We start from the raw sequence: 461,373 nt of genomic DNA, 5'->3' as shown, positions 1-461,373 counted from the left end.
AGTGTTCATCTCCAATGTGAACGGTGTGCAACCGGGTGATTTTGTTACGATCAATGTTACCGATGCAACGGAATATGACTTGTATGGCGAGATAACACGCACAACGTGATCATGAAAACATTATTTCTTCTCATTTTTTGCTCATCAATAATAATGGCGCAAGTTGAAGCGCGCAAGCCGGTAACTGGGTTCGATTTACCGGAGTTTTTTGTTGATGCGCTAAGTTTTGCAGCTAGCGATTCTATTTCCTCGCGTGTGGATGTATACATCCAGGTGCCATATGATGCAATTCAATTTATCAAAAAGAACGATCGATATACTGCTCGATATGAAGTGATGTTGAATTTTCTCACGGATGATAATGTTTCCATGTCGGAAAAGGTCTGGACGGAAGATGTCAGTGTTCCGTTATTCGACTATACAGAATCCAAAAAGGCGTTTAGTTTAACACAGCGATCAGTCAATATCACGCCGGGGATCTACACACTTCGATCACAAGTCCGCGACACCGAATCCAAAAAAGTTTTCCATGTCATCAAAAAGATCATCGTTGGAAATTATTCCACGAAGGCGATTTCCATCAGCGATATTATGCTGGTGAACCGGATTAATACCGAAGGAGAGCGGCGTTCCCTCGCTCCGAATGTCTCCGGGAATATCGGTGAGAATAATAATTCTTTCTCAATCTTTTTTGAACTGTATTCTTCACGTATTTCTGATTCATTGGAACTCCATTACACGATTATTGATAATAAGGGAAGGGAGCTTCTGAATAAATTTCAGAATTATCGCTCTCGCGGAAATCGCAGCCAGATTATCACGCGCTTTGACAGTGCAAAATATTCTTCGGGGACATATCTCTTGAATGTCGAAGTTCGGTCATGGCTTGATGATCCGAATGAAATACCGGCATTAAAACAGCGATCATTCGTCGTACGATGGGGAAATATGCCAATCAGCATTTCCGATCTCGATCTTGCCATCAAACAAATGCGGTATATCGCGAAAGAAAAAGAGTATGACGAGATAGAAGAAGCGGAAACCGAAGAGGCAAAGCGAAATCTGTTTGATGCATTTTGGCAGCGGCGTGATCCTAATGGTTCCACGAAACGAAATGAATACATGGAAGAGTATTACAGTCGCGTGGAATATGCGAACAAAAATTTTTCGCACTACCAAGCGGGCTGGAAGACCGATATGGGAATGGTCTTTATTCTTTTTGGATCTCCAAACAATGTCGAACGCCATCCGTTTGATATCGATTCAAAACCGTACGAAATCTGGTCATATTATGACTATAATCGCAGCGTGGTCTTTGTTGATGAATCGGGTTTCGGCGATTATCGGCTGTTGACCCCGATTTGGGAAATGCTGCAGCGATTAAAAACCGGACAATAACGTTCCGCCCGGGCGGGACATTGAATGATATTGCCACTATTTATATGGAAACCAAGGCCGTTCATGTTATGTGGATGGCTTTTTTTGTTTGCGAGTGTATCGTTCGCACAAACAACAATTTCATCAATTGAGATCATCGGTAATTCCAATTTTTCTCAAAGGGATTTACTGGAAAAGATCCCATCGAAGATCGGCTCACCATTTTCATCTTTTTCGCAATCCTTAACTGTGCTTAAGGAGATCTATCGAACAGAGGGATTTTACACATTCACGATTGACTCGACAGTCTCACAATTGTCAGAAGATACCGCCAAGGTCGGCATCAAGATATATCTAAGCGAGCGTCAACGTACACTTATTTCTGAAATAAAAATCTCCGGAAATAATTCCTTTCCAACAAAAGAACTCCTGATCGTGCTTGAATCTTCTTCCGGCTCACCCGCGAACGCAGCATTATTGGAATCGGATATTCGATCCATTCTTGATTATTATTCGCGGCGGGGTTATCCGTTCGTAAAAATACACAGCGATAGCATTCACATGGATCCTGCCGATTCTTCAAAATTGATTATTCAATTGAACATAGAAGAAGGCTCAAAAGTATTATTGAATGAGATTCAAGTGGAAGGGAATTCATCCACCTCATCGGCAGTGGTTGTGCGTGAAGCGAGAATGGAAAACGGAGAAGTATTCAATCAAGACAAACTGGAAAAAATTCAACGCAGACTTGAACGATTGCAGTTATTCTCTTCAGTCAGTGAACCGCAGCTCTATATCAATTCCGGTGCGACAGGTGACACGTTGTATGGGGGATTACGTATTACTGTAAAAGAAGGGAATACGAATACCTTCGACGGTATTATCGGATATATTCCGGCGACTATCCCGAATACTGATGGATACTTTACCGGAAATGTTTTTGTAGCGATGCGGAATTTATTTGGTACAGGACGCAAAGCGTTGATCAAATGGCAGCGTGAAACAGAAACCACACAGGAATTGGAATTGCAATATCGAGAACCGTGGCTGTTTGGTGTCCCGTTTAGTATCGGTGGAACGTTTTTCCAGCGCAAACAGGATTCTTCGTACGTAAAAACGAAAATTGAAGCTCGCGGAGAATATGCCATTTCCGAAGAATTATCTGTTGCGGGAAATATATCATCGGAATCGGTTTATCCTTCTTCCAACGTGACAAAATTTACCGTCTTTGAAAGCAATGCATTGCTCTTCGGCGGAGAAATTCTCTACGATACGCGAGATAATTTGCAGAATCCAACTAACGGAGTGAAATATTCTACAACCGTGCAGCAGGGAATGAAAAATATTACCGGTCCGCAGCAATTCTTATTCTTGGCAAGTGGGACAAGTTTCTCCATCCAAAAATATACGCTTGATGCTGAGGCGTATGTCTCCCCCTTCAATCGTCAGGTGATAATGATCGGCGTACATGGAAAACAAATTTCTTCCTCTCAACTGGAAGTGAGCGACCTGTTCCAATTTGGCGGCGCTACAACGCTCCGCGGCTATCGCGAAAATCAATTTTTTGCAAATCAAATTGCGTACATTAATGTGGAATATCGCTTCCTCACAGGACGAGCATCATCGTTCTTCGGATTTGTAGACGCCGGATACTTTTCACGTCCTGCGGATCCCCTTAGACTGATCATACATCAGGAAAAGCGATTATATGGATTTGGTTTGGGGGCGCGTATTGAGACGGGATTAGGTATTTTAAACATCAGCTATGCGCTCGGTCAGGGAGATAGTTTCAGTAACGGGAAAATTCACGTAGGTATTATCAACGAGTTTTAATGAAACCATATATTACTTTAATTCGACCAGTCAATTTTATCATCACAGCTCTTTCAATTTTTGTGGCTTGTTTACTCGCCGGAGGAACTCAAGCACAGATACTCTTCATGATATTTGCATCTCTTGGCGGTGCATGTATTGCAAGCGGGGGAATGGTGATCAACGATATCCTTGATGTTGATATTGACCGTATCAACAAACCGGAACGCCCGATTCCGAGCGGTGCTGTTTCGAAATATGATGCGTTGATGTTCTATGGTGGTTTGACCGGTGCTGGTATGATTATGACTGCTTATACCACACGTCCGGCATTCATCATCGCGTTTGTCGCTGTTCCAACGATTGTGTTATACAGCAAAGTATTTAAAGGGACTCCGCTGATAGGAAATTTAATCGTGGGTGGTTTAACAGGACTTACCTTTATCTTTGGCGGTGCTGCAGTCGGGAATATGCGGCAAGCAGTTATTCCGGCGGTATTTGCTTTCCTCATCAATGTTGGACGGGAGATCATTAAGGATATGGAAGATGTTGAAGGAGACGCAAAAAACGGTGCGACAACATTTCCCGTGTTGTATGGAATGAAGAGTGCTGCGATTATCGCGACGCTATTTTTGTTGTTGGTTATTGCCTCAACCGTTGTTCCTTATATGTTTGGAATATATAGTGTAAAATATCTTGTTCTGGTGAATGTAGGAGTGAATGTTGTTTTATTGTACGTTATTTATTCATTATGGAAAGATCAGTCAATAAAGAATCTTAACATACTTTCGAATATCTTGAAGTGGGACATGCTGGTAGGACTCGCGGCGATTTATTTGGGATGAATTTGAAATGTAAGATTTCAGAGGACCGATATCAGATAACAGATGTTCGATAACAATGTACAGTCTAAAAATACTTGATAGATTAAAGTTGTGTTAGAATACGAACAAAAATATTGGAATAACGGAATACAGTATATTGCCGGAGTCGACGAAGCTGGAAGAGGCCCTCTTGCCGGTCCTGTCGTGGCATCGGCAGTTATCTTTGCGCCTGACGTACTGATTGAAGGTGTTAACGATTCCAAAAAACTGACAGAGAAAAAACGGGAAACGTTGTTTCACCTTATACATGAAAAAGCATTAGCGGTAGGGATTGGCATTGTTGGTCATGAAGTGATCGACAGGATCAATATTCTGCAGGCCTCCTTCCTTGCCATGAACAAAGCGATTGAATTGCTCAAAATAAAACCGCAGCAGCTTCTTGTAGACGGAAATTTTTTCCGGCACGAACGTTTTCCTGTTGAAAATATCATTAAAGGTGATGCGCTTTCTCATTCCATTGCTGCTGCATCAATCATTGCAAAAGTAACACGTGATTCGTTAATGAAAGATTTACACGATCAATATCCCGAGTATGATTTTGCAAAACACAAAGGATACGGGACAAAAGCACATATCGAAGCAATTCGCAAACATGGTTATTCGCCGATTCATCGCCGTTCATTCCATGTCAATCAGTTAGATGGTTTGGAAAAAAGATAAAATCCAAAGATATTCTGAATTGTATTTGGATTACCGTAAAATCACATTCTAATAGTGCCACGAAATCACGAAAACACTAAAGAGCATAAAAGGAATTTTAAACTTCTTTGAGTTTAGCGTTTTTGCAGCAGGATACAAAAATGGATCAGGAACTACGAAAGACCGGAAAACTTGGAGAAGATATCGCTGCAGAGTACTTGCGGCAAAACGGGTATGAGATCATCGAACAAAATTATTACTATAATCATGGAGAGATTGATATCGTTGCTAAAGATGGGACAACGCTTGTCTTTGTGGAAGTGAAATCGCGTCGATCAACAAAATTTGGAGAACCGGAAGAATCCGTAACACCCAAAAAACAGGAATTGCTTCGTCGAACTGCTGAAGGATATGTTCTGAAAAGAAATATTGGAGAGATCAATTGTCGGTTTGATGTTGTTTCAATCGTTTTTGGGAAGGGAACATCGGAGTGTAAAATCTTAAAGAACTGTTTTTAATACTACAAATTTATATTTTTCGTAACTGCTCAGCTATGATTTGGGTGAATCATAAATTACTTGTTATTCTGAGCGTAGCGAAGAATCTGAAAAAACTACACATGAATCTTCGAGCGCACAAATCAGATTTTCCGCTTTTTTGAATCCCGTTATGAGCGGAATCCGAAAAGCGGGACTTCACTGCGTTCCGCAACAAAATTGCGGAACTCGTTCAGTGGCTAGGCCATCCCTTCGGGAAATGACAATGATTTTATATTGTTTTATTTCGTTGCTGAGTAGTTACTATTTTCCAAAAAAAATACAATCAGGAGAGTGAATATCGAAAAGAAATTATTGTTGAAGGATGTGGATCCATTATCTCTGCTTGGGTACAATGATTCGCATCTGCATTTGATTGAACAACGGTTTGATGCATCCATCACTGCACGCGGAAGCAACATCACGCTGCGAGGTGAAGAGGTAGAGCTGGAACAGCTTGAGCGGGTTTTTAACGAGCTTCAATTTCTTCTTGCGAAAAACGGTGTCTTAACCGCAAATGACGTGAACACTGTTCTGGATTTGGTTGTTGATGTCACTCAGACGAAATTGACGATGTCGAAGGTAAAAGAGAGTGATGTTGCCGTTCTGTTCACTAAAAATTCCATCATTAAAGCAAAGACACCGACACAGCGCGACTATTTGGATAAATCACAGCGCAACGACATTGTTTTTGCCATCGGTCCTGCCGGGACAGGAAAAACGTATCTTGCTGTAGCGATGGCTGTGGCAAGTTTAAAAAATAATGAAGTGAGCAAGATCGTTCTTGCACGCCCAGCAGTTGAAGCGGGAGAGTCACTTGGATTTTTACCCGGAGATATGGCCCAGAAGATCGATCCATACCTTCGTCCGCTGTATGATGCGCTGGATGATATGCTGCCAGGCGAAAAATTGAAGATGTATATGGAGCGAAGAATCATTGAGATCGTCCCGTTGGCATATATGCGGGGACGGACACTGCATAATGCATTTGTGATTCTTGATGAAGCTCAAAATGCAACGGCAATGCAGATGAAGATGTTCCTGACTCGTCTCGGAAATAACTCCAAAGCGATCATTACCGGCGACGTAACGCAGATCGATTTGCCGGCCAATGCTACGTCCGGTCTGGTGCAGATTCAGGAAGTGCTGAAAAAGATCGAAGGGATCGATTTTGTCTATTTTGACAAAACGGATGTTGTCCGCCATCGTTTGGTGAGAGAAATTATTGATGCCTATGCTAAATTTGGAGAGCGTGAGAGCGGAAAGGGAAAGTAGTTACTATTTCCCTTTCGCTTCGTTCCATAACGCATCCATCTCTTCCAAACTTGTGTTGTGAATATCTTTTTGCTGTTCCAGTAATTTCTGCTCAATATATTGAAATCTCGTTGTAAATTTTTGTATTGTGGAATGCAATGATTCTTCGGGATCTACATTGATGAAACGTGCATAATTGACAAGAGAAAAAAGAACATCCCCGAATTCTTTGTCTGTCTGTTCTTGATTGTTGGATGCCATTGCTGTGTGCAGTTCATTAAGTTCTTCTTCCACTTTTTTCCAAACATCTTCCTTTTTACTCCAATCAAAACCGACCTTTGCTGCTTTCTTTTGTACTTTTTCTGCCTTCATCAGTGCCGGAAAATGGTTTGGAATTCCGTCCAACAACGATGAGCGGCCTTCCGTCATTTTGATTTTATCCCACAGAGCGGATTGTTCAGCTCCGGAATTCACAACCGCATCTCCGTAAATGTGCGGATGACGTCGGATCAGTTTTTCATTGATCGTAGTAAAAACTTCTTCCAGCGTGAATTTTTCTTCCTCTTCCGCTATCAAGGAATGGAAAACAACCTGCAGCGCGACATCTCCCAGTTCTCCTTTTAAGTCTTCAAAATTTTTTCGATCGACGGCATCCAGCGCTTCATACGCTTCTTCAATAAAATGCTTCTTCAGTGATTCGTGTGTCTGTTCCTTATCCCATGGACATTCTTTTCGCAAGCGCCTCATAATAGAGACAAATTCATCGAATTCTTTCATGGATTTCCTATATGTATTTTCTGTGAAAAAAACACTACTGTTTAAAATATATTTGTTGGTGAGTGTCGAGAGTTATTTTAAAAGGTATTGGCTTTTACAAGATCCCTTTTGTAATTTTCGGCTAAGGGATTCCAGCATTTCATGAAAAAACTTTTCCTCATACTGTTAGCACTCATCGTTTCCGTTTCAACGTTTATGACTATTGCTGCGCGCAAACAATCTGCAGATTTAATCATCACGAATGCAATTGTCTATACCGTTGATCGTGATAACTCTACAGCGGAAGCGATTGCGATTCGTGGAAGCAGAATCATCGCCGTTGGTTCAACACAAGATATCGAAAATCAATACACATCACAAAATGTAATCAACGCAGACGGAAAAACGATTGTACCGGGATTCATTGATTCACATGCACATGTGATGGGATTGGGACAGAGTCTTTCGGAATTAAATCTTTACGGCACAACATCGTCCCAGCAGATTGCTGCTATGGTTGCACAAAGTGCAAAGAATGTAAAGCCGGGCGAATGGATCCGCGGACGGGGATGGGATCAGAATGACTGGGGTTCAGGGACAGGTGAAAAACCATTTCCTACTGCTTCAATCCTAGATAAAGTTTCTCCTGATAATCCGGTGATACTAAGCCGTGTTGACGGTCATGCCATTTGGGTGAATGCCAAGGCAATGGAAATCGCAAAAAAAAATACCGATCTGAAAATTGAAATTCCCGGCGGAATAATTCATCGAGATCGTTTTGGAAATCCCACCGGAATATTTATTGATAACGCTGAAGCGGTCATTCGTACCGTTGTTCCGGAATATACCAAGGGAGAAAAAATAGCGTTGTATTCAAAAGCATTTGATGAATGTCTAAAACTCGGCATTACCGGAGTTCATGACATGGGAATCGATAAAATTGATTTTGACATTTACAAAGAACTTACTGATCGTCAACAATTGCCTCTGCGCATCTATGGTCTTATTGGCGGCAACGGACATTTCTTGGACGAAATGTTTCAAAGCGGTCCATATAATGACAAAGGGAACAACTTCTTTGCCGTTCGGTCCATCAAACTCTATTTAGATGGTGCGTTGGGATCACGCGGTGCCGCATTGATTGAACCATATAGCGATGAACCGGAAAGCCGCGGGGTAATAACATTTTCTCCCGATTCTATCCGCATCATCACCGAACTTGCATTACAAAAAGGATTTCAGGTAGCAGTGCATGCTATTGGTGATAGAGCAAACAATATTGCATTAAATGAATTTGAAAAGGCATCGCAAAAATTCCCAATGCAGGCGCGCACTGCCCGGCTCAGAATTGAACATGCACAGATCATCTCGCCGGATGATATTCTGCGCTTTAAAAAACTGGATGTTATTCCAAGTATGCAGCCAACTCATGCAACATCGGATATGTATTGGGCGCAAGCGCGGATTGGTCCCGAGCGGATCCTTGGTGCATATGCCTGGCGTTTTTTACTGGACGATGGTAATATGATCCCCGCCGGATCGGACTTTCCCATTGAATACCCTAATCCGCTGTTTGGATTTTATGCCGCTATCACACGACAGGATAAAGATGGAATTCCTCGAAATGCGCGTGATGTAGAAGAGAAATTTCAATTGTCAGCTGAAAAAATAAGAGATTCCACTCTTTATGAAGGAGGATGGTTTGCACCACAGAAAATGACACGAACAGAGGCGCTTCGTGCATTTACATTGTGGGGAGCGTATGCTGAATTTAAGGAAAGTGAAAAAGGAAGTATTGAAGAAGGAAAACTGGCGGATATCGTTATGCTTTCTAAGGATATTATGACTGTTGATCCGAAGGAAATTTTATCCACAGAAGTGACGATGACGATTATTGGCGGAATAATTCGTTACCAAAAATAAATGTGTTGACGATTCCACGAAGAGAAAGGATTTTTTGTCAAGGAGGTATCTATGTACGAAAAATTATTATCGGAAGCCGAAAAATATTTAGAAGCACATAAAACAAAAGAAGTTCCGATCCTGGAATTGTGGGACGAAATGGCTGAGCGTGCGGAGGAGGTAAAATTTGACATGCCGGAAAACCTCGGCGATTTTGAAATGCTTATTGAGGCGGATAAACGTTTCATATTTGTTGCCGCGAAGATTGAAGAAGAGATTGAGGATGTTGATGTCGGGGAAGAAGAAGGAGAATATGAGGTTGGAGAGGATTTCTTTGAAGTGGAAAAAATGGAAAAACTCGGGTTCAATCAGGACCAAATTGTAGGACTGAAAAAATACGAGCGAAAAAAAATATCCGATGATGACGATGACGAGGATACAACAAAGATTTCCGGACATGTCCATTCGAATCACAAGAATGGTGCAAAGAAAGCAACACCACCGGCAATAGAAAAAAAGAAGCAGCATACGACCGCTGCAAAAGTCACAAAAACCAAGACCAAGAACGGCAAAATCCATAAAGGAAAGAAATAATTTTTTGAGTCAAACGGCAGCACCAAAGAAGATCTGGACGATCCTCGAACTTATTACGTGGGGAACAGAATATCTTACCGAGAAAAGCATCGATGATGCCAGGCTTACAATCGAATTACTGCTCGCACATGTTTTGCAATTTCAACGGATACAACTCTACACCAAATTTGATCAACCGCTCACCGATCAAGAATTAGCACAGTTCAAAGAACTGCTTAAACGTCGTCTTACCCGCGAACCGCTCCAATACATTCTCGGCGATACGGAATTTATGGGATTGAAATTTCGTGTGGATAAGCGAGTGTTAATCCCGCGCCCCGAGACCGAATTACTTGTTGAAAAATCAATCGAACTGTTACACCAAAAATTTTCCAATGAAACGATAATTTCGATACTTGATATTGGAACAGGAAGCGGGTGCATTGCCGTCAGCGTAGCAAAAATGATTCCCAACGCTCAAATCACCGCTATTGACGTGAGCAAGGAAGCATTGGAATTAGCTCAACAAAATGCCGAGCAGCATGGAGTTGCAGAACGAATCCTCTTTCAACAATCCGATCTCTTTAATGTGACTTCACAACCATTTGCACAAAAGTTCCATTGTATTCTTTCCAATCCTCCCTATATATCCCAAAAAGAATTTGAACTAGTTTCAAACGATGTTAAGAATTTCGAACCCAATTCTGCCTTAACAGACAATGGAAATGGGTTGAAATTCTATACTGTGATTGCACATCTTGCTGAAGATTTGTTAATTGAGCAAGGTATTGTGGGAGTTGAACATGCATACGATCAATCAGAAAGTGTTCAAACAATTTTTACGCATTGTGGTTTTTCAAATCCAATTATTGTAAAAGATTACCAAGGGATTCAAAGACATCTGTTCTATATCGCAACGAAACAATCATCATGAAAGCATTGATTCAGCGTGTTTCTTCGGCGCAAGTGACTATTGACGGTACGATACATAGTCAAATTGGAAAAGGTCTGTTGATCTTCCTCGGTGTTAAATTGAGCGATACTGAGGATGATGGAAAATATCTTGCAGAAAAATGTACCGCATTGCGGATTTTTGAAGATGCTGAAGGAAAGATGAATCTCTCTGTAAATGATGTGCAAGGATCGGTATTAATCGTTTCTCAGTTCACATTATACGGGGATACCAGAAAAGGAAATCGCCCGAGTTTTATTGAGGCAGCGCCGCCGCAGATTGCTGAGCCGTTATATGAGAAGTTCACAGCATCCGTGAAAGAACTGATTGGCAAGGAAAGAGTCGCCACTGGCGTCTTTCGAGCGATGATGGACGTTTCTCTTGTCAACGATGGTCCGGTGACAGTAATTATTGAATCGAAAAATTAATATTCATTGCTTCAGCAAGTAAAAAAGTGTCATCAAAATATAATTTTTTTTTGACTTAATACTTTTGCCTTTTTACTTTTTTCTATGGCTTTCTATTTCATCTTTTGGGATGGCGTTGGTTACGGGAAGAATGACCCCAAAACAAATCCTTTTTTTTCCGCCAAACTTCCGACATTTCAACGACTCTTTGATGGTAATCTACCGTCGCTTTCCTTTAAAGAGTTCTCATCAGATGTAGTCTCTCTTTCTCCCGTCAATACTACTCTCCGCGTTCCGGGATTGCCGCAAAGCGGCACAGGGCAAACAGCTATCATGACAGGGATGAATGCATCAAAATTTGTTGGCAAACATTTTGGCCCTCATCCGTACTCAACTCTTATTCCTGTTATTAAAGAAAAAAATTTATTCAAACAGCTTCAGAAATTAAATAAAACATTTTTTTTTGCGAATGGTTACCCAAAGCGATATTTCGAATACATTTTTGGCCCAAAAGGGAAAGTTCCAACGATTGCATTATCCTACATCTCGACCGGGAAAACTCTCAATACACATGATGATATAATTAATCAACGAGCCATCTCCGCCGATATTTCCGGAACGAAATGGAAAGAACTCGGACACCCAGAGATCGATTCGAAGAATCCTTCAGATGTCGGTAGACTCTTCCATCAATTTGGGAAAGAAGTTGATCTTATTTTCTTTGAATATTTCGTTACGGACCATGCCGGACATTCGCAGGAAATGCCGATGGCTGTGGATATGTTGGAACGGATGGATGGATTTATCTCAGGAATGTTGAATTCATTTGATCATGAGAATGATACGCTATTGATAATCAGTGATCATGGAAATATTGAAGATCTTACGGTAAAGACTCACACGAAAAATCCGGTCCCGTTAATTGTTGTTGGAAAACACCATTCCTATTTCTCCTCGCGAATTAAAAATCTTACGCACATTACACCGACAGTTATTTCATTTCTCAAATCATAATAGGTTGCATGAAGAACCGCCCGGCACTTGTTGCAGCGTTGATTATTGCAGGTGGAATATATTTTGCCAGATTTGTTCCGTTGCATTGGAGTGTCACCGCAATTGGTGCTGCCTGTTTTCTTACCGCAACCATTGTTGAATTAATTTTGAGTCGCGACCGGAAAAGGCGTGTGCTATCCCAAGCATATTCTATCCTGCCGCTACTTTTTTTCTCTTCGGCGGCCGCATATTCTGTAAATGATCAATTTCACGACAATCACCATATTTCGCATTATCTCAATTTAACTGATTCTCTGACGGTCTATGCAAAGGTGATTGATGAACCAAGAGTGAAAAATGGAAAGACGATGCTGCTTGTTTCTCTTATTTCTTTGTGTAATGAATTTGATACAATGCAGGTTGATGGTAAGGCGTACGTTACTATATTTCCAAATAAACGATTACAAGAAAGTCCAAAAGAGATTTTATACGGTTCGTACATCTCATTCAAAAGCATTATCCAATCACCCAGTAATGAACGGAATCCCGGTGAATTCAGTTATCGGGAATATCTTGCCCTGAATAACATCTATGCTACGATGTCGGTATTTGGAGCGTCAAACGTTATAATCTTTCCCGACCGTGATCCGAATTTCTTTTTTGAACATGTAATTTTCCCATCGAAAGAGTTTGTCGTCAAAACAATTCGAACTGTGATCAAAGGGGACGAAGCGAATTTTTTGATTGGATTGTTATTGGGGGACAGGACTGACATTTCCGATGAGATCAAGTCCGCATTTATGAACACAGGAACGATCCATGTCCTGGCCGTTTCCGGTTCGCATGTTGTTCTGGTCGCTGAGATTATCTTTGTGATTGTCGGACTTCTTCGGTTTTCCCGCAAGCCTAAAATTCTTCTGGCAATGGTTTTTCTGATCTATTATATGCTTTTAACGGGTGCAACTCCTTCTGTTGTTCGTGCAACGTTGATGATGATAGTGCTGTATACTGGAAAATTATTCGAAGAACGTACCGACGTTTATAATATGCTTGGAGTTTCTGCTGTAATCATTCTATTGATTGAACCGAAACAATTATTCGACGTTGGATTTCAGCTCTCCTTTTCAGCAGTCTTTTCCATCGTCTATTTTTATCCAAAGCTCAATGCACTCATTCCAAAAATACCAGAGCCGTTGGAAGAATTCAAAATCATGAAATGGCTTTGGCAGTTGTTTGCTGTCTCCCTTGCAGCGCAAATTGGAACACTGCCTTTTACTGCGTTTTATTTTGGGAAAGTGTCCATCGTTTCCTTATTTGCTAATCTAATCGTTGTTCCTTTGGTCGGCGTGATCGTTACAATTGGTTTAAGTGGTGCGATTCTTGGGATCGCGTGGATGTGGATAGCCTCCTGCTTTAGTGAGGTGAACAATACTATCGCTTTTGTCACACTGAATTTTGTGAAGTGGGCAGAACAAGTTCCGTTTGCCATTGTGAATACTGCAACGTTCGGATTACAGGAGACAATCACCTATTCGCTGCTGATCGGCTTTCTTTTTAATATTGGTAATCGATCAATCCAAAAGAAAATTATTTTTGCCTCATTGGCAGCGGCGAATGTATTATTATTCGTTTCACAATTTGGTTCTTCGGAACAAGTGCTCCGCATAACTTTTCTTGATGTGGGTCAAGGAGATGGAGCGGTGATTCAATTTCCAACGGGAGAAACAGTTATTGTAGACGCAGGACCGGCGTCGCCGGGATCCGATGCTGGAGAAAAAACTATTGCACCGTTTTTGCGGCGAAAAGGAATATCAACGATTGACGCAATTCTCACCACACATCCGCATGCCGATCATCTTGGAGGAGTTCCGTATTTATTGAAACACTTTACCGTGAAACAAACAATTGATGCGAACCAGCGTGCCGGTTCGTCGTTGTTTAGGGAATATGATTTGTTAGAAGAAAAAATGGAACAGATTACGGCAAGAGCAGGTATGATTCTTCCAATAGGTGGTGCGCAGTTGTATTTTCTCCATCCAACAGAGCAATTCATCGATCCAGACTCTGCAAACGGATATGCTCATCTGAATGAAACATCAGTTGTCTTCAAACTTCAATATGGTGAGACCTCCTTCTTATTTACCGGTGATGCCGAATTGGAAGCCGAAGACCAGCTTGTTCACACGTATTCTGATTTTTTGAAATCGGATCTATTGAAGGCAGGACATCATGGCTCATCCACCAGCAGTTCTCAAGAATTTGTTTCCTGCATAATACCGAAAGAAGTTGTCGTTTCTGTGGCAAAGTTCAACAAATTTCGACATCCATCAAAAAGGGTGCTGCAACGATTCGTTGCCTCTGGCGCATCTGTTTATCGAACAGATATGGAAGGGGCAATAGTATTCGAATCTGACGGAAGGTTTGTAAAGAAAATCATTTGGCGGGAATAGCGGTATTACTTACCTGTTTCATCTTGTCTCCTTCTTTCTTATTTTCATTCCACCGGTCACTCATTAATCACTTCTATTACAACAAGAATGTCAGCGAAGAAATTCAAGACCGATTCAGGAATTCCAATTAAGGAGTTTTATTCCCCAGCCGATCTCAATGCATCAACGCCGTTAGGTGAGCCTGGACAATTTCCATTCACACGTGGAGTTCATCCGACAATGTATCGTTCACGTTTGTGGACAATGCGCCAATATGCCGGATTCGGCACCGCAAAACAATCCAACGAACGGTATCAATATTTATTATCCCAAGGGACAACTGGGCTTTCTGTTGCGTTCGATCTTCCTACGCAAATGGGTTATAATTCCGATCATGCAATGAGTGAAGGAGAAGTAGGGAAAGTCGGTGTGGCGATTGATACGCTGGCAGATATGGAGTTGCTCTTTAGCGGCATAGAATTACAAAAAATTACAACGTCAATGACGATTAATGCGACGGCAGCGATTCTGCTTTGTATGTACGTTGCCTTGGCAAAAAAACAGAACGCCGATCTGAAAAAAATCTCTGGAACAATACAGAACGACATTTTGAAAGAGTACATTGCACGCGGAACGCACATTTATCCGCCGCAGCCTTCCATGCGACTGGTGACCGATATTTTTGCATGGTGCAGCGAAAATCTTCCAAGTTGGAATACAATCTCTATCAGCGGATATCATATTCGGGAAGCAGGTTCGACGGCAGTGCAAGAACTGGCATTCACACTTGCCAATGCAAAGGAATATGTTCGGGCGGCATTGAATGCAGGACTAAAAATCGATTCCTTCGGTCCCAGGCTCTCGTTCTTTTTTAATGCGCACAATAATCTTTTTGAGGAGGTTGCTAAGTTTCGTGCTGCGAGAAGATTGTGGGCTTCTATCATGAAAGAAGAATTCGGCGCACAAAATCCCGATTCATTAAAACTACGGTTTCATTCCCAAACGGCCGGTTCATCATTAGCAGCACAACAGATCGAGACAAATGTTCCACGCGTGACATTACAGGCGCTTGCCGCAGTACTCGGCGGAACACAATCGCTGCACACTAATGCAAAGGACGAAGCATTGGCTTTGCCCACAGAGGAATCCGCACGACTGGCGCTTCGTACGCAGCAAGTGATTGGTTTCGAATCAGGAGTTACGGATACGGTCGATCCTCTTGCCGGATCGTATTATGTTGAATCATTGACCAATGATATCGAACATCGAGTAAAAGAATACCTATTGAAAATCGATGAAATGGGCGGTTCTGTAAAGGCGATCGAACAACAATTTTTTCAAACAGAAATTGCTGATAGTGCTTATAAGTATCAACGTGCGATCGATGAAAAAGAAAAGATCATTGTTGGTGTCAATGAGTTTGTGGTGGCGGAAACTCAAACGGATACATTGTTAAAAGTTGATGAATCGATCCGCGATGACCAGATTAAAAGTCTTCACGATGTGAGGAGCAAACGGAATAATGAGAGTGTGAAAAAATCTCTTTCTGAACTGAAAAAAGCAGCACAAGGAAAGGAAAATGTTGTTCCTTGTATTCTTCGTTCGGTGGAGGAATATGCGTCGGTGGGAGAGATTTCAGATATTCTTCGTGAAGTGTGGGGAGTCTATGAATAGTTTTGTAAGGAAAAGCTCATGTTAACAAAACAAAAATTACAATCCATAAAAATACTTCACGAGAAAAAAGGACGCGATGAAGAAGGGAAGTTCATACTGGAAGGGTGGAAAAGTGTTGAAGAAGCATTGAACGCCGGCATTGAAATCGAAACAGTCATTTATAATCCACAAAAAGTGGAAAATGAAAGTGTGCTGAGCAAACTTCAACACTATGCAGGTGAAATGTTTCCGGTAAAACCGAAAGAGCTAGAGTTCCTTTCTGATGCCGTCACGCCGCAGGGGATCATCGCTGTTCTGCCCAGATTCTCACGCACGAGAAAAATCACTGCTATCCTTCAGCAGCCTTCAGCAGTCGTTGTGGTGTTGGACCGTCTCAGCGATCCAGGAAATCTTGGAACGATCATTCGCACGTGTGATTGGTTCGGTGTTGATGCGTTGGTGATCGGACAAAACTCTGTAGATCTTTATAATCCCAAAGTCGTTCGTTCTTCCATGGGTTCAATGTTTCACATACCGATTATTGATGAAGTCAATTTGAATAATTTTCTTTCCGTTTGTCATCAGGATAAATTTACAATCTATTCCACAGAACTTGATAAGAGTGTCAGTCTTCGGGGTATTTCCTTTTCAAAGAAAACAGCCCTTATTATCGGCAGTGAATCTCATGGTGTTTCATCCGAAGTATCGAAGTTGGCCGATAAAAAAGTGCATATCCCACAGTTTGGCAAAGCAGAATCGCTCAATGCGGCGATGGCGTGCGGTATTTTCCTTTCACACATTAAATTATGATTACAGACGTTCCCGGAATTCTCGTCGGACATTATACTGATGAAACGAATATCACCGGTTGTACCGTAATACTCTGTCCGCCAAATACCGTTGCAAGTTGTGATGTGCGTGGTTCTTCTCCCGGCTCGCGCGAACTTGTTCCTCTCGCGCCGGATAAACAAATACAGGAAGTTCATGCTATTCTGCTTTCTGGTGGAAGTGCGTTTGGTCTGGGCGCTGCGAACGGTGTGATGAAATATTTGGTCGAAAAAAAGATAGGATATGCAACACCATGGGCAATCGTTCCCATTGTTCCATCGGCAATTATTTTTGATCTGAACATCGGCAGTTCATCGATTTTTCCAACAGAAGAGAATGCCTATGTAGCATGCCAGCACGCTTCACAAAAATATGAACAAGGAAGTGTTGGTGCGGGCACCGGTGCTGTGGTTGGAAAATGGAGTGGATTTGAGAATGCGATGAAAGGGGGAATTGGTTCGTCATCGCAGAAATCAGGAGAAATTATCGTCGGGGCAATTGCCGTGGTAAATGCTGTTGGTGATATCATCGATAAGGATGGGAGAACGATTGCCGGAGCACGAAAAGAGGAGAGATTTTATGAAAGGCAAGAACGATTGGCATCGTTCAATAATGATCGTTTATTGATACGTAATACCAATACCACACTTATTGTTGTTGCCTCAAATGTGAAACTGAGTAAAGTAGATACAAACAGAGTAGCACAACGTGTGCATGATGGGATGGCTCGGGCTATCCAACCATGTCATACAACGTTTGACGGGGATGTCTCATTTGCTCTTTCGGCCGGACAAGTGATTGCACCGGTCGATCTCGTTGCAGAAATGGCTGCTGATACTGCCTCTGATGCAATTCGAAATGCTGTTAGGTCTTCCAAAGGACGTGGTGGAGTGAAAGGACTAATTGATTGAAATCGAACCAACCGAAACGAGTTGTCAGCCTTCCTCGGGCGCTCTCAAAATTAGGATATTGTTCTCGAAGTCAGGCGGAAAAATTTGTCGCTGAGGGAAATGTAACCGTAAACGGAAGAGTTGTGAAATCTCTTTCCTTCCGCGTGGATCCTTCACGCGATAAGATTTCGGTAAATACCGAATCAGTGAGCAAAGAAAAATCCTTCGTCTATCTTTTAATGAATAAGCCGACCAATGTTGTTACTACGCGAGTAGATGAGCGCGGAAGAAAAACTGTCTACGATCTGTTAAAGGAAAACCAAAATACTCAAGGTATTGGTCATCTCTTTCCGGTCGGAAGACTGGATAAAGAGACAAGCGGTGCATTATTGATCACCAATGATAATCAACTCGGAGAGAAATTGACTAACCCTGAATCAAAATTTCCGAAATCGTATGAAGTTGTCTGCGAGGGAACATTGACTCGGGAAATCTTGAGCGAATTGGCTGAAGGGATTGAGTTGGACGATGGTTATAAGACACTTCCTGCCCGCATTTCGAAAATGTATTCCGATAATAATGTTTCGGAGTGCGAGGTTACTATTGTTGAAGGAAAAAATCGCCAGATCCGTCGTATGTTCGAAGCGGTAGGATTTCCCGTGATTGAACTAAAGCGGATTGCCATTGGGGCCGTACGATTGGAAGATTTACAGACGGGGAAGATACGGAAATTGACAAAAGAAGAAATTGAACAACTTAAAGGCCGTTAACGATGGCAAACATTATCTGCAACATCGTAGAAGTCTGTATTTTTTCCTTTGAGAATAAGGAGCCAATGTATCTTATGCTACGCCGCTCAATTACGGAAAATGCATATCCGGATATGTGGCAGATCGTTACCGGCTCTATCGAAAAAGGTGAGAGCGCGCAACAAGGTGCATTGCGGGAGCTCAAAGAAGAGACGGGATATACGCCGCAAAAATTTTGGATTGTGCCCCATGTGAACACCTTTTTTTCTGTCATGCACGATACGTTAAATCATACGGTAGTCTTTGCTGCACAAGTTCCAGCGAATACGAATCCTATTCTTTCTGATGAACATTATCAATTTGGCTGGTATACAATCGAAAAAGCAAAAGCAATGTGTGTGTGGCCGGGACAAATGACAGCGCTTGATATCGTCCATAATTTTATTGTGGGTGGTAAAAAAGCTGCAGCGTTTTCCGAAATTGCTTTATGAAAACACTTTTTTCCATATGCTTCATTATATCAACCCTTCTCAGTCAAACCGAAGAACAAGTTTATCCTATTACTGCTATCGATCCTAAAAACACAAGAGATTATCCTGGCGGGCGTGGAGAGCATCAATTAATCATCTACACTTCCTCATATGGGAAACAGACTACCGGAACAAATCAATGGGGTGTTGAAGCAACGGTGAAAGATAACATTGTTATCACGATGGGTGGTAATAATTCGAAAATTAATCAAGGAGAGATTATTCTTTCTGGTCATGGAAAAGCCAGAATATTTTTACAGAGCAGAGTAAAAGTCGGCGCCAAAATTATTTTGTCAGATTCATCCATCTCAGTTACATTTGATTCCGAATCGTTCAGAATTTATGCAAAAATGCGTCTTGAAGGATTACTGAAAAAGCTTGAAAAGATTCGGCTACAACTGACGGAAAATGAAGTTGCATCGTTCCGTTCTGCTGTAGACTCCTTACAAATATTACGCGATGAAAAAAGTATTTTGTTGGATTCAACATTATACCTACGCGGAATGCATATGTTGGATGAAGTTGAATATCGTATCTCTCTTTCCACCTCTGTCGAAGGAAGAGGAGTATGGCACAGACCGACAGAGAAAAACAGCGAGGAAATATCAGCGGTTGTTCGCAAACTTGCGGATGCAGGGTTCAACATGATATTTTTGGAAACGATCTGGCGCGGTGAAACGATTTATCCCGGTTTTATTACCAAGCAAAAAAAAGAATTTGTTGGATTTGACCCTCTTCGTACATACATCGCAGAAGGGAAGAAATACGGCGTCGAAATTCATGCGTGGATCCACACTTTCTTTGTCGGATATCTCGGACACGATGAAGATACAAGCACCGGTCCAATCCTCTCTAAACATCCGGATTGGCAGTTGGTTAAACGAAACGGAGAAAAAATATCAAAAGCTGAACCGGGATATCTTTATGTAAATCCAGCACACCCGATGGCTCAGGAATTTATCGCATCACTCTATAAAGAAGTAAGGACAAATTATCCCAATCTTACTGGGATTCAGATGGATTATATCAGATATCCTGTAAATGTACCTCTGGATGAATCATCAGATTATAGCGATGTCTCCAGGGAAAAATTCAAGGAATATTCTAGCGTGGATCCGCTTACAATCAATCCTGCGGATAACCCTGAACAGTGGGAGGCATGGAGACTCTGGCGTGAACAAAACATCACCAATTTTGTAAAAAAAATTCGATGGGAAAATCCGGAAATACTTTTATCCGCAGATATTTTTCCCGATATTGAAGAGGCGCTTAAAACAAAGATGCAGAATTGGGGCGACTGGGCCAACAAAGGGTACGTGAATTTTTTAGTCCCAATGATTTACACGGTGAATTCCGACTGGGTCACCGAAGCGATTGGAAAAATGCGAGGAATCACGGGGGAACAATTCCCGCTGTATATTGGACTTGCTCCATTTCTCAAGTTGACACCTTCTCAACTATTGCTGCAGATTGAATTGAGCCGGGAGAGCAACGCAAACGGAGTAATACTCTTTTCAAGTTCAAGCATCACGGACGAACAGTTACAATTGCTGTCGATCGGACCATTTCGAAAAAAAGCATTAATACCTACAGTGATCAATAAAAAAACAAAACCATAAGGAGTTACTTTGTCTATTCTTGTTGTCGGCTCAGTTGCCATTGATGATATCGAAACACCATTCGGAATCGCTAAAGATGTCCTTGGCGGATCTGCAGTCTATATTGCTGTTGCAGCAAGTTATTTTACTACGCCGGTTCGTCTTGTTGGTGTTGTTGGGGGAGATTACCCACAGACAGCGATTGATTTCTTAAACGAACGCGGTGTTGATCTCACCGGTTTGGAAATAATTCAAGATGCAAAGACATTCCGCTGGTCCGGACGGTACCATTATGATTTAAACAACCGTGACACATTATCGCTGAATTTGAATGTATTTGAAAAGTTCAATCCAAAAATTCCTGAATCCTATAAAAAAACAAAATACATTTGTCTCGGGAACATCGATCCTACGTTGCAGCGGAGAGTGCTGGAACAAATCGAAAAACCGACACTGGTTGTCGGCGACACGATGAATTTTTGGATTGAAACCAAAAAAGAAGAGTTGATGAAGACAATCCCATTCTTCGATGTTTTCATTCTTAATGATTCAGAAGCACGATTGCTTTCCAACGATCCAAACCTGCTGCGCGCAGCAAAGAAGATCCGGGCAATGGGTGCAAAGACATTGATCATTAAAAAAGGGGAACACGGGGCACTATTGTTTCACGAAGATCATATCTTTTCGGCCCCGGCATATCCGCTGGAAGACATTTATGATCCGACCGGTGCAGGCGATACATTCGCATCCGGTTTTACAGCGTGGCTTGCAAAAACGGACGATCTGTCGTTTGAAAATTTGAAACGAGCGGTGATCTATGGAAGCACGATGGCATCGTTCTGTGTTGAGAAAGTATCCCTTGATGGATTGCGCGATCTTTCCTATCTGAAGATTCAGGACAGATTTCGGGAGTTCAAAGCGTTATCAAAGTTTGATGAATAATTTTTTGTTAACGCAAAAACGCTGGACGACAGAGAAACAATATTCTTTGCACGTTGGCGTTTTTGCAGTTTAAAGCCTCCGCACAATGAACAGTATTGAATGGCTCGGACATACGGTTCGCTTTTTGGATCAGACGGAACTTCCACTTATGGAAGTATATATTGAAACATCCGACCTTTCCGTCCTGAATAATGCAATCGTCGCATTGAAAATTCGAGGAGCCCCATTGCTTGGTATCGCCGCGGCCTATGGTGTACTATTGGGAGTTCAAACGGCAAAAAAATCTCCCCGAGAATCGTTTGAACAATTGTTTGAAGAATCCGCACAACGAATCTCTGCTACTCGCCCGACGGCAAAAAATCTTTTTTGGGCGTTGGAACGAATGAGAAATGTTCTTCGTCTAAATCCTCGTGATACTGCTCAATCGCTCTTTGACAAATGTGAGGCTGAAGCGCAAAAGATTCACGATGAGGATAGGATCATGTGCAATCAAATCGGGGAAAATGGTGCAGAATTGATTCCTAAGAACGCAAAGATCCTGACACATTGTAATACCGGGGCGCTTGCTACCGGAGGGATTGGAACTGCGTTTGGAGCGATTTTGACGGCACATACAGCTGGGAAAAATATCCATGTCTATGCAGATGAAACGAGGCCCCTGCTCCAGGGTGCACGGTTGACAATGTGGGAGTTGTTGAATGCAGGAATACCAGCTACGTTAATCACCGATAATTCCGCAGCGTGGACAATCCGTACAAAAAAAATAGATCTCATCATCACCGGTGCAGATAGAATTGCTGCTAATGGGGACACAGCCAATAAGATCGGAACATACAATCTTGCCCTGCTTGCAAAGGAACATAATATTCCATTCTATATTGCCGCGCCATCATCGACAATTGATACTTCAATGCCGTCCGGAGATCGCATTGCAATTGAAGAACGTGGGAAAGAGGAAATCATCAACGGATTTGGAAGACAGGTCGCACCGGTTGAATCACAAGTATTTGCACCAGCGTTTGATGTAACACCTGGGGAATTGATTTCAGCGATCATTACGGAAAAAGGAGTATTAAGAAAACCGTATCTTCAATCGATCGAATCATCGGTGATACAATGATTGTGGAAACGGAAGCGGTCGTATTACATTCCATCAACTTTCGCGATACCAGCAAGATTGTTACATTGTATTCGCGGAAGTATGGAAAAATAAAAGTGATCGCAAAAGGGGTGAAAAATCAAAAGACGAACAAGTTTGGGTCATCGCTGGAGGCGATGACACATTCATCGGTAGTAATCTATAAAAAGGAACATGGAGATCTTCACCTTCTCTCGAAAAGCGAGATTGTAACACCATTAAACAGACTGCAGAGTGATTCTGAACGAATGTTTACAGGACTTGCACTGGTAGAATTGGTGAATATGGTGATCCATGGTGAAGAAGAGAATGAAATATTGTTCTCTATGATTGTCGAATCCCTTCAAGCGATAGACGGTGCAGGAAAGAATGGCATGAATGTATTGTTCGGCTTTATGGTAAAAATGTTCGATCAGTTCGGATTTGGTTTGACACTGGATACATGTTTGAACTGCGGAAGGAAAACCGACGAACATGATTTTAAATCCGTATTGCTTCGACTGTCAGACGGTAAATTGATCTGTCCTCACTGTTCTGCGGATCAAACATCAACCGGAACAAAAATATCCGGCGGACTTTTGAAATCCCTTTACTATTTACAAACAAATGCCATTGAAAAATCAACGTCGTTATCAATGAATTCCGTGATGCGGGATGATCTGATATCGATTTTGCAGGCATATCTTCGGTATCATATTGACAGTGTCAGAACTTTGAAATCACTTTCGTTGTTACAGAGTATATCATGATCAATCCAATTTGAAACTAGAGGGAGAAATTACTATATGAAACGTTCTATTCTTGCAGCATTCTTTTTTATCGTCGTCGGAATTATCTTCGGCGCGATCCTTGTCTCCGACCTTGACGGTGTCGACCTGGGACTGGCGCAACAAAAACAAGTTAAACTCGGATCTGACAAGGCACCATCCAAAACCGATCTTGATCTTCAAGCAGCAAATGATGCGTTCGTTAAAGTATCAAAAGAAGCGACACCATCTGTTGTGTATATCAGTGTAACAACTAAACCTAGAAAACCCGATGGCAGAGAAGAAGAGTTCTTTAAATTTTTTCCTGATTTCCGTTTTCATCAACCGGAAGGACAAACGCAGGGTGCAGGTTCCGGTGTGATTGTAACGAAAGACGGTTATGTCATGACGAACAATCACGTTGTTGATAATGCTGCAGATGATGGGATCGAAGTTGTGTTGAACGATACTCGCCGTTTTAAAGCAAAGTTAATCGGTGCCGATCCTTTGACCGATGTTGCTGTTGTGAAAATTGAAGGTGATAATCTTCCCGTTGCAATGATTGGAAATTCTGATGATGTGCAGGTGGGGCAGTGGGCGCTCGCAATCGGAAATCCGTTGGGATTAAATTCAACTGTCACGGCAGGAATCATCAGTTATCTTGGAAGAGGTAACCTGCGTCTGATTGAAGATAGTTATGGTGTGGAGAACTTTATCCAAACGGATGCTGCAGTAAATCCTGGAAACAGCGGCGGAGCTCTGGTGAACATTTACGGAGAAGTAATTGGTATTAATACTGCAATTGCTACAACCAATCAGCGATACCAAGGATATTCATTTGCCATTCCAATCAATCTTGCGAAGAGTGTTGCGACCGATCTGATTCTTCATGGGAAAGTTGAACGTGGTTATATCGGCGTACAAATTTCTCAAGTAGACGAAACGCTCGCCAAAGCAAGCGGATTGGAAAAACCGGAAGGTGTATTTGTTCAAGAAGTAGTCGGCGAAGCGGCAAAAGCAGCAGGAGTGAAAGCCGGAGACATCATTCTGACCATTGATAACAGACCGATGAAAGCACCGAATGAATTGCAAGCATATATTGCCTCAAAGCATCCCGGCGATAAAGTGAAATTACTCATCTGGCGCGATGAAAAGAAAATGGAAAAAGTGATCACTTTAAAACCTCGATCCGAAGGTCCAACAACTGCATCACTGGAAGAAGACGAAAACGATCCGTCTATAGCGCAGGATGCCTCTGTTCGATCTTTGGACTTCGAAAAACTCGGATTCTCTGTGAAAAAAGCAGACAGTCGTTTATTAAAGGACAGAGATGCATCCCGCGGTGTAGTGGTTTCATCGATTAAAAATTTCGGTGAAGCAGCCAGCCGTTTCCTTCGCGAAGGTGATCTCATTCTTGATGTGGATAAAAAGGATTTCAGTTCGCTGACAGAATTTGAGAAAATAATGAAATCGAAAAAAGAAGGAGAAGCTGTTTTGCTTCGAGTGAAAGGGGCAGATAATAAAATCCGGTTTGTGGCATTGATGATACCAAAAGGATAGGAAATTGCTTTCAGTTCACAAAAAGGCCTCGTTGATCGAAAAATCAATGAGGTCTTTTTATTTTATTTTGTATATTCTTGTAGATAATATTATACACATGACAGCGTGAGTGGTATGAATTTTCCTTTTTCTCCCGAACAGTTGATGCTTCGAGATATGGTTCGTGAATTTTCTAATGCAGAAATCCGACCTCTCGCAACAAAAATTGACCGTGATGAAGAGATACCGCCATCCCTGCTTAAAAAAATTGCCGAAGTTGGTTTATTTGGGACAGCAATTCCGGAAGAATACGGAGGTGGCGGATTTGGGAAAGTTGGGTTTTGTCTTGCACAAGAAGAAGTGGCGAGAGTGTGCGGCTCAACGGCCGCGACCATCGGCGCTCATCAATCAATCGGCGCACAAGCAATCATCGTTGGTGGATCAGAGACATTAAAAAAGAAATATCTTCCGGTAATGGCATCCGGTGAAATGATTGCTGCATTTGCATTGACCGAGGCTGAAGCAGGATCGGATTCATTTAATCTTTCTACCCGCGCTGAAAAACGGGGTGATACATGGATTCTCAACGGGGCAAAAGCCTGGATTACGAATGGTGCAATAGCGGATGCATATTCAGTATTCGCACGGACAGAAAAAGGGATTACCGGATTTGTTGTTGAAAAAAAATTCGCTGGCGTGAGCGTTGGAAAGAATGAGAAAAAACTCGGTATCAAAGGGAGCGTCACAAACAGTCTTGCCTTTGATAATGTAGAAATTCCCGAAGAAAATATGATCGGAACAGATGGTCGTGGATTTTTAGTAGCAATGGAAACTTTGAATTCTGGAAGACTTGGGTTAGGCGCCGCCTGTTTTGGTGCAGCGAAAGAAATGCTGGAATTGTCCGTCGCATATTCCAAACAGCGTAAGCAATTCGGGGAGCCGATTTCTAAATTTCAGGCAATACAATTTATGATCTCAGATATGGCAACGCATATCTATGCTATGGAAAATATGGTCTATAAAGCGGCATTCAAAAGTGATAATAAAGAAGATATTACTCTTGACGCTGCAATTGTTAAATTATATTGTTCCGAAGCGGTTTCAGAAATTGCGGACCAAGCACTGCAGATCCACGGAGGTATGGGTTTTTCTGCCGAGCTTCCATTCGAACGTTTTTATCGCGACGCTCGCATCTTGAAAATATTCGAAGGAACAAATGAGATTCAAAAGTTAATTATCAGCAGACAGATCTTGAAACAGAACGGAAAATGGAACAGCTAAATTCATCGATTCACGTTTCACGCTACAGGATTCATTCCAATTCTTTTATTGAATCATGTATCCTGAACCCTGAAACTTAAATTTTGAATCTTGAATCGTGCATCTTGAATCTTACATCCTGAATCATAAAACACTAATCTTACTTTTTTATGGTACGCTACTACACAGCAGGTGAATCACACGGACAAGCTCTTGTTGGAATTGTTGAAGGAATTCCAGCGGGACTTCCGATTTCATCCGAATATATTAACCATCATCTCTGGCGCAGGCAGCAAGGGTACGGCCGCGGCGGCAGAATGAGAATTGAAACCGATAAAGTTGAAATACTTTCCGGTGTGCGATTTGGCAAAACACTCGGCTCACCGATTGCACTCATGATTCGAAATAAGGATTGGCAGAATTGGACAGAAAAAATGTCCGTTGAAGGGAGCGGAAAAGGAATTGAAAAAATTACTCTTCCTCGTCCTGGCCATGCCGATTATGTCGGCTCCGTGAAGTATGATTTCGACGACATTCGTAATGTGATTGATCGAGCCAGCGCGAGAGAGACTGCAATGCGTGTTGCCTGCTGTTCTATTCCAAGAAAATTGTTAGAAGAATTAGGACTGTTTATCGGCAGTCACGTTCTTTCCATAGGGAGCGCAGAAATAAAAAATATTTCTGAATTGAATAAATTGATTCACAAATTGATTTTGAAAGAGAACGCTTGGAGTGTTGCTTCTGCAGCCGATGCGTCTGAAGTTCGAATTTTGGACAAACAGATTGAAGCAAAAGCAATTGCCGCAATTAAAGCATGCAAGAAAAAAGGGGATACACTTGGCGGCATTTTTGAGGTGATTGTCTCGGGTGTTCCAATCGGATTAGGAAGTTATGTTCATTATGATAGAAAACTCGATGGACAACTTGCGCAAGCAATCATGTCCATTCATGCCGTAAAAGGTGTCGAAATTGGTGACGGTTTTGAAAATGCACACCGTTTCGGATCTGATGTTCATGACGAACTTCTTTCAGAAAAAAAGAGTACGTACCGACCGACAAATCGTGCTGGTGGTTTAGAAGGTGGCGTTACGAATGGTGAAACCTTAATCATTCGGGGTGCTATGAAGCCTATTTCTACGTTGGCTAATCCGTTGCGAACAGTGGATATCAAATCAAAGCAAACAGTAAAATCCCGTTATGAACGGTCTGACGTTTGCGCAGTCCCAGCCTGTGCTGTTATCGGCGAAGCTGTTGTAGCGCCTGTAATTGCGAATGCATTGTTGGAGAAGTTTGGTGGAGACTCGTTAAAAGAGATAAAAAAACGATTCTAAAATATTTGAACAAGATTAATTCGACCAAACAATACAGTTTGGTCGAGTTTTCGACCCTTTCTGAATCCCCATTTCCCCTCAATTTAATTCGCTCTCCTGATTGATATTAACTATCGCTGTTGTTATATTTCAACTACATTAGCGGTCTATCTCAAAGGTTTTTCTCGAAAATACTAGGTAAAGACATTACATTATCGACGGTTACGTACTACTAAAAGCCCTTTCATAGAAAAACGAAAGTAGCAAGAGGAGGATTGTCGCCTTCAGTTCATTATTCCAGTCGAAAAGTATACACGGGCGCTTAAATAGTAAAGTGCTTGTGCTTAACCAGAATTATGAGCCATTAAGTGTTTGCAATGTTAAAAAAGCAATAATGCTTCTTTTTCTGCGCAAAGCTGAGTTGATTGAAGCCAGTAATGGAAAAGTCATTCGCTCTGTCTCATTGGCAATGCCGTTCCCAAGCGTTGTTCGTCTCTCTGCGTTTGTTCGGGTGCCCTATAAGAAAATTATTCTTTCACGAAAGAATATTCTTCGTCGCGACGGTCACCGCTGTCAATATTGCGGAAGAGGTGATATGCCGCTGACAATGGACCATGTTCAGCCTCGTTCAAAAGGGGGAGAAGATGCATGGGAGAATCTTGTAGCTGCGTGTGTGAAGTGTAACAATAGAAAAGGAGATAGTACTCCGGAAGAAGCCGGGATGCCGTTGATGCGGCTGCCAATGAAACCGAATCATGTTACCTTCATTCGTCATTTTGTCGGGAATATGGACGACCGGTGGAAACCGTATTTGTTCATGCACTAAAAAACTGATTCAGGTTTCATGATGCAAGATTCAGTTATGAACCCTGAATCGTGAATCCTGAAACATGAAACGATTATTTTAAGGAACGAGATTTTTTTGAATACCAAAAAAAAGAGAATATTAAGCGGTATGCGTCCGACTGGGAAACTCCACATCGGTCATCTGGTTGGCGCATTGGAAAATTGGGTTGCCTTACAAAACGAATACGACAATTATCATCTGATAGCAGATTATCATGCGTTAACGACGAATCTTGATACGAACGAATTGTATCAGAACTCCATTGATATGGTAATCGATTGGCTTGCGGCAGGAATCGATCCTGAAAAAAGTCCCATCTTTCGTCAATCACAAATCAAAGAGCATGCTGAGCTTCATTTAATTTTTTCTATGCTCATCACTACTGCACGATTGGAACGAAATCCTACATTAAAAGACCAGATCCGCGATCTGAATATGGATTCAGTGGTGTATGGACATCTTGGATACCCTGTGTTGCAATCGGCAGATATTCTTCTCTACAAAGGAGAAGTTGTTCCTGTGGGAGAAGATCAAGTTCCGCACATTGAAATCACACGAGAGATAGCCCGAAGATTTAACCTTCAGTGGGGATCCGCCAAACAGACAGCGGATAAACAAGTTTTCCCGGAACCCGAACCGAAACTGACAAAATTTGCGCGCCTTGCCGGACTTGATGGAAATCAAAAGATGAGCAAGTCGCTGGGAAATACAATTTTGCTTTCTGATTCACCGGATGAGATTCAAAAGAGAATGCGGACTGCGGTCACTGATACACTCAAAGTTCGTAAGAACGATCCGGGCAGACCGGATGTTTGCGTTGTTTTTTCGTATCACCAAAAATTTAATCCTACCGAAGTACCGGAAATTCGAACAGGATGTGAGTCAGGTGCTTTGGGATGTGTTGACTGCAAAAAAAATTGTTCTTTAAAGATTGCGGAAACCCTGGCTCCGTTTCGTGAGAAACGTGCATACTACGAGAATAATCCTGTAGAAGTAAAATTTGTGTTGCATGATGGGGAAGCCCGTGCCAAAAGAATTGCGAATGAAACAATGCAGGAAGTGCGTCAAGTGATGAAGATCGGATAGCACATAACCGACAATGGATAAAGCATACAGAGTAAAATTATCAGATTTTGAAGGCCCACTGGATCTTCTTCTCTTTTTTATTAAAAGAGATGAATTGGATATTTATGATATTCCAATAGCGAAAATTACAAAAGAGTTTTTGCAATACCTTCAATATCTGCAGGAATTGAATCTGGATATTGCCGGAGAGTTTATTGTGACGGCGGCGGAGTTGATGCAGATAAAAGCGCAGATGCTGCTGCCGCGCCCAGACGGTGAAGGAGAAGAGGAGTTCGATCCACGCGCGGAACTTGTTCGTCGGCTGTTGGAATATAAGCGCTGGAAAGAGATGGCGGAAGAACTTGAGCGCAGGCAGATACAGCATAAAAAATTGGCGTATCGCGGCAATTTTGAGCACGATCCCATAGTTATCGAAGAAGAAAATGACGATGATATTATCCGTGACGTGACGTTGTTTGATCTGATTGCAGCATTTCAGTTTGCAGTGAACAAAATGCCCCGCAAACATGTACACGAGATCAACAAATTAAACGTATCGCTTGATGAACAGATGCAGTTCATTGTAAATTTCTTCAAAGACAAAAAAGAGGTATCTTTTTTTGACATTGTGTTTTCGATGAACGAAAAAATCCGCATTGTGGTGACGTTTATAGCAATCCTGGAATTGATGAAACAGAATATTATTGCCATCAACCAATACGATCCGTATACCGATATTACGATTATCAAGGTGAGCGACGCAACAGCGATCGTATTGCCCGATTCAACATATTAATTTATCATTAACCGTTCGGACCGATCACAATCGGAGAAGAAACGTATGAGTGAAGCACAAGCAGAGATCAAAGCGGAAGGAATAATGGAAGAAATCGTTGTTTCGACCGAGTTGAAGAACATCATCGAAGCACTCATCTTTGCCAGTGATGAGCCGATGACGGTGCGGTTCCTTCGTGCCATAACGGACGATGTGAACAAGGAGTTGCCTCCCGCTGAACATCTTATTGTGAATGCAGAGATTATCCGTAAAGCCGTTGCTGATCTAAATCGGGGATATGGCAAAATGGGGAGCGGATTTCGTATCATCGAAATTGCCGGCGGGTTTACATACGCCACTCAAGAACAATTTTCATCCTGGGTTGGAAAACTTGCGAAAGAAAAAGCACGCCGTCGTTTATCCCCGACGGCAGTGGAAACACTTGCAATCATCGCTTATAAACAGCCGATCGCTAAAGGAGAAGTTGAATTTATTCGCGGTGTGAATGTCGATTATATCATTAACGCATTGTTGGAGAAAGATCTCATTCACATCACCGGTCGGGCAAATACTCCAGGTCGTCCATTATTGTACGGTACTACGCAAAAATTTTTGGAACATTTTGGACTCAATGATCTTACTGATTTGCCGAAACCGCGTGAGATATCAGAATTGATTAATGAAACAGAATTGGAAGTTGACCGCCGCCTTCTTGCCGAACAGCAGGAGTTGGAGTTCAAAGAAGATCTGGAAAAGAAGTTGGATGGAAATGAAGGATCCAAAAACAAACCGCAGCGAGGACCGAAAATCAAGGTACCGGATGAAGTGAAAGAAGAGAATCGGCGCAAGGAGAAACAGGAAGCGGAAACGGAACAAACGCCGATTCCCGTGGAAAATAAAAACATTGAAGAAGGAGAACGATCATCAGAAAGCAATTTGGTAACAGACGAAATGACGGGGGTGATAGAGGTCGATCAACCGAACGAAGCGGCGCTCCACGAAAACGAAGCGGTGCTTCCAGTGATAGTCGAACAGGATCATTTGGAGACAAACGTTTCCGAAGGCCAGGATCAAAATTCGGTACAACCGGAGGAACCTCTCGTTTCAAGTCCGACAGATTTGACAAACCTGAGCGAACCGGAAGTACAGGAAGTTCATTTGAGCGTAAGCGAACCGGAAAACCAGACAATAGACGAACAGGTTCCTTTGACGACAGACGTTCCGGAAAGCCGAATGACCGATTTGGAAAATCCGGAAAACCGCGCGATCGATTTGGAACATCCGGTCGTTCAACAGACAGAAAGCGAACCGACAATTTCGACGGAAGACGCGGAGGGTCATTTGGCAGTGTCGACCGAAAGCGAACTCCGAGGCCAGGAACTCCAGGAAGGGACTATACCAGGCGGACAACAGCCAGACCAACCAAGCCAGACAGGTTGGAGCAAGTGGAAGAGCAAAGTGAAAACGTTCTTCCAGAAACTCTTCGCCTAAACAGGTTCCTCGCTATGGTCGGAGTTGCATCTCGCCGTGCAGCGGAAGAAATGATCGCCAATGGTGAAGTGGAACTGAACGGCACTGTCGTAAAAGAACTCGGAACAAAGGTGAACCCGCAGAATGATGTTGTGAAAGTAAACGGTCAAACGTATTCTCTTGCACAAAAGCTGGTGTACATCCTGCTCCACAAACCCAAAGATTTTATTACCACAGCAAGCGATGAAAAAGGGAGACGTACTGTCCTCGATATCGTCAATATCCGTGAACGTATTTATCCTATTGGTCGTTTGGACAGACAAACAACCGGTGTTCTGTTGCTGACAAATGATGGAATGCTTGCCAACAAATTGATGCATCCTTCCAGTGAAGTGATTAAAACGTACAATGTGTCCCTGGATAAAGGTCTGGATGTTGTTCACGCCCAAAAACTTGCCAGCGGTGTTTTTCTTGAGGATGGGAAAACAGCACCCGCTGAATTAGAAATTATCCCAGGCACAAAAAGTCGAGAAGTAATCATCCATATCCATGAAGGAAAGAACCGACAGGTGCGAAGAATGTTTGAATCATTTGGCTATGAAATTGAGCGTTTGCATCGGTCAGAATATGCGGGATTGAATGTGCATGGACTTCAACGGGGAATGTGGCGCTATTTAACGGATAAAGAAATAAAACATTTAAAAAGTGTAGTACTGCCAACCACCATCATTCACAAATCAGATAAGTAAAAAATATGAGTTTTGAACGCAGTTCAGGAATTTTATTGCATCCAACATCCCTCCCTGGTCAGTTCGGTTCCGGTGACCTTGGAGCATCGTCGTATCATTTCATTGAATGGCTTGTAGTAGCGGGACAAAAATTGTGGCAGATGCTTCCGCTCGGCCCTGTTGGTATGGGAGATTCTCCGTATATGTGTCTTTCTGCTTTTGCCGGCGAACCGATGTTGATTGATTTGCAGGAATTAGTCGATCGTGGGTGGCTTCCGAAAAATGAATTAGAAAAGCGTCCGGCTTTTAATCAGCACAAGGTCCACTATGGCGATGTGAAGACTTTTCGAATGAATAAACTTCGCGTGGCTTCGCAGCAATTTTTTGCAAAAAAAACGAATGCAGAAACGAATGATTTTGAATTATTCTGCAAAAAACAAAAATCGTGGCTCGGTGATTATGCGCTGTTCATGTCGTTGATTCAAAAATATAACGGCGCCGAATGGAGTTCGTGGGATGTCGACCTTGCGAAACGAAATCCAGCTGCGTTAAAAAATATTCGCAAAGAATTAGAAGCGGAAATCAATTTCTGGGAATTTACACAGTGGTGTTTCTTCCGCCAATGGTTTGCACTCAAAAAATATGCGAATGATCGTGGTGTGAAAATCGTCGGTGATATCCCGATCTTCATCGCCTATCAAAGTTCCGATGTCTGGGCGAACCAGCATCTCTTTCATCTTGATAAACAGATGAAACCGACAGTTGTTGCAGGAGTCCCGCCTGATTATTTTTCCGTGACGGGTCAGCGGTGGGGAAATCCACTCTACAATTGGAAAGCGATGCACCAAGAGAACTACGCTTGGTTCATTGAACGGATCAAGACAACGTTGGAGTTAGTGGACATCGTTCGTATCGATCATTTCCGCGGATTTGCCGGTTATTGGGAAATTCCTGCCACAGAAGCAACGGCAGTAAAAGGACAATGGGTAAAAGGTCCCGGAGCAAAATTATTCGATGCCATCGATAAGAAACTCGGGAAAATGCCGATCATTGCTGAAGATCTCGGCGAAATCACTCCTGATGTTATTGAATTACGAGATCGCTATAATTTCCCCGGGATGAGAATTTTGCAATTTGCATTTGCGGCGGATGCAAAAAATAATTTTCTTCCGCACAATTATATTTCCAACACAGTTGTTTATTCCGGTACGCATGATAATGATACGACAATCGGCTGGTTCAAATCCTCAACGGAACGTGAACGTGAATTTGTTAAAAAATATGTCGGAACCGATGGAAAAGAGATTCAATGGGATCTGATTCGTATCGCTTCACAGTCGGTTGCTGATATGGCAGTATTTCCGTTTCAGGATATTTTGGGATTAGGGACAGAAGCGAGAATGAACATGCCCGGCCAAGCGCTCGGAAATTGGTCTTGGAGATTTCAATGGGATCAGGTGCAACCGTGGCATGCATTAAAGTTGTACGAAATTTCTGCTTTAACGAACAGAACAAAAGCGGACAAAGTGAATTTACCGGCTTATCCGACTGGTAAAGTTCAACCTTAAATCGTTCAAAAAAACTATGCCTATGAAACCATCACTGCTTGCGGTTTTACTGATGGCCGCTCTGATTGGGTGTTCAACCCAACAGACGACAAAATATGATCTTTCCAATCCTATCGGCAATCTTGGTTATGAACTCTCGCAAACGTTCGACGACCCTACATTTGAAAATGCCCATTGGGGAGTATTCATTAAATCATTGAAGACAGGCGAAACGATTTATTCTCGCAATGAGAAAAAAATGTTTATGCCCGCATCGAATATGAAATTGTTTACTTCCTCTTCGGCAATGATAGCACTCGGTCCGGATTATCGATACATAACTCGATTGGTAACAACCGGTACGGTGAACGATAGTGTGTTGACAGGGGATGTAATCATTATTGGCAGCGGTGATCCGACGATTTCCGGAAGATTCAATGAAGGGAAAGTAACGGAAACTTTTGAACAATGGGCTGATAGTCTGAAAGTTCGCGGTATCAAAGCGATCAGCGGTAATATTGTTGGTGATGATAATTGTTTTGATGACGAATATTACGGTACCGGCTGGTCGGCGGATTACGAAACAGATTATTATGCAGCTCAGGTCAGCGGCATTTCGTTCAATGATAATTGCGTTGATTTCCGAGTTGTTCCTTCGGCAAATGTGGCGGATGTTTGTTCGCTGTCTTGGGTGCCGAATACAAACTATGTGAAAGTGATAAACCAAACTGTGACTGCACCTCTTACAGACTCGGTGAACGATATTTATTTTTACCGCGTTCGCGGGACCAATACAGTTTATGTGCGCGGTAAAATGTCTATTGGTAAAAAAGAACTGATTGAATCTGTCGCCATTGATAATCCAACGTTGTATTCAGCTACCGTATTAAAAGAAGCACTTGAGTCAAAAGGAATCCGCGTCAATGGAAATCCAATTGATATCGATGATATTAAGGATTCATTGAAATACGATAATGCAAATCAACTCGCATCGTTTACGTCGGTTCCGTATTCCGTCATCATTCGTACAATTAATAAGCCAAGCCAAAATTTTTATACAGAACAAGTGTTTCGAACTATGGGAAAAGAACGATTAGGGATTGGTTCCATGGATAATGGCCGGTCAGCAGTGAATCCGGTGCTTTCCAGTTGGGGTGTTGATACCGTTCGATTGAGAATGGCCGATGGTTCAGGTTTGTCCCGTTTAGATTTAATTACGCCATTTGATATTGTTTCGATTTTGTCTGGAATGTATAAAGAAAAATATTTTTTGCCGTTTTATGAATCTCTCCCCATAGCCGGGGTAGACGGAACGATTCGCAATCGTATGAAGGGAACGAAAGCGGAAGGAAATGTTCACGCAAAAACCGGATTTATCGGTTACGTCCGAGCACTTTCCGGATATGTCACAAGTGCGGATGGAGAAATGTTTGCATTCTCAATGGTTGCGAATCACTACACCGTTCCCACATCAAAAGCGGAAAAAATTCAGAATGATGTATGTGTGAAGTTGGCGGAGTTTACAAGAGGAAGCACCAAATGACAAATAACAAATGACAAATCCCAAATAACAAACAACAAAATACAAATTTTAAATTTCAAACCATTTTTTTGATGGCAGAAAATTCGAAAGAGAAACATTATGATTTAGAAGAACGGACAGAACGGTTTGCAGGTGATGTTTCGATTCTTTGCAACAAACTAGCTAGGACGATTTCGAATCTTGAACATTGCAAACAGGTAGTTCGTTCAAGTGGTTCCATTGGTTCAAACTATATAGAAGCAAATGAAGCAGTTAGTAAAAAAGACTTTATATACCGTGCAAAAATTTGTAGAAAAGAAGCTAAAGAAACAGCAATGTGGTTGAGGGTGATGATGAGGACAAACACAGGCACTGAGAATGAACAATTAACTAAATTTCTAGAAGAGGCAATTGAACTTAAAAAAATATTGTCTGCAATTATTAATAAATCAAGTGTTTAACTAAGCCCATAATTTGGGATTTGATATTTGTTATTTGGAATTTTAGAGTATGACTGAAGAACTAAACAAAGACTATCATGAAGAACTAAACTCCCTCATGGCCCGCCGCCGCGAAGAACTTGACCATTTGCGTGCAGCAGGTGTCAATCCGTACCCATATGGATTTGAACGGAATGCATCTGCCAAAGAGGTTATTGATAATTTCAAGGACGAAATGCCACAATGGATTGTCTCTGTAGCAGGACGGATTATGTCCATTCGCAGAATGGGAAAAGCATCGTTCTGTCATATACAGGATATGACCGGAAAAATACAATCATATCTAAGGAAGGATGATTTGGGCGATACCTATGATCATTTTAAACTTCTTGATATCGGAGATATTATTGGTGTAGAAGGATATGTCTTTAGAACGAAAATGGGAGAAGTGTCTATTCATGCACAGAAATGTGTTCTGTTATCCAAATCTCTTCGCCCTCTTCCGGTGGTAAAAGAAAAGACCGATGAGCAGGGGAATAAGGTAACATTTGACCCGTTTGCAGATAAGGAACTTCGGTATCGTCAGCGGTATGTTGATTTGGTGGTGAATCCCGGTGTCCGTGAAACATTCATCAAACGTTCCATGATTCTTCGTCAAATGAGAAAGTTCCTGGATGAAAAGAATTTTCTCGAAGTAGAAACGCCTGCGCTGCAGCCAATGTATGGTGGTGCAAGTGCACGTCCGTTTGCCACACACCATAATGCGTTGGACATTCCATTGTTCCTTCGCATTGCGGATGAATTATATTTGAAGCGTTTGATCGTCGGCGGGTTTGACGGTGTGTATGAGATTGCAAAAGATTTTCGTAACGAAGGAATGGATCGCACGCACAATCCAGAATTTACCATGATGGAATTGTACGTTGCGTACAAAGATTATCGTTGGATGATGGAACTTGTTGAACAGATGGTTCATTCCATTGCACAAACGTTAAATGGAAGTGCCATGGTGAAACTTGGAGACAATGAGATCAATTTTACACCGCCGTGGCAGCGATTGACGATGTTTGGCGCGATCGAAAAATATTCCGGCAAACAATTACGCGGAAAAAGTGAGAGCGAGCTGCGTGCAGTTGCCAAAGAACTGCATATCGATCTTGATCCGAAAATTGGGACTGGAAAAATCATTGATGAGATCTTTAGCATTACCGTGCAGCCGCATTTGATCCAGCCGACATTTATTATGGATTATCCGGTAGAACTCTCTCCGCTTGCAAAAAAACACCGCAGTGAAGATGGATTGGTGGAACGATTTGAAGGATTTGTGAATGGTCAAGAGATCTGTAATGCATTCTCGGAACTGAACGATCCTCTAGATCAGCGCGCCCGATTTGAAGAGCAAGTGCGATTGCGTGAGCGCGGGGACGATGAAGCGCAGACGATGGATGATGATTTTCTTCGTGCGCTGGAATATGGCATGCCGCCGACAGCCGGACTCGGAATCGGTATCGATCGCCTCGTGATGCTATTGACCCAGCAAGATCATATCCGAGACGTTATTTTCTTTCCTCAGATGAGACCTGAGAAATAAAACGATACTGTGATTTATTGTAACGCTATTTTAGAAATGAAATAGCGTTTTTTTATCTTGATGGTGTGGTGTTATGAAAAATTATTTTTTTCTACTATTGTGTTCACTTCCGCTACTCTTCGCGGCGTGCGATGAAGAATTGCCGCCGCAAAATAATCCTCTAAATTTATTTACCAGTTCCGTCTCCTCACAATATCAGTACAATTCCGATAGCAAACCGACGCAATCTTCCATTGATATCTTCATTGTCTATAAGAATTACTATGACGAGACTCTATTTGATTTTGCATCGATGAAGGGAACGATCAAAATTGAATGGCTTGTCGCACCTGAGGAACGAGGTGCAATTATTCCATATCGAACGGACGAATTAACGATGGATAATCTGTTCCATGCCAATGGATATAATTTTGCAACCAATAAACTCTCAATCGATCCAAACGATTCCATTATTTTACGGTACCGTTGGAATCTCAAAACAGATGACAGCACAAGCCTCATTTCTCAAGTAAAATATGTCGTAGATAGGGATTGTCAGATTAATGCAAATCCGCAAAATGATATCGGTATGCGATTTGTTTCAGCCAGGCAACAATTCCAAGTGAGCGCATCTTTCACAATTTTTCAACGAGGAGGTGTTGTAAGCACTTCTCCTCAACAGTTCACCTCTTGTTGGATAGCACCGCATTTTGGAGAACGATCTCCCTGTAATCAACCTAATCCTTTCAATCCATGCAGCGTCATATCCACCGCTCAATAGAGTTTCAATGAAAACCCGTAATCTTTTTACTGTTGTAATCTTGTTAAGCTGTTCTCAGCTTTTTTCTCAACGCACCGTTCCCAATAGTGGAATCTACTGGGCTCCAATGACCATTAATAATGTTGTAACGTGGTATTCAACTGATGGGAGGCAAGAGGTTTCAAATTCTACTTTAAAGATCACTGGCGCTACCTTTCCGCGAAATACGGCTCCCATTGTTTCAAATGCTGGATTTGTATATTGCTTGAATGCACCTCAGCAAATTGTTAACGGTTCTTTTTCCTATAGTACATTACAACCGGGGTCAATTGTAGGATTGCAGACAGGACTGGCGGATAATAGATACAATCCTACAGTTCGTATCTGGAGGATACGAAAGGATTTTGCTACTGCTGATTTGAGAAAGGATGCTTCGGAAACGTACGGAATCATAGAAAAACAGATTGGAATTCTTGACCTCCAACGGTTACGTTTGGAATACAAAAAAGATTGGATAGAATGGCCCGCTGCAAAGGGAGCTCCGTATTATGACGTAAATAAAAATGGTATCTATGATCCAAAATTCACAATAAATGAGTTCAATATTGAAATTCCTGATACAAATTCTGATGCGCCGGGGATTGCAAACGCTGATCAGGTGATTTGGTATGTGGCGAACGATTTAGCGCAAGGTTCTCCATGGGGTTCACCTAAAATTGGACTGGAAATACAATTCACTATTTGGGGATATAACACAAATGGAGCACTTGGGAATACGATCTTTCGCCGATATAAAATGATTTATAAAGGAACTGCAAACACTTCGGCATCAAGTTTGCTTTCGAATATGTATGTTGGAGTACTTTCGACCGTGACACTCGGCCAATCAAACGATAATCTTGCTGGTTCAGACTCTTTGCTAGGACTCGGTTTCGTGTATAATGCTAAAATTCTGGATAATGAATATCGAAAGTTTAATCGCATTCCTCCTGCTGTGGGGTATGATATCCTTCAGGGTCCGATCGTTAAAGGGACAAGTATCGATTCTGCACTCGTAAATTTTTCATACAAGCGTGGATACAAAAATCTGCCGACAACATCCATTACATATTTTGGGCCATTAAATAGACCACCATTTCTAACTGGTTCCGGTGCATCGGAGATGGTCAATGCGTTAAAAGGATATCCCACTGTGGATACAAATTTACGCGTTGATCCCACCACACTTCAAAAAGCAAAATTTTGGTCAACAGGAGATCCGGTTTCTAAAAACGGTTGGATAGACGGAGTGTATGAGGGGGCAAGCTCGAGAGAATTGATACTTTCAACAGGTCCGTTTTCAATGGCTCTTGGAGATACGCAGGAAATTGTATCAGCGTTGATTGCGGCTGATTCACCCGACAGAGTAGCTAGTGTTCATGTATTGAAGTATTACGACAAGATTGTTCAAGATTCATATCAACAGTTTGTAACACCTGCACCGAGCCTGCCGAAAATGAATGCGACACTGACCGAGCTTGATAACAGTTTTTTGATCGAGTGGGAAAAGGATACGGCTCGGCTGAATCAAACGGAACGATTTTCATCCCGAGGGTATCTGTTTGAAGGGTATAATCTCTATCAACTGGCTCATCCATTGTCAGCACCATATACGTGGAAAAAAGTTGGTACATACGATCTGCAAAATGAAGTAACACAGATTGTGCAAGAAGACATCAATCTGCAGACAGGAAGAGTTGAATTACAGGTGAAACAGGAAGGGAAAAATTCCGGTATTATTCGATATCTCATCCTGAAAAATGATGCCTTACGCAATATACCTTTTGTCAACGGACAGCAATATTATTTTGCCGTCACGTCGTATGCCTATACAAACAATCCATCGGCATTGTTGAGGACAATTGAGAGTGAGCCGCAGATTATTAGTGCGGTTCCTCATCGGCCGAATCCGGAAACGATTCTTCCGTATGCAATCAAAGATTCGTTAGAAAATCTCGGTGAAAATTTTATTGGACAGAATGACGTTCGCATCGGTGTAAAAATTCTCGATCCCTATTCTGTGGTAGGAGGAACGTATGATTTTTGGTTTGGTGTTTCGGACGCAAGTTCCACATGGACAATGGTGAAGAATGAACCAGGTTCAAATTATACTACGGTGAAAGCCAGACTGACGGCAAATGAACTTCCACTCCCTCGACCGAATCCGCTTCCAACAGGAACGGGGATTGCATTATTTACGATCAATGACGCATTGGATAAGATTACCTATTCAGTCGAAGTGAATACAAATACCAATGTTACCTCCATCGAAATTGGTCAGGGGCCAAAGACACAAAATGGTCCGGTGCTCAAGACTTTATCGATTAACAGTAAGACTGCATCAGGAGTTTGGTTAAAAACAGACACTCAGCAACCATTAACGGATTCTATTATTAGAGACCTTGCTGCAGGATTTTTATATGTCATGGTCAAATCGACAAACTATCCGAATGGTGAATTGCGAGGACAATTTTACGACGGATCCATACCAAGAGTGAAACTTCCGTTGCCCGATTTTGCGACGAGCTCACGATCGGTATTTACTTTTCTCGAAAATCGTTTTGTTTTCGAAGGGATTTCGCTTTATGTCTCTCCGGCACCGACAGGTTTCAAATCCGGTGAACAAGTGGCACCGTCTCGTTCGAACGTCGTGAATCAGACGAATAAGGAAGGAACATATTCGTTAATTGGACCGGGTATTTCCTGGGGTGGTTACAATCTTACCGAATCGGTTATAGAAATTCGTTTTACGAATGACACCAATTGGGCCATGATTGATGCTCGTTTACCTGCCGAGACCAAGTTTATCAGAGTTCCTTTTCAAGTGTATCAGGATTCTGTGCGTGTTTGGGCTGTCATTGAAAATACCATTGCCACAGATTCCCTTTGGAATATAAAAGGGAACACATTTAAAAATGGCAAACCGACATTTGATAAGATCGTTGGCGTAGTGAATAAAGCTGATGCCGTTGGAAACGATATCTCATACAATACGTTGACACGGAATGGAACGCTCCCTACAACAAATACCGTTCGCGCCCGACTCATTAATGGATTAAATCATATTGCACGGAATATTATCATAGTGAATGAGTCGGACAATGGAATCCCCCCGGCACCGGGAACAATCATTCGTCTGACTCCCAATAAATCAATCAAATACGGAGACATCAGACGGATTACATTGCAACCCATCCAGAAAGAGAATAAAATTTCTGCAAAGCAACAGTTGAACACCATCAATGTATTTCCCAATCCGTATTATGGAGTGAACATCTTTGAAAGTTCAACGACAAACAAGTTTGTCACATTCTCCCACCTTCCCGAAAAAGCAACTATAAGAATTTTTAACCTGGGAGGAATTCACGTACGCACAATGTATAAGGATGATCTCTCTCAATTCTTTCGGTGGGACTTACGCAATGAAAAAGGGTTCTTCGTCGCCAGCGGTTTATACATTGTCTATATTGACGCGGAAAATATTGGAGTAATAACTTTAAAGTTAGCGGTCATCATGGAAGATCAAAATCTCAATATCTATGAATAATAACTATATGACAAAGATTAACGTATTGTTCATCAGCATTATTGCTGTCATGCTCTACTCAACATCGTGTATCGATCGGGACACTATTGCAGGAACAGGAAAAGAAGAACCCGACAGGATAATAAGTTCAGGCGGCGGATTTCAGACTGGAATAGTGAATACAAAATTACCGATACCAATAAAAATAAGAATACTTGCTGCGAATGGTCGGCCAGTTCGCGGTATTCTTGTGGAGTTTACGGTAGAAAAAAGTAATGCCACCTTTAGCGATACTACCGCAGTGACAGACGGAAACGGTTATGCACAAACCACAGTCACACTTGGTTCAAAAGCTGATTCCATATTTGTCTTTGCTACAGTGTTAGGTCTCAAAGGTTCACCGGTAAAATTTTCTCTGTTTTCCGTGACCTCAGGTGCAGCAAATGTGGAATTGCTAAGTGGCAATAATCAAACAGGATATGTCGGAAAAGCACTTGGTTCACCATTAAAAGTAATCGTTACAGATTCATATGGGAATCTTGTACCGAATGTTCCCATTTATTTTTCGACAACTAACGGTAAATGCGATCCTTCAGTAGCGTTCACCGATTCATCAGGAATTGCAGCAAGCAAATGGACACTTGATACGCTTGTTGGAAATAAAACGGCACAGGCATTGGTACCATCCATTCAAAAAGGTACAGTGGATTTTTCTGCCAAAGCAATTTCATTGACAACACCGGCAGTTTTCGAATATGCTTCAAATAGCGAATACTATATTATGCAGGGGGCAAATTTTGGAAATATTTTGAAAGTCAGAGTTTTGGACAAATACAAAAATCCGCTTTATGTTGCTCCTCCCAATAATTTTGGAGTTGAATTTAAAGTAACACGTGGAGATGGACAGGTGTTTCCCTCGTTTTCACCGACAAATATCAGTGGTATTGCCACAGCTGGAGTCTCCATTGCAGAAACCGATACAAGTTTTCAGGTGGTTGCTGAAGTCGGTTTTTCTTTCCCTCCACTGCCGTTTACATTTACGGTATACAAATATCTGCAAATTGATTCGTTGAACAGTAGTGGTGGCGTAGTGACAGTGTATTGGCAGAAGAATCTCAATGCTGGATTTGCCAACTACACGTTGCAGCGTTGTAATAGCTTCAATTTTGATAGTTCAACAGTAGCAGTGAAAGTGATTACTGATGAAAATATTACGTCCGGGACTGATACTACCCCCGTCGTCGGAACATCTCCGTTTTACAGATTGAAGATTAACTATACGAGCGGATTTTATTTTTACTCAAATCTTCGTGATGTCTTAGTGAAACCATAATGAAAAGTGTAGGCGTAGTATTCTTCTTACTGAGTTTGTTGTTACTATTCGTTTCCTGCGATGAGACTCTTCCAACAAGGGAGGATATTACCCATCAAGTGACTGTATCTTTAAGCAGTGGATATGTTATTCAAGACGGCAGAATGTATTTACGATTTTATCTTACGGTGAAAAATAATTTGGATGAAACGCTGGATGGTGTAAATGCGATAAAAGGGACAATACAAGTCCAGTGGATTCCTAAAGCAAACGATGACGGTAATTTTAGTAAAATAAAAACCTTTACCATTGGTCAATCCGATATTTTTAGAGGACTTTCCTTGTTAAATACGCTGAACGGTAAACTTCGAATTCCTCCCAATGATTCGATCGTCTTTTATGTCAATTGGGATTTGAAAACTGACGACGGCACCTTTTTGACGAATAGAATGCCAAGTTTTGTCGATAACCAGTGCAACATTATTCAAATGAACGGTTACCCAGGGAAGAGGAGAATTTCTGGAAGAGAGAAGTTTTTATTTTCAGCAAATATCAGACTCTACGATCAACTATCAGTATTATATATGCAGCCTGTGACTACCACACAATGTATTGTTGGTCCGTATTCATGGATTGATCCTAGTTGCAGAGATTTGAATTTGGTCAATCCTTGTTCTGTTATTGGAAAATAAATATGGCCAGAACTCTTTTACCATTGCTCTGCATGAGTATTATATTAATCGCCTGTAATGAAAATCTTCCTGTTCGTGAAGATCTAGGCAATTTAGTGACAACGAAAATTCGAACATCGTATTTCACAAAATCACATTCCAATGCTACCGGAAGTCTTAGAGTATATGTCACTGTTGTGAATAATTCTGATGAAACATTGGAAGATGTTGTCCGATTGACTGGCGTGATTGAAATTACATGGATAATAGCAAAAAATATTGCACCCCTTGTTGAGCTTACCGGAACAGTTCAACTCAATCCGAATAACATTTTTTATGCAAAACAATACAATACCCAAACAAGACGATTAATATTGGACCCAAAAGATTCTCTGATTGTTTTCACCGATTGGAATTTAAAATCGGATGATGGTACATATTTATTTCAATACTTTCCGGCAACACGGGATTCCCAATGTTATGTTTCCAGAGGGGAATTGCCGGGATATGCACCGCGAAGTATTACGTTACCACAGAAGTTCAAGGTCTCAGCAAACATAAAAATATTTGACAAGCTTGCGGTACTGTACGCTCAGCCAATGTCGGTCAAACATTGTTTTATGGTTAGTCATGCAGGAGAAGCACCGAATCCACCCTTTCCTCCATGTACTGATTTTACGCAGTTTGACCCTTGTTTTGTCATCGGACAATAAAGGATGAACAGAATCTTCTTCTGGTTAATATTACTGGTGATGAGTATTGGTTTGTTGGCATGCAACGAAAATCTACCGATTCGTGAAGATATTGATCATTTAGTAAAAGCATACATTCAATCATTTTATGAAACAACTTCGCATTCAAGGCATGCTGGTGGAATTCGATTATATGTCACCATTGTGAATAAAACGGACGAAACGTTAGATGATATTGCTCAATTAACAGGTGCAATAGAGATAACATGGTTGGTACCGAATGACATGCGGCCACGCGGAGATATCACTCGAACCATACGAGTCAATTCGGATGATATTTTTCATGCAAAAAAATTCGACCGACTATCAAAACGGTTAACATTGGATGCAGATGATTCTTTAATTGTCTCTGTCGTATGGAATTTGAAATCGAACGACAGTACATACCTGCTACCTTATTTCCCGTGGGGGATAGATACTGGATGTTATGTTCATATGAATCCATATCCTGGACCAATTCCAAGACGAATTACATTGCCGCAACCGTTTTTGGTGAAAGCACATATAAAAATATTTGATAGGCTTGCGATGATTTACGTTCAACCTGTATCGATTAAACACTGTGTGATGGTTGGTCATCAAGGTGAAGCAGTAAGTAGTGGATACCCCAAATGCACCGACTTTATACAATTTGATCCTTGTTCAGTCATTCAATAACCGCAAAAATTTATGATGCGTATTTTTCTGATAATTTATTGTTGCTTAATATTTGTTTCCTGTAACGAGTCGCTTCCGGTGCATGAAGATCTATCGAATTTGGTAACAACGAATGTTCGGTCACGATATTATACTCTTTCGTCGTCCAAAAAATCAGGTGCACTTCAGCTATTTATTACGATGGTTAATAATAGTGACGAGACGTTGGATGACATTGTTCAGTTGAACGGCAGCGTTGAGGTATCATGGCAGCCTTCGGTAGAAGAGAATCAAAACTTTACCAAGACAAGGACAATAAAGCTTTCAAGAAATAATATTATGTACGCCAAAAGCTATGATAGAATTTCGCATCGATTGAGGGTGGAACCAAAAGATTCAATTGTGTTGAATGCATATTGGAATTTTAAGACTGACGATAGCACCGATCTTCTGATGCATTTTCCGACAGTGAATGATCCCGGATGTTATGTTAAGTCTACGGAATTCCCTCCAAATCCGGATGATCCTATCGTTATTATTCAACGAAGGATATCGCTGCCACAGCGATTTGTTGTGAGCGCAAACATAAAATATTTTGATAAACTTGCAGCAGCATATTCAGTTCCAGTTACCATCAAACAATGCGTCATGGCCACACATTTTGGTGAGGAAAATTCCAAATTAGGACTTCCGCCGTGCGTCGATTTTTCAAATGTTGATCCGTGTACTGTCATAAAGTAATGATCGTGCTGAGACATATATTTTTTGTGATAGTAATATTTGTAACAATGGTATCCTGTAACGAAACGTTGCCAATCCGTGAAGATATTTCACATCTGGTGTCGACGACGATACTGGCGAAATATTATGTCGTTCCAAATTCAACAGTAACCGGTGAACCGGGTCAACTGCAAATATTTCTTTCGATTAAAAACAATATGGATGAAGTTCTGGACGATATTGCACGATTGGACGGAACAATGGAAATAACCTGGCTTCCTATTGAGGGAGATCAACGGAACTTTACAACAAAAAGAACAATGAAACTGTCACGCACCAACATCCATTATGCAAAACAGTATAATCCAATCAGCAGGAAATTAACAATTGTGCCAAATGATTCGGTAGTTCTTTCCGTGATTTGGGATCTCAAAACTGATGATAGTACATATTTATTAATGCACTTTGAACCGGTCAATGAACCTACCTGTTACGTTTTTCGCGCTAATGGTCCTCCGTGGCGGCGAAGATTCTCCAGAGCCCAACGATATCTGGTGACTGCAAATATTAAAATATTTGATCGAATGGCTGTATTAGTTGCAAAACCATTAACAACTCGCCACTGCATTAAAGGACTCGATAGAGGTGAGGCAAATGTTTCTCTGGGATTGCCTCCGTGTGCCGATCTTTCAATAGTGGATCCGTGTACTCTTATTGGACAATGAAATTTCAAGGACAAAAAATTATGATACGTAATTTCCGTAATGGGATACTAAAATCTATGAGAATTCTTTTGGTGGTACTATTAATATTATTTTGCACTGCAAAGGTTACGGCCGGAACGACCGGTATTATTGAAGGGAAAGTTAGTGATAAAGGAACAAAAGAGTCGATCGTTTCTGCTACCGTGCAGGTATTAGGCACAACGCTCGGAACGGTCTCAAATTATGAAGGATATTATGTCATTAGAAACATACGAGCCGGGGTGTATGATGTTAAATTCACACTTCTTGGATATAAAACTGTCATCATGAAAAATGTTGCTATAAATGCCGACATGCGCACACGGCTCGATGTCGCCTTAGATCAATCCTCGGTGGAATTAGGAACGGTTGAAATTATTTCGCAAAAGCCTCTTATTCAAAAGGACCAACCATCAACAGCATTTTCCATCAGCGAAGTAAAATTAGAAAAACTTCCGGTCACGACTTTCCAGGAAGTGTTATCACTGCAGCCCGGAGTAACATTGGAAGGAAATGTCCGGGGTGGTAAAACCAATGAGGTGATTTATCTTATCGATGGAATTCCCGTACAGGATTTTGTGGGAGGCGGTTTAGGCACGGAACTTCCAAAAAGTGCGATTGGTGGTATGACGATTTACACCGGAGGATTTGAGGCAGAATATGGAAATGCGATGTCCGCGGTGATTAATGTCATTACTAAGGGGGGCGAAAATGTTCATCGGCTTGGATTCAGATTTGAAAAGGATAATTGGGTTCCGTCAAAATGGAATAAACAGACTGATCAGCATAATGAACTGGAAGTAAGTGCTAGCGGACCGTTGATTTCCAGTGAATTGTTTTATCTTAGTGCACTCACATTACGAGCATCTAATTCACGATGGTGGCAGGATATGAATAATTATTTCGGCTCACCAAATAACAAAGAGCTGAGCGGAATGTCAAAATTGGAATATGTTGCGTCACCATCCATTCGTCTGACAGCACAGGGAATCTATTCATATCGCAATTGGAGAGACTATGAGTACAGCTGGCGGTATAATCTGGACGGACTTCCCGAACGGACAAAACTGTCAATCCGTGGTGTCGTCTCCATGTCGCACACATTATCGGAGAATTCAGCCTATACGCTTAGTTTTACACACTTCTATCTTCAAAATCGATTCGGTGAGCCGTCAAAATTGGATATCGAAATCAATCCATATCAATATGACTTATTCTTGCGGTACGTTACAAAAGGAACGAAGAACTGGTGGGCAAATGTTCAACAGTTGATGCAGATTGCAAAAGGGGATTTCTCTTCTCAATTGGATGACGCGCAGTTTTTCAAAATAGGATTTGAAATGAATTTCTACGACATTTTTTATGATCTTGTAAAATTTGAACCGCAGAGAACATATTTTGGCAAACCGATTGAAAATGCGCCGCTCCTAAATTATAGCAATCTCTACGAATATTTCCCTCGCTCAGGCAGCGTTTATATTCAGGATAAGATCCGTTTTGCACTTGATGGCTCCATTCTTAGTTTGGGTCTGCGGTGGGATTTTCTCGATCCCCGTGCGGAACGACCTGTGGTAGAATATATTCCCAGCAGCAATAATGAGTTTAAACAAAAGGTTGTCGGGTATAAAAGAACATCGCTCAAACAACAATTCAGTCCTCGTATTGCCTTCGCCGCACCGATGGGACCGAACAGCATGTTCTTTATGAACTTTGGATATTATTTTCAATATCCATTGTTTGAATATCTCTATACAGGAATCAATCCTCCCCAGATTCAAAGCGGTGCCAGAAGTGTGCTGTCGGGAAATCCAGACCTCAATCCGGAAAAAACTATTGCATGGGAAATTGGATATAAGCATGCCGTAACGGACCATTATGTTGGTTCGGTAACATATTTCAAAAAGAATGTAAAAAATCAAATCGATTCGAAAACACTTATCCCGTTTGACAGCAAAGCAGGAGGGGATTATGGTTTTGCGCAGTATGTGAACAACGCAGAAGCCGATGCGCAAGGAATCGAATTTATTCTCAGCCGGGAACGGGACGAATTTCTTTCTGGAAGTATCTCCTATACGTATATGATAACGGAGGGGACGAGTGAAGTGGCAAACCAATCCATCAATCTTGCGCAGTGGGGTTTCCCAATTCGGGCAACATCATTTCCCCTCAGTTGGGATCAACGACATTCAATTAAGGTCGATCTGGAAACCAAACTTCCGTACGATATTGCTTTAAACGGGATCCTCTGGTTCAATTCTCCTAAACCATATACATTATTCCCGACACGTGATGGTTTTTCTCCAATCGATTCATCAAAGGATTTTGTGCCCAACAATTCCCGAATGAAAAATGTTTTATTCTCTAACATCAAGATAACCCGTGAATTTACATTTGACAATCTTCAAGATATTACACTGGTCTTGTATATAGACGCAAGAAATGTGCTGAATACGAAGAATGTAAAATGGGTTGACTCTAACGGAAGAATTGGCGGCGAACTTTCGGATCCGAGTGCGTATTATGAATTGCGCAGGGTCAAAGCGGGATGTTCTATAATATTCTAAAAGCCCTTCACTTGCATTTCGAGCTATTTTCTTGTTTCTTTCATTAGGAATGTGAACAATATCATCGTTTTTTGTCCGTCTTTTCTTATATTCCATTAATCAATATCTAAATAACAATGAGTGAAGATTTTAGGAGCGTGCTTATGAAGAAGCGTTTTTCAATTCCGTTGATCATAACGGTGTTTTTTGTGGCGTTTGTTGGGGGAACTCAGTTTAATCATTTGATCTCGGGTGATAATATTTATGAGCAGCTTTCGAAGTTTAAGGATGTTCTAAGCCTGACGGAAAAATATTATGTGGAAGACGTTGACACACAAAAGTTGACGGAAGAAGCAATCACCGGACTGCTCGGCGAATTGGATCCGCATTCTGTCTATATCAAACCGCAGCAAATGCAACAAGTGACGGAAGATTTTCAAGGCCGCTTTGAAGGTATCGGTGTAGAGTTTTCAATTGTGAACGACACTATTACCGTCGTTCAACCGATCGGCGGAGGACCAAGTGCCTCATTAGGAATTATGTCGAACGATAAGATCGTTAAGATAGATGGAAAAAGTTCGATCGGGTTTACTACTGACCAGGTAAGAAAAAATCTCAAGGGACCTAAAGGAACAAAAGTATCAGTGAGCATTGTACGTTCTGGTAGTAATGAGTTATTGGAATTCGAGATTGTCAGAGACGTTATTCCACTGTACAGCGTTGATGTTTCAACAATGTTGAATGACAATGTTGGATATGTGAATGTTACACGGTTTGCAGAAACTACAAACAAAGAAATGGTTGCTGCGTTACAAAAATTGAAGTCACAGGGAATGAAACAACTTGTGTTGGACCTTCGTTCGAATCCCGGCGGATATCTTGACCAAGCAGTAAAAATGTCTGATCTCTTCCTGGAAGCGGATCCGAAAGGAAACCCGCGGAAAGTGGTCTATACCCTCAGCCGTCGCACAGAATTTAATGAAGAATATTTTGCTTACAGCAACAGCGAATACGAAAAAATGCCGTTGATCATATTGCTCTCCAGCGGTTCGGCGTCTGCCAGTGAAATTGTCTCCGGTGCAGTTCAGGATTGGGACAGAGGCCTTATCGTCGGCGAAACAAGCTTTGGAAAAGGCCTTGTGCAAAAACAATTCCCGTTGTCCGATGGTTCGGCTCTTCGTTTAACAATTTCACGATATTACACACCAAGCGGACGGTTGATTCAGCGTTCGTATCAAAATAAAGACAAATACCAGGAAGAAGCTTTTACGCGTGAGGAGCAGGAAGGTGAAAATATTGAACACAAAGAAAGTACGGCAGATACAGCGAGACCAAAATTTAAAACAGCAAAAGGAAGAGTGATTCTTGGCGGCGGCGGTATCACTCCGGACTTCATCGTGAAACCGGGAAACATTACAAAATATTCCGTTCAACTGAATCGTCGAAATATGTTTTATGAATTCATTACCGGATATTTGTCGCGAAATGGCGACCAGATCAAAAATAAATATAAATCAGATCTGCCATCGTTCAATAAGAACTTTGTGATTGATGAATCGTTGATGAGTGAATTTCTTGGGTTCACCAAAGAAAAGAAAGTGGATTTTGTGGAAGAGGATTTCAAAAAAGATAAAGATTATATCCAAGCTCGATTAAAAGCATACATTGCTCGAAATTACTGGAATAATGAGGGTTGGTATTCTGTTCTCTTGGGTATCGACAATCAGGTAAAGAAAGCAATTACGTTATTCCCCGAAGCCGAAAAATTTGCACGCTTAAATTAGACTCACTTTATGAATGTACCTCCCCGCAGTATTGCACTTTTATTGAGCAGTGCCATTATGGCACTGCTTTTTATTCTTATAGCACCGGATACAGTTTATCATTCGCTCGAAGCCAGACCTGCTTCCACGTTTTCCTTTGAATTCCAATCTGACAGAAATGATTTTATGATCGGAGAGGAATTGCAATACAATGTCAGCTATTCAGTTTTTGACATTGGCTTGGTGAAGATGCAGATACTCGATACTGCAACACGAAACGGCGTCAGAGTGTTTAAATGCAAAGCATATCTTGATTCTTACAGTGGAATTCCGTTTGTGGATCTTCATCAAGTCTTCTACAGTGAGATGGATATGGAAGCCTTTTCCCAATTTTTCGTTTCTCACTCTACTATCAAACCTCAAGAAATGCCTTATGTGAAATATGTTTTTGAATATCGAAAGAGTAGATTACTGTATGAGTTTGGAACTGATCCTGGTGGTTTTGTAAAACGTACGGGTGAAGAACCAATCTTTGAACAACAATTGGATGGTCTTTCACTCTTTTATTATGCTCGATTAAATTATCGGCAACAAAAAAAAGTCAGTGTCCCCGTTCTTGTCAATGAAAAATCGTATAAAACACACTTCAATTTCATGAATAAAGTCGGCAGCCAGGAAATTGATGCTGTTAAATATCCAATTGAGATAATAGAATTTGACGGAACATCGGACTTTACGGGAGTATTTGGGTTGACCGGTTACTTTAAAGGATTTTTCAGTAATGATGAAGCCGGCATTCCAATCGTCGCAAAAATGAAAGTGATTTTGGGAAGTGTGCATATTGAACTTATTAAATGGACTCGTCCGGGCTGGGTGCCCCCGCGAGCGAAATAACCTATGGGAATTATAACCTATAAAGGAATCACTCCAAAAATAGATCCATCTGTGTTTATTGCCGACGGAGTCCATATTATTGGTGATGTTGTAATAGGAAAAGATTCAAGCGTTTGGTATAATACGGTCATTCGGGGGGATGTCAACTATATCCGAATCGGGGAGCGGACCAATATTCAGGATAATAGCGTTGTTCATGTGACGAACAAGAAATTTCCAACGAATATCGGCTCCAATGTTACCATCGGTCACAGTGCTGTTATACATGCTTGCACAATTAACGATTATTCCTTAATTGGTATGGGTGCTGTGATTTTGGACGATGCAAACGTCGGGAAATATTCGTTAATTGCTGCCGGAGCCGTCGTTACAATGGGTATGAAAATACCGGAGGGAGTGTTGGTCGCCGGTGTGCCGGCAAAGATCGTTCGGGCACTGACAGAAGATGAACGAAAGTTTCTGGCCCAATCCGCCCAAAATTATGTCGATTACGTTGCGACTTATAGATAAATCATTTTCGAATATTCAACTTCCAAGGGGAACACGCCGATGAAATTGAAGTTTTGGGGAGTGCGTGGTTCAATTCCGACGCCGGGAAAAAGTACGGTAAAGTATGGCGGTAATACGCCGTCGCTCGAACTTCGGTTGGATAACAATGAATTAATTATCCTTGATGCTGGCACCGGTATTCGAAATCTAGGCGACCATCTTATTGCGAACGGTGAGTCGATCAAAACGTACATTCTTATCACCCATCCACATTGGGATCATATTCAGGGATTTCCTTTCTTCAAACCGGCGTTTATCTCCGGCAATGAAATTACCGTTATCGGAACCGACAGGGAAGAAATCGATCTTGAGCATATTATTGCCGATCAAATGAAGAAGATTTATTTCCCCATTCAATTGAATGAGTTGAAAGCAAACATTCACTTTCGCAGTATTCAAGAAGAAGAGTTTAAAATTTTTGATGCACGTGTCAGAACATTGTATGTCAACCACCCCGGGTTTACCGTTGCCTATCGGATAGATTATAAAGGTAAGTCTCTTGTCTATGTAAGCGACAACGAACCGTTCGACAAACAATCAGCCACTCGAATGACCAATTTTGAACCGGTGGTGTTAAAAAAATTCCTAGAACAAAACGGCGATCCAAATCAGAGAATTGTTGATTTTGCTCAAGGTGCCGATATTTTCATACATGATGCGACATACACGCCGGAAGAATATGTCGATAAAGTTGGATGGGGACATTCACATTATCTCTTCACGTTGAAATTAGCAAACGATGCAAATGTAAAACATTGCGTTCTGTTTCATCACGAACCGAACCGGATCGACGAGACTGTTGATAAAATTCTGGAAAAATGCAAATATGAGGTAAAACAGAAGAAGTTCACATTTGAATGTTCCGCGGCATACGAAGGTCTCGAACTTTCGTGGTAAACACGAAAAACTTGACTTGCATAGCATCCTCTCTCTATATTTGTACAGACCTGATGCTCATTTGAACGTTCCCAAATTCCATATTATGTGAGACATCGAACCCCGGCCAACGAGATACGGGGTTTTTCTGTTTGAAGGATATTCTGTATGAAATCTACATTCACAAAATCTGATATTGCAACAATCGGAAAAGTACTCGGCGTGACCGGAAGATTGAAGGGGAATAATTTTCGATTTGAACTTTCCAATGCGAAAGAGAATCGACAAATGGCGTTAGAGATCTATCCGAATATTTCCATCGGGAAGAAAAAGGGAAATCTTATTTCGGCGTATACGCATAACACTCACTTTCAATTACAATTCTGCAGCGGATATGTTATCAGCAAGGATGTCGGGGAAGTGACCTTTGTGGGTGAAACGAAGGACAAAGTCTCCGCAATCGTTATTGAAAAAGAAGGGGGCTGCACGTTTTATGCAAATGTGGATCGTAAGATTCTTTCTGGTGACTATCGCATGGTAAGCATCGATGTGATGCTGGCGGGAATAGCACTGTCATTGACCGAGACAGATAAGAAAACTAAAAAGAAATGATCGCAGTTTCGGTATTCAAGGAGTATACAGAAATATCTTTTTCTTCAGCAGCAATTCAACGGACAGCAGAATATGTGTGTCGAAGTGAAGGAGTGAAAATTGCGGAACTATCATTTGTTATAGTAGATGACGGTACCATGAGAGCAATGAACAAAAAATTTTTGAACCACAATTATATTACCGATGTCATTACATTTCCTTTGGAACAGAAGGGTGTGAATGCCGAGATCTACATCGATGCTCAGCAGGCAAAACGACAGGCGAAGGAGCAGGCAGTGACAGTGAAGAATGAAATGATGCGATTGGTGGTGCATGGTACTCTCCACGCCATCGGCTATCGTGACACAACGAAAGGGTCTAAGAAGAGGATGGATTCGATCCAGGAACGATATGTTTCAGAATTGAATGTGAAAAAGTGAAGGGAGAAAAAAGAATGCAGGAAAAAATAGTTGAGATATTAGTCTACCTGATTGGTGAATTGAGAAACAATATTCCGATCAATGATATCGATCTGGCGGTTCTCTCTCAAAAAGGATATTCAACAACGGAGATTAGCACCGCATTTAATTGGCTTTACGAAAAGATCTCTGACGGTGAAAATATCATTACAGATACCGCCCCAAGTTCGCCCCATTCGCATCGTGTGCTGCATGATGTTGAACGAGCGGTGATTAATGCGGAGGCGTACGGTTATTTGATCCAATTGCGGGAATTAGGCTTGATCACAGAAATGGATATTGAAGTGATTATAGACCGGATCATGATGAGTGGATATGCTGCCATCGATCTTCACGAAGTAAAATCAATGGTTGCACAACTAATGGCCGAGAGTGATGATTCATTCAATACCGGAAGCAGAACGATGCTCGGCGGCAAAGATACAATCAATTAATCAAGGAAAAGTAGTTTTCAAACATGGGAAAATCGTTAATCATAGTAGAGTCACCTTCAAAAGCAAAAACAATCAACAAATATCTTGGAAAAGACTATGTTGTTGAAGCATCAGTCGGTCACATCAAAAATCTTCCGAAAAGCAAATTGGGAGTTGATGTGGAGAACAACTATGCATCGGTATATGAGATCATTGCCGGTAAAGAAGAAGTTGTCAACAAATTAAAAGCTTGTGCAAACGATGCAAAGAACATCTATATCGCGACTGACCCTGACCGTGAAGGAGAAGCCATTGCCTCCGATATTGCGGAAGAATTAGAAGACAAGAATAAAAATATTTATCGTGTGTTGTTTCACGAAATTACCCCGAGCGGTATTGCTGAAGGTATGGACAATCCGCGCAAGGTGGATACGAATCTAGTCGAATCACAGCGTGCTCGTCGCGCCATGGATCGACTGGTAGGATATAAGGTGAGCCCGTTCTTATGGAAGACAGTCTATTATGGATTGTCAGCAGGCCGTGTTCAATCTGTTGCGTTGAGAATTATTTGCGAACGGGAAGAAGAGATCAAGAAATTTGTTCCGGAAGAATATTGGACGGTGAGTGCAGAATTCAAAACGGATGTCTCTGAACCATTCATTGCCCGTCTGGCAAAAATTTCCGGAAAAGATCCTGTCATCGGAAATGAACTGATATCAAATGAGCATGTGCAGGCGATTCAGAAGCAGCAGTATAAGATTTCCGATGTCCAAAAGAAGGAAGTCAAAAGGAATCCGAATCCGCCGTTTATCACCAGTACGTTGCAGCAAGAAGCCGCCAGTCGTTTGCGCCTTTCAGCAAAACGGACAATGATGCTTGCACAAAAATTATATGAAGGTATCGATCTTGGAGATGATGGAACGGTCGGTCTAATCACGTATATGAGAACAGATTCCACGCGCTTAAGTACGGAAGCGGTTGAGAGTGTCAGGGAATACATCTACTCCAATTATGGCGCGGAATATTTGCCGAAGGACAAGCGCGAGTACAAAAAGGGAAAATCATCACAAGATGCGCACGAAGCCATCCGTCCAACGTCAATTAAATTTACACCCAAATATGTTAAAAGACATCTCGATAAAGATTTGTATGCGCTCTATCAATTGATTTGGAATCGCTTTGTCGCATCACAAATGAGCAATGCAACCTTTGAGCAGTTGACGGTGGACATTACCGGTGGTATATATTTATTCCGTTCCACAGGTTCTGTTCCCATCTTTCGCGGATTTTTACAAGTGTATGATGATGTTATGGAAGAGCAGGGTATCGATGCTGACGAAGATCCTACATCGAAGATACCAGCAAATCTTGTTGCCGGTGAAAAAGCAAACCTTGAAAAGCTTTTGCCCAAGCAACATTTTACCAAACCACCGGCTCGGTATACGGAAGCCAGTTTGGTCAAAAAACTTGAAGAACTTGGCATTGGTCGACCGAGTACATACGCTCAGATTGTTTCTACCATTCTCAATCGCCAATATGTTGATCAGCAAGATCGAAAACTGAGTGCAACCGGCCTCGGTATTGTTGTGATTAAGATATTAATGAAATGTTTTCCGGAGATCGTCAATTACAAATTCACGGCGCAAATGGAAGATGAACTGGAAACCATTGCCAGCGGCGAGAACAATTACATAAAAGTACTTGATGATTTCTACAAACCGTTCAGTCATTCACTCGAACATATGAATGATGAAGCGGGAAAGATCAAAAAATCACTTCAGCAGGATGCCGGTGAAGCATGTGATCTCTGCGGTAAACCGATGATCATCAAATGGGGTCGATACGGACAATTTAAAGCCTGTTCCGGGTATCCGACGTGTAAAAATCGCAAACCGTTGGAAGATGAGACGGAAAAATATGCTCACGTTACCGGATTGATCTGCAAATTATGCGGTGGCGAAATGAAAGTAAAAGGAGGGCCATTCGGTACCTTTCTTGGCTGCTCGAATTATCCAACATGTAAAAATACTCAGGCAATCAGCACCGGTGTCAAATGTCCGAAGTGCGCTGATGGTGAGATCGTGCAAAGTAAAACACGGAAGAAAAGAATCTTCTTTCGCTGTTCGAATGCAACCGGCGATAATAAAACATGCGATTTTATTTCATGGGAAATGCCGGTAATGCAGCCGTGTAAAAGCTGCGGCAATACATATCTGACCAAGAAGTCGACAAAACGAAAAGGCGATTATCTGCTCTGTCCGAGCTGCAAAGAAGAATATTATCTTGACGAGCAGGAAGCGCAGGCCATTGCTGTCTAGAAAGCAGAATGCAAAAACTGATCAGTGCATATCTTTCGTACCTTGAACACGAGAGAAATTTCTCACAGCATACCATTGTTTCGTATGCGAACGATCTTGCTCAATATTTCTCATTCCTTAAAAACGAATTCCCTGAATTGATCGAAAAACATGATGGCACCGATACCGGTGTCATTCGTGCTTTTCTTGGAATTCTCTTAGATTCGGGCCTCTCAAAAAAAAGTATTGTTCGCAAACTCTCTACGTTACGTTCGTTTTACAAATTCCTCGTTCGTAAAAAGGTACTGCGCCAAAACCCGGCATTAAACATCATCACTCCGAAAGTAGAAAAAAAACTGCCGCAATTTGTAGACAAAGAATCGATGGAGAAGGTTCTTGCTCTTCCGGACACGGAAGAATTTAGCGGTTCTCGCGATTCAGTGATGCTGGAATTATTTTACGGAAGCGGCATTCGTCGTGCGGAATTAATAGGATTGAATCTTGAAGATATTGATGAGCGAAACCAAACAATAAAAGTGACCGGAAAGGGGAATAAACAAAGAATCATCCCGTTCACCCTAAAAGCAAAAAAATCCATTCAACACTACCTTACCTTCCGAAAGGAGATTATCTCGCAATCAGCATCTACGGAATCTGCTCTGCTGTTGAATCATCACGGCAAACGATTAACACCGTCAACGGTGAATACATTGGTGAGTAAATATCTTTCCGGTGTCACCGAAATCCAAAAGAAAAGTCCTCACGTCTTGCGGCATTCTTTTGCAACACATTTGCTGGATAATGGCGCCGATATCATGGCGGTGAAAGAATTGTTGGGGCATGAGAGTCTTTCCACAACCCAAGTATACACACACGTGACGGTTGAACGGCTAAAGAAAATCTATCGACAGGCACACCCAAAAGCAACAACATGAAAGGATTGTATTATGGACATGCACATCACTGCCAGACACTTTAAGGCTCATGAGACACTGCGTACGTATGCGTTTGACGCGATCAATAAACTGGAAAAATTTTATGATGGGATCCTCAGCGCAAAACTTATTCTCAGTTATGAGAGGTCATTGAATAGCATTAAAGCAGCAGAATTGATTGTGAAAGTGCAAGGTGATATTTTAAAATCACTCGAAAAATCATCCGAATATCAAAAATCCATCGATGCTGCGGTCTCAAAAATTGAACGCCAATTGCTCAAGCATAAATCAAAGAAACACGAAAAACAAAAAACGGTTATTCGAACCAAGACATCGAAAGCATAAGAGGAATTATGGCATTAAAGATTGGGAAGGAGTATCGAAAACAAGATATCACCGTAGGGTTTTTGTTTGAAAAGAACAAAGATCGGTTAAAACTTGAACCATTAGTAAATGTTGGTCTGGATAATAAGATTAAAGAAAAAAGTATTCACAGACCCGGTCTGGCTTTGGCTGGCTACGTGGGACTTTTTACGTACGACCGCGTTCAGGTATTTGGAAATACCGAGATCCGGTATTTAAAAAGTATGCCGTTGGAAAAACGGGTGGAAGCATTTAGCACCTTATTCAAATTTGAAATTCCGTGCATTGTCATCACCAATAAAAATCCGATGGATAAGGAATTGCTGAAGATAGCGGAAGATCACAATGTTCCGGTATTCAGAACACCATTTGAAAGCACAAAACTTGTCTACCTGCTTGGAGATTTTCTCGATGATCAATTTTCGCAACAATCTACAATTCATGGTTCATTCGTGGATGTCTATGGTATCGGCCTGTTGATCGTCGGTCGATCCGGTATTGGAAAGAGTGAGGTTGCGCTCGATCTTATTGAGCGTGGCCATCGTTTGGTTTCAGATGATGTTGTGACAATTACGAGAAAAGGTGAAAATATCCTCATCGGTACGGGAACCGATCTGGTAAAGCATTTCATGGAGATTCGCGGTCTTGGTTTAATTGACGTGCAAAGTATCTTCGGCGTTCGTTCCATCCGATTTCAAAAACGAATTGAAGTGGTGGTGGAGTTGATGGAGTGGCAGCCAAACGGTGATTTTACTCGGACTGGATTGGATCAGGATAAAGTAAGCATTATGGATGTAGAAATACCGCATATACGTCTTCCTATATTCCCGGGAAAGAATGTCACCGTCATTGCGGAAGTGATAGCACTGAATTATTTATCGAAACATTACGGGTATGACGCCGCACAGGAATTCTCGAAAAAGTTGGAAAAAGTGATTCAGACGAAAACGAAAGGGCACGGAAAGCGCAGTATTGACTATTTTGAGCATGATTTTGAATGATTTAGCCCTTTTTAATTTCAATTCTTGACAAAACGCTCATATTTTTTTATTTTCTTACTGCATATTTAATATAAACAAGCAGGTGACGGTGAAACGAAGAAAACTATTTTTCTACTCGGACGAGTATGTTTCGTATGTTGAGGCAAAAAGATACCGCCTTAAAATGACGGGTATGATTGCTTTGACAACGATCATCGTTGTATTTGGGTTGGGATTTGTGAATAACTCCTATGGAGATTTTCTTGGTCTCGGAATTAAAACGACCGGTGAGTTATCCACGGAAAACTCTCTCTTGAAACAACAATTGAAAGAGTTGAACGCAAAAATGGATGCGTATACCTCTTCGTTACAATCTCTAGCACAAAGCGATAATCAACTTCGTTCAATTGTTAACCTTCCGAAAATTGACATTGAAACTCGTCAGTTAGGAACGGGAGGATCTGCAATAGAGTCTTATGATGGATTGATTTCTGTCGATGCAAATGCCTTAATCAGTTCATCACAAATATTGTTGAACAAGCTCGACAAAGAAGTAGCGTTCCAACGATCAAGTTATGAACAGATTTTCAAACAATACGAAAACAATAAGGTTGTTTTCTCTTCCATGCCGGCAGTGAAACCGATGGGTGGGACGTATTCATATCATGGTTTCGGTTTGCGTAATGATCCTATTATCGGCACAATAAAACGTCACGAGGGAGTTGATATCCATAATGATATTGGCACACCTGTTTATGCAACCGGAGATGGAATTATAGAATTTACCGGACCAACCGGTAGTGGATATGGTACTGCGGTGGAAATTAATCACGGTTACGGTTATAAGAGTTGGTATGCGCATTTATCAAAGTGTATTGCAAGATCCGGTCAAAAGGTGAAACGCGGGACATTGATCGCATATTCAGGCAATACGGGCCGCTCAACCGGACCACATTTGCATTACGAAGTAATTCGTCATGGTGAAAAACAAAATCCTGTGGAATATTTCGTTGATGATGTTGATTACGAAAAGATCCGCGCACAGCTTGTTAACAAAAAAAATTAGAATAAAGGTATTTGTTTTATGATTTGGACTATGGAACTGGCTTCGTATCTTGATGATGCTCCGTGGCCTGCTACAAAAGAGGAATTAATCGATTATGCAATTCGGACGGGTTCACCGCCGGAGTTAATTGAAAATTTGAATGAATTGGAAGATGCTGAAGAACCATATGAGAGCATAGAAGATATATGGCCAGATTATCCGACCGATGGTGATTTTTTTTACGAAGACGAAAACGATTACTAATCAATTCGTTCAGTACATATGAACAATGATAACCCAGTGTTTTTCCAACTGGGTTTTTTTATTAATTTTTGAATACTGTTTTGAAGTCGTTCCTGTCACATTCATCCGTGTTTTTTTTCCTGTTGATCGTTATTCTGTTTATTTCTGTTTGTGCAGCACAAACAACGGAAACAAAAACAGAAGTGAATTCCATTGATTTTACTATTGATGGAAGTATCTCAAAACAGGAAATGCTTCGCCAAATGACAACATTGGAAACTCCGTGGGGCTTATGGATTTTTTTTAACGAGAATATCTATCAAAAGATCGGAGCACCACGCGAGTACTTTGATCCAAAGCTGTTTAATCTGGATATTGCTCACCTCAAGGATTATCTTCTCGATAACGGATATTTTCAGCATCATATCGACACTGTTTTTTCATTCTCCGAGGATCGGAAGTATGTTGACATCTCAATTCACCTGATAGAAAATAAACGTTCATTGGTGGATTCGGTAATGATTCTCGGTATCGAAAATATTCCACCAGATATCTACAACGATGTGCTGCAGAAATCTTCCGTAAAAGCCGGCGATCCCTATGTCAAAAAAAATGTGGTTGAAGCTCAATCAACTATTCTCCGGCTACTAATGAACTCAGGATACCCCAAAGCATTTTTAGATACGGTAGCGTTGCTGCGATATGCATCAACAAATAATGTATCCATTAAATTGAAATTCAATCCCGGTAATCGGTACATCTTCGGTGACGTTCAGATCGACCGAGTCGAAGATGATATTGACAGTGCCGTGATATTTCGACAAATGGATTTCATACCGGGTGAAGTGTTCAATGAAGAACGACGGTTGATCAGCGAACAAAATTTAAACAGGCTCGGTGTATTTGAATTTGCAAGTGTTCGCCAGTCGCAGGGAATATACGATCAATCATCCGATACGATTCCGATGTTGATATCGTACCGGATGCTGGAATTGCAGGAAATAACTCCTGAAGTGCTGATGTTTAACGAATACGGTACATTTTTCTCGACCGGCTTCGGTCTTTCGTACAAACACCGAAATCTTTTCGGAGGGGCACAAAATTTTTCCATTTCGTCCAGTGCCCGTGCAAATAAAATTGAAGATTTACATATTGGCAGAGCAATATCAAAAGGGTTGGCCGAACCAACATTGTTCGGTAAAGCTGATGTCCAAACGCAGCTGACATTCCCGTATTTTTTTAGCAATAAAACAAGCGCATCCATTACGCTGACAGCAGAAGCGGAAAAGCAAGTCGATTATGATCTCAATACCCTCCGCGCAAAGTTCTCCTTTCCTACAAAACTTGCATTATATACATTGGGAATAACGGAACTGAATATTGAACGTGTCGATCCTAATTATCGCACTGCCATTGCGCAGGGAATCCGACCGGATGATTCCACAAAACAATTCAATGTGATTGAATCGTATACTCTGCAGCGCGACAAGACCAACAATATTTTTTCTCCCACCTCCGGATTCTTTCATTCCATCTCGGTTGAAGAAGCTGGGGTGATTAATGTACTTGCAGGAGGATTTAATTTACCGTATTCAGAATACTATAAGGTGACCGCACTGATAAAACATTTCTTCAGCAGTGAGGAGGATCTTGGAAGTGTGTATGGTTTTAAATTAAAAGGGGGAATTGCACAGTTGTATAATTTAAAAAATACAACTCCTGTTCCATTGCCGCGAAGATTCTTTGTGGGTGGCAGCGGAAGCGTCCGAGCTTGGAAGGACAGACAGTTATCATCGTTCGGAGATACATTGAAAGGGGGAAATGTGCTGATTGAAGGGAGCTTGGAAATTCGTTCTCAAATGTTTCCCAATGGTGGTAAAATATTCAATGTTCTCGAACTCCCCCGGTTTTGGTCTGTCTTATTTTTCGATTATGGAAACACATGGTATTCTGCTTCCGATATTTCTTTGAATACTGTTGCATTGGCGGTCGGGTTTGGACTTCGGTATGAAACGTTTGTCGGTCCGGTCCGTGCTGATGTTGCGTGGAGATTGTACGATCCCCAAAAACCATCCGGACAACAATGGCTCTATGAGCAGGCGTTTTTCCAAAATTCATTTTCCATCGTCAATATTGGAATTGGGCATGCATTCTAATTGGAAACATATTATAGGTCAACACCGTGTGCAATGGATACTCCAAAGCGCCATTCGTAATCAGCGCCTTGCTCACGCTTATCTTTTTTGGGGAAATGAAGGGGTTGGTGCGGATGCATTGGCAATAGAATTTGCAAGGACATTGCTCTGTCACCGTGGCGGAGAATGTGCCTGCGGAGAATGTCCCAGTTGCAAAAAGATGGATACACTGCAGCATCCGAACGTGAAGCTTATTTTTCCGTTGCCGGGTGGTGATGCGGAAAAAAGTGATGAGAGCGATTCACTTGAGAATGATGTGCTTGACGAAGTGCGAAAACAAATCGCAGAAAAAGCAATTAACCCGTATTTCCATATTGATATTCCCAAAGCCAAGTTTATTCGTATCAAATCGATTCGTGAGATTAAAAAAGAATCTTCCATGAGTAGTGCGGAACGAGGGAAGAAGATCTTTATCATCTTTGATGCCGATGCGATGAATGATGCCGCGACAAACTCGTTGTTGAAAGTATTGGAAGAGCCGTTGGACGAAGTACATTTCCTCTTGGTCTCCTCACGGAAAGATGCTTTGAAACAAACAGTCATTTCGCGGTGTCAATTGATTCAATGTTCCATGCTTTCTGACGGTGAGATTGCTTCGGCATTGATAGAGCGGGAACAGGTGGAGCAGCAACAAGCACAATTTGTTGCGCGTCTTGCCAATGGTAATTATACAAGAGCATTAGAATTGCTTGGAAACGATATTGCCAAATATCGGAGCGATGCAGTGCAATTCTTGAGGAGCGTTTTAGGAACATCGTCCGTAAAATTGTTTGAGGAACAGGAAGAATATTTAACCGGAAACAAACGCGACAATGCGGAACAGTTACTGGCGATGCTCTTGGTCTGGTTTCGTGATACGATAATCGTCCGGGAAGAATCATATTCAAATATTCTCAACATCGATCAGGAATCTGACCTTAAGAATTTTGTCAAGAGATTCGGTGCAAAAAATCTTGAAGCGTGTATTGCATCAGTGGAGCGGGCACTCGGACTTCTCCGAAGAAATGTGTATCTTCCATTAGTAATGCTCTCATTATCGGTTCATTTACGCAGAATTCTGCATGCAAAATAATTTTAAACGAATTTTAGTTACATCCGCTTTACCATACGCGAACGGCCATATCCATTTGGGTCATTTGGCAGGATGTTACGTTCCGTCGGATATTTATACACGATATCAGCGATTGCAGCATCGTGAAGTGCTTCACATTTGCGGTTCCGATGAACACGGTGTTGCGATTACTATTTCCGCTGAAAGAGAAAAAACCACACCAAAAGCAATTGTTGACAAGTACCATGAAGCAAACAAGACAACATTTGCGCAGTTTGGTATTCAGTTTGATAACTATTCCCGCACATCGCTTCCAATCCATCACGAAACTGCAAAAGAATTTTTTCTTGATCTATTAAAGAAAGGTTACCTTGTCTCAAAGGAACAAGAACAATTCTATGACGCCGAAGCGAAGATGTTCCTTCCTGACCGTTACGTTGAGGGAATTTGTCCGAACTGCGGTTATGATAAAGCTCGCGGTGACCAATGCGACAATTGCGGGAAGTATTATGATCAGTTGGAATTGAAGGAACCGAAGAGTTTAATTTCAGGGAAAACTCCCGTCGCGAAAAAAACGAAACATTGGTATTTCACCCTCGGAAGTTTTCAATCGAAACTGGAAGAATTTGTACAGGGGCATTCAAAAGATTGGAAAGATAATGTTCTTCAGCAGACACGCAGTTGGCTGAAAGAAGGATTGCAGGACCGAGCAGTGACTCGCGATTTAAGCTGGGGTATTCCGGTGCCGATTGAAGGTGCAGAAGGAAAAGTGATCTATGTATGGTTCGATGCCGTACTCGGGTATATCTCTTCAACAAAAGAATGGGCTCTGAAGCAAGGAACGCCAGACAAATGGAAAGAATTTTGGCAGGATCCATCAACACGGTATATCGCTTTCCTCGGGAAAGACAATATTGTTTTTCATACAATCGTTTTCCCGGCAGAACTAATGGCGAAAACAGGGTATATCCTTCCGGATAACGTTCCAGCGAATGAATTTTTAAACCTTGAAGGCGGGAAATTTTCGAAAAGCAGAAATAATGCAATTTATGTGAAGGATATTTTAGAGAAGTATCCTGCGGATATTTTTCGATATACCATCGCAACAAATCTCCCGGAAACCAAAGACTCGGATTTCTACTGGAAGGATTTTCAAGCAAAGAATAATAATGAACTGGCTGATATCTACGGAAATTTCATCAATCGAACCATCACATTTGTAGCGAAGAATTTTGAGAATAAGGTCCCTGTTCGTGGCGCAGAAAATGACCGGGACAAAGAAATTTTGGCGTATGTTCAATCAGCGCCAAAACGTATTGGGGATTTGATCGAGCAGTTCAAATTCCGGGATGCCACGATGGAAATGATGAATGTGGCTCGTGCAGCCAACAAGTATTTTAATGATAGCGAGCCGTGGAAAACATTCAAGTCAAATCCCGAACAGTGCGGTACCACATTAAATATTTGTCTTAACATTGTTCGTTCGCTGGCTATTCTTTTTGCTCCCGTAGTCCCGTTTTCTTCGGACAAAGTATGGAAGATGTTGAACCAGAATGGTTCTATCAGTAATGAACAATGGTCTACAGCGGGAGCATCACAACTCACTGAAACACATCAATTAGGTCAATCAGAAATTTTATTCACAAAAATTGAGGATAGTACAATCGAACAGGAACTTGAAAAACTCGCCGTACCGACCGGTACTACAACAGAGGCAACACCAGCGACCAGCACGTATACTCCGCTGAAAGCGCAAATTACATACGATGATTTTTCGAAAATTGATTTCCGTACCGCTAAAGTTGTTGAAGCAATACCGGTTCCAAAATCAAAAAAATTATTGCAGCTACAAATTGATTTAGGATTTGAAAAACGCCAAATTGTAGCCGGTATAGCTGAAAAAGTGACGCCCGAACAATTAATTGGTAAAACAATTATTGTTGTCGCCAATCTTGCCCCCGCAAAATTGATGGGTGTAGAATCGAACGGCATGCTATTAGCAACGGCAGCGGATGGTGAGAATTTTGCGTTATTAACTTCTTCGAAAGATGTTGAAACAGGAATAGGAATAAAATGATCGTCGTAACCGGTGGTGCAGGATTTATCGGCAGCGCAATGATTGCGAAACTCAACGAGAAAGGCGAGTCTGACATTCTGGTTGTGGATGAACTCGGTACGTCATCAAAATGGAAGAATCTTGTGGGGAAGCGTTTTACCGATTATATCCACAAGGACAACTTCATTGAGATGTTATTGAATGACCGTCTTCCAAAAATTGAAGCGATCATCCATATGGGAGCGAATTCCTCCACGACAGAAAAAGATGTTGACCACCTTATGGAGAACAATTACCGGTATACAAGAATTCTGGCAGAGTGGGCGATCAGAAAAAAAGCGAGATTCATTTACGCCAGCAGCGGCGCGACCTATGGCGATGGGATGCTTGGTTTTTCCGATGACGATGGAGTATCGCCTACGCTTGTACCGTTAAATGCGTACGGATATTCAAAACAGATATTGGATCTCTGGGTTCTTCAACACGAGTTGCAGAGTAAAATTGTTGGAATAAAATTCTTCAATGTCTTTGGCCCAAATGAATATCATAAAGGGGAGATGAAGAGTCTTGTCTGCAAAGCGTATAACCAAATTCAAGAAATTGGAAAGATTCGTCTGTTCAAATCCTACAAACCGGAATACAAACATGGCGAACAAGTGCGGGATTTTGTTTACATCAAAGATTGCACCGAAGTATTATGGTGGTTTTTGAATTCGCCAAAAGTGAATGGTATTTTCAATCTTGGAACAGGCAAAGCACGAACTTGGAACGATCTTGCGAAAGCAGTCTTTTCCGCATTAAACATTCCTCCAAACATCGAGTACATAGAAATGCCCGAAGAGATTCGCGGTGCCTATCAATATCATACAGAAGCAACAATCACAAAATTGCAGTCATCAGGCTGCCCCGTCCAGTTCCGTTCACTGGAAGAATCGGTGAAGGATTACGTACAAAACTATCTGCATCTAAATAGTAAACATCTTTAATTGTGAAATCGATTTTAAAAGCCGTATCTTTACAGTAATAAAAAGAAACCTATTGAATACTCTTTCCATCATACTCCATTTCTTAGAGACGATCTATATCTCATCGTTCATCCTTTCTGACAGTTCCGTCGCAAGCTAAAATTGTTTTTCACGCTGTATCTTCTTCTTTCATTTATTTTTTAGCTATATCATACATCACACATTAACGTTCTATCGAGAGGTGTATCTATGAATTGGATCATACTTATCATTGCCGGTTTTTTTGAAGTTGGTTTTGCCTCTTGTTTAGGGAAGGCAAAAGAAACAACCGGTACAACGGCAATGTTGTGGATGGTCGGTTTTTTCGTTTCTTTGTCAATCAGTATGTTTTTACTGTATAAAGCGGCTCAATCGCTTCCGATTGGGACTGCTTATGCTGTTTGGACAGGCGTCGGTGCAGTAGGAACTGTGCTGGTGGGTATTCTGGTATTCAAAGAGCCGGCAGATTTTTGGCGTTTATTGTTTTTAACAACTCTTATCGGTTCCATTATTGGTCTCAAAATAGTCTCGACACAATAAAAAATTATTTACAACATCACAAATAACAATAATCAGGAGATGCATCAATGAAGAAAAAAGGTTTACTACAAGAAGTCATAAAACAAGTCGATGCGACGAAGTTCGACTCGACGCCGATTATCGACGCCATGCGCGATATGTCGTTTAGTTCACGCGATACCGCTCGCGCAACCGACATTTTTAAGAAAATGATTGAGCATAATGGCTGCACGAATGCTCTGGTATTAGCGGGGAGCACCAGTGCAGGCGGATGTATGAATATTTATTCCGATATGGTGAAATATAACATGGTAGATATGGTTGTTGCGACTGGAGCATCCATTGTGGATATGGATTTTTTTGAAGCACTTGGTTTCAAGCATTATAAAGGAACTCCGTTCATTGATGACAATATGCTTCGGAATAATTATGTTGATCGTATCTATGATACGTATATTGATGAGCAGTCCTTGCAAGTGTGCGACGGCACCATTTTTAAAATTGCGGAATCTCTTGAACCGCGTCCATATTCATCCCGTGAATTCATCTATGAAATGGGAAAGTGGTGCGTAAAAAATGCGAAAAAGAAGAATTCCCTTATTCAATTGGCATATGAAAACAATGTGCCTATCTTTTGCCCGGCATTCTCAGATTCTTCGGCGGGATTTGGTTTGGTAAAACACCAGCACGAACGAATGAAAGCAGGCAAGCCGTATATGACGATTGATTCCGTGAAAGATTTCTACGAATTGACGCAGATTAAGATGAAGGCAAAAACCTCCGGTTTGTTCATGATTGGCGGCGGAGTACCGAAGAATTTCATTCAGGATACCGTTGTTTGTGCTGAGGTACTCGGTGTGGATGTTCCGATGCATGAATATGCGATTCAAATCACCGTTGCAGATGTTCGGGACGGTGCCTGTTCCTCTTCAACATTAAAAGAGGCAAGTTCGTGGGGTAAAGTAAAAACCACTCACGAGCAAATGGTGTATGCCGAAGCGACGACCGTTGTTCCGCTCATCTTCAGTTACCTCTACCATAACGCCAATTGGAAGAAGCGTAAAAAATATGAATGGACAAAAATATTTCAGAAATAGTACACAGAACCCTCCGGAATTTAGGAGGGTTTTTTATTGCACGATGATTGCTTTTGTATTAAGTGGTCATTATATTCTCGCAGATTTTTCTTTGTGTTTTACCAAGAGTAAGGATGTGCTTCTATGGAAAAAGTTCTTGCATTTATCGAATCGAACAAAGACCGTTACCTTTCCGAACTTAAAGATTTCCTTGCGATACCCAGTGTCAGTTCTCAGTCAAATCATAATGGCGATATACAACTTTGCGCGCAATGGATTTCCGATCATGTGCGGACAATTGGGATGCAAAACATCAAGATCATGCCGACTCCAGGTCATCCGGTTGTGTACTGCGACTGGCTTGGCGCTGTAGGAGCACCGACGGTTCTATTATACGGTCACTATGATGTTCAACCGGTCGATCCGCTAAATCTTTGGACATCACCGCCGTTTGAGATGTCGGTCCGCGGAGAGAATATTTATGCGCGAGGATCGGTTGATGATAAAGGACAAGTGTTTATACACTTCAAAGGGATTGAAGCAATCATGAAGCATCACGGAAAACTTCCCGTGAATATCAAAATGATTATTGAAGGGGAAGAGGAGATCGGAAGCCGAAACCTTGAAGAATTTGTACGGCAGAACAAGGAATTGTTGAAAGCAGATCTCGTATTGATTTCCGATTCCTCCATGTATGCGAAAGGTGTTCCGTCAATTGCTTACGGACTTCGCGGTTTAGCATATCTCGAAATTGAAGTAACCGGACCAAACCGTGACTTGCATTCCGGAACATTTGGCGGTGCGGTTCACAATCCTGTTCAAGCATTAAGTGAAATGATCGCTTCTCTTCATGATAAAAATAATAAGGTGAACATTCCGGGTTTCTATAACGATGTTCGTCCATTAACCAAGGTTGAGCGTGCTGCGTATAAAAAATTGCCGCACAGCGATAAAGCGTATGCGAAAGATCTTGGAGTGAAGGAATTGTGGGGCGAAAAAGGATTTTCGACGCATGAACGGACCTGGGCGAGACCGACACTTGAAGTGAATGGAATGTGGGGTGGATATATCGGAGAAGGTGCAAAAACGGTTCTTCCGTCAAAAGCATTTGCAAAAATTTCTTGTCGATTGGTTCCGGATCAAGCCTCATCGAAGATCTCGAAACTCGTTGTCAACCACATTAAAAAAGTAGCTCCGAAATCAGTTGATGTGAAGGTAAAACTCCATCATGGCGGAGAAGCGGCCATTACTCCCATTGACTCTCCTGGTGTGAAAGCCGCCGTTTCCGCATTGGAAAAAGGATTCGGGAAAAAGCCGTTGTATCAACGTGAAGGAGGCTCCATTCCCATCGTAGTTCAATTCAAAAAATTGCTCGGGCTTGACACTGTCCTTTTAGGATTTGGGCTTCCAGATGAAAACGCACACTCTCCCGACGAACATATTAATATTGACAATTTCTATGGCGGGATAAAAACATCGGTGCATTTCTTTCATGAGCTGCCCGATTTTTGGAAATCGAGATCAAAAAAGAAAAAATAATCTATTGAGTTGATGAAAAGATTATTTGTAATTTTTTTGTCATAACATTTTGGTAATACGAATTTTGTATCTTCAACAATCAATTCACTAAAACATCCACCATAAACCAATGAGGGGTTTATATGAAATATGCGATACGCCTTCTGCTGGTGATAGGTATCCTATCCTCAGCAATGTACGCACAAGGAGTAACAACGTCTGCTTTAGCGGGAGTTGTAAAGGATAATAACGGACAAGGTTTGCCCGGTGTTATCGTTATGGCAGTCCATGTTCCCAGCGGCACCAAATACGGTGTCACAACACGGGAAGACGGTCATTACAACCTTGCAAATTTACGTTCCGGCGGACCATATACAGTTTCGGTTTCGCTACTTGGACACGCGAAGCAGGAACGTTCTGGAATTAATTTGCAGCTTTCTCAAACATTGCAACAAAACTTCAGTTTAGTTCCTGAAGATGTACAAATGGAAGCAGTGGAAGTAACTGCTGAAAAAAGTACTATCATGAATGCTGCACGTACAGGAGCGGCAACCGCTATCAGCAAAAATGCAATTGAAGCACTCCCCACGATCACAAGAAAAGTTCAAGACTTTTCACGCTTAACACCCCAATTCGCCGGCAACAACACATTTGGTGGAATGGATAATCGTTACAACAATACGACGATCGATGGTTCCTATTTTAATAATTCGTTTGGTTTGCAAGGTCAACCTGGCGACAGAACAAACGTTGCTCCGGTTTCTGTTGACGCTGTCGAACAAATTCAAGTGAACATCGCTCCGTATGATGTTCGTCAGGGTAACTTCGTTGGCGCCGGAATTAATACGATTACAAAAAGCGGTACCAATAATATTTCAGGTTCTGCATACTACTACATGCGGCATCAAGGTTTAGTCGGACAAGACGCAGCAGCACTAAAGTACAAACCGGGAACATTTAAATACAATCAGATTGGTTTAAATTTGGGTGGACCGATTATCGAAGATAAGTTATTTATTTTTGGTAGTTTCGAAAGTGAAAATCTTACACAACCCGGAACGACTTTTACAGCTAAACGCGCTGGACAATCGGAAGGTGGAAGTGTTACACGAGTTCTCCAAACGGATTTAGATGGATTACGATCCTTTTTAAAATCTAATTTTGGTTATGAAACAGGGCCATATGAAGGTTATAATAATGAAACTCCTGCAATACGTTTTCTTGGCAAGTTGGATTACAACTTGGATGAACAAAATAAATTAATTTTACGGTACATCCATCTTGATTCAAAAACCGACGTACTCGAATCAAGTTCTTCTTCATTAGGACTTGGTACAGGAGGTCGTAACAACGTAACAACAGCGTTGGGTTTCCAAAACTCAAATTATCAAATCGGTGAAAATATCCGGAATATCATCGGTGAATGGAACAGCATCCTCGGCGACAATATGTCGAACAATCTTATTGTCGGATATTCCCATCACGACGAAAGCCGTGAATCACGCGGAACATTTTTCCCCTTTGTTGATATTCTGAGTGCAGGGAATAACTATACATCGTTTGGTTTTGAACCATTCACCCCAAACAATGAATTGCGATATAGCAGCTATCAATTGCAGGATAATTTTTCGTACTCGTTGGATGATCATTATTTCACCCTTGGTGCAAGTATCGAAAAATATCAATCGGAAAATATTTTCTTTCCGGGTGCGCAAAGTGCATATGTCTATAATAAACTTTCGGACTTTTATTCTGATGCAAACGGATATCTTGCCAATCCGGCTCGAGCAGCGGCTGATAGCACACTTCGTCGCTTCCAAGTCCGATGGTCAAATATTCCAGGTCTTGTAAAACCTGTTCAAGAATTGAAAGTACTTTACACCGGTCTGTATGCTCAGGACGAATGGCAAGTAATGCCGGACGTAAAAATATCAATCGGATTACGGCTTGATATCCCGATGTTTGAAGAGACTGGATACAAGAATGCTGAAGTTGATACAATGAATTTTCGCGATGAGAATGGTGCTACCGTTCATTATAAAACTGATAAACTTCCGGATGCCAATATCCTTTGGTCACCAAGAATTGGATTTAACTGGGATGTTACTGGTGAACGCTCAACACAAGTACGTGGAGGAACAGGTATTTTCACTGGAAAACCGGCTTATGTCTGGATCTCCAATCAGATTGGAAACAATGGTGTATTAACAGGATTTGAACAGATCGACAATACAAAGACACGGCCGTTCAATCCAAGCCCGGACCGTTATAAACAAACAGCAACGGGATTACCATCATCAAGTTATGAATTAGCGTTGACCGATCCAGAATTTAAATTCCCACAAGTATGGAGAAGTAATATTGCTGTCGACCAAACACTTCCTTATGATCTTGTTGGAACTGCAGAATTTTTATATGGCCAAGATGTCAATGGCGTTTATTATATCAATGCTAACTTACCCAAAGCAGATACATTATTTGCAGGTGTAGATACCCGTCCGCGATGGAAAACTTCGAACAGAATTTATTCCAAAGTTCCGAATGCTATTGTGATGAAAAATCAAAACACTGGCTATTCTTGGAATTTGGCTTTTTCGTTAGAGAAACCGTTTAGTGAAGGTTGGTTTGCAAAAGCAGCATATAGCTATGGAGAATCAAAAAATACCGTTGATCCGGGTTCAATTGCATCAGGTTCTTGGTTTGGTAATGCTCATAGTGGTGATCCAAATAATCCTGGAGTTGGATTTGCAGCGACATCACCTGGTCATAGAATATTTGCAACTGTTTCCTATCGTGCTGAATATTTTGAAATTGGTTCCACGACAATTTCTTTATTCTGGGAAGCCCGTACGCTTGGATACAATGGTGCATTCGGCGTTACCACTGCAAGCTATACATACAGTGGTGATCTGAACGGTGATGGTGGCGTGAATGATCTTATTTATATTCCAAAAGATCAGTCAGAAATGAATTTTAAAGCGATCACAGGTACTACACCGTTTACAGTACAGCAACAGGCAGATGCATGGGAAGCGTTCATTAAACAGGATGATTATCTCAGCGCAAACAGAGGAAAATATGCTGAACGTAATGCCGTCTTCATGCCGATGACCTATAGAGCTGATTTGAGCATTGTGCAGGAAGTATTTGCTGATTTGTTCGGAAAACGCAATTCATTCCAACTAAGAGCTGATGTTATTAATGTTGCCAATCTGTTAAACAAAGATTGGGGCGTTTCACAAAAATTGGTAACAACAAGCCCGTTGGTAAACCAAACAACAACAGACGGAAGAGTATCATATCAGTTACGTACAGTGAATGGAAAATTGATCGACCATACATTTGATCCGACCAATGGTATCGAGGATGTATTTAGAATCCAACTCGGTATCCGGTATACATTTAACTAATATTCACTGTTGGTGTTTAACAGCCCTGCAGGATTGATCTGCGGGGCTTTTTTTTATCTATGATGAAGAAAATTTTATTTACTGTTTTCTTATTCTTTTCTCTCGTTTATTCGCAAGAGAAATCTTGCACCATTATGATATCGTTCGATGGATTTCGCTGGGACTACCTTGACCGAAACCTGACGCCGAATATTGATTCGTTGATTTCTGACGGCGTGAAAGCAACATCATTGCAGCCCGTCTATCCGACGAAAACATTTCCAAATCATTTGGCTATTGTCACCGGTATGTATGCGGAAAATCATGGTATCATTCAAAATGAATTTATTGACCTTACAACGAAGAGAGTTTATAAGATTAGTGATACGATTGAAGTGAGAGATTCCCGTTGGTATAAGGGAGAAGCAATTTGGGAAACGGCAAGGAAACAAGGGAAAATTACTGCAAGTTATTTTTGGCCGGGAAGTGAATTGAACGACAGTACCAAGCGTCCGAACTATGTTGAACGATATCAGCATACACGACCATATGAAAGACGATTAGAAGGGGTTAAACGCTGGTTAGAACTTCCCAAGGATGAACGACCGGATTTTATAGCACTCTATATTGACGCAACGGATACGCAAGGGCATTGGTTTGGTCCGAATTCAATGGAGATCAATCGTACCATTGCGGAAATGGATTCGCTTATCGGAAAACTCGTGCAGTATCTTAAACAAACAAAGAGATTCGAATCCACAAACATTCTCATCGTCTCTGATCATGGCATGACTGAAATTGATCCACAACGCACAATTGTTGTGGGAGATTATCTTAAAGAAGAAAAATATCTCGCTGAATGGGACGGCCCGATATTGCTTCTTGAATCACTTGAGAATCGCAATGCTGAAATTGTCAATACCTTACGCAGACAATTGAAACATGCTCAAGTGTATTTAAAAAATGAAATTCCGGATTCTTTCCATTTGAAAAAATCAGAATCTGTTTTTTCGATTTTGGTTGCCGCGGATTTAGGTTGGAGTCTTACTGATAAAGAACTGTCGAAGAAACGATTATTGAACTTCCCGAAAGGGAATCACGGCTTCAACCAACATCACAAAGAGATGCAAGGAATATTTGTGGCAAGAGGTCCTGCATTCAAGAAAAAATTTAAAATTGGCACAATGGAAAATATTGATATTTATCCGCTTCTCTGTAAAATTCTGAAGATTCAACAAAACGTGAATATCGATGGCAAGCTGAAAAGAGTTGAGTCTCTGTTGGAATGAACTAAAAGTTCTTTGCTTTTTGGTGGTCATTGTTCTTTTGGAGTTTACCAAATGTTATTGTAATTTTCATTTTTGGGAAAGAACATTCACCATTAATACTGTCGGAGCAATCGATATGAAAATTTATACGAAGAGTGGTGATCAAGGGGAAACAGCATTGTTTGGAGGCGTGCGGGTTCCTAAAGATGCTTTACGAATTGAGGCATATGGTTCCGTTGATGAATTAAATTCGCTACTTGGTGTCATCCGTTCCCTTGAACCGCACAGATCCATTGATACAGTATTGCGTAAAATTCAACATCAATTATTTGAACTCGGTGCAGATCTTGCAACCCCCTTGAGTCATCGGAGCACATTTATTCCTCGAATAAAACTTTCATATGCTCGTCCCCTTGAAAAGGCAATCGATCAATTTGAAGCAAGATTGAAACCGCTGAAAACATTTATACTTCCAGGTGGATCGGTCATTGCCTCACATATGCATCTGGCACGAACCGTTTGCCGTCGCGCAGAACGAAATAGCGTACACTTATCCAGGAACGAAAATATTGGCACTGCTGTTATCGTTTACCTCAATCGTTTATCCGATCTGCTCTTTGTAATGGCTCGATATGCAAATGTTCTTGCCGGACAAGAAGAGGTGCAATGGGTGAGCAGCAAGAGAAAAATAAAATCAAAATCTTAATCTCTTCACATTCCAGACAATGTTTGGGCTTTATCGTTCGTCAATGAAGAAGAGAGATCGGATTTTATCGTACCGTAAATTTTAGTATATTGATGATATAGTTGAAATAATTGAAAAAAGGGAAGCAATGTTAAAGTTTTTTAGCAGTTTATTTGGAAGCAAAAAAGAAAAGGACGTCACCCAGTTAATACCGCTTGTTGAAGAGATTAACGGACAATTCAAGTTGTTACAATCATTAAGCGATGATGAGTTGCGAGCAAAAACGCAGGAGTTTAGAGATCGAATTGCTGAGTCGGTGAAAGAGATTCGGGAACAGATCGCAGAAATCCAATCACAATTGAAGACCGAAACAGATGCAGTTGTTCGCGAAGAACTCTTTACGAATCTGGAAGAGCATGAAAAAGAAGAGTTGGCGACCATTAAAGAGACATTAGATGAACTTCTTCCTGAAGCATTTGCTGTTGTAAAAGAAACCTGCCGTAGAATGCTTAATCAAGATTTTGATGTTGTCGGACACAAATTGAAATGGGAGATGGTTCCGTACGACGTTCAGTTGATGGGCGGAATTGTTCTTCATCAAGGAAAAATATCCGAAATGGCGACGGGCGAAGGAAAGACGCTTGTGGCAGTCGCTCCAATGTATTTAAATGCGTTGGCGGGAAAAGGTGTTCATCTTGTAACGGTGAACGACTATCTGGCACGCCGTGACAGTGAGTGGATGGGAAAGGTTTTTCAATTTCACGGAATGACAGTTGGATGTATTGTGACGAATCAAAATCCTTTCATACGTCGTGAACAGTACAATTGCGATATCACCTACGGTACCAATAATGAATTTGGTTTTGATTACCTCCGTGATAACATGGTGCACACGCCGGACGAGATGGTTCAACGCGGACATTATTATGCCATCGTGGACGAAGTGGACTCCGTGTTGATCGATGAAGCCCGAACTCCGTTGATCATCAGCGGTCCGGTGGAAGTAGATGATCATAAATTCAATGAAATGAAACCGCGTGTGGAGCGGATTGTCAGCACACAGAAAAATCTTGTTGCGCGAATTGTTGCAGAAGCGGAAAAGCTGCTGAATGACGGGAAGAAAGAGGAAGCGGGTGTGTTGTTGTTTCGTGCGTACCGTGGCGATCCAAAAAATAATAAACTGACGAAAATGTTCTCCGAGGGTGCTCCAAAGAAACTGATGTTTGAAACAGAATCGGTGTATATCGCAGAGCAGAACAAACGCTTGCACGAAATAGATGACGAGTTGTATTATTCAATCGAAGAAAAGAATCATTCCATCGACCTGACGGAAAAAGGGCGCGAGTTTATGGCCAGTGGCATGGACAAGGATATGTTTGTCCTACCGGATGTCGGAACAGAAATGAGTTACATTGAAAATGATACGACAGTGTCATTTGAACAGAAGCAAATAAAGAAAGATGAAGTGAACAGGGTTTTTGCGGAACGAAGCGACCGTGTCCACACCGTCCGACAATTGTTGCGTGCGTATTCGTTGTACGACAAAGATGTTGAGTATGTTGTTACTGACGATGGCAAAGTACAGATTGTTGATGAATTTACTGGTCGTATTCTACACGGCAGAAGATACTCCGATGGTTTACACCAAGCGATTGAAGCGAAAGAAGGAGTTCATGTTGAACGTGATACGCAGACAATGGCGACCGTTACGCTGCAAAATTATTTCCGCCTCTATAAAAAATTAGCAGGTATGACCGGTACAGCGGAAACGGAAGCGGCAGAATTTTTTGATATCTATAAATTGGATGTTGTTATCATTCCGACCAATAAAGATATTATCCGCGATGATTTAAATGATGTTGTCTATCGCACGAAACGGGAAAAATACAATGCATTGATCACCCAGATTAAGGAGTTAAGAGATAAAAAACAGCCGGTGCTTGTGGGAACAACAAGTGTTGAAGTTTCAGAAACACTCAGCAGAATGATGACACGGGAAAAAATCCCGCACAATGTTTTGAATGCGAAACAACATCAACGCGAGGCAGAAATTGTTACCAATGCCGGTTTGCCGGGTGCAGTAACAATTGCAACGAATATGGCAGGACGCGGAACAGACATTAAGCTCGGTCCGGGAGTTCGTGAAGTCGGTGGTCTGTCCATTATTGGTACTGAGCGGCATGAAGCTCGCCGAATCGATCGTCAGTTGCGTGGTCGTGCAGGGCGCCAAGGCGATCCCGGTATGACAAAATTCTTTCTATCGTTGGAAGATGATTTGATGCGGTTATTCGGCAGTGATCGTATTGCATCGATTATGACGAAAATGGGAGCGGAAGAGGGGGAAGTGATCGAACATACGATGATCACCAGAATGATAGAACGCGCTCAAAAGAAGGTTGAAGAGAATAACTTCGGTATCCGTAAACGATTACTGGAATATGACAACGTCATGAATCAGCAGCGCGAAGTGATTTATTCCAAACGTCGTCATGCGTTGTTAGGTGAGCATTTGGAAGATGATATTTATCAGATGCTTGATGATTACATTGAAGACGTCGTAGAACGACATTTCGAACCCGGAACGCTGGATGAAATGGTCGATGAACTGCGATCGAATTTGTTGATCGATGTGAAAATGACTCCAACGGAGTTTCAAACACTCGGTGTCCATGGCGTGAAAGAACGAGTGATGTTAACCGCTACGGAATTTTTGAAACGCAAACGAGAATCGGTCGGCAATGAAGCGATGAATTTCATCCAAAAAATCTCGCTGTTGCAGATCATCGATTCGCGGTGGAAAGAACACCTGCGGGAAATGGACGATCTGAAAGAGGGGATTTACCTCCGGGCGTATGGCCAAAAAGATCCAATTTTGGAGTACAAATCGGAAGCGTATAAAATGTTTGTTGAACTTGTCGGTTTAGTCAACCGCGAAGCGCTGAACATGGTCTTTAAACTCTTCCCTGAGAATCAACAGCAGATTGAAGCACAACAGCAGCGACGCGGTTTCAATCGAGAGCGCATGACGTTGACACATTCTGCTTCTACCGGAATGGGACTGCAGGGGAACATTGATGTTGAAGAAGGCGATGGTAAACAACAGCAACAACATCAAGCGCCGAAAGTTCAACAGATCTTTTCCGGTGATAAAGTAGGACGAAATGATCCCTGCCCCTGTGGCAGCGGAAAAAAATATAAAAACTGTCACGGTAAGAATGCATAAACAGATTAAGCCATTATCAACGGGAGTCGTTCGACTTTTTCTAAAGAGAATTCCTTTGGTAATGGTTTTTTTGTTGCTTGTTGATTGCTCGGGGCAACAAGAGATTAGTGCACTCTGTAAGAGCAAAATCTCAGCGGCACTTATTTCAATGGTATCCGAAACTGCAGATGACGGGCGGCCGATAGAAATTGTTGTTACCGTCAGCGATTCAACAGGTATTCAACCGTTGTTTCCGTCGCTGACCTTTCCGAATGCTAATGTTGCTCTCGGTCACTTAACAAGACGAGAAATATTTTCATTATGCTCCGTGAGCGGCGTTTCGTACATCGATAAACCAAGAATATCATTTCCTAAATAATCACTCCCATCGGAGGAACCATGAAGCACATCGTTACATTTTTTGCAGTACTGTTCACAGTTGTTACCGTCTCGTTATCACAATCGTTTGATCGATCAAAAATTGATATCCGGTTGTTGGATGATGTTGATCAATTCATTTCAAAAAAATCTGAACAGTCATTTCGATTCTTCAAATCGACCGGTGAGCAAGAGTATGTTGATGTGATAGTCTTTTCGACTGCATTTGATGAAGCTAAATCAATCGGCGTTCGACCGATGGCGCAATATCCGGAATTTTTTACTGCTCGAATGGATGTTGCCACGATGTTAAAATTGAGTAATCTCAAAAGCACAGTGTATATTCAGGCACCCAAAATGCGCTATCCGAAATTAGATAAGAGTCTGATAGAAATGAAAGTTGATAAACTTCATGCCGGCACGGTGAATGGGACAGTGTACAAAGGGAAGAACGTAATCGTCGGCGTTATTGACAGCGGAATTGATTGGAAGCATTTAGATTTCCGTTCGGATACTGACACCACCAAAACGAGACTTCTTTTTTTATGGGATCAAACAGACAGCAGAACCGGTGTCGGTCCTTCAGGCTTTAATTACGGAGCCGAATACACCGCTGCCGTAATTAATAACGAACTCGACGGGACTCCAGCTGGTGCTGTTCTTGAAGAAGATATAAGCGGACATGGAACACACGTCGCTAGTACTGCAGCAGGGGATGGCTCGGTCTCTTCCGGAAAATTTAAAGGTGTTGCCCCTGAAGCAGATCTGATTATCGTCAAAGGTGGAGATAATGGATTCTCCACGACAAACATTATTAATGGCATTACCTATATACGACAAAAAGCAGTTGCAGCCGGAAAACCATTTGTGATCAATATGAGTCTTGGGGGACATGATGGTTCGCATGACGGAACACAACCGGAAGAAGTGACGGTGAATACCGAATTGAGTGGCACAACCGGAAGGCAAATTGTTATCGCTGCCGGAAACGAAGGATCCGATGCAATCTATGGAACAGCGACATTAACAAATGGAACATCAAAATCATTTACATTTGATATTCCCGTTTATACTCCGACGAGTGGCACAACGAATGATTATGTCCTTTTTAGTGCATGGTATAAAACCGGAGATAATTTTACTGTTGAAGTAAAGACACCGAACAATACAACAGTTATGGCAGCGTCAGGTGCTTCTCAACAAAATTCTACAACCAATGGACATGTCAAAATCCTAAATGGAACAGGAGCGGCTAATTCCAAAGGAGTAAAGGAATGCATTATTGAAATTTATGATGCTACGACGACGACGCCAGCTGCTGGGACATGGACAATAACTGTTACTGGTGGAACAATGTCCCAAGGAGGACTCTTTGATATCTGGTTATCGGGATCATCCATTCAAGGGAATGGCGGTGAAACTGTAGAATTTACTTCCGGTCATTCCTTCTCGAAACTTGTCGGAATGCCGGGAACTGCAGAAAACGGAATTACTGTAGGCTCGTATGTAACGAAATGGAGTTGGACTGCTATTGATAACAATACATATGCATATAACGGTACAGATCGTACAAATAATTTTTCAACATTCAGCAGTATGGGACCCACCCGTGATGGAAGGCAGAAACCTGATGTTAGTGCTCCAGGTCAAGCGATTGTTGCTGCTCGAGCAGCAACAGTTTCATTTTCCGATCCCGTATTGATAGCACCGAGTGGAAAATATGTCGTTGAACAGGGTACAAGCATGGCATCACCCCACGTTGCCGGTTTGGTAGCATTAATGCTGCAGGCGAAACCGTCTATTACGCCTGAAGCGATTCGATCGGCAATTATTTCGGCTGCAAGAAAAGATGCATCCACTGGTAATTCTGCGAGCGCACAATGGGGAAACGGAAAAGTTGATGGTCAGGCAGCGTTACAGTCATTATTGTCAGTCCAATTGGAATCGGAAAATATTCCCAAAACATATATCCTTCAACAAAATTATCCGAATCCGTTTAATCCAGAGACACAAATATCATTCTCTATTCCCAAAGCCTCTTTTGTTACTGTAAAAGTGTATTCTGTACTTGGTGAAGAGGTTGCAACATTAGTGAACGAACAGCTTCCGCCAGGAGAATATTCATCTCGTTTTGATGGAAACAATAGAGCCAGCGGAATATCCTCCAAAGCTGCCGTACCTGCAGGCAGGCAGGGATATGCTTCTGGCGTATATTTTTATACACTGACTGCGGACAATATTTCCGTAACGAAAAAAATGTTACTGTTGAGATAGAGTAAAGAAAAGAGATTGTCTTTCGGCTAAAATCTCTTACATTTGCTCTATGAATTTCTTGGAATTGAACATCAACACAAAACGGCGATTATTGATCTTGTCAATAATCGCCGTAATTGTTGTGATCCATACTCCTCCGCAACGTCTTCACTATTGGAATGCCGATCTTCCGGAAATTCATTTCCTTCGCAGCATACTATTTTTGCTTTCAATCCTCTTCTTTTTTTCTCTGGTAGCCAAACCGATCATTCTTTTTTTTTCTGAACTGAATGGTAATGGTATACTGAAAAAAACTACAATCGGTTCAGCAAAGATTTTTGCCTTCGTCTCGCTGTTAGTCTTTCCAGCAACGCTGGGCATTATGGGTGTCGGTTATTCCTATATGAGTGCATCGCCATTTACGTTTGTGGATATCAGTGATCAATTATATCAACGATTGTTGATGCCCGCCGCTGCATTTTTTTTGTTTGCTAGAGGAACAGGGCTGTATCATGTTTTCAGTTTACTAATAGCTTTTGGGGCTCTTTTTTTACTTCAACTATTTTTTATCAAACGAAATATTAGCCTTACAACATTGGAATATGTTTCGATTGCGACTTCCAGTTTTTTGATCACGCAATTTCAATCACCCGGCTATACTGAACCATTGTCCTATATATTCATCCTGATTCTCCTTACAATGGAATTAGATGAACTCTCTCGTGTCGCACTGATTTCTCTTTCTCTCTGTGCCCATGAAGGAAGCATGCTCGTAATGCTTGTGGTGAGCATGATAATTTTTACCCGCCGAGAAGTATGGTGGATTATTGTGATAGGGGGATTTTATGGATTTATATGGATTGCGAGTTATGGATTTGATGTGCCAAAAATATTAGCGGTGCGATCAGTCGGTCAAATGAGTACTTTGGAATGGATAGTGAAGTATCCTTGGCGGGAAACTCTGGGAATTTTCTTTTCATTGAAACTCTTGTGGCTCTTTATATTCATAGCATTGTTTCGAATAAAACAGCAACGTTTAAATATACTATTGTATACTCTTCCAGGTATTGTCTTAACATTAGCAGCTGTGGACACAAGCAGAATGGCGGGGTTTAGTTTTGTTGCTTTGTTATATTCTATCATCTTTATCAAACAAAATAATATCCTGAAAGATAACCAGTTCAAACTCGCTTGTGCAATAAATCTCTGCATTCCTGCAGTTTATGTAGGTTTGAATTCTGGTATCGTTTATTTTGACGGAGTATATCAATTGTTACAATTTGGTATTTTTATAAAATAATTATACCTCATTACTACTGTCAAAATAAATCTTAAGTGAATACAAAATTGGTCATAGTACCTCAAATTTATTTTGATAATAAGTAGTTAGCCCCTTTTGTTACATAGGAGAGATCGTTTTAAAGTGCGTGGGTGCGAAATTTAGGAGGACAGAGCGAATGGGAAAGCGATGAATGACGGGACTTTTGATGGCGCGATTCGCGCCATCAACGGGCAAGAGCGAACAGGATTCATCGCGTGCGTTAAATTTCGCAAGGAGTTCTTTTGCTTCTTTTCTTGCTCCGTCAAGAAAAGAAGAGAGTGAAGATTCTTGTTGTTTTTATCTATGTATTTTGGACAAGTCTGATGCCTCATCACAAATTGATATATCGAGATTTTCTATTGTTGGGTGGTATTCTCATTCTAACGGCTATCATCTATTCTCCCGCAATACAATTTGAATTCACCAATTGGGATGATGATATTCATATTACAAATAATCCTTCCATTCAGACCCTTACGCAGCAGTCAATTTCAGATTTGTTCATTCCCACGGATCGGTATATGTATCATCCGTTAACAATGCTTTCGTATATGATCGAGTGGAAGATTGTTGGAGAGCAACCGTGGTTATTCCATACCACCAATATTTTACTACACGGGATTAATATTTGTCTGGTATTCTTTCTTGTCTATCGTTTGTCTCGTAACAATTATATCGCTCTGTTTATTGCAGCACTTTTTGCACTTCATCCAATGCAAGTAGAAAGTGTTGCTTGGATATCTGCACGAAAAGATATCCTTTCAGGATGTTTTGTTCTAAGTTCAGTCATCTTCTATTTTCAGTGGAAAGACAAAAAGAAAACTCGTTATTACCTCACTTCTTTGCTTCTTTTTACCTGTGCACTATTCTCGAAACCCTCTGCAGTTGTTTTACCGTTGGTATTAATTCTGTTTGAACTCCTCGAAGAAAAAAAAATTGGATGGAGTCTGGTAAAACATTCATTTTTGTATTTTTCAATTTCGCTGGTATTTACACTTTTTATCGTATTGTCCACAACATCGCATTCTCCCTATCCGATGCAATTTTATTCGCTGAGCCAGCGATTCGTTTTGATTATCTATGAAGTCGGGTTTTATATCGCAACGTTCTTCTATCCCTTCAATTTATCCGCCTGCTATTCTTATCCATTACTTCAACAAGGGGAATTGTCAACTGTATATTATGGTTTCTCGTTGTTGATGTTGGTATCATCAGCGTTAATCTTTTTGTTGAGAAATAAAATTCCCAAAATTTTTTTTGGTCTTTTATTGTATGGTGTTATACTATTACCAGTATTACAGATCATTCCGTTCAATAATGCATCACTCGTTGCAGATCGTTACGTTTATCTGGCAATGTTAGGATTATTATTGGCTTCTGTTGGTATTGGTGATGTACTGTTGAAGAAATTCGATGTGAATCGATCAATAATCACAATTGTGTTATTCTCAATTATTGCATTCATGTCATACGCATCTTCAACCCGCTTACCAGTGTGGAACGACAGTGTTTCGTTATTTTCGGATATAATTAGGAAAAACCCTCTTACGGCAATTGCGTATGGGAACAGAGCAAATGCAAAGATAGCGAAAGGTGATTATGTTGGAGCCCTACAAGATTGCGATACATTAATCGCACTTTCACCTGAAGAACCAAAGGCATATTTTAATAGAGGAAACGCGTATAGTGAAATAAATAAAAAAAGGGAGGCAATTTCAGATTATACAAAATCGATATCGCTCGGGTTTCAATCACCGCATCTTTTTTATAATCGAGGGAATCAATACATGCTGTTGAAAAAATATGACAGCGCTGCAACAGATTTTGAAACAGTGTTACGTTTATCGCCGGCATATCTTGGCGCTCTGCTTCAAATGGATTTACTATCAAAGTGGGTGGATAACGATTTTGAGAAATCAGTTCGTTATTTGACGAACTATATTCAATATGATCCGAACAATCCCGTAGTGTATATGCAACGAGCACAATCAAATTCAACACTCGGTCGTTATGGTGCAGCATTACACGATGCAGCTGTGGCGGTATCCCTTCATCAAAACAACGATGCGACCGATCAATTCTTTGCACATCTCAATAATACCATCGATTCCATTAATACAAAAATAACGACCATTTCCTCAGTGCTTCCAATCAGCAACAACGTTAAAAAGAGACAATTATTTTTGGAGCGTTCAAAATTGTATTGGTCTCTCGGTGACACACTTCGTGCGCAAAAAGATTTTAACATATCTGAGGCAATGCAATCTCGATGATAATACATCAAAAAACATATCAAACGCTTAGTCTGTATCTATTAGTGATTGTTGTTTTTTTGGTTTACATGACGACGCTAACTGCCGAAGCTCTTACATGGAACGATGACGCGCTCATATCCTCTTTACATGCAATCCAAAAAGGGAATGGATCAATCTGGAACAATTCTACGATGCGTCCAATTCCTTTAGCATTATTTTCTTATTTCCAAAGTTTTGGAGATGGGAGTTTATTCCTGTTCCATTTGGTGAATATTGCGGCTCATGCTGCAAACGTACTATTGTTTTTTTTCTTACTCATTCGTTTTCAACAATCATTTTCCCTTGCATTCATTACTTCCGCAGTGTTTGGTTTACACCCAATGCATTCCGGAACGATCTCTTGGATCAGCCAATTCCCGGTGATATTTTCGTTAACAATTCTTTTGCTTTTAGCACATGTGTACATTTTCTATTGCAGATCTAATAAGCGTCGATATCTTTTATTCACCGGTATTTTAGCAGTGATGTTTCATTCTGTTGTTCAAGGGGGAATTCAGGTCCTTATTATACTCATTACCATCGATCTAGTAGAACGTGGAAATCTTACAAAACGAAATGTAATTCAGAAAATTCCGTTTCTTCTTTTTTGTGTTGCATCCGCTTTAATGATAAAAGAATCGATTATGAACCTATATTTCGATTCTGTTCAGTGTATCCGATTTGGCATTGTTGAAGGATTGATTCGCTTTCTTACTATTACCGAACAAATTGGGATCGTTCCATTGCAGGATGTCATCAATGGAAATATAATCCTGGAATATTCAATGTATCCATTGTTGGTTCCATTTATCATTTTTGGAGTATTGTGGTATGGTAAGAATCAAAAAATATTGACATTAAGTTTTTTCGCTTTCCTGGTTTTTAGCTTGCCGATTTTTTCGTGGTCGGAGGGGGGGGAATGGATATTAAATTCTGAACGGTATTATATCAGTTCTTTCTTCCTGGTTTTTCCTGTAATCTCTTATCTTAAACAGTTCTTTGAAAAAATACCTAATCGTTCGGTGCTTCGGAGAATGGCGATACCGGTTGTAACGATGGTTCTTTGCTTTTTGGCATTTCAAACATATCGATCATCTCAATTAAGACAGAGCAATATTTCGTTTTGGACGTACCTAACAAACGAATATCCACAAAACTCTTTTGTTTTAAATAAGATTGGGTCATATCATTTCTCCAAATATGAAATCCCACAAGCTATTTCATATTTTTCTGAATCGATTCAATTTCATCCTCAGCATTATGAATCGTTTAATAACCGCGGTCTTGCATATTTGAGTATATATCAGATGGATAGTGCAAAAGCAGATTTTGAACATTCGATTGAGATATTTCCGCAATATGCATTAGCGTATTACAATCTTTCCACAGTGTATAGTCTGCAATCAGATTGGGATAGTGCAATCAAAAATTGCACAAAAGCGATTGAGATCCAGCCGAATTTTGTTCAGGCGTTTAACAATCGAGGGAATACTTTTGCGAGACAAAAAAAATATGTTCAAGCATTCGCAGATTACGAAACAGCGGCCAGGATTGATCCAAAATATCCAGATATTTACGGGAATAGGGCATTAATATTCCTTGAATCTGGCAATGCTACGAATGCCGTGCGTGATTTTCAAAAACAAGCGGATTTAACGTTAACAAGATTTGACGTATTCATTCACCTTGGGCTTACGTATATTATGACGGCGGATACGGTAAACTCTACCATAGCACTTTCTAATGCAGTGAAACTTGACTCTACAAATGCTAAACTGTATCTTTCTGCAATTCAAAGTACATTTTTAAAGGATTCTGAAGATAGATTACTCCTTAATCATGTAATTCGAAAAATCGACCCTCATCAAAGATATTGAGGAAAAAATTTCACCTAACCGGAAAAAATTTCCTGTTTTAATTTTACCGCGCTATTTTTGAGACGATTTGAGCATATTTGTTTTGGCATAGTATATGCAAATCTAAGTAACATCTTGGGGAAAATTAATTATTCACTAATGTTTCAGTAAAGGAGTACTATTATGGGACAACAACAATTGCTTTTAATCATTCTTGGTGTAATCATCGTCGGTATCGCAGTAGCCGTCGGTATCACAATGTTCCAAGATAACGCTGTAAGCGCAAACCGCGATGCGGTGACGAACGACCTCGTTCAACTTGCAGCAAAATCACAGCAGTATTATCGTAAACCAACATCGTTGGGCGGCGGTGGAAATTCCTATGCTACATTAACAGCGAATGCTGCTGGTATGGCGTTGCTTGTTTCCACAGCGTTTTCTGACAATGATAACGGAACATATACCATCAGCACCGCTGGTACGGGAACAACAGTAGTGTTTACAGGTGTTGGCAAGACAGCTTTGGCAGATGCAACTATGCCAACCTATACTTGCACCGTTACAGCTTCTGGTTATACAATTGCTAAAACAAATTAATTTACATCATTACAAACAACTAATATAAGGGGTAACGCATGGGACAACAACAATTGCTTTTAATCATTCTTGGTGTAATCATCGTCGGTATCGCAGTAGCCGTCGGTATCACAATGTTCCAAGATAACGCTGTAAGCGCAAACCGCGATGCAGTCACGAACGACCTCGTTCAACTTGCAGCAAAATCACAGCAGTATTATCGTAAACCAACATCGTTGGGCGGCGGTGGAAATTCCTATGCTACATTAACAGCGAATGCTGCTGGTATGGCGTTGCTTGTCTCTACAGCGTTCTCCAACAATGATAACGGAACATATACAATCAGCACCGCTGGCACGGGAACCACAGTAGTGTTTACGGGTGTTGGTAAAACAGCTTTGGCAGATGCAACTATGCCAACCTATACTTGCACCGTTACTGCTTCAGGCTATACAATTGCTAAAACAAACTAATATGTAAGATAGCGGCGGGATTTCAACTCCCGCCGTTTTTTTTAATCATCATTAGAGATTTATTTAATGGGTCAGCAGCAGTTACTTTTAATTATTTTGGGTGTTATCATCGTAGGAATTGCTATTGCGGTGGGAATTACGATGTTCCGGGATAATGCTGTAAGTTCAAATCGAGATGCGATTTCGAACGATCTGTTGCATTTGGCAGCAAAGGCAAAACATTTTTATAAAAGACCGACTTCGATGGGTGGAGGTGGACATTCTTTTGTTGGATTGACAGCAAATAGTGCGGGGATGTTGATTTTGGTAACAACAGGGTTTTCTGATAATTCTAACGCAACATATACAATCAAAACAGCCGGTGACGCTTCGAGCGTGGAATTTAGGGGAGTGGGGAAAGCCCCTCTCGACAATGGCTCCTACCCAACAATGGAATGCATCGTGACACAAAGTACCCAAACAATTACCATGGTTAATTAAATAAAATAGCTACTATTTACACAAAAGCAGATGCCATGAACTGGTATCTGCTTTTGTATTTTTAGGAGAGGTTATTACTGTTGGATGAGTTGATTTTGTGTTGAGTCGATTGTATCTTTAATCGTAATACCTAAGAGGATTCATGTAATAGGCATGTTTTTCAGGCGAAAAATTAAGTATTGCTTATTAACAAAACGAAAGAAATGTTTCGATATTATTAATATTGGATTTCTGTTCCAGTGAGTCTATAAAAAGAGGAATTAAAGTATTATGCCAGAATTTCGCGTTGATGGAGTTTCGCTCAGTGGTAAACCTGTGCAAGGTGTAATCAATGCCGATACCATGAAACTTGCAAAGGAACGCGCAACAAACATGGCGCGTGAACGAAAATTTAAAGTCACCGGTGTCCATGCCAGGAGCACGTTCATCTACCGAGTTAGGAAGGGGACTGATAAACCTGTTGATGGTGAACAAAAGGCATTTACGAAACAAGAGGTGATTGATGCTCTGGGAAAAATGGGATACACCGTTGTATATGTTCGTAAACAATTATTCGGAGGGGGCGGAAAAGTTCCGGATATTGAAGTTGTATCATTTGTGAGAGTAAGCGCGGATTTGATCAGACAAAAATTACCATTTGGTGATATGATGTCAATGTTGATCAACGATATTCAAAATAAATCGCTTCGTGAAGCAATCAGAGATATTAACCAAGATCTCAAACAAGGAAAAGACAGTGAAAAAGCATTCCAAAAACATGAGAAGGAATTGGGAAAATTCGCCGCTCATATGCTTGGTCTTGCATCGAAAAGCGGAAACATGGGTGAGATCTTTGAAAGTACCGCAAAATTTTTAGAACGAAATGCGCAATTCAAAAAAGATCTTAAAAGTGCGCTGATTATGCCGGTGGTAACCTTAGTGATTTTATTTGGAGCAGTAGGTTATTATGTTGCCTATATCTTCCCTGAAACAGCAAATCTGTTTCAAAAGTTTAAGATTGAACTTCCACCGATGACGAAAGCAACATTAAAGTTAAGTGACTTTATTACCTCCAATATTGTATGGCTTATGTTAATTGTTGCAATCCCAGCAGTTGCTTTTGCTCGATTTGCGTCCACAGAACGAGGCAGATTTTTAATTGATAAATATACATGGAAAGTTCCTGCTATCGGTGATCTGATGCATAAAACAAGTATCGAAATTTTCTGCCGCGTATTCTATGCGTTGTATTCAGGATCTGGCGAAAATATAGAAGTGATAAAAATGGCTTCCGAGGCGTGTGGTAACAAGTATATGGAGCATCAAATCAAAACTATTGGTTTACCGATGATGGTTGAGAAAGGTGCCGGTATTACCGAAGCGTTCGAAGCGACTGGAGTGTTCACGAAAACTGCATTGTCCAGATTCCATTCTGGTGCAGAGACTGGAACAGTGAAAACAACAGCCCTTCAACTGGCAGAGTATTATGAAAAAGAAACAGGTTATCGAATGCGCAATGCGATCGATATGATTCAGCTTGTTATCTCTATGATCATCATGGTTGTATTGACAGGATTGACGCTCGTTTCTTCCGAGACAGCAACGATTAAACCAAAACCTCCGGGCGGCTGGTTGACTTTTTTTAGTTTTTATTTTTAATTCCCCTTCAACGGAATGGTATTATGGCAGATATAGATATTACCGATAAGATCGGTTATACGCTCCTGAAAAAAGGAATCATCGATTACGAGACGCTGGAAAAATCTCTGCGGATCAAAGAATCGGAAGCAACAAAAAAAGAGCGTCGTAATCTCGGGCAAATTTTAGTATCGGAGTTTAGTGCCGATCATGATGCTGTATTTCGGGAAGTGGCAAATCTGTATGCATTTCGCGAGATCTATATCGCTGATGAAAATATTGAAAAAAGTAGAATAGATTTTATCCGGAAACTCATCGATGCATTGCCGGATGGGAATCGGGAACTGTTGATCCAAACAAAAATGCTTCCCCTGAAGTTTGATGAAAAACAGCCAGATAAACTTATCATCATCTCTGCTGATCCGACGGATCGGTCCATTCCGTTAATTTCAAGAAATTTTAACGTCAAGAAATATGAGGTAACATATTGCCGCCTGAAAGATATTCAGAATCTTATTGAACAGGTCATTCCCCCTCAGAATGAATTTTTGAAACTGTTGGAAGACAATCAAATAAGTGTTGAAACCGGCGAAGAAGAAGTTAATGTCGATGAGGATGAGTTAAATGCCGAAATCAATAAGAGTGCACTTGCAAACTTGTTTGAAGGAGCTCTTGTTGAAGCAGTTCGCACGGGAGTGAGTGACGTTCATATTGTTGCTGCTGAAGGGAAGAAGACGAATTTTTTATTTCGTGTGGATGGTGATTTGAAGTTATGGCACTGTCAGGAAAATACCATGCCCGAAGCGGTGATGGCGGTAGTGAAGGATCGAACGAAGAATGTGGACCGGTTCGAACGGGAGATGTCCCAAGACGGTTTTATTCAACGAGTAGTTGATGGGCACCAGTTACGTTTTCGTGTTTCCATTATGCCGATTGTGACCACAGAGTTCAAGAATAAATTTGAGAGTGTCGTTATCCGTGTTCTGGATGATCGAAAAGTGATTACCGATCTGAACAAACTTGGCTTGCAAGGTCCGGCAAAAGGATTTTTCTACAAAGCAATTCAAAAACCACAGGGTATCGTCATCTTAACTGGTCCGACAGGATCAGGAAAATCTACAACATTGATCGCAGCATTATATCAAGTGATTGATCCCACAGTAAATGTTCTGACCATCGAAGAACCGGTTGAATATATTATTAGAGGTGCGCGGCAATTGAAGATCGGCCCGAAGATGTCCTTTGAACAATCCATTCGCGGTATCCTCCGGCATGATCCGGATATCGTTCTGGTCGGTGAAATGCGCGATAAGATTACGGCAGAAACGGCAATTAAACTTGCTAACACCGGTCACTTAGTGTTTTCTACACTGCATACAAACGATGCTCCTAGTGCTGTCGCTCGATTATACAAAATGGGAATTGAACCGTTTCTTATTGCCTATGCCATCAACATCATCGTTGCGCAGCGTCTTATCAGAACACTGTGTAAGATCTGCAAAACACCGATTGATGATAATGAAAAACCGGACTTGTTAAAATTTGGCTTTAGCGAAGATGATCTCAAAAATCACACATTCTATAAAGCAGTAGGGTGTGATAAGTGTTCAGGAGGATACAAAGGACGTGCTGCCATCCATGAAGCATTATTCTTTACCAAAGCGATTAAGGATATTATTTTGAATGCCGGTGAAAAAGTGGATGAAAACTCTATTCGGGAGCAGGCTTCTAAGGACGGAATGTGGACTCTGCGCCGTTCCGGCATGGAACGAATGAAGGAAGGGATGGCCTCTCTTGAAGAAATTATTGCTTCTACCGTTGAGGATGAGTAGGAGCTTTGAAGAAAATTCAACTTATCTTTAGATAAACTATTACGTTTATCTAATTTTTACGCTATTTGTTTCGGTATGAATATTGTGTAATTTTAGATAAAAGTGCTGTCTGCCACAGTATTCGTTCCGCAGCATTGTTATATTCGTATAATAACACTTGTAAGATACTTATGGGTCTTGGTCAAACATTATTGACGATTATGGCGCTGATGCTGATGGGTAGATTGATCCTGACAGTCAATCGCACTACATTGGAAACCGGCTCTACAAAAGATATTGCAGAATACCGGATAACAGCGACGTCATTAGGGACATCATTATTAGAATACGCAAACGATCTTGCATTTGATGAAGCGACTGCCGATACATTTCTTACCTCCACACAATCATCATCGTTAACGACACCAGCAAGTTTTGGTCCGGATGCCGGAGAATCAGGTTATACCCTTTTTGATGATATCGATGACTATCATGGATATGTTAGAATAGATTCGATTCCAAATTCTGCTATTTTTTATACAACGGCAAGAGTAGAATATTTAAGTGTAACACCTCCTTCAACTGTTACAACAACAACATCCAAGACTTGGAACAAAATGATCACCATCTACGTGACAAGTCCCTACATGGTGGATTACTCTGTTGATCCTACGAATCCTCGACCAGATACGTTGACGTTTCAATCGGTGTTTAGTTATTGGTATTTCCGTTAAGGAAAGGAATGTATGGGTTCACAAACGATTTTAGATCTTATTGCGTCAACCATGGTATTCAGCACATTGCTGCTGATCGCCCTTCGGTTGAATGGCGGTACGATGGAAAACGTGCAGGCGTTTCGCGAGGATATTTTTGTGCAACAGAACCTTGTAGCAGTTTCGGATTTGTTGGAATATGATTTTCGGAAGATCGGGTATTGTAAAGATTTTACTCTTATTGCGTCTCCAACCGATGCCATTCGTTATGCTGATACATCCAGAATTACATTTTGGACTGATTTCCCTACGAGTACGAGTGGTACTGGGTACGACGGGGATGGTATACTTGATTCATTAACATACTACGTTGGCCCGACATCAGAATTGCCGGAAACGCCAAATCCCAACGATAGACTAATTTACCGGATAGAAAATAATGCTGATCCAATTGGTGTCAATATGGGAGTGAAAACGTTTAATCTACAATATTATGATGCAATGCGGGTAAGACTATCAACCCCTGTCAGTGATTGTAGATTGATTCAGTATCTACAAATAACAATTGAAGTTGAGCATCCTGTGAAGTGGACAAAATATTATAATACGGCAACGTATGATACTGTATACCAAAGTGCATTCTGGCGTCAAGTACGTTTAGTGGCAAAGAATTTAAATAATCGATAGAGGTGAAGAATGGGAAGATCAGCAATTTATATGGTGATGGGTGTTACCACCATCTTTTTGTTTTTTGGAAAAACAATGAGTGACAGCGGTACGGAAGCATTTTCGAATGCCATTACCTATTATGAAAATACGCAAGTGTATAATATTGCAGTGGCAGGTGCAAACCTTGCCTGCAACCAACTTTTTTTAGATAATACCTGGCGGACAGGATTTTCGAATGTCTCTATGAATGGCGGAATATTTAACGTTACGCTCGATACGACGACCTATGCCGGCAAAGTCATACTTACATCCAGAGCATATTATCAATCGGATACACATACTGTTAAGATTGTTTTGAGTCCAAGTTCCCTTGCCAAGTTTGCAATGTACAGCGGCAATGTTTCGTCAGCAGCAAAATTACGAACTGGTGATACCATTGATGGTCCTATTCATGTCAACAATAGAATGTCTACTCAAGGATCGCCGGTGTTTATTGGTAAAGCTACAATGGGAACTTTGCAAACCACTGCGGGTTCTCCAACGTTCTTAGGAGGATATCAAACAGGAGTCAATATTTCCTTTCCAAGTTATTCTTCTTCTGCCGCCGCAATTGTGACAGGGGCTGCGGCAGCGGGTGGAACTCACGATTATCAGAGCGGTTCAGAACTTTACCTTAAATTTTCTGTGGATGGTTCCGGAGTCTGTCACGTTCAATATAAACTTAGTTCGGGGGATTCGTATGGGAGCTCTGTTCCATTATCTACATTTGCACCAACGGGAAATATTGCTCTAGTTGACGGTGCATTACATATAGAGGGAACAATTAAAGGGCAAGTCTCAATTACATCCAGCCTTTCATCGTCATCGGCAGATGATAGCCACGGTGCCGTCTTTATTGATGATGATATTCGATATTATACTGATCCTCTAACAAATTCAAGCTCCACTGATATGTTGGCAGTTGTAGCAGCAAGCGACATCCAAATTCAGCAATTACCGATGAGAATGGACGGTGCATTTTTCACGAATACAAGCGCTAAATTAGCTAGTTCTTTAGTGAACAATAGTCCAACCGAACAGTTGAAAATTGTCGGATCGTTAATATCAAGGACTATTGGTTCAACAGATTTTGGAACAGGTGCATCAAAAGGTGCCAATTTTTATATGAAATATGATACAAGAATGGAATCAAGTCCACCAACAAACTTCCCATTTCCGACGAATAATAACGGGTTAGAAGTGCTTTCGTGGTTTGAATAAATTGAATCATGCTGTTGACATTCTCTATGCCTTTCAATATATTCTCTCCAACGCTTAATGTAACACTTTAGAATTTTAGGTAAACTTGTTATTCTAAATTGGTTGCATTCATATCCACTAATATTACGTTGCCGCCTATGCATGTTGCTCCGACTGCCTCATTAGTAATTCCTCCGGAAATTTTTGAGAAGACGCGCGTCATTCTCAATCAAGTTATTACGCAAATACCCCAATCAACACAAGGTCTTGAACGACAAATTTTTATCGGAGATTTTGTCGAAAAATTACCGATTGAAAACAAACAGACTTTGAAGACATTTGTTGAATGTTTATTGCTAAGAATGCAGTTGATTAATGCTTCCGACATCGATATAGGCGGTTTCGGTGGTCACGGTAAGGTGTGGTACAGAATTTTTGGATCTAAAAAACCTGATCCGACATTAGATGCATTTTCTGTAGACGATACGAATATTCTTATTCAATCGTTGATCTCCGCCCGCCAGCGCCAATATCTGTATGAAGTGAAGAATCTTGATTTTTCGCACATGGTGATTGAAGGTGATAAAATGCATCGGTTTAGAGCTGATGCATATATGGATTTAGATCAACTTGCATTGAATATGCGTGCTATCAATGCAACCGTTCGTCCATATAAATCGTTGGAACTTCACCCGAATGTAACAAAAATTGTCAGTTTGGCCCATACAAAAGAAGGTCTCATTCTCATTACCGGTATTACGGGATCCGGTAAAAGTACAACGTTAGATGCCATGATCGATCTCAACAATCACACTGTTGATGGTCACATTTGTATTGTTGCTTCACCAATTGAGTATGTACACAAATCTGACCGCTGCATCGTACGGCATCGTGAAGTTGGCCGAGATGTTCTTTCGTTTAAGGATGGTGCCATCCAGGCATTGAGGCAAGATCCGGATATCATTATGATTGGTGAAATGCGCGATCCGGAAACTATTTTAACCGGACTAGAAATTACCGACAGCGGACACAAAGTGTTTTCTACACTTCACACTGCATCAGCAGTAGAAAGTATAGACCGTATCATCGGCGAAGTTCCTCACGTTGAGCAGGATCGTGTTCGGATGCGGTTTGCTGATGTTTGTAAAATGGTGTTATCTCAAAAACTGATTCCATCGCTGGATGGAAAACGTGTTGCTGCTCGAGAGATTATGATTATGAATCCTTCTGTGCGTGCAGCCATTAAGAACGGCAATACGGGCGAAATTTATCAGATGATTCAGGAATCCGGTGAGATAGGGATGCAGACGATGGAACAGGATCTAAAAAAATTATATCAGCAAAAGAAGATCTCCATGGAAAACGCAATGAACTATGCTAATAATAAGAAACGGATGCAGCAAATCATCAATACGTAAACATCATGCCATACAATAAAGGTGAAGGCAAAACCATATTAGGGATTTTCATTGACGGTCTCGATGTCAAGTTTGTTCATTTGGCATTGAAGAACAAGCGCATCATTCTGCACGATGTAAAGACTGTCAATCTGGTAAAGCGTCTTGAAGAACGAGTAGCAGGATCGGAATCGGGAGGGACAGAGAGCTTTGATATGATGGATTCTCTGGAAGCGGGCGGAATGAAAGATGAGTTTGCCGAAGCATCCGGCGGTGCATCCAACAGCGAAGTGATTATCGGTCTGCTCTCAGAATTTCCTACCAATGCATATTATCTTGTCTATTCTATTTCAGAACCGAGTATTTATTATCAGCAATTCGAAGATAACTTCGGGCTTTCTGGTGCAAAATTAAAACGTAAACTTGTTGATGAGCTTTCTGCAACGCGATCCGTAAAACCGACCATTGATTCATTATCATATATTCCCGCCGCTGAAGGACAGGTACTTTCCGTGATCCGTGAGGATGGTCTGGGACTGCTCGATCTGATTGAAAGCGTAAAAGATTTTCTTGGGAAGAGAATACCGCGTGTTCAATTTATCGAAACATCCGATATCTCATTGATGAACCTGGTTCGGGCGAATTATGAACTGGGTGAATCCGAGGTTTCGATTATTGTGTATGTTGGAACAGAGTTCAGCCGTCTTGTCTTTATGAAGGGAGAGTTCTTCTTCCATTTTGCCCCTGTTATCAGCGAAGGACGCCTGACACCAAATATTGAGAATACTATCTATTCCCGTATTCTTCTTGAGCAAGATAGTGCCGGAATTTTACGCATTGATAGAATATTTCTGGCAGGCGAAGCAGTTAAGATTGACTTAAAGCAATTTCTCGCTCCACAATTTGCCGAAGCACCCATCGAATATTTAACGACTACAACACTCGATACCTCGGAATTTCAGGATAATCCCGAAACAATTATTTCTGAGTATGCCATTCCTATCGCTTCTGCCATGCGGGCGTTGGAACCGAAGAATAAGCGATACTATAATATCGATCTGTTACCGACGAGTTACCGTGAAGGACAAAAAGCTTTTAAACTTGCCTGGCATGGATATGTGTTATTAGTGTTGATTTTTGCGACGACATTTTACTTCACATCACGTTATGCTGAACAGAACGAAGAAGTTCGTCGCTCAAAACTGGATCTGCAAAAGAAACAAGAACAACTTGCCGAAAATCAGCGATTGCAAACAATCTTGGACAGTTTAGTGGCTCAGAATGCCCAATTCGAATCTTCGTTAGCCGTGTACGATTCAGTGATGCCGAACTACAATAAGTGGAGCAAAGTGTTTAATCATCTTACCAACAGCGTTGAAAGTGTTAATTCCATTTGGATTAAGGATATGGTTGCAAAGGGAGATTCGACGATGGAATTGATGGGATATACAATGTATCGTCAGCGGATTCCACGAATCGCAAATATGTTTGCCAATGCAACACTGCAAACAGTTGAGATGGAAAACATCCGAGGAAAAGATGTGTATAAATTTGTCCTCACAGTACAAAATGTTACAGAAGATAAATAGGTGAGATGTGTCATACAAAATTCGAAATAGTATAGCGCTCGCTGTCATCATCTTCCTAGTTTCCGCTATTGGAACATATGTGACATTTTTCTATCAACCGAAAAAGATCGAGTCCAACCAAAAAGAAACGAAGAAGATCACCGCGCAACTGCAGGATAATTCCGAACAGTTGAATGCGATCGAAGAGAACCAGACGAAACTTCGCGAAACGTTTCATCGCTGGAACAATCGCATTAAGGAAATTTCCGAATCCGATGTTTCTTCGCAAACGTACGGATATCTGAGCGAGATCATCGACGAAAGCGGCGCTCAGCAATTGAAGATGAATTTGGCGCTGGTTGGTTCTCATGACGGCGGTATGATCGGGTATAATACCTATAAGATCACCGGTGTGTCCGAGTTTCCAAATATTTTCCGTTTTCTTTGGTTGTTAGAGAACGGACGCAAGTTATATAAAATTTCGAATCTCACCATCAGAAGCGATGAAATCGGTGCGGACTCCATGGAATACCCGCAGATTGCTCTGCAGTATGATATGGAGATCGATGCATACTTCACCAAAGAGAAAACACTCGGAATGTCAGTGATGCGGCCGGATTCTACACCGCAGCCGATTATGTCCAATCCGTTTCAGCCAGACATTTTAAAGAAGACACCGGCGAATGTACGCAATCTTGTTGATATTGAAAGAATATCCATTAAAGCGACAGCCAATGGCAAAGCATTAGTGATGACGGAAGAAGGAAAGTTGCTGACGCTGCAAATAGGGGATGAAGTGTATCTTGGAAAAGTTTCGAGCATCATACCGCGGGAAGGTATTGTGGAGTTTATTCTGAATGACGGCGGTATTGTGCAGACCAAACGAAAACAAATTCAATTTGAGAAAACAGAGAAGGACGCTATTCAATGAAACGAATGATCATTTTCGCCGCATGTATGCTGTTGCTGGCATTGAGTTCGTCAGCACAAAATAATCGTGAGCGACGTTTATTATTGAACGATTATGTCTCACCAGAAGAACTCGTTTCAATGTCGAAGACACTTCCATTTGATAAAGCGGTCTTGTTATTCAGCGACTTCAGCAAGAAGTACATGAACAAGATCATTGTGGATGTGAGCAACAACAAAAAGCCGATCGGTGTGGATGTGGAGAATACCTACTGGTATCAGGCATTTGAAAGTGTGCTGCGTGCAAACAGTTTATGGTATGATGAACGGGAAGAATTTTTTTATGTCTATTCGCCGAAAGATTCTCAAAAAGTTGCGGGAGTTGTGCAGACGGCATCGGGAACAATGACGGCGGCTCAGATCGATTCTACCGGCAAAGTATTATTGAAACAGCGCGAAGTTAGAATCTCATCAGTATTTTTTACCGTGGATGTTGTGAAATCGTTGAACGCTGGTATTAATTGGAGTTTCTTCTATTCCGGCGATACAACCCAAGCCGGTTCACGCCCGACACAATTTGGAACAGAATTTTACGGCGGATTTCAAGATCCCAAAGCAACAAGTGGATCAGGCGGTTCCAGCTCCGGCGGATCACAGACGATTAGTCCCGGTTTTTTCGGGAGATTTGTTCCGGCACTTTCATTCACGAATATTTCCGCTCTTATCACGTTCTTTCAAAGCAATCAACTTGGCGATGTTTTATCGGGTCCATCGCTTGTAGTATCATCCGGCAAAAAAGGACGCATTCAGGTCGGACAGGATATCTTTATCACAACAAGGGACATTGCAGGGAATACGATTCAAACGCCATTATCATCGGGTATCATTATCGATGTGAAACCGATGGTTTATGATGAGAACGGTATTAAATTTATCAATCTTGAAGTGACGGCTGAACGGAGTACGGCAAGTCCTGGTCCGGTTATAAACAAATCTTCCGTCTCAACATTTTCTGTGTTGTACGACGGCGAAGAGACGGTGATGGGAGGACTATACACCAATGTTGAATCAACAGAGCGCGGCGGTGTTCCGTATCTCAAGGATCTGCCATGGTGGTTTTTAGGTTTAAAATACCTTTTTGGTTATGATAAGGTGACAACATCAACACAAGAATTGATCATTCTCTTAAAGGCGGAATTGGTGCCGACAATAGAAGAACGGGTAGCTTCACAAGAACAGCGAAGAGGTCAAAATTTGATCGAGCAGACCCGAAAGAAGACGAGTGATGATATTGAACGGTTGAAGCCGAAGAAATAATAACAAGTGTTACGTATCACTGTTTTCGTCATGACGTTTGAATACGTTATGACGAAAATGTTTTTTTAGAGTATTCCAACTTCCTATAGGTGTTCTATGAAACTATTCATGAAAATATCAACGAGTGTGTTGTTGGTTCTTATCTTGGGAATTTTCTCGTGCCAAGATCCCAACTCACCCTCAGCGGAATATACGGTGACGGTAACCGGTATTGTTATTAATAAGAACAATGCTCCGCAGGATAGTGTCGTGGTGACGTTGGATAATCCTTTTCGCAGAGACACGACTAAGTCCGACGGAAGTTTCAGTTATACATACACCTCAACGGAAAAAAATGAAATTACTGCGACATTCAAATTTCGGCACATCAATTTATTATACTTCGATACAACATTAACACGAACGTACAGCTCAACAAAGAAGAGTATTACTTTTGGTGAAGTGACTATGAGGGGTGTTACAGCTTCACAAGACTCAACTCCTCCAGCAAAAGCATCTTCGCGGCCGGGTATTATCGCTTTTGTTAGTTCAACATACCAGACAATTTCCATTCGCGGAGCCGGCGGCAACGATGCAACCAATCTGACGTTTGAAGTTCGGGATTCTCTTGGAATTCCGATTGATGAAAAGAACAAAACTTCTGTTTCATTCAACATCGTCACAAAACCAGACAATCTTGTTGAATTGAATCGAACTTCAGCAATAACAAATACTAATGGACAAGTTGTGGTACAATTATCTTCCGGTGCCAAATCGGGAATTGCCCAAGTGCAGGCTGTATCTACGGTAAAGAATGCGATCGACACAACAAAGCTTGATACGATAAAATCGCAGGTTGTTTCTGTGACAATAGCCGGAGGATTACCGGTGGCGAGTAGATTCACGATCGGTTCAGAAAAAGTGAATATTCCCGGTTTGGTAAAATTTAATCTTCGCAATGTGATTACAGCTGTAGTTGGTGATACATTTGGAAATCCAGTGCAACAAGGAACCCTTGTCTATTTCTCAACGACAGGTGGGCTCATCCAGGCATTCTCTAAAACTACCGAAGATGGAACAGTAGGGGTTGACCTCATTTCCGGTAATCCACTTCCTCCCGGAGGATTGGCGTTAATTACCGCTCAAGTAGGAACATCCGGTGCTGCATCGACTGGTGCAAGCGTAAAGAAAAATGTTGATGAAAGTGTAATTATCAAAGGATTGCGCGGGAAAGGAAAATCCACTATTAATGGATTGTCCAAATTTGCCAAAGCCGAAAATGCGGCGGGAACATTTACAAAGACAATTAGTGTCTTATTCACTGGAGCACCGCGAATAAATTCGAAAGATGCTTCCTTTGTGGTACCACACCTTGGCACAAAACAAATTGAATTTACGGTTGATGATATCAACGGTAATCCAATGTCGCAAGGGACAACGGTTACAGTCTCTGGTGTGGGACTTGATACGACCGGCGCTGTTTTATCTGGCGATTTGGTGAAGTCCATTCCGGATACGAAAGATACTGCCTATACAAAATTTTATATTAGTATCAGCGACAAACGCACGAAAAATTTGAATGTGAATCAGCCGATTACGATCAATGTTGAAGTAAACGGAGATAACGGAAATACTAAAAAATCATTTACCGGCGAGTTGTCTCCCGCCATTCCGGATTCCGGAGGCCTACCGGCTCAGTCGCAGTTTACCGTTTCGACACCAAAAAAGAATTTTTCCACACTTACTGAAAAGTCTGCTGTCGTTACTGTCACCGCAGGCGATGTCTTTGGTAATCCTGCAAAAACCGGCACTTTAATATCATTCAGAACAAACGGCGGACTAATTGATGGAACTGGTGCGACGAATAGTTCCGGTGCTGCAACAGCAAACCTTCAGATTGTTAATCCGATGCCCCCATCCGGCGTAGCTACGATTGAAGCGAAAACAATAGGAGTTGGGGGATCCATTATCAGAGATACACAGACCGTTGTTTTCTCACGCGATGCAGTTATTTCAGAAATAAGCGGACCGTATGCAAATTTTGAAATGGAAGATGGTTTGTCCAAAACGTTCCAATTTAGCGTAGCAGACGTGAATGGGAATCCGTTGGCTCAAGGAAATCTGATCAGCGTGCAAGCAACCGGATCAGGTTCAGCAAATATTGCCCTTTCTGGAGATGTGAATGTTACCATGACAGATACGAAAATAAAAGGAGTTGGTACTACTCAGTTCTCGTTTACGGCAAGAGATACAGTGAAAGATGAAGGCCAAGGCCCCAAACCGATATTATTTAAAATTTCAGTTATCGGACCGAATACATCTGGAACCTTGTCTCATTCAATGAATGGTACTCTGAAAGGCGGAGCAGGAGTTGGAAATGAAGGAAGTGTTGCATCTGTATCGTACTTCCGATCTTCAAAGGATACTATTTTTGTGGCAAATGCCGGAACGCCGACAACAGATACGATTACATTTAGAGTAAGAAATCTTAGCCAGCAGCCGGTGAAAAATGCCGCCGTACAATTTTCACTTACACAATCACAGAATGCAAGCGAATTTTTGAGTCCGTCCTACGCCGTTTCTGACGATTCCGGCGAAGTAAAAGTTGTTGTCCATAGCGGAATTAAGGCGGGGGTGTTGAGGGTTGAAGCGAAGGTAACGGCAGGTTCCTCATCGATTGTTTCGAATCCTGTTCCTGTCTACGTAAAGACTGGACCAATAAAATCAATTGCACTGATCTCAGTTGATAAGAGAGAAATCTCCGTTCGCGGAGTTGGTGGTGAAGAAAATGCTATTATTACATTTGAAGCAAGAGATCTATTAGGAAATCCTTTAGATTTTGCAAACCAAACTCGTCTTGATTTTAGAAGGTTGGGTGTTATTGGATTTGATGAAGAAGTTAATCCAACAAGTGCAATGACCGATCCATTTTCGGGTAGAGTATCTGTTACTGTAACAAGCGGGATACGATCAACGGTCTTGCAAGTGATTGCTCAAAATAGTGATAGTTCTATTAAATCATCTCCGGTACCGATTGTTGTGCACGGAGGGTTTGCCGTTGACTCACTATTTATTTTCAAAAACATTAGTCAAAATTTATCAATTTACGGCGGAGATAAATTAATTGAAATGCAGCTTGGTGATCAATATGGCAATCCTGTAAAACAGGGGACGGCTGTGTATTTTGAGACCAATGCTGGTTTAATAACTGCAGCTTCATTTACGGATGTTTCTGGAATTGTATCAGCCAAATTTACTTCAGTTGCTAATACTGCATATCTCGGTAACAAGACCATCACCGCTTCTACTGTTGGGAACGGTGGTGTGATTAAAAAATCATTCAATGTGTTAATGTCCGGGAAACCTTCGGTTACCGTGTCAAATGTTCCGTCAGATTCTATAACATTGTTTGATGGTGCCAGTGCAAGTATTGATTATGAAATCAAGGATAATCTTGGAAATCCGATATCTGGCGGCCACGAATATGACATCAACATTGAGGGTTCAATTTCTACCCAACTGTTGGTGAGTGGAAATACGACTGGTGAACTTCCTGATACGCAGGATAAAGTGAATGGTACAAAATTCAATTTCTCCATAGCTGATTTCATGGCGAATGGCGGAACAAGTGGTAATTTTAAAATTAAAATAACTGTCACCGGTGTTACCGGAACATCAATCAAAACTATCTATGGCAAACTTCTTGCACCGGCAAATATTATTGTTCCGGCGACGGCGAGGGTAGCAGCCTCAATAGCTTTAATCACTGCATCCACAACGGATCTTTCCATTTCAGGAGTAGGTGGAACGGAAAATGCTACATTAACGTATGAAGTACGAGATTCAGTCGGCGCACCGATTACGCTCGACAATAAAGCAACAGTAAACTTTAATACGAACTTTTTCCCGAATACATTTACGAACAGTGGTACGTCGCCAACAATCCTGCCTCTCACAGACAGTACCGATGAGAACGGAAGAGTGCGTGTCTCAATTCTCAGCGGAACGCAAGCAGGTGCTGTTCAGTTAGAAGCAGTCATTAACCTTACGAATCCAGTAAGATCGATTAAGTCACAGCCGGTTAGAATTTCCGTGAACTCCGGATTTGCAGATCAATCACACTTTACTATTGCGCCGGCATTCTTTAATTTCCCTGGACTGCAAAAAGCGTTTCATTCCACCCAAATAACAGTTCAGGTTGGTGATAAATATAGCAATCCGGTGAAGGAAGGAACGATTGTCTACTTCAACACTGCTAACGGTGTAATTCAAACACTTCAAGGCCTTACGGATAAAGATGGTTTTGTTGCTATGTCACTCTATTCAAGCAATCCTTTCCCAACAGGCACAAAACTAGCGTCTGGATTGACCGATGGATTCTCCCGAGTGTATGCTCGAACTATCGGTAGAGACAGTACTTTTATTTCCGATTCTATTGAAGTATTGTGGACCGGAAGCCCAATTCTAACCAAAACTGATGCAATTAATACATATACGATTACCAATGGTGGATCGGCAGGACCATTTACATTTACTGTTCAGGATTATTTAAATCATCCAATGTCTTCCGGAACGTCCATCTCAATTTCTGCCGATGGATTGTCAGTGGATGGGAATGTTAATATAACAATGCCGGACACTAAGTTAACCGGTGCAGGTATAACATCATTTACCTTTACTGTTTCCGATGCAGATGCAGGCGATACCGATCCACCGGCAGCATCACTGATTACGTTAACGGTAGTACATCCTGTGTATGGGGTATACAAGAAAGTACTGGCGACCGGAACAGTAGATTGATGTGTTGAAAAAAATGTAGTGTAACAAGTCCCGCAAATGCGGGACTTGTTATTTTAAAGCAGTTTTTTTGTTTTGGTAAAAATAGCGTTGAACATTTTTTTTGTCAGTTTACCGGTAAACGTATTTTGCTGGCTTGGATGGTAACTACCAATCAGTGTCAGGCGGGAATGAATCGCAATCACAGTGCCGTGAGAAAATTTTGGCCTCGATTTCAATTTCGTCCAACCGAGTTCTTTTATGCAATCGAACGCAGCATCAAATCCGATTTTTCCTAATCCGATAACGACGCGCAGGTTCTTCAGTAAATGAAATTCCTGCAGTATAAACGGACGACAATTTTGAATCTCGGAGGGTAATGGTTTATTTTGCGGCGGAGCGCAGCGACACGTTGCAGTGATGTAACAGTTCTTCAAGATTAATCCATCGTTGCGCGTTGTTGAGTTGTTTTGATTGGCAAATCCTGCTTTCCACAATGCCCGATATAGCCAATTGCCGCTTTCATCTCCCGTAAACATTCTTCCCGTACGATTCGCACCGTGAGCAGCCGGCGCCAATCCTACCAGTAATATTTGCGCATTAGGATCGCCAAATCCCTGGACAGGTTTTCCCCAATAATCCTGATCCATAAACCGTTTTGTTTTCGTCTGAGCAATTTCTTCACGCCATTGCACTAAACGGGGACATTTTCGGCAATCAATAATTTCTTTGTGTAAGGAATGTATGGTTGAGGCCATGGGGGTAAAAATATTGTGTAGCACGTCTTCATAAGACGCCCTGCACAACGAATGCAAAAATTATTTGATCTTCGTTACAAATGCGATAAGGTGTTTATTAAATTCCGCAGGATTCTCCATATTGCTGATATGACCTGCATTCGCTATGACAAACATTTCTGCTCCGGGTATATTGTCCTTCATTGCTTGCGAGGCGGCTAAAGGAGTCAATGTATCTTTTTCTCCAACAAGGATAAGCGTGGGGCATGTGATTTTTGGAAGACTCACTGTGGTATCTGTCCGTGCTGCAAGTGCAAGAAGAGATCCAAAGATCGCCGTCGGTGCTGTACGTTCCACAATACTTTGTATTGCTTTGATTGATTCAGGGTGAGCATCGAACGACGAGGGAGCAAAAACGATCTTCACATAATCCTGTGCGTAGTACTTCATCCCATTGGCTTGAATAAATTTAATGCCGTTGGCACGCTTAATTTTTGCTTCATTTCCATCAGCTTCACTTTTTGTATCGCATAAAACGAGTCCAATGACGCGTTCGGGATTTCGTTCGACGGCGCGAAGTGCAATGTAGCCACCCATGGAAAGTCCGCAGAGGATCGCTTTGGGAATATTCAGATGATCCATTAAGGCAAACAGATCATCGACAAACAGTTCGATGGCATAATGTGCGGAACCGACTTCGCTTTCACCATGTCCACGAATGTCGTAGGCAATCACACGGTTGGTTGCACTTAACGCATCAATCTGTCCGCCGGGGAAATTCCACATCTTATGACTAAACGGGAAACCGTGAATAAAGATGATTGGCGTCGAATTCTGTGATCCGACATCAATAAAGCGCATCAGAGAGGAATTGATTGTTGCTTTCATAGTTGTCTCATAATAAAAAAAACGTCCCATTGTTGTGGGACGCTTTGTGGAAAAATCAATTATTTACGCTTGTCAATGGCGACATAATCTCGAGTATCATGTCCCAAGTAAATCTGGCGGGGACGAGCAATCTTTTGCTCTTCATCTAAAATCATTTCCTGCCAATGGGTAATCCAACCTGAGGTGCGGGGGATAGCGAAGAGTACCGGAAAGAATTCCATCGGGAAACCCATTGCTTTATAGATCAATCCGGAATAGAAATCCACATTTGGATACAGTTTACGCTTTACGAAATATTCATCGGTTAACGCGATTCGTTCAAGTTCAAGAGCGATCTCCAGTTTCGGATCGACGCCGGTTACCTTGAACATATCGTCTGCAAGCTTTTTAATCACTTTTGCACGGGGATCATAGTTTTTGTAGACGCGATGTCCAAATCCCATTAAACGTCCCTCACCTTTTTTTACTTTTTCAATGAATGCAGGAACTTGTTTAATGTCGCCGATATGGTCGAGCATCTTTAACACCGCTTCATTTGCGCCGCCATGCAGCGGACCGTACAACGCTGCTGCCGCTGCGGCAGTAGAGGAATATGGATCGACATGAGAGCTTCCGACGTTTCTCATAGCACTGGTGCTGCAGTTCTGCTCATGATCTGCATGAAGAATGAAGAGGATATTCAATGCTTTCTCGAAGATTGAAGGAACTTCATATCGGGGGGTACCGATACTGTACATCATATTTAAAAAATTCTGAATGAACGAGAGGTCGTTATTCGGATAAATATATGGCATTCCTTTGATATGACGATAGGAAAACGCAGCAATGGTTGGAACTTTGCCGATCAACCGTAAAATTTGTTTTTGCCTTATTTCTGCATCAAATATCTTGTTTGCTTCCGGGTAGAATGTTGAAAGCGCCGCTACGGTGCTGATGAACATCCCCATTGGATGAGCATCATACCGAAAGCCTTCCATCAACTTCTTTAAATTTTCATGAATGTACGTGTGCATCGTAATTTTATTTTCCCACGCAACCAACTGTTCTTTTGTGGGAAGTTCTCCGAAGAGGAGCAGATATGTTACTTCAACGTAAGAACTTTTTTCTGCCAGTTGTTCAATAGGATAACCTCGGTACCGAAGGATTCCTTTATCACCGTCGATGAACGTGACCGTGCTTTTGCATGAGGCAGTATTCATAAAAGCGGGATCATACGTCATCATGCCGAAGTCATCATCATGAACTTTGATCTTACGCAAGTCTGTTGCATGTATTGTGCCGTAGGTAATCGGCATTTCGTATGATTTCCCTGTGCGATTATCAGTAATAGTAAGGGTGTCGTTTGGCATAGTTCTCCAGTGAAAAGTTAGTAAACTGATGGAGCAAGTGTTAAAAGTTCTTTTGCCGACGCATTTTCGATTTCTGCATGCAGGCTGTTTCCGTTGGCATCCATTGTCACAATCGCCGGGAAATTTTTCACCGTCAAATGCCACATTGCTTCAGGCAGGCCGAATTCTTCAAGATCAACTCCGTCTACGGACGTGATACATTTTGCATAATATTGCGCTGCTCCGCCGATCGCATTCAGATAGACTGCGCCATGTTCTTTCAAAGCGGCGAGGGTTTTTTTACCCATTCCGCCTTTGCCAACAATTGCACGAACTCCGTAATTTTTAATGATGTCTGCCTGATACGGTTCTTCCCGGCTGCTTGTCGTGGGACCTGCGGCAGTTATTTTCCATTTTCCATTTTCTTTTATTGTTACAGGACCGCAGTGGTATAATACCTGTCCATGAAGGTCGACCGGAGGATCATTCGTCATTAAATGTGCATGGATCGCATCGCGGCCGGTGAACATTTTTCCGCTGATTAGGACAACATCTCCAACTTTTAATGATCGGATCTTTTCTTCGGTGATAGGTGTATTCAGTACAATTTCGTTACCGGTAAGAGTAATTTCACTTTTGGTACTCATTTTAATCGTTGGAGCGTCTTCCTTATACATCCAGCGTTTAATCTTTCCGGTCTTTGCGTCCAGAATGACTCCTTGTCGACGGAAAGCCCAGCAATCGTATGCTACAGAAACAAAAAAACTGGCAGGCAATCTATTCTGCGCGCCAACTTTGCACGCAATTAATGTAGAATTTCCGCCAAAACCCATTGTTCCAATCTTAAGGCTGTTAACGTGATTCATCACATAATTTTCTAATTCTGCCAGTGTCGGATTCGGATTGACATCGTCAATGGTACGAAACAATTGCATTTTGGCGTGCTCATATCCGGACATTCTATCTCCGCCGACGCAGACACCGATCGCTCCAATGGAGCAGCCATGACCTTGTGCCTGCCATACAGCGTGCAAGATGCATTTTCGAATTCCCTCGAGATTGCGTCCAGCTTTTCCCACATGTTCCAGTTCCATCGGAAGGGAATATTGAATATTTTTATTTTCGCACCCGCCTCCTTTAAGGATCAACTTTATTTCAATCTCGTCATTATTTTCCCACTGCTCCCAATGCATAATTGGGGTGCCTTCGCCAAGATTTGTGCCACTGTTTTTTCCCGTCAGTGAATCGACTGAATTGGAACGAAGTTTTCCCGATTTCGTACATTCGGACACTGCTTCGCGAATCCAGTGTTTCATTTCGATTTGGTTTGCACCGACAGGTGTGTGAATATAGAATGATAGCATACCGGTATCCTGGCAAATCGGGCCGACATTTTCGCATGCCATATCAATATTGGTAGCAATGGTCTCTAATGCCATTGCGGAGCGGGTTCCGCTCGATTCCTTCTGTTGTGCAGCTTTAATGGCTTTGCGAACATCAGGGGGGAGATTACTGGATGTATCTGTTATGAGATCAAGAATACTTTGTTTGAATTCGTTCATACCACCCTCCTCAACGAATATCCTCGCTCCAATAGGTGAAATTTTCAATTTTACTCATGAGTGAAAGTTTCGTGGGTACTATTTGCAGGACAATTTGGTTAGCGGATTCGTTGAATGAAATATCAAATGTGAATGCCATTTTGAAGAAAATATTTTGTTCTTTATTTTTTGCTTCTTGTGCAGTTTGCTTGTTAACAAACCATGTGAATTCCGGATTGGTGTTCAAATGAATATATGCTCTGCGGTAGCCTCCGGAATTTTTTTCCGTCATCGTCACATATTTATTGGAAGGAACAATGACAGCAATTTCATTTTTCTTAGGTTGGACAAGGATTTGTGTCGCAGATTTTAAACCGTACGTTTGATTGTCGGCATCGTAACGTGCCAACTCTGCTTTCAACCATACAGAATATTCTTGGGAATTTAGTTTGTTATCGCTGTAGAATTTTCTGATCTTGTTGATGAAATCATCTTTACTCTTTTGAATGCGGCCGTTATACTCTGCAGTAGATTCAAATTCATTCTTTTCGGAAGCTTCGGTTTGATGATCTTCGGAGATTTTCTTTAAACCGTCCCAAACTGTCTTGATAACATCATAACATTTTTCTGCGGAGAGTGTCTCGCTTGGATTATGCATCTCTAAAATATTTTGCGAAAAGATGAACGATGAAAACAGTACAGTTAGAATGAAGAGAGTCGAAACTTTCATAGCGGCATCCTTTAATTTTCTTGTGAAATATACAACTTTTTTCGTGATTTTGTAGAAAAATCTGTCCAAATTTAACAAATGAGATCTTTTAATCTACGTTTTAGTGCTCCGAATTCCTTATTGGTGTTTCACTGTGCTCTTGCCCGTTACCCCAGAAGGAGATCCCTGTGAATATTTTACAGGTACTCTCACAATTTGAGGTAACGGGTGCAGAAACATTTGCAGCAACACTAGCGGATACACAAATAGCAAATGGTCATTCTGTATTTATTATTTCGGATAATTTTTACACAAATACCAACGCAAAGATAATCGCCCATCCCATCGGAAAACGTGATGTTGCTCAACGATGGAAGAATATCTCCTTTTTAAAAGAGTTCATCGGTAAAAATAACATTGATGTTGTTCATGCCCATTCGCGAGCTGCAAGCTGGGTATCCTATTTCGCCACTCGGCAAGGAAATGTTCCTTTGGTTTCCTCTATTCATGGAAGGCAACACCTTCATTTTTCATCCAAAATGTTTTCCGTATACGGCGAAAAACGTGTTGCGGTCTGCAAATCGATCTATGATCACCTCAATCATGATCTTCAATACGAACTGGATTCACTCTCGCTTGTTCATAACGGGATCGACCTTACCAAATGGAACTTCAAAAAACATACTCCTCCAAAACGCGCTAAGAAAATCGTCTCCTTTGTTGGTCGGTTGTCAGGATTCAAAGGGGATACCCTGTTGATTATCGTGGAACAGATATTCCCAAAAATATTCGAACGATACAAAAATGTGGAGTTCCATATTATCGGCGGAATGAACGAAAAGAGTAAGATTATACCCGCTATTGAGATGACCAATAAGAGAGTCGGTACGGAATTCATTTTTGCAAAAGGGTTCAGCAATAATGTCGAACTTGTTTATCGCAATTCTGATCTCATCATTGGTTCCGGCCGTGTTGCGATGGAAGCGATAGCTTGCGGAGTTCCCGTTGTTTCCATAGGAGAATCAAATTATGTGGGGCTCATTTCTGAGGAAACGGAGCGGGAAGCATTGGTGACAAACTTTGGTGACCTGGACGCGCGCCGACCGATCGATGTTGAGAGATCAGTCCGATCGATTCTGGCTCTGTTGGAGCATCCTGAGAAATTTTCTGGAGAATGGGGACGAAAATTTATTGAAGACAATTTTGAGATTAACAGCGTTTCATCGCAGATGAGCGTTGTTTATACCGAAGCCATTGCGAAGAAAAAAGGGATTAATGAGATCCCTGTATTATCGTATCAGCGTATTTCCAAAAATAGCAATACCTCGTCTGTTCAAACTCCCCGGTTTACGAGTCTATTAAAATTCTCCAGTATTGACATCCCGCATGGAGATGAACGTGCAATAGATCAATCGGAATTTGAGGCTCAACTTCAATTTCTGAAAGAAAAGGGCTTTACGCCGCTCAATTTTTACGACTTAGAATCGATTGCGTCTTTTAAAACACCGATACCTCCCAAACCGGTTATTCTAACATTCGATTCCTTTAAAGAAAATTTTATTACTGCTTATCCATTGTTAAAAAAATACGGTTTCACTGGAGTATTTTTCCTACAAACCAATCTTACAAGCACTGATGGGAATCTACCATTGACATTTGCAGAGGCGAAAGAATTGAGTGCAAACGGTTTTGAGATCGGTTCGGCTTCGTATAGCAGGCCAAAAATGAACCTTATCTCCGACAAAGAATTAACGGCGGAAATTACAGAATCAAAATCTACTATTGAGCAACAATTGAAACAAAGAGTGATTTCGTTTGCCTATCCTCACGGTTTTGTGAATGAAAAAATAAAACAGTGTGTCAGAGATTCGGGATATCTCTTTGCTGTTGCACTCGATGAAGGACGACGGAATATTTGGATTGATTTTTTGAAAATCCGAAGAATTCAAATATTTCGAGGTGCTTCTAAATTCTCATTCTGGAAAAAGACTTCGGGAAGGTATCTCTGGTATAAATATGTTTATTGATTCACACTGCCATCTTTTTTACGAAGATTACAAAAACGACTTAGACGCCGTCATTGCAAGGGCACATGAGGCGGGAGTGAAATATTTCATCGTACCGGCAACGAATCATCAAACGGCGAAAGAAGCAATAACGCTGGCTGAAAAATATTCTTCTATGTTCGTCACCGTTGGTTTTCACCCACTTGATTTGAAAGAGTATACGGAAGAACGATTAATACAGATCGAGGAAATGTCGCATCATCCTAAAGTGGTGGCGATTGGAGAGATCGGTATTGATTATTTTTATGATACTTCGCCGCGCGACTATCAAAAAGAGATTTTCTCCAAACAGATAGAACTTGCTATTCAGCGCGATCTTCCGATTATCGTCCACACCCGGGATTCTGTTCAGGATGCGATTGATATTGTTGTACGCCATGCTCATGCACATTCGGAATGGAAAAGGGAAGGAAAACGCGGAGTGTTTCATTGCTTTACCGGCGACGCAGCGCAGGCGGCAGTATTGTTCGAAAATAAATTTCTTGTCTCTTTTCCAGGGCCCATCACGTTCAAAAAAGGAACTATGTCCGACGTGCTAAAACAGATTGGGTTGGACAATGTTATGGTAGAAACCGATTCACCGTATTTGACTCCGGTTCCATTTCGCGGGAAAAGAAACGAACCATCATACATCCCCCTTATAGCTCAAAAGATTGCCGAAACACTGAATGTTTCAACTGATGTTGTTGCAAATACTACTACTGCAAATGCAATTGCTTTGTTTAAACTACCCATCTGATGATCCACACTAAAAATGATTGTGTCGAGTAATACTGGTTGGACGGAATGATCTATGAAAAATATACTCCAAATATTACTCATCCCAGTCTTCTTGTTTCCCCAATCAGGAAATGACATCACCATTCGAACGATTCAAGATAAACGTGTTGAACAAACTTCTGAGCTATTTTCGTTTCTAAAGTCAGAGAATGCCCGAGAGCGGGAATTGGCCTTATTGGCATTCGCGAATATTCAGGATACAACTGCTCTGGACGAAGCAGCCCAATTATTGAATGATGATATGCCAAAAGTCCGTTCTATGGCTGCCTTTGCGCTTGGAATGATGGGCCATCCTAAAGGAACATCGTTTCTTTTTCGACGTTTAGCAGTTGAGCGGGAAGATGATTGTGTATCGGAATATTTTAATGCTATTGGACTTTGCGGAACTCCCGATGACCTGAAAAAAATTGTAGTGCAAGCGGAAGATTACCCAATCGAATGGAGACCGTATGTTGCTCAGGCGATTATTCGTTTTATCAATCGCAAAGTGAAGGATATTGCTGCTTCAAAATTTATAGCGACATTATTATACGAAAATAACAGCGTTATCAATGCGACATATGCATTAATGCGTATCAATGATACGACAGTGACGAATAATCATAAAGAAAAACTACATCGCCAGCTCACAAATACTTCTACGTCAGTCCGGATGTGGAGTGCTACTGCGTTGGGAGCATTAAATGATAATGTCACTATAGATCGATTAAGAACAAGTGCGAAAAAAGATAAAGACTGGCGTGTGCGTGTAAATGCGATACGGGCATTGCGTACGAAGAGTATCGTTAAAAGCGATATTGAAGGTTTAATTGCGGACAAGAACGAACATGTCGCGCTTACTGCAATGGCAACATGTGATGGGATGTTTCCAAGTGAGGCTCCGTTCAGCGATAGTGCCAAATGGATTGCAAGGCTTCAGTCAAAAAATTACGCTGTTTCTGTGCGAGAGGAAATACGAAAGTTCATAGCGAAAAGGCTTGGAGAGCGTGCCATTCCATTGATTGGAAATTGGAAGGGGGAGTTACCGTTTGTTTCCGCACAGAGAGTACGATCCTATGGGGAAACACGATCGGAAAAGGCTATTCCGATGATCAAAGAAGCAATTTTTCAATCGAACCAATCGCTTGTAATTATTGCCGGTATCGAATCGTATCAAATCATCGCACAACGGTCAAACGAGCAGGTGAAGAAAGATTTTCTGAAAACAGCGATATTGATGTTTGGGAAGAATGATCCCGGTATTTCGTATTCAGCCGCCGTTGCTTTTCAGGATACATCATTTACCAAGTCGACTAGAAAAATTTACCTTTCTGCACTTATAACATCCTATAATAGGATGAAGCAAGAGATCGATCTGGAACCGATGGTGGAATTGTTGAATGTCTTCTCTGAAATCGGTGACTCATCTGTTCTTGCTGTCGTCCAAAAAGGATTATCAGAGCAGAACAATGTTATTCGCACCGCAGCAGAAAAAGCGTATCAATCAATTACTGGTAAAGATTCACCAATTCAATTTATCAAAAATCCAAACAGTTATAAGCCATTGTATTCACCGGGAGACATCTCACTCCTTGCTAAATATAAGGGAGCCGAAGTAACGACATCGAAAGGAACGATACGAATCACATTTGATAAAGAAGCTGCACCATTTACTGTTTTAAATTTCATTCTTCTTTCTCAAAAAAAGTTCTATGACGGACTTTCATTTCATCGCGTAGTAAGCAATTTTGTAATTCAAGGGGGCGATCCGTTAGGGAATGGGAGTGGGGGACCAAACTATTCGATTCGGACTGAAGTGCATCCTCATGGTAAATACAAAACTGGCGCCGTGGGAATGGCCAGTTCCGGAAAAGATACCGAAGGTTCTCAATGGTTTATCACGCATTGTCCTACGCCGCATTTAGATTTTCGCTATACAATATTTGGATATACAACAGATAGTAAGATAGTAGATCAAATGATGGTTGGGGATACGATAGTAAGAGTGATGTTATTCTGAAGTATGCTGAAGAAGTGGGATGACAATAAAAAAGGCGACCAACTGTCGCCTTTTTTATTGTAAACTAATATTCGATATAATTACTTAAAACTTTCTACCGCACCTTTCACCGTATCATGAAGTTCAATAACACTACTCACTTTGGTCATTTTGAACACCTGAGAGACTTTTTCAGTGGCAGAAGCAATCTTCAAATTACCCCCAGCGTTACGCATAGTGGTTACGGCACCGATCAGCATGCCGAGTCCGGAACTATTCATTAACGAAACACCTCCGAGATCAACGACGATCAATTTTTTCTTTGCATCGAGCAGTTTGTGAAGCGCACTGTTTAATTCCGATGCTTCCGGTCCGCCAAGCATGCTGCCTTCCATCTTGATGACGGTGACTTCGTTCAATTCTTTTGTTGAGAACTTCATACGATTCTCGCAGTTGGTAGTAAATCTCCCCTCCGATAAAAAAGGGGAGTATAAGAAGTGTTACGATTTTTTCTTTTTCGATTGACGCAGGGTAAAATCTAATACGATTGCACTAGCGATGTAAATTGTTGAATACGTCCCCAAGATAGATCCAATAAAGAATGTGAACGCAAATCCGCGATTTACTTCGCCGCCGAAGATCACAAGAACAATCAGTACGAGGAAAACTGTTCCGTTTGTAATAATGGAACGGCTTAATGTTTCATTCACGGAACGGTTCATGATTGTGGAAAGATCTTCAGTCTTATGGGTTTTCAAATTCTCACGAACGCGGTCGAAAATCACCACAGTATCGTTAATGGAAAACCCGACCAAGGTCAGAAATGCAGCCATAATGTTCTGATCAATTTCCAGATTCAGATAGGGGGAGAGTCCATTCAATAGAACGATAATACCAAATGTTGCTATCACATCATGGAACAACGCGATAACACCGGCCAGTCCATAAATGAATTGGAATCGGAATCCGACATAGAGCATGATGATCAACAGAGCAGAAAAAATCGCATAGATCGCGTTTGTTCTCAATTCTGCGCCGATCTTTGGTCCAATCTTATCTTCTTTCAAAATAGTGAAATGGTTGTTTTGAAACTTTGCCAGCAAACTTTGGCGTATTGCATCGAGAGTAGTTGTTCCTTCTCGTTGTTCGGGTGTCCTGATTAAAATATCTCTGGACGATCCGAATGATTTAATTTCAGTGCTGGTGAATCCGGCACCTTGAACAGCATCGCGAACTTCGGAGATAGCGGGTGCCGTTTCAAAACGGACGAGAGTTTCCGTCCCCCCGAGGAAATCGATCCCGAAGGAAACACCTCTAATAAAAGCTCCAATAATGCCGGCAACAATGACTACCAAGGAAATGGAATACCAAATCTTTCTGGTAGCCATAAAATCGATATTTGTTTTTTCTAAAATTCTCATTCTTATACTGCTCCTAAATCTTATCCAAAATTGATTTCAGTGGTACCGCGGTCGACCATAATGTCGAATACAACGCGAGTGATTACGATTGCTGTAAACAAGTTTGCCGTCACACCCATCATCAGTGTTAATGCAAACCCTTGAATAGGTCCTGTACCGAATTGATAAAGCACGATACCGGAGAAGAGTGTTGTGATGTTCGAATCAAAAATTGCGCTGAATGCTTTGTCATATCCTGCATCGATTGATGCGCGTAATGTCTTATGTGTTGCAAGTTCTTCTCTAATACGTTCAAAGATCAGCACGTTCGCATCAACCGCCATACCCACTGTCAATACGATACCGGCAATACCGGGGAGCGTCAGTGTTCCTCCGAATGCAGCTAGGATAGCGAAGATGAATAATGTGTTCACAAATAATGCAACATTCGCTACCAGGCCGCCAGTGCGGTAATACATAATCATGAATCCGACGATCAACGCAAAAGCCATTAAGAATGAAATAGTGCCGGCTGAAATCGAATCTTCTCCAAGCGACGGTCCAACGCTTCGTTGTTCCATAATCTCTACCGGTGCAGGAAGCGCACCGGCTTTTAGGATGATCTCAAGCAGCCGTGCTTCATCAATATTTTCCATTCCTTCAATTTGCGAACGACCTCCCGTAATTTTTCCGCGAATATTTGGCGCGGAAAATACGGCATCATCCAAGACAATGGCCATACGTTTGTTCACATTGGCACCTGTGATGCGTGCCCATTCGCGTGAACCCTCGTTATTCATCTCCATTGTGACGATCGGTTGATTGAAGCTCGGATCGATTGTTGCCTGTGCATTGACAACAACGCTTCCAGTCAACTCAGGAGTTTTCTTCAATCCAAAGAGACTGTAATACTTTATCCCTTCGCTGATAAACAGATGTTTCGATGAAAAATAAAATGCCAAATCGGACGGCAATAATTTTTGCACATCGGGACGAGCGAGAATTTTTAACACTTTGTCTTTATCGTGCTCAGAAACATACGCTTCGCCATTTCCCTGCTGATTTGGTCTCGCAAGGAAAAGGAACGGATGTTCTTTTGCAAGCTGCTCAGGTGTTTTTTGTGCATCAGCAACAGCGTTTGCAGCAGTGTCCGAAGCATTGCTGAGTGCAGACAATGTGTTTTTCGCTGTGGTTGTTTTCTTCGCAGAATCACCTGATGATGTTGTGTCCGTATACCCTTTTCCAGCAAGATATTTATCTACGGCTTCCATTGTTTTGTAGATGATATCCGGATCTTTCATCAATTTAAATTCCAGAAGAGCTGTTCCCTGCAACAATTGACGAACTTCATCTTCTTTGGAAACACCCGGAAGTTCAACAATAATTCTTCGTCCACCTTGTTTTTGGATGGCTGGTTCGGACACACCGTATTGATCAACACGGTTACGAACGATTTCCATCGCTCTGTCCACCGCTTTATCGGTTTCATCTTGCAGACGGCTTAAGATTCTATCATTATCTTCGCGCAAGGTTCCATAGTAGCGGCTCAATCGAATTTGTTTTGCATCGAAGGCACGTTGAAACAAGGTAATAATATTAGCATCGTTGGTTTGCGCTTCTTTTGCAACGTCAGTCATTATTTGTGTAAACTGGTCGTCTTTATTTTTTGCGATTTGCTCTAGCATCTTCAACACATTTACTTCCATCACTACGCGCATACCACCTTGCAAGTCCAAACCGAGTTTAATACGCTTTCCTTTTGCATTGCGAATGGACGCTTCATTCTCAGCTACGAATTTTGCACTATCTTCGCCAACGCGGGTAGATAGGTTTTTCTCGAAATTATAAGATTGATAGGTCGGATAGAGAAAATAGAGCGCTAATCCAAACGTCGCCACAATAAAAAATATCTTACTGCGATTTTTTTTCACAAATAAACCTCCACAAAATACAGGTGTTTTGAATTATAGAATATTTCGAAAGACACGGACGAAAACCGTTATTAATAACGGGTAGCTCTTGATTGAACCTTCAGGCAAGAATACTATTTTCTGGGAAAATAATGTTCGTCCATGACTTAAGGACAAAAATATAACGCAAAACCGCTCTAAAATCAATGAAAATCTAACGGAAATGTGAAAAGTGCTCCGTTGTTATTCAAGCGATATTTTTCTACCTTGTCCACGTCGTGCAACTTTTCCCTGTAAAATTCGAAATATTTGAACGGCAATTCACTTAACAACACTCAATGCGTCTCAGAAAAATCCTGCTCCTGCTCGGGGCAATCATACTTTCCGTTGTCGTCTTCATCATCAACGCAGCTACCAAAAATGTCGATCTGGAGTCGTCAATGCTCCAGTATGTACGCGGGGCATTCGTTCTTTTGTCGTTCGCAGCGATCTATTTCTATATCCAGATCATCAAACGGGAGAAACAGCGGGGTGTAGTTCAAGGAATTGGTTCAGTTGCAGTATTTACCGGTATTTTTCTTGGAACGTATCTCATTATCAGTTTTCTACCGCTGACACAAAAAGGATTTGAAATAAGGGATTTGACTCTTTTCCCTCGCGATTATCAAACGATCTTCTTTTCGTCTATTCTCAGTATCGTCTCTGGTATTTTTGCAATCGTTTCACTCCTCTTTATAAAAGACCTCGTTCTCTACAAGCGAAAGAAGACGACGCTTCGAAATTTTTTAATTCTGATCGGCAGTATCCTCATTGCATCCCTTTCAGAATTGATTGATAAACCATTGGAAGATTCAGTTGTGAGCGTCATTTTTATGGTGATTGCGATATTAATGATTATCGTAAATTCATTCCGTTTGGCGTGGATCGCATACCTACCAAGAAAAGAAAAGGTGTATTCGCTTCTCTATTCTCTCCTCTCCTTTTTTGGATTTCTTGCAATTCTTGTCATTATCTCCAGTGAAGCAGGTTCCGAAAAAGGAATACAATATTATAGTGCTGCCTTGTTTACGTTCGTACGAATCACATCAATTTTTGGGGCGGTCTATTTCGGTATGTCGTTCAGCAGTACCTTATTCCATTTGCCGACGGCTGAGGCTTTCGATCGAAAACAGAGCGAGATCAGTTCGCTGCACAATCTCAGCCGTCTGATCAATCAAGTGTTCGATCTGAAAGATCTTGCTGAAACGGCAACGAAAATGACAACAGAGGTCATTCAAGCGGCAAGTGTCTGGCTGGAAATTATTCCGCTTGAAGGTTCGTTCCATAAAAGCGGATTGATGTCTCATCGCAATATCGACGAACATGAAATTGAAACAATACTTTCCGGAGGAGAAAAATCGGTTCGGACCATCGTCTGTCAAACAAAAAAAGTAGTGATGATTGACGAAGTTAGCTCGGATAAACGGACGAAACATCTGCCGAAGCTGAAGAAAGTCGGTTCGCTGTTAATTGTACCGCTTCTCTCTCATGAAAACGTGATCGGAATTCTATACGCAACCAAAGAGATTGATTATGGATTCGATCAGGACGACGTTGACATTCTTGCAGGGTTCGCTGATCAAGTAGCAATTGCAATCGAGAATGCTCGTTTGATTGAAAAATCATTCGAAAAGGAGCGCTTGCAGCGCGAATTAATGCTTGCACAGGAAATGCAGAAACGGTTGCTCCCTGAACATCTCCCAACATTTGCAACGGTAGACATGAAAGCTGTTTCGTCTCCCGCACTTGAAGTTGGGGGGGACTATTATGATTACGTTCAAATCAATCCCGAACTCATCGGAATCGTCATTGGCGATGTTTCGGGAAAAGGAGTCGGTGCAGCATTTTATATGGCCGAGGTAAAAGGGATTTTTCAATCCTTGGCGAGAATCTACCAGTCGCCGCGCGAATTTATGATTAAAGCGAATGATGCATTGGTGACAAGTATTGACAAGCGCTCATTTATTAGTTTAATTTATTCGACAATCAACATCAAAACCGGTGAACTGATTGTTGCACGGGCAGGACATTGTCCGATGCTCTATATATCTGGTGCGAAAAAAGAATATATAAAACCGGTCGGCCTTGGTCTGGGAATAAAATCCGGGAAAATTTTTGATGAGAATGTTGAAGAGCAAAAAATCATGATGAAAAGTGGCGACGTCTGCGTATTTTATACAGACGGTGTAACAGAGTCCCGAGCATCCAATGGTGATGAGTTCGGATATGAGCGGCTGCTGGATGTTGTGGATGCGAACAAACATGGTTCCGCGGAAGAGATCAAAGAATCAATCATTCAAACCGTTTGGAACTATACTGATGCCAAAGGCTATCACGATGACCTGACGGTGTTTGTGGTGAAATGGTCGTGAATGTTTCCCGTTAAAATTTTCCAACAAGTGGAACAAAGTAGATTAAGAATCGTTTATCCTTTTAGGAGTACGTATGAGTGAATTCAAAGTAACTATTCGACCACGAGACAACAATATTCATGTGTTGGAGCTGAAAGGCTATTTAGATGCCCACACCACTCCCGTACTGGAAGATTCTTTTCAGAAGATGTTGAATGAAAAGAAGTATCGTCTCATCGTCAATTGTAAAGAATTATCGTACATCTCCAGTGCAGGACTTGGCGTGTTTATGGCATTTATAGAAGATGTAAGGGAACATGAAGGGGACATTAAACTTTCGGATATGTCTCCAAAAGTTTTCAATATTTTCGATCTGCTCGGTTTCCCGATGTTGTATGATATTGTAGCGATGGAAGAAGAAGCTGTAAAAAAATTTGAAGCGAAGAAATAAAGCAAGCTGCATAGACGATCATGACATCCAAACAAACACATAAAGCCAATATCACCATCCCAAGTCAAACAGAGCGACTGAATGACGTGCGGGAATTTGTCTCAGGATTGGCACGTGTTCACGGATTCAGCGAAGATGACATTAACAAGATCACGATTGCTGTGGATGAGGCATGTACAAATATTATTAAGCACGGATATAATTATTCTCCCGACAACAAGATTGACGTTGAAATAATCCGTAAAGGGAGCGATTTTGAAATCGTCATCTCCGACAAAGGAAAACAGTTTGACCCAAGCGCCATTCAAACGCCGAATATGAAAGATTATTTTGAACATTATCGCCGCGGCGGTCTTGGCGTCTATCTGATGAAACGGATTATGGACAAGGTTGAATTTAATCTGTACAGCGACCGGAATGTCCTCCGCATGATCAAAACACTCCATTAATCTTGTGACTCTACAATCCCACACATCGCGTTCCGAGCCCGAACTGATCGCGCTTTTTGAATTCAGTCAAGTGGTTAATGCTTCGCTCGATCTCTCTTTTATTCTTGATACCGTACTGCTGACCTTGATGGGAAAATTGTTGTCGACAAAAGCGATGATTCTTCTTCATAGCCATCATCATCAATTTACAGTGGTGAATGGAAAGGGAATATCAAAAAATGTTTTGAAACAGCAGATCGAACTCCCGTTGTTGCGAAAAAAAAATATCTATGTCGATAAGGATCTTTCTGCTCCGCTTTTTGCTTACGGAATCAACCGATTATTTCCAATCGTTTCGCAAAATATTGTCATAGGCTACTTTGGTTTTGCAGAACATCCTAAACGAACTATTGATAAAGAGACGAGTAAATTTGTCGAGACACTCATCAGTATTTCTGCCACTGCTATTGAAAAAAGTTTTTCGTTCGGAGAGATTAAAACCATCAATCGTTCCCTTGATGAAAAAATCCATCAGTTAAAATCGTTATTCGAATTGGCGAAGGAATTTGGCGGGATCCTCGAACAGGATAAGCTGCTGAAGCTATTCTCGTTGACATTAATGGGTCAGGTTGGTACAAGCCGTTATGCTATTTGTCTTCAAGAAGGGAAGAGTATCTATTCCAAAATTTCCGGTGAATATCTTGAGACGGATAAAGTCTCGATCTTCAATTTGGTGAAGTCGCCGTTATTGACAACCAATATCCCTGATAAGAAGAAATATGATATACTTCGTAAGCATCTTGCGCAGGAAAAGATCGTCGCTCTTGTGCCGCTGCAAATGCAGAATGAAGTGAAGGGGGTTTTGTGTCTGGGAGAACGGCTGCGCGGCGGAGCATATTCTGAAAGTGATTTGGAATTTATCTTCTCGCTGGCAAATCTTGCATTTGTTTCGCTGGAAAATTCGCGATTGTTCGACGAAGCGATTGAAAAGAAAAAATTGGAGAGCGAACTACTGATTGCAAAGGAGATTCAGCAAGGACTTTTACCAAGAACAATTCCCGATGTGAAAGGTTTCGAGATTTCTGCCGTCAATATTTCTTCTAAGCAAGTCGGCGGTGATTATTACGATGTGATCCCAACTGATGATGGACGATGTATTATTGCTATCGCGGATGTTTCGGGAAAAGGAACACCCGCTTCATTATTAATGGCGAATGTTCAGGCAACTGTACATGCGCTTGTTCCGTTTCAGCTTGCTCTCTCCATTGCGACCGCCCGTATTAATGATCTGATCTACCGAAACACCGGTTCGGACAAATTTATTACATTCTTCTGGGGTTCGATTGATTCCGAAACAAAAAAATTTCAGTATGTTAACGCCGGTCATAATCCGCCGTTTGTCCTTAGGAAGAATGGCACCATAGAACGATTAACTGATGGCGGATTGATTCTTGGCATCATGAAAACTGTCATACCGTATCAAGAAGGGGGTGTTACTCTGCAATCCGGGGATAGTGTAATTATGTACACCGATGGAGTGAGTGAAGCGATGGATAAGAACGGAAACGATTATACGGAAGAGCGGTTGGAAGAATTTGTGATACAGCAATCCGGAAAATCTGCCAATCAGATCCTTGCGGCGATCAAGAACGAAATTCAGCGCTACACATTCGGCGCTGCTCAGTCCGACGATATTACCATGGTCGTGTTTAAAGCTCTTTAGATAGGAATATCTCAAAAATAAATCTGTTGTTATTCCGAGCAAGCATAGGGAGTATTTTCAAAAAGCACAGCGAAACCCCGTTGTTCGGTTCCGCGTTTGGGAATCCCGTAAGGCGGAATCTCAAAAAACGGGAGGTGCCGTGCATGTAAAAAACTTATCGGCAAATCTGATCGTTATTTCAGATTCCCTGCCTGTCCAAAGGACACGTTCGGTGCCTCAGGCATGTTCCTCCCGATAAACATCGACACTCTCGACTGACAACATCGGAATTGCTCAGATTTGAATTACTCCTTCGGAGGAGACAGAGAGACTCAGACCGACAGTGTCATGTATTTTGAGATCATGCCTCATTGCGGAGTATCTTTCCCGATTTTTGATTTCCGCTTTGTCTTTTGTATTTTCCCCTATGCAAAATCAGATAGAATATTTTTTCTTCCGTATCCTCTTCTATTTTATTAGACTCTTCAGTTTTCGGACCGTCCAGCGATTTGGGGGTGCATTCGGTAATTTCATTTTTTCTGTCATTGGTTTGCGGAAAACATTAGTTTTGGATAACCTGCGTCATGCATTTCCCGAAAAAAAGGAAGAAGAAATCTATTCCATTGCAAAGGCTTCATATAAAAATCTTTTCACCGCGTATTTTGAGATTTTGTACTTGGATAAACTTTCCAGAGAAGAGATTACACGGTATATCTCATTTCCTGATAACGAAAAAATCAATGTATTACTTCAACGGGGTAAAGGTCTTATCGTGTTGACCGGTCATTACGGAAATTGGGAACTTTGCGCTCTCGCTGTTCCGGTAATTTCTCCGCAGCAATATACTGTGGTTGTGCAAAAGCAACGGAATCCATTTGTGAATGAGTTTATGACGCATATGCGCTCCCGGTTTGGAACGAAACTCATTGTTATGGAGCGGGCATTACGTGAATCCCTCCGGGCATTGTCAAACAACGAAGTAGTAGCACTCATTGCGGACCAAAGCGGACCGGAAAGCGGAATCTATACCAATTTTTTTGGACGACCTGCGTCAACACATCAAGGACCAGCGGTGTTCCAAGTTCGAAGCGGTGCTCCGATGATTATGGTAATGCTTATTCGCGAAGGACTGGAAAAATTCAGAATTGAGTTGGAAGAGATAGATACGCAGAATCTCACCGGAACAAATGAAGAGAAAATGCAGCAGATAACGGAACGGCATGTTCGTATGCTGGAGAAATATATTCGTCTGCATCCGGAACACTGGCTGTGGATGCACAAGCGGTGGAAACACACGGAATCATATCTTCAAAAACAATCCATGCAGAAAGCATCCCAATAGTGAATGACCCGAAACGGATCCTTATTTTTCAAACAGCATTCCTTGGCGATGTCATTCTAACGTTGCCCATGATCCAAGTGCTTCATCAACGATTTCCTCAGGCAACAATTGATGTTGTGACTACTCCGGCCGCTTCGCAATTTTTATCCAATCATCCGGCCGTTAACCGAGTCATTCCATATGATAAACGAAAGACGCAACGCGGATTAAAAGGGATTGTCGCTCTTTCCATTTTTCTTAGCAGAGGAAAATACGATCTTGCTATTGCTCCTCATCGGTCCATACGAACATCTTCTATTATTGCATTGTCAGGAATCAAAAATCGGATCGGATTCTCTACAGCTTCAGGTAAATTTTTGTACAATCACACAGTCCAATACGTAAGCTCGAAACATGAGATAGAACGCAACTTGGATTTATTGACACCGCTTGGAATACAATTGCAAGAGCGCGAACTCCCTTCACTATATCCTTCCCAAAAAGACAGTGATTTCGTCAAAAAATTTTTGTTTGAACGAGAGATTCTGAATCAGGAAAAGATGATTGCCATCGCACCAGGGTCGGTGTGGAATACGAAGCGGTGGCCATTGGAACGGTATGCTGAACTTGCGTTAATGTTGGCGAATGACGGATATGTCGTTTGGATTATCGGTGGTAGTGACGATGCTTTATTGGGCAAAACAATCGTTGATTCTTCCCATCATAAAGATATTCATGATACGACGGGACATCTCTCCTTATTACAGTCTGCAGAATTGATTAGACGCTGCCGAATATTAATATCCAACGATAGTGCACCGCTGCATATTGGCGTTGCCATGAGAACTCCTGTTGTTGCCATTTTCGGTGCAACTGTTCCGGAATTTGGTTTTGCTCCTTATGGTAAAGATGATATTGTGATCGAGACAAAAGGATTAGACTGTCGACCATGTGCGATCCATGGTGGGCATACATGTCCTATCAGGACATTTGTCTGTATGAAAAATATTGAAACGAAATTGGTGTATGAGAAGACGAGGCATTTACTGCAAACAAGAAAGTAGGTTGCTGTAATGACAAACTACTTTCTTGTTTGTTCTAAAACTCTGTAGGATTTCCGGTGTCAAGTGAATCAGCACTGAGGTGAAGATCGCATTTTGCCGGAGGATATTTAGAGTTGAAGATCTCCGTAATTCTCACCGGACAAAATTCCGTCACTAATTTTTTTGTATCAGCACAAATTGTATCCCGTTCCACTCCGTTTGGAATTCTGAAGTACGGCTGCGTAATGGGAATGGTTTTATCTTCGTAAACATACTTCATAAAACGACCAAACAGCGGTGCAGCGGCACGGCCGCCTTGTCCATCAGCAGAATTGAATGTAATTCCTTGATCGTCAAATCCTACCCACATACCGGCAGCCAGCTGTGGTGTAAAACCAACAAACCATGCATCAGCAAAATCCTGTGTCGTACCGGTTTTCCCCGCCGCAGGGTAGTGGAAGAAATTTCTGATGCGAGCGCCTGAACCCAAAGGATTATTGATCACATCTTCCATCATGTTGGTCATGATGTAAGCAGTTTCCTTGCTCAGTACTTCTTTCTTTTCAGGAAAATTTTCTTCGATAATATTTCCATCTTTATCTTCGATTTTTAGAATCGAATTTGGTTCTACGAAGACTCCTTCATTGGCAAAAACTCCAAACGCCGATGTCATTTCAAGCGGTGTTACTTGTGCAGTTCCTAAGGCAATTGATTCATACGGTGGAACAGGAGATTTAATTCCCATTTTCTTAGCGTACTCCACCACTTGTTCCTTGGGAGCAATATTCAGGATGGCATTCACTGCAACAAGATTCAACGATCGCATTAAACCGACACGCAATGTTGCTTTGCCGCCGACATCTCCTTCAAAATTTGCCGGTCTCCATTGTGTTCCGTCTCCCATTTCTACCGTTACCGGTTGGTTGTACAATTCATAGGTTGGGGGATAACCATTATCGATAGCAACAGTATAGACAAACGGTTTGAATGATGAACCGGGCTGTCGGCGAATTTGAGTGACATGATTCAATCCGTACCGAAATGTTCGGAAATTTTTCCCGCCAACCATTGCACGAATGCCGCCTGTCTTAGGATCGATTGCCACAAAACCGACTTCGATTGACTGCCATATCAGCTTGATGGAATCCACAAAGCGAGGATTATTTTTTATGACATCGAGTATGCTGTCCTTATTTGAATATTGTCTGTAGAGTGAAGATTGTTTTGCTGACCGATCGAGAATTTTTTCAATGAGATTTTGTTTTCGATCCCAGTTCCAGATCTTATTAAATTTTTCCTGCTGATCGGCAAGATGTTCTTCCACGGCGCGATTGGCATAACGCTGCATTCGACTGTCCAACGTTGTATAAATGGAAAGTCCTTCTTTATAAATATTGAATCCATATTTTTCCGCTTTATCACGCATTTGCTGACGCACATATTCAACAAAATGGGGAGCAAGCCCAAGCGGTGCCTCTTCATTCGTTGTATAGGTAAGAGGTTCTGATTTTACGATGTCCGCTTGTTGTTGAGACAATCTTCCTTCCTGCACCATTAATGCAAGGACGAGATCTCTTCTATTCATAGACCGTTCCGGATGTCGTTGCGGATCGTAGTACGCCGGACCGTTCAAAATAGCGACAAGCATCACGGATTCGCCGAGGGATAATTCCTGCACCTTTTTCCCGAAATAGATTCCTGCCGCAGCGGAGATTCCGTACACACTTCGTCCAAAATAAATTTCATTAAGGTACATTTCAAGAATTTCTTTTTTGGTGAAATTTTTTTCAATTTCAACAGATGTAAAGAATTCCCGGAATTTTCGAGTTGCCTTATCGAAAGGACTCTCATCTGATTGTTGAAATCCGTACAGATTGCGAGCAAGTTGCTGTGTAATAGTGCTAGCACCTTCTTTTAAACGCAACGCGAGAAGATTTTTGAACATGGCGCGAAGAAAACGCCATGGTGTTACTCCCCAATGTTGGTAGAAATTTTTATCTTCGGTGGAGATGAGCGCATCAATCACGCTTTGCGGGATTGAGTCGTACGGTACATATGATCGGTTTTTTGTGGAATAGAATGTTGCCAGTATTTCGCCGTCGACGGAATACACTTTTGTGGCCAATTCAGGTTTTGGATTTTCCAATTCTTCCAATGAAGGGAGCCCGGAAATGATATAATTGTAATAGAACGCCATCAACAACAAGAAAACGGCAAATGCTCCAAAAAAATAGTAACGGTATTTTTTGAAAAATCCCCTGCTTTTTTGCAGTAACGCCTCACGATATTGAGGATCGTTGAAATATTTTTTCATCTCTTCCGAACTGTATTTTGGTTTCTTTTTTTCTGTCATAATGTTATGCGCGTTTTTTCTTTGCCGTGATTCGCTTCTTCGTATTCAATGGGGCTGACTTCCGTTTTGTTTGAACGTTGGTTTCGCCGGTCCATTCTTTGAGCTCAATCGTTTTTCCGTCAAATTCAGCATAGGTATTGTAAGTAATCCAATCGCCAAGGTTAAGATAGAGATTGTTATTGCTGTGATGCTCCAACGGTTTATGTCGATGTCCCATGATGACGATATCGTATCCTTCAGCAAACTTTTCATTGGAGAATTTTATCATTCCGTCTGTTTCTCCGAAATCTTTGTTTCCGGTATATTCCCGGCTTGTTTTGGACGAGCCTCGCGCAAGCGGGGCGGTCCAATCAGGATGAAGCAATGAGTAGAGAAAAATACTAATGGGATTGCGAAGAATCTTTTTAAGAATCAAATAACCTTTGTCATTCAATGCCAATCCGTCGCCGTGATGGAAGTAGAATTTTTTCCCATGGAGTGTCATTCCGAATGGATCTTTGTAGACAGGGATTCCCAAATCATTCGGGAAAAAATCCTTCAGCCAAAAATCATGATTGCCGGCGATGTAATGGATCTTAATACCGTGTTCTACCATTGATGCCAATTTTGAAAGGACATGGTGATATCCACGGGGGATGACATATTTGTATTCAAACCAATAGTCGAATAGGTCACCCAGAATGAACAATTGTTCGCCATTTTTTTCAACATAGGAGAGAAAGGAGAGAAGCCGGCGTTCCTTTTCCTTTTCACGGAATGAATCCTGCAACCCTAAATGGACATCAGAGAAGAAGAAGATCTTTTTCATTTTGAGATTTCGATATTCACTTCGATTGGTTGAGTGAAACGATTACACCAGCCCTCTTTATCGGAGCAAAAGAAATAGTTAAGATTGCCTTTCAAGAGATATTTCCCCGTCTGAATTCCTTGTTTTACTTTCACCAAGAATTCTACTGGTTTTATCGTTTCCAAGTACGCCTTATCGTCCTTTTGAAATTTTGGTTTTCCAATAATTTCAAAAGGCGAATCATTTTCAAGTTGAATTTCAAACGGTGGAATGGAGTTGACATGAATGCCCTCGGCCGGGGAAAAAAAGAACGCCAGAGTTCCGGAGTCCATATCGGAAAAGTGATGTGGTGAAATTAATTTTATGGAGACGTATTCATTGTTGGTGAGCGTCTGTTTCCCTGCGGGCAGCCCGAGCAACAATACAAATACGATAAAAATATTCGTCATGTGTTTACTTTCTCAATATCTCTTACATGTTCTTTATCGCTGACACGTTCAAGCAGCACGAGTCCTACAACAAAGAAGAGTCCAATTGTCAAAACGGATATTCGTTGATCTCCTGTAATATACGAAATCAGTCCGAACAAAAAAGTACCGACCACCGCTGATGCTTTTCCACACAAACCGTCGTAGAAACCGAAAAATTCCGCTTCTCGTTCTTTCGGAGTCAATTGTGCCATCAAGCTGCGGCTGGCTGCTTGTGATGCTCCCATGGAACTTCCTGCGATTGCTCCGATCAAATAGAACATCTCCTTTGTCTGTACAAAATATGCACCGCTCACTACCAAAATCCAAATGACGAGATTGATTGCAATGGTGCGTTTCGCGCCAATTTTATCCGTGACAACACCGAAAAAAAGTGAACCGACAATTCCCGAAGCTTGAACGATTGCAAAAAGAACAAGAACTTCCTGGAGTGAAAAATGCAGTGTCTGGGTAGCGAAGAGAGATGCAAATGAGATGACAGTCAGAATGCCATCATTATAGATGAAGAAAGCAAGGAGGAATCGGGAAACATTTTTGTAACTCCGCAAATGACCGACAGTTTCTTTTACTCGCTGAATTCCAGCTTTCACATATGAGACTTTATATTCGAACTTCGTTTTATGGTCCCGAAGGAAAATAAACAGCGGAGCAGAAAAGAGAAGAAAAATCCCAGCGGCAATCGCAAAGCTCAATCGCACATTAGGCAAATTATCTGTCCCAAAGCCAGCAGCGTAGAGAGGCATAGCAATGAACAATGTCACTAACGAGCCGACGTACCCCATAGCAAATCCATAACCGGAAACGCGTCCGTAACTTCGTTCGGTGGTAAGATTAGGAAGGAAGGCGTCATAAAAAACAAGCCCTCCCTCAAAACCGACATTGGCGAGAATGAAGAGCGACATTCCCACGAAGATCATCCCGGCATCAACAAAATAAAGAAGGGCAGTGGAGATGACACTGACAATAGTAAAACCAAAGAGGAATCTTTTTCTGCGTGAAGAAAAATCCGCAGCAGCACCTAAGACGGGAGCAATTACCGCAGTCAAAAGCATGGAGATACTCACGGCAATTCCCCACAACAGATCTCCCCGCCCGCTTCCGCCTGCGACGATCTCTTTGAAATAGAGAGAGTATCCAACAGCAACGATCATCACCGAGAATGAAGTGTTGGCGAAATCAAACAGCGTCCAGACAAAGATTTGGAATCGGTTTGATTGAGTGGGATTCAGTGCCATGAAGAATTTAGGTATGAGATTTTTTTGCGTGTGTATCAAGCAGACCGCGTCCGGTTTTTGTCAGCAAACCATCCTTTTTCAAGTCGATCAGGATTGCATCCATAATCCCGTTGATAAATGTTCCGCTGCTTTCCGTGCTATAATCTTTTGCGATCTCAATAGCTTCGTTAATGGTCACTTTTGGAGGAATATCCGGAAAATACAGCAGTTCGCACAAACTCATCCGCAATAAAATCTTATCAATTAATGCAATGCGGTGAAATTCCCAATGTTCCGTTTTCGATTTTAAGCGTTTGTCGATCTCGGCCTGATGTGATATGGATTTACTAAAGAGGGATTGTGCAAAGTCAAAATCAGCATCGCTTTCTTTCAATTCAATGAGAATCGTATCGACAACATGTTGCGGAGGATCTTTGGAGATCTCGAGCGCATATAACGCTTGCATGACCAGTTCTCGAATATGTCTGCGCTTCGGTATTTTTTCTTCTATCATGTAACAAGATACGGAAAAATGAGAAGCGTTGCCACTGATTAAATTGTGCTATAAAGTAGGAAATCGTTGTTGGTTAATTTTCCCTTCCAGGTTATCGTACTCGCCATTTGCAATTTCATTTACAACTATGGGTGTTCGAGTATTGTATTCTTCAGCAAGTTCTTTTCTTCCAAATACTTCATCAATATTTTATTTATAAGAATTGAAATGAATATGAATTACCAGATTCTCTTCTGAGCGCTTGTTGCGAAATATTTATCAAAAATTATATCGCTACTGATTAAATTCATTTTCTCAACGAGAACTTGGGACGCAATAATTCTATCAAAAGGATCACGGTGGTGCATTGGAAGTTTTGTTTGTTCAAGAGTGTGGAGGAAATTTATCGGTAAAAGGATAATACCGTTTTCGTTTATGTCATCAATAACAGATTCGTATGTTCCTTTGATGTGGAGTTTGCCGAGGGAGAACTTTATGGAGATTTCCCAAATGCTTGCCATGCTGATGTAGTTGATGTTAATATCATTTTCAATCGATTCTTTTGCAATTTTGCTAAGGTTTGCATCTCCGGAAACAAACCATAAAAAACTTTGAGTATCGAGCAATTGATTCATTATTGATAGTCTTCAAAATCTTTTAACTGTTCATTAAAATCTGAGGTAAGTGAGTACTTATTTTTCGCACTCCCGAATACAGGATGCTTTTTTTTGTCCTTTTTGTATTTAGAGATAAGAAACTCAGCATATGCAAGCAATTCAGTCTTTACACTTTCAGGCATGTTGTTTATTTGAGTCAGAATATGTTGGTTCATAAGATTATCCTTGATTTGATTCTATAAATATACTCTTCAATTCAGATTTAATCAACTACACATAACCTGCTCTCATCCACCAGAGGTGGGCAAATCAAGTGGATTATCGCTTGGATACAACTTTTCCCTATACAATGGAGATTACCAAAATCTCTTTAAACATGAGATTATCGGATTTCTGTTTTAGAATTTTGTATTTTTAATACCGTATGCTTTCCAAACTTCTTCCTACACCGTCTGACTATCCGCAAGAACATGTCCGTTCGCTTCGGAATAATATCCGCGTACATTTAATGGATGGTTCCCTGTATGTGTTAGGGATGAGTATCGTATCAGTGCAAACGATCCTTCCGATTTTTATCAAGGAACTGGGAGGAAGTCCGCTTTCGATCGGTTCGGTGCAAGTGCTGTGGACGATTGGTCAAAATATTCCCTCCGTTTTTATTGCTCACTATATACAGCGCCGTATTTTTTTTAAATCTCCAATGGTCTTTTGGGGATTACTGCATAGGATTATGTTATTGGTGTGCGGAGTGGCAGCATTCTTTTTGGTAGGGAAGGTCAATCCAGAAATTGCCGTTCCTCTTTTCCTCCTTTTGATTTTTCTTATTCCGACGATTGGAGGTTTCTCCGGTCTGCCGTGGTTTCAGGTTTTTACAAAGACTGTTCCGGTAAAATTGCGTGGCCGATTAATGGGGATCCGTCAATTAATTGGTTCTGCCGCCGGTGCAATCGGCGGTTCGCTTGTCAGTCTGATTCTGTATGCGGTAGTTTTTCCTACAAACTATGCACTGCTGTTCTTTGCCGCCTTTCTTTTTACGATGATCTCTTTTTATTATCTGGTAAGGATCGTTGAACAACCTTCCGTGATTGATGATAAAGGGGGGATACGATTGAATATTATTTCGAATGCAAAACGAATTATTCGATCCGATAAAAATTTTCGCAATTTTCTTTTTGCCGACGCATTCATGTTAATGTCAATTGCTTCTGCATCCTTCTATTCGGTCTATGCCGTTGAGAAATTTTCTCTGCCGCCATCGTATGCCGGTACGTTCACTGCCATTGTGATGTTGACGAACGTTGTGGCAAATATCCTGTTTGGAATTATTGCGGACACATACGGCCATAAAGTGAATCTGCTTGCATTGGCGGCATGTTCTGCTCTGGCAGGAATATTTGCAGTCATTTCGACAAATATTTTGATGTATGGATTTGTCTTTTTCTTTTTGGCATGTGCAATCCAGATTCAGGCGATTTCTCGTCAGCCGTTTGTCGCGGAAATGTGCAAAGAGAATGAACGACCGGTGTATGTAGGAATCGTTAATACAATCACTGCACCGACAGTGTTTGTGGGACTGTTGTTTGGATGGTTCGTTCCAAAAACAGGATATGCTTCGATTTTTATCGTGACATCGTTGCTTGCTGCGAATTCCTTTCTGATATTATACCGATTTGTTGCAGAACCGAGAAAATAATTCTTGACCTATGAAGCCGACCTCCATTAAACAAACTGACAAAGAAACAATTACCTTCACGTGGGATGATCAGTGGGTAACTCCATTGGCAATCACACAATTACGTAACGAGTGTCCATGCGCGGAATGCAAAGGTGAAACGATTTTGATGCAGCAAATTTTGCCCGTCCTAAAGCCAAAACTTCCGGGACATTATGATATTAAAGGAATCATTCCGGTAGGAAGTTATGCAATTCAAATTACATGGGGCGATGGACATGCAACGGGGTTGTATTCCTGGGAGTATTTGCGTAATCTCCATACCAGTAAAAAATGAGTGACCTCATCAGCAATAGAGGATTGAATGAATAAGCACATTCGCAAGGAAATGATTCAACGGGCTGTGGATGCAAAGCATACATCCTATTCACCATATTCAAAATTTAGAGTCGGTGCATCCATCCTTACTGACGACGGCGAGATATTTTCCGGATGTAATGTGGAAAATGCTTCGTATGGATTGGCCATCTGTGCTGAACGGAACGCGGTCTTCCAAGCGGCATTTGCAGGAAAACGAAAGATTGTTGCCGTTGCCGTTACGTCGGACGAACGAACATTCCTTACTCCATGCGGAGCGTGCAGACAAGTAATCTCTGAATTTGCTGATGGGAAAGCCGAAATTATTCTTATCGCATCCACAGGAAAAACCAAATCTCTAAAATTTGAAAAAATCTTCCCAACACCTCCGGCACTAAAGCATTTGAAAAAATAATTTTTATCGACATTCCCGTTCCCATGAAATTGATCATAGCCAGTACACGCACGCCCAAAATTAATGGCGTTAAAAAAGCCGTCATTCAACTTTCAACCATTTTTCAATTCGATCCGGCTTCCGTAGAATACGAAACGAAAGAGACAACCAGCGGTGTCTCTGATATGCCAATTTCAATCGAAGAGACCATGCTTGGATCACGTCAGAGAGCTTCATCCGTTTTTCGGAAAGACGGAAATGATATTGTCTTTAGCGTAGGCGTTGAGGGAGGATTATTTCGGAATGACAACAAAGTTTTTTTACAAAGTTGGACGTGCGCGTTTGATGGTGAACGTTATCATTATGGAAGTTCGGGTGCTATTGAAATTCCTGATGCGTTGGCCGACAAAGTAATGAATCTTGGCATTGAACTTGGTATTGCGATTGATGAATTTGCAAAACAAGCGGATGTACGAAGCCGGCAGGGAACATTTGGAATCTTGACAAATGATCTCATTACGAGAGAAGATTCCTTTGCGATGGCAACAATGTTTGCCTTGATACCGTTCTTGAACCGGAATATCTATTCACATTCGCGTAACAAATAATTAACACACGCTTAATACCCTCTGCATTGTAGTCCTGAACAATCTTCTCTATATTGACGTCGTAATGAAAGGAGCATGATGAAGCAAAAGATATTAATTGCGGACGACGAACGAGACATTATCGATTTTCTGAAATATAATCTTGAAAAAGAGGGATATGATGTTCTTACGGCAAAGAACGGCGTTGAAGCCGTAAATCTTGCGAAGAAAAATCCACACCTTATTTTGCTCGATGTGATGATGCCGGAGATGGATGGATTGGAAGCTGTAAGGGCATTAAAAAAGAATTCAGCAACGGCAAAGATCCCGGTGATTTTTTTAACAGCGCGCGGTTCTGAAGTGGATGAGGTTGTAGGATTGGAAATGGGAGCTGATGATTATATCATTAAACCGATCAGCATTCCAAAATTGATGGCGCGTATTAAACTGACGTTGCGTAAAAAATCGAGAGCGAAAGAAGAAGAATCGGCCAGTACAGAAATCTTGCGCCACGGAATTATTGAGATCAATCGCTCGCGCTATAAAGTGTATGTCAACAAGAAAGAGGTCTTCTTTCCCAAAAAGGAATTTGAAGTATTATCGTATCTGGTGAAGAATGTCGGTAAAGTCGTGACGCGGGAAACGCTTCTTTCTCAAATATGGGGGAGCGATGTGTATGTAATCGATAGAACTGTTGATGTACACATACGCAAGATCAGGGAAAAGCTCGGAACCAATGCGGATTATATCGATACCATTAAAGGGGTCGGATATCGCATGAAAGATATCTAGAAGTGGTCTCAAAAATGAATTTTATTGTCATTCCGAACGAAGTGAGGAATCTCGTTTTGATAGTTGAAGACAAAATCGAGATTTCTCGATGCTTCGCATCTCGAAATGACAATGATTAGGTATTTTTGAGACCACTTCAAATAGCTAATGGTATTTAAGATCTCATGGTGACTGTATTATGCTAGCGAACGCTGGCATCCATTCTCATAATAATTTGAAAACGTGGAATCCCGCTTTCCGCCTGAACGCATGGTGGACAGGATGCCGGAGAGATGAAATTTAAGATCTATTATTGAAACGATTCACCTTCATACTTTATTTTAGTAACTGACCCTGAACACAATTCAGGGTTTTTTGTTTTTCACACATATTCTCTTAGGAAATAATTCCCGGAAACTCGTATCTTCTTCTATGTACTCCCTTCGAATTCAACTCTTGATTGCAACGATCATTGCTGCTGTTGGCGGCGCACTTTCGTTCTATTTCCATCCTTCGTTAAGTGTCTCTATAATACTGCTCCTGGTTTTTATAGGAATTTCCTATGGTATGCTGCGTCTCTTTGTCTATCGACCCTTGCAACGGATTCAACGGGTTGTGACCGCACAAGAAGATAAAACTTCCGTACAGAGAGTAGTCACCAGTTCATCCGATGAATTTCAACATTTGTCGGATTCGTTTAATACTATGCTCGATTCCTTCCGGGGGGATATCCGTCAATTAGAAAAATTGGAACGGGTACGAAGTGAATTTCTCGGAAATGTTTCGCATGAACTTCGCACACCATTGTTCTCAACACAGGGATTGATCGAAACACTGCTGCATGGTGCCGTGGATGATAAAAAAGTGAACCGCGATTTTTTACAAAAGGCACTGAATAACATTGAACGGCTTAATTCACTCTTGGAAGAATTAATAGAGATTTCACGAATTGAATCGGGTGAAATGAAACTGCGTCTGCGGTATTTTAATATTGTTCCGATGCTCGTCTCAACGGTGTCTGAACTGCAAACGTTTGCTGAGCAACGGGAGATTTCGCTTCGCCTTCTCGGCCCTACAGAAAATGAGATTGAAGTATTCGGTGATAAAGAACGATTGCGTCAGGTACTTGCCAACCTTATTGAGAATGCCATTAAATATTCGGAGCCAAAAGATTCTGTTACAGTGAAGTGTAGCAACGATACAAGTTCCGTTGAGATCAGTGTTGAGGATACCGGTATTGGAATTGCACCGCAGCATCTTTCCAGAATTTTCGAACGTTTTTACCGAGTGGATAAAGATCGCTCAAGAGATGTCGGCGGGTCCGGACTTGGTTTAGCAATTGTTAAACACATTATCGAAGCACACGATCAAACAATTAAAGTGGAGAGCCAAGTTGGCATTGGCACGAAATTTACATTTAGCGTAAGTAAATCAAGTTCAGAAAAATAACGAACACACATCATCATACGGATGAGAGTATGACTTCCAATCCTTCAAAAGGCCGTGCTGCAGGATTCAATCCAACGAATCGGTTTGAATCGAAGGCGTATGAAGTACTGGAAGAAGAGATTGATCCCGATCGAAAAATTGTTACGCAATTTTTTCGCGACACCTCAAAAACTGCCCTTGCAAAAAATGACTCGCCGGATATCGGGTTTACCTACGACCTGAATCCTTACCGCGGCTGCGAACATGGCTGCATTTATTGTTATGCCCGTCCCACTCACGAGTATCTCGGATTTTCATCCGGCCTGGATTTTGAAACGAAAATCATGGTGAAACCGGATATTCACATCCTTCTCGAAAAAGAATTCCAAAAAAAGGGATGGAAGCCTTCAACGATTTCCATCTCCGGTAACACCGATTGTTATCAGCCGATTGAGCGCAAGTTACAACTAACCCGCAAATGTTTGGAGGTTGCATTAAAATATCGCAACCCTGTTGGTATCATCACAAAGAATGCTCTCATCACTCGTGACATTGATATTCTCACTGAACTAGCAAAACTACAGTTGGTAAACACCACGTTGACGATAACGACGCTTGATAAAAAATTACAACGATCCATGGAACCAAGAACCTCATCACCGGAACAAAAATTAAAAGCAATTGAAGAATTGGCAAATGCTGGAATCAATGTGGGTGTTAGTCTCTCGCCAGTCATTCCTGGATTGAATGACAGTGAAATGCCGGCAATTTTGAAACGTGCAAGCGAACATGGCGCAACCTTTGCGTTCTATACTATGCTTCGGCTTCCACATTCCGTAAAAGACCTCTTCGTTGATTGGCTGAAACGGGAATATCCGGATCGTGCTGACAAAGTGATCAACCGCATCAAAGATGTCCGGGAAGGGAAACTCACATCCACTGAATTTGGAAAGCGCATGACCGGAACGGGAGAGATCGCCGATTCTATCGCTCAATTATTTGAATTGACTTGCCGCAAATACAATTTAAATGGAAAAGAATACCGGTTAAGTAAAGATAAGTTTATAGGAAAGCAGTCTGATCAACTTGATTTATTTTGATTGAGTTAATCACCTCACAGGTTTTAGAAACCTGTGAGATATTATGATTTTTGTATATTTACCTTTGTTAAGATTCCGGTACCTCCGCTTTACTTTTCAACATAAAAATTCTACTTTTACCCACATTTTCATACTCATCATCACGAAGGGGAAGCAATGCGAAAACACTTCTATGTTTTGCTTATCGTTTCCGCAACACTCTCTGCGCAAAATGTTCGTATCAATGTTCCGTATGAACGATTTACGTTGAAGAACGGACTGAACGTTATACTCCATGTTGATAAAACGACACCCACCGTTTCTGTCAATGAATGGTTCCATGTCGGATCCGGATATGAAAAACCCGGCCGGACCGGATTTGCGCATCTTTTTGAACACCTGATGTTCGAAGGATCAAAAAATGTTCCGGAAGGAAAGTTTGACGAATGGCTTGAAGCAGCCGGCGGATCGAACAACGGCTCCACGAACGTTGATCGGACGAATTATTTTGAAGATATCCCAAGCAACGCGCTTGAACTGTCACTCTTTCTCGATTCGGACAGGATGGGATATTTATTAGACGATATGACACAGGGTAAACTTGATGGACAGCGTGATGTAGTGAAAAACGAACGGCGTCAATCATATGAAAATCGTCCTTATGGTTATGCATTTTTAATGATCTTTGAATCACTTTATCCACAATCACATCCCTATAGTTGGCCAACCATCGGAAGCATGGCTGATCTCAGTGCGGCATCATTGGAGGATGTAAAAGAATTCTTCCGTCTATATTATGCTCCCAATAATACAAGTCTTTCTATTGCAGGAGATATTGATATTCCGAAAACAAAAGCGCTGGTAGAGAAATGGTTCAGCGAAGTTCCGATGGGAAAACCGGTCCCGCAACAAGATCGTACGGTTGTTTCTTTGTCGGAAGAAAAACGGATGACGATCGAAGATCGAGTGCAACTGCCGAGAATCTATATGGCTTGGCATTCACCTGCAACATTATCACCAGGTGATGCGGAGTTAGATCTTCTTTCTTCAGTACTGGCAGGAGGCAAGAATTCCCGTTTATATAAAAAATTAGTGTACGAAATGCAGATTGCTCAGGATGTTTCTGCATTTCAAGCGTCAGCAAAATTAGGTTCAATGTTTATCATTTCTTCCACAGCTCGTGCCGGCCACACACTGGCTGAAATTGAACAGGTAATACAGGAAGAAGTCAATAAAGTGAAACAAGAGATGCCATCCATGCGCGAACTTGACCGCGCAAGAAATCAATATGAAGCAAGTTTCATAGAACGATTGGAATCGGTGAACGGCAAAGCTGATATGTTGAATAACTATTTTTATTTGACTGGGAATCCGGACTACTTCAACGAAGATCTTGCCCGTTATTATGCAATCGATCCTCAGGATATTTCAACAGTCGCTTCCCGATATCTGAAGGATAACGGGCGCGTTGTTATCAGTTTTGTCCCTAAAGGGAAAGTAGAACTTGCGGCGAAGAATTCACCGGTTGTCAGCATGGAGGGAAAATGAGAACCACAATGCATAATGAAAAATGGATAATGGACAATGTATTGAACAATTATCAATTATCAATTATCAATTTACTCAGGGCCGGAACATTTCTTTTCATTTTGTTTACCACAACAGTATTCATTTCTGCTCAATCAGTGGACCGATCGAAACCTCCGGTGCTCGGCCCAACGCCGACATTAAAGGTAAACGTACTTCAAAACTTTACTTTGAGCAATGGATTAAAAGTGATAGTGTATGAAAAGAAAGAAGTGCCGATCATTCAATTGAATCTCATTATCAAAGCTGGAAGTGTGAATGAATCTGCTGATAAACTCGGACTGGCAGGGATAACAGCAAATATGATGGATGAGGGGGCAGCCGGGAAATCCTCATTGGAACTTTCTGATGAGATAGATTTTCTTGGCGCTCAGATCGGTGCGAGCGGCGGACTTCACAATAGCAGCGTGACACTTCGTTCAACTACCTCAAAATTTGATGCTGCGTTAACATTGTTTTCAGATATTCTTCTCCATCCTGATTTTCCTGCAAACGAATTGGAACGTTTACAGAAACAATATCTGACGGCATTGTTTCAAGGATTTGACCAACCTCGCGTGATTGCTGCGGCAGCAACATCGAGTCTGGTCTATGGAAAGAATCATCCGTATGGACGCACATCAGCCGGAAATGAACAAACAATCAAATCTTTTACGGTAGACGATCTTAAGAATTTTTATTCAACATATTATCGGCCGAACAATGCCTTTTTGGTTGTTGTTGGTGACGTGAATGCCAAAGAAGTTGTTGCAAAGATTGAAAGTGCCCTAAGCAGTTGGCAAAAAGGAGAAGTGAAACCAGCAACAATTACTAAATCGAACCAAGTAGACGGACGGACGATTTATTTGATTGATAAACCTGAGGCAGCTCAATCAGTGATCCGAGTCTGTCGTATCGGTGTGGATCGAACATCAGCAGATTATTTCCCAATACTGGTAATGAATACAATCCTCGGTGGTTCGTTCACGTCACGGTTAAACTCGAATCTTCGTGAAAAAAATGGTTATGCTTATGGTGCAAATTCGGGATTTTCAATGAGGCCTTATCCTGGTCCATTTACTGCTGCATCAGATGTTCAGACGGATAAAACGGATAAAGCGCTGAAGGAATTTATGAATGAACTAAATGGAATTTCCAAACCGGTATCCGACGAGGAATTGACGAAAGCAAAAAATTACATTGCTCTCGGTTATCCTGATAATTTCAGCAGCGTTGGTTCAATTGCGGCACAGATTGCCGATCTGATCGATTATAATCTACCTGACAATTATTTTAATGATTATATCGGAAAAATCATGGCAGTATCGAAAGACGATGTTCGTCGTGCAGCAAAAAAATATATCGATACAGACGACCTTGCCATTATCATTGTAGGGGATAAAGCAAAAATTGAAAAAGGTTTAAAAGAGACAAAGGTCGGCAAAATTGTCAACCTTGTTCCGGTCGACGTCCTGGGTCCCATGCCGACTCTATAAACAATAACCTTGTCAAGGTTTAGGAAATTTTTTATCAATCCTTGACAAGGTACTTCTGAATTCCTAAATCCTGATATCAGAATCCTCAACAGTCGAGCGGGAATTTTCTGTGAAGAATTCAGGGTTTAGGAATTCGTGTTTTTAGATGAAAACATTTTGCTTATCAAGCGAAGTAACCTTATATTTATCCGTCAATTTTCAACTTTTACATTCATCAACTCTGTTTTCCCGATGACTTTTGAACAAGGTGTGTTTTATTTTCTCGCAGGTATTACGGTCTTTTCCGCAGTAATGATGCTTCTTCAGCGAAATCCGGTCAATAGCGCCCTCTATCTTATCCTTAATTTTTTCTGCCTTGGTGGTTTATATCTTACACTCAACGCACAATTTATAGCCTTGGTGCATATTCTTGTGTATGCAGGTGCAATCATGGTGTTATTTCTTTTCGTGATCATGTTATTGAATCTTGGTGATGACAAGAAGTTGGTAGAGCATTTAGGATTGCGGATGTATTTCGGAATAGCATTTTCTGCCGGTTTATTAATAGAGTTGCTTTATATATTTGGATTCAGCAGTCCGTCTGTATATACACAATTATCCCCTGCATCAGTAGAGATGGGAACCGTGGAGTATATCGGAAAAGTGTTATTTACGAAATTTTTATTCCCGTTTGAAATAACATCGTTTTTGCTGTTGGCCGCAATTATTGGGGCTGTGCTGTTGGCGAAAAGAAAATTAGTCCAATAATAAAGTGTCATTGCGAGGAGCGACCTGCCCGCCATCTTTTTGGAGGGCGTTCAGGCGGGAGCGACGAAGCAATCTCCTGATGAAACGAAAGATTGCTTCACTCCGGCTTCGCCGTCGTTCGCAATGACAACAGTAGAGTAATCATATGATCCCATTAAATCATTATCTGTTACTTTCAGCATTTTTATTCTCCTGCGGAGTTCTTGGAGTTGTTGTTCGCCGTAATGCCATAGTTATTTTTATGTGCATTGAATTGATGTTGAATGCCGTAAATCTTTCCTTGATCGCATTTGCGCAATTTCTTGGAGATGCCACCGGACAAATGCTTGTCTTTTTTGTGATGGTTGTTGCCGCTGCAGAAGCTGCCGTTGGCCTTGCAATTATTATATCATTGTTCCGTAACAAACAGACTGTTAATGTGGATGAATTGAATATTCTGAAATGGTAATTAATCAATCTTGTAATTTTGTCATTTTGATAATTTTGTAATTTTTTTATGTATTCTCTCGCCCCTCTTATCGTCCTTTTTCCGCTTTTTGGTTTTCTTATCAATGGATTTTTCGGACGCAAAATGAAGAACGAAACAATTGTCGGAAGTATTGGTACGCTGGCGGTTGCATCCTCGTTTGTTATTGCACTCTTGATTTTTTTTGAAATGCTTGGTTCAGCGGCAGAAGAACGTAAGCATATTGTTACCGTATTTGAATGGATCACTGCGGGAACATTCTCTGTCAATGTTGCATTTCAAGTTGATCAGCTTTCCATATTAATGACACTCATTGTTACGGGCGTCGGAAGCTTGATTCATCTCTATTCTATCGGGTATATGCATGGCGATGCGGGATTCTGGAGATTCTTCACCTATCTGAATCTGTTCATTTTTATGATGCTCATGTTAGTCCTTGCCGACAACTATCTATTGATGTTCCTCGGATGGGAAGGGGTGGGGTTGTGTTCGTATTTGTTGATTGGATTTTGGTATGACAGGAATTTCGAAAAGGGTACGACAGGTGATGCTGCAAAAAAAGCATTCATCGTCAATCGCATCGGCGATTTCGGATTTCTGCTTGCGATGTTTCTTATTTTCAACACCTTTGGATCGTTAACCTACGAATCAGTATTTGCGCAAGCTGCCGGATTCTCCGTTGGTGATAAACTGATGTTCTGGATAACTTTGCTGATGTTTGTTGGCGCAACAGGAAAATCTGCACAGATTCCTCTTTATGTTTGGCTCCCCGATGCAATGGCGGGTCCAACACCTGTTTCTGCACTGATCCATGCCGCAACAATGGTCACCGCCGGTATTTATATGGTGGCTCGAAGTTCAATCCTTTATGCACTTGCACCATCGACGATGGAAATTGTTGCGATCATCGGATTATTAACGGCGTTCTTTGCCGGAACAATCGGGCTGGTACAAAATGATATTAAAAAAGTTTTGGCGTATTCCACTGTCAGTCAATTGGGATATATGTTTCTTGGCGTTGGAGTAGGAGCATTTTCTGCTGGTCTGTTCCATGTGATGACACACGCATTTTTCAAAGCGCTTCTCTTTTTGGGATCCGGCGCTGTGATTCATGCAATGCACGATGAGCAGGACATTCAAAAGATGGGTGGACTTCAAAAATATATGCCCGGAACATTCTGGACATTTGTCATAGGATCGTTTGCAATATCGGGTCTGCCGCTTCTTTCCGGATTCTTTTCGAAAGATGAAATCTTATGGAAAGCGTTTGCTGACGGTGCACCATGGATGTGGGTTATCGCAGCTCTTGCTGCCGGTGTAACGGCATTCTATATGTTTCGTTTAGTGTCGTTAACATTTTTAGGGAAAGAGCGTTTCGATCATCATCATATTCATCCGCACGAAGCACCGAAGACAATGCTTATTCCGTTGCTTGTATTGGCGTTGTTTTCCGTCATTGGCGGTTACGTCGGCATTCCGCATGTGTTGGGGGGACATAATTATTTTGAAGAATTTTTGGAACCGGTGTTTGCCGGTGCAAATGAAAAAATGATTCTTCCGGTACATGATTCAGCAGCACTTGAACTTGGATTAATGGCAGCTTCCGTGGCGTTAGGATTACTCGGAATGTATGCAGGATGGAAAATCTTTACGGAAAAGACGGAGATTGCAGAAAGTGTTGCAAAAAAATTCTCGGGATTCCACAAACTGCTCTGGAACAAATATTTTGTTGATGAAGCATATGACGCAGTTGTCGTCACTCCAATGAAAAAGATTTCCGATAAGTTTTTATGGAAAATTGTTGACGTAAAGATTATTGACAATGCGCTTAATTATTCGGCAAAGCTTGTGGAAGCGACATCAAATATTTTTCGTCGAATTCAAACCGGAGTTGTTCAAAGTTACGCCATCGTTTTTGTGGCTGGGATTTTGTTTGTGATTGGTTATTTAATTGCTTGGTAAAACGGATTCGTAGATTGTTTGGCATCGGTTTCCTAATGTTAACCAATCTATCATCGATAAATCTAACATCTGATTTTTAAATGCAAAACATTCTTACATATATTCTCTTCTCGCCACTGATCGGAATTCTTCTGCTCCTCTTTATCAATAAAGAGAAACAGAGTTTGATTAAATATATCGGTATTGGCACATCACTGATTACCTTTGCGCTTTCCCTGGTCGTCTATTTTGGATTCGACGCAGCCAACACGCAAATGCAGTTTGTTGAACAATATCCCTGGATCGCCGGATTGGATATTTCCTATTTTGTTGGTGTTGATGGATTGTCAATTCTTCTGATTGTTCTTACAACGTTTCTTACACCGATTGCACTGATTGCTTCTTGGGAATCGATCACGGATCGACTGAAAGAATATGTCTCGTTCATGCTTCTGTTGGAAGTCGGAATGCTTGGAGTCTTTTTAGCGTATGACCTCTTTTTGTTCTACGTGTTTTGGGAAGCAATGCTTATTCCAATGTACTTCATCATTGGTATTTGGGGCGGGAAAGACAGAATTTATGCTGCCGTGAAGTTCTTCATTTATACCATGGCCGGTTCACTGTTGATGTTGATCGCAATTCTTTGGCTTGGATATTATGCTTCAACACTTCCCGGCGGATATTTTACGACGAACCTTCAAAAGTTATATGCAATCGCTCCGGGAATTCCGATGGGGACTCAAGTCTGGATGTTTCTTGCGTTTGCCCTTTCTTTTGCAATTAAAGTTCCGTTGTTTCCGCTTCACACTTGGCTTCCGGATGCGCACGTTCAAGCTCCGACAGCAGGTTCGGTTATCCTTGCTGGTGTTCTGCTAAAAATGGGAACGTATGGTTTGATCCGATTTTGTCTTCTGTTGTTTCCGCAGGCCTCCTTTCAATTCACACCATTGCTTGCAACATTATCTGTGATTGGAATTGTGTACGGCGCACTTGTGGCGATGGTACAGACTGATGTGAAAAAATTAGTCGCATATTCGTCCGTTAGTCACTTAGGATTTGTCGTTCTTGGAATTTTTTCAATGACGGAAGAGGGAATGCAAGGGGCGGTCATTCAAATGATCAACCATGGACTTTCCACCGGAGCGTTATTCCTTTTAGTCGGTATGATCTATGATCGCAGACATACACGGGAGATCTCGCAATTTGGTGGATTGGCGAAAGTGATGCCGGTCTTCTCAACAATATTTATGATCGTAACTTTTTCTTCGATCGGTCTTCCCGGACTGAATGGTTTCGTGGGTGAATTCTTAATCCTACTTGGCTCGTTTAATTCCATGTTCCTTGGTTCATATGTGTATGCTGCGATTGCTGCCACTGGTGTAATTTTCTCTGCGGTCTATATGTTGTGGATGTGTCAGCGAGTGTTCTTCGGAAAAATCACGCATGATGAAAATAAATCGCTGCTGGATTTAACAAAACGAGAGATTGCAATCCTTATTCCAGTATTACTGTTTATCGTCTGGATCGGTGTGTATCCTTCAACATTTTTAAAACCATCTGCCGCTTACACAAAGCACGTGGTGACTCAGATGCAGAATGCAAAGAGCGGGAATGTGACGCCTACCGGCATCACTGTGAAATAGGCTGTTTTTACAATTTGAATTAACAAAAAATTATTATGGATTTCTTTTCACCTTCTGACCTTATTGGTTCATCACCCATCCTGGCGCTTTCAGCATTTTCATTGATCGCTTTGCTGGCCAATGCGTTGATGAAAGATTCAGCCAAAACGGTTTTTTACATCAGCGTAGTCGGTATTTTTGCCTCAATCGCTTGTGCTGTATATACATTCCCAATGAATGCAACGGCCTTCTCTGACATGCTTCTTGTCGGCGGATATGCCGGTTTCTTTAGTATCCTCTTCTTGATCATTGCATTGTTTTCCATGTTCATCGCAAAACCATATCTGGAGCGCGAACAATATAACTATGGTGAATATTATATATTGATTCTTCTTGCAACAATCGGAATGGTGATGCTTGGTTCATCGGCAGATTTGATCACTGCATTCCTCGGCATCGAAGTAATGTCGGTTTCGTTTTATGTTTTGGCTGGCTATTTCCGTACAAAACTTTCTTCCAACGAATCAGCACTAAAGTATTTTCTGCTCGGCGCGTTTGCTACCGGTTTTTTATTGTATGGAATTGCGTTAATCTATGGAACGACTGGAACAACTAATCTGCTTCGTATCGTCACAATGTATCCTCAAGCATTCGGCGATCCGCTTCATATCATCGGATGGGGATTGGTCTTGATCGGATTTGGATTTAAAGTAGGAGCAGTTCCTTTTCATATGTGGGTGCCGGATGTGTACGAAGGTGCGCCGACGCCAGTGACAGCGTTCATGTCTACCGGAGGGAAAGCGGCTGCGTTTTCAGTGTTTGTGATTGCTTTTTCTGTGCCAATGTCGATGAAAGATGAACGATTAATCATGGTGCTGGCAGTGTTGGCAGCTGCATCAATGTTGCTAGGCAATTGGTTTGGACTTTCGCAAACGAATTTGAAACGGATGCTCGCGTATTCCAGTATTGCTCACGCTGGGTATATGATTATCGGTATCGCATCTGCTTCGTCGCTCGGACAACAAGGTATTGCATTTTATCTTGTGGCGTATGCACTCACCAACCTTGGAGCATTTGGAATTATTGCGATGCTCGAAAAGGAAAACGGCGGCAATTTGAATTATGAGGATTATGCAGGACTTGGAAAGCGAAAACCGGGACTCGCTGTGTTACTGGCAATGTTCATGTTTTCATTAACCGGTTTACCGCCGTTTGCTGGATTTGTCGGAAAATATTATCTCTTTGCAAGCGCGGTACAATCCAATCTAACATGGCTTGCTATTCTCGGTGTTATAACCAGTTTGTTCTCCACATACTATTATTTACGAATAGTAGTCTATATGTATTTTAGAGAAGCGACAAACACAGAAGAAATTGTATTGCCGAAATTGACATTTGCAACGGTCATTATATGCGGAATCGGAATTCTGCTCTTTGGTATTTTCCCGGCACTGATTTTTGATCTGATGAAATCTATTTTTTAAGGAATCATGTGTTTATGAAAGCCGTCCGCTTCTTTTCGAGGTAGGACGGTTTTTTTATTTTTATCTATGAGACAAATCCTAGCCCCACAACAGATGAAACGCGTTGACGAATATGCGATCAAGAGATTACATATTCCATCGCTCCGTCTGATGGAGAATGCCGGGAAAGCCGTCGTCGACGAGTTACAAAGAAGATTAACATCGTCGAAACGTTCATCAAAAAAAAATCACGGCTCATTGAGGACGAATACTATTCTTATTCTGTGTGGGAAAGGGAATAACGGTGGAGATGGGTTTGCGGTTGCTCGATTGTTGATCGAAAAACAGTTCTCGGTAATAGTCGTATTAATGGACCATCAGAAGAATTTGAGTGGAGACGCACGAAAACAATTTGATAAATTACAAAATTACGATGATGCAACATTGAGTATTTATAATTTTGAAACATTTCAAAAGCAAAAGAACAAAAACATTTCTGTTATTGTCGATGCGATGCTTGGGACTTCATTTCGGGGAGAGCTAACGGGCAAGTATCTTAAAGCAGCGACGTGGAGCAATAAACAATCAGCGCTGAAAATTGCCGTCGATATTCCGACGGGCCTGAATGGAGAGACCGGAGAAGTTCTTACCGATGCATTTTGTGCTGACGTGACAGTGACAATGTCCAATCCAAAAATCGGATTTTATCGCCAACGGGCAAAAGAATTTACTGGTGACGTGGTTGTATCTGAAATTGGAATACCAAAAAAAGCAATTTCCAAAATGCAGTCATTGCGAGTTCCGAAGCAATCGGAACGAAGCAATCTCAAGAGTGAAGGTGGCATACATTATTCAGACAATGTAGTCCTCACCGAAATTGGTGATGTGCGAAAGACATTTCCCAAGAGAGCAATCAACAGCCACAAACATTCCGTTGGTAAGATATTCGCTCTTGCCGGATCGCGGAGTATGATGGGAGCGGCATTATTGTGCAGTGAATCTGCTATGCGAAGCGGAACCGGACAGGTGATTCTAGGAGTTCCTGATTCAGAGTACGCAATGATTGCGAAAAGGACTCTTGAAGTAATGCCGCTCGGACTGTCCAGTACGGTGACAGGAAGCCTTTCATCTTTTGCAAACGAAGAGATTGGGAAGCGGATCGGCTGGGCAACCGTTGTTCTTCTTGGATGCGGAATGTCCCGTCAAGATGAGACACAGGAACTGATACGGAACATCATACGATCATGTCCAAAATCAATGGTGATTGATGCGGATGCTCTTCATGCATTAATTGGCAATTTGGATTTACTCAAGAAAAGAAAGAGTAAGCATATTGTCTTAACGCCTCATTATGGCGAATTTTCAAGATTGATTGGAATTTCTTCAGCAGAAGTTGAATCAAACAGGTTCTCTCTTGCGTCTAACTTTGCAAAGAAATATGGTCTTACGCTGGTGTTGAAAGGTGCTCCAACAATCGTTGCAGACCCCAAAGGAAAAATTATGGTGAACGATACCGGAAATCCCGGAATGTCCACAGCAGGGAGCGGCGATGTTCTAGCGGGAATTATCGCCTCCTTTATCGGTCAGGGAAATTCAGCATCCAATGCTGCGGTAAATGGTGTGTGGATTCACGGAGCAGCGGGAGATATGGCAAAACAAAAAATTGGAATGTATGGTATGTTGGCACGGGATATTATGCATTTCGTACCGACAGCAATTCACAAGGTTATGACAATATGAATTCAAACGAAAAAATAGTTTCATTTATTCAGTTTCAGTTGCCGGTAGTGGCATGGGGCTTCTTTATATATGTTGCATCATCAATTTCGTCGCAAAATATCACGATGCTTCCCGGCTTTTCTGATAAATTGGTCCATGCCGGAGTCTTTTCTATCTTTTGTTGGCTGATGCATGTTGCGTTGTACCATCAAGGATTCGCTGGTGTCAAAAAAAATTCATTATATCTCGCGGTTTTTTTTGTTTTTCTGTACGGATTGTCAGATGAGTATCACCAGATGTTCACGCCCGGTCGTTCGTCGGATATTTATGATGTTGTTGCTGATACAATGGGGGGTGTAACATACGCGTTAGTAAATCTTCGCTTTAAATTCTATCGAAATGAATAACTATCTCCATCGTTTCTTGTCAATCCGCACATTCCGTTCGCTTCGTCAGCCGACGTATAGATTATTTTTTACAGGGCAAATTCTTTCGCTCGTTGGTACATGGATGCAATCGATGGCACAAGCATGGCTTGTCTATCAATTAACTTATTCCTCTGTCTGGCTCGGTATTGTCGGGTTTTTGAATACGATTCCAATGCTGTTGTTTGCTATGTATGGCGGATCTATTGCAGATCGTTTCTCAAAACATAAAATCATTCTCATAACGCAAACTCTTTCATTGGGTCAGGCGGTCATTCTCGCCACTCTTGTTTTCTTAAATAGTGCGACTGTTGAAATGGTCTGTCTGCTCGCTTTTACATTAGGGACAATCAATGCGTTCGATGTTCCTGCCCGTCAATCTTTTTTGGTTGATCTCGTTGGGAAAGAGAATCTTGCCAATGCTATTGCATTAAATTCCGCATCATTCAATGCGGCAAGAATCGTTGGCCCAGCAATCGGAGGTGTGATTATCGGCGCTGTCGGTGTTGCTTGGTGTTTTTTTCTGAATGCAATCTCTTTTTTTTCGGTAATCGTTGTATTATTAAAGATGAAGGTTGAGATCAAACCAACTGTTATGAAGGGCAAACAAAGTTTCATAGCAGGATTGCGTGAGAGTATTAATTATATCCGTTCGGATATTTCCATGATGGCTGTATTGTTTCTTGTCGCTATCATAACAATGTTTGGGTGGTCGTACACTGTGTTGCTTCCTATTTTTGCTGATACAGTACTGAATATCGGTGCTGTTGGACTTGGTAATCTTATGATGTCGTTCGGAATCGGCGCCTTCATCAGTGCAATTATTGTGGCGAGCGCGGAAAGTAAAGTCCGTCCGAGCAGTTTCATTTATTCCGGCATTGCATTGTTTGTGATTGGTGTTTCAATATTTGCTTTGTCAACGAATGTTGCTGTATCATTATACAGTTTAGTGTTTGTTGGTATGGGACTGATTATGTTTATCTCGACCGCTAATGCATCAATCCAGCGCCGGGCTCCGGATGCCATGCGGGGGAGGGTGATGGGGCTCTATTTAATTATCTTTCAAGGATTGGCTCCGTTCGGACATCTTGGAATGGGATGGGTTGCCAATGAAATTGGCGTCCGTTCTGCGATTGTGAGCGGAGCAGTGATCTGTGGAATCAGCGGAGTATCAATGCGTTTATTCATGAATTCAAAACGAATCAAAAATTAATAGGGAATATGTATGATAAAGCAATGTGCTATACTTTTTATCGTTTATTCAATGGTTCTGTTGGGCCAAACTTCGGGAGATCAAATTGCTTTTCAGCGAGCGTTATCCGCACCGACAGACTCCGCCAAACTTGAAGCACTGCAAAAATTTGTCAAAGAGAATCCCTCCAGCAATTTAATTCCAAATGCCTATGCCGTAAAGTTTCAAGTCTATTCCAATTTAAAGAATGATAGCGGTGCATATTTTTCAGTGAAGAAATATCTTTCACTGCTGGATCAATCGCAGCTGGTACCAGCGATGAATGCCGTCGCTATGGAGTTCGCCCAACGGATGTTTTATGTCGATTCTGCGGCAGTGTTGATCGATTCCGCCATTGCTCTCCATAGTAAAGAAGAACCGGTTTTACTCAATACAAAAGCATTGGTCCTTTTCCGTCTGAAGAAATTTGATGAAGCAATGTTTGTGCAAGAAAGAGCTGTTTCCATGCTCCCGGCAAATGCAAAAGTGGATGCACGTTATGTTTCGCTCTATGTGCAGTTGGGATTCATTCAATTTGAAACAGGTCGGTATAGAGAAGGAATGCAAAAGATTATTTTGGGAAATCTTGTCCTTCCGAAACAAAGTCTGCCGGTGGAAAAGATTGATTCGTTGCTTTCCACAAAACATTTCTCCTCCAGTCCTATCTCAGTTCTTCGGGATAGTTTATATCATACAGCAATTTCTGAATTTGTGATGTACTCAGCAGACAGTGTCATGGCAAAAAGTAACCTTGCCGTCAGTTTATCACGGAACAATGTTTTTCCGGATGTGGCGCTACAATATGGATTGGAAGCGTATGCTGAATCACGTCAGAGAACGATTGAAGAACGTTCCGGTGCTTCCGCTGCTCTTGGATTGACGCAATTCAATTTGAAACGATATCCGGATGCAGAAAAATATTTGACCGAAGCAGCGAAATATGCCTCACCCAATGAAACGGAGATCTTTAAAACGTTAGGTGAAGTAAAAGAAAAACTCGGTAAAAAACGGGAAGCATTTGATGCATATCTCTCCGGTGCGATGGGAACGCGTTCAACGTCGCTGTATGACAAATTGATTGAATTAAAGAATGAGCTTTTTCCTACAATCAGTTTGGATTCGATTATCGTCGCTCGACAAGCGGCAGCTCTACAGTTTACACCGGAAGAGTTTCAACGTATGAAACAAGAATTGAAGAAGAATGAATATGATAGGATTGTACTGGCGGAATTATTCACCGGTTCGGAGTGCCGGCCATGTCAGGCAGCCGACGTTGCATTTGATTATTTAATCGAACGATTCAAATCATCGTCGATCGCGATTTTAGAATATCATCTTCATATTCCGCAGCCAGATCCACTGGTCAATAACGATGGCGAAAAAAGAGGGGAATATTACGGCGTCAACAGCACACCGACAGCGATTTTTGGCGGAACAACAGTGATCACTTCAGGTGGAGGGAGATTGTTGGCGAAAAACAAATTCTATTTGTATTCGGATATCATAGAACAACAACTGAAGAAACCTACATCCGCTGCAATCTCACTTTCGGCAAGTATGAAAAATAATGTTGTCAGTATTAAAGCAAAAGCACTCGCAGCATCAACGTCCGGCTCGCTTCGATTACATATTGCGCTAGTGGAAGATGAAGTCTTCTATAAAGGTGCCAATGGTATTGATCAGCATAAATTTGTCGTGAGAACAATGCTCTATCAAACACCCATACGTAAGAACATTGCGAAAAAATCTTCATCAAAAAAAACAAATCCCGAAATCGATGGATTTGTTTTTCCAAAAGAAGGAATGTTGACAGTGAATCAAACCCTGAATCTCAATACAGTCATTGCTGAGTTGGAAAAATATTACACCCAAACGAACGAACGATTTTTGAAATTAGGAGTTTCCTTAAAAGAAAAGAAGACAAAGATTGATCCAAAACATTTAGCGATTGTTGCGTTTGTTCAGGATGAGGAGACACGAGAAGTATTGCAGGCGGCAACGGAAAAGATCGTTGACACAGTAACGAAAAAATGATTTTTAAAATACTCACTTGACAATTTTGCTTTATTCCTCTACTTTCTGGAAGCCCTTCCACAATATACTTTAGATAGAATTTAATTTTTCTGTAACATTACACTGTACTGTCAAATTGTAACAAGACATAAAGCTCGCAATTAGTCACTACCAAAGAATTGAAGCTGTACGAATATCAGTAAAAGCGACAATAAGATTTTTTTGAAATTGCTTCTGTGCGACCGAATACCAACTGGTGTTGAAAAAACGATCGAATTGTAATCAAGGCATTCTCTATGAAAAAAATATTTTCTCTCATTCTTATTTTCGCGCTCATGATTGTGTCGGACAGAAGTTTTGCACAATCAGGATCTCAATATTACCGGTCTGCCGTCCATAATGCTAATAGAGTAAAAACAGTTTTTAGCAACTGGGGAGTAATCGGAAAACCATCTGATACGAGACCTCGCGGTGCCTGGATGTATTCATCAAACGGATATTTTGGTGATGTATCGCTTCTTGCTGGTGCTGAAGTAAAATTTAATGGAAAAACGTTTCATTCTGTGGTAACAACTCCGAATGCCAGGCCCGCTTCTTCATATGATACCGATGATAAATCAGGCGGTGGTAAACCATGGTCATTTATGCCGGTGGATGGATATTTTAATCCAGCAGGACAAAGCATTGCCATGAGCGACGACCAGTCGACATGGCCGACTTCTTGGCCCGATAAATTGAACGACGCGCTCGATCCGGGATGGCAGGGATCGTGGAACGGATATTTTGGAAAGCGTGCAAGCGCCAATCAAGAGAGTTATGTAGTGATGGATGATAACAACGATGTACGATTTAATTTCGCCAATAATAATCCAGATGGTAATGCATTTAAACCAGACTCAACCAATCTTTTGCGGAACGGACTTGGACTCACGGTAAAAGTTCGCGGGTTACAGTGGAGTCAATTCCTGGCGCAAGATAATATTTTTTGGCTGTATGAAATCACCAACACCAGTACCACAAATTATGACCGCGCAACATTTGGTATGCTTGTCGGTACTTTGGTCGGTGTGACGGGAAGTCAAAATTTTAATGAGTATGACGATGACTGGTCATTTTATGATGTCAATGAAAATATTAATTACACGGGAGATTTTGACAGAAACTGTTCGCGCAATCCATTCTGGCAGGGAAGTGTTGGAATGGTTGGATATGCATTTTTAGAAAGCCCGGGCAATCCTTTTGATGGTATTGATAACGACGGCGATGTGGATAAGAAAGTGATCGGATCACCGACAGCGTTATATGTCGCAACTGATTTTGATTCGACACTGATTAATACCGGCGATAAAGTAGTACTCATTGCCAATGACTTCAGCCGACAGGTTGTGACGGTCGGATCAACGCCAATTACCTACACGACGCGTGGTGGAACGGTATCGGTAACTCCCGGAGTAACAAGACTTGCCGAAGGGAATGTTATAACAGTCTCCAATCTGCCGGTGATTAACCCTAACGCGTATGACGGTATTGATAATGATCTTGACGGTGTGATTGATGAGAATGTCTATCTTCATTATCGTCAGGTAAAGCTTTCCGACGATACGCCGCCAAAGACGTTGATCGATATTCTGCGTCCTCTCCGCCACATTGCATACAATCCTGTTTTCAACGGCGGACCATTCTCCATGATCGATGAACGACGAGATGATTTTCAGGATAATGATAAAGATTGGAATATCAATTTTGATGATGTTGGTTTGGATGGTGTTGCAAATTCTAAAGATGCCGGAGAATCAGACGGATTGCCGACATCGGGCTATATGGCCAGCGGATTTGATACCGGTTTGCCCGGTGAACCGAATATGGATAAAACTGACGTGGATGAATCTGATCAAATTGGTCTGACAGGTTTTTTCTACTTCACTCCTGCAAATAATGTTCCGCTTGGTGACGATGAACTGATGTGGGGTAATATGCAGCCCGGATTCTTCTCCGTGCCAAAATCTATCGTCAACAATAAACCGGAATACGGCCAGGATGGTGATTTCATTTATGCTTCAGGATTTTTCCCACTCATTGCCAAACGGACAGAACGCTTTTCACTTGCTTTAGTATATGGTGGTGGCATCGGCGGTTCACGAGAAGATGATATAAAGGATCTACTGAAGCATAAACAGACGGTTCAAAAGATCTATGACGCGAACTACCAATTCCCAATCGCACCGGAACCGGTGCCGACATTGACGGCGGTGGCGGGTGACGGGAATGTAAAACTGTATTGGGATCGAAGAGCGGAGAACGCAATTGATCCGGTCTTGAGGATAAAAGATTTTCAAGGATACAAGATCTATAAAGCAACTGATTTTGAGTTCAACGACGCGTTCAGTGTGACGGATGCGGAAGGAAACAGAAAAGGATATGATCCGGCATTCCAGTTTGATTTGAAAGATACGATCAGCGGATTCTACCGAGCGCCGGAAGCGATCTTCGATGATGCGGCCGGCTTTACCTATAAACTCGGATCGAACACCGGCCTGGTGCATGATACAACAGACAGCGACGTGATCAACGGCAAAACGTATTACTATGTTATTGTAGCGTATGATAACGGCGACGAAGTGACCGGAATATTCCCGTCAGAAAACGGATGGAAGATTGATATCGATCAGGCAGGAAGAATCCGAGGGACTTCGCAGAACGTAGCGATCGTTGTACCGGGAAAGAAGGTTGTAGGATATACACCTCCGGCATCGTTTGTGAAATTGCCGAAGAGTGCTTCAGTGCTTGGGAGCGGGAATATGTATTACAATGTGATTGATGAATCGAAGATCAACGGCAGCACGTATGAGATTTCATTTAATGATACGCGCGACAGCGGAAAGATCTCTCCTGTGACCACACTCTACAGTGTAAAAGACTCGGCGTATTATACCGCAACATTTACTCCTTCAAAGATCGATACGATCACTGCTCTATTGCCGAAACAGCAGATAGCCAAGGGGAGCGTTACGATCTCGCGCTTGGATGGAACGGTTGTAGATACATCCAAGTATATTATTAATTATGACCGTGGAGCGATTCGTGCAAAGGCGCGGTATGATCTTCAGCCGGATACGAACAATCTTCGGAAGTATACGATCCGCTATCAGTATTATCCGATTCATGAGAGTCCGTATATGAACGGAAGTCCATATGTGAAAGAGACGGAAGACACGGATATCTTTGATGGTATCCAGCTTGCGTTCAATAACATTTGGAATGTGGGGAAGATTGACTCGTTGTCGAAGTTCAATACGGGGTTGCGGGCATATGATTTTGATTTCTCGACCAATCAGTTCGACATTAATGTGGACGGGAAGGATGAAATCCCGACACGGTTCGCATCAGATTACGTGCTCACGTTTGGGAATACGAATATCGATTCGACATCGGGAGTGTTTGAACCGTTCATTCCGAAAATGGCCATTCCGTTCACGGTGAAAAACCTTACCACGAATAAGCGTGTGGAAGTTTTGTGGGAAGATGGTAAATTTTTCGGTCAGCTCTCTTCGGGAGATTTTTTGTATTTCTTCGAACGGAGCGATAAGGACTCATTATTCTACAGCTGGGTGATTACGTTTAAGGCAGCGGGCTGGCTACCGCCGGGGAAAGACTCTGTGTTCACATTCGGCAATGGTGATTCACTGACGATCCGTACGACGAAGCCGTTCCGGAAGGGAGATACGTTTGTGTTCTCAACGAGCAAGCCGAAAGTGCTCAAGGCAAATATTCCGGCGTCGTTATCAACGCTGAGAGTTGTTCCGAATCCGTATGTTGTTCAGGCCACGGGAGAGACACCGCCGGCAGCCGGGACGTTCGGACGAGGAGAGCGGAAGATTGAGTTCCAGAATGTTCCACAGGATGCGAAGGTGTCCATTTACACCGCGCGCGGAGAACACATTCGAACACTCTATCAGGATGGTTCCATACAAAATGGAACGATTAAATGGGATGTGAAGACGAAAGAGAATCTTGATGTTGCCTTCGGTGTTTACTTTTATGTTGTTGAATCCTCAGCCGGAACAAAGTCCGGAAAAATTGCGGTCATCAAATAGTATTTCTTTTTCGATTATGTATATTGAATTATTATGTAACTACTCAGCAGAATCACATATAAATTCAAAAACATGCCGCCAAATCACGAAAGCGCACAATTTTTTTTTGAACCATTACCTCAAAGAGCTTGGTGAAATTTTGTGTTTTTGTTTTTTAATGACATAAAATCATAGACGCTGAGTAGTTACATTATTATTTAATTGTTGGCCAAAAAGTCAACAATACAGTAAGCAAAAAATGATTTGATAATATTCACTTGACAATTTTGTTTTAATACCCTACTTTTGAAAGCCCTTCCATAGAACTCATATTTAAGGATATTTTTGTCCGTTACTATATACGACATTGCCAGGGAAGCTAATGTAGGGATTGGGACAGTTTCAAGAGTACTGAATAATAGTGCAAATGTTACTTCAGTAACTCGCGAACGTGTTATCACGATTGCACGCAAACTGAACTATCAACCACACGCATATGCGCAGGCGCTGGCCCGTAAGCGCTCCAATACTCTCGGCGCCATCATTCCTTTTTTTACCAACTATTTTTTTATAGAAGTTCTTCAAGGCGTTCAAGAAACACTCGCAACACTCGGTTTTGACCTCATCATCCATGGCGCAAATAGCACAGAAGAGGTTGGAGATTATTTACAGCATTCCATGCGTAAAGGGCGAGTGGACGGAACGTTGCTCTTTTCATTAGAATTGCCCGAACGATTTGCAACACAATTTTCTGAGAACAAAACACCATTGGTGTTAGTGGATACATTTCACCCTAAGTTTGATTCTATCCGCGTTGATAACGCAACGGGAGCAAAAATTGCTACGGAGCATTTGATCTCCCTTGGACATAAAAATATCGGGATGATCAATGCCAATATTAAAAGTGCGCCCGCAAAGGAACGATTGTTGAGTTTCAAAAAAACGTTAACGCGAAATGGAATTGCAGGAAGCGAAGAAAATATTGTATGCAGTTCCGAAGTGAAGAACGACGGTTTCAGCAGAGAAGCGGGATATCACAGCATGAAAGAATTCATCGCCCGTGGCAAAAAACTCCCGACCGCACTTTTTGTCTCCAGTGATATTCAAGCGATCGGGGTTTTAGCGGCGTTGCGAGAGCAGAACATCCGTGTTCCGGAAGATATTGCCATCGTAAGTTTTGACGATGTTGAAGTAGCAAAGAATTTTGATCTGACCACCATGAGTCAACCAATGTTTCAAATGGGAGAACTTGCGGTGAAAAAAATGCTCGCACGAATTGAAAATCCGAACTCACCAGTAACATCTGTTAACTTTAAGCCAACACTTGTTGTTCGGGCAAGTTGCGGCGCAAATAAGAAATATGTGTTTCACCAACAATAAACGATCTACGTTTTCATAATATCATTTCGGAGTTGCTGGAATGAAAAAAATTGGTACTCTTCTAACTCTCACATTCTCCTTCGTTTTGTTCGGCACGTTTCTTTTTGCTGGAACAACCGGAAAAATCGTCGGTACAATAACCGATGCAAAAACTGGCGAACCGCTTCCTGGTGTCAATATTGTTTTGACGGGAACATCGTATGGCGCGGTAACAGATTTCGAAGGAAATTATCTTATCCTGAATCTTCAACCTGGTACATATGTTATTCGAGCATCATCCATCGGGTACTCACCGATGAACTACTCCAATATCCAAGTGAATGTCGATCTTACGACTCGCCAGGATTTTAAGATGCGCGAAGAAACTGTTGTCGGCGATGAAGTTGTTATTACCGCCGAGCGTCCGTTGGTTCAAAAAGATCTTACGTCCACAACAGCCGTTGTCGGAGGTGATGATATTAAACAACTTCCTGTTACGGAAATAAGTCAAGTGATCGGATTACAGGCAGGTAACGTTGCCGGAAGTATTCGCGGCGGACGATCCGGTGAAACTGCATATTGGATTGATGGTGTTCCGGTGACGGACGCATTTAACGGAAGTGCTGTCGTCAATGTTAATCCAAGCATGGTTCAGGAGTTACAAGTCCTTTCCGGAGCATTCAATGCGGAATATGGTCAAGCGATGTCTGGTATCGTGAACATTATTACGCGCGAAGGTGCGGAGAGGTATGCGGGAAGTGTAACGGCTTATGCCGGTGATTTCTTAAGCGGTCATAGCGACATTTTCAAAGGTATTCAAAAATTTGAACCGCTCAATATCAGGAACATTGAGGCCAGCCTCAGCGGTCCAATTGCAGGAAAAGATGTTTCACTCTTTTTAAATGGCAGAAATATTCATTATGGTGGATATCTTCATGGTATTCGCCGTTATAATCCAAGCACGGCAATTGCGAAGCGTTTTGATAAAGATGAAGTCTATATTCTTGGAACAGACTTCCACAACGATTCAATGTTTGTTAGTACTAATTTTACCGGGATTTCGGCCGGTGGATCAATCACTGGCGCTCAGGCAGATTCAATCAATAAACTTCGTTTTGATTCTGCTTATACAGTATTCAAAAAAAATTATGTTAATGGTGTAGGTGACGGCAAAACGGTTTCGATGGGTTGGAACGATAAATTATATCTTCAGGCGAAATTAGCATTGAAAATTTTACCGGAATTAAAATTAAATATCACCGGTATTTATGATAATGTTGTGTCGCAGGGATACAATAGAGACTTTCAATATAATCCCGATGGACAGGGTAAAGATTATACTAGAAGTTATACCGGTATCTTCCAATTGACTCATACCCTCAGCGGAACAACATTCTATACTCTCGGCGGATCGTATTTCGAAAAAACATATAAGCACTATTTGTATGAAAATCCTTACGACTCGCGATATACTCATCCTGATTTAGCTAATTTAGGGCGGGCGCAAAGCACATATTCCTTTAGTACGGGAGGTTCGGATCTTAATCGGTTCCAGCGCGCGACAACAACGGGACTTTTGAAATTTGATCTGAGCAGTCAAGTGACCAATGAACACTTCATTAAAGCTGGTGTTGAAACACGTCAACATAAAGTGTTTATGGACGATCTGACACTTCGCCCTATCGCAATCCAAAATTCATTTAAAAACACATTATCGAATCCGTACATCATCACATATATCGAAAGTGATACTTCGATCTATCGCGATACCTATACTCACAAACCTGTGGAACTTTCCGGTTATCTTCAGGATAAGATGGAATTTAAGGATCTGATTATCAATATCGGTGTACGATTTGATTATTTTGAACCGGATGCAAATGTGCTTGCTGATGATGAAGATCCGAATATCTATGCTCCGGCAAAGTTTTCAAATACATTCTTTGATAATAATGGCAATGGAACTCAGGATGGAAACGAGCCGACGAAGACTGTTGCTGACAGAAAGAAATATTGGTATAAAAAAGCAACGGCAAAAATAAAGGTAAGTCCACGTTTTGGAGCATCATTTCCGATCACGGATCGCGGCGTTATCCATTTTTCATATGGTCATTTTTTCCAAACTCCGAATTTTGAACGTTTGTACGCCAATCCATCATTTAAAGTCGGCGAAGGTACAGGCAACGTCGATCATCGTGGATCTCCAACAGGAAATGCCGACTTGAAACCGGAACAAACCATCAATGGTGAAATTGGACTTCAGCAGCAATTAACGGATGATATGAGTATCGATGTTACGGCATATCTTCGTGACATCAGAAATCTAACCGGCTCACGAGCAGATCAAATTCCGATTGGTGGCGGTTTTGCTTCCCGCACGTATACAAAATATGTCAACAGTGATTTTGGTTTCGTCCGAGGTTTCATTGTCTCGCTGGATAAACGGTTTGCGCAAGGAATGACGTTAGGAGTGGATTATACATTCCAGATAGCCAAAGGAAGTGCCTCCGATCCGAATCAGGCACGAAACCAGGTCGCCGGCGGTCAGCTTCCCGAAGTTCAGTTAACTCCGCTCGGCTGGGATCAGCGACATACGATCAACGCGATCTTCTCGTATTCAGAGGAGACTTGGGGTGGAAGCTTCATCAGTCAATTTGGTAGCGGCACCCCATACACACCCGATGTTACCAGTGATGTTACAGTGTTCCTCACCAACTCCGAAATTAAACCGACCTACTTTGATACCGATATCCGCTTGTATAAAAATATTGAAATCGACGCACTTCGAATTACGTTGTTTATGCGTGTAAATAATATTTTTGATATCAAGAACGAAACAGGTGTCTTTGGTGATACCGGTCGCGCAGGTGAAACGAAATTTGAACGCGATGCATTGATTTCAGGTCAGAAGCCGTACATCAATACCATCCGCGATTATTATACAATTCCGACGAATTATTCTGAACCGCGCAGAATCGAAGTTGGCACCACGATTGAATTTTAATCAAGGCATTCTCTATGAAAAAAATATTTTCTCTCATTCTTATTTTCGCGTTCCTGGTAGTGTTGGACAGAAGTTTTGCACAATCAGGATCTCAATATTACCGGTCTGCCGTCCATAATGCTAATAGAGTAAAAACAGTTTTTGGCAACTGGGGTGTAATTGGTCAACCGACTGATACACGGCCTCGCGGTTCCTGGATATTTTCCGCGAACGGTTATATCGGCGACGTGTCGCTGATTGTTGGTGCCGAAGTAAAAACTGGCGCAACGAAATTCCATTCTGTTGTGACAAGTCCCGTATCCAGACCAGCTTCAACATTTGATACTGATGATAAATCAGGCGGTGGAAAGCATTGGACATTTATGCCGGTATCCGGCTACTTCAATCCAGCCAAACAAAGCATTGCCATGAGCGACGACCAGTCGACATGGCCGACTTCTTGGCCTGATAAATTGAACGACGCGCTCGATCCGGGATGGCAGGGATCGTGGAACGGATATTTTGGAAAGCGTGCAAGCGCCAATCAAGAGAGTTATGTAGTGATGGATGATAACAACGACGTGCGATTTAATTTTGCGGCGAACAATACCGATGGTATAGCATTTAAACCAGACTCAACCAATCTTTTGCGGAACGGACTTGGACTCACGGTAAAAGTTCGCGGGTTACAGTGGAGTCAATTCCTGGCGCAAGATAATATTTTTTGGCTGTATGAAATCACCAACACCAGTACCACAAATTATGACCGCGCAACATTTGGTATGCTTGTCGGTACTTTGGTCGGTGTGACGGGAAGTCAAAATTTTAATGAGTATGACGATGACTGGTCATTTTATGATGTCAATGAAAATATTAATTACACGGGAGATTTTGACAGAAACTGTTCGCGCAATCCATTCTGGCAGGGAAGTGTTGGAATGGTTGGATATGCATTTTTAGAAAGCCCGGGCAATCCTTTTGATGGTATTGATAACGACGGCGATGTGGATAAGAAAGTGATCGGATCACCGACAGCGTTATATGTCGCAACTGATTTTGATTCGACACTGATTAATACCGGCGATAAAGTAGTACTCATTGCCAATGACTTCAGCCGACAGGTTGTGACGGTCGGATCAACGCCAATTACCTACACGACGCGTGGTGGAACGGTATCGGTAACTCCCGGAGTAACAAGACTTGCCGAAGGGAATGTTATAACAGTCTCCAATCTGCCGGTGATTAACCCTAACGCGTATGACGGTATTGATAATGATCTTGACGGTGTGATTGATGAGAATGTCTATCTTCATTATCGTCAGGTAAAGCTTTCCGACGATACGCCGCCAAAGACGTTGATCGATATTCTGCGTCCTCTCCGCCACATTGCATACAATCCTGTTTTCAACGGCGGACCATTCTCCATGATCGATGAACGACGAGATGATTTTCAGGATAATGATAAAGATTGGAATATCAATTTTGATGATGTTGGTTTGGATGGTGTTGCAAATTCTAAAGATGCCGGAGAATCAGACGGATTGCCGACATCGGGCTATATGGCCAGCGGATTTGATACCGGTTTGCCCGGTGAACCGAATATGGATAAAACTGACGTGGATGAATCTGATCAAATTGGTCTGACAGGTTTTTTCTACTTCACTCCTGCAAATAATGTTCCGCTTGGTGACGATGAACTGATGTGGGGTAATATGCAGCCCGGATTCTTCTCCGTGCCAAAATCTATCGTCAACAATAAACCGGAATACGGCCAGGATGGTGATTTCATTTATGCTTCAGGATTTTTCCCACTCATTGCCAAACGGACAGAACGCTTTTCACTTGCTTTAGTATATGGTGGTGGCATCGGCGGTTCACGAGAAGATGATATAAAGGATCTACTGAAGCATAAACAGACGGTTCAAAAGATCTATGACGCGAACTACCAATTCCCAATCGCACCGGAACCGGTGCCGACATTGACGGCGGTGGCGGGTGACGGGAATGTAAAACTGTATTGGGATCGAAGAGCGGAGAACGCAATTGATCCGGTCTTGAGGATAAAAGATTTTCAAGGATACAAGATCTATAAAGCAACTGATTTTGAGTTCAACGACGCGTTCAGTGTGACGGATGCGGAAGGAAACAGAAAAGGATATGATCCGGCATTCCAGTTTGATTTGAAAGATACGATCAGCGGATTCTACCGAGCGCCGGAAGCGATCTTCGATGATGCGGCCGGCTTTACCTATAAACTCGGATCGAACACCGGCCTGGTGCATGATACAACAGACAGCGACGTGATCAACGGCAAAACGTATTACTATGTTATTGTAGCGTATGATAACGGCGACGAAGTGACCGGAATATTCCCGTCAGAAAACGGATGGAAGATTGATATCGATCAGGCAGGAAGAATCCGAGGGACTTCGCAGAACGTAGCGATCGTTGTACCGGGAAAGAAGGTTGTAGGATATACACCTCCGGCATCGTTTGTGAAATTGCCGAAGAGTGCTTCAGTGCTTGGGAGCGGGAATATGTATTACAATGTGATTGATGAATCGAAGATCAACGGCAGCACGTATGAGATTTCATTTAATGATACGCGCGACAGCGGAAAGATCTCTCCTGTGACCACACTCTACAGTGTAAAAGACTCGGCGTATTATACCGCAACATTTACTCCTTCAAAGATCGATACGATCACTGCTCTATTGCCGAAACAGCAGATAGCCAAGGGGAGCGTTACGATCTCGCGCTTGGATGGAACGGTTGTAGATACATCCAAGTATATTATTAATTATGACCGTGGAGCGATTCGTGCAAAGGCGCGGTATGATCTTCAGCCGGATACGAACAATCTTCGGAAGTATACGATCCGCTATCAGTATTATCCGATTCATGAGAGTCCGTATATGAACGGAAGTCCATATGTGAAAGAGACGGAAGACACGGATATCTTTGATGGTATCCAGCTTGCGTTCAATAACATTTGGAATGTGGGGAAGATTGACTCGTTGTCGAAGTTCAATACGGGGTTGCGGGCATATGATTTTGATTTCTCGACCAATCAGTTCGACATTAATGTGGACGGGAAGGATGAAATCCCGACACGGTTCGCATCAGATTACGTGCTCACGTTTGGGAATACGAATATCGATTCGACATCGGGAGTGTTTGAACCGTTCATTCCGAAAATGGCCATTCCGTTCACGGTGAAAAACCTTACCACGAATAAGCGTGTGGAAGTTTTGTGGGAAGATGGTAAATTTTTCGGTCAGCTCTCTTCGGGAGATTTTTTGTATTTCTTCGAACGGAGCGATAAGGACTCATTATTCTACAGCTGGGTGATTACGTTTAAGGCAGCGGGCTGGCTACCGCCGGGGAAAGACTCTGTGTTCACATTCGGCAATGGTGATTCACTGACGATCCGTACGACGAAGCCGTTCCGGAAGGGAGATACGTTTGTGTTCTCAACGAGCAAGCCGAAAGTGCTCAAGGCAAATATTCCGGCGTCGTTATCAACGCTGAGAGTTGTTCCGAATCCGTATGTTGTTCAGGCCACGGGAGAGACACCGCCGGCAGCCGGGACGTTCGGACGAGGAGAGCGGAAGATTGAGTTCCAGAATGTTCCACAGGATGCGAAGGTGTCCATTTACACCGCGCGCGGAGAACACATTCGAACACTCTATCAGGATGGTTCCATACAAAATGGAACGATTAAATGGGATGTGAAGACGAAAGAGAATCTTGATGTTGCCTTCGGTGTTTACTTTTATGTTGTTGAATCCTCAGCCGGAACAAAGTCCGGAAAAATTGCGGTCATCAAATAGTATTTCACATACGACAATGTTTTTCGGAGTTTGATATGAAAAAAATAATAATGTTGATCCTTCTTTCACTCACTGCCGCTGTCATGAGCACGGCACAATCAAAAGTGGGCACTTCTGCCGCACCGTTTTTAGGGATTTCGGTCGGCCCTCGCGGAGTTGCACTTGGCGGAGCATATGTGGCAATTGCCAATGATGCTTCGGCACTGTATTACAATCCGGGAGCTATCTCTCAACTTGGTTATTCGCAGGTGTTGGTTTCCCACACTGCATGGCTGGTTGACACAAAATTTGATTGGGTTGGTGTTACACTCAATCTTGGTGACGGCGGTGCCATTGGAATAAATGTCACACAGTTGAATTATGGTGAAGAAACTGTCACAACAGAGTTCAATCAAGACGGCGGTGAAGAGACTTGGAATGCTTCTGATCTTGCAGTTGGATTGTCTTATGCACGAAATCTTACCGATAAGTTTTCCATCGGTGGAACCGCGAAGTTCATCCAAATGAAAATTTGGAATGAATCGGCAAGCTCGATGGCTGTTGATGTTGGATTGAAATACAAAACCGATTTCAACGGATTGATAATTGGCATGAGTATTTCCAATTTTGGCGGGGATATGAAATTGGACGGTAAAGATTTGTACAATAATTTTGATTCTAAACCGACTGAATCCGGAAATAATCCAACCATTGTTGCGCAATATAGAACTGAAGACCGGCCGCTTCCTTTATTATTCCGTGCAGGAATTTCTATTGATGCGTTCAAAAGTGATGAACTGAGATTGATTGTGGCTGCTGATGCGTTACGTCCCAGTGATAGCGCCGAAATGCTGAATGTCGGCGGCGAATTATCCTGGAGAGATATGATGTTTGTTCGTGGTGGACTGAAGTCGTTGTTTTTACCTGATCGTGAGGAATCATTTACAGCGGGTGGAGGTGCAAAATATGAGCTCACCGGTGCCAATGTCATTTCTTTTGATTTTTCGTATCAGGAATTTGGCAAATTTGGCGGAATTCAAACATTTGCAATAGGTATAACCTTTTAATTTTGACATTTTGGAACAATTTTATCAACTTTCCCAAGAAAGGAGTGAGGCAGCCCACATTTTTGCAACTCAATTCTAAGAATATTTTGTTGTACCATAATCCACTATATCCAAAACACACATAGGAGTTTCACTATGAAACAAACTCTAAAACTTTCTTTCTTGCTGGCGCTGATGCTTTTGAGCATTGCGGTTGCAGAAAAGAAAACGGAGAAGGGTGATGAAATGTCTGTCATTCCGTTTGGAAAGACACTCATATCACCGGAGCAGGTAAATGCTGCTTCATCCCCGTGGCTTCCCCGTAATCTGGAAACACCAACAAGTCAGTTCAAAGTTGCAGAATTCTTCAAAAACGGCTTTGTCTTGATTGCTGGTGCAAAAACAACTGCACCAATGTTGGGAAACTATTATGGTTTCTATTCAAAAGACAGTGGTAAAAGCTTTACGAAATTCTCGTTCCCTAATTTCCAATCAAGCGCAACATCCACAAGTCCGCGTTTTGCTGGTATTGCAACATGGGGCGATAGTGTTATGATCAATGCAGATTACGCTGGTGTTTTGATTCGTTCCACAAACTATGGCGTAAAATGGGATACCGTAAGTGCAAAATATGGTACCGGTGCATTTTATGATGGCGTAGAATTTATCAGCAAAGATACAGTTATTGCTTATGGAGATGGCGTTGATTCATCTATTTTCATTAACCGCAGCACAGATCGCGGTGCTACATGGACAAGAGTTTCACTTCCTACCAGTGCAGATATTAAGGCGTATGTTGTCGCTTCTGCAGGATCAAAGAGCATTGCTACTCTTGGAAATACAATCTGGTTGGGTGTATATGTAACAAGTTCAGCTCCGGTTTCAGCCGCTGGTGTTTTAAAATCCACCGATGCTGGTTTAACATGGACGTTGACCAAAGTTACAAACCTTCTTGCAAAGAACAGATATTCATTAGCCAACATGTCATTTAAAGATGCTAATGTCGGTTATGCTATTGGCGTTACTCTTGGTTACATCAACACATTGCATAAAACAACCGATGGCGGTGCAACATGGAGCGATTCAATTAATGTCGCAGCAGCACCAATTAGCTCGCCATTATTACAACAGGTTGCACAAGTACAGGCACTTGCTGGAACAAGCACAGTGTTAGTTTCCGGTTTTGATGGAACTGGTCCGGCTATGTGGAAATCAACCGATGATGGTGCAACATGGACAAAAATTGTAACACCATTAAATGGTGGTGCTGCAGCAAGTCTTGGACAGATTGCATTTATTTCTGAAAATACTGGATTTGGCGCAGGTGTACGTATTGCGTATGAATATAGTCCTTCCGTTGAAGTAACATTTATCGTCAACACATCCACAGTTCCAGATACATTAAAAGGTACCTCCACGGTGCAAATGCGCGGTGATGGTGGTGCTTCCGGTGGATTACTTGATTGGAGCGGTAAATCTTCAGTTCGCTTTACAAATATTGGTGGAGATTACTGGAGAGCAAAAGTTCGCTTTGCTTCAGGAAAAGACTTCCCCTACAAAATCTATACCCATGCACAACCGAATGTTAATGAAACTCATGCTGGTAAAGATAATGGCTGGGAAAATAATATCACCACCAATGGCAATGGTAACCGCCGTATGGTTGTTGGAGCTAGCGATACGACAATTGCAGTTCAATTTGTCAACGGTTCATCGGCAGAACAACCGCAATACTGGCGTCCATATGTTGAATCGGATTCATTGGAAGTAACTTTCCGTATCAACATGGCTAACCAGGAAGATTTTAATCCATTAAGCATGAAAGTTGGAGTGAATGGTAGCTTCCAGGGATGGGGCACACCTTCTTCATTTGTTCTGAAACAAGAAACAAATCATGGTAACGGCGGTTCAGTTGCTTACCTTGGTCCAAACTTCTGGTCAGGAACATTTAAACTTCCTTTAAAGAAAGCAAACTTAGATACACTTTCTGCACCGATTAAATACGAATATAAATTCGTTCAGTTTAACAATGCCACGCCAACCACATACAAATGGGAAAACGTTGCAAACCGTTCCTTCGAAATTAAAAAGGGAAGTGCTGATACGACAATATATTGGGTATGGTGGGAAAATGTTGGTGTAAAACCACCAGCAGGTAATGACACCGCAATGGCAACATTCCGTGTTGATATGTCCAATGCAATTGCAACAAATGGATACACAACCGGTGATACAGTTCAAGTACGTTACGGTTTTGCTAATTCAGCAACAGTTGTTGGTGTAAGAAATCTTGCAAAACAAGGTTTAACCAATATCTATGCAGCAACAGATTCCAACATTACTGGCGTTAAAGTTGATGCAACCGGTACCAAACCGTTGGTGTATCAATATTACATCGTTAAGAATGGTCAAGATTTCAGAGAATCCTACTATAACTTCAGTTTCACTGGACAGGACCAAACATTAGCAGAACGTCGTATGTTACCGCTAACAAGTAAAAAGTCCACCGGTGTTCTTAATGCCGGACTTGATACTTCGAAAAATCAAACTAAAGCAAACCGATGGCCGTTCTTCCGCAACACACGTAAACTTACGAAGAATGTTGCGGTTACATTTACCCTTAATCTTGCACCTGCTTATTGGCAAGTTGCAAAGGGTGATACCTTGTTTGGAATTCAGAACACTGTTAATGTGACGAACAAAGATAGCGTTTACAAATGGGGTGTTGCAATCAATGGACCGGCATCAGGCGGATGGGGCGCATGGGGTAATTCATTAATCGCAGATCCCAAAAAAGTGATGTTTGATGACGGTACAAACGGTGATGCAGTTGCTGGTGACCATATCTATACCAAAGTGATCAATTACTACAAAGATTCCGTGAATAACGTTGTCGGTCAGGAATTTAAATTTGGTATTAAAGGTGGTGACAATGAAGGCGGAAAGGGTGGATTCGGTAACAATCATATCGAAAACATCAATGACGCAGCAGCAACAGCCACAATTGCCAATCAGTTTGGTAGCATTAATCCTTTGTATTATAACCAATGGGATTATGCAAACGGCGTGAAGAGCGTGAAACAAATTGACGGTGTAACACCGACACAATTTGAACTTTCACAGAACTATCCGAACCCGTTCAATCCTTCAACCGTGATTAACTATTCCATTCCTGTGAATGGTTTGGTATCATTGAAGGTGTACAATGTTCTCGGTCAGCAAGTTGCTACACTCGTCAATGAAGTTCAAACCGTTGGAAGCTACAAAGCGACATTCAACGCAACTTCATTATCAAGCGGCGTGTACTTCTATAAGATCGAAGCTGGTTCCTTCACATCGGTGAAGAAAATGATGTTCTTGAAGTAATCTTTGGTTGAAATGAAGTATGGATGAATAATCCATATCAATAACATCAAAGATCGTTATTCAAAAAGGCAGGGTGAGTAATTGCCCTGCCTTTTCTATATCTCTGAATTTGTCTCTTTGTCTTATGCAAAACAAAATTGTGATTGTCCCAGACTGGGTGAAAGACAGCATCTTTTACCAGATTTTTCCCGAACGATTTGAAAATGGTGATTTAACCAATGATCCACCGCATACCGAACCGTGGGGAAAACCGCCGAAAGGGAATAATTATTTCGGAGGTGATCTTCAAGGGATTATCAATCGTCTCGGACATTTAAAACGCCTTGGCGTGAATGCAATCTATCTAAACCCTCTCTTCGCTGCAGATTCAAATCATAAATATAATACTACCGATTACTCAATCATCGATCCCGCCTTCGGCACCAACGCATTGTTTGACCAATTTATTCTTCTTTGCCGCAAAAATGATATTAAGGTGGTTATCGATGGAGTGTTTAATCATGTCGGGACGGAACATTTTGCTTTCAAGGGTGTGAAAGAAAAGGGAAAAGATTCCAAATATGCATCCTGGTTTAATATCTATTCTTATCCGGTTGCAGCTGCAAAAAATCCAAATTATGAATGCTGGTGGGGACATGGGTCGCTTCCGAAATTGATGGTGCAAAATCCGGAGGTGAAACAATATCTTTTCGGAGTAATTGACTATTGGACAGATCGGGTGGATGGTTGGAGGCTTGATGTTCCCAACGAAATGCCGCACGAATTCTGGAAGGAATTTCGCTTGAGAGTAAAATCCCGAAATTCCGGCTGTTATATTACCGGAGAAATATGGGATGATGCAACGCCCTGGCTTCAGGGGGACGAATTTGATGCGGTCATGAATTACCGTTTTCGATCTGCCTGTTTGGATTATTATGCCACGGATACTATCAAGACGGATGAATTTGATAAACAGTTGGAAACAATACGAACTGCTCATCATCGATTCAATACGCTCGCCATGATGAATTTATTGGGAAGTCATGATACGGAACGGTACTTAACCCTCTGTCAAAGTGAATTTTGGAGAATGAAGCTCTCCATTATTTTGCAAATGACCTATATCGGTGCGCCAATGGTCTATTATGGTGATGAAATTGGAATGGAAGGAGGGAAAGATCCGGATTGCCGTCGTACTATGATTTGGGAAGAGAAAAAATGGGATCATGAATTATTCGCATTATATCAACAATTGATTTCCATTCGAAAGAAATCAATTGCTTTAAGGCGTGGACATTTCAAGACACTTGCTGCGGATAATCATAGCAGGGTGTTTGCCTTTGAACGACGGTTGAATGCACATTTTGCTTACGTTGCCATAAACCGGCGCGATAAAATTATGAGTGTTGAATTGACTGTGAATCCTCAAATACATGAGTTGCACGATGAATTTACCGGGGGAAAATATAAACCGATTGACGGGAATATTTCTATCGATATACCCCCGCGATCCGCAAGAATATTTTTGAACACGATTGAAGAAGATTAACAAACGATCGCTGCTGATGAAGTTTTGGTTTTATAAAGTAGTTTGATTTCAGTAAAGATGTCGGGACCAGGAATATTTAATGAAGGGAAAAAGATGAAAAAAATAGTTTTAATTATTTGCACGGTAACATTTTTGTCGCAAGCACAAGACAGTGTTGATGTAACATTTCGGTATAATGCTCCAGCAAGTCCAACAATTTACTTGGTCGGTGAATTTAACGGATGGAATAATAGTGTGATGCCGATGGATAATACATCCGGCACTGTATGGGAAAGAACTGTACGTCTTCCGGTGGGTGGAAATCCTAATCCACCTGTCAACGGAGTTCCCGGTGCGTGGCAGTACAAATTCTATTATGCTGGGGTTGGTCAATGGCCTAATGATCCGTTGAACCACCATGAGAATCCGAATGATAATGCGAATACGTATCTGTACATTAAAAATCCGACAATTTATCATCTACTCCCTAATCAACGGCAATCTGTAGTGAATACCGGAACTCCGATCATCAATGCTTATCTCTTCCCAAAAGTTGGCGCATCTATTGATACTTCTTCCATCACAGTAACAATTGATGGTATTGCGTATAAGCAAATTGGGAAGAACTATGATGCCGTAACAAAAAAGTTTTCTTTTCTTTTGCCGAATTCGCTTTCAAACGGCAAGCATAATGTGAAATTGGAGGTTGCATCTTCGGCTGGGACAACAAACGCTGACTCAGTCTACTTTACAACTCAAGCAGGATTTATTCAGATTACATCTCAAGGCGGATACCCGACAAGAAATTCAATGCGAACGATGCGCGGGCTGGTGCAAAATAATGCAGTAACCTTGGCGAAGATTGTTCGCAATTCAACAGATACGACGGTTGTAACAGTTACCAACGGTTCATTTTCTGCATCAGATACACTTACGGAAGGTCTTAATATATTTAAGGCAGTTGTCGATACAAACGGGACTCTTGTTGCCTCCGATCCGGTGACTTACACATATATTGTTAATCACTCTCCATTTGCCAGAGCATCTGCTGCTTTTACCTCGGGAGATCAAATTTCTTTAACAGCTTCGGGTAGTACTCATCCGGACGGAAAGTCCATGACATACAAATGGCTGGACGATCCAAAGACTCCTTTAGGACTGAATAGTAAATCCGGATTGACTGTGGCAGTAACCACACCGACGAAACCGGGTGAATATTATTTTTCGATAATTGCATCAGACAGCGTCGGCGGTGTTGATACAGCTCGATGCTATTTTATCATCAAAAAAGATGGATCGTATGAGAATCCGACCACAACAAGTAATCCTCAATGGGCAAAACAGGCACGTGTGTATTTCTTGTTTCCGAAATCATTTACAGCTCAAGGAACCATCCCTGCTTCTACCCAACGGCTGCAGTATGTTAAGGATATGGGATTTAATGTTATTTGGATGATGCCGGTGATGAAGAATGCATATCCAATCGATCAAAATTATGGACCGGGTTATAATATTACAGACTTTTATAATGTTGCACCAGAATATGGTTCAAATCAAGACTTCAAAGATTTTGTTACGCAAGCCCATGCGCTCGGAATAAGAGTAATTTTAGATGTTACACCAAATCATACATCACGATTCCATCCATGGTCACAAGATGCCCATCTCTTCAAACAGGATTCCCGTTACTGGAGTTGGTATGAACACACTACTATTCCTCACAACACGAACGGATTGGGTCAGACATTCGATGCAGATGGATTTAATTATTACAGCGCGTTCAGCGATCAACTATTGAATTATAACTGGACAGACATCGACGCACGGACAGAAATGATTAACGTGTATAAATATTGGATCAAAGAGTTCGGTCTTGATGGATATCGATTTGATGTATTTTGGGGGCCGCACCGTCGTTATGGTGAAGTTAACATGGGTAAACCAATGCGCGATGCGTTGAAACACATTAAACCTGATATTTTACTTCTCGCGGAAGATGATGGTACGGGTTCAGGTACGGAAGCGATTTATGCAGATCAAGGTGGCGGCGTGGATGCAGCGTATGATTTTAAATCATACTTTAATCAAATACGCGGTTTTAGTTTCAGTACGCTAGCAGTGGATAATCTTCACAACGAATTAAATAACGGTGGATATTTCCCCGGCCCAAATGCGTTATATATGCGGTTTATGGAGTCGCAGGATGAAGACCGAATCACTCATAACTATTCTGCCAATTATCTTTATGACACCGTAACAACTTTAAACAGAACAAAGCCGATTGCATCAGTCATTTTTTCTGTGCCTGGTTTTCCCATGATCTGGAATGGACAGGAAATTGGTTATGGGTATGGTATCGGTGGAGCAAAGGAAAAAAGGACTCGTACCACTATTAATTGGAATTTCCCAGGACAATTTCTTCAAAAGCATTATCAACGCCTCGCATGGATCCGCGGAGCATTTCCGGCATTTTCAACGCAATCATTCTCCCGTATCGGGACGAATGACGGCGCTGTGTACGGAATCCTCCGCCAATATCAGGATGAGAATGTGATTACATTGGCTAACGTTGCCGAACAACAGCGGAACGTTACCTTAAATCTTTCCATTACCGGTACGCCTAATCTATTATTTACTAATCCAACAGATGGAAAAACGTATTATGTGAATGATGTTTATAATGATACAACCCATCAGATTACATTCTCAAACGGCAGCGCGAATTTTTCTATGAGCATTCCTCCATACGGAACTGCTGTATTAGTTATTTCTGATTCTGTTAAAAAAATAACTGTTCCCGTTGTGACTGCTGTTACACAACGGCCCGAATCTACCGTTCCAGGTACTTATGCAATGTCACGGAATTACCCAAATCCATTTAATCCTTCAACAACAATTGCTTACCAACTTCCTGTGAATGGCGAAGTTTCGTTGAAGATTTACGATATGCTTGGCAGGGAAGTGGCTTCTTTGGTGAACGATATACAGTCTGCAGGTGTATATACCACGACGTTTGATGGGAAGAATCTTGCATCCGGAATGTATTTCTATACGTTGAAAGCAGGGAATTATACCATAACGAAAAAAATGATGTTGGTGAAATAACAATCATCGCTCCACATCATCGTACGATGTTCAGCAAATAATTATGATATGAATAAAATTATCGCACTATTTTTTTTACTCTCAACAATCCTATGCTCGCAACCGCGAATTGTTGAGAGTGGAGTTTTATTCACATATTCTAAACCGGCAAAGAGTGTTTCGGTGTGTGGTGATTTTAACAGCTGGACACGCGATGCAAACCCGATGAAACAAGACTCTGCTGGTGTGTTTAGTATAGTCGTTGCCATGAAACCGGGAATCTATCAATACAAACTATATGTTGATAGCACATGGACTCTTGATGACTCCAATCCCGGAACTATCGAGAATTACAATAACAGCAGCAAAAATTCTGTTTTTACTCTCACAGAAAATAACGAAATTGCCTACCACGGTTATCAACCAACAGCTCAAGGAATTATGAACGATACATATCCCAAAAGCGGCGGCACACTTTATGTCAATTTAATCTGGCATCAGCATCAACCGCTCTATCTTGATCCTGCAACAGATCAATTACAGGGTCCATGGGTTCGGACTCATGCCACGAAAGATTATTTTGATATGGCATCGATTCTCGAACATTATCCGAACATCCATTACAATGTCAATCTTACATCGTCAATGTTGTTTCAATTGCAGAAATATTATGTTGATCGATTGAAACCATTTGTTGATGTGAAAAAAAATAAGATTGATGCTAAAAAATTCTTCGCTCACTGGAAAGGAAAGACAGATCCTTGGATCGATCTTGCTTTAAAGCCAACGAAGGATTTTACAAATGACGATTTGCAGTACTTATTATATAACACATGGAATGCATTTGGAATCAGTGAAGTACAAATATCCCGTTTTCCGGCTTATTCTACGTTGAAAGAGCGAAATGCTAAGAAAGAGAGCTTCATTGAGCAAGAACTTCGCGATATTAAATTCTGGTTTTACCTTGCACACTTCGATCCGGATTTTCTCGAAAAAAAGATGTGGCTTCCCGATGGCACAATCATTGATCTGACCGATTTGGTAACGCGACACTCCGATGGCACCTATCATCTCCTCAAAGAAATTACCGAAGAAGATTGTAATAGAATCATTGTTGAAACATATAAAGTGTGTGCGAATGTTATCCCGATCCATAAAAAATTGATGTATAACCACAAATCGCATCAAGGACAGATCGAAGTAGCAACCACACCATTTTTCCATCCGATTCTTCCGTTGATCTTTGATTCAGATTTGGGAAGAATCTGCCAGCCAAACGATGCTATGCCGAATCGATTCAGCTATCCTCAGGATGCCGATGCCCAAGTCGGTATGGCTGTCGATTTCTATACAAAGACATTCGGTCAACCACCTCTCGGTATGTGGCCCGGAGAAGGTTCTGTTGCTCACGAGGTCGTTCCGATCTTCAAGAAAAATGGGATTCAATGGATTGCGACGGATGAAAAAATTCTTGCTCGTTCAAAACCGCACGATCAGCCAAAATATTATCCGTATGAAGTAGATTCCAGTGATGTTGCAGTCGTATTCCGCGAGACAGAACTTTCCGATAAGATTGGGTTTACGTATCAAAATTTTGTGGGTGAAGACGCTGCTGACGATTTTATTAAATCAATTCTCCGGTATGCGCCGACAGAAGGGGTGCCTGATCGACTGCTGACTGTTATTCTGGACGGAGAAAACGCCTGGGAATGGTACCGTCGGGACAACGATGCGAAAGATTTTCTCCATGCGTTGTATCGAAAATTATCAAAGCTTCATAAAACGAAACAAGTCGTAACCGTAACAATGTCTGAATACATTCACGGAAATCCGAAGAGAGATATTTCAGCTCATCCTGTTGAATCTATGCGAAAACTGGATTGGTTGTTTCCCGGTTCGTGGATCAATGCAAATTATGATACGTGGATTGGTGAAGAAGAAGAAAACCGTGCGTGGAATTATTTATTGACAGCCCGTCAGGATCTGGAACATTCCGGATTGAAACAACCGAAACCGACCGATCCTGAACCAAAGGCAAATACAAAAAAATGGTTTGCGTATAAAACTTGGGAAGCGATGTACGCGGCAGAAGGTTCCGATTGGTTCTGGTGGTACGGCACTGATCAAAATGCGCCCGCCGGTGACAAACCATTTGATATAGCCTTTATTACACATTTAAGAAATCTTTACACATTTGGTGAAAAAGCGGGAGGAAAATTCCCGAAGCGTGAGTTTAATCCGATTATTTCAGAGCACGTACAGTTGACAACGAAAGTTGCCGGTGGAACGATGGCGCAAAGTAAAAAGGATTCTGTCACCGTTATTTTCCATTGTGATGCCAGGAAGATCTTCGTCCGACGAGGAATCTATATTGTTGGAAACCATGAGTTGATCGGAAACTGGAAACCGAATGAAGTACGAATGTATGATGATAAGACTGAAGGAGACGAGATCGCTAATGATTCGATCTATACATTGATCGTTCAGATTCCGGCTGGAGTTGAACTCGAATACAAATATACGAACAGCGGTCCGCACGGTGTGTGGGAAGGCGAGGAATTTCCTCAGGCGAATAGAAAAATAACGATTGACGGTTCACAAAGCAGGGTAGTAATTACCGATGTTTTTGGTGAAAGAAAGAACTAGCCGTATGCTTGATATTCAGAAACGCATCAGCAATACCTTCTATGCCATTATCAGTTTACCTTCCACAGCCATGGGATTTGCGCTGTCGATACAGATCTCTGCACTCAGTTGGCTGTTGACAACCAAATATAATCTTGATATCCACGAAGTCGGAATTGTTTGGGCTGCTGGACCTCTGGCCGGAATATTTGGACAGGTAATTGTTGGATTGATTAGTGATAAAGTATGGTTTTGGGGTGGACGGAGAAGACCGTTTATCCTTATCGGGGGAACGCTTGCCTCACTTATGCTTCTAGCGCTCCCCAATATTGACGTGATCAGCAATATGCTTGGAATCGCAAATCTGCTTGTTGTTGCTGTGATTGTAGCTCTCACGCTTGATCTTTCCATCAACATCAGTTTTAATCCTACCCGCTCAATTATCGCCGATGTTACACCTGAAGGAAATCCTCGCACAAAAGGATATACATGGATGCAAACCATTTCAGGATTTTTCGGAGTTCTGGCGTATGTTATCGGTGCAACATTAGGAAATTATTCTTTGATCAATGTCGGTGTGGTTTTGGTGTTCCTTTTCTCTGTTGTACCGATGTTCTTTGTGACCGAAGCAAAAGAACTTATTGTAGAAACGTCTACAGAACAAACACAAAAGACTGTGACTGAATGGGGTCAATTGTGGAGAATTTACATTGCGCATGGATTCTCGTGGATTGGCGTACAGACAATGTTTGTCTTCATCATCGCATTCATTCAGCAAAAAATGATGACAGGTATTGAACCGTCCGATGCAACAGCATTGTCAGGACAGATTATTGCCATTTCGTTTGCCGTGCTCAATACCGTCGGATTTATTCTCCCTGCATTCGTTCTTGAACCGATTGCAGAAAAAATCGGCAGGGTTCGAGTGCACATGCTTGCTGTTGCGATTATGTCTCTTGGATACTTTGGAATCGTTGCGTTTGCAAGCACAGCTATGTCCATGTACTTGTTTATGGCTATCTGCGGAATCGGGTGGGCGTCCATCGTCAGTTTACCGTTTGCGATCATGTCCGAAAAAGTTGATAAGAGCAGGATGGGTTTTTTCATGGGAATATTTAATCTCTCTGTTGTATTGCCGCAATTATTAGTCAGTCTTCTTGTCGGTAAATTTATCCTCGATGCTGAAAATAAGAACATCATTTTTATCATCAGTGGAATTTCATTGGCTCTGTCCGCGCTTTTTTGGTTGTTGGTCAAGGAACAACGGGGAGCGGATGGGGCGCCGAAGTCATTTACCTCCTCGCATTAATATGATGAATGATTGGAAGAATATACTTACCATCGCTGCACTCTGTATAGTAGTTATTTCAGGATGCGGGAGGAAGGATGATGGAAGAGTCCGCATTACAATTTGGCATCAGGATCGACCGGATGTTCGTGATGTGCTTCAGAAACAACTGAACCGCTTTATGGAACTGCATCCCGAAGTGAAAGTTGAACAGTTGTTTAAAGAAACAGAAGAGTTGCGCTCCGGATTTATTATCGCCGCTATAGCAGGGCAGGGACCAGAAATTGTTTACGGTCCATCTGACCAAGTCGGTCCTTTCCAAGTGATGGACATTATTCTTCCTCTTGATTCTCTTTTCGATCAACAGTTCTTCGATCAATTCGACCCTAAGGGATTGACATACTACAAAGGACACTTATATAAAATTTCTGACAAAATAGGCAATCACCTTACGTTGGTCTATAATAAAAAATTTATTTCAACTCCACCGAAAACAGAGAAAGAACTGATCGACATTGGAAAAGCATTGACCAAGGATACTAACGGAGATGGAAAGATAGATCAATACGGATTAGGGTGGAATTACACCGAGCCATTCTTTTTTATTCCTTTTATGATGGGATTTGGCGGTTGGATTATGGATGAAAATGATCAACCGACACTGAATACGATGGGAACGGTGAATGGATTAAAGTTCATCCGAGATCTTCGGGATAAACACAAAATTATTCCTAATGAAGCAGATTACAATATCGCCGATGCGTTGTTCAAAGATGGTCACTCCGCAATGATTATTAACGGAGATTGGTCTTGGGCCGGATATCAAAAGGCAGGATTGGATATTGGTGTGGCACCGCTTCCGCTGATAACGTCAACCGGAATTTGGTCTGGCACAATGGTCTCGCCGAAAGGATTTTCAATCAATGCCAACATCACCGCTGAAAAGAAAAAATGGGTGATAGAATTGATTAGATACCTTACCTCGGAGGAAAATCAAATGGAAGCGACCAAAACACTCTTTACAATGCCGACGAATAAAAATGTCATCAAAAGTGAATTTGTGCAATCGAATGAAATTCTCCGCAATTCTCAGATTCAAATTGATCACGGAAATCCTATGCCGGTTGTGCCGGAATTGCGGGCAATTTGGGATGCGATGCGGCCGAGTTATCAAGCAGTGTTAGCCGGCTCGAAAACACCGGAACAAGCTGCTACCGATATGCAAATGCAAGCTGTTCAACGAATTAAGGAGATGAACGAATAACATGAATCAATCTCTTCGTCAAAAGGTATTTGTCTTCTTCCTTGTTGCTCCTGCTCTTGTTATTCTTCTTGGTGTTGTTGTCTATCCGTTCGTCTATAATGTTATCATCTCCCTTTCGAACATGAACTTGCGGCACATCCGTGATTGGGAAATTGTCGGATTCAGAAATTATACAAAAGTGTTTACTGAACCTTCGCAGCCCGATTTTTATGTCATCTTCATTAAGACGGTGATATGGACAGTTGTTAATCTATTTTTCCATGTGGTAGTTGGAGTGTTTTTAGCATTGGTATTGAATCAAAAAGAGATTCGCGGAAAAGGACTCTTCAGAACAATTTTGGTTCTCCCATGGGCAGTTCCTCAGCTGATTGTTGCATTAACGTGGCGGGGAATGTTCAATTATGAATATGGAAGCATCAACCAATTGCTCGGGAAAATTGGTCTACCAGCAGTTGAATGGCTCAGGAGTCCGACAGAGGCATTCATGGCCGCCATTATTACAAATGTCTGGCTCGGCTTTCCGTTTATGATGGTGATCGCCCTCGGCGCTCTGCAAAGTATTCCTCACGATCTGTACGAAGCTGCGGATATTGATGGCGCATCATGGTATCATAAGTTGAAGACTATTACAATTCCATTGATCAAACCAGTGATGGTTCCGGCGATCACATTGGGTACTATTTGGACATTTAATAATTTGAATATTATCTGGTTGGTCAGTAATGCCGGCGAACCTTCGGACAGCACGCACATTTTAGTCTCATTTGTGTATAAGGCGGCATTTAACTTTTATCGGTATGGATACGGCGCGGCTCTTTCCATGATCATCTTTTTTATCCTTCTTATTTTTAGTGTGGTGTTTATGAGAAAAACGAAGGTAACGGAAGCGGTATATTGATTTCAATATCTAAAAAACTCGGGAAATATTTATGAATAAATCGAATACCAAAAAAATGATCCGTGTTTCTTCGTCGTACGTCATTTTGGTAATTTTTTGTATTATTTCCATCTATCCGGTTTCCCAAGTGTTAACGGTTTCGCTACGTCCGTCGGATCGATTATTGTCTACCTCCCTTGAGATTATCCCCGATAATGCTACCATTGATAATTACATCAATCTTTTTGTGAAGACCGATTTTTTGTATTGGATGTGGAACAGTCTTTTGATCACATCATCGGTGACACTGACGGGTGTTATTCTTGCAGCAACCGCAGGGTATGGTTTTTCGCGGTATAAATTCATCGGGAAAAAAGCGGCGATGCAGAGTATGCTTGTTACTCAGATGTTTCCAGCCACAATGTTATTGCTACCGATGTATATTATGCTGGTCAATCTCGGACTCATCAATAGTTATTTGGGAATCATGATTATGTATTCGGCAACGGCATTACCATTTTGTGTTTGGCAAATGAAAGGTTACTACGATACAATTCCCTCAAGTCTTGAGGAAGCGGGGAGGATCGATGGATGCAGCCAATCACAAACATTTTACATGATCGTTCTCCCTCTGGCAGCACCGGCTTTGGTGATTACAGCACTATTTTCATTTATGTCTTCGTGGACGGAGTATGTTGTGGCCGCTCAAATTCTTCAGGACACGAATATGTGGACACTTCCCATCGGATTAAAATCGTTCGAATCGAATATGAGCACTGAATGGGGATTATACGGCGCAGCATCCATGCTCGTTACTGTTCCGGTAGTTGTACTTTTCTTAGCACTGAGTAAATATCTTGTTTCAGGTCTCACGCTCGGAAGCGTGAAAGGGTAACAACAACACTGACACGTTTATTTCATTCCATCATGCAACACTATCTTGAGTAGTACTATGGAAAAACCCCGCTTAAATTTTTGGCAAATCTGGAACATGAGCTTCGGATTCCTCGGTATTCAATTTGGCTTCGCTCTTCAAAATGCCAACGTAAGTCGTATTTTTGAAACGCTTGGCGCAAGTATTGACAATATTCCGATTCTGTGGATCGCTGCTCCAACTACTGGTTTAATTGTACAGCCGATTATTGGATATTTAAGCGACAGGACATGGGGGAGATTAGGAAGAAGGCGTCCGTATTTTCTTATCGGAGCTATTCTCGCCACGGCTGCACTATTTGTAATGCCAAATTCTCCAGCGTTATGGTTTGCCGCTTTTATGCTTTGGGTGATGGATGCATCGATCAATATTTCCATGGAACCGTTTCGAGCATTAGTTGCCGATATGCTTCCCTCGGAGCAACGAACAACAGGATTTGCAGTACAAAGTTTTTTTATTGGAATTGGTGCTATTATCGCATCGGCACTTCCCTATATTTTTACAAACTGGTTCGGCATCAGCAACAGTGCGCCGAGTGGTGAAATTCCACCATCGGTTGTGTATTCGTTCTATGCGGGAGGAGTGGCATTTATCAGTGCAGTCAGCTGGACGGTATTTCGTACCAAAGAATATCCGCCGCACGATTTGGAATTATTTGAACGAGAAAAAAATGAAAGTAAAGGATTTGCTGCAGGGGTGAAGGATATCATGGTCAGTTTCAAAGAGATGCCGAAAACCATGAAGCAGCTGGCTGTTGTTCAATTTTTTTCCTGGTTTGCACTTTTTTGTATGTGGATTTACACAACGAGTGCCGTAACAAGTCACATCTATAAAACCAGCGATCCTACATCTCCATTATATAATCAAGGTGCTGATTGGGTCGGTGTTTTATTTGCGGCATATAATGGATTTGCCGCTATAGCCGCATTTGTGCTACCGGTGATTGCCAGGAAGACAAGCAGACGCGCGGTACACATGATCTCATTAGTCATCGGTGGAATCAGTTTAGCGTCATTTTACATTATTTCCGACCCGCAGATATTATTAATTTCAATGGTTGGGATTGGTTTGGCATGGGCGAGTATCCTTTCTATGCCGTATGCAATTCTTGCCGGCGCACTTCCTCCTAAAAAAATGGGAGTGTATATGGGAATTTTTAATTTCTTCATTGTTATCCCACAGATTGCAGCTGCCGGAGTTCTTGGATATATTATGCACACATTTCTTCAAAACGAAGCTATCAATGCCCTTCTGCTGGGAGGTTGTTCCATGATCCTCTCTGGAATACTGTCGATGTTTGTTGAAGATAAAGATGAATGATTCTGTGTGATACAATGTGTATATTGACAAAAGTTTATTGTTATATATTATTGTCAGACTATTTACGAGAGATTGTATGAAAGTTATTGCCAAAGTATCGTTTGTGTTCATGCTTGCATGTTCCTTATATGCGCAACAGCGTCCTGAATTTAAGTTGCAGTATGATATTGCACGATTTCGCGGCGATGATGAACATGTATATGTTGAAGTATATTATGGATTTGATGTCTCGCTATTAACGTACGTAAGAAAAACTACGGATCTGCAAAGTGAAGTAATTGCGAGTGTCATTTTCAAACGGTCGGCGGATGATTCTATCGTTGCGCGTCAAGCATGGAGAGTACCATTTAGTGTTACGGATACGACGATGCTTCAAAATTCGCGAATGTACAATGACATTTTTGGATTCTATCTCCCTCCGGATGTCTATCGCGCTTATATTGTCGTGAAAGATGTAAACAATAATGCTATCAGCGATAGTCTTTCGGTATTATTGGATGTGAAATTGACGAGTACGGAAACAATTGCCTTAAGCGATGTTGAACTCGCAGCATCAATCAATCAGATCGAGCGGGATTCCACCAATCGATTTTATAAAAATACATTTGAGGTGAAACCGAATCCATCAAGAATGTTTGGTATTCAGCAGCCCGTTCTTTTCTACTACATCGAAGCATATAATCTTAAGAAAAACATTTCCGATTATTATTATACCAAAGCGATCATTTCCAATGCGATTGGTAAAGAAGTAATCAATCATGAAAAACCAAAACGACGAGTCAACGATTCAAATGTGGAAGTGGGTATGATGAAAGTGAATTCTCTTCGGACTGGAGTGTATACGTTCCACTATGTCATCACAGATTCCATTGATTTGAAGCAGTATTCCACATCAAAGAAATTTTTTGTCTATAATCCCACTCTCCCGAACGACACCACACTCAATACGGTTTCCAGTAATGTTGATGCGTCGGAATTTGCAACTATGAGTGAACAGGAGATCGATAAAGAATTTGAACAGTCGAGGTATATTGCTACGAAGAGCGAAATTGAACAATATAAACGATATAACACGGTTATAGCAAAGCGAAAAGCGTTGTTCGATTTTTGGACTAACCGAGATGATGATAGAGCAACACCGGAAAACGAACAGCGGCAAGAATATTTTAAACGCGTAACATTTGCGAATGGGCATTATAAGACAGGATTTCGCGAAGGATGGAAGACCGACAGAGGTAGGGTGTATATTATTTATGGTGCCCCTGACGATGTTGAACGGCATGCAAATGAATTGGATAAAAAACCGTACGAGATTTGGACATACAACTCCATTCAAGGGGGTGTATCGTTTATTTTTGGAGATCGAACAGGATTTTCAGATTATATTCTGCTCCATTCCACCCATCGTAGTGAATTACACGATGAGAATTGGCAGCGACAACTTCAGGCAAATTAGTTGCATCAAAATTGAAGATTTGGTATTTTAGGAGAGAAATAATCCACTATTTCCTTTAATTCTATCCAGAGAGGTAGGAAAGGAGCACGTATGAAATACTCTGCACAAACGCACCTCCTTCTCAATATTTTACAGAGAATCGGAGGTTTTTTTATATGGTGAAACAAAACGTTATTGATGCTAAAGGTTTTGTTCGAACCGTCAATCGATTATCCCACGAAATTCTAGAGCGTAATAAAGGTGCCGAAACTATTGGCATAGTCGGAATCCGCACTCGCGGCGACTTTCTGGCACACCGCATAGCTCAAAAAATATCTCAAATGGAAAATGTCCAAATTCCCATCGGCAGTTTGGATATTACTCTTTATCGAGATGATCTTCGCGGTAAGATTCATCAGCCGCAACTGAAGACGACAGATATTTTATATGATATAACGAATAAGAATATCATTCTGGTTGATGATGTTCTTTTTACCGGAAGAACGGTTCGTTCTGCTCTCAATGCTCTTATGGATATCGGACGTCCCGCAAGCATTCAACTGGCTGTGCTGATTGATCGCGGGCACCGTCAATTGCCTATCAAAGCGGACTTTGTCGGGAAGAATATTCCGACATCATATGGTCAGCAAATTCAAGTGATGATGTCCGAGATTGATGGTGAAGATTCGGTGTATCTTTCCGAGAAGGAAGGAGGAGATGAATAATGTCACTGTCAAGCCGTCACTTACTTCGATTACAAGGAATGCCTCAAGCCGATATCGAAAAAATTTTGGATACAGCAATTTCTTTTAAGGAAATTCTTAATCGCCCGATTAAAAAAGTCCCAACCTTGCAGGGGAAAACTATTGTTAATCTTTTCTTTGAAAATTCAACCAGAACAAGAACTTCGTTTGAACTGGCTGAACGCCGTCTTTCTGCAGACGTTTTGAGTTTTGCTGCATCTTCATCCAGTGTAACCAAAGGGGAAACGCTGAAAGATACTGCGCGGAATATTGAAGCGATGAAGATTGATATGGTGGTGATTCGCCATAATGCTGCAGGGACAGCCGACTTTTTGTCAAAAGTCATCAATGCAAATATCATTAATGCAGGGGATGGGCAACATGAACATCCAACTCAAGGATTGCTGGACATGTACACGTTGCGGGAGAAGTTTGGGAAATTAGATGGACTTCATGTCTGTATCGTAGGAGATGTATTGCACAGCCGTGTTGCACGATCGAACATCTTTGGTTTGCAGACAATGGGTGCAAAAGTTTCTGTCTGTGGCCCAGCAACATTAATTCCTCGTGGAATTGAGCAACTTGGAGTGGATGTGTATCATCATATCGACGATATCCTTCCCAAAGTTGATGCGTTGAATGTCTTGCGGATCCAGCTTGAACGTGAAGCGGGAGGATATTTCCCATCGCTGAGGGAATTCCATCGCTATTTTGGTGTCACAAAAGAGCGATTAGATAAAGCGAATAGACCGATCACCATTCTGCATCCAGGACCGATTAATCGAGATGTAGAACTTTCCGCCGATGTTGCGGACGGGCCTCATTCGGTCATTCTGGAACAAGTGTTGAACGGTGTTGCCATTCGAATGGCAGTACTGTATTTACTCGGTGCATCAGAATAATTAAGAAAGAATACTATGTCTGAAAAAATATTATTACAATCAGGTCGTTTGATCGATCCATCGTTGAAACGAGATGAAGTGGTCGATATACTCATCGTTGATGGAAAAATTGATTCGATCAAATCGAAAATTTCTCCATCAAATGAATACACCGTGGTGGATCTAAACGGTAAAATTATTGCGCCGGGATTCATCGATATCCATGTTCATCTGCGTGAACCTGGATATGAGCATAAGGAAACAATCGAGACAGGCACTCTTTCGGCGGCGTATGGCGGATTTACGGCAGTCTGTTGTATGCCCAATACGAATCCTGCAATTGATGATGAATCAATCGTTACATTCATCAAGACTCAAGGGAAAAAAGCCCATGATGGGATTGTGGATGTTTTTCCCATAGCGTCGGTCAGTAAAGCGCGCCAAGGGAAGACTCTTGCTCCTATTGCTGAACTTGTTCATGCAGGAGCGGTTGGATTGAGTGATGATGGAGCACCTGTGTTCGATGCAAAGATTATGCGAAGGGCTTTGGAATATGCAAATATGTATAACGTTCCCGTCATGCAGCATTGCGAAATTCCCGAATTAGCACACGGTGGTGTGATGAACGAGGGAAGAGTTTCAACAGAACTTGGTTTGCCCGGGATACCCGGAATAGCTGAGGAGATTATGATCGCTCGTGATCTTCTGCTAGCACAATACACCGATTCCCGATATCACGTTTGTCATATGAGTACTGCATTGGCAGTCGATCTTGTCCGTGAAGGAAAGAAAAAAGGAATTAAGGTTACGTGTGAAGTTACACCACATCATTTTACTGTTACCGATGAGATTGTTCGGTCCTACGATACTAATACGAAGATGAATCCTCCATTGCGTACTCAATCGGATATTGATGCAATTAAAAAAGGACTGAACGATGGTACTATCGACGTTATCGCAACCGATCATGCGCCGCACTCATTGGACGAAAAAGAAGTAGATTACATACAAGCTCCGTTTGGCATTGTTGGGTTAGAGACGGCAATCGGTTTATCTATTTCGGAGCTTGTAGATCAAAAATATCTGAGTATGATTCAATTGATTGAAAAGTTTTCAACAAATCCTCGTAAGATTGTCGGGAAAGAAGTTGTAGTGCGTGAAGGTGAACTGGCAAATCTTACCTTTTTCGACCCAAGTATTGAATGGATTGTTGATATATCTAAATTCAAGTCCAAATCGAAGAACTCTCCGTTTAACGGACGGCATTTGAAAGGTAAAGCGATCGGAATTTACAACAACGGAAAGATAATGTTGTATTGATGCATATTATCCGTTCAAAAATATTTTCCCAATATCCTGAAATACTTTTTGGAATGAGCACCAATAGCGGTGGAGTCAGTGCTGGCAAATTCGGATTGAATTTGAGCTATCATGTTAACGACGATCCGGATAATGTATTGGAAAATCGGAAACGTTTTTTTTCTGCGCTAGGCATCACTCATGAACAGGTCGCTTTTACACGTCAGCAGCATACCACCAATATTGTTTCTGTTGACCGGTCTGGTATCAGTGAAAATTGCGATGCATTAATCACAAATAGAAGAAGCCTTTACCTTTCCATTAGTGTAGCCGATTGTACTCCGGTAATGTTATATGATAAGAAAAAATCGATCGTTGCCGGAATACATGCAGGTTGGCGTGGTGCTGCCGGCAGGATCGTAGAACAAACGCTATATCAAATGAAAAGAGATTTTGAAACTAATCCAATAGACATTATTGCATTCATTGGCCCTTCGGCAGGAAAATGTTGTTATGAAGTCGGTAGAGAAGTTGCATACCAGTTTCCTAATGAATGTATTACAGATTCACCAAACGGGAAGTTTTTATTGGATGTAAAACAATCGAATCTACTCCAACTCCTTGAAAATGGCGTCCCAAATTCCAATATTGAAGTAAGTGAAGATTGTACGATTCATAATACTATTTTTCACTCTCACCGGCGGGATGGAAAACAATCCGGAAGAATGTTCACAATTATCGGCATCAAACATTAAGGGAAAAAACTATGTGTGGGATTATTGGCTATATCGGTAGTAAAAATGCACTGCCAATGTTAATAGAAGGTCTTAAACGATTGGAATATAGAGGATATGATTCTGCCGGTGTGGCAATCCTTCGCGACGGAAAATTACTTGTGCAAAAAAAAGTGGGAAAAGTAGCTGAGCTGGAAAAAAATGCTTCTATAAAAGAATATTCAGGAACGATCGGTATCGGACACACTCGTTGGGCAACTCATGGTGAACCGAGTGATGTAAATTCTCATCCTCATATTAGCAACGATGGTACGATTGCTATCATCCATAACGGCATCATTGAGAATTATCAAGTCATTAAAACGAAACTTGAAAAACTCGGTTACAAATTCAAGTCTGCAACTGATACAGAAGCGTTGGTACACCTTATTGAGGAGATGAAGAAATCTTCCGGAGATCTTGAAACTGCTGTTCGTCTTGCACTGCGCCAGGTAGAAGGGACGTATGGAATTGCGGTTATCTCATCTCAAGAACCTGATAAAATTATTGTCGCACGAAAAGGAAGTCCATTGATTATTGGTGTTGGGGAAAATGAACATTTTGTCGCATCAGATGCGGCAGCCATTATTCCTTATACCAGACAAGTGGTTTATTTAGAAGACGGTGAAATTGCCGTTCTGACAAGTCAAAACTTTGAAACAAGAACGATAGACAATATTGAAAAAATTAAACAGATTCACGAAGTAACGTTTGATATTGAAGAGATTGAAAAAGGCGGTTTTGATCATTTCATGTTAAAAGAGATTATGGAACAGCCTGAAACAATTCGCAATTCCATGCGGGGACGTGTGTTGCTGAATGAAGGAAATGCAAAATTAAGCGGACTCAACGATGTTATGCTGCTGCTGGAAAATGCTCAGAGAATTATTATCACAGCTTGTGGAACTTCGTGGCATGCCGGACTTGTTGGCGAATATATGCTTGAGCAGTATGCAAAGGTTCCGGTAGAAGTGGAATATGCTTCTGAATTCCGCTATCGAAATCCAATCATTAAACCGACTGATGTTTTGTTTTTGATCTCTCAAAGCGGTGAAACCGCGGATACACTTGCTGCGCTGCGTGAAGCGAGGAAGAAAGGGGCTACGGTTCTAGGGATTTGTAATGTCGTAGGAAGTACAATCGCACGTGAAAGTCAAAGTGGCGTTTACATTCATGCGGGCCCCGAAATCGGTGTCGCATCCACAAAGGCGTTCACATCACAACTCGTTGTCCTTTCGTTGATCACGTTATTGATTGCTCGACAACGCCGAACGATTTCCGATGAGATTGCATTGTCGATGTGTAAAGAATTACTCGACCTCCCCAATAAAATCCAGCAGATACTAAAAGAGACTTCACATATTGAATCGATAGCAGAGGAATTTAAAAACTCCAATAACTTCCTCTATCTTGGTCGAGGTTTGAATTTCCCTGTTGCATTAGAAGGGGCATTAAAACTGAAAGAAATTTCATACATTCACGCTGAAGGGTATCCGGCGGCAGAAATGAAACATGGTCCTATTGCGTTGATCGATGAAAATATGCCGGTTGTTGTTATTGCGCCAAAGGATGGAACATACGATAAAATTATTTCGAATATGCAAGAGGTGAAAGCACGAAAAGGAAAAGTTATTGCGATTGCAAATGAAGTTGATCCTCAGATTAAATCCCTGGCAGATCATATTATTGTGGTTCCGCAGACAATTGATATGCTTTCTCCTATTATCAATGTGATACCACTACAATTGTTGGCATATTTTATTGCTGTAAAACGGGGTTGTAATGTTGATCAACCGAGAAATCTTGCAAAAAGCGTCACAGTAGAATAATTTGTTTCATCTACCAAAACTTTGTATTTTTACACCGTAATCTTAACTATTAATGAGGAAAACACATCGTGGCATCAGATTATCGTTATAAAAACACAGATTGGGCACTAATTCTCGGAGCTTCCAGCGGCTTTGGCGGAGCAACGGCAGTGGAACTAGCCAAGCATGGTATGAACATTTGCGGCGTCCATTTTGATCGTGCGGCGACAATCCCTAATGCTGAAAAAGTAAAAGCTGATTGTGAAGCATATGGCGTAAAGACACTCTTTTTTAATGTTAATGCATCAGATGCTGAAAAGCGGAATGAAGTTGTGACATTGCTGGCAAAAGAAATGTCTGCTCCCGATGCTCAAGTAAGAGTATTGATGCACTCCTTGGCATTTGGTTCCTTGAAACCATTTATTGCCAAAGATCCGAAAGATCAACTGACTCAAGCGCAGATTGAAATGACTATGGATGTGATGGCAAATGCACTGGTATATTGGACTCAAGCAGCATATGGAAAAGGGTTATTAAAAAAGGGAAGCAGAATTTATACAATGACCAGTTCGGGTGGTCATTTACAGTTTCCGGACTATGGCGCCGTGTCTGCTGCAAAAGCGGCCTCTGAATCATACATCCGTCAGCTTGCTCTTGAACTTGGCCCATTAGGAATTACCTGCAACGCTATAATGGCGGGTGTTACCGAAACAGCAGCATTGAAAAAAATCCCCGGTTCAGAACAGATGTTAGATATTGCACGTTCAAAAAATCCGGCAATGCGGCTTACAACACCCGACGCAGTAAGTAGAGCAATTTCTCTCCTTTCGCACGAGGATGCATTCTTCATTTCCGGAAATGTTATCGGCGTAGATGGCGGAGAAGATGTTGTGGCGTTTGTTCAGAAAGAACATTTATAAATAATTTTGTAAGAGCATTTATTTTTATTCGTAAATACCGCCGGTAACGGCGGTATTGTCATTTATGGAAGATATTATCGTCGATAAGCATATTACGATCCCGATTTCTGCCCTGACCTTTAAATTTTCACGAAGCAGCGGTAAAGGGGGACAGAATGTCAATAAAGTTTCGACAAAAGTTGAACTCCATATTGATCTGCGTGAAATCCAGTGTGATGAAAAGAAAAAATTACAAATTCTTCATCGCTTAGCACATAGGGTTGATTCTGCGGACATGATGAGAGTGGTATCTCAAGAATCGCGCAGTCAGTGGCAAAACAAACAATTGGCTATTGATAAGTTGAAAAGGATTATCGCTCATGCCGCAGTGGAAGAGGTAGAACGAGTCGCGACAAAACCAACGCGTTCGTCAAAGACAAAACGTGTTGACAAAAAGAAAAAGGGAGGACTCCAAAAACTATTGCGCCGCAAGAACATTTCCATTCAAGATGATTAATTAATTAACAACGGTTTAAATTCCGACCGTCGTCCTTGAATACTTTTTATTCCTGGGGCGGGGAACTTAAAATGGTTAAGGAGTGATTTCATCGGATCCCATATCCCTCCTGTAAGAGGAATTTCTAGAAGATTATAATCCAGGCTAATAGCCCATTTGCGTGCGGCGGATCCCGAAGAGGAAATAGGTGCCCCTATCCATGATGGTCTTCCCGAAATATTTTTCCCTCCATACCCGACTGCAATAGACAGCCACCGGGGGTAATAAGGTTGTACACTCTCTGGGAGCAAATTATGAACATTACAACTCAACCAATAAATATGTCCATCGTAATCGTCGGTGATTCTAAATTTTCCATCGAATGGGATAACACCGGAAGGATAATAACTCCATTTAAACGCAAAGTTTTGGAAAAAAGAGATTTTTTTTTGCAGAACACCATAGCTCAATCCCAGCATATTTGCAATTAAATCGGAATTGGAAAAAGCATACGTTGAAAATCCGTCTCCTATTTCTATGGAAAGTGCATTAAATGCCGGAAAGGCAATAGCGATCCACAGAGTTGTCTCTTCATCAAACGATCCTAATCGTAAGATATCATATGCAACATGAAAATAGAGGTACGATGTATAAAAATGCCCGACCTTATCTACACCAAGACTATAATTATTCCAAAATCCATCGTTTTCTTGTTTGAAGGTGTGATAGTTTCCTTCCCACCACCATTTATATTCCACATAAAATGAAGCGGCGGAATATGCCACCACGCCGTACGTCATCAACGTTTTTTTCTGCATTCCCAGGAAAAGAGAATCCGATCGTTCGTTTTCAGGGGATTGTGGTCTGACGATTTGCAAACAGCAGATAACAATTGCGAAGAATATTTTCATTGGGGATAAAATAGAAAGAGTTTTTCCGATAATCAATTTCCCGTTCCGCAATAACCAAACTTTTCGTATATTAACACCGTTATGCAAAAAGAATACGTTCGCTCTCTCTTTGACAAAATCGCTTATCGTTACGACCTTCTGAATCATCTTCTTAGTGGTGGAGTAGATTTATACTGGCGGCGCTCTGCAATTCAAACGCTGTTGGCTCATCATCCCGAGCGGATTTTGGATGTCGCAACTGGAACGGCTGATTTTGCTATTGCTACAATGCGCTTACATCCGAAAGAGGTTATTGGTGTTGATATATCGGAATCGATGCTTGAAGTTGGCAGGAAAAAAATCAGCCAAAAGAATCTAACCAAAACAATTCAACTGCAAAGCGGAGAAGCAGAGGATCTGAAATTCTCTTCAGATCGTTTTGACGCCGCAATTGTTGCGTTTGGGGCGCGAAATTTTGAAGATCTCGATAAAGGTCTTTGTGAGATGAACCGAGTATTGCGTGCAGGTGGAAAGATTGTCGTTTTGGAGTTTTCCCGTCCACGAGCATTTCCACTGAAACAATTATATTTCTTTTATTTTAAACATATTTTGCCATTTGTCGGACGCCTGATCTCAAAAGATAAAGAAGCGTATCAATATCTTCCGGATACGGTCATGAAATTTCCGGAAGGGAAGGATTTTTTACACCGCCTTCAGAGTGCTGGATTTTCTTCACTCGGAGAACAACGTCTTACATTTGGTATTGCCACAATTTATTCCGGAGTAAAGTAATAATGACTGAACGAATCGTAAAAGTTGGACATAGCCCAGATCCTGATGATGCATTTATGTTTTATGGATTAGCAAGCGAAAAAGTAAAACTCGAAGGGATCAAGATCGAACATATGCTTGAGGATATTCAATCTCTGAATGTTCGTGCGATGAAAGGGGAACTGGAAGTGACGGCAATTTCAGCCCATACATTTCCCTATGTTGCCGATAAATATTGGATCATGGTGACCGGTGCCAGCATGGGTGAAGGATACGGACCGGTCATTGTTTCCAAAAAATATAAAACACTTGAGGAATTGAAGGGAAAAAGAGTTGCCACTCCTGGTAAACTTACCACTGCAACGCTATTGTTTAAAATTTTTACCGAGGGGATCGAAAATGTCGATGTACCGTTCGATCAGATTATGGACCGGGTGAACAGCGGTGAATTTGATGCTGGCTTACTGATTCACGAAGGTCAGTTGACGTATCAAGCCGAAGGATTTAACAAAATTTTAGATTTCGGTGAATTCTGGGATAAAAAAACGAACGGCTTGCCGCTTCCGCTTGGGCTTGATGTTGTGCGAAAAGATCTTGGTGAAGAGTTAGCACGAAAACTCTCAAAAGGATTAAAAGAAAGCATCCATTATGGTTATACACACCAAAGTGAATCTGTCCCTTACGCAATGAAATGGGGAAGAGGTATTGATTATTCCCTTGGCGAAAAATTTGTGAAGATGTATGTCAGCGAATTGACGATTGATATGGGAGAGAAGGGGAAACAGGCGCTGGAACTGCTCTTCAAGTTAGGATATGAAAAAGGATTGATTCCGAATGTTCCGAAAATAGAACTGTTGTAGAAGTAAAAGATTTTCCAGATCTCAAAGATCTGGAAAATCTTAAATAATTCCTTTCGTATCCAACAATCCAGATCTTAAAGATTCGTACGGTTTTTAAATTTTCTGATTCATTGTCTGAGAATAAAATTCTTAGACAATGAAGTTGTTGATGAGGAAAGTGTAGAAGAATTCAGATTCGCTACCGTTGAAATTAGTTTTTGTTCTTCTGTCCTACTGTTATAATAACATTCCCCGTCTTTTCCTCCAGTTCAACATACTGAAATGCCTCTGCAACTTGTTCTAACGGATAGCGTCGATCAATAACCGGTTTTAATTTTCCTGACTCGATAAGCTCTTTAAAAAAGTTGAGATCTTTTTTACTGTTTTTTGGAATAGGGAAGATCACTTTCTTTCTGGCATGGCCTGGCAAGCTGCCGAATAGTGAAGTCCATAATGCTAACAATGGATTCTGTGCAAAGGGACCGAGATCTGTTGAACAATAGATTCCACCTGGCTTTAACAGATTTTTGCATGCTCCGTAAGAGCTTTTTCCAACCGCATCAAAAATGAAATTAAAAGTTTGACCACACTTTGTAAAATCCTCATTCATATAATCGATGACATTATCTGCGCCGATTGATTTTACAAGCTCAACATTCTTAGTGTTGCAGACGGCAGTAATATGAGCACCCAAATATTTAACCAACTGGACGGCAGCTGTACCAATCGCACCGGTCGCACCATAAATAAGCACTTGTTGACCGCTCTTCACATTCGCCTTTCGAATATCATTCCAGGCATAATGCACACTTTCTGAACCAGGTGCGGCATCCTCGTATGTACTATTTTCCGGCATTACGGATATTGGGCTCTCTTCACTTACTGCAATATATTCTGCATGGGCTCCGAAAGTTTCGCCGCTAAATCCGAATACTCTATCGCCGACACTGAACGTAGTGACATTGTTCCCGATTGCTTCAATTTCACCGGCAAATTCGGTACCAAGGATTGTATTCTTTGGTTTCGTAAGACCGCTAAAGAACCGAACAATAAACGGTTTTGCTCTTAAAAAACCACAGTCAGTTCTATTGACAGTAGTTGCATGGATTTTCACGAGAACTTCATTCGGTTTTGGTACAGGTTTATCCACCTCTTTTAGTTGGAGAACATCTGGTGGACCGTATTGTGTGTAGACAATTGCTTTCATACGTTTTCTCCGATTATGCTTTATATGCTGAGCATAGCATAAATTGGAAGGTTCGGGGGAGGATTTGTTATTATGCTATTGTGATGATTATTTTCCCTTGGGCGTGTCCTTCTTCAAGGTATCGGATAGCATCAGCAGCCTTCCTCAGCGGATAAGATCTATCGATCACCGGTACTACTTTACCCGCTTCAATAAGCTCTTTTAGAAAAATCAAATCCTTTTGATTTGGCGTACAAGACACAGTCCCCATTTTTTGAGTACCGGTCATAGAAAACCACGGAGCCAGGAGTAACGCTTCGAAAATTTGTGCCGTGGAACCACCCGCCATAAGATAACTCCCCGTAGGAACTAATGCACGTTTATATGCTGCAATCGAATGATATCCATTAACGGCAAGAATCAGGTCATACCGTTCCCGGAGTTTTGTGAAATCTTCCTGAGTGTAGTCAATGACGCGGTCGGCGCCCAGGGAACGTGCTTGATCCACATTTCTTGTGCTGCAAACTGCTGTGACATGTGCCCCGAAGAATTTGGCAATTTGTATGGCGAAAGTACCAACGCCGCCTGAGGCACCATTGATTAACACCGTTTGGCCAGGCTGGATCTTACCGAAATCGCGAAGACCTTGCAGCGCGGTGACTCCAGCCATCGGCACAGCAGCTGCTTGTGCGAAAGTTAAATTGATCGGTTTTAATGCCATTGCGCTTTCAGGAGCAGAAACATACTCGGCAAATCCCCCCGCACCATGCGCGGCGTTATCGCCAAACACCTCGTCACCCACATGAAACTTCTTTACGTCTTGCCCGACCGCTTCAACTTGCCCCGCAATGTCGGCTCCGAGTATTCTGTTTTTCGGTGTAAAAAAACCTCCGCCCATGAAGCGAACCAGGAAAGGTTTGGCTCTTAACAAATGCCAGTCATAAGCATTTGCCGATGCTGCATGAACTTTTACCAGTATTTCATTCTTCTTCGGTGTAGGTTTTTCTACCTCTGTAAATTGTAGAACATCCGGTGGACCATATTGTGTGTAGACAATTGCTTTCATTGTAGGTATCACCATGTTTTAAGTTCAAAGATTTCCAGGCAAAATGGATGATAGTTTTCTTCTGGCGGTATTGAAGAAACGGAAGCTACGTTATTAAAAATCAGCTGGGCAACATATATCATTCCGAACATTCTACCGAAAGCGATAAAGAGAAGCAAGTTGTTTACTCATTGAACGATAGAAATCGAGAAGCACAAATTCCAAAATTCAAATCTTAATACAACATTTTTCAACAGTATTCTAATCATCTAGATTCCAATAATAAGTATCTCAAGTTTTTATAAAAGAATAGATATCTTCTCATAATCAGGAATCATTTTAAAATATTTTTCATTGCTGAGAAAATGAAAGTTTAAATCGGCTGAAAAACTCCTTAATGCATTAGTGATTTTGGCATTAAAGTTGCCGATATTGAATCTGAATTATGGAAAAAACCCCCGCTGTTACCGATACACTTTCCTCATGTTACCATTGCGGAGACACGATTCGTGGCGAGCGGGTAGAACATGACGGAAAGTTATTTTGTTGTTCCGGCTGCAAAATTGTTTTTGAAATTTTGCAGCAGAACGATTTGTGCACTTATTATTCGCTTCAACAATCACCCGGAAATACCCCTTCATCCATTGAAGTCTCTCGGTTTGCATTTCTTGATGATGAAACAATCCAAAAACAGTTGATGGATTTTTCTGATGGAAAAATAAACAGGGTTACATTTTCTTTGCCCTCGGTCCATTGCAGTTCGTGCATCTGGCTTTTGGAACAGCTTTATAAACTTGATGCAGGAATTGTTGAATCACGTGTTGAGTATCTCAAGAAACAGGTATCGATTAAATTCCTTTCAGAGAAGACCTCGTTAAGGAATATCGTCGTTCTTCTTACCTCCATTGGATATGAACCGGAATTACGGCTCGATTCTGCCGGAAAAAAAATGGAAAGTGAGATCACCCGCGCGTTATACTACAAAGTGGGGGTCGCAGGATTTTGTTTCGGTAATGCTATGTTGTTCAGCTTTCCTGAATATCTTGGTGTAGATGCAAGTGAACAATTTCTTAAACCGATCTTTTCTTATTTGAATCTTCTTTTAGGTGTACCGGTATTCTTTTATTGCAGTAAGGATTATTTTACCTCGGCAATTGGCGGACTGAAAAAGAAAATCATCAATATCGATGTACCAATAGCACTCGGAATCTTTCTGCTGTTTGGGAGAAGTGCATATGAAATTATTACTCGCACCGGTCCGGGTTTTATTGACTCATTATGCGGTCTGTTGTTTTTTCTTTTGCTGGGAAGAATATTCCAGAGTAAAACATACGACCGCCTGAACTTTGAACGGAATTATAAATCATATTTTCCGCTTTCAGTAACCATAAAAAGAAATGGAGTTGAAACAACAGTTCCTCTTTCATCTCTGACGCGCGGGAATAGAATTATCATCCGGCATGGAGAGATTATTCCTGCCGATTCGATCCTTCTTCAAGGAAGTGCAGCAATCGACTATTCGTTTGTGACAGGAGAATCAACCCCAGTCGAAAGAGTGCTGGGTGAAATGATTTATGCCGGTGGAAAGCAGGCTGGTGGTGCAATTGAACTTGAAGTGATGAAGGAAGTATCACAAAGCTATTTGACCCAATTGTGGAATAATTTCAATCATTCTATACGCGAACAAGGGCAACTCTCAGAATTGTCCAACAGCGTAAGCAAATATTTCACAATTATTGTCCTTTTGCTTTCATTTGGTGTGTTGGCATATTGGCTTCCTATTGATATTATGACTGCGATAAATGCCTTTACGGGGATCCTGATTGTCGCCTGTCCCTGCGCCCTTGCTATTTCGATACCGTTTACGTTAGGGACGACACTCCGCATTTTTGGAAAGAATAATTTCTTCTTAAAAAATACCGCCGTCATTGAACTGCTTTCGAAAATTGATACCATCGTATTTGATAAAACAGGCACTATTACTCATGCCCAACAATCTACAGTTGGTTATGTCGGTGTTGATGTATCAAAAGAAGAAATAAATAATGTATTCTCGCTTGTTGCAAACTCAGTCCATCCGGTCAGTATGATGATAGCGAATTATTTAACAGGTCAAAAAAGAGAGATTGAAGACTATACTGAATCAATCGGTAAAGGAATATCCGGAATAATTGATGGTGCAGAATACAGGATTGGTTCGAAGGATTTTGTCGGGAAGATAGGATTGGACGGGGGAGCGATCAATGAAACTCGGTCATATCTATCCATCAATGGAAATGTTAAAGGATATTACTCGATAAAAAATCTCTATAGAGATGGACTATCTGAAGTGCTTTCTGTCCTGAGCAAGAAGATGAGTTTTGCAGTCGTTTCGGGGGATAATGAATCTGAGCGTCCCCGATTGCAGGCAATGTTCCCGAAAGGAACAGATCTTCAATTCAATCAAACTCCATCGGATAAATTGGAATATGTTCAATCTCTTCAAGCAAAGGGTCAGAAAGTCTTGATGATAGGGGATGGACTGAATGATGCCGGAGCATTACTGCAGAGTAATTTGGGAATTGCGGTGACGGAAAATGTCGCACACTTTTCGCCGGCATCGGATGCGATCGTTAGTGGTTCATCATTGAAGCGACTTTCTGATTTTGTTCAATTCGCATCTACGAGCATGAGAATTGTTATTGCAAGTTTTGTGCTGGCATTTTTGTACAACTCAGTCGGAATATATTTTGCCTTGCAAGGATTGTTATCGCCGATAATGGCAGCGATATTAATGCCTGCAAGTTCTATTACCATTGTCCTGTTTACTACACTATCAACACGGTTCCTGGCAAAAAAGAAAGGATTACTGACATGGCAGTGATGGTCGTAATGATCGGTTTCAGTTTCCTCATCGCCGTAGGCTTCCTTATTGCATTTTTATGGTCTGTAAAATCCGGTCAGTATGAGGATAAATATACTCCATCGGTTCGCATGCTTTTTGATGATACGAAAAACAATAAAAAATAACCCCACAATTAATTCACGAGGTTTCAATGGAAGTACAAAAATTTCAGTATGACAATAAGATCGTCCGCGATTTTGCATTCGCGTCAGTGATCTTTGCTATTGTCGGCATGCTGGTCGGTTTGATTATTGCATCGCAATTGTTCTCGCCGGCGGTGAACGCCAATCTTCAGTATATGACCTATGGACGTATCCGTCCGCTGCATACGAATGCCATTATTTTTGCATTTGTTGGCAACGCTATCTTTATGGGAATCTATTATTCGCTGCAACGGCTCTGCAAAGCGAGAATGTTCAGCGATCTGTTGAGCCGCATTCATTTCTGGGGGTGGCAGCTAATTATTGTTTCAGCGGCGGTTTCACTGCCGTTGGGAATTACCACGAGTAAAGAATACGCGGAATTGGAATGGCCGATCGATATCGCTATCACGCTGGTGTGGGTTGTTTTTGCAATCAATTTCTTCGGAACGATCATTAAACGCCGTGAACGTCACATGTATGTTGCTATCTGGTTTTATATCGCAACGATAGTTACGGTAGCGGTACTTCATATTGTAAATTCGCTGGAAGTTCCGGTTTCGTTCTTGAAAAGTTATTCCATGTATGCGGGTGTGCAGGATGCGTTAGTGCAATGGTGGTATGGACATAACGCGGTGGCATTCTTTTTAACCACACCGTATCTCGGGTTGATGTATTACTTCCTACCTAAGGCTGCAAATCGTCCCGTCTATTCTTATCGCTTATCCATTGTCCATTTCTGGTCTTTAATTTTTATTTATATCTGGGCCGGACCGCATCACCTTCTTTATACTGCGCTTCCGGATTGGGCACAGTCTCTCGGAACTGTCTTTTCCATCATGTTGATCGCCCCTTCGTGGGGAGGGATGATCAACGGATTGTTAACACTTCGCGGTGCATGGGATAAAGTTCGCGAAGAACCGGTTTTGAAATTTATGGTTGTCGGTGTTACCGCTTATGGAATGGCAACATTTGAAGGACCGATGTTATCCTTAAAAAATGTGAATGCTCTTGCCCATTATACAGACTGGATCGTTTCGCATGTTCACGTCGGTGCTTTGGGCTGGAACGGTTTTATGACGTTTGGGATTCTTTACTGGCTTATCCCCAAACTATATAAAACGGAATTGTTTTCCAAAAAACTTGCAAGTTTCCATTTCTGGATTGGTACGCTTGGAATAGTCTTCTATGCATCATCGATGTATGTAGCCGGAATAGTACAATCATTGATGTGGAAAGAATTTAATCCCATGGGAATCTTGCAATATCCGAATTTCCTTGAAACAACTTTACAGATTATACCTCTGCATATGATTCGCGCCGTCGGCGGTTTATTTTACCTTACCGGTGCATTGGTGATGGTGTACAATCTTGTTAAAACAGTGAAACAGGGAACATTTGTTGCAAATGAACATGCTGAAGCACCGGCACTTCAAAAAGAGGATAGCCATGTTTCAGAAACAAAACACCGGTGGCTTGAGAAAAAACCGATTCAATTTGCCTTATTGGCAACCGTTGCGGTCCTGATCGGCGGAATTGTTGAAATGATTCCAACATTTTTAGTGAAATCAAATATTCCAACGATAGCAAGTGTAAAACCATATACGCCATTGGAGTTGCAGGGACGCGATCTCTATATCCGTGAAGGATGCAATGCGTGTCATTCTCAAATGGTTAGACCTTTCCGATCTGAAACAGAACGATACGGAGAATATTCAAAAGCGGGTGAATATGTTTACGATCACCCATTCCTTTGGGGATCGCGCCGTACGGGTCCCGATCTCCATCGAGTCGGAGGGAAGTTCCCCAATTTATGGCACTATCTGCATATGGATAATCCCAGAACTATGTCTCCTGGATCGATTATGCCTTCATATTCGTGGCTGTTAACGCAAGATTTGGATACATCATCGACATCGGCAAAGATTCAAGCAATGCAGACGCTTGGTGTTCCATATCCAAAAGGTTTTGAGTTGATTGCAAATGATATTTTGCGTCAACAAGCAGATTCAGTAGCTGCAGATCTTCAGCGGAATAAAGTCCCGGCTGAACCAAATAAAGAAATCATTGCATTGATTGCGTACTTGCAGCGATTAGGAACCGATATTAAAGCAACCGGAAAGTGAAAAAACTATGTTATCAAAATATATAAGTTCTATTGATGGAATATCGGCATATCCAATCTTTTCACTTCTTATCTTTATTCCATTTTTCATCCTTGTTACTATTTGGGTTTTCAAATTAGATAAAAAATTTTTGAACTATATGGGCGAATTGCCGCTCAAAGATTCAACAGAATCAGTTGAAGATAGGAAATAACTACTATGAAAAATAAAAGTATGCTCAATCGTCTGTTGTTCTTAAGCCTATTCGGATCTCTTCCGGTCTATTCTCAGGTGAAGGATCCTGCGACAGAACTTGCTCTTATCTTTACCGTTTCATTTATTGTCTTTGTGGTCGCCACATTGATGTATATCATCGGCGTGATGAATGCGGATGTTGATCCCATCGCCAATCTATACATGAAGATCAAAAATTATGTCATTCCGCCACCGACTGAACAGGCACCAGATGTCGGTCATGTATATGATGATATTCGGGAATTAGATAATCGCATTCCGCCATGGTTCAATTATTTGTTTGGACTCACGGTAGTGTTCGCATTCGTCTATATGATCGACTACCATGTTATTGGTCTTTCAAAACTTTCAACGGACGAATATCTGGAAGAAGTAGTTGCCGCGAATCTCCAGAAAAAAATCATGTTTGCATCCGGCGGTTCCATTAATGAAAACGCACTGGTTGCACTAAAGGATGAAGCGTCAATAAAAGAAGGGGGAGAAAATTTTCAAAAATTTTGTATTTCGTGCCATGGTCCTCAAGCAGGGGGAATTGTGGGGCCGAATTTAACTGATGAATTCTGGATTCATGGCGGAGGTATCAAGAATGTCTATACGACAATCAAAAAGGGTGTTCCGGCAAAAGGGATGATCAGTTGGGAGTTGGTCTTTTCCCAAAAGCAGATTCAAAATCTCGGAAGTTATGTTTTGTCGCTTCAGGGAACCAATCCTCCGGGAGGGAAAGCACCCGAAGGTCAAAAATATGTTGAACCTGTTGCAGTAGCAAAAGACAGTGTCCAAGCGAAAGTGATGTGATTATTCATGGTTGATAGTACCATAGGATCCACACAGCAGGAATCGTTTCGTGATTCACTCGGTATTGTGGAAAAGAGCGGAAAACGGAAGTGGGTCTATCCAAAAGAACCTAAAGGGAGATTTACGAATGCCAAAAATGTGTTCAGTGGTATTCTGCTGTTAATTCTCTTTGGTACTCCGTTTATGACGGTTGACGGTCATCCGTTCATGTTATTCGATATCATCAATCGGCAATTTATTCTTTTTGGATTTGCGTTTGGGCCGCATGATTTTTATCTGCTTGGCCTTTCGATGATCACAACAATCGTTTTTATTTTTCTCTTCACTGCTGTTTTCGGCAGATTATTCTGCGGTTGGGTTTGCCCTCAAACAGTCTTTATGGAATCAGTTTTTCGGAAGATTGATTATTGGATTGAAGGAGATCACCGAAACCAACGGAGATTGAACGAATCCACCTGGACGGGGGAAAAACTTTTCAAAAAAGGGGTAAAGTATTCTGTCTACTTTGTGATTTCATTTCTGACCTCAAACATGTTGCTGGCATGGATCATCGGAGTTAAAGCGTTAGAAAAAATTATTACATCACCGGTGGAAGAACATATTGCTGGTTTTACTGCGATGATGCTGTTTACAGGACTCTTTTATTGGATTTTCATCTGGTTTCGTGAACAGGCTTGTATTCTTGTTTGTCCGTACGGGCGGCTTCAAGGAGTTCTGTTAGACCCCAATTCCATTGTTATTGCGTACGATAATCTTCGAGGTGAACCGCGGGGAAAAATAAAACGGAGTGAAGTCCGGACTCAAGGCGATTGTATTGACTGCAATGAATGTGTCGTCGTTTGCCCGACAGGAATCGATATCCGCAATGGTACGCAGCTTGAATGTGTCAATTGCACTGCATGCATCGATGCCTGCGACAATGTCATGGATAAGATCAAAAAACCACGTGGTTTAATCCGGTATGATTCGTTGAATGGTATTAAAACGAAAACACGAAAGATCTTTACCTCAAGGGTGATTGGATATTCCGTTGTTCAGGTATTACTCCTTTCACTACTGGTGTTCTTCGTATTAACTCGTTCGGAAATAGATGTGACAATCTTGCGAACCCCGGGGATGTTTTATCAGGAACAGCAAGATGATAAGGTGAGTAATCTCTATGATATGAAGGTGCTCAATAAGACGTTTGAACAAAAAGATATTGAAGTAAAACTGTTGAATATCGAGGGGGAAATCAAAATTCTTGGAGATCACAAAAGCGTACCTCCGCAAGAAGCAGCGTTAACTAAAATGTTCGTGTTGCTTGATAAAGAATCGATTTCCATGATGAATACACCGCTTCAATTTGGCGTCTATTCCGGAGGAAAAGAGATTCTACGAATCAATACTTCATTCCTTGGACCAGTAGAGAAGAAAGACAAAAAAAAACACGATATGCAGGACGACAAAACGAAAGAGGAGCATAAGGGAAACAACCATGAAGATTAAATTTAATTGGGGATTTTGGATTGTTGTCAGTTTTATTGTTTTTGCCGTTGGAACATTCACGATGGTCTATATTTCAATGTCGACGAGTGTCGATCTTGTTACGGATGACTATTATGAAAAGGAATTGAAATATCAAAATCATATTGAATTGGTGAAAAGCACGAATGCTCTTGAACAAAAAGTAACCATGGAATTTAGCGAAGGATCCTTGGTGATAAAATATCCGAAGATTGGCAAGCATGACGCATACTCCGGTACCATATATTTCTTCAGACCATCGGATAAACAAGGAGATTTTCAAAAAGAGATATCCATGGATACATCTTATACACAATCATTTCTTACAGACCAATTTACAAAAGGATTGTGGCGTGCCAAAATATTCTGGAACGTTTCGGGACAGGAATATTATTCAGAACTACCAATGATAATTCAATAGTATAATGAACATTTTTGCAGCATTTACACTCGGACTTCTTGGAAGCATGCATTGTATTGGTATGTGCGGTCCTCTCGTCCTAGCCGTACCGAGCAATGCCGTTCATCGGTGGAAATTTATTGTTGAACGGGTACTCTATAATACTGGAAAAGCGTTAACCTATGGAGTGATGGGAGCGGGGTTGGGGTTGGTGGGTAAAAGCGTCTTGATGAATGTTCAGCAAGATTTTTCGATTGTTCTGGGAATAACAATGCTCCTTACTGTAGCGATTCCCCTTGGTTTCAAATCCAAAATTGAAAAATACTCTCCACTGAAATATCTCTATCGTTTTGTGAAAGAGAAGTTTTCAGTGCTGATGAAAAAAAGGGGAAGCCTTGCATTGTTCGTCATGGGTATGTTAAACGGATTGCTTCCTTGCGGTTTGGTTTATACAGCACTTATCGGTGCGACCGTTGTCGCCGATATTTGGCAAAGTGCACTGTTTATGATGATGTTTGGGGTTGGAACTGCTCCTGCGCTTATTGCAATTTCGCTGACGGGGAAGATGATCTCGTTGAAATTTCGCTCTTTCATGACACGCGCAATACCCATCTTCAGTATTGCCGTTGCCCTTATTCTTATTTTACGCGGAATGAATCTTGGCATTCCGCTTATTAGTCCAAAAGTAACCCAGACTGTTACCCACGAAGAGAAGATGGATTGCTGCGAAGAATGAACGTGCTAACGCGAGACATAATCCATTAAGGATTTTATCTCGTCATTTTTCTCTTGAAGAATAAACTTTATCACATCTCCGATTGATATTAATCCCACCATTTGTTCGCCCTGAAAGATAGGAAGATGGCGGATCTTTTTTTCTGTCATTGTGGTCATGATGCTTTCGATATCATCGGATTCTGATGCCGTATGAAGATTTGCTTTTGGCGTCATGATTTCGCTCGCTTTCAACAACCTTGGATCTTGTTTTAAGTTCATGCAGCGGTGAACGACATCGCGTTCTGAAATGACACCTACCACATTTCCGGAACTGTTTTGGACAACAAGAAAACCTACCTTATTTGTTGCAAGGGCAGTAACAACATGATCTACTGTATCGTTTTCAGCTACAGAAAATATTTTTCTTCCTTTGGAATCCAAAATATCCTTTACCTTCATAAAAGATCTCCTTTGTTAATGAATATGTTCTTTTGCTAATGTAGAAAAGTAGGAAATAGAAGTCAAGAATCGAATATTCTAAGTTCTTTCTGTTTTTGCACGAAAGTAAGTGGTTTCAACCGCTTTTGTTTCTCCGCCGTCGGGCGTAATGTTATTCATCGTGATTCGAATTTGATCAGTATTGACGATCTCAATAATTGTTCGCCAGCCCCAGGGAGGGGATCCATCAGGTGCATCATAGATTCCCAACACAGTGAAAAAATCATCTGATTTTTGTTGTTGCGAAAACATGATCGAAGTTCCGTTATGAAAACTATCTACCCACGCACATTGAAATTTTCCTGAGGATATGTTATAACCGTATATTGCCACTCCTGAAAGCGTTTTTCCCTGCAAGCTCCCCCGATACTCGTGCAGTACGAACATTCCGTCGAGAACTGATTTTATCGTCCCGCTCCAGGGTGATTCATCTGCGAGGATGTTAGGTTCGAAGTAAGTTTTTGTTGTTCCCTTCCACGTTCCGACTAATTGCTGCAATTGGTGATGCGTGCCGGATGCTCTCGATGTTTCGAATGTCTCTTTATTCATAGACGTTCCATAATCGGTTGTGAAAAGGTCAATTGCGCAAAGACAGAAAGTGCGACCGAAAAAATTGAACAGCTTGTTTCCGGAGCACCTGATGCAGTGGTTATGAGAATTACCTCAATCTAAAAAGTGCAGGAGAGAAGTCAAACCGTCGCTTATTTACTGGATCGAGAACGTCCGAACCATTTTTTCTTTTCGTGTCCTCCGGATTCTGCTCCCTTCGGTTTGGAATGCCCCGCGTGTGCAGAATGGTGCGGCCGTTGTTGTCTGTGTTGAACTTGTTTCGGCGCTTTCACAGGGTGATGATCCATCAACGGGAAGGGATGGTTTTCCATGACCGGAATTTTTTTGCCGATCAGTTTTTCAATATCACGGAGATATTCCTTTTCCTCTGCATCGCAGAATGAATATGCAGTTCCTTTTGCCCCGGCGCGACCTGTTCTGCCGATGCGGTGAACGTATGTCTCCGCAATGTTCGGGATTTCGTAATTGATAACGAATTCCATGTCATCCACATCAATACCGCGTGATGCAATATCCGTTGCAACAAGCACACGTGTTGTTTGTGCTTTAAAGTTTGTCAGCGCACGCTGCCGTGCATTTTGGGCTTTGTTGCCGTGAATTGCTTCGGCTTTAACATGATTCTTTTGCAAAAATTTTACGACTTTATCCGCACCATGTTTTGTACGGGTGAAAACAAGCGCCGTTTTGATTGACGTGTCTTTAAGAATATGCATTAATAGAGCATTTTTGTTTCCTTTATCCACAAACAAGATATGCTGGTTAATGATATCGACGGTCGAAGAAACCGGTGTCACCGAAACTTTTACCGGATCATGTAATATCGTTCCCGAAAGTTTGATAATTTCTGAGGGCATCGTTGCAGAGAAAAAGAGTGATTGCCGTTTTTGAGGAAGGGCATGCAATATTTTCTTTACATCATGGATAAATCCCATGTCGAGCATCCGGTCTGCTTCATCCAACACGAAAATCTGAATATCTTTTAAAGAGACATATTTTTGATTCATCAGATCAAGCAGTCTGCCGGGAGTTGCGATTAAAATATCCACGCCGCGCTGCAGCGAATTTGTCTGCTGCTGTTGTCCGACTCCACCGAAGATAACAGTCGATGTTAATCCTGTATGCCTTCCGTAAGCATGAAAACTTTCATTGATTTGAATTGCCAATTCACGTGTTGGTGTAACAATTAAACTCCGAATATGCTTTTTATGATCAACCGGTTTATGTGCGCTTAATAATTGAAGAATGGGAATGGCAAATGCTGCTGTTTTTCCCGTTCCTGTCTGCGCGCAGCCAAGAAGATCTGTCCCTTGCAGAACGATTGGTATTGCTTTGGATTGGATGGGTGTTGGGATTTTGTAACCTTCTTCTGATAATGCTTTCAGAATTGGTTCAATAATGTGTAACGATTTAAATGCCATGTTTCGTTGATTTGTAGAACAAGCGGTAGAATGTTGTTCTTAAGTGTATAGTCGCGAAAAGCCTTACTGTAATCGCTCAGGTATAGAACAAAATGCCGAAATTTTTCGTCATTTCCTTCTTATGTTAACAAATTATAACAATAGGGGAAGGAATTGTTGGTGTGAAATCGGTTTGAAGGGAAGAAAACACCTTTTAACGGCTTTTCCCGCTCAGAATCCTTGCAGGAAGTGTTACAACACTCCATATAAATTTAAGGATTCCGTCAACTGTAATTCCAATGATGCGGAATGGAAGGAGAATTAACCACACAATTGGATAAAGAATAATTGCCATCAAAGCCAAAGGCCAACAAAGTACAAGAAGAATACACCAGAGAATAAATTTTATCATGATGATTGTCGTTCATTGTGGTAAGGTATGTTGGATATTCCATTTCTCCCGTTGCCATTGTTGCTGTTCATCGTTTGTCAAAAATGTCCACGCGACAAATCTGCTTTTCTTTTGTCCTTGAGCCATTTCAACGGTTCGCACTTCAACTGGAACAACCATCTTAAATGACTTATTGATTTTGGAAAGGTTTGATTGTTTTGAAACAAGAGAGGTAAACCAGAAAATCTGTTTCGCAAATTGAACGCTTTCTTGGATCATGCTTGTGATAAACGCCTCTTCACCTCCGGGAAAAATTAGCTCATGACTCTGACCGCCAAAGTTAAGTGCTGTTGATGGCATTTTTTTTGGCGTGACATTCTTCCATTTTCTTAGAGTTCCGGACATGGCTTGTCCCATAGTGGAGTGGAATGGTGGATTACACATAGTAACATCAAATTGATCATCGGAGGTAACGATCCCCTGAAACATTTGGTTTAAATTTCCTTGCCGCCGTATTTCAATGGATTCGTCCGGAAAATGATTAGAGTGAACAATCTTCTTTGCAGATTCGATTGCGATAGGATCGACATCGGAACAGATAAAGCGCCATCCGTATTCTTTGTTTCCAATAATCGGATAGATACAATTGGCACCGACACCAATATCGAGTGCGGTTATTGAGTTTCCTTGCGGAATGATATTGTTGTTGCACGATGCTAAGAGATCTGCTACGTGATGAATGTAATCCGCTCTGCCGGGAATAGGGGGACATAGGTAATTTTTTGGAATATCCCAATATGATAATCCATAAAAATGTTGCAGCAATACCTTGTTGAGAACTCTTACAGCGTCAGGATTTGCAAAATCGACCGTTTCGTGTTTATATCTATTTGTAAAGACAAATTGCTTGAGTTCCGGATATAACTTGATAAGAGATTGGAAATCGTAGCGTATGTTGTTCTTGTTACGGGGATGTAAATTGTTTTTTTTCTCTGACCTTATGTTCTTTTGTTGTTTCAAAGGATAATTAAAAACCTATAATAAAATTTTCTGTTTCATTAATGAAGGCCATAACACATCTGAACTATAAAGGCAAAGGTCAGTTTTTTGCTAAAATTGTAATATCGTTATTTTCAATTATCTGTTTGGAATAGCCATGCATTGTCAAATGGATCATTGAATGTCCAATTTCTTCGAGTTTGCACAGATAATTGGAGAATAATGGTTTTAGGATTGGATAAAGCAATCCGAGGGTAGGCGTAAGGGGAAGGGCATTTTTTTGTCCCTTGATAGGTTTAATAAAACCGGGACGGAAATTATAAACTCCTTTAAAAGGAAGTTTCATCAGATCATTTTCAGTTTTTCCTTTTACACGTGCCCACATACTTCTTCCTTTTTCAGTACTATCGGTTCCCAATCCCGAAATATAGAAAAAGGTCATTTCGGAATTAAGTCGTGAAAGTGTTTTTGCGACATGCATTGTCAGATCGTACGTTGTTTTGGTATAATCGGGTTCGCTCTTTCCGACAGATGAGACACCGAGACAAAAGTAACAAGCGTTGTACCCTTGAAGTTGTGATTCAATGGACGAAAAATCGAAAAAGTTCGTATGAATCAATTCTTTCAGCTTAGGATGCTGAATACCGCATGATTTTCTTCCTATCACCAGCACGGAATCAACATTTGGATTATTCAGTGAAACAAGGAGAACACCTTCGCCAACCATACCTGTTGCACCGAAGATGATAGTTTTGATGCTCATAGAAATCCTTCCAAAATAAAATTCAACGTAACTACTGAGCAGAATTACATAAAAATTCAAAAACATGCCACCAAACCACGAAAACACGAAAGTGCACAAAAAGAATTTGAACCATTATCCCAAAAAGGTTGGTGAAATTTTGTGTTCTCGTGTTTTAGTGGCAAAAAATTATAAACACTAAGTAGTTACAATTCAATGCAATGTAGAAAAGAGGTGGAAAGAATGCAAGAAAGAGTGGATATTGGTTCTTTTTCTTACTTGATCATGGTTAAGAGCATTTTGAATCGCACCGCTGCTTTTACCGCATGCGGTACATTCGCCGGCAGGATAATTGACTCTCCCGTATGGAGACTAAATGATCGTTCAGCGATACTTATTTCGGCTGAACCATCAATAATTTGCACAAGTGCTTCAAACGGGGAAGTATGTTCACTTAATTCTTCACCTGCATCGAAAGCAAATAATGTAATCTGTCCGGTCGGTTTTTTTATTACCATTTTACTGACAATGGCGTTCGGTGAATATTCTATCGATTTGTTCATTGTAAATACTTCAGATGTTTGAAACACATTCGGTGTCATAATAACCTTTAATTATAGAGATGGTAAAAAAACAATCGGATATATTGAATGTTTACCAAATGTATGGGATAAACATTTTAGTTCTGCCAGCATATTCAGTATATCTCTTTCCAAAGTGAATTGCATTCTCTTTTTCTTCTGCTTTTGCTGTTTCAAGAAGGAATAATGAAATACCGAGAGAAATCACCGTTGTCATCCACGTACTATTTTTGAAGTATACACCCCATGTTAAATAGATTAATGATGCATACAATGGATGTCGAATATATCGATATATACCTGATGTAATAAGAATCGTTGTTTTTTCAAATGCCAAATCCGATCCTTTGTCTGCAGTATCTGTTGGCTTACCTACCACCTGAAGAAGAAAAACACCATGAACAACTGGGTATATTGATACAGTTAGCAATATCCATGAAATTATCTGGGACGCTGAACGTGGATTGTCGATCCAATAAGGGGCGTTGAGAATGATCAGGAACAGTATTCCTTCCCATGCAAAGAATCTGAAAAATCCATGTGATCTAGGATGTAACAACGACCTCCTTGAAATGTAGATGATAAGGATTGTTCCAACAAAAAAAGAAACTGTGGCAAGAATATTCATGGATAGATGTTTGAATTATATAAACAATGACGTTACTCGGACTCCCATACTCTGCATATCCTTAAAAAGTTGAATTGGATCAACCAAATGTCCCATCATCCATAAACCAGGACGACGAGCTGACCCATCCAAGTACTGCTGCAATGCTGCCACAACAGGAATAGCGGTCAATTCATAACCATCCGTGTGCGACACAGTAGCAACGATCTTTGCAAGTTTTCCATCTTTTAACCCAGTAGCTTCAACTTTGAGCAAAACAATATACGGTGGTTTGGGAAATGTTTGCATACCCCACCACATCAGTTTACCCATAGGACGAAAAATACTTTGCGGCCCAATCTTCACTCCTGCAAATACTATGGGCGTAATCACCCAATCCACAAACCAATGAGATCCCGCAATATAAAACCCAAGATCGTTAAGAGTTGGGAGCATCGTGGGGAGGTCTTTCAGTTCCTCAAAGAACATCGAGTAACTACTACGGATTCCAATCTCACTTCCAAAATTTATTTGACGTATTTGAAAATCCGATGGATTAGTCCAGCGCCGATTTTGGAAAATTTGTGCTTGGTAGTTCTTAAAATATTCCATCAATTCGTTTACAGCATCTGTGTAGGGAAGAGAGTGGCCAAAATTTAAATAGCCGGCAGTTACGGCAGTATCAATTCTGTCAAGGTGAGAAGCAACATATCGAACCATTGCTGCGGGAAGTCCAGGATGAAATCCTGCTTCAGTAATAAAGCATAATCCGGCGCGTTGAATATCCTGTGCGTACGATTTGAGGAGTTTCAATTTTTGTGCATTGAGCTGAACGTCAAGATAATCCGTTTTAGAATCTATTGCAGCACGGATAACAATTTCTGCATATTGTGTTGTGGGTGCTGCGACAACCAACAAATTAATCTCCTTGAGTATCTGACGTAACCTCTGTGAATCAGATGCATCAGCCTGTACGGCAGAGACCCTTTTGCCGTTGAACTCTCCATTTAACCGATCTGCGTATGATCGTACTTTATCGACATTTCGTGCAGCTAGAACAATCTCTGTCGTGGTGCGTTCCAGCAAATGCCGAGCGACTAACCTGCCTGTAAATCCGGAACCACCTAAAATTAATATTTTTGCCATGACAATCACTTTCGTAATGAATACACTTCAATAAATCAAAAGCAACGGCAGTTTTTGTATTTACGTATTGTTCTATTCGTAAGGGAGGAGTTTCAATCTTGTATTTCTATACTGTTTTTTCTCTGTTCATCCTATAATGAGGACAATAATATCTTTATTTTGGTTATTCGAGGTATATATTGCATAAGCAAATATACTGCCATGAAGAACTCATAGATTTATTACAAAAATTTCATATAATATTTTCAGTTGTGAAAAAAGAGAAGAAGTTTATTTTTAATTATGAGAAGCGTTACAGGTATTTAATATATGAACATTAAAATCTTACAACATACCGATATAAGGTTACTTCCTACAGTACAACCTGACGGATGGTCTGATATTATACCACATTTTGATTTTTATACCTCGTCCCCATTCTGTTTTCCTATAAAAGTAACAATTGATGACACAATTGTAGGTATTGGCACAACAATAATTCATCATGACGTTGCATGGTTAGCGCATATTATTGTTCATAAGGAATATAGAAAACGGGGGATCGGGCAATTCATCACTGAAGCATTAGTGGAAGATGCAAAATCGAAGAATTGCGAAACAATCTATTTACTGGCTACAGATTTAGGAGCGCCCGTGTATGAGAAGGTCGGCTTTGAAACAGAGACCGAATACTTATTTTTCAAGGAGATTAAACTTGGAAAAAGTGAGAAACTATTAGTCAATATTGAACTATATAAGGAGGAATTTAGTGAAGAAGTAGAAAGGATGGACAGGATAATTTCATCCGAAGTGAGAATGTTTCACCTTAAAAGCCATCTTCCACATGGATTTGTGTATAAAAACAATTCTTCTATTGATGGTTTTTATTTTCCAACATTTGGCGATGGATTGATATTAGCAAATACAAAATCAGCAGGAATTGCGTTGCTTCAATTGCATTTGCAATCAAACGAGAGAGTTGTTTTTCCCAAAAATAATGTTGCCGTTAAAAACTATTTAAACGGAAAAGGTTTTCAAGAGGTTCTCACTGGAAAACGGATGCGTCTCGGAAAAAAGAGGGATGTAAAGTTTGAAAATATTTATAATAGAATTGGTGGGAATCTTGGATGAAGAAATGGTGTGGAAATTTTTCTCTCGTTTTCACGTTCACCGAAGAACCATTGCTTCCATTATTCTTTTGGAATACATGAATGGAAGAAACTTAGTATGGCTGGATGACGGAATATCAATATCCGTTTAGGAATCGAACAATTCTACCAACAAAAAATCCTAATGCTTTCCCGATGACAAAACCGGTCGGGTGCTTAACAACATCTCCATCTTCGTAAACAAATCCTTGATTCAAAGGTCCATAGACAGAGACAGTAAATGTGGGCATCTCATCTATTCCAAGTTCGTGCAAAATAGTGCGAAAAATTGATAGAACATCAGTCGCAGGATGATCACCAAAAGGAATTTCAATAATTACTCTGTTCAGTTTATGATAATAGTTCGTGTATCGTGTTTTAAATAATATCCCATTCCGTTCAAATTTCTTTGCCAACATAACCAGGTTGGCGCGGGGGATATATCCTGCACTGAGTGTGATAAATATTTTTGCTGGTTTCTTTAAATACAGACGTTTTAAAATATTTATTGCCGTCTGGTTTCCCTCTGCTTCAACATGTACTGTCCCTTCGTCCGCAAGTGCTTTCTCTAACAAATAAGCCAAATATTGTGTAAGACCGGAAAATGAAATGCCTCTGTACAGTGGAACTCGTCCGACGAAGAACAATCGAATAATAAAAAGAATGGCGATAAATCCGATGAAGATGAAGAGGATGGTCACAAATTCAATTCATAACCGAAACAAGCGTCTGTTTATTTGCAAAATCGTATAGTGTTAGTCGGCGCAATCGGTAATATGTCACCCAATAATCGGACAATGTTTGAATCCGTGCGCGATATGCAGCATCTTTTTCTGATTGCGCCAGAAACAAATTCGGAACATCGATTTTACCAATAACAAATCGTTCTCGAGCGACTTCAAATCTACGCTGTGCCACAGTATCGGCTTTTCCGGAGAGTGCTACTTGAGTTTGCAACTGTCGGAATCGTTGTACTTGATACAACACTTCCTGCCTAAAAGAGAACTGCTGTGAAGCAACGGATGTTTCCACTCGTGTTCGTTCCGCTTCCGCTGATTCTATGGCATGACTTCCTGTTCCGAATCCATAAAGAGGAATTTGTAATTGAACGCTGAATTCTTGTTGATCCAATAAATTGATATATGCGTCACCAAACGTATTTGCCTTTTGATTCAAACCGATATTCGCAAAGATGGACATAGAAAAAGAGTTACTGGATTCCGTCTGTCGAACATTCCGTTCGGCGGTCAATTTTTGAACCTCAAAATCCAAAACATCGCTCCGAAATTGATTGGCATATTCCAAAGCTTTTGCCGGCTCAACATCAATAAATGTTGCTGTTTCGTTTGGCTGAACAAAGATGGGTCGTTGATCTGTCACACCGATGGAATGTCGAAAATTCTGTAATGACCGGTCATATTCAATGTAGGCACTTTCGTATTGGGTCCGTGCATTTAAGAATGCAAGTTCGCTTTGTAAAAGATCATTCTCTGCAATTCTCCCCACATTAAATCGTCCTTTTGACATTTGAAAGAGCGTGTCATTGATGGAAAGATTGAGCTGAGCGTTGTTCACATTCATCATTGCAAGATAAAAACCAAAAAATTTATTCGTTATATCAATCGCGGCATCTTCCATTGCTTCGACAAATTCACGGTGCGATGATTGATATCCAAGTTCTTCCAATTCCGAATTCCAGGCTGATGTATTGATGGAAAATAATGACTGGCGTAAAGAAAACGTTAACGGAGTTGATCGATAGACCGCGCTCTTCGTTTCAAGATTATCTAACCTGTTCAATCGTGAATACAACGATATTTGAGTGTTTGTCCATGGCAGTTGTTGCATCAATGCAAGTGAAAGGGAAGATTGCGCCTGGCGTTGTAAGAGAAATGTACTGCTGCCATCCGGTTGTGTAATGCTGTTGATGGTTCGTATGAATTGTGGTGCATCTGCTTGGATGGAAAGTTGTGGGAGGAATCCCGCCATAAATGCTTTATAACGGTGTTTCTTATTGTTATACGCAGCTCGTGCCATGGTGGAGAGTGGCCCGTTTTCCTGACCCAAGCGTATGCTTTCGCTTAACGTTAAAAAAAGTGTATCTGTTTGTTGAGCGAAAAGGACGGAGAGATTTGAAACTAAAAAAGTAAGGGTAAATAATTTTGTAAGAATTTTCATTGGAACTCTATTCATAGCGCAATGATTGGATGACATCCTGATCTGCCGCTCTTTTAGCGGGGAAGTATCCGAAAGTGATGCCGATAGTGATGGAAATTGCAAATGAAATGAAAATGGAGATAATTGAAACGATCGTATGAATTTCCGCCGTGTATTCGATAACGATACTGATCGCAAACCCCAATAAAATTCCGACAATTCCTCCAGTGACACTAATCGTTGTCGCTTCGGAAAGGAATTGCATAGTAATATCCGCGCGAGTAGCTCCCACAGCACGGCGAATTCCGATCTCTTTTGTTCTTTCCATTACGGAAGCAAGCATGATATTCATGATTCCGATCCCGCCGACAATAAGGGAAATGGATGCAATAGCTCCAAGGACAATATTGAAAATTTCTTTTGTCCGCTGTTCCTGTTTGAGCAATTCTTCGGGAACAGTTACTGAGAAATCAACCATACCGTTATGTCGACGCTGCAACATTCTGCTAATAATTTCTGCAAGTGGCCGAATCTGATCTGTGTTTGCTACACGCACAACCAATCTGTCCACCTGGTGATAGTTCACTGCTTTTTTTTGTTCGTTATCATCATTATTAGAGTTACCTCCTCGGGCTGCATTTTGAACATCACGCCGGGTTACGAGAGCTCGGTTTTTATACCTCAACAGTACGGTATTGACCGGTGAATAGATATCAAAATTGTAATCCCTTAAGCCCAGATGCTGAATATTTTGTTTTGAAACATTCCGTTCTTTCATTACGCCGATCACGGTAAGCCATAGTTTTCCGCATTTAATCTTCTTACCGATCGGGTCTTCACGAGTAAAGAATTTCGTTTTGATACCGTGTCCAATAATTGCGACTGGCAGTGAACGCTCCAAATGTGTTTGGGAAAAATAAGAACCTTTCTCCAGTGCGTAATCTGAAGGGACAAAAAATGTTGAATCTACACCGACTAATTTAGTAGATCGTTTCAATCCCTGGCGCAGGGCGATCGTTTCCAACACTACTTCAGGACTAATGGATTCAATGCCAGGTAATGAGGCAATGATGCTTTTTCCATCTTGAAGAGTTAATCCGGGAGAGAATTTCTTTTTTTCATTTTGTTTTTGGTTCTGATCCTCATCTACTTTACCCTCTTCCTGTTCAATAATAGGTGTGATGATGATATTGTTCGTCCCGAGCAGTTTCATTTGATCCAGAATTTCCTGTTGAGCACCTCGGCCAATGGCAAGCATGGAAATGACCGATGCGACTCCAAAGACGATTCCGAGAGATGTAAGACCTGAACGGAGTTTGTTCCGTGTAATGGCTTCAAACGCTGTCAGAATATTACTGACGAGGGCTCTGGAAGGTTTGAGAGTTGTTAATAAGGCAAGGAAACTTTTTCTGATCACGATGTGACTTTCAGTCTGCGTAGTTTTATCGCCGACGCGTCACCCGGCGGCGATAGGTAGATCTCATCTTTTTCGTCTACACCTTTTAAGATAACAGCAGCATTGTCATTTTGAAGACCAAGCTTAATTTCCTGCTTTATGATCCCGCCGTTCTTGATGTAGACAAATGTTGTAGTATCCTGAGTGTGAACAGCTTCCAGTGGTATCGAGAGGACATTGGCAACTTTTGCTACGGTAATTTCATTTGAAGTCGTCATCGCAGGCCGTAATGTTGTATCACGATCATTGATGATGATTCGCACTTCAAATACTTTTGAATCTGAATTGGGACGCTGCTCTCCAATATTAGCAACCTGCACAACATTACCGGATAATTTTTTATTGGGATCGGCATCCAATCGAAGAGTTACTTCTTGACCGACAACAATTTTTTGAATATCTACTTCATTCACATAAGTGATCGATTCCATCATACTAAGATCAGGAAGCGTTGCAACGGTTGGTTCCCACGGACTGACGGTGGCCCCGACGACTTTTTTCTTTCCGTTCCATTCACGCGCGTATACAACCATTCCATCAGCCGGAGCAAGAATGGTGAATTGCATTAGAACACTTTTCATGATATCCATCTTCTGCCGTTCCTTCATCAAATCTGCTTCTACGGCCTGTATTTTTGCGATGGATTGTTTTGTTTTTGTTACATAGTTCTTTTTCGCCTGAGCAATTGTTCTTTCCGCTCGGTCAAAATCAATTTGAGCCTGTCGTTTTACGGCGGGTGCTTCAAACGTGGACTGCTCAAGCAGTATCTTTTTTTCTTCAAGACCAAAGATTAAATTTACAAGTTCGTCACGCGCTTGTGAGAGCGACAGCGTACTATCCAAAGTGGTTTGTGTGTATTGTGCATTTAATTTTTGCACTGAAAGTTCTGATTCCTTCAATCTACTGGCAATCTCCGCTTTATCAAGTTCTGCAACAAATTGTCCTTGTTTTACTACCGTTCCTTCTGCAATCAGATTAGAAATTTTCATCTGCCAGATACCGGCGGCACGCGCTTGTTCGGGTCCTTTAATCTCTATGGAGTTTTTTGCTTGTAACTCACCTGTCGTTGTTATAGAGACAATAAACTCCCCTTTTACAGGAGAGATAATCAAATCTGTTGAAGCACCACCTCGGTTGCTAAAAAAAAGGAACAGGATGATTATCAGGAAAAATCCCGCCGATGATCCGTAAATAATTCGATTTTTTGGTGTTAGGTTTTTATAGAGAGCGATGAAATTAGGAATTTTCATAAAGGACGCCAAATCAGTTTTCGGTTGATAGTATGACCTCAATTAGACGTTAAAAATTGTAAAAAGTGCGAGGGATAATGAATCTATTGTGTGTCGATTCAGTGGCAAAAATGTAAAGAAGGGTGTGCAGGAAAGCAAGCGATAGAACACATTAATTGTCTGAAGGATAATGTGCTGATTTATCGTTACCGATCGGAGTGTTTCGTAAAAAATTTATTACATGGATTGTTACATCGAATTCCAAAAATCAGAATCAACCCACAAATTGAACTTTCTTCTTTGCTTCTTCGCTCATCATTGATGGATTCCATGCTGGTTGCCAAACGATTCTTACATCGGCATCAGCGACACCTGGTAAAGCGGCAACTCGTTCACGAACATTGTTAGCAATCTGTGTGGAAAGTCCGCAACCCTGAGAGGTGAGTGTCATTTTAACACCAACCCAGTCATCGATGATTTTTACATCATACACAAGACCAAGATCAACAATACTCACAGGAATTTCCGGATCAAACACTTCCTTTAATGAAGCGTACACTGCCTCTTTTGTGATCTCTTCCTTAGGTTTCTCATTATTTGCCATTATTCAATCCCTTTCAATAATTACAGAGTAACATATACTATTAATAATGTACAAAATATAACGATGAAACCGAAATAAGAGTTCATTATCGGATTAAGAAGAAACAGGTTGCAAATAGGGGAATATACGGCTACTCATCGCCCCTATTGTATTTTTCTATAAAATGCAAAAATATCCTCTATTCGAAATAACTTCCGCCTAATAGCAAGAATGAAGGTTTGGGTTAACTCGCAAAGGAAAAAGTAAATAGATAAAGTTGTGCTAATTTATTTTTTTGACAGAGGCAAACTATTCACACCGTTTTATCCGATATTTAATTCTTTAACATTTCCGGCTTGTAATTCGGTGTTTGTTTACATTTATCTGTTGCTCTTTACTTCCAGAAAGCATACATTTTCCAAATTGTACAATTCGCTCTTCAATGATAGCTTCACTCAGTTGGATTGAATAATCTCCCTTATGGATTTTTATTCTAAACAATATCATTCAGTCCTATTTATTTCCTTCATTCAATTCAAAGAAGGAATTTTGAATTGATCAAAACGAAATCCTAATTTTTAGAATCATATCCAAAAGTCCATCTTCTCTAATTTACTATCTTCTCATTAATCTGCGAGGTGCACTATGAAGAAATCATTTACCGTTTTAAAATCGTTAACCTTGTTGTTATTCATATTTACAATTCAAGTTGTTATGGCGCAAACGATAGTTTTTACCGAAAATTTTGAAACTGGAACAGCAAATGCATCATGGGGAAGCCACTACAAAGGTGAAGAGACGGTTCTAGCAAAGCCGATGGCAAATGCTCCCAAAGCCCTCACGGGCGGCGGAAACTTTGTTGGTTTACTTCAGGATCTTGATGGAACATTTACCGGTTCTGCCGTAGCGACAAACGGAACGGTTGGTTTAAAAGATTACTCAATAGAAGCCGATGTGTATTGTTATGTGGGAGGTTCGCTGTCATCGTATTCCGGAATTGTTGTGTATGCGGATAGTTCGAAGAAAGATTTTTATAAGATGCGCTCCGATTTTGATGCCAGCGCTCGAATAAATTTTTCCGGACTGAAATCTGATCCGAACACATTTCTTCCGTTGTTCAGTAAAGATTTTAAAGCAGCTGATATTCTTGGAGGGATTCCTACGGTAGCTGACTGGCATAAAATGAAAATAGAAGTTCGTACAATTTCTGCAACTAAGGTAGGATTTTGGGCATATTTTGACGGACAGTTATTAGTCGGATGTCCGATTTATGATACTGCTGCAACGGCCACGGCGGGAAAATTTGGATTGTATTCTTTCCAGCAAAGCGCTACCGGACTAGCAACGTATGTTGATAATATCGTTGTGAAAACACTTCCTGAACCAGCAATCTTCACGGAAGACTTTGAAACTGGGACAGCAAATGCATCATGGGGAAGCCATTACAAAGGAGAAGAGACGGTAATAGCAAAGCCGATGGCAAATGCTCCCAAAGCCCTCACGGGCGGCGGAAACTTTGTTGGTTTACTTCAGGATCTTGATGGAACATTTACCGGTTCTGCCGTAGCGACAAACGGAACGGTTGGTTTAAAAGATTACTCAATAGAAGCCGATGTGTATTGTTATGTGGGAGGTTCGCTGTCATCGTATTCCGGAATTGTTGTGTATGCGGATAGTTCGAAGAAAGATTTTTATAAGATGCGCTCCGATTTTGATGCCAGCGCTCGAATAAATTTTTCCGGACTGAAATCTGATCCGAACACATTTCTTCCGTTGTTCAGTAAAGATTTTAAAGCAGCTGATATTCTTGGAGGGATTCCTACGGTAGCTGACTGGCATAAAATGAAAATAGAAGTTCGTACAATTTCTGCAACCAAGGTAGGATTTTGGGCATATTTTGACGGACAGTTATTAGTCGGATGCCCGATTTATGATACTGCTGCAACGGCCACGGCGGGAAAATTTGGATTGTATTCTTTCCAACAAAGTGCTACCGGACTAGCCACGTATGTGGATAATATCGTTGTGAGACCGCTCTCCGTACTTTCGGTTCCTGAGAATGGCAGAAAGATTACACCAAATAATTTCGATCTATCGCAAAATTATCCTAATCCTTTTAATCCGGAGACTAGAATTTCCTACAGGTTATTGGAAAGCGGATATACAATGCTGACTGTTCATGATCAATTAGGTCGTACAATAAAGACCCTCGTTTCTCAGCATCAATCGTTCGGCGAACACACCGTGGTTTGGAATGGTGAAGATGAATCAGGAAATACAGTTTCATCCGGCATATATTTCTATTCACTGAATTCAGGCAAAGGTGTGCTAAGTAAAAAAATGATTTTGCTCAAATAAAAAACAACTTTATCCTGTTTTAGGTACGAAGGTTTATGTCTTCCGCATAAACCTTCGGCAGGATGAGTGTTGTGTATGTGTTCTCAAATTTCTCCAATGAATGTTCGTAAACGAGGAGCGTTCTTGTGAAAACTACTTTCATAAAGAATAGTTTTTTTTATTTGCTCGCCATGTTTTCAATGTTGGTTGCGCCACTTGTTGCAGGCACAACGGGAAAAATCTCCGGTGTTGCAAAAGATGCTTCAACTGGTGAAGTCCTTTCCGGCTGTACCGTAATGATCGAAGGAACCACAATGGGAGGAGCATGTAATGCGCTGGGAGAATTCTTCATCATTAATGTCCGACCCGGACGATACACCCTTCGCGCAAGCATGCTCGGATATAAAGATTACAGGGTCACGAACGTTCAAGTTGTTGTTGACCTTACGACACATGTCGATTTTTTAATGGAATCGGCAACACTTGGTATTGGCGAAATTGTTATTTCCGCAGAACGCCCCATTGTTGAAAAGGATGTCACTTCAAAAGTATCCATCATCGGCTCTGAAGAGATCATCAACATGCCGGTCGCTAGCATTCAAGATATTATTACGACGAAAGCAGGATTTACGACAGACGCGGATGGGAATATCCATGTACGTGGGGGGAGAACCGGCGAAATATCATACATGATCGATGGAATGTATGTAGATGATCCTTTGTATGGCGGCAATAACAGCATGATGAACAAAGATGCAGTAGAAGAAATAATTGTGCTGAGCGGAACATTCAATGCTGAGTATGGTGATGCAATGTCGAGTATCGTCAATATTGTGACGAAAGAGGGAGGAGAAACATTCCATGGGAAGGCAGAATATACTTCACCAATGCTAAATGAATCTCCGTATCGAAAAAGTGATGCTTTTGGAAAAGGTGTGGATAGTTATCCTTATCAGTCCAAAAGTGAAACGGATGGTATGAGTTTTGACCCACTGAAGTTGAATATTCCGTTGAACGGGATGCTGAATCTGTCATTAAACGGACCTTTTCCATTAATTCCCGACCTGACATTTTTTATCTCAGGAAGATATAAAAATGAAGACAGCTATTTGCCGCATGGTTATAATTGGGAACGGGATGGTTTTGCTAAATTGACGTATCGATACAGTCCAACGATAAAATTGTCATTATCGAGCCAAATAACTCAAAACAAATCGCAGTCCTATAGTCATTCGTGGAAATACCGCAATGAAAATCACAGCCATACCGAAAAGAGTACAGATCGATTTGGTTTTACATTATCGCACACTATCAGCAGCAGCTTATTTTATACTGCGCAGGTTTCCCGGTTTGAGAATGCTACAAAAGTTCAGGTGGGAAATAAACTTCCCTCAGAATATATACGCGGACAAACCGGTGAGACAGTATATTTTTATGTGAGCGGTGATGATTCTCCCTATTGGGATGATCAAACAGCAACAACGAGCGGTAAGGTGGATGCGACATTTCAGGCAAATCAGCACAATCAGGTGAAAAGCGGTTTTGAAATTAAAAGTTACTCTATCCGTGTGCATGAAGAATCACAGCCTTGGCCTTCCGGGGCACAATATAAGGATATCTATAGTCGGTCCCCAATGGAGGGAGCCGCATATATTCAGGACAAAGTTGAATATGACTATATCATTATTAACCTTGGCTTGCGGTATGATTATGTCGATCCCAATGCGACCATGTGGCCGGACATCCGCAGGTTTGGTAGTTTTAATAGCAGCAATATCTGGGTTCCGGCAAAAGAAGAAAAAGTTGTTTCCAAAACACAATTGAGTCCGCGTATTGGATTGGCACATCCTATTACCGATCAAGCGGTGTTACATTTTTCATACGGTCATTTTTTTCAAAACCCCGATTTTAATTCCCTCTATTATAACCATAATAAAGATTTAAGTACATCGATGCCTCTTGTTGGCAATCCGGGGGTGAAAGCTCAAAAAACTGTCGCATACGAAATAGGAGTAAAAAATAAGGTAAGCGAAACGTGGAGTTTGGATGTTTCTGCGTGGTATAAAGATATCACCGATCTTCTTTCAACATTACAAGTCAGTTATTTGTCACAGGATTATGTCGTTTTCTACAATTCGGATTATGCCGGTGTGAAAGGAATCGATGTAACGTTACAAAAACGGTACAGCGATTATATTTCTGGCTCCATTGATTACACATTAAGTGTAGCAAAAGGGAATAACTCTCAGCCGCTCGGTGGATTCTTCAGTGCTTCGGGAAAAGAAGAGATTCCTCATCAGGAATATTATTTGGATTTTGATCAACGTCATGATATTGCGTTCAATCTTAATTTGAATATCCCAAAAGATCAAGGGCCGGAAATTGCCGGAGAGAAACTCTTATCCGATGTTAATGTCAATATCCTTTTTCAGGCGGGAAGTGGCCTTCCATACACTCCGTATGTCGATCCAACAGTCCGTATTGATATGAACTCAGCCCGCAAACCGTGGACATCGACAGTAGGATTCCGCATGATAAAAAAAATATGGTTTTCGGACATTGCAGCTTCTCTCTTTATGGAAATTACAAATCTGCTCAATACGCAAAATGTTCGTAATGTCAATTCGCGAACAGGTAAACCTTTTGATACGGGACTTTCGGGACTTGTCGGTTCATCACCCGACGCGGATCATAATCCTGCTAATGTAGGGCCACCGCGAATCATCACCGCTGGAGTACAAATTATTTGGTAGCTGGAGATAATGTCTATGATTAAATTTTTAATGAGGCGTACTATTGGCATCGCCTTACTGTCTCTCCATTTTTATTTTCCCCTTCTAGCGCAAAAACAAAATTGTACTACCTGCCATAAGAATCTTTCATCAGCACAGATTGAACGTTTCTTGAAATCACATTCCGCTGCGGAACGGGGCATCGGAATTATGGATAAAGGCCAGGTTGCCAACTATCTTGGAAATTACGGCGTCCTTTCTAATTATCATGAATATTTTAACGACGCAATTCATTGGCCGACAGCGGCAAATGCTTCCACACAATATAGTTTTGGATTGGGACTTATCGTTGCTGTGAAAGGAAATGTTATTACTTCCGTAATCAGCGGCCCATCGGAAAAAGTGGATTGGTCTCCCAAAAAAGGTTCACGGGGAAAAATATTTTCCGGCGATGTCATCGCTCCGCCGCCGGATGAAACTCCATTTCTTGCATCAAGCGATAATCCGGAAACGTGGCCACAGGGATATTTCAGCAATACCGGATCGTGGGTGAGCACGCCGGGAAAACGTCATTGGCCGGGTCGACATAGAATCGAAATTGACAAAACATCGACTAATTATGGCAAAGAAGTTCCGGGTGAATTCGTTTCAGACCGGGACATCTATTCTGTCTTTGATGATACCGATAACTCCAATGCCAAAGGAAAAGTCGGGATTGAGGTAGAACAAACTGCCTACACCTATGGCAGACCATACGCAGAAGATATGTTGTTTTGGGATTTCACCATCCACAATAAAAGTGGACTACAACTCGATAGTGTGTATGTGGGATATATCGCCATCTTCCGACCCGATTACGATAATAAAGATCTTGTCAATATCATCGACAGCGATCCAACCGATGCTAATAACAACGGCGATTTTGTTTATGTGTGGGATGCAAATAATACAAAAGACGGAGCATGGTCTGGGGATGGAACTCCTTTAGGGATTGTTGGATTGAATGTGATGGAAACACCAAAAAATATGGGTGTGACTGACTTTCATTACTTCAGTCGCGACATCTCACCGAAAGTTGATGAAGAGATGTGGCCAATCATATCGAGCAATCCGAACGATCCGAATCTCACCAACGCCAAAGCGGTATTCCATGGTGTGAACCGCAGAATGGATACAACGCATCCGGACAGTGTGAAGAAATACTATGCCGATGGTCAGAATATTAATTTTTTTATGATGACCGGTCCATTCAGTTTACAAAGTGATTCCATCGTAAAATCTTCCGTTGCGCTCATTATGGGTAACTCGGGCACAATTCCTGACAAGCCCGATACAACCGATCTGATGAAGAATCTCAAGATTGCGCGACAAATGTATCAACGTAAATTTCAGGGTTCCGGGGCTCCTCCAACTCCAAAGGTTACCTCTACCGCCGGTGATAAACAGGTGCGTATCACATGGGATGCAGAAGCAGAAAATTCACGGGATGTCTTAACGGGAAAAGAAAATTTTGAAGGGTATAAAATTTATCGTAGCGACGATCTTGGTGTAACATGGGGAACACCAACAACAGATCCGTTTGGAAATATCACAGGATACACGCCAATTAAAATTTTTGACCTTATCGATGGAATAAAAGGTCCCGATCCGGCATTCAATCAATTATTAGGGGATGACACAGGATTAAAACACAGCTTTGTGGATGATCACTTGATCAACGGTGTGGAATACTGGTATTGCGTTACGTCGTACACGAAAGGAAATCAAAAAGCGGACAGCCTTGAACAATCATATCAATCGGCGCTCGGACATTCTACAATGCAGTCTAATACTGTTTCGGTTGTTCCCGGAGTGCAGGCACAAAACTACTTACCTCCAAAATATACACCACAAATAAACACCGAGGGGGCAATTGCGGCGATTGGCGGAGTATCGCAAGGTCTTGTCAAGGTCGACATCGTGAAACCAGAATTGATCACTGGGGACAAATATGTTATCACATTTGTCGATTCCGCGAAACAAGTTGTGGGAAACAAAACTTCGTATGTTCTGGGATTCAATTTGTATAAAATTTCGAACGTAAGCCATGATACAACACTTTTGCTGGAGCGCCACCTGTTTACCGATAATTCGGGAGATAATCTTCCAATTGTGGATGGATTTCGTTTAACGGTACAAAACACTCCTTCCGGTGTTGAATTTATCGGGTGGACAAAAGTAAAAAATGATACCAGTAAGTTTCATTGGACCACTGCTCCTGTGGATAAATATAAGAACCGTCTCGATGTCATATCTGAAACTATCTACACGATAGATAATTACAGAATCACTATCGATACTACGCTTACAGGAGGAACGTGGGCGCAATGGTATGATTTCTTTACCAATACCAAACAAGATTCTCTACAGCATCTTCCTTTGAAAGTAGAGATAGTTACCGATTCGCTGAACCCGATCGATGTCAGTTCACAAACATGGTTGTTTGAATTTTCAGTGAAGGCTCCTTGGGATACTTATCGAAAAGATTTTTATAGTCCGCTTGGTTGGGATATCGTTCCCGGAGGAAAAGGATATACGCCGGCGAGCACGGGATATTATGAAAAATATCCCGATGTGTTGGATCTGGAACGGATGCTGATCAATCCAATCACTCACGACACATCATATACTGGTCTCTATCTAAATACGAACAATGCACCGGATACGTTTTATAATGCCGACGGGAATAAAGTAATTAAAAAAGCAGTCGCACCTTCTCACGGTGACCAGTTTACAATAAGAACATACAAGCCGTTCCGAAAAGAGATCCGTTACGAATTCAGTACAAATAAAGAGACCTACGCATCCTCACAAAATATCGACCTCAAAAAGATTCGCGTCGTTCCCGATCCCTACATTGTCTCAAATATATGGGAAACGAATCAATTCGGGAAAAAATTGATGTTCAACCATCTGCCAAATGTCTGTACGATCTCTATTTTTACTGTAGCGGGAGATCGTGTTGCCAACATCAATCATAACGATAATCACGGTTATGAATTCTGGAATATGAGGACCTATAACGATCAATATATAGCCTATGGTTTGTATATCTATGTCGTATCGCTTCCGGATGGACAGAAACATGTCGGAAAATTTTTAGTGATTAAATAATCACTTCACCGTATGCGGAGATTAGCGATGATAAAAAGAATATTGTTCACACTGATCGTTCTCACATTTCCGGAGACCGGTTACGGCGGTGGTTTTTCCAAAGTTGGAACTGCCGCAGCGCAATTCCTTAAGATAGGAGTGGGCGCACGCGCTACAGGAATGGGTGAGACATTTGTTGCAGTGGCAAACGATGCCAGTGCATTGTATTGGAATCCATCAGGAATGACGAATAGTACCGACATGTCGGTGAATGTCAGTCACACACAATGGTTTGCTGAACTCTTTCACAATTACGCCGGCATCGTCATTCCGTTTGGCGAAAACGATTTTATTGGAGTTTCCGCAATCTCGTTGACGACACACGAACAGGAAGTGACAACGGTTGAACAGCCGGATGGTGCAGGGATATTTTATACCGTAAATGATATAGCCATTGGACTGTCGTACGCCCGATCGCTTACCGATCGTTTCTCTGTCGGGATTACCGCAAAATATATTCAGCAGGATGCGTACAACGAATCGGCAAACACGCTGGCGATGGATGTCGGGACTTATCTCCGTACGGGATTTCACAATTTGATTATCGGAATGTGTGTCTCCAATTTCGGCGGCAATATGCAGCTCGAAGGAAGAGATCTTATCGCTCTTGCGGATATTAATAAACAAATTTCCGGTGAATATAATCCTGACTCACGATTAAAGACAGAACCATGGTCTCTTCCATTGAATTTTAGAGTTGGCATTGCAATGGATATTGTTGGCGGATCGGACCCTTTCTTTGAATCTGAATCCCATCGTTTCATCATGGCACTCGATGGCAATCATCCGAATGACAATAACGAACGAATTAATGTTGGCGGCGAATACTCATGGAACGAAACCGTGTATGCACGATTCGGTTATAAAATCAATTATGATATAGAAAAATTGACATATGGTATTGGAGTAAAAATGCATGTCGGAACTCAACAGATTGGTTTTGATTATGCACTGGTTGATTACCATGACCTCGGAACCGTATCGAGATTATCAGTCGAATTAGGATTTTGACCGGCTATCATGTTCTGGAAAAAGCCGCCCTTGTCGTAACATCATTCATGGTTAGAAGGGAACTTTGAACTCACCTTACGTATGAATGCACTACACACTGTTTTTCTGCTGCTGTCCCAGAAATAAACGGCAGCATCATGCTCGTAGAAAACGAAACAATTCTCTCAACATGCTTCGCAATAAAAACATCACTATGAATAACCGATTGGAGAACTCACTCATGAAAAGAATATATTCTGCTTTATTTTATTTGACTGCATTTTATACAACATCAATTGTGGTTCCATCGCTATTCCCAATAGAACAGTTGATTGCTGGGGAATCAAACACTCAAATACAATCCCTTCCCAAAGGTGTATCCATTTATCAATTGAACAACGGCATGAATGTTCTGCTGATCGAAAATTCAGCGCTGCCGATGGTTGGCGTCAACGTGATCGTTAAGATCGGTTCAGCTCACGAAACATTTTCCACCAGCGGTATGAGCCATATGCTGGAACATCTGCTGTTTAATGGAACCACATCCCGTACACAAAAACAGTTGTATGATGATGTCGACCGTATTGGCGGCTATAACAATGCAAGTACAACAGAATTCTATACGAATTACATGATGGTGACACCGACCAACAACATTCAAAAGGGGATGGAGATACAAGCCGATATGTTATTCAATTCTATTCTTCCGTTAGATAAATTTGAAAAGGAAAAAGGGATCGTTCTGGAAGAGATTTCGAAGAGTCTTGCTGACCCGCATGAACAATTGGGACGGAATATACTCTCCATCCTTTATGAAGGCCATGCCCTTTCATTGCCGACTCTTGGAACATATTCAACAATTCAATCATTGAATCGTGATCATGTGAATTCATTTTACAAGAATAACTATGTCCCCAACAATATGATTCTCAGCGTCATCGGAAATTTTAAGACCGCTGAAATGCTGACGCTCATAAAGGAGATTTACGGAAAAGCCAGCGCCGGTCAGGTACAACGCGAAAACGATCCTGACTGGGCGACCGGACTTCAAATACCGTACACTAAAAAAGAGGGGAAGACAACGTTCTATCATCGTTTTTATGATGGAGAAGATAAAGTAGTGCAGATTTTTTATCAGCTTCCGATGAATGCATCGTCGGAATACTATTCTTTGCTCAACGTTGCGACGGATAAAAATAAAGATGCGATACAATCTGCATTAAAAAGTGAATTTCTACAGAATGTGAAATCACTACAATTCTCAACAAGAATATCGCATTTGAATAGTTTTCTGGAAGCAACCATTACACTTAGTAAAGATGTTGACTATAACAATCTCATCAATGCCCTCTCAAAAAAAATGGCAGTGATGAGTTTTAAATTGCCATTGGAAACAGTGAAGTCTGAAGTAACCAGAACTCGCACGGAATTTGCCAGGAATATTGAGAAGCCGCATATGTTTGGCATCTACAATTCGGATGCGATCGTCAAAGAGGGGATCGAAGCCGTTCTTTCGTCATACACCGGAAGTGGATATTTTGCAGCAGCGAAGGCACTCGAAAAACTAACGATTTCTTCCTATCCCGTAGTTATCATTCAATCGCCGTCGATCAAAAGCGAAAAAGAAACAGCAGAAGCATCAACGTCGGTGAAATTGTTTACGGACGATGCAGTCGGCAAGAAAATTGTTGTCGTCCAAAATGATGCCAATAACCTTCTCGCGATCCATTATTTAGTAAAGCACAAGGCTTCTTTTGAATTGACGTACGGGAAAGATGCTTCGAAAATATTGCATGATTGTCTTGATCAGCGCCTGAAATCGGACGCAAACCAGAAGATCAGTAATCAATTCGGATTCAGTTTTACCGTGAACGACAATCCTGCAATTCCCATGGATGACATTTATTTGCATCCCGATTTTGGATACATCAGAGTGGAAGGTTTGGCCGATGATCTTTCTGGTGCAGTCAAATATATCAACACCCAATTAAAGGATTTCGTACCGACGGAAGAAGAATTCAAAAAGGCAGTTGAGAAATTTAAAAACATTGCTATGATGTCGATGGGAGGAAATAAGACGAAGAAAATGTTCGACGAAGCGTATAAGACAATGGTGTACGAACCCGATCCATTCAGTCAAAATAAAAAGGAGCTTACGTACGCTAATGTAGTCTCGTTTACGAAGGAATATTTCCAGCATTCCAATATGATCATTTCTGTTGTTTCTCCAGGAAATCCTGATAGTATCATCACGCTCTTCCAGCCGTTTTATAAGACGCCGGTTTCAAAGGAGCAAGCTGCGTTTACCCCAACGTTTTTACTACAAACGAAACCTGTCGCTGTGGATAAACCAGGAGCTGGCGGTGAACGTTCGTACGTCTATTGGGGATTTAATACGGCAATCGATCCGAAAGATGCACCCGTCCTGCAGGCTCTTTCCCTTATCCTTTCCAACGAGATTATTTTTGATATCCGGGAAAAACAGGGTATGGCATACGGCATGAGTGCGGGGATTGAAGTGATAAAGGATAAAGCGTTGTTCTTTGTTTCTCAGGGAACTCGTCCGCAGAATGTTGATAAATTAATGCCCCAATATCCCGGATTTTTTCAAATGAAGCTGATCGATTCCTTGACCCAGGGTGATCTTGATAAATCTATTAATATGTATCTCGGAAGAATGATGTTCCGAAGACTTTCAAGCATTAACCAGGCATTCTATCTTGGAAGCTCTCTCTATTTTTATGGAGACTATAATTATGACAAGCAATTTCTCAATCAATTGAAGAATGTGAAAGTAGCCGACGTTAAGAGTGCTGCGCAAAAATATATGATTGTTCAAAATCCGATGTCACTCATTGTCCGTTGACATGACACTGTTGATGGTGTGTTGAAAAATTATTGGAGACAACTATGGTCAAAAAAATAAATATTCTGTTCCTGTTCTGCATGATAATTTCCTTTTCGCATGCCGCTTCCACACTCCGTCATAAATTATCAGTGACCGTGGATCCTGGCAAGCATACGCTAGTGGCGACCGATCAGATTACCATACCCGCTGATCAATACAAATCCGGCATGAGCTTTTTATTGAATAGTAATTTTACCGTTACATCCGGATCGCCGGAGGTGACGATCACGCTCGACAAGAGTGGAGTAAAAGCTGAAGATCTTGGAATGGATCGAGAGGAGTTCAATGAAACATCCCAGATTACTCAGAACAAATACATTCTGTCGATTGCAAACGAAATTAAGGGTGATGTTACATTCACTGTTATCTACAGCGGAACGATTAATTATCCGATAAAACAGCTCGGTGAGGAATATGCGCGGGGATTCAGTCAAACACCCGGAATCATTGATGAAAAAGGGGTGTATCTTGCTGGTTCCACATATTGGGTTCCATGGTTCAATAACAAATGGATTACGTTTGAATTGACCGCTTCTGCTCCCGAGCCTTGGAACATTGTCAGCCAAGGGAAAAGGACATTGAACGAGATAAAGAACGGTCTTCACATAATTCGATGGGATTCACCAGAACCGATGGAAGAGATATATCTTATCGCTGCGCAATTTAAGGAGTATTCTCTCCAGGCAGGCGCAACCGATGTGATGGCATATTTACGAACTCCCGATGAAACGCTTGCCAATAAATATCTTGAGACAACATCACAATATCTTGAGATGTATAGAAAATTAGTGGGACCATATCCGTTCACAAAATTTGCGCTTGTCGAAAATTTCTGGGAAACCGGGTATGGAATGCCATCATTTACATTGCTGGGAGAACAGATTATCCGTTTTCCATTTATTCTTCATTCTTCCTATCCACATGAACTGTTGCACAATTATTGGGGGAATAGTGCATATGTCGATTTCAAAAGCGGCAATTGGTGTGAAGGATTGACGGCGTATATGGCGGATCATCTCATTTCCGAACAGCGTGGACAGGGAGATGAATACCGTCGTGCAACGCTTCAAAAATTCACCGACTATGTGAATGCAACCAATGACTTTCCGTTAAAGAAATTTCTTTCCAGAACAAGTGCTTCTTCTGAGGCGATCGGTTATGGAAAAAATCTTATGATGTGGAATATGCTCCGTGAGCAGGTTGGGGATGAACAATTTGTAAAGAGTTTCCAGAGATTCTACCGCGACAATAAATTTAAAGCTGCTTCATACAACGATATCCGCCTCGCTTTTGAATCGGTGACAGGAAAAGATCTAAAGCAGTTCTTCGATCAATGGATTGAACGGACAGGAGCACCGGAATTGAGCCTTTCTAAAGTGAAAGCAAAACAGGACAAGGATGGTTATCATTTGCAGTTTTCTGTAAAACAGATCCAAAAAGATAAAGCGTTTGTGTTGGATATTCCGGTTGCGGTGACATTTGGGACAAAGACGGAAATGAAAACTATTTCAATGTCACAGAGAGAACAATCCTACGAAATGATCTTTCCCGAAAATCCGCTTATGGTGCAGATCGATCCGCAATTCAACCTGTTCCGGAAACTTCATTACAACGAGATTCCACCCTCATTCTCAAAAATATTCGGCTCGGAAGAGCTGCTGATCCTTCTTCCCTCAAAGGCTGACAAGGAACGATTGGAATATTATCAGGAACTCTCCAAAATATGGTCGGGTGATTCATCAAAAAAGATTGAAGTGAAATTTGACAATGCCATAAAGGAACTGCCGGCGAAAAAAAGTATCTGGATCTTTGGGACCGAGAATATCTATGCTCAAAAAATAAAAGATGGACTTAAGGACTATGATGCAGAATTGACGAATGATAATGTTCGGTTTGCTAAAACAACATTTGAGAAAAACAATTGCAGTTTTGTCGTCTCCGTCAGACATCCGAAGAATTCTTCGGCAGTGTTGGTGTTGGTTTCCATCGACAGCAAACAGGCCGTTCAAGGTCTTGCGCGGAAACTTCCGCACTACGGAAAATATAGTTATCTGGTATTTGAAGGGAGCGAGCCGACAAATGTAGCAAAAGGTGAATGGGGATCGGCAAATTCACCGTTGATGGCAAAGGTTGGTCCTGCAAAAACATCATCGGTAAGTATGGTAACCGATATACCGCGTCGCAAAGCACTGGCAACGCTCGATCCTGTCTTTTTGCCAGAGAGAATGATGAAAACGGTGAACTTTCTTGCAAGCGATGAACTTGCTGGACGTGCCCCCGGTTCAATAGCAATGAACAAAGCGATAGAGTTTATTGCGGATAAATTCAAGAGCGCGGGGCTTCTGCCGGGTTCGGATGATAGTACATATTTTCAAACCTGGGAAGAGGTGGTGAATGACAGTGGCCAAAAAGCTGCAGTGAAAAATATTATCGGCATCATTCCCGGAACAAACCCAAATTTAAAAGATGAATCTGTTATCATCAGCGCACATTATGACCATTTAGGCTTAGGTTGGCCAGGAGGAAATACCGGTAACGTAGGTAAGATTCATAACGGAGCGGATGATAATGCCAGCGGAGTTTCGGTCATGCTGGAATTAGCAGACCTGCTCGGGAAAACGTTGAAACCGCAGAGGACAGTTGTTTTTGTGGCATTCACATCGGAAGAGAACAATTTGCGTGGATCAAAATACTATGTCCAGAACATGAAAAGATTTCCTGCAAAAAAAGTTATTGGAGTGATCAATATTGATGCTGTCGGAAGGCTCGGAAGTAAGAAATTGATGGTACTCAGCGCCAGCAGTGCCCGCGAATGGAGATTCATTTTTATGGGAGCAAGTTACGTTACCGGTGTCGAATCGGAAATGGTCACGCAGGAACTTGACGCAAGCGATCAGAGAAGCTTCATCGAAGTCGGTGTACCCGGTGTGCAGTTGTTTGCCGGCGCACATGAAGACTACCATAAACCGACAGATGTAGCGAATAAAATTGATGCCTCGGGTCTCGTAAAAGTTGCGACATTCGCACGCGAAGGAGTGCTCTATTTGGCGGATAGGATTGAACCGCTGACATCCCAAATTCCTGCTGCTTCTGATTCGAAGAAACCTCAAACAACTTCAGGGGAGCGAAAAGTATCTACCGGCAGCATGCCAGATTTTGCTTTTTCTGGCGAGGGAGTTCGTATTGCGGAGATCACGCCAGAATCTCCTGCAGCGAAAGCCGGATTGTTAACGGGAGACATCGTCAAAAAGATCGGACAATTTAAAGTGACAAATTTGCGTGAATATTCGGATGCTCTAAAAACCTTTCAACCCGGGAATATTGTTGACATTCTCTTTTTGCGGGATGGTCAGGAAAAGACAACGAAACTTGAATTGATTGCAAAATAGAGAGGGAAAATAAGCTGTCACACTGTAGTTACTATGAACTTAAGGAGAGTGGACTCATGAAACGTACTATCGTCACTAGAATTCCATTGATGCTTATTACCGTGATAGTAATGATTATTACGATCACTGCTCAGGAAAATAAAGAATTGCCAATCTGGAAAATACCCAATGTTGACGAAGGGGCTGAATTTTATTTTTCACCGGATGGAAAGAGTATGATCGGGAATGCGAAATTTGCGGGCGACAAGGCCCATCAGGTATACACATTCACAATCGACGGGAAAAATATCGTCCGGATCAACAATAAAGGGGAAGATGCCTGCTCTTTTTATTTTCCTGATGGAAAGAGGTTGATCTATACTACGACAAAAGATAATCTCGATATGCCGAAGGGAAATTATTCCGATCCGAAAGATTATCCGCAAGGGGCAGAACTTTACTCCAGCGATTTGGATGGAAACAATGTTCAAAGACTAACGACCAACAAATATTACGATGCGGAAGTCTCTATTTCTCCTGATGGAAAATGGATTCTTTTTTCACGACAGATTGATGGGCTTCTCGATTTATGGAAGATGCGTCCGGATGGTAGCGAACAAACGCAGTTAACGTTCACGAAAGAGTGGCAGGAAGGGGGATCATTCTTTATTGATGATTCTACAATCATTCTCCGTGCGTGGGACATTAAAGATCAGGCTCAGCGTGGTATGCCAATGAGCATTTTTACCATGCGGGCAAATGGGAACGATTTGAAAAGAATTACTGACGACGCGGGTACAAATTGGGCGCCGCATCCGGCACCGGATGGAGAACACTTCGTGTTCGTGAAAGTACTGCCTCCTCATAATTATGAAATCTATCTTATGAGCCTTAAGACGGGCAAGCAGACCCGTTTAACGTATAATGATGCGTTTGATGGATTTCCTGTTATTTCTCCCGATGGCAAGTTGCTTACATTTGATTCTAACCGAGACGCAATTCCAGGGGAGAAGAAACTACGACCGTATATGATGGATATCTCATCACTTCATGTTGGCGCGAAGAAGTAATCTTATTAATTTAAAAAAATATTACAACCGGTATTTCACTATGAAATTGTTTAAATATTTTCTGTTGTCCATGTTTGCAGTCACATCACATGCGTACAGTCAGCATCCGCAGGATGGAGAAAATAAAGACTTGAGCCATTCAGTATTTGGTCCGCCCCGGCCGGCAATATGGGAATATCAATTATCTCGAATGAAAAGAGAGAGAGAAGATATAACATCGTTTAATTTTTACAGAAAAGATCAACGGAACAAGACCATTTTTTTTAAAGTCTCTGATAACGATTTTAACAGCAGAAATGAAATTCGTGTGCAAGAAATTACCGGGGGCGCACTCCTTTTTCCGATTAATGATGATGATCGGTATCAATTAGATCTTGGCGGGACATTCGATGTTATTCAGAATACGAAGCTGAATGAAAAAGCGCTTTATTCGAGAATGACATACCGACCTACGCGAAGTTTATGGTTCCGATTTGGCTCAGAACAATTTGACGGTTATACACCAGGCCGTCCTTCACAGTATACGAAAAGTGTTCTCAATGCAAATTACATATCCGGTAAAGTGAATGAAGGAATATTTTCTTTCGTGGGTGTTGCAGGGAGGGGAAAAAACAACAACTTGTTAAGTACGCGGTATGGAGCGGCTGGTATACTTGAAGGTCCATATAACCTGATTTTTCTCGGCGGATACATACAGAGTGATAATGCCAAGGAGAATGTTCGCACACTTGCCATTGGCCGGGGAGCGCCTTATCGTCCGGACGGATTACCGAGCGGTATATTTATATGGAAACACAAGGAGAATTACGATTTCCAACTCGGTGGTATTTTTTGGGGCAAAGCCAATCTCTTTGTTCTACCGGCGGCGATTGGGATGAGTCAGGGGATATTCATCAGTAGTATTGCGTTGCGAGAAAACAGTGAATTGCGGCAGGGTCAATTGATGAGCATAACGGACGATTATCGTAATTCCGATATCACACTGTTCTACGTTTATCTTAATCAGGGAATTACAATACTACCAGGAACTGTTAACCATGTAGGTTTCAAAGCGATTCAATTGTATAAAATTTTTGATGAGATTATGATGTTTAATATATCAAGGCCTGTTGCAGGAATATTCTACAATGAGGAGACATCGCCTGAAATGAATATAATCAGTCACCAATTTGTCGATCGTACGACAAAATATTTTTCGTACCAACTTGGCGTGACCATTGCCGGAAGTATTATTTTAAATGTTATCCACATCCCTCATAATGAGGAGTGGACGACGGCAATATCACTGGTGTTTTAAAACCGGCCACGGTTTGGGAACAGTATGTAAATTATTTTGATGATCCAGTTGAGGTAGTCTCTTTTGAAGCATACAGAAAGAGGTACTGTTTTATCCTCCCTGATTCGATCTCCGTTATTTTTGATTTCAGCGCCATCATCGGCAGTATTGTATCCCATTGGGGGGCAGAATATGTCGAAGGGAGGTAAAGGCTGTGACAACCGGAACATTTGGTAATATACAATTGTCTGCCCGATCGAAGATCTTCGATGGATATTGAGTTTTGCATTGCTGGTTTCACCGGAAGATCATCTTCCGAAGGAATCGGAATTGAAGTTGAACATCCTGCAGCACATACGATAAGAATAAAAAGAAAACGCTTCATATTAGAAATGGAAAGAAAGTAATAATCGGGTTTGGATTTTTTCAAATTCATCAAGATCAAGGTTTTGTGATATTGTTGTACCCCCTTTAAAGCTATGGATTTGGGGTAGGATCGAAATTGTTGCCCACATTTCATGTGCAGCATATGAAACGGTTGCCCCGGCAAATAGGGAGGAATGTGTTAATGCCCCTGAAACAAAAATATTTTCACTTCTTAATTCTAATCCGGCACCGAATCCATTGGAAAATATGTATGCTCCGCCGACATCCGATTTTATCTTATATTCCACATCGTCAATAACGGATCCATTGACGACATTGGTTGTTGATTCATACTCTCCAACAAAATCAAATGCATATAACATCTGTTGAATTTGTTTGTCAAAAATCAATTTCCCTTCAAGTTCCAATTTGTCCGTTCCCACAGTTCCTTCTCCATAGAGTGCAAATCCAAACGGATCGGCAACCCTATCCATAACTTTATATTTCCATTCACTGGAAATACTGACGGAATATGATGTCGACTTTGATCCGCCGACAGATTCCTCATTACTATCTTTGGTTCGGGTTGTGGCATTAAAATAGAACGCCGACATCAGATTATCAGCGACGCCAAACTCATATTCAATGCGTTGATCTAAACGATGGTAAAAATAGGTTCGGCCTCTGCGATCGGTATTCCACAATTCAAGTTCGCGTGCACCGATAGGAAGAACGGAGGATTCATATGCATAACCAAATCGCCGTTCATTTGAAAAGGATATTTCCGGGAATGCAATAATAAGAACGAGTATTACAGCGAAGTGTATAAATTGAAATTTCATAAATGGTGCTCCTTGTATTGTTAAGTGTGAGCACCACAGATGGCAAATTTTCGATTGCTTCACGAAAATCGGTACAGTATCTTTCATACAGAAAGAGCCGCACTGTGTGCTCTTGTTTCAAATGAGCGTATCACCACACCTTTAGCGAGGAAATTTGGTGATACGCTTTTTTAATGAGTCGTTGTTATTGTTTGTTTTGCTGTGCATTGCTGATTTTCATCAATGCACATGAACCGCATTCATGCTTCGCAACATTACTTCTGAACCGGGAACGGATCAAAAGCGCCGTCGTGATACCGACGATTGTGAGCGAAACGATCTGTTGCCAATGAATTACGATAAAATCCATAACCCCACCCGATACGTGATCAATGTCCCGACATATGCTAGGATCGTCATATACGCAAATTGAAATGCCGGCCATTTCCATCCATTCGTTTCTCTCCGGACAACGGCAACGGTAGACAAGCATTGCATGGCAAGGACGTAATACACCATAATGCAAATGGCAGTCAATAAGGTGAACGACGGAGTGCCAGTCATAGGATCCTTATCCTTTTGCATTTGTTGTTTTAATGATGCGTTTGCCTCATCTGCATGTTCAATATTATAGATTGTTCCAAGTGTGCCAACGAAGACTTCGCGCTGTAATAAAGAACTGATAATGCCGATTCCTATCTTCCAATCAAATCCCAGCGGTTTTAATGCAGGTTCAATTGCATGTCCCGCACGACCCACAAAACTATAAGCAAGTTTTTCGGACGATGTTCCATTTTCAAGCTTCGGATACGTAGCAAGGAACCACAAGATAATGGATACTCCTAAAATAATTGTCCCCGCATTTTTCAAAAACAGCACCGACCTTTCCCACATATGGATGAGTGTATTGCGAAGGGTTGGAATACGGTAGGGGGGCAATTCCATGATAAACGCCGGAGTCGGGCCTTTTAGAATAGTGCTCTTTAAGATTCGGGCTGTCCCCAACGCTGCTACCAGGCCGAGAAGATACATGGAGATTAAAACAATCGCCGGTAAACTGAAATATCCGAACACCATAATATTGGGGACGAATGATGCAATTAATAGTGAAAAGACTGGCAGTCTGGCGCTACAGCTCATAAGAGGTGCAACAAGAATTGTCACCAGTCTGTCACGCGGATTTTCAATAGTCCGTGTTGCCATAATGCCGGGGATTGCACATGCGAATGATGAAAGCAATGGTATGAATGATTTTCCATGCAATCCCACTTTGCTCATAACTCTATCCATGATGAATGCCGCACGGGACATATATCCTGTGTCTTCCAGAAGACCGAGAAATAAAAAGAGAAAGAGAATCTGGGGAAGGAATGTTACTACCGCACCAACTCCGCCGATAATTCCATTTGCTATCAGATTTTGCAGATCACCTTCCGGGATCACTTCTGATACCAGAGACGCTAAATTATCGAATCCTGATCCGATTAATTCCATCGGATAGTTTGCCCACGTAAAAATCGTTTGAAACATCACCGCCATCAACGCAAAAAAAATAACGAATCCCCAAATTCGATGGGTCAACACTGCATCGATGGAATCATGTGTTGTCTGTTGCCGGCGTGCGCTGTTGTGGATGACACTTTTTTTATAGACCGAATTGATCCAGCGATATCGTGATTCTACAAAGACAGAATGACGGTCTACGCCAAGTTTCTGGAGATTGTGATGATCCATTTTCACATGGGAGAGTGTTTCATCAGTTAGAGAGCGGGAAGTAGCTTTGATTGGGCCGGGAATGGATAATAATAATTGTGCTTCATGAAATGCGGCCGGTTCAGGCATTTTTTCATTGGCGACTAAGATGGAAACCAATTCTTCATGTTCAATCCTTACCGGTTCAGGAACCGACCATCGTCGCATAACAGATCTATCTGTTGTTACGTTTTCTAACGCTGCGATTAGTTGATCTACGCCAATACCTTTACTTGCGACCATTGGAATAAATGTTACACCAAACTCCTGTCGAAGAATTGTTGTATCAATCTCAATGCCGGCTTCTTTTACTCGATCGATCATATTCAGCGAAACTACTACCGGTATAGTCAGATCAATAATTTGACTCAGCAGGTACAGATTCCGTTCCAGATTCGTCGCATCAGCAACGAACATTACCAGATCGGGAATGGGTGTTCCGGGAATCCTTCCGAAAAGGACATCTGAAACAATCTGTTCGTCGGGTGAATTTGCAGATAATGAATAAGTTCCAGGTAAGTCAAGAATGGTTACGTCTCTTTTGCCAACACTTAAGATTCCTTCTTTTTTCTCTACCGTAACGCCGGGGTAATTTCCTACCTTATGACGTAATCCGGTTAGAGAATTAAATAGTGTCGTCTTTCCGCAATTGGGATTTCCGATCAGTGCGATAGTGTTAATAGCGAAGGATGGCACGGCTGATTTCATAAGTACATCAATTCAAAACAATATCGTCGATGGTAATTATTCCAGGGAAGGGAGAACGACAATTGCATTTGCCGTCGTATAGTTCAAACCAATTCTGGTGTTGCACACTTCACAAATCAATTGCGACGAACCATTCGAGACACAGCGTATTGTCGCATTCTCGCAAAATCCGATTTCCCGCAGACGATTACACGTATCGGGATGTGAATCAAGATGGGAGACAGTGACAGTTGTTCCCGCAGGTATTTGAGCTAATGTTCTCATAATCATTTTTGGCATTTAGTGCAGATACCGAAAATCTGCAATGTTGAAGTCTGAACTTTAAATTTATTTGCTTCACTTACTTCTTTTTGAACTTTTTCAATCCGATCATTGACAAACTCAATAATATCGCCGCACTCTAAACAGATTAAATGATGATGATGAGGGCGTCCGAATGCAATTTCATATCGAGAGTGGTTTTCTCCGAATCGATACTTCGAAATCAATCCACAATCCTGAAGAAGATCGAGTGTATTATAAACCGTAGCACGAGAAACTTTTTGTCCTCCGGTTTTCATTTGAAAGAAGAGTTCGTCGGCGTCGAAATGTCCGTCATAACTCATCACTGCTTCAAGAATCACGAACCGCTCTGGAGTGATTCTGTAACTTCCTGATTTTAAATACTTTGTGAAATTATCTTTTGCTAATTGGAGATCCATCAATTTTTATTTAGACTTAATCTAATTAAATATAAACTTTAATTCCTAGTCGAGCAAGAATAATTAGTGAAAATATTCAAATTTCGCAAATTGGACTAAAGATGTCCGATATTGTCTAAACAATAAAATTATTCTTCAATAACACTTTTTTGTATATTCATCTAACATTAATACAATTTTCATACCAATTTGTCTTAAAAGGAGCATATGATCAGTCTTTGGAATCAAGTTGTCGTAATTACTGGAGGTTCACGAGGTATTGGAGCGGCTGCGGCCGTTTTATTTGCTAAAGCAGGAGCCGATGTCGTCATTACTTATACCAGAAATGCAAAAGCAGCAAACACCGTTATCGAAAATGTGAAGAATGAGTGGCGTGATGGATTAGCTATTAAAGCGGATGTCTCAAAACAATCGAATGCAAACAAGATCGTTAAACAAACGCTGAAAAAATTTGGACGAATTGATATTTTAGTGAATAATGCCGGAATCTGGACATACGGTAAAATCGGATCGATGAGCGAAAAAGTGTGGAAGGAAACAATGCAGGTGAATCTCGATGGAATGTTTTTTATGACAAATGCTGTTGTTCCATATATGAAAAAACAGAAGTCAGGAAAAATCATCAATATCTCCAGTACTGCCGGTCAACGTGGTGAGGCAGAACACTCACACTATGCTGCCTCAAAGGGGGGAATGATCTCTTTTACCAAAGCGATCGCAACGGAATTAGGTCCATTCAATATAAATGTCAATTCTGTTGCCCCGGGATGGGTTGATACTGATTTGAATAATTCAGTTTTTTCAAATAAAAAATATAAAGAGCAGGAACGAAAAAAAATCCCGATACAAAGAATCCCAACGCCAAACGATATTGCCGGACCAATTCTTTTTCTTGCATCTGATCTTTCCAGACATATTACCGGTGAAATTATGAATGTGAACGGGGGAAGTGTTCTTGTCGGTTAATAAAAAAAGCAATGTGGGTAGTGATTTATTTGGAATAATCACAGCTATTTTATAGGCAATCAAAAATTGCGGTGTTGTATCTTCTGCGAAAAGCAGGTTTATACGCCGTTGTATTTTAAGCAAAAAGAATATTTTTTAACAATGATTGAACAATCGTTTCTTCGTCGTTTTTCCCTTTATATCGTCATCGTATCGTTGGTCTTCGGCATCTTGAATTTTTTCAAGATCCAATATCAATTTTATCTTTGGGAAATATTTATCGATCTCAAGATTATGTTGTTGTTTGCGACGATAATATTCCTTTATAAGAAAAAACAGATAATTCTTTCGCAGAATCAAATGACAATAGTAAGTTTTGATTGGCGAAAAAATATCCTTCTTTTTTTTATTCCCACACTGCTCTATATCGTGTCAATTTTAGCAGGTCTTGCTCTGAAAGAGATTACAATCAATAAACTTGATAATGCGGCGACATTAATTTTGGCTTCGCTGTTTGATATACCGGCTATTTATGTTTTTTCTATAACCACAATACTTATTGAAGAAATGGTATTTCGAGGAATATTATTTAATTCATTACATCAAGTCGGGTCTAAAATGTCCGCAGCATTATTTTCATCTCTTATTTGGACCGTATTTGCTTCATCGGAAATACCAGGAGTGGAAGAAATCGATATTGGTCTTATATTCATCTTAGTATTGTATTATGCGTCTCTCGGTCTTTTTTTGTCCGCACTTATGGACAGATACAAATCAATTTGGCCTGGATATTCAGTAAGAATGGGCATTATTACTCTAACACCAATTACTTTGTCGTCACATCTGGTTGAATCTGATTCCTTCTTCAAAGCAAGCACTGCAATTTTTAGTGCCGAAGGGATCGTTCTTTCAATATTAATGATTGTATCTGCGATTCTGTTATTGCGAATGAAGAATGTTGAACATGAAAATGTGTTACCGTGAAATTTTTCTTGACTATTTAGCGAATTCGGGCAATATTTAGTCGCAATTGTATTATTTTTCCATCAAATAATAAGGAGTGATGATGAGTCGTTTTACAGAACTTGTCGAGTTAGTTCAAACGTTTGAAAAAGATTTTATCAAATTTTATGATAAAGGAAATAAATCTGCCGGTACACGAGTGCGCAAACACATGGCTGAATTGAAGCGTAAAGCACAAGATATTCGAATTGAAGTACAGGAATTAAAAGGTACTTCGGATGAATCCGGAGCTTCAGAAACAGCAGAAAATGCCTAAAAATTCAGCCATAATCTAAAAATTACAGCCGACGACAACGTCGGCTTTTTTATGGAACATTTTTCAAGAAATTGCGTCTAATCCATTAAAAAAATCACAATGGCGAAACCTGCGGTTATCAATATCATAAACGCAAATATTCCTCATGATCAGAAAAGCGATGACTCGCTCATTATGCTTTTTCAAGGTGGGGAACAGGAGGTTTTTCGATATTTAGTAGAACGCTACCAGGAAAAGGTGCGCAATATTATCTTTTCCATTTTTAATGATCCCGATCATGTGGACGATATTTCGCAAGAAGTTTTCATTAAAGTCTTCCAAGCCCTTCAAAATTTTCGCTTTGAATCCTCCTTCTATACTTGGGTCTATCGGATTACGGTGAACAAGTGCAGAGATGAACTGCGAAAGAAAAAAGTTAAACGGTTCTTTACCTTCCAGAGTTTTGAAAAGACAACTAATACCAAGATTGAAAATCTCGCCACCACAACGTTTGATGATGAAAATATTCGAGGAGTGATTGAAGATTCTCTTAAAAAGCTTCCAGAAAAATTCCGTATGCCGATCATTCTGAAAGATATTGATGGATTGTCATATGATGAAATTGCGGAGGTATTGGATTGCGAAGTTGGTACAGTGAAATCCAGACTGTCACGAGGGCGAACTATGTTAAAGGAAATTTTGATGCCGATATTGGTATAACATGAATCAATTGACACAAAAAGAATTAGAGCAGATCATTTCGCTGTACATTGATGGCGAACTCGATGTAGTTGAAGCAAAGAGACTCGAAGAATATCTTTCGACGCATCCCATTGTTGCGCGAGAAATAGACATTCTTCGAACAGCCAAACGCTCTCTTGCGAACAAAGAGAAACTTCCAAAGAACGACTGGTTCTGGTTAAAGTTATCCAATCGACTTGAAGAGAAGAGATACCATTCAAAGAACGCACTTCCGACAGCACGTCCGGCGTTTGCTTTTTCATCATTGATTGCCGTTTCATTAGTCGTAATCGGCGTAATTTATTTTAAAGATGCACCTTTATTTCATCGGTTCTTCGTGGAAAAAAAGAATCAAGTTGAAAATGTGTACCGTAACAATATTATGACGGGCAATATTCTTCCCTTGTTCACAAACTTAAACAAGGATGATGTGTTGAACTTTGCGTTGTTCGGAAGTATTGCGATTGATTCTTCCAACAACACTTCGCTGCAAGTGAAGAATACAGAAGACAAGGGATCGCAGATACAGATCGTACGAAACGATGAACTTCCGTCAGAACCAATTACCATGAAAGATTTTGCCGCTGAACTTGGTATCTCTAACAATCAACGGCAAATTGTCGATTCGATCTTGGGTTCTTATCAAGAAAAGCTTCAGGCATCAGTGCTCGTGAGTGAAAACGATGAAGTCGCAATTCACGCTGAGCTTGTGGATTTGAACCGCGCCATTGTTTCGACCATTGCAGCATGTCTTGAACCTCCACAACGGAGCCGCTTTCAACGATTTCTTGATACACGCAAAGCACCGTATGCTGTTGTTGCAGTGAATAGTCCTAAAATTCCATCACATGTTATTTTTGATAGGATTCCAAATGTTTCCCATAATAATAATTACGTTGTTATTTCTCCCGGTACGATAGAAATTGCAGAGATGACAATTAATATTGACAGTATCCGTGACATTGCACGTACACAGGAAATGCAATACCGCAGGACAATAACGGAACGCATGGTAGCAGAGTTAACTGAGCGACAGCGCCGAGTGGAACAGAATTTAGTTTCAATGGGACAAAACCGTGTCCGAGTCCAATCATCCAGCGGGACATTCCAAATTCATTTTGAACATACGGCACCATCACCAGAGTTTGAAATGGTAGATATGGTTCGACCGAGAATGCGTGCACCGCAAGCTCCGCGAAGGATGTCCAATCAGGTAACAGTGATTGGAGATTCCGCTTTTTCCTTTGAACTTCCCGCCGATGATCAAGCAGTTCGCGTATTCAAAAGACTTCCGAGAGGAGAATTTCACTTCGAAATCGTTGATTCCATGATGTATGAACCCAAAATGAAATTGATGTTTAAGTCACCTTCCCGAAAAAAAGAGTTCGAATCCAAATTGCGCGAGATGAAACAACGAGAACAAGAATTGATTGATCTGGATTCTCTGTTGAGAGAAAATGAGAAGCAGATTGAGCAGCAGTCCCCCAAACCAAAAAAACCCGGCAAAGAGCTTGAACTTGAAATTATGATGTAATAAAATCTTGCTGAACAAAAGAGAGAAGTTACCCTGAAGTATATTTACTTCAGGGTTTTTATTTTTTGTTTGGACTTTTACCATGGCTTCTCTACATTGTCGTACATCTGAAAGGAAAATAATGAAAGTATCAATCGTAATTATTCTTTGTTGTGCCATATCCGCATTTTCTGCCGATCATAAAAAAATACATCAAAAGGCGATCGTTGTCGATACGCATAACGATGTGTTGCTTCGTGCCATGCGAGGTGAAGATCTTTCAGTTCGGACAATCGAGGGACATTCCGATGTGGTCCGATTGAAAGAAGGTGGAGTGGATGTTCAAATATTTTCTGTGTGGTGTGGAACGGATTATGGAAATGGGACTGCCTTTAATCGAGCAAATGCCATGATCGATACACTGCAAGCCATTGTTGGGAGAAGTTCTGATAAGATGATGCTTGCCAAGAGCTACAAAGAAATTGAAAAGATTTTAAAGAAAGGTAAAATCGCTGCATTGATAGGTGTTGAAGGGGGGCATATGATTGAGGATAGTTTGTCTTACCTTGATCATCTGGCTAAGCGCGGCATGAATTATTTAACATTGACTTGGAATAACAGCACATCATGGGCGACATCAGCTGCTGATGAAACGGAAAAAGGAGATTCGCTGGCATTCAAAGGATTAACTGAATTCGGGAAAACTGTAGTAGGACGATTGAATGATCTGGGAGTGTTGGTTGATCTTTCACACGCAGGCGAAAGAACATTCTGGGATGTCATCAATATGACAAAAAAACCGGTGATCGTTTCACATTCGTCGGTTTATGCCATCTGTCCCAGCCGCAGGAACTTGAAAGATGATCAGATCAAAGCGGTAGCGAAAAATAACGGAGTAATTTGTATTAATTTCTATTCCGGTTTTATCGACAGCAATTATTCCTCACGTGTTAAAGAGATACGAGCCAATTTCAAACCGCTCGTCGATTCCATTAAACACGCGAATACCGACCATTGGAAAACCGAACTTACGATTGATTCAGTGCTGGCTCCTTATTATCTGGAAGCTCGGCCTTCGCTTTCGGTGTTGATTGATCATATTGATTATATCGCTAAACTTGTTGGACCTGACTATGTCGGTATTGGTAGTGATTTTGACGGTGTAGAATCATTACCAAAAGAGATGGACGATGTTACTTTTCTTCCGAATATTACAAGAGAATTATTAAAGAGGGGGTATAAGGAGAAAGATGTAAAAAAGATTCTTGGCGGAAATGTAATGAGGGTATTAAAAGCAAACATGAAATGATGGAAACAAAAAACCCTCGCAGTGCGAGGGTTTTTAATTTACATTGCTTCTTCTTCTTCAGTTCGTTGGTTTCTCCGTACTGCCTTTACCAACTTCATACGTTTTTTCACTGATGGTTTTGTGAAAAAAGTCCGCTTTTTGAATTCTTTCAGAACCCCTGAGCGTTCGTATTTCTTTTTGAAGCGCCTGATTGCACGGTCAATTGATTCATTTTCGTTTACGACGATTCCTACCAAGTTATTTCACCTCCTACGATTTGGCGTTTGTTGATTAATCTGCTAATTGTAAATTTTCAATTAATTTCTTAATTCCATTCTTTTCAAATTGTACCCATATGGCATTTCCACCACTGGATGTCTTTTCTTTGGACGTTACTCTTCCCATATCATCCCAATCTGTATGATAGATTGAAACACCTACATCATATTTCTTTTCGGGGGAGTAATTAACACATTCTTCTCGGTTATACGTTATAATATTATCTTCTTTTATTTTGGCTGCTGAATCGAGCATCATACTGTGGTGACAGCGAGTGCATCGATACCAAACTTTGTTTTCCGCTCCAACCACTGCTCCAATAATCTCCATTTTTGATTCCCTACCGCACGATGTACAGATTTGTGTCACATATTTTGACTTACTCATAAAAACAACTCTCCATTCACAACAGCTATGGCTGGGCGAAAATAATAACAAGGATTGGCTTACAGGTTACCTTTGTGTTATTCAACTAATATAAAATACAAAATTTCGTTTACTTTAGTCAAGGAATTTCATAGAAAATATTATTTCCATGTTTGTAGTATGGGCTGCCACGTAAAGCATTCGTTGATTTTAAGGGCAAAATTCGATATATTCTCCATCAAATTTATTGAAATGACAATAATGTTCGTCGAGTGTGTTATTATTCATGAATAATATTTAGCAACTTTTTCATTGGATAGAGGGCTCACCCCTCTTTCTTCATTTTGAGAGGAATTTATGGCAGATAAGCAATATGATGTTGTTATTATTGGCGGCGGTCCCGGTGGATATGTAGCGGGAATCCGAGCAGGACAATTAGGACTTAAAACTCTTGTCGTTGAAAAAGATAAACTCGGCGGTATTTGTTTGAATTGGGGATGTATACCGACAAAAGCGTTAATCAAGAATGCAGAAGTACTGACTACTTTTAAACATGCGGAAGATTTTGGATTCTCTTATGAAAATCTTACGGCGGATTTTTCAAAAGCGGTAAAAAGAAGTCGCGATATCTCTACAAAGAGTTCAAAAGGAATTGAATTTCTTTTCAAGAAAAACAAAGTGGATCATCTGTATGGGACTGCAAAGATTGCATCGAAGGGAGTTGTGGAAGTTGATGTAGCAGGGAAAAAGGAAAAGATCAATGCAAAACATATTATCGTTTCTACCGGCGCGCGTCCACGTATCCTTCCAAATATTCAGGTTGATTATAAACAGATCATCACCAGTTCTGAAGCGATGGTGCTTCCTGAGGTTCCGAAACGCATGGTGATCATCGGATCAGGAGCGATCGGTTCTGAGTTCGCATATATCTACAATGCGTACGGTTCAAAAGTGACGATTATTGAAATGCTCGATAGTTTGCTGCCCATTGAAGATCGCGAAATCACGAAAGTCCTTCGTCGAAATTTTGAAAAATCCGGTATTGAAGTGTTAGTCGATACAAAAGTGGAAAGCGTTACGACCGGTAAAGAAGCAACAGTGAAATATTCGAATAAGGATGGTGTCAAAGAGATTAAAGCCGATATTGTTTTAAGTGCAATCGGTGTACAAGGGAATATTGAAAATCTTGGATTAGAAGCGCTCGGTGTAAAGACGGAAAAATCATTTATTAAAGTCGATAAGCATTTAAAAACAAATATTGATGGTGTTTACGCCATTGGCGATGTTGCCGGTCCGCCATGTCTTGCGCATAAAGCATCACACGAAGGAATTGTTTGCGTGGAAGCGATCGCAGGAAAACATCCGCACGCAGTTGATTATGACAACATTCCTGGTTGTACGTATTGCCAACCTCAGGTTGCCAGCGTTGGTATGACAGAAGAAAAAGCGCGTGCAGCTGGAAAAGAGATTAAAGTTGGACGATATCCTTTCCGTTCACATGGAAAAGCATTGGCCTTGAACGAGACTGAAGGAATGGTCAAGTTGATTTTTGACGCAAAGTATGGTGAATTGCTCGGTGCACACATCATCGGTCCAGAAGCGACCGAGATGATTGCAGAACTTGCAACAGCACGCACGTTGGAAACTACAGCGGAACAATTGTATAACACAATCCATGCTCACCCGACATTAACTGAAGGGGTTATGGAAGCGGCGTTGGATGCATACGGTCGTGCGATTCATATTTAAACAACTAGATAAGACCTCCGAGGTCTTTGAGACCTGGGAGATCTTATCGTAAAAATTATGAAACAATTACTCGTCGTCGATCTCGGAAGAACAAAATATGCTGAAGCGTGGGAGCTGCAGAAGAAGATCTTTTCTGCTCGGCTGGAACAACGCATTGGCGATGTACTTCTGTTGACGGAACACGATCCGGTCTTTACGCTCGGCAAGGGAGCAAATGAGAATCACCTGCTTGCCAATGAAAGCGAACTGAGCGAAAAGAAGATCGATATGTTCTGGATTGATCGCGGCGGCGACGTAACGTTTCATGGTCCTGGACAGATTGTTGGGTATCCAATTCTCGATTTGAATCAGCATTACTTAGATATTCACCGATATCTTCGGGATATTGAAGAGATGATCATTCGAACATTGAATGTTTATGGAATTGCCGCAGGGCGTGAAAAAGAATTTACCGGTGTTTGGGTAAAGAATGAAAAGATTGCAGCGCTTGGCGTTAAGGTAAGTAAGTGGATCACCATGCATGGTTTTGCCTTGAATGTAAACACCGATTTATCATTTTTTGATAGAATCATCCCGTGTGGAATTTTCCATAAGGGAGTAACATCGCTGCACAATGTTCTCGAAACATCAATCGATATCACTGAAGTGCACAAACATCTCGTCAAACATTTCTCTCAAATCTTTTCGCTGGAGGTCAAACAGATCTCCAAGGAAGATCTTTTATCATTGCTTCACCACCATGAAGCTGCAGTAGAGGAGAACTAACGTAATGCCGTCAAAAAAAACCGCTGTGCTTGAAAAAAAGCCGACAGTGAACTCCATCGGAGTTATGAAAACAATCGAATCGAAGAATGGTGTGTTAAAAAAAGACCAGCTTCTTTTTGCCTACCGTACCATGCTGCTTGCTCGTATTATTGACGAGAAAGAAATGAATCTATTGAAACAAGGGAAGATTCTTTTCCATATCAGCGGACCCGGACATGAAGCAGCACAAGTAGCGATTGCGATGGCGATGAAACCGGGATACGATTGGTCGTATCCGTATTACCGTGATCTTGCATTTTCATTGGCGATGGGTTCAACGGCAAAAGATATTCTCTGCGAAAATATGCACAGAATCGAAGGGCCATCTTCTCACGGAAGACAAATGCCTTCTCATTACGGTGATAAAAAATTCCGCATTGTGGGACAGTCATCACCGACCGGCACACAATATTTACAAGCAGTCGGCACAGCGATGGGATCGCGGAAAGAAGGAAACGATGAAGTAACGTACGTTTCCTCCGGTGAAGGAGCGACAAGTGAAGGGGAATTTGCTGAAGCAGTATCCTGGGCAAGTCGTGAAAAATTTCCCGTTGTATTCTGTGTGCAGAATAACAAGTTTGCTATTTCTGTTCCTGTAAAAGATCAGATTGCTGGCGGATCGGTATCGCGATTATACAGCGCATATCCGAATTTAAAAACATTTGATGTTGATGGAACAGATTTCATCGCATCATATAAAACAGCCAAGGAAGCGGTTGAATATTGCCGAAGCGGCAAAGGTCCGGCAATGATCGAAGCGCATTGCGTTCGCTTATTTCCACATTCCTCGTCCGATGATCCGAAAAAGTACATGACGGCGAAGGAAATTGAAGAAGACAAAGCAAAAGATCCGATCCCGAAATTCGAAAAATATTTAACACAAAATGGATACGCATCATCAAAAGAATTGGAAGCGATCCGCGTTGAAGTGAAAAAGGAAGTGGAAGATGCAGCGGATTATGCCGAAGCTGCGCACAGTCCTACAGCGGACACTGCCTTACGCAATGTATTTTCTCCCACAATCGTCGTGCCGAAAGAAAACTTTATTGAACCTGAGCATGCCGGCAAAAGTATTGTAATGGTAGATGCAATCAATCATGCATTGCACGAGGAAATGAAACGTAATCCAAAGATGGTCGTCTACGGTGAGGATGTTGCGGATGGTAAAGGTGGTGTGTTCACGGCAACAAAAAATTTGACGAACAAATTCGGCACCGACCGATGTTTTAATTCTCCGTTAGCTGAAGCAAGCATTATGGGAACCGCAATCGGTCTTGCCGTGCGGGGATTCAAACCAGTTGTTGAAATCCAATTCGGTGATTACATCTGGCCGGCGTTTATGCAAATCAAAGACGAATTAGTTCATATGCGTTACCGAACGGACGGCGATTGGAGTTGTCCGGTTGTTATTCGTGTGGCAACCGGTGGATATATTCGGGGTGGACTTTATCATAGTCAAAGTATCGAAGGATATTTTACTCATATTCCCGGTCTATGGGTTGCGATGCCGTCGAATGCTGCAGATGCTAAAGGACTTTTAAAGACTGCTATCCGTGAGGATAATCCTGTACTGTTCTGCGAGCATAAAGGATTGTATCGTCAACAGTTTGCAGCGACGAACGAACCGGATGACAATTATTGTCTTCCTTTTGGTCTTGCAAAGGTGAAAAGAGAAGGAAGTGACATTACTGTCGTAACGTGGGGATTTATGGTTCAGCGGTCCACCGAAGCGGCACGCAAAATGGAAGAAAAAGGAATCAGTGTTGAAGTGATTGACCTTCGTACATTAATTCCGTGGGATAAAGAGACAGTGTTCAACTCCATCCGTAAAACGGGTAAAGTTCTTGTTGTTCATGAAGACACGAAGACTGGCGGATTTGGCGCCGAAATCGGTATGCAGATTGCGGAAGATTGTTTTGAGCATCTTGATGCACCTCTTGCACGTGTTGCAGCACTTGATGCTCCCATACCGTTTGCACCTGCATTGGAAAATGCCGTACTTCCGCAAGAACATCATATTACAAGCGCATTGGAAAAATTAGCTGCGTATTAATTTTTAGATGATGTTCAGATTATGAAAATGTATAAAAATATTGCTCGGATATTTAAGATTGGTGAAGAACCAAGTGATACTGAATATTGGGCAAAAAAGAGTTTTCGTGAACGGGCGATTGCGATTGAATTTTTACGGCAAACGAAAAGTGATAAACAAAATGGAAATAGAACTAAACGAAAACTTCAAAGAGTTTATCGAGTTATTAAACGCAAAAAAAGTTAAATACCTTGTAGTGGGTGGATTTGCGGTAGGTTTATATGGATATCCAAGATATACCGGAGATTTTGATGTTTGGGTGCAGCCGGATTTAGAAAATGGCAAAAAAGTAATTAGCGTGTTAAAAGAGTTTGGTTTTGGATCTCTGAAAGTATCAGAAAAAGATTTTTTAAGTGATGATCTTATTCTTCAGTTTGGTTATCCTCCATTGAGAATAGACGTTCTCACTGGGATTAGCGGTGTAGTTTTTTCTCAATGTTATTTAAGAAGAAAGCGAACAAAACTCGGCGGTTCTTGGATTAGTTTAATTCATTTGACTGATTTAATGATAAATAAAAAAAATACAGGCCGACCTGAGGACTTGTTTGATGTAAAAAAATTGGAACAAATTAAATTGAATGGAAAAAAGAATACTAAAAAGAAAAGATAAAAAAAAAGACTCGCTCTCTCGTGAACAATACCTTCAGCTCTATTACTTTATGCGTTTGACGCGAGAGTTTGAAGAATCGATCCTAAAACTCTATCGCCAGGGGAAAATCATCGGCGGAGCGTACACCGGAAACGGTAATGAAGCGACAGCTGTCGGTAGTGCATTTGCGTTAGAGAGACAAGATTATCTTTTTCCGATGCATCGCGACATGGGTGCTCATCTTGTGAAAGGACAAACGCTTCGGCATTTAATGCTGCAGCATTTAGCGCGCGGAAATTCCTTATCCAAAGGAAGAGATGGCACGGGACATTATGCTGACCCGGCGTTACGAATTTACGGCAATATCAGTCATCTCGGTGCGATGGTTCCAATGGCTGTCGGTGTTGCGCTTGCAAGTAAATTGCGAAAAGAAAAAGCGGTGGCATTAACGTATATCGGCGATGGCGGAAGTAATGTCGGCGATATTCATGAATCGTTGGCAATGGCTTCGGTAATGAAACTGCCATTGATCTTGATTATTGAAAACAATCAATTTGCTTACTCGACTCCAGTTGCCAAACAAAAAGCGATGGAGAAATATTCTGATCGGGCAAAAGGATATGGAATTCCAGGATACACGATCGATGGAACAGATCTCGAATTGGTCTATAAAACATGTAAAGAAGCTGTTGAACGAGCAAGAGCAGGAGAGGGACCCACATTGATCGAATCTGTTACGATGAGAATGCATGGCCATTCTGCTCATGATGGTGCAGAATATGTTCCAAAAACATTACTAACGGAATGGAAAAAGAAAGATCCAGTTCAACGAATTGAGAAACTGCTTTTAGATAAAAAGATTTTGACGCCGAAGCTTAAAGAAGAGTACGAGAAAAAAGTTTTAGCTGAACTGGAAGATGCTACACAATTTGCGGTTGAATCTCCTTATCCACCTGCAGAAGATGCAGCTGTCGGTGTGTATGCTGATTAAATTGAACTTATAGATAAAAAATATTTTGGCCAATATTACGTATATCGAAGCAATTTCTAAAGGACTCTGGGAAGAGATGGAGCGAGATCAATCTGTATTTCTTCTTGGCGAAGATATTGGTCCATTCGGAGGAGCGTTCAAAGTAACAAAAGGATTCTTAGATCATTTTGGTGAAAGTCGAGTTGTTGATACAGTGCTTGCAGAAACAGCAATCCTCGGTGCGGCAACCGGTGCAGCTGTGGTAGGAATGCGTCCTGTTGCGGAAATGCAGTTTGCTGATTTTGTGACGACTGGATTTAGTCAATTAGTGAATAACACTGCTTCTATCCATTATCGATGGCATATTCCATGTCCCATGGTGGTACGGTTGCCGAGTGGTGCAGGAATTCACGGCGGGCCGTTTCACTCGCGAAATCCCGAAGCGTGGTTTTTCCATCAACCTGGATTTAAGATTGTTGCTCCATCAACACCTTACGATGCAAAAGGATTAATCAAAACAGCTATCCGAGATAATAATCCTGTTCTTTATCTTGAACACAAACGATTGTACCGCCATATTAAAGGCGAAGTGCCGGAAACGGATTACATTGTTGAAATCGGAAAAGGAGATGTGAAACGAGTTGGTTCCGATATTTCTGTGATTACGTATGGATCCATGGTCCACATGGCATTGGAAGCTGCTGATGTGTTACAGAATGAACATGGTGTGAGTGTGGAAGTGGTTGATCTTCGAAGTCTAATGCCGCTCGATACCGAATTGATTTACGCATCCGTTCGAAAAACCGGTAAAGTATTGATTGCACACGAAGACACCATCACTGGAGGAATTGGCGGAGAAATTTCTGCATTGATATCGGATAATTGTTTTCAACATCTGGATGCACCGGTCAAACGAATCGGTGCGATTGATACACCAACGCCGTACAGTCCCACGCTTGAGGAATTTTTTCTTCCCAACACAAAAAAGGTTGTAATAGCGTTGAAGGAGCTGGCTGCATTTTAATATTTTTTTGGGATTTGAGATTGAGAATTTGGAATTTTCCAACACGTATTTATAGAAAGTAAACAATTATGGCTTTAGTTGATGTGATCATGCCTCAAATGGGCGAAAGCATTGCCGAAGGAACGATCTCCAAATGGCATAAAAAAGTCGGCGACAAAATCGCGAAGGATGAAACTCTCCTTGAAATCAGCACGGACAAAGTCGATTCTGAGATTCCTGCACCTGCCGCAGGTATCATTGCAGAATTATTATTTCAGGAAACGACAACGGTCGGCGTCAACACCGTCATAGCGCGGATTAATACTGATGTGAATGCATCCGTCAGTTCTTCCGCTTCAGTTCCATCTGCACCGAAACCGGCGTCAGTTCCTGCACAGTCTGTGGCAGCTCCGCAGCAATCACAGCCTGCTGTTTCCGGTGGTGTATTGGTAGATGTGATCATGCCTCAAATGGGTGAGAGCATTGCCGAGGGAACAATTTCCAAATGGCATAAGAAAGTCGGCGATAAAATTGGTAAGGATGAAACACTTCTTGAAATTAGTACGGACAAAGTTGATTCTGAGATTCCAGCACCCGCCGCAGGAATTGTTGCTGAGTTATTATTTCCCGAACAAACCACTGTTGGTGTTAACACGGTCATTGCAAAAATTTCAACAGGCGTTGGAACTGTTGTTTCGGCCTCTGCTCCAGTATCAAAACCCGCTCCTACGGTTGAATCAAAGCCTGTTGTCAACACTCATCCAGTTGTTTCAGTACAACAACACAATGCACAAGAACAAATTTCTTCAGACCGATTTTATTCTCCATTAGTAATGAACATTGCTCGTACTGAAGGTATATCATTAAGTGAACTTGAAACAATTCCCGGTACAGGATCGAATGGACGAGTTTCTAAAAATGATATTCTCGCCTATGTGCAGCAGAAAAAAAGTGGACATGCTTCAGCACCGATTCAACGTGTTGTAGCACCAGTTGCAACACCATCGTTCAAACCAGCACAGCCAATTACGTATCCTGTCGGTCGTGTTGAGTTGATCAAGATGGATACAATGCGAAAAGCGATTGCGGAACATATGGTGCGTAGCAAGCATACGTCGGCACATGTCGGCTCACTTTCAGAAGCCGATTTGACTACAGTCGTGAAATTCCGTGAAAAAAATAAAGCGGCTTTTGAGAAACGGGAAGGATTCAATTTAACATACACGCCGTTCTTTCTTGAAGCGGTTGTAAAGGCTATTAAAGATTTTCCGATGTTAAATTCTTCGGTGGATGGAGATACAATCATCATTCGCAAGGATGTCAATCTTGGTGTTGCGGTTGCACTTGAAAATGGATTGATCGTTCCCGTAATCAAAAATGCTGAACAAAAGAATCTTGCTGGAATTGCACGTTCGCTGAATGATCTTGCAACCCGTGCCCGCAACAAAAAATTATTACCGGATGAAGTAACCGGAGGCACATTCACTGTTACCAATCCCGGCGGATACGGAAATTTATATGGATTCCCGATTATCAATCAACCGCAAGTTGCTATTCTTGGAGTTGGTGCGATCAAAAAACGTCCGGTGGTAATTGATGACGCGATCGCTATTCGTTCAATGGTCTACATTTCTATGTCGTACGATCACAGGATTGTTGATGGCGCTCTCGGTGGAATGTTTATGCAAAAAGTGGTGTATTATTTAGAAAATTTTGATGTATCACAGGCGATATAATAATGGAAATTGTCATTCAAGAAATACCGGCTGTTGAAGAACCAAAACAGTCTGCTGTTCGAAAACCGGAATGGTTAAAAGCGCGTGTTCCCGGCGGTGAAAATTATTCCCGTTTGAAGAATATGATCGACGAACGGAAACTACACACAGTCTGTGAAGAAGCACGCTGTCCGAATATGGGTGAATGTTGGAATTCCGGTACTGCAACGTTTATGATTCTCGGTGATACGTGTACACGCAGTTGCGGATTCTGTAATGTGAAGACCGGTAAGATGCATATTGTGGACGAAGATGAACCGCGTCGTGTGGGTGAAGCAGTTGCGTTAATGAAATTGCGCCATGCAGTGATTACCTCAGTCAATCGTGATGAATTGTTCGACGGTGGAGCACATATCTTTGCAAATACTATTCAAGAAATTCGGAAACGTTTACCGTTGTGCAAAGTAGAAGTGTTGATTCCGGATTTTATGGGAAGCGAAGAGGCATTAAATATTGTGCTCAACGCTCAACCCGATGTGCTCAATCATAATATTGAAACTGTTCCGCGGTTGTATCGAACAGTTCGTCCGCAGGCACATTATCATCGTACATTGGAATTGTTGGAACGGGCGAAGCACCGTGGATTTACAACTAAGACCGGCATTATGGTGGGCCTTGGCGAAACAGCGGAAGAAGTAATCGAAGTGATGGCAGATCTCCGAGCAGTAGAATGTGATATCTTTACCATTGGACAATATTTGCAACCGACGAAAAATCATTTGTCGGTAGATCGGTACGTCCATCCCGACGAGTTTGCAATGTATCGTGTGAAAGGAATGGAAATGGGATTTAAACATGTTCAATCGAGTCCGCTCACGCGCAGCTCATATCACGCTGAAAAGCTCGTATAATTTTTTTACACAACTTCATCGAATACAATACTAGGGAAACATCTTTAATGAAAGACGAAAAAAAGAATACAAAACAACCGCGTTGGGCCGATCTTCATCTGTCCAATGAAAAATTAATTAAAATGTACCGCGATATGCTTCTCATTCGCCGGTTTGAAGAACGCGCTGCCCAAGAATATGGAAAAGGAAAGATCGGTGGTTTCTGTCACTTGTATATCGGACAGGAAGCAACCGGTGTCGGCGCTATCTCGGCTCTCCGCGAAGATGATTTTATTTACACCGCATATCGCGATCATGGTCTGGCACTTGCACGTGGTATGGAGTCCAAAGGTTGTATGGCAGAATTATTCGGTAAAGCAACCGGTGTATCAAAAGGAATCGGTGGTTCGATGCATTTTTATGATCTCTCAAAAGGATTTATGGGCGGTTGGGGAATTGTCGGCGGGCATCCTCCGCTTGCAGCAGGTTCGGCATTTGCAACAAAATATCAAGGTAAAGATTCTGTTACGATCTGTTTCATGGGTGAAGCATCAACGAACCAAGGTGTGCTTCATGAGACATTGAACATGGCTCAGTTGTGGAAGCTTCCGGTGATATTCATTTGTGAAAACAATGGTTATGGTATGGGAACAGCAATTTCCCGCGCTATGGCAGGTGAACATCTTTATGATAAAGCAGCTGGTTATGAAATGGCTCGTGGTGCAGTGAACGGTATGGATGTGATTGAAATGTATCGCGAAATGTCTATCGCTATTGATCGCGCACGGAAAGAAAATCTTCCGACATTTTTGGAAGCACGGACATATCGCTTCCGCGGTCATTCCATGTCCGATCCGGGACAATATCGAACGAAAGAAGAGATTGAAGAATATAAAAAACGGGATCCGATTGAAACATTCGGCAGAGATTTGATTGCCGAAGGTGTTTTGAAAGAATCCGATATTGAAGCGATGGAAGAAGTGATTAAAAAAGAAGTCCATGAAGCAGTAGAGTTTGCTGATGCAAGTCCGCAGCCCTCATTGGATGTGTTGTTTGATAATATCTATGCATAATTAATTAATCAGGTGTAGCCATAATTAAGGTGGACTACACCTTTCTAACAAAGGAAAGACAATGGCAGTTTTACAAATACGTGAAGCAATCAATCAGGCTATCGATGAAGAAATGAGTCGCGACACGGGAGTGTTCATCATGGGTGAAGAGGTTGCTCAATACAATGGTGCATATAAAGTAACACAAGGACTCTGGAAAAAATATGGCGATAAGCGAGTGATTGATACTCCAATTACCGAAGCTGGATTTGCCGGTATCGGTATCGGTGCGGCGATGACGGGAATCGGTGTTCGTCCGATTGTGGAAATGATGACATGGAATTTTGCAATCCTTGCGTTTGATCAGATTATGAACCATGCTGCAAAAGCACGATACATGTCTTCCGGTCAATTTAAAGTTCCCATCGTTTTTCGGGGACCGAACGGTCCTGCACATATGCTTGGTGCACAGCATTCACAAGCGCTGGAATCGATGGTTGCCCATGTTCCAGGATTAATTGTGATGACTCCGTCAACTCCGTATGATGCAAAAGGAATGTTGAAGACTGCCATCAGAGATGATAATCCAGTGATCTTCATGGAAAGTGAAATGATGTATGGAATAAAAGGAGAAGTGCCTGAAGAAGAATATCTCATCCCGATCGGAAAAGGAGATATCAAACGCGAGGGAAGTGATGTTACGATCATTGCCTGGACGAAAATGGTTGCTGTTGCATTAAAAGCGGCTGAAGAACTTCAGAAAGAAGGAATCAATGCCGAAGTGATCGATCCCCGCACCATTCGACCGCTGGATGAAGATCTCATTCTCGAATCGGTGAAAAAAACAAATCGCTGCGTTATCGTCGAAGACTCATGGCCATTTGCCAGCGTCGGAACGGAAATTGCGCATCGCATTCACACCAAAGCGTTCGACTATCTTGACGCACCGGTGGAAAAAATCAACAGCGCAGATATTCCGATGCCGTATGCCGAGAATCTCGAGCACGAAGCATTGCCGAGTCCGGAAAAAGTTATTGCTGCAGTAAAAAAAGTATTATATCGTTAATTCGTTACACCTGGCAGGTCTTGAAGACCTGCCAGGTGTTAATACCAAAGGAAAATTATGGCAACAAAAATGTTAATGCCAAAACTGAGTGACACCATGGAAGAAGGTGTTATTCTAAAATGGCGGAAAAAAGAAGGCGAATCGATCAAGTCCGGCGATATTCTTGCGGACATTCAATCCGACAAAGCGGATATGGAACAGGAAGCATATGATTCAGGAGTGATTCTGAAATTATTTGCAAAAGAAGGGGAGGGAGTAAAAGTTGGTGCTCCGTTGGCGATCATCGGAAAAGCAGGAGAAGATATTGCTGCTCTTCTTGCGGAATCTTCACCGGTAGCACCTGCACCGAAACCGGAAACAACTCCGACAGTAAATGCTCCTTCAGTTGCACCGGCGTATATTCCCGCACCTGCTCCGGCTCCCATTATTAATGCAGATGCGCGTGTTAAAGCATCTCCGCTTGCAAAAAAGATTGCTCAGGAAAAAAATATTGATCTTCGCACAGTCGCAGGGAGTGGACCATTTGGCAGAATTGTGAAGGCAGATGTGGAAGGAAAGAGTGGCTCATCCATGCCGCGAAAAGTTCTTGCACCGATGCAAACTAAAGAGATTCCGCTCTCCATGATGCGAAAAACGATTGCAAAGCGTCTTCTGGAAAGCAAAAATACAATTCCGCATTTCTATCTAACGATAGAAATGAATATGAAACGGGCAATGGATTTCCGTTCATCATTCAACGATGTAACCGGAACCAAGATCAGTTACAATGATATCGTTATGAAAGCTGTTGCACTTGCGCTTCGAGAAAACCCAAAGGCAAATAGTTCTTTCTATCCAGAGAAGATAGTGCAACATGGACGTATTGATGTGAGTGTTGCCGTGGCTGTTGATGAAGGTCTGATCACTCCCGTAATTCGCAATACGGATCAAAAGACGCTGCTGGAAATTTCGTCTGAGACAAAAGAATTAGCAAAGCGTGCTCGTGAAGGAAAATTGAAACCGGAAGAGTTCACGAATGGAACATTTACCGTGAGCAATCTTGGAATGTATGATATTGAAAACTTCGCCGCCATTATCAATCCTCCGGAAGGTGCAATTCTCGCCATTGGCTCAATCATTGAAAAACCGGTGGTTGAGAATGGTCAAGTTGTAGCCGGTCATACGATGAAAGTAACAATGTCTTGCGATCATCGGGTTGTTGACGGTGCAATCGGAGCACAGTTTTTACAATCATTCAAGAAGATCATAGAAAACCCTTTGCTGTTAGTGATTTAATTTGATCATGGTGTTATTCAAACTAACGTCATTCTGTCGAACGATAGAATGACGTTGTTGTTTCTCCCTCTTCCTTTTGCAAGCCATTCTATTGACAATCCGCACGGAACTTCTTAACATAGCCTACATTTTTGTATTTTCGTAATCACCATTCACTGAAAAGGAGCGTTTATGTCTCGTATCGTCAGAGGTGGTCTCATCCAATGTTCTATCGCAACATCCAACGACCAACCGATCCCCAAAATTAAAAAAGCAATGATTGACAAACACATTCCCATGATAGAGAAGGCGGGAAAAGAAGGGGTGCAAATTCTTTGTTTGCAGGAAGTGTTTAACGGCCCTTACTTTTGTGCAGAACAAAAAACAAAATGGTATGAGATGACGGAAAAAATTCCGGATGGTCCGACGATCAAATTGATGCAGAAATATGCAAAGAAATATAAAATGGTAATGATCGTTCCCATCTATGAAATTGAAATGGAAGGTGTTTATTATAATACGGCAGCAATCATCGATGCTGATGGAACATATCTGGGTAAATATCGCAAGCACCACATTCCTCAAGTGGAACCCGGATTTTGGGAGAAATTTTATTTCAAACCGGGAAATCTCGGCTTTCCCGTCTTTAAGACGAAATATGCAGATATTGGCGTCTATATTTGTTATGACAGGCACTTTCCTGAGGGGGCCCGCATTCTGGGATTAAACGGTGCAGAGATCGTCTTTAATCCATCTGCAACGGTTGCCGGTCTTTCGGAATATCTGTGGGAATTGGAACAACCGGCACACGCTGCAGCCAATGGATATTTTGTCGGTGCAATCAATCGTGTGGGGACGGAAGAGCCGTGGAAGATTGGAGAATTTTATGGTAAGAGTTATTTTTGTTCTCCGCGTGGAAAAATTCTAAAGCAAGCCAGCCGCGATAAAGATGAACTTGTCATTTGTGATTTGGATATGAAAATGATCCAAGAAGTCCGTTCTGTCTGGCAATTCTATCGTGACCGTCGCCCGGAAGCGTACGGAAAGATTACAGAGTTGAAAGACTAACCAAAAAATGATTCATGGTTTCATGTTTCAAGATTCAAGTCACACAAATATATCCTGAGACATGAAACCTGAATCCTGCGACTTTAATATCTATATCCAAGAAGGAATTTAATCCGATGTCCGAAAAATTAACTTCACAAGAAGTTGTCGAGATCACCGCAAAACACACCTACGGCACCTGGCGCAAACAAAAAGGATGGACACCGCTCCACATTGTGGATGCTGAAGGATGTTTTTTTACCGATGCAAGCGGGAAACGATATTTTGATTTCTCATCACAATTGATGTGTGTTCATCTTGGTTACAAGAATGCAGCAGTAATTAAAGCAATTGAAGATCAAGCGAAATCACTTGCATACATTGCTCCCGGATTTGCCACAGACATTCGAGCAGAGTTAAGTAAACTACTCCTTGAAGTACTGCCAAAAGGTTTGGAGAAATTCTTTTTTACCACGTCAGGAACGGAAGCTAACGAAGCGGCATTTAAAATTGCTCGAATGTACACCGGCAAAACGAAAATCATTGCCCGGTATCGATCGTATCATGGATCGACAATGGGATCGATCGCTGCCACCGGTGATCCTCGCCGATGGGCAATGGAACCTGCTGGGAAAGTTCCTGGTGTTATCTTCTCTCCGGAAGTGAACTGCTTCGATTGTCCGATTAAACATACCTATCCCGGATGCGGAATTGCTTGCGCTGATTATCTTGAACATATGATTGAAAACGAAGGTGATGTTGCTGCAGTGTTGGTGGAACCTGTCGTAGGAACGAATGGCATACTGATTCCTCCAAAAGAATATTTTCCAAAAATAAGGGAGATTTGTGACAAACATAATGTCCTTCTCATTGCTGATGAAGTAATGACTGGTTGGGGAAGGACTGGAAAATGGTTTGCCATGGATCATTGGGGAGTTCAGCCTGATATTCTTGTTACGGCAAAAGGGATCACAACAGCATATATGCCACTGGGATTATGCGCTACAACGATGAAGATCGCATCGTTTTTCGATGATCATTTCTTTTCTCATGGACACACCTACGAAGCGCACCCGTTGACCCTTGCACCGGCGATTGCTTCCATCAACGAATTTAAAAGAATGGATCTGATCAATCGTTCTGCCGAGATGGGTGAATATCTCGGTATGAAATTAAATGAACTTAAATCGAAACATCCATCTATTGCCGATGTCCGTGGACTTGGGCTTTTCTGGGCAGTGGAATTAATGAAGAATAAAAAAACGAAAACATACTTCAACACTTATAAAGACAAGGTAAGCGGCGTGCAATCAGTTGTGGAAAAAATTTCTGCGCAAATGATGAAAAATGGAGTGTATTTGCAGGCATGGGTGAGTCACTTTGTTATTGCTCCACCGTTGATCGTAACGAGAGAAGAGCTCGACAGCGGTCTTGCAGTGTTCGATGAAGCGTTAAAGATTGCGGATGAGCTTGTAGAACAGTAAAAAGAGATTCAGGCCTCATGTTTCAAGATTCAAACATTCTAAAATTTTTGAGATTAGTATGGATGGAGGATATCACAAACTGGAGATTTACAATATCTCTCACAATGTAGGTGTGAAGATTCATGAGATGACATTACAACTTCCAAAGTTTGAAATGTATGAAGAAGGGAGTCAAATTCGGAGATCATCTAAATCTGTTTCATCGAATATTGTGGAAGGTTTCGCCTTGCGGAAATACAAAAATGAATTTCTCCATTATTTGTATAGAGCTTATGGTTCTAGTGAAGAGTCACTTGAACATTTGCGATATCTTTTTGAAACTAAATCTATGGTAGATGAAAAACAGTTTAACGATCTAGAGATAGAAATCTTAAAACTAAATGGGAAACTATTTCGATTTATTCAATCTGTTGAAAAGGATCATGATACACCCGCATTTCTTAAAGAATCCGAAGTCGAATATCGTTCTGAATCTTGAATCATTAAACATGAATCAAAAACTTATTTAGCATATGGTGTTTCTATGAACAACCCCGCCTCAAAACTTTCTCACAAACAGTATGAGCAAAATTTTGCCGAACTAAAACCGGCATTAACCGACGTTGCCGCTCTTGCTGAAGCTAATCGATGTCTTTATTGTTACGATTCTCCCTGCATGACTGCTTGTCCCACACACATTGATATTTCCATGTTCATCAAAAAGATCACCACTGATAATATGAAAGGATCAGCACGGACCATTCTTTCTTCAAATTGGGTTGCGATGACTTGTGCAAAAGCTTGTCCGGTGGATGTTCTCTGCGAAGGAGCATGTGTGTATAATGCAAAAGGAGAGAAACCGATCCAGATCGGAAGATTGCAGCGTCATGTAATGGATTGGTATGTGGAGAATGGAATGCCGAAGTTATTTACTCCATCGGCAAAGAACGGAAAATCAGTCGGTATTATCGGAGCCGGTCCTTCCGGACTTGCATGCGCCGCTGAATTGTCGCTCCTCGGATTTGATGTGACAATCTATGAAGCACATAAAGTTCCCGGCGGACTTGATACTCACGGTATCGCTCCGTATAAGATGATGCAGCAGGATAGTCTTAATGAAGTGAAGATGATTAAAAATTTGGGTGCGAAGATAAAAACGGGTATTCTTATCGGCAAAAATATATCAATAGAAAAATTGGAAAAACAACACGATGCTATTTTTATCGGTTCAGGACTCCCGAAACCGACCGAATTGCATATTTCAGGGGAGGAGTTAATTGGTGTCCGGAATGCGCTCGATTTTGTGGAAGATGTAACGACCCGTAAGTGGGGATCGGTGAAGGTTGGGAAACGAGTTGCAGTGATTGGTGCAGGAAATACTGCAATCGATGCTGCTACGGAAGCGAAACGGCTTGGCGCTGAAGAAGTGTTTATGGTCTATCGCCGCGGCAGAGAACAAATGTCCGCTTATGATTTTGAATACGATCTTGCAAAACGGGACGGCATCACATTTTATTTTCACGCCCAACCAAAAAAGATCATCGGAAAGAAGAACGTTGAAGCATTGGAATGTATTGAAACGAAAATTATCAACGGAAAAGTGAAACCGATTCCCCGTTCGGAGTTCAAAATTCAAGTAGATATGGTGATTAAAGCTGTCGGACAAAATATTGATGAATCGTTTTTTGGCATGATTCCAAAACTGAAAGTAAAGAATGGAATGGTTGTCGTCGATGCAAAATCGTATCAAACAACGAATCCAAAATACTTCGCCGGCGGTGATTGCATCAATGGCGGCAAAGAAGTGGTGAATGCTGCGTATGATGGTAAACGTGCGGCGTATGGAATTCATAATTATATTTTCGAAAAGAAAAAATAATTATTCCCTGATTCATGTCTCACGATTCAGGATTCAAGAATACTTTTTGAAATGTGAATCATGAACCTGTTCTTTAACAGCTTTTCCTTTTTTTATTTTTGAGGTTACCATGGTCGATCTTTCAATCAACTGCGCCGGAATCAAATCTCCAAATCCTTTTTGGTTAGCTTCTGCACCGCCGACGAATTCGGGATATCAGGTCTGCAAAGCATTCGAAGCAGGATGGGGCGGAGCTGTCTGGAAAACAATCGGTGCACCGGTAATGAATGTGGTCAATCGATATGGTGCGGTGGATTACAACGGACAGAAGATTATTGGGTTGAATAATATTGAATTGATCAGCGATCGTTCAATCGAAATTAATCTGAAAGAAATTGCCGAGACAAAAAAGTTGTGGCCGGATCGCGCAATTGTGGCTTCATTGATGGTTGAATCCGACAGGCAAATATGGCACGACATTGTTAAACGAACGATTGATTCTGGTGCCGATGGCATCGAGTTGAATTATGGCTGTCCCCATGGAATGAGCGAACGCGGAATGGGTTCTGCTGTAGGACAAGTGCCGGAGTATTGCACGATGATTACTGAGTGGGTAACGGAAGTTTCCACAATTCCTGTTTTGGTCAAACTTACGCCAAATGTAACGGATATTCGTTTTCCAGGACGCGCTGCTAAAAAAGGAAAAGCGGACGGAATTTCCCTCATCAATACTATCAATACAATAATCGGTGTCAATCTGGATACGTTTCAAATTGAACCGTCGCGAGGAGGAAAAGGTGGTCATGGCGGCTATGCCGGTCCTGCCGTTAAACCGATTGCATTGAATATGGTTTCTGAAATTGCTCGTGATCCCGAAATTAACCTGCCGATTTCAGGAATGGGAGGGATATCGAATTGGAAAGATGCATTAGAATTTATTCTACTTGGTGCCACAAGTGTCCAAGTCTGTACTGCAGCAATGCATTACGGTTTCCGTATCGTTGAAGATATGATTGATGGAACGACCAATTGGATGGAAGAAAAAGGATATACTTCGTTAGATCAAATCCGTGGTAAAGCGTTGCCTAACATTGGAAATTTTGGCGACATGAACTTGCTGTCGAAACATGTTGCGCACATTAACGAAAGTAAATGTATTCAATGCAATCTGTGTTACATTGCATGTGAAGATACCGCTCATCAATGCATCGATCTGTTGACGAAGAAGGGAAAACAACAGCCGACCGTGCGAGAATCCGATTGCGTTGGGTGCCGATTGTGTTACATTGTTTGCCCTGTTGAGAATTGCATTACCATGGAACAAAAAGATAACGGAAAAAATTCAAAGACGTGGAATGAGCTTGTTCAGGAGTTGCCACAGCCGATGACCATGGATGACCTGAGAAAATTCCAGCACAAGCACGGAATTGATGTGCATTAAAAAACAAATTGATTCATGATTCACGATTCAGGTGGCAGGAAAAGAAACAGTATTTTTATAAGCGATTTATTTTTCAAAGAATGCTCTTTATACCATTTCTCATGAAGCTTGAATCCTGAAACATGAACCACCAACTTCGAACTTTTTTTATTGAGGCTATCTTATGTCAATCCTAATTAAAAACGGAAGAATTATCACCGCAGACGAAGATTTCGTCGCCGATGTTTTCGTTGAAGGTGAAACAGTTTCTCTGATAGGAAAAAACCTACAGGTAAAAGCGGACAAGACGATTGACGCAACAGGAAAACTTGTCATGCCCGGCGGTATTGATCCTCATGTTCATCTGGACATGCCGTTTATGGGAACATTCTCCAGTGACAATTATGCCACCGGAACAAGTGCTGCACTCTTTGGCGGGACGACCATGGTGATCGATTTCGTGCTTCAGAAGCAAGGGAAATCTCTATATCACGCTCTGGAGGAATGGCGGGGACGATCCAATGGAAAAGCAGCATGCGATTATTCATTTCATATGGCGGTGACAGATTTTAATGAAAGCACAAAAACTGAAATTGAAAAGATGGTGAATGACGAGGGAATTACATCCTTTAAAACATTCATGGCCTACAAAGGTGCGCTGATGATTGATGATCGTCAAATGGTTGGATTGATGCAGGAAGTGAAGAAGCAGGGCGGTATGGTAACAGTTCACGCAACCAATGGTGATATGATTGATTTTCTTGTGGCAAAACATCGTGCTGAAGGAAAACTTGCGCCGCTGTATCATTATTTGTCGCAGCCGGAGATTACCGAAGCGGAAGCCTCGGGGCGTTTTTCCGATATGGCATATTATACCGGTGTTCCTGCATACATTGTTCATATGACGTGTGAAGGAGCACTCAATCAAGTTCGAAGAGTTGCCGCTAGGAATCAGCGAGTGTATGGGGAGACATGCATTCAATATCTTATTCTGGATGCTTCTCTGTATGAACAAAATTTTGAAGGGGCAAAGTGGGTCATGTCGCCGCCACTTCGACAAAAGAAAGATCAAGAATCTTTATGGGGAGGAATCAATCAAGGATCGGTGCAAGTTGTTGCAACTGATCACTGTCCTTTCAAATGGGAACAAAAATTGATGGGGAAAGATGATTTTTCGAAAATTCCAAATGGTGCACCAGGAATAGAACACAGAATGGAATTACTTTTTTCTGAAGGAGTAAACAAAGGACGAATCTCATTAAATAAATTTGTCGAAGTCACCTCGACCAATGCTGCAAAAATTTTCGGAATGTTCCCGAGAAAAGGATGTGTGGCAGTCGGTTCGGATGCGGATATTATCATTCTTGATCCAAATGAAGAACATATACTTTCCGCAAAGACACATCACATGAATGTGGATTATTCCGGATATGAAGGATGGAACATGAAAGGGAAGGTCAAATCTGTTTTGATGCGCGGCCAGGTTGCAATCGAAAACAATCAGATCAATGTAAAACCGGGTTATGGAAAATTTATTAAACGAAATAAAGTGAATGGAATAATTTGAGTTTTATGCGATGGAGGCCACTTTTGAGGTAGTCTCCATCGTAGATCATTAAACCTACCAAATCAAAAACTCTATGTTCAATTTTCTCTCCTCCGAACTTGTCGAAACTGATTATACTTCGATTGGTAAAAGTTCACTAATCAATCACGATCTCGCGCCGACAACGATTGCACAACGCAAGTGGGGAACGTATAATATTGCTGCATTGTGGATTTCGATGTCAGCATGTATTCCAACCTACATGTTAGCCTCCGGATTAATTGCAGAAGGGATGAATTGGTATCAAGCGGTGATTACAGTATTTTTAGGAAATGTGATTGTACTGGTTCCAATGATTCTGAATGCGCATGCCGGGACGAAATATGGAATTCCTTTTCCTGTTTATTGCCGCGCATCATTCGGAGTGTTAGGCGCAAATATTCCGGCGCTGCTTCGCGCATTTGTTGCCTGCGGCTGGTTCGGAATTCAAACATGGATCGGTGGCTGGGCAATTTATAAAATCTTTACAATTTATATTCCTGCATGGGATGCGCTGCCAGTGTGGATTGCCGGGATTAACATTGCTCAGTTCGGTTGTTTCATGTTCTTTTGGGGGATCAATATATTGGTGATTTACAAGGGGATTGAATCGATTCGATTTTTGCTCGACATTAAAGCGCCGCTCTTAATCATTTTAGGATTGGCGCTTCTCGCATGGGCGTATCAGCAGGCTGGTGGATTTGGACCTATGCTTTCGCAACCATCGCAATTTGTTTCCGGCGGAGTAAAGGAAGGGCAATTCTGGATGGTTTTCTTTCCATCACTGACAGGAATGATTGGATTTTGGGCAACACTATCGTTAAACATTCCGGATTTCACACGCTATTCCAAAACGCAGCGAAGTCAAATGCTTGGACAAATGATTGGACTTCCATTGACGATGGGCTTGTATGCATTTATTGGTGTTGCAGTAACTTCCGCTACCATAGTGATCTTCGGTGGATTTCCAATCTGGGATCCGATCATATTGATTACCAAATTCACGAATCCCATTGTGCTCGCAATTTCCTTATTCGCACTATGTCTTGCTACACTTGCAACAAATCTTGCGGCAAATGTTGTTAGTCCTGCAAACGATTTTGCCAATCTCTGGCCTTCAAAAATAACATTTCGTCTTGGCGGATTGATTACAGGAATTATCGGCATTCTCATTCAACCGTGGAAACTTGTGGCAGACCCGAGTGGATATATCTTTACCTGGCTTGTCGGATATTCGGCATTGCTTGGACCGATCGGAGGAATTTTAATCGCCGACTATTTTATTGTTCGGAAAACAAATCTCAAACCGCTCGATCTTTATCTTTCAACCGGTGACTATACATATACGAATGGGTTTAACATTGCGGCTGTAACTGCGTTGATCCTCGGAGTGCTTCCGAATATTCCGGGATTTTTAGGAACGATTAAGGTAATCGATCCTGCTTCAGTAGGGTCATTCCTTATGCATTTATATAATTATGCATGGTTTGTTGGTTTTGGTGTAGCATTTTTAATCTATGTTGTTTGGATGAAAAGAAAATAGCGTTGCAATGAGACGGTTAGCTGTAGGACACCTTAGAGGTCTCCTACAACTAACAGTAGAACAATTATTTCTTCTGATGTACTTCAATATTTCCGGAAACTGTTTTGATGTTCATCGTTCCGCTCCCATTACCGATTTTTCCCATGGCAATGAATCCTCCGCCGATCTCTTCCACTTCCACCGGCAAGTTTGTTATGACCGATCCGTAGGATGCCTTTAACTTTACGTCACCGATAAAATCGGGGAGCCTGACACTGACAGGACCATACTCATTAAAGATTTCTATCTTGGCAGGTTTAGTCAGGAGATCGATATCAATCTTGTTACTTTTGTTGGTGATTTCCACTGTTGAAGCGGAGAGCTGATCGATCTGAATATCTGCGTACTCATCCTTGATTATCACATTGCCGGTGATCCGTTTTCCATCAATGGAAGAGCTTTGCCCCGCTATTTTTATGTTTCCCTGAATGTTCTCCAATTCTATTTTTGAGTATGAGTCTTCAATCTTTACGTCGCGCGAACAATTGTAGATTGTGACATCTCCCGACATATTTCTCACGGAGATCGGATTTCCGGTTCCATTCACCGATTCGATGCTGATGTTGCTATAGGGAGCGTCAATATCGGCACCAAAAATCTCTTTCATTTGAATGGTTCCGCTTTGTGATTCAATTGATGTGGTTCCTCTCACTTTTTCCAGACGCATTTTGGAATATTTTGCATCGAGAATAACGTTTCCCCCTATATCATTCATTTCAATATGTCCACTCACACACAATACTGTTGCATTTTGTTTAATACTGTTGAGCGTAATAGTTGAATAACTTGCATCAGCATCCACTTGGCCGGTAAAGTTTCTGATGGAAATTGTTGAACTTGTTCCTTCAAGCGAAAGGCCGCCGCCGCTTTGCTCGATGGTGGTTTTCCCGTAATTATTTTCAATTTTTTTAATTGCGGAACAATTTTTAATGAATAAGGTATTTGAAACACCATACAATTCTAAAGACCCTTGGATTCCTTCAAGCGAATAATCTCCGTAGCGAAAGTCGGCAATCAGGGGATGTGATGCTGGGACATAGATTTCACCGGTTACTTTTAGGTTCGAATATGTGAAAAACTGTAAACTGAAAAGTTTCTTCCAAGAAAATCCCTCGTCACCTCTCTTCGATTGACGGAAAGAAACAATGACCCGTTCGCCAGTCTGCTCTTGGGTGACATCGACCGATTGAACATACTCTTGTTCATTCTCTTTATTTGAGGATGAATAATCCACCTTAATGTCAATCGCGATCTCATTTTTATCCCACGATTTTATAGTGAGCGATGCGCCGCTGAATCCCATTAATTCCACCGCTTGAGCATCCTTCACTGGTATTGTTTTTTTAATACTTTTTACTTCGGCGCTCAACAACATTACCGAGTACATCACTATGTATGCTATAATTTTCATAATACTATATCTCCTTGTTGTAACATCTCTTGTAATAATGTCAGTTTCATGTTGTATAATTCATGAAGCCTCTGACGTTTCAACGGCGACAGGTCGTGTGAATTGGTCTCTTGCCGTAATTGTTCAATCGCTTGGTTTAAATATTGCAGGCGCATCACACGAAGGGAGGCAAGATCGTTATTCGTGGTTGATGAAGAGGGGGTAGCGGTAGAATGGACAACAGCTTCAAATTCACGGATTGCGGATTGATAGGCTCGATCCATCCGGATCTCCTGCGGTTGTGTTGTCTCCATCAACATTTTAAATACTGAATAGATACCAATACTGGAGAACATGATGATAAATGAAGCGGCGATACCATAGATGAAACTTCGGCGATCAAAACGGTAACTGTTTGTTGTTGGCCAACTGCTTTTAGATATGCTGTCCCACATACCCTGTTTTGATTTTTCATCGGGAAGATCATTGTCAGTATAAAATTGTTTTGGATCGATCATGATTTTCTCCTTGTTACTTTCAATTGATTTCGCAGAATGTGTTTCGTCCGTGTCAATATCGTTCTGGATGTGCTCTCACCGATATTCAGCATAACGGCAATTTCAGCATGCGAATATCCTTCCACTTCATACAGAACGAACACTGCCCGTTTAGTCTCATCCAATTGTTCAAACAGTGTTCGCAATGTTGAATTCCATTCGATTGATTCATCTTCGATTTCAGCAATCGATTCATCTACCGTATCCATTTCGACAAATGGAATGATGGCATTTCTTCTGATATCGCTACGCATTTCATTTAATGCTATTTGGAACAACCACGTTTTGAACTTCGAACGATTGTTGAATGAGCCTAATCCTTCAAACGCTTTGATGAATGCACGTTGAACCAGCTCTTGAACATCGCTGTCGTTTTTTCTGAACTGCTTCAGAAAACGAAACAGGAGTTCGACATGATCATCATAAAGGATCTTGTATGCTTGTTTCTCTCCATTCCGTATTCGTGAAATAAGGACGGATTCTTCAGAAAGGCCTGTCTGGATTTCCATTCAATAGTTTGATGATTGAGGAGGGGAAAACGCTACACTAATTTTTATAAAAGGTACGGTTTATAATTCAAAAGAATTCAAAAAAAGTGGATAGCGGTAAGGATTTCTGGTGGAAATCGTACGTTATTGAGTTTCTTGTTGAAGCTCTTTGCGAATTCGTTCGATAGACACTTCGGCTTCCTGACGATCGACTCCAAGCCATTTACATGCTGTTTGAAGATCGTTAAACACAATCGCATTAAGAAACTGAGAGCGGGCAAGTTGTGTGAAAAAGCTGGAACGATTGAATTCTTTTCCCGCAACAATTGCAATCTTTCGGCCGAGGATTACTTCGGGATGTTGCGCAATAAAATCAACGACCTGTTTAATTTCTTCCTGGCCAATTGATATATCAGCAGAACCAATATGAATATCAACAATCTGTTTCACGGCTTGTTTAAAATCAGGTTCTACTATCAATTTCTTAACATTGTTCATCCATTGATCAAACGTTACATTGTGATGCCAAAGGGAAATAATGAGATTTTTTTCTTTTTGAATGTTGTATTGAATGCTCACAGTCATTTTTCCCTTCTATAGATTGCTGCCTGCCAAAGCATCATTGTTCGAGAATATGAACGTGTAAATCCCTGTTTCGTCAAAATGGTTTGAACATTGTTCCATTCATGCCAGTATGGTCTGAAACCTGATCGGAAAAGTTTTGCGAATGCAATCTCCAGAGTGAAAATAAGATGAACGATGAATGTATTCGAAGGGAAAATGAGAGCATAGATGGTATTTGTCTTTTTAGCGGATAATGAAATTAATCCTTCTAAATCTTCATAGCAACAAATCACTTTGTCCAACATTGTGATATCTGCGGAGGCAATCGAGCCGGCAATATTCAAAAAATCACCATGTTGATACGAAGTCTTTTGCTCGACGCTAAAATTTTTGGCAAATGCTTTTGCATGCCCAATCATTTCTTCAGACATGTCGACTCCAGTGGCAAACGACGCTCCACGCCGGAGAAGAGTCAAATGTAATTTTCCAACCCCGCTGCCGATATCGAGTATCGTTTTTCCTTCAAGTCCCTCTTTGCAAATCTCTTCAATCAAATAGTGTTGAATTCTTTCAAGCTTTCCCTTACGAAACGAACGGGCATACCGCTTTGAACGTTTCGAAAAGAATTTTCCGGTAGATTCTGAAATGGATGGTGTGGAACAGCAATTGGGCATAGTTATATTTTGAAGGTTGTTTTAATATGTCTCAAAATGGAATAAATCTCAACCGTGCCGGATTCCCAAATTGCTGATGGATTTATGGAGAATTTAGCGAGGACCTCTTGCAGCGACGATTCCCGAATAACAAGGAACACATTCCCTTGGTAGTCATGGACAATATTTGATAACGCTTCCGCCCATCCCGAATCTTGGAGTTCAAGCGGCCCCACTTCATCTATAATGACAATCTCGCACTCTTTGATAGCAGGAATGGAGAGAGCATCAAACCCAAATTGAAGTGCGTAAGGATAAAATTTGAATGGACCAGCAGTGATTCCTTTATCGGGTGCATCTATTCTGCAAAGTGGTATTCTTTTTTGCGTTCGAATATCGAAAAGATCGTACCCAAGCCGTTCAAGATTGTGCATTACTTTCAACTGTAAGATTCCACCAACTACATATCCGTCATTTTTTAATTTGTGAGATAGTTCTTCGACCAACGTAGTTTTTCCGCTGTCTTTCTCACCGGTAAGGACAAATATGTTCGACTCTTTGTTTTGTAGATTCATCTGTTGTTTTGCATGCGCAAGAATTTTAGCCATTGAATCTATAGGATGCTTAATAAACATTTTCTCCCGCTGCAGTTGCTCAATCATAAAGGGAAGAGATCCAAATGCAGCTTCTAAAGCTACTGACAAATTCTTTAGGTGTGATCGGAGAAAGAAATTGATGATGAGCGGATTGCGAAATTCAACGCTGATGGCCGCGAAAATTGAAACAACGAAAATCGCCCGAAAAAACATCTGAAGCCCGATGATCAGTCCCGCAGTTCTGTCCGAAAGAGAAAATTCCCCCAATACTAATCCGGCTGCGATCGAAACAACACCAATCTCGAACCAGAAGATCCACCGTTGAAATCTCTCTCGCAATTGAGCGTATTGTATGAAACAGAAGGGAATATAGAGAAGAAAATAAACAGATTGAATGATGAGTCCAACAGTAATGATGACGATGTGAAGAATAAGCAATGGTACAGAATATCGTTGACCGCTTGTAAATTCTTTTGGTGTATAGATTGGAGTACTGGCCGATATTTGGTGTTGAGTGTTTGAAATAGTTTGGGCTCGTCTCCCGATTGTCATGCCAACGATAGATGCCATGCCTCCAGAAAATAAGTTCACTCCGATAATAATCGCAATAACATCCACAGAGTCTATGGAAGCGATCCGTAAAGATTTCGATGCAAATTCAACAAGCTTATCGAACAAAATGGCAACGTTGGTTCCATACGTGAAGAGATAAGAGATTACTTTTTGGATGACAGGTGTTGTGCATGCAATAGCACCACCGAGTATATACCCTATCGAATTTCCGCCGATGAATCGTATGGCTATTTCTACGATCCAAGCTTCAAGAGTAATACCAATCATCGGTCCGAAAATCACGGAACTTGGAGAAACGGATTTCATAACAGCGCAAATCACCCCTGCCCGCCAGATGATTCCTTTTTCCTTCCATAAGGTGTGTCCGGCAATAAGTATTGAAATGCCGGCAAAGGAAAGGATCGTGCCCGTCAACGGAAATTTCATGTTATGAAGAAAACTTCCGAGAACGATCTCGACAGAGGCCCAAACACTGCCGAGCAGTGCGGCTTTCTGCCACCGATGGTGAACCAACGGCATTTGCTTCAATGGTGATTTCATAGTACGATCGCTAAATTTCCTGTGTTAATATAAAGATATCTTTCCAACGCACAAATTACTTTTCGGCGGTAAGATCATTTATCGCGTTGACCTCTATGAGTATTATCCTTACATTAATCGGCAGGAAAATCATCCATGGAAAAGAATAAAAAAGAATTTGTTCCTCCTCCGTATGTTTCCGGTGCACGATGTTTCATTTGTGGATCATCCTACAGCTATGGCAATATCCAAACTTGTCCCAAGTGCGGCAGTGAAGGAATTTTGGATATTCAATATGATTATGCAAAAATTTCAAAGCATGTCACTTCTTCCTCTCTAAACAATCGTCCACACAATCATTGGCGCTATAAAGAATTACTCCCAGTCTCTCCGGAAATTGATGTGCCTCATTTACAAGTTGGGTGGACTCCGGTATACGATATTCCTCGACTTGCCTCACACTTTGGAATAAAGAAATTATTTCTGAAAGATGACGGACGCAATCCGACAAGTTCATTTAAAGATCGTGCAAGTTCTGTCGGCGTGATGAAAGCCATTGAATTTGGATATGATACGATCGCCTGTGCATCAACAGGAAACGCCGCTTCATCCCTTGCCGGACTTTCAGCAGCGATTGGATTGAAGAGTTTTATTTTTGTTCCTCAACGCGCTCCTGAACCGAAAGTGACGCAGCTTCTTGTGTTCGGTGCGACGGTATTAAAAGTACAAGGAACGTACGAAAATGCATTTGATCTTTGCCGTGATGCATGTGAAAAATTCAGTTGGTATAATAGAAACAGCGGTACCAATCCTTTCCTGGTAGAAGGAAAGAAGACTGCCGGATTAGAAATTGCGGAACAGTGTGCGAGTGATCTTCCGGATTGGGTGGTTGTTTCGGTCGGCGATGGCTGCACCATCGGCGGGATTGGAAAAGGACTGCAAGAAATGAAACAGCTTGGATTCATCGATCGGGTTCCGCGATTGCTGGGGGTTCAAGCGGAAGGTGCAATGGCGATGGTTGATGCTTTCAAATCGGGAAAGGATCTTATTCCAAGCGAAACGAACACCATTGCCGATAGTATTGCTGTCGGAACGCCGCGCAATTGGCGAAGAGCAATACAGCAGATTACACTGTCGCATGGTGATATGATCGCCGTCTCGGATGATGAAATTCTTGAAGCAATGAACATCACTGCGCGTCTGGGAGGAGTTTTTGGTGAACCGGCTGGAGTGACTGCTTCGGCGGGTCTGAAGAAAGCACTGGAAAAGCATATCATCAAACCGAATGAATCTGCACTTATTATTGTTACCGGAAACGGATTGAAAGATATCCAATCTGCTAAAAAAGCGGCCGGAGATCCGATCAGTCTGCCGCCGACAATTGACGCGCTTGAAAAAGCACTGCAAAAATAAATTATTCCACGACATCGAATCAATTAAAATCTGAATGATAAACAAAGAAACAGCATACAAAAAAATATCTGATCTCGTTGATCGCTTTGAGAAACAATATGTTTCTTACAAGAATTCGGATTACAACGAAACGTTAACGCGAAGAGATTTCATCGATCCATTTTTTAAAGCTTTGGGCTGGGATATCGACAACGAACAAGGATTTTCAGAGGCATATAGAGAAGTGATTCACGAAGACAAAATTAAAATTGGCGGAGCAACAAAAGCTCCCGATTATTCGTTTCGCATTGGCGGCGGTAAACGGCTATTCTTTGTTGAAGCGAAAAAACCAAGCGTTGTTGTTAAAGATGACATTCTTCCTGCGTATCAGGTTCGACGGTATGGATGGAGTGCTAAACTTTCGATAAGTATTGTTTCTGATTTTGAAGAATTTGCTGTTTATGACTGTACAAAAAAACCAATTCCTACCGATAAAGCATCTGTTGCCAGGATAAAGTATCTCACGTTTCGTGATTATTTAAAAGAGTTTGATTTTATTTGGAACACGTTTTCAAAAGAATGTGTTTTTAAAGGGAGTTTTGACAAATTTGTACTCAGCACAGTCAATAAAAAAGGGACGGCAACGGTTGATAAAGATTTTTTACAGTCGTTAGACCGTTGGAGAACACTTCTTGCAACTTCGATAAGTTTAAACAACAAAGACCTTAACGAAGACGAAATAAATTTTGCCGTTCAGCAAACCATTGATAGAATTATTTTCTTACGTATTGCTGAAGACCGAAGTGTAGAGCCTTATGGGAACTTAAAAATTGCTTTAGAAAAAGGGGACTATTATCAAAACCTTTTCGGCATTTTTAAAGAAGCTGACGATAAATACAATTCAGGTTTATTTGATTTTAAGAAAGACAAAATCAGTAAGAATCTTACTATCGACAATAAAGTAATAAAAACTATTGTTAATGAATTGTATTACCCGGAAAGCCCTTATGAGTTTTCGGTATTAGCGGTTGAAATTTTAGGAAGTGCGTATGAACAGTTTCTCGGTAAAGTAATTCGTATTACCCCTGCACATCACGCAAAAATTGAGGAGAAACCTGAAGTACGAAAAGCAGGAGGAGTGTATTACACTCCGCAATACATCGTTGAATACATCGTGCAAAACACGGTCGGAAAACTTGTTGAGGGAAAGATACCGGAAGAAATAAGCACAATAAAGATTGTTGATCCCGCCTGTGGCAGCGGTAGTTTTTTAATTGGTGCTTACCAGTTCTTGCTCGACTGGCATAAAAATTATTATAGCAATAACGGCAAACCAAGTAAAAGTAAAAAAGAAAGCCTTTTAACGCCGGAAGGAAACCTCACTACTGCTGAAAAAAAACGGATTTTGCTCAACAACATTTATGGAGTTGATATTGATTCAAATGCAGTGGAAGTAACAAAGCTTTCGTTATTGCTTAAGTGTATGGAAGGAGAAACGCAGGCTTCTATTTCGCACCAACTGAAAATGTTTAACGAAAGAGTGTTGCCAACATTAGACAGCAATATTAAAGATGGCAATAGTTTAATTGATTTAGATTTCTATGCTGGTGAACTTGATTTTGGAGAAGAGAGAAAAATAAAACCATTTAGTTGGAGAAGAGCTTTTCCCGAAGTCTTTAATATAAAAATTAAGGAATTTGAAGAAATATCGCCGAAAGAAAAATTTAAAAAAGTTCTTATAAAATCGGTAGCAATAGAAAAAGAGTTGAACGAAGCGATGAGAGATTATATTAACACTACAAAAGAACCTCCGACACCATACGGATTTCAAGGTGGTTTTGACATTGTAATAGGTAATCCGCCCTGGGGAGCAGATTTATCAGACGAATCCTTATCCTATTTACGAACCAAACATAGTTCAATCATTGTTCGAATGATTGATTCATATATGTATTTCATCATTCACTCAATTACTCTTTTAAAAGATAACGGCTTTTTTGGGATGATAATACCAAGCACTTTCCTTAACCAAAGTGATATGCAGTTGTTGAGAAAACTGATTGTGGAAAAACATAATCTTCAAATAGTAATTAATCTTGGCGAAAAAGTTTTTGGACCGAAAGTATTAAATACCTCAACACTACTTGTCTTCACAAAGTCCATTTCAAAGGAAAAAGAGATTATAGTTGCGGACATCAGAGAATATGATCCAGACGAGAAAGGAAATGCTCTAAAAAAAATAATTCCAGCAGAGAAGAAACAATGGTTTGATTTGGTAAAAGCAGATGCTCAAGCAACATATTTTACATTCAACTCTTTAAATGTTGCATTGCTAAATAAACTAAAAAAGAAGTTTACATCATTCAATGAAATTGTTGAAGGAGAAATTCAAAGGGGAATAAGTCCCGACTATGCAAAGGCATTTGTCATTAGTTCAAAAGAAGCCGCAAGTAAAAAAATTGAAAAGAAAATTCTAAAGCGGCTTGTTTTAGGAAAACATATTTTAAGATATACCAATATTCAAACTAGTGATTTAATTATTTATCTCACATCTAAAGACAATATTGATGATTACCCTAATGCAAAAGCACATCTTACAGAGTTTAGAAAATATATTACTTGTCGTGAAGTAGCAGAAGGCAAACATCCTTGGTATGCTTTGCACAGACCACGGAACCCTGATATATTTTTAACTAATAAATTTGTCGGTCTTACAACTACAAAAAAACTTTGTCTTACTTTTGACGATGAAGGATATTATGCAACAGATGCTTTGTATGTATTTAAAACAAAAGTAGGAATAAATGAGAAAGCAATTTTAGCAGTACTACATTCAAAAATATTTCAGTTTCTATATGATACTGCAATTCAGGGTGGACAAAGAGTAATTCCACAAGTAAAAGCAGTTTATCTTAAGGATTTACCTTTTCCAAACATTGAGCAAGATCAAACCGAAATTGTGAAACTTGTTGAACAGTTGCAAAATCTAAACAGTAGGAAAGCAACAGTAAAACTTGAAACGAAAATTAGTGAATTACAAGGCAAGATAGATTACTGTGAAAGTAGAATAAATGAAATCGTTTATCGACTCTACGGATTGACGGAGGATGAAATAAAAATAGTGGATAGACAATGAAAATGTGGCTAAAGCCATTTTTAGTTGAAGAATCATTTATCTCAGTCCGCTAAAGCGGACTGCAATAGAAAAATCCGATTAGGATAGATAACAACAGGAATGAAATATCAATTGCAGTCAGATTTATCTGACTGATTAAGCAAACAAAATTCAATTCTTGCTTTAGCCGCATAAAAATTGGTTAAATTATGAACCAGAAAATATGTTATTAAAGAATGCAACATGTGTAACTCTCTCCTCACCATCAATTGAAAAAATTGATTTCCGAATTGAGGATGGGAAAATAACTTCATGCGCAAAGAAGCTTCTTCCCCAAAACAATGAAGAAGTAATTGATCTGTATGGGAAGATTGTTTTGCCAGGTTTCGTAAATGCGCATACACATTTGTATTCATCTCTTTCCCGAGGAATGCCTTCGCCGAAATCTTCGCCGAAAAATTTCCTTGAGATACTGAAAAAAATCTGGTGGAAACTTGATCAAGCACTTGATGAAGAGACAATTTATTATAGCGCGTTGGTAGGAGCTATAGAGGCGGTTCAATGTGGAACTACAACAATCATCGATCACCATGCTTCTCCGAATGCGATTCATGGCTCGCTGGACATCATTAAAGAGGCAGTATCAAAGGTTGGGATTCGCGGAGTATTATGTTATGAAGTGACGGATCGGGGAGGGAAGAAAAAACGTGACGAGGGAATTGCTGAAAACGCACGATTTATCAAGGGAAATAAGGAAAACACATTCTTCCGTGGACTTGTCGGAGCACATGCATCGTTTACGTTAAGTGACGAATCGCTTTCGCTTTGCAGTGAACTGGTTGTTGCAGAGAATACCGGTATACATATTCACGTAGCGGAAGATCTGTGTGATGTTCATGATGCCAAAGCGAAGTATCATTGCAGTATCGTGGAGCGCCTTTCACGAAATAATCTTCTCTCACGCAAGTCGATCTTCGCACACTGCATTCATCTTTCTCAAAAAGATTATTCCCGCCTTAATAAATCACAAGCATGGCTGGTGCACAATCCACGCTCGAATATGAACAATAATGTTGGATATGCGCCGATTCATCAATTCAAAAAACGAGGAATGATTGGTACAGATGGATTCCCTTCTGATATGATTGAAGAGGCGAAGATTGCTTTTTTAAAACGGCAAGATTCCGGTCAAAAAGAAAAAATTGATTTTTCGCATCTCATTTCAGGTGGTCAACAGTGTATTTCCGAGATTTTCGCGTCATCGTTTGGAACACTGGCGAAAAACAGCGTAGCAGATCTTATCGTTTTAGATTATACAGCGCCGACATCGATGATGCCAGAAAATATTCTTGGACATTATTTGTTTGGAATGCGCTCAGCAAATATTGAATCCGTTATGGTAGACGGGAAGTGGATTATGAAAAACAGGATTCTGCCGGGCATCGATATTGAAGCGTTGTATTCAGAAGCGGATAAAAAGTCCAAAAAAATGTGGATCAAAATGATGGAGACCGTCCCATGAATAAACAATGGCGGAGAGAATAATTTCTTATGGCAGAACTCGTTCCAATATCATTCAGCACTCTATTGCGACGGATCTATTACGAGTATACGAAGACCAATGCGATCTTCGATCTGCCGGCACGAAAATTTTACTCTCCATCTGTTGAAGAAAACCTTGCCGTAATTTCCTCTGGAAATCCAGCCGCAAATCCCGTAGGTCCAGCTGCCGGACCTCACACACAACTCGCGCAAAATATCGCACTTTCCTGGCTTGCGGGTGCACGCATCATCGAATTAAAAACCGTTCAAATTAAAGATCAACTTGAACTTACTCGTCCTTGCATCGATATGGCGACGATTGGTTATAACACGGAATGGTCGCAGGAACTGCGTCTGGAGGAATCTCTCCGTGAATATGTAAAAGCGAGTATGATCGTCGAGATTTTGAAACGTTGGCTCTTTCTTGATGTTTCAAATTCGAAATTCACATCGACACAATTCGATACGATCTATGACGTAAGTGTCGGATACGATCTTGCCGGAATTCAGTCATCGCAAATTCGTTCGTGGTTGAAAATGATGAACGATGCCTCTGTTCTTGTTGAAGAATTGCGAAAAGAGATTCCGAATGAATTCGAACAATACCGTGATCTTCCATTCAATACAAAAATTTCGGACAGCATCACCCTTTCAACATTTCACGGAACACCTGCCGGTGAGATCGAACGAATCAGTGAATTCTTATTGACGGAAATGGGATTTCATGTTGTCGTAAAGATGAATCCACCGATGCTCGGTAGACCTCGTCTTGAGCATTTGCTCTATGATAAACTCGGTTACACAGATATCACGGTGAATTCAAAAGCATACGATGTGAATATTCACTTTAACGATGCGGTTGCCATGATGAAACGACTGCAGCATACGGCAATAAAAAATGGCAGAACGATTGGCGTAAAATTCGGTAATACTTTAGAAGTGATGAACAAAGGGAATTTTCTGAAAGACAAAGTGCAGTATCTTTCCGGGCAACCGTTGCATATTCTTCATCTTTCGCTCGTTGAAGAGTGGCGGAATCATTTTGATGCTGCATTCCCCGTATCGTTTTCCGCTGGAGTTGATGCAAATAATTTTTCGGACTGCGTCTCCATTGGTCTTGTTCCAGTAACCACATGTACCGATCTGCTTCGACCTGGCGGCTATGGAAGACTCCCCAAATATTTGACTAATCTTGAACAGTCGATGAAAATGGTCGAAGCAACAACGATTGATGAATTTATCGTTCGCACGGCAAAAAAGAGTGGTTGCCAATCTGAAAATCTTCAGGATGCAATTCTGCATAATACAAAAGCACTTGTAACAAAAAGCATTGCAAATCCCCGCTATCATTTTTCGAACAATCAAAAAGTGCCAAGAAAAATCGGCACCTCACTGAAATTATTTGATTGCATCAATTGTGATAAGTGTATTCCCGTCTGCCCAAACGATGCCAATTTTTATTTTGAAATCGAGCCGGTCGAGATGGAATATGAAAATATTGAAATCACCTCTGAGGGATGGAAGAAATCCTTTGGAGGGAAATTATCGATTGTGGAAAAACATCAAATCGGCACATTTGCCGATGCATGCAACGAATGCGGAAATTGTGATGTTTTTTGCCCAGAAGATGGCGGGCCATATATTGAAAAACCAAGATTTTTTGGTTCACTAGACGCGTATAGGAAATGGAATACATTGAGTGGATTTGCTTTGCAATTCGATAAAAACAAAGTTATTCTCTTGGGAAGATTTAAGGATCAAGAATTTGAGTTGCATCTTGATATAATGAAATCAACGTCGCTGTTCAAAAACAGCGAATTTCAAGTGAGTATTGGATCCAACGGATATGAAATTGTGAATGCCATCGGCATAATTTCAACACAAATTGATATGCGGTATTACGTTGTGATGTCCACATTGCTGAAGGGGATTATGAACAGCTCAAAAATAAATTTTGTGAATGTGCAATTTCATGCAATAAATGAAAAGGATGTTGTGATACACTAATTATTTTTATTTCATCTTTCCTTAATTAAAATGAGCACTACACAGTTTGTGTTGAACGGAAAAGAGTTTGAAGCGGCAGTGGATGAGCAGATCTCATTGATGGATGTTCTGCGCGAACAAGCCGGATTAATCTCTCCAAAAAATGGCTGTGCACCTCAAGGTTCCTGCGGATGTTGTGTGGTGATTGTTGATGGTAAAGCTGTTTCGTCGTGCGCCGTTCCGGCAAAGAACGTGCAAGGGAAAAATGTTATTACACTTGAAGGACTTGATGAAAAGGAACGAGATATTTTCTCAAAAGCATTTGTGCTTTCTGCCGGTATGCAATGTGGCTTCTGCACACCCGGTATTGTGATGCGTGCAAAAAGTCTTATTCAAAAAAATCCCGCCCCAAGCAGAACAGAAATTGCCGTTGCATTGAATAATCATATCTGCCGATGTACGGGCTATGTGAAGATTATCGATGCAATTGATTTAGCCGCAAAAGCATTCAATGGTATTCCGTTACCTAAGCCTGATTACTCCGGGAAGATTGGTTCCAGCCTGCCAAGAATGGATGGTGAAAAGTTCGCAATGGGTGAACGTCCGTACATTGATGATATTGTGATGCCCCAGATGTTGTATGCTGCCTTTCTCTTTTCACCTCATCCTCGAATAAAAATTAACAAGATTGATTGCTCCAACGCAGAGCAATCTGCAGAAGTCGTACGCGTTATCAAGGCAAACGATGTTCCCGGCGAGCGGAAGCAGGGTCTTATTTATAAAGACTGGCCGCTGCTTCACGCGGAAGGGGAAATTACCCATTGCATCGGTGATATTTTGGCAATGGTTGTTGCAAACGATAATCGCTCTGCTCATAAAGCAGTTGAAAAAATACAATTAGAATATGAGATTCTTCCCGGCGTGTTCAATCCGGAGGAAGCATTGCAACCGAATGCTCCTCAAGTGCATGCGCATCATGTGAATCTTTTGTCCAATTCCATCATCAAGCGTGGCGATGTTGATCAGGCATTGGCAGATTCAGCCTTCGTTGAGACGAGAACATTCGAAACGCAGGTGATTGAACATGCATTTCTCGAACCGGAAAGTTCCATTGCATTTCTCACCAACGACACTATTGAAGTGTTAAGCCAGGGACAAGGTGTGTTCGACGATAGAAAACAGATCGCTTCGTTTCTCAATCTACCGGAAGAAAAAGTAAAAGTGACGCTCATAACCAATGGAGGAGCGTTTGGTGGAAAAGAAGATCTGAGCATTCAGGCTCATGTAGCGCTTGCCGCAATGTTGATTGGAAAACCGGTGAAAGCAACATTAACTCGGGAAGAGAGTATCCGACTTCATCCGAAACGTCATCCGATAAAAATGACATACACCGTCGGATGTGATGTGAACGGTAAATTGACCGCCGTGCGTGCACGGATGATAGGTGATAAGGGAGCGTATGCATCTGTTGGTACAAAAGTGTTGGAGCGCGCAGCCGGACATGCGTGTGGGCCGTATAATATTTTGAATTCAGATGTTGAAGCAAAAGCAGTCTACACTAACAATCTTCCGTGCGGAGCAATGCGTGGATTCGGAGCAAATCAGGCTTCGTTTGCCATTGAAGGAATGATGGACATCCTTGCAGAAAAAGTGGGTATTGACGGATGGGAAATGCGCTGGAGAAATGTTGTGGATGTGGGTGACACATTTTGTACTGGTCAGGTTTTTGAACGCGCTGTTGGGATAAAGAAAACGCTTCTTGCAGTGAAAGATGTTTACTATTCATCAAAATATGTCGGTATCGGCTGCGGAATAAAAAACGTCGGCATCGGAAACGGTATGCCGGAGTATGGACAAGCGATCGTCACTGTCCATCCCGATGAATCGATTACAATCAATACCGGTTTTACAGAGATGGGACAAGGTTTCTGTACGGTGATGATTCAATTTTTCAGCGATGTCACGGGAATCGATCCGAGAAAAGTTCGCGTCGATATCGATACAACACAACCGACTCCCTGCGGGATGACTACTGCTTCGAGAGCAACTGTTCTTGGCGGTCGTGCGGTGATCAAAGCGGCGCAAGAATTGAAAAAGGATCTTGATGTTGGCAGGAACCTTAGCGAATTGCAAGGGAAGAAATATTTCGGCGAAGTTGTCATCGATTACACGACAGCGCTTGAAGCGAAAACGAATAAACCGATTACCCATATGACATTTGGTTTTGCCACTCAGGTCTGCATACTTGATGAACAAGGTCATGTGAAAAAAATTGTTGCTGCACACGATGTCGGCAGAATTATAAATAGAAAATTGTTGGAGGGACAGATGGAGGGGGCCATCCATATGGGATTGGGCTATGCACTCACAGAAGAATTGAAACAAAAAAACGGCATGCCTGAATCGTTTAAGCTGCGTTCGCTTGGGATACTGCGGGCAAAAGATATGCCGGAGACAGAAGTGATTTTTGTTGAAGAACACGAATCCGAAGGTCCTTTTGGTGCAAAAGGTGTTGGAGAAATTGGTCTTGTCCCGACAGCCGGAGCAGTGGCAGGAGCATTATATAAATTTGATGGTATTCGTCGTTTCACATTGCCGATGAAGGATTCTCCGGCAGCAAAATTGATGTATAAATAAGTAGTGCATTTTTAAATTGAAAGGATCGCTATGCAACAAGCATTTCAAACACAGTTTAATATACTCTCAAGTCTTAAAACGAATATGTTTAACAAGGATTTTCTGTTGACATGGGAACGGACTGATGATGAATTAAAAGCAGTGTTAACCGTAGCACAATTACTGAAAGATATGCACAAAGCGGGGATGTCTTTGCGCACATTCGACACGGGACTTGCGATTTCAATTTTTCGTGACAATTCAACCCGCACACGCTTCAGTTACGCATCGGCAGCAAATGCTCTCGGTTTAGGTCTGTCTGAGCTTGACGAAGAAAAATCACAAATTGCTCACGGCGAAACGGTGCGTGAAACGGCGAATATGATTTCCTTTCTAGCCGAAGTGATCGGTATTCGGGATGATATGTTCCTGGGTGAAGGAAATTCATATATGCGTGAATTTGGTGCTGCCATTCAGGAGGGATATGAAAATGGGATACTGCATCAACGGCCTACGGTCCTAAATTTACAATGCGATATCGATCATCCCACCCAGGCGCTTGCAGATCTTATGCAGCTCAAAAATACATTTGGTTCACTGGAAAATTTACGAGGGAAAAAAATTGCAATGACGTGGGCATATTCCCCAAGTTATGGCAAACCGCTCTCAGTGCCGCAGGGAATTATTGGATTGATGTCACGTTATGGCATGGATGTCTCCCTGGCATATCCCGAAGGATATGGATTGATCCCGGATGTGCTTGAACAAGCAAAAAAACAATCTACACAGACGGGCGGAAAATTTGAGATCGTCAATTCGATGGAAGACGCATTCAAGGATGCAGACATCGTCTATCCAAAATCGTGGGCACCGTTCAATGTGATGCAGCGAAGGACGGTTCTTCTGAACAATAACGACAAGCCGGGTTTGAAAGAATTGGAAAAGGAATGTCTTGCCAATAATGCAAAATTTAAAAACTGGGAATGCGATGAGAAGAAAATGAAGCTGACGAAAAAAGGGGAAGCGTTATATATGCACTGTCTTCCAGCCGATATTTCCGGTGTAAGTTGTACCGAAGGTGAAGTATCCAAAGGTGTATTCGAAAAGTATCGTCTCTCCACGTACGCTGAAGCGGGGTACAAACCGTTCGTTATTGCTGCTTTGATGTTTTTGACACGGATGGAAAATCCGAATGATAAAATGAAACAGCTGTTGGAATCAAATAAAAACAGAAGATAGATTTTTTTCACAGCAGAGGCGCGAAGGCGCAGAGAAGAATAATTTCATTGCGTCTTAACGACTTTGCGGTTATAACAATTTGGAGAAACGATGTCAAAAATAATTAAAAACATAAATCGTGAAGTTGTAAAAAAGACAGCGAAGCGATGTAAAGAACACGGAATTACCATTCCCACATTTGCTCAAATGAGAGATCCCAATCTGATCCCATTAAATGTGAAACAAAAACTTCCGTCCATTGGATTGTGGGATGTGAATCCGCTGAATTTATACAGGATTACTTGGAAAAACGATATAAAGACCGGAGGTTTTGGCGGAGTAAATTATTTTGAAATTCCCAAAGCCATTACCGGTGTCAACGCGCGGATTATTGGTATCGTCGGAAAATATTTTCCGACCGGTGCACATAAGGTTGGTGCTGCGTTCGGATGCTTGGTTCCACGATTGGTGAGCGGTGAATTCGATCCGGAAAAACATAAAGCGGTCTGGCCATCCACGGGAAATTACTGCAGAGGAGGTGCATTCGATTGCCGCTTGCTGGATTGCACACCTATTGCCATCCTTCCCGAAGGGATGTCGAAAGAACGTTTTGTATGGTTAAAAGAGATCGGCGCTGAAGTGATTGCGACACCCGGAACAGAATCCAACGTGAAAGAAATTTACGATAAATGCTGGGAGTTGAAAAAGGATCCTCTCAACATCATCTTTAACCAGTTTGAAGAATTTGGAAATCCTATCTGGCATTACAATGTGACAGGCCCTGCATTAGAAGAAGCATTTCAAGATCTCAGAATAAAAGATGGAAATGCTGCAGCCTATATTTCTGCAACCGGTTCAGCTGGGACAATCGGTGCAGGAGATTATCTCAAGAAGCTCCATCCGAATCTTAAAATCGTTGCCAGTGAAGCATTGCAGTGCCCCACATTGTTGATGAACGGATTTGGTGAACATCGCATTGAAGGGATCGGCGATAAACATGTTCCATGGGTTCACAATGTTCGCAATACGGATACCGTCTCTGCAATTGATGATGAGGATTGTATGCGGGTGCTCCGATTATTTAACGAGGCCGAAGGGCGGAAATATTTAAAATCGCAAGGCGTTTCCGAAATGGTACTGGATCAATTGACCTTAATGGGTATTTCCAGTATTTCGAACATGCTTTCAGCAATTAAAACGGCAAAATATTTCGAGTTTGGATCGGATGATGTTGTTTTGACAATCTTTACTGATTCAGCGGATATGTATAAATCTCGCGTTGAAGAACTTCGTCTTGAGCGTGGTTCATACACTTCCATGGATGCGGCAAAAGATCACGCAGCACCGTTGATGCATCAAAGTATAGACTATTACAAGGAACTTTCTTATTACGATAAAAAGGCTATTCATAATCTGAAATATTTTACATGGGTCGAACAGCAGGGAAAATCATCGGATGAGCTGCGCGAACAATGGTATCCGGAATACTGGCGTTCCTTATTTGAAGATGAGGTTGCAGAATTTGACAAACTCATCACAGAGTTTAATGCGATGATGTAACAAAACATGTTTAGATGGAACAAAATAAGTACAGTCGTACATAGATCATTTTTAATCGTCATAAGAAAAGGATGAACATATGTTACAAAAAATCTATGCTGAAGCAAAAAAGAATGAACGGGCTGTCGCCGGTTTCCTTCGCGAATTAATTGCTATAAAATCACTCAGCTCGCAGGAGGGGAATGTTATTGCGCGAGTAAAACAGGAAATGGAGAAATGTAAATTTGACGAGATCACCATCGATCCGATGGGAAATATCATAGGCCGTATCGGACACGGAAAACATGTGATTGCATTTGATGCGCATGTGGATACAGTCGACGTCGGCAATCCCGAAAACTGGAAAGTTGATCCGTTCAAAGGAGATGAAAAAGATGGTATCATTTATGGAAGAGGAGCATGCGATATGAAAGGAGCACTCGCATCAATCATTTACGGCGGAAAGATTATTAAAGACCTCGGTCTGGAAGACGATTATACGTTGTATGTAGTCGGAAGTGTTCAAGAAGAAGATTGCGACGGACTATGTTGGCAATACATCATCAAAGAGGATAAACTCCGTCCTGAAGTTGTGGTGATTACTGAACCGACCAATCTCGCCGTCTATCGCGGCCACCGTGGACGGATGGAGATCGAAGTCCGCACAAAAGGAATTTCCTGTCACGGGTCTGCACCAGAACGGGGAGTGAATGCTGTCTACAAAATGGCGCCGATCGTTCAAGATATCGAAAAATTGAATGAGCGACTTGGAGGCGAACCATTCCTCGGAAAGGGAACTGTGACAATCGCTGAATTCCGTTCAACCTCTCCTTCACTCTGTGCGGTTGCTGATTCGGCAACAATACATTTAGACCGCCGCCTTGCCGCAACAGATACACTGGAATCTGCAGTAAAAGAAATTCAAGATCTGCCGAGCGTTAAGGCTGCCGGTGCGGAGGTGGTTGTTCTCGATTATGCCATTGCAAGCTGGAAAGGACTAACATATCCCACACAGAAATATTTTCCCACGTGGCTTCTACCGGAAAATGATCCGGTGCTCAATACCGGAGTAAAAGCATTTGAAGGACTGTTCGGCGAAAAACCGGTCGTCAGTCGCTGGGTGTTCAGTACGAACGGAGTTGCAGTGATGGGAATGCATGGAATAAAATGTATCGGCTTTGGACCGGGAAATGAGATTTATGCCCATATGGCAACCGAACATATTCCTGTTGAACATTTAGTGAAAGCATCAGCATGGTATGCAGCGTTTCCGAAAACATATTTAACGGAAACGAAATAGGTTCATTCTTCCAATGAATACGCCAACATTAATAGCAATCGGTGGAAATTCGTTGATCCGTCATGGTCAACGCGGTTCGATCAGTGAACAGATGGAAAACGCAGCCATCACGTGTAGGCATCTTGCTGCACTGATCGAACAAGGACATTCGTTGATCATAACGCACGGAAATGGACCGCAGGTAGGAGCGCAACTTATTCGCTCTGAACTCGGCTCATCACAAGTATACCAGCTTCCATTGGATTGTTGCGACGCTTCTACGCAGGGAGAAATGGGATATCTAATGCAGAATGCTCTTCGTTCCGCATTGCACGCTCGCGGCATCTCCAAACCGATCGTCACCATTCTCACGCAGGTTGTTGTTGACAAAAATGATCCTGCGTTCGCAAATCCTACTAAAACTGTTGGTCCTTTTTATTCGCAAAAAGTAGCGGAAGAACGAAAACGTGAGCTTGGCTGGGCGATTGTTGAAGATGCGGCACGGGGATATCGGCGCGTTGTTCCTTCGCCGCAGCCGTTGGATATTGTTGAATTGGATGTTATTGAGCATTGCGTTAATAACGGAATGATTGTCATCGCCGTCGGTGGAGGTGGTATTCCGGTTGTTCGTGAGAATGGAATCTATCAAGGTGTTGAAGCAGTGATAGATAAGGATCGGGCATCGGCACTTTTAGCGAAGAAACTTCACCTTAAACGATTTGTCATCTCAACGGATACTGACCGAGTGTACCTAAACTTCAAACACCAGAATCAAATTGCATTGGACTCATTATCGTTGGAGCTGGCAATGCAGTATCAAAAAGAACATCATTTCCTGGCTGGCAGCATGGGACCAAAAATGGAAGCAGCGATCGATTTTATTTCCCACGGCGGCGAAGAGGTCATTATCACGCGAGCGGAACTGCTTGTTGATGCAATGAACGGTTCGGCAGGAACACATCTTTCAATGAATGGTTAATAGGTAGTCCATGAAAATTAGACATGTTTTGGAATCGCAGCAATTTACATTACCGATGTTAACGGAGTTGTTCGAACGCGCACACGAAATGGAAATTGTTTTGAAGCGCGGCGGAACACGCGATTACGATAAAAAAGTGATGGCGTCTCTTTTTTATGAATCAGGATTGTTGACCCGTTTCTCCTTCGAATCTGCCATGGCGCGCTTAGGAGGGAAAGTGATTTCGACAGAACATGCGTCGAAGTTTTTCTCATCAACACCGGGAGACGAACTGGAAGATACCATAAAAATCGTCGATGATTTTTGCGATGTCATCGTACTCCGGCATAACCATATCGGCGGAGCAAAGCGTGCAGCGGCTGTTTCCACCTGTTCTATCATCAATGCGGGCGACGGGAAAGGGGGACAGCATCCAACGCAGGCACTGCTCGATTTATATACCATCCACAAAGAGACAAATAAACTGGATGGATTGCGTGTTGCGATGGTTGGTGATCTTGCCGGAGGACGCACAGTGCGGTCGCTTTCGTACCTGCTGGGGAAATATGAGAGAGTGAAGATATATTTCGTCGCACCAAAATCGCTGCAGATGAAAAACGATATGCTGTCACATCTCGAAGAGAATAATGTTTGGTTTACGATGGAAGAACATCTCCATTCTGTGCTGCCGGAAGTTGATGTTGTCTATACAACAGGCATCGAGCGGGATAGATTCACAGGAAGCGATGAGGAATACATGAAGTTCAAAAAGGAATATTTTATTGATGCCGAATCAATGAAACTGCTGCACAATAAAGCGATTGTCATGGATCCCCTTTCGCGCAATGAAGAGATCGCGCATGAAGTGGATAAAGATCCACGGGCGGCATACTTTCGCCAAACGCAGAACGGTGTCATCATTCGAATGGCGCTGCTTGCCTGGGTGATGGAATAACCGTTTCGTATGAAATCGACAGTTGCTGCCATAATACTTTCCGCTGGTTCATCCCGAAGAATGGGAAGCCCGAAAGCTCTGCTCCGGATAGGGAAAAGTACCTTTCTGCAACATCTCATTAATGTGATCGGTGATGCTGGAGTGCCCAAAAAAATTGTTGTCTTGGGTTCTGAATCGGAGAAAATTCGTGAATCATTAGCGGCATTTGACGGGGAGATTGTTGTCAACAACGAATGGGAACGCGGACAACTCTCTTCAATTATCGCTGGAATTAAAAATTTAGACCGAACCAACTGCTTAGGTGTGCTGATCTGTCCGGTTGATCATCCAATGATATCTTCGGAGTTAGTGAAACGATTACTTGCGGCGTTTCATCAAACGAAAAAAAAAATCATCATCCCGGAATATCACGGAAGGAAAGGACACCCGATTGTTATCTCCTCCGAATTATTTCCAGAGATTAATAATGCATCGCTTGAAATCGGCTTACGGGAAGTTGTCCATGCGCATAAAAACGACATTGAATTGGTATCGACGGAGGAAGAAGGTGTCATTGTGAATATCGATACTCCCGAAGATTACCGACGATATTTTGAAAACATAATTACTGATGCTCCTTAAAAAATCATTGCGAGGAGCGATTTACGCATCAGTATTCAGAAGGGAGCGACTAAGCAAACGCCTAAATGTTCTAAAGTAATCATTAATAATTCGACTGAGTAAGTTTACGAATTTGCTCTTTTGTAAATTCAGATGCGAAAGAGTATCTTTACATTGTATATATGATAGAATGTATCATCAATAATAAAACGGTTACAACAGATGCCAACCCAGGTATGGTGGTATTGGACTTTCTGCGCCACAATGAGCATCTCACAGGAACAAAAGAAGGATGTAGAGAGGGTGATTGCGGTGCCTGCACAATTCTTGTCGGTGAATTGCAAGGGAATGAAGTTCAATATAAATCCGCCAATTCATGTTTAATGCCGTTGGGTGATGCCCACGGTAAACATATAGTCACCATCGAAGGTATTAATCAACCCAAAGAACTTAATCCCATTCAACATGCTTTTGTTGAAGATGGGGGAACACAATGTGGATTTTGCACACCCGGATTCATCATGTCGTTGACAGGATATTGCTTGAACAACAAACAGTTAGATGCTTTGCAGGCAATAAATTCGGTTGATGGAAATATCTGTCGATGTACAGGACACCCTCCTATTAAAAAAGCGATTTCCCATTTGGTGGATGGATTGAACGCGAACGAACACACACTAAATGGAATTTCTCTTGCTAAACTTGTAGGACAAACAATCCTTCCAGAGTATTTTCACTCGATTGCTGAACGGTTGAAGTCAATTGCTGTTACTTCAGCAAACGAAGTGTACATTCAAGATGCTCAAATTATCATTGTGTCCGGAGGAACAGATCTGTATGTCCAAAAAGCGTTTACCTTGCACGCGGAAACTTCAAAACGCATCTCTTCTTGGCGGAAGCATATTCCCATATCCGAAGATGAAAGTTCGATCCATCTTCCCGGCACAACTACAGTGGAAGAGTTTCGGATGTCACCGGTCATTATCAAATACTTTCCCGAATTGAAAACGCAGCTGGAACTCTTTGGTTCTACACCGATTCGAAATCGTGCGACGGTCGCGGGTAATATTGTGAATGCTTCTCCTATAGGTGATATGACCTGTTTGCTTTTGGCACTCGATGCTGTGCTTACGCTGAATGATGCCGGTTCCCAACGAACGATTCCGTTGAGACAATTCTATAAAGGGTATAAACAGATTGATAAGAAAAAATCAGAGTTAATCGAATCGATCTCATTTCCGCGTCCCACGGACAGGACACGTTTAAGTTATGAAAAAGTTTCCCGCCGCCAATATCTGGATATTGCTAGTGTCAACACAACTATGGTTGTTGAATTGAGTGGTCATCGTTTTTCGAATTGCGGAATCTCGGCAGGGGGAGTCGGACCAATTCCCTTATTTCTGACAAAGACAACAGAATTTTTGAAGAATAAAATTATAGACATTGAAACAATCGGTGAAGCATTGGAGATCGTGCAGACAGAGATCCATCCAATCAGCGATGCCCGTGGCAGTGCTGAATATAAACGGCTGCTCCTTCGTCAATTGGTCATTGCACATTTTTTGAATCTTTTCCCTGGAATTGTCAGAAAGGAATCATTTGCATGAAGAATTATGATTCCGAAAAACATGTGCGCGGCGAATCGCAGTTTGTAGATGATCTTCTTGTGCCTGAAGGGACATTGTATGCGCATGTTTATTATTCGCGCGTGGCACATGGAGTAATCCGGTCGATCGATCTCTCTGCTGCATTGCCGATGAATGGTGTTGTTTCGATTTTTACTTCAAAAGATATTCCGGGGCATAATCAAATTGGCGGTATCGTTCAGGATGAACCGCTTCTTGCCGAACAGCATGTTCATTTTCAAGGACAGCCGATAGCCGTTGTGGTTGCAGATTCTGCATTTCACGCCCGTTCTGCTGCGGAAAAGATTGTTGTGGAGATTGAGAAACTTCCGGTGATTACAGATCCCAGAGTAGCATTTGCAAAAAATGAATTGCTCATCCCGCCGATAAAGTTTGAACTGGGGGATATCAATGCAATGTGGCCAAAGTGCGATGTTGTTGTAGAAGGTACGGCTGAGAACGGAGGTCAGGAGCATTTATACCTCGAAACACAAGGTGCATTTGCAGTTCCTACGGAAGGAGACGGACTCAAGATTGTATCATCGACGCAAAGCCCGACTGCGGTTCAACGAACAATCGCGAACGTGTTAAATATACCGATGCATAAGATTGAAGTCGATGTTCTTCGGCTCGGCGGCGGATTTGGAGGAAAAGAAGATCAAGCGACTCCATGGGCAGTACTGTGTGCCCTTGCTGCAACAAAACTGCGGCGTCCGGTAAAACTGATCCTCCATCGTCAGGATGATATGAGAATGACGGGAAAACGTCATCCGTATTCATCCGATTTTAAAATCGGTTTGAAAAATGATGGGACTATTCTTGCCTACGAAGTGACGTTCTATCAAAACGGCGGTGCTGCTGCAGATCTTTCTCCGGCGGTGCTGCAACGAACCCTGTTTCATTGCACGAATAGTTATTTTATTCCAAATGTAAAAGCGACCGGTTACAGTTGTCGCACGAATCTTCCTCCAAACACAGCATTTCGCGGATTCGGCGGGCCGCAGGGAAAATTTGTCATTGAAGCTGCAATTGCCAAAGCTGCGGAAACGATGAATATGGATGCCTGGTTTATTCAAAGGAAAAATCTTTTAAAAAATGGAGATGAATTTCCATACGGTCAGATCACGGAGCGGTGCCAGGCGATCCCGTGCTGGGATTCCCTGATGCAAAAAAAATCCATTGAGGAAGTGAAAAAGAAGACGGCTGATTTTAACATGGTGAATGAATGGAAGAAGAAGGGCTATGCAGTGATGCCGATCTGTTTTGGAATTTCATTCACCAATACCATGATGAATCAGGCGAGTGCTCTCGTTCATATCTATACAGATGGCAGCATCGGAATCAGTACTGCAGCGATCGAAATGGGGCAGGGCGTTAACATGAAGATTCATGGAATTGCCCAGCGAATTTTTTCCGTGAAGAGCGAGAGAATCAAACTTGAATCAACAAACACGTCGCGTGTTGCCAATACTTCTCCAACCGCGGCAAGCAGCGGGGCGGACCTTAATGGTAAAGCAACCCAGCTTGCTTGTTATGTTCTTCTTGAACGACTGACAAAATTTGCCGCTGACCATTTCCATCAGACCGATCCTTCGAAGATTACTATACAGGATGAACGGATCGTGAATGATGGAAAAGAAACAGAATGGACATGGAATACGCTGATTTGTGCGGCAAATAATGCACGTATCAGTCTGACATCCCAACATTTTTATTCAACTCCGAAGATTCATTTCAATCGTGAAACATCCAAAGGACATCCCTTTGCCTATCATGTATTCGGTACGGCGATCATCGAAACAACCGTCGATTGCCTGCGGGGAACGTATCTGATCGACGCTGTTAATGTTGTTCATGATGTCGGGAAGAGTCTACATCCAGCAATCGATCTCAGTCAGACTGAAGGGGGTATTATGCAGGGGATCGGATGGATGACGATGGAGGAAATTATCTATAATAGTGAAGGGAAATTGATTACGGACGCACTGTCAACATATAAAGTGCCGGATATACATTTCGCTCCAAAAGAAATGAATATCAGTTTCCTGGACAATTCTGAAAATCCCTTTGCACCATTTAATTCAAAAGCGATCGGAGAACCACCATTGATGTACGGCATCGGTGCATATTTTGCATTATGCAATGCGGTAAAAGCTTTTAATCCAAACAGTATGTTCCCGGCAATTGCACCGATGACACCGGAACGTATGTTACATCTATTGTATAAGGAAGTCGGTACACATGCTCCTGCACTTCAGTAAACGTAACGCGCTCCAAAGTGCACTCATTTATTCTGCCGGGGATGCCATTGCTGCATTACTTCTTCATTCCTTCTCTTTCCAGCGCATGATCGGAATGGCTATCATTGGAGGGACACTCTATTCACTTGAGATTCCGAACTATTTCCATTGGATCAATACTCACACTCATTTAATGGAGGGAATGAAAGCAAGTATACGACGAACGATGCTTGCGTTGTTGTATTTCAATCCGGTGTGGATTGCCAGACATTTGGCGTTTGTGCAAATATTTTCAGGTCAGTCGTTTCAGCTATCGTGGGGACTGTTGTGGGTCAGTTATAATTCTTTTACTATGAATATCCCTTTTACGGTAATGATTAATTATGTCATTCAAAATAAAGTGTCAATTCATCGCAGATTTCTTGCCAGTTCTATCTTCTCCGGAGTGATGGCGATATATTATGCAATGAGTCAAGTCTGGTTTAAATAAACGTAACTACTCAGCGTTCATGATTTTTTTTGCCGCTAGAACACGCAATTTCACTAACTTTTTCATTGGGCAATGGTTCAAATTTCTTATGTGCACTTTTTGTGTTTTCGTGATTTGGTGGCATATTTTGACTTACGATTGTAAGGCTGCAGTGTAGTTACTAATAAACAATTATGAAAGAACGAATATTCTGGAAATTTATCTTTGATCGGCTATCGCGCGGCGAAAGTGTGATGCTATTAATCGTCGTTGAGTATGAAAAAGGCTCTCCGGGAAAGACTGGTTTTAAAATGGCGGTCACGCCATCGGAAATGGCCGGAACAATCGGCGGCGGGCTCATGGAGTTCAAATTGCTATCCAGTACTCGTGAATTTCTTGCTTCGGGTAAACCAGTACGCATCGTAAAAAAAATGGTGCACAATCCAAATACAACAATCGGCGAACCCTCCGGTTTGATTTGTGCAGGCTCCGAAACGATTTGTATACTATCCTTATCGTTGGATGATGCCACTACGATTGAGAACATAATAAATGGTATTCATTCATATACACCATCACATTTTGAGCTTACGAACAATGGTATTTCTTTTCACAAAAGAAAGCTAGAGAATCACAACCATTTTCAATCTACCAGCAAAGATGAATGGTTTTATCGTGAAAATGTTGGAGCAGAATATACAGTCTATATAGCGGGAGGAGGGCATGTCGGATTAGCAACGGCGAGAATGCTCCAAATGCTCGATTTTAATCTTGTATTGTTTGATGATCGTGAAGATGCTCCTGCGATGAAGGAAGATTCGTTAATTGTCCGAAAGATTATTTCCCCGTATGAGGAGATTGGAACGCACATCGAAGAAAACATAACAAGTTTTGTTGCTATCGTTACAGCGGCATTACAAAGCGATCGGCTCGCTCTTCAAAGTATTCTTGGAAAAAAACTTGGGTATATTGGACTGATGGGGACAGAAGCAAAAATTGCACGCATTATGAATTCATTTTCGTCCGATGAAAAGAAGACGTTGGAGAAAATTTATGCACCGATTGGAATCGAAATAGAAAGCAGATCGGTGGAAGAAATTGCTGTCAGCATTGCTGCGCAAATGATTAAAGTAAAGAATGAGGCTTCATCGAAGCACTAAATAGTACACCATGGTGAGACAAAAAAACCTCGTGCTGTAAGCATCGAGGTTTTTTTGTTTCGATAGCAGTTATCGTTTAGCTCATCCAGTTCTTTCGAGCTTCCGGATTCCACTTGGTTGTTGTCTTTTTCGGTTTTGTAAAGAACTCAATTGAGCTTTTTCCCGTTATATCTCCTGCGCCAAATTTTGATTCATTCCATCCGCCAAACGAGAATGGCTCACGGGGGACAGGAACTCCGATATTTACTCCAATCATTCCTGCGCTTGCATGTTCAGCAACATAACGGGCAATTCCGCCACTCTGCGTAAAGACCGATGCTGCGTTTCCATAAGGATTTGCATTTTCAATCTTCAGCGCTTCATCCACATCTGAAGCACGTATGATAGAAAGAACCGGGCCAAACACTTCTTCTTTTGCAATGTTCATTTCGGGTTTGACAAAATCAATCACAGTCGGACCGACATAAAATCCGTTTTCTTTTCCCACTACTGTAACACCGCGGCCATCCAAAAGTATTTTTGCACCTTGTTTTTCCGCTTCAGTGATATATCGCTCGATTCTTTCTTTTGCAGCTTTGGAAATTACGGCACCGAGATTTTTCCCTGGAACAATCTTTTTTGACTCTTCGACCAGCTTTTTAATAATGTGGTCAACTGATCCCACGGCAACCATTGCAGAAGCAGCCATGCAGCGCTGACCTGCACACCCGCTCATCGATGCGGCAACATTCGAAGCAGTCATCTCTTCATGAGCGTCCGGCATTACGATGAGATGATTTTTTGCACCACCGAGACACAGCGCACGCTTTAAGTGAGATGTTGCTCGTTGATAAACAAGCTTAGCAACTTTTGTTGAGCCAACAAAAGTGACGGCGTGAATTCCCGGATGATCACAAATCGCTTCAACTGTTTCTTGTCCGCCGTGCACAATATTAAACACGCCATCCGGCAGGCCTGCTTCTTTCAAAAGCTCAGCCAGTCGACACGAACTCATCGGAACAAGTTCAGATGGTTTTAGAACCATGGTATTTCCAAGAACGAGTGCATTCGGTATTGTCCAATTTGGAACCATTGCGGGAAAATTAAAAGGGGTAATGCATGCAACCACACCGACTGGATATCGATCTATTCGGCATTCAACTCCGCGGCTCACTTCCAGAATTTCTCCGGAAACAAGTTGAGGCATTGAACAAGCAAATTCAGTCAGTTCAATGCTTTTTTCAACTTCAGCCATTGCTTCGCCAAGAATTTTGCCATTCTCTTTGTTGACTAATTCCGCAAGTTCTTGAGCATGCTTTTCCAATAATGATCTGTACCGGAAAAATATCTGAACCCGTTCTTTAATCGGCATTGTCGACCATGCAGGGAGTGCTTTCTGTGCCGCAGTTACCGCTTCATCTACATCCTTCGCACCGGAAAGGGGAACATGTGAAATAACCTCGCCAGTGGAGGGATTCTCAACAGCGAGCATGTTATGACCATTTTTAATTTGCCACGAACCGGCAATATAATTAGAAAGAATTGCAGCACTCATACAATCTCCAATGTGTAATGAATTGCAAAAAAGTAACAATGTAGGGAGTGAAATGCAAGTGTCATACTGACATGAAGTTTATTCATGTCAACTATTGATTTTTCTTCGGAAAAAGCATATATTTATTCCCTATAATTCAGGAATAATTTTTTTAGGAGATATTAACGTGGCGTTTGTAGATAAAAGCACGACATTTTTTAGAGAAGGCGATATTGCACAGAAGTGGTTTGTTATTGATGCTAATGGAAAAACATTGGGTCGCATCGCTTCACAGGTTGCACGCATTCTCCGCGGCAAACATAAACCGCAATTTACACCGAATGCTGACATTGGTGATTTTGTTATCGTCGTGAATGCCGATAAAGTAAAAGTAACCGGAAAACGTACCGAGTTGAAAGAATATTTTCACTATACCGGATATCCGGGCGGTGCGGTGTTCCAGCAGTTCAAAGATGTGTTGAAAATCCATCCGGAACGCGTGATTGAACATGCGGTAAAAGGAATGATACCGCATACAAAACTTGGCCGTCAGATTATTAAAAAATTAAAAGTGTATGCAGGCACGGAACATCCGCATGCCGCACAGAAACCAGAAGTCATCGAATTCAATTAAGAAGGACGTACATGCAACAAATGATCAATACTGTCGGTCGCCGCAAAACTTCGGTCGCCCGTGTGTTCTTAAAGAATGGTTCAGGAAAGATCACCGTAAACGAACGGGAGTTTGAAAGATACTTTCCTCTTGAAACACATCGCAACTCCATTACAAGAGCATTTGCCGTAACGGATACGCTCGGCAAATACGATGTGAATGTGAATGTTGAAGGGGGCGGTTCGTCAGGTCAGGCTGGAGCCGTGATTCTTGGCGTTGCTCGTGCATTGGTAGAAATCAGCGAAGAGAATCGTCCGTTGTTGCGCAAGCACGGCTTAATGACACGCGATCCCCGTATGGTTGAACGAAAAAAGTACGGTCAGAAAAAAGCGCGCAAGAGATTCCAGTTCTCCAAGCGTTAATATGTTTTCACGTTCTTCCGAAGATTATTTTCTTCGGAGGAACACGCAACACTAATCAAACATACTTTCGGATTGCTGCAGTGGTGTTTCGCATAGCGGAACTCTGCATCAAGATGAAGAAAGTAGAAGAATACAAACCAAACATATAAGGAACACTATGCCTCGTGTAGAACTCGCGGAATTACTCTCTGCCGGTGCCCACTTTGGTCACCTTACCCGCCGTTGGAATCCAAAAATGCGTCCATATATTTTTATGGAACGAAATGGAATCCACATTTTTGACCTCAAAAAAACCCAAACACTTCTGGAAGATGCGGCAACTGCAATTTCCAATGTTGTTGCTGAAGGAAAGAAAGTTCTTTTCGTCGGAACAAAAAAACAAGCCAAGGAAGTCATCCAGGCTGAAGCTGTTCGCGGTCATCAATATTATGCAACCGATCGCTGGCTCGGCGGAATGTTGACTAATTTCACAACAATCCGAAAAAGCGTTAAACGGTTGACGAACATTGAAAAGATGGAAACCGACGGAACGTTTGACAAAATCACGAAGAAAGAAACATTGTTCCTGTCCCGTGAAAAAGAAAAATTACAGAAATCACTCTCCGGTATCGTTGATATGACACGTCTACCCGGCGCACTGTTTGTTATTGACGTTAAGAAGGAAACAATCGCTGTTCAAGAAGCAAACAGGCTCGGCATTCCGGTGTTTGCGATGGTTGATACCAACTGCGATACGGACGGAATTGACTACATCATTCCGGCAAATGACGATGCATTGAAATCCATTCAACTTATTGCTCGTGTCATTACCGATGCAATTGTTGAAGGTCATGCGCGAAAAGTTGAGACAACTCCGGAATCAGAGGAATCAGAAAAGCAAGAGAAGAACGAAAAACACGATCGCAGAGAACGAAGACCACGAAGACCACAACAAGAAACGGAAAAAGCATAATTATGGCAGTCACTAGCGAAATGGTAAAACAACTGCGCGAAAAGACAGGCGCAGGAATGATGGATTGCAAAAAAGCACTCGATGAAGCAAACGGAAATATGGAAGCGGCAATCGAAGTTCTTCGGAAAAAAGGGGCGGCAACCGCTGCAAAGCGTGCAGATAAAGCGGCGAACGAAGGAATAATTGTTGCAAAAATTTCACCTGACGGTAAACACGGCATTATGGTTGAGATCAACTGTGAAACTGATTTTGTTGCCCGTGGAGAAGATTTTACTTCGTTTGCGCAATCTGTTGCACAGATTGTTTTCGAAAAATCTCCGAAGAACGTTGAAGAGTTGTTAACGCTTGCACATCCGGATGGAAAAACTGTCGGCGACTCACTTTCTAATTTAACCGGCAAAGTTGGTGAAAAGACAGAGATTCGACGTATCTATGATTTAAATTCAGACAATGGTTTCCTTGAACAGTATGTCCACATGGGAAGCAAGATCGGTGTGATTGTTGAACTGGGTGCTGAATTAAATCCGGCAAACAAAACCATCGCTCGTGACATTGCTATGCAAGTAGCAGCAATGAGTCCTGTTGTTGTCTCCAGGGATAAAGTAAACAAGGAAATAATCGAAAAAGAACTCGATATCTATCGTACGCAAGCAAAGAATGAGGGGAAACCCGAACAAATTGCCGAGAAGATCGCGAACGGACGACTTGAAAAATATTATCAAGAAATTGTTCTGCTTGAACAAAGTTTCATTAAAGACGCAGGGAAGGCGGTCAAAGACCTTCTCTCTCCAAGTGTTTCCGTGAAACAGTTTAAGAGATTCCAACTTGGCGAATCAATGAATTAATATCTGAAAGGTCTCAATTGAGACCTTTCTTTTTATGGGAGAGAGTTATGGCAGTTCCGAAATATAAACGCATTCTGCTCAAGTTGAGCGGAGAAGCGCTCATGGGTAATTTGGATTACGGCATCGATGCCAACATCCTGAAACAATATGCGGAAGAGATTAAAAAAATTCATCAGCTTGATGTGCAGATAGGGATTGTTATTGGCGGGGGAAATATTTACCGCGGAATCGAGAATTCTTCCGATGGAATCGATAAAGTAACCGGCGACCATATGGGAATGCTGGCAACGGTGATTAATGCTCTCGCACTCCAAAATACACTGGAACACCATGGAATGTATACCCGGTGCCAAACAGCAATTGACATGGCGCGTATTGCCGAGCCATATATCCGGCGTAAGGCAGTCCGTCATCTGGAAAAAAATCGTATCGTAATTTTTGCAGCAGGGACAGGAAATCCGTATTTTACAACGGATACAGCGGCAGTGCTTCGTGGAATTGAAATCGAAGCGAATATCATCATTAAAGGGACACGGGTAGACGGAATCTATGATTCAGATCCGGAGAAAAACCCGACCGCAAAACAATACTCACTTATTAATTATGATGATGTCTTCAAAAAGAATCTCAAAGTCATGGATATGACCGCAATAACACTCTGCAAAGAAAATAAATTACCGATTAGCGTTTTTAACATGAACGTTCAAAATAATTTGTTGAATCTTGTTCTTGGGGAAAAAGTCGGAACAACCGTTACAAATTCCGCTCCATTGTTATAGTACTATTAAATTTGGAGGTACAGTATGCAGCTTAAAGATATATTAAAAAATTGTGATACCCGGATGCAAAAAGCAGTGGAAAGCGTTCGGCATGAATTAGTAAAGATTCGTACTGGGAAAGCAACAACGGCCCTTCTTGATACTGTAAAGGTCGATGCCTATGGTACCATGATGCCGATCAATCAAGTTGGTTCTATTAGCGTTGTGGATGCTCATATGCTCGCTGTAACTCCATGGGATCAAGGAATGCTTCAGTCGATTGAACGGGGGATCATTGCCTCTAATCTTGGACTGAATCCTAGTATTGACGGAAAGATAGTACGCGTTCCAATTCCGATGTTGAACGAAGAACGTCGCAGAGAATTGGTAAAGTTAGTGAAAAAATTTGGTGAAGAAGGGAAGGTTGCCGTTCGCAATGTTCGGCGCGACGAGAATGAACAATTAAAAAAATCTGAAAAAGACGAACACTTCTCTGAAGATGATCGTAAACGGGGTGAGCAGGAAGTTCAAAAATATACCGATAAGTACATTAAGGAAGTCGACAATCTTCTTACAGTTAAAGAAAAAGAAATTATGGAAGTGTAATATTCCTTTCCAATGCAATGTCGTCCCGCGGCGGTCAGCGAATCGTTAAGCGGGACTTTTTATTTACGAACTAATTTTCTTCTACGATAATATGATCAGCAAAGCCACACTGCGAGAACAATTAAAATTGGAACGGCACAACCTTTCCAAACAGTATGTTCGCGAACGTTCGAAGATGATTGTGGAACAATTGCTATCTCTTCCCGAATTTTTTCGGGCTGATGTCGTGCATACGTACATTTCTTCGAAGAATAACGAAGTGGATACTCATGAATTGATCCGAATCTTGTTGAAACATAAAAAGCGGGTTGTTGTTCCTATCGCAGAGAAAGCGACAAAATTAATGAAACATTCAGAACTCTTTTCATTAAGCGAACTGGTTGGAGGTGCTTACGGAATTCTTGAACCAAGAATGTACCGACCCGTTTCTGTATCCGACTTACAGGTTGTTGTTGTTCCCGCTCTTGCTGTCGATCGCAACGGGAATCGATTAGGATTCGGCGCTGGTTTTTACGATCGTTTTCTCCAAGACATTTCCCTTCCAACAATTGCATTGGCGTATGATTTTCAGATTATAAAAGAGGTTCCGCAAGAAACAACAGATATTCCTGTCTCATTTGTGGTTACAGAACAAGAGATTATCCGCTGCCGCAACTAATTGTTCAAAAAGTCGTAACAATTGATTGACAGTCAAAGGAGCAGTTATGAACAGCCAGAAATTGTATCGTTCACAAACAAATAAAGTGTTCGCCGGTGTTTGCGGGGGACTTGCAGAATATTTTGATGTAGATCCCGTTGTTATTCGGATTTTATTTGTCCTTATGGTGCTCTTCGGCGGAACAGGTATCGTCCTTTATATTGCGGCAATCTTTATTGTGCCAAAAAAGCCATTTATGTTGAACGATGCTCAGACGCAGTCACAAACGATTTCGACGCAACCGAAGAACGAATCGGTTCGCAATTGGTTCGGTATTGCACTGGTTATTGTCGGAATCATGCTTCTTTTGGCTAATATGGAAATATTCCACTTTTTCAATTTTCTTGAAGATACATTCGAATATATTTTCCCCGTCCTCTTAATTATTCTTGGTATGGCGATTATTTACTATCGTCAGTCCCAAACAGAATCCGGCGTCCAACAACCTCAGACTGAACAGTCTTCAGCTTCAGCGCAATATTCAACGCCGGCATTTCGTAATTTTCGGCGTTCAATGAGCGACAAGAAGATCTTCGGCGTTTGCGGCGGTCTTGCACAATATTTTGGAATTGATTCGAGTCTGATCAGAATGTTATATGTTATTTTATGCTTGGCATCGTTTGGCGCAGGACTTGTGTTGTATATACTCATTGCGTTGATTGTACCGTATGATAATGTGATCAATGTGCGGGTATCATAATGGATAAACAACAATTTAATCGTATTCCTTTTTTTGGAATTATTCTTGTTGTGATTGGCGTTGGATTATTGTTGCGCCAAATGCACATTGTCCGAATCGATGGTACATCGTTACTATTATTCGGCTTGATTGCATACGGAGCCGCAATGGTCATCCGTTCATTTGTTACTAATATTCGTCAATCGCTGTTCTTTGGAAGTATTTGTTTCTTTTCCGGCGTGCTTCTTATTCTTGGGGAATATGGGTTGATTGAGCGGTCGGCGTACGTGTATGTTCCGGGATTTCTGATGGCATTTGGTTTGTCATTCGTGATGTTGTTCCTTTTTAATTTTAGAGATTTTCACCTGCTGTTGCCAGCCCTCATCTTCATCGGTCTTGGAGTAGCATTTATGATGACAGAGATTGGATATCTTTACCCAAGTGATGTGAAAGAAGCTATTCGTCAATATTGGCCGGCAGCAATTATTCTCTTTGGTATACTGATGCTGTTTCGAAGGAAAGAGAAGAAGGCTAATTTGTAAAGCAAAAAGCCCAAACAACTGAACCTGTTTGGGCTTTTTGTTTTACAAGAGTGTTCATGTTGTTTAATGTGCTTCCAGCCAATCCTTTCCGACACCAATCTCCACTTCAATAGGAACATCCAACGGCATTGCCTCACGCATCTCTTTTTCAACAATCTTTTTTACTTTCGCCTCTTCCTCTTTTAAAACATCAAAGACAAGTTCGTCATGAACCTGTAACACCATCTTGCTCTTTATTTTTTTTGCTTTAAATTCGCGATGGATATTAATCATTGCCATTTTAATCATATCAGCAGCAGTTCCCTGAATCGGCATATTGATTGATTGGCGCTCGGCATTTGCCCGAATATTTTGATTCTTATTGTTGATATCAGCTAAATATCGGCGCCTTCCTTTTAAAGTTTCCACAAATCCATTAGAATGTGCGGCGGCAATCGTGCTTGATATATATTGATTCACTTTCGGGAAGCGTTCGAAGTACTTTTGAATGATCTCTTTTGCTTCCGATTGAGAGATATCTAAACGAGATGCTAACCCAAATGGTCCAATTCCGTACATAATTCCGAAATTCACTTCTTTTGCTTTTCGGCGCATATCTCTCGTAATATCTTTTTGAGTGACATTGAATACTTTTGCGGCTGTTGATGCATGGATGTCTTCATGGTTTTTGAACGCATCGAGTAGTCCGAGATCGCCGGAGATGTGTGCCATAATCCGCAGTTCAATTTGTGAATAATCCGCAGATAGAATGATGGAATGTTTATTTGATGGAATGAATGCTTTGCGCATTTTCCTTCCAAGCTCTGTACGGATTGGGATATTCTGCAGATTCGGATCACTGCTGGAAAGCCGTCCCGTTGCTGCGACCGTTTGATTGAAGGATGTGTGCAACTTCCCGGTCAACGGATTGATGAGTTTCGGCAGGGCATCAACATACGTCGATTTTAATTTTTGCAGCTGTCGATATTCCAATAACTGTTCAACGATAGGGTGTTCTTTCCGTAATATTTCAAGCACGGCCACATCGGTGGAAAATCCCGTTTTCGTTTTTTTGACGGAGCGGAGTTTTAATTTTTCAAAGAGGATTTTTGCCAGTTGTTGTGTTGAATTAATATTGAATTTTTCATCGGCGAGTTTATAGATGTTCGTTATAAGGCCATCAAGTGTTAATCCTATTTCTTTTGACATTGTGGAGAGAAATGGAACGTCAAGTTTTACTCCATGTATTTCCATATCGGTCAGTACTTCGATAAGCGGAAACTCAATTTCGTTACATAGCGACTTTAATCCGTTCGTTGAAATCTTGTCATGCAGAATGTCTACCAATTGAAGAGTGATATCGGCATCTTCCGCAGAATAGTTTCCCACTTCTTCCACCGGGATTTCACGGATATCCTTTTTTCCATCATTGGTCAGCTCATCAAACGAGACCATTCTGTAGTTCAAGTGCTCTGCGGCAAGCGAATCAAGGGAATGTTGACGATCTGATCGGAGAACATATGCCGCGATCATCGTGTCGAATGCAACACCGGTGACGGAGATTCCTTTTGTTGAAAGAACGAGAGAATCGTATTTTATGTTCTGTCCGAATTTTTTCACCTTTTCATTCTCAAAAATAGGTTTTAGATCTTTGATAATTCGTTCGATCTGAAAACCTTCTCGTTTTGTTTCCGTTTTTCCGGTGAAAAGATCTCCGGTTTCTGCTTGAACAACATTGTCGATGACAGGAAGGTAATATGCTTTTGGATGTTTGAAGGAGAATGCAATACCAACCAATTCAGCACGAAGTGCGTCTGTTGAGGTCGTTTCTGTGTCGAAGACGAATGACTTTGCCTTTTTCAGTTCGCTCAATAGTTTTAAGTATTCAGCATCCTTTTTAACAATGATGTATTCATGTTCTGAAGTGCTAATGTTCTGTAATGTTATGGGTTCTTCAACCGACTCGTCACTCTTTTTTTCTGTTAACGTGGCAACAACACCTTGTTCTTTCAATCGTTTTGCGAATGATTTGAACTCTAAGTGTTCGTACATTTTTATGAGCGTTGCTACATCTTTATCTTTGGCTTTTAAATGATGGAGATCAACTTTAATAGGAACGTTGATATCAATGGTAACCAGTCGTTTGGAAAGGAGAGCGAGTTCTTTATTTGTTCGGAGTTTTTCTTGTAATCCTTTTTGCGGGATGGAATCGATGTTCGCCAGGATCTTTTCAATTGTTTTATATTTTTGAACAAGTGGAAGAGCCGTTTTCGGGCCAACACCGGGAACACCAGGAACATTATCCGAAGTGTCCCCGATGAGTCCGAGCATCTCGATCACTTGGTCCGGCGGGACGCCGAATTTTTCCATGACTCCTTCTTCGCCGACGATCTCATCGTCATTGCCAAATTTTCCGGGACGATAGATTTTCACACGGTTAGAGACGAGTTGCATGAAGTCTTTATCAGACGTGACAAGGAATGTATCAATTTTTTCTTTTTCGGCACGTTTTGCCAGCGTGCCCATAATATCATCGGCTTCAAAACCGTCAAGTTCAAGAACGGGGACATTAAATGCTTTCACAACATCTTTGAGATAACCAAGAGAGGATGCGAGATCGTCCGGCATTTTATTACGGGTGGCTTTGTATTCCTTATATGCAATATGTCGGAACGTCGGTTTATCAGTATCAAATACTGCGGCGATGTAATCTGGTTTTTGTTCGTCAAGAATTTTATTAAGATAATTGATAAAGCCGTAGATGGCACTGGTATTTTCTCCTTTGGAGTTGATCAAAGGATTTTGGATGAACGCAAAATACGATCTATATGCGATACCCATTGAATCTATCAAAAAAAGCGTTTCTCTGCGTTTCATAGTGTCGTAAAGTTAAAGTATATTGTTAAAATTTGTCTGAAAGAATATACCAAAAGTTATCGAACGAAAAAATTTCATTTGAAACGGTCAATTCTTATCGGGAGATCAACAGTGTTGGATAATGTAAACCTTAATGTAGTCGCAACATCCGTATGAATATATACATTATCATCTTGTTCCAACAGCTTCTAGCAGCAGGAACACACCTTATTGCAAAAACTGTCACACAGGAAGTGCATCCCGTCGTTCTAACCTTTTTACGGAACGTCATCTCATTATTTGCAATGCTAGTGATGTTTTTGGCAAGAGAAAAACGAATAAAGGTAGAGAAGAAGGATATAAGACATCTACTCTGGCTCTCTTTTCTTGCTGTACCGATGAATCAATTCCTATATCTCTATGGGATTAAATTCACTCTTGCCTCTAACGGAGCATTGTTATACGCAACAACCCCAGCACTGGTACTGATCTTATCTTATTTTGTTCTTCAAGAACGGTTAACGCAAAAAAAAATTCTCGGTGTAATAGTTGCGTTTGCTGGGATTTCAATTGTTATGTTTGAGAAGGGGATCGATTTTTCTTCAGATTATTTTTATGGCAATGTGATGATCTTTTTTGCGGTGATTTCGTGGGCAATGTTTGCAATCAACGGCAAACAATTGGTGAAAAAGTATGGCGCATTTCACATCACAGCTCTTTCCATGATTGGTGGGGCAATAATGTTCTTGCCGATTGGGATTGTTTACTTTGCGTCAACGGACGTTCCTACGATTACCATAGGAAATTGGTGGGGCATTCTTTATCTCAGTTTAGGAACCTCAGTTGTGTCATATATTCTCTGGTTTTACACTCTTGCAAGAATGGATACGACAAAAGTGGCGGTCTTTGCAAACGCCCAGCCGATACTGACAACATTATTAGCAGTATTAATTTTGAATCAACCTGTTACTATAGCTTTCCTCGTAGGAGGTACGATTACAATTGTAGGGGTTGTGTTAACGCAAAGGAAATAGTTTGATTGTAACAGAAGTTTGAGACCACTGTTACGGTTTCTGCTCTTTATAAAAAGCACAGACAGAATTCACTACACATTCGTGGCATTTTGGGTTCGTTGGTCTGCACGTTTCCCGTCCAAGATATGTAAGAGACATACCGAGAATATGCCACTTCTTTTGCGGTATTTTCTCCATCAACTGTTTTTCAATTTTCTCAGGATTTGTTCCTTGTGCAATTCCAAGGCGGGGAGCAACACGCAATGTATGAAGATCAACAATCACCCCTTCAGCCGGGGCGTCCATTTGGCTCATAATAACATTTGCCGATTTTCTTCCAATGCCAGAATATTGGGTCAAACCTTCCTGCGTTAACGGAATATTCTTATCGTCTTTAATTTCTTTGGCAGTTTTTGTGATCCACTGTGATTTATTGCCGAAGTTTGAAACCTTGCTAATGAAAGGATAAAGATCTTCCGGTGTTGTCTTAGCAAGGTACTTCATGGAAGGAAACTTTTTGAAAAGAGCGGGTGCAAGGGAATTGATATTCCTGTCTGAATCCCGCGCCGAAAGAACCACCATTACAAGCAATTGGTACAAATTTTTGTATTCCAGGGGATGTTTACGTCCCTGATATTTTTTGAAGAGAGGTGTTAGCTCTTTATTCCAATTAATATTGTCCGATTTGTCAGACAGATCTTTGGTGTTTGGAGATTTTTTCTTTGCCATAGTATCTCTCTTAATTTTTAGAAATAAGTTTGCGTGCCTTCACTGCTGTTTTCATTACTCCATTTGTTTGTTCGCCAACCTGTTGCCGCCACATTGCGTAATATAATCCTTTTGCTTTGACGAGTTTTGTGTGCGACCCGGATTCGACAATTTTTCCTTTTTCCAGAACATAGATTGTATCGGAATGCATCACTGTAGAAAGTCGGTGAGCTATCAAAATCGTTATCATATCTTTTTGATTGGAAATATTTCGAATCGTTTCGCTGATTTCTTCTTCCGTCAATGAATCCAGAGATGAAGTTGCTTCATCAAAAACAAGCAGCTGGGGATTACGCAATAATGCCCGTGCAATCGAAAGGCGCTGTTTTTCTCCACCGGACACTTTTACACCCCCTTCGCCTATTATTGAATCCAGTCCCTTATCCGCTCGAGAGAGAAGAGATTGACATGCTGCTTTGTTCAGTACATCGAGACAATCGGCATCCGTCGCTTTTGGATTTACAAACAGGAGATTTTCACGAATTGTCCCTGAGAATAGTTGCGTATCCTGAGTGACAAAACCGATCCGTTCTCGCAGTGCATCGAAATCTATTTCATCAAAGTTTTTTCCGTCGTAAAGAATATTGCCAGATTGGGGGCGGTACAAACCTACGAGTAACTTTACAAGTGTTGTTTTACCAGCACCGGATGGACCGACGAAAGCAATTGTTTCCCCGAGCTTCGTTTTAAATGAAATTTCGTTTAAGGCGGATTTGTTTGATGATTGATGTTGAAATGTCACTTTATTGAACGCAAGAGTTTGAACATTTGTTACTTTTACGGGAGAAACCGGTTTTGGTTCTTTCGGAGTATTAAGTATGGCTTCAAAATTATTGAGTGAAACTTCAGCTTCACGATAAATATTAATAATGTCTCCTAACTGCTGTAGTGGACCAAAAATGAAAAATGAGTATATCCACAGTGAGAAGAATTGCCCGACAGATATTTGTTGCGTAAATATTAAATACAACATCGAGAATAGTATTGCGGTACGAAGAAAATTGACGGATGTGCCTTGAATGAAACTCAATCCACGGATGTATTTCACTTTCTTTAGTTCCAGACTCAAGATCTTTTGCGTTGTGCTATTCAGCCGATCTATTTCCTGGTTTGCCAGTCCTAAGCTTTTTACGAGTTCAATATTCCGTAATGATTCCGTGGTTGATCCTGCCAGCGCAGTCGTTTCACCGACAATTGTCTTTTGGATCGTCTTAATCTTTTTGCTCAACGTGGAACTTAGAAAACCAAGAATAGGGACGGTTGAAAAATACAATGGAGCAATCACCCAATGAACGGATAACGAGTAGATCATCACAAATGTAATACCCACAAGCGTTGTGAAGAGAACATTAATGGAGGCGGAGATAAGGCGTTCAACGTCGGTACGGACCTTTTGCAATTTGCCGAGCGTTTCGCCGCTTCGTTGGTCCTCAAAAACGGAATAGGGTAATTCAAGAGAGTGTTTCAAACCGTCAGCGTAGATTTGTGCTCCAAGACGCTGAACAATAACATTGATATAGTAGTCCTGAAAATTTTTTGCCACACGTGATACAAAAGCAGCACCCATTGCTAACAACAGCAGACTCACTACACCTTGCAGAAATTGTTCGGTAGTGTATTGACTGAATTTCATCGCATAATTATCGATGACATATCGAAAAACCAATGGATCGAGCAGTGAAAATGTTTGATTAATTGTTGCAAGGAACAATGCCAACATGACCAACGTCCAATAATTCTTGAGATAAGAGTACAACAGTTTCATAAGATATCCTTTTGTGTCGAAGAAAATAAGAAAACTATAAGTAAAATGCGAAAGAACGTTGTAATTGAGGAAAGATTCATTTACAATTAAGTCATGAGAAAACTCGCTGTCTATAAAACGATTCTTATTCTGATTTATTGTGTGAGTATACCGCTTTTTTCACAACAGGAGAAGAGAAGCAAAGCGTTTAAGGTAAAAACTTCGCCATTTCGAATCTTGGAGATACGACAATCAGACGTTACCTATCAATTGTGGGAGGGATTCCAATTAATGCGAAGTGCGAACGCAGGAGATGCTCCATCCCAACACGAACTGAGTTTGCGGTATCTTACTGGAAAAGGTTTTTCCTATGATACAATAAAAGCAGCACTATGGATGAAAAAAGCTGCAGACCAGAATTATCTATTAGCAAAGTTCAATTACGGAATATTCCTCAATAATGGATGGGGAGTAGAATGGAATCCAATCGAGGCGTACCGTTATTTTCAGTATACCGCAAAAAAAGATATGCGGGAAGGAGAGTATGTCTATGGACTTTTCTTTACCGACAACCTGGTTGTCCAACGGAATTATAGTACGGCTTATGAATGGTTAAAAAAATCGGCCGATCAAAATTATGAACCAGCGAAAGATGTTCTGAAGGAATTTGAGAAGAGGGGTCTCAATGGTAATGAAGCATTGCAGAAGGATTCTTCTTCAATAAAAAGAAATGCTGCCAGAATTGCATCCGCGCAACAATCATTAACACAAAACATCGAACCGGTGATGCTGGAGTTTGATGATGACAAAACAGTGCAGGTTGATGATTTGACCCTTTTAAAGGAATTATTTAATGAAGGGAACGAAGAGCTACGGAATGTTCTCGGCGGTTCGAAGATTCTCAGCGACAGTGTTCAAACGGATTCTACGGGATTCTCAATGATTGCCCGAGCTGCAGAAATCGGGAATCCGGAGGCGATGACAATTGTTGCTCGCTGTTATGAACGCGGGATCGGTGTTAGAAAAGATAAACTGCAAGCGGCAGTACATTACATCCGTGCAATTCGGTTAGATTCGCGCCGGGCTCCGTCATTATTATGGCGGTTGATCAACGAAAAGAATATGCTGACAACGTTTCATCAGCAAGCATCAAAAAACATTCCCGAAGCTCTGTATGTTGTTTCGTCATTGAATGCTCTAGGATTAAACAATTCGCTGACAGACGAACAAGCACTTCAATTTCTCCAAATAGCAGTTGGCAAATCGTTCACTCCCGCTGTGCTCGATCTTGGAAATTGTTATTCACTTGGCCAATGGGTGAAAGGGGATAAAAAGAAGGCCAAAGATTTTTGGAAATATGCTTCTGATCTTGGAAACACGGAAGGAAAAATCAGGGTTGCCGTTGCGGATCTCTTTGATGGAACACTCACGGATGCAAGACGATCATTTGATGAGTTGATAAAATATTCTGACCAAGGTTCGGTTCTTGCGCAAACTGCGTTAGGATATTGTTATGAAAAAGGAATTCTTGTCCCCATTAATTATGCGCACGCGGTATTGTTCTATCGCAAAGCTGCTCAGCGGGGAAACCAGGCAGCGATGACGGCCTTGACTAGAATGTATGATGAGCGGAGACCGAAAGAGAAGGAGTTTCAAATTTCTGAAGAATAAATTACCCCAACGCCGGCCGGGAAGTCGGCGATACATATACGGCAGGACTTCTGTTCCACTGCTTGTATAACGGTACATCAGAATTATTTTTTTTGAATTTTCTCTCTGATGAAATATACCACTATTCCTAAGAGTGTCATTCCCAGTCCAGACAATGCAAATTTCCAGCCGGTCGACAGCATAATTGAAAACCAAAGAACAATTGCAATTAAAGCAGGGAGCGGATAGAGCCACATCTTGAACGGCAGATTTGCTTCACCGATTCTTTTTCGCAGAATCATCACACCGACAGCACCGCCGATAAATTGAACCAAAATACGCATTGCAAGAATTGCGCTAATCACATCGGCTAGCCGGAACAATAAACTGAAGATGAATGCCGCCCCGCCAAGCCACAATAAAGAGATATGCGGAAAATTTTTTGTCGGATGTAATTTTCCCATGATCGAAAAGAAATTTCCGTCCAAAGCAGCTGCATAAGGAATTCTGGAATAGCCCAGCATAACTGCAAATAATGATGAGAATGCGATCCAAAGCACAAGTACCGTTGCAAAAGATGCTGCGGCTGTGCCATAAAGCCGTTCGATCAATGTACTGACGATGAATTGGGAATCCTTTGCTTCCTGCCAAGGGATAACACCGATGACAGCAAATTGCATTGCCATATAAAGAATAGCGATGCCAATAATAGAGATGAAAATTGCTCGGGGAATATTCTTTTCAGGGTTTTTTATTTCGCCGCCGAGGTGATTGACATTGTAATAACCAAGGTAGGAATACATTGTTTTAACAGTTGCTTGTCCGAGTGCAACCCAAAATGCCCAAGTAAAATCCCACGCACCTTCCGGATAACTGAACGCAAGATCGGCATTGAAATGCGAAAGACCGCCGATGATGAACCATGCCATTGTTCCCATAACACCAATCCAAAGTGCTACAGAAATTTTTCCAACAGTAGAAATTTTACGGTACAAAATAAATGTTAATGTAATAACGAGTGTTCCGGATGCTACTCTTCTTGTTACATCATCAAGCGGCAGCAGGTAGGAGAGATATTGTGCGAAACCGATCGAGCCGGAAGCGATGACAAGGGGAGCCTGAATCATTGTCTGCCAGATAAAGAGGAAAGACATTAATTTCCCCCAACGCTTGCCGAATGATTCACGAAGGAAGACATAGCTACCTCCCGCTTTTGGCATGGCAGCGCCAAACTCAGCCCAGATGAATCCATCGATCAACGAAAGAATCGCACCTGCAATCCATGCAGCAATGTGATGCGGTCCTCCCATGATGCCAATAACAAGAGGAAGGACAACAAATGGTCCGATACCGACCATATCGATCATATTTAGCGCGACGGCTTGAGTGAAGGAGAGATCGCGTTTTAATGATGTAGAATCTTTTTCCATGCAATATTTTAGGCCATCCTTCGACTCCGACAAACAGCGTCGTTGCTCAGGATGATTATTAATTTTCTATTCTATAGAATTACTATAAGCTCTTTCGCCAAAAAATTTGTAGTTCTTCTCTTCAAATGTAGTATTAAAGAGAACAGAATGTATCAGACCATTTTTTTCGACAAGAATTGTATGAAGGATCAGAGTATCAGGATTCGTATGAATCGTGAATCGTGCCCGATTGTTTAGTGCAGAATATTGTTGTATTGTTGAATCTTTTCTGGAGGAAATATCTGTGGATTGAGTAAATCTCTGGAGCATTCTCTGTGTGGCGCGAAATGTTCCGCCCGTTGGGCCAATGACTTTTTTCCCATTGAAAACAATTTCACGATCGTCGTACGCAATCACGGATAATTTGTGAGCGGTATCCGATTGTAGCCAATGCAACAATTTTTTTCCATGATTCAGAGAATCATCATAACTATAATTCGCATCAAGATAAGCAATGCGAAAGATATATCCCGGAATGGTATCAAATGCATTAATGAATCCTGTAATAAAACTTCCGCCGCCGCTATGACCGGATAATATTACTGACTCCGGATTTCCCGTCTCAAAACGGATGTAATCAACGATTCTGGCAACTTCACTGTCTTTATATTCATATTTTTTTCTCCATGCGGGCCAGCTCTTTTGAGCTGCTTCAAGATAAGCAATTAGAATGGTGCGATCATTCAGAGTGTTTCGTAAAAAACGAACTTGAGCAGCGATATGCTGAATATCAAAATGCCAATCATCTCCCGACTGTAATTTTTTCCCAGCAGTCATTTCGATGGTATTTCCATTGGGGAGAGCATACAAGATCAGTAATGTTGATTTAGATTTGTCAATCTCTTTTGGTGAATTGATCAGTACACGGGTTTCAGGAGTAAACGAAAAAAACGTATTCGTTTCCGTTGAAGAAAACTCTTTCGTTGAACTGCACGAACCGATTAAAAATAAAAAAGCGCAACAGAGTACTGTTACGCTTTTCTTTATGAAAAATTGGTCCATTGATTATTTTTCCAAAATTTCGAATAATTCCGACAATTTTGGTATCAGAATAATTTCTGTGCGACGATTCTTTGCCCGAGCTTCAGATGTATTTGCCGGGTCAATGGGATAGTACTCACTACGTCCTGATGCGGTTATTCGTTTTGGGTCGACTTTCCCTTCGTTGGCGAGATATCGGATCACTTCTGTTGCGCGCATTACGCTCAAGTCCCAATTATCTTTTATAGCGCCAAGGTTGGAAACTGCTTGATTATCTGTGTGTCCTTCAACAAGAATTGTTAAATCCTCTTGAGTGTTCAGAACTCGGGCGAGTCCGAGTAGGGCATCTTTTCCGCGTTTGTCAATATCCGTTTTTCCGGTGGAGAACAACAGCTGGTTTGAGAGCGATACGTAGACACGTCCATTAACAATGTTGATGGATAACCCACTGTTGGTGAATCCGAGAAGGGCATCGTTCAATTTTGATTTCAAAGCGTTCAATGCTGAATCGCGCGCAGCCAATCGTTTTTCCAAATCGCCGACCCGTTGTTCCCGTCCGATCAGATCGCGTTGAATTGCGGCAAGGGAAGAATCACGAACAGCAAGGGCGTCTTCATAACCCTTCAACTTTTGTTCACGCGAAGCGACATCTTTCTGCAATGCTTCCAGGTTCGTCAGCAGTTTTTTAATTTCGGCAGAGTTTTTTGCTTTTGATTGTTCGTAATTTTGATTGGAGATGGTTAGATCGTTCTCAAAAGTGCGGATACGATCTTTTAATGTATCTGCTTGAAGTTGCAGATCAGCAATCTGCTTTTGGTAATCATTATTTTGGTTCTTCAATGTTGAATTTTCTGTCGTAAGATTATCGATTCGTACTTGCATTGCAGCAGTAGCAGTCTTGAGCGAATCGACAGAACTTTGTAACGCATCGCGCTGTGATTGCATTTCGTCGAACGTGCCGAGAGAAACACAGGCCGATAGAATGAATGGAAGGGTTGAAAGAACAAGAAAGCGGAGATTTTTCATAGACACCTCTTTTATTATGTCAAAATAAGAATCTGGTGTTGAAATAAAAAAGGGACGATTGTGAACGTCCCCTTGTTATTTTTTTGTCGGGGTGAGAGGATTCGAACCTCCGACCTCGTGGTCCCGAACCACGCGCTCTAACCGGGCTGAGCCACACCCCGAACAATGACATTTGGCAAAAAACTTCATCAAAGAACAAAGTCCAACGGCTGAACTACGCCTTGAACAATAATTGCGGAGAAGGAGGGATTTGAACCCTCGGTACAGGTTAACCCCGTACGGCGGTTTAGCAAACCGCTGGTTTAAGCCACTCACCCACCTCTCCGTGGATTTTTGCTTAAATGCAGTTCAAATATACGAATGAAACGGTAATTTTCAAAGATGTTTTTCGGTATTAAGTAATCATTCAATTTTTTCATTGAACTCTCATATAGTAACAGCGAGCAAAAAATTAATAAATCGAATCAGGATAGAAACTAAAATTTAGGAAACAAAAGTATCACAAATTAGTAGATTGATATGAGATTGTGAAATATAGTAAGGCATACATATTTTCTCGAATTGGAAGTAGAAAACACAACCACAGAACCTAATGTCATTTGATAATAGAATTTTTAAAAATCGGTAGGCCTTCATATCTAAAAATTTGCCGTCAAGTAAGACATTATTTTATATCGTACCTGTTTGTATATGGATTATTTTTAATTATACAACAAACGCCAAAACATTTTTAATGATTTCACTGAATAATATACCCGACCAATTTATCTTTTAGAGTTGAAAAAAGAAAATAAGTGCTCAATAAGATATTGATGTTGTCTTTATGCTTCCATACCTTTTTACACAGATAATTCCCTATCCCGAAAGATTGACTGTTAAATGAAAGACTGATCAAATATTCATCGATGCATATCCGAAATAGATTCAAAGAAATATTCCCTTCAGTTCTGATCTATCTCTCCTTAGTTTCCGGCGCTCTGCTTTGCGACTACCTTTTGCATTTAGCCGGACTTGTATGGGTCGGCCGATATTTTGGAATTATTGGAACCGTATTGATCATTCTATCATTTCTCTATTCCATGAAAAAGAGAAAAATGATTTTATGGGGTTCACCGAAAACATTGCTGCAATCCCACGAGGTGACTGCATGGATTGGTGCCTTGCTGATTCTGGTGCATGGAGGAATACATTTCAATGCCATCATTCCTTGGCTGGCATTGACTTCAATGTTGATTGTCGTTGCAAGCGGATTAACTGGAAAGTTTTTGTTAAAGGATGCTAAAGAGCGAATGAACAATCGAAAGCTTGAACTCCAAAACAGCGGCCTTACAGAGAGTGAAATAGAACAGTCACTATTATCCCATTCACTTATTGTTGATACAATGCTGCAATGGCGTAAAGTCCATATGCCACTCTCGATGATCTTTTTTGCCTTTGCATCGTTGCATATCGTTCTCACACTTTTGTTCTGGCGGTGGCGATGAAGAGGACGTATCTTACATTCATCGGTTCCATTGCAGTGGGATTGGCAGCGATTGTGTTTTTTCCATATTATTCAGTTACTCCCGGTGTGCTTATTGAAGATCATCTGCAACTGAAGAACGATTGTTTTGCATGTCATACGCTTGGACAAGGATCAGTCACAAAGAAGTGTATCGCGTGCCATTCAATGAATACTATCGGAAAGCGGAATGTTGCCGGTATAGCGTTAGCCAAAGAGAATTCCAAAAGCAGTTTGATCCATACAGCGATACCGAATATTGAATGTTTTTATTGTCATACAGAGCATCATGGACGATCAAAAGAAACTGCAACAAAAAAATTTACTCATGAGATCCTTCGAAGTGAAGTTCAACGCAATTGCGCAACGTGTCATGAAAAACCAGGGACCTCTATCCATACCATTCCAAACCTCTTATGCGATAATTGTCATATTATTAATGATTGGAAAATATCAAATTTTGATCACGAACTTCTTGGAACAAAAGTCACTCTGTGCACCGATTGCCATGTAAAGAACATACCTGCAGACGAATTGCATAGAGCGGTCAAATCAAAAAATCAATGCAGTGATTGCCATTCTTCCAGTGCCTGGAAACCTTCCACATACGATCATACAAAGTACTTCCGATTTGACAACCATCATCCTTCACGTTGTACGGATTGTCATACTCCTACAACGGGATTTGCATCATATACTTGTTACACTTGCCATGAACATTCTCAATCGAAGATCGATTTAGAGCATCGCAAAGAGGGTGTACAAAATTTTGAAAATTGTGTGAAATGCCACCGCTCGGGAAATAAACATGAAGTCAATAGAGAGAATAAACAATTACAAAAAGAAATGGAACATAGTAATGAGGAAGAAGAGGATGATTAGAAACTGCATTGAATATGTAAGACAAACCGAGTTTCCGCAATATCTTTGATGCATAAATTCCCTCCCCAGGGTCAGTTTAAAAAATTAGTACTTGACAAATCGTTTTGAATACTGTAAATTTATACAGTGTAAATATATACAGTAAATAAAACGATGACATCACAAGCCAAACTTACTAAACGACAAGCAGAGATCTATCAAGCGATCTGCGATTCCTTTCGCGAACGGGGGCTTCCACCGACGCTGCAGGAACTTGCGACAACGTTTGGTTTTAACGTTAATGCCGCAAAAGATCATATCCTCACTTTGATTAAAAAAGGATATATCAAATACACTCCCAATATTTCACGCGGAATTGAAGTGATTCATAAAAAACCAACAGGAATCCCTGTGTTTGGTTTTGTTCCGGCAGGTCATCCGTTTATGTCGCAGGAGAATCTTGCAGAGACTTTCGTGAATGTTGAACACTATCTTACTGCATCCAAAGATGTTTTTGGTGTCTATGTGAAAGGGGATAGTATGATCGAGGCGGAGATTGGGACAGGAGATCTGTTGTTTGTCGATCCAAAACAAGAACCGAAGAACGGCAGGATTGTTGTCGCGTTGGTGGAAGGGGAGCCGACGGTGAAATGGTTTGAGAAAGATGGTAATACAATCCGACTGGTCCCTGCAAACAAAAAATATCAGCCGATCATTGTCGATCAGCATGATGAGAATTTTAAAATCGTCGGTGTTGTGATTGGAATGATCCGTGCACTTGATAAAAAACGGATAGACGAAGTGTTGAAATATAAAAAAGCATCGTAGGAGCAAACATGACGAGCGGTGATTATACAATGGAAGAACGAGAAAAGATCAATTCTTATCTCAATAAGATTTTGGATATTCTCAGTGTGAAATCCCCAGACGATCATTATGGAGGCGTGCAGATCTATTTTCCACGCGAAGCTGGGAAAGTAGTTGGAGATGTGGAAGTGTCATTTCGTTCGAAGCATAAGTTACGAAAGGCTGGATAAAGGCATTAATAAGAGTTGCGGTCATTTCGAATCCCGATACGTTGTTTTTTAGATACATTGGGATGAGAAATCTCAGCATAAGAAACATGAAGCGGTTGTAAATAATAGATATGTATTTTGTATATCTCATGACAAATAGGTCCCGCACTCTGTATGTTGGGATGACAAACAATATACGAGCCAGAGTTGTTCAGCATAAAGAAAAACTCATTCCTGGTTTTACGCAAAAATATAATATTACAACACTCATATATTTTGAAGAATTTTCAGATGTTCGTTATGCGATAGCAAGAGAGAAAGAAATCAAAAAATGGCGTCGGGCAAAGAAAATAAAATTGATTGAAGCAATGAATGCTGAATGGAAAGAGATCATTCTTTAAGATGAGGTCTCTCATTTCTCTTTTATGACATTGCAGAAACCCAATATTTCAAGGCTCGTCCGAAGTGACAATAAATCGTTCATGTCATTTTGGAACCCCTGATTTGAGAAAGAAATTTGTTTTTGAGATTTCTCGTCGTCCCATACAACGGGACTCCTCGAAATGACAATCGAGTTAGTTGTGTTTGGTTTAACCATACCCGGGTGTTGAGACCTTCAAGCCCGATAGCAAAAGGACAAACAACTCCTGCGCTGTCGGGCTTCTGTATTTTATAGATAAGAAAAACAGTGAACTATGTGATCTATGCCTATGTGGTTCAAATATTTTTGTGAAAAGCGAACCACATAGAGACATAGAACACATAGAAGAGCAAACATTTACAAGAGAGGAAAGTGTGGAAACAGTCATTCAATCATATAAAACAGTACAGCTGACGATGGAGACGTCAGCGCCAACAATCAATTTTTTGCATGGTACCTATGGAGTATATCAGACCGCAATGCTCGTTGCAGCAGATTTTCTGCGCAAGAGGGAACCGGTGGTGATTGTTGATGCGGCGAATACGACAGATCCATTCTTCATCGCAGGCATCTTTAAAACGTCGGGTGCTGAGCCGGAAGAGCTTTTGCAGCGTGGATTCATCAGCCGCTGCTATACATTCTATCAAGTAGATGTTACGATTACAGATGGTTTGACCGATTTTATGCGAACGGTACATTCGAAGACATTACTGGTCTTTGGATTACTGGATCTGATTGACGACGAGCAAGTTGCCATACCTGATATTCACGACATTCTTACACGAATGAAACAAACGTTCGATCAACTGAAAACGGAGGGAATATCCACGCTGCTTGTTTCAACGCCGCTCCGTTTTCAATTGAAGGAGCGGGAACAGTATTTCAATGCATTCAAAGGAATCTCCGATGTCACCTACAGGCTCGACAGAGAATACATCCACTCACCCGCCAGACGAGGAAGAAATGGGACGACTGATCGCAACAGCCACACGGCTCATCGACAAAGAACGGGAGCGGTGGGGAAACTTTCGCCGCGCGCTCCGAAAAGAACAGCAGGAGCACTTCGATGAAATATTTCGTATTGCTAAGCGGAATCTTCCGTCGATCTCGTTCCAAACGACACCGATCACGATGGATAAAATCACGCTATCCGTCTTGGTCAAACTCGTTGGAGAACTCCACGAACTGAAAGAACGATTACGGAATTATGGGGAGGAAATATGACAGTGCAAGGATCACTGTTCGATGCGTATGCCAATGACCATGGAATGACGGTCTGGATTATCGACATTGATGGAAAACGGCATAAGACGCATTACACATTCGCACCATGCTTTTATCTGAAACTGTCCGAACAGGAGGCAGGTATTCTTCGTGAATTGTTGCTCCATCTTCCCTATCAGGTAACGATGGTGTTGACGACGAAGAAAGAATTACTTTCGAACAAGGAACTTCCGGTGTACGAGGTGAGTGTTCACAATCCAAATCTGTTTCAAAAGACGGTGCGGACATTGTCAAAGCATTTTAAATTCTACCAGTTCTATAATGCCGATATCAAAGTGGTACAGATGTTCTATTATACGACGCAATTGTTTCCACTGGCATACGGGGAATATACGATTGAGAACGGCGTACTGAAATCGTGGAATCTGCTTGAACGGATGGAAGCGGAAAAATATTTTGTACCGCCGTTGGTGATTATGACACTTTCTCCTTCGGCAAAACTTCTTGCCCCAAAGTACCAGCGTTTTTTGGAGATTGAAATAGAGATTGAGGGAAGAAAAACCGTACTGCAGCAAGAATCGCCGAGAGAATTGATCAACCAGATCAATTATTATCTCTATAAATATGATCCTGATGTGATTCTCACGGAATATGGGGATGCAACGTTACTGCCGATGCTTCAGCAGATTGCATCGGAATTGAACATGCCGTTATATCTTCATCGCGATGCGGGGGCAGGATTCATGTTTTCAAAAGCAATCACTTATTTTTCCTATGGACAGGTGAAGCAGCGCGAAGCGACGTTTGCGCTTTCGGGGCGCTGGCATTTGGACAAAGAGAACTCGTTTATTATGAACGAAGGAGATCTTGACGGATTGTATGATCTTGCGCGTATGTCACAGATTGGTGTGCAGCAGCAGGCGCGCACGAGCATTGGTTCGGCGTTGTCTTCCATGCAGATCTCATGGACATATAAAAATAATGTCCTTGTTCCCTATAAACGTCCGATCAAAGAAGCGTTCAAATCGTTGACGACATTGTTGAAGTCAGACAGGGGAGGACTTCACTTTATGCCGGAAAGCGGGTATCACGAACAGGTTGCAGAGTTGGATTTTGCTTCGATGTATCCCACGATCATGCGTAACCACAATATTTCTACTGAAACGCTCGATTGCGAATGCTGTCCGGATTCGAAGAAGCATGTGCCGGAAATTGGTTTTCGTATCTGTGAAAAACGAACAGGATTGGTTCCGGCGACATTGGAACAGATCATTAAAAAACGGGAACGCTATAAAGAATTAAAACGGAGCGCAACAACCGAAGAGCAGCGGAAAAAATACCATAACAAACAGACTGCCTTGAAATGGATCTTGGTCACTTGTTTTGGATATCTCGGTTTTAAAAAATCCAGACTCGGTAGAATTGAAGCGCATGAATCGGTGAATGCCTTTGCCCGTGACCGATTGCTTCGCGCAAAGGAAATTGCGGAGCAGGATGGTTTTGAACTGATCCACGCAATTGTTGATTGTGTTTGGCTGAAGAAGTCCGGAGCGACGCACGATGATTACCAACAACTTGCAAAGAAAATTGAAGCTGATACTGGCATAAAAATATCAGTAGAAGGAATCTATAAATGGATATTGTTTCCCGTTTCAAAAATGGACGAGGAGATTCCCACGGCAACACGCTATGTTGGACTGTATGATACCGATGAATTCAAAGTTCGGGGGATAGAAGTTAGGCGTCGGGATGTTCCAAAGTATGTGCAGCGGGCGCAGCATGCCATGCTGAATGTGTTTTCCAGAGCGAACGATGTGGAGGGGGTGCGTGCATTGGTTCCGGATGTGCTGGATGTTGCAGAACAATTCATTCAGGATTTGAAACAGGGGAATGTTTCGCCATTTGAACTGATCATCCGCCGCAGCATATCCAAAGATCCTTATGAATACGAGAATAAGAGCATCAATGCAATTGTTTCGCAGACACTTGCGGATGCCGGCGTTCATTTAATGGCGGGAGAAAGTATCCAATATATCATTACAGATTCAACCGGTAAAAAAGATCCGATGAAAGCAAAACCGCTGGCGTTGTATGCGTTGGATGATGGATACGATGCAGAAAAATATTCGGAGATGGTGCTGGAAGCAGCGGAAACATTACTGGAACCTCTCGGTTACTCACGAGAAACTCTGAAAGAGCATTTGGGTATGCTCTCGGTCAGCGAAAAGAGGAAAGCAACAAAAAAGAAAACTTCGCCGCAGACGGAATTGGCGTTGATGCGATAGATTGTGCGGATAATCTATTGTCTAAAAAGGTATTATTTTACGAAAGAGTTCAACTCTATAGATTTTTGCACGACATTTGTGTGTTTCGCGGTTTTGTCGCCGAGCTTCACTCGCTGGTATTATGTAGTGCGAAGTACTGCTTCAGGAACTTTAGCACCAGTGATGGTACAGTAGTACTTCTGTATCGCGAAGCTTTGCTTCGCAAACATTATCACGATGATAAGATAGCGTTACTGTACAAATGAAAGAATTAAAACCATATTATCATAGACGTTTACCGCACTATCAGCCCAAAGACTCGATACTTTTTGTAACATTTCGACTTGCAAATTCATTACCAAAGAATGTTGTGGTGCAATTGTTGCAAGAACGGGAACAAAGAGAGATTAATATTACGTGCGAGAAAAACAGGGAGAAGAAACAAATATTACTTCAAGAAGAGGGAAGGCGTTACTTTGGTCATTTTGATAGTTATTTGGATAGAGTGATGACTGAAATTCATTGGTTAGCAAATCCTGTTGTTGCTGAGGTAGTGAAGAATTCGATACTGTTTTACGATCAAAAAGTATATGAAGTGGTTGTTTTTTGCATTATGTCGAATCATGTACATCTTGTTCTGAATATGGAAAAGACAAATGTTCCTCTGCATAGTATTTTGCAAAGAGTAAAATCGTATTCTGCTCGGAAAGCAAATTCTCTACTAGAAATGAAAGGAATATTTTGGCAGAGGGAAAATTATGATCATGTGGTTCGTAATAGTGAAGAGTTGAAAAGAATTGTTCGATATGTTATGGAAAACCCTTTAAAAGCAGGGCTTTGCAAAACATGGAGTGATTGACGGTGGACTTTTATTAATGAAAAATATTTGTAGGTATGACAGAGTTTCATGAGCATAAACGCCGAGCAGGAGCTCGGCGGTACGTTCTGTAATGTTAAGCTTCGTCGTCGAGCAGGAACTCGGTGGGATGCATTATTTGGCGACAATCATCTTTTTTGTTTCAACAAAATTCCCGGACATCAAGCGGTAAAAATAAACGCCGCTGGAAATATGTGATGAATCCCAATTGAGCTTGTGGCTTCCGGCGTTCATTTCCTGATTGAGAATTGTGGAAACCTCTCTTCCAAGAATGTCATACACCGTCATAGTTGTTCGAGCGAAGTGAGGAAGTTGAAATTGAATAGTAGTAACAGGATTGAATGGGTTAGGATAATTCTGCTGCAATTCAAATGACATTGGAGAAAAATGACTGCCGCTCACATTCGTCAAAGAAAAATTGATGACTGGTGTTGTTTCTTGTCCGCCGTCGTTTGTGATCTGCCGAATACGATATTTTGCTGAACCAAGAGAACCGATATTGTCATAATATGAATATCGTGCTGTTGTATCGGTATTTCCTTTCGCAGTGACAGAACCAACTTCAGTAAAGTTCATACCGTCGATGCCGCGTTCAATACCATAACGATTAATGCTGATTTCGGAATTAACACCCCAAGAGACCTTCACTTGATTTCCCAATGAATCCCACACAGCGCCAAAATCAATAAATCCGGATGGAACAGTCAGTGCACTTGTGACCATCTTGTCGACGAAAAAGATTTTCGTCTTGCCGCTGATGTCTGCATGAGCCGCCTGCAGCCTGAAGCCGTTGAATTTATTTCCGGTGTCAGTAATTTTTCCAGCTGTAAGATATGGCGTGAAAAGATTCTCATCTAATCGTGTTCCGATCAATTTCCAACCAATATGATTGACAGAGAATGCCGGTCCGGAACAGATCTGTCCGTTTCCGTCTCGAATAACAGTTCTTAACGAAATATCCATTTTGCCATCCGCCCACACCCATGCTCCTATGTAACTGCCGCGCAGCATATTGCCGAGCTCCGAAGTTGTACCGCGGGTAATCCGCACATTCCAATCTGACGAAGAAGCGGCATCGTCGATATACGTAAATTTTCCGCATCCGGCACCCTCATACGGATGTTCATTGGAAAAGAGAATGGAAGAGGACGCAATGACAATTCCAACTAACTGTGCAACGTTCCCTTGTGACGGTTGCAGCCATCCAGCGACATTGGTATTGAAGTCAAACAACACCTGCGGTGCCACTGTTCTATTTGGATAGTGAACGAAGATATCATCTAGAAAAATTGCTCCGATCGCTTTTCCTCCGGCAGCATTATTTTCTCCGATCACTATTTGAATTTGTGAGAGAGTAATTGGAAAATCGAGAATTCCGGTTGTCATCGGTTTTGCATTGACTGTTTTGAAGCCAACATTTTGCCATGCTCCGTTCCAACTTACTACTGTTGGAGAAGTGATATAAAATTGTTCGCCGTTTTTATCGATAAAGATTAATTTCAACGAATGGCCGCCGCCGTTTCCGAACACTTTTATATACAGACTGTCCGGCCTGCTAGCCAGCGGGAAGGAGGTCGATATTAATGCTGTCACTGCATCTGTCGTCGGAAAGTTGTACGAAATACGGAAAGAATTTGGGCCTGAAAATATCGTATCCGTATTCAACGCAAAAGAGATATTGTCAGGATCGGTGCCGGAAACATCGTTTCTGATCAAAAACAGATCGTTAAATTTTTCAACCGTAATAGTTGTGTCCGATCCGGTGAAATCGTAATTCAATTGTTTCTTGACTGTGTCGAGTGAAAGCTGAAGTGTCCCTTTGTTAAATCCTGTGGCAGTAACAACATTATCTGAAGGCGAGAAATTAATTCCTTGTCCAGTGATTTGAGAGATGACTTGCGTTCCTTGCAGAGGGAGAGAATTATTTCCCGAATCGACGCCGTACACTGCCAGTGTTACTTGTTCACCTGGTGTCATCACAAGCGATGTGGGATAGACTCGCAATTCCTTAATAACACGAACATAGACTCGTGCAGAATCAGTAATAGCATTGTAGTAGATTCGCACCCATCCGCTGTCGTTCGTATTTTTTGCGGTGAAGAGTCCGGATGAATCGATCGTCCCGATAGTTGTATCAACACTCCAAACAGTCCCGACGGGAAGTGCAAGAGGATTATAATATTGGTCTTTTCCTTCTGCATGGAACTGAAAAGTATTTCCCTGAAAAACATTCGCTTTTGATTCGATAATATTCAGAAAATTCAAAGCTCCAATCGGAGCAGTACTAATTACTTGCAGTGTATTTGCCACAGAACGTTCACCACCGGGATCAGAGGGGGAATTGACCACCTCTCCGCGCACGACCATAGTTGTAGAACCTCCGCCGTCTAGATTGAATGCATTTGTTATTCCGAGCGAAACAAGAAACTTCGCCATCTCTCCAAAACTCATTCCCAGACTCGAAGATTGTCGACCGTCAACTGTACAAAGATAGACTTTTGTACTATCAGCATTTTGACCTATAAACGTACGGGGATGCCGCGCATCGTTAAAACTTGCGCCGGATTGATCGAAATCTCCGAGTGTAGGATACGGAACGCCATTCCTAATCAAATGTCCGTTGCCGGAGATTAATTGTGTCAGTCGTTTTACCGTTGCGCCGGATATCGGATTGTATGCGAGATACAGTTTGATGGTATCATTCACCTTAAGTTCACTCGTAATGAAAGTTGTCGGACTTCCGCTTCCACCGGAAATGACATATCCATCGATGGGAATGGTACTATTACCGTCCCCTTTTTGTGTGACCACTGCCAAGAGTGTATCATTCGTTGCCGGAGATAGGTTTACAATATGCAGAGTGGCTTCTGCTCCGCTGGCATCTGTTCCGGTTGTTCCTCCACGATAAGAAGAATAGAGTGTTGTTTTTCCTGAGGCGCGGTTTGTATTGCTTTCGTTGATCGCTAAACTTCCGCCCCCTCTTGAAAAGATTTTCCCGCCGAAGCTAAATCTGTCAATATATATTTTTTTGTTTTCCGTGAACACTACACTCGATTTATTCGTCGGAATTCCGAGAACCGGTTTTCCATTCGCCAGTTGATTATGAATCGGCCATCCAGTTTCAAAACTAAAAAAACCGCCATTGACAGCTCCGATAACGCGATGACCTGCCTTATCATTTGCAGCAGATTGAATCGTCGTTCTTGTCAATCCGCCAGCAGGTTTATATGTTTCGAGTGTGATATTGGGATTGGTGATATCAACTTCAAGCACATCAAGCGTAAATGGGCCAGGGAGTGTGTATTGAGTATGGATAACACCGGGAGCTACTGTTACAGAGGAAGTTGTATCAGAAAGTGAGTAGGTTAGAGAAGTTACCGCAATGATGAACGATAAGATTGTCTTCATAATGTTTGCCGTTGTTAAAGCGTGGTAGGATTGTACTATAAGATATCTGTAATGAACTTATCTATAAATAGCGGGAATTTGTTTGAAGACCGTCGCCCGTTAGTTCTAGAATTTTTTATCGGTCAGTTAGGTGGGGAACCGATGACCTTCTCCACAAACGCACTTTAACGTTGTGAAACCCGAATGTATCTAAAAAGGTGGTGGACCGTAGTGGGATCTCCGCCAAAGGCGGACAAAGAACCGCTGACCTTCCCGATGCTTTGCATCGGGACGCTCTCCCAGCTATTTGTCATCTCTCATTAACTTTTCGATGTATGTACGGCTTTTCTTTGACTTAATCTCATGTTCTCTTTTCATTGCATCAGATCTTGTCGAAAATGGTTCTGTATGAACAATCTTCCAAGGGATTCCAGATTTTGTCGATTTCGAATATCCATTATTATGTTGAGTGAATCTGTAGGGTAGATCATCGGTGTGTCCAACATAATATTTGCCGGATTTCAAGCTTTGAAGTATGTAGACTAAATACATCGTGGACTGTAGCGGGATCTCCGCCAAAGGCGGACAAAGAACCGCTGACCTTCCCGATGTCCCAATGGGACATCGGGACGCTCTCCTAGTTATTATTTCTTGTGGACCGTAGCGGGATCGAACCGCTGACCTCTTGCATGCCATGCAAGCGCTCTCCCAGCTGAGCTAACGGCCCCTTAAATAACTGACTAAATATATGAAAGAAATTGAACAAAGAAAATAATTTCTTTATACTATCCTAACTATCTGGGGTGAAAAATGCAGCGTTTTATTTCAATCTCATCAACGAAAATCCGTACTTCGGCACCGACAATTTTTTCCGCATGTTTTGAATTTCATATCAGTAAATATTCAAGAATTAAATATCAAATCAGTGAAGCGTTAATCGAATCTTCGGGAAATGTCATCATTCCAAATTTCCGAACTGTTCGTGAACTTGCATATTCAATCAATACAATCCGAGGAGTGCTTGGTAATACGGAGAAAGAAGTTCGGGCAGGATTTCTGAATGCAGCAGGACTTCTTGATGAGATCAGTCACTTTTTGGTTCGAATATATGATGAACAGGAAAATCCCGGCGTTGTGAAGAGAGCATACAAACATTTGGAGAAAGTGTTTGGTATAGAGCAGTTGGAAAAGACATTATTACAGTTTGTCAAAGAATTTCCTCCAAAATCTGTCTATAAAGATCAGCAAACCGAAAAAGCATATTTTGATTCCGTTACATCGAGTCGTCCGCACAAAGAGATTGCGTTGGAAGAATTGATCATGCTTCATCTTTCGAATATTAATCCGGCACATTCGAAGATCAAAGAATTGTTTGACGATACCAATCTAATTGCAAAAACAAAATATATTGCCATCATCAAGGAATTGGAACAGTTCTTTGCCAAAGAAAAACCGTTCGGTCCTGACAATCAACCGCTGTTGGAAGCATTAAAAAAACCTATTCTTGAACATCCTGATAATATTGAGGCACAATTAGGATTTTTCAAAGAGCGTTGGGGAATTGTACTCTCATCAAAATTTATTGAACGGATTTCCGGAAGTTTTGAATTTTCGAAAGAAGAGGAAAAATTTATCTGGCACACGTTTAACCAATTTCAAGGGAAGCCAAATGTTGAAACGTTTGTTCCCGAGTATAAAAAAGAACGTTTGTTGACGCCGGAAGAACGGAAAAAATTACTACAAAAAGGAACAATTAAACCGGAAGATTATGTCTATGCGGAGCCCGAACAATTTACCCCGGACACCGATTGGATGCCGAATGTTGTCTTGATTGCAAAGAATACCTATGTGTGGCTTGACCAGCTTTCAAAAAAATATCAACGTGAGATAAAACGGCTGGATCAGATTCCCGACGAAGAACTGGATCAACTGGCGCGGTGGAGCTTTACCAGTCTTTGGCTGATTGGCGTGTGGGAGCGGAGCCCAGCATCAAAACGGATCAAACAGATTACCGGAAATCTGGATGCCGTATCCTCTGCGTATTCACTCTATGATTACGAGATTGCACATGATGTTGGCGGGGAAGAGGCATTTCAACATTTGAATCGCCGATGCTGGCAGCGCGGGATTCGGCTTGCCGGGGATATGGTCCCAAATCATATGGGATTATTTTCCAAATGGGTAATCGAACATCCTGAATATTTCATTCAGTCTGAACATCCTCCATATCCGAATTACCGGTTTACTGGAGAAAATCTTTCGCATGATTCGAATATTGAATTACGAATTGAAGATGGATACTGGAGCAGAAACGACGCCGCAGTGGTGTTTCAACGTATTGACCGTCGAAACGGAGAAGTTCGCTATGTCTATCATGGGAATGACGGAACAAGCATGCCGTGGAACGACACGGCACAGTTAAATTTATTGAGAGCCGATGTACGCGAAGCAGTAATCCAAAATATTTTCCATGTGGCCCGAAAATTTTCGGTGATCCGGTTTGATGCTGCTATGACTCTTGCGAAAAAACATTTTCAGCGATTATGGTATCCCATGCTGGGCACATCGGGTGTGCCGTCCAGACAAGACAATGGACTATCCCGTTCAGAATTTGATGCAATGTTTCCCAATGAGTTTTGGCGTGAAGTTGTAGATCGATTCAATGCAGAGATGCCGCAGACGCTTCTCCTTGCCGAAGCATTTTGGTTGATGGAAGGTTATTTTGTCCGAACGCTTGGAATGCACCGGGTGTATAACAGCGCGTTCATGCACATGCTGATGAAGGAAGAGAATCAGAAGTTTCGGGCGATGATCAAAAATACTCTTGAGTTTAATCCTGAGATATTGAAACGCTATGTCAACTTTATGAGCAATCCGGACGAGCAAACTGCCGTTGAACAGTTTGGTAAGGATGACAAGTATTTTGGCGTTGCAACCTTAATGATTACACTTCCCGGACTTCCCATGTTTGCACATGGACAGATTGAAGGATTCAAAGAAAAATATGGCATGGAATATCAGCGAGCATATTATAACGAAACACCGGATGAATGGTTAATTCGCCGGCATGAGCATGAAATATTTCCGTTGACAAAAAAGCGGTTTTTATTTTCACAGGTTCACCATTTTGAATTTTATGATTTTTTGGATGACCGCGGTTTTGTAAATGAAGATGTCATTGCCTATTCCAACCGCGCAGGAACTGAACGGGCGGTCATATTTTTCCATAATAAATTTGCCGAGACACGGGGATACATTAAACACTCACTTCCCAAAGCAGTCAATGAACAGGGGCATCCCCGATCGATAACATTATCGGAATCATTGCAGATTCAATACTCCGAAAATGTCTTTTATCGATTCAGGGATAGGAAATCCAATTTAGAATATCTTCTTTCCGGGAAAGATCTTTCTGACAAAGGAATGCATGTTGAACTTCGGGCATTTGAATATGCCGTCTTCACAGATTTTCAAGAAATTTCCGACAACACCGGAGCATATGCCGGTATCGCAAAACGATTGAAAGGAAGGGGGACGGGAGTTCTTGATTCGATGTTGAAAGAAGTTCAACTGCGGCCATTCCATCGAGCAATTGAACATGCGTTTAAACTTCTTCCCTTAGAATCTGTATCTGAAGAGTATTTAAATATATTTAAAGAGTTGGAAAGACAAATTGGTGGATCGATCGATAGAGAACAAATAAAAAAGAGACATGTCGAATTTTTGAAAAACATTAACGATTATTTTACTGTCAGCAAAAAGGAACAAACAGCATCCCGTCATACGTCAAAAGAAAAGAAGAGAGCTATCACACAGACAGGCGTACCGGCAGGTAATCCGTTGCATTTTGTTTTGTATCATCTGCTGGATGAGTGCAAAAAGATGGCGCTGGTCAATTTACCACAACCCCATTCGTTTGATATTTTACAGCATCTTCATCTGGACGAGGTGATGAAGACATTAATCGTCGATAACGGGTTAAATTACGCCGATGCAGAAAACATGGTGGCTGTACTAAGAAATCTTCTTCGGCAGCATCAGATTCTTATTGAAACACAAAGTGAGCTTTACACTATTGTTGAACAAATGCTGAATGATTTTGAGACCGCGAATTTTCTGGGTGTGAACCAACACAATGATATTTGGTACTTCAATAAAGAGCAGTTCGAAACACTGATGCGATGGGTGTTGACGCTTCAATACTTGTATGCACAAAAAGAGCCGACCACAAACAGTACTACGCTGGTTAGTTTGCAGGCAAAGATGAACCACATCCACGAGGCCTCCGTTGGCTCGGAGTATCAGATAGACCGGTTAAAAGAACTGTTGATTGGTGCGAAAGAAGAAAAAATATCGGCAAATAAAATTATTGAGAAGGGAAACAGCACTCTGAAAGTTTCAAAAGGGAAGGAACGGACAGTTGACAAAGTGAGACGGACAAAAATGAAACTTATCGACAGTGTGAAAAATATCACAAAGAAAAAGTGAATGATTGATTTTTAGAATTTTCTAATTATATTGTACTCGACCTTTGCAATACTTCTTCCCCTGAGTGTTGCAAACTATAGGTCGAGCCAGACGGACCCCCCAACGTCTGGCTTTTTTATGAATAGGGGGAAGGAGAAAGAATCATGACAAAAGCGATTCAAAAAGAAAAACTTACCAGAAAAAAAACGAAACGTATTGATTCCCTCAGTTTGGAAATGATCAATTATCAGATCATTCTTGCCGGTGTGGTTGTAATCATTGCCGGATATTTTGCTCTGAGTTCAAAACCGTGGGACAGTCCCATTGCATTAAACGTAGCACCAATACTGCTCGTGCTTGGATATTGCGTGATTATTCCATTTGGAATTATTTATCGAAAAAAGAAAACTGAAAATGAAGCTGCTGATCAATTAGCAGAACAAGCATAAATTATTCTAAATTCATTGTTTGTTCGTTGCAAAACGCGGTTTTTTTTCTTATATTTGAAACACTTTAAGAAAGTTGATCGCGTAGCTCAGCGGTAGAGCATCTGCCTTTTAAGCAGAGGGTCGATGGTTCGAGACCATCCGCGATCACTGAAATTGCCCAGTTTTGGGCAATTTTTATTTTAAAGCCTGCCGAAAAGTGCCATGTGTTGAAAATTTGTTGAATAGATTTTTTAATGATGCGCACTATCCTATCTACCTACCTATCTATTTCCAACGAGCTTCGGGAAACACTCTGGTAGTGAGAGAGAAATCTGATTGTTTGTTCAGATGTTTCGTACTGCAATGTTGAAAAGCGTTAAAGCGGGTCTCAACATGACATGTTGATTCGTACGAATGATCTGTTTACATTTGCGCAATAAGAATCATGATTGTTTTAGATTTATTAACCAAAAAAACTTTATGAATTACTTCGATGAAATTAATGCAGCAGTGACGGTTTGTGATACAGAAGGAACAATTGTGTATATGAACGATAAATCCCAGGAAGTATTTAAGAATGATGGAGGGAAAGAACTTGTTGGGAAAAGTTTATTCGACTGTCATCCCGAACCTGCGTTGACGAAAGTGAAAGAATTATTATCCTCAGGAACAACGAATATTTATACCATTGAAAAATTGGGAAAGAAGAAGATTATTTATCAATCGCCATGGTTTACCAATAAAACCATTGGCGGTATGGTCGAAATATCAATTGAGTTGCCAACGGAGATGCAACATTTTGTGAGGTCATAAATAATCATATCTCAATATCCGCCATTTACATCTCCAATAAAAATCCTCTAGAACAATTGCGCGAACAGATACATATCCAACGAAAATCGGAGCAAGTGATACGTTTCATAAAGCATTCAATGTATCTTCTTCCACTTTAGATTGTTTCCCGAAGGAGGTTTACGTACGTTATTCATAGCAAGTCATACGGTTTTCATCTCTTTTCCTTTCCTAATATAAGACGATTTGTGGGGTACTCGTCATGTATAAGATTAAAAACATCCTTTGTCCGACAGATTTTTCCGAAGCATCAATCGCTGCCATTCGATATGCGTTGCTCTTTATCAAACACTATAAAGCGACGCTGACATTGTTGTTTGTTGATGAGTATGAACAGACCCCATTGGGGGCGTTCGGATCCGATCCGGAAATGCAGCGGAAGCATCGCGTGCAAAGCTCAGCATTTGCGGATGAACAGTTTCGAAAAATAATTACGATGCTGAATATCGACAAGGACCGAGTAAGGACAGTTGTGAGATTTGGAGCGGCGTATAAAGAGATTGTGTTAGAGGCAGAAGAGGTTGATTATTCCGCGGTGATCATATCTGTCCTTGGAATAGGGAATTCAACGCCGCACCTTATTGGCAGAACGGCGGAACGAATCGTGCGGTTATGTCGTGTGCCGGTGATAACGCTTCGACCTGATAATGAAAATCCCTTTAGCGACATAAAAAACATTCTTGTCCCAACCGATTTTTCGGAATACAGTAATTATTCCTTACCATATGCCATTGCATTCGCATTGGCATTCCATGCAAAATTAATTCTGCTGCATATTACCGATCTTTCTGTCTCTGAAGAATATCTGTCACGCATTCAATTCCCTGATCTGATTACGTACGACGAACGTGCCAAATCCATCGCAGTAGAACAATTTGCAACGCGCGATGTTGAACCGGACAATTCGATTGTCAACGTAGCAGAGGATCGTAAAGTTGATCTTATTGTTATGGGCACTCACGGTGCACGGGGAATGAGAAGGACTCAGATCGGCAATACAACGGAAGAAGTGGTGCGTCGAGTGACAGTGCCGGTGCTGTCTATTACACATCCTGTGCATAAGATGATTTTTCCTCGTCGATTTAATGAGCCATTGGAGCAGATTCCGAAAGTGAAGGATTCCCCAAAAATGAGGAAGGGGATAGAACACGGATAAGAAATTGTTTCACTCACCGAAGCGAAGTGTCTGAAGTAATTTTAGGAAATAGAACGCTGATGACACAGATGGCACGGATTTACGCGGATAAGGAATAGAAAATGTTTACTCATGAGTATTCACTGTTACGATCAGATTCTTCGGTCGTCTAAAAACAAGACGACCTCAGAATGACGAAGGGATAGAATACGGATAACACGGAATGAATGGATTTACGCTGATAAGAAAAAAATAGTTACGATCAGATTCTCCTCCTTCGGCGGACAGGTTCAGTCGTCCCAAATAACGGGACTCCTTCAGAGAATGATCAGTGTGTTGTTACACTGAGCGAAGCGAAGTGTCTGAGGTACGATTTATAATACGCTAAGATCCTCCTCCTTCAGTGGACAAGCTCGATCGTCCCCAAAAACGGGACTCCATCAGAATGACGAGATTCTCCATAATAAGGAGTAATATTTTTTACCGCACTTGAAAATGGCATGTAATTTTTCTTTTTTAGTGTAGTAAACAATGAAAACTCACTTCTTCATATTAATTTTTTCGCTTCCTCTTTTTGGACAACAAAGCCTATTTTCTGACCAATCCTCAGGATTGCCATTAGCATCCACGTATTATGGCAATCATGGTGTGTCCGTGATTGACTTTGATAAGGATGGATGGGACGATATCTTTTTTGCGAACATTGCGCAGACATACACTGCCGATACTTCATTTTGCGTTCTTTTGAAGAACAATAAAAATGGAACATTTACGAATGTGACATCAGCCGCTAAACTGAAAATATTTGGAAGTTATAAATCCGGAGTGTGGGGGGATATCAATAATGATGGGTATGTCGATCTTTTTTTAGCAGAAGCGTACGGGCAAGGGCGCTGTCATTTATTCATAAATAAAAAAGATGGGACGTTTCAAGATCAATCTACGGATTGCGGAATCAATTTTGTTTCGACTGCCGCTATAGCAGCGTTTGGAGATTACAATAATGACGGTACACTTGACCTTTTTCTGGCGACCGAATATCCAGAACCGGATCATTTATATAAAAACATTTCAAATGGATCCACAATCTTATTTCAAGATGTGACAACAAAAGCGGGCATTGCGGGTGCCGCAGATACATCACCGATGCAAGTGACATTCATTGATTATGATAATGACGGTGATCTGGATATTTACAAAGTTCATGACGGATTTCTGGAAAGCAATTTATTCTCCAATAATGGCGATGGGACATTTACCGATGTTTCACATTTGACTGGATTACACGATTACGGCGCGGGGAATTCTATGGGAGTCTATTGGAAGGATTTTGATTTTGATGGATGGGAAGAGGTATACATTACACGAATTGGAAAAGGGGGTTTGTATAAACGACAATCGAATGGCGTTTATAAAAATGTTGCCGAGTCGCTTGGGGTGCAGTTAAACGGAATGTCCTGGGGAATTGTTTGGGAAGATTTTGATAATGATATGGATAATGATCTCTATATGATTAATACGTATGGATTCAACGGACTGGCTAATCTCTATTACGAGTTTGCGAACGGCACATTTCTAGAAAAGAGTGCTCAGTATCAGTTGAATTATCCCTACAGCTTTTATGGTCTTGCTGCCGGGGATTTCAACAATGATGGATATATTGATATGGTGGCATCGGCAACAGATGGGAATAATAAATTACTTCTGAATACAAAACAGAAATCAGGTAATTGGTTCAAACTTTCATTAACAGGAGTATCAATCAACGCGATGGCAGTCGGAGCCAAGGTAACGGTGGTTGCTGGCGGAAAAAGGCAAACAGAGCGAGTGACAGCGGGGAACGGATATGCTTCGCAAATGAGTCCAGTGCTTCATTTTGGTTTAGGTAGTCTTACAACGATTGATACGTTAGAGATTATGTGGTCGAAGAATAATATCCAAAAATTTACTACTGTGGGTGTGAATGTCAATTATCGTCTGACGGAGGGAAGTTCTTTGGTTACCGCTGTTCCCGATAAAGAGCATAATACAATTCCTGATGGATATTCGTTAGGACAAAACTTTCCCAATCCGTTTAACCCATCAACGACCATATCATATCAGATGAAACAGGGAGGATTTGTTTCAATAATAATTTTTGATATACTTGGAAGAACGAAGCAAACGGTCGTGAATACTATCAAAGAGTCAGGGTATCATAGCGTTTCGTTTGATGCATCACTATTACCGACCGGAATCTATTATTATAGAATGCAAACGGGGGATTTTCATGAAACAAAAAAAATGGTGTATTTAAAATAGAGATGCGATACCTTAATTTTTTTTCTGAAAAAGCATTCGTATTCTTATTTTTTCTTTTGCTTTTTGGTGGATGTAATGAAGAAGAGACCATTACTGCAAAGACTGTTGAGCCTACATTCACGAGTATTCAAGCAATTATTTTTACAAACTGCGCACTGCAGAGTTGCCATGGTGCCAGTGCCAAGGCGGGACTAAATTTGAGTAAAGGTTCATCGTACGATAATTTGGTGAATGTTCGGAGTGTTGAAGACAAAAAAAATTTGCCGCCGTTTTATCGGGTAAAACCAAATTCGCCGGATTCGAGCTTTTTGTATATTAAGATCACTTCGCCGGGCCAAGGGCAGGGGGATAGAATGCCGCAAGCCGGTATTTCACTGTCACAAAATGAAATCGCTGCAATCCGGCAATGGATTGCTGAAGGAGCAAAAAACAATTAAGGGTACCTATGAAGAAATATCTTTCCATACTGTTGTTGACTCTGCTGTTCTCGTGTAAACGGGAAACACCCGTTGAACCCGATCCATCCGCAAGCGATGTGCATCTAGCACCTCCGCCGGCAGGGCAGGGTGTGCAGGTCAGTATAGCACCATTTACCGTTAAAGCCGGTGAGGAACTGCAGCGGAATTATTATACAACGCTTCCCTCAGATTCCGATATCTACATCACGAAAGTGCAATTTTCATACAACCCCGGAAGTCATCACTGCAACGTGTTCCGGACTGATTCGGTAAAAAAGACCGATGGAACGTATGATGAAACCTTTAAATCCGTGGACTATACTATGTGGAATATGTTTGCTGCTTCGCAGAAAGAAAATTTCGTCTGGCAGCTTCCGCCGGGAATTGCGATCAAATTAAAAGGAAAGCAGCAGCTATTGATTCAAACCCATTATGTTAACGGGGGTTCGCAGCTTTCACCGAATGGAAGAGGAAAAGTGTTGATCAATTTTTGGACAATTCCGAAATCGCAGGTCACGAATGAAGTGGGTCTTATTTTTGCGAGCAATACATTAATCAATATTCCTCCGAAGGATTCTTTGACCGTTCGGAAGTTTGTTAAAAAAATTCCAAACGATATTAATATTCTCGCAATGACCGGACATTTTCACAGCCGTGGAGTCAGTTTCTGGGCACAGCATTACGAAGCTAATTTTAAAGAAATTTATCGCAATACTGCTTGGAGTGAACCGCCTATTAAAGTATTTGGTGCACCAGAATATCCTTCAACCGGTTATGTATTACCAAAAAATCAGCAGATTGCGTATTACACTTCATATTACAATTCAACGAATGACACCGTCAAAATGGGTCCTCATGTTCTGAACGAGGAGCACTCAAATCTGTTCCTCTTCTTCTGGCCGGCGCCGGCGGATGGTAAGACAATTTACGATATTGATCAAGGTTGGTAACATTGAATCCCGCGAATGCGGGATTTTTTTTTGGATCCAAGGATAGAATGCTGATGATTGGGAAGTGTAAAATGTTGTCACACTGAGCGAAGCGAAGTGTCTGAGGTAATATTAGGAAAATAGAACACGGATGACACAGAAGAAACGGATTTTCGTGGATAAGAAATTGAAAAACTTAGGAACTTATTCTAATACCTTCAGATATTGAGTCACGACAAAAAAGCGTCGGAAGTCAGAATGACCAGTGAGTTGTTACACTGAGCGAAGCGAAGAGTCTGAAGTAATATTAGGAAAATAGAACACGGATGACACAGAAGAAACGGATTTTCGTGGATAAGAAATTGAAAAACTTAGAAACTTATTCTAATACCTTCAGATATTGAGTCACGACAAAAAGCGTCGGAAGTCAGAATGACCAGTGAATTGTTACACTGAGCGAAGCGAAGAGTCTGAAGTAATATTAGGAAAATAGAACGCGGATGACACAGAAGAGACAAATTTTCGCAGATAAGAAATTGAAAAACTTAGGAACTTATTCTAATACCTTCAGATATTGAGTCACGACAAAAAGCGTCGGAAGTCAGAATGACCAGTGAGTTGTTACACTGAGCGAAGCGAAGTGTCTGAGGTAATATTAGGAAAATAGAACACGGATGACACAGAAGAAACGGATTTTCGCGAATAAGAAATTGAAAACTTAGGAACTTATTCTAATACGTTCAGATATTGAGTCACGACAAAAAGCGTCGGAAGTCAGAATGACCAGTGAATTGTTACACTGAGCGAAGCGAAGTGTCTGAGGTACGGTTAATTACTTATGATTAGATTCTCCGACTTCGGCGAACAAGTTCGGCCGTTACCAAGAACGGGACTCCATTTGAATGAAGGGGGAATACAGATTCTGGTCAGTGTAATAATGAAAAGTGTTGAGCAAAAAGAGAGAATTTGAATTTCCAAAATGAATCATAGGTTACTAATGTTATTAATTGTATGTTATTAAAGCAGAATGTTACATTTAATCAATATCATTAGGAGCTCAACGTGAAACTGTATGTAGGGAATTTGGATCGGGAAGTAACAAAAGAAAATTTACAAGAAGCATTTCAACCATTTGGCGAACTTGGCGAAGTAACGGTCATCAGAGATCGATCGAACAATGTTTCCAAAGGTTTTGGCTTTGTAGAGTTTATGAAAAAAGCTGAAGCAGAAGCTGCAATTGCTGCTTTACACGGAAAAGAATTTATGGGACGGACAATGGATGTGAACGAAGCCAGACCAAAAACAGAGAATTCTTCACGCGGTGGTTTTAGCGGCGGAGGTGGTGGTAATCGTGGTGGACGAAGCGGCGGAAATCGCCGATATTAATCTTATCACTACATCGAAATACTAAAATCCTGCCTCGGCAGGATTTTTTTTTGATTACGGCATACAAAAATTTTTTTGCGGCAGAAATAATTCCTATCTTTTGTCAGTGAATCCTCTTCCCATCGATATTATTCTTCCTCAACTTCGTTCGACAATTGAAAAGAACAGGAACGTTGTCCTTTCCGCAGAACCGGGAGCGGGGAAAACGACACGCGTACCTATTTCTCTGCTCAATGAACAATGGCTAGAGGGGAAAAAGATCATCATGCTCGAACCGCGAAGACTTGCGGCGATACGTTCTGCTGAGTATATGGCTGAACAGCGCGGTGAAAAGGTCGGAGAGACGATTGGTTATAGAATACGGGGTGAAAGTGCCATTGGGAAATCAACACGACTGGTAGTAGTGACGGAAGGTCTATTGACGAGGATGCTGCAGGAAGATGCATCACTGCCTGGTGTTGGATTGATTATTTTTGACGAATTCCATGAGCGAAGTATTCATGCTGATCTTGGTCTTGCACTGACGCTTGATGTTCAGAACCATTTGCGCCCTGATCTTAAAATTGTGGTGATGTCTGCAACTATTGATGTACATTCGGTCTCATTATTATTAGGCAGCGCACCCATTGTTAAAAGTGAAGGGAGAAGCTTTCCAGTAGTTGTCCATTATTTGCCGCAGAAGAACGATGGACCTGTTGAACAATTAGTTACAAATACAATTAGCAGGGTTCTCCGAGAAGAGGAAGGAGATGTATTGGTGTTTTTGCCGGGACAGCGGGAAATAAGAAAAGTGGAATCTCTTCTTGAACAAAAAGAGCTTCCTGCCGAAGTGAATATCCATTTACTGTTTGGTGATGCATCGCCGGAGAAACAACGAGCTGCTTTGCATCCATCAAAAACTGGAAAACGAAAAGTTATTCTCTCAACCAATATTGCTGAAACGAGTCTTACCATTAACGGTGTCCGCATTGTCATCGATTCTGGATTATCGCGCAGCGCAACATTTGATGCGCGCAGAGGAATGTCTGGTCTTGTTACAACCTCTGTTTCACTAGCCTCCGCAGAACAACGAAAAGGGCGTGCAGGAAGAGAGCAGTCAGGAGTATGTTACCGTCTATGGACGGAACATCATCACACCAATCTCCCGAAATATTCTCAGCCGGAAATCATCATTGCAGATCTCGCCCCGCTGGCGATGGAACTTGCACAATGGGGAGACGGAGAAGGAGTTCATTTACAGTTCCTCGATCGACCGCCGGCTGCACATCTATTACAAGCGCGAGAGTTGTTGCAATATCTCGGTGCATTGGATAAGAGTGGAAATCTTACTGCGCATGGTAAATTGATGTCTTCACTTCCTCTCCATCCCCGATATGCCCATATGTTGATCAAAGGGAAAGAACTTCAATGTGGTGAACTTGCGTGTGAACTTGCAGCATTGCTGGATGAAAAAGATATTTTGCGTGGGAAAAATGATGCCGATATCGATCTTTATTCCCGTTATGTAATATTCAAAGAAGGTAGAAAATCTGAAGGATCTTCAATCCAACGGATTCGTGACCAATCAACACGGCTAATGCGTATGCTTGGTCTGAATCGAGGACATTCAAAGCATCAGTATGATCGTCTCGGACTTTTGCTTGGGTTGGCTTATCCTGAACGAATTGCTAAACGAAAATCCAGCGAACGATATCAACTTGCCGGAAATATGGTGGCATCGCTGCCGAAAGGAAGTGTACTTGCAAAGGAAGAATACCTTGCTGTTGGTGAAGTGGACGGTGTGGGTAGCGATATTAAAATCTTTTCTGCAGAACCAATCTCAAAAGAAGATATACTTACAACGTTTTCCGAACAAATAGAACTTAAAAAAGAGTTACGATGGGATGATAAGGAGGAGTGCATTATTGCTCGGCGTGTTACGGCATTTGGATCAATCGAGATTGCGGAAAAACATTCTCAGCCAGACGCGGAGGATGCAAAAAAGATTGTTATTGAGGTGATACGAAGAATGGGAATAAATATACTGCCGTGGAATAAGGAATCTGAATCGCTTCGATTCAGGAGCGAATGGTTACGAAAAAATAAACTGATTCAGAACTGGGTCAATCTTTCAGATGAAAATCTCCTTTCATCAGTGCAAGATTGGCTTGCTCCGTTTCTTGACGGAATAACCCGCAAGTCTCAATTGTTGAACCTCGACATGGTTGAAGTATTGCGTTCGCTTTTTGTTTATGAACAATTAAAAGAGCTCGATCATCTTGTGCCGACTCATCTCACTGTCCCAACAGGATCGCATATTCCAATAGATTATTCAGGAGAACAACCGATCCTGGCTGTTCGATTGCAGGAGATGTTTGGCGAAACAAAAACACCAACGGTCGGTGGTGGACGAATAAAAGTATTGTTGCATTTACTTTCGCCTGCCAGACGACCGATTGCCGTAACACAAGATCTTCCGAGTTTTTGGAAGAACGCTTATATTGATGTAAGAAAAGATATGCGGGGACAGTATCCCAAACATTATTGGCCGGAAAATCCGTTAGAAGCAGAACCTACCACAAAAACGAAAAAGAGGATGGAGGCAAAATCGAAATGAAACTCCAATCGTTAGCAGATCTTGAACAATTACTTTCCGATTCGGAAAGAGAAAAATTACACGCAGAGAAACTTTCGACAAAAAAGATTCATTCAGGAAAGGGAAATACTCTCCGTGTTACGCTCGAGACGGCTGGACGCAAAGGAAAGAGTGTTACTGTTATTTCAGGATTGCAGCATAATCCGGATACGATGGAAGAGATCGCGCGTATTTTGAAACAACATTGCGGTGCGGGAGGAACGGTGAAGAATGGAACAATTGAGATCCAAGGAGATCAGCGTGAAAATGTATCAAAAAAGCTTAGGCAAATGGATTATGTCGTAAAATAACCGGAATCCCATTGATCACAATCTTTTGAACGTATATCCACGTTTTTTTAACTGCACAATTAATGCTTCAAGTTTAGCATAGAATTTATCACTTCGTTTTTCACTGGTTCCGATATGCGAGAGAAGTAGAAAACCGTTTAGTCCCGATGAGTTATTAGACTCATACCGTAAAATGCGACTGAAAATAGAATCTGTTGATATGTAATTTGGCATATCGGGAGTAGTATAGTCTGCATTGGATGAAGTGCCAGGTGTAAAATTAATTAATTGCAATCCAAGCTCATTTGTCCAGTCTGAAATAGTCTGGTTATACCACTCATACGGAGGAAGAAAATAAGGAGCAGCAGATGAATGTATGCCAAATGCCTTCATCGCTTTATAATTATTTTTCACATCATTATTAAATTGTTCCTTTGTAACATGCAGTGAATCACGTTTTTCCCACGACGCATAGAGCAGATGCTTGTCCGAATGAGCCCCAAGATAATGTCCCTCTTTCTTTAATTGTTTAATGGTAGAGACAAATTTCTTTTGTCGATAAAAATCACCAGTAAAGAAAAATGAGGCTTTCACTTTATTCTTTCGCAGAGCATTTGCAATCTGTTTCCCCCCATCGGCAAATTCATGTCCGGTAAAAATAAGATAAATCTCCTTCGCTGTCGTATCCATTCTTGCAATCCCGCCAAGTTGGATTTGATTCTGGTTATTCAAAACAGGCAGTGATTCTTCCAATGATGAAAGATACATCGTTAAACTTGCTGTGCCATCCATTGTCGGTTCGTTATTTGTATAATCTCCCCAATCATCATGATAGACGGCAAGATCAGATTGAAATTCAGCATACGGATCAGCTTTTGTCAGTTTGATGTATTTTTTATGCTGATCAAAAATTGATGCTCGTACCGGACCATCAATGAGACCGCCATTAATGGGATATTGATAGACATGTGTCAATGCAGAGTGTGGATCAACCGGTGTGTCTGCAAACGAGGGGAGTCCGACGATCATGCTTGTTCCCCAAGGATTACATCCAAATAACCAATCGCGCAACGATGATTCCATCTCGATATAAGATGAATCATGTGAGAGTGATCGAAAAAGATATAATTGTGTCAGGAACGAACTGATAAGATTATTGGAACACCAGATGAATGGGATACCTATCTGAAAGGCATTCGAGTTTCCTTTTTGATACACTTTTTCAATGCCGTCGCACAAAAAATCTGCGAACTGTTTAGAGTGTTTTATAGATTGATGTGCAATAAGAGAATGTCCAATATTTACGAACGGATACCATTGGTAATGTCTGGCCGTATCTGCGCCGAGCCAAGGAGTCGTTTTTTCCTGCTTGCCAAAATATATGGCATCGTCTAAATAGTTTTTTGATCCCTGAATTGTAAATAACTGAGCAGCTGCCAATTCCATATCATCCACCCAGTTGTCTTCCTCGTAAAAGTAAGGTGCCCTGCAGGGAGCGGTCTGTGATACTCCCGGAAATTTCTTTGCAAATTCGTACGCTTCCAACGATTTTGTTTTTAATTTATCGGCAAAAGTAGGATAATATTGTTGCAACACTTCGGAGCCAAGTGCAAACGATGAAGAGAATTTTGCAACAGTCGATGCAACGCCAGTTGTTCTGTTCTTATGCTGATATATTCCTTGCGGTTGTCCTGAGATAAAATAAACGGGACGCTCTTTTCCTTTGCCGTAATGTACGGTGTCTTCCGTCGGCAATCGAAAACCGCGATGATCCCGATCGTCGGCAATTTGATTAAAAAACATTTCCGGCTGCGGATTCATCTTCACAAGCCAATCCAAACCCCACTTTGCTTCATCAAGGATATCGGGAATTCCATTTTTTCCTTTTACTCCGTTTATACCGAATTCATCCCCGAATGATTTGGGATGTTGTGTATAGGCGAACAGCAAGTGATATACCGCAGTAGCCGACGTGGTGACATATTGAAGATAATCCGAAGCGTCGTGCCACCCACCGGAGACATCAATGTGGGTGGAGTCGAGAGAGGGATGATAGATGATAAATCCATCATTTGTGTGGCACGAATCTTTCAAATAAGGATTGTAACCGCTCCTCTGCTGCCGCATGTAATTCAAAAGAAAATCAGCAGTTCCATTATAGATATCTCTGGCCACCTTAAAGACCGGTGAACGGACATTATCAACTGATATATAGAAAGATCCAAATTGTTTGAAAGAAGAAAAATTTAATCGATACGTACTTAAAAATGGTCCATAAGCGCCATAACTCATTGTATTTGACGAAGTGTAAACTATTTCATCAGTCAAAGCATCGTGCAGCGTAAATGACGAAACATTTGTCGATGTATCTTTGCTCACAAAAACGGCAAATTTGCGGGACTCGGGAGTATACCCTAACAGATTTGTTCGGATCCAGTGCTGACAAGTAAGGAAACAGGGGAGTACGATAATTAAAAAGAATGCATTTTTCATTTGTTTAGCCTAAAATTATTTTAGAACTTGTATCAAAATGTGCAATCAATATTCTAAAAGCAAAATGATAATATGACGTTGTTTATGTTGTTACCGTTCTATACGAATTGGACGAATTGGATTTTTTCATAATATGGGAAATATTTTTCCATTTCGTTTCCACACCTCGCTGCGCTTTCGACTGTATGTGTATTTCTCAGCAGCAATTGGCGCGCTTTCTCTTTTCATCTTTATTTATTTCCCTCAGAAATACAATGAACAAGCATTGACATCTGCCAGAAATAAAGCGATCTCCATCGCAGAACTTTCGGCGGTGAGTGTTGCGATGCCCTTGTACGTCAATGATAAAGAAGGAATAGAAAATGTTTTTGAATCGATCAGGCATAATAGTGATCTCAGCTTTATCATGCTTGTGAATGACAAACAAGAATTGATTGCAGGGCACAACGTTGAAGCGGCAATCGGTTGTAAATATTTGGAGGCGACTGAGAACGGAGTTATTGTTCCCGAACGCCGGATCCTGATGACAAAGGTGCCGATTAAATTTGAAGCAAATATTGTTGGTTCTATCTATGTCGGATTTGCCCTCGACAGTATTTTCCTAGAGATTAATGAAACAAAAGATACCATTGCGTTGATCAGCGGGTTGATATTTCTTACCGGATTAATCCTTGTCTATATTATGACGGTGATTGTGACAAGGCCGATTGAAAAAATGGCGAACACGTTTCAACAGGTAGTTCAAGGAAATTTCTCACAACATATGACCCCCTCCGGGTACGATGAGATAGACCGTTTGGGTAAATCATTCAATCAAATGGTTGATGAACTAGCCGCTGTTCAAGCGGAGCTGCATTCCATCAATCGAACGCTGGAACTTCGAGTAAACGAACGAACAATTGATCTGCAAAGAGAAATTCAACATCACAAAAAGACGGAACTTGCACTTCGCGAAAGTGAGGAGCGTTTTCGTGCTCTTGTTGAATTATCACCGGCGGCCATTGTTGTTTTCACCGACGGGAAATATTTTTATATCAATTCCGCAATCCTGAGTATATTTCGCATCTCTTCGTTTGAAATAATTCAAGAGAAGGTGTTAACGGACTTTATGGGAAACACTCAGACAAAGCAATTCAACGAGATGCTTCATCAGATTCTTTATGGCACAACGGTCAATGTCCATTCGGAATTCATTTTTCATCGTGATGATGGGAGTGAGTTTATTGCGGAAGTCACGGCGATAAAGCTCATTTATCAAGGAAAAGATTCTGTCCAAATTTTGATCCGCGATATTTCCGAACGGATCAAAAATGAACGGCAGAGACTGGAATTAGAACAACAATTGCTGCATGTGCAAAAAAAGGAAATTATTGGAACTCTGGCGAGCGGTATTGCTCATGATATTTTGAATATTCTCGGCATTATTGGTACGGCCATTAACAAATTGCTTTTTCTAAAAAGCATCGACGAAAAATCCTTGATGGATAGTGCAGAACAAATTTCAAAGGCAACAGATCGGGGCAAAGCATTGGTGAAACAATTACTGACGTTTGCAAAAAAGACGGAACTGAATTTTGACGTTACGCAAGTCAATGCCCCGGTCTCTGAAATTATTAACGTAATACAAAGAACCTTTCCGAACACAATTTTCATCAAGACTCATCTCAGCGAGAATTTACCATTAATTCGCGCGGATAATAATCAACTCCACCAAGCATTACTGAATCTTTGTTTGAATGCGCGCGATGCAATTCAAGAGAAGGGAAAAATTACGATTGAAACATCGGTGAAGAACGCATTGCGCATGAATGGAAGCATAACAACGAATGGAGAGTATATCTGTATTTCAGTTTCAGATACCGGTATTGGTATGAATAATGATGTCTTGAAAAAGATTTATGAACCATTCTTCACAACAAAAAGCGAAGGAACCGGTTCTGGTTTAGGTTTGGCAATGGTGAAAGGGATTGTTGAAAATCACAAGGGATTTATCGAAGTAGAATCCGAACTAGGAAAAGGGACAACCTTTCGATTGTATTTTCCAATTTAAAATAAAAAACTCTCGTCTATGACGAGAGTTTTTTATGTATAGATCAAAGTTGTTTCCTTAGAACAGTTTTACGATCCAGTATGATATTGCACCAATCGCCGCCGCTGCCGGTATTGTAACGATCCAGGCGAAGATGATGTTGCTCGCTAGTCCCCACCGCACTGCCGAAAACCGCTTTGTCGCTCCAACACCCATAATAGCACCACTGATAACATGCGTTGTGCTGACGGCGATACCGCTGAATGCTGTAACGAGCAGAGTAATTGCGCCCGAAGTTTCCGCGGCAAATCCTCCTGACGGTTTTAATTTTGTTATCTTTTGTCCCATCGTTTTTACGATTCTCCATCCGCCAAAAAGTGTTCCCATGGCGATTGCGGCGTGTGAAGATAAAATAACCCAGGTGGGTACTTCAAACGTCGTTAAATAACCGGACGTAATCAGTAACGTGGTGATAATGCCCATGGTTTTTTGAGCGTCGTTTGTTCCGTGCCCTAAACTGTATGCAGCGGCAGAAACAAGTTGAAGCTTTCGAAACCAACCGTTAATTTTTGATGAAGGTCGCTTGTGAAAGATCCACATTAAAGCAATCATAATAACAAATGCCATTGCCATACCCATTAATGGTGCAATAGCAATAAAAATAATGGTGTTTGTCCACCCGCTATAGATAATCGATCCAAATCCTGCTTTTGCCACTGCCGCTCCGGCGTAACCGCCGACCAGAGCATGAGATGAGCTGGAAGGGATGCCATAGTACCATGTGATTAAATTCCAAGCAATCGCACCTAACAATCCTCCAAGGATGACAAACTCGTCGATCAGTTCAAGATGAATTAAACCTTTGCCGACGGTTTTGGCAATATGCACATCAAACATAAATGCAGCTACTAAATTGAAAAACGCCGCCCAGACAACCGCTTGTCGTGGTTTCAATACACGGGTCGACACAACAGTGGCAATAGAATTTGCCGAATCGTGGAAACCATTGATGAAATCGAAAACAAGAGCGACGATGATGATGAAAATAACCAACGTTAACATAGTCGTTCTTTCTTAGGCGTTTTTAATGAAGAGAGTCTCAAGTACGTTTGCAACGTCTTCGCATTTATCTGTTGTTGTTTCAAGATTTACAAGCACTTCTTTGGTTTTAATCAGTTCAATGGCATCGGTTTCTTTGTCAAACAATTCTGCAATTGCGTGATCGAAGATCGTATCGGCATCATTTTCAAATTGGTTGATTTTTTGAAGGATCTTTTGAAGTTCCTCTGCACGGCGCATGTCGGCCACAAGAATGACACCGCGTTGAATTTCTAATGCAGATTGGTAAATAATTTCAGTAAGGCGTTGGATATCGGGAGAATTCTTTTTGATTTTATACATGTGGAAACGTTTCGCGCTGCCGTCAATATAGTCCAATACATCGTCGAGCGTTGATGCTAGAAGATGGACATCTTCTCGGTCGAAAGGAGTGACGAACGTTTTGTTGAGTTCGGTGTAGATTTCATGCGTGATGGAATCCGCTTTTTGTTCAAGATCTTGTATTTTTTTTACCGTTGTTTCGCGTTCGTTGTTTGCCTGAGAGGGGAGAGTTCGTAATGTCTCTGCTGCTTCAACAATGGCACGTGCAAGTTTGTCAAAAAGGACGAAAAATTTTTCGTCGTGTGGAAGTAACGCTTGAATCATTCTGTCGAGTCTCATAATCTGACCATATATGATAATGATAGGAAAGGTAAACCGCGTTCAAACATACTCAAGAAACCGTTAAAAAGAAAGAGAACAAATGTTAAGGAATTGTTATCCTGTTTAATTCGATAAATTTTCATAACTTTACAAAGTCCGCGCAAAATTCATATATCCCGGAGTATACCATGAATAATTCTCGCCGTTCGTTCTTCCAGAAATCCGCCGCTGCTTTTGCAGCATCATCAATGTTATCGACAATTCCTTTTTTTCACATCAATTCTCAGACAAGCAAAAAATTGAAAATGACATTTCGACCATACACGCTGGAATTGAAACATGTCTTTACGGTTGCGGCATTCAGCAGAACAACAACCCCGGTTGTTTTGGTGGAGATTGAATATGACGGACTTGTTGGTTATGGCGAAGCATCAATGCCGCCGTATCTGGGAGAATCGCAAGAGAGTGTGATCGCATTCTTGAAACGTGTCGATCTTTCAAAATATAGTAATCCATTCGATCTGGAGACAATCCTTGCCGATATTGATGCGCTTGCATTTCATAATACAGCTGCAAAAGCTGCGATTGATATTGCTCTTCACGATCTTGTCGGGAAAATAATTGGTCAGCCCTGGTATAACATTTGGGGATATGATAAAAATAAAGCTCCGAATACAACATTTACCATTGGTATTGATAAAGCTGATGTTGTGAGGGAAAAAACAAAAGAAGCAGCCGGATTTAAAATCTTAAAAGTGAAATTAGGGAAAGAAAATGATAAGGAAATGATTGAGTCCGTTCGCGCTATTACCGATGTTCCGTTGACGGCCGATCCGAATCAAGGATGGAAAGACAAGTTTTATGCGTTGGATATGATCCACTGGTTAAAGGAAAAAGGGGTGGTCTATATAGAACAGCCGTTGGCGAAAGAAAAATATGATGATCACGCTTGGTTGACAGAACGAAGTCCTTTGCCTATCCTCGCTGATGAAAGTTGCCAGCGGTTGAGTGACATATCGAAAGTTAAAGGAGCGTATAGCGGCATCGTTATTAAATTGATGAAGTGTACCGGCATGCGTGAAGCAAATAAAATGATCACGCTCGCTCGTTCTTACAACATGAAGATCATGTTCGGTTGTATGACAGAAACATCCTGCGCCATCTCCGCTGCGTCACAAATGTCACCGATGGTGGATTGGGCCGATCTGGATGGGATGCTATTGATCAAGAACGATGCTTTTACTGGAACGACTGTGAAGGATGGGAAATTAATCTTGAGTGATGGGGCGGGTATTGGTGTGAAAAAGATTGCATAAGCATACCGCCTACTGACCGACGCCGAGGGAAGTATGTCGCACATAGTGGAAATAGAAGTAATGGAAATAGTTATTCGGGATGCATATCAATGGAAAATGTTGCACGGTATTATTCAATCTCCGGAAACACAACATATCAAGTGGAACAAATCAAACGAACGAGCTTGACATCTCTTATTGTCGTGTTGCTAACCGTATCGGGCTTACGCAAGACGTTCGGGACGATTACCTCGATTTTTGTTTTGTGAGGAAATAGTTTATGTTTTTTTTACCGTTTAAAGATTTTTAAAATGGCTCAAGAGAATATACTTTTAAAAGTATTTGATTTATTGAAATATGTGATACCCGTTTTTAAAAAAACTTCCGCAAACACAAAAATTTATAGAACAATTCCCCCTCCTTTTTAAGGAGGGGCTAGGGGTGGTTGGGTTGTAAATTTCCACCGCCCCTCAAATTCCCTCCTCAAAGAGGATGGGATGAGTACTATGATCGAAAAACTTTTTAACATAAAATCCCAAAAAGAAAAACGCAAATATCTTCGCAACAACGCCACAAACGCCGAGAAAAAGCTCTGGGTATTTTTACGCAACAGCCAACTCAATGAAAACAAATTTCGCAGGCAACACGGAATTGGTCCATACATTGTAGATTTTTATTGTCCTGAATTAAAATTGGTGATTGAAGTTGATGGAGAAATTCATAATACAAAAGAAGCAAAAGAGTACGATGATAAACGAACAAAATATTTTCAGTTGTATCAAATTTCTGTTTTACGATTTAGAAACAATGAAATCTTTAATGATGTAGAAAGTGTATTGCAAGCAATTTTAGTTAAAGCAAAGGAAATAATTTCCACCACCCCTTAAATCCCCTCCTCAAAGAGGAGGGGAAATGAATCATTCTTTACCCATAGTTTTTCTCACTTCCCACAGCATCACCGCACTGGCACTGGCGACATTTAACGAGTCGACTCCTTCTCTCATCGGGATCTTTACAAACGTATCGCATAGATCCAGCACTTCTTGTGATATTCCGTGACCCTCTGCTCCTAAAACGATACAACTCTTTTTCTCAATCATTGCGTTTTGAATATCAAAGCTCTTTGGGTGGGGGTGTGCTCCGTATATTGTGAAGTCTTTCTCTTTTAATCGCTTGAGTTCATCTCGAGTGTTATGAATATAAATGATCGGAAGTTGAAAGATATTTCCCATCGAATTGCGAACTGATCGTCGCAGATATGGGTCACACGAGGTGGGGAGCACCATTAACGCATCCACATTAAAACAGACGCAGTTTCGGACGATTACTCCCATATTTTCTGCATTAGTGATTCCATCGACCAATACTATCAACGAACGATCCTTTGTCTTTTGAATGAACTGATCACTAAGCAAGTGTGCGGGAACTGTTGCCAATCCCATAATCGATTGATGAAGAACGTGACCAACAATTGTTTCAAGAAGTTTCTTTTCACCGATGAACACATCGATCATATTCAAGTTCTTTTCAATCAAAGGATGATAGATATCAAACCAGTCTTGAGAAAGCAGTACGGATCGAACGGTCAACGAACTTTCCAACAATCGAACGATGACTTTTTCACCTTCTGCAACAAAGATTCCTTGTTCCAAATGTTCAATTGGCCGCCGAAGCGTTCGATATGGTTCCAGCTCCGGTCGTTCTAATGTATTGATATGATTGATTGTTGTTATCATCTGCTTTGGAAGTATAACAAAAGTTTGGTATTTTTATCATAATTATTTAAGGCCTAACAGGTTTTAAAAATCTGTTAGGTCTGTTTTTTAATTTAATAGTATTGTAATGTCCGTTCGCACTCGTTTTGCCCCTTCACCTACCGGTTACCTTCATGTTGGCGGTCTTCGTACTGCACTTTACGCATATTTATTTGCAAAGCAACATCATGGAACATTCATTCTTCGTATTGAAGACACCGATCAATCCCGCAAAGTGGATGGAGCAACGGAGAAATTGATCGAAGCGTTGCAATGGGCTGGAGTCAATTTTGACGAAGGTCCGGGAAAAGAGGGAAATCATGGACCGTATATTCAATCTCAACGACTGAAGATATATCACGAACATGTTCAACAATTGTTGGAGAATGGGAAAGCATATCACTGCTTCTGTTCGTCGGAGCGGTTAGAACAATTGCGTGCCAATGGAGCGACAATGTATGACCGGCATTGTAGAAATATTTCGTTGGATGAAGCGAAAAAAAGAGTTCTTGCCGGTGAACCAAATGTCGTGAGAATGAAAATTCCTGACGGCGGTGAATTGAATTTCCACGATGAGATTCGAGGAGATGTTACATTTGCATTAGAGACCATTGATGATCAGGTGTTATTGAAATCTGACGGATTCCCGACATACCATCTCGCTGTTGTAGTTGATGACCATACGATGGAAATAAGCCACGTGATTCGCGGAGAAGAATGGCTTCCAAGCACTCCAAAACACATTTTGCTATATCAATACTTCGGATGGTCTATTCCCAAATTTGCGCACCTTCCATTATTATTGAATCCGGACAAATCAAAATTAAGCAAACGCCAGGGTGATGTTGCAGTAGAGGATTATCAGATGAAGGGATATTTGAAGGAAGCGCTTGTGAATTTTGTCGCTTTCCTTGGCTGGAATCCCGGCGATGAACGAGAAATTTTTTCATTACAAGATCTTGTTAAAGAGTTTACTCTGGAGCGCGTGGGGAAAGCCGGTGCAGTATTCAACATTGAAAAATTAAATTGGATGAATCAGCAGCATATGAAGTTGAAATCCGATGCTGAATTACTTCCTCTCGTAAAACCACTGATCCTTGAAAAAGGGTGGAAGACATTCTCGGATGAATACATCATGCATGTTATCGGATTGATGAAGGAGCGGGTCGTTGTTCTTTCAGACTTTGTGAATGCAGCTACATATTTCTTTGAAGAACCGACAGCATATGACGAAACGGCAAAGACGAAGAATTGGAAGCCGGAATCATCTGCACATATCGCAAAATTATTAGAAAAGTTTGCTCTGCTGGAGAAATTTGATGCTGCTTCCGTTGAATTGGCACTCCGTTCAACGGCAGAGGAACTACAGGTTGGTGCCGGAAAACTGATCCATCCTATGAGACTTGCACTTTCTGGAGTTTCCAATGGTCCCTCATTGTTTCATATGGCCGAAGTACTCGGGAAAGAGACAGTAGCTCGTCGAATGAATATTGCGTGTGAGAAAATACAATGAAAAGCATCATCCTTCTGTTCTTTTGTTATTCCTTTTGTTTTTCACAACAAAAAAATTCAGTGTCCCATCTCTCTTGGCTCTCCGGTCTTTGGAGAATGGAAAAAGGGGATAGGGTCACGGAAGAAAATTGGACATCGGTAGTGAAGAATAGAATGGAAGGGAGCAGTAATACCAAAAAAAATAACAACATCGTTGAACAGGAATCAATTGTGATCGATCAAGATGCAGCCGGAGAGATCTCCTATCGCGCAAAGCCATTACGCCAAAAAGGTGCGTCGTTTAAGCTGGTAAAATTAGACTCAACAAGCGCGCTTTTTGAAAATCTCAAACATGATTTTCCTCAAAGAATCATCTATCGGTTTGTTCCGCCAGATTCACTGATCGCAGAGATTGAAGGGATGAGTAATGGAAAAAAGCGATCTGTGCTGTTTCCCTATAAAAAAGTTATCATCAATGCAGATTGATTATCGCATCACCCTTCAATATATTCAATCATCATGAAAACTTTCGACATCATCAAACTTCATAACGCAGTCTTCTACGCATACCATGGTGCGTTGACGGATGAACAGACTCTAGGAGGAAAGTTTGAGATTGATGTGGAATTGTACTGTGATCTTACCAAGGCAAAATTGACGGATGATTTGAACGAGACCGTAAATTATGAAAAAGTTTATTCGTTGATGAAGAAGATAGTGACGGAAAAAAAATATTATTTAATTGAAGCGCTCGCGTATACTATCGGATCCGGCATCATAGCAGCATTCATTCAGGTGCAAAAAGTGATTGTTCGTGTGCGTAAACCGGGGGCACCAATTCATGGCGTTGTAGACACTATTGAAGTGCAAATTGAAACAGTGCGATAATCTATGAAACATTCACTATACCTCGGTCTCGGATCTAATGTGGGGAACAGGGTCGAGTTTATTGCCGCTGCAATCCGGGGAATAGCCGATTTCGATAAGACAGTGGTTGATGCGGTATCGGATGTCTATCAAACCGAACCGGTCGGGAATGTTCCGCAAAAGGAATTTTTAAATCTTGCCATTTCCGTTCGCACAGATCTTACGGTGGAAGAGTTTCACAAAAAAATGAAGTGGCTGGAAAAAGAAATCGGCCGCACAGAATCCGAACGATGGGGTCCCAGAGAAATCGATATCGATTTGTTATTATTTGATGGATTAATTCTGAACAGCGATGCCATCAGGATTCCACACGCAGAAATGGTGAACAGAAAATTTGTTTTGCAGCCGTTGTCCGAGATTGCACCGATGGTGCTTCATCCGATTGCGCAGAAATCAATCGAAGAATTAAATAATGAAACGACCGATAATCACGGTGTGGAGTATTCAGAAATGCACACATCCCAACTTTTTGCATTGATCAATGATTCAATTACAAACCCGACCGTCTGATATACGATATATCGCCATCGAAGGGGTTATTGGAGCAGGGAAAACCACCCTTGCAAAAATGATCACAGAACGACTTCAAGCAAAATTGGTTCTCGAAAAGTTTGAAGAGAATCCATTCCTGGAAAAATTCTACGAAGATCCCGATCATTACGCATTTCAAACACAGATTTTTTTTCTTTTAAGCCGGTATAAACAGCAGCAAGAATTGTTCCAGGGAGATTTATTCTATAATTACCTGGTTTCCGATTATATTTTCGATAAGGACAAGATCTTTGCGTACCTTACACTACAGGATGATGAGCTGAAACTCTATGAAACGCTCGTGACGACTATCGAGAAAAATGTTCCGACACCGGATCTTGTTGTGTATCTCCAATCCAGTACAGATCGACTGATGGGAAACATCAAAAAACGGGGAAGAAGCTTCGAAGAGAACATGTCTAATGAATATATCAAAGACCTGAACGAAGCGTATAACTATTTCTTTTTTCGATACAAGACTGCGCCGTTGCTGATCATTAATTCTACAGAAATAGATTTTGTGAGTGAACCGGAAGATTTTGAGGACTTGCTGGAACAGATTCTCAGGAAAGACAAAGCGCCAGTGGAATATTATAATCCGAAAACACGCGGAAAGTCATGATGCTCCGTTTTATTATATGGATGATCGTTATTTTTATCGTTGGGAAGATTGTTGGTCAAATGATTCGGTATATTCGTTTGTTGATGACTCCAAATCGGGACGTTTTAAATCGTAAGATGGACCCGTCGTATCATGGAAAGAAAAACATTGAAGATATTCCATACGAAGAGATCAAGGAAAAACAATGAACACTATTGAACGATTGCTCAAACGACTACTTCTTCAAATTATCGGATTGTTCCGATCCGATCGAAAAATTTCTCCCCGCGAACTTCCCATTAGCCGTTTGAAACGAATTTTAATCGTACGACAGCACGATCAATTAGGCGATCTTTTAATTTCCACACCGACAATTCGTGCGGTGCGGAATCGGTTTCCGGATGCGTATATCGGAATTGTTGTTCGAGAGTATACTGCCCCGCTGATGTGGGATAATCATAATGTTGATGAAATTATTGTCTTCTACGAAAAATTTAAAAAATGGAACTTTCAAATGTTCCGATTCTTTTTTGATCAACTGCGCAGGGATGGCGGATATGATTGCGCAATTGTCCTGAACACTGTCTCTCGTTCTGTCTCATCGGATCTCATCGCCATATTTAGCAAAGCAAAATATATTATCGGCCCGAACCATTTAAAACTCGATCCGGATCTCCCGGAAAAAATTTATAATGTGTTAACTCCGCGGTCGCCGAAGATCCAATTGGAGATCGAACATAATCTTGATATCGTGCGTGCTATCGGAGTGCAGCCTAATGGTCTAGAGTATGACCTTATGATTGACGATGATGATCGAGTAGAAGCGGAAAAGGTCCATTACGGATTGAAAATTGGCGCCGCAATTACAGTGGGAGTGCATTTCGGAACGCTGGATGAAACTCGCCGGTTTCCGCTGGCGAAACTTGCGAAAGTAATTGATTGGATGAAATCTACTCATGAAATGGAAGTTGTGCTCATTGTCGGACCGAATGAAGTAAAAATGCGTGATGAATTGGTGCGTATGCTGAAAACAAAAGTTATTTCGGCTCCTCTGATGCCGTTGCGTGTCTCGGCAGCATTCATTCACAAGATGAATCTCTTTCTATGCAACGACACGGGAACACTTCATATTGCATCAGCCATGCGTGTACCGACCGTTTCCTTCCATAGTCTTAATGACCCTGCTGTGTGGAAACCACCTCATGAACGCCATGTTGCCGTGCGAGCGGAAGATAAAAAAATTACATCCATCACCGTTGAACAAGTGATTGAAGCGATTAAAGAACAGGTAGATCGAATTAAGTCCGCACATTATTAAAGGAGTCTTGTAATTCGAGGAAAATGTCAGTACGTTTCAACTGTATGACACCACAAGAACTTGAAAACGGAATCCTTTCTCTTAAAAAAGATCTTAACGCTGTAATTCTTGCACACTATTATCAGGAATCGCCAATCCAAGATTTGGCAGATTTTGTCGGGGATAGTTTAGAACTTTCCCGCAAAGCTGCTTCGACTACTGCAGATGTCATCGTCTTTTGCGGTGTCCACTTTATGGCGGAGACAGCCAAGATCCTTAACCCGCATAAACCGGTACTGTTACCAGATTTGCTCGCAGGCTGTTCACTATCCGATGGAACTCCGCCAGCTGCATTTAAAAAATTTCGAGAAGAACATCCCGACCATCTTGCAATTACCTATATCAATTGCAGCGCAGAAGTGAAAGCACTGAGTGATATCATATGCACTTCAAGCAATGCAGAAAAAATTGTCAATCAAATCCCGAAAGATCAGCCGATTCTTTTTTCTCCGGATAGAAATCTTGGAGCATTTATCAATAAAAAGACCGGGCGAAATATGTTATTGTGGAACGGCAGTTGCATTGTCCATGAGACGTTCAGCGAACGAAAATTGATTGGGTTGCAGATGGAACACCCCGATGCGGAATTGATAGCACATCCTGAATGTGAAGACCATATATTAGCCAGAGCAAAATTTGTCGGATCCACCAGCATGTTGTTGAAATATGTCCAGACATCTCCTCAAACCAAGTTTATTGTAGGGACGGAATTCGGCATTGTCCACCAAATGGAAAAAAGCACGACAGGGAAGACATTTCTGCCACTGCCGCCTGAAGCGAACTGTGCATGCAACGAATGCCCCCATATGAAACGCAATACACTCGAAAAGTTGTATCTCTGTATGAAAAACATGCATCCGCAAATTGAAATGAGTTCTGACCTACTCGAACGAGCCCGCAAACCGATCGAGAGGATGCTCACAATGAGTTGATCCTTTCAAACCTCACGGAGGTTTTATGAAAACATTTTTTTCAATAATAATTGCAGTTATTATATATTCCGCTACACTTTCTGCACAATATGCTTCAATATCGTTTAATAATCCTCGCAACAACTCAATGTGGTTTCAGGGAACGATTGAAGATGCGACAGCATACTGTGAAGTTTCAGGAAGTCATCTAAAAACAGATCTCTATCTCACTTTTTCTACAAAAGCGTACACTGGTATTCCAACAACGGATAGTCTTGAGATTCGTGCATACTTTAGTTTACCTCAACAGAGTTTTATTGCAGACCTATGGCTTTGGATCGACGGGGATACTTCTGTGGCGTTGTTGGCAGATCGATTTAAAGCTCAAGCGACATATAACAATATTGTTGGAGCGCGAAAAGACCCCGCGCTTCTTACAAAGACATACGGTGATTATTACCAATTAAATGTTTTTCCATTTACGGTGCCCGGAAAAAGGAAGATTAAGATAACGTATTCATCTCCTTTGAACATCAACGATTCTTCTGGAAAGGTATCGCTTCCCATTTGGTTATTGAAAGCATCTGCACCGTACAAAGAAAAACCATTTTCTATCTTTCTTAAAGAACATCCACTGTGGAAATCACCTTCCATGAAAGGAAATACATCCTTCCAATTCTCATTAACAAACGATACTACATTTGGGAATGTGTTACAGTGTGATATTCCGCGTGACTCTATCGCTGCCACCTCCCAGCTTGATATCGTATTTCAAAGAAAAAATAATTCCATCGCAAATTATGGCGAGAAATACCAAAAGGGGAATGAGGGAACATATCGTTTTGTCGTTGATCCATTAACGTCATTAGGGATTAATCCGGGCAAAAACATTCTTTTCTTAGTTGATTTTGATTCAACAAATGTCCTTCCGGGATATACAAAAATTAAACTCATCGATCAGATCAAAAAAAGCCTCTTAACAAAATTTACCGCTAAGGATTCATTCAATATCATATTTGCAGCAAAAAAATCACTGAAATATTTGAATACTTCATGGCTTCCGATTGACTCAGCAACAATTGCAAATGTTTTTGCTACAAGTGTGAACATCAATTCCATTCTCGATACTGTAAATTTATCCGGATTGTTATTGGAAGGTTTTTCATTTGCAAAAAAAGTGAACGCTCATGCTGTTATACTTCTGGCGTCATCTGATGAATATTCTACGATAGGAACTGCAAATGCACTGGTCGATTCATTAACGAAAATTGCACCATCAAAAGTTAAGTTTTATTCAATTGACAATAATGACAGTGCGAAATATTATTATCTGCCAAACTACTATTATTATGGAAATAGTTATCTCTATTCACAATTAGCATCAAAATATTCAGGATCAACGTATAAAGTGCGGAATTATTCAAACTATACTGAACATGATTACTATGTTGGGATAATAATGGAAAATTTACGCTGGCAGATAGAATATTTTAATATGAGTGTTTATTTGCAGGATGGATTTACCTATCAGAATTATTTTAATACTGGTTTAACAAATAATGTTAAAGTGCTAAGTTCAGTTTCTCAAGTTGGAAAATTTATTGGAAATTTCCCTCTGTATATTGATATGACCGGTTTCTATAATGGGAAATTATACAGTAAAAAAATTGTCATGAACGATACTGATTTTATTCCGGCTGATAGTAATCTCAACAAAGTATGGGCGAATCAATTGCTGAGTCAATTCTCAAATTACTATTACACTCGAAATGACCAAGCAATAGAATTAAGTTTACAAAATAGGATTCTTACTTATTGGACTGCTTTTCTTGCGCTGGAAAAAGGACAGAAACTTTGTGATACCTGTATCGGATGGAATGGTGGTGGTGTTATTGTTACTGAGATTGATGCAAAGAAAACCGTTCCGACAGTTTATGAAATAATGCAGGCTTATCCCAATCCTTTTAATCCATCAACCACACTGCGTATTCGCTTACCGCAACAGACGGTAGCAAAAAATGTATCACTGAAGATATTTAATATTCTCGGTCAAGTTGTAAAATCGTTCGATGTTAGTAATTTAAGCGATCGACAAGACAACAATATTGTTTGGAATGGCAGAGATGAAAATAATATAGCTGTTTCTACAGGAGTCTATCTCGCTGTGATCACTACTCCTCAAAAGAGATATTCTTTAAAATTGATGTTGTTAAAATAGTAAGAGAGATTTCATTTTTCAATTAAATCCTGGAAACCTTCTATGAAAAACCTGTTGATGCTCATACTGATCATACCAATCACGCTCTTCTCTCAATACACGTACAATTACCTCAATGTCCAACATCCACAACAGGCGTGGAGGCATGGCCAAGGGAGTATCGATCAAGCCGTCCTCTCTATCCGGCCGAAAGGGAATTATGTCCAATACGACATGTATCTTACATTCTCTGCGAAAGATCTCTCCTTCTCTTCCAGCGACAGCATTGAAGTGCAGATGGAATTTGCACTCCCGAAAGATGCAATTGTCAACGATCTTTGGTTGTGGATTGACGACAATACAATTATGAAGGGATTGATCTTGGATCGCTGGACAGCATCAAGCATTTATGAAAATATTGTGAAACGGAGAAGAGATCCTGCATTGTTAATGAAAAACTCTGACCTTCAATATTCATTGCGGATTTATCCGATGGTAGGGACAGGGTATCGAAAAGTGAAGATATCATATCTCTTACCAGTCAATTTCAGCGGAAAAAGTGTTACGTCAGCTTTGCCAACTAATATTTTAAAACTTTCAAAAAGATCTTTAACGAAGGGGACTGTTTTTTATTGGCCATCATCAGAATTTAACAATCCATCATTTACTGAGTTTCAAAACGGATTTGAATCTACTCCACGACTCGACAATCTTACCGGAAAACAATACTATTATGGTGAGATTCCGGCAAGCGCCATCAATGGGAATGTAACATTATCTGCCGATACGAAGAATAACAAAATATTCGTTGGGAAATATGAAAATTCTTTAAAGACTGGGGAAGGCTATTTTCAAGTTTCGTTCAATCCGATTAACTTGTTTAATATTTCAAATGAACAAAAATTTGTTTTTCTGTACGAGTTTGATGAATCCCGATCATCGTATTCGACGCTCAGCTTAATCAATTCTATGAAATCATTTATGCTGTCGAATATGACCTCGAAGGATTCTTTCAATCTTATCTTTTCGGGGACTCAAATAAAACGAATGAAACAATCGGGATGGATTGTAGGCGATTCAACATCAATAATAAATACCTTTAATCTTATCACACAAAACATTATACAGAACTCAGCAAATTTACAAGCGTTAATAACTGATGGGATAGATTTTATTCGAAATAATGGAAATATAGGAACAATATGGTTAATTGCAGGTTCGGATAAATATAATCATCATACAATTGTTAATCCTGCCATTCAGTCTATTTCCGAAATACTCAAACCGGTCATCCCTATTCACATTACCGATGTGAGCAACTGGAGCGTTACCTCCTCATACTTTAATGGTAAGTATTATTACGGAAACGACTATTTTTATGAAAATCTCTCACGGTTAACAGGAGGAACGTTTACTGCGTACCGTCAGAACTCTAGTCTTCAAACGAATTTGCAAATTGTCCATGACCAAATTCGAGGTACCCTCAAATCATTCGACATGATTACCAGAATTGAAAATGGATTCTGCTCAAACAGGTATTCCAACATTCCCACATCGTCTACTGAAGTATCTATTGATAAAACCATAACACAAATCGGAAAATACAACGGGCAATTTCCCTTTGTGTTAGATGTTGCGGGATTATTTCAAGGGAAAACGATTTCGACAAAAATTACAATTCCTGATTCCAATGTTACGATAATGGATAATACACTTGAATCGATCTGGGCAGGAAATTATATTGCCGCGTTGGAATCGCAACCGCAAAATAATAGCAATACAAAAACGATTATCGATGCCAGCCTTTCCTTCAGGGTATTGAGTAAGTATTCGGCATTTCTTGCCTTGGAACCAAGTGATACACTCAAAGCATGTTTAACATGTCGGGATGAATCTAAACTGGTTTATGTCGCTGATGGAAACGATCCACTTATTCCCACAAATGATTCAATGCTAGTGGCATATCCAAATCCATTCAATCCTCAAACGACTTTAAAAGTGAGATTACCGAAGGGGATAACGGCAGACCAGAGTAAGCTGCACATATTTAATCTGTTGGGACAACTTGTGAAAACATTTGACATCTCCAATGCTACGGCCGGAAAATATACCGATATAACATGGCAGGGGATGTCCGACGATGGGAAAAAAGTATCGAGTGGAGTCTATTTTGCTGTTCTCATTACTCCGACGAAGTATTATTCAATCAAACTGCTTTTGACCAAGTAGGGAAGTCTTGAATGTGTAACTATCCCGTCTCGATTGCATTCGGACGGGATTTTATTTTGTAGAACGAGCAACGTTTTTGTATATTTTTACAGATACCAATAGTAAACTCGATGACCGTCACCTTAAAGGTGACGGTCATCTGCAAAACAAAAAGGAAATTCCATGGCAACAAAAGTCTATATCGAAGACCTTGCAAAACATGCTGGCGAAACAGTAACGCTGCAAGGATGGCTCTATAATCTCCGTTCGAGCGGCAAAATTAAATTTCTGTTATTGCGGGACGGCACGGGAATCTGTCAAGGAGTTGTTGTAAAAAATGTTGTTGGTGAAGAATTATTTAATCATTGCGGTGAGTTGACTCAGGAATCATCATTTAAAATGACCGGGACGATCCGTGCTGAACAACGTGCTCCGGGTGGATTTGAAATGGATGTGACAAATGTTGAGATCATTTCCATTGCAAAAGAATATCCTATTACACCCAAAGATCACGGTGTAGAATTCCTTGCTGATCGTCGGCATCTCTGGCTCCGTTCTTCGCGCCAGCATGCCATCATGCGAATCCGTCATGAAATCATCCGCTCGATCAGAGAATTTTTTGATGGACGAGGATTCACACTTCTTGATGCGCCGATTTTTACTCCAGCCGCATGCGAAGGAACTTCGACTTTGTTTGAAACAGAATATTTCGATCTGGGGAAAGCGTATTTAACTCAATCGGGACAATTGTATGGTGAAGCGGGCGCAATGGCTCTCGGAAAAGTGTATGTGTTTGGTCCGACGTTTCGCGCTGAAAAATCTAAAACTCGTCGTCATCTCACAGAGTTTTGGATGGTGGAACCTGAAGTGGCCTTCAACGATCTGAACGACAACATGGATCTTGCTGAAGAATTTTTAGAACATATTGTTACAAGCGTTCTTAAAAACCGTATGCCGGAACTGGTTGCCCTGGAACGAAATGTGAAATTTCTTGAAGCAGTGAAACGCCCGCTTCCTCGAATAACATATGATCAAGCAGTAGAGATTCTTCATAAAAAAGGGATTGCATTCGAATGGGGAAATGATCTTGGCGCGCCAGACGAAACGGTGATCTCTGAACAGTTCGATCGTCCGGTGATGGTGCATCGATATCCGTCGGCTATCAAAGCGTTTTATATGAAACGTGATCCGCAAAATGAAAAACTTGCGCTTGCGGTGGACGTTCTTGCACCCGAAGGGTATGGTGAAATTATCGGTGGAAGCCAGCGTGAAGATGACTATGATCTTCTCTTAGCACGATTGAAAGAACATGAACTTCCGCAGGAAGCGTTTGATTGGTATCTGGATCTTCGACGTTACGGTTCCGTTCCCCATGCAGGTTTTGGATTGGGAATTGAACGAACTGTAGCATGGATTTGTGGATTAGAACATGTTCGTGAGACAATACCGTTTCCAAGAATGATTTATCGTTTAACCCCGTAAAATGTCCTGAGTATTTGAGTCGTTGAGTAGTTAAGAATTCCATTCAACAACTTTTTTAGTTTGAAATTATTTTCAATTTTTTAACTTCTTATAAACTAAACTATATTTATGGAAACCCCTCAACAGTATATTGCAAGAATTTTAGGAAATCTTGAAGGCAAAGATGCCGTAAAAATCCTAAAAAGCACTCCAAAAACAATTAAAAAAATTATTACCGGCGTTTCGAAGAAAACATTATATAAACGTCCGGAACCGAATAAATGGTCTGTTGCTGAGATCGTAGCGCATCTTGCCGAAACGGAATTGGTACTCGGATGGAGATACCGATCTGCTGTTGAAAAGAATGGAGTTACACTGCAGCCGTTTGAGCAAGACGATTGGGCGGAAAATTCACAGTATCAAAAAACGGATATTCGTGAAATGCTTGAAATGTATTCGGTTATTCGCAACGCAAATTTGAACTTTCTGACCGGTCTTCCGAAAGAAAAATTAGAACATTACGGGATGCACCAAGAACGAGGGAAAGAAACGATTAAGCATCTTATGAACCTGGAAGCGGGTCATGACCTTAATCATTTAAAGCAGATCAAAAGAATATTAAAGAAGTAGTTGAGCAGATAAGTATTTGAGTAGGTGAAAAATACTTATTCAATCGTTATTTACTCTTCAACTCAATTACTCGTCAACTCACATACTCAACCACTTTTATGCTCAAAGCAGTAAATCTTCGAAAACAATTTTCCACCGTTCTCGCTGTCGATGATGTTTCACTCGAAGTGAAACGCGGTACAATCTTCGGATTAATTGGTCCGAACGGCGCTGGAAAAAGCACAACAATCAGAATGCTGCTGAATATCACGAAGCCTGATTCCGGTACGATTACGTACGATGGTGTTCCGTTTCATGATGGAATTCGAAATAAGATCGGGTATCTTCCGGAAGAACGTGGACTATATCGGAAGAATGGATTGCTTGATACGATTGTCTATTTTTCATCGCTCCGGGGAATTTCATCCGACATGGCAAAAAAGAAGGGAATGGAATGGCTGGAACGGTTTAATCTTCAATCGTACGCTAAACGAAAAGTAGAAGAACTCTCCAAAGGAAACCAACAAAAAGCTCAATTCATCACCACCATCCTGCACGATCCCGATCTGGTTATTTTAGATGAGCCGTTCTCCGGACTTGATCCGGTGAATCAAATAGTGATGAAGGATATTTTTGCCGAATTAAAACAGCAGGGGAAAGCGATTATTTTTTCGACGCATCAAATGGAGACCGCGGAAAAATTATGCGATGAACTCTGTTTGATCAATCGAGGAAAGATCGTATTGGAAGGAACAGTAAAACAGGCAAAACAAAGGTTTGGAACTAATTCTCTTCATTTGGAATATGATGGAGACGGAAAATTTCTCTCTTCGTTGCCATTTGTGAAAAAAGCAACGGTCTACGAAAATTATGCTGAACTTTCCTTGAATGGTGAAGTTTCTTCAAACGAAATTCTTTCAGCCATATTACCAAAAGTAGAGTTGAGAAAATTTGAGTTTGTTGAACCCTCCCTGAATTCGATCTTTTTAGATGTTGTGGGACTCTCTGTTGAAGAGGTGGAAAAGGAAAAAACTGATATTCAACAAAAGCAGATGCAGCCAGTTTCGTTGATCAAGAATCCGGCAGTAAAAAAACAACAGACATCTATGGTTATTGGCATGTTGGTTGCGATTGTCGGCGTTGTCATGTTTATTGCCGGAAAAGATTCTGGCGGTTTAGCAGGATTCGGTGTTATTGTATCGATCATTTCCTTTATTCGATGGCAAAAATTAAAACAGAAAATACAACTGGAGGCGGCACATGAATAAAATATTGGCCGTCGCAAAATGGGAGTTTATCGAAAAAGTACGAACAAAGGCATTCATCATCGGATTGTTTATGACTCCGTTGATCATGTCAATCTTTACGGTGCTGCCAAGTCTCTTAGCGGATAAGGAGGATGAAAAAACAAAAACATTTGGAGTAATTGATGAGACCCATTCGTTAACATCATTCATCGAATCCCGTATGCTCGAGAAATACAAACTCGAAAGCGGTGTACCGAATTATGAGATTAAAGAGATCTTCGATGAGAACATGGATACTGAGCATCTAAAGATCATAGCGACAGCACAATTAGCATCGGGTGAAATAGAAGGTTATTTTGTAATGCCTAAAGATGTTTTGGAAAAAGGGAAGATTGAATATCGTGCAGAAAATGTGGGTAACGCCAGAGATCAGAATCGTTTTTCAAAGGTACTTGAAGAAATCATTATCGAACGGCGTCTGCAATCAAGCGGATATGATGCCTCAACGATTAAAAAATTGATGACGGAAGTTGATATCAAGACGTTTAAAGTATCGAAGCAGGGGGAAGAGAAAGAATCCGGTTTCATGGAGACCTTTTTCACCGGCTACATCTTTATTATGTTGTTGATGTTTCTCGTCCTTTCGTCGGGACAAATGCTGATCCGCAGTGTGATCGAAGAAAAAGCAAATCGTATTGTTGAAGTGCTAGTCTCATCCTGTTCTTCGCAGGAATTGATGTCCGGAAAGATCATCGGATTATCATTGCTTGGTTTAACGACGCTCGCATTTTGGGGTTTGATTTTAATTGGTGCTAATTTTGCGACTCCGGTTCCGTTCGTCACGATGGATAATCTTCTTCTGCTCTTTATCTATTTTATTCTTGGCTATTTTATGTATGTCGGGATTTTCATTATTGCCGGTTCAACTGTCTCAACGGAACAGGAAGCACAGCAGATGACCGGATATATTACGATATTTCTTGTGTTACCAATAGCATTTGCGGTACCACTCATGTTTAATCCGGATTCAATGTTGGTAAAAGTTTTATCGCAAATCCCTTTGTTGACACCCACAATGATGGCGTTGCGTCTTTCGATTCAAACTCCGGCTTGGTGGGAGGTGGCACTTTCACTCGTTACACTTGTGTTGACGATCTATGGTTTGATGTGGATTGCCGGAAAAGTATTCCGGATCGGAATTTTGGTTACAGGGAAAAAGCCAAGTTTAAAAGAGATTTATGGCTGGTTAAGAGCTGAAAATTAATTCTTTGTTTATAACAATAAGGACTGATAATGAAACGTTTTCATTTAATAAGTGTTGTAGTCTTGTTCTCCATTCTCGTTGTTACGGCGGAAGCTCAAGTTGCAGTTTCCAGCGTGAAAGGGGATGCATTTGGGAAGAATATCTATGGTTTGGGATTTTCCGGTGGACCGGCTTCAGGGATAGGACTCAGTTATCGCTATCACACAGAAGGAAAAACTTCCCTTCAGGCAATATTGGGAATATTTAAACCAAAAAACACCGATACGTTTTATTCATTCGGTGCTGAGTTTCAGCAGGATTTAACACGGAGTAATGCGGCAAGATTCTTTTTTGGTGCGGCAAGCAGTTACATCTATAATGGATCGGGAGGAAACAAATATACTGCGCCATTCCGTTTTGGGGCAGGTCTTGGAGGAGAGTTCTTATTACAAGATGCCGTTCACCTTACATTTCAGGGATTGCTCACCTATTTTTCCGATGGAACAATGTTGCCGCTACCTCAGCTGTCGTTTCATTATTATTTTTATTAATATCCAAGACTTAAAAAACTGTAGTAAATCGATGGGAAATAAAAAAGCCGTCACAGAAAATCCTGGACGGCTTTTTTTATTGCTGTTTCTGTTCTGCTATTTCAACAGAGTCATCTTCTTCGTTTCTAACATATTTCCGGATTTTAATGTATAGAAGTATGTTCCCGAAGCTAAACCATCGGCATTGAACGTTACTTCATGTTTTCCTGCTGCAAATTTCCCGTCCACCAATGAGGCAACACGTTGGCCCAGTGCATTGGTAATGAATAATTCAATACGCCCTTCCGTTTTTAAGGCAAATCGAATTGTGCTGGAAGGATTGAATGGATTTGGAAAATTCTGGTCAAGCGTGAATTCCGTCGGTGTCACAGTGGAAATGTGTTTCACGTTTGTAACAACCACTTTGCTCTCCAAAATAATAATGGACACATCTTCTGGATGGTTATTACGAGTATTAGTGTTCACAATGAACAGTTCTCTTTTACCATCGTTATCAATATCATTTGTTATCAAAACATTACGAAAATCGTATGTTGAGTCTTTGGGTGCAGAATACAATGTGTCGAGTTTATATCCGGTGGAATCATCAAATGGTTTTCCGCTAATATGTTTGACCACATATGCCATTCTCGAAGTCCCTCTTGCTGCAATTGCAAAATCCACTTCACCATTACCATCAATATCTCCAATACTCGCACCCTGGAAATCTCCGGTTGTAAATGCCGGAATAATTGTTTTTTGGCTTGATACATTTAAACTTGTAAGATCGTTTGTGTTCGGTAAATATAATACAATACTTTGAGATAGCCCATCAACACGACCTGCAAAAAACATTTCTAATTTTCCATCTTTATTTGCGTCAAAAAACCCGACACTGTTTTGTTCTCCATAATCAATATCCGGCGTTACTTGGTTCACATCTGTTTTTAAAACGTAAGTATCTTTCGCCGTCGCTTCGTAGACACCATAACTAATCATGTCCCAAGTGTATCCCCAAATTTCTTTCTTGCCGTTACCATCAAAATCGACGATGTCATTATTGAAATAATATCCCCCGTTGAATGTTCCGATCGAATCGACAAATTCGCGTTCGAAATCGCTGAATCCTGGACTGATATCGCCGTTAAGATGATAAATTATCAATGGACGAGTACTTGCGGTACCGGAACCACCGCCATATGCGCGGCGAGCGCTTAAGATCAATTCAACATCGCCATCCTTGTCCACATCATCAGCCAGAATACTTGTAATTGCATAATAATATTTGTCGGGGAAACTGAGCTTTGACGTTAACGTCGGTTCATTTGGGAGTTTCTTTGCTACAGAATCATATTCATAAATGAAAAGGCGGGTTGGGTTAGGATCGCCCACAAGACGCGCTTCGGACGGCAATCCAAAAATTATTTCTTGTTGACCGTCTTTGTCTACGTCAGCAACGGTTAAACACGGCCATGATCCTTTGGAAGTATTCTGATATGGTATTTGAACAGACCATACGAGATCAAACTTATTGTTTCCGCTTGCTTCGAATTGCAATATGGACGGCATCGTAGTGTCTGCCGGTTGTGTGGAAGCAGGATCGACGATAACGAGAAATTCTTTTTTACCATCTTTATCAATATCGTACGTTGCATACACTCTCCATGCAGCTACACTGTCGTTCCATACGGCATAGTCACTCGGTTTTATTTGAGCTGCAATCGTGAAATTTGCAGTATCTAAATACGTCTGCGCATTTCCTGTTGAAGAAAATGCGGCAACAAGAATGCTTCCCAATAAAACGGTAAGAAGTATTTTCATGAATAACCTCCTTGATTGTGTATGATTAATGGCGGGATAAAGATGCTTATGGACAAATAACTAAAAAAAGGAAGAGAGAATCAAGAGTGTACGCCAGAATTTAAGATTATGCATGAATTGGTATAATTATGCAACTATATTCCGTAATTCATCTTGACATTCGAGCACACTCTCTTTATTTTTCTCGGAACAAAACCGCTCAATGGACTCAACGGACTCAATGGAATAGTTTACAATTGTTTTTGTATTGCAGCACTATGTCAGGTCGAGTATGAATGTTGTTACACTTCGTATCCTTCTGCTATTTCTTCTTATCTATCCCATCAGTTCTTTACCAGTTGTAGCTGGTACTACAGGGAAAATTGCGGGAAAAATCATCGATGAAAAAACAAACGAGCCGATTGTCGGAGCGAACGTACTGCTTCTTGGCACTTCAACAGGTGCGTCGACTGATGTTGAAGGAAATTATATCATTACGAATGTCTCGCCCGGAACATACACTGTAACGATCTCTGCCGTGGGATTTAGAAAAAAGATTGTTCAAAATGTTTTGGTTAATGTCGATTTAACTTCGCGGATCGACGGAACAATGTCTTCGGAAGCGGTAGACTTAGATCCAGTTGTGGTCACAGCAGAAAGGCCTCTTATTCGCCGTGATCTCACTTCATCTCAAACAAATGTTGATGCAGGTCAGATCCGATCACTTCCTGTAGAAAGTATCACTGGTATTCTTACGACACAAGCTGGAGTGATTCAAGATGAAAATGGAGCATTACATTTTCGCGGCGGACGTTCGGACGAAGTGTCGTACACTGTAAGCGGAGTATCTGTAAACAATCCTTTTACGAATTCGAACAATTTTTCCATTGCCACCAATGCTGTTCAGGAACTGTCGGTAGTTCAAGGAACTTTTAATGCAGAATATGGAAATGCTCTCAGCGGAGTTGTAGAAACAGGTCTCAAAGAGGGAGGGGATCGTTATATTGGACAAGTAACCTTCTATACCGGCGACAGGATCAGTTCGCACAAAAATATCTTTTTTAATGTTGATGATATCGATCCCGCCAGCCATTCTGTGATTGAGGGAACATTTAGCGGACCTCTTCCAATGTTCGAAAAGGATATTTCATTTTTTATATCAGCGCGGAACGATGTCGAAAAAGGATGGTTGTTTGGAGTCCGACAGCATCAACCGTCAGACCTTCCCGGATATTTTACCAGCGGCTGGAGCATACCAAAGACCGGCGATGGAACTGTTGTGCCGATGAATCCAAACAATTCGCTCACAATCACTAATCGGTTAACAATTCGGCCGACAACGTCGGGAAAAATCCATTACGATGTAGTCTTTAATGAAGGTAGATCAAAAAGTTATTCTCATACATTTAAATATAATCCTGAAGGACTGGGAAATAGTTTTGATAATGATATTCTTCACATTCTTCAATATTCCGATCTTATTGATGAAAACAGTTCATACGCTCTTAAATTTTCGTACGCTAAAAATATTACGCAGCAGTATCGTTACAAAGATTTTCTTGATACGCATTATGAGTCGGTAGAAAATCTCATACGATCTGGAGATGTAGGATTCTACTACGGCGGGGCAGTAAGCAGGTATTTTGACCGAAAAGCAGAGACATATGGAATGAAGTTCGATGCGTTCTCTCAGCTTTCACAGAAAATTGATGTTAAGATTGGATATGAATCAAAATTCTGGCAGATGTACCAAACGGGAATTAATGTTATTAAGAATCTTACAACGGATACAATTGCGCGCGTACCCGCAGTGTCTACTCTCGACAACGAATCGTATTCAAAATTTCCAACGCAGCACTCAGCGTATGCTCAGAGTAAATTTGAATTTGCAAGTTTTGTGATGAATGCGAGTGTTCGGCTTGATTACTTTTTTTCAAATTCAGATTACGTTGCTGATATTTACAATCCCAAAGCGCCGCGAAAGATGGCGTCCGAAAAAATTACTATTAGCCCGCGGTTAGGCATTTCCTATGAAATTACAGACAGAGGACGGATACATTTTTCCTACGGACATTTTTTCCAAATGCCTCAGCTGCAGTATTTGTTCACCAATCCGAACTATGAATATGCTGCTACCGTAACCAATACTGTCTTTGGCGATGCAAATCTCAATCCGCAAAAAACAATTACGTATGAATTTGGTTTGCAGCAACAAGTTGCGGATAATGTTGCCTTTAATGTTACCGGATTTTACAAAGATGTCAGAGATCTTTTTGCCACACAATCTATCCGGATATCGCAAAACGAAGCATTTTCCCGGTACGTAAATAAGGATTATGCTAATATTAAAGGAATAACATTTTCGCTGGTGAAGCGACGAAGCGACGGTGATCTTTTCGGAGGAACATTGGATTATACGTACCAATCGTCGGAAGGGAATGATGTTAGTTCCGATGCTTTTTTCATTGATAAAGAATCCGGAAGAGCCAGTGAATTGCAGATACTCTTATTAGATTGGGATCAAACGCACACGTTGAATGCATCAATTATTATGGGTGAAGTAAAAAACTGGAGCATCAGTCTCATCGGTAAAGTTGGTGCCGGACTTCCATACACGCCGCTCCCGGGCCCGGGCGGGGTAGAGTATGATCGGAACACAGCTCGCAAACCTTCACAAACTACCGTGGATCTTCTGGCAGAAAAAGAATTTCAATTGACGGATTTTATGCTGACAGTTTTTGTAAAAGTGTTTAATCTTTTTGACACGTTAAATGAGTCAGATGTGTACGAAGATACCGGACGTTCAACATATACATTGCGTGGCAAGAATGGTGAAGGTGCAGCGATTGATGATCATGTCGGAATTGTTCCCGGGGTCCATTCGATGTCTGAATTTTACGTTAACCCGTTGTTATACTCTTCTCCAAGGGAAGTTCGCCTTGGAGTTTCCTTGAATTTTTAGTTCGCAGGAATGTTATCATGAAGATTCGAAGTGCGATCCTTCTTTGTTCAGCAATGTTACAGACATTGATTGCTCAGTACTCTGAACAAGAAAGTGCTGAACGACGACGGCTTGAATTATCTATCCTATCGGCTCAGGCAAGAAACCATCGTTCCATGCCCCGCATACCGACACTATATCCATCAGCAAAAGATGCAGCCACACTTTCATTTTCAAAAACTTCCAATACGTTTACCGATGCCCGGCTCTATAATATGAATGGTAATCAGATTGTCGGCAATATTTATGACTACGGTGGAATTGCTCCGGGCATAGGACTTATACGGAATACGAATAATATGGTTTGGCGAGGGCTTGGTGATATTTATCAGTTTGGACCGTTTGTTGCAGCAGCGGTGATAGATTCCAACGGAAAAAATATTCATATCTCATCTGACGCGATTAACGATGCTGATTCGAGGGACATCAGTGCGTTCGATCAGCATGTCTATGGATGGAATAGTATCGTTCAAGCGTATGTCGATCCCTCTTCGGCTGTGATGGCTTCCAATCCGGCGTTCGATTCGAACGGCGATGGAAAACCGGACAGTTGGTCTCAATTGTGGTATAACACCACCAAAGGACAATATGTTTGGCCAGGATATTTGCATCAAGATGTTCCGAACGCAGATCTTGAAGTGTTATGGGCGATGGACGATCATGCCAATGATGAGTATCCGTATTTACCGTTTCCAAACGATAAAACAAAACGGGGTCTGGGTATAAAAATTGAAGGCCGAGCGCTTCAGTGGAGTAATTCGCTCGCACAGAATTGTATTTTTTTTGTTTACACAGCACAAAATTACAGTGAAAAAGATCTTGATACAGTGTATTTCGGGATGTATGGTGACGTTGATGTCGGGGGAGGAATTGCAGGCGGAAGTGGTGGATTTGAAAATACGGATGATTTGGGATATTTCATTTCTCCGATGGATACAGTACATCGAGTAACTAGTGTTCCCGTCCCTGTTTTTTCAAGAAGCATCGTCTATTTTTGGGATGAAAATGGGAAAGGGTATCTCAATAAACCTGCCCACTATAATGCCTGTAAATTTTTGGAGAGCCCCGCAAATTCTGTGGATGGAATCAACAATGACGGCGATTTCAAATTAAATAAACAGGCGATGATTGATGAAAGTCAAACAAATGGAATTGACGATGACGGTGACTGGAATGCTGCCAATGACGATATAGGAGTTGATGGAGTTCCCGGCACAGCGGATTTTGGTGAAGGGGATGGACTTCCAACGTCCGGTATCAATTTTCGTTTTCCCGATGGAACAATAAATCCATTATATCCGGGTGAACCGAATTTTGAATTGACCGATCTGGACGAGTCTGATCAAATTGGTTTGACTGCTTTTAAAAGCTTTGCAATTAAAGCACTTCGACAGCAAGATGACGAAATTGTATGGGGACAACTGGATCGAAAGTTTATTGATATGGATAGTATCCCTGCATCGCAGGATATCGCATTCATTTACGGATCTGGTAAGATGAGCTTAAAAAAGAAAGGCGTGGACGGTTCGATAAAACGATTTTCGGTTGCGTTGTTGATGGGATCAAATTTAAATGATGTTCTAATCTCCGCGAGAACTGTTCAGCTGATTTATAACCAAAACTATCAATTTATCCGTCCACCGGATAAGCCGGTTGTTTCTGCTGTAGCGGGAGATAAAAAAGTAACACTGTATTGGGATAGCGGTGCGGAAGAGAGTATCGATCCGATTCTAGGAAAAGACTTTGAAGGATATATGATCTATCGTAGTACGGACCCGCAGTTCAGCGACATCAATACGATCACAGATGGATTCGGAACGCCGTTGCTCTATTCACCTCTAACGGACAATCTTGGCAAAGTCGCCCGTTGGGATATTGCAAAACGTCCTGAGCCCCTGTTTGAAGACGATACATCCAAAACAAAAAATGGTGTATATGATCCGGGAGAACGATTTATTGATGTAAACCAGAATGGTGTTTACGATGCCACACTAGTAGATGATTTTTGGAAAGGATTTGCACCGGTTCCGTTCGATCAACGCGGAATTAGTTTCTATTTGGGTGACAACACCGCGTTAGTGCACTCCTATATTGATTCGAATAATGTGATTAACGGACAAACATATTATTATGCTGTTGTGTCGTTCGATCACGGCGATTTTACAAATTATTCTCCCAGCGAATGTACAAAAAGAATCAGCATCGATAATGTAACAGGCAGACTGGTCTTTGACGTTAATACGATCCGGGTTATTCCGGGTCCTAACGCAGGGGGATATGTTCCTCCAAAGTTTACTACATCAAACAGTATTCAGCAGATACAAGGAGATGCAACAGGCAAAGTCACTCCTGTGATCGTGGATGAAATGCATATCAAGGATCAGATTACGTATAACGTTATTTTTTATGACTCACTGCGGGAAGGGAATAAAAAAACGTTCAAGACCAATTTTGCTGTTCTGAGGGAAACACCCATTGAATCAAACGTACTGTTGACGGATACCAATTTTGTCAAAGTTGGCAACTCCTACATTGTTCGTGATCCGATACTGCAGGTAACGCGTTCTTCTTCCGGTCAAATATACACCGAAGGAGCAGATTATATTTTAGATACTCTGCGCGGATTGATCAGGAAAACTACAACGGGAGCAATGACTTCCATCAATGGGCCGTTCAAAGTTCGGTACCGTTATTTTCCCCAACCTCCCAGTGTGTTCATCAATAATGAAGAATCAAATCCTGTCTTTGACGGGATAAAATTATATGTCCAGACACAAATACTGACACTTGATACAACAAAATCAACCTGGGTTATTCAACACGGAAATACAAATAGCACAGTTGGTTTATATTCCGGGGGCATCCAAAAATATGCACCAGTTGATGCACAAATAATTTTCAATTCACTCGATACGAATGCTTCCGGCGGCTTTGTTGAACCAGGCGACACACTCGGCACTTTAAACGGAAATATTTTAGGAAAACTTGTTAAGTGTCCGTTCCGTATTGTGAATGTTTCTAAAGATTCAGCATATCTGGCGATGCCTCTTCGCGCATTTATCGTCGAAAACACCCCACGCAATAATCGATGGGAACTGGGAGAAGCGATTGTTTTCCTTACTCCGCCGACGAACAATACAACACTCTACCAAGTACGGTTTACTGATACGACTGGTGCAAAAACTATTAAAGGCTCAGTGTTCCAAATAAAAATGCATATACCGTTTGGCTCAAATGATGTTTACACGTTTTCAACACAAGCTGCATCCTACAATGCATCGCTTGCAACGACTTCCATGAATAGCATTAAAGTAGTACCCAATCCATACGTTGCGGTGAATGATATCGAACCGACTGACCGTTTACCCGGTACAACCCGCGGCAGCCGTCGAATTTATTTTGAACACCTTCCGCCGCAGTGTACCATCCGCATTTATACGGTTTCCGGAGAATTAGTGAAAGAATTGTATCATAACACATCAATCGATAATGGAAGGGAGTATTGGGATCTTTTAAATAGAGACAATTTTAGTGTTGCGTACGGTATTTATATAGCCCATATAGACGCTCCCGGTGTTGGTGAACGAATTTTGAAATTTGGGATTATTAAATAAATCACGATATGAAAAAATTTGTCAAACAATATTTTCTCTTGATGGTGATTGTTTCGACTCTCTTCAGTCAACAGGCAGTGTTGACGAAAACCGGAACAACTGCAGCATCGTTTCTGAAAATAGGAGCCGGTGCACGCGCAATAGCGATGGGTGGTGCATTCACTGCTGTTTCGAACGATCTCTCCTCCGCATATTGGAATCCTTCAGGTCTTGCAAGAATGAACAACAGCGAAGCAGCCTTTAATCATATTGACTGGATTGCCGATATAAAATATGATAACGCAGCTGTCGCATTTTTGATTGATGGTGTTGGGACGCTTTCCGCAGGTTTTACATCACTGAATGTCGGTGAAATTGAGGTAACAACAACAACGGATCCAGAAGGAACAGGGGAAAAATATACTGCTGGTGGAACATTGATGGGTCTTTCGTTTGGGAAAAATCTTACGGATAAATTTTCAATCGGTTTTACTTTAAAATACATACGCGAATTTCTTTGGAATATGAATGCGCAAACATTCGCGTTCGATTTTGGCACATTGTATACCGCACCGGTGCTGAATGGTGTGACTATTGGTGCCAGCATGTCCAACTTTGGGCCAAAGATGAAACTGAATGGCCGAGACAATAAAATCCTTGTCCGAACCGGCGCTGGCGATCAAAATATCATCGATGGTGAATACGCATTGGATGAATATGATCTTCCGTTGATCTTCCGAGTCGGCATCGCAACGGACGCCGTGAATGCCGAGAATAATCGATTAACCATTGCGGTGGATGCTATTCACCCAAACGATAATACTGAGTATGTAAACAGCGGCATTGAATATTGCTGGGCAAATATCGTTTCTATTCGAGGGGGATGGAAGTCTGCCTTCGAGCGGGGGAGTGAACAAGGATTGACGTTTGGAGGAGGCGTTCAATATTCGTTAACTCCTCAATTGAATTTTATGGTTGATTATGCCTACCAAAATTTTGGGCGTCTAAAGCCCGTGCACTATTTTTCGTTTGGACTGAGATTTTGATCCTTGATACTTATTATCTAATCTTGACTCAACAACCCGCATTGATTATATTCAAAACGCATCTAATTTTCGTGAACTTAACAGTAACGGATACTAATTTATGAGCAAACGCTACTCTCTGTTCCACATTGCCACAATCGTCATTTTCTCTTCTTCACTTCTCATCGCAGGCACCACAGGCAAGATCGCCGGAAAAGTCACCGACTCAAAAACAAAAGAAGGAATCCCTTCTGCTGTTGTGGCCATTGCCGGTACACCTCTTGGCGCGTCGACAGATTTTGATGGGAATTATGTGATTGTCAATGTTCCGCCGGGCACCTATTCTGTTTCGGTCAGTTATGTTGGATATCAGCCGACGCGCATTAATAATGTCGGAGTAAACGTTGACTATACAACAACACTGAACATTCAACTGAATGAGTCCGCCGTAGAGTTGAACGAATTCATTGTTGAAGGAGAGCGCAATCCTCTCATTCGGCAAGATCAGACCAATCCGGTAGTTGCAGTCACCGCTGAAAATATTCAAGCACTTCCGGTGACGAGCATTAGTGAGATTATTGGTTTGCAATCCGGCGTTGTGGTTGATGATGACGGCGACATTCACGTTCGCGGAGGACGCTCGAATGAAATTTCATTTACGTTGAACGGAATTTCCGTTAACAATCCGTACGATAATTTAAGTTCCATCGGTGTTGCAACAAACGCTGTACAGGAAGTGACGGTATCAACCGGAACATTCAGTGCTGAATATGGTAATGCACTCAGTGGAGTTGTAAACTATGTGACAAAAGAAGGTGGTGCAAAAAATACCGGAAGTCTGCGTGTGTTAACGGGAGACTATTATAGTAAGGACAAAGATATTTTTCCGCACATTCAGCATTATCAACCTTTAAATAATTCGCGTGTTGAAGGAACCTTTGGCGGACCGACGTTGATTGATGATCTGACATTTTATGCATCCGGCGTTTACGATAGAAACCATGGTTACCTATACGGAAACAGGATTTATAATCCGACAGATCTATATGTTACGAGAGACGAATTTACCAAACGAATTCCTTTTTTGGATTCACTCGGAAATCCCATTCCTGATTTAAATAATCCAGGATATCCATTTTATGCAAACGACCCGCGACTAGGTTCAAACGGTTCCCCCTATTATTTTAATCCGTTAGGCCGGAAACTGGTATACAAAAGTTACGGTTTTTTTCAGGCACCTACGTTTGATGATCTCGGAAGACCTTCCGGCGACAGCGCTTTGATCCCGTTAAATACAAGTGAATCATTTAATATTCAGGGAAATTTTGCTTATAGGCTTTCATCCACAATGCGTTTGAAATATGAAGTTGTGTACGACAATGGGGAGAGTCAAAATGCATCATATTATGGAACATCAACAAATCCTTCTTATCGGTTTAATCCCGACGGCAGGCCGACCAATTACAGTAACGGATTAATACAAGCGTTAGATTGGACACATACAATAAGCAATTCTATGTTTTACACCGTGAAAGTATCGGCGAGTCAATCGGAAGACAAATCGTATGTCTATGAAAATATGAACGACCCTGGTTATTTACCGGGATTTTATCAAACAGTATTACCAATCGTTAACTTTACCACCGGCGGTGTAAATTTAAATAGAACATTCAGAAGCTCTGAATCGATGGGTGGTAAATTCGATTTACAAGCTCAATTATTTGGTGATCATGAAGTGAAGTTGGGCGGGGAAATTCGTCTTCATACAATAAAATTAGAGACGTATGAATTGGAATTTTATGATGTTAACAAACCCACAAGTGTTATTGATGACTTCCAGGATGTCTATAGCGACAGCGTTAAATATGCAGCACGGAAGCCCGATGTGAATTCCGGTTACATCAATTATAAAAAAGAACCGGTTCAATTATCGATGTATGTGCAAGATAAGATAGAACTGGAAAAGTCGTTAATCTTAAATGTTGGTTTGCGATATGAATATTTCGATCCGTCATCAAAGTATAATCCAAAATTGAGTGACGCACTTTCTGCTCGTAATGCAACATTTTTAACAAAGGATCTTACCACTTCCAGTATCAAACATACATTTAGTCCGCGTATCAGTATCGCTTATCCTATCACCGATCAAGGTGTTATTCGATTCTCCTACGGACATTTTTATCAATTGGGTAATTTATCGTCCCTCTATACCAATACAAATTTTCGTGTTGCAGGATCGCAGCCTATTTTCGGAAATGCTGAAGTGAAACCACAGCGGAGCGTTCAATACGAGATAGGTCTGCAGCAAGGATTGACCCCTGATTTGCGCTTAGAAATTGTGGGATTTTATAAAGATGTTCGCGACTATATCTTCCGGCAAATTGTTGTGACGGCAAAGGGAGATATTAAATATGAAGTGCTGACGAATCTTGATTATGCAAACTCCCGCGGTCTCACCGTTTCACTCTATCAACGAAGAATGCCGGGAAGTATTTTCTCATCGTCCATTGATTATACATTCTCCGTTGCTGAAGGAAACAGAACGGAACCACGTGATGACTTTTTCTTCAGTGAAAAATCCGGAAAGAGTGCGGAAACATTCCTGGTACCGCAGAGTTTTGACCGGACACATATTTTGAATACCACTTTAAACTTTAGTGAATCGGATAATTACAGTATTAGTCTTATCAACAGGATGCAATCCGGTACGCCGTATACGTCCAGTATTCCAGCAAGCCTTTCAACGCAGTTGTCGCAATTTATCCAGAACAGTTCTGTCAAACCGTTCCAATGGTCAGTGGACTTGAAGTTGGAAAAATTCCTAACACTCGGAGAATTTCGGTATTCCTTCTTTATTCAAGTTGATAATATCTTTGATACTAGAAGCGAAACCGATGTGTACTCGAATAGCGGCAAGGCGCTCTATAATGCTAATCAAGTGGCCAACGCTCGAGAATTCCAAGAGATTCGAAACAGAATTAACCGCGGCGATGTTGGATTGGTTCCTCTTTCTGCAGTGGATAATTATTATAACAATCCTCAAAATGTCAGTCGCCCACGATTGGCGCGATTTGGTTTTTCAGTCCTTTTTTAATTGAAGATTATGAACAAGGGAACATTACGTATGAACAAAAGTTTGTTGGTTACTCTTCTGATCATTTTTTCATTTGCCACCTCGCAGGAAAGCAACATTGATTTCAGAACTGTTGATTTGAAATATCTGAATAAACAACAACTCAGGGAATTTCAACGTTGGCGGGATGAACAGTTTCGATTGATGAAAACGTCAGGACTGCAAAATGAAATTAAAAGTCTTGTCATTCAGGGAAACAAAATCAAATCCATTATTTATAATACGGGAGCTATCAGTAATCCCGGTGTTTCGGGTTTGGATCTTGTGTGGAATGGCCTTGGATATGGATATGAGTTTGGACCTTTGGTTACATCTCGAGTTCCTCGTGCTGCAAATCCATCGGATTCATTAAATATTGTTATTGATGGTTTTGGTGGAGCAAACAAAAGTATCGTTGACGGAGACTTTGCTCCTGATGGAGTGACTAAATGGGGATGGCTTCCGAAAGCAGGTTATTCAGACCCAAATCAAAACGATCTTGCAAGTTGGGGTGCTAGAACTTCCGATCTTCGCATCAAACCAAAATCATGGCCGGAAATTTGGTACAATTCCGTCATTGGAGAATATATCTATCCCTCGTTCCTCGGCGGCAACGCTACGGTGCCCGATGAAGAAGTGTATTACATTGTTGATGATTCCACAGATGCAGAATTCGATTATTATCCAATTGCCAGTAATCTTTCTCGCCGCGGTCTCGGTGTAAATTTGGAAGTGCGCACATTTCAATTTGCGAATCCGTTGGCTGAAGATATTGTTTTCCTTGTCTATACAGCTGAGAACGATCCTCGATCGAAACATCTTCCAAAAGTGTTTTTTGGCATGTTTGGGGATCCGCATATCGGCGGTCCCAATAATTTTAGTGATGATGCTGCGTCGTTCATTCCGGCGCGTCCAATCGGGAAACAAGCATTTGATAAATTACTGACGATTGACTCTAAACTAACAACAGCATTGTCACGAAATATGGTGTATAGTTGGGATCCGGACGGGAAGAGCGATAATCCAGCGTTCACTCCTGGATATTTTGGTTATAAGTTTTTGGAAAGTCCGAATAACAGCATTGATGGAATAGACAATGACGATGATGGAATTAGAGATGAAAATCCATTAAATGATAAGGGGACATACATTGATGGAGTGAATGTTTCTTTAACAAATGGAATTTACGACACAACAAAATACATTGCATTATATGGAGCACTGAAACCTCGGTGGTCTGGCGATGAAGATGGAGACTGGGATAAAGAAAAAGATGATCTGGGTGTGGATGGAATTTTTGGCACCGGTGATTTTGGAGAAGGGAATGGAGTTCCGGATCAATTAATTGCTGCTGACGGTTCGTGGCTCGGTTCGGAGCCCAACTTTGGTTTTCGTGACGTAAACGAATCTGATCAGATCGGTCTGAGAAGTTTTTGGTCATTAGTGTATCATGGTTCGGCATCCAGTTATCCAAAAAATGATAACGCTATGTACAACTTTATTTCGGCAGAATTTGATACTGCGGCTCTTGCAAATCTTTATACAACAGACCCGGCCAATTTAAGTGACTATATTTTTTTGTATGGGTCCGGTCCGTTTGATATGCATCCGGGTCACCGTGAACGGTTTTCTATTGCATTGTTAATGGGACAAGATTTAAAAGATCTTTTGTTGAACTCTGAAACAGCACAACTAGTATTGGCAGCAAACTATCGTTTTGCTCAACCGCCACCAAAACCAAGAGTGACCGCAGTGGCAGGCAATGGACGTGTAACATTGTATTGGGATAATAATTCTGAAAAAGCGACAGATCCATTCTCCGGTAAAAAAGATTTTGAAGGATATAAGATCTATCGCAGTCAGGATTACACGTTTAAGGATGTATTTAGTGTGACCGATGGAAACGGATATCCTTTCCTCGGGAAGGCCTTGTACGATGAAAAGGCCAGAAAATCAGCGCAATGGCACCGCCCCTGGACAAAAACCGAACAGGACAAGTATCTTGGTGGATTTATGCCCGTTGAATACCGAGGCCGCTATATTAGATATTATATGGGTGAACCAAGCGATACATCTGGTTTGCACCATGAGTATGTCGATTCAACAGTGACCAACGGTGTTACATATTATTATGCTGTTGTTTCATATGACCATGGTGATGATAGTCTCAAGTTACCTCCTTCAGAAAGTCAGTCAATTATTCAGCGTGATGCCGTAACGCAGGAATTTAAATTTGATGTGAATACTATTTCGGTCGTACCAAATAGTGAAGCGAAAGGTCTCGTTAGTTCAAAAAATGATTTGCAAAATGGAATGACATTAACTCATCCCAAAGGTGCTGCAACCGGACGCTTTTCGTTCAAAGTATTTGATGAACTTGCAGTGAAAAATGGTCAATACAAGATCTCGTTTGCGAGAACAAAAGTGGATGCTGATACTGTTGTGACATACAGTGTATTACGGGTAACTCCTGCTGTGGAACATTTTATCGGGAACGAAAATCTTTTTGTCAATTTGCAAAATAAAAACTTTCTTGCTACCAGTGTAAAAATCTATGACGGTGCAGACACAACTTCGCCGCAAGTTTCGTCTGCATCAATTGTGGTTGATTCTGCAAATGGCAGACTTCGCGCAACAGTAACTGGTGTTTTGTTGAGGTCTAAATCCTATACAGTGTCATATCAATATTATCCTGTGGCAAATAGCAATTATTATAAAGGGACTGACTCGAACCCAGTGTTTGACGGAATTCGGACATATGCCTTTGATGATTCATTAATGTTGGATGGAGCCAGTTCTGGATTGACCAGCAAAGTCAATACAGACAGTCTGATTTTGACGATTAATAGGATCTTTTCCGTCATGAAATACATGGCTCATCCGATTGATTATCGGATTACCTTTACGACAACAACAACGAGTCTTGATTCCAGTGGAAACTATATCGCTCCGGCAGATTCGTTTGTTTCTGTTGCTACAGTCTCATCAGTGAATAAAAAATATGTAAAGACTCCTTTCAAAATTGAAAATATGACAGATACTACAAAACTGGATATTATTATTAATGAAAAGACAGGAGCGAATAATAAGACAGATCGTTGGGATGTTGGTGAGGAAATTGTTATTTGTAAATTAGCAACTCCCATCGGCAATTCGCTGTCGTTTCATAACATTGCCATCAATAGAAAAAATAATGGTTCAAGTTACGTCATTCCTTCTGGATCAGTCATCAACGTTAAAATGTTTAAGCCCTTTGCAACAAATGATGAGTATACATTCACAACAAAAGCGTTAACGTATAATGCTGCTCTTGGCGATCAATTGCTGCAGAATGTGTATGTTGTTCCAAATCCGTATGTGATTAACAGTGCATTTGAACTTCCGTCCAACCGGCCGGATTTGCGAGGCGAACGAGCAATTCAGTTTAGGAATCTTCCGAGAGAATGTACTGTACGTATCTACACCATTACTGGTGATTTGGTACAAACACTTCGTAAAAATGATAATACGTCGTATTTAACATGGGATCTTCTCTCATCAGAAAGCGCTCGTATCGGTTACGGGGTATACATTTATCATGTTGAGACTCCGACAGGCGGAACAAAGATCGGTCGTCTTGGAATTATTAAATAAAATTTGGAGAACTCGCACATGAAATTTGTTATTCGATTATCGGTACTATTGGTCGTCATGTTCATGATGAATATTGCGCATGCGCAGATTGTCAGAACAACGACGAAGGTCGGCACGACGGTCGCACAGTTCTTGAAGATTGGAGCCGGGGCTCGATCCGTAGCAATGGGTGGAAGCGCCGCTGCAATGGATGGCGATGTCTATGCAATTTATTGGAATCCCGGTTCACTCGCGCGCCTTAAAACTCCCGGTGAAACTTCTTTCAATCATACACAATGGCTTGCTGATATCGACTATAACTATGTCGCCAGCGGTTTAACAATCGATGGAGTAGGGACACTTGGACTTTCGGTCACATCAGTAACGATGCCGGAAGAGATTGTTCGAACGGAGATCAATCCTGAAGGGGATGGACGCCGATGGAGTTACAGTGCGTTTTCTATGGGACTCTCATATGCTCGTTCGTTGACTGATCGATTTTCAATTGGATTTACCGCCAAATACATTCGTGAAGGTATCTGGAATATGTCTTCATCCGGTTTTGCTTTTGATATTGGAACGATCTATACAACTACATTCAACGGATTGAAAATCGGCGCCAGCATTTCCAACTTTGGAACAAAGATGCGTCTTGATGGCCAGGATATTTCATTTAATAATTATCCGACAGGTGAACAGGGACAAGGTCCGCAAAATATTCAATCGTTGTATAAAACGGAAGCATATGACATCCCACTGCAATTCCGTATCGGCTTGGCAATGGATGTTTTAACGATGGATGCGATCCGTGCTACGGCTTCAGTCGATGCAACACATCCTAATGACAATGTGGAGTATGTGAATTCCGGTGTAGAAGTAGCGTATGATGAAATGTTCTTTGCCCGCGTTGGATATAATTCCTTGTTTAATGAAAATTCAGAACAGGGTTTAACGTGGGGTGTAGGATTCAACTTCCAGATTACAAATCTCAACGGTATCAAAGTCGATTATGCGTTTGCCGATCATGGCCGCCTGAACGACGTTCAATACGTTACAGTAAGTATTACGTATTAACGATATTACTAGTGCCGTGCATGCAACCTTGTCAAGGTTTCGAAAAAATTATTTTATAACCTTGGCATGGTTTCGTAACAAAAAAACCTGAGTGATGAGCTCAGGTTTTTTTGTTACTCAATTCGATGATGGTATTACTTGAGCATCATCATTTTAATGTTCTTTTCGATATTTCCGGCAGTCATCTTCGCAATATAAGCACCCGATGAAACTGTCTTGCCGTTTTTATCTTTTCCATTCCATGCAATGTTGTGTGATCCTTTGGTAAACTCTTCATTGTTTGCTAATGTTGTTACTTCCTTACCAAGCATATCAAAGATCCGTAAGGTTACTTGTTTGGACAACGGGAGAACGAAATTAATAGTTGTTGTCGGATTGAATGGATTGGGGAAGTTCTGATTCAATTGATAATCATCAGGCATAATTACTGTAAGATTCTTATTGCCGACTGAACCGACAACATCCGCTTCCAGTGACCGGAAGATCCATTTTTTGACGTTTGTTACTTTCTTGCTGGAATCCTCCACAAATAGTTGGGTATTGACATCAAAATGCTGCCAGCTGGAGGTTACTGAATCTGTCACTGATTGGTACGGCAGAATAACTTCCACTTTTCCGTCACCATCAATATCTCTCGGCATCGACATTTTGGAAACAAATCCTTCGCCTATTACTTTTACGGTATCTTTTATTTGCATTGAATCGCGATAAGTAAAAGATGCATAGACATCGGATTCGCCTTTGTAAAATACTTTGCGCGTATAATTTGCGGGATTGCGCAATGAACCGGTTCCGTTGTATTCAATCGCAACCACGTTGCTTGGGTAAGCGGATCCTACCAAGATCTCTTTTTTACCGTTACGGTCCAGATCAGCTTCTACACCGGTAAAGCTTGAAATCGGTATCCCAGAACTGGTCTGTGATACAGCCGAAGCAATCTTCACGGCATGGGTTGCATCTGCTTTTTGAACATCATCAGCTGCATCGTAATCAATAACGAATAACGATCCATCAAGTGTGTCGCTCAAACCGCCGTAGAGCGGTAAATAGACTTCGGAGTTATTATCCTTATCAAGATTTGCGACAATGCCACCGAATAAGGCAACATAATCAAACGTAGGGGTAATCTGATAGTAATGAGTGCCATTGACAGGAGCGGTGGTATCCGGCGTTACATATGTATCTGCGCCGGTTACTTTCATTACCCAGTAATCCAAAAAGTTCCAGTTGTGGCAAACAATTTCCATCTTACCATCGCCATTCAGATCGACGGGATGAATTCCATACGGTGATCCCCCGCCAAATTTTGAACTTGCAAGTCGGCGTGTACCGCCTTCAATTTCAAATGTCGAAAGACCCGGTTCGTTTGTTGACCAATCGCCGAGAGCGTGAATGATAAGAAAATCATCATTCCCACCACCTGCGAGATTCTTCGGTGTCAACAATTCCTGTTGATTGTCTCCATCAACATCGGCCACTTCAAAATGTTCCACCGTTAATTGAAGACCGCCTTCGACAGCAGTACCTGCTAACGATCCAAAATTGGAACCATAGGCAACAGTATTTGGAATTATTGCCGAAGGAAGTGTTCCAAATTTATGACTGCCGGTGACACCATCCCATTCAAATACTAAAAATCCACCCGTTGCACCGGCGCGTGGGAAAATAATTTCTCCTTTACCGTCACCGTCCAAATCTCCTGAACGAACTGTTCTTGGTGTTGATGTTCCACCGACTCCATACGGTGTACCGCTCAGTGTATCAAGGCGCGGTGAAGACCATATCCATTCAAGTGTATCATTTCCGGCAGCCTGAAATACATGAACTCGACCGGATTTGGAATAATCTGTAACGATAATTTCAGGTTTTCCGTCTTTATCAAGATCGGGAGCAACCCATGAACCGCGTATACCAATGTCTCCAAAAAAAGCGCTGTCCGGTTTTACCGTTGTCTTTTTTGGAATAAATTTGCCTCCCAAATGGGTTTGTCCGAAGACAAAGGCAGATACCAAAAGAGACAAGAAAAGAAGAGTAGATATTTTTTTCATTGTTACTCCTATTGTGAATGAAGTTATTGTGGATTGTCGTCTCAAACTAGAGGATATTACTATGGTAAAAATAGTCAATCTAACGAAGTGAATCAAGATTCTTCTAGAGAATTTTGGCGACATTATTTGAATTGTGAAGCTTATTTGGTATTTTTGATAAAATTTTGGACAAGGGTGAATCACCATTCTATTTTTCATACTGCTTCAAGTCTGTTATTGATCAAGCCCCGTGCTATCGGAGATGTTCTCCTTTCAACACCTGTCATTAAAAACATTAAACTACAATTTCCAAATATCCAGATTGATTTTTTGTGCGAAGAATTTGCTTCCGATGTTGTTTCGGGGAATCCTTATCTCCGTGAGGTGATCAGTTTCAATAAAAAGAACGATTCGACCTTTTCCGTTATCCAAAAGATTCGAAGTAGAAAGTATGATATTGTCATTGATCTATTTGGAAATCCTCGAACAGCGTTAATTACCCGATGCAGCGGAGCGAAACAAAGAATCGGATTTCCTTTCCGCGGTCGTGCGTATGCATACAATGCACATGTAACACCCCGCGGTGGAGAAGTTCATAACGTCGACTTTAATCTGGACGTTTTGCGTCATTTTGGGATTGCAATTACTGATTCCACTCCCGACTTCATCATTCAAAGCAATGACGAAATTCTTGCTCAACAGTGGTTGAAGGAACAACTTGGTTCACAACAATCAATCGTAGGAATTAATCCGAGCGGCGGATGGTATACCAAAAAATGGAACAGCGAATCATATGCGCAATTAGCGGATGAGATTATCGAAAAACATCAGTCCAATGTTCTCTATTTTTGGGGTCCAGGAGAATATGATGAAGTGCAAAAGATACGGTCAATGATGAAGCACAAGAGTGCTATCATTCCGAAGACAAGTTTAAAAGAAATGGGTGCGTTCCTGAAATCCTGTTCGTATCTTATCAGTAATGATTCGGGGCCGATGCATATTGCAGCATCGCTTAGTGTGCCAACTCTGGGAATTTACGGACCGACTGATCCTAACTTGCAGGGTCCGTACGGCAAAAAAAATCTATGGGTAAGAGATGAAAGACTGGATTGCCTTGAATGTAATCTTACTGAATGCCCGATTGGAAATATTTGCATGAAAGGTCTCTCTGTTGAAGTAGTCTTCAACGCTTTTCAGCAGCTTAAGAACAACAATTAAATTCGCATGGCTAAAAAATCGATAACAAAGAAAAAAACAATAAAAAAAATATTTATTCCCGACTGTAAACGCTTCACCGGATATAAACCATGTTTTCCGGGTAAGGCTTGCTATCAGGAGTGTGTTGACCATGAACCAATCGGGAAGAAGATCCTTATCATAAATCTGGATGCCATGGGTGCCGTGGTGCAGACGACAGCGATGCTTCCTGCGATTAAACGAAAATATCCGAACAGCCATATTTCATGGATCACATTGAAGAATGCGTACCGGTTGCTCGATAACAATCCGTATCTCGATGCAGTCTACTTGTGGGAACCGGAAAATTGGATGATACTGCAGCAAATGCAATTCGACATTGTCTATCAAACGGATAAAACAAAACGATCTTGCGCTTTTGGCAACACGCTTAACGCAAAAGAAAAGATCGGATTTGGTTTAAACAAGAATGGACAAATCATTCCTTTGAACAAGGAGGCGGAGTATAGTTATATCCTTGGATTGGATGATGAATTGAAGTTCCGCAAAAATGAAAAATATGGGACTCAGATTCTTCAAGAATCGATGAAGTTGAAGTTCCAGCGAGATGAATACGTGTTTGAATTATCGGCGGAAGAAAAACAATTCTGCGAGAGTTATTGCTCCGAACATCAATTGCATAATGGTGATCTGATTGTCGGATTTAACACCGGTTGTTCGTATCTTTATCAAAATAAAAAAATGACGATTGATCAACATGTGCAGTTGATTGAAACAATGTATTCGGTTAAGGGTATTCGTTTAGTGCTTGTCGGCGGACCGGAAGATACAGAACGGAACGCAGAAATTGTCCGCAGGGTTGGGAATAAAGTATTAAACACGCCAACTACGGAAGGGGTCAGGCGCGGTATCTGTTACGAGAACATTTGCGATGTGATTATTACCGGCGATTCTTTCGGAATGCACGTTGCCATTGGATTGAAAAAACATGTCATCGCCTGGTTCGGTTTAAGCTGCTGGAATGAGATTGATCTGTATGAGCGGGGCATCAAATTGATTCCGGAAGGTCTTTTCTGTGCACCATGCTGGAAAAAACAGTGTCCTTACAACCTGGAATGTATCCAAATGATAGATCTGAAGAGGATTGTTTCAGAAGTGAAACGATTTGCCGCATTAAGAGCAAAATAAAAAATATCCTTCGAGGGGATTTTTTATTGCTTCACACCTTTTTCTGTAAGATAATCGGTAAATTTTTTCGATTCGTAGTGATTTTCTGCAATAAAACTCAACACATGAATAAACCGGTCTGCCTCCACATATCCCGGAAGAATCGTAATAGGTTCTCCATTGCTTTTCAAAAATAAAGTGGCCGGATAACCATTCACACCCATCCCTTGAGAAAATTCTGCCGGACTAATCTTCTTACCTGAATAGGATATTGTTTCATTGGCTTCAGCATTTAATTTGATAATCACAAAGTATTTTTCAAGGTAATCCGTGATTTTTTTATCGCCATAGGTGCCGGAGTCCATTTTTTTGCACCAGCCACACCAATCGGTATACACGTCAATCAAAACTTTTTTCCCTGATTGTTTTGCTTGTTTTAATCCGTCGTCAAATTTTTTCCATTGAGGGTTTTTTGCCGCAGTAAGTGTAGAAAAAATTACAACGAGCAAAACAAACATTATTTTTTTCATATCATCCTTTAGAATAGTTGTCACAGCATACAACAGCGCATGAATAGAATGCGTTCCAGCAAAAGTTCACTTTCTTATCACATGTTCAATACGAGAAAGAACAGCATCGACGGAGATTTCTTCAAACGTGCACACTTTCGGATTACCAGGACATCGATTCTGACAATATCCTTCTGCCGGAAGAACAACTTCCGATTTATTGCCAAGTGAACCCCATAATTTGAAGGAACAGGCTGGAAGCGGGCAAAACATTGTCACTGTCGGAATTTTCAATGCTGCAGCGATATGCTGTGTTCCCGTGCTTGATGATACGAGTATTGAAAGCATACTGCACAAAGCTATTAGTTCACGAAGATCGCTTCCCGTGTATACAATATGTTTTTCCTTAAACTGTTCAAAATGTTTTTCCAAAACTGGATTCCCGATTCCAATATTAATGAATAATTGGTGTCGTTTGGATAGGGTTTCACATAATTGAACATACCGTTCAGCCCGCCAATTCGGAACAGAGTTATTTGAACTTGGATTGATTCCGATAATCGGTTTAGTAAGGTCGAAGTTTTTATTCCTAAAATAAAATGCTGATTGTTCTTTCTCGTTTGCACTGACAAACAATTCCGGTGTGATATCGTCATTTTTTACACCAATCTTTCTTCCAAGATCCATAACATAGTCCGCTTCATGACGCAGAGGAATATATTTATTTCTGCTCACCGTCCTTGTTCCGGTGAGAATTTGATAGATCTTACCCCCAACTCCGATGCGACGGCGAATTCCGGCAAGGAGCATCATCCACGCGTGTCGTTCACGGGGAAGAGGTATTAATCCTGTATCAAAGTGTAATTTCCGTAATGTATGTACCTGACTCCAAAATCCTTTTTTCCCTGCATCTTTTCCTTGAGGATCGTCTGTAATAAGCAGATCGATATTCGGATTATTTTGCAGTAATACTCCTGAAATGGAATTGACCATGACCGCGACAAAGGAGTTCGGAAATGATTGTTTCACAGTACGAATGAGAGGAGTGGTAAGAACGACGTCACCGATTCGATCCGGTCGGATGATAAGAATGCGGCGTGGTTTCATGGTAACACTTGTTTATAAACAGCGAGAGTTTTTTCAGCAACTCTGCTCCAAAGAAATTCTTTCTTCATATGTTCTTTGAGCATCGGTTTTTTTTGAGCATTCAGCGACGTAATAATTCCGGATTTTATGGATTCTACAGATCCCGGTTCCACGTAGGTTGCCATCGAATTAAAATAGTCCTTTGTTCCGCCATACGGAGTAATGACAATCTTTGCGCCGGCAAGAGCTGCTTCCAATGCGGCAATTCCGGGCGTTTCAAAAAGCGAAGGGAGTACAAATACATTACATGCAGCATAAGCCGATGCAAGCATTTCTGAATCATTTTCCAAACCATCAATGATCAGGATATTTTTCGATCCTTTTGCTTCCTCTAAACATTTTTTACCCTCTGGTGTGCCGGAAACTTTACCAATGATGACTGCAGGGTGATCTATCTGTTTTAATGCCTTAATCAATTGCAAAACATTTTTTCGTGCAGGGCCAATATGACCGACATTCAGGATAAAATTTTCAATCCCATATTTTTTCTTAAATAATGAGGGATCGCCAAATTCAAATCGCGCTTCCACTCCGTTTGGAACAACGGAAATTTTGTTTGATAAAACCCCGAGACCCTCGTGGAGAAGCTTCCCTTCATCGTGTGTATTTGGCAGGACGGCACGAGACCAATCGCAGATCTGTTTTGTATAATCGTAATTTGTCCAGATTCCAGATTTAAAATTTTTAAGTGCCTTCGATATTCCAAGAATTGTTCGAATATAAGCAGGGGAGTGCTGTGTAAAAAAGATTGATGAACTGACAAACGGAATGGAAAAAATATTTAGGACACTTGCCAGATGAAATGTCCCAAGATTTGCAGAAAAAATGTGGACGAGATCGCTCGATTTCTTATCAAAATGATCCCACGGTTGGAAAAGGGAGACCTTTACTCCTAATTTCTCTAATTCGTGTTTGGTCTGGAGAATTTGAACGCGCGGACCGCCATGCAGAAGCGATAATGATTGATATGTTGCGAAGGTGATATTCATTCTGTTGTTTTTATCCACCAATCAAGGGCATTTTGCAGTAGGTGTTTTGGATCGAATTTGCGTGATTGCATCAGACGATCATTCGGCACAATTTCTCTTCTAGTTTGTTTGAACGGTATATCGTTCAAATGAATGTTTTCGTTTAAGGTAATAATAGATTCGCTCTTATCTGATCGTATGATGCGAAAGTGTACATCAGTACTTTCGCTTAAAGGTTCAATCACTCCGTTTACAAAACGAAACAGACCGAGTTGCGATGTCCGAAGTTTCCACCATGCCGCATATTGTGCGTACGATAATTTTGCGATGTTTCGCTCGTTAATATAACGAAAAACTTCTTCAAAGACTCCGTTGTGTTGATGCGTTGGATGGTGATAGAAACAAATTGGTTCATTCAATATCACGTTGGAATCAATAATCGATTTAAAATATGTAACCATATCATCATCACTCATCCGTGCACGAAGCATTGTTCCAATGCAGATGGGATGAATCGGCATTTGAGAGAGTGAAAAGAATTTATTATTAATGAACGGAAATGAAGGAAGATTATCATAATCATACGCGAATTCTGAAGAATAGTGGAAACCGAGTTTTTCAATCGCTTCTGCGTATGCCTCATTCCACTCTCCAGTGGGAGCCGTGATTCCAACTGGCCGAATTTTGTGTTTCTGAAGAAGAGAAAGCCCCTTTTGAAAATTCTCTTGATTAAGTGTTGATGTTCGATACAAGGCATGTTCGTAACAGTGAAGACCGATTTCCTGCTGCGTAAATTTATGAAAATAGGGGAGCCATGATTCGTGACTTTTTACATCCAAAAACCATGTGGTCGGGATATTGTTTTCATTGCTTATTCGGTAGATTTGCTCCACTTGTTCTTGAGAACCCTTGTCCGAATCAATCCTGAATGTAAAAATGGTTGGTTCGGAACCGGGGAAATACCATTGATGCACCAATGGAATTTCTTGAAAACGATGGAGAGTTTTAAGTAACGAAAAAATCACCTGCCGAATTCCATTTTTATTTCGTTTCGCAACAACTTCGTTAGGCATTCTTCCAGTTTGTCGGAAAAAATTTTTTCGCTTTGAGTCGTTGTTCAAAACAATTTCAATATCAATTCCAAGAAATGCTTTCCATCCTCCTCCGGATTGTTCAATCTCAACGAAATCACCATTGCCGAAGTACGTAACGGAAGAATAAAGATCAAGAATGTCGAAATATTCATAATAAGGATTTGATGTCGGAGGAATAGAGGTTATGTACGATAGAGTAGGTCTTCTGCTTTGTATTTCGTTCTTTGCTTTCGTTGTAAATAGTGCCGATCCGCCACGATGAACGAAATCTTGAATGTTACTTTGTAAATCAGTCCCAAGTTCGGAATTGACGATAATGACTGAAAAATCGTTTGCTGAATAATTGTGTTGAGAAATGACTTTCCACGGAATTCCGATCTGACGAAACAAAAATTCCCACGCAGGTTCGTACTCTGTTAATCCTGCTTGCAATATGACCGGACTATTTCGCATTGAGCAGTGATGTAATATGAGAGATTAATTGTTCTTCTCTTCGGGTCTTAGTAAAAAGTGTGGCAATTCTTTCTCTGGATTTAGAATTGTTTACATTCTTTAATCCATCATGAATAGCGCTGACAGCTTCAGCAATATTCCCGTATTCAATGATCGATCCGGTGGTACCAATTGCCGTCGGAATGCCTCCGACATTTGTCCCAACGGGATAACATTCACACAACATCGCTTCGCATAAAGAATTTGGCAGCCCTTCCCGCATTGACGGCTGAAAATAGACCGGCGCTTTTTGATAATAGTCCAAAAGCTCATTTTGGGGAATTGATTCAATGTAATGCAGGTTTGTTGGGATTGTCAATTGTTGCGCAATATGTTTACTCAAACCGATCAGGATAAAAGTTTGTTCCGGACATGCCGCAGCAACATTTAATAAAAATGGTATTCCTTTGATCTGCATTCTCGTAAGATTGACACATTGAGCGACAGTCAAAATATATTTTTCTTTTTTCTTTCCCGAAGTCCATTGTGTAGAATTATACCCTGTCGGGACTACATGAATATTTGTTCCTTTATATTGTGCGAGTCGAATTGCATCACGTTTTAAGGATTCATCAACGGCCAGAATGATATCAGCATTTCTAATTCCGTATCCAACGATGATTGATTTAAATCGGCTGTTCCATATACCATATTGTAACTCCGGTAATTTTGCTACATCCACGCCCCCCAGTACAATGATTGATTTCTTGTGAAAAACTTTTGTGAGCAAGACAAGAATTGAAGCGTAGACTGAAGCAAACCAAGAAAAGGTTATATCCGTTTTTGGTAGTTTACGAAGAAATTTTAGAATCGTAAAGAATCCTGGTGACAGTATCTCGGTCATCTCATAATGCTTGCGCAAGAAGGATAGATCTTCACGAATGAAAGAAGTGGAAAAGGTTGATGTGAACAATATGTGTGCTTGTTTGTTCACGATGGAGCAGTTTACAGTAGAAAAGTCAGCGAAAATGTATGGTTAGGTGAAAATGCATTTTTCATCGGAACAAATGCATAATCAAAACGAATAATGCCGTACGCTATGCCAACACCACCGGTAAAGGATTTAACTTCATAACCGGTTTGATATCCGGCCCGAATCATAAACATTGAATCATACACTGCTTCAGTTCCGAAATGGAGGTGAGTTATTTCATCATCCAATGTTTTTACGGCATCACCGGCAAAGAGTAATGAAAAATCTGGAGTGAAGAGAGTGCTGTACGATGCACCCAATCGTATGGTAGTAGGTAAGACCGAACGTTCAGATCGTAATACCGACATAGAACCAAAATTCAGAAGACTTACGCCAATATTGACATTATCAAATGCTTTGTAAAAAAAACCGGCATCGATTCCATATCCGCTTGCTTCGTCTGTATAGATTTTTTCATATAATAATTTTCCTGTAAGTCCCACAGTCATTTCATCTGACAATGAAATCGCAGCTCCAACCCCAATAGCACCATTTCGTGCACCAAATGTGCCTTCTGCTTCACCGGGACGAAGACGGACTTCAATATCATTTACCGAAGTCGTATACGCTGAAAGTCCAAACGTAAAGGTCTCTCCGGGAATTGTCGCACCGATATAATCCGTAGTCGTTTCTGAAAATCCCTGTCGATGGCTAATCATCAATTGCCTGAGATTTGAGAAACGAATCGAAGCAGGATTGTAATAATACGAGGAGTGGTCGTTGGTGATAGAAGTAAACGCTTCACCCATAGCAGAAGAACGAGCATCCGCACTTAATTTAAGAAATGGTAAACCCGTTTTGATCTGCTGAGCTTGAGTTACTATTAAGGTCATTGCGGACAAAATAAATATCGTTATCAGCTTCTTCATAATCGTATAGAAAGTGAAATCACATGCATGGAAAACAGACCGTATGGCTCAAGAATATACGCATAATTCACAGAGGGTTTCCAATCAGTATAATCCGTCCGGACTGTCAAACCAAACGATGGATGCGCTTGATCAGGTTTTTTAATATCCCATCCATCAATACCGGCACGAAGAGTGAGTGCGTCGATGGGACTGATCTCACCGCCGGCACGTATTATCGTTGTCGCTTTATTGCTTCGCTCAATTTCGGCGGAGAGAAGAGTGGTGAACTCTTCAAATACATAGGAAAGACCGATTGTTTGTCTTGTCGGAAATTTGTCAATAGTTGAGTTTCCTAGTTGATCGTAAAGATCGGATGTTTCCCAACGATATTTTGTGTTAAAATCTTTAAAGGTTCCTGCAATGGTCAGTTGTGGAGTGATAGGATACATAACACCAAAATCAAAACCAACGGTTGTGGTAGAGAGTTTTTCAAACAAGGAGTAGTAGTATAATTTTGTGGTGAGTCCAATGGTCACTTTTCGTATTCGAAGTGCAAATGATAGTGAGAATTGATTTTCGGATGTGGAATATGTTTCTGTTTTAAATCCATCAACGTCTCTTCCATCGATATCGGAAACACCTGCATTTAAAATGCCGAACGCAATTCCTGCATTCGTATCGATCGGTTGAGAATAGAAGATTGAGTTTAAACTCCTATCAAGCGACAATAGTCCATACGAAACAGAAGAATGTTGATTTTTTAGCAACGCCACAACGGCTGGATTGTAATAACCGGAATTTTCCCCCGTCTTTACCGCCGTCAATGCATTACCCATTCCCATGCCTCTTGCTCCAAATCCCATCCGTGAAAAAGCACCAGGCGTTCCTGCAATTTGCGCCGGCGAAATAGTTGTAACAACCAAAAACATGCTTATGAGAAATGTACTCAAAAATCCGAATTCATTATCATTGCGAACCGTTTTTTGCCGAAGTCCCGCTGTACGGGATTCCGTACAGCGGAGCAATCTGGATTTAATTCCAAAAATGAAAAGATTGCTTCGGTCGCTCCCGCCTGAACGCCCTCCAAAAAGATGACGGGTAAACTGGCGGGCAGGTCGCTCTCTCGCATTGACCGGAATTGTTGAATCACTTTCGATCATATTTGCTTTACTGTATGACAAGTATTTTTCCCCAGCGAGGTTCATCATGATCGATTACTAACTGATAAAAATAAACTCCATTTGTAGCAAAACTATTGTTTTCGTTTTTCCCATCCCATATTTCATCATGTTCTCGAGACGATTCTCTTAATGCATTTTGAATGACTGTGCGGACGAGGTTCATACCAAAATCAAAAATGCGAATCGTAACGGTTGCAGCTGATGGTTTTCCCGTTGCATAATGAATTCGTACGACCTCATCGTCAGGAGCGAAAGGATTTGGATATGCGTACGTTTCAGCAATAGGGGAAACAGTTCGTGCTGCATGAAGTATTGTCCAATTGCTGCCGAACGGCGTATTGATATTATCGATAGTCTTCACTAATCCATCGCCTCCGCCAAACCATGCCGTATCTCCTGTTGATCCTGCTGAGAAGAATTTACTCTGAGTATAACGTTGTCGAGTATTCTTATCGTAAATCGTTCCTGTTTGTATCCACGATTGTCCAAAATCAGTGGAGCGGAAGATACCATTGTCAGTCGGAACATACACGACATCTCCCTTAAATCCAAAGTTATGCGCAAACTCACCGATGAGCGATTGTTTCCAGGAAATTCCGCCATCGTCGGTAAAACTGACTCCACGTTTTTCACTATTGTCCGATGCATTTATGGTGGCAGCCCAGACGACATTTTTTGTTGTTGTCTTCTGTTTAGTGAGAGCAACAACAAAATTTCCAGAAATAGGATTTACTTGTGTTTGTTTCGTGAACCGAATCCACGAAATGCCGCGATTCGTTGTTTTGTTGATTCCACCTGCCGATCCAATCCAAATAGTGGAATCATTCTCTGCCAAGACGGAAAATGCTCTATGATTCAAATTATTCTGTAGTCCTAACGCTCCGCCGGAAGGAGAGAGATCGAACACTAGTGAATCATTAGGGGCGATGGACGAAAGATTATCAGGAGGTAAAATAACGCGTTGCCATGTTTTCCCTGTATCGTGAGAAACACGGGTCATTCCTGCAAATGAACAGATGTAGACCGAGTTTCCTGCGATTGCAATATCATAGGTAATGTTATTGATAGAAGTGGTAATCCCTAATGCTCGGATCGTACTTTTCGAATTCCAAAAAAGAGTATCCACATTGTGTGCATCAACCGGTTGAGCAACTACTTTCCACGTTTCGCCGCCATTGGAAGAGTAACGCAATCCGCTTCCTTCCGGCAAGGATTGATCATCTCGCTGCACGGAATGGGCAGTGGCAACCCAGACATTTTTTCCCTGAACGGCAAGAGCAGAAATATCTTCTTTGCCAAATTCCGGCGTATCGTAATAATTTTTCCAGCTCCAACCGCCATCAATAGAGCGGCTGAGCCCTTTTCCGGTTCCGGCCCAGATGGTATCGTTACTTATGACAAGATCAGTAATGACATTGCTTGCTTGAATTGTTGCGTTGCTACTTGTTTGCGTCAATTCAAACGATCGACTGGAGAGGATTTGAGATTGCGAGTGAGCAAACTCAACACAAATCGTTACCATCAAAATAAATAAAGATTTTCTCATTGTATGAAAATCCTTTTAGTGATGGTATTAGAATAGGCGTTTGATTGATCTTTTGCAGAAAAAATAAAATCGCGATAAGTATTTCGTTGTGTTGTACTGAAAATTGGGACAATAATGGAATACACGCCATCTCCTGCAAGACTATCGCCGCTGGTTAAACCAAACTGTGGAAGGATTGTTTTCCCGCCGTCATCCGAAAGGGAAAATGTTCCGGCAACAGATGAATCAGGTCTTTGAGAAGTCAAAATAACATCAACCAAATCACTTAATCCCTGCTGATCCGATACACCGAGACTGAAATAAATAAGATTAACAGTGTCGGCACTGTTTGGGACACGCACCGAGTCAGGCGAAGAAAGATTGAAAATGGTTGGAGCATTATTTGTTGACAAAATAATCTTGAGGGGTAAGTTGAACGTATTGCTTGAAAATCCTTTTTTATCTTTTGTGGAAAATTGAACGTTATAGATGCCGATGACATCTTTCGGTAATGTTAGATTGATCTGCGAGTTATATTTTCCATCCGCTGCGTTTACGTCCGGCAAAACTCCATTGTCGCTCAATGTCCCCGAAGTAAATACTTTTCCGGAAGGCGAAATGACGGTGTATAAGACAGATGCGATATCGCTTAATCCGTTATCGTCATTAGCATTGACATAACCGATAATCGAAATGTCAATCGTCGATCCGGTGATGATCAATTTTCCAAAATCTACAAGAGAAGGGGCAACAGATGCTTCAATGATCGTCGGTGGGATCTGTGTATCGATCACTGCATTGTCGCTCGGGATATCGCATCCAGAGAGAGTAAGTATGATGCCCAGTATTGATATGTGAAATATTCGATTCATGTCAAAAAAAAACCGAGGCTTTATCCTCGGTTTGAATAAAGCAATCTGCAATGAAAAAGTAGTTCGTTAAATGGTATTTCGAAATCTTTTGTATCGAACTTTTCTATGGCAGAGTGCTCTTGTTATTGAATTCTGTACTAATGATAATAAAAAATGGTTCGAGAGTCAAACTATAAAGCAATATTGAACGGTGATGGTGTAAAACAGACAATGAGAATGCCGAATGTGCACCAGCCAATCAGGCGGCGGTTAGCATCTAATTCCGATTCATCATCCACCGGGGGATGATATAATTTCACAACAAATAAGAGGATCAATGTCCAAAAGATCCAACCGGACCAGCCAATATTCGTTTCAACACCAAGCATTGGTAAAAATCCTGCAAAACCCATAAGGAAGATAATTCCGAATGCTACATTCGACACCATTTTATGTTTGTCTCCAAACATTGTGTAGGAAAGATGCCCGCCGTCCAACTGACCGACAGGAACCAAATTCATTGCGGTCACGAACAAACCGAACCATCCCGTGCAGAGAAAAGGATAATGATACATTTCACTCATCGGCGGAATAAAATCTTTAGTGCCATTGGTCAGAGTTTGTGAAAAAAAATCATACAGCAGCGATGAACCAAACGTTAATCCAACTCCTTGTTCCTGCTGTGTGAAAAAATCGGGATGGATTTGGAGAATAAATTCCTTTCCGGGAAGGTGCGTAAATCCGTAGATCAGGATTCCCATTGTTGCAAGAAATCCAGCGATGGGTCCTGCAACACCAATGTCAAACATCACTTTTTTTGAGGGGATTGCGGACTGTGTTTTAATCACCGCACCAAATGTTCCAAAATTTAAAAAACCCGGAAGAGAGGGTGTCGGAATATAAAATGGCAAGGTTGCCTGCACTCCATGATATCGTGCGGCAAAATAATGTCCAAATTCATGACAGGTCAAAATAAACAATATAGAGGTTGAATAGGGAAGGCCGTACCAAAAATTCGAGAGATCGAATGGGTCGATGTTCAGCCATGAAACTCCGGCAACAGTTGCGGTAAAGAAGGTTGCAATGAATAAACCGAGATGTAATAAAATTTTTTTGATTGGCATATTTAAAAGTCAATAGTAAATCCAACACCGGAGTATTCATCGTTTTGATCATGATACTCCCCGTGGATACTGTTTCCCGAATGATAGACAAAAAAAACTTTTGTGCCGCGGCCGCTCCATGTCCCAATTTTAGTGCCTAGCTGAAATTCGTGTCGGGGTAGGAGTCCTGTGGCGGTAAATTGATACGCTGTATATCCGTCAAATGCACTCGCAAGATGCCGATGATATTCTACACCAAAATAACCGAGCAGTTTTGGCAGCGTCAGCGGATCAATATGCCAAATGTATATTAACCCAATATATCCCCGTATCTGGTTATCCGGTTCGAAGCCGATGGCCAGATCCAGAAACTCTCTACTGTAAACCCGCGGGGACAAATTGTTTTTCCAAATTCCGGTTGAACCGTCAAAATGTCCATCCACAAAATGCGCGCTGATATGGCTCAAGCGCAACCGGGATGAGAAGACTCCATCGTTCAATGTATCGACGTAGTTGATGTTGAATCCGAAAAGATAATCAACAGCATCAACCGGGAAGTGAAAATTCTTTTCACCACTGAGTTGTGTATAGGTGAAAAAATCTGACCCGATGGTAATGTGTCGCGTATTCTCTTCAAATGAATATTGAACCATATCAACGGAATTACCTATATCGAGTCGCAAGCGGTTGCCGTCGGTATGCCAGAGTAACCCCATGCGCGGTTCGAATGTATTTGCCGCCAGCGGCCGAAAGAGAAGAGGGCCTGAAGAGAAAGCGAATCCTGGTTCAGCAGAAAACGTAACTGTTGTACAAAAAAGAAGAAGTGCAAAAACATTTTTCATTACGGTTGAATCCAAATCGGGTTTGTGTAACAAAATCCATTGCGGTCTACGCCGTGGGCATCATGTGTATATGCTTCTGCTCTAATATACGAAAAGAATTCTGCTTGATGCCAATCGCTGATCTGATGGATCGAATACGGATCGGTGAAATGTTTTATGTCGAAAAGTTTGTGTTCGCCTTTTCCAATAATTCCCATAAAAATTTTAATGGAACGAAACTGTCCAAACTCATCCGTTGTTGCGCCGTGAAGTTTTACAACGAATTTTTTTCCATTGACAGTTTCTCCAATTATTCCTGTGTCGGGCGAATCGGTCTCCAATTCAATTGTGACAATCGGTCCATTCGTAATGACAGTTCTTCCTTTCCCAAGTGCATCAATGATCGCTTGTTCAGAAACAGTATGCGCAAAAACAGCTGTTTTCATTTTTCCGAAGATCTGCGTCTCATGTTCACGGAATGAAACCATAGGGATATTAATCTGAACAAAACGATTAAAATTACCGTGTGCATCATTTCCGCCCAGAAGAAATTTCTTTTCGCCGCGATTGAGCATCCATTTCCAAATGTCCATTCCTCGAAAAAATGCATCGGACTGGCTGCCGTTCAAAATCTGAAAGCCGGAAATCCCTTTTTCCGTCATATCTCCAATTGTCCATTCATCTCGTTTGAGTAAGAGTTGCTGCAAAAAATGAACGTTTTCCGTTGGATGTGATGCATACGCAACAGCATGTTTTTCTTTCAACAAAAGAATTTCCTGAATGGTATATTCACACTTCGTTCGGAACCATTTTTCAGCACTGTCGCCAGATCCATGGAAATAATTGTGATTGCCAAAAATTAAAAAATGGACATTCTTCTTCTCAGAATTCGTACAGGAAACTTCTTCTCCCCGAAGCACGGCAAAATCTTTTTCCTTTGCATTGATCGCATCGACTTCCTGCTGGAACGCTTTCCATTTTGGAAGATTTGGGTCGTTTACCAAATAATTTCCGATTGAATCGTCCAGGTCGTATGAATGGTCAGTAACACCAAAAAACGAAAGTCCCATCGACCGGCACAGGTGAGGCGAAGCGGAAATTGGTGAACCGAATTCCACTTGGTCTTCAGTATAGTTGGAATGTGTATGTGTGTCGCCATACACCCAGCCATTAATGACAGGAAGATGTGTCTTTGAGCGGTAAAATTTTAACGGTGCTTTTGAGGTGAAACGATGATTGTTGATATGGGTAATTTTTATTTTACCTTTTTGTCGTGTAGTGATCTCAACATCAAGGAACATCATGCCGTACAACGAAGCCAGACTTCCCGAGAAGTTCAAATCAAGAATCTTATACCAAAAATGCGAACTGATCTTTAATACAGGAGAAAATTCAAACGTATGAGAGTAAACTTTTCTTGCATTATGAAGAAGTGAAATCTTCACGCTTAGTAATTCAACGGGATAAATGTGAGCATCTTTAATAAGAATCAGAATAGGATATGCCTTATCCGGGTCAAGACGATGAGGCGCATCAGCAATAATTTCTGGTTCAGATTTCTTATAAAGACTGAAGAAATATTTGAATCGGTAATGTGTTTCTGCGTACAGAAAAAAAGGGAATAGGAACATTATGATAGAGTGGTTAGCAGGTTGTCAATGCGATGCCGCAGTACGGAATAGTCATTGGAAAATTGCACAAATCCGGAATAGGAATTGAATTGCGCAAGGGATCGTGGCAGTGAAAAATCTTTTTGAGTTTCAGCATAACAGATTTGTTTCTTCTTCAATCGCTGCGCCAAATATTCTTGTTCAGTCTGCTGAGGAGTCGGAACAAAAATAGCATTTGCTCCAAGAAAAGACAAATCCATAATTGTGCTGTAGCCTGGTCTGGAGATGATAATGTGTGAAGAAGCAATGGCTTCTGATAATTCTTTTGCTGTTAACGAGCTGACAAGCGTTAACGTATCCGAAAGTTTCATTTTAAGCTTTTGTTCTGGAGTACCCCGAACAACTAACGAACGCATAGTCGTTTGTTTTAATTGATCTGTGATCATTGCTTCAAATATTGTCCTCTGCGGTTCCGGCCCGGAAAGTATAACGAGCACATCAAGTTCCTTATTTATAGAATTCAGTTTTGTAAGACGAGAGAGCGGACCGATAAAATGCGAATTCTTTGGAACGAGTGTGGTGTGAGACAAATCTCCGCTCAGATTGTTTTCGGAATCGACATCGGGAATCCAAACTTCGATAAAAGGTTTCATCAGTTGTCTGTTTGCAAAATCGACAATACCTTGACCCCAGCGAATATATTTAGACAGCAAAATTCGTAACTGATGTGTAATGAATATAGAGGGAACTCGGTTTGAATAAACACCCCACCGGTTATCGGAAATAACTGCGTCTATCTCATACTCTGTAATGAATGATTCTAATAATCGATGTTCGTCCGAAATTCCTTTGAATAATGTTGGAAGCTGTCGAAACATTGTCCATGCCATATTTGCATTAACCGGATAGTCGATTGTATATCCCGGAAAACGAATATGCTCGAGTTGTGGGAATTCTCTTTTTAATAATCCTGCCGGACGATTATCGGCAGCGATAACAACTTCAACATTCTTTGCAATCAATTCGTTTATGATTGGAATGCATCGTGTGGCATGTCCAAGTCCCCAATCAAGCGGAGCGATAAGAATCCTTTTTTTCTTCATCGAATGGCTCCGAACTTAAAACCGCGCTTTTGAATTTCTGGTATGACGTGCTCAAGAATCTGTCCGATCTTATGCTGCGTCAGATCATTATCATGAAATACCAGAATGGATCCGTTGGCGATGTGATTAAGCGATACATGTGTAATTTTCTCGGTTGTCCAATTCCTGAAATCACCGGTTAAACAACTCCACATCACAAGACAATACCCAAGCTCTTTCGCTGCGGAAACGGTATTCCACAAGAAAAAACCAAACGGAGGACGAAATAATCGAACTTTTTCCTTAACAATCCGAGAGAGAATCGCTTCAGTTTTCTTGATCTCTGTTACTGTCTCCTTTTTTGAAAAAGCTAACCTGCGGGAATGATTGAATGCATGAATTCCAACAGAATGTCCTTCGTTGACGATTCGACACACAATGTCTTCTCTACCCTCAATATTTTTTCCTGACAGAAAGAATGTTGCGTGCACACCGTGTTTTTTTAAAATATCCAACACAACTGGTGTGGCAATCGAATGCGGACCATCATCAAATGTAAGGAAGATTTTTTTTCCCGGCATTCTCCAAAGTAACGAAGGGAAGAGTGTGCGGTGTAATATTCCGGTGTGCGTAATCATTGGGATTCTTTTTTTAAAGTACGTTCTTTCCATTCAAAGGAGAAAAAATATCCTCCAACGGTTGAAATCAATACGAACGGTATATGAATGATTGCTGTCGGAATAAAATATTTCATTGCTTCGGTGGTCTTTGTGATAAGGGCAAATCTCATCATGAAAAAATAATCAATGAAAATATTTGCGGCAAACACGAGCCATGGAATGATGTTCCACTCAATCGATGTTAATGGCAACACGACTGCCAATGACACAAACATGATGAACGTGCATATCATAAAGAACATCATATACGGAGGATAATATGCGGTTTGTCCGACCCATCTCATGCGTTGATAAAATACTTCCTTCCAGGTCGAGACTGGCTGCGTTTTGATCTCGGAACGTTTATCAAATGCAAAACGGGCTTTCCATTTTCCATCCTCAACTATTTTCTGAGCCAAGAGCGAATCATCACCTGTGTTGATATGCGTTAACGTCTCAAAACCGCCCGAATCGTCGAAGGCTTGGATGCGAAACGCCATATTGCTTCCGTTGCTCACAAGCATGCGCCCCATTCCAATTGCGCCGGCCGCTATTGCTGTGTAAGAGATAAAGTCCAAAAATTGAAACCCCCAAAAAAGCGGCGAAAGATTTTTCTGTTTTTCATATACCGTCAATCCTGTTACCACTCCCACATGCTCTTCAAAATATGTATTGATTGACGATATCCATTCTGGTGAAGCAACACAATCTGCGTCCGTGGTTACGATTATTTCATTCAAGGAATGTTGAATTCCCATTGTTAGTGCACGGATCTTCGGAGAACGAATGGTAGACGTTACATCCGTGTGTAATAACGTGATTATGAATGGGGATCTTATCGAAAATTCTTTTACAATTTGAGCAGTCCGGTCCGAAGATTGATCATCCACAACAATGATATTCAGTTTTTCCTTCGGATAGTTTTGATGTTGAAGAGACTCTAAACAACGACCGATATTATTTTCTTCATTTCGCGCAGGAATGATAATGGTAATTGAATGATGGAACGAATTCGTTCCATTTGTAAGTCTGGAAAGTCCACGGTAAAAAAAGATGATCTGTCTGATATACACAAATATCAAACCGAGCAAGAGATACGAAATATATTCTATAAACGCGGACATTATTTTCGTTTTAATCTGGTGACCAATAGAGCACCGATCGCAGCCGGAATGATAATATTGGCAAACGACATCACTAACGATGCACTGAACGCCACAGCGGCGCTTGTTCCTACTTTTTCAAAAAAGAACACTGCTGCACTTTCCCGTACACCAAGATCACCAAAGGATATTGGAAAAATGACCGCTTTCACAAAGAAAACAGACGATGCACAGATAATCACGTTAATGAACGAGACAGGGGCGAACGCAATCGTTAAAAAATAATATTCAGTGAGGATGACGGCATAGAGAAGAAATGTCAACCCGAACAATATTCTGCCATTGGTGTTGTGCAATTTATTTTCGATGACGAGGATCATTTCATAAAAACGGTGATTACGAATTTTATCCGGAAGAAATTTAAGAAGATCCTTAATGGTTTTCGGAAAGAGAAAAATAACTGCGATTGCGGCAAGGGCAATTATGATAATGTATTGAAAGCTTGAGTGCCAATATTCAATTCCATAATTTGCAATGAAGAGTGTTAATCCCGTCCCGCCGATAATGAACGTAAGGGCTGCCCAATAAAGCTTATCAATCACCGTAATTCCTATCACATGCGATTTGTTGACATTCGGAACACTTGCAACTCGTCCCGCAAATTCGCCGAGCTGCGCCGGCGTAAAAAATCCGGCAGTAAAGCCTACTAAAAGAGAAGTAATAACGTCCTTATTTGAAATATTGTTTGTGATAATACGGAGCAGATATCGCCAACGATAAAAATGAACGATCAATTGAAGAACAGCTAAACCAAATCCAATAATGAGATAAAGTGAGTTTGCATTTTGCAGCGAAGTGATAAGGTCATCAAGATTTATATAATAGATAAGGCCGCCCAGTAACAGAATAGAAACAGCAACCTTCAGAGTTGTTGAAACAACGGGATGAGAGAAAAATTGCTTCACGCAGCGCTGGTTCCTTTCCATTCAAATGTTCGAATAATTCCGAGCGGTGCAATCAGAAATGAATACAACACCAGAAGCAATTCATTCCGTGAAAATTCTATGGTAGAAAATTCTTCATGAAAAATTGTTTTGCCATGAGCAATAAGTGCTCCGTCAATATTTAGTTTTATCATCAAAAAAATTAATGCAATCAACGGCGAAATAAAAAATCCAATAATTACTGAGAGATGAAAAAGGTGAATCACTGAATATGCCAGTTGAATATGTTTAGAATAAAATTTGCTTGCGGAAACATGCCTCGTTCGCTGATTCACAAATTGTGAAAATGAAGAGGGAGGAAGTGTCCGCACATAACTTTCACGAGAAATCATGTATCGAATGTTCCAGTTGGTTTTTCGTTTCAGCACTTGTAAAAAAAGGTCATCATCACCACTGATGGAGTGTTTAATTGTTTCAAAACCATTCACCTCTTTATACACTTTTTTACGATAGGCAAAGTTTCTTCCGGTACACATGAACGCATTCTTCAACTCAACTGCAGAGGCAGCCAGCAGAGAGTTTTTATATTCTTCATATCGGAGAAATGAATTCGAAGTGTTTAGAGTATAAGGACTATATCCAGCAACTGCGCCGACATCATTCATAAATTGTTTAGATAATTCTCGCAGCCAATTCTTTGGCACAATACAATCGGCATCCGTGAATGCAAGAATCTCAAACTGTGATTGTTCAATTGCTGTTCGTAGCGCATTTTTTTTGTGCGGCATGTCGGTTGTATTTTCTTCAATGGTAATCAAACGAACATGACGGTACTGTTTTTGGAACTTTTCGATGATGGATGCAGTCGAATCAATGGATCGATCGTTGACAATAATAATTTCAAACTTTTCAGATGAATATTGTTGATCGACCAATGATTGGAGCAATGATCCTATAACTTTTTCTTCATTTCTGGCAGCAACAATTACGGAAATAGGTTGTTCAACTGACTCGGAATGCGGATTCACAAGTCTGTTTAATCCGATCCATAAACACAGGTGAATAATGGCGTACATTGACCCGAGGAAAATAAGCAGCCAGAAGAGCAGTTGTTCGATCATACCTTCAAAATAACCAAAGATTTCATTCCATTCAATATAATAGAATTAGTTTCCTTTTCTGTAAATAGTTTTTGCTTTCAAGTTTTCTTCACCTATATTCTTTTGTATTACAAAAGGAAAAATTGAAATGCGCCAATTAGTCATTGGAATAGCCGGCGGCACCGGTTCCGGAAAAACATCCGTTACAAACAAGATTTTGGAACGATTACATTTCACCGAAAATGTTGTTGTTATTCAACACGACTCGTATTATCGGGATCTTTCCTCTTACAATGGAATTACTCCCGACCATATCAACTTTGATCATCCTGATTCGCTGGAGACAACACTGCTTGTTGAGCATATCAAAGAATTGCGGAAGGGAATTCCGATTGAACAGCCGTTGTACAACTTTACGACACACTCTAGAATGAAAGAGACGCGTCATCTGGAACCGAAGGATATCATTATCATTGAAGGAATTTTGATCTTTGCTTCTCTAGAGCTTCGAAATTTAATGGATATTAAAATTTTCATTGATACTGATGCTGATGAGCGGTTGCTTCGTCGCCTGAAACGAGATATCATCGAGCGTGGTCGTTCAATCGATTCAGTGATGAATCAATATGTCACCACTGTTAAACCGATGCATCTTGAATTTGTCGAACCAAGCAAGCGATATGCTGACGTCATCATACCGCTCGGAAGTGAGAATCTTGTGGGAATCGACATGGTTGCAGTGAAGATTGAAACCATGCTGAAATAAGGTCTTTTTGAAAGAAAATTATACAGCAATTCATAATTATGCATTGCTCATTAAGAATCGCTAACGAGCCAAAAATAGCTTTTTACTTTTCAAAAAAAAATATATCTTCATCACGCGTATTTAATTGAAAGCCAACAACAGAGAATGTCTATTAGAAGCAAACTATCTCATTCAGTGTCATCGGCACACCAATCGTATAAAAAGACGACTCTCGCCAACGGAATTCGTGTTATCACCGAAGAAATTACTTCTGTAAAATCTGCCTCCATTGGAATTTGGATCAACACCGGTTCCCGAAACGAAACCGAAACATCCAACGGTATTTCCCACTTTATTGAACATATGATGTTCAAAGGAACCGAAAAAAGAAATTTTCAACAGATCGCTCAGAGTTTGGAATCCGTCGGCGGATACATGAATGCATTCACAACGAAGGAGCATACATGTTATTATGCTCGAGTGTTGGATGAGTATGTAGAGAAAGCGGTGGACGTTCTTTCCGATATGATTCAGTTTTCCACCTTTCCCATAAAGGAAATGGAAAAAGAAAAGACCGTCATCTTGGAAGAGATCAAACGTTCCGAAGATGATCCGGACGATCTTGTGCAGGAATATTTTGAGAAACATTTGTTTGGCGGGCATCCGTTTGCACGTCCGATCATCGGCACTTCGGAAAATGTTTCCCGGTTTACCCGCGACGATCTTTATTCGTACACAAAAAAATTCTATTCCAACGAGAAAATCATTCTGGCCGCGGCAGGGAATATTACCCATGGACAGTTGGTGAAGTTGGCGGAAAAATATCTCACACGAAAAAAACAGAGCGGTGAAAAATTCAAAACATTTTCTTCGCTTAAGCCAAAACGAAATTCTCAGGAATATTCCAAACCAATTCAGCAGGCACATGTGTGCACTGGTACGATTGCATTTAGTGCCCACAATAAATTGCGATATCCTGCGTTGGTGATGAATTCCGTTCTTGGAGATGGAATGAGTTCACGGCTCTTTCAGCAGATCCGGGAGAAACATGGATTGGCATATAGTGTCTATTCATTTTTGGGGTTAATGAATGATACCGGTTCGTTTGGGATCTATGTTGGCACAGATAAAAAATCCGTGCAAAAAGCGCTCGATCTTTCCTTTGCTGAATTACACAAAATGAAAACAAAACTGTTATCAAAATCCGAATTGCAAAGAGCAAAGGCACAGTTGAAGGGGAGTATGTTATTAAGTCTGGAAAGTACTTCAAATAGAATGATGCGTCTCGGCAATGGGGAATTATATTATGGAGCGTACACCCCGCTTGATTCCATTGTGAAGAATATTGATTCTGTTTCGGTGGAAGAGGTTCAAACGGTTTCGCAGCAATTGTTCGACATGGAAAAGTTCACAACAGTTATTCTTAATCCTGAATTGAAAAACTAAATTACCACAACAATAAACTTAAACAAGTGAGATGATACTATGATTATCGGAGTTCCGAAAGAGATCAAAACAAATGAAAATCGTGTAGGACTTGTTCCGGTCGGCGTAGAAACACTGCGCCAGTACGGTCATACCGTGTATGTCGAAACCAAAGCTGGTGTCGGCAGCGGATTTGAAGATTCTGCTTACATTGAAGCAGGAGCCAAAATTGCAAAGAATCCAAAAGAATTGTATCACAAAGCGGATATGATTATTAAGGTGAAAGAACCAATTAAATCTGAATACAACCAACTCCGTCGTGATCAAATTGTATTTACTTATTTTCATTTTGCAGCGAGCAAAGAATTGACGGTAGCGATGATTAAATCGCAGGCAGTTTGTATCGCCTATGAAACAGTTCAGAAAGAAGATAATTCACTTCCGCTTCTTATTCCGATGAGTGAAGTTGCCGGCCGTATGGCTCCGCAAGAAGGAGCGAAATATCTGGAACGTACCATGGGCGGAAGAGGAGTGTTGCTTGGTGGAGTTCCCGGAACAGAACCAGCAAATGTAATCGTCTTGGGTGGCGGAATTGTTGGTACGAACGCAGCAAAGATCGCTGCCGGATTCGGAGCAAAAGTAACAATCCTTGATAATAACTTGTACCGTCTGAGACAGTTGGACGACATTATGCCAAAAAATGTTACCACAATGATGAGCAACCCGTACAACATTCGGAAAATGATTCAAACAGCTGATCTTGTGATTGGCGCCGTATTGATTCCGGGAGCGAAAGCACCGAAACTAATCAAAAAAGAAATGTTGAAGACAATGAAACCAGGTTCTGTGATTGTTGACGTAGCGGTCGATCAGGGTGGTTGTATTGAAACATGCAAACCAACGACGCATGAAAATCCGACATTTGTCATCGATAATGTGATCCATTATTGCGTTGCAAATATGCCGGGTGCGGTTCCGTTTACTTCTACCATTGCGTTAACAAATGCTACATTGCCGTATGCAGTTGAATTAGCAAACAAAGGGTGGGAGAAAGCCGTTCAACAAAACAAAGAATTGAAACACGGTTTAAACATGGTTGATGGTCTCATCACGTATAAGAGTGTTGCCGATGCGTTCAATATGAAATACACACCGGTCGATACAATTTTGCGATAATCTGATATCGTAAAAACCTTCCGAAGAGACCTTCGGAAGGTTTTTTGTTTTAAATACCCTGCAATTTTCTCCTTCCATTCTTGAACTTTTTTTGATACATTTGTATCATGTTTTATTAAGTTATTGTTTAACGATCGACACAAATCTTTCCGATACCAATGCCTAACGTAAAAATTACTCTTGACGGCGTACAATACGAAGTCGATAATAAAAAGACGATCATTGAAGCCGCCCGCGAAAACAAGGTACATATACCACATTTTTGCTGGCACGAAAAGCTTTCCGCTTCCGGCAACTGCCGCATTTGCTTGGTGGAAGTAGAGAAAATGCCGAAGCTCGCCATCGCCTGTATGACACAAGTAACTGATGGGATGGTTGTCAACACGAAGAATGATCGAGTGATTAATGCTCGTGAAGCAGTGATGGAATTCATTCTGATTAACCATCCTCTCGATTGTCCTATCTGTGATGAAGCCGGTGAATGTAAACTTCAGGACTATACTTATAAGTACAGTAAAGGATTCAGCAGGTTCGTCGAAAACAAAGTTCACAAACCAAAACGAGTCGATGTTGGTCCGCATGTAATGCTTGATGCTGAACGCTGCATCATGTGTTCACGCTGCATACGCTTCTGCGATGAAATTGCAGGCCAGCACCAATTGCAATTTGTACAACGCGGCGATCGCGTTGAACTCACCACCTTTCCGGGTGAAGCATTGGACAATCCGTATTCAATGAATGTTGTGGACATCTGTCCGGTCGGCGCGTTAACCAATAAAGATTTCCGTTTCAAATCCCGTGTATGGGAGATGTCGTTTACAGATTCAGTCTGTAATGGCTGTGCGCGAGGATGTAATGTTGAGATCGGCGTACGGAATAATGAAATTCTTCGATTGAATCCCCGAAAGAATGACGATGTGAACAGCGTTTGGATGTGTGATCATGGACGGTTGAATACCTGGAAAGACGTTAACTCAGAACATCGCATCAAAGCTCCCAAGATCAGAAAAGAAGGACAGTTAGTGGAAGTTGGCTGGGATGAAGCAGTTGCGAAGGTTGCTTCCGAATTAAAATCATTCAATAAAAATGAAATTGCATTTCTCGGTTCCTCATTTGCAACGAATGAAGATAATTATGTTTTTGCAAAATTTGCCAGAGAAGTTATCGGGACACGCAATATAGATTTTAGTCGTCTTACTGAAGGAGCAGATGATGCAGTTTTGATCAGAGCTGACAAAACACCAAATGCCTCTGGTGCGATTGCTGTCGGCGTTGTTCCGCACGACAATGGATTGCATTTTGAACAGATTATTTCTGCAGTGAAGGCCGGGAAAATAAAAGCACTCTATTGTCTGGAAGATGATATTGCATCGCTCCCCGGAGTGGAAGAAGCATTATCCAATCTGGAATTTTTTGCCGTTCACGCAACTAACCACACTAAGACTACTCAATATGCTCACGTTGTTCTTGCTGCTTCAACATATGCAGAAAAGAACGGAACAATAACAAATTTCCAGAATCGCGTTCAGCGTATTCGTCCTGCCGTGACGACTCTTGAGCAGGACCGCGCACTAGATAATTTCGAAATGAGCCGATGGGACAAATTTGCAGCCCATAATGACAAATGGGGAAAAGGCCCTCGTCGCGATGCACGTCCTTCGTGGAAGATTGTTACAAGCATAGCCGGAGTGATGGGGACGAAGTACAAATTCAATAACGCAGACGATGTATTCAACGAAATTTGTCAAAAAGTTGAAGGCTTCAAAGGTCTTTCGTATTTGAAGGTCGGTAAAAAAGGTGCAGTTCTCAAACAAACTCATGTAACTGTTTAATCGATAGATATTGATATGGAAATTTCACCAGTAATAGAAGCACTTATTAAAATCCTGATTGTTATTTTCGGAATTCTCCTTCCGTGTGTAACGTATCTTGGAGTTCAATTAGAACGTAAACTCAGTGCCTGGATCCAAAATCGTATTGGACCAAATCGTGTGGGCTGGCTTGGGCTGGCTCAACCGTTTGCTGACATTCCGAAATTGTTCTTTAAAGAAGATATTGTTCCGGCTGCTGCAAATAAATTTGTCCATTCGCTTGGACCGCTAATCTCTTTGACTATTGCATTTTCAACATTTGCGGTGATTCCGTTTGGCGATACCCTTCCCATTGTTTTAAACGGAGTTGCCTATGACATAAAGTTACAGATTGCCGATGTGAATATTGCCGTTCTTTATGTTCTGGCGCTTTCTTCGTTAGCAGTTTATGGAATAACATTGAGCGGATGGTCATCCAATAACAAATATTCGCTTCTCGGCGGAATTCGTTCCTCAGCACAAATGATCAGCTATGAACTTTCTCTTGGTCTATCGATTATTGGTATTGTGATGTTGAATAACACTTTGCAGCTGGATGATATCGTGAAAGCACAAAGTGGTTATTATCTTTTTGGTTTCTTGCCAAACTGGAACATATTTTTACAGCCGATAGGGTTTGTCACTTTTTTCGTGGCAATGTTTGCTGAAACAAACCGATTACCGTTTGATCTTCCCGAAGCAGAACCGGAACTTGTCGCAGGATACCACACGGAATATACCGGAATGAAATTCGGAATGTTTATGTTGTCCGAGTATCTTGCATTGTTCGCAGCCGCAAGTATGATCACGACTTTGTATCTTGGTGGATGGCAGGCACCATATATTGATTATTTCAACCTTCCACCGATACTTGTAAGTTTGTTACAGCTTGGCGCGTTCTTTACAAAGTTTGCGCTGGTTGTTGTTTTCTTCATGATCGTTCGATGGTCGATGCCGCGATTCCGTTACGATCAATTGATGAATCTTGGTTGGAAAGTGATGCTTCCGTTGTCGCTTCTCAATATTGCCTTGACAGGATTGTTTATTCTTAAACCTATTCATACATGGTTCAATTAATATGAGCGACGAAAAATTATTAGAAAAAAGTGAATTGATTCGTGTGAAGGATCTTTCGTTTCTTCAACGTGCTTACGTTCTTGAAATACTAAAAGGAATGTTCACTGCCGTGAAACAAATTTTCAAACCGAAGTTTACGATTCAATACCCGGAAGTAAAGTTCGAACATGCGGCTTCGTTTAGAGGACGACCGGTGTTGGTGGAAGAAAACGGTACAGAGCGTTGTGTGGCCTGCGGATTGTGCAGCAGAGTTTGTCCGGCATTGGCGATTGAAGTGCAGGCAGCAGAAACAGAACTGACGAAGGAACGTTATCCTGAAAAATTTGAAATCAACATGACCCGCTGTATCTTCTGTGGATTCTGCGAGGAAGTCTGTCCCGAAGAAGCGATCATTATGAGCAATGAATATGAACTGGCCTTCTCCAGTCAACAGGAATCAATTTTTGGGAAAGATCGGCTTTTGAAATCAGCTGAAGAAATGAAACCACGATTGGATTTCTTACGCGACCATCGGTGACCTCTAAAGTAAATTGAATTTCATTTGAACTAAGCAATGCGCTGAATATATTATCGGCGCATTGCTGTTTTAAAGAGGTTTAATCTCTTAAGGGTCTAATTCCCCGCCGCTTGCGGCGTCATTCCGGCGAAAGCCGGAATCCAGGAACTGGATGCCAGCGTACGCTGGCATGACAATATACCTCGCGGCTTGCGGCGAGGACATTCATTCGAAATTTGGAATCTTTTCAAAGTTATTCTCAACAAAAAGATTCCGAAATATTGCGCAAGGAAGATATATGCTTACAACGGTTCTCTCCGCTGCAACGTACGGCATTAACGCATATCTCATTGAAATTGAGACAAATATTGAAAACACGGTTCCGAATTTTTTTATGGTTGGTCTGCCGGATAACGCCGTAAAAGAATCTCGCGAACGAGTTGCTACTGCAATTAAAAACTCTGCTTATACCTATCCCAATAAACGGATCACCATCAATCTTGCGCCTGCCGATGTCAAAAAGGAAGGTTCTGCTTACGACTTGCCGATTGCCATAGGGATGCTTGCGTCCAGCGGTCAAATACGTGAAGATCGATTGAAAGAGTTTGTTATTCTTGGTGAACTTTCGTTGGAAGGGACAATGCGTCCGGTCCATGGCGTGCTTCCTATCGCCGTGGAAATGAAGAAAAAAGGAATCCAGGGAATTATTCTTCCAAAACAAAATGCCAACGAAGCTGGGATGGTTGAGGGTATCGACGTCTACGGTGTTGAGACGTTAACCGATGCTGCTGAAATTTTAGAAGGGAAGTCATTAATCGATCCATTGCGTTTGGATCTTCAACAAGTATTTGCTGTTGAACAAAAATACTTCCAGGATTTTTCTGATGTGAAGGGTCAAGAAAATGTAAAACGAGCCTTGGAAGTTGCCGCAGCGGGTGGTCACAATATTATCATGATAGGGCCTCCAGGTTCCGGAAAAACAATGCTGGCACGTCGTCTACCGAGTATTCTCCCGCCGATGTCTTTCGAAGAGAGTATCGAAACAACAAAGATTCATTCTGTTTCCGGATTATTGTCTCCGGGGTCAGCTCTTGTTGTTCAACGTCCTTTTCGATCCCCACACCACACTATTTCCGATTCCGCTCTTGTCGGAGGTGGAACAATTCCTCGTCCTGGAGAAATTTCTCTTTCTCACCATGGTGTGTTATTTTTAGATGAGCTCCCTGAGTTTGCCCGCAATGTATTGGAAGTGATGCGCCAGCCGTTGGAGGATTCCAAAGTAACAATCAGTCGTTCAAAGATGTCCGTTGACTATCCTGCAAATTTTATGCTCGTCTGTGCCATGAATCCTTGTCCCTGCGGCAATTTTGGAAACCCGCATCATGAATGCACTTGCACGCCGATGATGATTCAAAAATATATGGCTAAGATCTCCGGGCCGTTATTAGACAGAATTGATATTCACATTGAAGTGCCGGCGGTGAAAGTTGCAGAGCTTGCTCAAAAGAAACCGGGAGAACCTTCCAGTGCGATACGGGAACGGGTAGTGGAGGCGCGTAAGATTCAATTGAAAAGATTTTCGCAACAAAAAAATCTTTTTTCTAATGCTTCAATGCAATCGAAGGAGATTCGGGAATATTGTCGAATTGATTCTGCAGGAGAGGATCTATTAAAAATGGCAATGACAAAACTTGGTTTATCAGCACGGGCATATGACCGGATCTTAAAAGTTTCAAGGACGATTGCAGATTTAACAAGTAGCAAGGATATCCAAACGGAGCATCTGAGTGAAGCAATTCAATATAGAAGTTTAGATCGAAGTGTTTGGATGTAAATAACCTTGTCAAGGCTTCGAAATGTAACGGTAGCCTTGACAAGGTTATTCTTATTAAGGTTGAACAATTTATGGGATACTTACCCGAGCACTATTATCACGTTTACAACCGTGGAACACGCAAACAAAAAATATTCTTCGAAACCAACAATTATCATCACCTTATTAATCTCTTCGTAAAGTATCATTTAAAATATCAAGTGACGATAGCTTCGTACTGTTTAATGTCGAACCATTATCATCTTGTCCTTAAACAAAGCGACTCAGGTTCAATTGGAGCATTTCTAAAAACTACATTGAATGCATATACTCAATCTGTTAATGCTCGCTTTGGTTTGGGTGGAACACTCTTTCAAGGACAGGCGAAAGTGAAGCATATTGATACTGATTCATATTGTCTGGAGGTAATTCGTTATATTCACCTCAATCCGGTTACTGCAAAATTGGTTTCTAAACCAGAAGAATGGGAATTCTCAAATTATCAGGAATGGATAGGTTTGAGAGATGGCATTTTGATTGATTCTGCCTTAGAAACAGCATACTTTAGAAGTAAAAGGGATTATGCGCTTTTTGTTAGTGAGTATATTGAAGAAAAGGATAAGAAAATTATTGCGAATTACAATTTTAATGAAGATGTGTAATTTTACCCTTGTCAAGGTTTCGAAATGTTACTTAAACCTTGACAAGGGTAGAGGGTATTTGCTCTCAAAACACGGATTTGTTGGATACTTCAAACAGAATTATTTGCAGATAGAAATAAAACGCTAAATGTTTCTATGCCAGAAACAACACAGGTTGATACACTCGGTTTGAGATAAATATTATTGTTTTGATACAATCATAATCTTGCCAAGGTTTTGTTATTATTTGCGAATCTCATCGGAAGTACGGATATTCAGTTGAAATATTTGAGTAATGCGAAGCAAATCAACATAGTTGCACAGTATCCTCTGAATGTAACGAAGGAGTCATGATGAATCTCGTTTCACAAATATTGGTTGGTTTTGTTGCCGTTGAACACCTTTATATACTATGGCTGGAGATGTTTATGTGGACGAAACCGCTTGGACGAAAAACGTTTAGCACTCTTCCTTCGGATATGTTTGAAAAGACAAAGGCCTTGGCGGCAAATCAGGGACTCTATAATGGATTTCTTGCAGCCGGTTTAATCTGGTCACTGCTTATTCAAGACCCTATCTGGTCAAAGAATGTGGCTCTCTTTTTTACATCCTGCGTGGTGGTTGCAGGAGTCTACGGTGCAGCAACAGCAATGAAAAAAATATTTTTTACTCAAGCTCTCCCGGCATTGATTACATTGACAGTTTTGTTATTTCTATAGCATTTGCATTAACAATTGTAACAAAAACTTATTCGGTCTACATTCTGCATAACTTCTTTCGAATATTTTCGTAAATTCATCCCACTATCGTGATGTTTAATCAATTTTATTTTTTTCTACTATTTATTCACAATCTTCAAGGAGATGAAATGAAGACATTCGGTCTTTTCCTTTTTGTGGCGATGATTACATTGTCACAAATGAAAGCGCAAACCAAAAGCATGGTTGCTGATATTAATATTCCATATGAAAAATTCACATTGGATAATGGATTAACAGTGATCGTGCATGAAGATCATAAAGCACCTGTAGTGGCTGTGAACGTATGGTATCATGTAGGTTCAAAGAACGAAAAACTTGGGAAAAGCGGTTTTGCTCATTTGTTCGAACATTTAATGTTCAATGGAAGTGAAAATTTTAATGATGATTATTTCAAAACCATGGAACGGATTGGAGCAACAGATTTGAATGGCACAACAAACGAAGATCGTACCAATTATTTTCAGAATGTTCCAAAGAATGCAGCGGATATCGCTCTGTGGATGGAATCCGATCGGATGGGCCATCTTCTCGGCGCCATCAATCAAGCAAAACTTGATGAACAACGCGGAGTGGTGCAAAATGAAAAACGTCAGGGTGAAAATGAACCGTATGCGATTGCTGATGAACTTTCTGTAAAAGCCACATGGCCGGTGGGTCATCCGTACTCGTGGACGGTGATTGGCTCAATGGAAGATCTGAATGCAGCTTCGTTAGACGATGTGAAAGAATGGTTTAAAACTTACTACGGTGCTGCGAATGCAGTTGTCGTGGTTGCCGGCGATATTGATGTGAAGACTGCAAAAGAAAAGATGCAGAAGTTTTTTGGTGATATTCCTTCCGGTCCTCCGGTAGCAAAATACAGCGAGTGGATTGCAAAACGATCCGGTACACTTCGCCAAGTTGCGGAAGACAGAGTACCTCAAGCACGGTTATATAAGGTTTGGAATGTTCCCCGATGGGCGAGCGAAGAAAATGTCTACTTTGATCTGTTGACGAATATTCTTTCGGCTGGGAAGACGTCTCGTTTTTACAAACGTCTGGTGTATGACGATAAAATTGCCACACAAGTTTTTGCTGCAATGGACAGTCGAGAAATTGCGAGTCAATTTTACATTATGGGAAATGCCAAACCGGGAGTTCCGCTTGCTAAAGTAGAAAAAGCAATCGATGAAGAGATGCAGAAAATTTTGGAAAAGGGAATAACCGAACAAGAACTTCAGAGAGCAAAAACTCAACGCGTAGCTGCATTTGTCCGAGGAATTGAACGAATCGGCGGCTTTGGCGGTAAATCGGATATTCTTGCGCAAGCGGAAGTATTTGCCGGCGATGCAAGTTATTATAAGACTCGATTAAACACTCTGCAAAATGCAACGGTTCAAAATATTAACGAAGTCGCGAAACAGTGGCTGAGTGACGGTGAATATATTATTGAAATACGTCCCTTCCCAAGTTATAAGAATGAACTGGCGGATTCGACACTGCGCAAAGCAATGCCCAAAGCCGCTGATCAGGCAGATGTTTTATTCCCGAAATTAGAGCGAGCAACGCTCTCCAATGGATTAAAAATTATTCTAGCGGAGCGTCAATCTGTTCCGGTGGTTAATTTTAGTCTGTTGTTTGATGCTGGATATGCTGCGGATCAATTTGCCCTTCCTGGTACTGCGACTCTAGCGATGGATATGATGGATGAAGGAACGAAGACACGGTCAGCACTGGAGATTAGCGAAGAACTTTCCAACCTTGGTGCAACACTTGGAACTGGATCGAATCTCGATATGTCGCTTGTTACATTCTCTTCATTGAAGGCAAATCTTGATCCATCGCTTACACTGTTCGGCGATGTTGTCTTGAATCCTTCATTTCCTGAATCTGATTTTAAACGATTACAACAGCAATTGCTTGCAGGAATACAGAATGAAAAAAGCTCGCCGCAATCTATGGCAATGCGTGTGATGCCCAAAGTTCTTTATGGCAAGGACCATGCGTATGGAAATCCGTTAACCGGTTCGGGAACGGAAGAATCCGTTTTAAAAATCAAGAAGGATGATCTGATAAAATTTTATAAGTCATGGATCAAACCGAACAATGCAACACTGATTGTTGTGGGGGCAACAACAATGAGCGAGTTGAAGCCAAAACTCGAAAAATTATTTAAAGATTGGAAAATGGACAAGAATATTCCAAAAAAGAATATCTCTGACGTATCAATACCGGAAAAACCGACTGTCTACATTGTTGATAAACCTGGTGCTCTTCAATCAAATATCTTTGCAGGTCATGTTGCAGTTCAAAAGGCAAATCCGGATGAATTTGCCATTACCATGATGAACGAAATTCTCGGCGGTGCTTTCACATCGCGTGTGAACATGAATTTACGTGAAGACAAACATTGGGCGTATGGTGCCTTTACCACTTTTGTTGCGGCAAAAGGACAGCGTCCGTTCCTAACGATTGCTCCTGTTCAAACGGATAAAACAAAAGAATCATTTGTTGAGATCAAAAAAGAATTGAGCGAAATCGTTTCTTCAAAACCTGTTTCGAAAGAAGAATTTGAAAAAGTACAGAAAAATGCATCGCTCCGTCTTGGCGGCCGATGGGAAACAAATAATGCCGTACTTGGATCCATCACTGAAATGGTACGTTTTGGGTATGAAGATGATTATTGGTCAACCTATGCCAAAACGTTACAAGGAATGGAGTATGATGATGTAGCTTCAGTTGCCAAGAAAGTTCTCCGTCCCGATAATCTCGTCTGGGTTGTCGTTGGAGACAAGGCTAAAATTGAACAGGGAATTAAAGAACTGAACTACGGCGAAATAAAATACCTTGATGCCGACGGCAATGATCTATCAACACTGGAACAAAAGTTGCCACCGATGGAGAAAAAGAAGTAACTAAAGTCGGATAGGATTGTAGTTTAAAAAACAAGGGCCGTTTTTCCACTAAAAAAACGGCCCTCTCTTTGTACCATAAAACAACAATGTGATTATTTTATTTCTGAACAATCGATCCGCTAATGACTAACATTTTCGCTTTAAGTTCATCCGAAATCTGTCTGAAAATATAGTCGGTTGATTCTGCTTTGGAAACGGGAGCGATGGTAATCTCATCTGCATGTTCCAAATAAATCAATGCTAAATGCGCTTTGTAACATAAGGATGGTGATGCATTTTCAGCGATTACCCATTTTAACTTCGCATTGGCAGTTGTAAAATTCAATGACGAAAAATATTTCTTGCACAGTACTATATTATAAATGGATCCGTCAACAATGCCGGGAATGTCGCTTTCCAATGATGGCACGAGTGACTTATCTATTATTTTCTGGAATTTCACAGATTCAAATTTCACGTCCTTAATCTGCGCAATACCCTGTACAGTTGTTGCACCCAACAACAGTATTACCGCTGTGAACCGCAATAGTGTATTCATGTTCCGATCCTCCTGAATTGTGTGAAATGTTGTCGCTCGCCTATTAGTGTTACAAAGGGAGTGCCAACATTTATTTTTTCAGAAGTATTGATTTTTTGCAAAATTTAGCGGAGATCTCTACATTTTGCATGAAAAGAAAGGTGCCACATAACATCACGGGTTTGTTCAATTATGACGCTAAGTGGTTGATAGAGAAAGGCTTCCATTACAAAAACGCAATAGGGAGCAATGGAAAAATTGTGGCACCCATTGATTAAACCCACTTGTCATTTTTATACATTCTTTGCAGTCGATTGTTTAATGCGCGGCGGGTCATGCCAAGCAACTCAGCTGCTATGGTTTGATTTCCATCGGCTCGTTTCAATGCTTCTTCAATGATGGAATCTTCGGCTTCCTTCATTGTTGGAAACCTTCCGGGGAAATTCACCAAGGTAAACGATGTATTGTGCTGAAGAGATGGGGTAGTATCTTGGTTCGATAACGAAATAGTATTTCGAATAGAATCGAGAGACAATACTCCAGATGAATGGAGGCTCACAGCATCGAAAATAAGTCCTTCCAACTCGCGGACATTTCCCGGAAAGGAATAATTATTTAATAACGTATATAATTCCTTTGGAGGTGTAGGCTTTTTCTTGTTCAACGAAGCGGCCGCTTTTGCGAGAAAATGGTCAATTAAAAATGGAACGTCAGACTTTCGCTCTCGTAATGGTGGAATGTGCACATGATGAGATTTCAAACGATAGTAAAGATCTTGTCGGAATGTATTTTGTTGCTGCATCAACTTAATGTCGCGATGTGTTGCAACAATAATACGGGCATGAGAAAGTTTGGCAATATCGGATCCGAGCGGGAAATAATGCCCGTCTTGTAGCAGCCGAAGTAATTTTACTTGCGACTCTATGCTTAAATCACCTATTTCATCCAGAAAGAGTGCTCCCTCATCCGCTTTTTCAATCAATCCCTTGCGTTCAGAATCAGCGCCGGTGAAAGCACCTTTCTTATGTCCAAACAATGTATCCGAAAAAAAATTGTCATCCAGTCCGGCTACGTTAATGGAAATCAATTCACCCCTTCTTCCGCTTGCGGTATGAACAGCACGGGCAAAAAGTTCCTTTCCGGTTCCCGTTTCACCGGTGATAAGAATAGGAAGATTTGTTTTGGCTACAGCTTCAATATATTTAAAGATGGAATGTAACGAATTGCTGCGGGTAACAATCTCCTTAAAGATATCAGGATTCACAACATCGTCTCGAAGGAGAGATTGTTTTAATAATTCATTCTCATGTTTAATCTCTGCCAATTCAATACCGTGTCGTACGGTAGTCACTAATTTTGCATCGGTAACAGGTTTCACCACATAATCGAACGCTCCCTCTTTAATGCAGAGTACGGCACTTTCCACATCATTCACTGCAGTCAGAACAACAACAGGAATATCCGGGTGATGTGCGGTAATTAATACGAGTAGTTCCAGTCCTGAGATATTGGGCATATTGATATCCAGAACAATCAAAGAGTATTTATTCTCTTTGAGTAATTTCATCACCTTAATGCCATCGGAACAAGAGTTGATATTATTGAAACCGTTGGATCGTAGTGTCAAATCTACACTCAAGAGAAAGTGCTCTTCATCATCAACAAGAAGGATAGGGAAGTGGGGAAAATGTTTTGTGCTCATAAATGTTTTGGTGTTTCTACTTCACGTGAGATAGGAAGTGTTATTTTCGCAATAGTTCCTTTGTTCACTTCGCTCTTAAACAGTAGGGTGCCATTGTGATTTTTAATAATATTATAGGAAACAGAAAGACCCAGACCTGTTCCTCCCGAATTTCGTTTGGTAGTGAAGAAGGGATCCATAATATATCTCATATCGCTCTCTTTGATACCGATGCCGTGATCTTCAATGGAAACACGCACCCTGCTTCGCTCTGCATCGAACGTTGTTGAGATTTTTATTTGGGCGAAACTATCTTTAAGGGATTGACATGCGTTTGTAATGAGGTTTACGACAACCTGTTCAAGCTGTTGCGCATTTCCTCGTATCTTTGGAAGTAGTGTTGCGTACTCGACAGTAAAATTCGATGTAGAGGCTTTGATCATAGTTCCAGTAATGGCAACAGCCATTTCTACGACATTGTTTACATCCACCGTTTCGTTGAGTGAGTCACTGTCAAGTTTAGAATACTCTGTCAGCCGTTTTGTGATCGTCGAAATACGTTCTGAGCCCTTCACTATTCCTTCCGACGATTGGACCATTTTATCTTTACATTCACTATAGGGAATTCCCGCCAAACAAAAATCACCATTCACTTTATAGTATTCATCAAGAATCGGGAGGACATCTTTCCACATTTTGGTGAATAACTGTGCATTGAGCATCAAAAAATTATTCGGATTATTCACTTCATGTGCAATACCTGCAACCAATGTCCCGAGTGAAGCCATTTTTTCCGCTTGTCTTAATTGACGACTTCGATGAACCGCAGCTGCCTCAGCACGCTTTAAATCTGTAATGTCGTTAATCAGTCCATCGTATGCCACAGACTGACCCCGATCATTTTTCGAGATAACAATCTTGTTCCGGATCCAGCGTGTTGTGCCATCGCTGTGTATAATGCGATGCTCCACCGGATCACATTCTTTTCCCGTTAATGCTAATTGTGCTTGTCGTAGAACGTTCTCACGCTCTTTTGGATGAATCATCCTGTACCAAAGGTCAGGATCCTTTTGATAATCTTCCGGTGTATATCCGGTGATGGCGAAACAGCCCGGTCCGTGATATGTTCCGACAGCAACACCATTTTTAATAGTGACCGTATAAATATAATCGGTGAGATAGTGGACTAACTTTTCGTAACGATTTTCTGTGCTCATTGTTATTTATGAAAATAATTAACCGATGTCATGGTATACTGGCTTTTCCGCATCTATAATCAATCGACTATAATTTTTTAGAAATTAATTTGACTGACATAAATAAATATAGAAATTTATATGACATAACGAAGACCGAATAATATTTCAGAATCTGATGATTGTTTTGACTGATCTAAGTGTTACAGCAAAGAGTACATAAAAATAAAACAGGAACAACTATTGACATATAAAAATTATATGTTATATTACATATAGTTCTTTTTCATAGATAATTAACATTCATCAAGAGTGGATGAGGGACTGACCCGAAGATTCCACAGCAACCGGCAACTCAAACAGCGTTGTGCAGGTGCTAAATTCAGATTCTCCGTAAGGAGAACAAGATGAACTAAAAGCCTGAGTTTTATTCAAAACCTCTTTTAGTTTATCAACTATAAGAGGTTTTTTCGTTTTAAATGTACTACTACTTTGTTACTTATGCTGTAGTATTGATTGAGCAATAACAAAGAAACTATACCATGAATATTTCTAACCTACATCTTTTTTACGCTTCACGTCCTACCCTGGAACATACCTCGTCGTATTTCGACGGTAATTTTCTCTGTTGTCGCTAACATATACTCCCTCATTCTACATTGGTAAACACACTAACCTCCACAGTGGAGCAGTGTATACATTTAAATTATAAGAGGAAAATGTTATGTCTACGACAAATGGAAAAAAAAGAAACTATCGTTTTGAAACATTACAATTGCATGCTGGCCAGCAGCCCGATCCGACGACGAAATCACGTGCTGTTCCGATTTATCAAACAACTTCCTACAATTTTGATAATGCAACGCACGCCGCAAATCTTTTTGGCTTGAAAGAATTTGGGAATATTTACACCCGAATTATGAATCCTACTACCGCCGTGTTCGAAGAACGTATTGCAGCTCTTGAAGGAGGAGTTGCTGCAGTTGCAACTGCTTCAGGACAAGCAGCCCAATTTCTTGCAATTACTACAATTGCCCAGGCTGGGGAAAATATCATCTCCACAAGTAATCTGTATGGCGGAACATACAATCAATTTAAGGTGACATTGCCTCGTTTGGGAATTGGTGTAAAATTTGTTGATGGTGATTCAACCGAAGAATTCAAAAAATTAATTGATGAAAAAACAAAAGCAATCTATATTGAAACAATCGGTAATCCGAGACTAAATATTCCTGATTTGGAAGCCATTGCAAAAATTGCACATGATCAAGGTATTCCGTTGATTGTGGACAATACGTTTGGTGCCGGTGGATACTTGGCACGTCCGTTTGAACATGGTGCGGATATCATCACTCACTCGGCAACAAAATGGATCGGCGGACATGGAACTTCCATTGGTGGTGTTGTTGTGGATTCCGGAAAATTTAATTGGGGAAATGGTAAGTTTCCAATTTTTACCGAACCAAGTCCGGCGTATCACGGATTGAAATTCTGGGATGTCTTCGGAACCCCCGGACCATTCGGAAACATTGCGTTTGCCATTCGTGCACGTGTTGAAGGCCTGCGTGATATCGGCGCTGCAATCAGTCCGTTCAATTCATTTCAATTATTGCAAGGATTGGAAACTCTGTCATTGCGTATTGAACGACACAACGAGAATGCATTAAAGCTAGCACAATGGTTAGAGAAACATCCGCTGGTAGAATGGGTCTCATATCCAGGATTACCTGATCATCCGCATCACACATTGGCAAAAAAATATTTGCGAAACGGATTGTTTGGTTCAGTTCTTGTTTTCGGAATAAAGGGTGGAATAGAATCAGGCAAGAAATTTGTTAATAACGTGAAACTGTCTAGTCTGTTGGCTAATGTTGGTGATGCAAAGACTCTCGTCATCCACCCGGCATCGACGACACATGAACAATTGAACCAGGAAGAACAATTGCTTTCCGGTGTTACTCCGGATCTTATTCGAGTTTCAGTCGGGATTGAGCATATCGAAGATATCATTGAAGATTTCGATGAAGCTCTCCGTGCCGTAAAAAATAGAGAAACAGTAACTGCATAGATATGTTATCAGTGACTGTCATCTATTCGATGACGGTCACTTCTTTTTGCAAATAAAAATGGAAATAAAAACAAAAAATATTGTTGCGACAAAAAATGTTCAATTGTTTGACGAAACAAATCCACTGGTCATGGATTGTGGAGAGGAACTTTCTTCTGTTTCAGTTGCTTATGAAACATACGGTGAATTGAACGTAGAGTGCAGCAATGCAATTCTTGTTTGCCATGCTCTTACAGGAAGTGCACATGCTGCAGGATATACGTCTGATGATCCTCATTCGATTGGCTGGTGGGATTCGTTTATTGGTGAAGGAAAACCGCTTGATACCAGAAAATATTTTATTATCAGTTCAAATTTTCTTGGTAGTTGTTACGGCACGACTGGTTCGAACTCGATCAATCCCATCACAGGACATCCCTACGGAATGTTGTTTCCTCAAATGACCGTTCGAGATATGGTCCGCGTTCAAAAATCGCTGGTAACCTATCTTGGTGTAAAAAAATTGAAGACCGTCATCGGCGGTTCACTTGGCGGAATGCAAGTGCTCGAGTGGGCTTTATTGTATCCTGAGTTAGTTGAATCCATCATTCCTATCGCAACATCCGCACAGCATTCTCCATGGGCGATAGGCTTGAATGATCTTGCCCGACAGGCGATTATGAACGATCCTGATTGGAGAGGAGGAAATTATTATGAATTTAAGCAGCCTGAAAAAGGGTTTTCGCTTGCTCGCCAAATAGCGATGATGTCATATCGAAGTGAAAAAGAATTTGCTTCCCGCTTTTCGCGTGAACGGCAAAAAAAGAACGGCAGCGAATTAACCTATCGATTTGATACCTCGAATCTTTTTCAAGTGGAAAGTTATCTTCATCATCAAGGAATAAAATTGGTCAATCGCTTTGATGCCAACACGTATCTCTACATTACCCGATCAATGGATTTGCATGATGTTACATCCGGTAGAGGAACGTTGCAGGAAGTGCTTGGTTCTATAAAAATCCCATCATTATCAATCGGGATCGATTCAGATATTCTGTACCCAGTTTCAGAACAGCAACACATAGCATCGCTGATTCCACACTCTACCTATCGCGAGATCCATTCTCCTTACGGACATGACGCTTTCCTGATTGAATTTGAGCAAATGGAAACTCATGTAAAGAAATATTTTGCTACCCTATAGACATTTCTTCGAAAAACGAATCCCGCCTTTGGTAAACAAGGCGGGATTTTTTTTGTCCTTTATATTTCGTATTTTGTCCTAAATAGAAAGAAAAAATGTCAAAGCCTATCGTTGCAATCGTTGGTCGCCCCAACGTCGGGAAATCTACTTTTTTTAACCGCCTTATCGGAATGCAGACAGCCATCGTTGATGATGCCCCTGGTATTACGCGCGACCGTCACTATGCTGAAGCAGAATGGACTGGAAAACCGTTCACGATTATTGATACTGGGGGATTTGTTCCTGATTCTGATGAAGTTTTTGAAAAGGCGATCCGCGAACAGACACAGATCGCCATTGAAGAAGCTGACAAGATCATATTTCTCGTCGATGGAAAAGAAGGCATAACTTATATCGACAAAGAGCTGGCAAATATCCTCCGTAGAGAAAACAAAAAAGTCATTCTGGTTGTTAACAAGGTTGATTCAGCTCGTGAAGAAACTAATTCGGCGCAGTTCCATACGTTGGGACTCGGAGAACTCTATACCATTGGAGCATTGGGAGGGAGAAAGATCGGTGATTTTCTTGATGTACTCACGCAGGAATTCACAATCGACCTGGACGATAAAAAAGAAGATTCTCAGATGCGTATAGCGATCATCGGAAAGCCAAATGTTGGAAAATCGTCGATGGTGAATGCGCTGATAGGAAAAGAACGCTCCATTGTTACTCCAATTGCCGGAACAACACGTGATTCGATTGATTCTATCTATAATTTGAATGGCGAAGAGGTGTTGCTTGTAGACACCGCCGGGTTGATGCGGAAAAGTAAAATTCGACAGAATGTTGATTTTTATTCAACATTAAGAACTTTAAAAGCGATCGATCGATGTAATATTGCGATTATTTTATTTGACGCGAGCATTCCATTGGAGAAACAGGATTTTAGGATTGTTCAGACTGCAGCTGAAAAAAATATCGGTGTGGTTTTGGGGATCAACAAATGGGATGCAGTAGAAGGGAAGGATACGAACTCAACTATCCGGTATGAAGAATCCCTTCGTGAAAAATTACGACAATATGATTATATCCCTGTGCTCTTTGTATCAGCGAAGACGAAACAACGCCTGCCAAAACTGATCGATCTTGCGAAAACGGTCCATACAAACCGTGCGATGAGAATCCCGACCAGTTCGCTCAATGACACATTGCTTCCAGATGTCCAGCGTTATCCACCTTCAACAAAAACAGGGAAGGATATCAAATTGAATTATGTGACTCAAGTGAAGACATCTCCTCCAGTTTTTGCATTCTTTGCCAATGAGCCGGACCTCGTCTCGGAATCGTACAAAGGTTTTCTGAGGAACAGGATCAGGCATCATTATGGATTTATTGGTGTTCCCTTAATACTTGTCTTTAAGAAAAAACGAAAATAATTCTCATCATTTTGGAGATTGCATGAGTACCCTCACCGTTATTGACCATCCTCTTGTGCAGCGTGATGTTTCCATCCTTCGAGATAAGAATACTCCGAATCATCAATTTCGCACAGTGCTCAATCGAATTGCGGGAATGATGGCATTTGAAGTGACTCACAATTTTTCACTTCAAGAATATGCCCTTGAGACTCCGTTGGAAAAAACGAACGGTGTCAGACTCAAAGAGCATATCGTGATTGTTCCAATTCTTCGCGCTGGTTTGGGTATGGTGGAAGGATTCATGAATGTGCTTCCAGAAGCAAAGGTCGGTCATGTCGGTTTATATCGTGATGAAGAGACATTGGAACCGGTTGATTATTATTCAAAATTTCCCAAAACATTATCGAAAAGTTTGGTGCTCCTTATTGATCCGATGTTGGCTACAGGAGGAAGTGCAAAAGCAGCATTAACGTTCCTGAAAAATAAAGGGGCAAACAATATTCGATTTGTTTGTTTAGTTGCATCGCCCGCCGGTATAAAGATTGTGCAAAAGAGTCATCCCGATGTTGATATTTTTTGTGCAGTCGTGGATAGAGGGTTGAATAATAATGGATATATCCTGCCTGGTCTTGGAGATGCAGGAGATAGAGTTTTTGGTACGGAGTAATCTTGCTGAAAAATATTATTGCATATTCATTCATTCTGCTTCTCTCTGTATCATCATTTCTTCAATCCCAATTCTTGGAAGATAAACATCAACACTCATTGGTGCTCCAGGGAATCGACCTGACATTGAAGCAAGAATATGACTCAGCGGAAATTGTTTTCCAAACCATCATCAAAGAATTCCCGCATCATCCCTCCGGATATCTCTATTTGGCAGGAATGATGCAGGCAAAAAATACCGATTATGACGATCCATTCAACGAAAAACAATACGATTCATTATTGAATATTGTTGAAATCCTCTCTCAACCTCTCATTAAAAGTAAAAACAATTCTGCGTACGGTTATTTTTATACGGGAAGCTCAGAAGCATTTCGTTCTTATACAAAGTCAGAGAATGGAAATCTTGCCTCTGGAATTTATTACGGCTTGTCGGCAGGCGGTTCTTTGGAACGTTGTTTAGAAGCCGATCCCAATTTTGTTGAAGCAAAAAATATTCTCGGCTCTTTCTATTACTGGCGCAGCAAAATGTCTTGGATTCCATTTATTTCGGATAGAAGCGAAGAAGGGATTAAGCTCATTGTCGAATCTTTTTCCCATCCGTATGAAAAACATCTTGCATCGCATAATTTGATGGTTATCTTTACTGAAGAAAAACGTTATGCCGATGCTGAAAAATACGGCCTAATTATGCTCAAAGAATATCCGGATAATCGATTATTTCTTTGGAATTTAATGACCACCTACGAACAATGGAATAATAAAAAAAAACTAATCGAGATTGTAGAACGATTGCTTCAAAGTACAATACATGCCAAAGTGGTGAATCGATATACTGAAGCTGTTTGCAGATTAAAAATAGCGCAGTTTGCCATAACGGGAAAAGATACCGCCAAAGCAAAAGTTGAGCTGAAACAATTGATTGCACTGAAAAAATACATTGGAAGAACCAAAGGCGATCTGAAAAAGAAGATCTCCAAAGCGGAAGATCTTTTGGAAACAATCGAGTAACCTTAATGCTGTTAGCCAAACATAAAAAAAAATTGGATGATCTTTTGGCAGTCTGCCATAAGAATCTTCACAAGGTAAATGTCGATCTCATCACTCGCGCGTTTGAAATGAGTGTCGAAGCGCATAAGCATGACTTGCGTAGTTCCGGCGAACCGTATTTTGGCCACCCTTTTGAAGTGGCAATGGTAGTTGCTAAAGAGATTGCGTTGGATGATGTTTCTGTTGCATCGGCATTGCTTCACGACGTAGTGGAAGATACCGATATCGATATTGACATTATTCGCAAAGAATTTGGAGATACGATTGCAGAAATAGTCGATGGTGCAACAAAAATTAGCAATATCTTTGACAGCCATGAGATTACACAGGCAGAAAATTACCGTAAACTGCTCCTCTCCATGGTCAATGATATCCGTGTGATGATTATTAAGTTTGCCGATCGCCTGCATAACATGCGGACATTGGAATATCTTCCCGCCGAAAAACAACAACGCATCGCAAAAGAAACCCTTGATATCTACGCACCGTTTGCTCATCGGTTTGGTCTTGCAAAAATAAAATGGGAGTTGGAAGATCTGGCGTTTAAGCATCTTCATCGAAAAGAGTATGAAGAGATTGCACACGGGTTGAATTCCAAACGACGAGAACGAGAACATTATATCCGCAAGTTTATTGTCCCTGTTGAAACACGGCTTCGTCAGAGCAATTTGAAATTTGAAATTGAAGGACGTCCCAAGCACTTATTTAGCATTTACAATAAGATGCAGAAACGTTCAAAACCGTTGGAAGAAATTTACGATATGTTCGCCGTTCGTATCATCTTGCAAACGCCGGACAATAACGAGTGTTTCACAGTATACGGCATCATCTCTGAAATCTATAAACCAATTCCCGAACGTTTTAAAAATTATATTTCCATTCCCAAAAAGAACGGCTACCAATCGCTTCACACAACAGTTGTCGGTCCCGAAGGAAAAATGGTTGAAGTACAGATCCGAACGCGCCAAATGCATGAAATCGCGGAACGCGGTGTTGCGGCGCATTGGTATTATAAAGAGAATAGTTCGCAGGCGCCGTTGGACAGAGAGTTGGAAAATTGGATCAACTGGGTTCGTGAAATGTTCGACCAAAAACAGGCAGACGAAAATGTGTCACCGAAAGAATTAATCGAAAGTTTCAAACTAAATCTTTACCAGGATGAAATTTATGTCTTCACACCAAAAGGTGACTTGAAGATCCTTCCCAAAGGTGCCACGGCGATTGATTTTGCTTTTGAAATCCATTCGGATGTCGGTTTTCATACGATTGGTGCAAAAGTAAACGGTAGAATTGTTCCATTAAACACAATTCTCCGAAGCGGCGATCAAGTGGAAGTTATTACATCGAAAAAGCAAAAACCGAATTTTGATTGGGAAAAATTTGCGATAACTCATAAAGCAAAATCCCATATTCGCCGATACATCAAGGAAGAAGAACGAAAACTGATTGATGAAGGGAAAGAGATTTGGGATAAAAAAGCGAAAAAGGCAAAACTTCATATTAATGATGATGATCTCACAAAGTTTGTTCATACAAAACGGTATGACAATCTTCAGTTGTTTTATCTCGCAATCAAAAATGAAGAGATTGATGTTGATGTCGTCATTAGTGAGTTGACTGATACGAATCTCAAAGGTGAAACGGAAACAAAAGTCGATGAATCAACGTCGATGTTCAATAAATTTGTCGACACAGCCAGAAATCTTACGACGGGAATATCAATCTTCGGCACTAAAGGCGATATGTTGTATACATATGCCAAATGCTGCAATCCAATTCCGGGGGATGACATTGTAGGATATGTTACCACTGGTGAGGGGATTAAAATTCACCGAAAAAACTGCCGCAACGTTCAATCGATGCTGAGTAATGGAGAACAGCGAATTGTTCGTGTATCATGGCCTGAATCCGGTGCTGGTGATTTTATTGCTGGTGTAAAAATTTCCGGTAACGATCGAAATGGTCTATTGAATGATGTCACAAACGCCATCTCCAATTTTAACAGCACGAATATTCGCGGTGTCACGATTAATACAAAAGATTCTTTTTTTGACGGTCAATTTATATTGTACGTAAAGGATATTGCTCATTTGAATAATATCATCGATCGATTGAGGCGTATCAAAAATATCACGAAAGTGGAACGGTTTGATGAATAATGAGTATTCGCGCATTCTTGGTATTGATTATGGAACAGTTCGAATCGGTATTTCTGTCAGTGATCCGCTGAAGATTATTGCACAAGGCCTAACGACAATTCAGAATGATTCCCACAGCCTTGATCATATTCTTTCAATTATGGTCGATCAGAATGTCGAAAAAATTATTGTTGGCAATCCTTTGAATTTGAAGGGAGAAGTCAGCACGAAAGCGGAAGAAGTAAAAACATTCGTTGCTCGGTTGAAAGAGAAGACGCAAATTGAAATCGTCATGCTCGATGAACGATTCACTTCAGTCATGGCGCAACGATCAATCATGAGTATGGGGACAAAGAAAAAGCAGCGGCAAAACAATAAGGGCAAAGTAGACGAAGTGGCCGCGGCAATTCTTCTCCAAAGTTACTTGGATATTCAAAAGAGATAATGTGGAACAGCAAGATTTAAAAAATAATATCCTTGAGTACAAGAACATAGCATTGTTGTGGATTCATTCGAACAAACTAAAATCCGCGATAGGCATTATTGCCTTTATTATCTTTCTCCAATATTTAACTCTTCCGAATAACAGTCTTCAATCGCTCCGAAAGAATAATCCCGGAACAACCGCAATGATGCTTCAACGTATTGATGAATCGTCATCAAAGGATAAGAAGTTTGTTATACAACAACATTGGATTCCGATTTCGCGAATATCAAAACATCTTGTAAACGCAGTCATTGTATCGGAAGATGGGATGTTTTTTGAACACGAAGGAATCGATTGGTATGAAGTCGGTGAGTCAATCGAAAAGAATTTTGAAAAGGGAAAAGCAGCGAGAGGGGGCAGCACCATTTCACAACAGCTTTCAAAAAATCTATATCTCTCAACGTCAAAAGATCCTATTCGAAAATTAAAAGAATTGATCATCACACTTCGAATGGAGCGGACATTATCCAAACGCCGTATTTTGGAAATATATCTTAATGTGATTGAATGGGGGAACGGAGTATTCGGTGCAGAAGCGGCAGCAAAAAAATATTTTGGAAAATCTGCATTCCAATTATCAAAAGAAGAAGCGGCGCAGATGGCTGCGGTGATTCCTAGTCCGCGCAGGCATAAACCAAATGACATGTCCAGATACGTTACACGCCGCACATCGATTATTTTAAGCAGGATGTCTGCACGGGGAATGTAGATGAAGATCCGCGATGTGAAAATGCTGATAGAAGAGGGAGAGGGATTCGAACTGGAGTTCAAACGAAAAGTCTCTTCACCGAAAAAGATTGCGAAAACATTATCCTCATTTGCAAATACCAGAGGGGGAATTGTTCTTTTTGGAGTAGATGATGATGGATCGATTGTTGGTGTAGAAAGTGAAAAGACAGAATTAGATTTAATTGATGAATCTGCTCGTTTCTATTGTGAACCTCCCGTTTCCGTTGCAATCAACATCGTTCCCTATAATCATCGTGATGTTATTGTTGCTACCGTTGAGGAAAGTGAAGATAAACCGCATTATGTTGTGGATGACGATAATGAAAAAAAAGTGTTTATCCGTGTAAACGATAATACGGTTATCGCCAGCAAAGAAGTTGTGAAAGTGCTGAAAGATGAACGCCCTGAAAAACCACCGTTGACTCTTACGATTGGCGAAAATGAAAAACGATTATTTGAATATCTAGAGCAACAACATCGTATCACTGTATCAGAATATTCAGATCTCATCAATATTTCCATCCGAAGGGCATCGCGCATACTGACCACGCTTGTCCGTGCCGGTGTTGTTCGAATTCACACGCTGGAAAAGAACGATTATTTCACCCTTGCTTCCGATGATGAAGTATTCGCAGACAGTCGTACAAAACAATACCGTACGCCACAGCGACGTTAAGCGATTGTTTGTGACCGAACATAGGTATTTCAATTCCCATATCCGCTTGATCAATTATTTCCTTCGAAACGCCGGTGATCTCATTTCCAAAGACAAGGCATAATGGAAAATCTTGCTTTGTCAGATCGTAGTAGGGGACACTTTTACTGGTCAATTCTAAAACGCATATCTTTATTTTTTGTTCTTTCAATTTGCTAACGGCATTCAACGGGTCCTTATAGTACTCCCAGGGGACAGTCAATGTTGAACCAAGAGCTGTCTTATCAATCTCTTTTCGGGGTGGATGAGGTGTAAATCCCGTGAGAAACAGTTTACTTAATAGCGCTCCATCCGAACTTCTAAAAATTGATCCAACGTTATATAAACTTCGAATATTATCAGCCATAGCATATATAGGATTGCGCTCGACTGATTCAAATTCATCAAGTTTCTTACGGTTTTTTGAGATTTCTTCGTGACTTAATTTATGCATCAGTCTAATTTAATTTTGGATGAGAATTCAAAAATGAGTATATTTACATTCAATTTAAGCCAAAAAAAGTGAGATTTGAAGAAAATAATTATAGCTATTGACGGGCCTGCCGCATCGGGGAAAAGCACTACCGCTAAACTTGTCGCTGCTCAACTCGGCTATTTACATATTGATACAGGCGCTATGTATCGCGCAATGGCATTAAAAGTTCTTCGAAATAAAATTGCTCCGAACGACTCTGAAAAAGTAGCAGCTCTGGCCAATAATACTACTGTTCGGCTTGTTTCAAACAATGGCAAAGTCCGAGTTCTGTTGGATGGTGAAGAGGTGAGTGATGAAATTCGGCTGCCGGAAGTGACAAATATAGTCAGCCCCGTCAGTACAGTTTCCGAAGTACGAAAATTGATGGTGAACGAACAGCGAGCGATGGGGAATGAAAGTGGAATTGTTCTTGAAGGAAGAGATATCGGGACAGTTGTATTTCCGAAAGCGGAATTAAAAATTTTCATGCTGGCCGATGCGCGGGAACGGGCATTGCGTCGAAAAAAAGAATTGGATGCAAAAGGTGTTGCTGTTTCATTGATTGAATTAGAAAAAGAAATTCTGGAGCGAGATAGGATTGATTCGGAACGAGCGGTTTCCCCGCTTCGAAAAGCAGAGGATGCAATCGAATTAGATACCACGAGTCTCTCCATTAAACAACAAGTAGAATTTATTGTAGCGAAAGCAAAAAGTATTATTAACTCTAAACCTTGACAACGTTAAAAACCGCTGTCAAGGATATAAAACCAGATGAAAGTAACAGTCGATAATAATTCCGGATTTTGCTGGGGCGTGGTTCGTACGGTGGATATTGCTGAGCAAGAACTTGCGGATACTGGAAAATTATATTCTCTCGGAGAAATTATCCATAATCCCGTCGAGATCGATCGATTGGAGCAGAAGGGATTGAAAACGATCCGACACGAGGATCTTCCAAATCTGAAGGATGCTAAAGTGTTGATTCGTGCGCACGGCGAACCTCCGGAAACATTCCGCAAGATGAAGGAGTGGGGAATTGATGTTATAGATGCAACGTGTCCGGTGGTGACCAAAGTTCAAGAACGCATTAGAAAATTTTACGATAAGCAGTATCAGATAGTGATTTTTGGAAAAAAAGATCATGCTGAAGTGATCGGTCTTGTGGGACATACGAATGGTACCGCAATCGTCATTAAATCGGTCGCAGAAGTTGATAAACTTGATTTTTCGAAGAAGACTGTTCTCTTCTCTCAGACAACAATGGACAAAGAGACATTCTATGCAATTCGTGATGCGATTAAAGAACGGATTAACGCTGAGTTTGAAGTAGGAACATTTGAAGAGATGGCGATCGATTTCCATGCAAAAGATACGATCTGTGGACAAGTTTCAGGACGGGACAAAAAATTACGTGAATTTTCTCAGAGCAACGATGTAATGATTTTTGTTGCGGGGAAAATGAGTTCCAACGGTAAGGTTCTCTATGAAATTGCAAAGTCGGAGAATCCCAGAACATATTTTGTTGAGAATGAGTTTGAGTTACAGGAAGATTGGTTTAAGAATGCCGCCAGCGTCGGCATTAGCGGTGCAACATCCACACCGCAATGGCTGATGGAGCGCGTGAAGAAAGAAATTGAAACACGTTACAATAGAGTTGCATAGGTCATCCACAATACACTAAATCATACACTAATCAGTAAGTTGATCGTTGTTGATGTGCGGCGTTAGATTTTGATGACCGTCTAACAAAATACAAAAACAATGGTCTGGTTCTCGTTCCAGAAATAATGGAATAGAGAACACGGAGACATGTAATGTCACAAAAAGAAGAAGTAGATGTACTCATCGACGAGAAACCGTATTCCGATGAGGAAATGAAACTGTTTACCGAGATGTACGAAGGAACATTGGGGAAAATCACCCAAGGCGAGATCGTAAAAGGAAAGATCGCTTTTATCGGACACAATGATGTTGTGTTGGATATCGGTTTTAAATCCGAAGGGACTGTGCCAATCGGTGAATTTCCAAACATCAAAGATTTAAAGATCGGCGATGAAGTAGAGGTATTTCTCGAAAGCATCGAAGATAAAGACGGCCAGATGGTTCTTTCACGCAAACGTGCAGACTTCATGCGCGTATGGGAAAAAGTCACAAGGTCGTACACTAGCGGTGAAGTTGTTCAAGGAAAGATCATCCGTCGCATTAAAGGCGGTCTGGTTGTAGACGTGATGGGAATCGACGCATTCTTACCTGGATCCCAGATCGATGTTCGACCGGTGCGCGATTTTGATGCATTGCTCGGAAGAGATATGGATTTCCGCGTGGTAAAAGTAAATCATCCGTCGGAAAACATTGTCGTTAGTCATAAGATTCTTGTGGAAGAAGAACTTGCAGATCAACGCAAAGCGATCCTTTCCGGCCTCGAAAAAGGTCAGATCCTTGAAGGTATCGTTAAAGCTATCTCCGACTTCGGTGTGTTCATCGACCTCGGCGGAGTTGACGGTCTTGTGCACATTACAGACCTCTCATGGGGACGTATTAACCATCCGTCTGAAGTGGTAAAACTTGATCAGACTGTGAACGTTGTTGTTCTTGATTTCGATCAGGAAAAGAAACGTATCTCACTTGGCATGAAACAATTGCAGGCACATCCGTGGGAAAAGATTGACGAACGCTATCCGATCGGCAAAAAGGTCAGCGGCAAAGTCGTATCACTCACCGATTACGGTGCATTTATTGAAATAGAAAAAGGTATTGAAGGTCTTATCCACATTTCCGAAATGAGCTGGACACAGCATGTGAAACATCCTTCACAGATGGTTTCCATGGGTCAGGTGATTGAAGCGGTTATTCTTTCGCTTGATGCAGCAGGAAAGAAGATCTCGCTCGGCATGAAACAACTCGAACCCGATCCGTGGAGTTCGTTGATGGTGAAATATCCGATTGGTTCACGGCACAACGGAACGGTCCGCAATTTGACCAACTTCGGTGTGTTCGTAGAATTGGAACAGGGTATCGACGGTCTTATTCACATTTCTGATTTGTCGTGGACAAAGAAAATCCGTCATCCAGGTGAAATTGTGAAAAAAGGAGATAACATCGATGTCATTATCCTAGGAGTTGACGTTGATCAACGCCGTATCTCTCTTGGACACAAGCAGCTGAATGACAATCCGTGGGATACTTTCGGCGGTCAGTACAAAGTCAATACCGAAGTTGAAGGGAAAGTGGTCCGCATCATTGAAAAAGGTGTGATTGTTGAACTTCCGCTCGGCGTTGATGGATTTGTACCGTTGTCACAGTTGTCGCAGACACCAATCAAAAATCTGGCAGAAGCATTCCAGGTTGGCGACAAACTTCCGATGTCCGTCATCGAGTTTGATGGTGAAAGCAAGAAGATCGTTCTTTCCGTTGTAGAATATCTCCGCGGAAAAGAACAGAAGATCATTGATGACTATGTTGCAAAACATAAACTTCCCCCGATCACTCTGAAAGATGCGCTCCCAGTTGAGTTGACACCTGAAGAGAAAAAAGCAGCGGATGAAGAAGCATCATTGAAGTAATATTGTACCACACAGTGCCGCTCGCTTTGGTGTGAGCGGCACTTCTATTTTCCAAAAATGAAAGCATCATTCTATACATTGGGCTGCAAATTGAACTATGCGGAAACCGCATCGCTTGAACGTCAATTCAAGGAGCGTGGATTCGACATTGTTCCGTTTGCCGAACATTCCGATGTCTGCATCATTAATACCTGCTCAGTGACGGAACGTGCTGACAGGGAAGCTCGTCAGATTGTCCGCCGTGCATTACGAACATCTCCAAATGCATTTGTGGCAGTTGTCGGATGCTATGCGCAGCTTGATCCTGAAGAAATTGCCTCAATCGATGGCGTTGATATTGTGCTTGGTGCCAGCGAAAAATTTAGAGTGTTCGATTTTGCGGAATCGTTTCAAAAATATTCTTCCCCGAAAGTATTTGTTTCCCCAATTGAAAATGTCAATGATTTCGGTCCTGCATTTTCCGGTGGTGTTGATGATCGTACGCGAGCATTTCTGAAAGTGCAGGATGGTTGCGACTTCACTTGTGCGTTCTGTACGATTCCTCTTGCACGTGGTGAGAGCAGAAGTCAAACGATCGATGCTTGTGTTACGCAGGCTCGTCAGTTAGTTGAGATGGGGTACAAAGAAATTATTCTTACCGGAGTCAATGTGGGAGATTTTGGGAAAAAGAATGATTTGTCGTTATTACAATTATTAAAAGAATTAGATAGTGTTGATGGAATTGAGCGCATTCGGATCAGTTCAATTGAACCGAATTTGCTGAATGATGAATTAATCGATTTTTGGCTTCGCTCTGAAAAAATTTGCGATCATTTCCATATCCCACTCCAAAATGGCAATGACGAAATTCTCCGGAAAATGAGACGCCGTTATACATCAGAACATTATCAGAAATTAATCCATCGGATTCGTGAAAAATCTCCTTCGGCAGGAATTGGTGTTGATGTGATTGTTGGTTTTCCGGGTGAAACGGAACAATTGTTTGAGAAAAATTTTCATTTTCTTCATGAGCTGCCAATCAGTTATTTACATGTGTTTACCTATTCTGAACGTCCAAATACTCCTTCGATTGATTTCCCGGGACGGGTGGAACCTAGAATTCGTTATTCGCATAGCGATAAACTTAGGATTCTTGGACAGATGAAAAAATCTGCATTCTATCAATCACAAAAAAATCGTGTTCTGCCTGTGTTGATCGAGAGTGCAATCGAAGAGAATATGCTTTCTGGATATACGGATAACTATGTGCGAGTTCGAGTACCGTATCATCCTTCGTTGGAAAACAGTATTGCCATGGTTCGCATTGGTGAATATTCTGGTGACGTGTGTGAAGGAGAAATTGTAAGTGTCAAATCATCTCAATCCGTTATCAACCCGATGCTTCCTATTCTTAATTCAGTTGTTCGCTAAGGAAACACTTCGAAAAACTTGATACTACTTCAATCAACTAAATTCACCATAGAAGGACAAACAGTATTGTTTGTATTCAATATGATCAAGATGAACAGTCTGATCGCTTATTGAGGAGTAGTATGAAAACATTACACGTTATATTGATGCTCATTGTGTTCACTCTTTCACTTTCTGCACAAGAGAACATATTTCATTTGCGGTCTGCTCTTACTAAAACAGCCGCTTCTTCGAAACAAATTCAAGAACCACTACAGACTCCTAAAAAATCTGCCGTTACTGCCGTTTTGTATTCTTTACTTCTCCCGGGAATGGGTGAACTGTATGCAGACGGTTTTACGGAAGGAAGATATTCCTTAATTGCTGAAGGAGGATTATGGCTCACATATTTTTCTTTTCAGCAATATGGTTCCTGGATTCAAAAAGATGCGCGCAGTTTTGCTACTGCTCACGCTGGAGCGCAAACAGGGGGAAAAAGTGATCAATATTTTGTCGATCTTGGAAACTTTGTCGACACATATGAATACAATGAAAAACAGCTCCGGGATAGGGAACTAGAGAAGGTGTATGAAGCAAATTCAGAGTATTTTTGGAAATGGGAGTCCGATGCACATAGAAAAGAATATCGAGCATTGAGAGTTTCCAGTGAGCGGGTTTTCAATAACTCTCGATTTGTTATTGCATCAATTGTTGTTAATCATGTAATCAGTGCTATCAATGCGGCGCGATTAACGAGAGTTTTTAACCAACGATCAAATGATGAATTGGGTTCATGGTGGCTTGAATCATCTTTGATCAACAATGGGCTTAAGCCTGATGGAATGAAACTGAGTATTATCCACAGGTTCTGATTGAAGCCCCGCTCGCGGGGCTTTTTCATATGAAACGGAATATTAAACTTACAATAGAATACGATGGAACAGATTTTGTTGGCTGGCAGAGGCAACCGAACGGAAGGACTGTACAGGAGGAGATTGAAACGGCAATTCGAACGATAACACAAGAAGAGTCCGGTATTGTCGGAGCCGGAAGGACTGATAGCGGAGTTCATGCCCGAGGTCAGGTAGCGAATTTTTTTACATCAAGTAATCTTACGATTCGAGAATTCCATCGTGCTCTTAATGGAAATATTCCAAATGATATTGTCATTCATTCAGCTGAAGAAGTGGATGAAAAATTTTCGGCGCGGTACAGCGCTACTGCAAGAGAATATCAATATTTTATTTCACAAAAATTTACAGCAATCGATAGAAAATATTGTTGGCAAATAGGTTACCGGTTTGATATTGAAAAAATGAACAGAATTGCATCTTCAATTCTTGGTGTTCACGATTTTCAATCATTTTGTAAAGCTGATTCCGAAGTTGAACATTACCTCTGTCATATAGTCGAATCGAAATGGTATAAAGAGAGTGGAAAATTGATCTATGTTGTAAGAGCAAATAGATTTCTTCAAGGTATGGTTCGCGCATTAGTTGGTACGATGGTGAATGTTGGGCGAGGATATACTCAGGAAGAAGATTTCCGTATGATTTTGGAAGCAAAGAATCGTGCAAAAGCAGGTCAGGCGGCACCCGCTCAGGGATTATTCCTGGAACGCGTAACTTATTGAATATCAACGAGTTTTAGAGTAAATTCAATTATGATACAGAATGCAATACATACATTGATCGAAAAAACAGACCTTTCAAAGCAGGATACATACGAGTGTGTGAAAGAGATCATGTCGGGAAAAGCAACAGACGCTACCATTGCCTCATTTTTAACGGCGTTACGAATGAAAGGGGAAACACCAGCAGAAATTGCAGGTGCTGCACACGCAATGCGGGAGGTATCGACAAAAATCAATACCAAGCATCCAAATGTCATCGATACATGCGGAACAGGTGGTGATGGCTTAGGGACATTCAATATTTCTACTGCTTCTGCAATTGTTGCTTCTGCAGCGGGCGCCAAAGTCGCTAAACATGGTAATCGAGCTATCTCAAGCAAATGTGGAAGTGCAGATGTCTTAAAAGCGTTTGGAGTAAAAATTGAATTGGAAAAAGAAAAAGTTGAACAATGTTTGGACGAAATTGGAATTGCATTTCTCTTTGCGCCGTTGCTTCATGGCGCTATGAAATATGCTATGCCTGTTCGCCGTGAACTCGGGATTCGTACAATATTTAATATTCTGGGACCGTTAACAAATCCCGCAGGAGCAAAACGTCAGTTATTAGGAGTGTTTCGAAGGGGATTAACCGAGACACTTGCACAAGTATTATTGGATTTAGGTACAGAGCGAGCACTTATTGTGCACGGAAACGGGGGAATGGATGAGATTTCAACGATAGGTGAGACGAAGATCAGTGAAATTATGAATGGAAATATTTCAACGTACACTTTTTCACATTCTTCTGTTGGCATTCCTTCTGCAGAATTAGTTGCTCTTGCTGGCGGAGAAGCAGAGGATAACAGAAAAATTATTCAATCGATATTTGAGGGTGTCAAGGGCGCAGCTCGAAACATTGTTGTACTAAACGCAGGCGCCGCAATTTATGTAGCGGGTATTATGCCGACGATTCAGGATGGAGTTCTTGCTGCAGAGGAAGCTATCGACAGTGGCAAAGCCGGAAAAAAATTGAAAGAGTTGGTTGAGTTCTCGAACTCATAATCGTATGAATGAAGGACAAACGCAAATATCATTGTTTAAATCATTGCTGAAGAAATTTTTTCTTTCCAAGAAAAAACAAGTTTCCGAAGAAGAGGTTATTCAATTACTGGAAGAGGGGGAACGAAGCGGTGCAATTGATAAAACGGAACATGATCTGATAAAGAGCATCCTCGAATTTACCGACACAACGGTGAAAGAGGTGATGGTTCCCCGTACTGATGTTTTTGCCGTTGATATCGGAACACACCGAGATCGATTGCTCCAATCCTTGATTGATCAAGGATTTACACGCGTTCCTGTCTTTCGAGAATCCATTGACAGTATTGTAGGGATTATCTACACCAAAGATTTGATTGGAATGCTTGAACATCGGGATCTCATTATTCTTCAAGACATAATTCGTCCGGCATATATGGTTCCGGAGTCCAAAAAGATCAGTGTGTTGCTGAAGGAATTACAAAAAAATCGTCAGCACATGGCTATTGTGATCGATGAATTTGGCGGGACAGAGGGGATAATCACCATTGAAGATATTGTTGAAGAGATTGTTGGTGAGATTCGTGACGAGTATGATGATGAACAGAGCGATGTTGAAACCTCCAGTGATGGAACCACAGTTGTGAACGGGGGAATGAGTATTCATGATTTTAACGAGCGTTTTAAGACCGATATACCAGAAGATTCTCAATACGATACGATCAGCGGATTTCTCCATCAATTAACGGAACGAATTCCTGAGCTTCATGAGGAGATTAAATATGAGAATGTTTCGTTTACAGTGGCAAAAAAGAATGAACGGCGCATTCGACAAGTGAAAATTAAAATATCTCCGAAAGAAATTACCCAAATAAATGAATAATAAGTTATCTGAAATATTAAGTCATAAGAAAATCGAAGTTGCTTTGCGGAAAGAACAACAATCGTTTGATGATCTGATTGAAAAAGCATGGTTATCCTCAGCGACATTGGATTTTGAAAGTGCATTGAAAAATGAAGAAGGAATTGCATGCATTGCAGAGATTAAAAAAGCGTCTCCTTCGAAAGGAGTAATTACGAGGGATTTTGTCCCGACGAAGATAGCACGAGAATATAAAGAAGGAGGAGCCAACGCAATATCTGTTTTGACAGATGAGAAATATTTCCAGGGAAAGTCAGATTATGTCCAAGCTGCTAAAATTGCTTCATTTCTGCCAATTCTGAGGAAAGATTTTATTGTTGATGAGTACCAAATTTACGAATCTCGCGTCATTGGTGCAGACGCAATTCTTCTCATCGTTTCAGCATTGAGCGATGAGCAGCTCCGTTCTTTTTTGACAACTTCGGATGATTTATCTCTTTCTGTTTTAGTGGAATGTCATTCGAAAGAGGAGATTGAACGTGCAATTGATACAGGTGCAAAAATTATTGGCATTAATAATCGTGATCTTCAATCATTCAGCGTGAATGTCGATCTTTCGTTGATGCTTAAAAATTTTATTCCGAATTCTTATACAACGGTCAGTGAAAGTGGAATAAAAAACCATAATACCGTTCAGCGTCTAGAACAAGCCGGATTTGATGCGGTTTTAGTAGGAGAACAATTGATGGCTCAATCGGATCGGCGGAAAGCGTTACAGGAACTTTTAGGTCCCAACGTACGAGAATCATGAGTCCATATTTTATTAAAATATGCGGTATTACTAATTACGAAGATGCTACAGCGGCCATAGAAGCAGGAGCAACCGCGATCGGATTCAATTTCTATCCAAAAAGTAAACGATATATTACACCCGAAGAGGCAAAAGAAATAGCAGATCAGATTAGGGGAAGAATATCTATTGTCGGAGTATTCGTTAATGAAGAAATTGCATCAGTAAAGGCAATTGGAGCAAAAGTAAAACTTACCTACTGTCAATTCCATGGTGACGAACCACTGGAATATGTCAATAAATTTTCCAATGCTATTAAGACGTTTCGCGTGAATGAGTCATTACGAAATGTCTATTTTGATGATTATAAATCCGTAGCGTTTCTTCTTGATGCATATGATGAGAAGGAATTTGGAGGTACCGGAAAAACGTTTAATTGGCTGATGGCACGGGAAGCGAATGAGTTTGGGAAAGTCATTCTCGCCGGCGGATTAAATGAAACCAATGTGGTCAGTGCCATTGAAACGGTGGAACCATGGGGTGTGGATGTGAGCAGTGGAGTTGAGATTGAGCCGGGAAAAAAAGACAAAGAAAAAGTGAAGCGCTTTGTAGAGAATGCGCGTAAAGCATTTGAACTTTCAATGAATGTGTAGTGATGAAAACTGAGAATCGTATATATCCCAATGTACCTGATGAACGAGGCCACTTTGGCATATTTGGTGGACGTTATATTCCCGAGACGCTTCTACCCGCATCCGAAGAATTAACGAAGTGGTACGCTAAAGTAAAAAACGATGAAACATTTCAAAAAGAATTTCAATACTACCTTAAGTATTTTGTGGGACGCGAGACGCCGTTGTTTTTTGCTGAGCGATTAACCGCACATGCTGGCGGAGCAAAAATTTATCTCAAACGAGAGGATCTTTGTCATACCGGAGCTCACAAGATCAATAATACAATTGGGCAGATTTTAATTGCCCAACGAATGGGAAAGAAACGGATTATTGCGGAAACCGGTGCCGGTCAACACGGCGTTGCAACAGCAACCGTCTGCGCGTTATTTGGTTTGCAGTGCATCGTCTACATGGGCGAAGAAGATATGGAACGGCAAGCCCCCAATGTGTATCGAATGAAATTATTGGGTGCAGAAGTGAGAGCTGTTTCTTCCGGCAGCAAAACGTTAAAAGATGCTACCAGTGAAGCGATTCGTGATTGGGTGACCAATGTTAACGATACGTTTTATATCATTGGTTCCGTAGTTGGAATGCATCCTTATCCGATGATGGTGCGCGATTTCCAATCGGTGATTGGAATAGAAACACGGAAACAAATTATAGAGAGCGAACATCGATTGCCTGATGCTGTTGTTGCATGCGTTGGCGGAGGAAGTAATGCGATGGGAATTTTTTATCCGTTTTTGAGTGATACACCGGGCGTGCAACTGTATGGAGTTGAAGCTGCTGGTTATGGATTGGATTCAGGAAAACATTCGGCAGCGTTGGCAAAAGGAAAAAGGGGAGTGCTACACGGTTCCATGCAATATCTTTTACAGGATGAGAATGGTCAAATTGAAATAGCACATTCAATTTCTGCCGGACTTGATTATCCCGGTGTCGGCCCGGAACATTGTTTTTTGAAAGACAATCATTTTGTGGAATATGTTTCAATTACTGATACTGAAGCATTGGATGCGCTTCAATTGTTGGCACGCAAAGAGGGGATTATTCCTGCATTAGAATCCGCACATGCCGTTGCTTATGCACAAAAATTAGCGGCAACAATGCAAAAGGATCAAATTATTGTCGTAAATCTTTCTGGTCGCGGTGATAAGGATCTTGGAACCGTGATGAAAGAACTGAAATTATAGTCGATGAAACTTTCGATCATTCTTACCTCGTGGAATACGAAACATTTATTGCATGCGTGTCTCCAATCAATTCATTCCTTTCCCCCATTGTGTTCATATGAGACAATCGTTGTTGATAATGCCTCGAAGGATCAATCCGCGGAAATGGTGGAACGTGAGTTTTCCAGCGTCGTGTTGCTAAAAAATGGTGTGAATGCCGGATATGCTGGTGGGAATAATATCGGTTTTCGACATTCCTCAGGTGAATATCTCTTGTTATTAGGGAGTGATACGGAGGTTTTTGCAAATACCATTCAACACATGGTAAATTATTTGGATGAGCATAGCGATGTGGGAATAGTCTCCTGTCGATTAGTATCACCAAACGGTGAAGTGCAGCATTCATGCAAAAAATTTCCAACGGTAGCGAATGCGGTTGCCACATACTTCTCGCTTCATTTTCTGAATAAAAATTATCTCATGTCCAATTTTGATCATGCGTTTGAACGGGAAATCGATCAACCCGATGCAACGTGTGTAATGATTCGTCGAACGGCATTAGACGAATATATTTTCGATGAACGGTTTTCGATATTGTATAACGATGTAGATCTTTGTCAGCGCGTCAAACAAAAAGGGTGGAAAGTTTTTTTTACTCCTGATGCAAAAGTGATCCATCACGGAAGTCAAAGTACAAAACAAGCTCCATCTACAATTCGTCTCGTAATGTATCAGAATATCCTGTTATACTACAAAACATATTTTGGATACTATACCCATTTTATTCTCGCCCCGATCTTAGTGATACGATACCTTGCCGCGACAAAGGATATTCGAGGATTCAGTCTATTGTATTCTTATTCGAAAGCCACGTTATCATGATTGGAGAAGAGATCCGAGCATCGGTATTCCGGGATACCACAACGTTATATCATACCATGCCGGAAGAAGCCGTTGCCAAACAATTAATCAAGTTTACTCAAAAGTATGCGGGAAAATCCATTCTTGATCTCGGCTGTGCAACCGGAAACTATTCTGTAGTTTTGAAGAGTCTTGGATACGAAATGAAAGGTGCAGATGTAAATGCGGCATATATTGCCCGTGCACGTGAACGGGGTATTGATGCGTTTCAGATTACGGATGGTGTTCCACTTCCTGATAAATGTGTTGATACGGTGATTTGCTTCGAAGTGATTGAACATGTTCCGGATCTGCATAGTTTGATAACAGAAGCAAAACGATTGGCACGAAAGAAGATTCTGTTTACCACACCCAATTCTGAACACGTAGAACAATTGATGCAGAATGGATTACTCTATGAACATTTTGCAGAACTGGATCATAAAAATTTCTTTACGATACATTCATTGACGGAAGTCCTTTCGAAGTATTTTACCAAAGTGCATGTCCAAAAAGGGGATGGAATCAATCCATTTGCGTTGTTTGGATTTACACCAATTCGGATGCTAGGCAAAGTGTTGACGAAAGTCGGAATTATCCGTCCGAAATACCATTTTCGTTTGTTTGCTGTTTGTAATATCTCAGAGAATAATGCGGATCATTAAGACATATTTTACTCAGGGGAATGAACGTAGCATACGTGCGAAAAAAAACATTCTCGCTTCACTGTTCATTAGGGTTTGTTCGATGGGTATTGGTCTATTGTTGGTTCCAATGACATTGAAAGCAATTTCTTCTACTGAATACGGAGTATGGCTGACGATCAGTTCTTTTATTGGTTGGTTTTCATTCTTTGATATTGGTTTAGGAAATGGATTGAGAAATAAATTTGCTGAGGCGTTGGCAAAAAAAGAAATGACCTTAGCAAGGGAATACATCAGTACGACATATGCGCTTATGGTGATGATCTCCGTTGGAATCAGTGTGGTATTCTTTATTGCCAACGCAATACTAGATTGGAGAGTAATTTTTAATGCTTCTGAGTCGATCACCGGCGAACTACAATTATTAGTACCGATAGTCTTTCTAATGTTCGCTTTACAATTTGTCATTCAATTGATAACGACAGTATTATTGGCCGACCAACGTCCTGCGATAAGTAATTTCCTTGGGCTTGTCGGAAGTATTCTTACTTTGGTAGGAATCGTGCTTATCGATCAGTATGGCGTATCCTCATTATTATCATTCGGTCTTGTCTTTACAGTTTCACCCTTATTGGTCCTTATAGGTGCTCATATTTTCCTCTATCGTGGACGATATCAAGATCTCTCTCCGACATTTCAGTATATCAAATTTGCTCACGCAAAAAATTTGGCAAACCTTGGCATCCAATTTTTTATTATTCAGATAGCAGTGCTCATTTTGTTTTCGACGAGTAATATGATTATTGCACAATATTTTGGTCCGAATGAAGTGACATCATTTAATATTGCATTGAAATATTTTGGATTAATAAGTTCTTTGTTTGTATTGATTGTCAACCCATTTTGGTCTGCCATTACTGATGCTTATTATCGTAACGATATACTATGGATTAAACGATCGATCAATAAGTTGATGTTGGTATGGGTTGGATTATGTTGTCTATCAGCAGTGATGCTGATTGTCTCTACCGAAGTCTATGCGCTATGGGTTGGAACTTCTATCCATATTCCATTTGCCGTTTCACTAGTCGTAGCTGTCTTTGTAATTATGACAACATGGAATTCTATATTTGCATCATTTCTTAATGGAACCGGAAAAATACGTTTGCAGCTTTATAGCGCAATATTTGTCAGCATCATTAATATCCCGCTCTCTATCTACTTGCTTGGAATTTATGGCCTTCCAGGTGTTACTCTTTCCACGATTATTTGTGTCGGAGTTAGTTCGGTGTGGTCACCAATTCAATATTATAAAATAATAAATAATAGAGCAAAAGGGATATGGGCGCGATAATATCTCAACATGGCAAACAATGGTTCAGAAATCTTCACAAGAAACGCACCATGAATATTCGATGCCTATTTTTGTAAAAAAATAATTGTTCAAGAACGTCTAATCTAAATGAGAATCCTCTACGACCATCAAATATTTTCAATCTTAAAATTTGGCGGGATATCAAGATATTTTGCCGAACTCTATTCGGGACTCTCTCGCGATTCTTCATTTCACACGGAATTTGCTGTGCGTTCAACAGATAATATCAATTATCAAAAGATTGTTCTAAACAACACTTCGGTCAAACATTCGCCAACCAATGCGTTGTTAAAAAAAATTAGAGGGAAGTTGTTCCCAACAACAAAAGAAGGGTTTGTAAACAGAAGGATTTCTGTTGAAAAATTATCCCGTCAAGAATATGATCTGTTTCATCCCACATATTACGATCCATATTTTTTGGAATATCTTCGTGGTAAACCATACGTGCTGACGGTATTTGATCTGATCCATGAATTATTTCCGGAATATTTTACTGATACCGTAATCAGTGAGATGCGTGAGCGGAAAAAATTATTGATTAAAAATGCGGAACATATAATTGCTATCTCCGAACAAACAAAAAATGATATTATCTCACAATATTCTGTCTCATCAGACAAAATAACAACAATCTATCTGGCCTCATCATTTTCCAAAGTCACTTTACAATCCCCTCAAAGTCCTACTATACCAAAGAATTATCTCCTCTTTGTTGGGAATCGAGATATTTATAAAAATTTCTCTTTTTTTATAGAAGCAATTGCTGATATCTTGAGAGCAAAGAGCGATCTATATTTGATCTGTGCAGGACCGGAATTCATTGACACCGAGAAGATATTGTTTTCACAATTAAAAATTGAAAATAAAGTCCTTCAATATTTCCCGTCGGATAATGAGCTTATAATGCTATATCAGCATGCTATCGCGTTGGTGTATCCATCGAAATATGAAGGTTTTGGCCTGCCGCTCTTGGAAGCATTTGCTTGCGGCTGTCCAGTTATTACAAGCAATGCAAGCTCATTACCGGAAGTTGGTGGAGATGCGGTTTTATATTTTGATCCTGAAAATGCATCTGAAATTCAAGCACAAATCAAACAATTGAGCACAAATGAACAACTGAGAAATCAACAAGTCGATAGGGGATATGATCGACTCAAAATGTTTTCGTGGGATAAGACAGTTGAACAAACGAAATCTGTTTATCGAAAAGTGTTATTATAAAGGATTAACCGTGCAGCCCAAAGTATCCATTATTACCGTTTGTAAGAATTCAGAAAAAACCATTGAACGAACAATCAAGTCTGTATTGAATCAAACGTACAGAAACATTGAATATATTGTCATCGACGGAGTCTCAACGGATCGCACGTTAGAGATTCTGAATTCTTATGCTTCTCAATTTGGTGAAAATCTCAAAATACTTTCAGAACCAGATAACGGTATTTATGATGCAATGAATAAAGGCATTGCATTAGCTTCTGGAGAAATTATCGGAATTATCAATAGTGACGATTGGTATGAAGCTACAGCTGTGCAGTTAGTAGCGGATGAATATCACAAGAACAATAATGCAGTTTATTACGGTATTCTGAGATGTTATGCCGGCGATAACGAGGTGATGCTCAAAGCGGTGAATTATAAATATTTACATGCGGAAAATGTTGGGCATCCGGCATATTTTGTCGCAACATCTGTATATCGTAACCATGGGGTTTTTCGTCTTGACTATCGATATGCAAGTGATTATGAATTAATGATGAGATTGATTAAAAAAGAGGTTCCATTTATTCAAATCAATCAAATCGTAGCAAATTATAGTTACGGCGGCACATCATCCAAATTGGAAATATTTACTTATGAAGAGTATTTTAAGATACGTCATGAGTACGGATATCTTTCCAAAAAAGGATTGATGTTGAGATTGTTGAGAAACAAATTATACTTCATGTTTCGGAACTTACCGTTCTTACGAAATTAACATAAGACGGTTATCGATTAATCCCCTCAATGCCTGTGAATGATACAATAGTTTCAATAATAATTCCCTGTTATAATGCCGAAAAATATCTTCGGCAGACGTTAGAAAGCGTTCGATGGCAAAGCTACAGAAATTGGGAATGTATACTTATTGACGACGGATCCACGGATTCATCCGCTGAAATATTTTATTCGTTTCAATCATCAGACTCACGATTTAGATATCTCCATCAAACGAATCAGGGACCTTCCATAGCCCGAAACACCGGCGTGAAACAATCTGTGGGGGAGTTCATTCAGTTTCTTGATGCGGATGATATTCTCTTACAGAACAGACTTCACGAATGTGTCGAACAGTTTCAAGCCAACAATACTGCGGATATTGTCTATTCGGATTTTGTTCTCTATGAAAAAGGGCAGAAGTTTTTACAGACACTTCCTGCAAAAATACCGAATGGTGATGTTGTCAAGGCGATGTTATTTGATTTGAATATTCATTTTGTTGTATTGATGCATTCCATGATGTTTCGACGTCCGATGGTAGAAGCACATCCATTTGATACTTCATTACCCTATTGGGCAGAAGATCAGGACTGTTGGATACGAATGGCGATGGATAATGCAAAATTTACATTCATCGACAGCATTTTGGTGATTTACCGTTTTACAGAGAATAATTTAACTTCAAAAGAGGCTGAGCTAATTTCCTCCAAAATTACTATGCTGGAAAGATATAGTAATGACCCAAGGACAAAGCAATTTGGACTCGAATTCCAATTGGCATTCTTGTATTTGCGACAGCGTCTTGTGATGGGATATTTCATGGAGAAATCTTTTAAGAAAGCGATACAACTATTAGTTTCTATTTGGACAAAATCAACGTTTTCAGCAAAATTAAAAATGGCTGGTTGGGGCATATTAATGTTTCTATTTTCAAAAAAGTTTATTGTCCTTTCTCGTGCATGGATTGTAGAACAGACCCCTTTTAAATGGGGTGGATGGAAGCATGCACAGATGTGGTCACCTCCACAATCGATTATAGATTTATTACGCTCGTAGAACTGTGAAAAATCAAATCAGTATCATCATTGTCAATTATAACGGAAAGCATTTCCTGAACGATTGTATTGCATCGGTAATGCCGCAATGTGCAGATCGAGCGGAAATTATCGTTGTGGATAATGGTTCAAAGGATGGGAGCGCTGAATACCTCAAACAAACTTTTCCCTCGGTTCGAGTGATCGAAAGTAGAGAAAATCTTGGATTTGCTGGAGGAAATAATCTTGGAGTGAACCATGCAAACGGCGATTATATTGTACTGCTCAATAATGATACGAAAGTCCATAACGGATGGCTGGATGGACTGGTAAAAGCGGTTTCTGATGATCGAATCGTTTGTGCCTCTTCTTTGATTAAAACGGAAGGAATTCCTGACCGATATTACGAACAAAATGGATCGATAAATTTTCTTGGACATAATATCATGCGAATCTTTGATGAACCAACTGATATATTTTTTGCAGGAGGAGCGTCGATGATCTTTAAAAAGGATATTATTGGAATTCCTTTTGATGACGATTATTTTGTCTATGCTGAAGATGTGTATTTGGGCCTTCGATTACGATTCATGGGGTATAGTATAAAGCATACAAACGCCTCCGTTCTTAACCACTATGGAAATGGAACAGCTAAGACACAAAAGAGTGAATTTCTTACCTATTATCAGGAACGGAACCGATTACTCAACACGTTCCTTTTTTTTACTCCGCTGACAATTGTGAAAGTATTCCCTTTTATTATTTTAAATTTTGTCGCGAAATGTCTGGCTTCATTGGCTGGGATGAAATATTCGTTTTTAGGACTTCTGAAAGCCTACACCTGGCTACTTTTCAATATATCGGTCATCATCAAAAAGCGAGAGGCGTTACAACTGGAGAAAAAAGTTGATGAAAAGGAAGTGACCCGTTTTATGACCGGCAAATTGACCAATGGTGAATCAATCGTTGGCAACTTGGCGAACATAGTTTCAATATTATATTGCCGCATAGTGAATCTGAGAGTAATTGAGATAGCAAAATGACTGTAAGCATTATTATTGTCAACTATAACGGTTTGGAATTTACCCGTCAATGTCTTGAGACATTGTATCGTTACCATGATTCTCAAATGATTGAAGTGATCGTTGTCGATAATAATTCGACCGATGGTTCGCAAAAAGATTTGCCAGTGTTATTCCCATCAATCACTCTTATATCTCTTCCGGAAAATAAAGGTTTTGGGGCCGCAAATAATGCTGGTGCTGCTATAGCAAAAGGGGAATTCCTGTTTTTTGTGAATAACGATACGTTATTCAGAGAAGAAATATTGTCAGTAATGAAAACGCAGATTTTGTTAAACGAAAAATGTGGAATTGTCGGTCCGAAATTGTTAAATCAAGATCAGTCATTTCAACTTTCTTTTGGCAGTTTTCCTTCGTTACGTACTGAAATGGAAGCAAAACAATCCGCCCATAATTATTCATTGCAGTCTGCTCAAGATATTGTTTCCCATCTCACGATAAAAAAAGATTGGGTAACCGGAGCCGCTTTTATGATTAAACGCCACTTGTTCGAATTAGTCGGAGGGTTTGACGAACACTATTTTATGTATTTTGAGGACATCGATCTATGTAAAACAGTATGCGAGAAAGGATATCATGTTCTGTATGTTCCTCAGATTTCATTAATCCATCTGGGAGGGAAAAGTTATCCGAAGAGAGATGATAAGATCGTCTATGAATATCGACGAAGCCAATTGCGATATTATGACAAGCATAACTCACTGTTTCAACGTATTGCGGTAAGAAAATATATTGGTTTTAAATTTTTTCCTAAAATTTTCACGAAAAAAGGGTCTGGACTTGCGAAAAAAGTGTTAAAATTACTCTTTTCTTCACAACATTAATTTGGTGACATGATGAGAGTCGGAATTGATATTCGAAAATATTATGATTATGGAATTGGCACATATATCCAAAATCTGGCTCATACATTCGAAGAACGCTCTGATCTTTCATGTGTTTATTTCATTCCAGATGAATATCGCTCTCGAATAACCACTTCATTGAGGGGCGAGTTTGTTTCGGAAAATTCTTCCAAATATTCCTTAAAAGAACTTATCTCAGTTTCAGAAAATGCGAACGCACAACAATTGGATCTCTTTCACGCTCCTCACTATACTCTCCCTATAAATTTAAAGATGCCGAGTATCGTGACTATTCATGATATTATACATCTTCGGTTGAAACAATATTTCTCGCTTCCAAAACGGGCATATGCATACTGGATGATTAGGCATGCGTGTAAAGCGTCTTCTGCAGTCATTGTTGATTCAGAATTCGGAAAAAAGGAATTGATGCAAGTTTTTAATATTCGAGAAGAAAAAATTCGTGTTGTACCTCTTGGTGTTAACCAGTTGTACTTTGAAAAAACCAATGAAGAAGAGAAAGAACGGATCCGAAAAAAATACGAGATTACGAAACCGTATATTTTATATACCGGGAGCGTAAAACCACATAAAAACATTCCTACCTTGTTAAGAGCTTTCAAGAAAATATTGATCCATAACGATATGCAGCTTGTTTTTACTGGTGAAAATCTTCTGGTAAATCCTTCCCTTGTTGCCATTGTCCAAGAACTACAATTGAAAAAATCGATAATTGATCTTGGTAGAATTGGAATAGAAGAATTGAAAACAGTGTATCAGTCTGCCTCCGTGGTTGTTCTCCCGTCATTTTATGAAGGCTTCGGTTTTTCGATGTTGGAAGGGATGGCTTCCCGTGTTCCTGTAGTTGGAGCTAGAGCAACATCCATAACAGAAGTTGTTGGTGATGCAGGTTTATTATTCGATCCATCCGACGAAAATGAGCTTGCGAAGCAATTAGAATCCCTTTTTTCAAATTCGATGCTTCGTTCTGAACTGATAAATAAAGGGGTGGAACGTGCGAAAAAATATACATGGAAGAATTGTGCTGAAAAGACTCTTAAAATATATCGTGAGGTAGCAAAATGAAAACCGGTATTTATGGCGGAACTTTCAATCCGCCGCATGTTGGACATTTAATTGTTGCTGAACAAGTCCGTACGGAACTCAGTTTAGATAAGATCACTTTTATTCCATCCTATATTTCTCCGCATAAACAGGAGGGGGAATCAGATATCGCTGAACATCGCTTGGCGATGACGAAGCTCGCTGTTTCGAGTAATGTAAAGTTTGATTGTTCTGATATCGAAATAGCAAAAAGAGAAACTTCTTATACCATCATAACCCTAGAACAATTGAAGAATAAGAATCCTCATGATTCTCTCTTCCTTATCATCGGAATGGACAATTATCTTACGTTCCATTTGTGGAAAGAGCCGCAAAGGATTCTGACCATGGCCACACTTGTTGTAATGAATCGCCCCGGTTATCCTCAGCAGGTCAACGAGGTTATTGGGACAAAAAATACCGTTTTTATTGATGTTCCTAATATTGATATTTCTTCATCTGAAATACGTCGCAGAGTAAATGAACAAAAATCAATTCATTATCTGGTTCCTAATACTGTTGAAGAGTATATTCATTCCAATAATCTTTTTCGATAAAAACTACTTGACAGAAGTTTTTGTTTACTGTATATTCTTACACTGATCATAATTACAGTAAATCTATGGAAAACAAACCTCTTACCAAAGCTCAGCAAAAAGTATTCGATCTTGTAAAAGCGTATATCGAAGAGAACAATATTCCTCCCACGTTGGCGGAACTAGCGGATAAACTAAAAGTAAATTTGAATGCTGTTCGCTCACATCTGCTTACGCTTGATCGAAAACAGGCGTTAAAATATATTCCAAACATCTCCCGCGGTATTGAACTCTTCCAGTCAAAATCTAAAGGGATTCCGATTTACGGATATGTTCCGGCGGGGACACCGTTTATGTCTCAGGAAAATATTGTCGACACTTTTGAAATTAAAAAATATATCTCGGCATCGGATGAAGTGTTTGGTCTGTACGTTAGGGGTGACAGTATGAAGGATGCCAACCTTGAAACTGACGATTTATTGTTTGTTGATCCTAAAATTGAGGCGCGAAACGGTAGAATGGTTGTTGCCTTGGTTGAAGGGGAACCAACAGTGAAATGGTTTGAGCGTGATGGGAATACTATCCGTTTAGTCCCAGCAAACAGTAAATATAAACCGATTGAAGTGAACAAACACGATGACCGGTTTCAAATTGTGGGTGTAGTAGTTGGTATGATCCGATCAATCGACAAGAAAAGGATTGATGACTCGGTGAAATACAAAAAAGCATCCTAAAATATCTTTTTTAGAAAACTAATCCTTCATTTGAAGGATTTTTTTTAAATGTTGCTGATCTGACATTAATACAATATTTTTAAGTGAAAATAAAAATAGTTATGGTGTCTTTTAGGATCTAACTCTTTACCAAGAATAGCAAAGAAACAATCACTCTTAAATTTATGGTCAGTAATATCCCTCATGATCTGGCTAATAATATCTTTTATTAATGTTTGGAGCATCAGGTTTTGTGATGATTGTGGGGACCATCCAAACTCAAAATATATTTCCATTGGAAACAATATGCCAATGAGCAATGGATCGTTTAGGTAAGAAACCGGCTCAGTTGGTTGTGCTGCTCTTTTTATTAAAAAATCCTGTCAGAGTTATTCCTGATTAATTTCCTAGAATGCAGTCGTATCGTCAAGGAATAATCTTATTGAGAAGAATTGTCATGCATCGTCTGCTCGTATTCATATGTGTTATTCTATGCTTCAATGGCTGTAAGAAGGATCAGCCGACTTCGCCAGTTAATGGAAAAGAAAACACACCGCCAATGGTCTCTATCTTAGCTCCTCTAAACAACTCGAATATTCTGGATAGCAGCATTGTGGTCGTTGAAGCAAAGAGTGAAAGAGGAATTCAGAAAGTTGAATTATCTATAGATGAAATTACCGATTCAACAAGGACTCTTTTCTTTCCACCATATACATTTGTGATAAAAGCGTCTACCTATCAAGAAAATTCTTTGCATACAATTATTGCCAAAGCATATGATTCATCAGGAAGAGTGGCTACTTCACAAGCAGTTACGGTCACATTTTACCGATTTGCTCCTTCTGAACTCATAGTAACATCACTTAATGATGAAGAAATTCGGTTAGCGTGGAAAGATAATAGTTCAATTGAATCTTCCTTTGAAGTTGAAGAGAGTGTTAACAGTGGAGGGTTCTCATTTTTAAAATCAGCTGGCAAAGATACTGCCAGTGTCTATATTCGAAAAGTGTTTAACACTGCTCAAACATACATATTCAGAGTGAGGGCAAAAAAAGAAGCGTATAATAGTGGTTATTCGAATAATGTCAAAATTACTGGAATGACAAAAGGACTTTGTGTGGGAGGCAATCTTACTGTTGCCGGAACAACTTCAGTTGCTTTAATTGCTTTTTGGGATGGAAACACATGGTCTGCCATGGGGGCTGGAAGCAATGGAACGGTAGCGAGTATTTTAACATATAATAACTCATTGTATTATGGAAATGGGAGCCAGAACGGAATACGATATTGGAATATTTCAAATTGGGCAACGCTCGGTGTAGGTACAAATGGAAATGTGAGCACTCTTGCAGTATATAACGGTGAACTTATTGTTGGAGGTGGATTTAATTCCGCAGAAAACTTTCCAACACCTGGTGTTGCAAAATGGGATGGATCACGCTGGTCAGCAATGGGGAGTCCACCGTTTACTTTTGTTGATTGTTTAACATTGTTTGAAGATAAAATATATGCTATTGGTAGGGATTTTTCTGCAGGAGTCAATGGAAGTTGGTTTTCGCATTGGGACGGAGTTCAATGGCAATTTCCGCTGGGATCATCATCGGAATCGATCTCTTCAATGTGCGTACATCACGGTGAACTCTATGCAGCGAAACAAACTAATCATTCCGGTTCCACTTCAACAAATAGGGGAGTGTTCAAATGGAACGGAGGCGGATGGACGCAAATAGGGTCTTCATTTGCCATAACTCCGTTTGCACTACAATCGTTTGGAAATCAACTTTTTGCCGGCGGAAATTTTAAAGCAATTGGTACAGACAGCATTAATCGGGTTGCGGCATGGGATGGAAATTCTTGGAAATCAGTCGCAGGGGGATTTAACAATGCTGTTCAATGTTTTGCTGTGGCAAATAATGTTTTATATGCTGGTGGTGATTTTACCGCGTCGGGAATTATTCCGGTCAATAGAATTGCACGCTGGGATGGAACATCGTGGAATGATGTTGGCGGGGGTGTGAATAACGCTATCTATGTCATGGCACCGTTCAATCAATGGAAATGGGAAAGCGTGCCGTAACCAATTTGTGTCTATAGTATAGTCGAAAATAAATTGTTGAACCTACCACAATAAAATAGAAAAGCCCAATTTTTAATCAAATTGGGCTTTTCTTTGTGGACAGAGCCGGGATTGAACCGGCGACACACGGCTTTTCAGGCCGTTGCTCTACCAACTGAGCTACCTGTCCGAAAGTTTCAGAAGTTACAGTCATGCAGTGGCTGTAACTTCTATGAAACTCTTAAAACTTAGCATTCAAAATTATTTTCCGAGGATGCTAAGTTCATGAAACTTTCCAGATCCCGCTGTTTTATAGCAGGGTCTTACCGTAACAACTCTACAAATATAAAAAATTTTTACTTCCTTCCCAAGAAAAATTTTCGTCAGAGTATAAAAAAACTTCCGAAGCCTTAAAGATTTCGGAAGTTTTCAGAGTTAAACACTTTAGATAAACAACGGAGCCATCACAAGGGTGATGGTTGAGAGTAATTTAATTAACACGTGAAGTGAAGGACCTGCTGTATCTTTAAACGGATCGCCGACTGTATCGCCGACAACGGTTGCTTTATGCCAATCAGTTCCTTTTTTGCTTTCTACTTCAACAAATTTCTTTGCATTATCCCATGCACCGCCGCCGTTGTTCATAAATAATGCCATCAATATACCGGTGATTGTTCCAACCATCAAAAATCCACCGACAACTTCAGCACCGCTGGCACCGTGCGATGGACTTCCTGTTGAAATAAATAACCACTTGAACGAAATGCCGACAACGATGGGCATAGCAACAACCAAAATGCCGGGAAGAACCATTTCTTTCAGCGCTGCTTTAGTCACAATGTCAACGCATTGACCATAATCCGGTTTAGAAGTGCCGAGCATAATTCCGGGATTGTTCTTGAACTGATCCCGAACATTATTGATGACTGCATATGCTGCACGTCCCACTGCTTTAATGGCAAGTGAGGAGAAGAGAAATACTAACATTGCACCGAGCAATGCACCAACAAATACTGCCGGTTTCGAAAGATCGATATGATCAAGCGTGAATCCATAGTTACGAACTTCGTCGAAATAGGCAGAGAACAGAAGAAATGCAGCTAATGCAGCTGATCCAACGGCATATCCTTTTGTTAATGCTTTTGTGGTATTCCCCACGGCATCCAACCGATCAGTTTTCTTTCGGATCTCATCCGTTTGGTGAGACATTTCAATAATGCCGCCGGCATTATCGGTGATAGGACCGAATGTATCCATTGCGAGGATATATGCCGCGGTTCCAAGCATACCCATGGTTGCAACAGCTGTTCCGAATAATCCGGCATTCTGTAATCCCGATGTTTCACCGAGGAAATAGGAGGAGATTAATGCAGCAGAGATGACAAGCACCGGAAATCCTGTGGATTCCATACCAACGGCAAGACCAGCGATAATGTTTGTTGCCGGACCCGTTTTAGATGCTTCTGCAATCGATTGTACGGGACGATAATTATATTCTGTGTAATATTGTGTTAAAAACACAAATGCAAGTGCAGTCAACACGCCGATGACGCCGGCAATGAAGAAATTAAAATAATATGTTTCTCCAAGAAGCCATTTTGAAGCAATAAAGAAACCGATCATCGCAAGTATAGAAGTAACATAATATCCGCGATTTAATGCTTTCATCGGATCTTCTGTATCGTTTGTTTTCACAATCATAATTCCAACGATGGACGCAAGGATACCGAAGGCACGAGCAACGAGAGGAAATAAGAGAACTCCAATCAATGTCAATCCTGCGCCCTCAAATGTTGCTGCGTTAGCTTTATAAAGACCGGCCGCAAGAATCATCGCGCCGATATTTTCAGCCGCTGTTGATTCAAATAAATCTGCACCACGACCCGCACAATCTCCAACGTTATCACCGACAAGATCGGCGATAACAGCAGGATTACGAGGATCATCCTCAGGAATTCCGGCTTCAACTTTTCCTACAAGATCAGCACCAACATCTGCTGCTTTTGTGTAGATACCACCGCCAAGTTGTGCAAAAAGTGCAACAAACGAAGCACCAAATCCATAGCCAACAATTAACAATGGAATCTTAGACATATCAGATACGATTCCCAGGGAATCCACGATCGCGAACAATCCTGCTACACCAAGCAGACTCATTGCAACGACAAAAAAACCAGAAACTGCGCCGCCGCGAAGTGCGGTCTGCAAAGCGCCGTTCATTCCTTTTGTTGCTGCAGCTGCAGTTCGAATGTTTGTTCTGATTGATGTCCACATTCCCATATAACCTGCGGCAACGGAACAAGCAGCACCAAGTACAAAAGAAAGAGTTGTCCAAAGTGCCAGCATGCTTGCTGAAGCCGGATCATGTTCATTATGTGCACGAACAAACGCATAGAGTATATAAATGATCGCAGCGAGTGCGATCGAAAGATATGCAATCGTCCTATTTTGCCGACGCAAGAATGCCTCTGCACCTGCTTTGATAGCGTTGGAAATTTCTTGCATTGCAGCTGTTCCCGTGTCGCGTTTCAACACATCACGGATTAAAAACAGTGCAAACAACAGACCAATGACACTGATTCCAAGAATTAACGTAAGCTCCATAAATTCCTATTAGTTTGTTTTAAAAAAGGGGTTAATTTGATTGTTTTCAGGGCTAAATATACAATTTTAATTCTTAAGAACAATATTTCCTGTAGGATTTTTTATCATTACTGAGGAAGTTTTTCTCAAAGGAAAAACAATATCCATATCACTATCAATACAGGGAGGAGAAAGGGGACTGTAAAGTGGGTTATGTAACGAACAAATGAAGGAACAGGAACATTATAATGATCTGCTATCGATTTCACCATGAAATTTGGACCATTTCCAATGTACGTATTAGCTCCAAAAAAAACGGCACCAATGCTGATGGCAATCAGGTATGAAGAGAATGTAGAATTGTTCAACAACTCTGCTAATGGAAGTGACGACGAATTGAGATTTCCTTCCGCTACACTTAAGAAACTCAAATATGTCGGCGCATTATCCAAAAAACTGGATAAGAGTCCTGTATTCCAATAAAAAAAACTAGGAGTCAGGGAAGTCATAGTCTGAGCCTGCGTGCGGAGTAATTCCAATGCCGGGATCATCGTAGCAAAAATTCCGGCAAAGAGTATGGCAACTTCTTGAATGGGATGAAAGGTAAAGTGATTAGCCGTATGAATAGTTTTTTTCGTTGTCATATACGATGCGATTGCTGTAACGATAATAACACCTTCACGCAAAAACATCGGAGATTCAATAAATACTGCCAGAAGAATAATTCCCAAAAACAGAAAGTTAATAAGTCCCTCAATTTTCCATACATCGGTCCCTTCAATTTCTTTAATGATTGATTTTTTCTGAGCGTGAAAATTTTTTGAATCAAGGACATAAAAGATCACAAGCAACAGACCAACAGCAGTGCACCAAATAGGAAATGCTTTGGATGTTATCCACCAAAAAGGAACTCCCTTAAGATAACCGAGGAACAACGGTGGATCTCCAATCGGAGTAAGCGATCCGCCAACATTTGAAATAATAAAAATGAAAAACACGATATGGTACGGCTGTATCCGCTTTTTATTCATTTTGATCCACGGCCTGATAAGAAGCATGGATGCGCCGGTGGTACCTAATATATTAGCAAGAATTGCTCCGACAATGAGTATTAAAACGTTTTCTTTTGGATTGGTAAGATCTTTTGTAGAGATATGGATTCCGCCAGAAACAATATACAAAGCCCCAATTAACACGATAAAACTGATGTATTCAATAACGGTGTGCAAAACAATTTCGTTTTTGGTAAGGAAGAAAACATAATAACCGATGACCAATGCACCGAGTGATAAAGAGATTTTTGGATAATGGTTACTCCACCAATCAGAAAAAAATAATGGCGCTAAAGCAATAAGAAGTAATAATGCCGCAAAAGGGAGAACAAGTAAATATGACATTCTCAGTTTTCCTACTTATGAATTTTTCGTTGTGAATTTTTTCCAAATGAAGTATACCGGTATTCCCGCTGCAACAATTCCTAAACCTGGCCAGGTGAAGGCAGGTTTGTAAATAAGTAAAATTGCGCAAATGAGTGTTGCTAATGCAATATAAATGGCAGGAATCACAGGATATCCTATAGCTTTATAGGGCCGTTCGGCATTCGGCATTTTTTTGCGAAGAATAAAAATTCCACCAACTGTTAAAATGTAGAATATGAGCACGGCAAAAATAACATAGTCGAGTAAATCACCGTAACTACCGGAGAGACAAAGTAAACTTGCCCACACTGCTTGAACAATTAATGCCCATGCTGGAACTGCATGTGAATTTAATTCTCCCGCTTTTTTGAAAAATAATTTGTCCTTCGCCATAGCGTAATAGACTCGTGCTCCGGCAAGAATCAATCCATTGTTGCAGCCAAAGGTTGAGACCATGATTAAAACAGCCATTCCAACAGCTGCGGTTTCTCCAAAAATTACGGCGATCGTTGCAGTAGCAACTCTGTCCGATGTTGCAAATTGTATCCCTCGACCGATGACTTCAGTCGATTCGGGATTACCGACAAGTGGAAGTACAACGATATAAGCGATATTTGCCAATATATATAGCAACGTTACAATACCTGTTCCAATTGCTAAACTGAGGGGAATGTTTTTCTTAGGATTGATTACTTCACCTGCGGTAAACGTGATATTATTCCATGCATCGCTGGAAAAGAGAGACCCAACCATCGCCACGCCGATTGCGGCAATTAATTGCCATCCCATTAAGGATTCAACGGAAATAATTTTTCCATCCTTCATGGTTGTCCAGCTTGCATTCCAAAAGTTTGAAAAATTTGCGGAAATTGCTTCAGGATTTCGGGCGATAAAAATTCCAAGAAAAATGACGGCGATAAGCGCGATTGTTTTGGCAAACGTAAATATATTTTGAACAACTTTTCCTTCTTGTATTCCGGTAAGATTAATAGCCGTCAAAACAACAATACTAACAATAGCTAAGATTTGAGCTGCGCTGATATTTAATCCCAAGAGGGAAAATAGAACGTGTTGTTCACTAAACCATGGAAACAATACTGCGGTAAATTTTGCAAAGGCAACACCCACAGCAGCAATTGTTCCTGTTTGGATAACGGTAAAGACTGTCCAACCATATAAGAATCCAATCAACGGATTGTATGCTTCACGCAAATAAACATATTGTCCACCAGCATGAGGCATCATCCCTGCCAATTCACCGTAACTCAATGCTGCGGTTAAGGTTATGAATCCAGTTATCAGCCAAACAACAAGAAGCATTCCCGGTGAACCAACCGTTCTTGCTATGTCTGCACTGACAATAAAAATACCCGATCCAATCATAGAACCTATGACGATCATTGTGGAATCAAGAAGGCCAAGACTTTGCTTGAATTCTTTTTGTTGTGTACTCATAATTCAA

The 461,373-nt window shown here is 41.1% G+C and carries 375 protein-coding genes, 5 tRNA genes and 1 riboswitch (1 of these 381 running past the window's edge); of the genes, 290 read left to right on the top strand and 90 right to left on the bottom strand.

What is annotated here, in order from left to right; all coding sequences use genetic code 11:
- The 7 genes from rimO to WDA22_08545 form a co-directional block, all read left to right on the top strand.
- Positions 1–109: the 3' portion of a 30S ribosomal protein S12 methylthiotransferase RimO gene (gene rimO, locus WDA22_08575; GenBank protein MFA5833518.1), read on the top strand. Its footprint begins 1,193 nt before the window's first position; 109 of the gene's 1,302 nt are visible here — the last part of the coding sequence; its start codon lies off the left edge, out of view; the stop codon is at positions 107–109.
- Positions 110–111: 2 nt separating this feature from the next.
- A complete protein-coding gene (locus WDA22_08570) occupies positions 112–1,398 on the top strand; it encodes a GWxTD domain-containing protein (GenBank protein ID MFA5833517.1) in 1,287 nt (428 codons plus the stop codon).
- A 24-nt stretch (positions 1,399–1,422) separates the two neighbouring features.
- Positions 1,423–3,210 carry a POTRA domain-containing protein gene (locus tag WDA22_08565; protein MFA5833516.1) on the top strand — a complete coding sequence of 596 codons (1,788 nt, stop codon included), beginning with the start codon at positions 1,423–1,425 and terminating at the stop codon, positions 3,208–3,210.
- Entirely contained in the window at positions 3,210–4,034 is an 825-nt protein-coding gene (locus WDA22_08560; GenBank protein MFA5833515.1) for a geranylgeranylglycerol-phosphate geranylgeranyltransferase, read from the top strand. Before WDA22_08565 ends, WDA22_08560 begins: the two co-directional genes overlap by 1 nt.
- A gap of 90 nt (positions 4,035–4,124) precedes the next feature.
- Positions 4,125–4,733, top strand: a complete 609-nt coding sequence (locus tag WDA22_08555) for a ribonuclease HII (protein MFA5833514.1) — start codon at positions 4,125–4,127, stop codon at positions 4,731–4,733.
- A gap of 107 nt (positions 4,734–4,840) precedes the next feature.
- On the top strand, positions 4,841–5,230 hold the full coding sequence (locus tag WDA22_08550; protein MFA5833513.1) for a YraN family protein: 390 nt from the start codon (positions 4,841–4,843) through the stop codon (positions 5,228–5,230).
- Positions 5,231–5,542: 312 nt separating this feature from the next.
- Positions 5,543–6,523, top strand: a complete 981-nt coding sequence (locus tag WDA22_08545) for a PhoH family protein (protein MFA5833512.1) — start codon at positions 5,543–5,545, stop codon at positions 6,521–6,523.
- A gap of 3 nt (positions 6,524–6,526) precedes the next feature.
- On the opposite strand, the gene mazG is transcribed toward WDA22_08545, so the two are convergent.
- On the bottom strand, positions 6,527–7,279 hold the full coding sequence (gene mazG, locus WDA22_08540) for a nucleoside triphosphate pyrophosphohydrolase (protein MFA5833511.1): 753 nt from the start codon (positions 7,277–7,279) through the stop codon (positions 6,527–6,529).
- Positions 7,280–7,420: 141 nt separating this feature from the next.
- Between mazG and WDA22_08535 the strand changes: the two genes are divergently transcribed.
- From WDA22_08535 to WDA22_08150, 78 genes are all read left to right on the top strand, one after another.
- Positions 7,421–9,181: an amidohydrolase gene (locus tag WDA22_08535; protein MFA5833510.1), complete on the top strand. Its 1,761-nt coding sequence runs from the start codon at positions 7,421–7,423 to the stop codon at positions 9,179–9,181.
- Positions 9,182–9,232: 51 nt separating this feature from the next.
- Positions 9,233–9,754, top strand: a complete 522-nt coding sequence (locus WDA22_08530) for a hypothetical protein (protein MFA5833509.1) — start codon at positions 9,233–9,235, stop codon at positions 9,752–9,754.
- A 4-nt stretch (positions 9,755–9,758) separates the two neighbouring features.
- Positions 9,759–10,667 carry a peptide chain release factor N(5)-glutamine methyltransferase gene (prmC, locus tag WDA22_08525; GenBank protein ID MFA5833508.1) on the top strand — a complete coding sequence of 303 codons (909 nt, stop codon included), beginning with the start codon at positions 9,759–9,761 and terminating at the stop codon, positions 10,665–10,667.
- Positions 10,664–11,113, top strand: coding sequence for a D-aminoacyl-tRNA deacylase (dtd, locus tag WDA22_08520; GenBank protein ID MFA5833507.1), 450 nt, complete (start codon positions 10,664–10,666; stop codon positions 11,111–11,113). The genes prmC and dtd overlap by 4 nt, the downstream gene beginning before the upstream one ends.
- Positions 11,114–11,197: 84 nt before the next feature.
- Positions 11,198–12,106, top strand: a complete 909-nt coding sequence (locus WDA22_08515; GenBank protein ID MFA5833506.1) for a hypothetical protein — start codon at positions 11,198–11,200, stop codon at positions 12,104–12,106.
- An 8-nt stretch (positions 12,107–12,114) separates the two neighbouring features.
- Positions 12,115–14,535, top strand: a complete 2,421-nt coding sequence (locus WDA22_08510; protein ID MFA5833505.1) for a DNA internalization-related competence protein ComEC/Rec2 — start codon at positions 12,115–12,117, stop codon at positions 14,533–14,535.
- A gap of 87 nt (positions 14,536–14,622) precedes the next feature.
- Positions 14,623–16,188: a methylmalonyl-CoA mutase family protein gene (locus WDA22_08505; GenBank protein ID MFA5833504.1), complete on the top strand. Its 1,566-nt coding sequence runs from the start codon at positions 14,623–14,625 to the stop codon at positions 16,186–16,188.
- 18 nt (positions 16,189–16,206) lie between these two features.
- Positions 16,207–16,977, top strand: coding sequence for an RNA methyltransferase (locus WDA22_08500; GenBank protein ID MFA5833503.1), 771 nt, complete (start codon positions 16,207–16,209; stop codon positions 16,975–16,977).
- Positions 16,974–17,906, top strand: a complete 933-nt coding sequence (locus WDA22_08495) for a P1 family peptidase (GenBank protein ID MFA5833502.1) — start codon at positions 16,974–16,976, stop codon at positions 17,904–17,906. The genes WDA22_08500 and WDA22_08495 overlap by 4 nt, the downstream gene beginning before the upstream one ends.
- The gene (locus WDA22_08490) at positions 17,903–18,655 is read left to right on the top strand and encodes a pseudouridine synthase (protein ID MFA5833501.1); all 753 of its coding nucleotides are present in this window, start codon (positions 17,903–17,905) and stop codon (positions 18,653–18,655) included. The genes WDA22_08495 and WDA22_08490 overlap by 4 nt, the downstream gene beginning before the upstream one ends.
- A gap of 2 nt (positions 18,656–18,657) precedes the next feature.
- On the top strand, positions 18,658–19,125 hold the full coding sequence (locus tag WDA22_08485; GenBank protein MFA5833500.1) for an NUDIX pyrophosphatase: 468 nt from the start codon (positions 18,658–18,660) through the stop codon (positions 19,123–19,125).
- Positions 19,122–20,783: a family 10 glycosylhydrolase gene (locus WDA22_08480; protein MFA5833499.1), complete on the top strand. Its 1,662-nt coding sequence runs from the start codon at positions 19,122–19,124 to the stop codon at positions 20,781–20,783. The genes WDA22_08485 and WDA22_08480 overlap by 4 nt, the downstream gene beginning before the upstream one ends.
- A gap of 9 nt (positions 20,784–20,792) precedes the next feature.
- Positions 20,793–21,704, top strand: coding sequence for a PfkB family carbohydrate kinase (locus WDA22_08475; protein ID MFA5833498.1), 912 nt, complete (start codon positions 20,793–20,795; stop codon positions 21,702–21,704).
- An 85-nt stretch (positions 21,705–21,789) separates the two neighbouring features.
- A complete protein-coding gene (gene mtnA / locus WDA22_08470) occupies positions 21,790–22,824 on the top strand; it encodes an S-methyl-5-thioribose-1-phosphate isomerase (protein ID MFA5833497.1) in 1,035 nt (344 codons plus the stop codon).
- Positions 22,821–23,591 (top strand): DNA repair protein RecO, encoded by a 771-nt coding sequence (gene recO / locus WDA22_08465; GenBank protein MFA5833496.1) that lies wholly within the window; start codon positions 22,821–22,823, stop codon positions 23,589–23,591. Before mtnA ends, recO begins: the two co-directional genes overlap by 4 nt.
- Positions 23,592–23,627: 36 nt before the next feature.
- Positions 23,628–25,148: a Do family serine endopeptidase gene (locus tag WDA22_08460; protein ID MFA5833495.1), complete on the top strand. Its 1,521-nt coding sequence runs from the start codon at positions 23,628–23,630 to the stop codon at positions 25,146–25,148.
- 114 nt (positions 25,149–25,262) lie between these two features.
- On the top strand, positions 25,263–26,408 hold the full coding sequence (locus tag WDA22_08455; protein ID MFA5833494.1) for an acyl-CoA dehydrogenase family protein: 1,146 nt from the start codon (positions 25,263–25,265) through the stop codon (positions 26,406–26,408).
- 149 nt (positions 26,409–26,557) lie between these two features.
- Positions 26,558–27,718, top strand: a complete 1,161-nt coding sequence (aroC, locus tag WDA22_08450; protein MFA5833493.1) for a chorismate synthase — start codon at positions 26,558–26,560, stop codon at positions 27,716–27,718.
- A 373-nt stretch (positions 27,719–28,091) separates the two neighbouring features.
- The gene (locus WDA22_08445) at positions 28,092–28,523 is read left to right on the top strand and encodes an HNH endonuclease (protein ID MFA5833492.1); all 432 of its coding nucleotides are present in this window, start codon (positions 28,092–28,094) and stop codon (positions 28,521–28,523) included.
- A gap of 96 nt (positions 28,524–28,619) precedes the next feature.
- Positions 28,620–29,630 (top strand): tryptophan--tRNA ligase, encoded by a 1,011-nt coding sequence (gene trpS, locus WDA22_08440; GenBank protein MFA5833491.1) that lies wholly within the window; start codon positions 28,620–28,622, stop codon positions 29,628–29,630.
- A gap of 13 nt (positions 29,631–29,643) precedes the next feature.
- Positions 29,644–30,405, top strand: a complete 762-nt coding sequence (locus WDA22_08435; protein MFA5833490.1) for a segregation/condensation protein A — start codon at positions 29,644–29,646, stop codon at positions 30,403–30,405.
- A 45-nt stretch (positions 30,406–30,450) separates the two neighbouring features.
- Positions 30,451–31,875 carry an SMC-Scp complex subunit ScpB gene (gene scpB / locus WDA22_08430; GenBank protein ID MFA5833489.1) on the top strand — a complete coding sequence of 475 codons (1,425 nt, stop codon included), beginning with the start codon at positions 30,451–30,453 and terminating at the stop codon, positions 31,873–31,875.
- A gap of 14 nt (positions 31,876–31,889) precedes the next feature.
- The gene (locus tag WDA22_08425) at positions 31,890–32,603 is read left to right on the top strand and encodes a pseudouridine synthase (protein ID MFA5833488.1); all 714 of its coding nucleotides are present in this window, start codon (positions 31,890–31,892) and stop codon (positions 32,601–32,603) included.
- Positions 32,604–32,608: 5 nt separating this feature from the next.
- Complete coding sequence (gene malQ, locus WDA22_08420; GenBank protein ID MFA5833487.1) at positions 32,609–34,150, top strand: 4-alpha-glucanotransferase; 1,542 nt, start codon at positions 32,609–32,611, stop codon at positions 34,148–34,150.
- A gap of 16 nt (positions 34,151–34,166) precedes the next feature.
- Positions 34,167–35,672, top strand: coding sequence for a D-alanyl-D-alanine carboxypeptidase/D-alanyl-D-alanine-endopeptidase (gene dacB / locus WDA22_08415; GenBank protein MFA5833486.1), 1,506 nt, complete (start codon positions 34,167–34,169; stop codon positions 35,670–35,672).
- Positions 35,673–35,743: 71 nt separating this feature from the next.
- Positions 35,744–36,112, top strand: a complete 369-nt coding sequence (locus tag WDA22_08410; protein MFA5833485.1) for a four helix bundle protein — start codon at positions 35,744–35,746, stop codon at positions 36,110–36,112.
- A gap of 49 nt (positions 36,113–36,161) precedes the next feature.
- Complete coding sequence (lysS, locus tag WDA22_08405; GenBank protein ID MFA5833484.1) at positions 36,162–37,682, top strand: lysine--tRNA ligase; 1,521 nt, start codon at positions 36,162–36,164, stop codon at positions 37,680–37,682.
- Between the two features lie 73 nt (positions 37,683–37,755).
- Positions 37,756–38,442, top strand: a complete 687-nt coding sequence (locus WDA22_08400; protein MFA5833483.1) for a hypothetical protein — start codon at positions 37,756–37,758, stop codon at positions 38,440–38,442.
- A 7-nt stretch (positions 38,443–38,449) separates the two neighbouring features.
- On the top strand, positions 38,450–42,007 hold the full coding sequence (locus WDA22_08395; protein ID MFA5833482.1) for a CHRD domain-containing protein: 3,558 nt from the start codon (positions 38,450–38,452) through the stop codon (positions 42,005–42,007).
- Between the two features lie 7 nt (positions 42,008–42,014).
- Entirely contained in the window at positions 42,015–43,319 is a 1,305-nt protein-coding gene (locus WDA22_08390) for an Ig-like domain-containing protein (protein ID MFA5833481.1), read from the top strand.
- Positions 43,320–43,417: 98 nt separating this feature from the next.
- Positions 43,418–43,990: a hypothetical protein gene (locus tag WDA22_08385; protein MFA5833480.1), complete on the top strand. Its 573-nt coding sequence runs from the start codon at positions 43,418–43,420 to the stop codon at positions 43,988–43,990.
- 32 nt (positions 43,991–44,022) lie between these two features.
- Positions 44,023–44,682 carry a hypothetical protein gene (locus WDA22_08380; GenBank protein ID MFA5833479.1) on the top strand — a complete coding sequence of 220 codons (660 nt, stop codon included), beginning with the start codon at positions 44,023–44,025 and terminating at the stop codon, positions 44,680–44,682.
- 3 nt (positions 44,683–44,685) lie between these two features.
- Complete coding sequence (locus tag WDA22_08375) at positions 44,686–45,378, top strand: hypothetical protein (GenBank protein MFA5833478.1); 693 nt, start codon at positions 44,686–44,688, stop codon at positions 45,376–45,378.
- 78 nt (positions 45,379–45,456) lie between these two features.
- The gene (locus WDA22_08370; GenBank protein MFA5833477.1) at positions 45,457–46,098 is read left to right on the top strand and encodes a hypothetical protein; all 642 of its coding nucleotides are present in this window, start codon (positions 45,457–45,459) and stop codon (positions 46,096–46,098) included.
- 47 nt (positions 46,099–46,145) lie between these two features.
- Positions 46,146–46,802 carry a hypothetical protein gene (locus tag WDA22_08365; protein ID MFA5833476.1) on the top strand — a complete coding sequence of 219 codons (657 nt, stop codon included), beginning with the start codon at positions 46,146–46,148 and terminating at the stop codon, positions 46,800–46,802.
- A 56-nt stretch (positions 46,803–46,858) separates the two neighbouring features.
- A complete protein-coding gene (locus WDA22_08360; GenBank protein ID MFA5833475.1) occupies positions 46,859–49,384 on the top strand; it encodes a TonB-dependent receptor in 2,526 nt (841 codons plus the stop codon).
- A gap of 143 nt (positions 49,385–49,527) precedes the next feature.
- Entirely contained in the window at positions 49,528–51,147 is a 1,620-nt protein-coding gene (locus tag WDA22_08355) for a S41 family peptidase (GenBank protein ID MFA5833474.1), read from the top strand.
- A gap of 57 nt (positions 51,148–51,204) precedes the next feature.
- The gene (locus WDA22_08350; protein ID MFA5833473.1) at positions 51,205–52,020 is read left to right on the top strand and encodes a DUF3108 domain-containing protein; all 816 of its coding nucleotides are present in this window, start codon (positions 51,205–51,207) and stop codon (positions 52,018–52,020) included.
- A gap of 3 nt (positions 52,021–52,023) precedes the next feature.
- Positions 52,024–52,530: a gamma carbonic anhydrase family protein gene (locus WDA22_08345; GenBank protein ID MFA5833472.1), complete on the top strand. Its 507-nt coding sequence runs from the start codon at positions 52,024–52,026 to the stop codon at positions 52,528–52,530.
- A gap of 39 nt (positions 52,531–52,569) precedes the next feature.
- Complete coding sequence (locus WDA22_08340) at positions 52,570–53,466, top strand: MBL fold metallo-hydrolase (GenBank protein MFA5833471.1); 897 nt, start codon at positions 52,570–52,572, stop codon at positions 53,464–53,466.
- A gap of 147 nt (positions 53,467–53,613) precedes the next feature.
- A complete protein-coding gene (locus WDA22_08335) occupies positions 53,614–54,057 on the top strand; it encodes a hypothetical protein (protein ID MFA5833470.1) in 444 nt (147 codons plus the stop codon).
- On the top strand, positions 54,054–54,476 hold the full coding sequence (ybeY, locus tag WDA22_08330) for an rRNA maturation RNase YbeY (GenBank protein ID MFA5833469.1): 423 nt from the start codon (positions 54,054–54,056) through the stop codon (positions 54,474–54,476). The genes WDA22_08335 and ybeY overlap by 4 nt, the downstream gene beginning before the upstream one ends.
- 14 nt (positions 54,477–54,490) lie before the next feature.
- Positions 54,491–54,949, top strand: a complete 459-nt coding sequence (locus WDA22_08325; GenBank protein ID MFA5833468.1) for a DUF494 family protein — start codon at positions 54,491–54,493, stop codon at positions 54,947–54,949.
- 23 nt (positions 54,950–54,972) lie between these two features.
- On the top strand, positions 54,973–57,246 hold the full coding sequence (gene topA / locus WDA22_08320) for a type I DNA topoisomerase (protein MFA5833467.1): 2,274 nt from the start codon (positions 54,973–54,975) through the stop codon (positions 57,244–57,246).
- An 8-nt stretch (positions 57,247–57,254) separates the two neighbouring features.
- Positions 57,255–58,160 (top strand): tyrosine recombinase XerC, encoded by a 906-nt coding sequence (gene xerC, locus WDA22_08315; protein MFA5833466.1) that lies wholly within the window; start codon positions 57,255–57,257, stop codon positions 58,158–58,160.
- Positions 58,161–58,172: 12 nt separating this feature from the next.
- Positions 58,173–58,505, top strand: a complete 333-nt coding sequence (gene raiA / locus WDA22_08310) for a ribosome-associated translation inhibitor RaiA (protein MFA5833465.1) — start codon at positions 58,173–58,175, stop codon at positions 58,503–58,505.
- A gap of 8 nt (positions 58,506–58,513) precedes the next feature.
- Positions 58,514–59,524, top strand: a complete 1,011-nt coding sequence (hprK, locus tag WDA22_08305; protein MFA5833464.1) for an HPr(Ser) kinase/phosphatase — start codon at positions 58,514–58,516, stop codon at positions 59,522–59,524.
- A gap of 88 nt (positions 59,525–59,612) precedes the next feature.
- Positions 59,613–60,569 (top strand): peptidoglycan DD-metalloendopeptidase family protein, encoded by a 957-nt coding sequence (locus tag WDA22_08300; GenBank protein MFA5833463.1) that lies wholly within the window; start codon positions 59,613–59,615, stop codon positions 60,567–60,569.
- An 18-nt stretch (positions 60,570–60,587) separates the two neighbouring features.
- Positions 60,588–60,812, top strand: a complete 225-nt coding sequence (locus WDA22_08295) for a DUF2795 domain-containing protein (protein MFA5833462.1) — start codon at positions 60,588–60,590, stop codon at positions 60,810–60,812.
- A gap of 80 nt (positions 60,813–60,892) precedes the next feature.
- Entirely contained in the window at positions 60,893–62,947 is a 2,055-nt protein-coding gene (locus WDA22_08290) for a BamA/TamA family outer membrane protein (GenBank protein MFA5833461.1), read from the top strand.
- Positions 62,937–64,058, top strand: a complete 1,122-nt coding sequence (locus tag WDA22_08285; GenBank protein ID MFA5833460.1) for a hypothetical protein — start codon at positions 62,937–62,939, stop codon at positions 64,056–64,058. Before WDA22_08290 ends, WDA22_08285 begins: the two co-directional genes overlap by 11 nt.
- Complete coding sequence (metG, locus tag WDA22_08280; GenBank protein ID MFA5833459.1) at positions 64,048–66,114, top strand: methionine--tRNA ligase; 2,067 nt, start codon at positions 64,048–64,050, stop codon at positions 66,112–66,114. The genes WDA22_08285 and metG overlap by 11 nt, the downstream gene beginning before the upstream one ends.
- Positions 66,111–67,079, top strand: coding sequence for an ADP-glyceromanno-heptose 6-epimerase (rfaD, locus tag WDA22_08275; protein ID MFA5833458.1), 969 nt, complete (start codon positions 66,111–66,113; stop codon positions 67,077–67,079). Before metG ends, rfaD begins: the two co-directional genes overlap by 4 nt.
- 228 nt (positions 67,080–67,307) lie before the next feature.
- The gene (locus WDA22_08270; protein MFA5833457.1) at positions 67,308–67,637 is read left to right on the top strand and encodes a multidrug efflux SMR transporter; all 330 of its coding nucleotides are present in this window, start codon (positions 67,308–67,310) and stop codon (positions 67,635–67,637) included.
- A gap of 47 nt (positions 67,638–67,684) precedes the next feature.
- Positions 67,685–68,713: a deoxyhypusine synthase gene (locus tag WDA22_08265; GenBank protein MFA5833456.1), complete on the top strand. Its 1,029-nt coding sequence runs from the start codon at positions 67,685–67,687 to the stop codon at positions 68,711–68,713.
- A 123-nt stretch (positions 68,714–68,836) separates the two neighbouring features.
- Positions 68,837–70,231 (top strand): dipeptidase, encoded by a 1,395-nt coding sequence (locus tag WDA22_08260; protein ID MFA5833455.1) that lies wholly within the window; start codon positions 68,837–68,839, stop codon positions 70,229–70,231.
- A 122-nt stretch (positions 70,232–70,353) separates the two neighbouring features.
- Positions 70,354–73,620, top strand: coding sequence for a carboxypeptidase regulatory-like domain-containing protein (locus WDA22_08255; protein MFA5833454.1), 3,267 nt, complete (start codon positions 70,354–70,356; stop codon positions 73,618–73,620).
- 134 nt (positions 73,621–73,754) lie between these two features.
- On the top strand, positions 73,755–74,888 hold the full coding sequence (locus WDA22_08250) for an ectonucleotide pyrophosphatase/phosphodiesterase (protein ID MFA5833453.1): 1,134 nt from the start codon (positions 73,755–73,757) through the stop codon (positions 74,886–74,888).
- Between the two features lie 115 nt (positions 74,889–75,003).
- Positions 75,004–75,573, top strand: coding sequence for a cob(I)yrinic acid a,c-diamide adenosyltransferase (locus tag WDA22_08245; protein MFA5833452.1), 570 nt, complete (start codon positions 75,004–75,006; stop codon positions 75,571–75,573).
- 127 nt (positions 75,574–75,700) lie between these two features.
- Positions 75,701–78,775 (top strand): preprotein translocase subunit SecA, encoded by a 3,075-nt coding sequence (gene secA, locus WDA22_08240; GenBank protein MFA5833451.1) that lies wholly within the window; start codon positions 75,701–75,703, stop codon positions 78,773–78,775.
- Positions 78,768–79,133 (top strand): hypothetical protein, encoded by a 366-nt coding sequence (locus tag WDA22_08235; GenBank protein ID MFA5833450.1) that lies wholly within the window; start codon positions 78,768–78,770, stop codon positions 79,131–79,133. The genes secA and WDA22_08235 overlap by 8 nt, the downstream gene beginning before the upstream one ends.
- A 20-nt stretch (positions 79,134–79,153) precedes the next feature.
- Positions 79,154–81,406: a S8 family serine peptidase gene (locus tag WDA22_08230; protein MFA5833449.1), complete on the top strand. Its 2,253-nt coding sequence runs from the start codon at positions 79,154–79,156 to the stop codon at positions 81,404–81,406.
- 49 nt (positions 81,407–81,455) lie between these two features.
- Positions 81,456–82,685, top strand: a complete 1,230-nt coding sequence (locus tag WDA22_08225; protein MFA5833448.1) for a hypothetical protein — start codon at positions 81,456–81,458, stop codon at positions 82,683–82,685.
- 263 nt (positions 82,686–82,948) lie between these two features.
- Positions 82,949–84,979: a tetratricopeptide repeat protein gene (locus WDA22_08220; protein ID MFA5833447.1), complete on the top strand. Its 2,031-nt coding sequence runs from the start codon at positions 82,949–82,951 to the stop codon at positions 84,977–84,979.
- On the top strand, positions 84,976–86,877 hold the full coding sequence (locus WDA22_08215; protein MFA5833446.1) for a tetratricopeptide repeat protein: 1,902 nt from the start codon (positions 84,976–84,978) through the stop codon (positions 86,875–86,877). The genes WDA22_08220 and WDA22_08215 overlap by 4 nt, the downstream gene beginning before the upstream one ends.
- Positions 86,878–87,039: 162 nt before the next feature.
- On the top strand, positions 87,040–87,453 hold the full coding sequence (locus WDA22_08210; protein ID MFA5833445.1) for a hypothetical protein: 414 nt from the start codon (positions 87,040–87,042) through the stop codon (positions 87,451–87,453).
- 38 nt (positions 87,454–87,491) lie between these two features.
- The gene (locus WDA22_08205) at positions 87,492–87,905 is read left to right on the top strand and encodes a hypothetical protein (protein MFA5833444.1); all 414 of its coding nucleotides are present in this window, start codon (positions 87,492–87,494) and stop codon (positions 87,903–87,905) included.
- 66 nt (positions 87,906–87,971) lie between these two features.
- Positions 87,972–88,385, top strand: coding sequence for a hypothetical protein (locus WDA22_08200; GenBank protein MFA5833443.1), 414 nt, complete (start codon positions 87,972–87,974; stop codon positions 88,383–88,385).
- A 270-nt stretch (positions 88,386–88,655) separates the two neighbouring features.
- Positions 88,656–90,023, top strand: a complete 1,368-nt coding sequence (locus WDA22_08195; protein ID MFA5833442.1) for a type II secretion system F family protein — start codon at positions 88,656–88,658, stop codon at positions 90,021–90,023.
- A gap of 23 nt (positions 90,024–90,046) precedes the next feature.
- Complete coding sequence (locus tag WDA22_08190; protein ID MFA5833441.1) at positions 90,047–91,834, top strand: GspE/PulE family protein; 1,788 nt, start codon at positions 90,047–90,049, stop codon at positions 91,832–91,834.
- Positions 91,835–92,004: 170 nt separating this feature from the next.
- Entirely contained in the window at positions 92,005–92,547 is a 543-nt protein-coding gene (locus WDA22_08185; GenBank protein ID MFA5833440.1) for a hypothetical protein, read from the top strand.
- A gap of 12 nt (positions 92,548–92,559) precedes the next feature.
- Entirely contained in the window at positions 92,560–93,213 is a 654-nt protein-coding gene (locus WDA22_08180) for a hypothetical protein (protein MFA5833439.1), read from the top strand.
- 9 nt (positions 93,214–93,222) lie between these two features.
- Entirely contained in the window at positions 93,223–94,455 is a 1,233-nt protein-coding gene (locus WDA22_08175; GenBank protein MFA5833438.1) for a hypothetical protein, read from the top strand.
- A gap of 98 nt (positions 94,456–94,553) precedes the next feature.
- Positions 94,554–95,852: a PilT/PilU family type 4a pilus ATPase gene (locus WDA22_08170; protein ID MFA5833437.1), complete on the top strand. Its 1,299-nt coding sequence runs from the start codon at positions 94,554–94,556 to the stop codon at positions 95,850–95,852.
- 5 nt (positions 95,853–95,857) lie between these two features.
- Complete coding sequence (locus WDA22_08165; GenBank protein ID MFA5833436.1) at positions 95,858–97,420, top strand: hypothetical protein; 1,563 nt, start codon at positions 95,858–95,860, stop codon at positions 97,418–97,420.
- 7 nt (positions 97,421–97,427) lie between these two features.
- The gene (locus WDA22_08160) at positions 97,428–98,330 is read left to right on the top strand and encodes a hypothetical protein (GenBank protein ID MFA5833435.1); all 903 of its coding nucleotides are present in this window, start codon (positions 97,428–97,430) and stop codon (positions 98,328–98,330) included.
- On the top strand, positions 98,327–99,625 hold the full coding sequence (locus WDA22_08155; protein ID MFA5833434.1) for a type II and III secretion system protein: 1,299 nt from the start codon (positions 98,327–98,329) through the stop codon (positions 99,623–99,625). The genes WDA22_08160 and WDA22_08155 overlap by 4 nt, the downstream gene beginning before the upstream one ends.
- Before the next feature lie 96 nt (positions 99,626–99,721).
- On the top strand, positions 99,722–104,404 hold the full coding sequence (locus WDA22_08150) for a hypothetical protein (GenBank protein MFA5833433.1): 4,683 nt from the start codon (positions 99,722–99,724) through the stop codon (positions 104,402–104,404).
- A gap of 53 nt (positions 104,405–104,457) precedes the next feature.
- Here the strand turns inward: WDA22_08150 and WDA22_08145 are convergent, their stop codons facing one another.
- The 5 genes from WDA22_08145 to WDA22_08125 are packed head-to-tail and all read right to left on the bottom strand — an operon-like array spanning position 104,458 to position 109,604.
- Positions 104,458–105,138 carry a uracil-DNA glycosylase gene (locus tag WDA22_08145; GenBank protein ID MFA5833432.1) on the bottom strand — a complete coding sequence of 227 codons (681 nt, stop codon included), beginning with the start codon at positions 105,136–105,138 and terminating at the stop codon, positions 104,458–104,460.
- A gap of 60 nt (positions 105,139–105,198) precedes the next feature.
- The gene (locus WDA22_08140; protein ID MFA5833431.1) at positions 105,199–106,035 is read right to left on the bottom strand and encodes an alpha/beta fold hydrolase; all 837 of its coding nucleotides are present in this window, start codon (positions 106,033–106,035) and stop codon (positions 105,199–105,201) included.
- A gap of 29 nt (positions 106,036–106,064) precedes the next feature.
- On the bottom strand, positions 106,065–107,354 hold the full coding sequence (locus tag WDA22_08135) for a citrate synthase (GenBank protein ID MFA5833430.1): 1,290 nt from the start codon (positions 107,352–107,354) through the stop codon (positions 106,065–106,067).
- A gap of 17 nt (positions 107,355–107,371) precedes the next feature.
- Positions 107,372–108,895, bottom strand: a complete 1,524-nt coding sequence (locus tag WDA22_08130; protein MFA5833429.1) for a fumarate hydratase — start codon at positions 108,893–108,895, stop codon at positions 107,372–107,374.
- Positions 108,896–108,905: 10 nt separating this feature from the next.
- The gene (locus WDA22_08125; protein MFA5833428.1) at positions 108,906–109,604 is read right to left on the bottom strand and encodes a hypothetical protein; all 699 of its coding nucleotides are present in this window, start codon (positions 109,602–109,604) and stop codon (positions 108,906–108,908) included.
- 167 nt (positions 109,605–109,771) lie between these two features.
- Here WDA22_08125 and WDA22_08120 point away from each other — a divergent pair, with 167 nt between their 5' ends.
- From WDA22_08120 to WDA22_08110, 3 genes are read left to right on the top strand one after another with little or no spacing between them, the layout of a single operon-like run.
- Complete coding sequence (locus WDA22_08120) at positions 109,772–111,610, top strand: polysaccharide deacetylase family protein (protein MFA5833427.1); 1,839 nt, start codon at positions 109,772–109,774, stop codon at positions 111,608–111,610.
- Positions 111,600–112,388: a TatD family hydrolase gene (locus WDA22_08115; protein ID MFA5833426.1), complete on the top strand. Its 789-nt coding sequence runs from the start codon at positions 111,600–111,602 to the stop codon at positions 112,386–112,388. The genes WDA22_08120 and WDA22_08115 overlap by 11 nt, the downstream gene beginning before the upstream one ends.
- 54 nt (positions 112,389–112,442) lie before the next feature.
- Positions 112,443–114,428, top strand: coding sequence for a peptidylprolyl isomerase (locus WDA22_08110; protein MFA5833425.1), 1,986 nt, complete (start codon positions 112,443–112,445; stop codon positions 114,426–114,428).
- 80 nt (positions 114,429–114,508) lie between these two features.
- Here the strand turns inward: WDA22_08110 and WDA22_08105 are convergent, their stop codons facing one another.
- Genes WDA22_08105 through secD form a run of 3 tightly spaced genes read right to left on the bottom strand, consistent with a single transcriptional unit; the run spans position 114,509 to position 117,738 of the window.
- The gene (locus WDA22_08105) at positions 114,509–114,847 is read right to left on the bottom strand and encodes an STAS domain-containing protein (GenBank protein MFA5833424.1); all 339 of its coding nucleotides are present in this window, start codon (positions 114,845–114,847) and stop codon (positions 114,509–114,511) included.
- Positions 114,848–114,907: 60 nt separating this feature from the next.
- Positions 114,908–115,828: a protein translocase subunit SecF gene (gene secF, locus WDA22_08100; protein ID MFA5833423.1), complete on the bottom strand. Its 921-nt coding sequence runs from the start codon at positions 115,826–115,828 to the stop codon at positions 114,908–114,910.
- 20 nt (positions 115,829–115,848) lie between these two features.
- On the bottom strand, positions 115,849–117,738 hold the full coding sequence (gene secD / locus WDA22_08095) for a protein translocase subunit SecD (protein ID MFA5833422.1): 1,890 nt from the start codon (positions 117,736–117,738) through the stop codon (positions 115,849–115,851).
- A 317-nt stretch (positions 117,739–118,055) separates the two neighbouring features.
- Here secD and WDA22_08090 point away from each other — a divergent pair, with 317 nt between their 5' ends.
- The 6 genes from WDA22_08090 (at position 118,056) to waaF (ending at position 125,073) form a co-directional block, all read left to right on the top strand.
- The gene (locus WDA22_08090) at positions 118,056–120,128 is read left to right on the top strand and encodes a GAF domain-containing SpoIIE family protein phosphatase (protein MFA5833421.1); all 2,073 of its coding nucleotides are present in this window, start codon (positions 118,056–118,058) and stop codon (positions 120,126–120,128) included.
- Between the two features lie 73 nt (positions 120,129–120,201).
- Complete coding sequence (locus WDA22_08085; GenBank protein ID MFA5833420.1) at positions 120,202–120,558, top strand: STAS domain-containing protein; 357 nt, start codon at positions 120,202–120,204, stop codon at positions 120,556–120,558.
- A gap of 20 nt (positions 120,559–120,578) precedes the next feature.
- Positions 120,579–121,007, top strand: coding sequence for an ATP-binding protein (locus WDA22_08080; GenBank protein ID MFA5833419.1), 429 nt, complete (start codon positions 120,579–120,581; stop codon positions 121,005–121,007).
- A gap of 4 nt (positions 121,008–121,011) precedes the next feature.
- Entirely contained in the window at positions 121,012–122,709 is a 1,698-nt protein-coding gene (locus WDA22_08075) for a GAF domain-containing SpoIIE family protein phosphatase (GenBank protein MFA5833418.1), read from the top strand.
- 406 nt (positions 122,710–123,115) lie between these two features.
- Positions 123,116–124,030, top strand: a complete 915-nt coding sequence (locus WDA22_08070) for a lysophospholipid acyltransferase family protein (GenBank protein ID MFA5833417.1) — start codon at positions 123,116–123,118, stop codon at positions 124,028–124,030.
- A complete protein-coding gene (waaF, locus tag WDA22_08065) occupies positions 123,958–125,073 on the top strand; it encodes a lipopolysaccharide heptosyltransferase II (GenBank protein MFA5833416.1) in 1,116 nt (371 codons plus the stop codon). The genes WDA22_08070 and waaF overlap by 73 nt, the downstream gene beginning before the upstream one ends.
- A 34-nt stretch (positions 125,074–125,107) precedes the next feature.
- On the opposite strand, the gene WDA22_08060 is transcribed toward waaF, so the two are convergent.
- The 7 genes from WDA22_08060 to WDA22_08030 form a co-directional block, all read right to left on the bottom strand.
- Entirely contained in the window at positions 125,108–127,405 is a 2,298-nt protein-coding gene (locus WDA22_08060; GenBank protein MFA5833415.1) for a PBP1A family penicillin-binding protein, read from the bottom strand.
- A gap of 4 nt (positions 127,406–127,409) precedes the next feature.
- On the bottom strand, positions 127,410–128,213 hold the full coding sequence (locus WDA22_08055; protein ID MFA5833414.1) for a UDP-2,3-diacylglucosamine diphosphatase: 804 nt from the start codon (positions 128,211–128,213) through the stop codon (positions 127,410–127,412).
- Positions 128,210–128,641, bottom strand: coding sequence for a hypothetical protein (locus WDA22_08050; protein MFA5833413.1), 432 nt, complete (start codon positions 128,639–128,641; stop codon positions 128,210–128,212). The genes WDA22_08055 and WDA22_08050 overlap by 4 nt, the downstream gene beginning before the upstream one ends.
- Positions 128,638–129,915 (bottom strand): MFS transporter, encoded by a 1,278-nt coding sequence (locus tag WDA22_08045; protein MFA5833412.1) that lies wholly within the window; start codon positions 129,913–129,915, stop codon positions 128,638–128,640. Before WDA22_08045 ends, WDA22_08050 begins: the two co-directional genes overlap by 4 nt.
- A 7-nt stretch (positions 129,916–129,922) precedes the next feature.
- Positions 129,923–130,408 (bottom strand): transcription antitermination factor NusB, encoded by a 486-nt coding sequence (gene nusB / locus WDA22_08040; GenBank protein MFA5833411.1) that lies wholly within the window; start codon positions 130,406–130,408, stop codon positions 129,923–129,925.
- Positions 130,409–130,626: 218 nt separating this feature from the next.
- Complete coding sequence (locus WDA22_08035) at positions 130,627–131,022, bottom strand: type II toxin-antitoxin system VapC family toxin (GenBank protein ID MFA5833410.1); 396 nt, start codon at positions 131,020–131,022, stop codon at positions 130,627–130,629.
- Positions 131,022–131,219: a DUF2281 domain-containing protein gene (locus tag WDA22_08030; GenBank protein MFA5833409.1), complete on the bottom strand. Its 198-nt coding sequence runs from the start codon at positions 131,217–131,219 to the stop codon at positions 131,022–131,024. Before WDA22_08030 ends, WDA22_08035 begins: the two co-directional genes overlap by 1 nt.
- A 209-nt stretch (positions 131,220–131,428) precedes the next feature.
- Between WDA22_08030 and WDA22_08025 the strand changes: the two genes are divergently transcribed.
- The 40 genes from WDA22_08025 (at position 131,429) to arfB (ending at position 189,874) form a co-directional block, all read left to right on the top strand.
- Positions 131,429–132,697, top strand: coding sequence for an MFS transporter (locus WDA22_08025; protein ID MFA5833408.1), 1,269 nt, complete (start codon positions 131,429–131,431; stop codon positions 132,695–132,697).
- Positions 132,698–132,707: 10 nt separating this feature from the next.
- Positions 132,708–133,013, top strand: a complete 306-nt coding sequence (locus WDA22_08020; GenBank protein ID MFA5833407.1) for a DUF971 domain-containing protein — start codon at positions 132,708–132,710, stop codon at positions 133,011–133,013.
- A gap of 27 nt (positions 133,014–133,040) precedes the next feature.
- Entirely contained in the window at positions 133,041–133,448 is a 408-nt protein-coding gene (cdd, locus tag WDA22_08015) for a cytidine deaminase (protein MFA5833406.1), read from the top strand.
- A gap of 23 nt (positions 133,449–133,471) precedes the next feature.
- On the top strand, positions 133,472–134,035 hold the full coding sequence (locus tag WDA22_08010) for an inosine/xanthosine triphosphatase (GenBank protein ID MFA5833405.1): 564 nt from the start codon (positions 133,472–133,474) through the stop codon (positions 134,033–134,035).
- A 78-nt stretch (positions 134,036–134,113) separates the two neighbouring features.
- Positions 134,114–134,806 carry a response regulator transcription factor gene (locus WDA22_08005; GenBank protein ID MFA5833404.1) on the top strand — a complete coding sequence of 231 codons (693 nt, stop codon included), beginning with the start codon at positions 134,114–134,116 and terminating at the stop codon, positions 134,804–134,806.
- Between the two features lie 411 nt (positions 134,807–135,217).
- A complete protein-coding gene (locus tag WDA22_08000; protein MFA5833403.1) occupies positions 135,218–136,234 on the top strand; it encodes an ATP-binding protein in 1,017 nt (338 codons plus the stop codon).
- A gap of 29 nt (positions 136,235–136,263) precedes the next feature.
- Complete coding sequence (locus WDA22_07995; protein MFA5833402.1) at positions 136,264–137,313, top strand: PA0069 family radical SAM protein; 1,050 nt, start codon at positions 136,264–136,266, stop codon at positions 137,311–137,313.
- 156 nt (positions 137,314–137,469) lie between these two features.
- Positions 137,470–138,840: a pitrilysin family protein gene (locus WDA22_07990; GenBank protein MFA5833401.1), complete on the top strand. Its 1,371-nt coding sequence runs from the start codon at positions 137,470–137,472 to the stop codon at positions 138,838–138,840.
- Entirely contained in the window at positions 138,837–140,354 is a 1,518-nt protein-coding gene (locus tag WDA22_07985) for a pitrilysin family protein (GenBank protein MFA5833400.1), read from the top strand. The genes WDA22_07990 and WDA22_07985 overlap by 4 nt, the downstream gene beginning before the upstream one ends.
- A 231-nt stretch (positions 140,355–140,585) precedes the next feature.
- Positions 140,586–141,101: an NADH-quinone oxidoreductase subunit J gene (locus WDA22_07980; GenBank protein MFA5833399.1), complete on the top strand. Its 516-nt coding sequence runs from the start codon at positions 140,586–140,588 to the stop codon at positions 141,099–141,101.
- A 145-nt stretch (positions 141,102–141,246) separates the two neighbouring features.
- Positions 141,247–141,549: an NADH-quinone oxidoreductase subunit NuoK gene (gene nuoK / locus WDA22_07975; GenBank protein ID MFA5833398.1), complete on the top strand. Its 303-nt coding sequence runs from the start codon at positions 141,247–141,249 to the stop codon at positions 141,547–141,549.
- A gap of 48 nt (positions 141,550–141,597) precedes the next feature.
- On the top strand, positions 141,598–143,529 hold the full coding sequence (nuoL, locus tag WDA22_07970; protein ID MFA5833397.1) for an NADH-quinone oxidoreductase subunit L: 1,932 nt from the start codon (positions 141,598–141,600) through the stop codon (positions 143,527–143,529).
- 80 nt (positions 143,530–143,609) lie between these two features.
- Positions 143,610–145,151 (top strand): NADH-quinone oxidoreductase subunit M, encoded by a 1,542-nt coding sequence (locus WDA22_07965; protein ID MFA5833396.1) that lies wholly within the window; start codon positions 143,610–143,612, stop codon positions 145,149–145,151.
- A gap of 35 nt (positions 145,152–145,186) precedes the next feature.
- Positions 145,187–146,614 (top strand): NADH-quinone oxidoreductase subunit N, encoded by a 1,428-nt coding sequence (locus WDA22_07960; GenBank protein MFA5833395.1) that lies wholly within the window; start codon positions 145,187–145,189, stop codon positions 146,612–146,614.
- A gap of 66 nt (positions 146,615–146,680) precedes the next feature.
- Complete coding sequence (locus tag WDA22_07955) at positions 146,681–148,333, top strand: NAD(P)H-hydrate dehydratase (protein ID MFA5833394.1); 1,653 nt, start codon at positions 146,681–146,683, stop codon at positions 148,331–148,333.
- The gene (locus WDA22_07950; protein ID MFA5833393.1) at positions 148,330–148,719 is read left to right on the top strand and encodes a VanZ family protein; all 390 of its coding nucleotides are present in this window, start codon (positions 148,330–148,332) and stop codon (positions 148,717–148,719) included. Before WDA22_07955 ends, WDA22_07950 begins: the two co-directional genes overlap by 4 nt.
- Positions 148,712–149,950 carry an MFS transporter gene (locus WDA22_07945; GenBank protein ID MFA5833392.1) on the top strand — a complete coding sequence of 413 codons (1,239 nt, stop codon included), beginning with the start codon at positions 148,712–148,714 and terminating at the stop codon, positions 149,948–149,950. The genes WDA22_07950 and WDA22_07945 overlap by 8 nt, the downstream gene beginning before the upstream one ends.
- 12 nt (positions 149,951–149,962) lie before the next feature.
- Positions 149,963–152,002, top strand: a complete 2,040-nt coding sequence (locus WDA22_07940) for a hypothetical protein (GenBank protein ID MFA5833391.1) — start codon at positions 149,963–149,965, stop codon at positions 152,000–152,002.
- Between the two features lie 275 nt (positions 152,003–152,277).
- The gene (locus WDA22_07935; GenBank protein MFA5833390.1) at positions 152,278–156,075 is read left to right on the top strand and encodes a hypothetical protein; all 3,798 of its coding nucleotides are present in this window, start codon (positions 152,278–152,280) and stop codon (positions 156,073–156,075) included.
- A gap of 324 nt (positions 156,076–156,399) precedes the next feature.
- Complete coding sequence (locus WDA22_07930) at positions 156,400–157,434, top strand: LacI family DNA-binding transcriptional regulator (protein MFA5833389.1); 1,035 nt, start codon at positions 156,400–156,402, stop codon at positions 157,432–157,434.
- A 40-nt stretch (positions 157,435–157,474) separates the two neighbouring features.
- Complete coding sequence (locus tag WDA22_07925) at positions 157,475–160,417, top strand: TonB-dependent receptor (GenBank protein ID MFA5833388.1); 2,943 nt, start codon at positions 157,475–157,477, stop codon at positions 160,415–160,417.
- 14 nt (positions 160,418–160,431) lie between these two features.
- Positions 160,432–164,229: a hypothetical protein gene (locus WDA22_07920; GenBank protein MFA5833387.1), complete on the top strand. Its 3,798-nt coding sequence runs from the start codon at positions 160,432–160,434 to the stop codon at positions 164,227–164,229.
- A 35-nt stretch (positions 164,230–164,264) separates the two neighbouring features.
- A complete protein-coding gene (locus WDA22_07915) occupies positions 164,265–165,275 on the top strand; it encodes a PorV/PorQ family protein (GenBank protein MFA5833386.1) in 1,011 nt (336 codons plus the stop codon).
- 135 nt (positions 165,276–165,410) lie between these two features.
- Complete coding sequence (locus WDA22_07910) at positions 165,411–168,620, top strand: T9SS type A sorting domain-containing protein (protein ID MFA5833385.1); 3,210 nt, start codon at positions 165,411–165,413, stop codon at positions 168,618–168,620.
- 124 nt (positions 168,621–168,744) lie between these two features.
- Positions 168,745–170,148 (top strand): glycoside hydrolase family 13 protein, encoded by a 1,404-nt coding sequence (locus WDA22_07905; protein MFA5833384.1) that lies wholly within the window; start codon positions 168,745–168,747, stop codon positions 170,146–170,148.
- Between the two features lie 93 nt (positions 170,149–170,241).
- The gene (locus tag WDA22_07900; protein ID MFA5833383.1) at positions 170,242–173,232 is read left to right on the top strand and encodes an alpha-amylase family glycosyl hydrolase; all 2,991 of its coding nucleotides are present in this window, start codon (positions 170,242–170,244) and stop codon (positions 173,230–173,232) included.
- 48 nt (positions 173,233–173,280) lie between these two features.
- A complete protein-coding gene (locus tag WDA22_07895) occupies positions 173,281–175,857 on the top strand; it encodes a carbohydrate-binding module family 20 domain-containing protein (GenBank protein MFA5833382.1) in 2,577 nt (858 codons plus the stop codon).
- A 4-nt stretch (positions 175,858–175,861) separates the two neighbouring features.
- Complete coding sequence (locus WDA22_07890; protein ID MFA5833381.1) at positions 175,862–177,145, top strand: MFS transporter; 1,284 nt, start codon at positions 175,862–175,864, stop codon at positions 177,143–177,145.
- Positions 177,111–178,388: an extracellular solute-binding protein gene (locus tag WDA22_07885; GenBank protein MFA5833380.1), complete on the top strand. Its 1,278-nt coding sequence runs from the start codon at positions 177,111–177,113 to the stop codon at positions 178,386–178,388. The genes WDA22_07890 and WDA22_07885 overlap by 35 nt, the downstream gene beginning before the upstream one ends.
- A 1-nt stretch (position 178,389) precedes the next feature.
- Positions 178,390–179,286, top strand: coding sequence for a sugar ABC transporter permease (locus WDA22_07880; GenBank protein ID MFA5833379.1), 897 nt, complete (start codon positions 178,390–178,392; stop codon positions 179,284–179,286).
- A 31-nt stretch (positions 179,287–179,317) separates the two neighbouring features.
- The gene (locus WDA22_07875) at positions 179,318–180,160 is read left to right on the top strand and encodes a sugar ABC transporter permease (GenBank protein MFA5833378.1); all 843 of its coding nucleotides are present in this window, start codon (positions 179,318–179,320) and stop codon (positions 180,158–180,160) included.
- Between the two features lie 57 nt (positions 180,161–180,217).
- A complete protein-coding gene (locus WDA22_07870; GenBank protein MFA5833377.1) occupies positions 180,218–181,519 on the top strand; it encodes an MFS transporter in 1,302 nt (433 codons plus the stop codon).
- Between the two features lie 76 nt (positions 181,520–181,595).
- Positions 181,596–182,975 carry a GWxTD domain-containing protein gene (locus tag WDA22_07865; protein MFA5833376.1) on the top strand — a complete coding sequence of 460 codons (1,380 nt, stop codon included), beginning with the start codon at positions 181,596–181,598 and terminating at the stop codon, positions 182,973–182,975.
- Positions 182,976–183,130: 155 nt separating this feature from the next.
- Positions 183,131–183,679, top strand: coding sequence for a bifunctional pyr operon transcriptional regulator/uracil phosphoribosyltransferase PyrR (gene pyrR / locus WDA22_07860; GenBank protein MFA5833375.1), 549 nt, complete (start codon positions 183,131–183,133; stop codon positions 183,677–183,679).
- On the top strand, positions 183,679–184,599 hold the full coding sequence (locus WDA22_07855) for an aspartate carbamoyltransferase catalytic subunit (protein ID MFA5833374.1): 921 nt from the start codon (positions 183,679–183,681) through the stop codon (positions 184,597–184,599). Before pyrR ends, WDA22_07855 begins: the two co-directional genes overlap by 1 nt.
- A 15-nt stretch (positions 184,600–184,614) precedes the next feature.
- A complete protein-coding gene (locus WDA22_07850; GenBank protein MFA5833373.1) occupies positions 184,615–185,898 on the top strand; it encodes a dihydroorotase in 1,284 nt (427 codons plus the stop codon).
- A complete protein-coding gene (gene pgeF / locus WDA22_07845) occupies positions 185,898–186,632 on the top strand; it encodes a peptidoglycan editing factor PgeF (protein MFA5833372.1) in 735 nt (244 codons plus the stop codon). The genes WDA22_07850 and pgeF overlap by 1 nt, the downstream gene beginning before the upstream one ends.
- A gap of 11 nt (positions 186,633–186,643) precedes the next feature.
- On the top strand, positions 186,644–188,479 hold the full coding sequence (gene glmS / locus WDA22_07840; GenBank protein ID MFA5833371.1) for a glutamine--fructose-6-phosphate transaminase (isomerizing): 1,836 nt from the start codon (positions 186,644–186,646) through the stop codon (positions 188,477–188,479).
- 68 nt (positions 188,480–188,547) lie between these two features.
- Positions 188,548–189,378 carry an SDR family oxidoreductase gene (locus tag WDA22_07835; GenBank protein ID MFA5833370.1) on the top strand — a complete coding sequence of 277 codons (831 nt, stop codon included), beginning with the start codon at positions 188,548–188,550 and terminating at the stop codon, positions 189,376–189,378.
- 64 nt (positions 189,379–189,442) lie between these two features.
- Positions 189,443–189,874 (top strand): alternative ribosome rescue aminoacyl-tRNA hydrolase ArfB, encoded by a 432-nt coding sequence (arfB, locus tag WDA22_07830; protein ID MFA5833369.1) that lies wholly within the window; start codon positions 189,443–189,445, stop codon positions 189,872–189,874.
- On the opposite strand, the gene WDA22_07825 is transcribed toward arfB, so the two are convergent.
- Positions 189,871–190,764 carry a DUF2279 domain-containing protein gene (locus WDA22_07825; protein ID MFA5833368.1) on the bottom strand — a complete coding sequence of 298 codons (894 nt, stop codon included), beginning with the start codon at positions 190,762–190,764 and terminating at the stop codon, positions 189,871–189,873. The two genes, arfB and WDA22_07825, sit on opposite strands and share 4 nt — an antisense overlap.
- Positions 190,765–190,845: 81 nt before the next feature.
- On the opposite strand from WDA22_07825, the gene ubiE reads away from it, so the two are divergent.
- Positions 190,846–191,535: a bifunctional demethylmenaquinone methyltransferase/2-methoxy-6-polyprenyl-1,4-benzoquinol methylase UbiE gene (gene ubiE / locus WDA22_07820; protein MFA5833367.1), complete on the top strand. Its 690-nt coding sequence runs from the start codon at positions 190,846–190,848 to the stop codon at positions 191,533–191,535.
- Positions 191,536–191,537: 2 nt separating this feature from the next.
- Positions 191,538–192,374, top strand: coding sequence for an MqnA/MqnD/SBP family protein (locus WDA22_07815; GenBank protein ID MFA5833366.1), 837 nt, complete (start codon positions 191,538–191,540; stop codon positions 192,372–192,374).
- A 190-nt stretch (positions 192,375–192,564) separates the two neighbouring features.
- On the opposite strand, the gene WDA22_07810 is transcribed toward WDA22_07815, so the two are convergent.
- Both WDA22_07810 and WDA22_07805 read right to left on the bottom strand, forming a co-directional pair.
- Positions 192,565–193,560 (bottom strand): NAD(P)-dependent alcohol dehydrogenase, encoded by a 996-nt coding sequence (locus WDA22_07810; protein ID MFA5833365.1) that lies wholly within the window; start codon positions 193,558–193,560, stop codon positions 192,565–192,567.
- Positions 193,561–193,630: 70 nt separating this feature from the next.
- Positions 193,631–194,605 carry an NAD(P)-dependent alcohol dehydrogenase gene (locus WDA22_07805; GenBank protein MFA5833364.1) on the bottom strand — a complete coding sequence of 325 codons (975 nt, stop codon included), beginning with the start codon at positions 194,603–194,605 and terminating at the stop codon, positions 193,631–193,633.
- A gap of 424 nt (positions 194,606–195,029) precedes the next feature.
- On the opposite strand from WDA22_07805, the gene WDA22_07800 reads away from it, so the two are divergent.
- The 7 genes from WDA22_07800 (at position 195,030) to WDA22_07770 (ending at position 203,405) form a co-directional block, all read left to right on the top strand.
- A complete protein-coding gene (locus WDA22_07800; GenBank protein MFA5833363.1) occupies positions 195,030–197,447 on the top strand; it encodes a heavy metal translocating P-type ATPase metal-binding domain-containing protein in 2,418 nt (805 codons plus the stop codon).
- Complete coding sequence (gene ccoS / locus WDA22_07795) at positions 197,438–197,593, top strand: cbb3-type cytochrome oxidase assembly protein CcoS (protein ID MFA5833362.1); 156 nt, start codon at positions 197,438–197,440, stop codon at positions 197,591–197,593. Before WDA22_07800 ends, ccoS begins: the two co-directional genes overlap by 10 nt.
- 26 nt (positions 197,594–197,619) lie before the next feature.
- On the top strand, positions 197,620–199,734 hold the full coding sequence (gene ccoN / locus WDA22_07790; protein ID MFA5833361.1) for a cytochrome-c oxidase, cbb3-type subunit I: 2,115 nt from the start codon (positions 197,620–197,622) through the stop codon (positions 199,732–199,734).
- A gap of 198 nt (positions 199,735–199,932) precedes the next feature.
- Complete coding sequence (locus tag WDA22_07785) at positions 199,933–200,763, top strand: cbb3-type cytochrome c oxidase N-terminal domain-containing protein (protein ID MFA5833360.1); 831 nt, start codon at positions 199,933–199,935, stop codon at positions 200,761–200,763.
- A 6-nt stretch (positions 200,764–200,769) separates the two neighbouring features.
- Positions 200,770–202,251, top strand: coding sequence for a cytochrome c oxidase accessory protein CcoG (gene ccoG / locus WDA22_07780; protein MFA5833359.1), 1,482 nt, complete (start codon positions 200,770–200,772; stop codon positions 202,249–202,251).
- Positions 202,241–202,690, top strand: a complete 450-nt coding sequence (locus WDA22_07775) for a FixH family protein (GenBank protein ID MFA5833358.1) — start codon at positions 202,241–202,243, stop codon at positions 202,688–202,690. The genes ccoG and WDA22_07775 overlap by 11 nt, the downstream gene beginning before the upstream one ends.
- Before the next feature lie 4 nt (positions 202,691–202,694).
- Positions 202,695–203,405 (top strand): sulfite exporter TauE/SafE family protein, encoded by a 711-nt coding sequence (locus WDA22_07770; GenBank protein MFA5833357.1) that lies wholly within the window; start codon positions 202,695–202,697, stop codon positions 203,403–203,405.
- Between the two features lie 5 nt (positions 203,406–203,410).
- Here WDA22_07770 and WDA22_07765 read toward each other — a convergent pair whose 3' ends face one another.
- From WDA22_07765 to WDA22_07725, 9 genes are all read right to left on the bottom strand, one after another.
- The gene (locus tag WDA22_07765; GenBank protein MFA5833356.1) at positions 203,411–203,845 is read right to left on the bottom strand and encodes a CBS domain-containing protein; all 435 of its coding nucleotides are present in this window, start codon (positions 203,843–203,845) and stop codon (positions 203,411–203,413) included.
- Positions 203,846–203,923: 78 nt separating this feature from the next.
- A complete protein-coding gene (locus WDA22_07760) occupies positions 203,924–204,433 on the bottom strand; it encodes a DUF1579 domain-containing protein (GenBank protein MFA5833355.1) in 510 nt (169 codons plus the stop codon).
- Positions 204,434–204,585: 152 nt separating this feature from the next.
- Complete coding sequence (locus tag WDA22_07755; protein MFA5833354.1) at positions 204,586–205,872, bottom strand: DEAD/DEAH box helicase; 1,287 nt, start codon at positions 205,870–205,872, stop codon at positions 204,586–204,588.
- 193 nt (positions 205,873–206,065) lie between these two features.
- Positions 206,066–206,263, bottom strand: coding sequence for a hypothetical protein (locus WDA22_07750; GenBank protein MFA5833353.1), 198 nt, complete (start codon positions 206,261–206,263; stop codon positions 206,066–206,068).
- A 12-nt stretch (positions 206,264–206,275) separates the two neighbouring features.
- A complete protein-coding gene (rlmF, locus tag WDA22_07745) occupies positions 206,276–207,262 on the bottom strand; it encodes a 23S rRNA (adenine(1618)-N(6))-methyltransferase RlmF (protein ID MFA5833352.1) in 987 nt (328 codons plus the stop codon).
- Positions 207,263–207,341: 79 nt separating this feature from the next.
- Positions 207,342–208,004, bottom strand: a complete 663-nt coding sequence (locus WDA22_07740) for an epimerase (GenBank protein MFA5833351.1) — start codon at positions 208,002–208,004, stop codon at positions 207,342–207,344.
- 254 nt (positions 208,005–208,258) lie between these two features.
- A complete protein-coding gene (locus WDA22_07735) occupies positions 208,259–208,546 on the bottom strand; it encodes a cupin domain-containing protein (GenBank protein MFA5833350.1) in 288 nt (95 codons plus the stop codon).
- Between the two features lie 91 nt (positions 208,547–208,637).
- The gene (locus tag WDA22_07730; protein ID MFA5833349.1) at positions 208,638–209,192 is read right to left on the bottom strand and encodes an isoprenylcysteine carboxylmethyltransferase family protein; all 555 of its coding nucleotides are present in this window, start codon (positions 209,190–209,192) and stop codon (positions 208,638–208,640) included.
- A gap of 15 nt (positions 209,193–209,207) precedes the next feature.
- Entirely contained in the window at positions 209,208–210,317 is a 1,110-nt protein-coding gene (locus tag WDA22_07725; GenBank protein MFA5833348.1) for a saccharopine dehydrogenase NADP-binding domain-containing protein, read from the bottom strand.
- Between the two features lie 309 nt (positions 210,318–210,626).
- Between WDA22_07725 and WDA22_07720 the strand changes: the two genes are divergently transcribed.
- A complete protein-coding gene (locus tag WDA22_07720) occupies positions 210,627–211,427 on the top strand; it encodes a GNAT family N-acetyltransferase (GenBank protein ID MFA5833347.1) in 801 nt (266 codons plus the stop codon).
- 115 nt (positions 211,428–211,542) lie between these two features.
- On the opposite strand, the gene WDA22_07715 is transcribed toward WDA22_07720, so the two are convergent.
- From WDA22_07715 to WDA22_07695, 5 genes are all read right to left on the bottom strand, one after another.
- Positions 211,543–212,145, bottom strand: a complete 603-nt coding sequence (locus WDA22_07715; protein MFA5833346.1) for a hypothetical protein — start codon at positions 212,143–212,145, stop codon at positions 211,543–211,545.
- 4 nt (positions 212,146–212,149) lie between these two features.
- On the bottom strand, positions 212,150–213,622 hold the full coding sequence (locus tag WDA22_07710) for a TolC family protein (protein ID MFA5833345.1): 1,473 nt from the start codon (positions 213,620–213,622) through the stop codon (positions 212,150–212,152).
- A 7-nt stretch (positions 213,623–213,629) separates the two neighbouring features.
- The gene (locus tag WDA22_07705; protein MFA5833344.1) at positions 213,630–215,018 is read right to left on the bottom strand and encodes an ABC transporter permease; all 1,389 of its coding nucleotides are present in this window, start codon (positions 215,016–215,018) and stop codon (positions 213,630–213,632) included.
- Positions 215,015–216,307, bottom strand: a complete 1,293-nt coding sequence (locus WDA22_07700) for an efflux RND transporter periplasmic adaptor subunit (GenBank protein ID MFA5833343.1) — start codon at positions 216,305–216,307, stop codon at positions 215,015–215,017. Before WDA22_07700 ends, WDA22_07705 begins: the two co-directional genes overlap by 4 nt.
- A 253-nt stretch (positions 216,308–216,560) precedes the next feature.
- Positions 216,561–216,890, bottom strand: a complete 330-nt coding sequence (locus tag WDA22_07695; protein MFA5833342.1) for an iron-sulfur cluster assembly protein — start codon at positions 216,888–216,890, stop codon at positions 216,561–216,563.
- A gap of 624 nt (positions 216,891–217,514) precedes the next feature.
- Here WDA22_07695 and WDA22_07690 point away from each other — a divergent pair.
- From WDA22_07690 to WDA22_07655, 8 genes are all read left to right on the top strand, one after another.
- Positions 217,515–219,227, top strand: a complete 1,713-nt coding sequence (locus WDA22_07690) for a FlgD immunoglobulin-like domain containing protein (GenBank protein MFA5833341.1) — start codon at positions 217,515–217,517, stop codon at positions 219,225–219,227.
- 125 nt (positions 219,228–219,352) lie between these two features.
- On the top strand, positions 219,353–221,959 hold the full coding sequence (locus WDA22_07685) for a TonB-dependent receptor (GenBank protein ID MFA5833340.1): 2,607 nt from the start codon (positions 219,353–219,355) through the stop codon (positions 221,957–221,959).
- 15 nt (positions 221,960–221,974) lie between these two features.
- Positions 221,975–225,091 carry a hypothetical protein gene (locus tag WDA22_07680; protein MFA5833339.1) on the top strand — a complete coding sequence of 1,039 codons (3,117 nt, stop codon included), beginning with the start codon at positions 221,975–221,977 and terminating at the stop codon, positions 225,089–225,091.
- Positions 225,092–225,118: 27 nt separating this feature from the next.
- Positions 225,119–226,141 (top strand): PorV/PorQ family protein, encoded by a 1,023-nt coding sequence (locus WDA22_07675; GenBank protein ID MFA5833338.1) that lies wholly within the window; start codon positions 225,119–225,121, stop codon positions 226,139–226,141.
- A 220-nt stretch (positions 226,142–226,361) separates the two neighbouring features.
- Positions 226,362–228,986: an insulinase family protein gene (locus tag WDA22_07670; GenBank protein ID MFA5833337.1), complete on the top strand. Its 2,625-nt coding sequence runs from the start codon at positions 226,362–226,364 to the stop codon at positions 228,984–228,986.
- 44 nt (positions 228,987–229,030) lie between these two features.
- Entirely contained in the window at positions 229,031–232,417 is a 3,387-nt protein-coding gene (locus WDA22_07665; GenBank protein MFA5833336.1) for a M20/M25/M40 family metallo-hydrolase, read from the top strand.
- 56 nt (positions 232,418–232,473) lie between these two features.
- Positions 232,474–233,466 (top strand): hypothetical protein, encoded by a 993-nt coding sequence (locus WDA22_07660; protein ID MFA5833335.1) that lies wholly within the window; start codon positions 232,474–232,476, stop codon positions 233,464–233,466.
- 40 nt (positions 233,467–233,506) lie between these two features.
- A complete protein-coding gene (locus WDA22_07655; protein MFA5833334.1) occupies positions 233,507–234,763 on the top strand; it encodes a hypothetical protein in 1,257 nt (418 codons plus the stop codon).
- 31 nt (positions 234,764–234,794) lie between these two features.
- Here WDA22_07655 and WDA22_07650 read toward each other — a convergent pair whose 3' ends face one another.
- The 6 genes from WDA22_07650 to WDA22_07625 form a co-directional block, all read right to left on the bottom strand.
- Positions 234,795–235,127 carry a hypothetical protein gene (locus tag WDA22_07650; GenBank protein MFA5833333.1) on the bottom strand — a complete coding sequence of 111 codons (333 nt, stop codon included), beginning with the start codon at positions 235,125–235,127 and terminating at the stop codon, positions 234,795–234,797.
- 1 nt (position 235,128) lies between these two features.
- Positions 235,129–235,950, bottom strand: a complete 822-nt coding sequence (locus WDA22_07645; protein ID MFA5833332.1) for a hypothetical protein — start codon at positions 235,948–235,950, stop codon at positions 235,129–235,131.
- Positions 235,951–236,134: 184 nt separating this feature from the next.
- The gene (locus WDA22_07640; protein MFA5833331.1) at positions 236,135–236,299 is read right to left on the bottom strand and encodes a hypothetical protein; all 165 of its coding nucleotides are present in this window, start codon (positions 236,297–236,299) and stop codon (positions 236,135–236,137) included.
- Positions 236,284–238,389 (bottom strand): ferrous iron transport protein B, encoded by a 2,106-nt coding sequence (feoB, locus tag WDA22_07635; protein ID MFA5833330.1) that lies wholly within the window; start codon positions 238,387–238,389, stop codon positions 236,284–236,286. Before feoB ends, WDA22_07640 begins: the two co-directional genes overlap by 16 nt.
- Before the next feature lie 36 nt (positions 238,390–238,425).
- On the bottom strand, positions 238,426–238,653 hold the full coding sequence (locus WDA22_07630; GenBank protein MFA5833329.1) for a FeoA family protein: 228 nt from the start codon (positions 238,651–238,653) through the stop codon (positions 238,426–238,428).
- Positions 238,654–238,655: 2 nt separating this feature from the next.
- Positions 238,656–239,090, bottom strand: a complete 435-nt coding sequence (locus tag WDA22_07625; GenBank protein MFA5833328.1) for a Fur family transcriptional regulator — start codon at positions 239,088–239,090, stop codon at positions 238,656–238,658.
- 207 nt (positions 239,091–239,297) lie between these two features.
- Here WDA22_07625 and WDA22_07620 point away from each other — a divergent pair, with 207 nt between their 5' ends.
- The 6 genes from WDA22_07620 to WDA22_07595 all read left to right on the top strand — a co-directional run bounded on the left by WDA22_07620 (position 239,298) and on the right by WDA22_07595 (position 244,856).
- A complete protein-coding gene (locus WDA22_07620; protein ID MFA5833327.1) occupies positions 239,298–240,056 on the top strand; it encodes a 3-oxoacyl-ACP reductase family protein in 759 nt (252 codons plus the stop codon).
- 141 nt (positions 240,057–240,197) lie between these two features.
- Positions 240,198–241,019 (top strand): type II CAAX endopeptidase family protein, encoded by an 822-nt coding sequence (locus WDA22_07615; protein MFA5833326.1) that lies wholly within the window; start codon positions 240,198–240,200, stop codon positions 241,017–241,019.
- 82 nt (positions 241,020–241,101) lie between these two features.
- Complete coding sequence (locus tag WDA22_07610) at positions 241,102–241,314, top strand: histone H1 (protein ID MFA5833325.1); 213 nt, start codon at positions 241,102–241,104, stop codon at positions 241,312–241,314.
- Positions 241,315–241,413: 99 nt separating this feature from the next.
- Positions 241,414–242,013: a sigma-70 family RNA polymerase sigma factor gene (locus WDA22_07605; GenBank protein MFA5833324.1), complete on the top strand. Its 600-nt coding sequence runs from the start codon at positions 241,414–241,416 to the stop codon at positions 242,011–242,013.
- Between the two features lies 1 nt (position 242,014).
- Positions 242,015–243,568, top strand: a complete 1,554-nt coding sequence (locus WDA22_07600; GenBank protein ID MFA5833323.1) for a hypothetical protein — start codon at positions 242,015–242,017, stop codon at positions 243,566–243,568.
- A gap of 121 nt (positions 243,569–243,689) precedes the next feature.
- Positions 243,690–244,856, top strand: a complete 1,167-nt coding sequence (locus WDA22_07595) for a dipeptidase (protein MFA5833322.1) — start codon at positions 243,690–243,692, stop codon at positions 244,854–244,856.
- Positions 244,857–244,894: 38 nt separating this feature from the next.
- Here WDA22_07595 and rpsU read toward each other — a convergent pair whose 3' ends face one another.
- Together rpsU and WDA22_07585 are read right to left on the bottom strand one after the other, a co-directional pair.
- A complete protein-coding gene (gene rpsU / locus WDA22_07590; GenBank protein ID MFA5833321.1) occupies positions 244,895–245,092 on the bottom strand; it encodes a 30S ribosomal protein S21 in 198 nt (65 codons plus the stop codon).
- Positions 245,093–245,126: 34 nt separating this feature from the next.
- A complete protein-coding gene (locus WDA22_07585; GenBank protein ID MFA5833320.1) occupies positions 245,127–245,501 on the bottom strand; it encodes a hypothetical protein in 375 nt (124 codons plus the stop codon).
- A 336-nt stretch (positions 245,502–245,837) separates the two neighbouring features.
- Between WDA22_07585 and lpdA the strand changes: the two genes are divergently transcribed.
- From lpdA to WDA22_07495, 18 genes are all read left to right on the top strand, one after another.
- Complete coding sequence (lpdA, locus tag WDA22_07580; protein MFA5833319.1) at positions 245,838–247,229, top strand: dihydrolipoyl dehydrogenase; 1,392 nt, start codon at positions 245,838–245,840, stop codon at positions 247,227–247,229.
- A 57-nt stretch (positions 247,230–247,286) separates the two neighbouring features.
- Positions 247,287–247,994, top strand: a complete 708-nt coding sequence (gene lipB, locus WDA22_07575; GenBank protein MFA5833318.1) for a lipoyl(octanoyl) transferase LipB — start codon at positions 247,287–247,289, stop codon at positions 247,992–247,994.
- A gap of 4 nt (positions 247,995–247,998) precedes the next feature.
- Complete coding sequence (locus WDA22_07570) at positions 247,999–250,086, top strand: dehydrogenase E1 component subunit alpha/beta (GenBank protein ID MFA5833317.1); 2,088 nt, start codon at positions 247,999–248,001, stop codon at positions 250,084–250,086.
- A 160-nt stretch (positions 250,087–250,246) separates the two neighbouring features.
- Positions 250,247–250,735, top strand: coding sequence for a nucleotidyltransferase (locus WDA22_07565; protein MFA5833316.1), 489 nt, complete (start codon positions 250,247–250,249; stop codon positions 250,733–250,735).
- A complete protein-coding gene (locus tag WDA22_07560) occupies positions 250,704–251,705 on the top strand; it encodes a thiamine pyrophosphate-dependent dehydrogenase E1 component subunit alpha (GenBank protein MFA5833315.1) in 1,002 nt (333 codons plus the stop codon). The genes WDA22_07565 and WDA22_07560 overlap by 32 nt, the downstream gene beginning before the upstream one ends.
- 25 nt (positions 251,706–251,730) lie before the next feature.
- Entirely contained in the window at positions 251,731–252,708 is a 978-nt protein-coding gene (locus WDA22_07555) for an alpha-ketoacid dehydrogenase subunit beta (GenBank protein ID MFA5833314.1), read from the top strand.
- Between the two features lie 68 nt (positions 252,709–252,776).
- The gene (gene sucB, locus WDA22_07550; GenBank protein MFA5833313.1) at positions 252,777–254,423 is read left to right on the top strand and encodes a 2-oxoglutarate dehydrogenase, E2 component, dihydrolipoamide succinyltransferase; all 1,647 of its coding nucleotides are present in this window, start codon (positions 252,777–252,779) and stop codon (positions 254,421–254,423) included.
- A 2-nt stretch (positions 254,424–254,425) separates the two neighbouring features.
- Positions 254,426–255,313, top strand: a complete 888-nt coding sequence (lipA, locus tag WDA22_07545) for a lipoyl synthase (GenBank protein ID MFA5833312.1) — start codon at positions 254,426–254,428, stop codon at positions 255,311–255,313.
- 47 nt (positions 255,314–255,360) lie between these two features.
- Positions 255,361–256,365 (top strand): pyruvate dehydrogenase (acetyl-transferring) E1 component subunit alpha, encoded by a 1,005-nt coding sequence (pdhA, locus tag WDA22_07540; protein MFA5833311.1) that lies wholly within the window; start codon positions 255,361–255,363, stop codon positions 256,363–256,365.
- Between the two features lie 61 nt (positions 256,366–256,426).
- Positions 256,427–257,410, top strand: coding sequence for a pyruvate dehydrogenase complex E1 component subunit beta (locus WDA22_07535; protein MFA5833310.1), 984 nt, complete (start codon positions 256,427–256,429; stop codon positions 257,408–257,410).
- A gap of 57 nt (positions 257,411–257,467) precedes the next feature.
- Complete coding sequence (locus WDA22_07530) at positions 257,468–258,685, top strand: pyruvate dehydrogenase complex dihydrolipoamide acetyltransferase (GenBank protein ID MFA5833309.1); 1,218 nt, start codon at positions 257,468–257,470, stop codon at positions 258,683–258,685.
- 171 nt (positions 258,686–258,856) lie between these two features.
- A complete protein-coding gene (locus WDA22_07525; GenBank protein ID MFA5833308.1) occupies positions 258,857–259,732 on the top strand; it encodes a nitrilase-related carbon-nitrogen hydrolase in 876 nt (291 codons plus the stop codon).
- A 116-nt stretch (positions 259,733–259,848) separates the two neighbouring features.
- Positions 259,849–261,195 carry an aminotransferase class III-fold pyridoxal phosphate-dependent enzyme gene (locus WDA22_07520; protein ID MFA5833307.1) on the top strand — a complete coding sequence of 449 codons (1,347 nt, stop codon included), beginning with the start codon at positions 259,849–259,851 and terminating at the stop codon, positions 261,193–261,195.
- A gap of 58 nt (positions 261,196–261,253) precedes the next feature.
- Entirely contained in the window at positions 261,254–261,673 is a 420-nt protein-coding gene (locus tag WDA22_07515) for a four helix bundle protein (protein ID MFA5833306.1), read from the top strand.
- Between the two features lie 45 nt (positions 261,674–261,718).
- Positions 261,719–263,053, top strand: a complete 1,335-nt coding sequence (locus WDA22_07510; protein MFA5833305.1) for an NAD(P)-dependent oxidoreductase — start codon at positions 261,719–261,721, stop codon at positions 263,051–263,053.
- A gap of 109 nt (positions 263,054–263,162) precedes the next feature.
- Positions 263,163–264,473 (top strand): NAD-dependent dihydropyrimidine dehydrogenase subunit PreA, encoded by a 1,311-nt coding sequence (gene preA / locus WDA22_07505; GenBank protein MFA5833304.1) that lies wholly within the window; start codon positions 263,163–263,165, stop codon positions 264,471–264,473.
- 163 nt (positions 264,474–264,636) lie between these two features.
- The gene (gene hydA / locus WDA22_07500) at positions 264,637–266,019 is read left to right on the top strand and encodes a dihydropyrimidinase (GenBank protein ID MFA5833303.1); all 1,383 of its coding nucleotides are present in this window, start codon (positions 264,637–264,639) and stop codon (positions 266,017–266,019) included.
- Between the two features lie 73 nt (positions 266,020–266,092).
- Positions 266,093–267,580: an NCS1 family nucleobase:cation symporter-1 gene (locus WDA22_07495; protein ID MFA5833302.1), complete on the top strand. Its 1,488-nt coding sequence runs from the start codon at positions 266,093–266,095 to the stop codon at positions 267,578–267,580.
- Positions 267,581–267,644: 64 nt separating this feature from the next.
- On the opposite strand, the gene WDA22_07490 is transcribed toward WDA22_07495, so the two are convergent.
- The 6 genes from WDA22_07490 to WDA22_07465 form a co-directional block, all read right to left on the bottom strand.
- Positions 267,645–269,030, bottom strand: coding sequence for a DUF4097 family beta strand repeat-containing protein (locus WDA22_07490; GenBank protein MFA5833301.1), 1,386 nt, complete (start codon positions 269,028–269,030; stop codon positions 267,645–267,647).
- On the bottom strand, positions 269,027–269,527 hold the full coding sequence (locus tag WDA22_07485; protein ID MFA5833300.1) for a hypothetical protein: 501 nt from the start codon (positions 269,525–269,527) through the stop codon (positions 269,027–269,029). The genes WDA22_07490 and WDA22_07485 overlap by 4 nt, the downstream gene beginning before the upstream one ends.
- Positions 269,524–270,075, bottom strand: a complete 552-nt coding sequence (locus WDA22_07480; GenBank protein MFA5833299.1) for an RNA polymerase sigma factor — start codon at positions 270,073–270,075, stop codon at positions 269,524–269,526. The genes WDA22_07485 and WDA22_07480 overlap by 4 nt, the downstream gene beginning before the upstream one ends.
- A 123-nt stretch (positions 270,076–270,198) precedes the next feature.
- A complete protein-coding gene (locus WDA22_07475; protein ID MFA5833298.1) occupies positions 270,199–270,639 on the bottom strand; it encodes a hypothetical protein in 441 nt (146 codons plus the stop codon).
- Positions 270,636–271,292: a methyltransferase domain-containing protein gene (locus tag WDA22_07470; protein ID MFA5833297.1), complete on the bottom strand. Its 657-nt coding sequence runs from the start codon at positions 271,290–271,292 to the stop codon at positions 270,636–270,638. The genes WDA22_07475 and WDA22_07470 overlap by 4 nt, the downstream gene beginning before the upstream one ends.
- 2 nt (positions 271,293–271,294) lie before the next feature.
- The gene (locus WDA22_07465) at positions 271,295–272,980 is read right to left on the bottom strand and encodes a nucleoside-triphosphatase (protein MFA5833296.1); all 1,686 of its coding nucleotides are present in this window, start codon (positions 272,978–272,980) and stop codon (positions 271,295–271,297) included.
- 135 nt (positions 272,981–273,115) lie between these two features.
- On the opposite strand from WDA22_07465, the gene thrC reads away from it, so the two are divergent.
- From thrC to WDA22_07390, 15 genes are all read left to right on the top strand, one after another.
- A complete protein-coding gene (gene thrC / locus WDA22_07460) occupies positions 273,116–274,372 on the top strand; it encodes a threonine synthase (GenBank protein ID MFA5833295.1) in 1,257 nt (418 codons plus the stop codon).
- A gap of 34 nt (positions 274,373–274,406) precedes the next feature.
- Entirely contained in the window at positions 274,407–277,487 is a 3,081-nt protein-coding gene (locus WDA22_07455) for an N-6 DNA methylase (protein MFA5833294.1), read from the top strand.
- Between the two features lie 202 nt (positions 277,488–277,689).
- Entirely contained in the window at positions 277,690–278,988 is a 1,299-nt protein-coding gene (ssnA, locus tag WDA22_07450) for a putative aminohydrolase SsnA (GenBank protein ID MFA5833293.1), read from the top strand.
- A gap of 29 nt (positions 278,989–279,017) precedes the next feature.
- Entirely contained in the window at positions 279,018–281,015 is a 1,998-nt protein-coding gene (locus WDA22_07445) for a 4Fe-4S dicluster domain-containing protein (GenBank protein MFA5833292.1), read from the top strand.
- Between the two features lie 30 nt (positions 281,016–281,045).
- Complete coding sequence (gene xdh, locus WDA22_07440) at positions 281,046–283,631, top strand: selenium-dependent xanthine dehydrogenase (GenBank protein ID MFA5833291.1); 2,586 nt, start codon at positions 281,046–281,048, stop codon at positions 283,629–283,631.
- 30 nt (positions 283,632–283,661) lie between these two features.
- A complete protein-coding gene (gene ygeW, locus WDA22_07435) occupies positions 283,662–284,849 on the top strand; it encodes a knotted carbamoyltransferase YgeW (protein MFA5833290.1) in 1,188 nt (395 codons plus the stop codon).
- A gap of 90 nt (positions 284,850–284,939) precedes the next feature.
- A complete protein-coding gene (locus tag WDA22_07430; GenBank protein MFA5833289.1) occupies positions 284,940–286,388 on the top strand; it encodes a pyridoxal-phosphate dependent enzyme in 1,449 nt (482 codons plus the stop codon).
- Positions 286,389–286,467: 79 nt separating this feature from the next.
- Positions 286,468–287,667 carry a YgeY family selenium metabolism-linked hydrolase gene (locus tag WDA22_07425; GenBank protein MFA5833288.1) on the top strand — a complete coding sequence of 400 codons (1,200 nt, stop codon included), beginning with the start codon at positions 286,468–286,470 and terminating at the stop codon, positions 287,665–287,667.
- Positions 287,668–287,680: 13 nt separating this feature from the next.
- Positions 287,681–288,625: a carbamate kinase gene (gene arcC / locus WDA22_07420; GenBank protein ID MFA5833287.1), complete on the top strand. Its 945-nt coding sequence runs from the start codon at positions 287,681–287,683 to the stop codon at positions 288,623–288,625.
- A gap of 10 nt (positions 288,626–288,635) precedes the next feature.
- On the top strand, positions 288,636–289,559 hold the full coding sequence (gene pyrB, locus WDA22_07415; protein MFA5833286.1) for an aspartate carbamoyltransferase: 924 nt from the start codon (positions 288,636–288,638) through the stop codon (positions 289,557–289,559).
- A 9-nt stretch (positions 289,560–289,568) separates the two neighbouring features.
- A complete protein-coding gene (locus WDA22_07410) occupies positions 289,569–290,180 on the top strand; it encodes a nucleotidyltransferase family protein (protein ID MFA5833285.1) in 612 nt (203 codons plus the stop codon).
- A gap of 161 nt (positions 290,181–290,341) precedes the next feature.
- The gene (locus WDA22_07405; GenBank protein ID MFA5833284.1) at positions 290,342–291,766 is read left to right on the top strand and encodes an FAD binding domain-containing protein; all 1,425 of its coding nucleotides are present in this window, start codon (positions 290,342–290,344) and stop codon (positions 291,764–291,766) included.
- Complete coding sequence (locus WDA22_07400; GenBank protein MFA5833283.1) at positions 291,763–294,045, top strand: molybdopterin cofactor-binding domain-containing protein; 2,283 nt, start codon at positions 291,763–291,765, stop codon at positions 294,043–294,045. The genes WDA22_07405 and WDA22_07400 overlap by 4 nt, the downstream gene beginning before the upstream one ends.
- Positions 294,026–294,514 carry a hypothetical protein gene (locus tag WDA22_07395; protein ID MFA5833282.1) on the top strand — a complete coding sequence of 163 codons (489 nt, stop codon included), beginning with the start codon at positions 294,026–294,028 and terminating at the stop codon, positions 294,512–294,514. The genes WDA22_07400 and WDA22_07395 overlap by 20 nt, the downstream gene beginning before the upstream one ends.
- 173 nt (positions 294,515–294,687) lie before the next feature.
- Positions 294,688–295,653, top strand: a complete 966-nt coding sequence (locus WDA22_07390) for an XdhC family protein (GenBank protein ID MFA5833281.1) — start codon at positions 294,688–294,690, stop codon at positions 295,651–295,653.
- A 76-nt stretch (positions 295,654–295,729) separates the two neighbouring features.
- Here WDA22_07390 and WDA22_07385 read toward each other — a convergent pair whose 3' ends face one another.
- Positions 295,730–297,187: a CoA-acylating methylmalonate-semialdehyde dehydrogenase gene (locus tag WDA22_07385; protein MFA5833280.1), complete on the bottom strand. Its 1,458-nt coding sequence runs from the start codon at positions 297,185–297,187 to the stop codon at positions 295,730–295,732.
- Between the two features lie 166 nt (positions 297,188–297,353).
- Between WDA22_07385 and rplM the strand changes: the two genes are divergently transcribed.
- The 9 genes from rplM to WDA22_07340 all read left to right on the top strand — a co-directional run bounded on the left by rplM (position 297,354) and on the right by WDA22_07340 (position 303,280).
- Positions 297,354–297,800, top strand: a complete 447-nt coding sequence (gene rplM / locus WDA22_07380; GenBank protein ID MFA5833279.1) for a 50S ribosomal protein L13 — start codon at positions 297,354–297,356, stop codon at positions 297,798–297,800.
- A gap of 11 nt (positions 297,801–297,811) precedes the next feature.
- The gene (gene rpsI / locus WDA22_07375) at positions 297,812–298,201 is read left to right on the top strand and encodes a 30S ribosomal protein S9 (GenBank protein MFA5833278.1); all 390 of its coding nucleotides are present in this window, start codon (positions 297,812–297,814) and stop codon (positions 298,199–298,201) included.
- 157 nt (positions 298,202–298,358) lie between these two features.
- Positions 298,359–299,153: a 30S ribosomal protein S2 gene (gene rpsB / locus WDA22_07370; GenBank protein ID MFA5833277.1), complete on the top strand. Its 795-nt coding sequence runs from the start codon at positions 298,359–298,361 to the stop codon at positions 299,151–299,153.
- A 2-nt stretch (positions 299,154–299,155) separates the two neighbouring features.
- Complete coding sequence (gene tsf / locus WDA22_07365; GenBank protein MFA5833276.1) at positions 299,156–299,998, top strand: translation elongation factor Ts; 843 nt, start codon at positions 299,156–299,158, stop codon at positions 299,996–299,998.
- Positions 299,999–300,045: 47 nt separating this feature from the next.
- Entirely contained in the window at positions 300,046–300,777 is a 732-nt protein-coding gene (gene pyrH, locus WDA22_07360; GenBank protein MFA5833275.1) for a UMP kinase, read from the top strand.
- A gap of 24 nt (positions 300,778–300,801) precedes the next feature.
- Positions 300,802–301,362 carry a ribosome recycling factor gene (frr, locus tag WDA22_07355; protein MFA5833274.1) on the top strand — a complete coding sequence of 187 codons (561 nt, stop codon included), beginning with the start codon at positions 300,802–300,804 and terminating at the stop codon, positions 301,360–301,362.
- Positions 301,363–301,453: 91 nt separating this feature from the next.
- Positions 301,454–302,020: a 5-formyltetrahydrofolate cyclo-ligase gene (locus tag WDA22_07350; GenBank protein ID MFA5833273.1), complete on the top strand. Its 567-nt coding sequence runs from the start codon at positions 301,454–301,456 to the stop codon at positions 302,018–302,020.
- 46 nt (positions 302,021–302,066) lie between these two features.
- Positions 302,067–302,759 carry a PspC domain-containing protein gene (locus tag WDA22_07345; protein ID MFA5833272.1) on the top strand — a complete coding sequence of 231 codons (693 nt, stop codon included), beginning with the start codon at positions 302,067–302,069 and terminating at the stop codon, positions 302,757–302,759.
- The gene (locus WDA22_07340; GenBank protein MFA5833271.1) at positions 302,759–303,280 is read left to right on the top strand and encodes a DUF5668 domain-containing protein; all 522 of its coding nucleotides are present in this window, start codon (positions 302,759–302,761) and stop codon (positions 303,278–303,280) included. Before WDA22_07345 ends, WDA22_07340 begins: the two co-directional genes overlap by 1 nt.
- 63 nt (positions 303,281–303,343) lie before the next feature.
- Here the strand turns inward: WDA22_07340 and polA are convergent, their stop codons facing one another.
- Positions 303,344–306,136, bottom strand: coding sequence for a DNA polymerase I (polA, locus tag WDA22_07335; GenBank protein ID MFA5833270.1), 2,793 nt, complete (start codon positions 306,134–306,136; stop codon positions 303,344–303,346).
- 152 nt (positions 306,137–306,288) lie between these two features.
- Here polA and WDA22_07330 point away from each other — a divergent pair, with 152 nt between their 5' ends.
- A complete protein-coding gene (locus WDA22_07330) occupies positions 306,289–307,149 on the top strand; it encodes a DMT family transporter (protein ID MFA5833269.1) in 861 nt (286 codons plus the stop codon).
- 30 nt (positions 307,150–307,179) lie between these two features.
- Here WDA22_07330 and WDA22_07325 read toward each other — a convergent pair whose 3' ends face one another.
- The gene (locus WDA22_07325; protein ID MFA5833268.1) at positions 307,180–307,857 is read right to left on the bottom strand and encodes an endonuclease III; all 678 of its coding nucleotides are present in this window, start codon (positions 307,855–307,857) and stop codon (positions 307,180–307,182) included.
- 10 nt (positions 307,858–307,867) lie between these two features.
- Positions 307,868–309,661 (bottom strand): ABC transporter ATP-binding protein, encoded by a 1,794-nt coding sequence (locus WDA22_07320; GenBank protein MFA5833267.1) that lies wholly within the window; start codon positions 309,659–309,661, stop codon positions 307,868–307,870.
- 93 nt (positions 309,662–309,754) lie between these two features.
- Between WDA22_07320 and WDA22_07315 the strand changes: the two genes are divergently transcribed.
- Positions 309,755–311,311, top strand: coding sequence for a tetratricopeptide repeat protein (locus tag WDA22_07315; GenBank protein ID MFA5833266.1), 1,557 nt, complete (start codon positions 309,755–309,757; stop codon positions 311,309–311,311).
- Positions 311,312–311,394: 83 nt separating this feature from the next.
- On the opposite strand, the gene WDA22_07310 is transcribed toward WDA22_07315, so the two are convergent.
- The 5 genes from WDA22_07310 to WDA22_07290 all read right to left on the bottom strand — a co-directional run bounded on the left by WDA22_07310 (position 311,395) and on the right by WDA22_07290 (position 315,091).
- Positions 311,395–312,720 (bottom strand): amino acid permease, encoded by a 1,326-nt coding sequence (locus WDA22_07310; protein ID MFA5833265.1) that lies wholly within the window; start codon positions 312,718–312,720, stop codon positions 311,395–311,397.
- Between the two features lie 66 nt (positions 312,721–312,786).
- On the bottom strand, positions 312,787–313,761 hold the full coding sequence (locus WDA22_07305; GenBank protein ID MFA5833264.1) for a hypothetical protein: 975 nt from the start codon (positions 313,759–313,761) through the stop codon (positions 312,787–312,789).
- A 3-nt stretch (positions 313,762–313,764) separates the two neighbouring features.
- Positions 313,765–314,766 (bottom strand): OmpA family protein, encoded by a 1,002-nt coding sequence (locus WDA22_07300; protein ID MFA5833263.1) that lies wholly within the window; start codon positions 314,764–314,766, stop codon positions 313,765–313,767.
- 86 nt (positions 314,767–314,852) lie between these two features.
- Positions 314,853–314,927: transfer RNA gene (locus tag WDA22_07295), tRNA-Pro, on the bottom strand.
- A gap of 74 nt (positions 314,928–315,001) precedes the next feature.
- Positions 315,002–315,091: transfer RNA gene (locus tag WDA22_07290), tRNA-Ser, on the bottom strand.
- 580 nt (positions 315,092–315,671) lie between these two features.
- Between WDA22_07290 and WDA22_07285 the strand changes: the two genes are divergently transcribed.
- The 8 genes from WDA22_07285 to WDA22_07250 all read left to right on the top strand — a co-directional run bounded on the left by WDA22_07285 (position 315,672) and on the right by WDA22_07250 (position 322,912).
- Positions 315,672–316,250, top strand: a complete 579-nt coding sequence (locus WDA22_07285; GenBank protein ID MFA5833262.1) for a hypothetical protein — start codon at positions 315,672–315,674, stop codon at positions 316,248–316,250.
- The gene (locus WDA22_07280; protein MFA5833261.1) at positions 316,247–317,149 is read left to right on the top strand and encodes a hypothetical protein; all 903 of its coding nucleotides are present in this window, start codon (positions 316,247–316,249) and stop codon (positions 317,147–317,149) included. The genes WDA22_07285 and WDA22_07280 overlap by 4 nt, the downstream gene beginning before the upstream one ends.
- A 153-nt stretch (positions 317,150–317,302) precedes the next feature.
- Entirely contained in the window at positions 317,303–317,956 is a 654-nt protein-coding gene (gene lexA, locus WDA22_07275) for a transcriptional repressor LexA (protein MFA5833260.1), read from the top strand.
- Between the two features lie 8 nt (positions 317,957–317,964).
- The gene (locus tag WDA22_07270) at positions 317,965–318,165 is read left to right on the top strand and encodes a hypothetical protein (protein ID MFA5833259.1); all 201 of its coding nucleotides are present in this window, start codon (positions 317,965–317,967) and stop codon (positions 318,163–318,165) included.
- A gap of 110 nt (positions 318,166–318,275) precedes the next feature.
- Positions 318,276–318,545, top strand: coding sequence for a GIY-YIG nuclease family protein (locus WDA22_07265; GenBank protein ID MFA5833258.1), 270 nt, complete (start codon positions 318,276–318,278; stop codon positions 318,543–318,545).
- 394 nt (positions 318,546–318,939) lie between these two features.
- On the top strand, positions 318,940–319,635 hold the full coding sequence (locus tag WDA22_07260) for a hypothetical protein (protein MFA5833257.1): 696 nt from the start codon (positions 318,940–318,942) through the stop codon (positions 319,633–319,635).
- A 150-nt stretch (positions 319,636–319,785) separates the two neighbouring features.
- The gene (locus WDA22_07255) at positions 319,786–322,074 is read left to right on the top strand and encodes a DNA polymerase domain-containing protein (GenBank protein ID MFA5833256.1); all 2,289 of its coding nucleotides are present in this window, start codon (positions 319,786–319,788) and stop codon (positions 322,072–322,074) included.
- Positions 322,075–322,315: 241 nt separating this feature from the next.
- Positions 322,316–322,912: a transposase gene (locus WDA22_07250; GenBank protein MFA5833255.1), complete on the top strand. Its 597-nt coding sequence runs from the start codon at positions 322,316–322,318 to the stop codon at positions 322,910–322,912.
- Between the two features lie 132 nt (positions 322,913–323,044).
- Here the strand turns inward: WDA22_07250 and WDA22_07245 are convergent, their stop codons facing one another.
- The 3 genes from WDA22_07245 to WDA22_07235 all read right to left on the bottom strand — a co-directional run bounded on the left by WDA22_07245 (position 323,045) and on the right by WDA22_07235 (position 327,044).
- Entirely contained in the window at positions 323,045–326,338 is a 3,294-nt protein-coding gene (locus WDA22_07245; GenBank protein MFA5833254.1) for a phosphodiester glycosidase family protein, read from the bottom strand.
- A 282-nt stretch (positions 326,339–326,620) separates the two neighbouring features.
- Positions 326,621–326,869 carry a GIY-YIG nuclease family protein gene (locus WDA22_07240; protein MFA5833253.1) on the bottom strand — a complete coding sequence of 83 codons (249 nt, stop codon included), beginning with the start codon at positions 326,867–326,869 and terminating at the stop codon, positions 326,621–326,623.
- Positions 326,870–326,971: 102 nt separating this feature from the next.
- A tRNA-Ala gene (locus WDA22_07235) sits at positions 326,972–327,044 on the bottom strand.
- 83 nt (positions 327,045–327,127) lie between these two features.
- On the opposite strand from WDA22_07235, the gene WDA22_07230 reads away from it, so the two are divergent.
- The 12 genes from WDA22_07230 to WDA22_07175 all read left to right on the top strand — a co-directional run bounded on the left by WDA22_07230 (position 327,128) and on the right by WDA22_07175 (position 341,198).
- Positions 327,128–330,805 (top strand): alpha-amylase family glycosyl hydrolase, encoded by a 3,678-nt coding sequence (locus tag WDA22_07230; GenBank protein MFA5833252.1) that lies wholly within the window; start codon positions 327,128–327,130, stop codon positions 330,803–330,805.
- Positions 330,806–330,948: 143 nt separating this feature from the next.
- Positions 330,949–331,233 (top strand): hypothetical protein, encoded by a 285-nt coding sequence (locus WDA22_07225; GenBank protein MFA5833251.1) that lies wholly within the window; start codon positions 330,949–330,951, stop codon positions 331,231–331,233.
- A 75-nt stretch (positions 331,234–331,308) separates the two neighbouring features.
- Positions 331,309–331,380 (top strand) — tRNA-Lys (locus tag WDA22_07220).
- A gap of 312 nt (positions 331,381–331,692) precedes the next feature.
- The gene (locus tag WDA22_07215) at positions 331,693–332,025 is read left to right on the top strand and encodes a PAS domain-containing protein (protein MFA5833250.1); all 333 of its coding nucleotides are present in this window, start codon (positions 331,693–331,695) and stop codon (positions 332,023–332,025) included.
- A gap of 241 nt (positions 332,026–332,266) precedes the next feature.
- Complete coding sequence (locus WDA22_07210; protein MFA5833249.1) at positions 332,267–333,220, top strand: universal stress protein; 954 nt, start codon at positions 332,267–332,269, stop codon at positions 333,218–333,220.
- Positions 333,221–333,730: 510 nt separating this feature from the next.
- On the top strand, positions 333,731–335,500 hold the full coding sequence (locus WDA22_07205) for an FG-GAP-like repeat-containing protein (GenBank protein MFA5833248.1): 1,770 nt from the start codon (positions 333,731–333,733) through the stop codon (positions 335,498–335,500).
- Positions 335,501–335,502: 2 nt separating this feature from the next.
- Complete coding sequence (locus WDA22_07200) at positions 335,503–335,937, top strand: hypothetical protein (GenBank protein MFA5833247.1); 435 nt, start codon at positions 335,503–335,505, stop codon at positions 335,935–335,937.
- Between the two features lie 8 nt (positions 335,938–335,945).
- Positions 335,946–336,908, top strand: a complete 963-nt coding sequence (locus tag WDA22_07195; GenBank protein MFA5833246.1) for a hypothetical protein — start codon at positions 335,946–335,948, stop codon at positions 336,906–336,908.
- An 817-nt stretch (positions 336,909–337,725) separates the two neighbouring features.
- Positions 337,726–337,857, top strand: coding sequence for a hypothetical protein (locus WDA22_07190; GenBank protein MFA5833245.1), 132 nt, complete (start codon positions 337,726–337,728; stop codon positions 337,855–337,857).
- 92 nt (positions 337,858–337,949) lie between these two features.
- A complete protein-coding gene (locus WDA22_07185; protein ID MFA5833244.1) occupies positions 337,950–338,273 on the top strand; it encodes an RNA-binding protein in 324 nt (107 codons plus the stop codon).
- Positions 338,274–338,379: 106 nt separating this feature from the next.
- The gene (gene hrpB / locus WDA22_07180; GenBank protein MFA5833243.1) at positions 338,380–340,869 is read left to right on the top strand and encodes an ATP-dependent helicase HrpB; all 2,490 of its coding nucleotides are present in this window, start codon (positions 338,380–338,382) and stop codon (positions 340,867–340,869) included.
- On the top strand, positions 340,866–341,198 hold the full coding sequence (locus WDA22_07175; GenBank protein ID MFA5833242.1) for a translation initiation factor: 333 nt from the start codon (positions 340,866–340,868) through the stop codon (positions 341,196–341,198). The genes hrpB and WDA22_07175 overlap by 4 nt, the downstream gene beginning before the upstream one ends.
- A 15-nt stretch (positions 341,199–341,213) precedes the next feature.
- Here WDA22_07175 and WDA22_07170 read toward each other — a convergent pair whose 3' ends face one another.
- Positions 341,214–343,670, bottom strand: a complete 2,457-nt coding sequence (locus tag WDA22_07170; protein ID MFA5833241.1) for a glycoside hydrolase family 9 protein — start codon at positions 343,668–343,670, stop codon at positions 341,214–341,216.
- 133 nt (positions 343,671–343,803) lie between these two features.
- On the opposite strand from WDA22_07170, the gene WDA22_07165 reads away from it, so the two are divergent.
- Entirely contained in the window at positions 343,804–345,720 is a 1,917-nt protein-coding gene (locus WDA22_07165; protein ID MFA5833240.1) for an ATP-binding protein, read from the top strand.
- A 57-nt stretch (positions 345,721–345,777) separates the two neighbouring features.
- On the opposite strand, the gene WDA22_07160 is transcribed toward WDA22_07165, so the two are convergent.
- Positions 345,778–346,761, bottom strand: a complete 984-nt coding sequence (locus tag WDA22_07160; GenBank protein MFA5833239.1) for an inorganic phosphate transporter — start codon at positions 346,759–346,761, stop codon at positions 345,778–345,780.
- Between the two features lie 12 nt (positions 346,762–346,773).
- Entirely contained in the window at positions 346,774–347,418 is a 645-nt protein-coding gene (locus tag WDA22_07155; protein ID MFA5833238.1) for a DUF47 family protein, read from the bottom strand.
- A gap of 170 nt (positions 347,419–347,588) precedes the next feature.
- Between WDA22_07155 and WDA22_07150 the strand changes: the two genes are divergently transcribed.
- Both WDA22_07150 and WDA22_07145 read left to right on the top strand, forming a co-directional pair.
- Positions 347,589–348,716 (top strand): dipeptide epimerase, encoded by a 1,128-nt coding sequence (locus WDA22_07150; protein ID MFA5833237.1) that lies wholly within the window; start codon positions 347,589–347,591, stop codon positions 348,714–348,716.
- A 485-nt stretch (positions 348,717–349,201) separates the two neighbouring features.
- The gene (locus tag WDA22_07145; protein MFA5833236.1) at positions 349,202–349,582 is read left to right on the top strand and encodes an endonuclease domain-containing protein; all 381 of its coding nucleotides are present in this window, start codon (positions 349,202–349,204) and stop codon (positions 349,580–349,582) included.
- Between the two features lie 30 nt (positions 349,583–349,612).
- Here WDA22_07145 and WDA22_07140 read toward each other — a convergent pair whose 3' ends face one another.
- Positions 349,613–350,431: an RNA methyltransferase gene (locus WDA22_07140; GenBank protein ID MFA5833235.1), complete on the bottom strand. Its 819-nt coding sequence runs from the start codon at positions 350,429–350,431 to the stop codon at positions 349,613–349,615.
- A gap of 106 nt (positions 350,432–350,537) precedes the next feature.
- Between WDA22_07140 and gltX the strand changes: the two genes are divergently transcribed.
- From gltX to WDA22_07065, 15 genes are all read left to right on the top strand, one after another.
- On the top strand, positions 350,538–351,962 hold the full coding sequence (gene gltX / locus WDA22_07135) for a glutamate--tRNA ligase (GenBank protein MFA5833234.1): 1,425 nt from the start codon (positions 350,538–350,540) through the stop codon (positions 351,960–351,962).
- A 59-nt stretch (positions 351,963–352,021) separates the two neighbouring features.
- On the top strand, positions 352,022–352,426 hold the full coding sequence (locus WDA22_07130; protein MFA5833233.1) for a DUF6265 family protein: 405 nt from the start codon (positions 352,022–352,024) through the stop codon (positions 352,424–352,426).
- Between the two features lie 33 nt (positions 352,427–352,459).
- Positions 352,460–352,828: a dihydroneopterin aldolase gene (folB, locus tag WDA22_07125; protein ID MFA5833232.1), complete on the top strand. Its 369-nt coding sequence runs from the start codon at positions 352,460–352,462 to the stop codon at positions 352,826–352,828.
- A gap of 3 nt (positions 352,829–352,831) precedes the next feature.
- Complete coding sequence (gene folK / locus WDA22_07120) at positions 352,832–353,377, top strand: 2-amino-4-hydroxy-6-hydroxymethyldihydropteridine diphosphokinase (GenBank protein ID MFA5833231.1); 546 nt, start codon at positions 352,832–352,834, stop codon at positions 353,375–353,377.
- Entirely contained in the window at positions 353,349–354,020 is a 672-nt protein-coding gene (locus WDA22_07115; protein ID MFA5833230.1) for a deoxynucleoside kinase, read from the top strand. Before folK ends, WDA22_07115 begins: the two co-directional genes overlap by 29 nt.
- Positions 354,020–354,208, top strand: coding sequence for a hypothetical protein (locus WDA22_07110; protein ID MFA5833229.1), 189 nt, complete (start codon positions 354,020–354,022; stop codon positions 354,206–354,208). Before WDA22_07115 ends, WDA22_07110 begins: the two co-directional genes overlap by 1 nt.
- Positions 354,205–355,317, top strand: a complete 1,113-nt coding sequence (locus WDA22_07105) for a glycosyltransferase family 9 protein (protein ID MFA5833228.1) — start codon at positions 354,205–354,207, stop codon at positions 355,315–355,317. Before WDA22_07110 ends, WDA22_07105 begins: the two co-directional genes overlap by 4 nt.
- 44 nt (positions 355,318–355,361) lie before the next feature.
- The gene (gene nadA / locus WDA22_07100; GenBank protein MFA5833227.1) at positions 355,362–356,288 is read left to right on the top strand and encodes a quinolinate synthase NadA; all 927 of its coding nucleotides are present in this window, start codon (positions 355,362–355,364) and stop codon (positions 356,286–356,288) included.
- 25 nt (positions 356,289–356,313) lie between these two features.
- Positions 356,314–358,485, top strand: coding sequence for a T9SS type A sorting domain-containing protein (locus WDA22_07095; protein ID MFA5833226.1), 2,172 nt, complete (start codon positions 356,314–356,316; stop codon positions 358,483–358,485).
- A 42-nt stretch (positions 358,486–358,527) separates the two neighbouring features.
- Complete coding sequence (locus WDA22_07090) at positions 358,528–360,693, top strand: VIT domain-containing protein (GenBank protein ID MFA5833225.1); 2,166 nt, start codon at positions 358,528–358,530, stop codon at positions 360,691–360,693.
- 162 nt (positions 360,694–360,855) lie between these two features.
- Entirely contained in the window at positions 360,856–362,154 is a 1,299-nt protein-coding gene (gene asnS, locus WDA22_07085) for an asparagine--tRNA ligase (protein ID MFA5833224.1), read from the top strand.
- 108 nt (positions 362,155–362,262) lie between these two features.
- Positions 362,263–362,763 (top strand): DinB family protein, encoded by a 501-nt coding sequence (locus WDA22_07080; GenBank protein MFA5833223.1) that lies wholly within the window; start codon positions 362,263–362,265, stop codon positions 362,761–362,763.
- Between the two features lie 98 nt (positions 362,764–362,861).
- Positions 362,862–364,010 carry an ATP-binding cassette domain-containing protein gene (locus tag WDA22_07075; GenBank protein ID MFA5833222.1) on the top strand — a complete coding sequence of 383 codons (1,149 nt, stop codon included), beginning with the start codon at positions 362,862–362,864 and terminating at the stop codon, positions 364,008–364,010.
- Positions 364,003–365,253, top strand: a complete 1,251-nt coding sequence (locus WDA22_07070) for an ABC transporter permease (GenBank protein ID MFA5833221.1) — start codon at positions 364,003–364,005, stop codon at positions 365,251–365,253. The genes WDA22_07075 and WDA22_07070 overlap by 8 nt, the downstream gene beginning before the upstream one ends.
- Positions 365,254–365,282: 29 nt before the next feature.
- On the top strand, positions 365,283–365,783 hold the full coding sequence (locus tag WDA22_07065) for a hypothetical protein (GenBank protein ID MFA5833220.1): 501 nt from the start codon (positions 365,283–365,285) through the stop codon (positions 365,781–365,783).
- Positions 365,784–365,879: 96 nt separating this feature from the next.
- On the opposite strand, the gene WDA22_07060 is transcribed toward WDA22_07065, so the two are convergent.
- Positions 365,880–367,583 carry a T9SS type A sorting domain-containing protein gene (locus WDA22_07060; GenBank protein ID MFA5833219.1) on the bottom strand — a complete coding sequence of 568 codons (1,704 nt, stop codon included), beginning with the start codon at positions 367,581–367,583 and terminating at the stop codon, positions 365,880–365,882.
- A gap of 271 nt (positions 367,584–367,854) precedes the next feature.
- Between WDA22_07060 and WDA22_07055 the strand changes: the two genes are divergently transcribed.
- From WDA22_07055 to WDA22_07030, 6 genes are all read left to right on the top strand, one after another.
- Positions 367,855–370,524: a TonB-dependent receptor gene (locus WDA22_07055; GenBank protein ID MFA5833218.1), complete on the top strand. Its 2,670-nt coding sequence runs from the start codon at positions 367,855–367,857 to the stop codon at positions 370,522–370,524.
- 17 nt (positions 370,525–370,541) lie between these two features.
- Entirely contained in the window at positions 370,542–374,177 is a 3,636-nt protein-coding gene (locus WDA22_07050) for a hypothetical protein (GenBank protein ID MFA5833217.1), read from the top strand.
- An 8-nt stretch (positions 374,178–374,185) separates the two neighbouring features.
- The gene (locus WDA22_07045) at positions 374,186–375,202 is read left to right on the top strand and encodes a PorV/PorQ family protein (GenBank protein ID MFA5833216.1); all 1,017 of its coding nucleotides are present in this window, start codon (positions 374,186–374,188) and stop codon (positions 375,200–375,202) included.
- A gap of 100 nt (positions 375,203–375,302) precedes the next feature.
- Positions 375,303–378,275, top strand: coding sequence for a TonB-dependent receptor (locus WDA22_07040; GenBank protein MFA5833215.1), 2,973 nt, complete (start codon positions 375,303–375,305; stop codon positions 378,273–378,275).
- Positions 378,276–378,305: 30 nt separating this feature from the next.
- Positions 378,306–381,926: a hypothetical protein gene (locus tag WDA22_07035; GenBank protein MFA5833214.1), complete on the top strand. Its 3,621-nt coding sequence runs from the start codon at positions 378,306–378,308 to the stop codon at positions 381,924–381,926.
- Between the two features lie 18 nt (positions 381,927–381,944).
- Positions 381,945–382,979, top strand: a complete 1,035-nt coding sequence (locus WDA22_07030; GenBank protein ID MFA5833213.1) for a PorV/PorQ family protein — start codon at positions 381,945–381,947, stop codon at positions 382,977–382,979.
- Positions 382,980–383,113: 134 nt separating this feature from the next.
- Here the strand turns inward: WDA22_07030 and WDA22_07025 are convergent, their stop codons facing one another.
- Positions 383,114–385,027 carry an FG-GAP-like repeat-containing protein gene (locus tag WDA22_07025; GenBank protein ID MFA5833212.1) on the bottom strand — a complete coding sequence of 638 codons (1,914 nt, stop codon included), beginning with the start codon at positions 385,025–385,027 and terminating at the stop codon, positions 383,114–383,116.
- Between the two features lie 216 nt (positions 385,028–385,243).
- On the opposite strand from WDA22_07025, the gene WDA22_07020 reads away from it, so the two are divergent.
- Positions 385,244–386,224 (top strand): glycosyltransferase family 9 protein, encoded by a 981-nt coding sequence (locus WDA22_07020; protein MFA5833211.1) that lies wholly within the window; start codon positions 385,244–385,246, stop codon positions 386,222–386,224.
- A 6-nt stretch (positions 386,225–386,230) separates the two neighbouring features.
- Positions 386,231–387,391, top strand: coding sequence for a glycosyltransferase family 9 protein (locus WDA22_07015; GenBank protein MFA5833210.1), 1,161 nt, complete (start codon positions 386,231–386,233; stop codon positions 387,389–387,391).
- Positions 387,392–387,414: 23 nt separating this feature from the next.
- Here WDA22_07015 and WDA22_07010 read toward each other — a convergent pair whose 3' ends face one another.
- The 17 genes from WDA22_07010 to WDA22_06930 form a co-directional block, all read right to left on the bottom strand.
- Positions 387,415–387,900: a DUF255 domain-containing protein gene (locus WDA22_07010; GenBank protein ID MFA5833209.1), complete on the bottom strand. Its 486-nt coding sequence runs from the start codon at positions 387,898–387,900 to the stop codon at positions 387,415–387,417.
- 66 nt (positions 387,901–387,966) lie between these two features.
- Entirely contained in the window at positions 387,967–388,986 is a 1,020-nt protein-coding gene (locus WDA22_07005; GenBank protein ID MFA5833208.1) for a glycosyltransferase family 9 protein, read from the bottom strand.
- Complete coding sequence (locus WDA22_07000; protein MFA5833207.1) at positions 388,983–390,014, bottom strand: glycosyltransferase; 1,032 nt, start codon at positions 390,012–390,014, stop codon at positions 388,983–388,985. The genes WDA22_07005 and WDA22_07000 overlap by 4 nt, the downstream gene beginning before the upstream one ends.
- Positions 390,011–391,540: a polysaccharide deacetylase family protein gene (locus tag WDA22_06995; protein MFA5833206.1), complete on the bottom strand. Its 1,530-nt coding sequence runs from the start codon at positions 391,538–391,540 to the stop codon at positions 390,011–390,013. The genes WDA22_07000 and WDA22_06995 overlap by 4 nt, the downstream gene beginning before the upstream one ends.
- Entirely contained in the window at positions 391,530–392,423 is an 894-nt protein-coding gene (locus tag WDA22_06990) for a glycosyltransferase family 4 protein (protein ID MFA5833205.1), read from the bottom strand. The genes WDA22_06995 and WDA22_06990 overlap by 11 nt, the downstream gene beginning before the upstream one ends.
- Positions 392,424–392,524: 101 nt before the next feature.
- Complete coding sequence (locus WDA22_06985; GenBank protein MFA5833204.1) at positions 392,525–393,421, bottom strand: PorV/PorQ family protein; 897 nt, start codon at positions 393,419–393,421, stop codon at positions 392,525–392,527.
- Positions 393,418–394,584, bottom strand: a complete 1,167-nt coding sequence (locus tag WDA22_06980) for a hypothetical protein (protein ID MFA5833203.1) — start codon at positions 394,582–394,584, stop codon at positions 393,418–393,420. The genes WDA22_06985 and WDA22_06980 overlap by 4 nt, the downstream gene beginning before the upstream one ends.
- The gene (locus WDA22_06975; GenBank protein MFA5833202.1) at positions 394,571–396,130 is read right to left on the bottom strand and encodes a hypothetical protein; all 1,560 of its coding nucleotides are present in this window, start codon (positions 396,128–396,130) and stop codon (positions 394,571–394,573) included. Before WDA22_06975 ends, WDA22_06980 begins: the two co-directional genes overlap by 14 nt.
- Positions 396,127–396,981 (bottom strand): hypothetical protein, encoded by an 855-nt coding sequence (locus WDA22_06970; GenBank protein ID MFA5833201.1) that lies wholly within the window; start codon positions 396,979–396,981, stop codon positions 396,127–396,129. The genes WDA22_06975 and WDA22_06970 overlap by 4 nt, the downstream gene beginning before the upstream one ends.
- A 170-nt stretch (positions 396,982–397,151) precedes the next feature.
- Positions 397,152–398,084, bottom strand: a complete 933-nt coding sequence (locus WDA22_06965) for a site-2 protease family protein (GenBank protein MFA5833200.1) — start codon at positions 398,082–398,084, stop codon at positions 397,152–397,154.
- 2 nt (positions 398,085–398,086) lie between these two features.
- Positions 398,087–398,905 carry a DUF1207 domain-containing protein gene (locus WDA22_06960; GenBank protein ID MFA5833199.1) on the bottom strand — a complete coding sequence of 273 codons (819 nt, stop codon included), beginning with the start codon at positions 398,903–398,905 and terminating at the stop codon, positions 398,087–398,089.
- Positions 398,905–400,515, bottom strand: a complete 1,611-nt coding sequence (locus tag WDA22_06955) for a hypothetical protein (protein MFA5833198.1) — start codon at positions 400,513–400,515, stop codon at positions 398,905–398,907. Before WDA22_06955 ends, WDA22_06960 begins: the two co-directional genes overlap by 1 nt.
- On the bottom strand, positions 400,515–401,597 hold the full coding sequence (locus tag WDA22_06950) for a glycosyltransferase (protein ID MFA5833197.1): 1,083 nt from the start codon (positions 401,595–401,597) through the stop codon (positions 400,515–400,517). Before WDA22_06950 ends, WDA22_06955 begins: the two co-directional genes overlap by 1 nt.
- On the bottom strand, positions 401,594–402,214 hold the full coding sequence (locus WDA22_06945) for a polysaccharide deacetylase family protein (protein ID MFA5833196.1): 621 nt from the start codon (positions 402,212–402,214) through the stop codon (positions 401,594–401,596). The genes WDA22_06950 and WDA22_06945 overlap by 4 nt, the downstream gene beginning before the upstream one ends.
- Positions 402,211–403,359, bottom strand: coding sequence for a glycosyltransferase (locus tag WDA22_06940; protein MFA5833195.1), 1,149 nt, complete (start codon positions 403,357–403,359; stop codon positions 402,211–402,213). Before WDA22_06940 ends, WDA22_06945 begins: the two co-directional genes overlap by 4 nt.
- The gene (locus WDA22_06935; protein MFA5833194.1) at positions 403,359–404,303 is read right to left on the bottom strand and encodes a lysylphosphatidylglycerol synthase transmembrane domain-containing protein; all 945 of its coding nucleotides are present in this window, start codon (positions 404,301–404,303) and stop codon (positions 403,359–403,361) included. Before WDA22_06935 ends, WDA22_06940 begins: the two co-directional genes overlap by 1 nt.
- Entirely contained in the window at positions 404,300–405,403 is a 1,104-nt protein-coding gene (locus WDA22_06930) for a glycosyltransferase (GenBank protein ID MFA5833193.1), read from the bottom strand. The genes WDA22_06935 and WDA22_06930 overlap by 4 nt, the downstream gene beginning before the upstream one ends.
- A 127-nt stretch (positions 405,404–405,530) precedes the next feature.
- On the opposite strand from WDA22_06930, the gene udk reads away from it, so the two are divergent.
- The 10 genes from udk (at position 405,531) to WDA22_06880 (ending at position 418,260) form a co-directional block, all read left to right on the top strand.
- Positions 405,531–406,148, top strand: coding sequence for a uridine kinase (gene udk / locus WDA22_06925; GenBank protein ID MFA5833192.1), 618 nt, complete (start codon positions 405,531–405,533; stop codon positions 406,146–406,148).
- Between the two features lie 174 nt (positions 406,149–406,322).
- Positions 406,323–407,573, top strand: a complete 1,251-nt coding sequence (locus WDA22_06920) for a pitrilysin family protein (GenBank protein MFA5833191.1) — start codon at positions 406,323–406,325, stop codon at positions 407,571–407,573.
- Between the two features lie 39 nt (positions 407,574–407,612).
- The gene (gene ald / locus WDA22_06915; GenBank protein MFA5833190.1) at positions 407,613–408,728 is read left to right on the top strand and encodes an alanine dehydrogenase; all 1,116 of its coding nucleotides are present in this window, start codon (positions 407,613–407,615) and stop codon (positions 408,726–408,728) included.
- 158 nt (positions 408,729–408,886) lie between these two features.
- The gene (locus WDA22_06910) at positions 408,887–410,560 is read left to right on the top strand and encodes a molybdopterin-dependent oxidoreductase (GenBank protein MFA5833189.1); all 1,674 of its coding nucleotides are present in this window, start codon (positions 408,887–408,889) and stop codon (positions 410,558–410,560) included.
- A gap of 15 nt (positions 410,561–410,575) precedes the next feature.
- Complete coding sequence (gene nuoH, locus WDA22_06905; protein ID MFA5833188.1) at positions 410,576–411,655, top strand: NADH-quinone oxidoreductase subunit NuoH; 1,080 nt, start codon at positions 410,576–410,578, stop codon at positions 411,653–411,655.
- Position 411,656: 1 nt separating this feature from the next.
- Entirely contained in the window at positions 411,657–412,172 is a 516-nt protein-coding gene (nuoI, locus tag WDA22_06900) for an NADH-quinone oxidoreductase subunit NuoI (protein ID MFA5833187.1), read from the top strand.
- 277 nt (positions 412,173–412,449) lie between these two features.
- Complete coding sequence (locus tag WDA22_06895) at positions 412,450–413,985, top strand: YifB family Mg chelatase-like AAA ATPase (GenBank protein ID MFA5833186.1); 1,536 nt, start codon at positions 412,450–412,452, stop codon at positions 413,983–413,985.
- A 71-nt stretch (positions 413,986–414,056) separates the two neighbouring features.
- Positions 414,057–414,626, top strand: coding sequence for a transposase (locus WDA22_06890; protein MFA5833185.1), 570 nt, complete (start codon positions 414,057–414,059; stop codon positions 414,624–414,626).
- Positions 414,627–414,958: 332 nt separating this feature from the next.
- Positions 414,959–415,324 carry a DUF1304 domain-containing protein gene (locus tag WDA22_06885; GenBank protein MFA5833184.1) on the top strand — a complete coding sequence of 122 codons (366 nt, stop codon included), beginning with the start codon at positions 414,959–414,961 and terminating at the stop codon, positions 415,322–415,324.
- 149 nt (positions 415,325–415,473) lie between these two features.
- Positions 415,474–418,260: a pitrilysin family protein gene (locus WDA22_06880; protein MFA5833183.1), complete on the top strand. Its 2,787-nt coding sequence runs from the start codon at positions 415,474–415,476 to the stop codon at positions 418,258–418,260.
- A 97-nt stretch (positions 418,261–418,357) separates the two neighbouring features.
- On the opposite strand, the gene WDA22_06875 is transcribed toward WDA22_06880, so the two are convergent.
- The 3 genes from WDA22_06875 to WDA22_06865 all read right to left on the bottom strand — a co-directional run bounded on the left by WDA22_06875 (position 418,358) and on the right by WDA22_06865 (position 421,675).
- A complete protein-coding gene (locus WDA22_06875) occupies positions 418,358–418,798 on the bottom strand; it encodes a hypothetical protein (protein MFA5833182.1) in 441 nt (146 codons plus the stop codon).
- A 253-nt stretch (positions 418,799–419,051) separates the two neighbouring features.
- The gene (locus tag WDA22_06870; GenBank protein MFA5833181.1) at positions 419,052–420,479 is read right to left on the bottom strand and encodes a sigma-54 dependent transcriptional regulator; all 1,428 of its coding nucleotides are present in this window, start codon (positions 420,477–420,479) and stop codon (positions 419,052–419,054) included.
- The gene (locus tag WDA22_06865) at positions 420,476–421,675 is read right to left on the bottom strand and encodes a PAS domain-containing sensor histidine kinase (GenBank protein ID MFA5833180.1); all 1,200 of its coding nucleotides are present in this window, start codon (positions 421,673–421,675) and stop codon (positions 420,476–420,478) included. Before WDA22_06865 ends, WDA22_06870 begins: the two co-directional genes overlap by 4 nt.
- Before the next feature lie 279 nt (positions 421,676–421,954).
- Positions 421,955–422,068, top strand: a riboswitch (SAM riboswitch).
- Between the two features lie 310 nt (positions 422,069–422,378).
- Here WDA22_06865 and WDA22_06860 point away from each other — a divergent pair.
- From WDA22_06860 to WDA22_06820, 9 genes are all read left to right on the top strand, one after another.
- Positions 422,379–423,722: an O-acetylhomoserine aminocarboxypropyltransferase/cysteine synthase gene (locus tag WDA22_06860; GenBank protein ID MFA5833179.1), complete on the top strand. Its 1,344-nt coding sequence runs from the start codon at positions 422,379–422,381 to the stop codon at positions 423,720–423,722.
- A gap of 58 nt (positions 423,723–423,780) precedes the next feature.
- Positions 423,781–424,905, top strand: coding sequence for a homoserine O-acetyltransferase (metX, locus tag WDA22_06855; protein MFA5833178.1), 1,125 nt, complete (start codon positions 423,781–423,783; stop codon positions 424,903–424,905).
- 95 nt (positions 424,906–425,000) lie between these two features.
- Complete coding sequence (der, locus tag WDA22_06850; protein MFA5833177.1) at positions 425,001–426,320, top strand: ribosome biogenesis GTPase Der; 1,320 nt, start codon at positions 425,001–425,003, stop codon at positions 426,318–426,320.
- A 22-nt stretch (positions 426,321–426,342) separates the two neighbouring features.
- A complete protein-coding gene (gene upp, locus WDA22_06845) occupies positions 426,343–426,969 on the top strand; it encodes a uracil phosphoribosyltransferase (GenBank protein ID MFA5833176.1) in 627 nt (208 codons plus the stop codon).
- 2 nt (positions 426,970–426,971) lie between these two features.
- Positions 426,972–427,979: a hypothetical protein gene (locus WDA22_06840; GenBank protein ID MFA5833175.1), complete on the top strand. Its 1,008-nt coding sequence runs from the start codon at positions 426,972–426,974 to the stop codon at positions 427,977–427,979.
- Positions 427,980–427,984: 5 nt separating this feature from the next.
- Positions 427,985–430,177 carry a bifunctional (p)ppGpp synthetase/guanosine-3',5'-bis(diphosphate) 3'-pyrophosphohydrolase gene (locus WDA22_06835; GenBank protein MFA5833174.1) on the top strand — a complete coding sequence of 731 codons (2,193 nt, stop codon included), beginning with the start codon at positions 427,985–427,987 and terminating at the stop codon, positions 430,175–430,177.
- Positions 430,170–430,601 carry a Holliday junction resolvase RuvX gene (gene ruvX / locus WDA22_06830; GenBank protein MFA5833173.1) on the top strand — a complete coding sequence of 144 codons (432 nt, stop codon included), beginning with the start codon at positions 430,170–430,172 and terminating at the stop codon, positions 430,599–430,601. The genes WDA22_06835 and ruvX overlap by 8 nt, the downstream gene beginning before the upstream one ends.
- A gap of 1 nt (position 430,602) precedes the next feature.
- Entirely contained in the window at positions 430,603–431,352 is a 750-nt protein-coding gene (mtgA, locus tag WDA22_06825) for a monofunctional biosynthetic peptidoglycan transglycosylase (protein MFA5833172.1), read from the top strand.
- Positions 431,353–432,048 (top strand): ATP-binding protein, encoded by a 696-nt coding sequence (locus WDA22_06820; GenBank protein ID MFA5833171.1) that lies wholly within the window; start codon positions 431,353–431,355, stop codon positions 432,046–432,048.
- Here the strand turns inward: WDA22_06820 and WDA22_06815 are convergent.
- Positions 431,975–432,520 carry an RNA methyltransferase gene (locus tag WDA22_06815; GenBank protein ID MFA5833170.1) on the bottom strand — a complete coding sequence of 182 codons (546 nt, stop codon included), beginning with the start codon at positions 432,518–432,520 and terminating at the stop codon, positions 431,975–431,977. The two genes, WDA22_06820 and WDA22_06815, sit on opposite strands and share 74 nt — an antisense overlap.
- 75 nt (positions 432,521–432,595) lie before the next feature.
- Here WDA22_06815 and cmk point away from each other — a divergent pair, with 75 nt between their 5' ends.
- From cmk to WDA22_06700, 23 genes are all read left to right on the top strand, one after another.
- Entirely contained in the window at positions 432,596–433,276 is a 681-nt protein-coding gene (gene cmk / locus WDA22_06810; GenBank protein MFA5833169.1) for a (d)CMP kinase, read from the top strand.
- 36 nt (positions 433,277–433,312) lie between these two features.
- A complete protein-coding gene (locus tag WDA22_06805; GenBank protein ID MFA5833168.1) occupies positions 433,313–434,203 on the top strand; it encodes a 4-hydroxy-3-methylbut-2-enyl diphosphate reductase in 891 nt (296 codons plus the stop codon).
- A 152-nt stretch (positions 434,204–434,355) separates the two neighbouring features.
- Entirely contained in the window at positions 434,356–436,104 is a 1,749-nt protein-coding gene (rpsA, locus tag WDA22_06800) for a 30S ribosomal protein S1 (protein ID MFA5833167.1), read from the top strand.
- 57 nt (positions 436,105–436,161) lie between these two features.
- Complete coding sequence (gene mtaB, locus WDA22_06795; protein ID MFA5833166.1) at positions 436,162–437,514, top strand: tRNA (N(6)-L-threonylcarbamoyladenosine(37)-C(2))-methylthiotransferase MtaB; 1,353 nt, start codon at positions 436,162–436,164, stop codon at positions 437,512–437,514.
- A 122-nt stretch (positions 437,515–437,636) separates the two neighbouring features.
- Positions 437,637–438,365, top strand: coding sequence for a hypothetical protein (locus WDA22_06790; GenBank protein MFA5833165.1), 729 nt, complete (start codon positions 437,637–437,639; stop codon positions 438,363–438,365).
- A gap of 29 nt (positions 438,366–438,394) precedes the next feature.
- A complete protein-coding gene (truA, locus tag WDA22_06785) occupies positions 438,395–439,126 on the top strand; it encodes a tRNA pseudouridine(38-40) synthase TruA (GenBank protein ID MFA5833164.1) in 732 nt (243 codons plus the stop codon).
- A 30-nt stretch (positions 439,127–439,156) separates the two neighbouring features.
- Positions 439,157–440,167 carry an anthranilate phosphoribosyltransferase gene (gene trpD / locus WDA22_06780; GenBank protein ID MFA5833163.1) on the top strand — a complete coding sequence of 337 codons (1,011 nt, stop codon included), beginning with the start codon at positions 439,157–439,159 and terminating at the stop codon, positions 440,165–440,167.
- A gap of 4 nt (positions 440,168–440,171) precedes the next feature.
- Positions 440,172–441,026: a hemolysin family protein gene (locus tag WDA22_06775; protein MFA5833162.1), complete on the top strand. Its 855-nt coding sequence runs from the start codon at positions 440,172–440,174 to the stop codon at positions 441,024–441,026.
- A complete protein-coding gene (gene trpC / locus WDA22_06770; GenBank protein MFA5833161.1) occupies positions 441,019–441,816 on the top strand; it encodes an indole-3-glycerol phosphate synthase TrpC in 798 nt (265 codons plus the stop codon). Before WDA22_06775 ends, trpC begins: the two co-directional genes overlap by 8 nt.
- Complete coding sequence (locus tag WDA22_06765) at positions 441,813–442,448, top strand: phosphoribosylanthranilate isomerase (protein ID MFA5833160.1); 636 nt, start codon at positions 441,813–441,815, stop codon at positions 442,446–442,448. Before trpC ends, WDA22_06765 begins: the two co-directional genes overlap by 4 nt.
- Positions 442,449–442,450: 2 nt before the next feature.
- Complete coding sequence (trpB, locus tag WDA22_06760) at positions 442,451–443,662, top strand: tryptophan synthase subunit beta (GenBank protein MFA5833159.1); 1,212 nt, start codon at positions 442,451–442,453, stop codon at positions 443,660–443,662.
- Positions 443,663–443,665: 3 nt separating this feature from the next.
- Complete coding sequence (locus WDA22_06755) at positions 443,666–444,523, top strand: glycosyltransferase family 2 protein (GenBank protein MFA5833158.1); 858 nt, start codon at positions 443,666–443,668, stop codon at positions 444,521–444,523.
- A complete protein-coding gene (locus WDA22_06750) occupies positions 444,520–445,206 on the top strand; it encodes a class I SAM-dependent methyltransferase (GenBank protein ID MFA5833157.1) in 687 nt (228 codons plus the stop codon). Before WDA22_06755 ends, WDA22_06750 begins: the two co-directional genes overlap by 4 nt.
- A complete protein-coding gene (locus WDA22_06745) occupies positions 445,193–446,539 on the top strand; it encodes an oligosaccharide flippase family protein (GenBank protein ID MFA5833156.1) in 1,347 nt (448 codons plus the stop codon). Before WDA22_06750 ends, WDA22_06745 begins: the two co-directional genes overlap by 14 nt.
- Before the next feature lie 108 nt (positions 446,540–446,647).
- Positions 446,648–447,781 (top strand): glycosyltransferase family 1 protein, encoded by a 1,134-nt coding sequence (locus WDA22_06740; protein MFA5833155.1) that lies wholly within the window; start codon positions 446,648–446,650, stop codon positions 447,779–447,781.
- Between the two features lie 10 nt (positions 447,782–447,791).
- Positions 447,792–448,538: a glycosyltransferase family 2 protein gene (locus WDA22_06735; protein MFA5833154.1), complete on the top strand. Its 747-nt coding sequence runs from the start codon at positions 447,792–447,794 to the stop codon at positions 448,536–448,538.
- Positions 448,539–448,567: 29 nt separating this feature from the next.
- The gene (locus tag WDA22_06730) at positions 448,568–449,596 is read left to right on the top strand and encodes a glycosyltransferase family A protein (GenBank protein MFA5833153.1); all 1,029 of its coding nucleotides are present in this window, start codon (positions 448,568–448,570) and stop codon (positions 449,594–449,596) included.
- Positions 449,597–449,600: 4 nt separating this feature from the next.
- Positions 449,601–450,617: a glycosyltransferase family 2 protein gene (locus WDA22_06725; GenBank protein ID MFA5833152.1), complete on the top strand. Its 1,017-nt coding sequence runs from the start codon at positions 449,601–449,603 to the stop codon at positions 450,615–450,617.
- Entirely contained in the window at positions 450,614–451,480 is an 867-nt protein-coding gene (locus tag WDA22_06720; GenBank protein MFA5833151.1) for a glycosyltransferase family 2 protein, read from the top strand. Before WDA22_06725 ends, WDA22_06720 begins: the two co-directional genes overlap by 4 nt.
- Before the next feature lie 12 nt (positions 451,481–451,492).
- Positions 451,493–452,587 carry a glycosyltransferase family 1 protein gene (locus WDA22_06715; GenBank protein ID MFA5833150.1) on the top strand — a complete coding sequence of 365 codons (1,095 nt, stop codon included), beginning with the start codon at positions 451,493–451,495 and terminating at the stop codon, positions 452,585–452,587.
- Entirely contained in the window at positions 452,584–453,162 is a 579-nt protein-coding gene (nadD, locus tag WDA22_06710; protein ID MFA5833149.1) for a nicotinate (nicotinamide) nucleotide adenylyltransferase, read from the top strand. Before WDA22_06715 ends, nadD begins: the two co-directional genes overlap by 4 nt.
- 65 nt (positions 453,163–453,227) lie before the next feature.
- Positions 453,228–453,875 (top strand): transcriptional repressor LexA, encoded by a 648-nt coding sequence (gene lexA, locus WDA22_06705; protein ID MFA5833148.1) that lies wholly within the window; start codon positions 453,228–453,230, stop codon positions 453,873–453,875.
- Positions 453,876–454,311: 436 nt separating this feature from the next.
- Entirely contained in the window at positions 454,312–455,931 is a 1,620-nt protein-coding gene (locus WDA22_06700; protein ID MFA5833147.1) for an Ig-like domain-containing protein, read from the top strand.
- A gap of 96 nt (positions 455,932–456,027) precedes the next feature.
- Here WDA22_06700 and WDA22_06695 read toward each other — a convergent pair.
- The 4 genes from WDA22_06695 to WDA22_06680 form a co-directional block, all read right to left on the bottom strand.
- Positions 456,028–456,100 (bottom strand) — tRNA-Phe (locus tag WDA22_06695).
- 254 nt (positions 456,101–456,354) lie between these two features.
- On the bottom strand, positions 456,355–458,514 hold the full coding sequence (locus tag WDA22_06690) for a sodium-translocating pyrophosphatase (GenBank protein MFA5833146.1): 2,160 nt from the start codon (positions 458,512–458,514) through the stop codon (positions 456,355–456,357).
- A 125-nt stretch (positions 458,515–458,639) separates the two neighbouring features.
- Positions 458,640–459,890: a sodium:proton antiporter gene (locus WDA22_06685; GenBank protein ID MFA5833145.1), complete on the bottom strand. Its 1,251-nt coding sequence runs from the start codon at positions 459,888–459,890 to the stop codon at positions 458,640–458,642.
- 15 nt (positions 459,891–459,905) lie between these two features.
- The gene (locus tag WDA22_06680; protein MFA5833144.1) at positions 459,906–461,366 is read right to left on the bottom strand and encodes an amino acid permease; all 1,461 of its coding nucleotides are present in this window, start codon (positions 461,364–461,366) and stop codon (positions 459,906–459,908) included.
- Positions 461,367–461,373 lie beyond the last annotated feature (7 nt).

The sequence above is a fragment of the Bacteroidota bacterium genome (assembly GCA_041658205.1).
GTDB lineage: Bacteria > Bacteroidota > Ignavibacteria > UBA10030 > UBA8401 > UBA8401.
The sequence above is the reverse complement of the archived record's forward strand: the minus strand, read 5'-3'. Positions and strand labels throughout refer to the sequence as shown.

Coding starts and splice junctions, on each gene's coding strand:
- WDA22_08570 (MFA5833517.1), top strand. CDS start 112: ATGAAAACATTATTTCTTCTCATTTTTTGCTCATCAATAATAATGGCG.
- WDA22_08565 (MFA5833516.1), top strand. CDS start 1,423: ATGATATTGCCACTATTTATATGGAAACCAAGGCCGTTCATGTTATGT.
- WDA22_08560 (MFA5833515.1), top strand. CDS start 3,210: ATGAAACCATATATTACTTTAATTCGACCAGTCAATTTTATCATCACA.
- mazG (MFA5833511.1), bottom strand. CDS start 7,279: ATGAAAGAATTCGATGAATTTGTCTCTATTATGAGGCGCTTGCGAAAA.
- WDA22_08535 (MFA5833510.1), top strand. CDS start 7,421: ATGAAAAAACTTTTCCTCATACTGTTAGCACTCATCGTTTCCGTTTCA.
- WDA22_08530 (MFA5833509.1), top strand. CDS start 9,233: ATGTACGAAAAATTATTATCGGAAGCCGAAAAATATTTAGAAGCACAT.
- dtd (MFA5833507.1), top strand. CDS start 10,664: ATGAAAGCATTGATTCAGCGTGTTTCTTCGGCGCAAGTGACTATTGAC.
- WDA22_08515 (MFA5833506.1), top strand. CDS start 11,198: ATGGCTTTCTATTTCATCTTTTGGGATGGCGTTGGTTACGGGAAGAAT.
- WDA22_08510 (MFA5833505.1), top strand. CDS start 12,115: ATGAAGAACCGCCCGGCACTTGTTGCAGCGTTGATTATTGCAGGTGGA.
- WDA22_08505 (MFA5833504.1), top strand. CDS start 14,623: ATGTCAGCGAAGAAATTCAAGACCGATTCAGGAATTCCAATTAAGGAG.
- WDA22_08500 (MFA5833503.1), top strand. CDS start 16,207: ATGTTAACAAAACAAAAATTACAATCCATAAAAATACTTCACGAGAAA.
- WDA22_08495 (MFA5833502.1), top strand. CDS start 16,974: ATGATTACAGACGTTCCCGGAATTCTCGTCGGACATTATACTGATGAA.
- WDA22_08485 (MFA5833500.1), top strand. CDS start 18,658: ATGGCAAACATTATCTGCAACATCGTAGAAGTCTGTATTTTTTCCTTT.
- WDA22_08480 (MFA5833499.1), top strand. CDS start 19,122: ATGAAAACACTTTTTTCCATATGCTTCATTATATCAACCCTTCTCAGT.
- mtnA (MFA5833497.1), top strand. CDS start 21,790: ATGAACAGTATTGAATGGCTCGGACATACGGTTCGCTTTTTGGATCAG.
- recO (MFA5833496.1), top strand. CDS start 22,821: ATGATTGTGGAAACGGAAGCGGTCGTATTACATTCCATCAACTTTCGC.
- WDA22_08460 (MFA5833495.1), top strand. CDS start 23,628: ATGAAACGTTCTATTCTTGCAGCATTCTTTTTTATCGTCGTCGGAATT.
- WDA22_08455 (MFA5833494.1), top strand. CDS start 25,263: ATGAATTTTCCTTTTTCTCCCGAACAGTTGATGCTTCGAGATATGGTT.
- aroC (MFA5833493.1), top strand. CDS start 26,558: ATGGTACGCTACTACACAGCAGGTGAATCACACGGACAAGCTCTTGTT.
- WDA22_08445 (MFA5833492.1), top strand. CDS start 28,092: ATGCTTCTTTTTCTGCGCAAAGCTGAGTTGATTGAAGCCAGTAATGGA.
- WDA22_08435 (MFA5833490.1), top strand. CDS start 29,644: ATGGATAAAGCATACAGAGTAAAATTATCAGATTTTGAAGGCCCACTG.
- scpB (MFA5833489.1), top strand. CDS start 30,451: ATGAGTGAAGCACAAGCAGAGATCAAAGCGGAAGGAATAATGGAAGAA.
- WDA22_08425 (MFA5833488.1), top strand. CDS start 31,890: ATGGTCGGAGTTGCATCTCGCCGTGCAGCGGAAGAAATGATCGCCAAT.
- malQ (MFA5833487.1), top strand. CDS start 32,609: ATGAGTTTTGAACGCAGTTCAGGAATTTTATTGCATCCAACATCCCTC.
- dacB (MFA5833486.1), top strand. CDS start 34,167: ATGCCTATGAAACCATCACTGCTTGCGGTTTTACTGATGGCCGCTCTG.
- WDA22_08410 (MFA5833485.1), top strand. CDS start 35,744: ATGGCAGAAAATTCGAAAGAGAAACATTATGATTTAGAAGAACGGACA.
- lysS (MFA5833484.1), top strand. CDS start 36,162: ATGACTGAAGAACTAAACAAAGACTATCATGAAGAACTAAACTCCCTC.
- WDA22_08400 (MFA5833483.1), top strand. CDS start 37,756: ATGAAAAATTATTTTTTTCTACTATTGTGTTCACTTCCGCTACTCTTC.
- WDA22_08395 (MFA5833482.1), top strand. CDS start 38,450: ATGAAAACCCGTAATCTTTTTACTGTTGTAATCTTGTTAAGCTGTTCT.
- WDA22_08390 (MFA5833481.1), top strand. CDS start 42,015: ATGACAAAGATTAACGTATTGTTCATCAGCATTATTGCTGTCATGCTC.
- WDA22_08380 (MFA5833479.1), top strand. CDS start 44,023: ATGAGTATTATATTAATCGCCTGTAATGAAAATCTTCCTGTTCGTGAA.
- WDA22_08375 (MFA5833478.1), top strand. CDS start 44,686: ATGAACAGAATCTTCTTCTGGTTAATATTACTGGTGATGAGTATTGGT.
- WDA22_08365 (MFA5833476.1), top strand. CDS start 46,146: ATGGTATCCTGTAACGAAACGTTGCCAATCCGTGAAGATATTTCACAT.
- WDA22_08360 (MFA5833475.1), top strand. CDS start 46,859: ATGAGAATTCTTTTGGTGGTACTATTAATATTATTTTGCACTGCAAAG.
- WDA22_08355 (MFA5833474.1), top strand. CDS start 49,528: ATGAAGAAGCGTTTTTCAATTCCGTTGATCATAACGGTGTTTTTTGTG.
- WDA22_08350 (MFA5833473.1), top strand. CDS start 51,205: ATGGCACTGCTTTTTATTCTTATAGCACCGGATACAGTTTATCATTCG.
- WDA22_08345 (MFA5833472.1), top strand. CDS start 52,024: ATGGGAATTATAACCTATAAAGGAATCACTCCAAAAATAGATCCATCT.
- WDA22_08340 (MFA5833471.1), top strand. CDS start 52,570: ATGAAATTGAAGTTTTGGGGAGTGCGTGGTTCAATTCCGACGCCGGGA.
- WDA22_08335 (MFA5833470.1), top strand. CDS start 53,614: ATGAAATCTACATTCACAAAATCTGATATTGCAACAATCGGAAAAGTA.
- ybeY (MFA5833469.1), top strand. CDS start 54,054: ATGATCGCAGTTTCGGTATTCAAGGAGTATACAGAAATATCTTTTTCT.
- WDA22_08325 (MFA5833468.1), top strand. CDS start 54,491: ATGCAGGAAAAAATAGTTGAGATATTAGTCTACCTGATTGGTGAATTG.
- topA (MFA5833467.1), top strand. CDS start 54,973: ATGGGAAAATCGTTAATCATAGTAGAGTCACCTTCAAAAGCAAAAACA.
- xerC (MFA5833466.1), top strand. CDS start 57,255: ATGCAAAAACTGATCAGTGCATATCTTTCGTACCTTGAACACGAGAGA.
- raiA (MFA5833465.1), top strand. CDS start 58,173: ATGGACATGCACATCACTGCCAGACACTTTAAGGCTCATGAGACACTG.
- hprK (MFA5833464.1), top strand. CDS start 58,514: ATGGCATTAAAGATTGGGAAGGAGTATCGAAAACAAGATATCACCGTA.
- WDA22_08295 (MFA5833462.1), top strand. CDS start 60,588: ATGATTTGGACTATGGAACTGGCTTCGTATCTTGATGATGCTCCGTGG.
- WDA22_08285 (MFA5833460.1), top strand. CDS start 62,937: ATGCATTCTAATTGGAAACATATTATAGGTCAACACCGTGTGCAATGG.
- metG (MFA5833459.1), top strand. CDS start 64,048: ATGCAAAATAATTTTAAACGAATTTTAGTTACATCCGCTTTACCATAC.
- rfaD (MFA5833458.1), top strand. CDS start 66,111: ATGATCGTCGTAACCGGTGGTGCAGGATTTATCGGCAGCGCAATGATT.
- WDA22_08270 (MFA5833457.1), top strand. CDS start 67,308: ATGAATTGGATCATACTTATCATTGCCGGTTTTTTTGAAGTTGGTTTT.
- WDA22_08265 (MFA5833456.1), top strand. CDS start 67,685: ATGAAGAAAAAAGGTTTACTACAAGAAGTCATAAAACAAGTCGATGCG.
- WDA22_08260 (MFA5833455.1), top strand. CDS start 68,837: ATGGAAAAAGTTCTTGCATTTATCGAATCGAACAAAGACCGTTACCTT.
- WDA22_08255 (MFA5833454.1), top strand. CDS start 70,354: ATGAAATATGCGATACGCCTTCTGCTGGTGATAGGTATCCTATCCTCA.
- WDA22_08250 (MFA5833453.1), top strand. CDS start 73,755: ATGATATCGTTCGATGGATTTCGCTGGGACTACCTTGACCGAAACCTG.
- WDA22_08245 (MFA5833452.1), top strand. CDS start 75,004: ATGAAAATTTATACGAAGAGTGGTGATCAAGGGGAAACAGCATTGTTT.
- secA (MFA5833451.1), top strand. CDS start 75,701: ATGTTAAAGTTTTTTAGCAGTTTATTTGGAAGCAAAAAAGAAAAGGAC.
- WDA22_08235 (MFA5833450.1), top strand. CDS start 78,768: ATGCATAAACAGATTAAGCCATTATCAACGGGAGTCGTTCGACTTTTT.
- WDA22_08230 (MFA5833449.1), top strand. CDS start 79,154: ATGAAGCACATCGTTACATTTTTTGCAGTACTGTTCACAGTTGTTACC.
- WDA22_08225 (MFA5833448.1), top strand. CDS start 81,456: ATGAATTTCTTGGAATTGAACATCAACACAAAACGGCGATTATTGATC.
- WDA22_08215 (MFA5833446.1), top strand. CDS start 84,976: ATGATAATACATCAAAAAACATATCAAACGCTTAGTCTGTATCTATTA.
- WDA22_08210 (MFA5833445.1), top strand. CDS start 87,040: ATGGGACAACAACAATTGCTTTTAATCATTCTTGGTGTAATCATCGTC.
- WDA22_08205 (MFA5833444.1), top strand. CDS start 87,492: ATGGGACAACAACAATTGCTTTTAATCATTCTTGGTGTAATCATCGTC.
- WDA22_08200 (MFA5833443.1), top strand. CDS start 87,972: ATGGGTCAGCAGCAGTTACTTTTAATTATTTTGGGTGTTATCATCGTA.
- WDA22_08195 (MFA5833442.1), top strand. CDS start 88,656: ATGCCAGAATTTCGCGTTGATGGAGTTTCGCTCAGTGGTAAACCTGTG.
- WDA22_08190 (MFA5833441.1), top strand. CDS start 90,047: ATGGCAGATATAGATATTACCGATAAGATCGGTTATACGCTCCTGAAA.
- WDA22_08185 (MFA5833440.1), top strand. CDS start 92,005: ATGGGTCTTGGTCAAACATTATTGACGATTATGGCGCTGATGCTGATG.
- WDA22_08180 (MFA5833439.1), top strand. CDS start 92,560: ATGGGTTCACAAACGATTTTAGATCTTATTGCGTCAACCATGGTATTC.
- WDA22_08175 (MFA5833438.1), top strand. CDS start 93,223: ATGGGAAGATCAGCAATTTATATGGTGATGGGTGTTACCACCATCTTT.
- WDA22_08165 (MFA5833436.1), top strand. CDS start 95,858: ATGCCATACAATAAAGGTGAAGGCAAAACCATATTAGGGATTTTCATT.
- WDA22_08155 (MFA5833434.1), top strand. CDS start 98,327: ATGAAACGAATGATCATTTTCGCCGCATGTATGCTGTTGCTGGCATTG.
- WDA22_08150 (MFA5833433.1), top strand. CDS start 99,722: ATGAAACTATTCATGAAAATATCAACGAGTGTGTTGTTGGTTCTTATC.
- WDA22_08145 (MFA5833432.1), bottom strand. CDS start 105,138: ATGGCCTCAACCATACATTCCTTACACAAAGAAATTATTGATTGCCGA.
- WDA22_08140 (MFA5833431.1), bottom strand. CDS start 106,035: ATGGGACGTTTTTTTTATTATGAGACAACTATGAAAGCAACAATCAAT.
- WDA22_08135 (MFA5833430.1), bottom strand. CDS start 107,354: ATGCCAAACGACACCCTTACTATTACTGATAATCGCACAGGGAAATCA.
- WDA22_08130 (MFA5833429.1), bottom strand. CDS start 108,895: ATGAACGAATTCAAACAAAGTATTCTTGATCTCATAACAGATACATCC.
- WDA22_08125 (MFA5833428.1), bottom strand. CDS start 109,604: ATGAAAGTTTCGACTCTCTTCATTCTAACTGTACTGTTTTCATCGTTC.
- WDA22_08115 (MFA5833426.1), top strand. CDS start 111,600: ATGTTTATTGATTCACACTGCCATCTTTTTTACGAAGATTACAAAAAC.
- WDA22_08110 (MFA5833425.1), top strand. CDS start 112,443: ATGAAAAATATACTCCAAATATTACTCATCCCAGTCTTCTTGTTTCCC.
- WDA22_08105 (MFA5833424.1), bottom strand. CDS start 114,847: ATGAAGTTCTCAACAAAAGAATTGAACGAAGTCACCGTCATCAAGATG.
- secF (MFA5833423.1), bottom strand. CDS start 115,828: ATGAGAATTTTAGAAAAAACAAATATCGATTTTATGGCTACCAGAAAG.
- WDA22_08090 (MFA5833421.1), top strand. CDS start 118,056: ATGCGTCTCAGAAAAATCCTGCTCCTGCTCGGGGCAATCATACTTTCC.
- WDA22_08085 (MFA5833420.1), top strand. CDS start 120,202: ATGAGTGAATTCAAAGTAACTATTCGACCACGAGACAACAATATTCAT.
- WDA22_08080 (MFA5833419.1), top strand. CDS start 120,579: ATGACATCCAAACAAACACATAAAGCCAATATCACCATCCCAAGTCAA.
- WDA22_08070 (MFA5833417.1), top strand. CDS start 123,116: ATGCAAAATCAGATAGAATATTTTTTCTTCCGTATCCTCTTCTATTTT.
- WDA22_08060 (MFA5833415.1), bottom strand. CDS start 127,405: ATGACAGAAAAAAAGAAACCAAAATACAGTTCGGAAGAGATGAAAAAA.
- WDA22_08055 (MFA5833414.1), bottom strand. CDS start 128,213: ATGAAAAAGATCTTCTTCTTCTCTGATGTCCATTTAGGGTTGCAGGAT.
- WDA22_08050 (MFA5833413.1), bottom strand. CDS start 128,641: ATGACGAATATTTTTATCGTATTTGTATTGTTGCTCGGGCTGCCCGCA.
- WDA22_08045 (MFA5833412.1), bottom strand. CDS start 129,915: ATGGCACTGAATCCCACTCAATCAAACCGATTCCAAATCTTTGTCTGG.
- nusB (MFA5833411.1), bottom strand. CDS start 130,408: ATGATAGAAGAAAAAATACCGAAGCGCAGACATATTCGAGAACTGGTC.
- WDA22_08035 (MFA5833410.1), bottom strand. CDS start 131,022: ATGAATCAATTGCTCGATACTCAAAGTTTTTTATGGTTTGTTTCCGGA.
- WDA22_08030 (MFA5833409.1), bottom strand. CDS start 131,219: ATGAACCAACATATTCTGACTCAAATAAACAACATGCCTGAAAGTGTA.
- WDA22_08025 (MFA5833408.1), top strand. CDS start 131,429: ATGCTTTCCAAACTTCTTCCTACACCGTCTGACTATCCGCAAGAACAT.
- WDA22_08020 (MFA5833407.1), top strand. CDS start 132,708: ATGAAGCCGACCTCCATTAAACAAACTGACAAAGAAACAATTACCTTC.
- cdd (MFA5833406.1), top strand. CDS start 133,041: ATGAATAAGCACATTCGCAAGGAAATGATTCAACGGGCTGTGGATGCA.
- WDA22_08010 (MFA5833405.1), top strand. CDS start 133,472: ATGAAATTGATCATAGCCAGTACACGCACGCCCAAAATTAATGGCGTT.
- WDA22_08005 (MFA5833404.1), top strand. CDS start 134,114: ATGAAGCAAAAGATATTAATTGCGGACGACGAACGAGACATTATCGAT.
- WDA22_08000 (MFA5833403.1), top strand. CDS start 135,218: ATGTACTCCCTTCGAATTCAACTCTTGATTGCAACGATCATTGCTGCT.
- WDA22_07995 (MFA5833402.1), top strand. CDS start 136,264: ATGACTTCCAATCCTTCAAAAGGCCGTGCTGCAGGATTCAATCCAACG.
- WDA22_07990 (MFA5833401.1), top strand. CDS start 137,470: ATGCGAAAACACTTCTATGTTTTGCTTATCGTTTCCGCAACACTCTCT.
- WDA22_07985 (MFA5833400.1), top strand. CDS start 138,837: ATGAGAACCACAATGCATAATGAAAAATGGATAATGGACAATGTATTG.
- WDA22_07980 (MFA5833399.1), top strand. CDS start 140,586: ATGACTTTTGAACAAGGTGTGTTTTATTTTCTCGCAGGTATTACGGTC.
- nuoK (MFA5833398.1), top strand. CDS start 141,247: ATGATCCCATTAAATCATTATCTGTTACTTTCAGCATTTTTATTCTCC.
- nuoL (MFA5833397.1), top strand. CDS start 141,598: ATGTATTCTCTCGCCCCTCTTATCGTCCTTTTTCCGCTTTTTGGTTTT.
- WDA22_07965 (MFA5833396.1), top strand. CDS start 143,610: ATGCAAAACATTCTTACATATATTCTCTTCTCGCCACTGATCGGAATT.
- WDA22_07960 (MFA5833395.1), top strand. CDS start 145,187: ATGGATTTCTTTTCACCTTCTGACCTTATTGGTTCATCACCCATCCTG.
- WDA22_07955 (MFA5833394.1), top strand. CDS start 146,681: ATGAGACAAATCCTAGCCCCACAACAGATGAAACGCGTTGACGAATAT.
- WDA22_07950 (MFA5833393.1), top strand. CDS start 148,330: ATGAATTCAAACGAAAAAATAGTTTCATTTATTCAGTTTCAGTTGCCG.
- WDA22_07945 (MFA5833392.1), top strand. CDS start 148,712: ATGAATAACTATCTCCATCGTTTCTTGTCAATCCGCACATTCCGTTCG.
- WDA22_07940 (MFA5833391.1), top strand. CDS start 149,963: ATGATAAAGCAATGTGCTATACTTTTTATCGTTTATTCAATGGTTCTG.
- WDA22_07935 (MFA5833390.1), top strand. CDS start 152,278: ATGAAAAAAATATTTTCTCTCATTCTTATTTTCGCGCTCATGATTGTG.
- WDA22_07925 (MFA5833388.1), top strand. CDS start 157,475: ATGAAAAAAATTGGTACTCTTCTAACTCTCACATTCTCCTTCGTTTTG.
- WDA22_07920 (MFA5833387.1), top strand. CDS start 160,432: ATGAAAAAAATATTTTCTCTCATTCTTATTTTCGCGTTCCTGGTAGTG.
- WDA22_07915 (MFA5833386.1), top strand. CDS start 164,265: ATGAAAAAAATAATAATGTTGATCCTTCTTTCACTCACTGCCGCTGTC.
- WDA22_07910 (MFA5833385.1), top strand. CDS start 165,411: ATGAAACAAACTCTAAAACTTTCTTTCTTGCTGGCGCTGATGCTTTTG.
- WDA22_07905 (MFA5833384.1), top strand. CDS start 168,745: ATGCAAAACAAAATTGTGATTGTCCCAGACTGGGTGAAAGACAGCATC.
- WDA22_07900 (MFA5833383.1), top strand. CDS start 170,242: ATGAAAAAAATAGTTTTAATTATTTGCACGGTAACATTTTTGTCGCAA.
- WDA22_07895 (MFA5833382.1), top strand. CDS start 173,281: ATGAATAAAATTATCGCACTATTTTTTTTACTCTCAACAATCCTATGC.
- WDA22_07890 (MFA5833381.1), top strand. CDS start 175,862: ATGCTTGATATTCAGAAACGCATCAGCAATACCTTCTATGCCATTATC.
- WDA22_07885 (MFA5833380.1), top strand. CDS start 177,111: ATGGGGCGCCGAAGTCATTTACCTCCTCGCATTAATATGATGAATGAT.
- WDA22_07880 (MFA5833379.1), top strand. CDS start 178,390: ATGAATCAATCTCTTCGTCAAAAGGTATTTGTCTTCTTCCTTGTTGCT.
- WDA22_07875 (MFA5833378.1), top strand. CDS start 179,318: ATGAATAAATCGAATACCAAAAAAATGATCCGTGTTTCTTCGTCGTAC.
- WDA22_07870 (MFA5833377.1), top strand. CDS start 180,218: ATGGAAAAACCCCGCTTAAATTTTTGGCAAATCTGGAACATGAGCTTC.
- WDA22_07865 (MFA5833376.1), top strand. CDS start 181,596: ATGAAAGTTATTGCCAAAGTATCGTTTGTGTTCATGCTTGCATGTTCC.
- pyrR (MFA5833375.1), top strand. CDS start 183,131: ATGGTGAAACAAAACGTTATTGATGCTAAAGGTTTTGTTCGAACCGTC.
- WDA22_07855 (MFA5833374.1), top strand. CDS start 183,679: ATGTCACTGTCAAGCCGTCACTTACTTCGATTACAAGGAATGCCTCAA.
- WDA22_07850 (MFA5833373.1), top strand. CDS start 184,615: ATGTCTGAAAAAATATTATTACAATCAGGTCGTTTGATCGATCCATCG.
- pgeF (MFA5833372.1), top strand. CDS start 185,898: ATGCATATTATCCGTTCAAAAATATTTTCCCAATATCCTGAAATACTT.
- glmS (MFA5833371.1), top strand. CDS start 186,644: ATGTGTGGGATTATTGGCTATATCGGTAGTAAAAATGCACTGCCAATG.
- arfB (MFA5833369.1), top strand. CDS start 189,443: ATGGAAGATATTATCGTCGATAAGCATATTACGATCCCGATTTCTGCC.
- WDA22_07825 (MFA5833368.1), bottom strand. CDS start 190,764: ATGAAAATATTCTTCGCAATTGTTATCTGCTGTTTGCAAATCGTCAGA.
- ubiE (MFA5833367.1), top strand. CDS start 190,846: ATGCAAAAAGAATACGTTCGCTCTCTCTTTGACAAAATCGCTTATCGT.
- WDA22_07815 (MFA5833366.1), top strand. CDS start 191,538: ATGACTGAACGAATCGTAAAAGTTGGACATAGCCCAGATCCTGATGAT.
- WDA22_07810 (MFA5833365.1), bottom strand. CDS start 193,560: ATGAAAGCAATTGTCTACACACAATACGGTCCACCAGATGTTCTCCAA.
- WDA22_07805 (MFA5833364.1), bottom strand. CDS start 194,605: ATGAAAGCAATTGTCTACACACAATATGGTCCACCGGATGTTCTACAA.
- WDA22_07800 (MFA5833363.1), top strand. CDS start 195,030: ATGGAAAAAACCCCCGCTGTTACCGATACACTTTCCTCATGTTACCAT.
- ccoS (MFA5833362.1), top strand. CDS start 197,438: ATGGCAGTGATGGTCGTAATGATCGGTTTCAGTTTCCTCATCGCCGTA.
- ccoN (MFA5833361.1), top strand. CDS start 197,620: ATGGAAGTACAAAAATTTCAGTATGACAATAAGATCGTCCGCGATTTT.
- WDA22_07785 (MFA5833360.1), top strand. CDS start 199,933: ATGAAAAATAAAAGTATGCTCAATCGTCTGTTGTTCTTAAGCCTATTC.
- ccoG (MFA5833359.1), top strand. CDS start 200,770: ATGGTTGATAGTACCATAGGATCCACACAGCAGGAATCGTTTCGTGAT.
- WDA22_07775 (MFA5833358.1), top strand. CDS start 202,241: ATGAAGATTAAATTTAATTGGGGATTTTGGATTGTTGTCAGTTTTATT.
- WDA22_07770 (MFA5833357.1), top strand. CDS start 202,695: ATGAACATTTTTGCAGCATTTACACTCGGACTTCTTGGAAGCATGCAT.
- WDA22_07765 (MFA5833356.1), bottom strand. CDS start 203,845: ATGAAGGTAAAGGATATTTTGGATTCCAAAGGAAGAAAAATATTTTCT.
- WDA22_07760 (MFA5833355.1), bottom strand. CDS start 204,433: ATGAATAAAGAGACATTCGAAACATCGAGAGCATCCGGCACGCATCAC.
- WDA22_07755 (MFA5833354.1), bottom strand. CDS start 205,872: ATGGCATTTAAATCGTTACACATTATTGAACCAATTCTGAAAGCATTA.
- WDA22_07750 (MFA5833353.1), bottom strand. CDS start 206,263: ATGATAAAATTTATTCTCTGGTGTATTCTTCTTGTACTTTGTTGGCCT.
- WDA22_07740 (MFA5833351.1), bottom strand. CDS start 208,004: ATGAGCATCAAAACTATCATCTTCGGTGCAACAGGTATGGTTGGCGAA.
- WDA22_07735 (MFA5833350.1), bottom strand. CDS start 208,546: ATGAACAAATCGATAGAATATTCACCGAACGCCATTGTCAGTAAAATG.
- WDA22_07730 (MFA5833349.1), bottom strand. CDS start 209,192: ATGAATATTCTTGCCACAGTTTCTTTTTTTGTTGGAACAATCCTTATC.
- WDA22_07725 (MFA5833348.1), bottom strand. CDS start 210,317: ATGGCAAAAATATTAATTTTAGGTGGTTCCGGATTTACAGGCAGGTTA.
- WDA22_07720 (MFA5833347.1), top strand. CDS start 210,627: ATGAACATTAAAATCTTACAACATACCGATATAAGGTTACTTCCTACA.
- WDA22_07710 (MFA5833345.1), bottom strand. CDS start 213,622: ATGAAAATTCTTACAAAATTATTTACCCTTACTTTTTTAGTTTCAAAT.
- WDA22_07700 (MFA5833343.1), bottom strand. CDS start 216,307: ATGAAAATTCCTAATTTCATCGCTCTCTATAAAAACCTAACACCAAAA.
- WDA22_07695 (MFA5833342.1), bottom strand. CDS start 216,890: ATGGCAAATAATGAGAAACCTAAGGAAGAGATCACAAAAGAGGCAGTG.
- WDA22_07690 (MFA5833341.1), top strand. CDS start 217,515: ATGAAGAAATCATTTACCGTTTTAAAATCGTTAACCTTGTTGTTATTC.
- WDA22_07680 (MFA5833339.1), top strand. CDS start 221,975: ATGATTAAATTTTTAATGAGGCGTACTATTGGCATCGCCTTACTGTCT.
- WDA22_07675 (MFA5833338.1), top strand. CDS start 225,119: ATGATAAAAAGAATATTGTTCACACTGATCGTTCTCACATTTCCGGAG.
- WDA22_07670 (MFA5833337.1), top strand. CDS start 226,362: ATGAAAAGAATATATTCTGCTTTATTTTATTTGACTGCATTTTATACA.
- WDA22_07665 (MFA5833336.1), top strand. CDS start 229,031: ATGGTCAAAAAAATAAATATTCTGTTCCTGTTCTGCATGATAATTTCC.
- WDA22_07660 (MFA5833335.1), top strand. CDS start 232,474: ATGAAACGTACTATCGTCACTAGAATTCCATTGATGCTTATTACCGTG.
- WDA22_07655 (MFA5833334.1), top strand. CDS start 233,507: ATGAAATTGTTTAAATATTTTCTGTTGTCCATGTTTGCAGTCACATCA.
- WDA22_07650 (MFA5833333.1), bottom strand. CDS start 235,127: ATGAAGCGTTTTCTTTTTATTCTTATCGTATGTGCTGCAGGATGTTCA.
- WDA22_07645 (MFA5833332.1), bottom strand. CDS start 235,950: ATGAAATTTCAATTTATACACTTCGCTGTAATACTCGTTCTTATTATT.
- WDA22_07640 (MFA5833331.1), bottom strand. CDS start 236,299: ATGGATTTTATCGTAATTCATTGGCAACAGATCGTTTCGCTCACAATC.
- feoB (MFA5833330.1), bottom strand. CDS start 238,389: ATGAAATCAGCCGTGCCATCCTTCGCTATTAACACTATCGCACTGATC.
- WDA22_07630 (MFA5833329.1), bottom strand. CDS start 238,653: ATGAGAACATTAGCTCAAATACCTGCGGGAACAACTGTCACTGTCTCC.
- WDA22_07625 (MFA5833328.1), bottom strand. CDS start 239,090: ATGGATCTCCAATTAGCAAAAGATAATTTCACAAAGTATTTAAAATCA.
- WDA22_07620 (MFA5833327.1), top strand. CDS start 239,298: ATGATCAGTCTTTGGAATCAAGTTGTCGTAATTACTGGAGGTTCACGA.
- WDA22_07615 (MFA5833326.1), top strand. CDS start 240,198: ATGATTGAACAATCGTTTCTTCGTCGTTTTTCCCTTTATATCGTCATC.
- WDA22_07610 (MFA5833325.1), top strand. CDS start 241,102: ATGAGTCGTTTTACAGAACTTGTCGAGTTAGTTCAAACGTTTGAAAAA.
- WDA22_07605 (MFA5833324.1), top strand. CDS start 241,414: ATGGCGAAACCTGCGGTTATCAATATCATAAACGCAAATATTCCTCAT.
- WDA22_07600 (MFA5833323.1), top strand. CDS start 242,015: ATGAATCAATTGACACAAAAAGAATTAGAGCAGATCATTTCGCTGTAC.
- WDA22_07595 (MFA5833322.1), top strand. CDS start 243,690: ATGAAAGTATCAATCGTAATTATTCTTTGTTGTGCCATATCCGCATTT.
- WDA22_07585 (MFA5833320.1), bottom strand. CDS start 245,501: ATGAGTAAGTCAAAATATGTGACACAAATCTGTACATCGTGCGGTAGG.
- lpdA (MFA5833319.1), top strand. CDS start 245,838: ATGGCAGATAAGCAATATGATGTTGTTATTATTGGCGGCGGTCCCGGT.
- lipB (MFA5833318.1), top strand. CDS start 247,287: ATGAAACAATTACTCGTCGTCGATCTCGGAAGAACAAAATATGCTGAA.
- WDA22_07570 (MFA5833317.1), top strand. CDS start 247,999: ATGCCGTCAAAAAAAACCGCTGTGCTTGAAAAAAAGCCGACAGTGAAC.
- WDA22_07565 (MFA5833316.1), top strand. CDS start 250,247: ATGGAAATAGAACTAAACGAAAACTTCAAAGAGTTTATCGAGTTATTA.
- WDA22_07560 (MFA5833315.1), top strand. CDS start 250,704: ATGGAAAAAAGAATACTAAAAAGAAAAGATAAAAAAAAAGACTCGCTC.
- sucB (MFA5833313.1), top strand. CDS start 252,777: ATGGCTTTAGTTGATGTGATCATGCCTCAAATGGGCGAAAGCATTGCC.
- lipA (MFA5833312.1), top strand. CDS start 254,426: ATGGAAATTGTCATTCAAGAAATACCGGCTGTTGAAGAACCAAAACAG.
- pdhA (MFA5833311.1), top strand. CDS start 255,361: ATGAAAGACGAAAAAAAGAATACAAAACAACCGCGTTGGGCCGATCTT.
- WDA22_07535 (MFA5833310.1), top strand. CDS start 256,427: ATGGCAGTTTTACAAATACGTGAAGCAATCAATCAGGCTATCGATGAA.
- WDA22_07530 (MFA5833309.1), top strand. CDS start 257,468: ATGGCAACAAAAATGTTAATGCCAAAACTGAGTGACACCATGGAAGAA.
- WDA22_07525 (MFA5833308.1), top strand. CDS start 258,857: ATGTCTCGTATCGTCAGAGGTGGTCTCATCCAATGTTCTATCGCAACA.
- WDA22_07520 (MFA5833307.1), top strand. CDS start 259,849: ATGTCCGAAAAATTAACTTCACAAGAAGTTGTCGAGATCACCGCAAAA.
- WDA22_07515 (MFA5833306.1), top strand. CDS start 261,254: ATGGATGGAGGATATCACAAACTGGAGATTTACAATATCTCTCACAAT.
- WDA22_07510 (MFA5833305.1), top strand. CDS start 261,719: ATGAACAACCCCGCCTCAAAACTTTCTCACAAACAGTATGAGCAAAAT.
- preA (MFA5833304.1), top strand. CDS start 263,163: ATGGTCGATCTTTCAATCAACTGCGCCGGAATCAAATCTCCAAATCCT.
- hydA (MFA5833303.1), top strand. CDS start 264,637: ATGTCAATCCTAATTAAAAACGGAAGAATTATCACCGCAGACGAAGAT.
- WDA22_07495 (MFA5833302.1), top strand. CDS start 266,093: ATGTTCAATTTTCTCTCCTCCGAACTTGTCGAAACTGATTATACTTCG.
- WDA22_07490 (MFA5833301.1), bottom strand. CDS start 269,030: ATGAAAATTATAGCATACATAGTGATGTACTCGGTAATGTTGTTGAGC.
- WDA22_07485 (MFA5833300.1), bottom strand. CDS start 269,527: ATGATCGATCCAAAACAATTTTATACTGACAATGATCTTCCCGATGAA.
- WDA22_07480 (MFA5833299.1), bottom strand. CDS start 270,075: ATGGAAATCCAGACAGGCCTTTCTGAAGAATCCGTCCTTATTTCACGA.
- WDA22_07475 (MFA5833298.1), bottom strand. CDS start 270,639: ATGACTGTGAGCATTCAATACAACATTCAAAAAGAAAAAAATCTCATT.
- WDA22_07470 (MFA5833297.1), bottom strand. CDS start 271,292: ATGCCCAATTGCTGTTCCACACCATCCATTTCAGAATCTACCGGAAAA.
- WDA22_07465 (MFA5833296.1), bottom strand. CDS start 272,980: ATGAAATCACCATTGAAGCAAATGCCGTTGGTTCACCATCGGTGGCAG.
- thrC (MFA5833295.1), top strand. CDS start 273,116: ATGGAAAAGAATAAAAAAGAATTTGTTCCTCCTCCGTATGTTTCCGGT.
- WDA22_07455 (MFA5833294.1), top strand. CDS start 274,407: ATGATAAACAAAGAAACAGCATACAAAAAAATATCTGATCTCGTTGAT.
- ssnA (MFA5833293.1), top strand. CDS start 277,690: ATGTTATTAAAGAATGCAACATGTGTAACTCTCTCCTCACCATCAATT.
- WDA22_07445 (MFA5833292.1), top strand. CDS start 279,018: ATGGCAGAACTCGTTCCAATATCATTCAGCACTCTATTGCGACGGATC.
- xdh (MFA5833291.1), top strand. CDS start 281,046: ATGAGCACTACACAGTTTGTGTTGAACGGAAAAGAGTTTGAAGCGGCA.
- ygeW (MFA5833290.1), top strand. CDS start 283,662: ATGCAACAAGCATTTCAAACACAGTTTAATATACTCTCAAGTCTTAAA.
- WDA22_07430 (MFA5833289.1), top strand. CDS start 284,940: ATGTCAAAAATAATTAAAAACATAAATCGTGAAGTTGTAAAAAAGACA.
- WDA22_07425 (MFA5833288.1), top strand. CDS start 286,468: ATGTTACAAAAAATCTATGCTGAAGCAAAAAAGAATGAACGGGCTGTC.
- arcC (MFA5833287.1), top strand. CDS start 287,681: ATGAATACGCCAACATTAATAGCAATCGGTGGAAATTCGTTGATCCGT.
- pyrB (MFA5833286.1), top strand. CDS start 288,636: ATGAAAATTAGACATGTTTTGGAATCGCAGCAATTTACATTACCGATG.
- WDA22_07410 (MFA5833285.1), top strand. CDS start 289,569: ATGAAATCGACAGTTGCTGCCATAATACTTTCCGCTGGTTCATCCCGA.
- WDA22_07405 (MFA5833284.1), top strand. CDS start 290,342: ATGATAGAATGTATCATCAATAATAAAACGGTTACAACAGATGCCAAC.
- WDA22_07400 (MFA5833283.1), top strand. CDS start 291,763: ATGAAGAATTATGATTCCGAAAAACATGTGCGCGGCGAATCGCAGTTT.
- WDA22_07395 (MFA5833282.1), top strand. CDS start 294,026: ATGCTCCTGCACTTCAGTAAACGTAACGCGCTCCAAAGTGCACTCATT.
- WDA22_07390 (MFA5833281.1), top strand. CDS start 294,688: ATGAAAGAACGAATATTCTGGAAATTTATCTTTGATCGGCTATCGCGC.
- WDA22_07385 (MFA5833280.1), bottom strand. CDS start 297,187: ATGAGTGCTGCAATTCTTTCTAATTATATTGCCGGTTCGTGGCAAATT.
- rpsI (MFA5833278.1), top strand. CDS start 297,812: ATGCAACAAATGATCAATACTGTCGGTCGCCGCAAAACTTCGGTCGCC.
- rpsB (MFA5833277.1), top strand. CDS start 298,359: ATGCCTCGTGTAGAACTCGCGGAATTACTCTCTGCCGGTGCCCACTTT.
- tsf (MFA5833276.1), top strand. CDS start 299,156: ATGGCAGTCACTAGCGAAATGGTAAAACAACTGCGCGAAAAGACAGGC.
- pyrH (MFA5833275.1), top strand. CDS start 300,046: ATGGCAGTTCCGAAATATAAACGCATTCTGCTCAAGTTGAGCGGAGAA.
- frr (MFA5833274.1), top strand. CDS start 300,802: ATGCAGCTTAAAGATATATTAAAAAATTGTGATACCCGGATGCAAAAA.
- WDA22_07350 (MFA5833273.1), top strand. CDS start 301,454: ATGATCAGCAAAGCCACACTGCGAGAACAATTAAAATTGGAACGGCAC.
- WDA22_07345 (MFA5833272.1), top strand. CDS start 302,067: ATGAACAGCCAGAAATTGTATCGTTCACAAACAAATAAAGTGTTCGCC.
- WDA22_07340 (MFA5833271.1), top strand. CDS start 302,759: ATGGATAAACAACAATTTAATCGTATTCCTTTTTTTGGAATTATTCTT.
- polA (MFA5833270.1), bottom strand. CDS start 306,136: ATGAAACGCAGAGAAACGCTTTTTTTGATAGATTCAATGGGTATCGCA.
- WDA22_07330 (MFA5833269.1), top strand. CDS start 306,289: ATGAATATATACATTATCATCTTGTTCCAACAGCTTCTAGCAGCAGGA.
- WDA22_07325 (MFA5833268.1), bottom strand. CDS start 307,857: ATGGCAAAGAAAAAATCTCCAAACACCAAAGATCTGTCTGACAAATCG.
- WDA22_07320 (MFA5833267.1), bottom strand. CDS start 309,661: ATGAAACTGTTGTACTCTTATCTCAAGAATTATTGGACGTTGGTCATG.
- WDA22_07315 (MFA5833266.1), top strand. CDS start 309,755: ATGAGAAAACTCGCTGTCTATAAAACGATTCTTATTCTGATTTATTGT.
- WDA22_07310 (MFA5833265.1), bottom strand. CDS start 312,720: ATGGAAAAAGATTCTACATCATTAAAACGCGATCTCTCCTTCACTCAA.
- WDA22_07305 (MFA5833264.1), bottom strand. CDS start 313,761: ATGGACCAATTTTTCATAAAGAAAAGCGTAACAGTACTCTGTTGCGCT.
- WDA22_07300 (MFA5833263.1), bottom strand. CDS start 314,766: ATGAAAAATCTCCGCTTTCTTGTTCTTTCAACCCTTCCATTCATTCTA.
- WDA22_07285 (MFA5833262.1), top strand. CDS start 315,672: ATGCATATCCGAAATAGATTCAAAGAAATATTCCCTTCAGTTCTGATC.
- WDA22_07280 (MFA5833261.1), top strand. CDS start 316,247: ATGAAGAGGACGTATCTTACATTCATCGGTTCCATTGCAGTGGGATTG.
- lexA (MFA5833260.1), top strand. CDS start 317,303: ATGACATCACAAGCCAAACTTACTAAACGACAAGCAGAGATCTATCAA.
- WDA22_07270 (MFA5833259.1), top strand. CDS start 317,965: ATGACGAGCGGTGATTATACAATGGAAGAACGAGAAAAGATCAATTCT.
- WDA22_07265 (MFA5833258.1), top strand. CDS start 318,276: ATGTATTTTGTATATCTCATGACAAATAGGTCCCGCACTCTGTATGTT.
- WDA22_07255 (MFA5833256.1), top strand. CDS start 319,786: ATGACAGTGCAAGGATCACTGTTCGATGCGTATGCCAATGACCATGGA.
- WDA22_07250 (MFA5833255.1), top strand. CDS start 322,316: ATGAAAGAATTAAAACCATATTATCATAGACGTTTACCGCACTATCAG.
- WDA22_07245 (MFA5833254.1), bottom strand. CDS start 326,338: ATGAAGACAATCTTATCGTTCATCATTGCGGTAACTTCTCTAACCTAC.
- WDA22_07240 (MFA5833253.1), bottom strand. CDS start 326,869: ATGTATTTAGTCTACATACTTCAAAGCTTGAAATCCGGCAAATATTAT.
- WDA22_07230 (MFA5833252.1), top strand. CDS start 327,128: ATGCAGCGTTTTATTTCAATCTCATCAACGAAAATCCGTACTTCGGCA.
- WDA22_07225 (MFA5833251.1), top strand. CDS start 330,949: ATGACAAAAGCGATTCAAAAAGAAAAACTTACCAGAAAAAAAACGAAA.
- WDA22_07215 (MFA5833250.1), top strand. CDS start 331,693: ATGAATTACTTCGATGAAATTAATGCAGCAGTGACGGTTTGTGATACA.
- WDA22_07210 (MFA5833249.1), top strand. CDS start 332,267: ATGTATAAGATTAAAAACATCCTTTGTCCGACAGATTTTTCCGAAGCA.
- WDA22_07205 (MFA5833248.1), top strand. CDS start 333,731: ATGAAAACTCACTTCTTCATATTAATTTTTTCGCTTCCTCTTTTTGGA.
- WDA22_07200 (MFA5833247.1), top strand. CDS start 335,503: ATGCGATACCTTAATTTTTTTTCTGAAAAAGCATTCGTATTCTTATTT.
- WDA22_07195 (MFA5833246.1), top strand. CDS start 335,946: ATGAAGAAATATCTTTCCATACTGTTGTTGACTCTGCTGTTCTCGTGT.
- WDA22_07190 (MFA5833245.1), top strand. CDS start 337,726: ATGATTAGATTCTCCGACTTCGGCGAACAAGTTCGGCCGTTACCAAGA.
- WDA22_07175 (MFA5833242.1), top strand. CDS start 340,866: ATGAAACTCCAATCGTTAGCAGATCTTGAACAATTACTTTCCGATTCG.
- WDA22_07170 (MFA5833241.1), bottom strand. CDS start 343,670: ATGAAAAATGCATTCTTTTTAATTATCGTACTCCCCTGTTTCCTTACT.
- WDA22_07165 (MFA5833240.1), top strand. CDS start 343,804: ATGGGAAATATTTTTCCATTTCGTTTCCACACCTCGCTGCGCTTTCGA.
- WDA22_07160 (MFA5833239.1), bottom strand. CDS start 346,761: ATGTTAACGTTGGTTATTTTCATCATCATCGTCGCTCTTGTTTTCGAT.
- WDA22_07155 (MFA5833238.1), bottom strand. CDS start 347,418: ATGAGACTCGACAGAATGATTCAAGCGTTACTTCCACACGACGAAAAA.
- WDA22_07150 (MFA5833237.1), top strand. CDS start 347,589: ATGAATAATTCTCGCCGTTCGTTCTTCCAGAAATCCGCCGCTGCTTTT.
- WDA22_07145 (MFA5833236.1), top strand. CDS start 349,202: ATGATCGAAAAACTTTTTAACATAAAATCCCAAAAAGAAAAACGCAAA.
- WDA22_07140 (MFA5833235.1), bottom strand. CDS start 350,431: ATGATAACAACAATCAATCATATCAATACATTAGAACGACCGGAGCTG.
- gltX (MFA5833234.1), top strand. CDS start 350,538: ATGTCCGTTCGCACTCGTTTTGCCCCTTCACCTACCGGTTACCTTCAT.
- folB (MFA5833232.1), top strand. CDS start 352,460: ATGAAAACTTTCGACATCATCAAACTTCATAACGCAGTCTTCTACGCA.
- folK (MFA5833231.1), top strand. CDS start 352,832: ATGAAACATTCACTATACCTCGGTCTCGGATCTAATGTGGGGAACAGG.
- WDA22_07115 (MFA5833230.1), top strand. CDS start 353,349: ATGATTCAATTACAAACCCGACCGTCTGATATACGATATATCGCCATC.
- WDA22_07110 (MFA5833229.1), top strand. CDS start 354,020: ATGCTCCGTTTTATTATATGGATGATCGTTATTTTTATCGTTGGGAAG.
- WDA22_07105 (MFA5833228.1), top strand. CDS start 354,205: ATGAACACTATTGAACGATTGCTCAAACGACTACTTCTTCAAATTATC.
- nadA (MFA5833227.1), top strand. CDS start 355,362: ATGACACCACAAGAACTTGAAAACGGAATCCTTTCTCTTAAAAAAGAT.
- WDA22_07095 (MFA5833226.1), top strand. CDS start 356,314: ATGAAAACATTTTTTTCAATAATAATTGCAGTTATTATATATTCCGCT.
- WDA22_07090 (MFA5833225.1), top strand. CDS start 358,528: ATGAAAAACCTGTTGATGCTCATACTGATCATACCAATCACGCTCTTC.
- asnS (MFA5833224.1), top strand. CDS start 360,856: ATGGCAACAAAAGTCTATATCGAAGACCTTGCAAAACATGCTGGCGAA.
- WDA22_07080 (MFA5833223.1), top strand. CDS start 362,263: ATGGAAACCCCTCAACAGTATATTGCAAGAATTTTAGGAAATCTTGAA.
- WDA22_07075 (MFA5833222.1), top strand. CDS start 362,862: ATGCTCAAAGCAGTAAATCTTCGAAAACAATTTTCCACCGTTCTCGCT.
- WDA22_07070 (MFA5833221.1), top strand. CDS start 364,003: ATGAATAAAATATTGGCCGTCGCAAAATGGGAGTTTATCGAAAAAGTA.
- WDA22_07065 (MFA5833220.1), top strand. CDS start 365,283: ATGAAACGTTTTCATTTAATAAGTGTTGTAGTCTTGTTCTCCATTCTC.
- WDA22_07060 (MFA5833219.1), bottom strand. CDS start 367,583: ATGAAAATACTTCTTACCGTTTTATTGGGAAGCATTCTTGTTGCCGCA.
- WDA22_07055 (MFA5833218.1), top strand. CDS start 367,855: ATGAATGTTGTTACACTTCGTATCCTTCTGCTATTTCTTCTTATCTAT.
- WDA22_07050 (MFA5833217.1), top strand. CDS start 370,542: ATGAAGATTCGAAGTGCGATCCTTCTTTGTTCAGCAATGTTACAGACA.
- WDA22_07045 (MFA5833216.1), top strand. CDS start 374,186: ATGAAAAAATTTGTCAAACAATATTTTCTCTTGATGGTGATTGTTTCG.
- WDA22_07040 (MFA5833215.1), top strand. CDS start 375,303: ATGAGCAAACGCTACTCTCTGTTCCACATTGCCACAATCGTCATTTTC.
- WDA22_07035 (MFA5833214.1), top strand. CDS start 378,306: ATGAACAAAAGTTTGTTGGTTACTCTTCTGATCATTTTTTCATTTGCC.
- WDA22_07030 (MFA5833213.1), top strand. CDS start 381,945: ATGAAATTTGTTATTCGATTATCGGTACTATTGGTCGTCATGTTCATG.
- WDA22_07025 (MFA5833212.1), bottom strand. CDS start 385,027: ATGAAAAAAATATCTACTCTTCTTTTCTTGTCTCTTTTGGTATCTGCC.
- WDA22_07015 (MFA5833210.1), top strand. CDS start 386,231: ATGGCTAAAAAATCGATAACAAAGAAAAAAACAATAAAAAAAATATTT.
- WDA22_07010 (MFA5833209.1), bottom strand. CDS start 387,900: ATGAAAAAAATAATGTTTGTTTTGCTCGTTGTAATTTTTTCTACACTT.
- WDA22_07005 (MFA5833208.1), bottom strand. CDS start 388,986: ATGAAACCACGCCGCATTCTTATCATCCGACCGGATCGAATCGGTGAC.
- WDA22_07000 (MFA5833207.1), bottom strand. CDS start 390,014: ATGAATATCACCTTCGCAACATATCAATCATTATCGCTTCTGCATGGC.
- WDA22_06995 (MFA5833206.1), bottom strand. CDS start 391,540: ATGCGAAATAGTCCGGTCATATTGCAAGCAGGATTAACAGAGTACGAA.
- WDA22_06990 (MFA5833205.1), bottom strand. CDS start 392,423: ATGACCGAGATACTGTCACCAGGATTCTTTACGATTCTAAAATTTCTT.
- WDA22_06985 (MFA5833204.1), bottom strand. CDS start 393,421: ATGAAGAAGCTGATAACGATATTTATTTTGTCCGCAATGACCTTAATA.
- WDA22_06975 (MFA5833202.1), bottom strand. CDS start 396,130: ATGAGAAAATCTTTATTTATTTTGATGGTAACGATTTGTGTTGAGTTT.
- WDA22_06970 (MFA5833201.1), bottom strand. CDS start 396,981: ATGAATCGAATATTTCACATATCAATACTGGGCATCATACTTACTCTC.
- WDA22_06965 (MFA5833200.1), bottom strand. CDS start 398,084: ATGCCAATCAAAAAAATTTTATTACATCTCGGTTTATTCATTGCAACC.
- WDA22_06960 (MFA5833199.1), bottom strand. CDS start 398,905: ATGAAAAATGTTTTTGCACTTCTTCTTTTTTGTACAACAGTTACGTTT.
- WDA22_06955 (MFA5833198.1), bottom strand. CDS start 400,515: ATGTTCCTATTCCCTTTTTTTCTGTACGCAGAAACACATTACCGATTC.
- WDA22_06950 (MFA5833197.1), bottom strand. CDS start 401,597: ATGAAGAAAAAAAGGATTCTTATCGCTCCGCTTGATTGGGGACTTGGA.
- WDA22_06945 (MFA5833196.1), bottom strand. CDS start 402,214: ATGATTACGCACACCGGAATATTACACCGCACACTCTTCCCTTCGTTA.
- WDA22_06940 (MFA5833195.1), bottom strand. CDS start 403,359: ATGTCCGCGTTTATAGAATATATTTCGTATCTCTTGCTCGGTTTGATA.
- WDA22_06930 (MFA5833193.1), bottom strand. CDS start 405,403: ATGATCGAACAACTGCTCTTCTGGCTGCTTATTTTCCTCGGGTCAATG.
- udk (MFA5833192.1), top strand. CDS start 405,531: ATGCGCCAATTAGTCATTGGAATAGCCGGCGGCACCGGTTCCGGAAAA.
- ald (MFA5833190.1), top strand. CDS start 407,613: ATGATTATCGGAGTTCCGAAAGAGATCAAAACAAATGAAAATCGTGTA.
- WDA22_06910 (MFA5833189.1), top strand. CDS start 408,887: ATGCCTAACGTAAAAATTACTCTTGACGGCGTACAATACGAAGTCGAT.
- nuoH (MFA5833188.1), top strand. CDS start 410,576: ATGGAAATTTCACCAGTAATAGAAGCACTTATTAAAATCCTGATTGTT.
- nuoI (MFA5833187.1), top strand. CDS start 411,657: ATGAGCGACGAAAAATTATTAGAAAAAAGTGAATTGATTCGTGTGAAG.
- WDA22_06895 (MFA5833186.1), top strand. CDS start 412,450: ATGCTTACAACGGTTCTCTCCGCTGCAACGTACGGCATTAACGCATAT.
- WDA22_06890 (MFA5833185.1), top strand. CDS start 414,057: ATGGGATACTTACCCGAGCACTATTATCACGTTTACAACCGTGGAACA.
- WDA22_06885 (MFA5833184.1), top strand. CDS start 414,959: ATGAATCTCGTTTCACAAATATTGGTTGGTTTTGTTGCCGTTGAACAC.
- WDA22_06880 (MFA5833183.1), top strand. CDS start 415,474: ATGAAGACATTCGGTCTTTTCCTTTTTGTGGCGATGATTACATTGTCA.
- WDA22_06875 (MFA5833182.1), bottom strand. CDS start 418,798: ATGAATACACTATTGCGGTTCACAGCGGTAATACTGTTGTTGGGTGCA.
- WDA22_06870 (MFA5833181.1), bottom strand. CDS start 420,479: ATGAGCACAAAACATTTTCCCCACTTCCCTATCCTTCTTGTTGATGAT.
- WDA22_06865 (MFA5833180.1), bottom strand. CDS start 421,675: ATGAGCACAGAAAATCGTTACGAAAAGTTAGTCCACTATCTCACCGAT.
- WDA22_06860 (MFA5833179.1), top strand. CDS start 422,379: ATGTCTACGACAAATGGAAAAAAAAGAAACTATCGTTTTGAAACATTA.
- metX (MFA5833178.1), top strand. CDS start 423,781: ATGGAAATAAAAACAAAAAATATTGTTGCGACAAAAAATGTTCAATTG.
- der (MFA5833177.1), top strand. CDS start 425,001: ATGTCAAAGCCTATCGTTGCAATCGTTGGTCGCCCCAACGTCGGGAAA.
- upp (MFA5833176.1), top strand. CDS start 426,343: ATGAGTACCCTCACCGTTATTGACCATCCTCTTGTGCAGCGTGATGTT.
- WDA22_06835 (MFA5833174.1), top strand. CDS start 427,985: ATGCTGTTAGCCAAACATAAAAAAAAATTGGATGATCTTTTGGCAGTC.
- ruvX (MFA5833173.1), top strand. CDS start 430,170: ATGAATAATGAGTATTCGCGCATTCTTGGTATTGATTATGGAACAGTT.
- WDA22_06820 (MFA5833171.1), top strand. CDS start 431,353: ATGAAGATCCGCGATGTGAAAATGCTGATAGAAGAGGGAGAGGGATTC.
- WDA22_06815 (MFA5833170.1), bottom strand. CDS start 432,520: ATGCATAAATTAAGTCACGAAGAAATCTCAAAAAACCGTAAGAAACTT.
- WDA22_06805 (MFA5833168.1), top strand. CDS start 433,313: ATGAAAGTAACAGTCGATAATAATTCCGGATTTTGCTGGGGCGTGGTT.
- rpsA (MFA5833167.1), top strand. CDS start 434,356: ATGTCACAAAAAGAAGAAGTAGATGTACTCATCGACGAGAAACCGTAT.
- mtaB (MFA5833166.1), top strand. CDS start 436,162: ATGAAAGCATCATTCTATACATTGGGCTGCAAATTGAACTATGCGGAA.
- WDA22_06790 (MFA5833165.1), top strand. CDS start 437,637: ATGAAAACATTACACGTTATATTGATGCTCATTGTGTTCACTCTTTCA.
- truA (MFA5833164.1), top strand. CDS start 438,395: ATGAAACGGAATATTAAACTTACAATAGAATACGATGGAACAGATTTT.
- trpD (MFA5833163.1), top strand. CDS start 439,157: ATGATACAGAATGCAATACATACATTGATCGAAAAAACAGACCTTTCA.
- WDA22_06775 (MFA5833162.1), top strand. CDS start 440,172: ATGAATGAAGGACAAACGCAAATATCATTGTTTAAATCATTGCTGAAG.
- trpC (MFA5833161.1), top strand. CDS start 441,019: ATGAATAATAAGTTATCTGAAATATTAAGTCATAAGAAAATCGAAGTT.
- WDA22_06765 (MFA5833160.1), top strand. CDS start 441,813: ATGAGTCCATATTTTATTAAAATATGCGGTATTACTAATTACGAAGAT.
- trpB (MFA5833159.1), top strand. CDS start 442,451: ATGAAAACTGAGAATCGTATATATCCCAATGTACCTGATGAACGAGGC.
- WDA22_06755 (MFA5833158.1), top strand. CDS start 443,666: ATGAAACTTTCGATCATTCTTACCTCGTGGAATACGAAACATTTATTG.
- WDA22_06750 (MFA5833157.1), top strand. CDS start 444,520: ATGATTGGAGAAGAGATCCGAGCATCGGTATTCCGGGATACCACAACG.
- WDA22_06745 (MFA5833156.1), top strand. CDS start 445,193: ATGCGGATCATTAAGACATATTTTACTCAGGGGAATGAACGTAGCATA.
- WDA22_06740 (MFA5833155.1), top strand. CDS start 446,648: ATGAGAATCCTCTACGACCATCAAATATTTTCAATCTTAAAATTTGGC.
- WDA22_06730 (MFA5833153.1), top strand. CDS start 448,568: ATGCCTGTGAATGATACAATAGTTTCAATAATAATTCCCTGTTATAAT.
- WDA22_06720 (MFA5833151.1), top strand. CDS start 450,614: ATGACTGTAAGCATTATTATTGTCAACTATAACGGTTTGGAATTTACC.
- WDA22_06715 (MFA5833150.1), top strand. CDS start 451,493: ATGAGAGTCGGAATTGATATTCGAAAATATTATGATTATGGAATTGGC.
- nadD (MFA5833149.1), top strand. CDS start 452,584: ATGAAAACCGGTATTTATGGCGGAACTTTCAATCCGCCGCATGTTGGA.
- lexA (MFA5833148.1), top strand. CDS start 453,228: ATGGAAAACAAACCTCTTACCAAAGCTCAGCAAAAAGTATTCGATCTT.
- WDA22_06700 (MFA5833147.1), top strand. CDS start 454,312: ATGCATCGTCTGCTCGTATTCATATGTGTTATTCTATGCTTCAATGGC.
- WDA22_06690 (MFA5833146.1), bottom strand. CDS start 458,514: ATGGAGCTTACGTTAATTCTTGGAATCAGTGTCATTGGTCTGTTGTTT.
- WDA22_06685 (MFA5833145.1), bottom strand. CDS start 459,890: ATGTCATATTTACTTGTTCTCCCTTTTGCGGCATTATTACTTCTTATT.
- WDA22_06680 (MFA5833144.1), bottom strand. CDS start 461,366: ATGAGTACACAACAAAAAGAATTCAAGCAAAGTCTTGGCCTTCTTGAT.